A 461,373-nucleotide genomic window follows, 5' to 3' on the forward strand; every position below is an offset into this window, starting at 1 on the left:
CGGCCGGTCGATCTGGCGACGGCCGACATGCCTCTTCCCGACGGCGCGATCTTCATGGCACCGCATCCGGGCCAGGGCGCGCTGCTGCTCCGGCTGATCGACCCGTCGGTAGTCGACGAGTCCGATCCCATGTCGGTCGATCCGGCACTCGACCCGTTCGATCCGGTCAACGGCTTCGCCGACCCCCCGAACAGTTCTTCCTATTCGGAGGAGTTCGTGCAGAGATATCGGAGGGCCCAGCAGGATCGTGTTGCGCGGCTCGACGACATCGCGCGATCTCGCGTCGCGGAGGCGTCGGATGCACGCCGTCGGTTCGAGTCGAATGGCGATCCTGTCGACCGCCGAAATGCACTGGCACCACGGATCCTGACCGTGTATCGAACCGACGCGGATCTGCGGTTCACCGACCTGTCGTTGAGTCCGAACGCGCGGCCGTACGGTTCGTTGTTCGGTCGGCGGCCGGATCTGACGAACTACGGCTTGGTCGGATTCGCTCGGTTCGCCAGCCCGGATGCCTGGCTTTCCACGTGGTCCGGTCTGACCACCAACGCCGACTTCGTGCGCTGCGCGCCCGCGGTCGAGGTGCCGTCGTTGTTCGTCGAACTGACCGGGGATCAGGCGTGCTTTCCGGAAGATGTGTCGAGAATGTCCGATGCACTGGGGTCGTCGGACAAAACGCGGGTCGCAGTGGAGGGTACCCACTTCGGTGGCCCGATCGCCGAGGGTGCTCCGACCGGTGCCGCCCTGGCGGCCGCCGAGATCGGTGCGTGGTTGTCCGAACGGTTCCGCTGAGACAAGAGGTTACGCACGGATTTCAGCCGATTTCGGCGCGTAACCTCGATTTCGGCGGGCGGTCAGATCGCGCCCAAATCCGAGGACACCCAGTGTTCGGGCTGTAGGAAGAACACAGTCTGTTCCCCGTGATCAGCGCTGGCGAACTGAATGTAGCCGTCGACCTTCTCCGGTGGCAGATAGCGCTCGGCCACTTCCCGTAGGTGCTCCGGGGTGCCCGACTCTTCGCGGCTGACCGGGCCGTCGACCGCCACGTACCTGATCGACGGTTCGACCCGCTCGACCATCAGGCTGAAACGACCTGCAGCGCGTATCAACTCGGCCTTCTTGGGGTTCTTCCCCGTCAGTACCCAGGCTTCACCGCCCGGTGTGTACTGGTACCAGACCGGTACCGTCAGTGGGCCTCGATCGGCGCCGGCGAATACCGACAGCGCCGCAATGTGCGGCTCGGACAGAAGCTCTTCACGCTCCGACTTCGACAGTGGCATGGAATGAGCCTAAGTCGTCTGCTACAGCTCGTCGAAGGGTTTGGCGTATCGAAATGTCCCGTTCACCGGGCCGTCGGAGAGTTGGAGGGCTTGGAAGTACGTACCCCACTCGGGGTCGGGAGACCCGACGCCCACCTCGGACCCGGCCCGGAATCCGAACCGGCCGTAATAGTCCGGCTCGCCGAGCAGTACGAGCAATTGCTCGTGCGTGGCCTCCGCCGCGCCCACCAAGGCGAACATCAACGCCGTCCCGACGCCCCACCCCTGGTACTCGGGTAGAACGGCGAGCGGTCCGATACCGACAGCTCCGATGCCCGTGCGTTCGATGCCCGTGCGTTCTATGTCGCCGACGAAGCCCCGGGACCCGATGACGTATCCCACGATCCGATCGACGTCGAGCGCGACGAGTGACAGTTCCGGGATGTAGCCGTCGTCGAAGAGTCTTTCGGTTAGTCCGACCTCGATGGGAACGGTGTCGTCCTTGGCGAACGCGTCGTGGATCACCCGAAGAACCGCGGGTCGGTCGGCGGGCCGTTCACGTCGTAGCAGCACTCGACCATTCTCCCGCTTCTGTCACCGTGGCCACTACCTGGGCTTCAGCACGATCTCCGTCGGGTGCGCATCTGCGGGAGTGTCAACGGCATGGCGGACGGCCAGAGCGACCGTATCGGCGTGCAGGAACTTCGACCCGTCGTAGACGTCGCCCTCGTGCTCGACGATGGCTCGTTGCATGTCGGTATCGATCCGCCCCGGGTGGACGGAGGTGACGCGCAGTGACGGTTCCTCCTGGCGCAACGCGTCGCCGAACGCCCGCAACGCGAACTTCGACGCCGCATACGCACCCCAGCCCGGATTCGCGCGCAGACCGGCACCGGAATTGATCAGCACCACGTGCCCGCCTGCCCGTCGCAGAGCGGGCAGTAATTCCTTCGTCAACGACACGACAGCGAGGACGTTGCCTTCGTACTGTGCTCGCCAGTCGTCGATCGACGACTCCTCGATCGTGCCGAGCGCCGCGACGCCTGCATTGTGAACGAGCACATCCAGAGAATCGATGCCGCGGGCGGCAGCGGCGACTGCGTCGTGATCGGTCAGATCGACCGGCCATGGGGTCGAATTTCCGAGCTCCGCGGATATCGAGGCCAGCGACTGCGACGACCGTCCGCCCAGGTAGAGGTGGTGATCGGGCGCGAGTTGACGCGCTATTGCCGCGCCGAGGCCTCGGCTGGCACCCGTCACCAGAGCCGTTGAAGTCATACGGTCAACTGTAGTCAGAAGGTCATTCCGGCATCGATCGCCATCTGTCTCGTCGTGTTCCCGCCGTCGAGGGCCTCTCTGATGATGTCCGCGTGCCCGGCGTGTTGGGACACCTCGCGGAGGATGTGCAGCAGCGTGAATCGGGCCGACTGCCATCCACGCTCCGGAGCCCACGGCGCCGTCGGAAGCGGGACCTGGACGTCGAGATCCATCTCGGCCACCGCCGCCTCGGTTGCCGCGGCGACGCGCGCATATTCAGCGACGAGTCCCGCGACGGTCTGATCGTCGCTGAGGACGTACTCCTCGGCCATAGCGGATATGTCGAACTCAGCGGTGTCGTCCATGTCCGCGATGACTTTCATCCAACTGCGCTCGTTGCCGACGACGTGGCTCAACAGACCGCCGAGAGTCAGATCGCTGACCGTGGTCCGCGCCCGCGCTTGCTCGTCCGTGATGCCCTGGACGGTGATGAGGAAGTTCTTCCGCTGGTCGGCGAGCATTCGGAGAATGTCGGCCTTCTCACCGGTGAGTGACATGTCGAGGTCCCTTTCGTTGGCGTCGAACCAAATCTAAGGACAATTGCGGACAACTACGGTCCTCGACAAAAGATCAATTCTGGGTCAACAGTGAACCCTCGATAGGCGGAAAGCCAGGAACGGTCGCAAACTAGAGATATGGGCGACCGTGGATTCACCTCGACACAGCTGGCCGCTCGGGCTGCCTACCTACTGCGCGGCAACGACCTCGGCACGATGACGAGCGCCGCGCCGCGGTTGTACCCGCATATGTGGAGCTGGGATGCCGCGTTCGTATCGGTCGGTCTGGCGCCACTGAGCGTCGAGCGTGCAGTCGTCGAACTCGATACGTTGCTGTCCGCGCAGTGGAAGAACGGGATGATTCCGCACATCGTGTTCGCGAACGGTGTCGACGGCTATTTCCCCGGCCCGGGTAGGTGGGAGACGACCGAATTGGCGGTGCACGCGCCGTTGGGCGTGCAGACATCAGGCATCACACAGCCACCTGTCCACGCGATCGCCGTGCAGCGCATTCTCGACCATTCGCGCCGGCACGGCAGGACGACGCGTGCCGTGGCCGAGGAGTTTCTCGATCGGCGTTGGGACAACCTGGTCCGATGGCACCGCTGGCTCGCCGAGGCGCGTGACATCGCCGACAATGGACGGATCACTCTCTTCCACGGCTGGGAGTCCGGTATGGACAACTCCCCGCGATGGGACGCTTCATACCGAGGCGTCGTGGCCGGAGCGATGCCGGCGTACGTGCGCAAGGACGATGCCGTCATCACCGACGCCTCGCAGCGGCCGAGCAATCTCGAATACGACCGCTACATCTGGCTGGTCGAGGAAATGAAACAAGCGGGATACGACGACGCCGCCCTCGCCGAGAAGATGAGCTTCGCGGTCGAGGACGTGTTCGTCAGCGCGATCTTCGCGATGGCGTGCGACGTGTTGGCGACGATCGGTGAGGAGCATTCCAAACCGAACTCCGACGTCCGCGAACTCCGTGGCTGGGCTGACAAGTTCCGCAAGGGCGTCATCGCGACGACGGACGCACGCTCCGGCGCTGCACGAGATTACGACCTCCGAGCCGGCCGATGGATCACGACCGACACCATCGCCATGTTCGCACCACTGTTGTGCGGGGGGTTGGCTCGGGAGCAGGAACGGACGCTGCTTCGGATGTTCGAGGGGACGAGATTCTGCGGGCATCCGGATCTGCGATACGCGGTTCCACCGTCGACTTCGCCTGTGTCGCGGGACTTCAAGCCTCGCGAGTATTGGCGTGGCCCGGTCTGGCCCGTCATCACATGGTTGTTCTCGTGGGCGTTCTCGCGGCGCGGCTGGGCGGAACGATCGCTGAACCTGCGCGAGGAAGGTCTGCGCCAAGCGAGCGACGGGAGTTTCGCCGAGTACTACGAACCGTTCACGGGTGAGCCGCTCGGAAGTATGCAGCAATCCTGGACGGCGGCTGCGGTTCTCGACTGGCTGGGCTGAAGGCCCACCGACCGACCGCGCGTGCGCTCGAGTGCATCCGGTGTACTCAACCACCGATCGCGTTGACGCCGTTCGCCCCGAGGTGACGCGCGACGAGGGGACCGACAGCGCGCAACGCCGATGCCGAGGTCATCTGCCAATGCGACTGCGGAACCGTGTAAGTCGTGATCTGACCGCGAACGTAGGGGTGCCAGGTGGAGAGTCCATGCATCTCCTCGTGCGCCGCGCCGACGAACAGCACGTCCCCGTCGTAGACACCCGGGACGTGGCCGACGGCGAGCTCGTGGTTATGGCGGGCCGCAGCGATGAGTCGCTCGACCTCGTGAGTCTCGATGACGTCCGAGCCGAGGGAAGGCAACGACTCGAGTGTGATGCGTTGTCCGTTGATTCCGGGCAGCGTGATTCCGACGGCGTCGAGCAGGTCTGCTGCGGGAAGGTTTGCTTCCAACGCGTTCGCCCGTTGGACGGCATGGCTGTCCAGCAGTACGAGCGAATCGACATGCTTGCCCTGCTGCCGTAACCGGACGGCCATGGCGTGGGCGATGGTTCCGCCGAGCGACCAGCCGAGCAGATTGTAGGGGCCGTCGGGAAGGATCTTCTCGATCTCGTCGATGTACCGCTGCGCGAGAGCATCGAGCGTGCCGGGCAGATCGGATTGGCCCGGGGTCTGGATTCCGTAGATGGGTCGGTCGGTGTACTTGTCGAATCCGCTGTAGCACCAGGACAGTCCGACGATGGGATGTATGCAGAACAGCGGCGCGCCCTCTCCATTCGTCCTGATGGGGAACACGATGTCGAAGGAGCTGGCCGACCCTGAATTCAGATGGGAAGCACTTGATTCCGGCGTCAGATCCGTCAGAAGCGCCGTACCCGCGCGCAGCGCGCTGAGAACCGTCAGGGCCGACAGCGACGAACCGCTGCGCTCGAGGAATTCGTCCGTAAGTCCGATGTCGCTCACTGCAAGTACCCTCCGCGAATGTTTCGATGACGAGCCGTTCGGTCGCTGACCACCAGGTCTGTCTTGTCTGAGGTTTACACAACCGTTACCACCGGTCAACCAGCTCGAGGGGCTGACCGAGAGCGTGCGGAGAAGTCACATATGCGGTCGATCGATTGAATGAAACCTAACAACGACGAAGGCGCGCATAGCGGTTCACCACCGGCTATGCGCGCCTTCGAGGGCGGAAACTCAGGACTTCCAGACAGCCACCATCGAGGGACGCGGCTGGGAGTCGCCACCGTCGGGCCAGTGTGAGCCCGGGGCGTCGGCCGACGCGTCGTCGAACTCGCCGGGGTGCTGGACCGCGACGACGACGCGCTCGTCCTGGATGATCGGGCCGCAGGTCTCGGCGCCCGCCGGGACCGTCAGGAACTGCCGAGTCTCGCCGCGACGCTCACCGTCGAGGACGACGGCGAACAGGCCGTCGTTGGAATCGAGAGCGTTGCCGTCCGTCGAGATCCACAGGTTGCCCTTGGAGTCGAAGGCAAGGTTGTCCGGGCAGGAGATCGGGCTGACCTGAGTCTTGTCGAAGCCGCCGAAATAGGTGTCGGCCTCGTTCGGGTCGCCGGCGACGATCAGCAGATTCCAGACGAACGTGGTGCCCGCGTGATCGTCCTCGATCTCGAGGACCTGACCGTTCTTGTTCTTGTTGCGGGGATTGGCCTCGTCGGCGCCGGCCTTGCCCTCGGTGCCGCGGTTCGTGTTGTTGGTCAGCGCGACGTAGACCTTGCCGGTAACCGGGTTCGGCTCGAAATCCTCGGGGCGGTCCATCTTGGTGGCGCCGACCGCGTCACCGGCCTGCCGAGTGAACACGGCAACCTCTTCGGCAGACATACCGTCGACGAGTGATTCGCCCCGACCATCCTCGCCCGTCCGCAGCAGCGGAATCCACTCGCCCTTACCGGCGAACTTGCCGGACGGAGGAAGCGTTCCGCTGCCGTCGATCGCGTCCGGTGCATCACCGGTGAGCACTGCGACGTACAGGGTGCCGGCGTCGAGGATGGTCATGTTCTCGCGCATGGCTGCCTGGCCACTACCGGACATGATCTTTCGGCTCGAGACGAACTTGTACATGTAGTCGAAACGCTCGTCGTCACCGCTGTAGGCGACGACTGTGCCGTCGTCGGTGACATAGATGGTGGCGGCTTCGTGCTTGAACCGTCCGAGCGCGGTGTGCTTGATCGGTGTCGAATTCGGATCCCACGGATCGACCTCGACGACGTAGCCGAATCGGTTGACCTCATTCGGTTCCTGTGCGATGTCGAAACGCTTGTCGAAGCGCTCCCACTTCCGATCGCTGGCCGCGCCTTCGATTCCGTACCGTGCCAGACGTGCTGCCTGGACGGGTTCGGTGACCGATTCGGCGTTGCCGAAGTACTGGTTGAAGTTCTCCTCGCCCGAAAGCACGGTGCCCCAAGGCGTCACGCCACCGGAGCAGTTGTTGAACGTACCGATGGCCTTGGCTCCAGTCGGATCGACGCTCGTCTTGAGCAGATCGCTACCGGCAGCCGGGCCGGTGATGACGAACTCCGTCGTCCCGGTGATACGACGGTTGTACTGGCTGAATGCGGGTGTCAACTTGCCCGAGCCCGATTCACCGTCGACCTGCACTACCGAAAGTCCGTGCGCCGCAAGGGCGATATCGAACTGCTCGCGTGTTGGATTCTCCTCGTCGTATCCCTTGAACAGGAACGGCTCGGTGGTGTACTCGTGGTTGACCACGAGCAGATACGCGTTCGGTGTTCCTTCGATCGGCAGCAATCCGGCGAAGTCGTTGTTGAAACCGAACTGCATCGCCTGTGCGGCCGCGGTCTGGTTGTCGAAGTCGAAAGCAGGTGCGCCTTCCAGAACCGGATCGCCCCAGCGGATGATGACGGCCTGCTCGTAGCCCTCCGGGATCACCACTGCATCCTCGGTATTGGGCTCCACCGCCGTGAAGTCGACGCCATCGACCGGAGGCGCACTCGTCGACCCGGCTGAACCCGAAGAAGCGGGCTCATCGGTGCTACAGGCGGCCAAGATGCCGCCTGCACCGACCGCGACCACGGCCATCGCGCCGCCGCGGAGAACCCCACGCCGGGTCATTGCGGTCTTGACGACGTCGCCGAAGTACTGGCCCTTCGACGTATTGGGAACCTCGTGGAAGCAGGCATCGCCGCACTTGTACTTGCACGTCAGGTTCGACCGCGCTGAACTGCCGTCATGGGTTGTCAGGATTGGAAGAAGCTTCATGGATTGGCACAGTGTCAGCAAAAAGCGAAAGTAAAGAAACGCCAAGGTGAAGTCGGGAAGAACGAGCCTGCCCTAAGCGGCGCGCCACCTCCTACACCGGCGCGGACCGACCTACAGCACCTGCGACAGAAACTGCTTCAGGCGATCGGTGTGCGGATCGTCGAAAAGCTGTTCCGGAGTGCCGGTTTCGACAGCGCTTCCGTGATCCATGAACAGCACCTTGTTCGACACCGAGCGGGCGAAGCCCATTTCGTGGGTGACGACCACCATCGTCATACCGCCCGACGCGAGATCCGCCATCAAAGCCAGCACACCCTTGACCAGCTCCGGATCCAGAGCAGACGTGGCTTCGTCGAAGAACATGACCTCGGGCTTCATGGCGAGTGCACGGGCGATCGCAACGCGCTGCTGTTGGCCACCGGACAGGTTGCCGGGACGCGAGTCTGCCTTGTTGGACAGACCGACCAACTCCAGCTGCTCCATCGCAGCGGCCCGCGATTCGTCCTTGGACATACCCTTGAGCTTCTGCGGAGCGAGGGCGACGTTGTCGGCAACGGTTTTGTGTGGGAACAGATTGAAGTGCTGGAAAACCATCCCGATGCGTTGACGCAGGTGGTCCGGATTGTCTTTCAGAACGGATTTTCCGCCGAGCAGGATGTCACCCTGATCGGGTTCGTGCAGCCGATTGAGAGCGCGAAGCAACGTCGACTTGCCGGACCCGGACGGCCCGATCACCGTCGTCGTCCGGCCTGCGTCGACGTGAATGTTCACCCCGCGCAGGACCTTGTTGCTGCCGAACGCGAGGTGAATATCGGTTCCGGTCAACGAAACTGAGCTCATGTCTACCTCTCCACCACGATGGACGCCTCGACCGGATCGAGCGTGCCCGACGTGTCGGCCTTGCCGGAGCGCAGGCGCTTGTCGATGAAGTTCACCAGGTGCGTCAATGGAACGGTCAAGATCAAATAGAAGACGCCTGCCGCGAGCAGCGGCGACAGATTGCCGGTCTGCGCGGCGGTGTCCTGCCCGATTCGGAACAACTCACGTTGCGACGCAAGCAGACCGAGGAAGTAGATCAGCGAACTGTCCTTGATCAGCGAGATGAACTGGTTGACGATCGCAGGCAACACGCGCCGGATCCCTTGCGGGACAACGACGAGGGTCATCGACTTGCGATAGCTGAAACCGAGCGCGCGTGAGGCTTCGAGCTGACCGGAGTCGACGCTCTGAATGCCGGACCGAAAGATCTCACCGAAATAGGCTGCGGCCATCAATGATAGAGCAGCGATGCCGAGCGGGAACGGGCTCCGGCTGCCGGTCAGCTGAGTGAGCGTCGGACCGAAACCGAGTCCGATGAGGAGAATGACCACGGCCGCGGGCAGTCCACGAAAAATGTCGGTGTACACGCGCGCAGGCCATCTCAGCCAGCGGGCGCGGGAAATCCCCGCGACCGCCAGGCCGAGACCGATGATCGTGCCGATCACTCCGGAGGACACAGCCAGAATCAGAGTGTTCGGCAATCCGACAGTGATCAGCTTGGGAACGGTCTCCCAGATGAGTTGCCAATCGAAGAACGTGTCGTACAGGTTCGAGAGGGTATCCATCGATCAGGACGCGGGAGGGGTAGAGGCCTTGCTGCCCGGCTTCCAGTCCGCGGGAACCTCACGGTCCGGGTACCACTCCTTCTCCAGGGTGTTCCATGTGCCGTCGGCCACCACCGCGTCGAGTCCCGAGTTGAGCGCGTCGATCAGCGGCTGGTTGTCCTTGGCCACGGCGAACGCGGTGAAGTTGGTGGTGTTGATTGTCTTTTCGAGGATCGCGACGCCGTCCTCTGCCTTGACTTGCCCTGAAGCCTGCTGAGACGGAGCCACCCACGCGTCGATCTGGCCGGACTTCACGTTCGCGTACGCAGTGTTGTAGTCCGGGAAACGGACCGGCTCGATTCCGAGGGTGTTGGTGACGTAGTCGTCCTGAACCGTTCCCTGCACGACGCCGATGCGCTGCTGGTCGTCGAGTTCGGCGATCGTCTTGATCGAGTAGTCGTTTTTCGCCACGAGCGCCATCTCGCCGAAGTCGTAACCGTTGGTGAACCCGACGGTGTTGCGGCGAGCATCGGTTGTCGAGATCGACGACGAGCCGGCGTCGTAGACCCGGTTGTTCACGGCAGCGAGCAGGCTGGAGAACTCGGTCGCCGAGAACTCGACGGTGAGGTCCAGTTTCGCCGCGACGGCCCGCAGCAATTCGTTGTCGAACCCGGTGAAGTTGCCGGCCTCGTCGATGAAGATGTTCGGCGGGGCGTCGGACAGGGTGCCGACGTACAGTGTGCCGGGCTTGATCAGACCGAGTTCATCGGTGTCGATTTGATCGAGCGGGGTGACGTTTTCCGTCGTGTACTTGTCGAGCGAAACCTGATCGGACCCGGCAAGTGCATTCTCGCCGGTGCCGCCGGAGGAGTTGTCACTCGAACAGGCGACGGCCCCGAGCGTAAGTGCGAGCGTTGCAGCAATGGCTGCAAGGGCACGGCCTCGTACAGGGCGACTGTTCACTGCGGATCTCCTCGATAAACGGATCAAAAGACCCCTGAGGCTATCGCGGTGATACCGGCCTCAGGGAATCGGATTGCGGTTGTGTCAACCCGCTCTCGCTGCCCGGCATTCCCCGCCGTCGGGAATTTCAATCAGTTCGGGGATACCGTGTCGGCGATCGCCGAGGACGATAGTGCACACCTCTGCTTCCGATGCAGGTGAGAATGGGGCCGGCTCTGTCGTCGTGTCCATGAGTCGAGAATCCACTGCCGCACGATAGGCGGCAAGTGAATTTGCCGAAACTGGAAACTACTTGTGGGCCTCACGCCACGCGATCGCGTCTTTCAGTTCGGTGAGGTCGTACTCGGGACCGCCGGTTCCGACGGTGAACAATGCGACTCCGGCGTCGACGTAACCTTGCGCCTTGTCAGCTCCCGGCCACGACACCGATCGAGTGATACCCGAGACGTCGCGCCCGACGCTCTCACCGTGCTCTGCGAGGATGCCGGACTTTCGCTTCAGCTCGTCGAGATCGGCGAAGCTGTGCCAGATGTGTGCATATTCAGCGACCATTCTGAGGGTCTTCTTCTCGCCTCCGCCGCCGATGAGGATCGGAATCTCGCGCGTCGTGGCAGGATTGCCGACCTCGAGGCGGTGCTTGATGCGTGCGAGGTTCTCGTTCAGCAACTTCAAGCGCGAGCCCGCAGTGCCGAACTCGTAACCGAAGTTGTCGTAATCCTTTTCGTACCAGCCGCCACCGATGCCGAGGATCAAGCGACCGCCACTGATGTGATCGACGGTGCGGGCCATATCGGCGAGCAGGTCGGGATTGCGGTAGCCGCCGCCGGTGACGAGTGCGCCGATCTCGACGTTCGACGTCTGTTCCGCCCAGGCCCCGAGCATCGTCCAGCACTCGAAGTGTGCACCGTCGAGGTCGCCGTACAGCGGATAGAAGTGATCCCAGTTGAAGACGATGTCGACGCCCGCATCCTCCGAGCGCAGTACCGCGTCGCGAATGAGCTGGTAGTCGGGGGCGTGCTGCGGCTGGAGCTGTACACCGATTCTTATGTTCATGTCTCCATGATGCGCCTCATGCGAATTGGACGCCGGTCTGGTGCATCGTCGCACGCAGGACGAATCCGGCTTCGTGGCCGATGATCTCGCCGACGAGCGTCACGAACCTGTCGACGAATTGTCCACCATGGGAGGAGAAGTCGGAATCGTCCGGTTCGAGGTGATGGGCGAGTTCGTGTAGTACGACGAGCTCGCGAAGGGCCCACGCCTCGTTACGTCGGTGCAACGGAACCGCGATGGTGCGGGTGTCTCGCTCGTAGTGCGACGCTGTCGGCCCCGACCGCTCACGAACATGTACGACGGTCCCCGCCTCCGGCCAGGTCTGGCGGACCCAGTTCAATGCCAGGACGGAATCGACGTAGCGCTGCACCGAGTCGACGGAGGCGAACTTTCGCTCGATCGGCAACGTCAGTGTCGAGCCGAGAATCTGGACCGTGCGCAGGTCCCGCTCGTCCGCACGGTCGAACATGGTGCGGACCATGGTTTCCGCCTCGTACACCTTGGACCGCTGTGAATCCCTGTTCTTCACCGGTGCGAGCCTAATACGAGGCTACGACCTACTCGATCCGGTGAGCGTCGAATTCGAACCGTTCCGTGTAGTCGCCGCGCGAGACGACAATGGTCGCGAGAACGTTCCGGTCCGGGGGTTGAACACGGACGGTGATCGAGCCCGAGTGTGCCGCATCCAGCTGTTCGACAACTGTGCGGCGGAATTCGACGGCTTGCCCGCTGTTCGCACCGAGGCCGCCGTCGTCGAGGAGCTGTACGGTGACGCCGCGTTCACGTGCAGACCTCGCGGCCGAAACGATGTCGGGTACGTCCAGTGCGCGTGCGCGAATGCTGTCCCGCAGAGTGGCCTCGACCAACAGCGCCTCACGCGTGCCGGCCTCGTCGAGCTGGGTGGATTCGGCGATGTGTACGAGCACCGGACGCACGAGTGAGTCGAGTCGGCGGAGCTGGCGCTCGCGTTCGTCGCGCGCGGCATCGGCTGCGGCCCTCTCGGTCACCTGACGAGTGCGTTCGTCGTGCAGCGCGTAGATGGATGCCGCGGCGGGACGCACGACCCGCGCGAAGAACGTTGCTGTAAGCATCAACCCCGCACACGTCACGAATGTCGACGCTGCGCCGGCGAAATCGGGTGACGCGTTCCAGTACACGACGAACGCGGCGATCTCACCGGCCCAGCCCGGCAGGACACGTCCCCGTACGCAAAGGAATGCGCACAATGCGGCCCCGCTGCCGACGGTGGTCGTCACTTCCTGGGTCTGAGTCGCGCTCGTGTCAGCGACGGTCAAGAGCACTGCTACCTGGGCGGACGGTAGTGCAGCGACCGCGAACGCCCACGTTCTCGGCATCGGGTCCCCGGACACGGCGAGCAGCAGCACTGTGCCGATGGCGAGGAGAGCGACGATGACGAACTCGGCAACACAACCGCCTTCGGGGCCCAGCATGGCCAGGCCTGCAGCGGCCACGAAGAGACCGGCGACGACGTACGCGCCCTTTGCCTGCATTCCGACAATGGTCGACGCGTCATGGCGAGGAGGTTCGGTCACGGAATCCTCGACCACTCGAGTGTGACGACTGTTCCTTCGCCGAGACGACTGTCGATCTCCGATGTGCCCCCATCCAGGGCGGCCATCCGACGAACGATGCTGATCTCTATGCCGAGTCGTCCGGTCCCGGTCGATGCCGTGTCGAACCCACACCCGTTGTCCGTCAGCGTGACACGTGCTGAACGCTGCCGAAGATCGACGGCGATGGCCCGCTCGGCGTGGGCTCCGGCGTGTTGGACGCTGTTGCGGAGCGCTTCGGCCATCGCTCCCCCGAGGGCGGACTCCACCGCCACCGGGTACATCGACGCGTTCTCGTCGATGTACGACGAGACGCTCACAGCATGAACCGAACGGGTCTCGTCGACGATCGTCGAGAGAGTGTCGGCAAGCTGTGCAGCCGTTACTCGGCCGGCCGGATCGGTGTCCTTCGCTGCGAGATCCAGTGCTTCGAGCGCCCTTCGCGCGTCAGCGGGTAGACGCCTATCTGTGTCGGGCCGGGTCGCGGCAAGCAGCGTTGTGAGCACTCGATCGTGAATCAGTGCGTCGAACCATGCCCGTTCGCGTTCCCGTGCATGCGCCACCGCGGTGTCGACTGCAGCACGTTCGACGAGTTCGGTTGTGGCATCCAGTACGTCGCCGGTGCGTAGGGCCATGATGACGGCTCCCGCCAGCAGTGCGGTTATTCCGAACGCCCAGATTGCCGCGTAGCCGATGGCCGACGGCGACGCTTCGGGCCCGAACAATCCCAGTTGATCGATGGCCGCAACCGACGTTGTTGCCACGAATTGAACCGCCAGCGTTACCAGCGGACGCCATACGAGTGCGGCGCAGAGCCCGGCGAGCCCGGCGAAAGCCGACAACCACGAGCCCCGCACGGCGCCGACGAGCACGTCACCGTTCCAGGCGACCAGCCACAACGCAGCCGCCAGGGGAATGCCCACCGCCGCAAACGTGGCCGCGGCAGTAACCCACGACGGCGCAACGATGGTCACGACGAACAAGGCGATACCTGGCACGAACACCGACACCATCGCAATCGGCGTCCACCACCAGGCGAGGATGCGAGCGCCTTCGGCAATCTCGGACACGGAAACCAACAGGAACGCGATGAACCCGGCGCCTACGAATCGTGCAATCACTATTCGAATGCGATTGCCGGGGGTGATCTCGTCGACAGGCGCGCCGCTCGTGGCCCGAGCCGCAGCGTCGCTTCCATGTCGCATCCCGGACACGCTACCTGCAGGTTCAGCGGCCGAGTTGCCCGCGTGCAGCGCCGATTTCGGGTTCACCGCCAAGCCTGGCGGCTCGTCCGGCGCGGTCACCGGCGGATCTGGCACCTTGCGAGTAACCGGCGTTCGCGCTCTGCCGTCGCCACGTTCCGCGGGCTTTCGAGGTGGCCGAATAGTAGTCGCGCAACTCGATCTCCTTGTTGCGCAGCACGAGTGCCGTGCCCGCATCGGGTCTCTCCTCGGCGATGGCCTTCACCTCGGCCTCCTTCTTGACCGCCTGGAGGCGTTTACCGATGCGCTCCGCGAAGGCCGTCTGGAAGTTCAAACGAGCGGTGACACCCGCGACAGGCACTACTTCTTTCGTCGTCCGACGTCTGGGGCCGTAGCCCTTCGTGACCGTGCGGACGGCTGTTTCTCCTCGATAGGCACCCGATTTGATGTACGTGTCCGACGCCCGGACCATTTGGATGAGCAGGCTCGAATACAGCGCCTCACACGTGTCGATGTCGGAGTCGAATCCGTAGGCGAACACCTGGGACGACGAGTGTGCGATGTCGCACTTGACGTCGTTGGCGAAGGCGATCGAGACGAACAGGTGCACGAACGTCTTGAGTCCTCGTTTTCCGGGCTCGCCGATCCTGATCACACGCTGCGCAGGAGTTGCGCGCTTCTCGCGTGACGCACTGTGCGAACGCGCCACCGCAAGATCGATCGATGTGGCCGACGCCAGGCGTTGCGCCGCTTCCATGAACGCCTCGGCTTCATGGGGATTGTCGGTCGACTCGGCCTGGCGTAGTAGCCCACCGATACGGGTCAGCATCTTGTCCGAACTCACGGGACAAACGCTACAACGCGCCACCGACAGCACCCGCAGGCGCACGCTGGTGCAGGTGTACCGATTCAGCTTCGCGGAAATGCGCCCGTTCGGATGCATCGTGTGTCAAAGTGCGTATCGACATGTGCGTCGGGGGGAGCACATTCTCCATTTGCTGTGACCCTCCCCACGCACACCACCGTGCACGAAGTAAGTGGAGAGAAAAACAATGGCGTCTTTCATCTCGAAGGCAGTGCTGTCGAAAGCAGCGGTGCTTGCGACAGCGGCAACACTGCTGACGCTCACCGCATGCTCCAGCGACAGCGAATCCAGTGATGCCGCGTCGGAGAACGCCGACGGCCGCGGGCCCATCACGTACGTCGAAGGAAAGGACACCACCGAAACAGGTGTGGTGCGCCAGATCATCGACGAGTGGAACGCTGCGAACCCTGATGAGCAGGTCACGTTCAAGGAACAGTCCAATGACGCCGATCAGGCTCACGACGACCTGGTCCAGCATCTTCAGGCCGAGCAGAGCGACTACGACGTCATGGCTCTCGACGTCATCTGGACCGCCGAGTTCGCGGCAAAGGGCTGGCTGACCCCGCTCGAAGGGGAGTTCGCCCTGGACAACGCGGGCATCCTGCCGGCCACCGTCGAAAGCGCCACCTACAACGGCACCCAGTACGCAGCCCCGAAGAACACCAACGGTGGTCTGCTGTTCTACCGCAGCGACCTGGTCCCGACGGCTCCCACCACCTGGGACGAGCTGACTGCCAGCTGCACGATCGCTGTCGAGAACAACATCGACTGCTACGCCGGACAGTTCGCGTCGTACGAGGGCCTGACGGTCAACACCTCCGAGATCATCAACGCGCACGGTGGATCGTTCGTCGGTGAGGACGGCAAGACGCCGACGGTCGACAGCCCCGAAGCACGGGCAGGCCTGCAGGCACTCGTGACGGCATTCGAGACAGGCGTCATCCCGGCTCAGGACACCACCTTCAAGGAGCCCGAGAGCCAGCAGGCATTCGAAGACGGTCAGGCTCTGTACCTGCGTAACTGGCCTTACGTCTACGGCACGGCGTCCAAGGAGGGCTCGGCTGTCGCCGGAAAATACTCCGTCGCACCGCTTCCCGGTGTCACCGGCGTCGGTACGTCCACCCTCGGAGGGTACAACGCAGCCATCAGCGCATTCTCCGAGAACAAGGCAACGGCAGCGGACTTCCTCCGCTTCCTGCAGGGTGAGCAGGCCCAGCGCATCATCGCCGAGGGCGCACTGCCTCCCGTTCTCGCCTCGTTGTACGACGACCCGGCTCTCATCGCCGAAATGCCGTACTTGCCCGCATTGAAGGCGTCGATCGAGAACGCGGTTCCGCGTCCGGTCACTCCGTTCTACCCGGCCGTGTCGAAGGCCGTGCAGGACAACACCTTCGCCGCGATCAAGGGTGAGAAGTCCGTGGATCAGGCGATCACGGACATGCAGGCCGGCATCGAGTCGGCAGGCTCCAACTAACGAGGCATTGCCTCGACGCGAGCAGGAGAACTTCATGGCTCTACCTACTGGTGACACCAGTGGGGCTGTAGACACGACCGCGGGCGGGGGGTTTTACCCCGCCCGCGGTCGGCATGCACGCACCGAGAAGAAGAAGCGGTTCGGATTGAGTTCCGGCCGCGCGTGGTTGCTCATCGCACCGACGCTCGTGATTCTGGCGATCGTCATCGTCTACCCCGTGATCCGGGCCCTGGTCATGTCGTTCCAGAAGGACGCGGGACTGGACCCGGCGACGGGGATGTTCGTCAAGGGTGGCAGCGCCGGATTCTCCAACTACACGCATTGGATTCTTCAGCAGTGCACGTCGGCATCAGGGACACTCGTTCCCTGCCCGCCGGGAACTCTCGGCTCTCAGTTCTGGGGAGCCGTCGGCAACACCGCGTTCTTCACCGTCGTCACGGTGTCGATCGAGGTCGTGATCGGTTTCGCGATGGCAGTCATCATGGGAAAGACGTTCGCCGGGCGTGCGTTGCTGCGTGCCGCGATCCTGATTCCGTGGGCCATCCCGACGGCAGTGACGGCCAAGCTCTGGTACTTCATCTTCGCGTACGACGGAATCGCCAACAAGCTTCTCGGAACGAACATCCTCTGGACAGGCGATGCCTGGCCTGCGCGATTCGCTGTCATCATTGCCGACGTGTGGAAGACGACGCCCTTCATGGCATTGCTCATTCTTGCTGGGCTGCAGATGATTCCGTCCGATGTCTACGAGGCTGCGCGAGTCGACGGCGCATCCGCGTGGCAGCGATTCACCAAGATCACCCTTCCGCTGGTCAAGCCGGCGCTCATGGTCGCGATTCTGTTTCGCACGATGGATGCACTGCGCATGTACGACCTTCCCGCGATCCTGACCGAAGGCAACCCGGCGACCAGGACGATCTCGATCCTCGTCGTCGAACAGATACGTCAGGGCTTCAACAGTGCGGCATCGCTGTCGACGATCTCGTTCATCATGATCTTCATCGTGGCGTTCATCCTGGTGAAGTTCCTTGGAGCCAATGCGGTTGCCACGCAGGAGAATCAACGTAAGGGAACCTCGTGAAAGCGGCAAGGATATACGTCGGTGTCGTGATCATCCTGGTCTGGGGCCTCGCTCCGTTCTACTGGATGGCCGTGACCGCATTCCGCGATCCGAGGTACACGTTCGACACCACACCCTGGCCTACGCATGTAACCCTCGAGAACTTCTCCAACGCGCTGTCGACGAGCAACGGCAACAACTTCATTCGCGCGGTGATCAACAGTCTGATCATCGGCGGTGCGACGACATTGATCGCCCTCGTCGTCGGAATATTCTGCGCATACGCTTTGTCGCGGATCGACTTTCGCTTCAAGTACATGGTGGTCGGAGTCGTGCTCGGTGCGTCGATGTTCCCGGTCGTGGCACTCGTGACACCGCTGTTCCAGTTCTTCACCAACATCGGCTGGATCGGCAGCTACCAGGCGATGATCATTCCGAACATCTCATTCGTTCTCCCCCTGACCATCTACACACTCGCAGCATTCTTCGCGGAACTGCCGTGGGAGCTCGAAGAGGCCGCTCGGATCGACGGGGCTGGACGCTTCCAAGCGTTCCGCTTGGTGATGTTGCCGCTCGCTGCGCCTGCGCTGTTCACCACTGCCATACTCGCGTTCATCGCGGCGGTCAACGAGTACTTGCTGGCAAGCCAATTGTCGAGCGACAAGACAGAACCCGTGACGGTGGCCATTGCTCGGTTCTCCGGCAACGATCCTCACGTGGTTCCGTATGCGGCCATCATGGCGGCGGGAACGATCGTCGCGATCCCGCTGGTGATCATGGTGTTGATCTTCCAGCGCCGAATCATTTCCGGTCTCACCGCGGGTGGTGTGAAGTCGTGACGGCTAGCGATCACCTCCAGATGCTCGCGGGGATACTCGGCTTCTTCGCGCTGATGGCCTTCATCGCCGCAGTAGCAGGCATCGTCGGCGGCGAGCCCCAGGTGTGGCCGTCCCTCGTGCTGCTCGGCTTGCTCGTGGCGCTCGGATTCGTGGTGCGGAGAATCCGCGCCTGAATTCGCGGGGCTGGAAAGTGCGCGTTCGCGTCCGAAAGTGACCGAATGAGTCATTCGCTGCGGTTCGGGGCTCGGCGCGCAGGTTTCAGCGAGCGCGCAGGTTGCAACATGTGCGTGGGCTGGAAGGTGCGCGTTCGCGTCCGAAAGTGACCGAATGAGTCATTCGGTCACTACCCGGGGCAGGCACGGCGAGCCGTAACTCAACCCTTGAGCCGCGCGAGCGCCACGAAGATCGGTTCCTCGCCGTCGAGGTCGATCTCCTTGCGTCGCAGGAACGCGTCGAGCAGACCCCAGACGAGGGCGGAGAGCTGGTCGACGAATTCGGCGGGCTCCAGTTCCTGATCGTCCAACCACAGGTCGGTCGCCGCCAACACCGCACCCACGGCAGCCCGGCACGCGTAGTCGATCCCGGTAGTGTCCGCATCGACGGACTTCAGGATCGTCTCAGCGACCGTCGAGAACCGGGTCGCGATGTCCCGGCCGATGTCGAGCGGGGGCGCCGCCGAGGAGTCCTCGGGTGTGGTCCGCGACTGTGCGAGGAACCGGAAGACGTTCGGGTGGCGTCCGACGACATCGGCGTATCCCGTGATGGCATGACGCAGCGCTGACACCGGTGCATCGAGGAGGAAATTGAAGTCCGACACCGCGAGTGTGTACACCTCGTCCGCCATCCGCTGAGCTACCGCGCTGTAGAGATCGGCCTTGTCGGCGAACTGACGGTACAGCCGGGGCTTGGTTGCTCCGGCCTCTCGCGCGATGTCGTTCATGCTCGGGTTCGGCCCGGCACTGTCGATAACTCGGTAGGCCGCATCGACGAATTCGTCTCGGGCTCTGCTTCTGCGCGCTTCCGGGTCGCGTGACGTCGGCATCCGCTCAGTCTAGGCGTTGTCCCAGGTGGTGGTGCGCGACTCTTGACAGCCTGACGCGAATTGGGGAGAGTTCACTTAGGCCGTACCGACGGTAACGTTAATCGTACTAGCGGTACAACATGCAGGAGCATCGATGACGATTTTCACAGAGCGAGCCCAAGCGCGGACAGTGAACGCCGACCGGGCAGCGCTGTCGGTGTACGAGCACGGAAACCCTGACGGGCCGGTGCTCGTGCTCGTACACGGCTGGCCGGACACACATCACCTATGGGACGGGGTAGTGCCGCACTTCGCCGAGAAGTTCCGCGTCGTCACGTACGACACCCGCGGTCACGGAGCCTCGACAGGCGACGGATCCGTTGCCGAGATGAAGCTCGCACAGCTCGCCGAGGACTTCATGGCCGTCGTCGACGCCGTGGCAGGTTCGACGCCGGTCCATGTCCTGGCCCACGACTGGGGTTCGGTCCAGGTCTGGGAGGCGATCTGCGAGCCGGGGTCCGATACCAGGATCGCGTCGTTCACCTCGATCTCCGGTCCGAGTCTCGACCACATGGGATTCTGGCTGCAGAATCCGAAGTTCACACCGAAGGGCTTGTGGCAGCTGCTGACACAGCTCATCTCCGGTGCCTACACGTTGTTCTTCATGGCCGGCCCGCTGCCTCGGGTGTTCTTTCGGGTGTTCGGGCGTAGGTGGATCTGGTCGACTTCGCTGCGCATCGTCGAACGTGTGGACAAACAGAATGTCCACCTCTCGCCCACGTTCCGACGCGACATGGTGAGTGGACTGCGGATCTACCGCGCGAACGTTCTGCACAAGGTGTTCAGGCCCCAGGAGCGCTACACCCATGTTCCGGTGCACCTGCTCGTCACTAGACGTGATCCGGCGATCCGGCCTGCGTCGTTCGACGGTATCGAGCGATGGGTGACCCGGGTGAGCCGGACCGATGTGCGGTCGGGGCATTGGCTTCCGTTGAAAGACCCTGCCTTGGTCGCGCGAGAGACCTGTGCATTCGTGGAGAGGATCGAACATGAACGAGCATGACCCCGGTGAAGTATCCCTGCAGGCCCGCAATGTCTCCTTCGACTGGTCGCAGACACCGCTGCACTGGATGCCCGAGGAGCCTATCGCCTCGCACACCGTCAGTGCGCTGAATCTGCTTCTGCCCGAGGGAGAGCGGTGGTTCTGTGCCACGTACGCCGAGGCTCTACCGCTGATTGCCGATGCGAAACTCCGTGAGGACGTGCTGGGATTCATCGGTCAGGAATCGATGCATGCCGAGACGCACAACGTCGTTCTGTACGACTACCTCGACGCGCATGATATCGACCCACGGCCGTTTGCAGCGCATGCGGAATATCTGATGCGAAAGGTGCTCGGCCCGCGACCTGCCTTGTCCGCCAGGGCCCAGAAGCAGCAGTTGGTCGAGCGAATCGCGTTGATCGGTGCGATCGAACACATGACTGCCTTCCTCGGAGACTATGCGCTCAACTCCCGGTGGGACGAGTTCGGCGGCGACGCCGCCATGATCGATCTCTTTCTCTGGCACGGGGCCGAAGAGGTCGAGCACCGAAACGTCGCGCACGACGTGGCGATGTACTTCGGCGTCGGCTACTTTCGTCGCAACATTTCGATGCTCTTCGCGTTCCTCGCGTTCATCGTGTTGATGCTTCGGGGCACTCGGTTCATCGTTCGGCAGGACCCAGCGTTGAAGGACCGCGGATACATCGCTCTGTGGTTGGCCTGGATGTCTGCGATGCGCCGCGGTTCGCTTCCTTCTCTGGCTCGGATGACGAAAGGCGTTGCACGGTACTTGAAACCGTCGTACTCCCCCGAGAATGAAGGCAGCACAGCTCAAGCCGTGGCCTATCTCGCCACGTCACCGGCGGCGAGGGCGGCTCTGACGTGAATCTCGCGTTGCCGATTCCGGACGCGATTCCGCCGGACCTGTACGGCCGTCGCGAGCGGGATCCGCTTCTGCGCGTGCTGGAGCGCCTGATGAACGCGCACATGCATTCTCTTCGATTCCTGCACCGAAGCGACGTTGTCGGTGAGCGACGTGATCGACGCCGGCAGGTGGTGGTGGCCCATAGAGCTGTCGAGGCTCACGACGACAACGTCGTCAGCTTCACGCTCGCATCGCCCGACGGTAGCGAACTCCCTGCATGGCGGGCGGGTGCCCACATCGACGTGGAGATGCCGTCGGGCAGGGTTCGTCAGTACTCGTTGTGCGGCGACCCGGCCGACGGTAAGCGCTATCGAATTGCGGTGCGTCGCATACCGGGTGGCGACGGCGGATCGATGGAGATGCACGACGACGTCGGTGTCGGGAGCCGACTGATCATTCACGGTCCACGCAACGCGTTTGCGTTCGCAGTTCCAGGTCACGGGTCCACTGCCGAGCATCTGCATTTCGTCGCGGGCGGTATCGGAATCACTCCGATCCTGCCGATGATGCGACTTGCGCACCGACTCGGACTGGATTGGTCGATGGTGTACACCGGCCGGAGCCGGAACTCGTTGCCGTTTCTCGACGAGATCGACGACTACGGCGACAGGGTGACGATCAGGACGGACGACGTCGACGGAATTCCCTCGGCAGACATGCTTTTGACGGGATCACGCACCACATCCGCTGTCTACGCGTGCGGGCCGATGCCGATGATCGCTGTTCTGAACCGGGGTGTGAACCCGGGTTCGGAGTTTCATTTCGAACGGTTCTCGGCGCCGCCGATCGTGAACGGCGCGGAGTTCGAGGTGGAGCTTGCGCGAACCGGGCAGCGAGTCACGGTGCCAGCGGACAAATCTGTCCTGGACGCAGTCACACCGTTCCGTCCGGATATTGCGTATTCCTGCAGGCAGGGATTCTGTGGGACGTGTCGTGTCCCGGCTGTCGGTCGCCCGGAGGGCATGCTGATCTGCACCGATCGCTCGGCCGGTGAGCGGGTCGTTCTCGACCTGTGATTCATCCCGCCCAATGCGGAGGCGCTCCGCACCAGGTGGATGAGGCGCTTCGCGCCAGGTGGCGCGGTTAAGTGCATTCCCGTGCACTCAACCGCGCCACTGGCGGCGGAGCCGCTGGACCTACGCGTCGATGATGAACGCCTCGAGCTGCGTGCGCGCGACGTCGTCCGCGAGCTGCTTCGGCGGGCTCTTCATCAGGTATGCGGAAGCCGGGATGACCGGTCCGCCGATGCCGCGGTCGAGCGCGATCTTGGCCGCACGCACAGCATCGATGATGACGCCTGCGGAGTTGGGCGAGTCCCAGACCTCGAGCTTGTACTCGAGGCTCAGTGGCACGTCACCGAAGGCACGGCCTTCGAGGCGCACGTAGGCCCACTTGCGGTCGTCGAGCCAGCCGACGTGGTCGGACGGTCCGATGTGAACGTCCTTGGCGTTGAACTCCTTCTGGAGGTTCGACGTCACGGCCTGGGTCTTGGAGATCTTCTTCGACTCGAGGCGCGTGCGCTCGAGCATGTTGAGGAAGTCCATGTTGCCACCGACATTGAGCTGCATGGTGCGGTCGAGCTGAACACCGCGATCTTCGAACAGCTTCGCCATGACGCGGTGTGTGATGGTGGCACCGACCTGGCTCTTGATGTCGTCGCCGACGATGGGAACGCCTGCGTCGGTGAACTTCTTGGCCCAGACGGGGTCGCTGGCGATGAAGACCGGCAGCGCGTTGACGAAGGCGACGCCTGCGTCGATCGATGCCTGTGCGTAGAACTTGTCGGCCTCTTCGGACCCGACGGGCAGGTACGACACGAGCACGTCGACCTTGGCGTCACGCAGTGCCTGAGCGACATCGACCGCTTCGCCGTCGGCCTCGGTGATGGTCTCGCGGTAGTACTTTCCGAGTCCGTCGAGGGTCGGTCCGCGCAGCACCTGGACGTCCTTCGGAGCAACGTCGGCGATCTTGATGGTGTTGTTCTCACTCGAGAAGATCGCGTCGGACAGGTCGAATCCGACCTTCTTGGCGTCGACGTCGAATGCGGCGACGAACTCGACGTCGCGGACGTGGTACTTGCCGAACTTGACGTGCATGAGGCCGGGGACAGTGGTGTTCTCGTCCGCGTCCTTGTAGTACTCCACGCCCTGTACCAGGGACGAGGCGCAGTTGCCTACACCCACAATGGCCACGCGGATGGCGTTGCTGTTCTCACCCATGGTCGGGTTCTCCTTCTGGTTTCGTTCTATGTGTCGACTTGGGGGTGGCGGTCGGGCCCGCCTGCTCGGCTGCGATGACTTCGTTGAGCCAGCGCACCTCTCTGTCACTCGACTCGAGTCCGAGCTCGTGAAGCTGACGGGTGTAGCGGTCGAGCGTCCCGCTTGCTCGATCCACGGCTTCGCGGAGCCCTTCGCGGCGCTCCTCGACCTGACGTCGCCGGCCTTCGAGAATGCGCATCCTGGCTTCCGCCGGGGTGCGACTGAAGAAGGCGAGGTGTACGCCGAATCCGTCGTCTGTGTAGTTCTGCGGTCCTGTGTCGGCTACGAGTTCGGCAAATCGCTTCTTGCCTTCCGGAGTGAGCTCGTAGACGCGCCGTGCTCGACGCTTCACAAGAGTGTCCGGACCGGCGTCCTCGGCAATCAGCCCGTCCGCCTGTAGGCGACGTAGAGCTGGGTACAGCGAGCCGTAGGAAAACGCTCTGAATGCTCCGAGCAGGCCGGTCAGGCGCTTCCGAAGCTCGTAACCGTGCATCGGAGCTTCGAGTAGCAGGCCGAGAATTGCTAGTTCGAGCACGACTACCCCCTTCTCCGATCACTGGACCGCGTTCTGCGATGCGCTCTGCGAGCATATACGCAAATTATATCGACTCGATATATGTACATACATAGCGGCAAGTGAGGTTGTAAGGACAAAGCCGCAACCCGGCCACGGCGGGTAATGTTCGACGCACGGTGACCCGACGCCCGCAACGCCTCGTCGTGCGGACTCTTCCTACTGCGTCGGGAATTGAATGAACATTGCCCAGCCCCGCACCCTCCGCGTCTTCGTCGCCGGATGGGTAATTCAAGACGGATCGTTTCCGCGTGCATCGGTAGGTGACATTGCGGATGTCGTCCTCGAGCACCACCCGTCGCCCGTTCCGTCTGCCCGCGATGAAGCCCGAACGGCGATAGCCAGGCCCGCCTATGGCACGGCGCCCAGCAGGTACCGCGACGGACGGCTGCGGTGGTTGCATCTCGTCTACGGCGACGGCTGGAGCAGCCAGTGGTGGACGGACGAACCCACCAACGGTCCGGTCACTCTCACCGGCATCTTCAGTGCAGGCCTCGGCGGCTTCGGGATCGATATGCCCCCTCACGTCCTCGGACGGATCGTCCGAATGTTTCTCGTACACAGGAAAGTCCAACCGACAGGGAACGGTTGGGCCGGCGTCGACGGCACCGACCAGCTCACCGAAATCGATACTGTGCCGATCGAGAACGACTGGTGGCCGTCCGAGACCACCACGGAGGGCGATCTGGTCGCATCGGGCATACTGATCGACCTCGATCTCGACGATGTACCCGAGCGGCCAACACCTTTCGTCGCCGGAGCCGTTGCGGTCGACGGAGACTGCGTGTGGGTGATGCACTCGTCTGACCCGATACTCCTTCGGGTGGAAACAACGAGCTCGACGATCACCCGATACTTGTTGCCGCTGACCATCGAGCCCACGATCGACCGATGGGCACGACGCATACACGCAGTCGACGACGGTGGCTCGTGCGCACCTACCCCCATGCGCAGCGATTGCGCATGTTGAACGAAGTCGACCGACGCCTTGTGCCCGTGGACGGCCCGGCAGATGTCGCTGCCACGCGCGCAGATCGAGCGACGGGAGCGGATGGCACCCTGTGGTGCGTCGACGGCACGCACACACTACGGCGCATCGGCCTCGACGGCGTGACGTCGACGATCGACCTCTCGGGACGAACTGCAACGGGCCCAACTGAAGTGGGCACTGTTCGATGGGCGACGCCAGATGCGTTCACCGACCCCGCCAACGCGGACGTGGTTGCCCGAATCACCTTCGACGTCTCGCGCTTTCAGAGGAAGGCTGAGTGAGTGCGTGACCGCTTCGAACTCGTCACCTCGTCCACCTTGACCGGCGATCAGCGGCGGGCAGGCGACACGTGCGTCGGATTGCCGGCGAAGTCGGTTTCGACCCACCCGCCGGAGAGGTCGGGGACGCTCACCGATACCGAGATCCGTTGTTCGCCTTCGTCGTTGTCGATGCTGACCCAGTCGACTACGCCCTGGGGCGCCCCGACGGTCTCGGGTGCGCCGGCGATGACGCCCGCTACGACGGCCGAATCGAGGAGATTCCAGTCGAAGCCGAGCTGGCCTTCCTCCGGTAGGGATGTTTCCTTCTGTGGTTCGAATCCACCGTTGACCATGATCCGCTCGACCCGACCCTCGGCGTCGAGGCGATAGACGTCGGCGCGCGAGCCCTCGTCTACCTGCAGGCTCAGCGATACCACCTGGGAGCTTCCGAATCGCTCGATGAAACGGTTCCGGAAGTCGTCGAGACCCGTGGCGGTGTCGAACACGAAAGGTCGGGCGACGATCGGCGTGACGTCGTCCGGCACTGGCATCGACACCGTCTCCACCGGAGACGGCACGGGGGCTGCGACCGCTGCCACCTCCACCTTGTCCTCTCTCGTCGCGAAGAACAGCACCAACCCGGCGGCCACGATCACCACCGACCCGAGCGCGAGGAGTACCCGGGGCCTCGAAGCCGATCGTCCGGCCTCCGGCTCGGGAAGATCGACATCGAGTTGGAGGTCGGCGACGAGCCGCCGGAGCTCGTCGAGAGTCACTGCCGTTCGCGCGCGCTCGGTTCTGAGTCGGTGCTCGCCGAAGGTGAGCTGCCCGTCGGCGTATGCAGTGTCCAGTGCAGTCGCCGTGAGTGCGCGATCGATGTCGCGAGCACGCAGGGCAGTAGAGCGGTACTTCGATGTCGATGCCATGGTGTCCTACTCGCCGAACCGGAACGGAGTGACGTACAAGAAATTGCCGGACGGATCGACAGACATGGAGCCTCGTTCCTGATCGGTGTTGTCGGCGCTGATCGACACTTCCGGCCCGTCGGTGTCGCCTCGGATCTGGATGTTGACGGTGTCCACTCGCGAGAGGTTCAAGCTCTCTGCAGCGCCCGCGACGATGCCCGAGATCTTCTGCAGATCGATCGAGGTCAGATCGACCTGCGGCTGATTCGCCGTCCGCGGACTCGACCAATCGTCGTCGAAGTCCTCCAACACCCCGTCGCGGAAGTCGTACGTCACCTGCTTCTGCGGAGTTCCCGGCCCCGGCATCCGGACGATCGCGTACTCGGGATACAAACCAAGACTGTCGACGACGGTGGTTCCGGTCTTGGCCTGCACTGCCGCTGCGATGTCGGCCACGATGGCCGGGTTCTGGTAACCCATGTCACCGTAAGGCTGGACGGGATCGGGTGACGTCGCGCAGGCACGGACGCCGAAGGTGAGTGCGACGAGACCGACGACGACCGGCACCGCGACGGAGAAGAAGCCGATCCGCGACGAGCGAGCCGTTCGCACCGGGTGTGCCAACTGGATCGGATCCGCCATCGGTGCGAGCTCGGACTCGTTCTGCAGGTCCTCGATCAGGGAATGCAGATCTGCGAGCGTCTCGGCCTCCATCGCCAGGTCGAGTCGCGCGGCATGCTCTTCCTCTGACAACTGCCCATCGGCACGGGCCTCGTCGAGCGTCGCGCACGCGTCGGTGCGATCGGTGTCTCTCGCACGGGTGGCGGGTGGAAGTCGCGTCGGCACAGGTGGAGCATAGTTTTGCAGGCCCCCGATTGCACCGGACCGACGGCGGGCGGCCCGTGTGTTCTCGCCCGCACGTACTCTGGTTCTCGTGCGACTTCAGCGACAGGTGGTGGACTACGCCCTTCAGCGACGGTCGCTGCTTGCCGAGGTGTACTCGGGTAGGACGGGAGTGAGCGCCGTATGCGACGCGGATCCCTACCTTCTCCGGGCCGCCAAGTTCCACGGCCGCGGCAGCGACGTGGTGTGCCCTATCTGCAGGAAGGAACAACTCACGCACGTGTCGTGGGTGTTCGGCGAGAAGCTCGGACCGTTGTCCGGTTCCGCGCGGACCGCGGAAGAGTTGGTTCGCCTGGCCGCTACTCAGGAGGAGTTCTCCGTGCACGTGGTCGAGGTGTGCAGGTCCTGCAGTTGGAATCATCTCGTCCAGTCCTATGTACTGGGTGCAGTGCCGGCCCCCAAGCAACCGCGACGGCCACGGTCGAGCACTCGTCAACCGAACCGTCGAACCGCGAGCGAGTGACACAATCGCCTCGCTGACCGATCCGGTCGGCACGCAGGAGTGCCCGCCCAACCACTGGAGACCTGTACGTGAGTTCCCCCTACGACAACACACCGGGTGGTAGTTCCGGAGATCGCGACCCGTCCCGACGTCCGCCGAATGTGCCACCGGGCGCGCCCGGTCGACCTCCCGGCCCTCGCCCTCCTGTCCCACCTCCCGGTCGTCGTCCTGCGGGACCTCAGGGCCCGCAGGGCCCTCAGGGGCCACGGCGTGACGCTCAGGGCCGACCGCTAGGCCCACCACCGGGCTCCCTGCCTCCGAGGCGCGACGCCCAGGGACGGCCACTGCCCCCAGGGCCTGTGCCGCCCGGTCAGGGACGACCGCCGATGCCGCCACGGGACGCTCAGGGCCGACCGCTCGGTCCGCCGCCGGGCCGACCTGCGTTGCCGAATTCCCGTCCGGTGAATTCGCAGCCGCCGAACACGCGGCTACCTGGTGCTGACCGCCCGGGTGCCCGTTCCACCGGCGCTCCGCCACCGATCCTTCCTCCGACAGGTCCGCCGGACGAGGTTCCACCACGCAATTCGGGCAGTGAACCGCCCGAACCGCCCGAGAGAGGTTCCGCCGCGAAAACGAAGAAGAAGTCCAGGTGGCGCACCGTTCGCCGAACGCTGTATGCACTGATAGCGCTCGGTCTGATCGTGCCGATCCTGGCGTTCATGGTGGCCTACACCGTCGAGGATGTTCCGCGTCCCGGTGACATCAAGACCAACCAGGTGGCGAGGATCCTCGCCTCCGACGGTACGAGCGAGATCGGCAGGGTAGTTCCGGAGGAGGGAAACCGGACGGACGTGTCGATCGATCAGATCCCGCTGCACGTGCGCAACGCGGTTCTGTCCGCCGAGGACCGAGACTTCTACTCCAATCCCGGGTTCTCCATTACCGGTTTCGGGCGTGCACTCCGCGACAACGTTCTCGGCCGCGACAGCGCGGGCGGTGGCTCCACCATCACGCAGCAGTACGTGAAGAACGCGCTCGTCGGGTCGGAGCGAACCCTGACCCGCAAGATGCGTGAGCTCGTCATCTCGTCGAAGATGGCACGTCAGTGGTCGAAGGACGACATCCTCGCTGCGTATCTGAACACCATCTACTTCGGCCGCGGCGCGTACGGCATCGCTGCCGCCTCGACCGCCTACTTCGGAAAGCCGGTCGAACAGCTGACCGTCGAGGAGGGCGCAGTTCTTGCTGCGACCATCCAACAGCCCTCCGGCTTGGATCCCGAGTTCAATCCCGAAGGTGCGCAATCTCGCTGGAACTACGTCCTCGACGGCATGGTGAGCCAGGGCAACATCGATCAGGCTCAGCGCAGCGCGATGGTGTACCCGGCATGGATTCCGAGCGCGCAGGCGAATGTCGGAGACAGTGACAGTGGGCCGAACGGCTTGATCAAGGCGCAGGTGCTGCGTGAGCTGTCCGCGTCCGGAGTGAGCGAGCAGGATCTCAATACCGAGGGTCTGCAGATCACCACCACCATCGATCCGGTGGCGCAGGCCGCTGCGATCGACGCGGTCGACTCCAACATGGAAGGCGAACCAGCGGAGCTTCGGACGGCGTCGGTGTCGATCGACCCACGCACAGGTGCCGTCAAGTCGTACTACGGCGGCGCCGACGGGAGCGGATTCGATTTCGCGCAGTCAGGACTGCAGACCGGCTCGTCGTTCAAAGTGTTCGGTCTGGCCGCTGCGCTCGACCAAGGCATCCCGCTGTCGCAGATGTACGACAGCTCGCCGTTGACGGTCAACGGCATCTCCATCGGCAACGTCGAAGGCGAATCCTGTGGCACCTGCACCATCGCGGAGGCCCTCAAGCGCTCGCTCAACACGAGTTTCTATCGGATGCAGCTGGCCATGGACAACGGTCCGCAGGCCATCGCGGACATGGCGCACAAGCTCGGTGTTGCGGAAGAGATTCCCGGCGTCGGGCCCACGCTCACGGAAGGCGACGGGGTCGGCCCGAACAACGGCATCGTCCTCGGCCAGTATCAGTCGCGTGTCATCGATATGGCCTCGGCGTACGCCACGTTGGCAGCCTCGGGTGTCTACCACCAACCGTACTTCGTGCAGCGGGTCGTGACTGCCGACGGCACAGTGCTTCTCGATCGCGGCATGGAACCGGGCGAGCAGGTCGTGTCCTCCGCTGTCGCAGACAACGTCACCTCGGCGATGCGTCCGATCGCGGGCTACTCCAATGGTCACAACCTCGCCGGTGGTCGGCAGTCCGCAGCGAAGACCGGTACCGCGCAGCTCGGTGACACCGGCGAGAACAAGGACGCGTGGATGGTCGGTTACACCCCGTCGTTGTCCACCGCTGTGTGGGTGGGCACCGAGCAGGGTCTGCCGCTGCAGAACAGCTACGGCGGGTCCATCTACGGTTCGGGTCTACCGTCGGACATCTGGAAGGACACCATGGACGCAACGTTGGAAGGATCGACCAACGAGACGTTCCCGACGCCTGAACCGATCGCGGGACAGGCTGGTGTGCCGCAGTATTCGGCGCCTGCAGCGCCAACGACCCAGGTCACGACGTCGGCGCCACCACCGGTGACGCTGCCCATCCCGACCGAGATCTCTCCCCCGGTGGTGATCACTCCGCGCCAGGTCGAGATTCTTCCCGGTGTCACGATTCCACTCCCCGGGCTCGCGCCCGCGGAACCGGAAGAACCTGCGACACCCCAAACGCCGGCCCAGGAACCCGTCCCAGCCCGGTAATCTTCCCCAGGTGAGCGAGAGAAGGCGCAGAATCGCCAGCCCGGCCGAACCTGCCCCTGATCTGTCGTCGGACGGTCGCCGCGATCTGCCTGCGACGAACGATCCGACGACGGCTCAGCTCGCAGCGGTCATCGGTGGCCCGGTGGGCAGGCACGCGCTGATCGGGCGGCAACGTTTCATGACGCCGCTGCGTGTTCTGCTGCTGCTCGCCGTGGTGTTCCTGAGCTTCGGCTGGTTCGCCAAAGCGGGGTGTATTCAACAGGCGCCCAACGGTCCCGGCGGCGCGCTCGGGTTGGATTGGAGCGGCAGCCGTCAGTACGTGGCGATGTGCTACTCCGACACGGTTCCGTTGTTCGGTGCCGAGCGTCTCGACGAGGGTGCATTCCCGTACAAGAAGTCCTGGGAAGAAGTGGCTGCGGACGGTTCGACGCAGATTCGGTACATGGAGTACCCGGTGTTGTCGGGTCTGTACCAATACGGGTCGATGATCGTCGCGGAGGCGTGGAGTTCGGTCCCGTGGCTTCCGCAGGCACTGCAGGTAGCCATCTATTTCAACGTCGTCGCCGTCGGCCTCGCCTTGGCATGGCTGGTCACCGTATGGGCGACGGCCATGTCCGCGGGCAGGCGCATCTGGGACGCGGCTCTCGTCGCGGCGTCTCCGTTGGTCATCGTCCACGGCTTCACCAATTTCGACGCTCTGGCAACGGCATTCGCGGCCACCGGCGTGTTGGCGTGGGGAAGGAAGAGGCCCGTTCTTGCGGGAGTCCTGTTGGGGCTCGGCGGCGCGGCCAAGCTCTATCCGCTGCTGCTTCTCGGTCCGTTGCTGGTACTGTGCTGGCGCGCTGGGAAGCTACGCACGTGGGGTCAGGCGGCGTGTGCCGCACTTGCTGCATGGATCGCGGTCAATCTTCCTATCGCGCTGTTGTATCCGAGCGGCTGGTACGAGTTCTTCCGACTCAACTCGGTGCGTGGCGCCGATCCCGACTCGATCTACAACGTGGTGTCGTCGTTCACCGGCTGGGGAGGGTTCGACGGTGTCCTCTATCCAGGGGACAGACCGATGATCCTCAATTCCGTGACTCTGGTGCTTTTCGTTCTCGTGTGCGGAGTGGTGACGTACATCGCCATGAATGCGCCGACGAGACCACGGCTCGCGCAACTCGCCTTCCTCGTCGTCGCAGGATTTCTGCTGACGAACAAGGTGTGGAGCCCGCAGTACTCGTTGTGGTTGGTTCCGCTCGCGGTTCTGGCATTGCCTCATCGGCGACTTCTGCTCGCGTGGATGGCGATCGACGCACTGGTGTGGTTTCCGCGGATGTACTACTACCTCGGGATCGGCAACAAGGGCGTGCCGGAGCAGTGGTTCACGGGGACGATCGTCGTGCGCGATCTCGCGGTGGTCGGCCTGTGTGCGCTGGTGGTGCGCCAGATTTACCGTCCGCGGGAAGATCTGGTCCGGCAATTCGGCGTGGACGACCCGAATGGTGGCGTACTCGATCGTGCGCAGGATGTGCGAGTAGGCGCGAAAACCGCTACCAAGCAAGCGGTTTCCGCGACAGCCCCCTAGGCCTGGATGTACGGTCCGAGCTGCGGCACTGCTTCGCCCGCATGCTTGGCGTTGATGCCTTCGCCGAGTGCCTGAAGCTTCCAGTTGCCACCGTCGCGGTAGACCTTGGCCATGACGAGACCGGTGAACGGCATGCCACCCTGAAGGGTGAACCGTGCGAGCTCGGTGTTGTTGGTGTCGTCGACGAGCCGGCAGAACGCATTCTGGATCTGCTCGAATGTCTGGCCGCGGTACGACGTGACCGTGAATACGATGGCCGTCACCTGCGGGGGCACCCGCGTCAGATCGACGTTGACTACCTCGTCGTCGCCTTCGCCTTCGCCGGTGAGGTTGTCGCCTTGGTGCAGAATCGAACTGTCCTTGGACTTCAGCTGCCCGTAGTAGACGACGTCGGCGACATTCCGACCGGCGAACATGATCGCGGAGGCATCGAGATCGATGTTGCCGCCCTTCCCGCCCCCGCCGAAGAAGCTGGTCTTCTTCGGTGTCTGAACTGGATCCCAGCCCAACCCCATTCGGATGACGGTCAGTGCAACGCCACCATCCTTCTTCAGTGTGACCTTCTGGCCCTTGGTGAGGCTGACGGGACGTGCCTTCGTCAGGCTGACCTCAGGCGGTCCGGAGGGAGCGGCAGGAGGTGTGGGGGCGGGCGGTGGGGTGGGTGCTGCAGCGGGCGGTGGGGTGCGCGGTGGTGCCGGTGCCGCAGCCGGCTGTGCAGCTGGAGCGTCATCGACGGACACGCCGTGATCGGTCACGAGGGCGGCGAAGCCACCCGCGTAGCCCTGGCCGACCGCGCGGACCTTCCACGCGCCCGAGCGTCGGTAGATCTCGACCGCGATGACGATGGACTCACTGCTCAGACCGTCGATCGTGTAGTGAAAGAGCGCAGTGCCCTGGCCATCCGAGACGGTGGCGGTGGGAGGGGCGGAACGACCGAAGCTGCTCGACGAATCCTCGAGGGTGATGACCGCGCGGATCTGCTCGATGTCGGCAGGAACCTGGGCCAGCGAGATCGCCAGTTGCGCAGGCTGTCCGGCAGGGCCGGGTACCAGACGGACGCCGGGACCCGTCGGCTGATTGAAGAACACGAAGTCCGCGTCGGTCCGTACCTTCCCGTTGGCACCGACCATCAGTGCGGACAGGTCGGCGGGCGCGGTGAGTCGCACCGAGACGACGACGTCGCCTGCAGTGATCGGGCCGTTCTGACCCTTTGCCAAGGGCTGGCCGGCTGGAGCAGACATACAGGAAGTCCTTCGTCTCGGTGTGAAGATGCTGCACACCAATGTACTGGGTCGATTTGTCCGAAACCCGGACCCCGAAACCCGCTGGTCGATGTGTCAGGCGCGCAGCGCTACCTTCTCGACGAGTTCTTGTATCTCGGACGCGAGTTCGGCGGCGGACACGGGTACGACACTGATGTTCGCCGAATGTCGAATCATGTACCGGCCGTCGTCGGCGAAATCGACCCACTGCACGGCGGAAGTACCCTCGGTGAGCCTGCTGTCCGGTGCTGGACCCGCGCACACCAGAATTTCACCGGCACTCGACGGTGCCCGCGAAAACAGCCGCTGATAGCGCGCGTCGTCGGTCGTCCGCGGCGTGCTCGACAGGAGCGGTGAACTCGACTCGTGGTCGGTAGGACGCACAGGTCGGTCGACGTCGATCCTCGTACTGGTCCCGCGGCCGACTTCGGGCAGAACCGACAGAACTGCACCCACGCTTCGGAACGGCTCCATCAGGTGCACCGTGACATCTGCGCCGGATCGGTCGTGGACACCCGGATGCTGCGTCAGCACGGCGGCGGAGTCGAAACCGATGGCCGCGTGTGCTCGAAGCTTCTCGTGCGCCGATTGCCCCACTCGCACGTGACCGACCACTTCGACGCGGACCCGCGGTTCGATGATCGTGTGCACCGCGACGCGTAAGTCCGCGTCCATGATCGGTGCGACGGAATCCGTTGCCTCCTGGCGCTGCCGATGGTAGTCGGCGGCGGAGTCGGCATGCGGTGTGAACTGCAGGGGAAACGGCAGCCGATCTCGCCCCGCCTGTTCCAGAAGCATCCGAAACGGAAGGCCCTCGAAGGTCCAACGACGATCGTTCACTCGCCGAGCACCGGTGGTGCAACGAGCGGTAGCGAGCCGATCAAGTCGTCCCCGTTGACAGCGTCGATCAAATACCCGGGGGTCGTGTGCACGTCGTCGTCGCCACCTGGCCCGCCGCGGCCCCCGGCCGGTGCCATGCCACCCATCCCGCCCATTCCCGGGGCTCCGACGCGTCCCGTCGCGGCAGCCCCCGGCGCGGCACCGCCGGCACTCGATCCGAGGCCACCGCCCTGAGCGCCTCCCAGCGACGAGCCACCTCCTGCGCCGCCGAGCGACCCGGATCCACCGAACCTGCCCCCGGCCCCACCTGACGGCGACCGTCCTGAAGAACCGCCCTGGCCCGTCGCCATGGAACCGCCGTGCGGGGAACCTGACGTCGAACTGCTCGATGTGCCCTGACCCCCGGGTCCCGATGTGCCCTGACCCCCCGGTCCCGATGTGCCGGTACCGGATTGTTGTCCGGCGCCCGGTGACTCGGACGGTGCCCAGCTCGACGCCTGCGTGGCGGTGTCCTGTGGAGTCGCCGCTGCCTGCGGTTGGGCCTGCGAGTCGTTTGCGCCCTGTCCAGATCCCCCCTGCCCGGGTCCCGCCTGACCGCTACCGCCCTGCCCAGAAACCTCCTGTCCAGAACCTCCCGATCCGGATCCGCCGGACCCGAAGCCGGAGTAGGGAATGGGGTTGGAATCCATTCGCGGGTCGCCCAGACCAGGGAAGGTGTTGGGTGCGTCGGATCCGTTCAGCGGGTTCACCGCTGGCGGTAGCACTGGAACCTGCACGGCCGCTTCGCGAATGACCGGCGCGTACTGAGTCTTCATCACCGACCTCGCCGCCTCCTCGGCTTCCTCGTGCAAGTGCTGGAAACTCTTCATGTCACCGGGCAGGAACGTCCTCGTACTCCAGGTCAGTGCGTCGAGGATCTTCTCGCCGCCGGCATAGGGTACGGGCGGCGGCAGCGTCGCTTTCGTGCTCGTGACGCCGCCGTAGCTTTCCATCACCTTCGTCGCCAGAGTGTCCGCAGACAACATCAGTTCGACGGACGAGTTGGCGTACTTCTGCACGCCCTGGCCTGCTGCATCTGCCGCGGCGCCCTGCCAGTTGGTGCCGATCTGACCCGCAATTTGTTGGGCGAACGATGCGGCACTCCGCGCTGCTTCGAATCCGAGCGCGCGCCAGTTGTTCGCGGTCTGGTCGATGGTGCTGGGGTCCAGGCTGCCTGCCTTCGCCCAGATGTCCTCGTGCGACATCACGTCGAACGGATCGTCGGCAACCGGATTCGAATCGAACTGGGCGGAGTACCCAGCCCTGGTGGCGAAGTCGCGCTTGAGGGCATCTGCGAACTGCTGTACGAACTCGGTGTCGTCCGTGCTGGCGGTCAAAGCGATGTGAGCGAGCCTCTCGAGCTCGCTGCTGAGATCGCCGATCCCGATCGGTTCGGGGCTCACGACAGCTCACCCGCCCTGCTGCGTCGCACACGAGAACCACTGCGCATTTTCGACTACCCCCTGTGTTCGAGAAAGACCAGTGCGTACAAAGACCACTTGCCTACTTGGACGCAGCGGCGGCCGCTACGGTTCCACTCGATCGTCGACTTGTTCGCCGAGCCAGGTGAGGATCTCCTCGCCTGCCCTGCCTCCAGACGTCGCTGTCACGGTGAGGCCACGGTGTTGAAAGTTCAGTTCCTCGAGTTCACCGTGCGCGGGGCGAATCGCCCGGTCGGCTGCGATCAGCATGTCGGCATCGAGAGCGCCGTCGCCCGCAGCGAGGGTGAGAGGCCGAGTGCTCAGAACCCCGTCGTCGACGCATCGATTCACGACCTCGGCCACCGCTTTGCTCTTGCTCACCATGTCGGGCATCGTGTAGATCTTGCGGCCCTGCTGCGAGACGTTCCATCCGCGTGCAGCACACCACTGGGACCACTCGGTGAGGAAACCGTCGGGGACCTGTGCCGGTTCGACGACGAGGTAACAGAACAAGTCGTCCGCGGTTCGTCGCTTGAGTACCCACTCGCCGACGGCGCGTGCAGCTAGCTCGGCACGGATCCGGTCGAGACCCACCTCGTGGAAGTTCGCTCGCCACTGCACATCGGGTTCTCCGTCGACGAGGATGTTGCCGCCGTTGCTGGTGATGGCGTACCGCCATGGTGCACCCGGCAGGGCTATCCGCTGGAACTGTTCGATGGTGCGCGTCGTCGTCGGAACCACGACGGCAACCGAGGAGAACTTCTCGAGTCGGCTCGCGGCGTCGATGGTCATGTATGACAGTGGTTCGCCGTCGTACATCTCGACGCAGGTGACCGAATCGTCGACGGCGAAGCCCAGCGCCGCACGCGAGTAGATCATCGTCCGATCCAGATCGACGGAAGCGAGAGTGCTTCTCACGTGACGTCCTTGATGAGTCCCATGCAGGAATACGCCAGGTCGGGCACTTCGACGACGGGGACGCCTCGGGCTTCGGCGAGCATGCGGATGTGCTTGTGCTCCGGAGCAGTCTCGTCACGTACGAGAACGCGCCACGGCACGCGGCGCAACAGCACCCTCGTGGTCTCGCCGACGCCGGGTTTGACGAAGTTCACGTGCGAGATCCCGAACTGCTCGCGCACCTTTTCCACCGACGCCCAGCCGCTCCAGCTGGGGGTTCGGTCCGATTCTGCGACTTCCGCTGCCGCCGTCTCCGCAGCCGTGCGCACTGAGGCGAACTGGCTGGACACCGTGTCGAGCAGGTGGTTCGACACATCGTCTGCGGCGAGATCGGCATAGTACTTCGCGCCGTGGAAGTCGCCGTCCCGGATGAGGGAATCGTTGAGTACCGTGCGCGAAACCAGTCCGGACACAGTCGAATTGAGGCATGCAGAGGCGATGAGGAAGTCGTCCCTCGTGCCGTAGGTGCGGGCGCAGTGCCCGGGATCGGCGAGGACGGCCAGATCGTCGTCGAACTCGGCCCCGTCGAACTCCGCCAACGCCGCCGAGAGTTCGCGGGCGATCGCGCCCTTTCCGGTCCACCCGTCGACGAACACGACCGAACGCGAATCGTGATGATCGGCCAGGTAACGCAGCGCCACTGCGTCGATGCCGCGGTCTCGCACGATCGAGACCGCATAGTGCGGAAGTTCCAGTCCGTGCATCTCGAATGCCCAACGCCGCATGAGGATGCCGACCGGTGTTCCGGCCCGTGCCAGCGATGCGAGCACGATGTCGTGACCGCGTTCGGCGAGGACGAGCTCGGTGACGGTACCCACGGCAAGCGCAAGGCGAGATGCACTGTCGTGCAACACGGTTTCGAACAACTCCCGATACGCCGAGTCCGGCTGGTACTCGACGGGCAAGGATTCGGCGTAGTGCGCGGTACCTTCCTGAATCTTCTTCTCACGTTCGGCGATGTCGGCTTCGAGTGCCACCGCCGAAAGATCCTTCAGCAGCCAGGTGACCTCGTGTGGGGCGTACGAGCCGAACTCGGGGCCTGTCAACGGTACGGCTCGACGTGACACCGTCAGGGCCGCCGGATCCGCACCGCGAACGACGACGACCAGCACGTCTGCGCCCGACGCCGCGATCGTTCCGGCCGGACCTGCGGCATCGAACAGCAGCTCGGTGTCGGCAGGCTCGTCGACGACCAACACGATCAGCGCGTCCTCCGGTCCCGACGCGTTGTAGACGTAGCGAGCTTCGGCTTCACCGAGTTCGGGTGCGAGAAAACGGAACCCGCGACGAAGCGGGTAGCCGGACTCGTCGAGCACGTATGCCGGGGAGCGAGTCGTCGTCTGGAATAGCGCAGGATGTCCCCGGTCAGCCAACGCGGACGCGAGCCGCAGCGGCAGGTACATCAGTTCCTCATGGCCGAGGACGATGACGGCCCGACCCGTTGTCACCGCGGTTGCGACGACGGCGGCCACGTCGGCAACGGCGGTTTCGAAGGGTGCGGCGTCGGTCGCGAGGAAGCCATGCCGACCACCGTCGGGCACGGCGGCCGGCCAGGAGGCATCGACGCGGGTGACGGTTCCGGCGGCCGCGCTGACCGGGTTGTACTCGGGGTCGGGAAGGCCGGCGACCGAGTCGACCAGATTTTCGTCGAGTGCAACGCTTCCCTGCGCGAGGCTGACGCTGTCGATCACAACGCCGAGTTCTGCGGCAACGGAATCTGATTCGCTCCGGTGGCCGGGTGCCCGCATGTCGACGAGGGAGGCGATGACGTAGTGGGTGCGGGGGGTGACGGCGTGCATCGAACGTACCGCTTCGAGCGCCGTCGTCCCGGTGGAGATCTCGTCGTCGACCAATACCAGTGGGAGTAGCGGTGCCAGGACTCCCACCGACGTGGGAAGCAGGCGGTGATCCGTCGCGTGCGAATGGCCTTCCTGGAACTCGGCGTACACGTCGGTGCCGGGGACGCTGCGACGCGTCGAGTGCAGGTAGCAGTGTGCGCCGAGTCGGGCGGCAACGCCGTGCCCCAATCCTGTTGCTGTCTCCGCGAATCCGAGCACGTCGACGTCCGAACCGCCGACAGCGGCGAGTACCAGATCGGCGAGCCGATCGGCCGCGTCCGTGACGACTGCCGGGTCGACCGGGATGTGCTTGCCGAGTACTTCGGAGACCAGGAGGTGCGCACGTCGGGGGTTGCGGCGTAGGCCGGGGCGTACCAGTGTCTCGACCGACCACGGCGAGGAACTTCCGGTCGCGGTGAGACGAATACCCGAGGTGGGGTCGCTCATCGGCCCGCCAGTTCCGTCAGCAGGTCGACGAACGTGATGCCCTCGTTGGTGACGCCGAATGCCTCTGCCCGCAACAGGGTTTGGCGCGCCCAGTTTCGGTGGGGGCCGAGCTCGTTCATCTTGTTCCGGTAGCCGGACGCGCGAACGCCTCCGGCGTCGGACTCCAGAATGTCGACTGCATCGTGGTACTCCTCGTGGGTGACGGCCGACAGTGCGTGCACTGCGGCGACATGCGATGGGTGGATGACGGTCTTGCCCTGAATTCCGTTGGCGCGGTCGAGGGCGACCTCGCGCAGTAGCGCATCGAGATCATGGCTGACGAGTTGCTGACGGAAGCGGACGGCTTCCTGCTCCGCGAACGGCGTCTGGCGGAGCATGGGGCGAAACATACGCTCGTGGTCGGCGAAGTACTCCCAGACGGGACCGGTGATGACGAAACCCGAGTCGTTCGTTCGCGCAAGATGGTTGACGATGGCGCTGATCGCATCGGCGACGACGCGGACGTCGTAGATTGTCAGATCGCGGTCGCGTCGGATTCCGAACATGCCACACATGTCGGTGGCACCGATGCGCACGGCGAGGACCTGATCGCGGTGTCGATGCAGCAGTTCACGAATGGCGACGAGTTCGGCATCTCTGGTTTCGCGAAACACGATCTCGGGGGATTCGAGAACCGGCATGGCCAGCAGTCTCCGCCCGTGCGCGACCGATGCGTCGGCAATGGCGTCGAGGAACGCGCCGCCTCCGGCTGCCGTGAATTTCGGAAGCACGAAGCCCGCCAGCGAGGACGTGCCCGGACCGATCGACTCGCAGATGCGGCTGATCTGCTTCGGATTGCGAGCGCGCACGAACAGGAGTGCCCCGAACACGTCCGTGGATTCGAGAGTGTGAAGGGTGTCGACCGTGTTGGTGATCGCTTCTTCGAGGTTATGATCGGCGACCGCGTCTTCCAGATCGATCACGAGGGAGCACACGCCCTCGGCGGATCGCTTGACGAGCGTCTCGGCGAGGTCCGGCCGAGTCGCAGGCATGTACAAGGTGGCACCGAGAGCCGTTGCGATGACTGCCATGTCGCCCGCAGTGTCGATCTGTTGCGGCGCGCGCAGGAACAGCCGGTCCAGCACTGCTGCGTCGAGATGTCTGAAGTGTTGCACCGATGTCCTTAATGTCCGTGGCGAGTGATCAGCGAGCCGAGCCGCGCATTCGATCGATCACTCCGGTGATGAAGCTGGAAATGCTGTCGAGATCTTGGAGATAGGACCAGTAGTCGGGGTGCGTTCCGGTCAGTGCTGCGTTGGCGCGGTCGATTCGAGCCAGCTGAGCATCCAACACCGACCCCCATTCGGCAACCAGACCGCGATTGACCGCAAGTTGTTGTGCGTCGCGCAACGTGAAACGCACCGCTTGTTCTTTGCGTGTTGGGTCCGATTTCACCTGGCGGAGCATTGCGAGGCGCTCGGTCACCGCGTCGACGAGCTTCTCCGCGTCGCTCAGATGTGCGCGGGCCTGCGCGATGTAATCCAACGACTCTTCGGGATTGCCGCACTCGGCCGATGCACGTGCCGCGGACAGGTCTTCCTGCGCCTGTTCGATGTGGCGCGCGCTGAGGCGTTCGTTGCCGGACAGGTCGGCCGAGCTCGCGGCGTTGAACTCGCGCAGCAGCGAGGAGAACGCAGGCGCGAGGCGGTCGAACCGAGTGTTCACCGCTTCGACCCTGGTGCGGACAGATGCCAGCGCTGATCTGGCCTCGTTGGTGCGGCCGGGTGCAGCAGCGACGGCTTCCTCGAGCGCGGCCGCGGCCTCCCGTACGTTTGCTGCGGCTGTGCGTGCGCCGAGGGCGTCTCGCGAGCTCATCACAGTGTCGAGCGACGCGACTGCGGCATCGACGGCCCGCCATGCCGATCGGATGGATGGATAGTCGGTGAACGCGGGATCGGCGGACGCTACGGCCAACTGGGCTTTCTCCGCAGCGGCCTTCGCGTCCTGTGCGAGCCGAGGTGTCGCTGCGAGTGCCGACCTAGCGTGTTCCAGCGTGTCCCTGTGCGCGCTGTAGAACCGGTCGACGGCCTTGGCGGCTTCACCGAGCTCATGAGCTGCATTCTGGAACGCGGCCTGAGCCTGCGTCGTGACGATGCCGTCGAACTGCTCGACAGCCGCCAGATAGGCGGCGCCGGCGTCGAAGCATGCCTTCTCCGCCGAGGCCCACTGCGCCGACAGATCGCGTTCGGGAGTGATGCTACGGACGGCGTCCACTCCGGAGGATGCGATCGATTGACGCTTGTCCATGTCGAGGAACGCGGCCACCGCGCTGTCTTGTGCCGCGCGTGCACTGGGATCCGGCGCGCCGGAGCGGCGGAAGAGTCCAGGTCGGCGACTTGTCACTCGCCCGATAGTACTGACGGGAACTTCACGGTGTGGGGTGTGCGTTGGCGTTAGGACAACCGACGTACTCGCACGAATCGGACACGAGACCACTACGGTGAACTCTGTAGGGGGAACTCACTGCGAAAGGACTCTCAATGGGCGTCAGCCTCAGCAAGGGCGGCAATGTCTCACTCACCAAGGCGGCTCCGAACCTGACCGCTGTGACGGTCGGTCTCGGATGGGACATTCGTTCCACGACCGGCACGGACTTCGATCTCGACGCCAGCGCAATCGCGCTCGGAGCAGACAAGAAGGCCCTCAGCGATCAGCACTTCGTTTTCTTCAACAACCTCAAGTCCCCCGACGGATCGATCGAGCACACCGGCGACAACACCACGGGTGAGGGCGAGGGCGACGACGAGCAGATCAAGGTAGACCTCGCTGCCGTTCCGCCGAACGTCGACACGGTCACATTCCCTGTCTCGATTTACGACGCCGATGCGCGCTCGCAGTCGTTCGGTCAGGTGCGCAACGCGTTCATTCGCGTTATCAACCAGGCAGACAACTCCGAGCTGGCTCGCTACGACCTCAGTGAAGACGCTTCGACCGAAACCGCCATGGTGTTCGGCGAGCTGTACCGCAACGGCGCCGAGTGGAAGTTCCGCGCTGTGGGCCAGGGCTACGCCTCGGGCCTCGCCGGAATCGCCCGCGATTTCGGAGTAAACGTCTAGTAAAGCGCAGGTCAAGATTGGGACTACCCCGCTTCGTCGTTCATGATGAGGCGGGGATTTCCTATTTTGTCCTTTGCTTGCGCCGGTTACAGAAAGGCCACTAGCCCGTGGTTCTACGCATCTTCGGTTGGTCCATCGGAGTCACGATCGTCTCGGTCATCGTGGCGTTCATCTACGGGGGATGGCAGGCGCTGTTCCTGGTCCTCATCCTCGGCATCCTCGAAGTGTCGCTCTCCTTCGACAACGCCGTCATCAACGCGACGGTTCTGCGCCGGATGAGTGAGTTCTGGCAGAAGATCTTCCTGACGATCGGCATCGTCATCGCCGTGTTCGGTATGAGGCTGCTGTTCCCGCTCGTCATCGTCTGGGCTGCGTCCGGGCTCGGCCCGGTTGCGGCCGTGCGGTTGGCGCTGAATCCACCGCCGGACGACGCTGCGTACTTCTCGGACGGAAGTCCGAGCTACGAGACTCTCCTCACCGATGCTCACCCACAGATCGCGGCGTTCGGTGGCATGTTCCTGCTGATGCTGTTCCTCGGATTCATCTTCGAGGATCGCGAGATCACGTGGCTGAGCTGGTTGGAGAAGCCGCTCGCCAGGATCGGCAGGCTCGACCAACTCTCGGTGGTCGTCGCCAGCATCATCCTCGTACTCACCGCTGAGTTCCTGGCGGAGGACGAGAAGATCTCCACCGTCATGGTCGCCGGTGTGCTCGGCATGGTCACTTACATCGCTGTCAACGGGTTGGGTGAGCTGTTCCACATCGAAGAAGAGGTCGAGGAGGATGGCGAGAGCGCAACTTCCTCGGGCGGTCCGACGCAGCTGGCCAAGGCGACGGGCAAGGCCGGCTTCTTCCTGTTTCTCTACCTCGAAGTGCTCGATGCCTCGTTCTCGTTCGACGGCGTCATCGGCGCATTCGCGATCACCGCGGATCCGATCATCATCGCTCTGGGCCTCGGCTTCATCGGCGCGATGTTCGTCCGTTCGATCACCGTGTTCCTCGTCCGCAAGGGCACGCTGTCGGACTACGTGTACCTCGAACACGGTGCACACTGGGCCATCGGTGCGCTGGCGCTCATCCTGATGGTGTCGATCGGTGTGCACATCAACGAGATCATCACCGGACTCGTCGGAGTGTTCTTCATCGGTGCGGCATTCGTCAGCTCCGTGATGCGCAACCGCAAGTTGGACGCGAAGGGCGCGGACACCCACGTGCACGTCTAGTCCGTTTCAGCACTGGGGGCTCCGCCCCCACTGGCACGGTTGAGTGCACTCCGATGCACTTAACCGTGCCACTTGCGGCTAAAGCTCCGCGATGTCGATGAGACCGTCCTGCAGCGCCCGAGCGACGAGGGATGCCTTGCTCGGGGCGGGTCTGCCGACGGCTGCGTACTTGCTGCGTATTCGGGTCAGATGAGTGTTGACCGTCCCGAGCGACAGGTACAGCAACCGTGCGACCTCGACTTTGGAATCGGATCGAATCCATTCGGTGAGAACCTGGATTTCGCGCTTGGTCAGCATCGGCCGCGGCCGAGTCGGGCGGGACTGAACCTGTGGCGCCGGCACCTGGACGGCCGGGGGAACGAGCGAGATAGTTCGCCGGCGGTGGAGCTCGGTGGCCTGACCGCCTGTCGAGACCATCGCTGAGGTGTCGAAGTTGGCTGTCATGTGGTGTCCCCCCGAGTTGTCGAAGGTTGTGCCGGGGCACAACCAGTACTGACGATTTTCACAGGAAGCTGCCAGGTTGTCTGCCCGGAAAACTAGGGGCATTGAAACTACAACTAGCTATCTATTGTTGCGGCGACACGTCGGATCGTGGCGGCAACTCCGGCATCGGAAGCCAACCGTCTTCGACGGCGCGCTTGTAGAGGTCGGTCTTGGTCGGTGCCGGACGGCCTGCTTCGGCGTACTTGTTCCTGATTCGAACCAGGTAGTCATTGACGGTCTGCTCGGAGAGTCCGGCCAGCCTCGCCACACGTCCCGCTTTCTCTCCCGACGCGTACAGCGCAAGGACTTCGCGTTGACGAGGACTGAGACCGACATCGGGAAGGTGAGGATCGCCGTCGATCGCCGCGGCCCAGTCGGTCGTGACGACCTGATTCCCGTCTGCAGCAAGGCGAATGGCCGAGACGATGGCGGCGGCGGGCTCGGACTTCCGCACGACGCCCAATACTCCGGCGCGGGCTGCCGAACGGACGAGGAAGGGGTTCTCGGCTCCCGTGTAGACGAGCACCTGGACGCCGATGCCGTGTAGCTTCTCGACGTTCGAGCGTGGTGACGATCCGTCGCCGAGACGCAGATCGAGTACGACGAGGTCGAGCTGTGGGCCCCGCAACAGAAGTTCGTCGACGGTGGTTGCCACCGCCACGAGGGCGAGGTCGGCTTCGTCGGAGAGAATTGCCTGCAGACCGACCGCCACGGATTCGTGATCCTCGACGAGACCGATTCGGCGTGGGTGCACCTGCTCGGTCGCTCCAGTTTCGACCCCAGTCGATTCCCCGGTACCCAAAGTCATCTTCCGCCCCCTCGGCGATTTCGGCTTCCTGATCGATTGTCGAACGGAAGGGTCGGTTCGTTACGCGCCGCAGGCACGGACGTTCACGGTGCGGTCGATGCCGGTGACGCACGAGTGTCGCGCTGTTCGGGGAAGTGCTCCCCGGGTGGGTCCTCGTTTCGCAGTCCCGCCCTCGCGAACACGAAGAACGCAACGACGAGGAGCAACGCTCGGCCCCAGACTCCGACCTCGACGAAGAGCTTTTCGGTGCCGGCGTCGGTCCCCTGGGCGAGTGCAGCGAAATATTTGAAGACGCCGATTCCCATCGAGAGGTCAGCTACGAGATACGCGACGACGAGTGCCCACGGCACCCTCAGGAGCACGAAGAACGGAATCAGCCAGAGCGTGTACTGGGGCGAATGGACCTTGTGCAGCAGCAGGAAGCCGCACAGCATCGACCCGCTCACCGCGACCCACGGGTACACGTGCTCGGTTCCTGCTCGGCGGGCTCCGAGCCACAGCGCCACCGCGAAGGCGGTGAACACGAGAAGAGGCGACGCGATGTCGACGGTGTCCTGAAACGCAGCTTCCGCGCGCTCGTAGCTCTCCTGTGTCGTCGCGTCGGTGACGTAGAGCTGCCGGAGTCCCCAGTACCAGATCGAGTTGGTCGTGATGTCGGCTTGGCGCAGCGTTTGGAAAGCGAACGACGCTCGCCAGCCCTCGTACCCGAGGATGGCGAACGGTGCGTTGATCGCGACGACGGTTGCGGTGGCCGCAGCGAGAACCGACAACCCGCCGCGGACGTCGAGCTTCGTTCCGGCGACTCGGCCTGACGCTCCGCCGTACGCGACGAACGCCGCGAGAGGCAGCACGAATGCGCCTGGGTAGAGCTTGAGACAGAACCCGATGCCGAGCAGTACAGCGGCCACCATTGCCTTGACGCGCAGTGGCATTCGTGAGGTCATCACGAAGACTGCGCCGACGGCGGTGGCTACCACCGGCAGTTCCCAGTTATGGAACGCGTAGAGCACCAGCGGTGGACCCACCGACCAGAGCAATGCGGCTCTGCCGGCCAACCGCCCGAGCATCCAGGCGGTCAGCAGCCCGAACGGGGCGAGCAGCAAGGCCGAGTAGAGAAGAAATTCGGCGTCGGTGTGGGCAGGGATTGCGCCGACCCACATCAGAACCCCACTCAGCACCGGGTATTCGACGGTTCCGCCGGTCAGCACACCGGTGGAGGTGATGGCACCGTCGAGATAGGGAAAGACGTGGTTGTCGATGTCTCGACCGAGCCATAGGAACTGGATGTCGGAGTAGCAGACCGAACTGTCCTTGACGGCGTCGAACACGGTGCTTCGGCCGTTCTCCAGGAACGGAGCGACCGCGCACCTAGCTTTGTTCAGATAGCCGAGCAGAAGAGTGAACGCGCACAGGGCGACAACGACGATTGTGGTGGTCGTTGACGTTCTGGGTCCGCGCGGGCGCAGCCCACGGGACCACTGTCCACCCGATTGCATGCGGCCAGCCTATGTTCTCGCGTGGCACGGGTTGGAACCGTCGACTGATTTCCCAGGTCAAGGACTGCTCGTGTACCCTCCAAGGGTTGCTGACGCAACGACCCTCCTGCCACGGATAGTCCGTGGCCGTTTTCACTAGTCCACAGGAGGTGATGAGGTCTTATGCGTCATTACGAATTGATGGTCATTCTCGACCCCAACCTGGACGAGCGCACCGTCGCTCCGTCTCTCGACACGTTCCTCAACGTCGTTCGCAAGGACGGCGGCAACGTCGACAAGGTCGACGTCTGGGGTAAGCGTCGTCTGGCTTACGAGATCGCCAAGCACGCCGAGGGCATTTACGCCGTTGTGAACATCAACGCCGAGCCCGCCACCGTCAGCGAACTCGACCGCCAGCTCGGACTCAACGAGTCCGTACTGCGCACGAAGGTCCTGCGACAGGGCAAGTAATTGTCGTTGCTCGCCTCTAGGCTGGCATCAACAAAGACTTACTACTGAAAGAGGAACCATGGCAGGCGAGACCGTCATCACCGTCGTCGGGAACTTGACGGCAGATCCAGAACTTCGCTTCACCCCGGCCGGCGCGGCCGTGGCCAACTTCACCGTTGCGTCCACTCCGCGAACGTTCGACCGTCAGTCCAACGAATGGAAAGACGGAGATGCACTCTTCATGCGCTGCAACATCTGGCGCGAGGCTGCGGAGAACGTGGCCGAGAGCTTGACCCGCGGCGCGCGAGTGGTCGTAACCGGACGGCTCAGGCAGCGTTCGTACGAAACGCGTGAAGGCGAGAAGCGGACTGTCGTCGAACTCGAGGTCGACGAGATCGGTCCTTCCCTGCGCTACGCCACGGCCAAGGTCAACAAGGCCAACCGCGGTGGCGGAGGCGGAGGCGGCGGATTCAGCGGCGGCTCTGGTTCCTCAGGCGGATCAGGCGGAGGACGCTCCAACTCCGGCTCGGGATCCAATTCCGGTGGAGACGACCCGTGGGGCAGTGCACCCGCGGCTTCCGGCTCCTTCGGCGGATCACGTGGCGGGGACGACGAGCCTCCGTTCTAGATCCATTGCGATCGAGAACAACCAGATGTAACGGAGACACACCATGCCCAAACCGCCATTGCGCGACAAGGTGCTCAAGAAGAAGGCGTGTTCCTTCTGCAAGGAAAAGAACACGCAGATCGACTACAAGGACACGACGCTGCTGCGTAAGTACGTCAGCGACCGCGGGAAGATCCGCGCGCGTCGAGTCACCGGCAACTGCGTCCAGCATCAGCGTGACGTGGCCGTTGCCGTGAAGAACTCGCGTGAGGTAGCTCTGCTCCCTTACGCCGCGACGGCACGATAGAAAGGGGCGATCATCATGAAGCTGATCCTCACCGCTGATGTAGACAACCTCGGTGCGCCTGGCGACACCGTCGAGGTCAAAGACGGATACGGCCGCAACTTCCTGCTGCCTCGCGGATTGGCCATTGCGGCCACCCGCGGTGCACAGAAGCAGGTCGAAGGCATCCGCCGCGCTCAGGAAGCTCGTGCCGTCCGCGGCCTCGAGCATGCCAACGAGCTCAAGCAGGCCATCGAAGGGCTCGAGTCCGTGTCGCTGTCGGTCAAGACCGCAGGCGACAAGGGCAAGCTGTTCGGTTCGGTCACCGCTGCGGACGTCGCTGGTGCCCTCAAGGCATCGGGCGGACCGGTCGTCGACAAGCGCAGCATCGAGCTGCCGAAGGCGCACATCAAAGCAACAGGCAAGCACGGCGTCGTTGTGAACCTGCATCCCGATGTGGCTGCGAAGTTCACGCTGGAGGTCGTCGGTAGCTGATATTCAGCTCCCGGCCCGTTACGGCCGAAAAAAGCCCCACGAACACTAGTTCGGGGGGCTTTTTTCGTGTCTTGTCACAAAAATGCTGTGTCGCAACACATTTTGTTTGTGAGGGATGTCTCTTGGGGGGCGTCTGGTGTTCGGTTTGCGTACCCTTTGAATTGGGGCGACACACGTAGTTCGACACTTCTACAACTGACCAGACGCCGAGACGCCGAGACGCCCGGAGGAACCTGCCGTGACAACGACAGTCGACAATGAGTCACCAGAATCATCAACGGATTCCGAGCGCACGTCTCGGATCGGGGGGATTCTGAAATACGACGTACCGGCATCGCTGGTCGTTTTCCTTGTAGCAGTACCACTTTCGATCGGCATCGCCGTTGCATCGGGGGCGCCTGTGATGGCAGGACTGATTGCCGCGGTCGTCGGTGGCATCCTCGCCGGAGCGCTGGGCGGTTCGCCGCTGCAGGTCAGTGGACCTGCAGCCGGACTCACCGTGGTGGTTGCCGAGCTGGTCAATCAATTCGGTTGGGCACTAACATGTCTCATCACAGTTGGTGCTGGTGCAGTTCAGATTCTGTTGGGGCTGAGCAGGATTGCCAGGCACGCGCTCGCCATCTCGCCGGTGGTAGTCCATGCCATGCTCGCCGGCATCGGCGTCACAATCGCGTTGCAGCAGATTCATGTGCTGCTCGGTGGCGAATCCGAAAGCTCGGCAGTACAGAACCTTCTCGCCATCCCGACCTCGGTTGCCGCCGGTCAGTGGCCGTCGATCCTCGTCGGCGGCGTCGTGATCGCGTTGATGTTGCTCTGGCCCCGACTTCCTGGAATGGCGTCGAAAATTCCTGCTGCGCTCGTCGCCGTGGTGACTGCGACTGCTATCTCGGTACTTTTGAATCTCGAGGTCGAACGAATCGACCTGCCCGGCAATCTGATCGAGGCTCTCAGTCTCCCGGCGCTTCCGGACGGCCAGTGGGCCGGTATCGCCACCGGAGTGTTGACCATTGCTCTGATCGCCAGCGTCGAGAGCTTGTTGTCTGCGGTGGCGGTCGACAAAATGCACACCGGTCCGCGGACCAATTTCGACCGTGAGCTCCTAGGGCAGGGTGCGGCGAACATGGTGTCCGGTGCAGCTGGTGGACTTCCGGTCACCGGCGTGATCGTGCGAAGCTCCAGTAATGTGAAGGCCGGAGCCAAGTCTCGTGCATCGGCCGTTCTGCACGGTGTATGGATCCTCGTCTTCTCGGTGCTGTTCATTTCGATCGTGGAGTTGGTTCCCTTCGCGGCTCTCGCTGGGTTGCTGGTGATGATCGGAGTGCAGCTGATCAAGCTGGCGGACATCAGGATTGCGAACAAGACCGGTGATATCGCTGTTTACTCCGTGACTGTCATCGGTGTGGTGGTGCTGAATCTCCTCGAGGGCGTCCTGATCGGTCTGGCGCTCGCAGTATTTCTGGTGCTGCGTCGAGTGGTGTGGGCGCACGTTCGTGCGAACGAAACAGTGGACGGCACCTGGCGAGTCCACATGGAGGGATCGCTGAGCTTCCTGTCGCTCCCGCGGCTGACCCACGTCTTGTCCTCCGTGCCGAGTGGCGCGAAGGTGAACATGGAACTGGCTGTCGACTTCCTCGATCACGCTGTGCACGAACACCTTCACGAATGGGTTCGCCAGCACGAACTCGGTGGCGGCGAGGTCAGCATCGAGGAGAACGGTTCGGCGTCGCTTGCGGCGGCGGCGGAGGGTCCGCCGAAGCGCGGCATGGCCGGTGTCCGTGGATCGTTGGCGCCGTGGTCCGCATGGCAGCTCAAGAGCGACTCCGATGTCAACGAGAACCCGCCGGCGCTACGACCGGTTCTGTCCGGCGTCGCCGAATATCACCGGACGCATGCGGACGCAATCAAGCCACACCTGCAGGGAATGAAGGAGTTTCAGGACCCGGACACGTTCTTCCTTTGCTGCGTCGACTCGCGCGTCATGCCGAACACGATCACCAGCAGCGGCCCCGGTGACCTATTCACCGTTCGCAACATGGGCAACATGATTCCCGCCCAGGGCCAGGATACGTCGGTCGAAGCGTCGCTCGCTTACGGTGTCGACGTTCTGGGCACCAGTTCCGTTGTGGTGTGCGGACACTCGGGTTGCGGCGCGATGAGAGCGATTCTGGCGGGGCCGGACACAGTGGGCGACGAACGGGTCGTCGAGTGGCTCGAGTACGGGTTGGCTAGCCTCGAAGCGCTGCGCAGCGGACATCCGGTGGGTCGAGCGGCCGCCGAGCTCGGCTTCGCCGAAGGTGATCAGTTGGCGATGGTGAACGTCGCCGTTCAGCTACAGACCCTGACCCGGCACCGAGTCGTCGGACGCGCGGCGGCCGAAGGCAAGCTCCGTGTCACCGGGTTGTTCTTCGACATCCCGTCCGCTCGCGTCCTCCAGATAAGCACCAAGGAGATCACGGTGCTCGACACCGCAGTGGTCGAGCCGGTCTAGCGTCCCTCCGCCTCGGGCGTGCGCGTGCGCGTGGGCTGGAACGTGCGCGTTCGGGGGTGGTGGTGACCGAACGAGTCGTTCGGTGCGGAGTGGGGGTCGGCGCGCAGGTTGTAGCGAGTGCGCGGGTTGCAACGTGCGCGTGGGCTGGAAGGTGCGCGTGGACGTGGGTCTGGGCTGGAAGGTGCGCGTTCGGGGGTGGTGGTGACCGAACCAGTCGTTCGGTGCGATTTGGGGCGTTTGCGACAGCTTTCGTGGCGCATCGGAATGTCCAGCCCCGACAAATATGGGCACGATTCATGGTTTGAAACACAGCGGAACGGGGCGGAGCAAACCCGACGCCCGCTTTTGTGAGTGTTCCCAGACACTGTGACGCAATTCACGCAATTGTTAACTTGCCATTTACTCAACACGCCCGAGTTGTCAACTCGGGCGACACGCCGCGAAATAATTCATACACAGGACAGAAAGTTCATGTACACCCTCTACGCTGGGAAAAGGCACCTCACCGACAAAGTTATACCCAGGTTATCCCCAGATGGTCAACACAGTTGTTCAGCACTATCCACAATTGCTCCACAGATTCATACACAGGCCGTGTTGTGACTGGAGACCAGACCACCTAACGTCCCTCCAGCGTGTCTTCGCGGCCCATCGGGTGTCCACGGCGGCGGTGACACTCTTGGTCTCGAGGGGTGTCGTAGGCGAGGGGTACAACTAGTTTCAGTTCGCAGCCGAGTGGTAGGCGGCCGCGGTTTACGACGGGAAAGGGCGGTCGAGTTCGCGTGGCAGTTGTGGACGATCGAGGGCAGTCGGACTACTCCTCCGCGCCTCCTCCCAGCGAGGCGCCAGGTGAAGACTTCGGTCGTCAACCTCCTCAGGACATGGCAGCAGAGCAATCAGTTCTCGGCGGCATGCTGCTGAGCAAAGACGCCATCGCAGACGTCCTCGAGGTCTTGCGGCCCGGCGATTTCTACCGCCCGGCGCATCAGAGCGTGTACGACGCGATTCTGGATCTCTACAGCCGCGGTGAGCCCGCTGACCCAGTCACGGTGTCCGCCGAACTCGACCGACGTGGTGACCTCAAGAGGGTCGGGGGTCCCCCGTACTTGATCACCCTCACTCAGACAGTGCCGACGGCGGCGAATGCCGGCTACTACGCGGAGATCGTGGCGGAGAAGTCGATCCTGCGCAGGCTCGTCCAGGCGGGCACTCGCATCGTGCAGTTCGGCTACGCAGGCTCTGACGGTCAAGATGTCGCCGAGGTTGTGGACCGCGCGCAGGCCGAGGTCTACGAGGTCACCGAGCGTCGCACCTCGGAGGACTTCCTTCCCCTCGAAGAGCTACTGCAGCCGACGATGGACGAGATCGACTCCATCGCCAGTCGTGGCGGCATATCTCTCGGTGTACCAACAGGATTCGCCGAACTCGACGAGATCACCAACGGCCTCCACCCAGGTCAGATGATCATCGTTGCGGCGAGGCCTGGTGTCGGAAAGTCGACCCTGTCCATGGATTTCATGCGTTCGTGCTCCATCAAGCACGGTATGCCCAGCGTTATTTTCTCCCTGGAAATGAGTCGCACCGAGATCGTGATGCGTCTGCTTTCGGCAGAAGCGAAGATCAAACTCGGTGACATGCGTTCGGGAAAGATGACCGACGACGACTGGACCAGGCTTGCTCGTCGAATGAGCGAGATCAGTGAGGCCCCGCTGTTCGTCGACGACTCCCCCAACCTGACGATGATGGAGATCCGCGCGAAGGCTCGACGACTGAAGCAGCGCAATGGGCTGAAACTTATTGTGGTGGACTACCTTCAGCTGATGTCTTCGGGCAAGAAGGTCGAATCTCGTCAGCAGGAGGTGTCGGACTTCTCTCGTCAGCTCAAGCTCCTGGCCAAGGAACTCGAATGCCCGGTGGTTGCGGTCTGCCAGCTCAACCGTGGCCCTGAACAGCGAACCGACAAGAAGCCGATGGTCTCCGACCTCCGCGAGTCGGGGTCATTGGAGCAGGACGCCGATATGGTGATCCTGCTGCACCGCCCCGACGCCATCGAGCGCGACGACCCCCGCGGCGGCGAGGCCGACCTCATTCTCGGCAAGCACCGTAACGGCCCGACAGCAACGATCACAGTGGCCCACCAGCTGCACCTGTCGAGGTTCGTGGATATGGCCAGGGGCTGACCGTTCGCAGTATGTTCTCGGAACCGCGGCCGAACTTCCCAACCAGGGGCGAAGTGATTGGATACACGGATATCGCCGCCGGGGTGTGCCACGAGAACGTCGGCGCGTGGCACATCCCGGGCGGCGACATCGAGGCCAAGGACCGCCTTCACACTTAAAGTCCTGAGCTTGTCAGCGCACTATCCTGTCGAGATCATCCGGTACAGCAGAATCCGCTGGAACAACCTAAGCATCAACGGTTTCGAGGCTCGACACCCTAGACGCAATATCCTCCGCGAGAGCACGCACCTCCTCGGCGAGCACCTCACGCCCCTTCGTGTCCGACTCGTGGACGAACGTGGTCGAACCCACGGTGGCGCCGCAGTATTCGACGACGCCCTTCTCGATCTGGGTGGCGAAGGCCTCATTGATGCCGTGGCGCTCGAAGCTGGCGGCGTCGTCGCCTGCGACCACCACGAGGTGCACCGTCAGTCGATCCAGCTTCTTCACGAACTCGCTTCCTGGCGTGAATTCGTATGCCCACCCACTGACGAAGACTCGATCGATCCAGCCCTTGAGCAGTGCCGGTACCGACCACCAGTACATCGGAAACACGAGGACCACGTGGTCGGCGCGATCGATGCGTTGCTGTTCCGAAGCAACGTCGTCGGGCACAGTTCCTTTGCCTCGGTAGAGGTTCAGATCGTCGGACGAGAACCTGGGGTCGAATCCTTCTGCAGCGAGGTCGGCGAATTCGACGCGTCCGCCCGCGGCAGTGATCGCGTCCGCGGTGGCCCTCGCGGCATGGTGGGTCAGGGAGTTGTGATCGGAATGGGACACTACGACGAGACTGGTCATGATGATCCTTCGGGATAGCGAAACCGGTATGTACGAACAGTAGGTTACTATTCGTACATAACGCAAGGAGGTGTTCGATGGCGCGCACGAGACTGTCGCGTTCCGACAGGTACGACCAACTCGTCGAGGTGTCGTGGGCGCTGGTACGGGCAGAGGGCGCGGATGCGCTGACACTCGGCCGGTTGGCCGAGCGGGCAGGCGTGGCAAAACCTGTGGTGTACAGCCACTTCCCATCTCGAAACGCACTCTTGGCAGCGCTCTTCAGCGAATTCGACGACCGCCAGAGCGCCATGCTCACGGAGTACCTGGCCGCGGCGGATCAGTCGCTGGACGGCCGTGCGAACGCGATCGCGAACTCCTACGTGGGGTGTGCGCTGGCGCAGGGGCGCGAACTGACGGGTGTGCTCGCTGCGTTGGAAGGCTCACCCGAGTTGGAGCAGGTCAAACGCGAAGCCGATCAGGCGTATGCCCAGCAATGCCGCGACATCCTCGAGCCCTTCGCGGGCCCGGCCGGCGTGTCGGTGCCATCGATCACGGCGGTGTTCGGTGCTGCGGAGGCTCTTTCGCATGCCACCGTGTCCGGGACGCTAACCCCGGATCAAGCGAGGGGTGAACTGGCCGCCGTCATCGTAGCGACGGTTCGCAGGTCGTAGGTCACGGGTCGTATCTTCGACGCCTGTGCTTGTGAGCCGGCGCGGTCAGAACCGGCATCGCACGCCGGAGGAAGTCCTCGAAGTGCGGAGTGGTGAAGGCTGTCGTGCCATCACCGGGAAGATAGATCAACCCCCGTTCGATCAAACTCACGCGCGTGGAGGCGCATTGGGCTGTGGTGCGTTGGAGGAGTCGGGCTGTCTCGGCCTCGATCGGTGAATCGACGATCGCGCGCAGGTATGCGAGCTCCATTTCGCCGGCGCGCGAAAGGTGTTCGCGAAAGAACGTGCTGTCGACGAACTTCGCGTAGTCCTCGCGGACAGCATCGACTGCAGCGGAGGTTACCGTCGCCGACGCATCATCGGACCACAATGCGAACCCGAGCGCTTGGGTGAGGACAGGGTAGCCGCCGGTGATCCGAAAAGCTGTTGCCACAGCATCGTCGTCCCACCTTCCGTTGCCGCGCAACAGTTGTGCAGTGTCGGCGTCGGACAGGGCGCCGAGGGCACGAAACTCGAACAGACGGTCTGCCCGGACCTGGGACTCCGCAGACAGTGCGTCCGACCTCGGCAGCCCTGCCCCGACGAGGGTGATGGGCAGTTCGCGGAGGTAGGTTCGGTGGAATCCGTCGATGAGAGCACCGAGTTGACCGTCCGAGAATCGTTGGAGTTCGTCGACGACGAAGACGATTCCGGTGCCGTGTGCCCTCGCTGCGTCACCGAGCGCGAGAAGCATCGCAGTCACGTCTGCGGAAAGGTGACCGGTATCGGCGCTCCCCTTCGTCGATTCCTGCCATTCCGCGGTGAGTGGATTGTCGGTTCCCAGGACCGAGGCGAACGAGCCGAGCACCCCCGATGCCGCCGTCGCCTCTGGCTTCCACCGCCCTCGCGGGGATACGGCGAGCAGCGCGCTTCGACACTCGAACGACAGCTGGCGTCTGAACCCGTGGTCGTCCCGTCTGGCGCCATCGATGTCGACTATGGCCCAGCCGCGCGATCTCGCGGCTCGCACGTGGTCGCGCAGCAACACGGTCTTCCCGGTGCCGCGTAGACCCGTCACGATGTGAGATTGCTGTGCGAGCCCGCGCTCGAGACCCACGAGAAGCGAGGTGAAAGCTGTTCGGAAGCCCTCGCGCCCGACCAGCTGCCGCGGCGGCGCTCCCGTCTCGGGTGTGTAGGGGTTCTCCATAGGAAGAGTTATATGGCGCGTCGGCGGGCAAGTAAATCGGTGCAGAAAACTCTGTGACATGCGTGAAAAAGCACCCTCGATTTAGCTGCGTCGCGCAGTAGTTGCATAGGACAACGATATGGTCTACCGTCGGCGACTTCGAACGACGAGAGGAGTGCGGTGTTGTCCACAGTCCGAGCGGCGGACGGCGTCGTCGAGTTGCTACCGGAGTGGGGACACGTCGTCGCGCAGTTGAACGGACTCATCGCCGATCGTGTGGGAGTCCCGGTTCGGGACCTGGACACACTGCATGGGCTCGATCGACTCGGTCCTGCGACGGCGAAGGTACTGGGCGAGCGCGTCGGTCTGACGTCGGGGTCGGCGAGCCGCATGATCGACCGGTTGGAACAAGCTGGGCTCGTAGAGAGAGTTCGCGATGGCGAGGACCGTCGACGCGTCATGATCGCCGCCACAGAGCAAGGCCTGCATCGGGTGGGTGAGTACTACGTCGAACTCACCAGCGCGACCCGACGAGACTTGTCGGACTTCACAACGACTGAACTCGACACAATCCGGAAGTTCCTGCGCCGTTCTACGGCCAGCACGTCAGCAGAGCTGACCAGACTGAGATCCAGCGAGGCCCCATGACACCGCCCCTTCCCGGAGTTCTTCACGCATGCTTCTCGATCGAGTTGGGGAAGTTTGCCTGGTGGGCACCGACAGTCCCTCCCGCGACGCGCTGGCACTCGGTCTGCCTGTCGGTGAGACCGCATCACTGCTGATGGCGCTTCCCGACGATGGCCGTAGGTTGATGAATACGACGTCGGTGCCGGTGGTACTCGTCGAACCCCACGAGGCGCTGTCCTCGCTTGCGCGATGGGAATCGGACGAATGTGTCGGCGAGTCGATTCGGGTCTGGTCTCGAATCTCGGTAGCAGCCGGGCGTGGCGAGGACGCGGCGACGCTCAGCGCGGAACTGCCGACGGCCGGACATGCCGCTGTCGGACTCGACGAGACGTCCATTTGGTCGGCAGCCTCGACGGTCGAGGCCGCGCTACGTCGGCGTTCCAGGCCCCGCGCCGCACTGCGCGCCGAACTTCGGCCCTACCAACGAGCGGGTGTTGCGTGGATGGACGCCGCGTCGGTGCGCGGCGGTGGAATCCTCGCCGACGAGATGGGGCTCGGAAAGACCGTGCAAGCGATTGCCCTCTTCACTCTTCGCAGTGGTGCACCACACCTGGTGGTGTGCCCGACGTCGTTGGTGAGCAACTGGATACGGGAAATAGAAAAGTTTGCACCCGACCTCGAGGTGATCGTTCATCACGGAACCGGACGTGCTCGGGATCTGACGGGAACGGCCCCCGGGTCAGTCGTCGTCACCAGCTACCCGACGCTGCGAAACGATGCCGAAATCCTCACCCGAATAGACTGGGACACAGTTGTTCTGGATGAGGCCCAACAGATCAAGAATTCCGATACCGGGCAATCGCGGGTCGCCAGACGGTTGAACGCACAGTTGCGAATAGCGATGACCGGAACCCCGGTGGAGAACAGGCTCGACGAGTTGTGGTCGCTGATGGCCTTTGCCGTCCCGAGCGTCCTCGGTACCCGTAGTCGGTTCCGGGCCAGGTTCGTCACCGCCATCGAGCAGAAGCGCTCCGAGGCTGCGGCTGGGCGACTACGCGAACTCGTCGGGCCTCATATTCTTCGGCGTCGAAAGGTGGACGTCGCTCCGGAACTGCCTCCGAAGGTGGAGAACTCAGTGATCTGCTCGCTCACTCGTGAGCAGGAGCGCCTCTACCGCGGCCAATTGGACAGTTCGCTGCGGGACGGATTCGGAACCGGAATCGGACGCCGTGGACGCGTATTGACGTTGCTCACCCGGCTCAAACAGATTTGCAATCACCCCGAATTGGTAGAAAGGAGCGGGGAAGCTCTCGGCGGCCGATCCGGCAAGCTCGATCGTCTCACCGAAATGCTCGCAGAGATCACCGACGATCAGCAGGCAGCGCTGGTCTTCACGCAGTACCGGCAGACCGGCGCACTGCTGGCCGAACATCTCGACGACGAGATCACTGGCTGCACAGTGCCATTCCTGCACGGAGGGTTGTCCACCGACGCACGGGACTCCATGGTCGACGCATTCCAATCTGGAGACGGCCCGCCGATTCTGATTCTCAGTCTCCGCGCAGCGGGCTTCGGGCTCAACCTCACCCGGGCGTCGCACGTCGTTCATTTCGATCGATGGTGGAACCCCGCCGTGGAGAACCAGGCAAGCGACCGTGCCCACCGAATCGGGCAGTCTCGCATCGTCACCGTGCACACACTGATCACCGAGCACACTCTCGAACAGTCGATCGACGACATGCACTCGCACAAGCGCGATCTTGCCGACATTGCGACGAGTGCCAACACTCTCGACATCGGCGGCGATCTGGCGAAACTATCGGACAGCCAACTCCGCGAACTCCTCGATATCGGAGGTAATCGATGAGCGACGGGTTCGGGGTGACCGCGTGGGGCAGAGACTGGATCCGCCTCGCGCAACCGATCTCGATCACACGGCCTAATCCGGCGCTTCCCCGCGCTCGCACCCTTGCGCGAAACGATCAGGTCGTCGAGGTCGTGATCGCCGCAGGGGCGATCACTGCGGTGGTGTCGGGGAAGCGCACGCACGTGGTGTCGCTGTCGTGCGCGACCTGGCCTGAACCGGACATCAGGCGTGCGGAGGATGTCTTGGCCGCTGTGCCGGCCGGAGATCTACCGGATTCCGTTCATGCCGAGTGTATTCGAGGAGGCTTGGTCATTCTCGAAGAGATAACCGCGATCTGCGACTGCACCCAGCGCGCCACGCCCTGCGTTCACATTTTGGCGGTGTACTTCGAGATTGCGCGACGCGTCGACGAGCAACCGCTGTTGGCATTCGAGCTGCGCGGAGTGCGTGGTCGATCCGACCGAGACGCAACCCGGATACTCATCGAACACATCGACCCCGCGAATTTCTACGGGTAGTCGCGCCACGGCTCGACCGTCAGCTCCGGCCATATCGACGTCCACCGAGCCGCTTTCGATTCGTAGACAGCACGCATGGGCAGCAAGGGATTCGGTCGAATCACACCTGCGAACAGGTCCTCGTAGCCGTGTGGCGCATATACGGTCCTGCTGCCGTCGATCTCGGATCGGACGCCGAAGCAGCAGGTTGTGGATACGAAATGGTCGATGGCGTCCTCGGTACTGCGATACGGGTTCAGAGGTGCACCGAAGTGGTCCTCGTACCAGAGATGGACCCGAGCTTGATTTCGTACCTCTACGTCGACACCCAGATCGGCGAACAGCGCTGCCGCACGTCGAATGATGCGATCCTCGGCTTCGTAGGAGATGTCCGAATCGTCGAAATAGAAGTAGTCGTAGTCTCGGATGCCGTTCTGTGGGTCGTGGCCGGCGAGGTTGTTCCAGACAGTCTGGAACAACCCGCCGGCTGTGAGGTACCAATTGGGCACCTCCAACTGATGCGCCCGTTCGAGAATGGAGACGACCACCGGGTTGGTGTCGAGAGCGGCCAAAAACTCATCCCGTCCCATGGGGCGAATCCTGGCATAGGGCACCGACAGGGTCAGGCGATGGGGCAACCCACGGTGTAGTCCCAGTCGGTCCCTCCGGGGCCGGTGACCTTGACGAGTACGGAGGTGTCGGTGCCGGGAGGGACATTGACGACGACGGATCCCGTGCCCTCGTTGATGTTGTCCCCGACGTAGCCGGTGCTGTAGATCAGTGCGCCCTGGTAGAACACATCGATGATGTCCGGGATGTTGATGGTTTCGTACCGTAGGACGAACGAATTCGGACCGGGTCGTCCCAGGTCGTGATTGGTTTGCGTCACTCCGGGCCCGCCGGCGACCGTGTCCTGGTTGCAGAGCTGGCGGGGTGCGAAGGACCCTGTGCCGGGCAGGCTGTTGAGTATCGAGCTTCCGCTGTCGACGATGCCGGCGGCGCCGTCGGCGATGTTGCCGTCGAGCACGCTGCTGCCACTGTCGAGGATGCCGCTGCCACCGCTGATGATGCCGTCCGCGCTGCCTGTGGTCGGCTGTGCCATGGCTGCACCCGGTGCGAGAAGTGTGATGGTCGCAATCGCTGCCGAGACGGCGAGAGAGTTTCGGATCAGGTTAGTGCTCAACATGTTTTGCTCCACACAGGCGAGGTGTCGTCGGTCGATGCAATGCTTGCATCGGTCCTCGTCTGCGGGTATCCGCTGATCGGATTACATACGACCGAATGAACGCCAGCTCGTCAATGTGGCTGCCATCCAATCCAACCCTTCGGCGACTGCCGCGCGTGCGTGAGGCCCGTCCGTCATCGCATCGAACCCATGACCGACGCCCGCCACTGTCCGAACCTCCAACGGCACTGCGGCATTCGACGCTTGGGCGACGAATGATTGCTGGCCGGCGATGTAGTCCGGGATCTCGTTCTCGACCAGCGTCAACAGCGTCGGTACGGCGTTGATCCCGGCGATGGCATCTTCCGGTGGCGGCCAACCCGGAGTGTCGGCGCCGGGCAGCACGGGATACGTCAGTTCGACGGCGCGTAGCCAGGGTGCAGGATCGATCAGGAATGGATACGACAGTGGACCGCCGCCGGAGAAGAACCACATCCCGACCGTGTCCTCATCGGTCTCCGGAACCGCCCGCAGCCGGTCGACCGCATCCCTGACGGTCGTCAGAGCTTCCTGATAGAAGAACCCCCGGGTCAGATCGTGATCGATGACTGCGGCGACCAGTCCGCGATGCGCGAGATGGCTTGCATAATCTCGGTAGAAATTCGAAAACCGAGGTGTGACTTCCGGCTGCTCCGGATAGAGGCCGTGTACGAACAGAACGCACGGCGCCGGACCTGGCGCACTCGGGAGATACAGATCGAGCTGTCCACGGGTGTCGGGGGCTACGGGGTCGACGGGGAGTATCAGTGATTTGCCGGAAGGCTGAGGCATAGTCGGTCAGCCTTCCTCGAGGATTCTCTCGTGTCCATGCCTTTTCGGTTTGCGTAGACTTCGCGGAGGACTTCTGGCGGAAGGAAATGCAGGCAATGACGAGATTCGGTGTAGTGCTTCGTCCCGAACTACCCCCGGAATCGATCGTCGAGGCGGCCCGCTTGGCCGACAGCGCTGGAGTCGACGAAGTGTGGTTGTGGGAGGACTGTTTCTTCTCCGGCGGTATCGCCACCGCGGCAACCGTTCTCGTGTCCACCGACCGGGTGAACGTCGGAATCGGTGTGTTGCCGACTCCGCTGCGGAACGTTGCCGCGACCGCGATGGAGGTCGCGACGCTGGCGCGGCTGCACCCGGGCCGCCTACGCATCGGACTCGGGCACGGCGTGCAGTCGTGGATGGGGCAGGTCGGCGCCCGTGTGAACTCGCCGCTGACCTTGATGCGTGAGCAGATGGCGGCGTTGACGAGTCTGCTGGCCGGGGAGACGGTGAGCGTCCAAGGCCGCTACGTGTCGCTGGACAACGTGAGACTCGATTGGCCACCGTCGATCCAACCACCGATACTGGTGGGCGCAACCGGTCCCAAGACCTTGGCGCTGAGCGGTGAGATGAGCGCAGGCACCATCCTTACAAGTGAGACCTCTCCCGATCAGACCAGGATTGCGCTCGACCACATCGCGGGTGGACCCGATCACGATGTGGTCGTGTACCTCTCGTGCAGCACCGATTCGGATGCAACCGCGGACAACGTGCGGCGCTGGGTCGATGCCGGTGCTACGACCATCGTGTTGGAACCGGCTGCGGATCGGCGCGATCTCTCCGCAGTCTTTGCGCGTGCGGTGGAGTTGCAGCCATTGTTCGGTATCGCACCCGTCCGCTGAACGGTACGGTGCGTGTATGAATGCGCTCGACAGGCTGGATCGACTGCGGTCGGTCGCCGCAACGGCACAGGTGTTCAGCGACCCGTACACCACATCGGACGGCTCGACGGTCATAGCCGTTTCGACGGTGAAGCCCCATGGTTCGATCAAAGCTGTCGGCATCTTCGTGGTGACGAACGGCGGTTGTGTGTGGACACCGGCCATCGATCAGACGCGGATAGCAGTGATCGGAGTGACCATCGGTCTCGTCGCGGCGACGCTGTCGTCTCTCGCGGTGCTTCGCCGTCCGCCGTGGCCCGATCTCTCGGCGTGAAACTCGAGCTGCATTCGCGCGTGACGAAGGCCCATCTCGACTTCGACATGGGTGTGGAGTTCGAGGACTCTTCGTCGGTCGCGTTCAGCGAATTCGAACTCGGCGGCGTGCTGTACGACGAGGACAACCAATTCGACGGGCTGCGCGCGTTGGCCGGACTTCTGGGCAAAACGTGCGTACGAGCGGAAGTGCGCCAGTCCAACGCGCTCGAGCTCGAATTCGATGACGGATCGCGCATAGTGGCGAAGCCGCGAGACGAAGTCGAGTCGTGGGAGTACACCGCTGTGAACGGTTCGACGATGATCTGTTTGCCCGAAGGCGATATCGAGTCCATGCCTAGGCCGTTCCGGCGTACACCGTCCCCCGCAACGGCGGGACCACCGTCCGAAGGTGCGACCGTGGTGAAGATCTCGGTCGGGCAGGACAGCGGTATCGAATTCTCCGACCGCACAGTCCTTCGAACGGACGTGCCGTTGGATTCCGCCTACTTGATCCTTCGTGAGAGTGTCGTGTCGAGCCACCTGATCGAGAAGCGGCAGCAGATCGAACTGTCCTCCGGATACTTCCTTCCTCTCGGCAACTAGCGAGATTGCAGGAAGTCCACTACCGCTTCGGTTTGACCCAGGACCGCATGGCCGATTCCGGCGAGGACGGTGACCGAGGCGTCGGGAATGCACCGGGCGACTCTGTCGGCCGACTCGGCCGAGTCCATCATCACGTCGCGATCGCCGACGATCAGCTGTACGGGCACCGAAATCTTCTGCAGCGCAGAGTCGGAGAAGATCGGTAGCGTGCCTGTCCTGGGGTTGAAGTTCGAGAAGACCAACGTGACATCGTCGAGGATCCCGTCCGTTCCTGCACTGCCGAGGCCGGTGACCAGTTGTGCGGTCTTTCGTCGACCGCGGCGTCCGAGGGCACCCAGGAGTAGGGCCTTGGGGAGCCATCGCCATGTCTGCCTCCCTATTCCGCCGGGGCACAGCAGCGTCATGCGCGTTACTCGAGATGGTCGACGAATCGCGTAATCGAGTGCGGTCCATCCGCCGAGCGACATCCCTACGAGCGCGACGCGCTCGACCCCGAGAGCGTCGAGTACCTCGTCCAGCCACGAGGCGGTGGCGTCGGACTCGAGCGGTAGGCGGACGGGTGCACTTCGACCAGGTTCGCCGAGAAGATCCACCGCATAGACCCTGAAAAGGGCTGCCCAGCTGCCGATGTCGCCGGCCCACGTACTCGCGTTCGCGCCGGAACCGTGGAGCAACACCACGGGCGGCGCCCCGGCGGGTCCGGAGGCGAGGACAAAGGTCTCACCCGCGCGAGTAGGGACACAGAATTGCTCGGTAGCGACGGGCAACTGATCCAGTTGTTCGGCGTATCGCTGCTGAATCTGCGATTCACCGTCCGCTGATTTGTAGATTTTGGTCATCAAAAACTCCTTCGACAACCTTAAACTACTCTATAAAGCGTCGAATAGGGAAGTAGAAGGAATCAGAAGGGGAACGATAGATTCTCGGTCACATAGGTATGGAACCGTGCGGTCGCCGCAGTCGGCCGTCGCCTACCCGTCACGAGTCCGATGTCGCGCACGCGACAGCCGGACAGTGGGACGGCGACCACGCCGGGATCGACGGACTCCGCGATCGGCAACAGGGCGATGCCGAGGCCGGTACGGACCAGAGCGCGGATCGTATCGATCTCGTTGATTTCGAATGGAACTCGTGGAGTGAAGCCTGCCTCCCGGCACCATGTGTCCAGCAGTGAACGAAGCTGGAATCGAGGAGGGCTGGCCACGAACGGTTCGTCGGCCAACTCGGTGATATCGATCTGGGTGCGGTCTGCGAACGGGTGAGTAGTCGGAACGTGCAGAAGGAGGCGTTGGCTGCCGAGGACGGTCGCGTCGAGGTCGTCGGGCGGCGGGATCACCACGGCAACGTCGAGCCGGCCGTCCCGGATCATCTCGGCCAGGGCCTCGCCGTGCGCTTGTGCGAGGTGGACCCGGATGCGAGGGGCGCAGTCGTGAAAGCCGGCAAGGAGCGACCCGACCGACTGCGGTCCGAGCGTGAGTGGGAATCCGAATCGAACCAGTCCACTCTCTGGGTCGGCATCGGCGCGCACCGCGGCCAGAGCGTTGTCGAGTTCCCTCATCACGTGGTGGGTGCGCTCGTACAGTTCGCGACCCGACGTGGTGAGCGCCACCCCGCGGCCGGCAGGTTGCAGCAGCGCGAACCCGAGTATCTTCTCCAGCGCGCGTACCCGCCTGCTGACGGACGACTGCGGCACGCCGAGCACCTCGGCGGCGTGCGTGAGTAGTCCTTCGGTTGCAACGGCATCGAATGCGGCGAGCAGCGGGGCAGCGGACTCGACGCGGGAGTTCGTGAACTCATCCATTTTCGGATGATATATCCGTCGATATCTCATTGGACGGATGATTCGCGTCGAGCGACGATGAATGCCATGAACTCGCAGGCGGAAATTCTGGACGTGGCGCTCATCGGGGGCGGAATCATGTCGACGACGCTCGGTGCATTGATCGGTACCGTGCTGCCGAACAGGTCGATTGCGCTTTTCGAGCGGCTGGACCATCTGGCCGGCGAGAGTTCCGGGCCGTGGAAGAATGCGGGGACCGGGCACGCGGGACTGTGCGAACTCAACTACATGCCCGATCCCGAGGATCCCAGCAGAGCCGAGCAGATCGCTCGCCAATTCCACGTCTCGCGCCAGTTCTGGTCTGCGCTCCCCGCTCTGAATTCATCGTTCCTGAATGCGACGCCGCACATGAACGTTGTTTTCGGAGAAGCCGATATCGAGTACCTGCGTCGTCGGTGGTCGACGCTGCGTAGCCTTCCTATGTTCCGTGCGATGGAGTTCACCGACGATGCGGACACAGTTCGGCAGTGGGCTCCGCTGCTGATGGAAGGAAGGCCACCGGAGGAGAGGGTGGCTGCTACGCGGCACGCCGGCGGTACAGACATCGACTTCGGCGCCCTCACCGAATCGCTCGGGCAGTCCATGGAGGCCGCCGGATGCATGATGAGAACCGGACACGACATAACACGCGTGCGACGCGGGTCCGACGGGATATGGACGCTGTCGGGTCGAATAGTGAATTCACGCAAGCAGTTTCACGTGCGCGCACGATTCGTGTTCGTCGGTGCCGGGGGTTACGCGCTCCGCCTCCTTCAGAAGGCCGGCATTCCGGAGATCGACGGGTACGGCGTGTTTCCATTCGGCGCGGAATTCCTACGCACCGATGTAGCAGACATCGTCGATCGTCACGACGCCAAGGTCTACGGAAAGCCGTCGCTGGGGGCGCCGCCGATGTCACTGCCGCACTTGGACAAACGAATGGTCGACGGCAGAGGTTCGTTGATGTTCGGGCCCTATGCCACGTTCAGTACCCGGTTGCTCACGCACGGTCGTCTACGGGATCTCTTCACGACCGTTCGACCGCGCAACCTGCCGGTTCTGCTGTCGGTCGGTCTGCAGAACCTGCCACTCGTCCGGTACCTGGTAGGCCAGCTCCTGTCCTCCGACGCGAAGAAGTTCGATCAACTGCGACAGTTCTATTCGGCCGCCGACCCCGCTGACTGGCATCGGATCCAGGCGGGACAACGAGCGCAATTGATCAAGCCCACATCGAGGTTGCGCGGCGAGTTGATGTTCGGTACCGAAATCATCATTGGCGCCGACGGGAGCATCGCCGGCCTGTTGGGCGCGTCTCCGGGCGCATCGATGGCACCGGCGGCCATGATCGAGGTGCTGGAACGGTGTTTCGACAGCGAACGAGCCGAGTGGGAGCCACGGTTGCGCCGACTGATTCCTGCAGCCTCCCAGCCGTCCTCGACGAGGTGATCGGATGTCCCCTGCGCGCTATGGTTTGAGCACTGATTGCCCGAGGAAGTCGCATACTTGGAGGGCCAGGGCCAGGTCGAGTTTGTCTCGGTTTTCGGTGTGGTCGAGTGCTTTGTTGATGCGGTACTTGACGGTGTTTCGGTGCAGGTTGAGTTCTCGGGCTGTGTGCAAATGGCTTTCACCGTGGTTGAAGTACGCGTTCAACGTCCTTCGCAGCGTCGCCGCGCTGTCGGTGTTCTCGGCCAACGGTCCGAGAACCTCCCACACCCAGGCTCTGGTGGATTCGAGGTCTTGCGCGAGTAACGACACGACGGCGACGCCTTTGTCTCCGAACCCGACAACCGACCGCGTGGGAGTTCCTGGGACCGTTGCCACGGTGTATGCCGCACGGGCCTGCTCGTGGGTTCGGCGGAATCCGTTGATCCCGTTGGCCGGTAGGCCGGCCGACATTCGTGTCCACTCGTCGAGTTCGAGTTCTGCAGCCAGCTCGGCGGTGTGGAGAGCCGCGGTGCGTGTACCGAGTGGTATCCAGGCCCAGACAGTTCTGCGATCGATCGCGGTGATGATCGGAGGCCCGTTGGAATGCAGGAACGAGGCGGTGGTACGGGCAACTCGATCGATGGAGTTGAGCGTCGTGACTGCTTCGGGCCCGTTGTTCCATACGACCAGCGCCAGGTGGTTCTGATCGAGCAGGTAGCCGGTCTCGGCTTGGAAAGTCTCGGACGACTCACCATTGTCTGCAAGCAACGTGTGGATAGTGGACGAGTGGACGTTTCCCTGGGCGCCGATCCACCGCCTGCGTTCGTTTTCGTACGCGTCGAAGACGAACAGAGTGATCCAGTCGATGTAACCGTAGATGACATCGGAAATGTGTTTGAGTACTGCGAGATCGAGGGGACTGTGGAGATTCAGAGCCTGGACCTCGTCGAAGCAGATGCGCATCATGTCGTTCTGGCCCATGTGATACGCCCGAACAAGAGAATTCGACGGTACGTCCCGTTGCGCGAGACGCAGGGCGTACTCCACTGCCGCAGTGGTCGGTTGAAGATGATCGATCGGTATGTCGTTCGCCAGGATGTGAATTATCGTCGAGACGTTTCCGTGTACCGACGATTCCAGGAGTTCCATCAGGATCGGGTCGTCGTCGAGCCGGTCGATTTCGTGCGCTAGAAGCGAGGCCATCGACCGTGCGATGTCACTCTCCCGTTGACCGAGTGAGTGCGCGATTTCCGCGACGATGACGAGAAGTTCTCGATCCGCAGATGCCGGTACACGGGCGAGCCGACGCCGTGCGCCCACTCGGCGCTCGTGTGGTGTCGGACTGGTCACTGCACGTCCTTTCCCTTACGCCGTAGGTAGCGAAGAGCGGATTCTGCGGCGTTGGCTCCGCACATTCCGTGTGCGCCCGCACCTGGGGGTGTCGATGCCGAGCACAGGAATGCCCCCGGGACGCCGATGCTATAGGGATCGAGGGCGATTCGCGGGCGGAAGACAACCTGGATCTCGCTGTTCGCGCCTCCGATGATGTCTCCGCCGAGATAATTCGGATTGGATGCTTGCAGATCGGAGGGTGAGGTCACGACGGTGGCGACGATCTTGTCCCGGAACCCTGGTGCGAAACGCTCGATCTGTCGGACCACGGCCTCCGTCGCATCACCGGTGTATCCGTTGGGCACATGTGCATACGCATAGAGGGGGTTGATCGTCCCAGCGGATCGCGTCGGATCGGCCAGATACTGCTGGCCGACCAGTACGAACGGGCGGGACGGCATCACCCCCTGCGTGACGGCCTTCTCGTGTGCGGCGATCTCGTCGAAAGAGCCACCCAGATGGACGGTGCCGGCACGAGCACAACCCGGGTTGGTCCACGGCACATCACCGTCGATGGCAAAGTCGACCTTGAACGCGGCTGGGGCGCAGCGGAACTTGCTATAGGCCTTCACTACCCGTGTGGGTAGTGCATCGCCGTAGATGCTGTGTGCTCCGCGGGGTGACGTGTCGAGAAGCACCACATCCGACCGTGGAATGTCGGAGGCCGTTCGGACTCGGACACCGGTGTCGATCTTGCCGCCCCAATCGAGCAGCATCGAAGCCAGCGATTGGGCGATCGATCCGGAGCCACCTTCTGCCACCGGCCACCCGTACCGATGGCCGGATGCGGTGATCATCAGCCCCACCGCCGAGGTGGCTGGGCGGTCCAGACGGTAGTAAGCATGGGCTGCCACACCGCCGAACAGCGCTCGTGTTTTCTCGGTACGCCACCATCGTGCAGCCACGGTGGCCGGTAACAGTGCCCGTGGACCGAACGCAGCGAGGGCCAACGGGTGCCGCGGCACATTCGCGATGGGACGCATCAGGTCCGCCGCGAGCTTGTCGAAGTTGCGGGCAATGTCTCCGAACATCCGATGCCAGCGGTGCCCGTCCGCTCCGAGACCATCGGCAGTTGCGTCGATCGAGCGGTGGATGAGTCCGGCGTCGCCGTCGTCGAGTGGATGTGCGCAGTCGATGTCCGCCCATTTCCAGTTCAGGCCGTAGCGTTCGAGATCGAGGGTGGCGAGGTAGGGAGAGCCCGCGCCCATTGGGTGGAATGCCGAACACAGATCATGGATCACTCCCGGCACAGTCAGTTCGGCGCTGCGCGTGCCGCCCCCGATGGTGTCAGCAGCTTCGAGCACCTGAACGTCCACTCCGGCGCGGGCGAGGCGAACCGCGGCAGCGAGCCCATTGGGCCCGCTGCCGACGACGACGGCGGTGGTCATACCCGGTTGCCCCGCTGTGAGGTAGGTACAACGATGGAGTCACCGGTCTCTGTTGTAGTGGTGTCGCGCATCTTCGGTTCCTCCACAGTGCCAGGGTCGGTTGCGGCGCGGTTGGCGTCGATGTCCAATGTCCACGTCACGGTCATCGGGATGGGGCCGTTCGGCAACCAAGGCTGCTCGTTGATGGCATCGGCGACCTTGTACGTGCCGCGTTCGATGACTCCCAGTGCTGCGTCGATGACCTGATACTGCTGGTAGTCCTTGTGAATCGGCTGCGATTCGATCCATACGACGAGGAACTCGCCTGGAGCGAAATTGCATCGTCGCTGAATGGCCGCGATGAGTTTGTCGTCGTGCAGATGTCCGTCACCGAAGTTGAACGCGACGATCGAGTTGCAGGAGAACTCCCCCTCGCGCAGCGTGTACGTGTCGATGTCGTCGCCGAGGTGGTTCATCATCAGCGAGAACAGGGCGCGACCCTGGCTGTGAAGCGAACGCCATCCGAGCAGTTGGTGCATCACGACGTCGGCAACTTCTGGCGGATAGGTGGCGAGCAGCTGGGTGCGGGTGTTCTGGCTGGGCCGTTTGATGAACTGGTCGATCTTGTCCTCGCAGCCCGGAGCGAACGCCCAGGTGGCCGAGGCCCAGTTTCCGGCGTATTGCCGCATCGAGGGCAGGAACGAGACGAGGTCGGGTCGGAGGTTGCCCAGGATCGGGAAGAACATCAGCCCCGCCACGATGACGGCCAGCAGAGCGGGAGAGGAGAAGTCCCAGACGGCGTAGCCGTCGGCGTTGGGGAATCCGAGGAACAAGAACACCGATGCGAACGCGAACAGCAGGTTCCATTCCAGCGGAACGGCGAGCGGGAAGGTGGAGATGATGAACAAGTGGAAGGCGACCATCAACGCGACAGCGGCAAGCGCAACGACCGCGTTGGTGGTGAAGAGCAACACGAGAGGTGTTGCGACCTCCACCAGCGTTCCGAGTATGTGCCCGACACCGCCAGCGACTTTGGAGGGGCGGAGGTCGTGCGGGAAATTCCGGTAGTGCGCACGCTTGAGTGCAGTGGACGGGATCCAGGGGGTGTTCGACAGCATCGGTGGGATCACCATGGAGAAGTGGTGCCCGAGCTTGGAGATGCCGGCTCCGACCCACACGGTCACGATGAGCAGTTTGAGGGCGATGATCATGTCGACGAACGGCAGGAAGCCGAAGATCAGTACTGCCGGGAAGTACTGTTCACCACGGGCGGCGATGAAGATGACCTTGTCGCGCAGGCCGATCACTATCAGCAGTGCCGCGAGCGAGATCATCAGTGCAGGACGTACGAGACCGGCGTTGTCGGTGATCGCGGTGTCGATGGAGCTGGTGTGCACTCCTGGAAGGGCCAATGCAACAACGATATTGATCAGAATCGCAGCGTAGACGACGACGTCGAACACGGTGCGCGTATCCCCCGTGGTGAGCGGAACCTTGCCCGGCCACGGTGGCAGGCGAATCGTCCCGGGGCGCAGCCAGAACAGAGCGCCGCCCATCATGGGTTTGAAGTGTCCGGCCAGAGGTCCCCAGGATCCGCCGAGCCCTACCGATTCGAGCAGGAGGGTCCAGAGCAACAACTTCTGGTAGACGACCGGTTCGTTCCACCACGTCGAGATCTCGAACGGATTGTGTCCGGTGGTGAGTGTGGCGACCGCGACTCCAGCGCCGAGGTAGAGAACGAGCAATTTGAGAATGTAAATGGTGTGGACCATCTTCGGTGTTCCGAATCCGTGGTCTGCCCAATGCGTCGACATTGCCCTGAGGCGGTCTCGGAACGGAAGGTCGAGGAAAGTAGCAGGGTCGACCGGTGGGAAATTTCCTTCTTTGAATCCCATGCGAATGCTCCTGTGTAGGAAGTGAATCGTGCAGAGGTGGTGCAGAATGCGAACTGGTCAGCTCACGGTTTCGACCGCGGACGTCCGCAACGCCAGGCGTAGACCGGGCTTGTCGATCTTGCCGACAGGGTTCCGAGGCAGCGCGTCGATGATGTGAATCGCAACGGGGAGTTTGATTTTCGCTATTCGCTCGCGTAGGTGGTCGAGTAGCTCGGCTTCGTGGACCGCCGCGTTCGGGTAGGTCACTACGTACGCAATGGGGACTTCCCCGTAGACGACGTCCGGTGCTCCGACGACCGCAGCTTCGAGGATGTCTGCATGGGTGGCGAGTGCATTCTCGATCTCCTTGGGGTAGATGTTCTCGCCACCGCGGATGATCATGTCTTTGATGCGGTCGATGAGCGTGAGGTATCCGTCCTGGTCCAGTCGGCCGACATCACCGGTGTGTAGCCACCCGTCGACCACTGTGCGTGCTGTCTCGTCGGGGCGGCCGAGGTAGCCGCGCATCACATTCGGCCCGGCGATCAGGACTTCGCCGACGGTGCCCATCGGCAGGAGCGTTCCCTGCTCGTCCGCGATGGCGATTGTCTGACCAGGCAGTGCTGGGCCGACCGTACCCAGTTTGCGAACGCCGTTCGGGGGATTGCACGCAGAAGCGCACGTTCCCTCTGTGAGACCGTATCCCTCGACAATTGCCAGGCCGAACCTCGATTCGGCTCTGTCCAGTAGTTCCTTCGAGATCGGTGCAGCGCCGCAGACCGCGAACCGCAAGGACGACGTGTCACGGACGACGTCGTCGGGCTGAGAGGCCAGAAGTGCGTAGATGGTGGGCACCGCCGAGAAATAGGTGGGCCGGAGCCGCTCGACATCGTCGAAGAACCGTGATGGCGAGAACCGTCCGGTGATACTGACCTGCCCGCCGACGAGCAGGGGTGCCAGGACACTCACGCAGATTGCGTTCACATGGAACAGTGGCAGGATCAGCATGCAGTGGTCGTCGATCGTCAACGAAAAGTGCTGCGCCATAGCCGAAGCCATGTACTCCAGATTTGCATGCGTGAGTTCGACCCCTTTCGGGCGGCCGGTCGAACCCGAGGTGTAGATCAACAACGCGAGATCGTCGAGGTCCGTTTCGCCGAAGCTGGCGTCGCCGTCGAGTGGTGCTCCAGTGTCGATCTCGATCTCGTCGATCGAGATGACCGGGTATCCCGGCACCGGACTGGGATCGTCGGTGACCACCAACAGCGCATTCGCGTCGTGGATCTGGTACAGCGCTTCTGGCTGGGTGAACGTGGGGTTTACCGGAGTCGCGACCGCTCCGATTCGCCATGCCGCCATCATCGCCGTCAGCAGTTCGACGCGGTTCGGCAGCATCACCGCGATGACGTCACCTTTGCCGAGACCACGAGCGGACAACTGCGACGCGAAGGCGTCGACGCGGGTGGAGAACTCGCCGTAGGTCAACGCGGTGTTGTCGTCGCGAACGCAGGGACGGGTAGCGCGCTCGGCCCCAGCGTTCCACGTGAAATAACTGATGACGGACACTTTTTCGATCTCCTCACTGATGCTGTGATCCATGACACTAGTGAGGGTGGCCATGCACCAAAACGGCCTGCGAGGCCAGAGTTTGTGAAGTTGCTTGTCCTCTGCGCACAACGGGCGTCGAGACCGTGCCCTACCCGCTGGTGGAGGATGAACTCGAAGTTGTCATGACCAAATCCCTTGCGGAGCGGTCGCGGCGAGCGCCTCGATGAGGTCGCGCTGAATGTCGGTGGCGGGCGACGACGCATCGACAACCGCCGAGACCGGTAGTTGCAGTCTGTGCTGTGCCTCGGTACGGAAGACGAGCCCCGTCTTGGGCGTGCTCTCGGCAGTGCTCGCGTAGATGATCGACCAGCATTCCGGGTGATTGAGGAGCTCGGCGCTCGCGGTGTGATCGGGCGCGACCGGTGGTCCGAAGGCGAGCCGTAGACCGCTGCGCTTCATTGCTCCTTCGATGACCCGATGCAGCAGAATCTGTTCACTGCGCTTGGGTAGCAACAGTGGATACGCCGCCAGCTGCTCGAGGCTCGGATTGTCTTCACCCGCCAGTGGATGGCCGTCGGCGAGGACTACCACCAGATCCTCGGTCCACAACTCCGTCACGTGCAGACCGGATCGCTCCACGCTCCCCCGGATGAGCGCAACCTGGCAGTCGCCGGAAGTCACCGCTTCGATTTGCTCCGCGAATCGTTTCAACACGAAGTCGATCTCCGCCTCGGGATGGAGCTCACGCACCGCAACGATGGCGGCAATGGCATTGGCCGCGAAGGTCATGTTGCCGGTGAGACGGAGCTGGTTGCGGCTGCGCGCAGTCAAGGCCAGAGCTGTCTGCTCGAGTTCGACCATGTGACGCGCTACGGACACCAATTGTGCTCCTACAACGGTCAATCGAACCATACGGGAAGTCCGCTCGAACAATGCCTCGCCCATTTCTCGCTCGAGCTTGGCTATCTGGAGACTGATTGCAGATTGCGAGACATAACACCGTTCGGCAGCGCGCGAAAAGCTCAGTTCCTCGCCGACCGCAAGGAAGTACTTCAGTTGACGCAGCTCCACCGAGTCTCCATTCATGAGTTCTACTCATCAATGCTATTCCATCTTTCACGTTGATAGACCAGCGAGTGCGGGGTTCTATGGAGGGCATGGAAGCGGATATGTACGAGGTCGTCATCGTTGGATCGGGATTCGGAGCACTGGCAGCGGCCAAGTCCCTCGGCAAGGCCGGCGTGAAGTTCTCGCTCATCTCCAGCACTACCGAGCACCTTTTCCAGCCACTGCTCTATCAGGCTGCGACCGGAATGCTGTCGACGGGTGAAATCGCCCCGCCGATCCGGCGCATCCTTGCTCAGTACGAATCGGCGGACGTCCGTCTGGGCCGAGTCGTCGACGTCGACCCCGACAAGCACCAGGTCACCTACTCCGCAGCAGGTACTTCGCACACCATCGGTTTCGAACGACTGATCGTTGCCACGGGCGCTACTCAGGCGTACTTCGGGCGCGACGAGTTCAAGGACCGAACCTTCGCACTCAAGACCGTCGACGACGCGATCGCCCTGCGCGAGCAAATCCTGAGCTGCTACGAAACCGCGCACCTCACCACCGATCCGGTCGCCAAGAAGGAGCTGTTGAGTTTCGTCGTCGTCGGCGCCGGGGCGACAGGCGTCGAGCTGGCCGGCCAGATCAGGGATCTCGCGCACCGGTACTTCGCCGGATCTTTCCCCGACATCAGTCCCGACGAGGTCAGCGTCACGCTCGTCGACGGTGTGAAGGAAGTTCTGCCTGCATTCGGCGGCAAGCTGAGCACGTATGCCCGCGCGAAGCTCGAGAAGTCGGGAGTCGACGTCGTGACCGGAGCAATGGTCACCGACATCGTCGACGACACGGTCACCGTGCAGGACGTGGACACCAAGACCTCGAGGACCATCGCCGCCAAGACTGTCATCTGGTCGGCAGGAGTCCAGGCAAGTGACCTTGCGGCTACGCTCGCCGAGCGCACAGGGTGCGAAACCGACCGTGCAGGAAGGCTTCTCGTTCACGAGGACTTGACGGTCGGATCGGCGAAGGACATCTACGCGATCGGCGACGTGACGTCGTTGAACGGTCTCCCGGGTCAATCACCCGTAGCGATGCAGCAGGGCCGCCACGTCGCGAAGACCATCGTCGGCAAGGTCGATGCAGGTACGCCGTTCCGTTACGTCGACAAGGGCAGCATGTCGATCGTCGGGCGATTCAGTGCAGTCGCACGGCTTTTCGGCAAGGTCGACATGTCGGGGCCGATCGCCTGGGTCATGTGGCTGGCAGTCCACCTCATGTACATGGTGGGGTTCCGAAACCGATACGTCGCAGTGGTGTCGTGGTTGAGCTCGTACATCGGCGACAAGCGACCGCACTTCCAGTACACGGACAGGTGGGCAGTCCGCACCGAGGCACGAGTCGACGAAGAGCAGGACCAGGAGCGGCAGGCAGCCTGAACGAACCTCTCCAGATACCTGCGCGTAGGAGCGTCGGCCGTACGAGGTGCGAACGACGTACTCGACCTCAGCCCCCCGGCTCGGCTGCCGCTCAGGTCCACGAACCGTCAATGAACGACGTGGCAGCAGCTCGCACCTCGACGACTCCGAATTGTGCGCCGGGGCATCGTTCCGCCCACATCAACGCCGCGTCCTCGTCGGGAACGTCGATGACGAACACTCCGGCGACGCCTTCCTTCGTATCCGCGAACGGGCCGTCCTGAATCTGGAGATCCCCGGTTCGCAGCGTGACCGTCTTCGTCGCCGAGGACGAGGCCAGCACCTCGGCGGCGACGAGAACCCCCGCCGCCTGCAGCGCCCGCCCGTAGACGCCGAAGGCCTCCTGTATCTGGGTGATGACGTCGGCGTCGATCTCGCCTTCTGCGGGCTCTGCGTGGTTGAGAACGAGTGTGTATCTCATGACCGTCTCCCATTCGGTGTCGTTCCACTTCATGTCGTTCCACTGTGTACCGCGTCGTGCGGTCGCACACAGCTATGACGATCGGGACCGACCGAAATCGACACCTTGGTAGATCTACGGAATCAATTGGGACTTGTGACGAGGGTGCACCTGCGTCTTCGGTAGATCTCCTCGAATCCGACTGCACGTGCGGCCGACTGCTTCAAAACAAACTGTGAACCCGTTTGCTGCATTAGCGTGATCTTGCACACGCTGAGGGGCGTTTCACCCTTGGCATCTCACAGAACTGTTTGGGGGATGGATCGTGACGACACTCGAGGGGAAGCTGACCGAGCGCGAGACTCTCGGTGCCAAGCGTTCCGGCAGGCATCGTCGAGGCACGTTGTCTCAGGGCGCAGCTGCATTCTCGGATTGGTTCCATCAGCCGCACGACTACGAGTGGATCGTCGCACATCGCTCGGTCCGACACCTGCACACGGTCATTCGGGGTGTCTTCAGTCTCGCGACCCTTATCTTTGCGTTGACGTCGGCAATCATGCTGTTCAGCCCGCGCGGACCGCAGGTTCTCGAGGCGCGGCTGTGGGTGTGCTTCGTCCTCGTCGTGCAGGTCGCCGTCGCATACGTTCTTATCGTCTGTCCGGTGCCCAAGAAATACGGCTTCATTGCCTTCGGAATCTTCGGCGACGTCGGTCTCGCGTCCGTACTCGCCTGCTACGACGCGACAGCGGCGACCATGGGCAGTGCACTGTTCGTCATCACCGGTGCGTTCTGCACCTTCTTTCTCAGCCCTCGGTGGATGGTCGCCCATCTGCTGTTCTCGTGCGGCTTCGTCGTCTTCTCGGCGTGGCGCGGGTGGTCGAGCAGCGGCGAGCATCCGGCGACGACTCTCGCGGTGCTCACGGTAATCCTCACGGCAATCGCGGGTGTGCCGGTTTTCGCCCATATCGCATGGACCGCAATCGCCGGCGACGCTCGCCGGTCGGCTCGTGATCCGCTGACTGGGCTGCTGAATCGGCGTGGTTTCGATTCCGCAGTACTCGACCTGTGGGATTCGGCGGTCGGTAAGGACGAGTCGATTGCGGTTGCCATGGTCGACGTCGACAAGTTCAAAGCGGTCAACGACGTCTACGGTCACGACGCCGGTGACCGAGTGTTGACCGACATCGCACGCAGACTCGAACGAATCGTCGGCGACAGCGGGATCACGGCGCGAACCGGCGGTGAGGAGTTCGTCGTCGTGATGTCGGGTGAGCGCACTGCTGTCGAGTTCAGATTGCTGGAGGCGGTCGCAGCCGTCCACGACAAGGACGACGACGTTCCGATCACGGCCAGCTTCGGGGTATCCATCCTCGAATCGGACTCGGTGTTGCGGCACGCCGGCCAGTCCATCATCGGCCGAATGCTTCGGTCTTCGGATTCGATGATGTACCGCTCGAAGGCCGCGGGGGGCAACCAGATGTCCGTGCATTCCCTCTGAGGACGACTCAAACAAACTTCAAGTTGGTTTCAACGCTTGAAAATGGCCCGCGTGACTGTTTTGTGCGCTACCTTTCTGGGGCAGGGGCAGTGAACGACTGTGCTGAGAGGATGGGTTTGTCGATGGCAACAACGATGGTGTCCATGGATCCGACCGAGGGTCTGAGTTTGGGTGGGCAGCCGGCGTCGCACCAATTGCGTGTGTCGCGGGATACGACGAATCAGCTGGTAGAGCATATTGTCGGTACCACCGAGTGCCCGGATCTGACCGATGAGCTCGGACGCGGAGTTGTCGCCGACATCACGGCCGAATGCGTCGCACTCGCCGCCGATGTCCTCGACAGTGGAAGGCAGCCGTCGGCACCGCAGTTGGATCGCCTTCGTCGTGCGGCCGGCAAGTGGGCACGCATCGGCGTGCCCTTGGCACCAATCCAGCACGCGTTTCACGAAGGGTTCTCGGTCGGCCTTCGTTTGGTTGCTCTCCACGCCGTCGACGGTGAACATGAAGCCCTCGTCGATGGAGCAGTCTTGATGTTCGGTCTTCTCGACGTCGTCTCGGAAGCGGTCTCCTCGGCGTACCTCGACGAGTACAAGGCCGTCGCAGTCCAGGGCCAGGATCAGGCTCACGCAGTGGTCACGGCTCTGTTGGGCGGTGATCCTGCCGCCTCGGCGGTGGCAGAACGAAACGGTACCGAGTTGGCGGCCTCCTATGAGGTCGTTGCCGTTCATTTTCCGCCCCACGCGGACGAGACAGGTGCGCCCGGTGCCCGCGAAGCGGCGGCGTCCCGCAAGCTTCAGACGATCTCCGCAGCGATGTCCGACTACTTCTCTCCTGCTCCCCCATCGGCGATCCTGAGTCCGTCGGGTGGAACCATCCTGATTCCCGATGCGGCCGAGCACGCAGCAGAAGAACTCGTGTCTCTCCTGACCGACGCGGGCGGGGTGCTGGTCTCGGCGGCCGCCGCGACGGCGATACCCGAGCGTGTTCCCGGTGCTGCCGAGAACGCATACGAACTTCTCCGACTCGTTCAACGACTGAGTTACCGACCGGGTGTCTATCGAATTGCGGACTTGGCCTTGGAATTTCAGATCGCTCGCCCCGGAGTCGGGCGTCGACATCTGAAGAGAATGCTCGACCCGCTTCGTCGGGTGCCGGACTTGCTGCCGACCCTGGAAGCGTTTGTCTCCACCGAGGCAAACCGGAAGAAGGCAGCGACTCAGCTTGTGGTCCATCCCAATACCGTCGACTACCGACTCAAGCGCATCGAGCAGATCACCGGCATCGACCCGATGAAGTCCTCTGGTCTGCGCGCTCTGCACGCTGCGTTGATCGCCGACTCACTCGATCCGAAGAAGCCCACGTGACAATCACCCGTACCGCACCCGTCACCTCGATCGCAGCGCGAGCAGCTCTGATTGCGATCGACGACATGGTGCCGTGCTTTCAGCCGGTGGTGTCCTTGCAGTCGGATGCGGTAGTCGGAATCGAAGCGCTCGCTCGCTGGCCTACCGTCGAGGGTGTCGATCCTGCCGAGGTCTTCGCGCTCGCCCGTATTCGGGGTGTGGTGGCCGACATCGATTTCGCCTGTCGCACAGCCGCGGTGAAGGAAGCTCGTTCGGCAAACCTGACCGACGGCCTGGCGCTGTACCTCAACTACGAGCCGTCGGGTATCACCGATCGTGCACGTACCGAGGCGCATCTCGACGCGCTGGAATGCGAGGGCGACGTGGTTCTCGAAATCACCGAGCGTGGGCTCGACGGGGACCAGGAGCGTGTGCGCTCGATGGTCGATTCTGCGCGACGACGGGGCTTTTCGATCGCACTCGACGACGTCGGATCCAACCCCGGCACGCTGACGGCACTCACGTTCGTCGAGCCGGACATCGTCAAACTCGACGCATCGATTCTGCGTCGACCCTATTCGTTCCGCAGCGCTCGGGTGATGTCCGCAGTTCGTCGATACGTAGCCTCCAGCGGTGCCGTGATCCTGGCCGAAGGAATCGAATCGGAACGTGATCGGGCTCGGGCGATTCGGCTCGGAGCAACTCTCGGGCAGGGCTGGTTGTTCGGGGCCGCGTCGACGGGGGCGGATGTGCGAACGAGGTTCAGCTGAATTCCTTCACATTTTTCGCGAGCCCACTGTGCAAATGTGGTCGATCTCCCGGTTAGGTCGGCGGCCGTGGTGCCGACGAGTTGGGGATTGTCGACCTGTGCTGACTTCGCCAACTCGAGTACCTGGTGCACGGTCTTCTCCAGTGGGGCGAGGTAAACACTGTCGACGCCATCGAACGCAGCGGGAAGCGATTCGACTCGGCCGAGGTAGCCCTTCACCACCTCGACGCCGTCGGCGGGTCCGCGACCTCGGGTTTGTTGGTGAGCGCGCGGATGTCGCTCGCGCCCGCCGCGATCAAGTGATCGACGAGCATTCTTCCTATGTTGCCTGTAGCTCCGGTCACCAAGCCAGTCATACCGTACAACGTACGGTCAAATCGTTCGACGTGGGACGTGTTGCTTTCGGTAGCTAGGGGGAGTCGGTCGTGCGTGTGGATGGCGCGTCGAGGTTTTCGATCAAATTCAGCTGTGTCCCGTCGGGATCCACGAGGAACCCGACGCGCTGCCCCCAGCGCTGAAGCCGCACTGGATGCAGTCGAGGACGCCCGGCGGGCCTTACCACGACACCTGCATCCTCGATCTTTCGATACAGTTCATCGACATCGTCTACGCGGATGCTGCACATGAACGAGCTGTCTTCGGGCACAAGATCAGGAAACCGAAAGAACTCCAACCGGAGTGCTCCACGGTTGAGAATCAGCCAGCCATCATCTCGGTAGGCCAATTCGAACCCGAACCCGCCATAGAAGGTGAGCGTGTCATCGAAATCACGAGATGGCAGGTTCGGTACAGCATGGTCGGCCACAGCATCCAAGCGTACGACCTACCGGTGGACCTTGCAGCCACCTTGTATGTGACCGGATCCAAACAAGACGGTCTCACCATCGACGAGCTCGCGTGATAGCTACTGGGTGTACCCAGCCGTGTCGGGCCCGTGTTCGGCCCGAACCGCATCCACTGTCCGGCACCGGGACCGCGCACCTGAGGGCGACAAACACTGGCAGGACCGCCTCGTTTTCGAAGACGACATCCGACGTCGCTACTCAGCGACCGCATCCGCCGACTTCGACCCCAGCTACGTCGGCGAGCACTGGGACGAAACTACTGACCCGACCGCTGGCCACCGCCCTTGCCAGCCGATCCGAACCAACCAAAGAGGCCACGCATTGGGCTGTGACCCGTTCCCGTTTGGCATGGTGACGGCCTGGATCTGAGCTACGCCACCAACGACCTATTCGGAACTGGGAACGAGCGGCGCGACAGAGAGGGCGGGCCTCGGCTCCGTGCGGACGCGGAGGGGGATGCGTAGGTAGCCGAGCCAGGAGAAGTCGAAGCGACGCAGAACCGTACGACGGGCCAGGGCGAGGAGGACCGCGGCACCGGTCACCGCCATCCAGGCCGGCATCGGGTAGAGGGCCAAGCGTTCACCCAAACCGAAGTGGAGTGTCTGGGCGAGCATCAGGATGGCCCCGACAACTCCGACCAGCGCGCACAGAGCGGACCACAACGCGACCATCCGACGCTCGTGCCAGAGGTGCCAGGCGATGAGTACGAGAACCACGTGTCTGGCGACGAAGCCGGGCATCACTGCAGCCCAGTGCGTGATGGTTCCGTCGTTCGCGGGGAACAGTCCCGTCGCCGCGGTACTGACTGCGATGACGACGGCGAGCGAGAGGATCCACTTCTTCGACCGCCCGTTCCGGATGTGTCGATGTAAGAAGTACGCGCCTACCAGCGTCAGCACTCCCAGCGCGACGAAAGTCGAATTCATGACGTCGTGCATCGGTGAGCACGAGTCCACCTCGCAGCTGGTGACTCCGAGAGAGCTGATCGAGTTTCGCGCGAAGCTGTAGGGTGTGCTCCACGCCGAGGCCGTGAACAGCTCTGCCAGCACGTAAGCGAAGCTCAGCACCCATGCGGTCCCCGCTGCAGCGTGGCGCAGATTGTGCGCAGAACTCGACGAGGTGATGGTGTGATCCTTCTGGCGAAGCGGACGAGGCCGGAGGGTCGACTGTACGTGGCCAACCTGAGAACACGCCCAGTCCTGGGCTACCGAGCTGGTCTGAGATCGATCATAACCTGAACTTCCACGGCGAGGCCCGTGAGGGCAGAGGCACACGTGGTACGCAGGTGCGCCGCAGACGCCACGAGCTCCTCGTGTGCGACTCCGCTGTTGTCGGTGACGCCGGAGATCCTGAGTACGCGCTGCTTCTTGACATCCAGCACCCGGCCGCTCGCCGAGGCAATTCCAGGAGTCGACTCGAACTCGGCTGCCGCATTCTGTGCAGCCGACACGAGGTCGACACTGGCGTGTTCGTCGTTCTCGCTGACCAACCTGGCAGGCTGCCGTCTCGGCCGGTGCGCGTACAGCCACCGAAGACCGATGACCAGCACCAACACGGCGGCAACGGTCAGAGCCCACGGCCACCACGCCATGTCCGCCCAGCTGCCGGGTGACCACGTCTCGAACGTTCTGCGGGCATCGTGAACCTGATCCGGAAGTTGTCCGCGCTGCCACGCGGCAGCAGCTCCACCGATAGCCATGAGCACGGCGCCGACGACGACGGTGGCCAATCGATCGAAGACAGCGGCACCGGTACCGATGGACGAGATCCGTGTGCGTCCCGGGCGCCGCCCGAGCCATACTCCCTCGGAGTCGGACAGACGGTGTGTCTTCTTTCGTGGCAGGAGGGCGAGGACGACGAGTATCAACCCCAGTACTGCGATAGCGATCCCGACCGGTAGCAATGCCGACGACACAGTCGAATCGACGAGTGTGTCGAGGAGCGGGCTGATCCATGCGGTACCCGAGATCGCGCCGAACTCGACGAGAGCGTCTCGCCCGAAAATGATGCCGAGAACGCACAGGGCAACTGCAAGAAGCACCGCGATCGGTGTCGCCCTCGGCGCTGCTTTCGGGGTCACTCGACTCTCCTGGTGGTAGTGGAATTACGTTCGGGTGCAACGTAATGAATGCGGACATCGACCGCGTCGACGTCGAGGCCACTGGCCCGGACGAGGTCCTCGGACACTGCGGTACGAATACGAGATGCGACGTCGGCGATCGGCGTCGGCCATCGCGTTGCGGCCTCGACCGTCGCCGTGACCCGTCCGCTGCGCACGGATGCCTCGACGTGTGGAAGCGTGCGCGCCGTCAACCCACCGGCAACGCGTTCGACACCCGAGACACGTCCGGCTGCGATCTCGGCGATACGCGTGACGACGCGTTCCCGTACTTCGAGGGTGCCCCGCGTAGCGTCGCCGCCTGGTTCGCTATCGGTCATGCCTGCGTCCGCGAGAGAACGCCGATACGTCGAGTTCGCCGTCGATGTACCGGCCGACTGCGAAGCCGGCTACAGCGAGGACGACTGCGAACAGGAATCCGGTGAATCCGCCTGCTGCAGCCGCGATCGCCAACAGAAGTCCTACGAACAGACCGATGGTCGAAGTCGTCATGATGTGATGTTGCTCCTGGCTAGATCTCGAAGTAGCGCTTGGATCGCACCCGGTTGAGGGAGCGTACGACTGCTGTTGTGACTGAACGCTTTCGGTGCTTCCACACGCTGCGTCGAAAAGTGATGGGTTCGAACGTGGAGGGCTCCGTGCCGAATGTGGCGGGCGCCGTGCCGAATGTGGCGGGCGCCGTGACGAACCTGCGTTCCACGGCCGCGAGTTCGGCCGCGTAGACGTCGGGGTCTCCCCCGACGTCCGGGTGATGTGCGCGGGCAACGGCTCGGCGAGCAGCCGTGTGTTCGGCAGATCGGGTCATACTCGAACTACGTCCTCCACGGTCACGTGAACGGGCCCGGCCGACAGCGCACTGACGGCTGTACGGATCGCATCGGCCGTCTCACGAATCGAACTACCGGCGGCGACAGACACATGGACTTCGACGCCGTCGTCGCCGATCCGGATACCCGACACCCGCCTGCCCGGCAGATACGTGGCCGCTTCACCGAACATCCCGCCGTGCAGGCGGGCGACACCTGATATCGCCAGCACTGCATCGGCAATGACTTCGGAGATGTCGGGTTGCTCGGTCACTGAACTCGAGTTCCCGTGACTTCCTGACCCTCGTCGTCACCTTCGTCGAGGAAGACATCGTGCACGACGATGTTGACCTCGGTGACCTCGAGGCCGGTCATCCGTTCGACGGCGGTGATCACGTTGCGACGGATGCCCGACGCGAGATCGGCGATGGACACGCCGTACTCGGCGACGATGTCGATGTCGACGGCTGCCTGGCGCTCGCCGACCTCGACCGACACACCCTGTGACTGGTTGACGCGCGCACCCGGAATCCGCTCGCGCAGAGCGCCGATCGCGCGGGACGTGCCGCCCCCGACGTCGTGGACACCCTCGACCTCACGTGTCGCGATTCCGGCGATCTTCGATACGACCGTGTCGGCGATGGTGGTCCGCCCGGTGGTGCTCACGAGCGCGGAATCGGTCTTGGGAGTCACTGCAGTCTGCGAAGATGCGGCGTCCGACTTGTCCAGTGTCTGGCTGCTCATTGTTTCTCTCTCTTCGAGTGCGATTGTGTCGGAAGTAGGTCGTACCCAGAATCCGAAAGAGCACGCCTGAGTCGGGTGATCTGGGACACAATGCGCCATCCCTGGTAGAACGGTGTCGTGAACGACGAGGCGTTGCGGACGGACCACGTCCTCGTCAGCAACGCAGCTCTCGGCGACACCGATGCGTTCGAGCAGATCGTTGCGCGGTACGGCCCTGAGATGTTCCGCTACGCAAGCAACATGCTGTCCGATCACGGTGCTGCCGAGGAAGTGGTGCAGGACGCGTTTGTCGCAGCGTGGAAGGGTCTGGACACCTTTCGGGGCGATTCGAAGCTGCGGACCTGGTTGTTCTCGTTGGTGTCCCACAAAGTGGTGGACCACCGGCGCAAGCGAGCCGTGGCGCCCGCCGAGGACTGGATCTTCGAGCGAAGCAGCACCGATGCCACCGGAGACCCGGAGAAGAGCGCGACGGCCGAGAACTTCATGGAAGATCTCGGCCGTGCCTTGGCCGAGTTGCCGTATCGCCAGCGTGCGTGCTGGTTGCTGCGTGAGGTCGAAGGGATGACACATCCGGAAATCGGGCAGATCATGACATTGTCGGCTGGTGCAGTTCGCGGGCAGCTGCAACGAGCACGAACAACTCTGAGCGAAAGGTTGGCGGCATGGCAGTGATGCGACGATGACGCCGGACCCCGACTCGATTCTGGACCGGGCCGCCCGCGAGCTGCGGGACGCACCCGAGGAACCGCGCTGGGTGGACATCAGCAGCTCGATCATCTCCAAGGTCCGAGCCACGACGCGACGCACGTGGCCGGTCGACGCGTCGTATCCCACGTCTCCCGTGGGCCGCGAGGCCGATTCGCTGCGCGTCAGCGACCAGGTCGTTCGCAGAGCAGTGCTTGGGGCGCTCACCGGCGTTCACGGATGTCAGCCGACCGACATATCGCTCTATCTCGACGATCACACGTGCACCGGAATGTCGATCGCCGTCGTCGGTGCCTACGGCAGCGATCTGCAAGCGGTCGGAAACGATCTGGCGCGCATTGCCATCGGCGTGGCGGCGGACACCCTCGGGGTCCCGCTGGTCCGTTCGGACGTCGACGTTCGCGTCGACGACATCGACGTGTAAGAACTTCGTCAAGAACCGCTGCTGAGGGCGTAAGCGCTACGTAAGGAACTCGTCCGCGGCCGGGACGAGAGCCGATGCTTGCCCGATGACTGAAATCGTGCTTGTGGGTCTGGCTGCACTAGCCGTGATCTACCTTCTTGTGGCGCTGCTCGATCCAGAGAAGTTCTGATGGGCGGCCTCGAGATCCCCATCGTGATCGCAGTGCTCGCCGCTGCGTATGTGCCACTAGGTGACTACATGGCCCGGGTGTTCGACGCTCCCCGTGACGGCCGCGTCGAGTCGATGCTCTATCGGCTGTGCCGCATCGATCCGAAGGCCGAGCAGACCTGGGTGGGATACGCCACGAGCCTGCTTGGATTCTCCGCCGCGAGCCTGATCGTGCTCTACGTCCTGCAGCGCATCCAAGGGGTGTTGCCGCTGAACGGTGGACTGCCAGGGGTGAGTCCGCTCGTGGCGTTCAACACCGCCGCGTCGTTCGTCACCAACACCAACTGGCAGTCCTACGTTCCAGAGACGACCATGTCGAACCTGACGCAGCCCCTCGGGCTGGCGGTGCAGAATTTCCTGTCCGCCGCTGTCGGATTGGCGGTCGCCGTTGCGCTCGTCAGAGGGTTCGTACGGGTTCGCTCGCGCGGTGAGATCGGCAATTTCTGGGTCGACCTGACGCGGGGGACGTTGCGGATCCTGCTCCCGCTGTCCTTGCTGGTTGCTCTGATCATGTTGACTCAGGGGGTTGTTCAGTCGTTCTCGACCGGATTCGTCTCTACCGGAGTCGACGGAACGACGGTCAAGAATGCACTGGCTCCCGTCGCGTCGCAGGAGTCGATCAAGGTAGTCGGAACCAACGGTGGTGGCATTCTGGGCGCCAACTCGGCGCATCCGTTCGAGAATCCCACTCCGCTGACGAACGTCGTGCAGATCATTGCGCTGCTGTTGGTTCCCGTCGCACTCACCAGGACGTTCGGGACGATGGTCGGCAACCGGAAGCAGGGGCTGACTCTCCTGGCCGTCATGGCAGTGCTGTGGGGTGGACTTCTCGCCGTCACGCTCACCGCCGAATCGGGTGCGCGTGGTGTCGCGGCGCAGGCTGCAGGCGCCATGATGGAGGGCAAGGAAGTTCGGTTCGGGATACCTGGATCTGCGTTGTTCGCGGTATCCACGACCGGAACATCCACTGGTGCAGTCAATTCCGCTCACGACAGTATGTCGTCGCTCGGTGGTGGCGCGGTGCTGCTGAACATGCTGCTCGGCGAGATTGCGCCGGGTGGAGTGGGAAGTGGGCTGTACGGTTTGTTGGTTCTGGCGATCATTGCGGTCTTCGTCGGCGGTTTGCTCGTCGGGCGAACACCGGAATTGTTGGGCAAGAAGCTCGGTCGTCGCGAGATCACGATGGCTGCACTGTCCGTGCTCGTCATGCCGGCGCTGGTGCTACTCGGCACGTCGATCACCGTGATTCTCGACTCCACGCAGGGTTTTCAAGGCAATTCCGGTGATCCTGGCACTGCAGGGGCGATCCACGGTTTCACCGAGGTGCTCTACGCGTACGCCTCCGCGTCCAACAACAACGGCAGCGCGTTCGGTGGTCTGACGGTGACGAGTGAGTGGTTCCAGATATCGCTGGGTCTGGCCATGCTCCTCGGTCGCTTTCTTCCGATCGTGTTCGTGCTCGCGCTCGCCGGTTCGCTGGTCAAGTCCAAGCGCACCTCGGCAGACGTCGGAACGCTCCCCACCACTGGCCCACTGTTCGGTGGATTGTTGCTGGGCACAGTCGTTCTCGTGTCGGCTTTGACCTTCTTCCCGGCGCTTGCGCTCGGCCCTATCGCGGAGGCTCTTCGATGACCGGATTGTTGACCGCTGACGTTGTAGTCGGCGCATTCCGAAAGCTGGACCCTCGCCACCTCGCACGGAACCCTGTCATGTTCATCGTGTTCGTCGGTTCGATCGTCACCACCGTGCTCGCAGCCATGGAACCTACGGTGTTCGCCTGGGCAACGGCGGGCTGGTTGTGGTTCACGGTGCTGTTCGCCAACCTGGCCGAGTCGGTGGCCGAAGGTCGAGGCAAGGCGCAGGCCGCGAGCCTGCGAAAGGTCAAGCAGGACAGTTCTGCTCGACGCCGAGGCGCCGACGGTGTCGTGACCGAGGTGCGTGCGGCGGAGCTCTCGGTCGGTGACGAGGTGATCGTGTCGGCAGGTGAGGTGATCCCAGGGGACGGAGATGTGATCGACGGAATCGCCTCCGTCGACGAGTCGGCGATCACCGGCGAATCGGCACCGGTGGTGCGGGAATCCGGTGGCGACAGATCGGCAGTCACCGGCGGAACCACAGTGCTCTCCGACGAGATCGTCGTTCGGATCACTGCGGCGCAGGGAGAGACGTTCGTGGACAGGATGATCGGACTCGTCGAGGGTGCAAGCAGGCAGAAGACACCCAACGAGATCGCGCTCAACATCCTCCTCGCGTCGTTGACGATCGTGTTCCTTCTGGCCGTCGTCGCAATCGGACCGATGAGCGTCTACGCCGGAGACTCGCAGAATCCGATCCGCCTGATCGCTCTTCTGGTGTGCTTGATCCCGACCACTATCGGCGCGCTGTTGTCCGCCATCGGTATCGCCGGAATGGACCGATTGGTGCAACGCAACGTGCTGGCGATGTCGGGTCGAGCCGTCGAAGCAGCCGGCGATATCGACACGCTGCTGATGGACAAGACCGGAACGATCACCTTCGGAAACCGTCGTGCGACGGGTCTGCACCCCGCGCCGGGAGTCGACGCGGAAGAGCTGGCAGGTGCAGCTCGGTTGTCCTCGCTCGCCGACGGCACTCCCGAGGGCCGCAGCATCGTCGAATTGTGCTGTCGTGATTTCGGAATGATCGATACGGCCGACGAGACCGAACGTGCGGGAGAGTTCGTCGCATTCACCGCCCAGACACGAATGAGCGGCATCGACATCGACGGCAGGAGTATCCGAAAGGGTGCGTCCGACTCTGTCGCTCAATGGGTTCGCTCGGCCGGCGGTTCGGTGGATCACGCGCTCGAGAGTTCGGTCCACGACATCGCTCAGGGCGGCGGTACACCTCTCGTCGTTGCCGAAGCCCGAGGCGGCACCGTAAGGGCGCTCGGCGTCGTCGAGCTGTCGGACGTGGTGAAGCCGGGGATCGCCGAGCGGTTCGGTCAGCTACGGGCCATGGGAATCAGAACCATCATGGTGACCGGTGACAATCCCTTGACGGCCAAAGCAATCGCCGCCGAGGCCGGGGTCGACGACTATCTCGCCGAGGCGACACCGGAGGACAAGCTCGCGCTGATCAGGAAGGAGCAGGACGGCGGTCGACTCGTCGCGATGACCGGAGACGGCACCAACGACGCCCCCGCCCTCGCGCAGGCCGACGTCGGCGTCGCGATGAACACCGGGACGTCTGCCGCCAAGGAAGCGGGGAACATGGTCGATCTGGACTCCGATCCGACCAAACTCATCGAGATCGTCGAGATCGGCAAACAGCTCCTCATCACCCGAGGCGCGCTGACGACCTTCTCGCTGGCCAACGACCTCGCGAAGTACTTCGCAATCCTGCCTGCAATGTTCGCGCCCCTCTACCCGCAGCTCGACGCGTTGAACATCATGCGGCTTGCGACGCCGGAGTCGGCGATCCTGTCCGCGGTCATCTTCAATGCACTCGTCATCGTCGCGCTGATACCGCTGGCGCTGAAGGGCGTCCGGTATCGCGCAGCATCGGCGTCGGCGCTGCTTCGACGCAACCTGCTGATCTACGGGGTCGGCGGCGTCGTGACGCCGTTCCTCGGGATCTGGCTCATCGACCAACTCGTTCGACTCGTCCCAGGGATCGGCTGATATGCGACTGTTCCGTAGTTTTCTTCGTCAGACACTGGCCGGCTTCGCAGTTCTGGCAGTGTTCACTGCACTCCTCGGAGTTGCCTATCCTGCGACCGTCTGGGTCGTCAGCAGGCTCGACACGTCCTCGGCGGAGGGTTCGCCGTTGCGAGACAGCAACGGATGCGTGGTGGGGAGCTCGTTGATCGGCCTCGACCCGCAGGTGCAGCAGGGAGAGCCGGACCCGTACTTCCACACGCGCACCACCGGATCGGTCGCCGACGACGACGCGTTCGCCCCGGGCGACCCGAGTGCCGCGCTCCCCACGAATCAGGGCCCCAACAGTGAACTGCTCGCGAAGTTCGTGGAGCAGCGCCGTGCGGCCATCGCACAGCGGGAGTCGGTGGATCCCGCGCAGGTTCCCGCGGATGCGGTGACCGGATCGGGATCGGGTATCGATCCGGACATCAGCGAGGAATACGCCGCCCTCCAGGTGGCGCGGGTTGCGAGGGTCAACGGACTGAGCGAGCACGACGTGGAGGCGCTCGTCCGCGAACACACGCACGGTCGGCAGTACGGTGTACTCGGAGCAGTGGCAGTCGCCGTGCCGGAGCTGAACGTGGCGCTCGGGTTGACTGCCCCATCGTGCGCGAGCGGAGAGGGATAGCCGACAGTGGAGCCAGGTGAGCTGCGAATCTATCTCGGCGCGGCTCCGGGCGTCGGGAAGACGCTGGCGATGCTGAACGAGGCGCACCGACGCATGGGGCGCGGGTGCGACGTGGTTGCCGCGGTCGTCGAAACGCACGGCCGCGATCGCACGGAGGCGGCGCTCGCTGGAATCGAGATGGTCGCTCCGATCGAAATCACCTACCGGGGCGTCGTTGTTCCGGAGCTGAACGTGGAGGCAGTGCTGGCCCGTAAGCCGGACCTGGTTCTGGTCGACGAGCTTGCCCATACGAACACGCCCGGATCACGGCACCCCAAGCGGTGGCAGGACGTGATGGAGTTGCTCGATGCCGGCATCGACGTCGTGTCCACCGTCAACGTCCAGCATCTCGAATCCTTGAACGACGTGGTTCGGCAGATCACCGGCGCCACCCAACGAGAAACAGTCCCGGACAGTGTGGTTCGCGGTGCTGCGCAGGTGGAGCTGGTCGACGTGACGCCGGAGGCTTTACGTCGCAGAATGAGTCACGGGAACATCTATGCTGCCGACAAAGTCGATGCGGCACTGAGCAACTACTTCCGTCTCGGCAACCTGACTGCACTACGGGAGCTTGCTCTGTTGTGGACCGCGGACCAGGTCGATTCCGCACTCGTGAAGTACCGCAACGACAATCGAATCACCGATACCTGGGAGGCTCGTGAACGCGTCCTCGTCGCGGTCACCGGTGGACCGGAATCGGAAACATTGGTACGGCGAGCCAGTCGGATCGCGTCGCGGTCGAGTGCGGAACTGATGGTGCTGCACGTGGTCCGGGGCGACGGACTCTCCGGGGTATCAGCTCCGCAGATGGGTGCGGTGCGCACGTTGGCCGCTGCGCTCGGCGCCACTATGCACAGTGTGGTCGGCGAGGACGTGCCGACAACCCTGCTGGAGTTCGCCCGCGGTGCCAACGCGACGCAGTTGGTGATCGGGACCTCGCGGCGCTCGCGTGCCGCCCGAATTCTGGACGAGGGCATCGGCGCCGCGGTGGTGCAGAATTCGGGCACGATCGACGTGCACATGGTGACCCACGACGAGCGCGCGCGAGGTTGGCGACTCCAGGTCGGCCGTGGCAGTCGACGCGTGTTGTCGTGGATCGCTGCGATCGTGGTGCCGTGTGTGGCGACGGGCCTGTTGACCGTCCTGGATTCACGGCTCGACTCCACCGGAGAAAGTGCACTGTTCTTCATGGTCGTGCTGTGCGTCGCGCTGCTCGGTGGCGTTGCACCTGCGGCACTCTCGGCACTGATCGCCGGGTTCTTGCTGAACTACTTCTTCACTGCACCGCGCTACAGTCTCACCGTCGCCGAACCTGAGAACTTCGTCGTCACCGTCGTCCTTCTGCTCGTGGCAGTGGCGGTGGCGGGATTGGTCGACGCCGCAGCCAGCCGCACACGCGAAGCCAGGTACGCATCCCGGGAAGCCGAACTGCTGACGTTGTTCGCCGGATCGGTGTTGCGAGGTGCCGATCTCGATGCGCTGCTGGAGAAAGTGCGCGAGACCTATGGGCAGCGTGCGGTGCTGCTCGTCGAAGAATCGACGGGCGTGACCGTCGGTGCAGTCGGTGAGAAGACGGCAACGGAGGCGGATACCCGGATAGAAGCTCCAGGAGGGGACTTCACGATGCTGCTCGTCGGCCCCCGGACCCGCGCACGTGATCGACGGGTGCTTGCAGCCGTTGCGAATCAGGCTGCAGGGCTGGTGCGACAAGGCAGGTTGAGCGAGGAAGCCAGCCGCGCCACCGCGCTCGCCGAGGCGGACGTGCTCCGGCGTGCTCTGTTGTCTGCCGTCAGTCACGATCTGCGCACTCCCCTCGCGGCCGTCAAGGCGGCGTCATCGTCGTTGCGCAGCACCGACGTCGAGTTCTCCGCCGAGGACACCGCCGAACTGCTCGCCACCATCGACGAGTCGGCGGATCAGTTGACCTCGCTGGTGGGCAACCTTCTCGATTCGTCTCGTCTGCAGGCCGGGGTCGTTCGTCCGGCACTCGCCCCGGTGTACGTCGAGGATGCCGTCCAACGCGCGCTGATCGGCACGGCAGCGTCGGCCGACACGGTGCACGTCGACGTCGGAGACACACAAGTTCTTGCCGACGCCGGACTGCTCGAGCGCGTGCTCGCGAACCTGGTGGACAACAGCGTCCGACACGCAGCCGGAAGCGTGATCAGAATCGGAGCAACACAGCTCGGAGACCGAGCGTCGATCACCGTGGCGGACAGTGGGCCTGGAATTGCACGGGGATCCGAGAAGACGATGTTCGACGCCTTTCAGCGTCTCGGCGACCGCAACACCACCACCGGGGTAGGACTGGGACTGTCCGTCGTCCGCGGATTCGTCGAAGCTATGGGAGGCCGCGTCGACGCCTCGGACACACCCGGCGGTGGACTGACGATCACCGTGGACCTGCAGGCTGCACCATGAGCGAGACTGCACGGATCAGAATCCTCGTCGTCGACGACGAACCCCAGATCATTCGGGCCCTGCGTATCAATCTGAAGGTGCGTGGGTACGACGTGGCGACCGCTGCGTCCGGAGCCGAAGCGCTGCGGGTGGCGGCGAACTTTCATCCCGAGATAGTCCTACTGGACCTCGGCCTACCCGATTTCGACGGCATCGACGTCATCGGCGGGTTGCGCGGGTGGACCGACATTCCCATCGTCGTGTTGTCGGCGCGAACCGATTCGGCGGACACCGTCGAGGCGCTCGACGCGGGCGCGGACGACTTCGTCACCAAGCCGTTCGAAATGGATGCACTGCTCGCTCGCTTGCGTGCAGCACTGCGACGTGGGCCACGGGCAGTGGAAGATGCTGTGGTGGTGACGGATTCGTTTATCGTCGACCTCGCGGCGAAGAAGGTCACCCGCGGCGGTGAGACGGTCCATCTCACCCGCACCGAGTGGGGAGTGCTCGAGCTGTTGGCGCGCAACCGCGGAAAACTGGTGTCGCAGAAAGAAATACTGCAGACGGTGTGGGGTCCTCGGCATGAGCGTGAGACTCACTACCTGCGAATCTACCTCGGCCAACTACGGCAGAAGCTCGAGGACGATCCGTCGCATCCTCGGCATCTGCTGACCGAAACCGGCATGGGCTATCGATTGGTGTGACTACCCGCCACCGGCACTGACTCAGGAGGCTGTTGTGGCGCTCTGCTTCAGCCAGTGTTGTAGTGGCGCAGGCCTTCCGTACAGGTAGCCCTGCGCGAAGCGGCAATGAAGGGCCTCGATCGCGTGTGCCTGCTGTTCGGTCTCGACGCCCTCGGCGACGATGGAGACCGGTAGCGCGCGCGCCATCGCAGCGATTGCAGATACCAGTGATCCGCCGGTGTCCGTCGTGCCGATTTCGGCAATGAACGAGCGGTCGATCTTGAGCAGCCCGATCGGGAGCTCACGAAGGCGACTGAGCGAGGAGTACCCGACACCGAAATCGTCGAGGACTATCAGGACGTCCATGGCGGCAAGCCGGTCGAGAATGGCTTTGGCGGCGTATACGTCGTCGATGAGCGCAGTCTCGGTGACTTCGAGCGCCAGATCGGAGCCCTTGAGTCCGAGTTCGTCGAGGAGCTTTCCGACGATCCCCGGCAGCGAGTCGTTGCGCAGTTGCACAGGTGAGATGTTGACCGACATGGTCACGTCCTGGGCCTCCGCGCGCAGTACCGCCAGGTCCGTCAGCGCAGTGCGAAGAACCTCTTCGCCTATCTCACCGATGAGATCGGTCGATTCCGCGATGCCGATGAACTCGCCGGGTCCGCGCAATCTGCCGCTGTGGCGCCATCGGACGAGTGCCTCGTAGACGACGGTCTTTCGAGTGGAGGTCATCACGATCGGTTGGTAATGGACTTCGAGTTCACCACGTCGGACGGCACCGCGCAGTGCGGTGGCTGTTTCGATCGCAGCTGTCGAAGCTGCCCGGAGTGACTCGTCGAAGAACTCGATCCGCGAGGCACCCTGCGATTTGGCGTGGTACATCGCGGTGTCCGCCTCGCGGATGAGATCGTCCAGTTCGTGAGCGCGGTGGGTGGTGGCAGCGATTCCGATGGACGCGGTGATGTAGGCAATGGCTGCACTGAGGACGAACGGTTCCGCTATCCGATCGATCAGCGACCGAGCCAGCGATTCCATCTCGGGTCGCGTGCAGCGGCCGATGACGATGAATTCGTCGCCGGCGTAGCGGACGACAGTGTCCGACGAACGCACGGTCGCGCGGATACGGTGTGCTGTGGCCGCGATCATCTCGTCGCCGACGCGATGGCCGTACGAGTCGTTGACCATCTTGAAGTTGTCGAGGTCCACGAACAGGATGAAGATGCGGCCCGGTTTGTCGAGTGCGCCGAGTCGAGTGAACTGGTCATCGAGCATCGTTCGGTTGGGCAGCCCGGTGAGAGGGTCGTGAGCGGCCCGATAGCGGGCGTCGTCCTCGCTGCGCTCCATGAGGCTCATGGCGCGCTCGCCGCGAAGGAAGCTGCCGATGAGGATGGCCGAGAGCAGCGTCGACCGGACGACCAGGTCGGGCGTGGACACGGCGGTTCCGAGGACCGGTATCGCCGCGGACACGGACAGCATCACGATCAGAAACGTGGTGCGGCGACGTTGGCGTGGTGCCGCGCGCTGACGCTGCGACATCGTGGCCATCTGTGGGTCCAGTGCCGCGAGTGCCAGGGATGCGTATCCGAGCAGGTAGATGCCGTCGAGCAGACCGGGCGACAACGGTGAGTCACGGGAGAGAAAGTGCGCGTAGGCGATGTCTCCGGCGAATACGGCCAACAACGCCAGCAGAAGCAGTCGTAGCGAGGTGTTGCCGCGTCTGGAGGACATGAGAAGGTACGCGACCAGGGTGATCATGCCGGCGTCGATAGCCGGGTAGATGCCGTTCAGGACAGCGGTGGCCGTATCGATCTCGGTGTTCAGCAGCGGCGAGATCAGCAGCACCCAGGAGAGGAACAGCGCTCCGAGTGCGATCAGACCTGCATCGATCAGCGGGGTGATGTCGTCGCGTGAGCGACGCTCGAGTATCCACCGCGCCAGGGCAGTGCCGATGAGAACGTAGCCGGACAGCATGAACGCGTTCGACAGAGTGGTGACGCCGAGGGGATAGATGCTGGGATCGCCACGCAGACCGACACCGACGAGGAACAGGGCAGCGGCCGCGAACAGGCACCACCAGGACGTCGAGTCGGCAGGTTTGTACCGGCGAATCCCCACACTGATCGCGACTATCGATCCGAGGGCGAAGGTGCCGAGGACGACCGAGCGAATGGACGCACTTCCGACATAGAAGACGACGCTCGCCGCGAGAATAACCGAGCCGAGGCCGACCAGCCTGGGTGTCGGAGCGAGCAGGCGCTGCAATGGGTGAGCCTTCGTACTCATCGAAGGCCCCCTCAACTGTGTCGTAATCCTCAACTGATGTTGTAATCCACGAATCTACTGTGCTCTGGAGATTACTGCAGGACCCTTTGAACGCGCGCGTGCCGCTGCGATGAGTTTCCCGGATTCGCCAGGTCGAAACGTCGACCTCGTTTTTCTGTTACCTCACAGACAGGAGTTAGTCATGACAATCTCTGCCACTACGAAAATGGGCGTACCGGCCTCGACCCGCCTGCGTTCTGTGCTGTTCTCCGTCGGTGCGTCGCTTCTCGCCAACCTCGTCCTGTGGCTCGTCGGCCTCGCCGCCGGAGGATCCTTCGAGCTGACCGACGGCGGAACGACGATGGCAGTCGCGCCCGGCGGCGTGGTGATGCTGACAGTCGTCCCGATCGTGGTCGGTATGGGGCTCGCGGCACTGATCTCGCTTCGGTGGATAGGCGTGATCAGGATTGCGCAGGTTGTCGGAGTTCTCGCTCCGTTGGGGACGATCGCGATGACTGTCGACGCCGATTTCGACGCTGCCAGCACCGTGACACTTGCGCTCATGCATGTCGTCATCGCAGTCGTCGTCCCGGTCGGGTTGGAGTCGATGCGACGCGGCGCGGCGTAAATTGAAGGTATGAGTGCAGCGGACGACGTACCAGGGCAGGTTCGCGCAATGGTCGGGCAGAGCTATCGGATCGACGACGTCTATGTGGTAGGCAAAGCCAAGGTAGCCGAGTTCGCGAAGGCGGTTCAGAATTTCCACCCGGCACATCACGACACCGACGCCGCGCGGGATCTGGGACACCCGGCTGTGCTTGCCCCTCCCACGTTCATGTCGCTGATCGCGTTCGTAGCGCAGCGCCGCTTGTTCGAAGAGGCGTTCAGTTGCTATTCGATGCCGCAGATCCTGCAGGTCGATCAGCGGTTCTCATTTCACCGGCCGCTCTGCGCAGGCGATCGACTGAGCTGTGAGGTGACGCTGGTCTCGGCACGTCGGGCCGTCGGTGCAGATCTGATGGTGGTGGAGAACGAGATCTTCGACCAGCGTGATCAGCCGATTCTGACGGCGTCGACGACGATCGCCGCATCCACCGAGGTGCGGGCTCCGGACGAGTTCATGACCATCGTCGAACAGATCATGATGGCCGGTACCGCCCCGGCGTCGTAGTTCTGCGTCAACTCAGGGTTGACGCACGGTGTGCGTCAACCTATGGTTGACGAATGACAGAACCCACGCAGGTCACCGTTCCCATCCGACTCGACGATCTCATCGCCGCCATCAAGAAAGTGCACGACAGCGAGCTGGAACAACTGTCCGACGCGGTGGTCGCGGCCGACCATCTCGGTGAACTCGCCGATCACCTGATCGGACACTTCGTCGATCAAGCTCGCCGATCCGGTGCGTCCTGGACCGACATCGGACGCAGCATGGGCGTCTCCAAGCAGGCAGCGCAGAAGCGGTTCGTGCCGAAAGGGTCGGAGCCCGATCTGGACCCCAATCAGGGATTCAGTCGGTTCACCCCCCGGGCGAAGAACGTGGTCGCAGCGTCGTTGAACGAAGCGCAGGCCGCGAAGAACGCCGAGATCGTGCCCGCGCACATCGTGCTCGGGCTGCTCTCGGAGCAGGAGTCGCTCGGGGCGAGATTTCTACTGTCCTCCTCGCGTACCGAAACTTCGATCCGAGAGGCTGTCTCGCCGCTGTTGCCGGAGCGAGTTGCGGAGCCGCCGGTGCTCGTTCCATACGACGCCGGTTCGAAGAAGGTCATGGAATTGACCTTCCGCGAAGCGCTTCGGCTCGGGCACAACTACGTCGGAACCGAACACATCCTCCTGGCGCTCCTCGAATACGAGGATGGCACAGGTGTACTCGCCGAACTCGGCCTGGAGAAGGAGGCCGTGGAGAAGGAGCTGGTGGCGGCCCTCGCGCAGTTCGAGGCGTGAGGAGTTAGAGTCGCGACTGTGTCGTCGATCGAGGTCTTCGCCCAGTCCTCCGACACGATGCAATGGCTACTGGCCGGCGATGCGGCCGTCCAGTACCAGACGAGGCGAGACATTCTGGACGACGAGCGCCCCGATCTCGAGCAACGGGTCACGCTCGACGGGGACGCCGCGGGGATCCTGTCCGCGCAGGGACCCGACGGACACTGGGGACGCGGCTTCTACCAGCCGAAGTGGACATGCAGCCACTACACGCTGCTCGAACTTCGCGACCTTGGAGTCATGCCGACACACCCCGCCTGCGTGAAAACGGTCGCACTGCTCACTCGAGAGAAGGGCGCGGACGGTGGTGTCAATCCGGCCGGAAGCGTGAAGCAATCGGACGTCTGCATCAACGGGATGTTTTTGAGCTACGCCTCGCACTTCCGCGCCGAGGCCGCCGCGCTGGAGAGTGTGGTGGACTTCGTTCTCGGTCAGCAGATGGCCGATGGCGGATTCAATTGTCGATCCAATCGTTCCGGCGCACGCACCGCATCCGTGCACTCGACGACCAGCGTCATCGACGGCCTCGCCGAATATCTGCGCCGGGACTACGCCTATCGCTCAGATGACGTGCTGAGTGCACTGCTCGCGGCGACCGAGTCGCTACTGTCGCGCCGTCTGTACCAACGACGCTCGGACCACGAACCGATCAGTGCTGAGTTCACCAGGCTGCATCATCCCGCACGGTGGCATTTCGACGTCCTTCACGGCCTCGATGTTCTGCGTGCTGCGCGTATCCCGTGGGATCCGCGATTGGAGGACGCTCTGCGCGTGGTCGAGGGCAGGCGCCGACGCGATGGCCGATGGGTTGCCGCATCCCAGTATCCCGGCCGTACCCACATCGAATACCCACCTGCACGCTCGCCGAGTCGGTGGGTGACCCTTCGCGCGCTACGAGTGCTTCACGCTTATCGACCTCAACGGGAGCTGCTCTGACAGAGCCTACGAAGACGGGACGGCGGCCCGCGCGTCGACGGCGAACCTGACGTCCTCCTCGATGAGACTGCCGTTGACTGCGCCGCCTACCTTCGAGCCGGCCGCGGCCGAGCCGATCAAATTCTCGGTGATTCCAACGACGTTGCCTGCCGCGAAGACGCCGGCGACGGATGTGGCGCCGGTCGGATCCGCAGCCAGTGCGCTTCCCATCGAGTGTTCACCCATCATGACGTCGGTGACCTCGAGTCCGAGTTCGAGAAGGAGAGACGCGTTGGCAGCGAAGTAGGGCTTCACGACGACCGCATCGATCTCGACGGTTGTCCCCGACGCAAGCTTCACACCGACGAGCGTGTCATCGGCGACGATCAATTCGCTCACCGTTCCGGTGACGACGCCGATGTCACGAGCTGCCAGCTTCTCGTATTCCTCGTCGGTCGGTTCGAAGTCCTGGGCGAACAACACGACTCGGTCCGTCCACTGCCGCCACATCAAGGCCTGGTGCACGCCGAACGCGCTGCCGATGATTCCCACCCTGTCTTCGCGAACTTCCCAGCCGTGGCAGAACGGGCAGTGCAGCACTTCTCGGCCCCACCGCTCGGCCACGCCAGGGATATCGGGAAGCTCGTCGGTCAATCCGGTCGTGATGAGCAGTCGTCGGGCGTCGATCGAAGTACCGTCGGCGAGGTGGGCGGTGAACTCGCCGATGCTGCCGGTGACGGACTCGACGGATCCATCGCGGAATTCGGCGCCGTACCCGAGTGCTTCCGTGCGTCCTCGCTTCACTAGTTCGAGAGGCGAGATCCCTTCCGCGCCCAGATAGTTGTGGGCATGTGCGGCAGGCAAATTGCGCGGAGTTCCGGCGTCGACGACGAGTATACGACGCCGGGCACGTGCCAGCGTCACTGCCGCGGAGAGGCCGGCGGCCCCGCCGCCGATGATGAGTACGTCGTAGTGCGGATTCGATGTCATAGGAGCCACTATGGATGCTCGATACGGACGCGGCAAGAAAAGTTGCTGAAACAGCAAAGCGCCTTCGCGCCGGTGCTGTGACTGTTCGGCATCGGGTGATCGGGCTCGGCGTCGGACACCACGAGCTACGCAAGTACGGCACCCCGAAAGAACACCACAACGCCCACGGGCTCGATGATCGGGGAATCAGTTCGTCGTTGGACGCATTCTTCGGCGATGCGTCCGATTTGCCGTATTGATCAATCTGCGCGCCGTGGAAACTCCTGGTCAGCGAACCGCAGGCGACTTGAAGGCCGCGCGCAGCCGGTGTTCACTGGTCACCGGGAAGCACGATACGGGCGGGGGAACATGAATTCAGCATCACGCGGCATCCGAAATGAAAGACCGCTTCGACTCGGTGATGTCGTAGCCGCATCGCGACACCTCGGAAAGCGTGCCCTGTGCAGCGGCGTGCCTATCGGCACCGTGGGCGTGGTCGTCGATATCGACTGGCTCGGTGACCTGCGTGTCGAGTTCATTCTCGACGGTGATTGGTTCGAGCGCCGGTCGACCGCTGTCAAAGTCGTGGCTCCCTGCGACGTGCGGCTTGTCAGCGGTGTCGCACAGCGGATGACCGGCACCACCTGATCGATCAGTCCGTGTCGGTGGCGGGACCGTCGTGCGTCGCTCCGCCTTCTCCTGCCCAGTCTCCGGACTCCTCCCCTTCAGCAGGGTCGGACTGAACGTCCGCCTCGGCGCCTTCCTGGTTCTTGCCGGCGTCTTCGGTGTGTGGGTCTGGCTGTGTATCGGTCATGACGTGGCCATACCCGCCCAGGGGTAACCGAAACGCTGCCCGTCAGCGGGCGACGATATCCCGCAGGCGCTCGGTGTCGGAATCGGTCCAACCCTCGGGTTGGAGGATTTCGGCCCACAGCTCGACGGAGTCCTCGCCGTAATTGTGCCCGTAACCCTGCGGCACGTCGGTGGAAAACACCATGTCGAAGGTCGTCTGCCAGAACGTCACGAACGGAAACCAGCGGACCCCTGGATCGACGTCGACACCGCGTTCCTCGCGCAACCAATCCGGTTGATGCAAAACAAGGTTGGGCGACCACCAGGTGATCGGATCCGAGGCGTGCTGCCAATACACCACGCGGGGTTCTGCCCAGGGTGTACCGATCTCGAGATCGTCGGGCCGACCCGCGAAGCGTACGTAGCGCCCGTCGTCGACCACCGGCAGTATCTCGCGGGACCCGGCGTCACGATCGGCGGTGATCTCGGACCACTGCTTCGTGAAGTTGGGATTGCCCACCCACAGAGCGCCGTCTGTTCGTGCGGCCATGTCCCGTGCCCCGCCGAACGCGTCCTGCCCGCCGTAGGCGCCGAGGCTCTCGCCGAATGTCACGAGCTTCGGACGGGAGTCCTCCGGCAATTCCTGCACCGCGTCGTACACCCGCTCGAACAGTGCTCGTCCGGCCTCGCGAGGTGAATCGCGATCGGCCAGAAAGGCTATCGGGCTCGGAAGGAAGGAGTACTGCATCGACGCGATAGCAGTGTCGCCGCCGTACATGTATTCGAGCGGTCCGGCGACAGATTCGTTGACCCAGCCGCGCCCGGTCGTCGTGGCCACAGCCAGTACGGCCCGATCGAAAGCGCCGGTTCGCTCCAGTTCGGCCACCACACGATCTGCAGCTTCGTCGATCGAATCCACGTCGGCTGCGCCGACATACGCGCGTATCGGCGTCAATGCGGGTGTCCCGGTGAAGCTCTCGATCTCCTCGGCCGTCGGACCCGATGAGACGAAGCGGCGCCCCTCCATGCCCAGCGAATCCCAGTCCTCGTACGACTCTTCAGACCCGGAATTCTCGGGTGCACTCGGCTGTTCGACGCCCGGATGGCTGCCTTTGTCGGCCAGCTCGGAGGAGCTTGCGATCGCTGCGATCAGCACGTTGTTCACTGCGCCGTTGAGCAGGAAGAGGGTGAGAACGGCGACGACCGCGACCCCGATGCCCTTGGCGATCGGAACCGGTACGAATCGCGTGCAGAGTGCGGCAAGGCTTCTGGCGCACCAACGCAATCCACGGGCGATGAACAGAAGTAGAACGGCCACCACTAGTGCAACGAGAAGAACCGCGACATAGAGGATGCGGCCGCCGCCCTCGTAGTCGACTTCCACCAGCTTACGAACGATCTGCTGCCACCACGAGCCGAGAATCAGGAACAGCGGGATGACAACGATGGCGGTGCCGGCAAGTGCCCACCAGCCGTATCGCTTGCTCGCGCCCGACCAGTTGGGACGTATTCCACACGCATGTCCGATCCACACGAGGAGGCAACCGAGGCCATAGCCGGTTGCGACGCTGATGCCGGTGGCCACGCCCTGCAGATACCACGCTCGGGGCAGCAGGGACGGCGTCATCGAGAACGCGAAGAAGACTATTGCGAAGAACAACGCCGCGGGTTCGAGGCGTGCGAAGAACCGTCGCAGCGTGTGCATCGTCATATGTTAGAGGTGACGGGCCCCAGGAGCCTGCTGAATGGCGACCGGGTACCCGTCACCTTTCGATGCCGGTCGGACCGATCAGAGGCCGAAGGGCAGAGTTCCCGGCTGCAGTTCGAAGCCACTGCTTCCTGCGGAGATACTGCCGACGCCGCCGAGGATCTGATTGATGAAGTTGGTAAGCATGAGTCATCCCTTTTTCGTATGCACGGTGAACCCGGTCGAGGCTACCGGCAGTCCGGGGGGACCGACAGGGCGTTGCCCCTGTCGGGTACCTGTGAATCGTGCTCGGCGCGGGTAGCGTCGGATGCATGCGCCGCGCGGTGGTAGGTCTCCTGTGTGTGGCGGCACTTGTTTCGTGCTCCACAGGTTCCGCGCAGAATGTGGAGCCGGTGGAGCCCGCACCCGCTCTCGATTACGTCGCCCTCGGTGATTCGGGCGCCTCGGGGCCGCTGATTCCGCAGTCGACGGGAACGGCTGGGTGCCTGCAGTCGGATTCGAACTATCCGCACGTTCTGGCTGGGCTGATCGGGGCGCGATCTTTCGTCGACGTGTCGTGCTCAGGTGCGCGCTCGGAGAACATCGCCACCGACGTGCAGTCGACCAACAGCGGGCCGATTCCGTTGCAGATCGACGCGTTGTCAGAGGAGACGGATCTGGTGACCATCACGATCGGTGGTAACGACGTCGATCTCGTGTCCTCGGCACGCGGATGTGTCAACTTCTCGCCGGAACCGTCCGGAAGTTCCTGTGCCGACGCGCTGACTGCGGGCGGAACCGATGTCATCGGCGACGCGATAGCGGAGGCGGCGCCGAATTGGGGGCAGGTCCTCGACGCCATCGCTGGTCGAGCGCCCAACGCAGACATCGTGGTGGTCGGGTACGGCACGTACGTACGGCCCGGTGGCTGCTACGGAACTCAGCCGGTGTGGGCCCGCGACGCCGACTACCTTCAGGCGAGCGTCGATCGGTTGAACGACGCCCTGGCCGAACAAGCCGAAGACCACGGCGCACGATTCGTCGACGTGCGGCCGGTCAGTATCGGCCACGACGCGTGTGCTGCACCCGACGAGCGGTACCTCGAAGGTGTGATCCCCGCCAACCCGGCCGCGCCGCTGCATCCCACTGCTGCCGGAATGGCCGCATTCGCCCAGGTTGTCGCCGATTCCCTTACTCTGAGCTGACTGCGCCCAACGGGGGACGCACACTCACTCGGTAGGTGGTCTTGTCATGGCATCGCTCGACGAACTTCTCGCACAGATTCCGATCGACCAGATAGCGTCCAAGCTCGGTGTGGACGAAGAGACGGCACGGTCTGCCGTCACTCGCGCGTTGCCGACTCTCGTCGGCGGGCTCGAGGCCAACGCGCAGGACCCTGCGGGTGCCGCATCCCTGGAAAATGCTCTGCAGCAGCACAGTTCGTCGTCACTGCTGGACGGTGGCATCGACATCGATCAGGTCGACGAAGCTGACGGCGCGAAGATCGTGTCGAATGTGTTCGGAGACAAAAAGACCGACGTAGCCAGCGCGCTCGGCGGCATCAGCGGAGGCGCGGACAGCGGGCTCGTCGCGAAGGTCCTTCCCATTCTCGCGCCGATCGTGTTGGCGTACCTGGCGAAGAGATTCACGGGCGGCCAAGCAGGCGAGTCTTCCGGGGGTGGGCTCGGAGATCTACTGGGCAGCGTGCTCGGCGGTGGCGGATCCGGCGGCTCGGGTGGACTCGGTGGCGTCCTGGGTGGAATCCTCGGCGGTGGGTCCGGCGGTTCGGCAGGCGGTCTCGGTGACCTGCTCGGCGGACTACTCGGTGGCGGCAAGAAGTAGGCGGGTAGCCAGGACCGTCGAACTGGACCGATACAACCATCGGTATCGATGCCAGTGTTGTTCGCATGGTGTCCACGACTGCAATTGCCGGTGTGTTCGCGGTCGCGTTGGCGATGGTGCTGACTCCCGGCCCGAACATGGTGTACCTCGTGTCACGCAGCATCTCTCAGGGACGCGCCGCCGGTCTGGTGTCGCTCGGAGGCGTCGCGCTGGGGTTGGTTGTGTACGTCATCGCAACCAACCTCGGCCTCGCCGCCCTGTTCGCTGCCGTCCCGACGCTGTATCTCGTGATCAAGATCGCCGGCGCGTGCTACCTGATGTGGCTGGCGATCTCGGCCATTCGGGGGTCCGCGACGGTATTCGAAGTCGCTGGCTTGCAGCAGGATTCGAATCGACGGCTGTTCACGATGGGGCTGCTGACGAACCTGCTGAACCCCAAGATGGCCGTCATGTACATCTCGATCATTCCGCAGTTCGTCGATCCCGCAGCGGGATCGGTGCTGCTGCAGGGCCTCGTACTCGGTGGGGTGCAGATTGCCGTTGCGGTGAGCATCAATGCTCTGATCGTGCTGGGTTCAGGCTCGATCGCACAGTTCCTCGCGGTGCGTCCGAGCTGGATCAGAGTGCAGCGCTACCTGATGGGAACGGTGCTGGGACTACTTGCCGTTCGGCTCGCGACCGACGGAAGCCGCCCGGCTCCTGCGTGATCGTCGCTTCTCCTGTGCGCGTGGACGAACCGATCCGCCTCCCCTATCCTGAGCCGATGAATGTCGCGATTGTCGTCTTGATCGTGGTTGTCGGCGTCGTCGCCCTCGTTGCGGCGATCCTGCTCGTGACGCGAACAGTGCTGCGTCGCGTCACTCTGTCGTCCGGGCGGATGATTGCGGAGAACTTCGCCGAGAAGGACATCGTTCGATCCGACCCGGTCGCGAACTTCTTCGGCATCGCATCCAAGGGTGGACGGCAGGTCCGCGGCAACGGCGCCCTCGTCCTCACCTCGCACGTGCTGTGGTTTCGTCGGATCGGTTCGACGCAACCACTCGAAATACCCTTGGTGTCAATCGAGTTCGTGGACATCGTTCGATCGCATGCCGGTAAGTCCGTCGGCCAGGATCTACTCCGAGTGGGATTCGGTGGCGACTCCGCGGCTTGGTACGTCAACGATCCGAGTTCGTGGATGGACCGCATCAAGCCCCACTAGCTATCCGCCTGCCTGCACCGAAGCCCGGTACGAACGCCAGCCGCCGAAGTCGGTGATGTCCAACCCTCCCTCTGCAGCCTCGTGTGAACAGCAGAACCCAGTCACCCAGCTGCCGTCGGAAAGTTCGATCTTGGTCAAGCCCATCGGCACGGGAAGGCCGGCGAGGAACGTCCCGAGGCCGGCCGCCGACATCCGGTATAGCTCCCCTGCGATGGGTGCGCCGAGACCGGGCCCATGACGGACGAGTCCGGGTTTCGGCGGCGTCGTCCCCAAGTCGACGAAGCGGTAGGCGTCGGAGGTCATCACCTCGCCTAGAGCGCGCGCACCACGATCGGTGAGCTGATGGTGCACCGGGAATCCAGACAAGTGTGCACCCACGACCAGCACGTCCAAGCCTTCGTCGACGAGAACGGGGGCATCGGAGGAGCTCAGCTTGGCTGCCACATCGATCGCGACCTGGTCGTGGAACGCGGGAACCACCACCGTCACACCGAACGGGTGGCCGCCGAGGGTCGGAGCGCCGGGTACCGCAACCGCTGCCATGTCCAGAAGATTGCAGAAGTTGGTGAACGTGCCCAGCCGTCGATTGATACCCAGTGGATCCGATTGCACCGCAGCGATACTCGGGTGCTCGGTGGTCGTGGGGAGAAGCAATCCGTCGAATCCGTCGAGCAGAGCAGACGCACGGCGTTTGCCCTTCGCGATCGTGGACAGGTCGTCGACATAGCGGTGCGCCGCCGGGGCTGCGGCGCCTCGAACGATCTGCGCGACCGTCGGATCCGCCGAAGCAGGATCACTGGCAAGGAATTCGCCGACCGCCGAGTATCGCTGCGCAACGATGGCGCCGTCGTACAGCAGGGTCGCTACGTCCAGGAGCGACGAAATATCCACGGGCGCACTGTAGATACCTTTCGACGCCAACCCGGCCACGGTCCGATCGAATGCGTCTCGGTACTCCGTGCTCATTGCCGCCAGGTCCTCGGGCCGAGGTATCGCCACTCGCGGGGTCGATCCGGCCGCGAGTGGAACATCGGTAGGCCACGTACGACTCCGCGGATCGGCGTCGTCGTATCCGGCCATGATTCGGGTGGCAAGAGTGGCCGTGTCCAGATCGCCGGCCACTACCGTCACGCAGTCGTAGTCCGCACAGGCCGGTACGACACCCGTCGACGGCACCACGCCAAGTGTGGTCTTGACTCCGACGAGCCCGTGGAACGCCGCCGGGACCCGACCCGAACCGGCAGTATCGGTCCCTATCCCGATGTCCGCGATGCCCAGTGCCACGGCAACCGCTGATCCGGAACTCGAACCACCCGAGACGAGTTCGGGATCCCAGGCGCACCGGACGGCGCCGTACGGACTACGGGTGCCGACGAGACCCGTCGCGAATTGATCGAGGTTGGTCTTACCGAGTATCAGTGCACCGTGTTCGACCAATCTCTGGACAGCCGTGGCCGACACCTCGGGAACGTAGGCGTACTCCGGGCAGGCCGCGGTGGTGGGAAGTCCCGCAACATCGACGTTGTCCTTGACCGCGACGAGCATGCCCGCCAGTGGCAGTGTGGTGTCCAGCGCGTGGGCATCGGCGAGTACCTCGTCCTCGCTCCGAAGCGTGATCCAGACCTCGGGCCGGTCTACTTCGGCTATTCGCTTGTAAGCCGTACGAACTCGCTCGGCTACCTCATGCTGCATCGGGTCTCTCCTTCTTGGTGAATTCTCCTGCGGCAGACCAAGCTGTACGTTCGGCATCGAAGGCAACCGACTGCATGGCACGGAACTTCTCGATGGAATCGCTGTTCGCGGCGAGAAATTCGTCGTGCTCGGCGAGAGAGAATGCGCCGTCGGTGATCTCCACGCCGCCTCCGCGTCCGGCCGCGGTGTCCGCGCGCAGGTCCATCAGTTCCTCGGGTGATACGGGGTACCAGGAGATGCGATCGAAGAATCTCAGCAACCATGGACTTTCCTGCTCGAAAGAACCACTCTGGTCGGGATACTGGTGATTCCACACCTGCGTGGTGCGGCCCACGAATTGGTATCCGCCGGGGCCCTCCATACCGTAGATGCACAGGTATGCGCCGCCGATCCCGACTGCGTTCTCCGGCGTCCAGGTGCGGGCCGGGTTGTACTTGGTGGTCACGAGCCGATGGCGCGGGTCGAGTGGCGTCGCCACGGGCGCGCCGAGATAGACGTCGCCGAGACCGAGAACCATGTAGTCCGCTGCGAACACGGTATCGAAAACATCTGCGACGCTGTCGAGCCCGTTCATCCGACGAATGAACTCGATGTTCCACGGGCACCACGGCGCATCCGAGCGCACACCGTGCATGTACCGGGCGATTGCTTCGCGGGTGGCGGGATCGTCCCAGGACAGCGGCATGCGGACGGTACGGGAGGGCACCACCAATTCCGATGCTGCGGGAAGGTCGTCTTCGATTTCGTGCAGCAATCCCATCAGCGTGGTGATGGGCAGGACATCCGGGTCGACCTTGACCTGCAGCGACCTGATGCCGGGTGTCAGATCGAGCAGGCCACGTGGGTTCATCGCTTCCACCCGCTGGTGCAGCGCATGTGCGCGGGCGCGCAGTGCCAGGTCGAGCTTCATGTCTCCGTACTCGACCAGAACGTTGTCGTCTCCGGACCGGCGATAGGTCACCGCGGTGTCACCGTCGCGGCGCGCGATGACCCCGTCGTCTCCGTCTCCGCCGGAAGAGAACACGACCGGCAACGACGCGCGGCGATCCAGCCCCAGCGCGCCGAGCGCAGCGGCGTGAGCGGCTTTCACCGGAACGAATCGGATGGTGTCTCCCGGCTTCAGCTGTCCGAGCTTCCAGCGTTCGGCGGCAACGACCGTCACCGGGCAGACGAACCCGCCGAGGCTCGGGCCGTCGGGTCCGAGGAGAATCGGTGTGTCTCCGGTGAAGTCGAGGGCGCCGACGGAATAGGCGTTGTCGTGGATGTTCGACGGGTGCAGGCCCGCTTCGCCGCCGTCCTCTCGCGCCCATTCCGGTTTGGGCCCGATGAGACGTACTCCGGTGCGGTCGGAGTTGAAGTGCACCTCGTAGTCGGTCGAGTAGAGGGTGTCCATGTCGGCGCGAGTGAAGAACTCAGGCGCCCCGTGTGGCCCCTCGGTGACGGCGATGTTCCAGTTCTCCTGCAGGACCGGACGGTGCTCCATGGGGATCGACCGAATGCGTTCGGAGTCGTGGCGGCTCTCGATTCTGAGAATGTCCCCGTCGCCGAGGGTGCCGCCTCGGTGCCCGCCGAATTTGCCGAGGGTGAAGGTCGATGCGCTGCCGAGATAGTCCTCGACCTCGATGCTGCCTTGAATGGTCACGTACACACGTAGTCCGGCGCCATGCGTCGGCCCGACGTCCAACACAGTGCCCGCAGGCACCATGACCGGCCGCCACTGCGGCACATCCCGGCCGTCGACGCGGACCCGAGCGTCGGCTCCGGTGACGCACACGTACGTGTCGGCGTCGAAGGTCAGTGCCGGCCCCGACATCGCCGACTCCAGGCCCGGCGCGCCCTCGGGGTTGCCGAGCGCGACGTTTCCGAGGCGAAACGACAGGTCGTCCATCGGCCCCGACGGCGGCACACCCACCTTCCAGTATCCGATGCGGCCAGGCCAGTCCTGGATAGTGGTGAGCATGCCGGGCCGGACTACGGTCATCTTGGTGACGCTCATGATCGGGTCACGACCATCCGTACCGGCGTGGGGTCGAACCCATTGCAGGGGTTGTTGATCTGAGGGCAGTTCGACACCAGGACGAGGGTGTCGATCTCGGCCCTCAGCGACAAGGACTTACCCGGTGCCGACAACCCGTCCACGATGCCGAGAGTTCCGTCGGCGTCCACCGGGACGTTCATGAAGAAGTTGATGTTGGACACCATGTCCCGTTTGCCGAGTCCCCACTTGGCGCCTTCGATCAGGAAGTTCTCCACGCATGCGTGCTGGTGTTCGGTGTGGTGGCCGTAGCGCAGCGTATTCGATTCCTGCGAGCAGGCGCCGCCGACGGTGTCGTGGTTGCCGACCTCGTCGGCGACGATCGTCATCAACGGCGTCGAGTCATCGCTCAGTAGAACGCTTCCGGTGGTGAGGAACAGGTTGCGCTGCGCGGCGATCGTCGCGCTGGCGGAATAGCGGACTGCGTGATCGTGTGCCGAGTACATCAGCGTGTCGACAGCCTGGTTTCCGTGGAGGTCGATGATCGTCAGAACGTCTCCGGCCGCGACGACGGTGGACCAGGGTGCGCGTGCGTCGGCCGTCTGATCGAGAATGATCGTGTCGAGTGTCGTTGTCATCGAGTGCCTTTCAGGCCGGAATTCCATGCAGACTCGGTGTTCCATACTGCGCGTTGGTATTCGGGATCGGTGTTGGGCAGGTCCGCCAACTCCTCGGTGGCATCCCACGCCAGCACGTCGAGAGTGGTGGTGTCGAAAGTCGGGGACGGATCGAGCGGGTGAGCGGTGTTGGCGAGCAGCACGATCACCGGTAGGTGGATCAGTAGGTCGATCTCTGTCCCTGCACCCGCGGTGCCGGTGCTCACCAATGTGCCGTCGGCCTCGACGCGTACCCCGTGGAAGAACGAGATCGACGGTGGAAGATCCCGTGGTTCGAGTCCGTTCTTCGCTGCGGCGACGGTGAACAGTCCCCGTCCTGCCGGTGATGTCGAATGCAGTGCGCCGCTTCCGTATCTGGCGATGTTCGATTTCTCGGAGGTGGTGCCGCACAGGGCGTCGTGGTGCCCGGAGCTGTCGGCGACGACGGTGGCGAGCACCCGACCCTGATCGGACAGCAGCGGATGTCCGACGCCGAGGTATGCCTGCCACGGCACCTTGACGGTGTCGGCGGCGTTCAGGCGCTCCCAGGGGGCCTCGGCGCGGTAGAGCAGGATGTTCGCGCAGGCGCTGCCGTCGACGTCGCGTAACCGCAGCCTGGTTCCTCGGGACAGGACCATGGTGGTGTAGCGGCCGCCGGGAACGGTGTCGGCGAAAAGGAGACGATCGACGCCGGCGGGAGGGGTGGGTCCGTCGACGGTGATGGCCTGGGACCGGGCGTGTTCCTTGGCTGCGTGTGTGGTTGCGGTGCTCATGCGTTGGTGCTTTCTTGTCGTGACGAAGGGGCATGCGGATGAGCGGATGCCGGCCGAGGGTGGGTCTTTCCGCGGGGGAAGCACGCGATTCCTACGACGGTCACGGCGAGGATCGTCAACGGTGCAGCCCACAGCAGGATCGGGTATTCGCCGGTGGGATCGAAGATCTCGGCACGGGGCCAGGACAGGTTGATCACCATCAGACCGCCGTAGAGGACGGCCGCGACGTTGACGGGGATGCCGAGCCAACCGAGGGTGAAGAGCTTCTTGCCTTCGGCGTCCACCTGGACTCCCCCGTGCGGCCAACCCTTCAATCGTTGGAACAGAAGGGGAACCGTCACCATCATGTAGGCGAGGTAGATCAGCACGATGCACACGCTGGTGAGAGTCGTGAACAGTGCTGCGTTCCCGACGTTGACGACTAACACGGCGATACAGGCGAGCCCGATGAGAACTGAAGGGGCGATGGGTGTTCCGGTCTTCGAGTTGATCTTGGACAGCACCCGCGATGCGGGAAGTCGTCCGTCGCGAGCCATCGAGAACATCAGTCTCGAAGCTGCGGTCTGAATGGCCAACGTGCAGATGAAGACTGCGATCGCGACATCGATCAGAAGCACCGTCCCCCACGGTGAGGTGAGGATCGAATCGATCACGTACGGGAGGCCGAGCGTCGCAAGGTTTCCGTCGGTCAGTGACGGGGCCGCCATGAGTGCGCCGACGATCATCAGACCGCCGCCGAGCGCGGATGCAGACAGTGCCAGGCGGATGGTGCGAGGTGCTACGCGACGTGGATTGTGGGTTTCCTCGGCAAGTTCACCGGCAGAACCGAATCCGACCATCACGTAGGCAGCCATGAGGCCCGAGACGATCCATGCCCAGATGTATCCGGGTTCCGCTCCTGCGGCACCGGTGTCGAGTACCACCTGCGGTCCGCGCTGAGCGTGCGTGAAGAAGACTGCGACCAACGCGATGACACCGACGATCTCGCATGTCACGCCGATGCTGTTGATGCGCGACATCCAGTTGACGCCGATCGAGTTGATGGTCGTCGTGGCGACGAGCAAGACGGACCCGAGAATTACTGCGTTGGTAGCTCCGCTCGGCGAAGTGAGTGCCGGATCGTCGCCGACGATCTGAAATCCGCTCCAGATGCTGGGAAGGACCACCTGAAGGGCGATTGCTGCGGCCGAGGCGGTCACGATCTGCGCGATGATCATGAACCAGCCGGCGAACCAACCGACGATCTCACCGCCCATGCGTCGTGACCATTGGTAGATGGCTCCCGAAATCGGATATCGCGCAGCAAGTTCAGCGAAATTGAGGGCCACCATGAACTGGCCGAGGAACACCAATGGCCAGGTGAAGAAGAAAGCCGGGCCGCCGAAGCTGAATCCGAGAGCGAAGAGCTGGAAGATGGTGGTGAGGATCGATACGAACGAGAAGCCTGCGGCGAACGATGCGAACTTGCCGAGCGAACGGTGTAGCTGCTGTTCGTATCCCAGCTCCGCGAGATCCGACTGGTCAGTGGAGACCGGTGCCGGTGAACCCTCGGGCGCGGGCAGAGTAGTCGAGCTCATGTGCGTCTCCTGGAAGGAAGAAGAGTGACCGCCCGTCTGCGCTGCCGGTGCGGGGTTTCTGTCAGTCGATAGTTTTCCGCGTCGACAGTTCCCGTGGGTGACGCCCATGTATCGAACAGTGGCGTCTGTGAAACAACTGTGTTTCCTCTATTTCTATCAAGTGACAGAAACTTCACCGGCGGCTGTTCGATGCCAGGATGGACACCATGACGACCGCAGGCCGACCGAGGCTCAGTACGAAGAAGCGGCCGGGAGAGACGGCTCGCGAGGAAATCCTCGACGCTGCGGCGGAGCTATTCACCACCCGCGGGTTCACCAATACCTCGACGCGGATGATCGCCGAGGCGGTCGGAATGCGTCAGGCATCGCTGTATCACCACTTCGCCAACAAGGACGAACTGCTCGACGCGCTGCTGAGCGGGACCGTCGATCAGCCGTTGGCCGTCGCGCAGGCTATCCGCGCCTCGGATGCACCGCCTGAGGTGAAGATGTACGCGCTCGCTCTGTTCGACGCCGGTCAGCTGGGACGATCCACGTGGAACCTTGGGGCGCTCTATCTACTGCCGGAGCTGCGCAACGAGCGGTTCGAGACCTTCCGGGAACACCGCCACGCACTGATGGACCTGTATGCCTCGATCGCCGCAGAAGTGCTCGACGTCGGGACGGCTACCGCTATCCCGGGTACGGAGGATCTGCCGTTTCGATTGGTGGAGACAGTCGTCAACGGGCGGGCCGACGCCGAAAGTGGTCGTACCTCGCCCACTGCGGACTATGCCCGCGTGGTCGCCGAGGCGGCCGTGCGGGTCCTCGGGTGGTCCGGGTCGGTGGACGCGTTGCACTCCGCGGCGGTGGAGTTCTCGAAGCGCATACTTGCGTGGTGACCGCGATACTCGCCTTGGACCTGTCGATCGATGGCTAAGAAGACCCAGAAGCAGCCCATCGGCCCCATTGCGGGTGTCTACGAGATCGACACCGGCACCTGTGCGCTCGTTCGCGACACGTTGACCGCCGACGGGTGGATCATCGAGGTCAACGGTGTCCCGAGCTCGCACATCGACGTCGACGATCCGACCCAACTCGACTTCGAGTACATGCGCTGGATGGCGGGACTCGTACGGCATCACGAGTTTCCGGGTCCACGGTTGCGGGCGTTGCACCTCGGCGGTGGCGCCTGCACTCTCGCCCGCTATTTCGCTTCCGTGTACCCCGACGCCAGACAGGTGGTCGTCGAATTGGACGGCGCGCTGGCGCAACTCGTTCGTGAGTGGTTCGACCTGCCCCGAGCGCCGTTGCTTCGGATCCGGGTGGGAGAAGCGCGTGCCGTCACCGAGACGCTGACGGAGGACAGCCGTGATCTCGTCGTTCGCGATGTCTTCGCCGGAGCGCTCACTCCCGGGCCGTTGCTGACACTCGAATTCGCCGAGCACGTCCGACGGGTTCTCGCACCGGGCGGCATTTACGTCGTCAATTGTGGTGACACCCGCGATCTGACGCTGGCGAAGCGTGAGGCAGCCGCGATCGGCAGCGTCTTTCCGCACCTGACGATCATCGCGGATCCGGCGATGCTCAAGGGGCGACGCTACGGCAACGTCGTCATCGCGGGCAGTGATGTGCCCCTGGGCGAGGATCCTGCACTTGCTCGTGAACTGCTCGGCGGCGGTGTGCCGGCGCAGGTGTGGTCGGACGAGCGGGTACGCACTTTTTCGCGAGATGCGAAACCCCTACGAGATACTTGATCCCCACAGCCGTGTCGCGCATAGGGTGGAAGGGTCAACGCCCGCTCGCGAATGTTGCAGAAGGATACGAACAATGGCGCTCATCGCTATGCTCGATTTGAAGTTCAAGCCCGACATGCTCGACGAGGCCACGGTGGTACTCGCCAAAGTCCTCGCCGACACCCGGGCGTTCGGTGGCTGCCAGGGAGTCGACGTGCTCGTCGATGCCGACGACGAGACGCGTTGGATCGCTTACGAGCGTTGGGAATCCGCCGAAGCGGACGCGAAGTACCGTGAGTTCCGCGCGGGAGAAGGAAAGGTCACCGAGCTCGGCCCACTCCTCGCCGGTGCCCCGGTCCTGAGCAAGTTCACCGTGTCCGACGTGTGACAGTGCCTGATGTGTGACAGTGCCTGATGTGTGACAGGGACTGACTTCTGCAGGGTTTCTACGCGGGCCTGCCCGTGTAGAAACCCTGCACCATGTCGAATCCCAGTTCGGCCGCGACGCGCAGTTCGGCCTCGGTCTCGACGCCCTCCATGATGAGCGTCGAGCCGATTTCGCGCGCGAATGCCGCAAGGGCAGCTGCTGCAGCCCGGCGCGCCGGATCCTTGTCGATTCCGTGCACGAGCGTGTAGTCGATCTTCAGCGTGTCCGGTCTGAGTTCGACGACTTGACGCAGACCGGCGAACCCGGCGCCGACGTCGTCGACGGAGATCTTGACACCGGCGCCGCGCATCGATTCGACGGAGCGTGCGACGGATCGATAGTCGTCGACACGTTCGTGTTCGGTGATCTCGAGGTAGAGGATTCGTGTCGCGAGGTGCGGTGAGAGCCGCGTCATCAGATCCGTCGAACGGATGGTTTCGGCGGATGCGTTGATCGACACGAATGCCGAGGCCGGCAACGTGTGCATGGCAGCGAGGGCAACGTCGATCGCAGCGAGTTCGAGTTGGGGCCCGACACCGGCTCGGGTGGCGTCACGAAACCAGATCATCGGCGATCCGTGACCGAACGGGAATCGCGAAAGTGCCTCGTAGCCGACCACTTCGGAGGTGAATGTGTCACAGATCGGTTGGAACGCCACGCTAGGACCGCCGCCGTCGAGCAGCGCTTGGATTCGGTCCCGAACGACGAGCGGATCTGTCCCGTACCTCGGGTTTACATCGTGCTGCGGAGTCTTGTTGCGGTACAGGTCGATATCGGCGACCGCGATGAGCCGGCGCAGGAGCGCACCGGTGCTGTCTCCCCGGATCATCGTGTCCCCGGCCGAACCGGCGCTGGTAGAGACGGGTGGGCCGGTGAACGATTCCTCGAGAGCGCGGCGAATTCTGAGCTCCGCATCGCTCACCTCGGATTGTGTTCCGAGGTGAACACAGACGAACTCGTCACCGCCGAGGCGGGAGACCACTGAGTTTTCGGAACCTGCGTGCATCAGGCGTTCGGCCACTTCGACGAGCACCGCGTCGCCCGTCGGGTGCCCGTACCGGTCGTTGATCATTTTGAATGCATCGATATCGATGACAACGACTCCGATGGCGCGTGCTTCCGGTCGGAGTCCGGCGCCGAGCCGATTGAGCTGTTCGACCATGTCGAACAGCCCTCGACGATTCCACAGTCCTGTCAGCGGATCGCGGAGGGCACCCCGTGCCCGTTCGCGGAGGTAGCGGAGATACGGGCGCAGCGCGAACGGCGTGACGAACAACGAACCGATAGTGACCGCGCGGGAAGCGACCGACCACGGGTCGACACCCGATTGCATGGCTATCGCAGCCAGAGTCAGTAGCGTGATCACGGACAGGAGCAGATGGGCGGTCAGCACTTTCGGCGATGTGGACACGATCGCGAAGACAGCCACTATCGAGAGCATGGCGCAGCCAGGCATAGCTTCGAAGCTGGAGTCGAACAATGCCAGCACGAAGACGATTCCGATATCCGCCCACAGCACGTACAGAGTCGCGAGCAGTCGATTCGGCCACGGCCTGAAGAACCACAGCAACCCAACCGGAATCGTCGACGCCGCCGCGAGCCCGACCAGAACGGATTCGATCGTGCCCAACTGTCCGGACGGAATCATCAGGAGTCCTGAGACGCCGAAGGCCAGTGTCAGCAGGCCGATGATCACGCGGCCCCGCAGTTCGCTCTCGGGAGCGAGCGCGCCCGCCCTTCCGATGTCGAAGGTGTTGACGCCGTACGGATTGGATTCGATGGGAGCGGGGCGGCGACCATCGATCGGCGTGGTACTGGTCGACGCTAGGTCCTCCCCCACACCGGAACCTCTCTACGTGCAACGCGCGTGTCTACCCGTTGACATCACTGCAGCACGTGTGGATCACTCGTTCCGTGGGCACCGGCCCGGTCCCACGGAACCTTGCGGTGACCCTACCAGCGGAAAGATCGACCGAACTGTGCTTTCGGTGCAGTGGGACCGAACCCGACGCCTAGTCCGTGCCCGACTCGATGGCTGCGTGATCCAACGCGTCGGAGTTGATCTGCGCGCCTTCTGCACTGCTTGCCGCGATCGCTGCCGCGCCTCCAGGAGGAAGATCGCCGATGAGATCGCCCCACGCGGTGAGCTGTTGTTGGGCCGCGTACTGCTCGAGCTTGCTGCGGGAATCGGCGATGTCGAGGTTGCGCATGGTCAGCTGTCCGATGCGGTCTCCGGGGAAGAACGCTTGATCCTGGCTGCGTTCCATCGACAACTTCTCGGGGTGGTAGCTCAAGTACGGGCCCGTGGTGTCGACGATGGTGAAGTCCTGACCGCGCCGCAGCCGTACCGTCACGCTGCCGGTCACGACGTTGCCTACCCAGCGTTGCAGGCTTTCGCGCAGCATCAGTGCCTGCGGGTCGAACCAGCGGCCCTCGTACAGCAGACGCCCGAGTCGACGACCCTCGTTGTGGTACATCGCGACGGTGTCCTCGTTGTGAATGGCGTTGAGGAGTCGCTCGTAGGTGATGTGTAGTAACGCCATCGCAGGAGCTTCGTAGATGCCGCGGCTCTTGGCCTCGATAATGCGATTCTCGATCTGATCCGACATCCCGAGCCCGTGACGTCCGCCGATCGCGTTGGCCTCCATGACCAGGTCGACGGCACTGTCGAACGTCGTGCCATTGATGGCGACCGGCCGTCCGCGCTCGAACTCGACGGTGACGTCCTCGGTCTCGATCTCGACTGCGGGATCCCAGAACCGGACTCCCATGATCGGATTGACGATCTCGAGTGACGTGTCGAGGTATTCGAGGCTTTTTGCCTCGTGGGTTGCACCCCAGATGTTGGCATCGGTGGAGTACGCCTTTTCGGCGGAGTCGCGGTATGGCAGGTCGTGCTCGGCCAGCCACACGGACATCTCGTGACGCCCGCCGAGCTCGGTGACGAATGCCTTGTCCAACCACGGCTTGTAGATCCGCAGTTCGGGGTTGGCGAGGAGGCCGTAGCGGTAGAACCGCTCGATGTCGTTGCCCTTGTAGGTGGAGCCGTCGCCCCAGATGGAGACGCCGTCTTCCTGCATCGCGCGGACCAGCAGCGTGCCGGTGACCGCGCGGCCGAGCGGAGTGGTGTTGAAGTAGGTCTGGCCCGAAGACCGGATATGGAAGGCGCCGCACGTCAGTGCGGCCAGGCCTTCCTCCACCAGGGGACCGCGGCAGTCGACGAGGCGTGCCTGCTCAGCGCCGTAGGCGCGTCCACGCTCGGGCACGTCGGAGAGGTCCGGTTCGTCGTACTGTCCGATGTCTGCGGTGTAGGCGTACGGGACAGCGCCGCGTTCGCGCATCCACGCCACCGCGACGGAGGTGTCGAGACCGCCGGAGAATGCGATGCCGATGCGTTCACCGACGGGAAGTTCATGCAGTACCTTCGTCACGCGAGCATGGTATCCGCTCGGTTACTCCAGGAAGAAAACGGTGTCCGCGAGCCTTGCGCCGTTCACCTGTATCTCCAGGGCGTGCTCACCCGGGTAGTAGCGTCGAGTTGTGATGGGCCGGAACGAATGTGTACGCGTAAGGGTCTCCCGTGCGCCCGGCTCGAGTGTCCTCGTCGTCAGCTTGAACACCTTCGGGCTTCGGCTGCCGTTGGCGCGGACGTGGTGGATCACGTAGTCGACCGCGACGGCCAGCGGCGATGCGGTGGTGTTGGCGAGTTCGAACGTGAACGTCGTGCTCCCGCCCATCGTCACCCGCTGCGGAGTCAGCGTCGGCGTCGAGGCGACGACGCCGACAGGTGCGGCGAAACCGAGCAACGACAGGGCGCCCTGGTCACCGTTCTTGATCAACGTCCGCAAGGCATGCCTGACGAGCTTCGGCGTGTTCGAGTCCGGCGCCGCCGACCATTTCCGGGCCTGTTCGACGACGTGCCCCGGGTCGGTTCGGCTCAGATCGTTGAGGTGATTGGCGACGGATCGGCGTACGTACTCGGACTCGTCACGGTAGAGGGCATCGAGGATGTCGGTGGTGGCATCGGGGCGAGCGGTGAGAGCCGAGACCCGTCTGGCCCACGGCAGGAACGGGCGGGTGCCCTCGGACGCGAGCCTGCGGACGTGCTCGTCCTCGTGCGTCGTCCATGTGAGTGCAGTGCGGAGGGTGCGATCCAAGTCTGCGTCCAGGAAGGTACGGATTGCGAACTCGCCGGTCAAGCGCGGGGTCAACTCGGCGAGAAGCGAGAGCCCCGAATCGAATTCGGCGGTCCCGTGGGATGTGGCCCGCACTGCAAGGGCTTCGCTGACGGGCCAGATCATCCAGCCGGTGAAACTCTTCTTACGCAGTGCCGTCCGAATCTTCTTCTCGAACGGCGCGTACGTCGGCGGAAGCTCGCGCAGGAGTGCATCGCGGACCAGTCGGGTTCGATCGCTCAGGCTCAGACCCGTGAACTCTGCAGTGGTAGCAGCAGTCTCGGGCAGGTGGCCGCCGAAGCACGCAACCAGGTCGTCGACGACGGAGGGGCCGAGGAGTTCATCCGCAGTGGGCACCGTCAGACCATGTCCTTCTCGGTGAGCCAGCGCAGAATGGGCCATCCACAGAACACCGGCAGCCAGCAGGTGAGTACGCGGTAGAGCAGGACCGACGGCACCGCGATGCTCGCGGGCAGACCGAACGCGGCGAGTCCGCCGATCAAAGCGGCTTCGACGGCTCCGACGCCGCCCGGGGTCGGAGCTGCGGCTGCGAGCGTTCCGCCGATCATCGTGACGACGGTGACCGTGACGAACGTGGTGCCGCCGCCGAATGCTTCTATGCTTGCCCACAGCGCGAGTGCAGCGCCGAGAGTGGTTGCCGCGCAGCCGAGAACGATGATCGCGGATCGTCTGGGGTCTTTTGCGAGATCACCGAGCTCAGCGAAGACTTCTTTGAGTTGAGGTCGCACGGCGTTGCGCAACCAGTGCCGAAGCGTCGGCACGAACATGAATGCTCCGACGATGCCGAGGGCGACACCCGCGATCAGATACAGCACCGTCGGGTCGGGTACGAAATGGCCGAGATCTGCCGATGTGCCCGCCACGATGGAGAAGAAGATCAACAGGCCCAGATGGGTGATCACCTGGACCGACTGTTGCAGCGCTACCGCGGCTGTCGCACGTACGGCACCGAGGCCGCCCTTCTGCAGGAAGCGGACACTGAGCGCAAGGCCGCCGACCCCGGCGGGCGTCGTCGTCGCGGCAAACGTGTTGGCCACCTGCATGATCGTCAGATTGCGGAAACTCACCAGACCTGATGCGCATGCCCACAACGCAGCAGCAGCGCCGATGTAGGTCAAAGCCGATACCGCGAGACCGAGGAGCGCCCACCACCAGTTGGCGGTCTGCAGTTCCGTCACGAATGTCGGCACCGCACTGATGAACGGGTAGGCCACGTAGACGAGAGCGATCAGCAGCACCAGCTGAATGATCTGGTTGCGGGTGAATCGGGTGACCTGTTCGATCTCGATCTTCTCGGTGCCGGTCTGTGTCACGACCTCCTCGCGTACCGCCCTCATGACGACCTTGCCGTCGGGCACCGACGCCAGCACACGCGTCGGAATCGCCGTCGGGGTCAGTCGTCCGGCAGCGGTGATCACGGTGTCCTCGCCGAGGGTGTCGATCGCGATGCGGACCGCGCGTTCCTTGCCGAACAGCGCCGAAGTGGAGAGCAACAGCTGTGCTACGTCCGATTGCATCTGGGCGTCCGAAGCACCGAGTTCGGCGTTGGAGAAACCGCCGAACAGGGCCTTACCGCCGTCGTTCCGCAATTCGGCGCTGCGGAGATCACCGTGGGAGATCTGGTAGCCGTGCAGCGTCTGAAGCCCAGTCCAGATGCTGGTGGCCAGCGTGTCCGGTGACGATTCGTCGACCGGTATTCCACGTGGCGCGGTGTGGGCGAACAGGGCCCATCCTCGGTCCAGCGCGGACACCGCGAGTGGTTTGCTGCTCGCGACGCCGAGGTCACCTATCGCGATACCCATCAACGCCCGATGCTCGACGGCTCGGCGCATCGACGCATGCAGCGGGGCACTTTCGCTGTTGCGGAACGAGAGCCACCGCCACACCTGGCGTAGAGCGCCGCCGCTGCGTTGGTTCTGTCCGTACATCTCGACGATGACCTCGGGCTCGGGCCCCTCGGCCTTCGCGGACAGCACCAGCGGACCTGGGCCCGCGGGTTTCAGTACGTGGAACGAGGTGACGGTGTGGCCGCGCTTGGCCAGCAGCCGCACGGCAGCGTCGAGCGGGACCTCCAGTGCCGGGGTGCCGACGACGAGCACGATCAGCGCGCCGACACACCAGCCCACCGACAGTCCGAGCAGCGATCGAGCAGGGACGACGGTACTGACGAACAGGTGGATCGGAACGAACGCCAGCAGGAGGAACCACCACACGCGGCGCCAGCGGGCAGGTAGCCAGGGCCCGGAGACCGTGAGCACGGCGGCGAGCATCGCGATCCAACGGGAATCGTCGAGGAACTGAGATAGGAATGTGTCGAGTCGGTCCGGCACATCGAGGTGCCATGCGGGCGTCGAGATGCCGGTTCCGGTGATCGACAGGGCGAGACCTGCAATGAGGCCGGCGGCAGCGTAGCCCGCCAGCAGCTTCCATTGACGCCCCGCGATCAGCCCGATGAGGATTCCGAACGGCAGAGCAAGTATGGCTATGCCGTACAGGAGGTAGACGAGATTGGACTGGTCCGGGCTGAGTACCCCGACGATGTTCGAGACCGAGGTCTCGAGCGCATCCCACTGGTTGCGCGTGACGAGCGAACCAGCGATGACGGCTGTGAGGAGGAGCGCGGACGACACGACACGCAGAATGTCGCTCGTGCGTCGAACGAGCGGCTGCAGCAGACGGCCCGTGACCGGAATGTCTCGCCCGTCGACTCGCATGATGTGTCGTTCTTTCGGTTGTTCCTACTTGCGCCGATCGACGCGCAAGGGTCAACCTACCGGTTCAGGCGCCTGTTCAACTCGTTCCGTACCGCGGGCCACTCGGATTCGATGATGGAGAACACGACGGTGTCACGCAGGGAACCGTCGGGCATGCGTTGGTGATTGCGCAGGATCCCATCCTGTTTCGCACCGAGATGCGCAATAGCCGTCCGGGACTGCATGTTCATCCAGTGCGTCCGGAATTCGACTGCAATGCACTGTAACTGCTCGAACGCGTGGGTCAGCAACAGTAGCTTGCTGGCCGTATTGGTGCCGCTGCGATGCGCCGATGTCGCGTTCCAGGTCGATCCGATCTCGACGCGACGGTGTCCCGCATCTGCGTTCATGTAGGTCGTCATCCCGATGATCTGCCCGGTGTCGTTTCGTCGAACGGTGAACGGCAACATCGATTGCGCGTGCAGAAGGCCGAGTCGACGGTCGATCTCGGCGGCCATGTCCTCGGGGCGAGGTACGAAGGTGTACCAAAGGTTCCACAGCTCGCCGTCGCGGGCGGCGTCGCACAATCCCTCGAGGTGGTCGTGGCTCAGCGGTTCCAGCGTCACGACGTCATTGGACAGGGTCACCGGCTGCAGAAAGGTCACGTTGCCGACGATACGTCGTGTTGGCCCGCTACAGCAGGGCCGTGCGCTCTGTCGTCCGCTCGCATGAGCAATACGACGGCGATCGCAGTCACGGCTTTGAGCGAACGATTCCCTGGTCTGCTCGACTTGATCGCGAACGAGGCCTGAGTAATTCTGTTGGCGCTGGGTGTGGGTCCGAGCTAGCGTCGGGCCATGCACATCGCGATGATCGGCACGATGGCTCCGAGTCACATCTACCCGTCACTCGGTCTGATCGCCGAGCTGGTGCGGCGCGGGCACCGGGTGAGCTACGCCGTCGGTGACGTGCTGGCGCACCTGGTCGATCCCGCAGGTGTCGAGGTAGTGCGGTTCGATTCGATTCTCCCTCAGGGAGAGGACAATTGGCCCGACGATCCCGCTGAGGCCATGCGTGTCTTTCTCGACGAGGCCATCTCGTCGTTCGATGTCCTCACCGATTTCTACGACGGTGACCGACCTGATCTGCTGCTGTACGACATCGGCGGGTTGGCCGCACCCGTGCTAGGGCGACGCTACGGTGTGAAGGCGGTGCAGCTCTCGCCCGCGATGGTCGCGTGGGACGGGTACGAGGAGGATCTCGCCGAGGTTCTGGGTCCTCTCCACGAGTCCGATTCTGGACAGGCCTACCACGCGGCCTATTCGAACTGGCTCTCCGACAACGGCATCGATGGCGATCCTTGGAATTGGATCTCGCATCCCGAGCATGTGCTGTCGCTGATTCCGCGAGCGATGCAGCCGAACGCGGACAGAGTGCCGGATCGAGTGCGTTTCGTCGGGCCGTGCCTCGACCCGGCGCGGCTCAGCGAGCGTGGTTGGACTGCGCCTGCATCAGGTGCGCGTGTTCTCTACGTGTCGTTCGGAACCGGATTCAACGAGCGCCCCGACTTCTATCGCACCTGCATCGAGGCATACATCGGCTCCGACTGGCACGTCGTGATCTCCATCGGTGACCGGATAGACCCGGCTGTTCTCGGTGATGTGCCGTCGAACATCGAGATTCACCCGCGGGTTCCGCAACTGGCGGTGCTCGATACCGCGGCCGCATTCGTGACGCATGCGGGGATGGGCGGGTGCACGGAGGCGCTGTGGTTCGAGGTTCCGACCGTCGCGATCCCACAGGCCGTCGACCAACTCGGCAATGCAGCGTTACTCGAGGAACTCGGCGTCGGTGTTCAGTTGAAGTTCGAGGATGTCACGGTCGACGTGCTGCGTGCCGCGGTCGAGAAGGTCGCGGACTCCCCCGACATCAGGGCGCGCCTCGCCGAGGTGGGCGCTGCGGTTCGCGGTAACGGCGGCATCGCAACAGCCGCGGATGCAGTGGAGGCCAGTCGCTGACGACTACCCGGGACCGGTAGGCCGCCTCGGTGCACCATCATTCTGATGGCAGGCATGATGGTCTGCGTGCCTGCTGTCATCCGACGTCGATTCACGTCGATGCACCTGTTCGGGGCAGTGTTGGTGGCGGCGATGTTGTTTCAGCAGTCGTTGGTCGACCTGGTCAACTCCAGTCCGACGCTGCAGACCGCCGCAACCGTCTTCACCGGGGTGTTCGTGCAGGCGACACCGTTTCTGGTGCTCGGTGTTCTGATCAGCGGGGCGATCGCGGCATTCGTGTCCCCGCGGGTGCTGCGCGCAGTGCTGCCCCAGCGCGAATCGGTAGCGGTCGGTGTGGCTGGGCTGGCGGGGGCCGCTCTGCCTGGGTGTGAATGTGGGGCAGTGCCGGTTGCGCGGCGACTGATGGATCAGGGTGCACCGAGCGCGGTGGCGGTCACGTTCCTTCTGTCCGCTCCGGCGATCAACCCGGTTGTTCTGGTCTCCACCGCCGTCGCCTTTCCGGGTGAGCCGAGGATGGTCGTGGCTCGGTTGGTGGGCTCGCTCGCGACTGCATGGATCATGGGGTTGCTCTGGTCCCGGTTCGGGCGGACCGAGTGGATCACCGCCCGGCTGAGCAACCACGATTCCGACCCGGGCGGCTCCCGATGGACGGTCTTCACTGAATCCGCTCGTCACGATCTGTTACAGGCCGGGTCGTATCTGGTCCTCGGGGCTGCCGCCGCGGCGATGCTGCACGTATTGGTGCCGACGTGGGTCTATGAACACCTCGCCGGGCAGATGCTCCTCGCGATCCTCGTCATGGCGCTTCTGGCAGTGGTTCTGGCGTTGTGCTCGGAGGCCGACGCTTTCGTGGCAGCAAGCATCTCGATGCTGCCGTTGCTGCCGCGACTGGTGTTTCTGGTGGTCGGGCCAGCAGTGGACGTCAAGCTCATCGCCATGCAAGCGGGCAGTTTCGGCCGGGGCTTCGCGGCCCGGTTTGCCCCGCTCACCTTCGTCGTAGCAATCGTGTGCGCCTGTGCTGCAGGCTATCTCGTGCTCGGTGGTTTCCGGTGAACCGCGAAACCGCCAACGTTCTGCTGCTACTGGTCGGCGGGACGCTGATCAAGATCGCCGCCGACGGCAGCTACGTTCGCTACGTCAAACCTGGACTTCTGCCGTATCTGTTGGCCTCGGCCCTGGTCATCGTCGTCTTGGCGGTGGCCGCGATCGCCGCTGACGTGCGTCGCGGACAGGCCGACGACGGCCACGCAGACGGGCATCGGCACAGCACGAGGCCCTACTGGATGCTCTTGGTGCCGGCAGCGGTGATCCTGTTCGTGGCGCCGCCCGCTCTCGGGGTTTCATCGGTTGGATCATCGACGGTGCCGCACACAATGTCCGCGCCGGAAAAGTCTGCGTTTCCACCGCTCCCGGACGTCGCCGCACCGGAACTATCGCTGCTCGACGTCATCGGACGGGCAGCCCGCGATTCGACCGGCAGTCTCGATGGCCGCGAGATCACCACCACCGGCTTCGTGGTCGCGACTACTGACAATGGTGACGTCGACTTGGCCCAGGTGCTGATCACATGTTGCGCCGCCGACGCCCGCACCATCCGGGTCCACCTCGACGGGAATGTCGGCGGCGCTCTCGACGCCATCCCGGAAGGGAGCTGGCTCTCGGTCACCGGGGTGGTTCTGCCCGGGTCAGCCGACGCCGAAACCAACTACACACCAACCCTCACGGTCACGAACGCAGTGCGCATCTCGGCGCCGGCCAACACGTACGCGTATTGAGACAGACTGCTCGTCAGCGCGGGCGGTGCACTGCCACCGGCGCCACGGCGGCGATTTGTGTTCACAAACCATCCCCTTTACAGTTCTTTCGACAACGATTGTCGAAATCACTGCCATTAAGCGTCGCACCACCAAGTCAGGGAGACACCCTTGCTCGTCGTCGATCAGTTATGCGTCGACGCGGGCCGTACCCGCATTGTCGACGAAGTCTCGTTCGAGATCGCCGCCGGTCAGCGCGTCGGTCTTCTCGGTGCGTCGGGCTCGGGCAAGTCGCTGACCGCGTCCGCGATCATCGGGTATTTGCCTCCGGGCATCACCTCTACCGGCGTCATCAGCCTCGACGGACACGATGTCGCGGGAATTGCAACGCCGCGCCGACACCGCGCCGCCCGACCTGCCATGGTGTTTCAGGACTCCGCGACAGCGATGAATCCGATGGTTACTGTCGGCGCGCAGCTCAGCGCGCCCGCTCGGGCGTCGAAGTCCGACGTAGCGGATCTACTCGAGCAAGTCGGGTTCCGCGAGCCCGACCGCATACTCGGCTCGCACCCACTCGAGCTGTCGGGTGGGCAACGTCAACGCGTCTGTATCGCGCTGGCCATTGCGTGCCGCAGTCCGCTTCTGGTCGCCGACGAGCCGACCACAGCCCTCGACGTCGTCACGCAGGCACGGGTGCTCGACGCCCTGAAGGCAGTCGACGTCGCCATGCTCTTCATCACCCATGATGTAGCGGTCGCATCGCAGCTGTGTGATCGGCTGATCGTCATGGAACGCGGACGCATCGTAGAACAGGGCGCGACCGCCGATATCGTAAAGCGTCCAACGGCCGAACTGACGAAAGGACTTGTAGCCCGCGCTCACGCCGCAGACCCGCTGCGCGCGTTATCCGAAGGACTCAGTCGATGAGCCTGGTGGCGTCCGGTCTGACCCGGCACTACTATCGGCACGGCAAGATCCACACTGCCCTGGGCGGCGTCGATCTCGACATCACTCCCGGCGCGCGCATGGCTCTTGTGGGGGAATCGGGTTCGGGAAAGACCACGCTACTGAAATCGCTTCTGGCGCTGCACCGGCCGGATTCGGGCACTGTCACGCTCGACGGCACCCCCGTTGTCCCAGGATCGGCGCGCTCACTTCGGTGGTTTCGCCAACGCGTGCAGTACATCCCGCAGGACCCGGCCACCTCGCTCGACCCCAGGAAGAGCGTCGTCGACCTCGTCGCGACACCACTGCGGCTCCTCGGCTCCAAGGGCGACCATCTCGCGCTCGCTCGAAATGCCCTCGCCGCAGTGGGTTTGAACGAACGATTTCTCCAGCGCCGACCCTCGGAGCTGTCGGGTGGTCAGAACCAGCGCGTGGCCATCGCTCGTGCAGTGGCGTGCAAGCCCGAATACCTGCTGGCCGACGAGCCTGTGAGCGGGCTCGACCTGGACCTACGCGAGCAAGTCCTCCACGTTCTGAGCGAGCTGTCCACACGAACATCGACGGCGCTGCTCGTGGTGTCCCACGACCTGTCGGTCGCTGCGCGGTTGTGTAGCGACATCTTGGTGATGTGCGACGGCTCGATTGTCGAATCCGGCACCATCGCAGTAATTCTCACCAATCCCTCCCATCGGCATACCCGCGCATTGCTCGACGCAGTGCCCCGCTTGCGATCAATCTAGTCACAGGAGAACACATGTCCCTCAGAACGATCCGCGCTGCACGACTCGGCGCAGTCGGCGCCGTGGGTGTACTCGCACTCACGAGTTGCTTTTCCTCGCCTGCCAGCAATGACGATGCCAGCGGGGAGCGCGCCCGATTGGCGATGCTGCAGCCGCCTCGCTCCGGCCTCTCGCAGTTCAGCGACGATGCGTTCAAACTCTCCCGCTGGTCGACCGCCGAGACGCTGATCACCCTCGACGACTTGGGTGAGGCACAACCGGGTCTCGCCACCGATTGGGAGCGCACCGACGATTTCACGTGGAGCTTCGACATTCGCCCGGACGTGACGTTCCACAACGGTGCATCCCTCGACGCGGACGCGGTGGTCACCGCTCTGACGGCGGCGAGTCAGGCCGCCCCCAAGCCTCGCATCCTCGACGGTGTCGAGATGACGGTTGATGCCAAGGACAGTGACACCGTCACTGTCACCACCGAATTGGTCGACCCACTCTTGCCGCAGCGACTGTCGAGCCCGCAGCTGGCCATCCTCGCGCCGGTAGCGTACGAGGGAGGCGGACCCGTGAGTCCGATCGGCAACGGCACCGGACCGTTCGTGCTCACCAGCGTCGACGGTACCTCCAGTGCCGCTCTGGATCGCAACGATAACTACTGGGGCGAGAAGGCGAAGCTCGCGGGCTTCGACGTCGACTTCGTGCCCGACGGCACCGCACGCGCCGCGTCGCTGCGCAACGGCACCGCCGATGTCGTGGAGGCAATCCCGGTGGGCCAGGCAGCGCTCGTCGACCAAGAACTCGTGCACGAGGTGCCGATGCCGCGCACCAACACGCTCTATCTGAATACTGCGAACGGCGTCTTCGCCGATCCCGCCATGCGCGCCGCAGCCCGTGAATCCATCGACAAGAACCGCCTGGTCGAGCAGGTCTACGAGGGCCGCGCCGATGCCGCCAACGGCTTGCTCGGACCTGCACTTCCGTGGGCAGCCGATCGTCCGGAGCGTACCGAGGCTCCGGCGGGCGACGCCAACGGGAAGCGGATCACCCTCGCCACGTTCACCGACCGCGCCGAGCTTCCCGAGGTCGCAGTGCTACTGCAACAGGCGCTCGAAGCCAAGGGCTTCGTCGTCGAGCAGGTAGTACGCGAGTACCAGTTCATCGAAACAGACGCTCTCGAAGGTCGTTTCGACGCCTTCATCCTCTCCCGCGCGACAGTCCTCGACTCCGGTGACCCGGTGTCGTACATGTACTCCGACTTCGCGTGTGAGGGTTCGTTCAACATCTCGCAGTTCTGCGACCCGCAGGTCGACGCAGCCTTGGCTGCCGCGTCGGCAACCGACCCAGGCGCCGACCGCCGCGCTGCGATTCTCGAAGCGGAACGGCTCATCCTCGAAAAGGACGCAGCGATCCCGATGCTGCACGAACGCGTCATCCAGGGTGAGTCCGCGCGGACCGTCGATGCTGCGCGCGACCCACGCGAGCGCACTCTGATCACCAGCCAGACCACGTTCGAATAAACGACGTGAGAACAGGCGCGTGGATCGTCACGGCATCGCGAGTCGTCACCGTCCTCGGTGTCGTCCTCCTCCTCGGGATGTTGCCGTGGCTGTCCGATCGCGATCCCGCACTGAGCATTCTGCGGGCGCGGTCGGCCGAGCAGGAGGCGACCGAGGAAGCACTGGACGCGATCCGCCGGGATCTCGGCCTCGACGTCGGTCCTCTGCGTATGTTCTGGGACTGGTTCACGGGCATCGTGCAGGGAGACCCCGGCACATCATGGAATACCGGCAGACCTGTTCTCCCCGGTGCGGTCGACGCGCTCGGCGTCTCGCTGACGTTGATGGCGTGCGCCATGATTGTCGCGCTGGTCGTGGCCTCGCTCATCGTCCTGCCGACGCTGCGCGCCGGACTCCGCGGCACCCCCCGTCGAACCAGTGGCGCCGGTGCTGCGGCGATGACCTCGATGCCCGAATTCCTGTTGGCCTCGGTACTTGTCATCGTCGGCGCCGTGTGGCTGTCGTTCCCGGCATACGGCTGGAACGGGCCCGAATACGTGGTGCTGCCCGCGCTCGCGCTCGGTCTGCCGGCCGGCGGTCTGATCGGACGGCTTCTCGCCGATGCCGTCGCCGTCACCTTCACCGAGGGGTGGGTGACGACGTGGACGGTGGCCGGCTTCTCCAGGCGGAGGATCGCCGGGGCAGTATTGCGGCGTGCATTACCTGGCCTCGCGTCGCAGATCGGTCTCGTGATGGTCGCCATGACCGGTGGCGCGGTCGCTGTCGAAAAGGTCTTCGCTATACCAGGATTGGGTAGAACGACGCTCGGCGATGCACAGTCGCAGGACCTGCCTGCTTTGCAGATCGACGTGCTGTTGCTGCTGGCGGTCAGCGCGGTTCTGGGTATCACCGCCGAACTGATCAGAAGGGCGATGCTCGGCAGCGCCCTCCGCGGCGGATCCATGCCGATCCCGTCCGGGGTGTTCGCGCCATCACCTCGCCGCTGGATCACCCCGATCGTGGCAGCCGCGGTGCTGCTGGTCGTGGTCGTCGTCGGATTCCCCCGCGACGCGTACTACTCGACACGCGAGAAGTTCGCGTCGCCGTCGGCTGAATTTCCCTTCGGGACGGACGCTTCGGGCCGCGACCTGCTCGCACGCGTGTCCGAGGGCGCGATCTCGACGGTCGGACTCTCGCTGGCCGTCACCCTCGGCAGCTTCGTCATCGGGGTGCTGTTCGGGTTGATCCCCAGGGTCTCCCGTGGACTCGTCGAGGTCACCAACGCCGCTCCGCCAGTAGTGACGGGCATCCTGATCGCGGCGATCTGGGGTCCCAGTGCCGGGGGCGCCGCTGTGGCCGTGTTGATCGTGACGTGGGCTCCGCTTGCCGCTCATACTGCCGCGCTGGTGGAGGAGGCTCGGTCGCGTCCATATATCGCGATCCTTCCGACACTGGGAGCCAGTGAGGCAAGGATCCTTTTCGGATCCATCGTGCCGAGCGTTCTGCCCACCATTGTGCGGCACGCGATGCTGCGTCTACCTGGCGTGGCACTGGCTCTGGCGGCGCTCGGGTTTCTCGGGCTCGGACCGCAGCCGCCCACCCCCGACTGGGGTCTGATCCTCTCCGACGGTGTCGCAGGCGTCGAGCGAGCGCCGTGGGTCGTGCTCGCACCGCTTGCGTCGCTCATCGCTCTGGCCGTGCTGGCTGTATCCCTCGCCAGCGCCACGTCCGGGCGCACCCGCCGGACCGTGGACGACGCAGCGGTTCCTGTAGCGTCGGCGTCGATTTGACGCTCGAACTGTTGGACTGGATGTGGAGAACAGCGTGACCGCGGGTACCGACTCGGACAGAAGACGGTGGCGGTGGTCGTTTCTCGACAACCTGCAGCGCGCGACGCCCACGATCAGGCTGCTGGTCCTGACACAGCTGACGTTCAACGTCGGCTTCTTCATGGTTCTGCCGTACCTGTCGGTGCACCTGACGAGCGATCTCGGACTCGGGGCCGCGCTGGTCGGCGTCGTACTAGGTATCCGAACGTTTTCCCAGCAGGGATTGTTCTTCGTCGGTGGGACACTCGCCGACCGCTGGGGCATCAAGCCGGTCGTGCTCGTCGGATGCGTGTTGCGTGTGATCGGCTTCGTGGGCCTTGCCGCGTTCGACTCCCTGGCAGGCGTGCTGGCCGCGACAGTCCTCGTCGGATTGGCTGCTGCCCTGTTCTCCCCAGCGGTCGAATCGGCGGTGGCCATCGAGGCAGGCAAGAGCGAACGTGACGGCGGACCTCGACGGGTCGAGACGTTCGCGTTGCTTTCGGTATGCAGTCAGATCGGATCCTTCACGGGCCCACTCGTCGGATCTCTGTTGCTGCTGGCCGACTTTCGAATTGCCTGCCTGGTGGCGGCCGGGATCTTCGTCGTGATCATTGCCGCCCACGTTCGGTGGCTACCGAACGAACCGGGCGAGCACCGTGACGAACCCTGGCTGTCGGGGTGGTCCGATGTCATACGCAACCGAGTGTTCGTGCTGTTCGCGATCGCGATGAGCGCACAGCTGGTCGCCTACAACCAGCTGTACCTTCTGCTTCCGCTCGAGGTCGAACGTGCGTGGGGGTCGCAGACGGTACTTGGCTGGTTCTTCGCCGTCTCCGCGGTGTTCGTCGTGACGACGCAGCTGCCGATCACCAGACTGGTCGGGAACCTCTCGCCTCGGGTGGTTCTCCCCGTGGGATTCGCATTCATGGCGCTTTCGTTCGTGGTGGTTGCTGTGGCGTCGCCGCTGCAACTGAACGGTGTGGTCGGCCTCCTACCTGCGGCCGTGTTCGTCCTACTCCTCGCCCTCGGCCAGATGATTGCGATGCCGCAAGCGCGCGACCTCGTGCCGCAGTTGGCCGCCGAGCAACGACTGGGCTCGTACTACGGATTCATGGCCTCTCTCGGCGGAATCGGCGTCCTCGTCGGATCGGTCGCCCTGGGTGCGGTCATCGATGCTGCACCCGACACGGGCTGGGGCGCCGCGATCCCTTGGCTGGTGGCATCGGCCTTTCCCGTCGCCAGTGTGGTCGGACTGCGCGTCGTGCTGGCCAAAACACCGTCGTACGGGACGAATTGAAGGCGTCGGGCAACTACTGAGGTTCTCCGTCGGTGCGGATCTGTGGCGTGGACGCCGTCAGAGCCGCGATCACGGCGCTGCGGCCGTGTTGCCACACAGGTCCTGCTGCAACGAATCCAGCGGATCTCATCGAGACCACATGGTCCTCCATCGAGAGTTCGTTGTCGCGCTCGTGTGCCGGCACTTCGTGGGCGCGTCGAGCCAGCAGTGGTGCGAACGCCGGCTCGGATTCGGCCGACCGCCACCATCGATCCCAGTCCTCGGGCGCAGCCCGCCTCGTTCGTCGGGCCCGGATGTCATCTGACGCCGAAAGAACCTGTCTCCATCGATCATTGGTGGGATAGAACTGATCGGCGTCGACCAGGATGGACTGCGTTCCGAGTAGGCGGTAGCAGTCGCGGTAGATCCCGTCCAGAACCTTTCGCGTGGGATAGTGCAGCGCCGTGCTGGAGATGATCGCGTCGATGCTGCCTGCATATTTCGCGAGCTGCATTGTCCACCCGTCGGCCCCTATGTCGGCCTGAACGAAGACGAGCTGAGGGTGAGCGGCAGTCCCTAGCGCGAGCAGAAGAGGATCTTGATCGACGGCGACTACTGTCGCATCCGGGAACCGCCGAGCAGCCCGAAGCGCCAAAGATCCTGGACCACTGCCTAGATCGACGATCACGCGTGGCCGAGCCCGCACGGCCTGCACGACATCGAGTACGGACTCGAAGCGCTCTTCTCTGTCACCGGCGTACAGCTGCTGTTGATCTTCCCACCGGTCGCACCAGTGCCGCGCCAGCGGCGCGTCGACCACGGACGGGACCCACGCCTTCACACGGAGGCCTTCGTACCATTACGCGACGTTACAGTCGCCGCCACGACTGCTGCCACCACCGCGATGCCGCCCGCAGCCACGCAGAGCCAGAATCCGAGGGCCGGCCCGCCGGGCGAATCCACGATCGGACCGGCTATCGCAGCCCCGCCCGCAGCGCACGACATGTTGATACACGTGAACCACGTATAGCTTTCGGTGATCATGGATGCCGGGACGGTGACGGCGACGAGCTCGGCCAATACGGTGACCGCCGGCGCGATGACCGCCCCGGTGAGCATCAACACCACAGCGAGCTGCACCGAGTTGTCTGCAGCAATCCATGCCGCGTACCCGACGGTGAGTCCGAGGAGCAACACGATCAGCCTCTTGGTCAGCGCCTGCGACGTGTCAGCCGGACGAAGAGGCATGGCCCCGTAAAGAATTCCGCCGGCTGCGCTTCCGACGCTCCACACTGCGATCAACACGCCCGCGGTCACACCGCCCGCGACACCACCGGATGATTGTGCGAACGCCGCAATGGCCACCGGTGATGCGCCGAACGAAAACGCCACCCCGGCCGTGACCGTCAGGAGCAGGACGAACGCGGGCATACGCAACGGGCCTACACCCATCGTGCGGGTTGATGCAGCTTCGCTTCGAAGTGACTGTATTGCACGACCCCGGCACACGACGACGGTCCCCACGAGCGTCGTGATCGTCGCGAAGGCGATCGCGGCGCCGGCCCCGTACATCGTCGGCTGCGTTGTGCTGTGGTCGGCCAGAATGATGAACGACGACGTGATGAGTGGACCGAGAACGAACACCAATTCGAACACCGCAGATTCTGCCGCCATCGCAGTGGTTCTCAGGGTGGGGTTGGGGCCGTCGGGTCGTGTGGCGTGCGTCCACGCCGAGCGCAGAGCCGGGGACATCGGAGGGAACGTTGCTCCGGTGAACACTGCCAGCACCAACAGAATCCAGAGTGTCGATTCGCTGAGCACTGCTCCCAGCAGTGCAGCGTGGCCGAGCGCGTACCCGATCGCATACACGGGCAGCACGCGGGCAGCGGAGAAGCGATCGACCAGGCGGCCCGCAACCGGCGCAGCGAACGCGGTGGCGAGCGAGACGGCTCCGGTCACGAGACCTGCTGTCGCATAGTCGCCATTGACCTCTCTGATCAGAAGCAGCCACGCGACGATCGTCACCCCGTGACCGATACGGGCCGCAGTCCCGCCGACGATCAGCATCGGTGCGCCAGGCAATCGCCACAGCGCCGCGTACTTCCTCATGCGTGTTCCCTCTCGACGTCGGTGGTCACGAACGACTCGTGATGTCGTAGAACCCGTCGCCGTCGAGGAACAGTACCGTCGACAGATCTCGTTCCAGAATGTCACGCACCGGGTGGGTGAGGCCGATCATCATGGGCTCGGTGACATCGGAAACTGTGCGTTGCAATCGTTCTCCCGGGGCGACGACGATCTGATGATCGAGATAGCTCGGCAGCGCCAGTACCTGGTCGAGCTTCGGATAGCCGCGAAGCGAGCCCTCGTAGGGAGATGTCATGAAGACCATCGCGGCATGAGATCGTTCCTGTGACGGTCGAGTGTGGATGCGGGCGAATTCGTCCGGTTCGGTGAAGGCCATCACCGTCCACTCGATCTGTGATTCACCCCGGGCGATCTGGGCGTACCGCGCGGTGTCCGCGCCGCACAGCCGCGCCCCGATCTCCACGAGATGCGCACCCTGTGGCGTCATCATGATCTCCAGATGTGCTGGGCCGTAGTCGATACCCAGTGCATCGAGCACGCCCAACGCGTACTCTGCCAGAGCGTTCGTACGCGGGTCGTCGTCGGGGACGGAGACCGCGGCTGCCACCCGATCCGATATTCCGTTGGCAGAGATCTTCACGTACCTCCACATGTCGGTGACGCGGTGGTCGCCGGCACAGCTGACGGTATTGACGACGTATTCACCTCCGACGAGGAACTGTTGCGCCACCACGCCCTCGTTGGTCACTCCGAAGATGTTCTGCTGATCGACTATTCGGCCGTACGCCTCGACTGAATCGGACGGGCTCATGCAGAACTGGACACCGTCGTTGCCCGCACTGCGGGTCGGCTTGACGACGACCTGCCCGCCGAGGGCGGTGTGCCACGCGAACAGTGTGTCGGCATCGGCTACGAGAAGCTGCTCGGTTGCCCGCAGACCGCGAGCACGTAGCCGTTCGATCATGGCGAACTTGTCTCTGCGGACGCTGCTCAACGCGGTGCCGTTCGACGCAAGGCCGAGCCGGTGGGAAAGGAGGTCCGCCAGTTCGACGCCTGTCTCACCGCCGGTCGTCACCGCAACTGGGTTCAGTGCGGCCACTGCCTCGAGTGTGGCGTCGAGTTGTTCACTGTCTGTCAGACCTCCGCGGTGGACGATCTGTCCGGCCAGACCGTTGCCGATGAACCTGCGATAGAAGGGCGGAACGTCCGGGGTGCTCTGCAGTTGGACGACGTCGAACCCACGGTCCATGTAACCCTGTGCAAGCCGCATCGTCGGGCCGTACAGGTCGACCATCACGATTGTTCCGGTCATACGGCACCGTCCAATTCGGTAAGTACTTCGAGGAGTCGGTCGACTTCGTCTCTGGTGTTGTAGACGTGGACACTGGCACGTACCGATGCCGAGTCCTCACCGGCGTGCGCCTGACAGTGTCCGTCCGCTCGAACCATGAATCCTCGGCTCTCCAAGACGAAACCGAGGTCGTTCGACGAGATATCTCGATGTCGGAAGGTGACGATTCCCTGGCGTCGTTGGATATCCGAGTCGAGGCTCAGGCTGGACTGACACCCCAGCACCTCGTAGGAGTTCAGCCGAGACAATCCGTCCGTCAGCACCGCGCCGAGCGCCGTCGTCCAAGAATGGATGTTGTCGAGCCCTGCCGCACGTAGCCATTCGAATGCCGCACTGAGACTGACGATTCCGGTGGTGTTCGGGCTTCCCTTCCATCCTGCAGGTTCGAACGGAACTCCTCGCTCGTTTCGGGCCCACACCGCGCCGATCCCCGGAAGAGCCATCGCCTTGTGGCCGGAGAAGACCACGAAGTCGACGTCGAGTGTCGACACGTCGACGGGTTGATGGCCTATGCTCTGCGCTGCATCGAGGCAGATGACCGTGTCGGGCCCGCACGCGTTGCGAATCCGGTGCACGTTCATGTCGTTTCCGTAGACGTGGTGCACGTGTGTGACGGCGACGAACCTGGTCCGCGGGCCAAGGAGCTCGGTGAATGCGTCGATGTCGTAGTCGCCGGAGCCGCTCTCCTCGTACGGGAGAGCATGCACCGTCACATGGCGACCGCGGTCGGCCAGCATCTGCTGTGCTTCGTGCCACGGCAGCGCATTGGCCTGGTGGTCGGCGAACGGCACGATGATTTCGTCACCGTCGGCGAGATGTCCGATCAACCAGTCCTGGGCCACCTTACGCAAACCACTCGACGCTCCGTCCAGGAAGACGACGGACGATGAACCGGTGCTCCTGTCGCCCAGGAACTCGTGCACTGCCGCACGGCCTGCCTCGACGAGTTCGGTGGTGCTGTTGGCCCAGCCATAGGTACCGCGGCCCGCATTCGCATTCGTGGTGACGAGATAACTGAGCACTGCGTCGAGGACTGGACGCGGCTTCTGCGCGGTGGCAGAGCTGTCGAGATAGGTGAGCGATGGGTGCGCGGTGATGATGGGGAAGTCTGCACGCAGGTCTCGTTGCCAGTCCGCGAGTCGGTCGAGGACCGCATAGGGAGGCTCTGAACGCAGATCCGTGAACTGTGTTGTGGTGAGGGACATGTGATCGGTTCCGTTCTGTTAGTCGCGGACCAGTGGCGCGCCGGCGTCGCGCCACGCGATGACGCCGCCCCCGAGGCTGCGCGTGTCGTTGTGGCCCATCCGTGAGAGTGCGGCTGCGTATCGGGTCGATTTTTCCCCGACGGGGCAGACGAGCAGGACCTTGCGGCTCGTGCCGAACGGCACCCCACCACGAATCAGCTCGCCGAACAGTTCGTCGGCGATGTTGATCGATCCCTCGATGTGCAGGGCGCGGTAGGCGAACGCACCACGAAGGTCGATTACCAGGGGAGATTCCGTCTGGATCCACCTACGTGCATCGTCTACCGACAGTGTCTGTACGGCAGCGACTTCGGCGTCGGACAGCGTCGCAACGCTACCCGGGCGCGCCGGTTGTTTGAGCAAGTCCGGACGTCGATTGCGGACGTACGACATGTAGCTCTCGATGCGGTCGCAGACGATGAATACCGCGCTCTCGCGGCGGCCGGTACCGTCTAGTTGCGCATCGGCTTTCGCGAGATGACGAACGGCGCCGAAGTAGGCGGCTCCACCGGTGGGACCGGCCAGCATGCCGCAGCGTCGAACGAGGGTCAGCATCCCGTCGATCGCGTCGTCCGCGCTGACCGATTCGATGGTGTCGTAGGTGTCGGGATCGAAGAGTCCCACTTCGTGGACTTCGTCGATGTTTCGGATGCCCGGTATGAAGTCGGATTTGTGCGCGACGAGTCCGAGCACCTGCACGTCGGGATCGGCAGCACGCAGAACCTGTGCGACGCCGGTAGATGATCCTGCGGTGCCCACGCAGGCGATGAAGTGCGCGGGAGCGCCGCCCAGGTCGTCGATGATCTCCGGGCCGGTCCCATGGACGTGGGCGTCGACGTTGCGTTTGTTGAAGTACTGGTCGGTGTGGAAGTAGCCGCTACCGGGGCCGGAGATCTCCCGGTGGATGCGAGCCAGCGGGTCATCGGCATCGGTGGGATCGAGACACTCTGCCTGGCCGGGCAATTCTTCGATGTCGGCGCCGATCAGTAGCAGCAGGTCTTTGATCTCTGGCACCTTCATGCGATTGGTGACCGATCGGAAGCGGACCCCGTGCATGCCCGCAATGACCGCGAGCGCTTTGGCGGTGTTGCCACTCGACAGCTCGATCATTGTCTGATCGCCGTCACGCGCAGTGTCGATGCCGGCGCTCGCCATCGACCACGCCGCCCTGTCCTTGACCGATCCGAACGGATTGAGCATTTCGAGCTTGGCGTACAGGTCGATGTTGCGCAGGCCCGTCACTTCTTCGTCGATGTGCACCAGCGGGGTGTCGCCGATGACGTCGATGACGCTGTCGTACAGCATTGCTTCTCCTCAGTTGGATTCGGTTCGTCGTGTGCTCGGCCCGTGAAACGGATCCGGCCAGTACTGCTCGTCGAGTTGCCACGACCAGCCAGCGGCGTTGCGCGACAGTGCGACCACGCGTGCGATCGGTTGGTCGAGCGCGTGGTCGGCGCTGAAGTCCATGAAGTACCCGGCGGTGTTCACGAACACGAGAAGATCTCCGGCGATGGGTAGCTGTTCGAACCAGATCTTCCGTCTGCTGATGAAATCTGCTTCCAGGCAGAGATTTCCGATCATGTAGCCCGAGCCGGCGCCACGCTCACATCCGCGCGAGGGGATCAGAACCGGATCGAGGTGGACTCCGTGTTCCTCCAGGCTGACGTCTCCGGCATTGAGATCCAGTCGAATGAAATGCGTGTCGTCGGTCGCGGGGCGTACCTCGAGTACACGGGCGATCACCACGCCGCATTGATCGAGAAGGGAACGTCCGGGTTCGATCCACAGCTCGTGCATGTTGTCCAGTACGGCAGCGGCGAGAGTCGAGCCGAGAATCGGTGCAGCGGTGTTCAACAGATCGTCGAGGTACCGCGGTCCGCTGACCGGTCGATGCGCGGGATACAGGCCGAGGTTGCCGCGCAGCCGTCCACCTTCGTTGCGCAGGCCGTATCCCGCGCCCTGCCACGTTACCGGTGCGCGACGCCCGAGAACTGCTTCGGCGAGTGCAGTTGTGAATGCCTCCCATTCCGCGCCGTCGGCCAGGTAGTCCACGCCGAACCCGCCCCCGATGTCGACCACCCGTGGATCATGGCCGCGGACACGAGCTTCTTCCAGTGCCAGCAGGCAACCGTCGAAAGCGCGAGCCTTCTCGGGAATGCCGATGGTGTCGAGGTGGTAGGCGAACCCGAGCAACGTCAGGTGCTCTGGGTATTTGTCGAGAACAGCGAATACCGAGTCGAGTTCGTCGGTCGCAACCCCGAATCGAGAGGGGCGGCTCAGCATGGTGGCTCCGGAGTTGCTGAACGACGACAATCGCACCAGGATCTCCAGCTTGGGGAGCGCGTGCGCCTGTGCGATGTCACCGACCATTGCGAGCTCGTCCATCGTGTCGACGTTGACAGTGACCCCTGATCGCACTGCCAGCCACAGAAATTCCGGTGTCTTGGGTCCTGTGGTCATGATCCTTGCGGGTGCGAAGCCGCTACCGAGTGCGCGTTGCAATTCGGCCAGGGAAGCTACGTCGATCCTTGCCCCAGTCGCAGCCAATTCACGAACGAGCGCCGCCGATCGATTGGCCTTGTGGGCGTAGTACACGGCACCCCGCATGCCGTGTCCGGCAATGGTGCGTTGGAACTCGTCGACGTTGTCTCGGATCTGTTGCGGTAAAACGACATTGAGTGGCGACCCGAGTGCGTGAGCTAGGTCGAGAATCAGCGGAGTGTTCGTCAGGAGATCTTCGACAAGGTCGGACTTCTTGGGGGTCAGCGGGAGTGGTGCGGAGTTGATCACGATGAGACTGCTTCCTTCAGTGGTCGCGGTGACTGTTCGAGGACGATCACACGGTCGACGTGACGCCCGACGAGTTCGAGGTCATGCGAGACGATGAGATATGCGAGGCCGAGCCGGGCGCGTAGGTCGTCGAGTAGCTCCATGATCACCGTGCGTAGCGGCGCATCGAGCGAGGAGACGGGTTCGTCCAGCACGAGTAGTTCAGGTTCGAGGGCGAGAGCGCGCGCGATCGCCACGCGCTGTTGCTGGCCTCCCGACAATTGACGCGGATGGCGTCGTAGAGATTCCGGCGGCATTCCGACGAGGTCGAGCAACTCGCTGATTCGTTCGACCGGCGCGGGTCTGCGGTGAATCAGAAGGGGCTCTGCAATGATGGCCTCGACGTTCATTCGAGGGTCGAGGGAGTCGCTCGGGTCTTGGAAAACCGCCTGTATCCGCGTTCGAATTTGCCGTCTGTCTGCAGCCGACATGTCGGCAGGATCCTGTCCGAACACTTCGATCCGCCCCTGGGACGGTGCATGCAGCGCGAGGACTTGTCGAAGCACGGTTGTCTTTCCGCTTCCGGAGGGACCGACGAGGGCGACGGCTTCTCCGGCGGACACGGTGAGCGAAACGTCGCGGCAGGCTACGACGGCGGGTCCGCGGCGGCGAAGGCCTGATCGAGCGTAGGTGACCGTCAGAGCGTCGATATCGAGGACCGTCGGGTTGCTGTGCGGTCCAGACTTTTTCACGATCGTGGCGCTGCGGGTAGAGGCAGTGACGGCGCCGTTCGGTGTAGTGGGGACGACCATCCCGTGCGAGATGGTGATGATGCGATCACTCATGCGTTCCACGACGGCCGGGTCGTGAGAGATCAGCAGCATCGCCATGTGCCGCTCACGAAGCAGATCGTGGAAGAGGTCGAGTATCCGTGCGCCGATGTCGGCGTCGAGTGCGCTCGTCGGTTCGTCGGCGATCAGCAGTTCAGGTTCGTTGGCCACTGCGAGGGCGATCGCGACCCGTTGCCGCATGCCACCGGACAGTTCGTGTGGGTACGAGTCGACTCGGGTGGACGGGTCGGGGATGCCGACGCGTCCCAATAGCTCGATGGCCAGCGTGCGTGCTTGTCGACGGGTGAGGGGTTGCTGCAACGTGATCGCCTCGACCATGTGCCCTGCGATCGTGCGGGTGGGAGTGAGCGAACCCATGGGGTCCTGGGGGATGAAGGACATCCGGTTGCCTCGGTACCGACACAGTTGCTTGTCGTCCAATGTGGTGAGTTCCGTGCCCGCGAACCGGATCGAACCGGTGATGCGTGCGGAGTCCGGGGCGAGGCCCATGACCGCCGACGCGGTCATCGACTTGCCGGAACCGGACGCGCCAACCACCCCGAGGACCTCGCCTCGTCGAATCTCCAGTGCAACATCCTGGAGTACCTTTCGGGCTCCGATGGTGACGCCGAGACCGTCGACAAGCAGTAGTGGCTCAGTGCTCTGGGGTGTCATAGGGTTGCCGCCTCCCTCGAACGTCGGACGCCTTCGCCGACGAATCCGACGCCGAGCACCGTCAGGACGAGAGTGACTGCGGGAGCGACGAAAACCCAGGGATAGGTGACGGCCGAGGCGCTTCCCGTCGCGATCAGCGTGCCGAGTGAAATGTCGGGTGGCTGCACACCGAACCCGAAGTAGCTCAATCCTGCCTCGGCGAGCACCGCTGTCGCGACCGTCAGCGCACAGTCGACGGCCAGCAGTGGGATCATGTTCGGCAGCAGATGCTTTCGCATCACATGCCACTTCGATGCACCCATGGTGTTGGCTGCCCTGACGAAGCCGCTGACGCGCAGGGTGAGGGTGCGGGCGCGGATCATTCGAGCCGGAAGCATCCATTGGAACGCGGCGATAGCCAGGATGAGAAATAGCCACGATCGATCGACGAAGAGCGGTGAGAGCACCGCAATCACCAGGATCGGCGGCAGAACGAGCAAGGTGTCGACCGCCCACATCGACGTCTTGTCCACTGCGCCTCGCGCGAGGCCGGCGAGCATGCCGACCACCGCTGCCGCGCCGGTTGCAAGGATGGCTGCTGCGACGCCGATGAGCAGCGACTTCTGCAAACCGTGCAGCGTCTGGGCAAGAATGTCTTCACCCAGGCGAGCGGTGCCGAACCAATGTCGAACCGTTGGTGCCTCGAGTATCGATCCGTGATTCTGCTCGGAGTAGTGGAAGGTCAATGCATGCGGGCCGATGAATGCGACCGCAGTCAGCGTCACGAGAATGCCTGCGCCCAGGTATGTCAGGACCCGGCCGTCGTGCCCCGGTGGTGTCGCGGTTCGGGCGGGTAGTCCGTCGGCGTCGATGAGCGTCCGCTGTTGTGCGTCCAGTGTCTGTCGTGCGTCCTGCGTCGTGCTCATGAGTTGGCTCGCAATCGAGGGTCGAGGGCGACCGACGCCAGGTCGGAGATCCAGCCCGCGAGCACGACGAGGATGCCGAACAGCAGCGTGACCGACGCGCACACCCGGGCGTCGTGGTCGTGGATGGCTGTGATGATCCAGTCACCGAGTCCGTACCAACCGAAGATGCGCTCGGTGAAGACGCCACCAGCAAGATGAATTCCGAAACTGAAAGCGAACAACGAAACAACCGGTATGACGGCTGATCTCAGGCCGTGACGCCAGAAGGCGGTGCGTCGGGGAAGGCCACGGGCGCGCGCTGCTCGCACGTAGCCACTGTTCGCGACATCGAGGGCGGCCGCGCGTTGATACCGGCTGAAGAACGCGATTTGAGGTAGTGCAATGCAGATGGTCGGGAGGACGAGGTGCTGCAGTCGATCGACCAGGGCAGCAGTGCCGGTGAAGTCGGCCCCGGCCGTGCGTTCACCGGAGAAGTAGAGGATCTGCGTTCCGGCCACATCATTGATCGGCAGCCACAGCATCTTCAACACAGTGCCGAGGACGAAAACCGGGACGGCGAGTACGGTCAGCGTCCACAGCATCGACCACTGGGCGCGCAGTGCACCCGTCGAGAGCGCGCCGCGGACGCCGACCACGATCCCGAGCGCGACAGCGATCGTCGCACCGATCAGATACAGCCGCAACGAAGTCCCGGTTCGCGTCCACAGCTCGTCACCGATTTCCCGGCCACCGACAGTGGTACCGAAGTTGCCGGTGAGTACGCCGCCGAGCCAGGAGAAGAACCGCAGCGGCACAGGCTGATCCAGGCCAAGTCGAACGGCTTGCGCGTCGATCACCTGTTGTGGTGGTCGGGGCTGCCGCGATTCGTACACCGCTAGGGGATCGAAACTGTACGACGCCAGGCAGTAAGCAAGGAAGGTTGCCGTCAGGCACAGTGCCACCCGCGCGCACAGTCGGCCGGTCAGCCGGGCAACCCAGGTTCCCCCCTGCGACCCACCACGAGGGCGGACCGCAGGGGCGTCGGAGCTAGTCGGCTCCGCAGTGAAAGACGTGGTCACTCCTGCCAACCGGCGCTTTCGAAACCGTAGGCCCCAAGTCCACGTGCGCCATAGTTGGCAAGTTCGGCCCGAACTGCATAGGCACCCGAGTCGGCATACAGAGGAAGGTGATGTGCGTATTTCCATGTCAGCACGTCGATTTCGTTAGCGATCTCGTTGCGCTTGTCGGCGTCCAGTTCGGTCAAGCCGCGGTCGTAGAGTGCGTCGATCTCGGGGATGTAGATGCGGCCATAGTTGCTGCCTGCGTCGTCACCTTCCGGCTTCTGAAATACTGGCCGGTCGTGTGCGAACGGTGATGCGGACTTGGTCCATTCGAACGCAGCCAGGTCGAAATTGCCAGGGATGAGGTACTCGTCGTAGAACTGGTCCGGCGACACCGAGTTGACCTGTACCCCGATTCCCGCGGCAGTGAGCTGATCGCGGAGAACGCCGGACACCGTGTTGCCCACTGGGGTGTTCTGAGCCAACAGTCGCAGTTCGAGGGGCGCGCCGTCTTTCGTCCGAACACCACCGTTCTGTGCGGTCCACCCCAGTTCGTCGAGCGATCGCCCTGCCGCGTCGGCATCGTGTGGCAGGGTGGCGGAGTTGTCGACGTATCCGGCGTCGGTCGGCGGCAGGATGTGGTTGCCGACCGGTTCGGCTCCAGGAACGATGCGGTCCATCAGGACGGTGGTCACAGCGGCCGGGTCCAGGGCTTGGGCAACCGCGATGCGCAGTTGCTCGTCGGCCAGGGCGGCGCCTTCGGCACCGTTGAAGGTGATCTGCCCAGCCTTGCGCTCGGGAGCCTGCCTGATCTCGACGCCGTCGATCGACTGTGCGCGGGTGAACAGGTCGATATCGCCGCCGATCGGATACAGGTCTATCTCGTTGTTGGCCAGCGCATCTGCGCGAGCCGAGGGATCGAGTGCGCGGAAGATGATCTGGTCCAATGGAGGCTTCTCACCCCACCAGTCGCTGTTGCGCTCCACCACAATTGTTTTCGCGGTCTCGTCGATGTTGTTCACGATGAACGGGCCCGCGGTGATCGTCGGTGCGTCGACCCAGGCTGTGTTGAACGCATCCGCGTTGCCAGTCACCTCTTTGGGCGCAATGAGATTGAACAGCCCCTGCCATTCGGCGAACGGTGTCTCGAAAGTGACGACTGCCTGCTTGTCCGAGGCGCCGCGCTCGACCTTCTCGATATCGGAGTAGCCGACGTTGCTGTAGCCCTCGAACGCGGTGTCGGCGCCACTGAGGGCCCGGGCCTGGGACTCCAGATCCTCCCAGTCCATCGCGCGCCCGTTCGACCAGGTTGCGTCCTCGTTGATCTCGTACGTGACCACCTGTGGAGACTCGGATGTGAGCTCGGCCGAGGAGAAGAAGTCCTCCGCGAGGCGGTGGCGGCCGTCGGGCCCATCGCGGAACGCGCTCGGCAAGAGGGCCTCGGAGAGCTGCCACGTGACCACGCGGGCACCGTTGATCTGCAGAGGGTTGTAGTTGGTGGGCAATGCATCGACCGGGATGCGGAGTTCGCCGCCTTCGCGCAGCGAGGATGCCTCCTGCGCGTTGATCTGCTGTCCCCCGTTTGCTGCAGGTGAGCGTTCGGCGTCGCCGCCCGAACCGCACCCGCCCAACACCACTGTGCTCGCCATCGCGGCGGCCAGCACACGCCAGCGCCGAACTGTCATCGTCATCGGTTGTCTCTCCAGTTGGTTGTCCGACCTTTAATGTAAACGATAATCATTGTCATTAAAAGTCCGGACGTTGAGGCTTGGGTCCTGGGGAGTACCGATTCGTTCGTGCCGTCGTTTGTTCGTGGCAGGCGAAGAGGGGACGCAAGCGCGCCGGACGAGAGAACGTGAAGCGAACTGGCTTCGTTCTTCGCCGACGGTCTTACTCGTATGCTGGAGGGGCAGGACTGTGGCGGTTATCAGTCCGTGTTCAGGGCTGAGTCTTTGGCTAGTCGAGCGCGCTGACGCTCATTCCGTACGGCAGGAAGCGCACTCGACGGGTCGGGTCGGTGTTGTCCTTGTGAGCACGAAGGGCATCGAGTTCGGTGGCGAACACCTGGTCGATGGCTGCGCCGTCGTCGGTGACCGTATAGATGGTCCAGACGCCGTCGCCCTTCTCGCCTGTGGTCTCGGGGGCCGGCTTTGCGCGAGGTGTCGCTGCCTCGCCGAAGAATGCACCCCAGGGCCCGACGGCGCCGGATTGGCCGATGATCTTACCTACTTGGCCGACCACGTCGCGGAGTCCATCGCTCGCTTCTTTCGCGAATCGATCGAAGTCCTCGGGGTCGATGTTGAACGGTCCGTTGTTTGTCATCTCTCCAGTGTGCGCCTGCGAGCCGCGCACCCGCATCACTGCTGCTGGAGCCGCGACCCGATGGTGCTGTGTAGAGCCCGCAGCGAGTTCTGGCCCAAGGACACGGTCTGCGACTCGATGTGCTTGAGCAGGTGACCGTCGTCGAGGACCTTCTCGCTGGACTGGATGAGGACGGTGCCTGCGCCGGTGAAGTCGAACTGACGCTCCTCGCCGCTGTTGGCGCCGAGGAATCCGCGTGCCGCACCGAGGAAGTTCTGCATCCACCCTGCGTCGAAGTGGTGCGACGGCGACGGGCAGTCCGCCCACCCGACGAGCGCTTCCGGGTCGATACGCAGGGGCGGCTCGGCGAACATCACCGTTCCGTTCGACGACGCCAGGAACTTGCCGGTACCGAGCAACGTCAGGAATCCGGGAACGATGGACTGCTTGAGATCGAGCGTCGGCTCGAACGCGAGCAGGTTCGACGCCCGGATCGTCAGGTTGCCTTCGTCGAGGTCGTAGCTGTTGATGTTGAATCCGCGGTCGCCGAGGATCAGCTTGCCCTGGCCTTGCGCGAGTACCCAGTCGTTCGAGTACAGCGGCGAGGAGAATTTCGCGGCCACGATCGCGGGCATCGATGTCTGACCCAGCGGTTCGAATCGGACGTTGCCGTAGTAGGCGATCATCGCGCCCTTGGAAGTGAACCACGGCTGGCCTGCGAGTTCGACGCAGAAAGCGTAGTCGTTTCCGGGAACGTTGTCGTTGACGGGAAGCGTGTACGGGGTGTGGATTTCGAGGCCCATGTGTGTGCTCCTCAGAATTTCTGCTCGGAGGCCTGGACCCACACGGTGCCCATACCCGTCATTTTCAGCTGGATCGCCTCACCGCTGCCCTTGCCGACGGCGTCGCGCCAGCCGACGTTCGCCGAGATGTCCACGGTGATGTTGCCGATGTGGCAGACGTACGCTTGCGGGTCGACCACGACCTGTGGGTGTTCGGGTCCGACCTGCAACGGAGTTGCGCCGCCGTGCGACAGCACCGCGACACTGCCTTGTCCGGTGAGTTGCGTCGTGAACAAGCCCTGCCCGGTCATGGCGCCGCGGACGGCTCCCCGAACTCCACCCTGCGACGTGAGCGCGACGATCGAGCTTTGTAGGTACCCGTCGTGCACGAGTAGGCGATCGGCTTCGACGGTCAGCATCGACGAACCGTCGAGATGGATCACCTCGACGTACAGTCCCGCGTGTCCGTAGAAGACCTCACCCTGACCTTCGGCGGCCATCATCGCGACGTGTTCGCCGGACATCATCCGACCGGCCATTCCGGCGACCCCGCCCATGCTCGGCATGCCACTGGCAGCTCCACCCATCGAGTGTGGGATGAAGTGCACATCGCCGGTGTAATAGAGCATCGCGCCCTTGCGCGCGAGAACGTTCTGTCCTGGTGCGAGAGTCGATTTGACGACTTTGCTGTTGACGAGTTCGAGCGGCACGTCAGCGCTCCTCGGGTTGGATGTAGACGACGCCTTGGCCGTCGAAACGGAGCGAGAATGCCTCACCGCTGCCACCGCCGATGGCGGATCGCCACGTGACGTCGGTGACGAAGCTCTGGTTCAGTTGACCGCGGTGCGCGACGAACGAATCGGGGTCGACGACGAGTGGGTACTGCGGATCGACGGCGAGCGCGATCAACGGACCCCCTGCCGAGAGCAGCGCGACGGTGCCGGACCCGCTGACGACCGTCGTGAAGAGTCCCTGTCCGGAGCTCGCGCCTCGGAGCCCAGAGAACTTGACCTCGGTCTTGAGCTGACCTGTCAGAGCGAGAAGTTGCGATGCTTCCACGTGCATGGAGTCGTTCGCGATCTCGACGATGGTGATGTCCTGGGCGTCGACGGCGAAGTAGACGGTCCCTTTCCCGGATACCTCCATGAGAGAGAGGGATTCGCCTGCGACCTTCTGCTTGAGAGCAGCGCGGAATCCGCCGCCGCCGCCCATCCCTGCGTTCTTGAAGGCGACATCGCCCTCGTACGCGACCATCGATCCGGAAATCGCACGCAGCGAATCGCCGGTGAGATTCGCGACGAGCACACGGTGCCCGTTCATTGTCAGCTGAGCCACGCCGGGAACTATGCCACGCGCGGTTCCGCCGTGCCAGGGATACGCGTGCAGCCGTCGGTCGAGTACGCGATCGGCCTGGACGTCCGAAGCGGGCGCGTACTCGACCTCGTGATTACACGAGCGGACGCAGCGTCTTGCCCGCGAGTTCGACGATGCCGGGCTCGTGGCCGTTGGTGACCAGGTTGATGATGATCCCGTCGATGCCCTGATCGAGCACCCGCTTCTGCACCTGCTCGGCGACGTCGTCCGGGGTGCCGCAGAAATGCCGGTCCGTCGCTGCTGCCCTGTCGGCGTCGTCGAGGTTGGACAGGTCGACACCCGTCGACAACAGGTAGTCGCTCTGAAGCTTCTTCGCTTTGTCGCCGTCTTCGTCGATGATGACGAACGCGAGGAAGCTTGTTTCGAGGTCCTTGGGATCGCGATCGACTTCTTCGCACCGTGCTTCGACGGCCTTGACTTTGCGCGGCAATTCGCTTGCGTTGCAAATGATGTTGAGGTGATCAGCGAACTGCGCAGCAAGGCCGAACGTCTTCTTCTCGCCACCGCCGCCGAGCATGATCGGTAGATCGTCCCGAATGCGAGGTTCGTTGATGGCATCCTCTACCTGGTACCAGAGGCCGTCGAACGTCGGACGCTGCCCGCGCAACATCGGCTCGATGATCTGCAGTGCCTCGTCGAGCCGCTCGAACCGATCGGTGAACGTTCCGAACTCCAACCCGAAGCTGGTGTGTTCGAGCTCGAACCAGCCCGCCCCGATCCCAAGGATCGCGCGGCCGCCGCTGACGACGTCCAGCGTGGTGACGGTCTTGGCGAGAATCGCCGGGTTTCGGTAGGTGTTGCCCGTGACGAGGGCGGACAGCTGAATGGTGTCGGTTGCGGTGGCCAGAGCGGACAGGGCCGAATACGCCTCGAGCATCGGGTCGTCGGGCTTGCCGATCCCGGGTAGTTGGTAGAAGTGATCCATGACGAACGCGGTGTCGAATCCCGCGGCCTCTGCCTCGCGCGCCTGCGCGATGACCTTGGGGAACAGTTCTTTCACGGAACCGTCGTAGCTGAAGTTGGGCATCTGGTAACCGAGACGGATAGTCACCTGATCAAAGCTACTCCCGTCGGAGGCGTATGCCGCGGGTCTGACAAGGGCGACACCGGTTTCGCTGCAGAACGCAACGGTCGGGGGAACAATCGGCGGCATGCCGACACTCGAACTCACTCGACCACCGTTCTCCGGATTCGCCGTCGACGACATCGACGCAGCCCGAGCGTTCTACGCCGATACGCTCGGGCTGACCGTCCTCGACGGCGACATGGGGCTACTTCGTCTGCAGCTGAGCGACGCCGTGGAAGTTCTGATCTATCCACGCGAACATCACCGGGCCGCGCCGTACACGATCCTCAACTTCCCGGTCGCCGACATCGAGGCAGCGGTCGACGCATTGGCCGCCAAAGGCGTCGTATTCCAGCAGTACCCGGACATGGGTACCGACGACCGCGGAATCTTTCGGCACGGCGGGCCACTCATCGCTTGGTTCACCGACCCGGCGGGCAACGTCCTGTCGGTGCTGGAAGCGAAGATCACGCGGTCGGTGTTCCGACCTCCAAGATGACCGACTGTTGCTGGCGGACACCTTCTTCGGTGATCCACTCGAGTCGAACGGTGTCGCCGGGTCTGCGCCCGATCATTTCCGTGGAGAGTTCATCGGATGTCCGGACGGGTCGGCCGTCGAAGGACACGATGACATCGCCCTGGACAAGACCGGTGCGTTCCGCCGGTGAGTCGTACTGGACGGATGCCACCGCGGCTCCCTGAGTCGGTCCAGCCGTGCGGAAGGCAGATACATCGCGCACCCCGATTCCCAGATACGGCGTCGGGCCGACGTGCACTGTTCCTTCCGAACGACCGTCACGAACTTGGTCGACGACCGCAATCGCGTCATCGATGGGGATCGCATAGGCCTCGGAAGCCTGCGTTTCGCGCGCCTCGTCGGAGAGGCCCGCGGCATCGACTCCGATGACGTTGCCCCATGCGTCCACGAGTGGCCCGCCGGAATCCCCGGCACGCACATCGGCGTCGATCTGAATCATGCCGACCAGCTCGTTGCGAGACCCGTCGACCGAACTCTGTGCGATCACCGAACGATCGAGAGCGACGATCTTGCCGGGCGCAGGCACAAGAACTCCGCCACCGGAGGCATTTCCGATCGCGGTCACATCGGCACCGACTTCCAGATTCGCCGATGACCCGATGGCCGCAACCTGCAGGTCGGATGCGGTGGCCAGCTGCAGTACGGCCAGATCCCGCGTCTTGTCGTAACCGAGCACGGAGGCGTCGTAGATCAGTCCGTTGCCCATGTGGACGGCCGTCACCGCTGTCGCCTCTTCGACCACGTGGAAGTTGGTGAGAACAAGTCCGCCGGGATCGACGACGAATCCAGTCCCCGCGACACCGTAGAGACCGAACTCGGCGGCGATCGTGACGACAGTCGGATTCACCTGCGCAGACAATTGCTCCAATGTCAGGGGCGGTGGGTTTTCGACCGGAGGCGGGAGCGCAACGGCAGGGGGTGCCTGGTCCGCGAGGAGGGTGCTGTCGAGTACGCCGGGGGCGAGAGGCGTCGCAAGTGCGGAGGCAGCGAGAGTCAACGCTACGAGGAACGCCGCCCGGCCCGTTGCCTGCATGACTACACATTATGGCCGCGGTGAGGTGGCATCTGCGGGTTTTCCGGCGGCTCTCGATGCGCAACCCGTGTCGTCCTTCGCTCTTTTGCGGGGTGAATGTCACATGAGATATGTTGACGAAGGCCGACGTATCATGGTTTCAGTGCACAATCGACGTGAGGAATACCGTGGACGCTGGTGATCAGCAGAGCAGGGAATTGGTGTTCGCTGCGCTTGCCGACCAGGTCCGCCGCGAAATCTTGGACACGTTGGCATCTCATGGCGAATGCAGCGCGGGCTTCATCAGTGAACAGATTTTGTCCGTAGGTCGGACCACCGTCTCCACGCACCTGAAGGCGTTGAAGATGTCAGGTGTGATCACCGAACGTCGGTCGGGTCGTCACCGCTACTTCTCGATCGATCCGTCAGGCCCAGCCAATGACGCTCTACAATTTCTTCGTGACGTGCTCGAACGTTCGTTGGTTGCGGGACAGGCGGCCAGCGATGCGACGCGCGTGGACGAGACCGATCACGACGACACTCGCGCCCGGCGCGCCTAGCATCGATTCTGCGCGTCCTCTCGAGACGGTCGGCGCCTGAGATGCCGAGCCTGTCAGTGACAGCGCAGATTTTCTCGGTGGATCCGCCTCCGATTGCATTTCGCAACTTCGTCGACGGGAAACTGCTCGATCTCGAGTGCAGCCGGCTTGCTGTCGGAGCGGCCGTGTCGGTCTCGCTGCCGGTCGGTGGGGAAGGCGTCGGCGTCTCGGGCATGCCGATCACCCTGTTGGGCCATCTGGCGGCTATACGCCCCGGGAAGTCGGTGGTCATCAAGCACCATCAGCCGTGGCGCGGCCAACTCAAGCTGCGGTTCCACGACGACGGCGCCGGAACTCGGATCGTCCTGGAATCGAGTCTGGACCAGGATGGGGTGACGTGGTTGGCGCACAAACGTGGCTACGGGCCCCCGGAGTCCTTGCGCCCAGACCGTCACCGCATCGGATTGCTCGTGAGCAAGTCCGGGTCGGCTGCGGTGTTCGCGCAGGCCACAGAGGTGTTGGCGCAGCTGGCTGTCGACGAGATCAACGGCGAAGGCGGTCTGGACGGCGTTCTTGTGGAGTTGTTGGTCGGCGACGATGCCTCGGATTCGTTGACCGGTGCAGCCGCTGCTCGTCGATTGCTACAGAGCGGGTGCCGCATCATCTTCGGGTGTGTCACTTCGGCCACCTTCAGTGCTGCGGCTTCCGTCCTCCAGAACACGGATGTGCTGTTGGTGCATTCTGTTCTGAACGAGGGCGGACGTCCGAGTCCGGGAATCGTACGGTTGGGAGAACGCCCGCTTACCCAAGTGCGCGCAGGTATGCCCGCCCTGATGGCCGAAACCGGTAGCCGTAGATGGTATTTCGTCGGTCATCGGTACTCGTGGTCGTTCGGTGCGCACTGGGCGGCGCGCCGGGTTGTGTCGGAGAACAACGGCTCCGTACTCGGCGATTCGTATCTACCTCTCGGCACGATCGACTTTTCGGGCACGATAGCTGCCATCGCCGACTCCGGCGCGGAGTTGATCCTGTCGTCGTTGGTCGGTCGCGATGAAGTGTTGTTCGAGCAACAGTGTTTTCGCGCAGGACTGCGGACTCGGACGCGGACGTTTGCGCTGGTCCTCGACGAGGCGACACAACAGTTGATCGGTGACGTTGCCGCAGAAGGAGTGTGGGCAGCATTCGACTACTTTCAGGGTGCCGACGAATCCTATCGAGGCCTCGAGGATCGTTATGCCGAACTGCAGACCGGACCGGTGCCTCCGATGAGTTCGATGTCCGAAACCACCTACGAGGCGATCAAGGCATACGGGCGTGTCATGTCGGCGACTCCAGATATGGACAGGGAGTCGCTTCGGCGTCGACTGAGCACACAGTCGAGCTTGCCGCGCGCAGATACTCGAACCGACGGCCGCATGATCTTGTTGGCGGAGTCGCGGCAAGGCGCGTTCCGGCCTCGCTGAACTGCTCGTGGGCGCTCCATGCCCCGTTCTCACGCAGGTGTTCTCTCCGATGAACAGCCAGGAAATATGTTGTTAACGGGTAGATATGTCGAAACTCATTGACGCATTAAGACGTGTGATCTACGGTCGAAGACGCGACATTCGACCTGCCTCTACTAGGAGATGACATGACGGTTCAACGTCCCGATGCCGACGCGATCGGTGTGGCTGCGGAGCATTTCGGTATCGGTTTGGATGCGGCAGCCCGGGAAGAGTTCGCCGGACTGGTCGACGGTGCTCTCGGGTCCTATGACGCGGTGGACGAGCTGTACGAATCCGTCGCTCCTTCGGTTCCCGACCGCGTGCACCAGGTTCCGGATGGCGCTGAGAATCGGTTGGGTGCCTGGTATGTCACGACGTCGATTACCTCGACCGATGCCGTCGGTGATCGTTTGGTGGGCAAGCGGATAGCCATCAAGGACAACATTGCTGTTGCAGGAGTGCCGATGATGAACGGCTCCCGCACGTTGGAAGGCTTCATCCCTTCTCGCGACGCGACGGTCGTCACACGCCTGCTCGATGCCGGGGCCGAGATCGCAGGAAAATCGGTATGTGAAGACCTGTGCTTTTCGGGTTCGAGCTTCACGTCGGCCTCGGGTCCAGTGCGCAACCCGTGGGATCCGAGCCGTGAAGCGGGCGGTTCCTCCAGTGGCAGTGCGGCATTGGTCGCCAGCGGCGAAGTCGATCTGGCCATGGGCGGCGATCAGGGTGGATCAGTTCGTATTCCGGCAGCCTTCTGCGGTGTGGTCGGGCACAAGCCGACCTTCGGCCTCGTCCCCTATACGGGCGCATTTCCGATCGAGCGCACCATCGACCACGTCGGCCCGATCGCCCGTACGGTTGCCGACGCTGCAAAGATGCTGTCGGTCATCGCCGGTGCCGACGGCAACGACCCACGTCAACCGGAGCAATTGGCAGTCGGTGACTATCTGAGTGGTCTCGACGGTGGTGTCGAGGGGATGCGAATCGGTGTCGTCACAGAGGGATTCGGGCATGATTCCTCGCAACCGGAAGCCGATTCCGCGGTACGTGCCGCAGTGCAGCGATTCGCCGAACTCGGCGCCGTGGTCGAGGACGTGAGCATTCCCTGGCACCGGCACGCATTTCATGTCTGGAATGTCATCGCCACCGACGGAGCCGCATACCAGATGCTCGACGGCAACGGGTACGGCCTCAACGCCGATGGCCTGTACGACCCGGAGCAGATGGCGTACTTCGGCTCGCGCCGAATCGAATACGCCGACCACTTGTCGGAGACTGTCAAACTCGTTGCCCTCTGCGGCTATCACGGAGTCAATGCGCTCGGCGCCTCCAGTTACGGCAAGGCCCGCAACCTGGTGCCGACTGCGCGCGCCGCATATGACGTTGCCCTCGAGAGGTACGACGTACTTGTCATGCCCACGTTGCCTTATGCTGCAACCGAACTCCCCGCACCCGGAATAGACCGGGGCACGTATCTGACGAAGGCGCTCGGAATGGTGGTCAACACCGCGCCGCAAGATGTCACCGGCCATCCGGCATTGTCTGTTCCGGCGGGTCTCGTCGATGGACTACCGGTCGGGATGATGGTCATCGGCAAACATTTCGACGACGCCACTGTCCTACGAGTCGGGTACGCGTTCGAACAACTGGTCGGCGAATTCCCTGCGCCACCTGCGTATGCGCCGCACGCGGCCGTACCTGCCTAGAGAAAACCCGATCTACTTTCTTTCTGCAGGTAGATCTTTCATCAGCTCGCTTACCAATCCAATCACCAGTGCCTGCGACAGCAGGACAGAATCAGGGAGGACACGATGAACGGAGTTTTCGATCTCGGTGGTACCGACGGGATCGGTACCGTCGTTGTTCCCGAACACGAACTGATATTCCGTGCGGAGTGGGAGAAGGCCGCGTTCGGCATGTTTTCCATGTGTTTCCGTGGTGGGTTCTTCGGTGTGGACCAATTTCGCTTCGGGATGGAGCAGATCGCCCCCGCGGTCTATCTCGAGTCGCCGTACTACGAGCATTGGATTCATACGGTCGAGTATCACGGTCAACGAACGGGCAAGCTCGATCTCGACGAGCTCGATCGCAGGACCGAGTACTACCTGCAGAACCCTGATGCACCGCTGCCAGAGCACGACGATGATCCGGAGCTGCTGGCGTTCATCAACGCTGTAGTGCCCGCGGGCGCACCGGCCAAGAGGGAAAGCGACAAGGTCGCGCGCTTCCAGGTCGGCGACACAGTGAAAGTGCTGCGCGGCTCACCCCGCGGCCACACCCGCAAAGCGCGCTACATCCGCGGCGCGACGGGGACGGTCGTCCTGGCTCACGGCACGTTCATCTACCCCGACACCGCAGGAAACAACCTGGGTGAGTGCCCTGAGCACGTGTACACGGTTCGCTTCGAGGCCGAAGAGTTGTGGGGTGCGGAGACCGCTGAGCCGAATCAGGCTGTGTACTTCGATGTTTGGGACCCGTATATCGAGCACGTGAAGACAGAAGGAACAGCAGCATGAGCGAAAAGATTCGTAGTCAGGAAGAAATCGCCGCGCGGGTCAAGGCGTTGGAGTCGATGCTGATCGAGAAGGGCATCATGACCACCCAGGCGATCGATCGTCTCGTCGAGATCTACGAGCACGAGGTCGGCCCCCAGCTCGGCGCTAAGGTCGTCGCCAAAGCCTGGTCCGATCCCGAGTTCAAAGCCAGACTTCTCGCCGACGCGACCCACGCGTGCGCCGAGCTCGGTATCGGAGGATTGCAGGGCGAGGACATGGTCGTCGTGGAAGACACCGCCGATGTCCACAACGTGATCGTGTGCACCCTGTGCTCCTGCTACCCGTGGCCCGTACTGGGGCTGCCGCCGAACTGGTACAAAGAACCCCAGTACCGAGCGGCGATCGTGCGTGAACCGCGCAAAGTCTTGTCGGAAAGTTTCGGGTACACCATCTCCGACGATGTCGAGATCCGTGTCTGGGATTCGAGCAGTGAGATGCGGTACTGGGTCCTGCCTGCCCGCCCCGAGGGCACCGAGGGATGGACCGAAGACCAACTCGCGGAACTGGTCAGTCGCGACAGCATGATCGGTGTCGGCCCCACTGCCGAGGCAGCGTCATGACCACGTCGACCATCCGCCCGGACGCAACCGAGTTGGGAGATGCACGCCGTAGGGTGGAAAAGCTCGTCTGCAGTCTTCCCGAGTTGCCCGATGGTGACACCGCCTTCACCAAGCCGTGGGAAATACGCGCGTTCGCGATGGCAGTCGCGGCCTACGATGCACGCCAGTTCGAATGGTCGGAATTTCAACTCTCCCTCATAGAGTCGATCAAGGAATGGGAAGAGCACGGGACCGCGTCCGAAGAATCACCCTGGTCCTATTACGAGCACTGGTTGAACGCCCTCGAGACACGGCTCGCCGGCAGTGGGCTACTCAGTGACGCGGTTCTGGACGAACGAACGAAGAGGGTGCTGGCGACCCCGCCCGACCGCGACCATCACACAGCACATCTCGAGCCTGTCAGCATCGATCCCGCTCGTATCTCGTAGTGCGAACCGCCACCGGCACGCCGAGTGGCGTTCGCACTGTCACCACACCCTCAACGATCCCACCGATATCTAAGGCGGCGCATTTCATGACCACCATCAGTACATCCCCTGACACCGGACTGCAGAAAATCGCGGCATCGACCCTGATCGTGGCAACCGTGCTGCTGGCCATCCTCACTCTTTATTTGGTCGGTTTCGATCAGGGTGCGATCTCGCGAAGCGGAATGCTGCTCCACGAACTGATGCACGACGGCCGGCACCTCATGGGCGTCCCATGCCACTGATGACGCAGGCCCCTCGCTCGTTGCTTGCAGGGTCGCTGGGTCAACTACTCATCCGCGGGCTGATTGCGGGCTTCGTTGCCGGCCTGCTCGCCGGGACCGTTGCCTACGTCACCGGCGAGCAACATATCGATGCAGCCATCGCTATCGAAGAAGCTCACCCGGCCAGCTCCCACGACCATTCGGCCGCCACCGGTGAAGCCCATAGCGACGAAGAGCCGCTGATCAGCCGAGACGGGCAACGGGCAGGGTTGTTCCTGGCCACGGCCCTCTCGGGTGCGGCTTTCGGCGCGATCTATGCATGCGTACTCGCTGTTGCGCGGAACCGAGCCCGACTGCCGGCGCTGCAGTTCATCGTGGCAGTCGGCGCTGCCGGGTGGTTCGCAGTCGCCGCGGTCCCGTTCTTGAAGTACCCGGCCAACCCGCCCGCTGTCGGAGATCCTGACACCATCACAGAACGTACTGTGCTCTGGTTCGCGATGGTTGCACTCGGGCTGCTCGCCGCAAGTGCGTTCGCATATACGCACGCTGTGGTTCGCGCCCGTAGCAGCTCGTCTGTGCTTCCGGTTCTGTTGCCGACTGTCGCAGCGATATCCGTAGTCCTAGTGGGATATGCAGTGACCCCAGCCATCGACGAGGTTCCGGCTGATTTTCCGGCATCGTTGCTGTGGCAGTTCCGGCTATCTTCGGTACTGACCCAGCTCACGCTCTGGGCGTCGATCATCGGCGTATTCGCGGTGTTGAGCGAACGCGCTGCGCGCCCGGGTATACCAGAGAAGGACTAGCTCCGACCCTCGGTATCACGATCGGACGCGAACACCGTGATCGATTCGGCAGCAAGCGATGTGGGCGCGAACTCGATGAACACCACTCCACCGCCGAGGGATCCGTCCATCGTCGCGCTAACCGTCCGGCCCGCAGCGAGGAACTTCCGGTAGGTTGCACCGTGGAGCACCTCGGGGGAAACCGGCTGGCCCAGAGCATCCTTCATGAGTGACCTCTCGAGCAGTTCGGCAGCCGCTGCTTTGCCCTGTTCTCCGACGCTTCGCAGTCCACCCATGAAGCCGAGGGCTCCACCTATCCCCTGGTTTCCGATCAACTGCGGAGTCAGTTTCGCCGACGCGATCAGTCCGCGGGACCCCGAGCGGAGAAGCTGGCCGATCATCGACCGAAGCTCCCAATGGGCGGCGAGCCGCGAAATCTTCAGCCCGCCGTCCTCCTCGACGAGGTCGTATCGAATGTGCATCGGCACGTTCAGCACCGCGCCGGTCGACATGATCGTTTCCAATGACAGATCTCGGACGACGGACATCCCGCAGACGAAGTCGTTCTCGATGTGAAAGTTGATGGTGTTCGGTGCGATGAAGGTGTCGTAGAAGCGCTCGATGGCCTCCCTCCCGCGGTGCGGCTTCGAGCCGACGGGGTCGTTGACGACGCCTTCACGCGCATACAAGTCGACCCAGGCCGCCCGATCGTGTATTGCGACGGCGTCCGGTGAACACTGGACTGCGGCGAGGAGGTCCTCAGCGGTGCGCATCTCTCGACGCTATCGTCCAGCGGCTCGGTGCGCGTCGGAATCGTAGGATCACGCGCTCAGCGTGCGTTGACTGCGCGCGGAACATCTGCACGCAGAGTGAAATCGGTGACGAACTCGCCGTCCTCGGGGAGGAACCGTCGTCGAGGGTCGTAACTCTCGACGTCGAACCGGCCGAGTGTGGGTGAATGTGTTGTCACGGCCAGGGTCTCACCGTCGATGTCGAACTGGAGCATCCGTTGGAAGCCCGTTGCCCGCTCGCCGCCGACCTCGAAGTACTGGTAGTCGGCCAGCAGCTGTACGACGGTGCGGCCGGTGTCGTCGACGTCGCGGTCCACGACGGTTGCCTGCCCGTCGACGTGCCCGGACAGTACCAGGAACACCGATTCGAAGGGCTTCACGAGGCGGTTCCAGATCTGCTGGCCGGAGCTGGCACCGATGTCGCCGAATGCCATCAGCTTCTTCTCCCCGCCCTCGTCGAGGTAGTAGTGGGAGCCGATCACCACATTTCGATCCGGATGATCCGCGAGCACCTGCTCGGCCCACTTCATCACCTTCTCGGGCGGGTTGTATCCGATGTAGAGCATCAGGAACTTCGCACCGGCGATGTCGATCAGGTCGTAGTGCGCCGAATTGTCCTCTGCCGTGAACGAATCACCCCACCACGGCTGGTCCCGATACCGATCCGGCCCGAAGTACTCGTTGTACAGGGCATGATTCTCCTCGTGCATTCCCGGCACGAGCTTGCCTGCTACGTTCCACAGATTGTCGTGGTTACCCGGCAGGACGCCGTGTGGAAGGTTCGCGTTCTCGAGAAGCTCCATCGACTTGCTTGCGGCTTCGAATTCGATGCGAGACTGCGTATCCGGTCGACCCGGGCGGATCCAGCTCTGAATGATGTCGCCGGTGTGCATGCTGTAGTCCACGTCGTACTCGGCGGCATTGTCGACGGTCCATTGCGTCATGTCGTCGTAGACGGACGGGTTGTCCTGCGAAATGTACTGGGTATCGGTGATGTGTTGCAGCGCAAAGTCATAGGTACCGGGCTCGGCGAACGAACCGTCTGCCTCGGCGTTGTTCTCGGCGAACGAGCGGTCCTCGCGGGGACTGTCGACGATCATGACCTCGACGGGGCCGTCGATTCCCGTCACCTGCGCGGTGAGGCTCACGAGTCCTCCGGGCGAGTCGGGTTGCGCGACGGCGACGGCAGGCCCCCAGCGTCTTTCGACAGGATCGAGGACGTGCATTGCCAGGTCGTTGGTGTTGACCGAGGTGCCCTGCCACGAAATCTCGGCACTGTCGACGTCGGGATCGAACGTGGCGGTGTACCGGAGATACGGGAATTCGTTCCACGCGGACGTACGAGATTCGAAGCCGGACGACTCGGTGCCGGCCTCCATGCTGCCGCTGACCTCCTTGCCGCTGACACCTGTGCCGCTGACACCCGCGACCATCTCGGCGGAGACGGCGTGTGGAACTGCGACAAGGCCGAGCGCGGGCACCGCAGCAGCGGGCGCCTGGACGCGTGCCGCGGCGGGGTCGGCCACCGCGTCGGCACCTACGAGCGCGCAGGCGAAGAGAAGCGATCCGATGGTCGGTGCGGCCTTCACTCTGTTCAGGTTACATACTGTCGCAATGGCATCGCGGAAACGTCTGTCGGACGTCAGAATCGGTATCTCCGGCTGGACGTACGCGCCGTGGCGTGGCGACTTCTATCCCACGGGACTCGCGCATCGACGCGAGTTGGCGTACGCATCGGAGCGATTGTCGTCGATCGAAATCAACGGGACCTTCTACGCGATGCAGAAGCCGTCGAGCTTCGCGAAGTGGCATGACGAGACCCCCGACGACTTCGTGTTCTCGATCAAGGGCGGTCGATACGTCACACATGTCAAGCGACTGGTCGGTGTGGAATCAGCGCTGGCCAACTTTTTTGCGACGGGTGTGCTCGGGCTGGGGAAGAAGCTCGGCCCCATTCTGTGGCAGCTTCCACCGAACCTGCAGTTCGACGCAGACAAGCTGGCCGCGTTCTGCGCTCTCCTCCCTCGAACCACGTCCGAGGCTGTCGCGCTGGCCGGGCGACGGGACGACAAGCTGCCGGAGGATCGGGTGAGCCTCGTCGTCGCAGGCGAGCGACGGATACGGCATGCGCTCGAGGTTCGCCACCCCAGCTTCGACACCCCCGAGGCAATCGAGGTGCTGCGGGCGCACGACATCGCGTTCGTCGTTGCGGATTCGGCAGGCCGGTACCCATTCGTGGACACGCCGACTTCCGACTTCATGTATGTACGGCTCCACGGTGCCGAGGCGTTGTATGCGAGCGGATACGACGACACGTCACTGGACGCGTGGGCCGCCCGTGTCGCCGCGTGGACGTCGTCGAAGCTCGACGTGTTCGTGTACTTCGACAACGACGTCAAAGGCTACGCGCCGCACGACGCGATGAGATTGATCAGCCGAATATGACCGTATTCGATGCTGTCACAGCGGCTTTCCACCGTCGAGCATTGCGATCAGCAGCTCGCGCGGGAGCAGCAGGGGTGGCATCGAATCGAGATGAATAGCGTCGCTCGGCTCGCCACCTTTGATCTCGGCGACCTCGTCGTGCAGCCGCTCCATCGTCACATCGAGTCGATTCGCGCTGTCCGCTGCCTCGGTGAGCTCGGCGAGAAGTGGGGCAGGAATGGTGCCGTCGTACTTGTAGAAGATCTTGTGCTCGAGGCTGGCCCAGAAGTCCATCGCGATCGTGCGGATCTGCAGCTCCACCGGGACCGGTTGTATGCGGTCGCTCATGAACACCGGTATCTCCACGATGAGGTGAAGGCTCTTGTAGCCGTTGGGTTTCGGCGTGGCGATGTAGTCCTTCACTTCCAGCACACGAACGTCGGTCTGATTGCCGATCATATCCGCGATGCGATAGGTGTCGGAGATGAAGCTGCACGTGATGCGAATGCCTGCGACGTCGAGAACGTTGGCGCGGATGTCGTCGAGTGTGAGGGGGCAGTCCTTACGCCGTGCCTTGATGATGATGCTCTCCGGAGTCTTCAGCCTCGACCCGACGTGTTCGATGGGGCTGTACCGGTGGATGTGCGTGAACTCTTCCTTCAAGATGTTGATCTTGGTCATGAGCTCGTCGATCCCGAACTTGTAGCTCATCATGAAGCGGGTGAAGTCGCTGCGAAGCTGATCGAAGTCGGGTAGATCGACGGCCTTGCCCCCGCTGTCCGTGTCGTTGCTGTCCATGGGTCGATTCTGTACTACCCCTGGTTCGACCCGTCATCTGTGCTGGTCAGCGCCGCGTGAATCGAAGCTGGCGTCGGCGCACTGCGGTCCGAGTCGAGGGCTGAACGTCACATCACCGCACGTTCGGCAGGCATGGGTGCGGTGATGTCCTCGGCCGCAGGAGCACGCCCTCGACCCGACCAGCACGGTTCGCGGGCCGAGGGCGTGACCGTGAGCGCACCACTGCGGTGCGCTCTCGACCCATCGATCGCCCAATCGATGGAGTGTGTGGCCGGCGTCGCCGGCACCGACAGGGGTGTTCATCTGGTGACCGCCGATCGGAGTTGGACCGTCCGCGAGTGGGGGATCCCGGACGGCCCGATCAGGTTAGCATGTATTCGAACGTATGTTCCCATTGCTTCGGTGAACGATCCCGAATACGGTATTCCGTAATTACGGAAAAACAGAGAGAGGTACCGATGCGTTGCACCGTCGTTGCTTCCGCCGGATGTGTCGCCGTACTGTTCGCGGCCGGATGCTCCGCTGCCGGGTCGAACATGCAAGAACCAGACAGCTGCGCCCCGGTGATGTCGACTGACTTGAACACCCAGGAGGGCTGGCTGGGGTTGATCGAGCAGTCCCCGGAGACGGTCTCGCTCGTCATGGACGATGGCCGTGGCCACGTCGTCGAGCATCGGCAGGACGAACAGCAGGCATTGGCTTCCGCGGTCAAGGTCGTTCACCTGGCCGCATATGCGCGTGCGGTCGCCGCTGGACAATTGGACGCCGACGAGCAAGTGCCACTGCTGGATTGGGAGCGCTGGTACGTCCCAGGGACCGACGGAGGTGCGCACCCGGCGGCGCTGGACAGGTTGGGCATTGCCAACGACGGTGTCGGTGCCACGGACCTCGGCGCAACAGCCCGACTGGACGACATGGTCACCGCGATGATTCAGGAGAGCGACAACGCGGTGCCCGACTACCTCCGCTACCGACTCGGTGACGATGCACTCGTAGAGGCCGCTGCGGCAGGCGGCTGGGAAGGATTCGAGGCGTCGACGCTCGTCACAACTGTTCTGACGGTGTTCGATCCCGCTCTGGGCGAGGGTGATCAGTGGGCTACTGCCCAACGATGGGCATTCGACGAGCAATTCCGTGCCGTCACCGGCGCAGACGTCGTGCTACCCGCCTACGAAGACCAGGCCGCGGCGGTAGAGCTTGTGGGCGCGAAAGGTTCTGCTGCGCAGCTGGATTCGTTGTATCGATCTCTTGCCGACGGCAGTTTCGGTGAGGGAGCCGACATCGCTCTTCGGCAGCTCGAGTACCAGCCGGCACCGGACGGCGCGCAAGGATTGGGCTTCAAGGGCGGCAATCTGCCCGGTGTCCTGACTCAGGCATTCGAGCTACGGCGCGACGACGGCACCGTCGCCACTGCGGTGTGGTTGACCGACGGCCTGCCCGCCGACCGATACGACGCGGCCAACGCAGGCTTTGGAAACCAACAGATGTTGATCATCGACGCCTTGCAGTCCCCGGAGGTCCTGGACCGGATAGCCTGCGTCGTGTGAACGAGCAGTTCGAGGCGAGGTTGGCCGAGCTGGAGGCACGCGTCGCCGAGCTCGAGCATCGAGGGAGCGGCGACGCGGCAGGCACAAGCATGCCCACCGGCGGTGCCGTCGCCTATCAGGGCGATGTGCACCTGCACGGCGACGTCACGTGGAACATCGGCTACTCCCCCGATGCCGTGCTCGAACTCTCGGTGGCGCGAACCTCCGAGGTGCTTGCCGCGTTAGGCCATCCGGTGCGGCTGCAGATCGTTCGGAGGCTGTTGCGGGGTCCGGCCAACGCGGCAGACCTCCAGGAGGTGGTCGGGCTGGGATCCACCGGCCAGGTCTATCACCACCTCAAAGCCCTCGGATCGGCGAACGTGGTCGAACAACACGGCAGAGGCGATTACCGAATCAACGCGAAGAAGGTTGTGCCGCTGCTGGTGTCCATGCTCGCGGCAGCGGATATTTCGGGCGAACTCGGGACATAGCGCAGTCTCACCGATGAGTTTCGGGTTCGGGCGGTGTCGATACAGGCACGAATCCCACACCGACATCGGAGACGACAATGAGCACAGCCACAACCACAACCCCGGCGACCGCCTCGCGCACCGCAGCCCGCATCGGCTGGGCGCTGACGGCCCTCCTCGCGATCTTTCTGATCTTCGACGGAGTCACCAAGTTGATCAACGTGCAGCAAGTGCGAGATGCGACAGTCGATCTCGGACTCCGAGAGGAGATGACGCCGGTCATCGGCGTCGTACTGCTCGTGTGCGTTGCGCTGTATCTCGTGCCGCGGACAGCGTTCCTCGGCGCGGTCTTGTTGACCGGCTACCTCGGCGGCGCGGTCCTGACCAACTGGCGTGTCGACAAGCCGCTGTTCAGTACTGTGCTGTTCGCCGTGTACATGGGCGTCGCCGTCTGGGCTGCGTTGTACCTGCGCGATCCTCGGGTTCGACAGGTCATGCCGATCGTGCGCTGATACCGCCGGTGCGCGCGTGGTTGCGGTCGGAATGTGACTACGGTCGGAATGTGACTACGGTGGGAATGTGACTACGGTCGGAATGTGACTACGGTCGGAACGGGACTAGGCGCGCTCGGCCCGCGCCGCCAAGAACGCCTCGGGGTCGATCAGATCCGACTGCCCGACGATGGAGCCGAGATCGGCGATCCGCTCGATGCCGGTCAGCACCATTTCCTCCTCGACGGTTCCCTCGGCGTAGCCGTAGTAGCAGGTCGACGTCGTGTGCTGATGGTCCTTGTCGATGCGATTTGCGCGGCCTTCGATCTGGCGGATGTCGATCGGGGTCCATCGAGGGTCGTGGATGAGCGTCACGCGCGGTGCCGACGTCGAGACGGACGGGGTCGAAGTCTGCGGGGAAACCTGATGATGCGCGTCCGGCAGCAGCAATTCGTTGGTGTGGAGGTTGATCGCGCTCGTCGTGGTGGACACGATGACGCGGGATGCGCCGGTCTGAAACCGTCGAATCTGCACTTCCTGCTCCGGACTGCTCATACTGCCGTCGACGACTGCGACGTCGAGGCCCTCCTCGCGCAGGGTCTCGGCAAGGGCCGCCACGGACTCGCGGTAGAACATCGACACGAACACCTGATTACCGTCCCGCACCCACGATCGAACTTGGTCGGCCGTCGCGGGAATCCGCAGGTAAGAGCACTTCTGGCGAAACCTCAACGTTGCAGCACGGGTGCTCGGATTCTTCTGCAGCACCCGCTTCCCACCAGACAACTTCCACAGCGGGAGGCCCAGTTCCTTGCGGTAGTCGACCCACGCCGAGTTGTACAGCCGCTTCTGAGCTGCGGTGAGCTCCTGCCCGAGAGGCTCACGAGGGGTCGGTGGCGAGGGACGGGAGATGGACCATGGCACGGCGCCTCCGGACAACCACCGATGGATGGTCCCGATGTCGCGTTCGCGTCGGGCAGCGTCCTCGGGTTCCCAGCGCCAGGTCTTCAGACCGGTCGTCGCTTTGCCTTCCTTCAATGCGAAGCCCTCGTCCTGTAGGAATGCCGCCCACTTGGTCGTCACCGCGTAGCCGAGAGCGTCCTCGTCGCCGATGATCTGCCCGTCCCCGCGACTGAGTTCGATGGCTCGGGCCATGTAGGCGAAGTGCATCGGCTGGTATCCAGGAGTTGCAGACATCCATACGACGGCGCGTGCGGCCTCCTGGTAGCGCCACAGAATCTGCGACTGCTGGGACTCGATGTTCATCAAGGCGTGTGACTCGTCCGCGATGACGATGTCGATGTCGAACCGCAGCTCGCCGAGTGTGATGGTTCGCTTGTTCTGAGTCTTCTTGCGTTTGCCGAGATCGGTGTCCTCGGGAACGGTGAGGAGCTTCTTCGTGGACTGGTAGGTGACCAGCAGCCAGCGCTTGCGGTCCGCCGGATCCACGTCGGCTTCGGTGTCGGCGATCGTGCGCCGCCAGCCGGGGAGAGCGCCTTTGGGGGCGACGACGAGGACCGTACCGATGCTCGGATCCTTCATCTGACGCACGGCCTCGCACACGGCCAACGTCTTGCCGAGTCCCGTCGAGTCCATCTGGGCGAAGTAGGGGAAGCCGTTCGCCATGGCGTCGAGCTGCCTCCGAACCGATTCCAGTTGGGTTTCGCGAGGCGTCATCGAGCGCTCGTGGACTACCTCGTCACGCCACTCTTCGTTCGCGTCGTCCTCGACCCACCGCTGCAGGCTGTACGGCATCGACTCGAACGAGGCCAACCCGTCGGGAAGCTCGGTTCCGTAGTACGCGAACACTCGTGGGCCCGGATGCCAACGCGCGCCGGACGCCGACGCGAGTGCTCTGTCCTCGAACGGGACGTCCAGCACCCACACGCGCTCGCCCGGGTCGGGCATTCTCAGGTCAGGTGACGCGGTCTTGCGAACCGCCTTCTTGCGCGTGACCGGCCGCCTCTTGGAGGCAGTTGTCTTGGAGGCAGTTGAACTGGACGCCGCACCCGTCGACTGCTTGAACTTGCGCGCCGCAGCGCTCTTGCCCGCGGCGACCGTGCGGGCAGTGGTGGTGGGCTTTCGTCGACGTGGTGGCACGACAGACACCGTAAAGCACTTCACCGACAGATCCTCGGACTGCACCGGCGTGGGGTCCGGCGTAGCCTTCGGCGGCGATATGGATGTCGGTGCGAGTAGAGGTGAACGAGCTGTGGGTAGTAGTCGTGCGGTCGTGCTCGTCCACGACCGAGACCGGGCGCTCGGTTACCGCAACATCGGAACCCTCGGGCCGGAGCTGCGCAGCCGGGGCTACGAGCTGGACGTGCATTCCTTCGACTACGGACTCGGTGAGGTACCCCCTGCCCTCGACGATGCGGCGATGCTCGTGGTCATGGGATCTCCCGATGCCGCGTACGCCGAGACTCCGTGGATTGCAGCCGAGAGTGCATATCTGCAGACGGCGATCGAGATGGACGTGCCGATTCTGGGCGTGTGTTTCGGCGGACAACTGCTGGCACGGGTACTCGGCGGAACAGTGACGGAGTCGCAGTTTCCGGAGCACGGTCTGTTCGAGATCGCGACGTCCCGGCCCGAATTGATCGGTCCCGGCCCCTGGATGGAGTACCACGGCGACACATTCGTAGCTCCCGAGAGCGCGACGCTGATCGCCCGCAACAGCGCTGGTCAGCAGGCGTTCGTGCAGGGACGGCATCTCGGTGTGCAGTTCCATCCGGAGATCGACGTCGACGTCTTCGAGTCGTGGGCCGTTGCCTGGGTGCGCGACGGTGTCGAGCAGGACCAGAACATGGTCGATGTCATTCGCAAGGATCTGGCTGCGAACGAGGTCGAGCTGCGCGTCCGGTGCAGCGCGCTGCTCGACGCCTGGATTTCCGGCCACTGACCCCCTCTTCCACGACACCGACGGTGGGGCTCCCGCTACGGTGGAGGGCATGAACTTCAGCGACCATCAGATCGGCATCTATGCGCAGGGCATGTTCACCGATCAGAGGCCGCAGATCACAACGAACCTCTCTGAGCTCGAAGCGGAGGCCGCGGAGTCGTTGACTGCCGAGGCGCTGGGGTACATCGTCGCCAGCGCCGGCAGCGGTTCGACGGCGCGTGCCAACCGGGATGCGTTCGACGCTTGGCGGATTGCGCCGCGCATGATGAGAAGTTCCGCCGAACGTGACCATTCGTGCACGATCCTCGGCACCGAATCGGCTGCGCCGTTGCTGATCGCGCCCGTCGGAATCCAGACGCTGGCGCACCCGGACGGCGAACTCGCCACCGTCAGGGCCGCGGCCGCGCTCGGCGTCCCGTACGTGCATTCGACGCAGGCCTCGCACTCGTTCGAGCAGATCGCCGAAGCCGGTGGCGATGCGCCCCGGTGGTATCAGTTGTATTGGCCTACAGACGAATCCGTGCTTTTGAGCTTTCTGGGCCGCGCGAAGGACTCGGGGTTCACCACGCTCGTCCTCACGCTGGACACGACGTTGCTCGGATGGCGTCCGGCGGATCTCGACCGCGGCTACCTCCCGTTCCTGGCCAATCTGGGAATCGAGAACTACCTGACCGATCCCGCATTCCAAGCCGGCCTCGAGCAGTCAGTCGAAGCCAATCCCGTTGCCGCTGCGATGCACTGGGCTCAGATGTTCCCGAATCCCGGGCTGAGTTGGTCACAGCTGGCCTTCCTTCGCGAGCATTGGGATGGGCCGATCGTACTGAAGGGCATCTGCACCGTCGGAGATGCACGTCTGGCCCTCGATCACGGTGTCGACGGTATCGTCGTATCGAACCATGGTGGTCGTCAGATCGACGGTGCCCGAGCATCGTTGGATGCCCTACCCGAGATCGTGGACGCCGTCGGCGAACACCTGACGGTTCTGTTCGACTCCGGTGTGAGGACCGGTGCCGACATGGCGAAGGCCCTCGCGCTCGGCGCCGATGCGGTGCTGCTCGGTAGGCCGTTCCTCTACGGACTCGCCCTCGGCGGTCAGGAAGGCGTCGAGCACGTCCTGCGCTGCATTCTGGCCGAATTCGATCTTGTCACCAGCCTTTCCGGACACACCGGTGCCGCCGAGCTCGACCGCGATTCGGTGGTTCACGTATGAGTCCTTCATGGGTCGAACACGCGATCTGGTGGCACGTCTACCCGCTCGGTTTTGCTGGCGCACCGGTCCGTGATTGGGACGGCGAGTCCATGGCCGACGAGCACCGTCTTCTCAAGGTCGTCGAATGGCTCGACTACGCAATCGAACTCGGAGCATCTGGAATCGCGCTCGGCCCGATCTTCGCCTCGGAGGGGCACGGGTACGAGACCATCGACCATCTCCGCATCGATTCCAGGCTCGGTACCGAGGCCGACTTCGATGCTCTGATCGATGCGGCACACGGTCGTGGTCTGAAGGTGATGCTCGACGGTGTCTTCAACCATGTGGGACAGGGATTTCCGAAATTTCAGCAGGAGCTACGCGAGGGCGCCGGGTCGTGGTTCCAGATCGACAGGTCGTCGGGCCGGCCGAAGCATCGCACCTTCGAAGGCCACGATGAGCTCGTCACGCTCGATCATGACAGCGCCGAAGTGCAGGACTACGTCGCCGACGTGATGGATCACTGGCTGAGCCGCGGCGCCGACGGTTGGAGGTTGGACGCGGCATACGCTGTGCCGCCGAAGTTCTGGAGTGCGGTGATCCCCCGCGTCCGGGAGAAGCATCCGAACGCATACTTCCTCGGCGAGGTCATACACGGCGACTACGCCGCGATAGTGACGTCGAGTTCACTGGATTCGGTGACACAGTACGAACTGTGGAAGGCGACGTGGAGCGGCATCGTCGAGGAGAACTTCTTCGAGCTTTCCCATGCTCTGGGCCGCCACAACGACTGGATGGACACGTTCGTACCGGCGACGTTCATCGGCAACCACGACGTGAACCGGATTGCCAGCACGATCACCGACGAACGGCACCTCGCGCACGCCCAGGTCGTGCTGTTCACGACCGGTGGAACGCCGATGATCTATTACGGCGACGAGCAGGGTTTCCGTGGTGTCAAGGAGGAGCGCGTCGGTGGCGACGACGATGTTCGTCCCGAATTCCCCATGGTGAAAGAACAACTCGATCCGGGTGGGTGGCCGATCTTCCACTTGCATCAGGAGTTGATCGGTCTACGCAGACGCAATCCCTGGTTGCACCACGCACGCACCGAGACTCTCGAGCTGACCAACACAGCAATGCTCTACCGGGCGTTCGATGCCGAGAACGCGCTGTATGTCGCTCTCAACCTCGGGAACGAGGCGGTCGACTATCGCGTGTCCGGTGAGATCGTGGCAGGGGAAGCAGCCGAACACGCGGGGTGGAACTCGGTGCCGGCCCACGGGTGGGCTGTCTTCGGTTAGGGAACCGGTGCCCGGCAACCGGATCGCAGTCAGCCTCTGGCGTGTTTCGCGCGGTCGAAGAATGCCAGCACATGCGGGACCTTGTCCTCCGGGACGTCGAACACCGCTTGCCCGCCGAGGTACGACATCGAGTCGTCGGGCAAGCGTGCGCCGATCTTGACGCGTAGGCCGCCGCCACGGGGCTTCGCGTCGACTCCGATGTGCGCGACGTGCCAGCGTGGTCGACCCGAGACGGTCTTCTGTGAGGCATCGAAGATTTCGACGACGCGGTTGTCGAGGACGAGCACGACGTTCTCGTCCAACCAGTATTCGACGTACTCTCGTTCGGGCATCGTAGGAGCCTATATTCATCTCTACTGCCAGCGCTAGATACAGGTACAGAGCCCGAGATGTACACTCGTCGGCGACACGGGGTGCCGCACCGAAGCGGCTGAGATCACACCCGTCGAACCTGATCTGGTCAACACCAGCGTAGGGATGTCTGCATCCGCACGGGTGCATTGTCTTCTCCGCCGCCGCATGTCGACCAGCGAGCGAGAGGGAGCGCATGAATTTCGACAAGCAGACCGTTGTGGTCACCGGCGCAGGACGAGGACTCGGGACCTCGATCGCGCGAGCATTTGCACACCAGGGGGCACGCGTCGTCGTGAACTATCGCGCCAGCGCGTTGTCGGCCGAGCAGCTCGCTGCGGAGATCGGTGGGTTGGCCGTACAGGCCGACATCACTGTCGCCCACGAGGTCGACGCGCTCTTCACGGCCGCCGAGCAGCACTTCGGAACCACGGTTACTACCGTCGTCAACAACGCCCTCGCCGACTTCTCGTTCGACGGCGACGCCCGAAGCAAGGCCGACACCATTTCGTGGGAGCAGTTCGATGCGCAATTCCAGGGAACTGTTCGAGGAGCGTTGACGACGACCCAGCGTGCGGTGCCCGGAATGCGAGCCGCGGGTTTCGGCCGCATCATCAACGTCGGAACCAATCTCTTTCAGAACCCGGTGGTTCCGTACCACGACTACACGGCGGCGAAAGCGGCCCTGCTGTCCCTGACTCGCACGCTCGCAGCCGATCTCGGCATGGACGGCATCACCGTCAACATGGTATCCGGTGGATTGCTCCGTACCACCGACGCCAGCGCGGCGACGCCGGAGGAGGTGTTCGACATGATTGCTGCGTCGACTCCCCTGCAGCGAGTGGTGACGCCCGCGGAATTCGCCGATGCACTGCTGTTCTTCGCATCACCGTGGTCGAGGTCGGTGACCGGACAGAATCTCGTGGTGGACGGCGGACTGGTCAAGGACTGAACGATGCTGCATCTCAACGCATTTCTGTTCGGTTGCGGCCACCACAGCGCTGCGTGGCGCCATCCGAGCTCTCGCGTCGAGGATCTCGGCGACATCGGCTACTACGAGGAGCTCGCGCAGACTGCTGAGCGAGGGAAGCTCGACGCGGTATTCTTCGCCGACGGTCATTCGGTGCGTGATCCGGCGGGAGCGGGAACCTGGTTCTTCGAACCCATCACCGCGCTGACGGCGATGGCGAAGGTGACGTCACACATAGGATTGGTGACGACGGTGTCCACCACCTTCTATACACCGTTCCATGCTGCCCGGCTGCTCGCCTCACTCGATCACATCAGCGGCGGGCGTGCGGGGTGGAACGTCGTCACCTCGATGTTCGACGCCGAAGCCCGCAATCACGGATTCACCGAGATACCCTCGCGTGCAGAGCGGTACGCGCGCGCCGAGGAGTTCGTCGAGGTCGCTCTTGCGCTGTGGGACAGCTGGGACGGCGACGCCCTGAAGCTCGATCGCGATGGTCAGTATGCGGACCCTGGCGGGGTGCATTCGATCGATCACGTGGGCAAGTACTTTCGAGTCGACGGTCCATTGACGGTCCCTCGCTCGCCGCAGGGACGACCGGTGCTGTTCCAGGCCGGTGCGTCGGGAGAAGGGCGGGATCTCGCGGCGCGATACGCCGAGGCGATCTACGCGGTGGCCTACGATATCGATTCGGGGGCCGGCTATTACGCCGATGTGAAGACTCGAATCGACAAGGCCGGCCGCGACGCCGATTCGGTCGGCATCATGCCCGGCCTCGTCACGTACATCGGTTCGACCATGGCCGAAGCGCACGCGAAGAAGGCCGATCTCGATGCGTTACTCCCCGTGGAGCAGTCACTGCGTCAGCTGGGCATGTACATCGAACAGGATTGCCGGGAGTGGGAACTGGACGCGCCGGTTCCCACGCTCCCACCTGTCGAGGAGTTCACGGGTCCGCATGGACGCTACGAGACCATTCTGCGGATCGTCGCCAAGGACAAGCCAACCGTGCGTGAGCTTCTCGGCACGCTTGCTGCTGGTGGCGGGCACGCGACGATGATCGGCACTCCTGAATCGATCGCGGACGAGATGGAGGCCTGGGTCAGCGGCGGTGCCGCCGACGGCTTCAATCTGATGCCTCCACTGTATCCCGCGGGTTTGGAGGACTTTGTGGACCAGGTTGTCCCGATCCTGCAGTCGCGAGGGCTGTTTCGGCGCGACTATGCGCCCGGGACGTTGCGGGACCGCCTCACCGAGAGAGGGACTCGATGAACTCGTCCGTCAGTGCAGCGATCTCGGCCGCATGCGAGATGGGTGACCAGTGCCCTGCTGGGATGTCGTTGCGGGTCAGATTCTTCACCCACCGGTGCGTGTCTTCGTAGTGGTAGGGGCGCACCGCCACGTCCTCGGTGTTGATGATCAACTGCACCGGGACATCGACGTAGCGTTCCCTGGGGTTCAACATTCGTGGAATCAGGTTGGCGCGATAGAGATTCGTCCCGTTGCTTGCGTCGGAGAACAGCGTCGGGTTCTGTGTCACGAGGGCAGGGTCGACGTTCGAGAACTCCTGCAGGAATGCGGGCCACCCCTTGGCGAACTGGCGCTTGATCCGCAGCGTCGACAGGCCGGGAATGTGGAACGTCACCGTGTACCAGGATGCGCGCAGCTGCGCGAACACCTGCTTCAGTCCGGTCCACGACGGTGTGGTGAGCCGTGCACGCGACCACATGGCGAGGTGATCGAGATTCGGCCCCGAAATGGATGTGTACGAAGCGATTCGATCGATTGCGCGCGGCTCGGCTGCGGCCTCCCATACCTCGACGGCACCCCAGTCGTGCGCAAGGACGTGCACCGGCCGGCCAGGACTGACGGCGTCGAGAACCGCGTAGAAGTCGGAGGCCAGGCTGCTCAGGCGATACGCCGCGCGCTCCTGCGGCACCGTGCTCTCCCCCGCACCGCGGGAGTCGTAGGTGATGACGCGAAACTTGTCGGCAAGCAACGGCACGATGTGGCTCCACAGTTCGTGGGTATCGGGCCAGCCGTGCACCAGCACGATCGTGTCACCGTCGGGGTTGCCCGTCTCGAACACCGCCAGCCGCATGCCCTCGTTGACGACGGTCGTTCGCTCGTAGACTGTTTCCATGAACCCACATTAGTAGGAATCACAGTTACATGTAACCACCTGTCGGAACCGCCTGCGAGAATCGATGGGTGATTCCAACGCCCGAGTGGCCACCGACAGTGCGTGCGATCGCCCGCGCAACCGAAGACGCGATCGGCTCTGCTCGGGTCAAGGCGAAGGTCGCGTTCGCCGACGCCGTCGAGAAGCTGTCGTCCGAGGATCACGCGCAGGTTGGAGCCATTCACGCCGAAATGGTCAGGTCTCTCCTGGAGGAACTGCATCCCGATGGACTGACAGGTGAGGACGTACAGGATGCGCTGTCCAGTGCTGTCCGGTCAGCCGTCGAGTGGTATCCCGATCTCGACGTACAAGGGTTCGTCGAGGTGCTGACGGGTGCGCTCGGGGTGGCTGATACCGAGGGGAATCGCCCGAGTCCGCGCGCAGAGCATGCGGTGCTGATCATCGCGGATCTGCTGGTCAGGCGTAATGCCGCCGCCGATGTATACACTCGGCGCGCGGTTGTCGAGATTCAGCGCGCGCAGACGATGGAGATGCCGTAGGGGCTTCTACGTCAATCTAGCTCGTGACAAAGAGAGCCGTAGATCGAGCTAGCAAGCGTCTATGTGACCCTCTATCCACATCTAGCAGATGAGGTAGATATGGATAGAGGGACCGATTGTCAGCCGTGCAGCATGTTTGCAGCGCCGATGATCGCGCGGATCGAGGATTCGGTGGCTCCGGATTCGATTGCCATCGACCAGCGCTGACGGCCGTCGAACTCGGCGAGGACGAAGGTGGCGGTGCGATCTCTGTGCTCGGGGGAGGGAAGGGTTTGCTGGTGGAACGAGATGATCTCGAGATGGATGCCGGCGTCGTAGAGCATCGAGGTCAGCGCGTCGATCGGGCCGTATGCGGTTGTGCTCGCGGAGTGGATCGAGTCGCCGATTCCGAAGCTGGCGGCGAAGGAGGTCCGTCCACCCCGCGCGGTGCTGGAATCCCAGCTCCCGAGGCGGATGGGTCCTGATGCTGCGGCGAACTGCTGCGTGAAGTTGGTCCAGCTCATACCCTCGGCGTGCTTCCGCAGGTCGCGTGGGAGTGGGGCGCCGAATCGAGCGGCAAAGGAATCGTTCGAGATGGGAGACGTGAGAGCGTTCATGATGATGGTCTTTCCGGATGTGAAGGAAGGACCGAGGCAGCACGACGACCCGCAGCGAGGGGTCGGTCCGAATTAGACCCCGCTACGGCGGCGTACTACGAGAATGCGCTTCACGGACGCCAATGTAGCCGCAGGCGCCGCCGACATGCAAGCATTGGACTGTCTATCAATATCTAGTCATTGCCGTAGAGTGCCCAAGATTGTGCAACAGAGCTGATAGTCGTCCATAAGGCTCTCTAGGACACGAGCTAGATGTCCGCATAATTCGCTATCACTGTTGTTACTTTGGCCCCATGGACCCCGTGCGTAACCCCTACGCTCCCGGCGCAGGTCAGCGCCCACCCGAGCTCGCAGGTCGTAAGAAGCAGCTGGACGCATTCGATGTCGTCCTCGAACGCATCACCCGAGGTCGACCTGAACGCAGTGTCGTTCTGACGGGGCTGCGAGGCGTCGGGAAGACGGTTCTGCTCAACCACCTGCGATCCGCCGCCGTCGCGCGCGGGTGGGGAACCGGAAAGATCGAGGCGAGACCCGATCAGGAATTGCGACGCCCGCTGTCGTCGGCGCTGCATATGGCGGTTCGAGGTATCGCGGCGTCGCACCGGGACCCGGAGCGTGTCGACGAGTTCCTCGGTGTGCTCAAGGCATTCGCGCTGCGCGCGTCAGCGGACAAGGGCATGAGGGAACGCTGGCAACCCGGGATCGACGTTCCGGCGAAGACCGGTCGTGCCGACTCCGGTGACATCGAGATCGACTTGGTGGAACTTCTTCTCGACGCTTCGTCCCTGGCCGGCGATGTCGGCGTGGGCATTGCGATCTTCATCGACGAGATGCAGGATCTGGGACCGGCGGACATCTCCGCTCTGTGCGCTGCGTGTCATGAGCTGAGCCAGGACACCGCTCCGCTGATCATCGTCGGCGCGGGTCTTCCGCACCTGCCCGCTGTGTTGTCCGCGTCGAAGAGCTACTCGGAGCGGCTGTTCAGCTATCACCGGATCGGCAGACTGGAACGGGCAGCTGCGGACCTTGCGCTGATCGCGCCCGCCGATCGGGAAGATGTCGAATACACGACCGAGGCGCTCGACGCTCTGTACGCATCTGCCGACGGATACCCGTATTTCGTGCAGGCGTACGGCAAGGCGACGTGGGATCTGGCGGCGGAGTCGCCGATCACAGCCGAGGACGTTCGAGTCGCGGCGCCCACGGCCGAGGAGGAACTGGCCGTCGGGTTCTTCGGGTCCCGCTACGAGCGTGCGACGCCTGCCGAGCGCGAATACATGCGTGCCATGGCAGATCTGTCGGGCGACGAGGCGTCCGTGCCGACGTCCGCGGTGGCAACGGAGCTGGGGCGCAAGCCGGCCTCACTGTCACCTGCGCGCGACGGCTTGATCAAGAAGGGTCTCATCTACTCCGCAGAGCGGGGAACGATTGCCTTCACGGTGCCCCACTTCGGGCGGTATCTGCGGGCGCAGACGGACGATTAGGCGTTCCGCGCCAGTGCCCGAGCCGCTATGCCACTGCGGCGGAGCCGCTATGCCACTGCGGCGGAGCCGCTGAAGGCCGAAGCTACTGATTGACCCGCGACATGTCGCCGTCGTAGTAGTCGATCAGCCGCTTGTCCATCACCTTTCGCCAGAGAGGCGGGACGAGTGCGCAGAAGATCATCACCGCATACCCCGCCGGCAACTGGGGGGATTCCTCCAGGGTGCGCAGCGATTGGTACCGCCGAACCGGGTTCGCATGGTGATCGCTGTGCCGTTGCAGGTGGTACAGAAATAGATTGCTCCACAGGTGGTCGCTGTTCCAACTGTGCGTGTGGTCGGTCCGTTCGTATCGCCCGTTCGACCTCTTCTGGCGAAGCAAGCCGTAGTGCTCGAGATAGTTCGCGGCCTCGAAGAGGATAACGGCGATGACGGCTTGCATCACGAGGTAGGGCGCGACAATCCACCCGAAAGCCGCAATGAGGACACCGAACACGGCGAACGAGATTGCCGCAGCGTTGAACAGGTGATTGTGCGCGGACCACTTGGCTGCCCCGATGCGTTGCAGTCGCCGCTGCTCCAGTTCCCACGCCGATCGGATTCCACCGATGATGCTGCGCGGGAGAAATTTCCAGTAGCTCTCGCCGTACCGCGCGGATGCCGGGTCTTCGGGGGTCGCCACTCGCACGTGGTGACCATGATTGTGTTCTACGTAGAAGTGGCCGTAGAACGACTGGGCCAGCGTGATTTTGGACAACCAACGCTCCACATTCTCACGCTTGTGCCCGAGTTCGTGGGCTGCGTTGATGCCGACGCCCCCGACGATACCGACCGTCACTGCCAGCCCGAGTCGCTCGGGGACGCCGAGGGGACCGTACGCCCAGAGGTAGCACGCGGTCGCAAGGCCGGCGTACTGCAGCGGAATCAGTAGGTACAGACACCAGCGGTAGTACCGGTCGTTCTCGAGTGCCTCGGCAGCCTCGAGTGGCGGATTGGTCCGATCCACTCCGGTGACGGCGTCGACGAGCGGGATTGCGATGCCCATTATGAACAGGCCGAGCAACCAGAATGCGCCGGGGCCGAGCCACGAGACCAATCCCCACGCCATGAACGGACTCAGCGGAATGACGAGGCCGAGCGGCCAGAGGTAGCGCTTCGGGTCCCGCCACGCTGGGAGGACTGACGGCTGTTCGCTCATAAGGGGGTGAGTACCCCCTCTCCGCAGAACAATCATCAACAATTTACCCTTACTAACGATAACAGCTATTTCTGTGTGACTCTTCTACTCTGGGCTTCGGCCCAAGGTCATGAGCGGATGGCCACTTGTCCATGTGAGGAGTAACACCAGTGCGCAGAACCGAGTCGGAGTTCACCGGGCGGCGTGGTACCCGCATCGTGTACGACGTATGGACGCCTGACGTGCCGGTCACCGGGCTCCTCGTCCTGTCTCACGGTCTCGGCGAACATGCCCGACGCTACGACCACGTCATTGCCGAGTTGGGCAAGCTCGGGCTTGTGGTCTACGCCCCGGACCACCGGGGGCACGGTCGATCGGGTGGCAAGAGGCTGGAGCTGAAGAGTTGGTCCGACTACATCGTCGACCTGCACGAACTGTTCCGCATCGCGCGCGCGGCGCATCCGGACACCAAGAATTTCTTGCTCGGGCACAGTATGGGTGGCGCGATCGCCTTGTCGTACGCGCTCGAGTACCAGTCCGAGTTGGACGGGTTGATGCTGTCCGGTCCTGCGGTGGTCCTCGGCGACGGTACGCCGAAGATTCTCATCCCCATCGGCAAGATTCTGGGTCGCATCGCGCCAGGTGTTCCAGTTCAGTCGCTCGCGTCGGCCGATGTATCCCGTGATCCGGCGGTCGTGGCAGCGTACGACTCCGATCCGCTGGTTCACCACGGCAAGGTTCCTGCCGGACTGGCCAGCCAGCTCGTCGGCGCGATGGAAAGCTATCCGGCGCTACTCCCGTCGCTCACGCTCCCTGTCCTGCTTCAGCACGGTAGCGAAGACCGGCTCGCTGACGTGTCGGGTAGTCGGATGATTGCCGAAAAGGCAGGTTCGACGGATCTCACGATCCAGGTCTACGACGGCCTGTTCCACGAGGTCTTCAACGAGCCGGAACAGGAGAAGGTTCTCGGTGACCTGATCGCCTGGCTGTCGCCGCGTCTGCGGTGAACTAGTAGGTTCTCACCCGGGGCAAGCCGAAGAGGGGGTTGGACGATGGCGCGAACAGCACTTGTTCTGGGTGGCGGCGGGGTCGCAGGGATCGCGTGGCAGACCGGTGTACTGCACGGTCTGGCCGAGTCCGGCATCGACGTGACTGCACCTTCTTGGTCCGACATGTTGCTGGGGACGTCGGCAGGTTCGACCGTGGCCGCGCAGGTGACCAGCGGCGCCCCGTTGAGCGAGCTGTATTCACGGCAGGTGAATCCGGAGTTGCAGATCGACGAGCCGCGCCCTGACGTGTCGATCGACGAGCTGAACGAACTGCTCGACCGGGCGACGGAGAGCTCGGCCGGTGACCGGCAGAAGTTCGCGCGCGAAGTCGGGAAGGTGGCGCTTGCAGCTGCGACGCCTCCCGAGGCCGAACGACGAGCAGCCATCAAGGCCAGGTTGCCGGCTCACGAATGGCCCGACCGCGACTTGCGTGTCGTCGCCGTCGACGCCGAATCCGGGCGTCACCGAGTTCTGAATCGAGACTCGGGAGTGCGTCTTGTCGACGCTGTTGCCGCGAGCTGCGCCGTTCCGGGTATGTGGCCACCGGTGACCGTCGGGGTTCACCGCTACGTCGACGGCGGTGTCCGATCGAGCGAGAATGCCGATCTTGCAGTCGGTTTCGCGAGGGTACTCATCCTCCAGGTCGGCGTCTTCGAGCCCGGATTCGATCCGCTCGAGGCCGAGCGGGCGCATCTGTCCGCACGAGGCTCAGCCGTCGAGGTCATCCGTCCGGACGCCGAAGCGCTGGCCGCGATCGGACCGGATCTCACCGACTTGGCCGTCAGGGCCGCCGCCGCGGAGGCCGGCTACCGGCAGGGGCAACGCACAGCCGACATGATCAAGCAATTCACGGTCGCTTGATCGGCCCGAACAGCGCAGCACCGTTGCGGTAGCAGATATCTCGAGTCCAGTCGTCGCCGAGGTCGAGCCGCGCGACGGCGTGCAGTGCGTCGAAGTACGTGTACGGAATGTTGGGAAAGTCGCTGCCGAACAGTATGCGGTCCTGCAGGTCTCGAAGGCGTGGCCTCGCGGAGACGGGGAACGGCCAGGACGCTTCCGAAAAGTCGGTGAAGGCCATCGTGGTGTCGAGCCGCACGTGCTCGTATCGTTCGGCCAACTCGAGGAACTCGACATACTCGGGCATGCCCATGTGCGCGATGATCAGCGGAAGTCGGGGGAACCTGTGCAGCAACGCGGCAATTGGTTCCGGGCCGGTATACGTTCCGGGTGACGGGCCGGATCCGCAGTGGATGACCACCGGTATCGCGGCGTCCTGGAGCGCACTCCAGACCGGATCGAGCAGGGGGTCATTCGGGGAATAGTCGCCGACCTGTATGTGTGACTTGAAGATTCGCGCTCCGGCCGTGATGGCGTCGGCGACGTAGCCGCCGGCCGAGCTTTCTGGATAGAACGTCGCGGTCTGCACGCAGTCGGGTGTCCGTCGCCCGAAGTCGGCTCCCCAAGAATTGAGCCACGCAGCCATGTCAGGCTTGTGCGGATAGATCATCGACGTGAAGCCGCGTACGCCGAACTCGCGCAACGTGGCCAGTCGTACGTCCTCGTCTTCGCGGTACGTGATCGGCCATGCCATGCCAGTCGGCAGGAGCGGAGCCTGCGCAGTGACCGGGTGGGTGTGCTTGCCGACCGAGTCGAAGTAGGACCAGACTTTGTCCATGACGTTTTTGGGCATGAAGTGGGTGTGCACGTCGAAGATCCCGGGAAGGCCGAGGTCCTCCCAGAACCCCCGGACCTGATCCGCCTCACTCGGCGACATAGGTCTCGACTTGCTCGCGCGTCGCAGCCGGTGCCTCGACGGTCAGTGGCGTGTTCATGCTTCGATTGGAGCACAGCCGGACCGAGCAGGTGGTGGCGGTGTCGGCGCAGTACCCGATGCGACCGCTTGTACCGTGGGTCACAGAATTGTCGGCCGAGGAGAGGGCAGTACATGCGCGCGGTACACATCACGAGTCTCGACGGACCGGATTCGGTACAGATCGTCGACGTCGACGAACCCGCCGCCCGTGAGAACGCGGTGGTCATCGATGTTCACGCGGCCGGCGTGGCTTTCCCCGACGCCCTGCTGACGAGGGGGCTGTACCAGTACAAGCCCGATTTGCCGTTCGTCCCGGGCAGTGAGGTTGCAGGAATCGTCCGGTCTGCGCCCGAAGGCTCGGGCTTTGCGGCGGGCGACCGTGTCGCGGCTCTGACAGGGTTGTCCGACGGTATGGCCGAGGTCGTGGTCGTCTCGCCGGACACTGTGTTCGCATTGCCCGATTCGGTGTCGCTCACTGCAGGCGCTGGATTGCTGTTCAACGACTTGACGGTCCACTTCGCTCTTCGGCAGCGCGGACGACTTGCCGAGGGCGAGACGGTTCTGGTGCACGGCGCCGCAGGTGGTATCGGAACGTCCGCGTTGCGTATCGCTCCGGTTCTGGGTGCATCGCGCGTCATCGCGGTCGTCAGCACCGCCGCGAAGGCCGAGACGGCGAAGGCCGCAGGCGCCACGGATGTTGTGCTCGTCGAGGACAAGAACGGCCGAGGGTGGAAGGACGCGGTCAAGGAACTGACTGGCGGGAAGGGCGTCGACATCGTCGTCGATCCGGTCGGAGGTGACAGATTCACCGACAGCATCAGGAGTTTGGCGCCGTCGGGACGCATTCTCGTCCTTGGCTTCACGGGTGGTGAGATTCCCACGGTGAAGGTCAACCGGCTTCTGCTCAACAACGTCGACGTCGTGGGCGTCGGATGGGGAGCGTGGTGGATGACGCGCCCCGGTTACCTCGCCACTCAGTGGGCCGAGTTGAAACCGTTGCTGGCGTCCGGAAAGCTCAGCGCCCCCGAACCGTCCGTGTCCCCACTGGACAAGGCGGGCGAGGCGATTGCTTCGCTCGAAAATCGTACTGCTGCAGGCAAAGTCGTCTTGGAACTCGCCTGAGCCGCCCATTGACTCAGGCGGCTCCGCCGCCAGCAACTCAGCGGCTCCGCCGCCAGTGGCACGGTTGAGTGCACCAGAGGACACTCAGTCGTGCCACTAGTCGGGCAGCTCCACCCCGCGGGCCTGCGACAACGCCGCCACCTCGGCGGGAAAGACGTTCCTGAACACGAACGGATCGGTCCCCAGCGCCCAGTTCGGGGCCAGCTCGATCGCATACCGTTCGAAGTAGCCCAGCTGCTTGCCGACGAGAATGAGCTCCTCGGGGCTCGACGTGCGGTACTGCTTGCCCATGCCGACGAGCGCCTTGATGAAATCGGTCAGACTGAAGTGCGCCAACGTGTCCGATAACATCGGCGCGAAGACGGCCTGCAGAATCATGCCGACCTCGGCATCGGTGCCGACGTCCTCGGACACGATGCCGAGGCGTTTGACGCTGCCTGCCAGGCGGGTGAAGTCTCCGTCGATCACCGTGGCGTGGAACAGATCCTGCAGTAGTGAGCGCCACTGTTCGTCGAGCTCACCCATCACGCCGAAATCGAGGAACGCCACTCGTCCGTCGTCGAGCACCCATACATTGCCGGCGTGCACATCGCCGTGAAAAAGGCCGTGCAGGACAAGCGCTTCCATCCAGACCTTCGCTGCTCGGCGTACCACCAGCTCGGAAGTGTCGCCCGGCGTGCACTGATCGAGCGGGGATCCGTGCATGCGTTCCATGCAGATGACCCGGTTGCCGCAGTACTCGTCGACTATCTCGGGGGCCGTCACGTACTCGTTGTCGCCGAACGCGGATATCGCGGCACGGAACGACGCTTGGCGACGTGCCTCGACGACGCTGTCCAGTTCGGCAAACGTCGCGGCGTGCAGATCGACGATGATGGCGGATGCGTTGGCGGTCGCGAAGAATCCGATGTACTTCTCGAGTGCACGCGCGAAGATGTAGGCGATGCGGAGATCGATCTTCATGCGGTGGTAGATGCCGCGTCGCTGGACTTTCATGACGGCTTCGCGGCCGTCCTGCAGAACGCACAGGTGAACTTGTGCAACCGATGCCGAGGACAGCGGAGTGTCATCGAAACGCTGGAACAACTCGTCGGTGCTGCGGCCCAGATCGGCTTCGATGATGGCTCGGGCTTGCGCCCCGGGGAACGACGGAACCTCGTCGAGACATCGAAGACAGGTGTCGGCAAGAACTTTCGGGAACAATCCGGGCGAGGAGCCCATCAACTGCCCGACCTTGACGAACGTCGGGCCGAGTACGAAGAACGCGTCGACCACACCCTCCGATGCATGAATCGGCCAGCCGCGGCGGGGACGAACCATCCACCGTCCGAGAGCGCGAAACTGGTACAGCACCAGAACGGCACCGATGACGATGAGGCGGAGAAATTCGCGAACGCCGAACGTGCGCAGCGGCGGAATGCGCTTCCCGCTCATCGGACAACCCCGGGAGTGCCTGCGCCGAGGGCCGCGGTTTCCAGCCGAGTCAACACGCGTTCGAAACTCCGGCCGTCGTCGGATGCTCGTGCGAGCACGAGTGCGCCTTGGATGCCTGCGACGATCTCTTCCGCGAGTCCGCGGGAGTCCTCACCGTGACCGAGCTGCCGCAGGACCGGCGTCAGTGCGTCGATCCAATCAGTGAAGTATTTGGCGACCCGGGTGCCGAACAGAGCTCGTTCCATACCGAGGGAGAACGCGCCGAACAGGCAGACGCGGCGACCGGACTGGAAGTACTTCAGTGTCTGCGCGAACATGTCGGAAGAGCGGGCGCGGGCGTCCGTTGCCGCCTGCAGTGGCGTGAAGACGTTGACCTGGAACCACGCCTCGACGTCGTCGAGAACCGCCTCTGCCATCTCTGTCTTTCCACGAGGGAAGAAGTGGTAGAGACTGCCTTTGCCGAGCCCGGTCCTGCTGCTGATGACCGATAGTGACGATCCGTTCCAGCCGTGATCGCCGAATACGCCCGCTAGAACCGGCACCACATCTCGCCGGTCGGTAGTTGCTCGTGACACTGTTACTCCTCGGGGTCGCCCCTCGCGCCATTGCGTGGAACGGCTTCGACTGTACCTATCGGTACAACCGGCCGACACCGACCCCATCAGGAGCACACGATCGACACCACACGTACCCGCCTGGCAGGGTGGCTCTTCGGGCTCGCCGCAATGCAATATCTGCTGGCCGAGGCAGTTACCGCGGCCATGTTCGGCGGGTACCGCCCGGCGTACGACACCGTCAGCGAACTCGGCGTACCTTCCGTCTCGGACTGGCACGTCCTGATGAACATCGCGTTCTGCGTATCCGCAGTATCGGTGTTGGTCGCGGGTTTCTGTTCGGCGCACCTCCTTGCGACGCGACGGCGGGTCTATCTCGGAGCCGTGATCGGGTACTCGGTGGGCAGCGTCCTGGTCGCTACCGTGCATTCCGGCGACGGAAGCGCGCACGTCGTGGGGGCGGTGCTGGCGATCGGAGCGGGAAACGTCATTGCTGTCGTCGCCGGAACCGGTGTGCGGGCCTGTCCACGGTGGTACTCCGGTGGAAGTCTGGCCTTGGGCGTTGTCGGATTTCTGGCGTCGGTTCTGCTGGTAGCCGGAATCGGGCCGGTGGGAGCCGTCGAACGAGCCTCGATCTATACGTTCGTGGCCTGGGAGCTGTTGACGGCGTTGGCTATCGGAAGGCGCAGCCGTTCTGCTCACAGCAGAAATGCAGCGGTTCGGCCGACGCCCTGTCGTCGCGCCTTCTAGCCTGGACGGCATGGCCGAGGACCGAGCAGAAGCGACAGTCATTACCCTACGTCCCACCCCGCCCCGTGAGCCTCTCGTCCGCGACGGGATGGGGCGGGTGCTGCGTCGGATCCGTCAGGAGCAGGGCAGGACGCTCGACGATGTCTCATCGCAGGCCCGGGTGTCGATGCCGTATCTGTCCGAGATCGAACGCGGCCGCAAGGAAGCGTCGTCCGAGGTTCTCTCGGCACTGTGCGGAGCACTCGAGATCGCGCCGTCGAAGCTGTTGATGCTGACAGGGCGTGAACTCGCCGGTGCGGATTCTCGCCGGCGAGTTTCACGTGGGCCGTCCCCGGTAGTCATGCTGGCTGCCTGACTTACTGGTTCCGGTTGGTGGCGATCAGGTCGGCGAGGCCGTAGTCGACGGCCTCGGTGGCCGAATAGATCTTGTCGCGGTCGGTGTCTCGCCGCAGTACCTCCGGCTTCTGTCCGGTGTGATGCGCGAGAATCGTCTCCATTTCGCTACGGACTCGGACGATCTCGTCCCGCTGCAGCGTGAGATCGGAGATCGTTCCCTCTCCTCCTCCCGACGGTTGATGAAGCAGAATTCGGGCGTGGTTCAGCATGATTCGCTTCCCGGGTGCCCCCGACGCCATCAGTACGCCTGCCGCCGACGCCGCCTGCCCCACGCAGAAGGTAGAGACGTCCGGTTTTATGTATTCCATGGTGTCGTAGATGGCGGTCATCGCGGTGAACGAACCACCGGGAGAGTTGATATAGAGGCTGATGTCCGCATCGGGATTGTCGGATTCGAGGTGGAAGAGTTGTGCGATCACGACATTGGCGACGCCGTCGTCGATCTCGGTCCCGAGGAAGATCACTCGTTCCGACAGTAGCCGACTGTAGATGTCGAAGGCCCGCTCACCGCTGTGTGTGCGTTCGACGACGGTAGGGATCGTGTACTGGCTCATGGTCACAGGCCTACTGTGCGACTGGGCGCCGACGGTCGGATGTCGTCGAGAGCGGTGACGGTCTGATCGATGAGTCCGTAGTCGCGTGCCTGCTCGGCAGTGAACCAACGATCCCGTTCGCTGTCGGCCGTGACGGTATCCACGTCATGCCCGGAATGTTCGGCATTGAGCCTGTGCATCAACGCTTTCGTGTACTCGAGGTTCTGTGCTTGAATCTCGATGTCCACGGCTGTTCCACGGATTCCCGCTGACGGCTGGTGCATCATGATTCGGGCATGCGGGAGGCTGAACCTCTTGCCCTTGGTTCCGGCGGTCAGTAGGAACTGACCCATGCTGGCCGCGAATCCCATTGCGAGAGTGCTGACATCGTTGGGGATGAGTCGCATCGTGTCGAGTATCGCCAGCCCGGCACTGATCGATCCACCGGGAGAATTGATGTAGAGGCTGATGTCGCGACGAGGATCGGAGGCGGACAGCAGTAGAAGTTGCGCGCAGACCCTGTTCGCGATCGCATCGTCGACAGTGGCGCCGAGCACCACGATGCGCTGATCCAGCAATCTCGAGGCCAGTTGGTCGTCGAACGGCGTCACGGTGGCGGATTCCCGCTCGGTCGCTGCCCTCATGGACATGGTGGTCATAGTGGTTCCCTTCGTCGGTGGTTCGCTCACCAGCTTTCGGGAGCGCCCGCTCGGGAGGAAGGATTCTCTGCTGCCGGCAGAGATCGCCCTCGGCATAACGGGGATGACCAGGCGATTGGGTGGATCGGCGCCGGTGCATGTACTGTTGTGGAACACCCGACGCGGGGTGGAGCAGCTCGGTAGCTCGCTGGGCTCATAACCCAGAGGTCGCAGGTTCAAATCCTGTCCCCGCTACCAACGAAGAAAGAAAGACCCCGGAAACCATGTTTCCGGGGTCTTTTCGTTCCGGGTTACTGCAGTCGTTCCGGGCTACTGCAGCCGAAACCTGACGATGTCGCTGACGCTCTCGATCGCGTCGGTCAGCACCTGCAGGCGGTCCGAGGCTCCGAGAGCCTCCAGCACGTCTTGACGGTCGGACTGGCCCATCGGAACCTGCGCCGCGAGAGTGAAGAGTCGTTCACCCGATCCGGCCGGCAGATCCGAAAACTCGGGCTGGTCGGGAGGGATGGATCCTTCGGCTTCCGCAAGCTTCCCGATGAGCTGGTAGAGGGCCGTGATCTGGTCCCGGAGCTCACTGAATTCGGGTTCGGTGACCGAATCTTCGGGATGATCGGGCCACGGGCGCACATCGGCGCGGGGGTACGGATCGTCTTCGAGCCACGCGTCGACCCTGATGCGTTCTCCACCTACACATTCCACGAGGAAGCGGCCGTCGCCGATGTCCCGGTGCGCGACGATGTGGGCGCGCGTGGCGACATCGTGGCGGATGTCCCCACCACCTGCCTCGTGACCGCGTGCGATCAGTACCACGCCGAAGCTGGGGTCGGTCGTTGCCAGGCAGTCGCGCAGAAGTTCCTGATAGCGGGGCTCGAAGATGTGGAGCGGAAGAGATTCGCCCGGCAGCAACACGCTGCCGAGCGGAAACATGGGTAGCACGGTCATGTCTGGTCCGACACTGCTGCCTGCGTCGGTTTGTCGGAAGTAGAGCTCGACTGCAAGAACTCGTCGAGAACCCGGAAGAACAGGTCGGGCTCGTCCAACTGCGGGAAGTGCCCTGCGCTGGGGAAGATCTCCACGCGGGAGTTCGGCACTTCCCGTCGGATGTTGTCGGCGTGCGACGCCGGAATCATGTGGTCCTTGCCGCCCCAGATCAGCAGTGACGGGATCGAGTCGAACTTCTCGAAATGTTGCTTGGCGCTGACGGTTTGGCCTCGGGGGCCGACAACTGCGCGGGTGGACGCTAGGAAGGCGTCGCGTGAACCCTTGTCGGCGACTGTCTTGAAGGAACGCCAGGTTTCTTCCATGCTCTTGCCGGGGCGCACCGGTAGACCCCACTTGCCGAGCTGCCCGATGATGCTCTCGGTGTTCTTGCGTACCCAATCGGATGCGAGAACAGGAAGCACCAGCTCACTGCCGGGCAGTGTCGCAGCTTTCAGCAGCAGCGAAACCTCGCGGCCGAGACCGCCGCTGCTGACGAGAGCCAACCGCTCGACACGCTCAGGGAACAGGTACACCGCCTGCATGACGATGCCGCCGCCGAGCGAATGGCCGACCATCGGCGTGGATGCGATGTTCAGGTGGTCGAGCAGGTCCCGGATGGTTGCCGAGTGCGAGCTGAGTGAGTAGTCGCCGGACGGTTTGTCAGAAAGTCCGTGACCGAACAGGTCAGGTGCGATAACCCGATATTTCGTGGACAGCCGCTCGATCTGCCCTGCCCATGACTCGTGCGACCCGAGCAACCCGTGGACGAGTACGACGGGTGGACCGTCGCCGACGTCTACGTATCTCAGGACGTCCTTGTGGAGCTCGACGGAATCGAGCTCGTACGGTGACGTGTGGTTGTTCATCGTGCCTCCTCGCTGCTCGTCGACGCTCTCGGGGCAAACCTACGCGGGTCGGGGTGCCGAAGGACAGTAGATGTGGTGCGCACTGCACCTCACGTCATCGGATCGGCGAGCCCACAGCGTTCTCCACAGCCTCCGCCACCGCAACGACCGCGGGTTCGCGAACGAACTCGTTGTGGGAACTTTTCACGTGCACCAGCGTCAGTCGACCGGTCACCACCGCCGCCCAGGACGCCGGGTCCGCTACGTTGTCATCGGATACGACCACCGTGGCGGCGCCCGCCCAGGGCTTCGGGCGGTGCCGACTCATCGCCTTCGATGCCACCAGCGCGAACGTCAACCAGCGCTCGGTCGTCGATTCCCGTTTCAAACCTGCCCTTGCCAGCCGGATGCGGTAGCGGATTCGGTCGCGAATCGGGATGTTCGCGGGTCGGACGAACAGGGGCGCCGCATGAGGCAGGCCCGGGCCTCCGGGGAGACGATCGAGGATGTCACGAAGCAGCAAAGGGTCCAATAAAACAACCTGTTCGACGACATCACCGGCTTCTGTCAGTAGCCGCGCTACCTCCAGAGCCGTCCATCCGCCGATCGAATGACCGGCAACGATGTACGGGCCTTCGGGCTGCACCGACTTGATCTCTCGAATGTATCGGCGTGCGGCGCCCCGCACAGTGCGGTCGGGTAGCGCCGTGCCGTCCAGCCCCCGTGGTTGCAGTGCGTAGACCGCCCGGTCGCCGCTCATCCGTCGGGCAAGCGGCACCATGCCGAGAGCGGGTACACCGGCGCCGGTCACGACGAACAGAGCTGGGTGTCCTCCGGACTTGTTCAAACGGACGAGCACCGTGCTGCCGTCGGTCTTGGTGACAGTTTCCGATTCGCTCAGCTTCCGGTCGATCAACTCCGCGAGTGTCCGCACTGTCATGGCCGATCCGAGATCGGACGGGGTCAACTGGACGTGCATCATGTCGTTGACGGCGATCAGGATGTTGACCATGGACAACGACGTGGCACCGAGTGCGGAGAAGTCGTCGTCGCGCCCGATGCGATCGGTGTCGATCTGTGTCGACACGACCGAGGCCACCCAGCGTTCGGTCGCGCCGACGGCGGATTGGTGCGGCGTCGGACGTGAGAGCGGCGAGGGAAGCGCGTTCCGATCGACCTTTCCTCGCTCGTTTCGGGGAATGGAGTCCAGTTCGACGACGAACATGGGAACCATCCACTCCGGAAAGTTCTCCCGGAGTGCGCTGCGCACCTCGGCCTCGGTGTGGCTGCTTCCGACGAAGTATGCGGCGAGTTCGGAACTGCCGTCGTGAACGCATGAGGTGACGAACACGTCGGTGATTCCCGGGAGCGAGCGCACGAAGCCCTCGACTTCGGCAGGTTCGACGAGATAGCCCCGCACCTTGATCGCCTCGTCGACGCGGCCGGCCAAGTGAAGGACTCCGTCCGAATCGACTCGACCGAGGTCACCCGTCCGGTAGTGGTGCTGAAATCGGTCCGAGAAGAAACGTGACCGGGTCAGATCATCGAGCCCGAGGTAGCCGTCGGCGAGCACGGGGGCCGATACCCGCACCTCACCGATGGCGCCCGTCGTCACCGGGGTTCCGTCCGGCCCGACGATCTCGACGGTCTTACCTCTCGGTTGTTTCCCTGCAGGCAGATATCCCGGTGGAAGTGGCCGACCGGCGCTGTACACGTCGAAGGCGACAGCGCCGGCTTCGGTCGTCGCATACCAATTGACGAAGGATGCGCCGGAACCGAGCGCGCTGCGGAACGCGCTGACGTCCTTCGAGTGCAGCGCCTCGCCGTACGTGGTCACCACCCGGAGCGAGGGGACCGCGTCGTCGGGCACCGAGGATATCGGTTCGACCCCGGTCGCGAAGCTGCGCACGAGCGACGGAGAGCAGTGCAGTGTCGTCAGCGCGGATTGCTCGATCCACTCGGTCAACGCCGTCGACTGCGTGCTTCGCGGGTCCGTGCAATACACCGACGCGCCGCTCAGTAGGCCGGCGAACAGCGTGTTGAGACCGGCACCGAAGCTGACAGGGAGTGCGTTCCCGACGCGGTCTCGGGTGGTGAGCCCGAGTGCCGAACTCACTTCGTAGGCTTTGGTCAGACACATGCGATGGCTGAGAAGTACACCTTTGGCCGCGCCGGTGGATCCCGAGGTGAACGCGATCAACGCGGTTCGACCGCCGGGGAATGCGGGCAGTGGCACCGAGGAAATCTGGGCGTCGGCGAGGTCCGATGTGGTGAGTCGTAGCGCAGACGCTGCCTTGGCGATGCTCGCCGAACGATTCTCGGGCAGGTTCGTGTCGAGCGGAACGAGGGAATGACCGGACGCCATCACCGCCAGCATCAGGGTGATGGAATCGATGGTGCAGGCGGCGTCGACGGCGATCGGTCGGAGATCGTTCGACGTCAGATCCGCAATTTTTCGTGCCGATGCGTACGTCCGGTGCAGTAGTTCGTCGAACGTGACGGTGCCTTCGCCGCTGTCGATGGCGATCGCGTCAGGTACGGAGTGCGCGACTTCGCACAGCCGGTCGAGCAGGGTATCTCGGGGATCGGGCCTGCACAGGGGAGCGAGCGGCGCGTGTACCGGGGCATCGATCCGGTGCAGCGACATGGCCACTCCTCGCATAAGGCTGTCGTTCTGCTCAGGGCGGTCGTCTGCTCAGGCAACCGTGGCGGCGGTGAGGCCTGCGTTCGCGACCGAAAACAATCGTAAAGTCTGTTTTACCCGTAACAAAGTAACCTCATGGTCCTTTTGGGCGCAACTTCTCGTGAACAATCGAGAAGTTGCGCCGGACAGTCAGGCTTCGCTGATTGCTTCCAAGGGTGCGGTTCGGGCCGCGCGAATTGCCGGCCACAGTGCCGCGAGCACGCCGACGACGGCGGATCCGACGAGCATTGCGCTCATCTGCCCCCATGGAATCGTGAGTAGGCCGAGTCCCTCGTCGCGCAAAGTCCTGACGAATCCCCAACCGAAGGCAATCCCGAGGGCGAGACCGACGATCGCACCGAAGAGTGCGATGAGCAGAGATTCCAGGTAGATGATGCGCCGGACTTGAGGCCTCTGCATACCGACCGCGCGGAGCATCCCGATCTCGCGTCGTCGTTCGACGACGGATAGGGCGAGCGTGTTGATGATGCCGAGGATGGCGATCACAACCGCGAGAGCGAGGAGACCGTAGAGAACGGCGAGCAGGGTATCGATCTGCTGGCTCTGCGCGCCCTTGAACTCCTCGCGGTCCTGAACCTGCACGACGACGAAAGGCTTGGTTGCTGTTTCGAGGTCGCTACGCAATGTATCGAGATCGGTTCCCGGTGCGGCACCGACGAGAACGACGATGTCGGACCGCACGATGCTCGGCGTCACTTCCTGATAGACCTCGTTGGAGATCATCCAATCCCCGACGAGTGGACTGTCCTCGTAGATCGCGGTCACCGTCACGGGTTCTTGCTGACCGTCGACCGAGGTCATGTCGACGACGCTGCCGAGGTTCCACCCCTCGCTCGCCGATGCTGACTGCGAGACGGCCATGCTGTCCCCGGTCAGTTCGGGAGAACCCGAGACGACGACGCTGTCGAACAGTCCGTCCGGGCTTCCTTCGAGCGCAACGCCGAACGCTGGTTCGTCGTCGATGTCCACCGACACCGGATGAAGGATTGCGACGCGATCGACGCCGGCTACCGAGCGGGCGGCCTCACCTGCGCCGGTGGGAACGCCGATGGCGGGTGGACCGCTGAAGATGTAGTCGGCTTCGATGCCGTTGTCCACCAGTGCATCGACGCTCGCTTTGGCCGTCGAACCGAGCACCCCGATGACCGAGACCAGCATCAGTCCGAGCATCAGAGCGAAGGCCGTCGCGGCGGTGCGCCTGGGATTGCGGACCGCGTTGGTGCGGGCGAGGCGCCCGATCGCCCCGAACGGGCGCGTCAGTACCGAACCGAGAGCGCCGACGATCGGCCGGGACAGGGACGGTGCGGCAAGTGCGACGGCGACGATGACGGCGACGGCGCCTGCTCCGACGATGGCGGCAGCAGTGCCGCCCGTCGACTGTGCGCCGACCACCACGGCTGCGGCCCCGAGTGCACCGATGCCGACGCCGGCCAGCGTGCGGGCCCGCAGGCTGTCACCGGCGGAAGCGAACTCCTCACGCATGGCCGCGATCGGCGGAATCTTTGCTGCTCGGCGTGCGGGAGCGTATGCGCTCAGAACCGTCACGACGATACCGACCGTGAACGACACGATCACCGTTCGTGGTTCGAGAGCGAGGGTGCCACCGGGCAGACCGAGGTCGAACGCATTGAGCAGCGCGCGCAATCCGTATGCGAGACCGACGCCACCGGCGAAGCCGATCGCACTTCCGATCACACCGACGACGAGCGCCTCCAAGACCACAGACCGGCTGACCTGACCTCGGCTCGCTCCGATCGCGCGCAGTAGCGCGAGCTCACGAACACGTTGGGCGACGATCATCGAGAAGGTGTTGGAGATGATGAACGTTCCTACCAACAGGGCGATTGCGCCGAACGCAAGCAGGAAGTAGTTCACGAACGACAGCGCCTGCTCGATCTGGGCCTGTGCCTCCTCGCGTACGTCATCGGCAGTCTGTACCTTCGCATCGGGCAGTGCCGCGGCGATCTCGTCGCGCAGATCGCTCTGACTCTTCCCGCTTCCGGCAAGGTCCTTGCCGGCGACGTCGTAGTACTGGACATGGCTGCCGTCGGAGAACAGCTCGTTCGCCTGGCTCTCGAAGAACTGGATACCGATGTAGCCGCCCGATTCGACTGCTGTGTCGTAGATTCCCGTGACGGTGACGTCGATCGTGCCCTTCGACGGCACGAGTACCTGGGTCTTGTCGCCGACGCCGAGTCCGGACCGAGCCGCTCCGCCCTCGTTGATGACGACCTCGCCGGGCGCCGACGGTGCAGTACCGGCCACGAACACTGCGTCGTCGCCGAGTCTGCGGTCGGCAGGGATGTACGACTCGCCGATAGTCGGCGCGCCACCGGTTTGGACCGCAGCGCCGGACTCGTCGAGGACGACGATCTGTCCGCCCACGTACGGGACGACCGCGGCTACGTCGGGCAGTGCGGAGATGACCGCGGCGTCCGAGGTCGGAACCCCGATAGAGCGGGCATCCTCGGCGCTGACTCGGACGTCGGCGCCCTGGGCGGTGTCGGAGAAGATCGAGGAGAACGTTCGCTGCAGCGTGTCGGTGAACACGAAAGAGCCTGCGACGAAGGCAGTTCCGAGGACGACGGACAGGACGGTGAGTGCAAGTCTCACCTTGTGGGCGGCAAGGTTCCGCAGGGAGACCTTGCGCATGGGATTCGGTGTGGACATGGTCAGACCGTCTCCAGCTGTTTCATGCGATCGAGCACGGTCTCCGCGGTGGGGTTCGCGAGGTGGTCGATGACCGCGCCGTCGGCGAGGAACACCACGCGGTCGGCGTAACTGGCAGCACGTGGATCGTGGGTGACGATCACGACCGTCTGATCGAACTCGTCGGCTGCCGCGCGCAGGATGCCCAGCACCTCGCCCGACGAGCGCGAATCCAGGTTGCCCGTCGGCTCGTCCCCGAACACGATGTCAGGACGCCCGGCGAGTGCCCGCGCGCAGGCCACGCGTTGTTGCTGGCCTCCGGACAACTCGGAAGGGCGATGACCGAGTCGATCACGCAGGCCGAGTCGATCGACGACGGTGTCGAGCCACTGCTGGTCGGGTTCGCGGCCGGCGATGTCGAGCGGAAGGGTGATGTTCTCCAGTGCCGTCAGCGTCGGCACCAGGTTGAACGACTGAAACACGAAACCGATCCGGTCCCTTCGGAGTCCGGTCATCTGCTTGTCGCTGAGGTTCGTCAGCTCGGTGTCGCCGATCGTGACGGTCCCCGAGGTCGCACTGTCGAGACCGGCGAGGCAATGCATCAGCGTCGACTTGCCCGATCCGGACGGGCCCATGATGGCGGTGAACTCGCCGCGTGCGAACTCGACGCTGACGTCCCGCAGAGCGTGAACTTGCGTGTCCCCCGTGCCGTACGTCTTGGTGAGTGCTTTCGCGCTGGCGGCAGGAGCAGAGCCCGCGGAATGACCCGCGAGTGCGATATCAGTCATGCTGCCAGTGTTTCAGTGTTTTGCACCTACCACTATCCGGGGACACCCTGACTTGGTGCGCGGCTCCTAGTATGGAGCGATGCGCATCGGAGCCCACGTTCGTGACAGTGCCGACCCGCTCGGCTCGGCGTCGGCCCTCGGGGTCGACTTCGTCCAGATGTTCCTCACCGACCCGCAGAAGTGGAACAAGCTGAAGCCGCATCCCCAGGGCGAGGAACTCAAGGCCAGTGACGTCGACGTCGTCGTGCACAGTTCGTACGTTCTCAACGTCGCGAGCCTCAACAATCGCATTCGCATACCCTCACGCAAGGCCGTGATCGAGCAGGCGTCCGCGGCGGCTGACATCGGTGCGATCGGACTGGTCGTACACGGCGGGCATGTGCGTGACGGTGAGGACACCGCGAAGGGATTCGACAACTGGCGCAAGCTGTTCGAACGTCAGGCCGACGAGGGTGGATTCGGTGTTCCGATCTTCATCGAGAACACCGCGGGCGGCGACTTCGCGATGGCGCGTCACTTCGACGACATCGCCCGGCTATGGGATGCGGTAGGTGAGTTCGGCGCGGGCTTCTGCCTCGACACGTGCCACGCCTGGGCAGGAGGCGAGGAACTGGTCGGCGTCGTGGATCGGATCAAGGCCATCACCGGGCGGATCGATCTGGTCCATCTGAACAATTCGCGTGACGAGTTCGACTCGGCGCGAGACCGGCACGCGAACCTGGCCGATGGAACGATCGATGCTGAAGTATTGACGGCGGTGGCCGAAGCCTCCGGTGCACCGGTGATCCTCGAGACCCCCGAAGAAGGACTCGCGGCAGACGTGCAGTTCTTGAAGGATCGTTAGACGAACATCGAGATCGTCTTCTCCCAGAAGCGCTCGAAGTCGTCGACGTCGGCGCGGGTGAAGATCCGACTGTTCCACCGAAAGTCGGTGTCCACCATGGTGACCCCGTCGACGACCGTCACGTCGCACGTGACTGTCAGGCTGTGGGTCAGCGGCTCGTTCTCGTCGGACATCGAGCTTTCGGTACCGTAGCGAAATGCGATCTGAGCGCCTGGCTTTCGTTCCAGCGCAGGAGAATTCAGCGTGTTCTTGACGGTCTCGTAGTCGGATCCACCGTTGGGAGCTCCGGCGATTCGACGCCGTGCTTCTTCGGTGAGGGTCGCAACATGTCCCCTGGTGGGCAACCGCACCGGAAAGTAGGAATTCGGACTGCCCTCGATGTCGATCAGGACGCCGGACGCGCAGCTGCGGCACCGGTCGCTCTGCCAGGATCCGACGGTGTCGGCGAGCACAGCGAGGAGGGTCGTCGAGTTGGGTAGGTCCGCACCCGTCCATTGAGTGCGAACGGTGGTCACGACGGACGAATCGACGGTGTCGATCCGGGGATCGGTGCGGCGGGATCCGAAAGAGCGTTCCTCTGGCGTCAGTACCGCGACCCAGTACGGAACCTGTGCTGCTGTCACTGCCCGTCACCACCTTGTGTCGCACGCCGTGTGTCGCAAGCCTTACCTAACCTTCGCCACTGTAGCGGCAGCCAGCCTGTGGGGCCAGCAGGGGTGGTCAGACGCCGGTGATCGGGCGAGCCAGACGAGGAACGGTCGGTGATTGTGGGACGTGGCCGGAGTCGAGCTGACCGAGCAGAGCTTCGGACCAGTCGACGAGTCCTGCGACGTCGAGACCGTGCGGCGGATCGGTGCTGTAACTCTCTATGCGGTCATGCCCGCGTCGGAGCAACGACCGCGCGCCGACGTCGTTGCCGCGGAGGAGGTGCGTGAGACCGACGGCGAGCTGGGCAAGTCCCTGCCACAGTGCCCGCTCCGACTCCGGAGAGTCCTTCCACGTCCCTTCGAGAATCTCGTGGGCATGGAAGGGCATTTCGTCGTCGAGGAGCTGCTGCGCACGGATGATCGACTCGTCGGGCGGCAATCTCAGATCGTCGGGAATGCGTTCGACGCCGTCGGCGCCCCGAGGCAACGGCCGCCCCAGACCGTCGCGGGGGCGTCCGTTCAGCGGTTTACCGAGGGAATCGCGTTCGCGTTCCGACAAAGTGCTCACACCTCGGAGGTAGTCGATGCTCGAGTGTCGTTCTTGGCCGAGGTCACGGTCACCGCGATCAGGGCGGCGAGGGCGAGTGCAGAGACACCGACCATCGTCACCGATACTGCCACGTTGTCGTTGCCCAGTGCGCCGACTACCGGAGCGATGATGGCTCCGAGGCCGAACTGCGCTGCACCGAGGAGTGCAGCTGCGGTGCCCGCGGCTTCACCGTGGCGGGAAAGCGCAAGAGCAGGCGCGTTCGGCATGACGAATCCGACGGCGCCGAGCACGAACCACAGCGGGACGAGGAATCCGATCATGCCCCCGATACCGGCGACCGCGAGCACGGTCATCACCAAGGATGCGACCACGGCGCCCGACAGAGCGGAAATGACGATGCGGACGGGTGCGAAGTAACCGAGCAGCAGGACGTTGAGTTGAGATGCACCGATCAATGCGATGGCTCCCAGTGCAAACACGATGGCGAACTGCTGTTCGTTGAGCCCGAACTCTTCCTGCAGAACGAACGACGACCCGGCTATGTAGGCGAACAGGGCCGACATCGCGAGGGCCGCAACGAGGACGAGCACCACGAACTGTCGGTCCCGCAGCAGGCCGCCGTACGTGCGGACGACCGGCATGATTCCGCGGCCGCGGCGACGCTCGGGAGGCAACGTTTCCCGGAGTGAGAACACGGCGAGGACGAGCAGCGCAACACCGAGGATGGTCAGCGCGCCGAATACCCAGCGCCACGATCCGACGAGCAGGATGCCACCGCCGAGGGATGGAGCAAGAACCGGTGCGACGCCCATGACGAGCATCAACCGGGACAGGACGGTGGCGGCGGCGCGCCCGGTGAACAGGTCGCGAACCACGGCCATCGCGACCACTGCCGCAGCTGCAGCACCGAGCCCCTGCAGGCCACGGAAGAGCCCGAGCACGGCCACGTTGGGCGCGATCGCGCACAGCAGCGACGCAACGATGTGGATGGCGGTGCCCACGATCAGTGGCAGGCGCCGTCCGACGATGTCCGACAGCGGGCCGATGATCAGCTGGCCGAGAGCCAGGCCGATCAAGGTGCCCGTCAGGGTGAGCTGGACAGCCGCGGACGACGACTCGAGATCGTCGACGATCGAGGGCAACGCGGGCAAGTACATGTCGATGGTCAGCGGACCGAGGGCGATGAGCGCGCCGAGCACGAGGATGACCCTCATGCGCTCACCGGCGGTCGGTGTGGAGTCTCGCTCGACGGTGCTGTGCGCGTCGGTCAGGACGTGGGGTGCGGTCTGTTCCGGGGCATGTGACACCCCGTAGACAGCAACGAGATCGCCTGATCTGTTCCCGGTGTGATGTATTCGAACTAGGGTCTCTGCGGTGAGCAACTTCGGGGACAGTCCACGGCAGGCCGTCGTCCGTGAGTACATCGATGCGCTCGCGTCGCACGACTCCAGTGCCGTGAAGTTCGCTCCGGGCGCGCGCCGGATCGAGAACGGCATCACGACCGGATTCTCCGGTCCAGGGCTGGCCAAGGGTCTCGACAACGCCTTCTACTACCGCGCGATCCTCGACATTCGCGACATCGAATTCACGGAGTCCGGGGACACCGTTCGGGCAACGTTCCTCATCGACGCCGGAGTCCGACGGAAGCGGATCGTGACCGTCGCGGTCGAGGAAACGTTCCTCGTTCCCGACGGCACCATCCATCTGATCAGGGCGAAACTCCGCCTCAGATTTCGTCGAACACCTCGGTAAGTCCCGCTCAGACTCCTGCGGGGCTGGAGACTCCGATGCCGCTGGGGGTGTCGATGCCGTAGCGGTCGATCTCCTTCTGCAGATCGAGAGGCCGGATCGACGAGCTGGCATCGATGGTTGCCTCGTCGAGGAGGTTCAGTGGGACGAGCCAGACGATCTCGAACTCGATGCCGTCGGGATCCTTCCCGTACAGACTCTTGGTGGAACCGTGATCGGATGCGCCGACGAGAGCGCTGGCGGCGGAGAGCTTCTGCGCCAGGTCGGCGAGGTCGCCGAGGGTCTGCACCTCCCATGCCAGATGGTAGAGCCCGACGGTTTCGCGCCCGGCGCCGCTCGGGCGCGCGCTGTCACCGAGCTGGAACAGGCCGAGATCGTGATCGTTGGTGCTGGCGTTCGCCTGAAGGAAGGCCGCTCCCGCGCCCATTCGCAGCTTGACTCGGAAGCCGAGCACGTCGGTGTAGAACGTGACGGACGCCTCGACGTTGCGTACGTACAGTACTGCGTGGTTGAGCCGCTGAATGGCCATGACATCTCCTAAGTTGAACCTTCAACCTAAGAGTACACCGGATGGCGCTCGGCCGTTCAGTGCCAGGTGTGATCGACGAGCGGAGTTCGGGGACCGAACTTCGGCTTGATCGCCTTCCCGCTCACCTGAAGTAGACGGACGGCTCGAAACCGATGTGGGGCCAGGGGTTTCATGTACTCGATCATTTCCTCGTCGTCGAGGGGCCGGCCGAGTAGAGACCAACCGACGACGGCAGCGAGGTGGTAGTCGCCCACCGACAAGGCGTCGGGATCGCCGAGGGCGCGCTGTGCCACCTCCGCGGCCGTCCAGATACCGACGCCCGGGACGGCTCTGAGTCGTCTCGACGCGTCCAGATAGGACATGGAGGTGGTCTGTTCGAGGCGGCCGGCGACCTGCGCGCACCGCACGATGGTCTTCGACCTCGCCGGATCGACGTTGGCCAGGTGGTATTCCCAGGACGGGATGCGTCGCCACACATCAGGGGCCGGCGGTACGAACATGGGTCTGGGCGTCGGACCCGGCGCGCGGTCGCCGAACTTGGTGACGAGCGTGCGCCACGACGAGAACGCGGACAAGCCGTGCACACGTTGTTCGAGAATCGCCGGAACGAGCGCCTCCATGACGAGTCCCGTCCGACCCAGCCGTAGGTGTGGGAACTGGCGGTGAGCTTCTTGCAGCGTCGGGTGCTCGGGTTCGAAGCCCGAAGCGTCGTCGTCGCGACCGAGCAAGGCCGGCAACATGTCGGTGAACTCGACAGCACCGTCGCCCCACGCCGTGCATCGGACGGAGTGCCGAGTCGTCTGTGCGAGTCGATAGGTGACTAGACCGGACGGCAGCCGCGACGCTCGCCACACACTTCCGGCGTCGTCGCGTTCGTAGGTGGGGTCACTGCGGCCTCGACGCAGGCCCGACAGACTCATTCCGACGTCGAGCGGATGCTCGGATTCGAGCACCACCGAGACCGAGTCGAGAGCGCCGGGAGTAGCAGGACTGGACGACCACATCGTGGGGACGAGCCTAATGCCTGCCCCCGACAGGTCCCGTTCTAGTCGAAGCCACCCGCCACCGCGACCACCGTCCGGCCGATGACCCGCCCCTGGGCGATGTCGTCGAGCGTGCCACGAACATCGGCGACGGAGACCTCGGTGGTGAGTGCATCGAGGCGCTGAGGACGCAGATCGGTCTCCAACTGGTGCCAGATTGCCCGACGCTTGTCGATCGGGAGCTGAACCGAATCGATCCCCAGCAGCGAGACGCCACGCAGGATGAACGGCAACACGGTCGTCGACAGCTGGGCTCCTCCGGTCAGTCCGCTCGCCGCTACGGCGCCGCCGTAGCGAACCGTGCTGAGCACGTGCGCAAGCGTCTTGCCGCCTACACAGTCGACGGCTCCCGCCCAGTCGGCGCGACCGAGCGGCCGAGGCTTTGCTTCGGGATCCTCCGGCAACCTACCGATCACGACGTGAGCCCCCAGGCTGGTCAAGAGATCGGCTGCGTGTTCCTTCCCGGTCGATGCGTGAACCTCGAACCCGGCGGCCGACAGCAAGTCGACGCTGACGGTCCCGACGCCGCCGCTGGCGCCGGTGACGAGGATCGGGCCGTCGGATGGGGTGACTCCAGCCGCGCGTAGTGCCAGAACGCTCATCGCAGCGGTGAAGCCGGCAGTTCCGATCGCAGCTGCCTCGCGCGTCGACAGTGTCGCCAACGGAACGACCCACTCTGCAGGTACCCGTGCATATTCGGCGTAGCCACCATGTTGCGCAGTCCCGATGTCGTACCCGTGCGCGATGACTCGCTGTCCCACTGCCACGTCCGCACTCGTCGATTCGACGACGGTTCCGGCGATGTCGATGCCAGGAACGATGGGATAGTCCCGAACCACGCCACCCTTGGGTGTGATCGCAAGCGCGTCTTTGAAATTGACCGACGAGTACTCGACAGCGATGGTGACGGACGGACCCGAGATTGCCGGGAGAAACGATGCGTCGACGGTCTCGCGAGCGAGCGTTATTCCGTCGGAATCGCGCGCTACGAGCGCAGCGAACGACGGTTGCACGGTATTTGCTTCTGCCGCGTCACTGGTCACTGGTGGGTGTCCTTCCGATCTCGGATGCTTTCCCACACTACCTATTCGAGCGCGGCGGCTGTTGTTTGTCGGTGTGGGGACGTATGGTCCTGTTCCGTGATCATCGTGAGTACTGACGGCTCGTGTCTGCGCAATCCGGGTGGAGCCATCGGCTGGGCCTGGGTCAACCACACAGGCCCGAGTAACTCCGGCGGCGAACCATCTGGGACCAATCAGGTCGCCGAATTGCGTGCGCTACTCGAAGCGGTGCTCGCACATCCCGGTGATGAACCGCTGCTGATCGAATCCGACTCGCAGTACGCCATCAAGTGCGCCTCGGAATGGCTGCCCGGGTGGAAGCGCAAAGGCTGGAAGACCGCTGGCGGTACGCCGGTACGCAACCTCGATCTGGTCAAAAGCATCGATACCGCGATCACCGAGCGCACTGGACCGGTTCGATTCCGCTGGGTCCGCGGGCATGTGGGCAATCACTTCAACGAGGCAGCGGATGCCCTCGCCGGAGAAGCCGCACGAGCGATCGCAGCGGGCGCGCCGTCGGCCCAGCCTGCGCCGGCCCAGCCTGTACCAACCCAGCCTGTGTCAACCCAGCCTGCGTCGACCCAGCCCGCCCCCGCAGATGAGGTCGCAACGCTCTTCTGAAGTTCGGCTGTGTGCAATCGCCACTGTCTACAACGCCACCGCTCGATTACAACAGCAGTGTGCGTTGTAGACGAGCGGTTGGTGTGTAAACCGGGCCGCAGGGCTTCAGGCTCGGGGTGTGAGCCTCGTGTTCGGAAGTTCGGGCGCGGGCAACCGGAAGTCTCGTGTGCCGTCCTTGCTCACGTACCCCTCGACCCTCCCGAATTGACCGCCGTCCTCGTGACTGCTGCCCGCCTGCCAGGCTGAGCGGTACGCCTCGATGTCTTCGTGCTCGCGGCCCATGAAGTTCCACCACATGATCACCTGTTCTCCGAAGGGTGGGCCACCGAGCAACAGCATTCGGGCCTCGTCCTGACCGGCGTTTCGGAGTACGAGTGAAGTTGAGCCGGCCGCGATGTATCCCAGCTCTGCGCGCCCGAGTGTGCTGTCCTGGACGTCGACGGTTCCCGTGTCGACGATGATTCCGTGCTCGAAGGACTCGTCGACTGCGAGCTCCAGGCTCGCCCCGGCATCGATGACGATCTCGGCGCCCAGCAGTGGCGTGAACGTGCTGATCGGCGAACTGTCACCGGCGAGGGAGCCGAGAAATACCCGTACGGTTGCGTCGTCGATCGACAGCGGCTCGGGTACGTAATGCTGAAAGTCTGGTGCGGTGAATCGTGCCGAACCCGGAAGCGCGACCCAGAGCTGCATGCCGTGCAGGATGCGGGTGTGCGGCATCGAGACCTCGGAGTGAGATATCCCGCGTCCGGCTGTCATGAGGTTGAGCTCCCCAGGCAGCACGGATGCATGTGAGCCGATGCTGTCGCGGTGCTCGATCTCGCCGGAGAACAACCAGCTCACTGTCTGGAGCCCGGTGTGCGGGTGTGGCGGGACGTCCATGCCGCCCGACTGCGATACGTCGTCGGGACCGTAGTGATCGGCGAAGCACCACGCGCCGATCAATGTCCGCTGCTTGGTCGGCAGCGTGCGTCGGACGTTCATCGCGCGAGGTCCGCCGAGGGGAACCTCGCGAGGGGTGATGACTTCCACCGTCATGAGAACTCCTTTCAAGGAATTGCCGGCTGAGCGAGTCGGAGCTTCGTGCACAGAGCTTCGAGCGTCGTCAGTTCGTCGTCGGAAAGAGCGTCTCCGACATAGCGCCGGATCCGAGCAGCGTGTTTGCGTCCGATCTCGCGCTGCACGGCGAGTCCGGCGTCGGTGAGGGCTACAACGGTGCCGCGCTTGTCGCTCGGGTCGAGCTCGCGGGTGAGGTAGCCGAGCTTGTCGAGTCGTTCGCACATCCTGCTCAGCGACGGTTGGCTGAGCAAGATCTCGTCGTTGAGGTCGTGTAGTCGAAGCTTGCGCGTGGGGCACTTGCTGAGCGTGAACAGGACGTCGTATTCACGCACGCTCATCGGGCCCCAGATGTCGTCGGAGGTGAACCGACGCATCAGCGCCACCTGGGATCGGAACAGCGACTCCCAGGCGTCGACGGCGAGCTCGGTACTAGACGGCAACGGTTGTCCCTTGCTCGGCCAGCATGCTCGCGTGGGTCGGCGGGTTCTCCGGAACGCCCTGAGGGCGTCGAGCTGCGAATTCCTTGCGCAGTACCGGGACGACTTCTTCGCCGAGTAGATCCAGCTGCTCGAGCACCGACTTCAGCGGCAACCCCGCATGGTCGATCAGGAACAGTTGACGCTGGTAGTCGCCGAAGAAGTCGGCGAAAGTCAGGGTCTTCTCGATGACCTGCTGCGGTGAACCGACGGTCAACGGAGTCTGCTCGGTGAAGTCCTCCATCGTCGGACCGTGACCGTAGACGGGTGCGTTGTCGAAGTACGGTCGGAATTCGTTCACGGCATCCTGGCTGTTCTTTCGCATGAACACCTGGCCACCGAGACCGACGATGGCCTGATCTGCGCGGCCGTGTCCGTAGTGCTCGTACCGCTCACGGTAGAGGTCGATGAGCGCGATGTAGTGCTCTTTCGGCCAGAAGATGTTGTTCGCGAAGAATCCATCACCGTGATACGCGGCGATCTCCGCGATCTCGGGGCTGCGAATCGAGCCATGCCAGACGAACGGTGGGATGTCGTCGAGCGGCCGCGGTGTGGAGGTGAAGCTATCGAGAGGAGTCCGGAAGTTGCCCTTCCAGGTCACGACGTCCTCGGTCCACAGGCGTCGGAGAAGTTGGTAATTCTCGAGGGCCAGCGGTATGCCCTGACGGATGTCCTGGCCGAACCACGGGTACACCGGCGCGGTGTTGCCACGGCCCATGATCAGGTCGACGCGGCCCTCGGACAGGTGCTGCAGCATCGCGTAGTCCTCGGCGATCTTCACCGGGTCGTTGGTGGTGATCAGCGTCGTGGACGTGGACAGGATCAGCTTCTCGGTCTGCGCGGCTATGTAACCGAGCATCGTGGTCGGCGACGAGGGAACGAACGGTGGGTTGTGGTGTTCGCCGGTGGCAAAGACGTCCAGGCCGACCTCTTCGGCGTGCTTGGCGATGGTGACCATCGACTTGATGCGCTCGTGCTCGGTGGGCGCTCGACCTGTCGTGGGGTCGACGGTGACGTCGCCGACGCTGAAGATTCCGAATTGCATGGTCTGCTCCCTACCTGAAGTTCATGCATATGCATTGACTTCTCGCTCAACCTCGAGCGTAGGCAAACTATTTCCTTCAACCTTGCCCGTTTACAACGCCACCGTTCGTTTACAACTGAAGTTTGCGTTGTGAACGAATGGTGGGTGTGTAAACCGGCCGCAGCCGGTCAGCTACTCATCAGTGATGCCATGCCCGACAGTGTCCGCACGTCGTAGGACTCGAGGGCGCCGTGGACGTAGCGATCACCCGCGACGTTCCCGCGGGTGGTGAACAGGACCGCGTAGCTGCCGAACGGGACCGGCTCGTTCTCGATGTTCACACGGGGGACGACCACGAGGAGGTGCGTCGAACTGTCGTCGTGGCTCTGTTCGGTGATCGCCCGTATCTCGTACCCGAGATCCGACCGCGTGACTGCGGTCGACTCGAACGTGGCACCACTCAGAACGATCTGCGCGACGAGCACGCCCGCGACCGATGCCGAATCGAGTGAACCTGAGATGTCGTCGCCGTCGAAAATCCAGTGGTTCGCTGCTGTGTAAGACATGAGGGTAAGGCTAGACAAGAAGGTCGAAAAAGAATTCCCTTTCTGGACCCATCCGCTCCGCCACCTGCGGCGAATGACAGATGAGACGCCCGCCGCTGCTGTCGCCCCCGACCGCCGTCAGCTGTGGGCGTCTCCCTATTTCTGCGTCTCTCTCTGACGACGCCCACCGCGTGTTCACGCAATCGAAGTACGTTTCTTCGGTGGCGAAATCGAAGGTGGACAATCCCCGCCTGCTCGAGGCTCTGTTGTCGCGCGATCGAGTCGAGCTGGCGGCCGAATTGCTGGTCAGGGTGTTCGAGCCGCACGTCGACAAGCCGTATCCCCATGTGTACGCGACCACTCTGGGCGTGGAGCTCGGACGGATCGGCGGCCTCGACCTTCGGTCGTGGACGTGGGTGGCCGACCACCGACCCGAAGGTGAACTGAGTCGACTCGTGTTGGAGTTCGTGCTCATGTGGGAGCGCGCGGGGTTGGCTTGTAGGGGGTTTTCGTACGAGTCGACGGAGATAGCACTGCTCTTCCGCGGCACCGAATTGATCTTGTCAGGCGGACTCGGCGCTGTCCGGGCCGCACTTGCGTCTGCGTAGCTGATCGAGGCGGCTCACGATCCTGTCGATATCCAGCCCGACGCAACCGTCGGCGAACGCGTCGAGCGGCGTCGACGAATGGAAGTCGGTCCGTACGTCGCCGTCGTAGAGAACATCGACGAGGTTCGAAAATCTCTGCACGGCGTCGCGAGAGGCGTCCTTCAACTGGGGGATATCGGTGATCGTCAGGACGAGTCGGTTCTCGATCATCGCGAGATAGTCGCCCGTCGACTTCGGGGTGTCGCAGAGCTCCGCGAAGGTGATTCCATCTTCCTCTTCGGCGACCGACCACGTGCCCGCTGCGAAGTGCGTTCGGGCACCCTCGCGAGTCCGGTAGTCCACCGGTCCGTCGACCAGGACCACGTGCATCCGTTCTTTCAGCAATTCGATCGTCGGGATGAACGCATCGTGGAACAGAGGATTGGGGAGCAGGCCGTCGGGTGGGTAGTTGGACGTGGTCACCAGCACGATCTTTCGGGCGAAAAGCGACTCCAGCATTCGCGCGATCAGCCTGGCGTCGCCGATGTCGTGGACGTGAAACTCGTCGAAGCACAGCAACTCGATCGTCCCTAACAGATCGTCGAGCGCCTTTTCCAGTGAGAAACCGTGCTTGAAGTACGACGCGTGCAGGTCGCGGAAGAAGCTGTGGAAGTGGACTCGCTTCTTGGCGTCGGTGTCGACGCCCGACATGTAGCGGTCCAGGAGCCAGGTCTTCCCGCGCCCGACAGGACCCCAGAGGTACACGCCGCGGCAATCCGAGGTCGTCAGGACGTCGACTGCGGCTCGTTGTCGATCGTCGAGCGCGAACTCTGCGGCAAAAGCGTCCGGGGCTAAATCAGGTCTCATTCGTCGGACTCTACATATGTAGAGTGCTGTGCATGGAGCGAAGAACTGTGATTGCCGACGCAGCGATAGATGTGATCGCCGAGTCCGGTCTTCGGGCTCTCACCCATCGAGGCATCGACGCCGCGTTGGACTTGCCCGCAGGGTCGACGTCCTACTACTTCCGCACGAAGAGTGACCTGCTGTCGGCTGTCATCTATCGCATCACCGACTACTCGCGTGTGTCGTTCGCTGGTGTGTCCGCCCAGCTCGGCCGCGATCCGGTCGACGTGACGATTCGCTACCTCGAACACCTTGTCGCAGAACGTCGCAACCAACTCCGCGCCCGGCATTCCCTTCTGATCGACCCCAGTATCGACACCGAAGCGCGGACGCGTCTCGACGGATGTCTCTTCTCGGTCGACAGCGCTGTCCAACTGTTCGGGGATCGAGCCGTCGGCGAGGGGTATGTCGCCTTGTGCGAAGGGCTCGTCCTCGCGTCGTTGGGTCGCCGGAGCGGGCACGTCGATGTGAGGGCTCCGATCGTCACGTACCTGACGGGTGCGGGGAAGCTGTAGTTCACGAGGTAGTCGGTTGCCGGTCTTAGCATCGGCCGATATGCGTCGATCAACTGTGCGCCGAATGATCCTGGTGGCTGTTTCCGGGATCGTCCTGGCCTCCTGCTCCAGCGCCTCCGAGAATCCAGTCGCGCAGGAATTCGATCTGCAAGCACACCGGGGCGGACTGGGTCTCGTCACCGAGAGCACCATCGAATCCTTCACCAATGCACTCGAACTGGGCGTCACAACGCTCGAGCTGGACACTCAGATCACCGAAGACGGCATTGCCGTCGTGACGCACGATCGTCAGGTGTCCGCGAAGAAGTGCGTCGATACGCAGAGTTTCTCGATCGGGTGACGATCCAGAGTTTCGACTGGGGTTCGCTTCAGCTCGTCCGTGACGTCGAGCCGGCGGTGCCCGTCGTCGCGATCAGCTCGTTCGGAGCATCGGCATTCTCGCCGGTGCAAGGTACCCCGCAGTGCGGCAGAGTGAGTGATCCCGATTTCGAGCTGTATGTCACTCAGAAGATGATCGACGACGCGCATGCATCGGGGATTCGCGTAATTCCTTGGACTGTCGACGATCCCAAGACCATGCACGTTCTCATCGACTGGGTGTGGATGGGCTCATCACCGACTACCCCGACCGTGCGCGTGCAGTGCTGAGCGAACGCGGGATGGCACTGCCGCAGCCCGTCACGTCAGGTTCGTGAACTCTGACTCGGTCGCACGACGTCAGGTGGCGAAAATGGTTACGAGTGAGAGTACTTGACTGCCATCATGCCCTTCGCTGATTGCGTCGAGGTCGCTCCGGTTGCTATCCGAAGTCGTAGACCACGCCCGTGAGCTTCTCGCTGGCAACCCACAGCTGATCACCCAGCGCAGCGTCCTGCGCCTTTGCTGAGATCTTCGCGGGACCGGGTGCGCCACGCGATTCGAACAGCGACTTCGGACCACTGTACGAACCCGGGCCACCACTTTCGAGTGCATACAGAGTGGGAAGTGCACCGGCTTTGGCGGATTGGGAAATGAACTTCAGTCCGATGGATGCGCCGATCGAGGCGATCTTCGAACTCCCAAGACCGTCGGGGCTGGTATACAGCGCGGTTTCGGAGATGCCCGGGTGGGCGGCGTTGCTGGTGATCGGTATACCGGCTTTGTCGAGCCGACGCTGCAGCTCCAGAGCGAACAACAGGTTTGCGAGCTTGGAGTTGGCGTACATCCGCTGCGGTTGGTAGCCCCTGGTCGCCTGCAGATCGTCGAAGTTCAATTTCGGGGCCTGCTTGTGGGCAACGGACGAGACCGTGACGACCTTCGCGTTGCCCGCAGCCCGCAGCTTCGGAAGAAGGTGACCTGTCAGAGCGAAGTGGCCGAGGTGATTGGTGCCGAACTGAAGCTCGAAGCCGTCCTTGGTCTCGGTCCGCTTCGACGGCATCATGACGCCGGCGTTGTTGATCAATACGTCTACCGCGTCGGGGGCGGACTCGGCGAACTCACGCACCGAACCGAGGTCGGCCAAGTCGAGGTGAGCGGTGTCGACGGTACCTTCGGGTACTTCGGCGGCGATCTTCTGTGCCGCGGCATTGGCTTTGTCCATGTTGCGGCACGCCAGGGTCACATGGTCGCCCTGCTTGACCAACTCGAGTGCTGTGAAGTAACCGATTCCGGTATTTCCGCCGGTGAGGAGAACACGTCGCTGCTTGTTGTCAGGCACAGCTCCGAGGGTACCGGGCCAGCTAGAGTCTGCACATGACGCGCGGCGACCGTGAGCGTGATGTGCCGGGGGAGCCGGTCGACCATTTCCCTGTAGGAACGGGCCGGCCGGCCTCGGGTGCGTTCTTCCAGGCCGGATACCGATCATTGGAAGAGTTGGCGGGCGCGTCCGAATCGGAGCTCGCGTCACTGCACGGTGTCGGACCCAAAGCACTGCGCGTCGTCAAAGCTGCATTGGAAGAGCAAGGCCTTGCCCTGACTGACTGACTGACTGGCTGGACTGTGGCTGACTTGAGTCAGAACGGCGGTGGTCGGTGCTTTTCGCGTTCGGTGACGATGGTGCGGTGTTCGATGAACTTGGCGCGGAGGTAGGTGGCGTCGGCGCGGGCTTGTGGGTCGGTGAGCCGTGCGATGTCACCGAGGCTCGGTGCTCCGCCATCGGTGCGGATGTTGAGTAGGTTGCTCCAGTTGTTGTCTTGATCGCTGATGTGCGTTTCCCACCACGTCGGTTCGTAGAGTTCTTCAGATGGCTCGGCGGACGGCGATGTCGCGGTCTCCGGGGTGAGGGTGTCGTCGGGTTGCTCTTCGTAGCCGGTGCTTGCGTCCGCTCCGCCCGCGGGGTTGGATACCGGGTTCGGGTACGGCGGTGTGGGTCGCCGGAATCGTGTTCGGTGCACGAAATCGTCGGGCACGGTGACTGTTCCGTATGACGGTGGGGTGATGCGGTGAGTTCCGGCGCCGGAGCGCCAATAGATGCCGTTGCCGTCGAGTTTCGCGCACGCCCATAGCAGTAGCGTTTTCGCATGGTGGTGATAGGGGCACAGTGGGTGCAGGTTCGCCAGGATGGTCCACCCCCCGGCCGATGGGTCGTGGTGGTCGAACGGGACGATGTGGTCTTTTGTCGCAGCGAGCAGCGGGCACACTGCAGCCCGGGAAGGTGCACGTCGAGTGCGTTGCCCGCACCAACGCCACGAGTGTTGCTGTGGGGCGGTAAGTCAATGCGCCGGGCGGTGGGCTGTTGAGACCTCCGTGTCCGTCCGGGTGTATTCCCTCGGTCAGTGTCGGGTCGGTTGCGGCAGCGGCGAGGAAATCTGCGATCGCTGCCGAGAGTGCCACTTCCTGCCCGAGTGGTGCGGACGATCTCGGTGTATCGGGGCGTGCGGATCGTCGCGCAGTCGGTGGAAGTGGTGCCGGTGGGCGGCTGCGTCCGCGCGCGATCAGCCTCTTCGCGCGGGGGTTGGTGCCGGCGCGGTCCGCTTTGGGCCTACCTCGACGCGGTACACCGCAGCCGTCCGATGCATGGCTGTCCGGTTTGCCTGCGTCACTGTCTGGTTCGTCACGGTCCGGGCCTGTTGCCGTATCGGCATCCGCTGTGCCCTCGGAACCTGCTGTGCTCTGGTTGTTTTCGTCGCTGTCCGAATCCGAGCAATCCGAGGTATCAGCTGTGTCGGTATCGGGTTTCTCGTCGTGGTCTTCTTTCTGGTAGGCCTGCGCTGCGTCCCACATGTCCGACAGAAGAGCCCGCCAGCGCGCATCGGTGGCGAGGAGACGTACCAGTTCGGGGTCCAGGACGGTGCCATCGGCGAGGGTAGCCGGGTTCTCGTTCAGCCCCAACAGCGTGTCGAGGTCGATGTGAATGTTGATCAGCGGTGCGCGGCGCGGGGCGACGAACTGCGCCGCTGTGGCCACCGGGCAGAACTCGGTCCCGCACTGGCACACCAACGATTCTTCGCGATGACACAACGCGAGCAGGGCATATCCGCGCAGTTGCTTCTTCGTCCGGGGATCGTTCGAGCAGACCGTCCCGGCGAGTTCGTCGAGAATCGCATCGCACTCGGCACCTTCGAGCATCGTCATCTTCGACACCAGCGTCGCGATCCCGTCGTTGCCTCGGCGTATATCTGCGCAGCGTTCCTCGGACACCGCCCTGTTCTGCGCCGCCGCAGATTCCTCCGGGTCATGGCTGATCCACAGTCGCCAGATGTTCTCCCTGATCGCTCTGGCGTTGCACCGCAACGCTGCCGCGAGGACATCGGCTTCGAGCGCAGACACTGTGCAGTCGCTGGCACGAACCAACGTCAACGCGATGGTGCGCACCCGTGAATAGTCGAGATCACCGGCAGTGAACGCCGCATCGACGGCGGGCAGTCGCCACGCCAACTGGTTGGCTACCGTGATCATCTCTCGCGTCACCGTCCGTGACAACGACAACGCCACGGCAGCGTCACATTCGATGCTGTGTTGTGCCCGGCCGACATTGGGTTCCATATCCCCGTGATCGGCCCCGAGTAGGTGCACATCCATCTCGGCAGCCAACCGGATCTCCGAGAGCTCGTGCACCTCGTGGACCACCACCGACGCGGCACGATTTTCCGCCCGGCGTGCAGCAGCTAGACGCGTCACCGACTCCGATGCAGCCTTGTCTGCATCGGATCGAATACGAGAAGAGCCCCCCGGCTGTGTCATAGCTCGACTGTAATCGAACTGATGTTCGAATACAACTCCAAATTGACTGTGCGGAAAGGGATTTCCGCTTGAATGAGAAACTACCTACGGTCCTGCTCACCCACATGGCTCGAGTCCTACGTGGTCACCCAGTCCCGGACTGCGGCGGCGAATTCCTCAGGCGCGTCGGACTCCACATAGGTGCGAGCGCCCGCCGGTAGTGGGTCATCTCGGCTTCGGTCGGCCTTCGTCGTCGATGGCCCGTAGGAATGAAAGCGTTGACGAGGAGGTTGAATCGCCTGCCCAAGAGGCAAATCGGGAGCCCGCCGATAATCCGCGAGAACGCCTCGAAGTGGAGAATCCCGTTGACCGGCCACGCCCATGTATTGACGAGTATCAGCCGATCGACGACGCCAGGACGTCTCTGCGCGGCGGCCATGCCGATCGGACCGCCCCAATCCTGCCCGACCAGGATGACCTCTTCGAGGCCGAGTGCGTCGAGGAACCCGGTGACCACGTCTGCGTGCTCCTCGGGCAGGTAGCGGTATCCGGGCCCCGGCGTGGACAGTCCGAAGCCCGGGTAGTCGATTGCGACACAACGGAAGTCGTCGGTGAGTGCGCTGATCACGTCCGATGCCACCCTCCGGTCAGACCCCGCGTACGTCCTCGGCCTCGCCGCCGGGGCTCTTACGTTGACCGATGCGCGTGCCCTCGGCGTGATCGAGATCGACGGCGACGAGTCGGTCGTCCGCACTGTCTTCGCGGCTTGACCAGACCATCACAAATCTCGCTTGTGGCCACACAAGAACGAACCATCTACCGCCCGAGGCCGTCGGGGACGATCGTTCAACTCCATGGTCCAGACACTGCACGCATCCAGGCAGCCGCGTTCGTCCATGCCGGGAACGGGCACGCGCGGGCCTCGGCTACTGTTCCGCAATTTCGATCGCCCCGGCCAAGTGTTCGAACACATCACCCCCAACTGGTTCGCGTCGGTGATGGGAACCGGCATCGTTGCTACCGCCGGAGCGACGCTGCCTGTGCACTTGCCTGGTCTTCATGCGTTCGCGACGGTGGTGTGGGTGATCGCGTCCACCGCGCTCGTCGCGCTGTCGGTCGCATTTCTCGTGCACTGGTTTCGTCACCGCCGGAATGCGTGCGCTGCCCTCCACGACGCGGTGATGGTGCAGTTCTACGGCGCCCCGCCGATGGCCTTGCTGACGGTCGGCGCAGGCACGATGCTGTTGGGTAAAGATCTGATCGGCACCGGAGCAGCGACAACTGTCTTCGCCGTCCTGTGGTCGGCCGGCACCGTCCTGGGGCTGATCACCAGTGTGGCGGTTCCGTACTCGATGATCACCAGGCCAGCGGACGGGCAGACGAGACCGCTTCCTGCCTGGCTGATGCCCGTCGTACCGCCTATGGTCTCCGCATCGACCGGTGCATTGTTGCTCCCGCACATCGCCGAGGGGCAGTGGCGCCTGACGATGCTCGGAGCCTGCTACGCGATGTTCGGCCTGTCTCTGCTCATCGGCATCATGACCATGACACTGATATACGGACAGCTCCTCGGCGGCGGCGCCCCGCCGGTTCAGGCGGCCCCGACGGTCTGGATCACGCTCGGTCTCATCGGCCAGTCCATCACTGCCGCAAACCTGCTCGGCACCGACGCGGCCCTGGTCTTCGTCGGCCCTGACAACGCAGTCGCCACCGGGCTCGAGGTCTTCGGCATCGTCTACGGGTTCATCATGGGCGGATTGGGCTTCCTGATGTTCTGCCTCGCGCTGGCGCTGACCGTGCATTCCGCCCGACGAGGGTTGTCCTTCTCGTTGACGTGGTGGTCGTTCACCTTCCCGGTCGGTACCTGCGTCACCGGTGCGACGGCGTTGGCGGCGGCCACTGGATCCACGGCGTTGGTCGGACTCGCCGCGCTGCTCTATGTACTCCTTCTCGCGGCCTGGGTGACGGTGGCGACCCGCACGGCGCACGGGTCGCTACGCGGCGAACTACTGGGTTAGAGTGCATTCGACCGAACCGAAGAGGAGGTGCTACCCGTGGACCGTTGTTCAAGTTGGGCGCTCCTTTTCCTTCCGGCCCGGTAGGAGAGCGCCCCAGGCGCTCGAAAGGCTGCTCGATGCCTCATCCTCGTTTTCTCCCGGCCGTCACTCGCACTCTTCGATCGGCAGGGTGCGTCTTCGCCGAATCAGAAGCCGAGCTACTCGTCGACACGTTTGTCGGTGACGAGCTCGAACACGCAGTTGCACAACGTATCCTCGGTACTCCGCTGGAGCACATTCTCGGCTGGGCCGAATTCTGCGGTCTACGAATCGTCGTCGAACCTGGAGTGTTCGTGCCGCGGAGACGAACCGAACTCCTCGTACGACTGGCTGCGACGTCGACGCCGCACACCGTCGTCGATATCTGTTGTGGTTCAGGGGCAGTCGGCGCTGCTCTCGCGCATGTGCTCGACGGCCTCGAGCTGCATGCTTCTGACATCGACACTGCGGCGGTGCGGTGTGCCCGCCGCAATGTCGAGCCTGTGGGAGGGCACGTGTACGCGGGAGATCTGTATGCGTCTCTCCCGGAGGAACTCCGAGGCCGCGTCGACGTGATCGCCGCAAACGCCCCCTATGTGCCCACCGACGCCATCGGCTCGATGCCGCCCGAAGCGCGGGACCACGAGCCGAGGGTTGCACTCGACGGTGGCGTCGACGGACTCGATGTGCAGCGCAGAGTCGCCTCCGATGCCACCCGGTGGCTGGCCCCGAACGGACGACTCCTCATCGAGACCAGCGTCCGGCAGGCCGAGCGCACCGCGCAGATCGTCGTCGCAGCAGGCTTCGACGCCGACATCGTGCACGACGACGAGCTCGACGGCACGGTAGTCATCGGGAGAGCGTGTCGCTGAGCCTCCTGCAACGGTGTAATTCTGCTGACGGAGAACACGGCCACCTCGGGGAACACCGCTGACGGCAAACAAGTTGAGTCGTCATAGCTCAACTTCATGGAGGTGTCGTCATGTCCGAACCAATCCGTCTACCCGTCCTGTTTCTGACCGACCCCGTCGTACTTCCCGGCATGGTCGTGCCGGTACAGCTGGACGAAGCTGCCCGCGCCGCCATCGATGCCGCCGGAATTTCCGCCGACTCACCGTCGGGCGGAGGCAAGTTGCTCGTCGCGCCGCGTCTCGACGATCGTTATGCCTCCTACGGTGTCATCGCGTCCGTCGTCCAGATGGGTCGTCTCGCGACGGGTGAACCGGCCGCCGTCATCAAGGCCGAACAACGGGCCCACATAGGCCACGGGGTCAGCGGGCCCGGTGCCGCACTGTGGGTCGAAGCCGACATCGTGACCGAATCGGAGACCGACGCTCGGACCACCGACCTCGCCCGCGACTACAAGCAGCTCGTCGTCGCCATGCTCCAGCGGCGCGACGCCTGGCAGGTCATCGACTCGGTCAACAAACTCGTCGAGCCCGGCGCAATCGCTGACACGGCCGGCTATGCCTCGTACCTCACGGACGTGCAGAAGCGCGAATTGCTCGAGACGCCCGAGGTCGGTGAGCGTTTGACGATGTTGATCGACTGGACCAAGTCGCACCTCGCCGAGGTGGAGGTGAACGACAAGATCTCCAGCGATGTTCGTGACGGTATGGAGAAGACGCAGAAGGAGTTCTTGCTCAGGCAGCAACTCGCGGCGATCCGGAAGGAACTCGGCGAGGACGAACCCGACGGTGCGGACGACTACCGTGGTCGCGTCGAGGCAGCAGACCTGCCGGAAAAGGTGCGGGAGGCCGCGATGCGCGAGGTCGGCAAGCTCGAACGCTCCAGCGATCAGAGCCCGGAATCCGGTTACATCCGAACGTGGTTGGACACCGTGCTCGATCTCCCATGGAACGAGGCCACCACCGACGAGACCGACATCGTCGCCGCCCGGGCAATTCTCGACGCCGATCATCATGGTCTCGACGACGTGAAAGACCGCATCGTCGAATTCCTCGCGGTGCGTGCACGACGCGCGGAGCGTGGTCTCGAACTCGTCGGCGGTCGAGGGTCGGGCGCCGTCATGGTTCTGGCCGGTCCGCCCGGTGTCGGCAAGACCTCGCTCGGTGAATCGGTCGCGCGAGCATTGGGCCGCAAGTTCGTTCGCGTCGCGCTCGGCGGTGTCCGTGACGAGGCGGAGATTCGTGGACACCGTCGCACCTACGTCGGAGCGTTGCCGGGGCGTATCGTTCGCGCGATCGGAGAGGCGGGATCGATGAACCCCGTCGTGCTCCTCGACGAGATCGACAAGGTCGGGTCCGACTACCGAGGCGATCCGAGTGCTGCTCTGCTCGAAGTCCTCGATCCTGCACAGAATCACACGTTCCGTGATCACTACCTGGACCTGGATCTCGATCTGTCCGATGTGGTGTTCCTGGCGACGGCCAACGTGATCGAACAGATCCCGCCCGCGCTGTTGGACCGCATGGAACTCGTGACCATCGACGGATACACCGAGGACGACAAGGTCGTCATCGCACGGAATTACCTGCTGCCGCGTCAGTTGAACAGGGCTGCAGTGAATTCCGACGAGGTCGATGTCACGGACGGCGCCCTCCGCAAGATTGCGGCCGACTACACACGCGAGCCAGGTGTGCGGCAGTTCGAACGTCTTCTTGCCAAGGCACTGCGCAAGGCGGCAACGAAGCTTGCGACGGAATCCGGCCCGCTGCATGTCGACGAAGCCGGCCTCGTCGACTATCTGGGACGGCCGCGGTTCACGCCGGACGTTCACGAACGTACGGAAGTGCCAGGTGTGGCAACAGGTCTCGCCGTAACCGGACTCGGTGGTGACGTCCTGTTCATCGAGGCCGCATCCACCGAAGGCAAGCCGGAGTTGGTGCTCACCGGGCAGCTCGGCGACGTCATGAAGGAGTCGGCGCAGATCGCGCTGTCCTACGTTCGTTCGCACGCAGCGAATTTCGGCATCGACCCAGCCGCGCTGGAGCGCAGCATTCACGTTCACGTTCCTGCTGGTGCTGTGCCCAAGGACGGGCCGTCGGCAGGCGTCACGATGGTGACCGCTCTCGTGTCGATGGCGACCGGACGCCCGGTCCGCTCCGATGTCGGGATGACGGGTGAGGTGACGTTGAACGGTCGGGTGCTACCGATCGGGGGCGTCAAGCAGAAACTGCTCGCGGCGCAGCGTGCTGGATTGACGACCGTGTTCATTCCGGCCCGGAACGAAACCGATCTCGACGACGTGCCGGCCGAGGTGCTGAGTGCTCTCGACGTGCGCCCGATGACGGACGTCGCGGACATTCTTGCCCTCGCTCTGGAAGAGCCGGCCGATCTTCTGGAGAAGGTCTCTTGACCTCGAGTTGCGTCGAGGTTCTAGCGTTGTCGACATGAGCATGGAAGTCACTGCCCGGAACCAGTTGTATCGGACGATGAACGCGTCCACGCAACAGACGCAGTTTTCGGCTGTCACAGCACGTCGGATACTGCGTTTCGCTCGCCCACACCGCGACAAGCTCGTCGGATTCATGATTCTCAGCGTCGTGCTTGCGGTGTTGGCGGTGGCGACGCCGGTGTTGGCGGGCCGTGTCGTCAATGCGATCGTCGACGGCGATTCGTTCGACGTCGTGCTGCGGCTGTCGCTGCTGATCGCGTTGATCGCCGTCGTCGACGCCGGGTTCGGGCTCCTGAACCGGTGGTTGTCTTCGAATATCGGTGAAGCGCTGATTCTCGACCTCCGGACTGCGGTATTCGATCATGTGCAGCGAATGCCCATCGCGTTCTTCACGAGAACTCGAACTGGGGCGCTCGTGAGCCGCCTGAACAACGACGTCATAGGTGCGCAGCGCGCGTTCAGTGACACCCTGTCCGGCGTCGTCAGCAATTTCGTGACGCTGATTCTGACGTTGATCGTCATGATCGGAATATCCTGGCAGATCACCCTTCTGGCGCTGATCATCCTGCCGGTCTTCGTGATTCCGGCGAGGCGGATGGGCAGACGGCTCGCGCGTCTTCAACGCGAAGCAGCAGAACATAATTCGGCAATGAGCACCCAGATGACGGAACGGTTCTCGGCTCCGGGAGCAACGCTCGTCAAATTGTTCGGGCAACCGGAAGTCGAGTCCGAGGAATTCGCGGTCAGGGCTTCTCGCGTGCGCGATATCGGGGTGCGAAGCGCAATGGTGCAGACCGTGTTCGTGACGGCTTTGACGCTCGTGTCGGCGCTGGCACTCGCCGTTGTCTACGGCCTCGGAGGGTTCTATGCATTGCGTGGGCAGCTCGATCCGGGGTCCGTTGTGGCGCTGTCGCTTCTGCTGACCAGGCTCTATTCTCCGCTGACGGCGCTTGCGAGTGCGCGTGTCGAAGTGATGAGTGCGCTCGTCAGCTTCGAGCGAGTATTCGAGGTGCTCGATCTTGTACCGCTCATCGAGGACAAGCCCGACGCTGTCGAGGTACCGGACGGACCGGCATCTGTCGAACTCCGCGATGTGCGCTTCGCATATCCGTCGGCGGACAAGGTCTCGCTCGCGTCGTTGGAGGAGGTCGCGTTGCTCGATTCGCGCGGCGGTGACGAAGTTCTGCACGGAGTGTCCTTCGTTGCAGAACCCGGCCAGATGGTTGCGCTCGTCGGGACCTCGGGCGCGGGCAAGTCGACGATTGCGCAGCTGATAGCCCGCCTGTACGACGTCGACAGCGGATCGGTCCGTCTGGGCGGTACCGATGTGCGAGATCTCACCGCGAGTTCGATTCGCAGCACCGTGGGGATGGTGACGCAGGACGGTCATCTCTTCCACGACTCGATTCGCTCCAACATCGTCCTGCCGCGACCGGAAGCGACCGACGCCGAAGTGTGGGACGCGTTGCGCCGAGCGCGGTTGGAGGAGCTGGTGAAGTCATTGCCCGACGGGCTGGCCACCGTCGTCGGAGAGCGCGGCTACCGACTGTCCGGCGGCGAGAGGCAACGTCTGACGATCGCCAGACTGCTCATCTCGCGGCCTCGTGTCGTCATTCTCGACGAGGCAACCGCGTCGTTGGATTCGACGTCGGAAGCTGCGGTGCAAGCGGCCCTCGGTGAGGCTCTCGCCGGCAAGACCTCGGTGGTCATCGCCCACCGTTTGTCGACCATCAGAGCGGCCGACGTCATCCTCGTCGTCGAGGGAGGCACGATCGTCGAGCGCGGGACACACGACGAACTCCTCGCAGCGGGTGGCCGCTACGAGGAGCTTCATCGAACTCAGTTCGCCGCTGTGTGAATCTGCGTCAGCAGTTGCTCGGCGCGGGCACACCCTTGAATCGGGCGTCGATCCATTCCAGGGCCTGAGGTAGGCCGAGTACTGCCGCGGTGAGGTGATCGTTGCTCGGTACCAATACCTGTGTGACCGCAACTCCCGCCGCGCAGTACCGGCCGATGGTGTTGGTGATCGACGAGACGGGGATGAGCACATCCGTCGGGCTGTGCCACTCGAAGAACGGGGCCTTCGGAACACCGGGGTACAGCTCGACGCTGTTCTCGTTGACCGCTGCGACCATCTCCGGACTTTCCATGAGGTTCAGCGAGCCGGCCACCATCATCGCGCTCTTGCCGGCACCGACCGCAAGGATGTCGTTGGTGCAGGCGTTCTGCAGCTGCGCTGCCATCTGCTGGCCGAGTGGGTTGAGCTGCTGGCTGATCGGAATCCTCGTCGGGTACTCACGCTCGAGTCCCAGGGCAGCGGCGAACGCAAGACCGAACGCCGGGTGCGGGCTGAAGCCGAGATCGCGGGCCATGCGCTCGAGGTTCATCGGTGCACCGCCCGCCGCGCTACCCACGATGTTCAGTTCGGGGGCGTACTCGTTCTGCAGCGCTGCGGCCCATGCCGTCGCCATGCCACCGCCGGAATAGCCGGCCAATGCCACCGGACTCTGTTGAACCTGAAGTGGGTCGAAACGTTGGGTCGCGCGAATGCTGTCGAGGACGATCTGTCCGCCCAACTTCGCGGCACCGTATGCACTGTTGGGGCCGAGATGATCGGCGATCACGACCGTCCACCCACGCTGCAGCGCCCCGTTGAGAGCGGGCGCCTCGCGGATCACCACATTCGGATCCTGCGTCCACAGAGCCTGCGACGGTGCACACTCGAGGCCGAGTGCATTGATGATGTGCTGGTACGACAGCACTGGCCCGTTCGGGGCCTTGTTCTTGGGGGCGATCACCGTGTTGATCGCCGCGATGGGTTCGCCGGCGGAGTTGGTCGAGCGGAACCGGAGCTGCCAGACATCGACGTCGACGAATCCCGCAGGAGGGGGCATCGGACGGCTCGAGATGATGTCACCGGGGTTCTTGGCTTCGAGGTCCGGTACCGGTGCATAGAAGACGTCGGCAATCGGCGTCGGCTCCAACGGATTCGCTGCTGCTGGCCCCGCTGCGATCACCGCAGAACAGGCGATCGCGCCTGCCATGACGGCAGCCCCGACCAGTTTGAATGCGCGCATAGCGTTGGATTCCCTCCCGAAAAGACTGTGATTGCCGAGCGCAAGCTCGCCTCTCCATACCCCACCGAAAACGATATAGAAAAAACGGACCTGCTCGTTACGCTTTCCCCGGAAATGATGCCCGAAGGGTGCTCAGGGCTGGATTTTATGGCATCCGAACTACTTGTGGCCAGTGGGCTAGGTATTGCTCTCGAGAACGACGTCGCGAGGTTGTTTGTCATCACGGAGGCCACGCCAGCTCGGGTGCCGCAGGTGCATCGAGTCGGTCCACTCGCTGAAACGGACCTCGCCGACCAGCGATGGTGTGACCCACACTGCATCTTTGCGATCGGCCGTCGGGAGTCTGTCGGTGAACGGCGATTCCTCGCATTCGAGCGGAGCCAGCAGCTCCGCCAACGCGTCGAGGGCACGGTCGGTGAAACCTGTGCCCACTCGGCCGAGGTACCGAAGTGAGCCTTGTTCCGGGACACCACTCTGTTCCGGGACACCACTCCGTTCCGGGACACCACTCTGTTCCGGGACACCGACCAGCAACGAGCCCATACCCCCTCCTCGGCGTCCACGGCCGCGTCGCCAGCCGCCGATGACGACTTCCTGCGTGCGCCAGTTCTTCGTCTTGATCCACGTTCTTGCCCGTTTGCCGGGTTGATAGATGGAGTCGACGCGCTTGGCGACCACTCCCTCCCACCCGCGTTCGACGCTGCTCGCGAGCGCGTCCTGTGCGGAGCCGGTCAACGCTTCCGGGACGAGGACCGAGTCCAGGCCGGTGGTGAGTAGTTCCAGAAGTCGGCGTCGGTCGGAGTACTTCTTCTTCAGCAGTGACGTGCCGTTCAGGTAGAGCAGATCGAACGCGACGAAGCGGACGTCCCTGCCCGTGCTGCTCTGCAACATCTCGAAACTGGTGATTCCATCGGCGTCGAAGACCACCGCTTCACCGTCGAGAACGGCCTCGTGTTCGCGCAGGTCCTCGGCGAGGTTCGAGAATCCAGCACCGAATCGCTCGGTGAGGTCATTTCCCGATCGCGACTCCAGCTTCATGGCGCCGTGCGCAAATCGGGCGATGACGCGGAAGCCGTCCCACTTCCCCTCGAAGGCCCAGTCGCCGTCGGGCAGATCGGTGATGTCACCCGCCGTGGCCAGCATCGGCAGAATGCTCTTCGGGAGTTCGCTCGCGGGCCTGTCCTTCATCAGGTGCATCAGCCACTGATTGCCCTTGGTCTTGATCAACGCAAACCGGCCACGTGCTTTTACGCCGTGCAGGACCACGATGACTTCGTCCTCGCGCCATTTCTCGAGTTCGTAGGTACCCGAGTCCCAGATGGACACCTCGCCGCCGCCGTACTCACCCTTGGGAATGCTGCCCTCGAACGTCGCGTACTCGAGCGGGTGGTCCTCGGTGTGGACGGCGAGACGATTCTGGCCTGGGTCGTCGGGAATGTTCTTCGGGACCGCCCAGGACACGAGGACGCCGTCGTGTTCGAGTCGAAAGTCGTAGTGCAGCCGTCGGGCGTGGTGTTCCTGGATGACGAAGGTGTCGTCGTTGCCGCGCGGTTCGGCGCCAACGGGAATCGGCTCGGACGTCTTCTTCGGGCTTCGCTTGCTGCGGTAGGTGGCGAGCTTGTCGGGCACGGGCGGTGCATCGGGGGCGTGCTCGTCGAGGGGCGGATCCAACTCGGCGAGAAGGTCACCGTCGTCGTGGAAGCGTTGCAGCACCTCCTCGAACCTCAGCTGTTCGAGGCCGGACGATTCCAGTTCGTCCCAGGAACGAGGGGCAGCGACGGTCGGCGTGGATCGCCCGCGCATCGAGTACGGCGCGACCGTCGTCTTCTTACCGTTGTTCTGCGACCAGTCGACGAACACCCTTCCGGTGCGCTTCGCTTTGGCCATCGTCGCGGTGACGCGGTCGGGTGACCGTTCTTCGAGTAGCGTCGCCACCTGCTTGGCGACGGTCGACGCCCCGGAAGGGGTCAGCGGTTTCTCCAACGGAACGTAGAGGTGGATGCCCTTGCTTCCACTCGTGACCGGAAACGCGGTGAACCCGATCTCGGCGATCATGTCCCTGATCTCGCACGCTACCTCGGCGCACCGACCGAGGTCGACGTCGTCGCCTGGGTCGAGGTCGAACACCATCCGCGTCGCCGGGCCCGGTGTGTTTCCGTCGAAGCGCCACTGCGGAACGTGCGCCTCGATGGCTGCCTGCTGACCGAGCCACGCCAGATCCGCAGCCGTCGAGAACAGCGGGTACGTCACCACTCGATCGGAATGCTGCATGTCCCGACGGTCGAGCCACTCCGGCGCCGAGGTCGCCAAGTTCTTCTCGAAGAACGACGATCGGTCGACGCCGTTCGGCCAGCGTTTACGGGTCACTGCCCGGCCCGCCATGTGGGGGAGCATCGCCGGCGCGATAGCCGTGTAGTACTCGATGATCTGACTCTTGGTGGTCCCGGTCTCAGGAAACAGCACCTTGTCCAGGTTGGTCACCGAGACTTTTCGCCCCGCGATGTCGAGCGACGCCATTGCCCAAGGCTAACGGTCCGCGTCGGCTGCCGCGCTGAACCTGTGCCAAGCTCGAAGAATGGCAAAGATCAGTGTGTCGGTGGAAATGCCCGAAAATCCGCAGGGTGCGTGGGACAAGGCGTCGGCGCTCGATCGGTTCGACGAATGGATGACGATCCACGGTGGCTGGTGCAGTCCGCCGCCGAAGGAACTGAACAAGGGCACCAAGGTCGAGTCCCTCGTCAAGGTCAAGGGCTTCAGGAACACGATCAAGTGGACCTTCACGGAGTTCCAGGAACCCAAGCTCATCGAGATGTCGGGCAAGGGCAAGGGGGGCGTCAAGATCTCGCTGACCATCCACGTGAAAGAGCACCCCGAGGGATCCGAACTGACACTCGACGCCTACTTCGGTGGCGGTGTCCTCTTCGGCCCCGTCGGCACAGTCGTCGCGCGTGCCCTCGACACCGACGTCAAGCAGTCGGTGGCGAACCTGGCGGCGCTGGAGTAGTTCTTGGGAACCGATCGGGCCTCCAGCCCTTCCCGCCGCTGGGTCCCCACCAAGGGCCCTGTCTACGCCGCCTGTCGTGTTCGGCGCAACCACCACAGCCCGGCGATCGGGAGCACCACCGGGATGAACACGTAGCCCTGGCCGAAGTGGGACCACACCGTCGCGTCCGGGAAGTCCTCGGGCTGGATGTAGCTCAGAGCGCCGATAGCGAGCACACCGACGAGTTCGATCACGCAGGAGATGGTCACGACCCGGCGCGAGGCTTCGGTGGCGCGCGCGAGACCGACCGTCGCGACTATGTAGACCACGGCGGCGACCGCCGACAGGATGTAGGCAAACGGTGCGACGTCGAATCGCGTCGTCAACTGCACGATCGACCGCGACGTGGCCGCTACTGCGAACACCGCGTAGACCGCGATCAGGAACCTCCCGAATCCGGTGCGGGTTGCATTCTTCAGAGCATCGGAACGATCAGGCATATCCCGCCCATATCTGGCTGAGGCGCAGCACCATGGCTGCGAGGGTGACGACGGCGACGAGCAGAACGGCCGTGCCTCCGCGGGATCGATCACCCAGCGACCACCAGGTGCCGATCGGCAACAGGAGCAGCAGCCCGATCAGGTATGCGCCGAACGTGAGCCGATGGATGTCGCGGTCACTGGTGAACATCATGACGAATCCGACGATCGCTTGCACCAGCACGACGGCCTCGGTGGCCGAGATGGTCCAGAACAACGCGCGGTCCGACTTGTTCTTCAGCAACACCGGGTTGTTCCGGGCGAGCTTGACGAGAACCCACACGCCGACGACGAGTGACATCACGTACAGCAGGCCGGTAACGGCGCCGATCATCGAATCCTCTTGGTTGTGCGGGCGTGCGAACGACCCCCAGCGTATCGGTGCTGCATCGCATCAACTCTGTGAGGCCTTCGAAACAGTGCGTTATTCCGTAGGTGACCAATCGGAAATGGATGCCGCCTGTACTAGTCACATGGCCGAAGTCCATCTCCGGCTTGAATTCTTCTCTCACCGGTGGCCAACGATTGCCCACCCATCGATTGCCACCAACCGAACGGCAACTTTCTCATCCAGTGCCATTCCGACCACAGGAGCATCAGTGTCCGATATCGACAACGCCATCGCCGAGAACATCGCCAAGTCCCTCGGAGAGATCCCGCACCCCTCACTACCCAAGGGCAGCAACATCTACGGATCCACGAAGATCTTTCCGGACTACAAGGCGGAGAACGGCGAAAGCTACTTCACCCTCGTCCACGGCATCGCGCACGAGTCCTCGGTGAGCTTCGTGGCCGTACTGCAAGCCACCCGTGCGCTGCGCAAAGGCTTCGAGTCGGCGATGTACTTCTACGGGCCAGGAGCAATCAATTGCCTTGCCACCCGAGGATTTCCGACGACCGGCGACTCCGGATTCCCGGGTGAGCAGAACATCAACGACTCGCTCGCGACGTTCATCGGCGAGGGTGGCACCGTGTTCTGCTGCCGCTTCGGGCTCGCGCTGCACGGAGGTCGCGAAGAGGACTTGATCGAGGGTGTCATCCCGGCGCATCCGCTGGACGTTCAGGACGCTCTCATTCACTACGCCCGCAAGGGCGCGATCATCAACTCGACCTACATGGTCTAGGAGAGAAGCCATGTCGGTCAGTACGCGTGTAGACCTGGCGTTGCTCGGAGTCCGAGGAACGCCACCGGTCAACAGAACGGCCGGCGCCGGGCCCAGCGACGACGGGCATGTTCGCATCGATGGCATCGGCGCAGCCATCCCTCGTAATCCCCTTAGCCCCTTCGTTCTCGAAGAAGGTCGGATCCTGTTCGACGGCACCGACACCGGACTCGACGTGCAGGCCATCGAGCGGCCGAAATTCTACGATCTCACCACTTCCGACGGTATCGCCTACGAGAAGATCGCGAAGCTTCACGGATCCAGCGTCCTCGCCACGACCGTGGTCCAGACCTGCATCCGCTACGACGAGGACAAGCGATGCCGCTTCTGTTCCATCGAAGCCTCGCTGGAGGCGGGGGACACCATCGCCGTCAAGACGCCCGCACAGTTGGCCGAGGTCGCCGAGGCTGCGGTGCGGCTCGACGGCGTCACCCAGATGGTCATGACAACGGGTACGTCGGCGGCGAAGGATCGCGGCGCGAGACACCTCGCGCGCTGTGTGAAAGCGATCAAGGCAGTGGTCCCGGATCTACCGATTCAGGTCCAGTGCGAGCCGCCCGGAGACTTGCAGACCATCACCGACCTGCACGAGGCTGGTGCAGAATCCATCGGAATCCACGTCGAATCGCTCGACGACGATGTGCGCCGGAGATGGATGCCGGGTAAGGCTTCGGTATCCATGGACGAATATCGGGCGGCGTGGACCGAAGCGGTCAGAGTGTTCGGACGCAACCAGGTCTCGACCTACATTCTGGTCGGCCTCGGTGAGGATCCCGACGAATTGGTCTCGGGTGCAGTGGAACTGATCGACATGGGGGTGTACCCGTTCGTCGTCCCGTTCCGTCCGTTGGGTGGAACACTTGCGGTCGACGTCGACCACGCAGTAGCCCCGAATCGTGATGTGCTCGAGAGCGTCACCCGACGAGTCGCCAAGGAACTCCAGGCGGCCTCGATGCTCGGTGCCGATCAGAAAGCCGGCTGCGCCGCATGCGGAGCATGCAGCGTCCTCCAGAATGCGGGTGGCTGATGTACGCAACGGATGTAGCCGATCTCGCCGGGTTGTCCGGCACCGTCAGTTCCACCGAACCGGCGAAACTTCTGATCCAACCCTCCACGGATTCAGGGCAACTCGACGCATACCGGCGGCTGCGACGCGACATCTTCGTCGCCGAGCAAGGACTCTTCGCCGGATCCGACCACGACGACGTCGACGACGATCCCCGCGCCGTGGTGCTCATCGCAACCGCACCCGACGGGACGGTGCTCGGCGGTGTTCGCCTGGCGCCCTGTACCGCACCGGATATCGGGTGGTGGGCGGGGAGCAGATTGGTCGTGTCCGCGTCGGCTCGTGCGGCCGGGGTCGGCCCGGCATTGGTGCGGGCTGCGTGCGCGCACGCCGAGAGCAACGGAGTTCTCCGCTTCGATGCGGCCGTGCAGAAGGCCAACGAAGAGTTGTTCACCGCACTCGGATGGATCAGGCGCGCAGACATCGACGTGCACGGCGCACCGCACGCGGCGATGCACTGGCCCATCGACCGGATCGAGCGGCTGGTGTCCTCGACCAAAGCGCTGCTGGCGGGCGTACTTGCACCACTGAAAGCTCAGCCACTCGGGCTCGGCGCCAGAGGATTCCGCGGTGACGACGGAGTTCCGGTGCCGGGAAGTGACATCATCGCAGCGTGCGACGCCATCATCCCGTCGATGGTCGACCGCGACCCCGAGTGGGCAGGGTGGTGCGCGGCGTTGGTCAATCTCAACGATCTCTCGGCCATGGGTGCACACGCCGTCGGAATGCTCGACTCGGTCGGTGCGCCTACGCAGTCGCGGCTCACCCGCATCATCAGAGGACTCGCCAACGCGTCGGCGGCATGGCAGGTGCCGGTGCTCGGTGGCCACACGCAGGTCGGTGTGCCGTCGTCGCTGTCGGTCACCGCCCTCGGTAGTACGACGCATCCGGTGCGGGCGGGCGGCGCTTCGGCGGGCGACATCCTGACCCTGACCGCCGATGTGGAGGGCGGATGGCGACGGGGTTATCGGGGGCAGCAATGGGATTCGTCGTCGCGTCGGAACTCGGAGGAGTTGTCCGTCCTGGCATCCTTCGTCGCTCGTACCGCACCGAGAGCTGCCAAGGACGTGTCGATGGCAGGTCTTGCTGGAACCGTCGGGATGCTCGCCGAGGCGTGCGGTACCGGAGCCGTCCTCGACGTGGCTGCCGTACCGAAACCCGACGCCTCGTCCATGGGTGAATGGATCACGTGTTTTCCAGGGTTCGCGATGATCACCGCGGACCGTCCCGATGCGCAACTCGCTCGATCGGGGCCTGCAGTATCCGCACGATGCGGAGAACTTACCGACATTCCGGGCGTCGCACTACGGTGGCCCGACGGAATAACCACGAGCGCGGTAACCACTACCGTGACCGGATTGGGAGAAGCATGAACGCCGTCACCATTTCCGTTGCTGCAGCCGAATTCGGCCGCGACATGGAACAGGGATACAACACGATAGCTGCGTTGCTCGAGGAGGCACGAAACCGCGGCAGCCAACTGCTGGTGCTGCCGGAGGCATGCCTCGGTGGCTACCTGCCGAGCCTCGGCGGCGGGGACGAGTCCGCGGAAGCTCGGCAGCGCAGGCTCGACAGCCTGCCGCCCGCACTGGAGCTCGACGGTCCGGAGCTGAAGCGAGTCATCGACATGGCAGGCGACACCGTCATCACACTCGGATTCTGCGAGAAGGACGGTGACACCCGTTACAACGCGGCCGTCACGCTACACGGCGGCGGAATTCTGGGCTCGTATCGCAAAGTGCATCAGCCGCTCGGGGAGAACCTCTGCTACGACGCGGGTGACACGTACGAAGCGTTCGACACACCGGTCGGCAGAATGGGAATGCAGATCTGCTACGACAAGGGCTTCCCCGAAGCTGCACGCGAACTCGCACTCGACGGGGCCGAGATCATCACGTCGATCTCGGCCTGGCCCACCGCGCGGACCGCGACCGTCGAGAACATGGAAGACGATCGCTGGAAGCAGCGATTCGACATCTACGATCGTGCGCGTGCACTGGAGAATCAAGTCGTCTGGGTGGCGGCCAATCAGGCCGGAACCTTCGGGTCGCTTCGGTTCGTGTGCAGCGCGAAGATCGTCGGACCGGGCGGGGAGATTCTCGCGGGCACCGGCGTCGAACCCGGGTTGGCAACGGCAACAGTGGATGTCGAAGATCTGATCGGTGCGGCACGCGGAGGCGGAATGTACAACCTGCGTGACCGCCGGCCGTCGGTGTACAAGACGATTACCCGTGCGACGAGCTGGGAGCCGATCCATGCCTGAGATGCGATTCGAAGTACGGTGGCCCGATGGACGCGAACAGTCCTGCTATTCACCATCTCTGGTCATGCACGACTACCTGGAGACGGGCGTCGACTACTCGGTCGACGAGTTCGTGAAGTTGACGTCGGAAGCGTTGACGGTCGCCAGCGATCGGGTGCTGGCGAAGTTCGGGATGCGGTGCACCTCCGCCGCGCAACAGATGGAAGAAATTCACGACGCCAGCGCGGCATACCGCAGCGCCTCGCAGAAGTCCGGTGTCGTTCGTGTGCTGAGTATGTCGGGAGCCGAGCTGCTATGACCGAGAATCATGTGGTTGTCGTGATCGGCGGTGGCCAGGCGGGGCTGTCGATCAGTTGGCACCTGACGCAGCGAGGTATCGAACACGTCGTACTCGAGGCCGACACGATCGCGCACGAGTGGAAGGACTCCCGCTGGGACAACTTCACACTCGTGACGCCGAACTGGCAGTGCGCGTTGCCCGGTTTCTCCTACGACGGCGACGATCCCGACGGATTCATGAAACGCGACGAGGTCTACGACTTCGTGCGGCGGTACGCGGGGAGCTTCGATGCGCCGGTCCGCGAGCATGTTTCGGTCACCAATGCCCTCCAAGGCACCGAGGGCGGCTTCGACCTCGAGACCACGGCAGGTCCGATGCATGCAGATCAGATCGTCGTGGCGGTCGGCGGCTATCACATTCCGACGATTCCGCGGTTCGCCGAGAAGCTTCCCAAGGACGTTCTGCAGATCCACTCGTCGCAGTACCGCGGGTCGCATCAATTCCCCAGCGGTGAGGTCCTCGTCGTCGGCACCGGGCAGTCGGGCGCTCAGATCGCCGAGGATCTGCATGTCGAAGGAAGGAGCGTTCATTTGGTCGCAGGTACCGCTCCCCGCGTCGCGCGGTTCTATCGAGGCCGTGACTGTGTCGCGTGGCTGCACGACATGGGTGTCTACGATGTCTCCATCGAGGATCAACCCGGTGGCGTCGGAAAACGCGAGAACACGAACCACTACGTGACAGGTCGCGACGGTGGGCGTGACATCGACCTGCGCGTATTTGCTACCGAAGGTATGCGGCTGTACGGACGCCTGCTGGGCGTCGAGGACGGTGTTCTGCAGTTCGCGCCCACGCTGGAGGCATCCCTCGATGCAGCCGATGCGGTCGCCGAGTCCATCAAGGACAACATCGACGCCTACATCGCGCGTGAGGGGATCACCGCGCCGACCGAGGAACGATACGTACCGGTGTGGAGGCCCGAGGTCGAGACCACCGAACTCGATCTCGCAGCCGCCGACATTGCAGCCGTGGTCTGGTCGGTCGGATTCCGCACCGACTATTCGTGGCTGAAGGTCGGTGCCTTCGACGGTGAGGGTCATCCGACGCACAATCGCGGCGTCACCTCGGTGTCCGGGCTCTACTTCCTCGGGCTCCCGTGGCAGCACACGTGGGGTTCGGGTCGTTTCGCCTCCGTTGCTCGCGACGCTGAATTCCTCGCCGAGCAGATCGGTTTGGAGATCAGCGCGGCGCAGCCGCAACGGGTAGTGGTCTAGGCGTGGCACCCATTCGGATAGGCGCTCTGGCAGCACATTTCGGTCGTGATATCGATCGTGCGATACTCAAGATCACCACGATCATCGGGAGCGCTCGACGCGATGGTCTCGACCTCCTCGTGCTGCCGGACGCCTCCCTGGGTGGGTACATCGACAGTCTTCGCAATCCCGACGTGTCCGAGCTGCCGCCGCCCCTCGACATAGACGGCCCCGAACTGGCCGCGATCATCGCTGCTGCAGGCGAGCTGACCGTCTGTATCGGCTACACAGAGCTGAAGGACGGACTGCGCTACAACGCAGCTGCCTGCGTGAGCGGCGACGGGGTTCTGGGAAGCCACCGCAAGGTCCATCAACCTCTCGGGGAGTCGCTGGCATACGCGGCGGGAAATCGGTTCGACGCCTTCGATACTCCGGTGGGCCGCATGGGGATGCTGATCGACTACGACAAGACCTTTCCCGAATCGGCACGGACGCTTGCCCTGGACGGTGCTCGCATCATCGCGGCGCTGTCGGCGTGGCCGGCCAGCGTCACGGACCGGGCATCGAATCTGTCGAACGATCGTCAGTCCAGGTTGTTCGATCTCTACGATGCCGCCCGAGCCGCGGAGAACCAGGTGGTGCTGGTCTCGTCCAACCAGACCGGGGTCATGGGCTCGCTGCGGTTCCTCGGCCAGGCGAAGATAGTCGGACCCGGCGGTGACGTCCTGGCGAAAACCTGGGCCAAGGGCGGACTCGCGGTGTGCGACATCGACGTCGATGCCGAGGTGGACCGCGCCAGGCGCGTGCTGTATCACCTCGAAGAGCGCCGCGTGGACACCTATCCGAACCTTCTGGACGAGAAGGGGTCGTAGTGAAAATTGCACCAGGAGTGCAGCGAAGCGGAATGACCCGAATAGCACTGCTGACATATTCGTCCAAGCCGAGGGGCGGGGTGGTGCATACGTTGCATTTGGCGGAGGCGCTGGCTCGGGCCGGCGCGGATGTCACCGTCGTCTCCCTCGGTCGAGGTGGGGACAGTGCGTTCTTCCGCCCGGTAGATCCATCGGTCACCGTCTCGATGGTGCCGTTCGAGGCGCGGGACGACGAGAGTGTCGGGGCGCGGATTCTGAGGTCGATCGAGGTTCTCGGACAGTCCTTCTCGCATGCGGACTTCGACATCGTGCACGCTCAGGACTGCATCTCGGCCAACGCGGTCGGGAGGTGCGTCCGGACGATCCACCATCTGGACACATTCACCACGCCTGCTCTCGCGGCGTGTCACGAACGGGCCATCACCGAACCGTACGCGCGTATCTGTGTGTCGGATGCGGTGGCGGAGGAGGTGCGCCAGGGTTGGGGGTTCTTCCCGACGGTGATCCCGAACGGGGTCGAGTCGGCGAGGTTCGAACAGGCTGCTGCATCAGGGGATTCGCAGTGGCGGGACCAGCTCGGGCGCTATGTGTTGGCGGTCGGGGGTATCGAGCCGCGCAAGGGTTCGTTGGATCTCCTCGAAGCGTTCGCGCTACTGAAGCGTCCCGAATTGTCTCTCGTGTTCGCGGGTGGTGAGACGTTGTTCGACTACCGCACCTATCGCGCGGAATTCGATTCACGTGCAGCAGAACTCGGCATCGAGCCGATCGTCCTCGGCACCGTCGACAACGATCAGTTGCCATTTCTCGTAGCGCAAGCGTCCGTACTGCCGTTCTTCTCGACGAAGGAAGGATTCGGGCTGGCCGCGATGGAGGCACTCGCGGCGGGGACGCCCGTCGTCGCGCGGGATCTACCGGTGTTGCGTGAAGTATTCTCCAGTGCAGTTGTATACGCCGCCGAGCCGAAGTCGATGGCCGAAAAGCTGGCCGAGGCGATCGACTCGGGGCACGACGCGGAGGTAGGTAGAGCGCTCGCCCGCAGTCTCACGTGGGACGAATCTGCGCGCCGCCACGTGGAGTTCTACTCGTCCTTGGACCGGGACTGCTGATCCCGCTTGTTGCGGCGCAGGGCATACGGTTTCAGCTTGTGGAATCCGCGGACCCGGAGTGACCTGAGCGACTTGAGATAGAACTCGGAATCGTCGCGCAGTGCCTCGGACATCGTGGCGTCCAACAGTACGGTTCCAGGGTGGGCCGAACTGGTCAGTCGTGCAGCCATATTGACCACCGAGCCGTACAGATCGCCGTATCGTGCGAGGACCGGCCCCCACGCGATCCCGACACGCAACTCCGGCATGTCCTCCTTGGCCGCGAACGCGTCCTGCAGATCCAAACCGATGTGTGCGGCGTCCTCGGGTGTCTGTGCGCTGAACATGACTTCGTCACCGACGTTCTTGATGACCGAACCACGCCCGCGCGCGATGATGTCGGATGCCACGGACTCGAACTCCTCGAGTAGCTCGGTGAGTTCCTCGATCGCAAGCCTGCGGGTGAGGCTGGTGTAGCCGACCATGTCGGCGAATCCCACTGCCAGCGTCCGGCTGGTGGTCTCGTCCCCCGGATCGGCGATGGATCGTCCGGCCGTGGCTGCGAGGTGCCGTCTCCAGGTGTAGGACTGCAGTGCTTCGAGGGTCGGCACTGTCTGCGCCGCAACCTCTCTGGCGTCCCGACGGATGGCGTCGAGATCGGCCGGATCGGCACCCTCGGTCACTCGATCGTGGATATGACTGTTCACCACCCCGACCTGCCACTCGGTGAGGCGTGACATCGTCTGGCCCAGCGTTCGGGCGATGGCCACCTCCATGTCCGAGCGAATCACGTTCTGCTCGGTCAGGCCGGTGATCATGCGTAGCGCGTCGAGGTCGGCGTCGGTGTACACGACCGCATCGGGATCGGTGTGCACCGGAAAGCCCATCGCGATCCACAGCCGCACTACCCGCTCCGGAGCGATCCCCGACTTCTCGACGATGTCTTCACGGGTGTACTTGGGTGTCCCTCCCAGGAGATTCTTCTCGATCTCCGCTTGCACAACCGAATGGATCTGATCTTCAGGCATATCCCAGCGTTCTGTCGTAAAAGGATCGGACGTCGTCGATGTAGCTGTCGATCTTTTCGGAAACCCAGCCCTCGGTGGAGATCGGCTCTCCGACGGTGACCTTGACGGTACCGGAGTGCGCGGTGAAGTCTTTCTTCCACATCACGTCTCCGGCATTGTGGATGACGATGGGGACTATCGGAACCCCTGCTTGCATCGCCAGGTGGAAGGCGCCTTTCTTGAACCGGCCCAGCCGCGGCGTCGGCATCCGAGTGCCTTCGGGGGCGATGGCGACCGATATCCCCGAGTGCAATTTCTCGATCGCCGGCTTCATCGCTTCGCGTGCCTGTGCCGGATCTCCGCGATCGATGTAGGCGACGTCGAAGATCTTGCCGAGAAGGGCGAACCGAGGATCCCGTTCGAGTTCGCGTTTGGCCACAGCAGTGATGTCACGTCGGAGAATCGAGGTGACGATGATGGAATCCGCGGTGCTCTGGTGGTTGAACAGAAACACGGCGGGACGTGCGGACCATGCGTTCTCGGTTCCCGTCACATCGAGCTTGATACCGGCGATCGTCAACGCGATATCCGGCGCGATCGTCGAGGTGATGTTCGCGCCTGTTCGACGGCTTCTCGTCAACAAGCCGAGGCCGAGTCCGAAGCCTGCGCTGGCCAGGACCGATCCCAATGCTGCCGTACTACGGACCGCAGATGTCAGATCGGTTCCACGCTTTGGATTTTCGAGTCTGAGTAGCGGCCAACCGACCTTTGCAGCGTAGCGAGTCAATTCATCGTCTGCGTTCATCGCGACGGGGTGTCCGACCTCGGCCAGGAACGGAGCGTCCTCGCCGCCGTTGGAGTACCCGAAGCATCCGGCGAGATCGACACCCACCCGCTCGGCATGATCGGCGACGGCCGCAGCCTTGCGCGGCCCCCACAACGAATTCCCGACGAGTTCCCCGGTCAACACCCCGTCGACGACGACCGGTGTGGTGCAGAGAAGTTCGTCGAACATGAGGTCTTCCTTGACCGGAACCGCCTGATACGGCGTCGCCGACGTCGCGATCACCAGCCGATGACCGGCATGCCGGTGCGCCTCGACGAGAATGCGGGCCTGCGGATAGATCATCGGCGCAATCTCGTTACGGAACAGCGTGTATGCCTGCTCCATCAGATCGTCTTCACGCCGTCCTTCGAGGCCCTTGACGGCCTTGCCCATGAGATTGTCGACGGGCGAGTTGCGCATCCGCATTTCCACGACGGCACTCGAAATCTCCCACAACTCGTTGACAGTGACGTCGAGGGACTTGAGGCGTTCGAGAAACACAGCTTTCGCTGAGAAGCCGTTGATCAGCGTGCCGTCGAGATCGAAGTAGGCGACGGTGTCGGGTCCGGTCGGCGCGTCGGCGATCGCCTGCAGCTGGTGGGCCAGATCGATCATCAGGCGTCGTCCTCCCGTTTGTCGGTGCCCGTGATGCTGCTGGGTACGGTCAGTGGATCGACCTCGTCGAGAGTGCGGTGTGCCATGTCGCGAATCGCACGGGCCTTCCGTGCCCATTCGTTGATCTCGTGCGCGAAGTCGCGTCGGCGCTGGGCAAGGTTCTCGCTTCCCGGATCGACCAAGTTCCGATTCTCGGCCAATTGCAGTGCAGTGTCGAACAATTCACCCGATATCGCTTCGCTGTGATCCAGCTGTTGACGAAGGCGCCGTGCCTGTCCTGCGCCGAGGCACTGGGTGATGAAGGTCGGCTTGTCGAACTCCGAGTCCATGGGTTGCAGCATGAGCTGATCGGCCACGACCTGGTACGCCTCCAGAATTGGCTGAAGGACGCGGTGTGCCAGGTGCAGTTCCTGTGCCTCCAGTGTGCTGATTGCGTACTCCGGATCGACGAGATTGGTTCGCCACTCGGGATCGATGAGGGTGACCTCGGCTTCGAGGCGTGCACCGAAGTCCTTCTTGTCACCGAAGAAGAACTCGAATTTGAGCAGGTCGCGAAGCTTCAGCGCAGAGCGCCACATCGATACCGTCGTCGAGGGGCTCGTCTGGCCCTCGTCCGGCAGCACGACGAGCTCACCGATCGCTCGGAGCACGAAGTAGTGGATTGCGTTGTTGCGGAAGAATGCAGCAACCAGGTGTTTGTCCTGCGCGAGGTAGAAGACCGGTTCGGGCCCGCCGTCGAAACGTTTGACGACCCCGGCGTTGACCTGCGCGACGACCGCCGATCGAACGACGTCTACCTCGCTGATGTCGACGCCGCCCGCAGTCGGCAGGCCTCGTTTGATGATGTATTCCGCGAGCGGCGAGATGATCGCCCACATCTCGTGGACGTTCAGCGCGCGGTCCTCGATTCCGAGCAGAGCCATCGTGACGAGAGCGGCAGGGGTCACCGGAGTCGTGTTGTTGATGGCATGCGAGACGGTGAGGGCGATCTTCTGAACGGCGACTCGTTTGTCCTCGTTCTCCGCCAGGATCGACTTGACCGAGATCGGTTCACCGAATGTCAGGTACACGTTGCCGCGCAGTTTGCCCTGCGCGCGGATGTACCCCAAGGCCATGCGAATTCCCTCGGCCTGCTTCTGGGCGCCGTGCGATTCGGCGGCCATGGCACCGACTTCGTACAGGCGGTCATAGGTGATGGAGGTCGGCACCAGGTACACGTCGTCGGCGTCGCTGTTCTCCAACGCGTCGACGAGGTAGGTCAGCAGACCGAAGCGCGGTGGGCGAAGCTTCCCGGTGCGGCTGCGCCCGCCTTCGATATACCACTCGAGGTTGAACCGCTTGCTCAGCAGGAAGCTCATGTACTGCCGCAACGTCCACTTGTAGATCTCGTCGGAGAACTTGCGTTGGATCAGCACGACGCCGCTGCGCTTCGCGATCGGGCCGAGGGGCCAGAAGCCGACGTTGATTCCGCCCATCACGTGGTTGAGCGGGAGCCCCTCGGTCAGCAGCGCCGGTCGCAGCACGAGCGGGTCCAGGTAGGAGCGGTGGTTAGGAAGGAAGACCAGCGGATGCTTCTTGTTGAGCTCGCGGACCCGCTGCAGCTTGGTCCGGTCGACATCGACCTTGTAGGCGCGGGAGAAGTAGGCACCGAGGGTCCCCCACATCTCGACCGCACGCCGGGTTTCCGTCGCGACCATCTCGTTCAGAATGCCGTGGACGCGCCGCTCGACCTCGGCGACATCCTCGCCCACGTCAGCTGCGAGGTCGGCCATGCCGTCGTGGAACTTCTTCTGCTCCGTCATGTCCTCGACGACGAAACGGGGAATCTTGTATTCGGAGCCGATGACGTCGCGCTCCGCCCGATCGAGAGCCAGGGTGGCCTGGCGCCGGATGAACGAGGACAGGGACGTGCCCCCGGCCTTGTCGAACCGGCTCGCAAGATCGTGCAGGGTCGCGGGCTCGCCGACGAGCACCGCCGAGTGATCGGGATCGTCGCCCTGTACCCAGCGCTGCCACGCCTTGGTCGGAAGCGAGTTCCCGCGGGGCGCAAATGCGCGACGAAGAATTCCGCCCCGCCTCTTCTCCGAGAGCGTCACGCGAAGCGGGATCAGTAGTGGATCCTCGGCAATTCCCCGAACCGTTTCGGCGACCTCGTGTGCCGCTTCACCGGACAGGACCACCGACGGCGGCCGCTGCTCGCCGTCGGGGGTAATGGAGTCGATCCATTGATTCAGTGCCTGGATTTCGAGTGTCGACGTAGCGTCGAGCAAGTACACCTGTTGCCCGTCGGCTGTCTTCTGTTCACCCGTATCGACGTGGTACATCGAGACCCCTCCATTCGAGTACCGCAAGCGGGTACTCGGCCAGGTTACGGGGGTGCAGCCGTCGACATGTCAGTTTCACGGTTGCCGTCTCGGCAGCAGTAGTCGGCGCCAGCCCGCGTACGTCTGGCGGGCAGGTTCGGCGGGACCCCGACAGGTTCGTGAAGTGGCGAGCACACGTGGTTCGAAATCCCTAGGGGACAGCAGGGCCGCGTCCACGATCGAATGTCGGTGACAGGTGTGGGACAGTATTCGCAAACACTTTCGAGAGAGGGCAGCTACCGATGCCACCGCGTAGAAGATCGACTGCGAACGAATCACTGACGAGCGAGAATCTCGCGACGCTGGCCACCGCCCTCGCCGAAGGCCGCCGGGCCACCGTGTACCTGATCGAGCCGACGCCCAGTCTCGGGCTCCCGGCGGGCACATCGGCGAAGGTCGTCTCGATCGACGGAACCACGGTGACCATCAGCCCGAAGGGCGTCAACGACGAGCTGCCCTTCGAAGCGGAGGAACTCCGTATCACCCGAAATTCGCCCAGTGGGACAGCGGCGAAGCCGGCGGCGACATCGGTAGCGAAGCCCGCTGCGAAGTCGGACATCGCGGAGTGGACGGAACCGGCTCCCAAGCCGGCGTCTCCCAAGTCCGCCCCGAAAACATCGGTGGCGTCCAAAGCAGTGGCGTCCAAGGCGGTGGTGTCGAGTTCGGGGGTCTCGGGCACGGCGCCGTCGAAGGCGACAGCGTCGGGAACTCGGAAGGGCAAGAAGGGGCCCGAGAGCGTCAGCGTCACCATCCACGCCGGAGCCGACAACGACTGGTCCGTGACGGTCACTCACGGCGCGCGTCGGCCGGGCAAGGCGCAACCTGTCTCGCCGGAATCGGTTTCTCGGGCGGTTCGGGAACTGGGCGACGATTCAGCCCGCGACGCCGTGGAAGCAGTCATTTCCCATGCCAGGGAAGAAGCTGCATCGCGAGTGGCCGAGTTGAGTCGTCAACTCGAGGAGGCGCGGTCGACTTTGGCGGCGTTGGAGTCCGAACGCTGACTGCGTCTCATCGTACGAAACGGACACGAATCGGCACGCACTCGTCCATTGGTGGTACTTGTTGCTAGGGTTCTGCGGACACCGCTGGAGAGGGAATACATGTTGAAGAAGTTCATGCTCGTCGCCGTGGCGGCAGCCGCTCTTGCTGCAAGCTTCGGCGTCGGGACCGCATCTGCTGCGGCTCCGGCGGTACTGGGGGGTGGTTCCGGAATCATCGTGAACAACGCTGCCGAGTGCACTCTGACGACCATCGGCAACGACCGTGAAGGCCGCCTCGTCGGTCTCACCGCTGGTCATTGTGGTGGCGCAGGGGCAACTGTCGTGCCGGAGTACGACCCGTCGGCTGGAGTCGTCGGACGCATCGCGTTCTCCAACCCGGAGTACGACTACGCAGTCATCGAGTTCGATCGGGCAAAGGTCATTCCGGTCAACCGCATCGGGAACGTGACCATCTCGCAGATCGGTCCGCCCGCGACGTTCCCGAACATCGTGTGCAAGGAAGGCCGCACCACCGGCAACACCTGTGGTGTCGCGTACGGCGACATCCTGCAGTCGCAGGAGACGTGGTCGCAGTTGTGCGTCGTCGAAGGTGATTCGGGTAGCCCGGTCGTCGTCGGCTCCACTCTGGTCGGCATGGTCAATGCATACCTCGGCGTCGCGTGCTTCGGCCCTCAGGTCGGAACCAACATCGACGCAATCCTGCGACACATCGATGCTGGTAACGCTGTAGGAGCTGGGTTCGTACCGATCCCGTAGCTTTTCTGCCCGCCTTCGGCGGATCAATGTGCCACCGCGTCAGTTCGATTGACACGGTGGCACATTCGTATCCGGAGGTAGCACTGGCTGTCATCCCGGTGTTCTCGTGTGTAACGGGCGCCACAAACAATTGCGCACTCCAGCGCAACCTTCCTAGGCTGCACAGCACTGCGCGCGGTGTGTCGCGTGTGGTGCATAGGGGGGAACACACATGACACTGCTTGCGATGACTCCTGTCCAGGAGATGGAAAGACCGTACGCGAAACGTTGGGCCGCGCTGGGGGTGCTGTGCCTGAGTTTGCTGGTCGTCGTCATGGCGAACACATCGTTGCTGGTCGCCGCGCCTGCAATGACGTTGGATCTGAATCTGTCCAGCAGTGACCTGCAGTGGATCATCGACGGCTACACCGTGCCGTATGCGGCATTGATGTTGCTGTTCGGGGTGATCGGGGACAAGTACTCTCGTCGCGGCGCGCTGTTACTCGGCCTGCTGATATTCACTGCAGGCTCGGTTGCGGGTGCGTTGACCGACGCCACGGTCGGGGTGATCCTTGCTCGAGTAGTGATGGGCGTCGCCGCCGCGATCGTCATGCCCGCTACGTTGTCGCTTCTCGTCGCGACGTTCCCCAAGCGCGAACGCGCAACCGCCGTCACCATCTGGGCGGCTACCTCGGGCTTGGCTATCGCGATGGGTCCGCTACTCGCCGGTTGGCTACTCGAAAGCTATTGGTGGGGTTCGAGTTTTCTCATCAACGTTCCGATCACGGTGTTCGCTATCGTTGCCGCGATCGCGTTGGTGCCCCCGTCTCGGGCGGTGGATCCCGGTAGAGTCGACTGGCTCGGTGGCTTGCTGTCGGTGCTTGCGGTATCGACGGTCGTCTACGCGATCATCGAGGGAATGCACTTCGGATGGAGTGTCGGGCCAACGTACTTCGCTGTCGTCGGCCTGTTGAGCATCGGCGCGTTCATCGCGTGGGAGTTGCGGCATCCCAACCCACTTCTCGACGTTCGCGTCTTCCGTTCGCGGATGCTCAGCGGTGCAGTGTTGGCTGTGTTGCTGTTCTTCCTCGTCACTTTCGGTGTCATTTACTATGTGGCGCAGTATCTTCAGTTCGTGCTGGACTTCGGTCCGGTGTCGACGGGAGTGCACCTGCTACCCCTCGCCGGCGCCGTGTTCGTGGGATCCGGCATCACCCAGTGGCTGACGCCCAAAGTCGGCATGAAGTACACCGTTACCGCGGGCATGGTCGTCGGGACGCTCTCGGTGGTGTCCATGCTCGGAATCGACACCACTGCAACATATATGGACTTCGTACCCGTACTCGCGCTTCTCGGAATCGGCATCGGGCTCAGCGTGTCACCGTGTACCGATGCCATCATGGCCGAATTTCCGGACAACAAGCTGGGCGTAGCCGGTGGACTGAACGACACCGCTCTCGAACTTGGCGGCTCACTCGGAATCGCAATCCTCGGATCCGTCCTCGCGACGACCTACCGCGGCGGCATCGTCGATTTCTTGGCTGGTTTCCCCGGCAAGGGACCGGACGGTCAGCCGACAGCGCAGGCGGCGCAGGCAATCGAGGCGTCAGGTGACTCGGTTGCGGGAGCCGTCATCGTCGCAGACATCATGCGGGAGAACCCATTTCTCTCCGGCTACGCAGACAACTTGCAGGCCAATGCGATCAGCTCGTTCGTCGGTGCTGTCACGCACACCTCGCTGATCGCTACCGTCGTCTTCGCGCTGGGTGCGGTGATCGTCGGAATTCTGCTCCCCGCTCCGACCAGGCGAGCGACGCCGGCGCTCTCCGTCGTGCCGGCGGCCTTCGCGGAGAACGAACCAGCGCCGGCTGGGCCAGCGACCGTCGGGTTCGACCGGAAGGCCGCTCGGGAAGTGGCCGAGCTCGAGCATCTCCTCGAGCAGCCGTCGGCCCCGAAGCATGCGCTCATCGTGCCCGACAAGCCGGTCGTCGCCAAGCATTTGAATATCGAAACTGGGCCTGCTGCAATATTTTTGGCTGAAGACGAAATCGCCCGACCCAGCATCTACCAGCTGGCGGCAAAGGTGTTCGAGGTTCAGGCTGCCGCCGTAGAAGAGGCGGCGCTGGAAGAGTCCGGCCACCTGAATATCCACCAGCTTGCTCTCGCCGACATCGCCCGAAAGCGTCGAGAATCGGCAGAGGAGGAACTCGACGCTGCACTCGATCTCGCCGAACTACCCGTCATGCGGCGTGCACCCAAACCCGTCAGCCGGTCGAGCCAGGTGAACTTCTACGAGTACGGCGACTCGGTCTACCGTAGGCGCGCCGAGCTCGAGGAGCGGTCGAGCTCGGTCTGGGCGATGCCGCTGTAGTTTCGGGCGCGCGCCCGGACCGCTTGAATGGACCTTTGCAGCCATCTGATCGTATGGATGGACCATTCAAGCGATCCCGGGGGTCGGCAGCACCCGCCTAGATCAGCACCGCACCCTCCGACGCCGACCCGACGAGCTTGGCGTACTTGGCCAACACTCCGCGGGTGTAGCGGGGCGGGAGTGGAGCCCAACCCTGCTTGCGTGCTTCGAGTTCCGCGTCGTCGACGAGCAGGTCGAGTGTTCCCTGGCCGACGTCGAGGCGGATCTGGTCGCCGTCGCGCACGAAGGCGACGGGGCCGGCGTCGACGGCTTCGGGTGCCACGTGCCCGACGCACAGGCCGGTGGTGCCTCCCGAGAAGCGTCCGTCGGTGAGGAGCAGAACGTCCTTGCCCAGGCCTGCGCCCTTGATCGCACCGGTGATGGCCAGCATCTCACGCATGCCCGGTCCACCTTTGGGGCCCTCGTAGCGAATGACGACCACGTCGCCTGCGGCGATGGTGCCATCCTCCAGTGCGTCCATCGCTGCACGTTCGCGTTCGAAGACCCGTGCAGTGCCTACGAATACGTCGGAATCGAAGCCGGCGGACTTCACGACGGCTCCACCTGGTGCAAGTGAGCCCTTGAGGATCGTGATGCCTCCCGTCGGGTGAATCGGTTCGCTCATCGCGCGTAGAACCTTGCCATCCGGATCGGGCGGGGCGATGTGAGCGAGGTTCTCGGCGACGGTCTTTCCGGTGACGGTCAGGCAATCGCCGTGCATGAGCCCGGCGTCGAGCAGCGCCTTCATGACGACCGGTACTCCGCCGATGGCGTCGACGTCGGTCATGACGTGCTTGCCGAACGGTTTGACGTCAGCGAGGTGGGGAACTTTGGAGCCGATGCGGGTGAAGTCGTCGAGCGTCAGTTCCACCTCTGCTTCATGTGCGATGGCAAGCAGGTGTAGAACCGCGTTGGTCGAGCCGCCGAAGGCCATGACGACCGCGATGGCGTTCTCGAATGCTTCCTTCGTCATGATGTCGCGAGCGGTGATGCCGCGACGCAGCAGCTCCACCACTGCTTCGCCGCTCGCGTGTGCGAACTGATCTCGTCGACGGTCGGGTGCCGGCGGAGACGCGCTGCCGGGCAAAGACATACCGAGTGCCTCGGCTGCGCTGGCCATCGTGTTCGCGGTGTACATCCCGCCACAGGCGCCTTCGCCGGGGCAGATTGCACGTTCGATGGTGTCGACGTCTTCGCGTGACATCAAGCCACGTGAACATGCGCCCACCGCCTCGAACGCGTCGATGATGGTGACCTGGTGCTCGCTGCCGTCGGACAGGGTTGCGAAACCGGGCAGCGTCGAACCGGCGTACAGGAAGACACTCGCCAAGTTGAGCCGAGCCGCGGCCATCAGCATTCCGGGAAGGGACTTGTCGCAGCCCGCGAGAAGCACTGATCCGTCGAGGCGTTCGGCGCTGACGACGGTTTCGACGCTGTCGGCGATGACCTCACGTGAGACCAACGAGAAGTGCATTCCTTCGTGGCCCATCGAGATGCCGTCGGACACCGAAATGGTGCCGAACTCGAGCGGGAAGCCGCCGGCTGCATGGACCCCTACCTTCACGGCCTTGGCGAGGCGTTCGAGAGACAGGTTGCACGGGGTGATCTCGTTCCACGACGATGCAACGCCGATCTGCGACTTCGACCAATCTTCGTCGCCCATTCCGACGGCTCGCAGCATGCCTCGGGCCGCGGTCTTTTCCAACCCGTCGGTGACATCGCGGCTCCGTGGCTTGATGTCCGGTGAATCGTTCTCGGTCGACATGACACTCCTGACCTGTACTTCGATAGCGGGGCTAGGTGACAAGCCTAAACCTGCTCGTGAGTACAGATCGCCGGGGAGGACGCGAGGCAGTGCTCTACATATCCTCCACACAGACGATGAAGTTTCGTTCGTCGTAGGAGAACCCGCTGGTCGCATCGGATGCGCAGTCGTTCACTTCAGTCGTGCCTTCCAATATCTCGACAACTCTGACGGTGTCGAAGCCCGGTGAGCTGCACTCGACGCGTTCTGGGTCATCGGCGACTGGGAAGTCCATGCATCCACCGACTACCCAGTCGACGTCGAGACACAATGCACCCTGTTCGACGTCGTCGAAGGTCTCGTAGTAGTACTGGTCCACGTCCGACACGCACTCGGCGTTGGTCGGTGCTTTGCCGACGACCTTGTAATTGGAGTCGGGACTACCGCACGTCGCGTTGTCGATCGTTGCTGCCGTCATCGTGCCACCGAGTTCGACGCATTCGCCGATCTCCACATCGATGTCGATGTCTACGTCGTCGCCTCCCCGGCCGGACGGTGCGGCGCTCGTAGTGGTCTGGGCGGTGCTCGACGAGGAGGTCACGACGTCGTCGGAAGCTGGAATTGCGCGCGGAGTGACGTCGGAACTGCAGCCCGCGAGCAGAAGGGCGCTGCAGGCCATCACGGTGAGCGCTGCGCCGCGGAGCGTGCGATAGAGGGGGGTCACGATCGGTCCTTTGATCTTCGGGAGTCTTCAACAAAATGGGAGCCCAGTAAAAATATCCCTTCTGCGCCGATTTCGGGGGGTGAAAGATATTCCATCCAACCCGTGGTCGGTCAGGCAGTATTGACGTCGTGGACCTACCGATTTCGTGGCCGCTCGCGCCGATGCTCGCCAAAGCAGCCAAGATCGTGCCCGCTCAACCGTCCGACGGACCGCCGCAGTGGTCGTACGAACCCAAATGGGACGGATTTCGAGCAATTGTCTTTCGCGACGGCGACGAGGTGATTCTCGGCTCCCGCGGCGGCAAGGACCTGGCCCGCTACTTCCCGGAGCTGGTCGAATCCATACGCCGAGAGCTGCCGGAGCGGGTCGTCGTCGATGGTGAGATCGTCGTTCCGCGTGAGATCGACGGTCGGACTCGGCTCGATTGGGATGCTCTGTCGGAGCGAATTCACCCCGCCGACTCTCGTGTACAGATGCTGGCCGAGAAGACACCGTCGATGTTCGTCGGCTTCGACTTGTTGGCCCTCGGGACGAAGGATCTGATGGGTGAGCCGTTCAGCACGCGTCGGGCACAGTTGTTGGAGGTGCTCAGTGGCGGCGACCGCTGCCAGGTGACCAGTACCACCGACGATGCAGCAACCGCGCAGGATTGGTTCGAAAGGTTCGAGGGCGCCGGGCTCGATGGTGTAGTCGCAAAGAAGCTCGACGGTGTGTACCTGCCGAACAAGCGTGAGATGATCAAGATCAAGCACGCACGAACGGCGGATTGCGCCTTGATCGGTTATCGAATTCACAAGTCCGGCAATGGAATAGGGTCACTTCTTCTCGGTCTGTACGACGGTGACGAACTCAGGATGATCGGAGGGGCCTCGGCCTTCACCGACAAGCGTCGAGTGGAAATCCTCGAGGAGCTGCAACCGCTTCGCACCGGTGAAGAGCCGAAGTCGGCGGAGGCCAATCGGTGGACATCGAACGAGGATCGCAGCTGGGTTCCGCTGCGCGTCGAACGCGTCGTCGAAGTCGCCTACGACCAGATGGAAGGTGAACGGCTCCGTCACGCAGCACGATTCCTGCGGTGGCGTCCGGACCGTGATCCGAAGTCCTGCACATACGAGCAACTCGAAGTCCCCGTCAGCTACGACGTCGCTGATGTCATTGCCGGAGGCATCTAGATGGCCGGGAAGACGCCGCCGGCGTTCGTGGATGCCGGCGGGCGCGAGGTGCGGGTCTCGAGTCCGGACCGCATCATCTACGAAGCCACCGACCGGACACCGCAGATCACCAAGTTGCAGGTCTGCGAGTTCTACGCAGCCATCGGTGAACCGCTGATGCGGGCGATCGGCGAACGTCCGACCGCCATGGAACGGTGGCCGGACGGCTACCGGGACGGAATGCGACTTGCGGTGGGGCCGCAGGACAAGGAGGGCGACGGCTTCTATCAGAAGCGCCTGCCCAAGGGGGCTCCCGACTGGATCGAGACGGTCAAGATCGCCTTTCCGAGCAAGCGAACCGCAGACGAGCTGTGCCCGAGTGAATCCGCTGCCGCGGTGTGGGCTGCGCAGATGGGCACCCTGACGTTCCATCCGTGGCCTGTGCGCCGGCCGGACGTCGACCATCCCGACGAACTCCGACTCGACCTCGACCCCCAGCCTGGAACTTCGTTTGCAGACGCTCAGCGGGTGGCGGAGGTGACTCGCGAGCTGTTGGAGGAGTTGGGTCTTCGTGGGTACCCCAAGACGAGTGGGAACCGGGGGATTCACATCTACGTCCGGATCGAACCCGACTACACGTTCGAGCAAGTGCGGCACGCAGCCATCGGGCTCGGCCGTGAACTGGAGCGTCGAGACGACGGCGTCACGACCGCATGGTGGAAAGAAGAACGCGGAGAACGCATCTTCCTGGACTACAACCAGAACAACCGTGACCGCACCATCGCGAGTGCCTGGAGCTTGCGGGCCAGGCCGGGTGCGCCGGTGAGTACGCCGATGACGTGGTCGCAACTGGCGTCCGTCACCGATCCCCGAGACTTCAATCTGGTGACCGTGGCGGATCATCTCGCGGACGGGGACCCGTGGGAGGACATGGATGCCTCGGCTTATTCGCTCGACCCGCTGCTGACCCTGTGGGAAACCCTGCCTGGCGGGGAACTCAATTTTCCACCCGACTACCCCAAGATGCCCGGTGAGCCGCCTCGTGTTCAGCCGTCGAAGAAGGTTGCCGAGCATTGGGACGAGCAGGGAAATCGGGTGGAGTAGCCGCACCGGGCCGCACCGGGGGCCGCCGCATCACACCCGGTACGCCTCCAACTCTCGGATGAGCGACGCGGCGTCGTACGGTCCGGTGTGCCGGATCAGATTTCGGTCACCGAGGCCGAGGTAGAACGTCGGGGTTCCGTCTACGTCACTGGACGCGGCATCGAGTTCGTCGTCTTCGACCCGCACCACGTAGTCGCCGGTGCGGAGATCCTCCTCGAACCGTTCCACGTCGAGTCCGAGTTCTTGCGCGTAGCCGTCGATGTCGTCGGGTTCGAGTGCGTCGCTGTGTGCGAACAGCACATCGGCCATCTCCCAGAACTTGCCCTGAGCGGCTGCTGCTTCGCTGGCGTGCGCCGCGTATCGCGCATGCGGATGGTAGTCGTCGAGAGGCAGGTGCCGGAACACGTAGCGAACGTCGTCACCGAAGTGCATCCGAACCTCTCGGATGCTGCCGGTTGCTTTGCTGCAGAACGGGCATTCGAAGTCGCCGTACTCGACGATCGTCAGGGGCGCGTCCACCGGCCCGCGGATGTGATCGCGTTTCGGGTCGACCGGACGCAGGATGCGGTGCGACGTCTCCTGCCGCGGCGGATGAATGTGTGCGTCGATCCGGAACAGCAGCCATCCGAGTGCCGCCGCGATCACCGATGCGGCGAGCACGCCGACACGTGCCTCGTCGGCGAGCAGTTCGTCGTCGAGGGCGAGGTCGACGATGAACAGTGAGATCGTGAAGCCGATCCCCGACAGTGCGGCACCACCGGCGATGTGTGAGAGGGTCAACCCAGGGGCCAGTGCCGACGGCTTCATCCTGGCGAACAGTGCTGCAGCGCCGGTGATTCCGACGAGCTTTCCCAGCACGAGGCCGACGATGATGCCCCACGTCAGGGGTGAGGTGGCCGACGCCCGGAGCGTCTCACCGCTCAATACGACGCCCGCGTTGGCGAGCGCGAAGATCGGCACGATGATGAATGCCGTGTACGGCTGGTAAAGCCGCATCAGGCGCTCGTTGACCGACACTGCTTGGTCGAGTCCGAGTCTGGCGGCTCGCGCGTATTCGGGATTGGGCGATTGTCGGAACGCGCGAGTGAGGTCCGAGGCGCGTTCGACTTCGCTTCGCCGTGGTGGGTACACCGGGAGGATCAGTGCGATCATGACACCTGCCAGCGTCGGGTGGACGCCGGATTCGTAGAAGGCCACCCACGTCGCGATCGCGACGACGAAGTATCCGATGCCGCGCCAGACTTCGAGTCGTCGGAGCAGGGCGATGACTGCCAGTCCGACGAATGCCAGTGCAAGAGGTAAGATTTCGAGCTTGTCGGTGTAGAAGAACGCGATGATCGCCAATGCCCCCACATCGTCGGCGACCGCAAGCGTCAGCAGGAAGATGCGCAATCGTGCTGCCTTCTTCGGCCCGACCACTGCCAGGGCGCCGAGAACGAATGCGGTATCGGTCGAGATGACGACGCCCCATGCGCCGGACGCCTCGCCGGAGGGGTTGAGTGCCAGGAACAGCAGCGCAGGAATCGCGAGCCCGGCGAGGGCGGCGACGATGGGGATGCTGGCTCTGGAGCGATCGGTGAGTTCGCCCATCGCGAACTCACGCTTGACCTCCAGGCCGACGACGAAGAAGAACAGGGCCATGAGTCCGTCGTTGACCCAGTGTGCAAGGTCGAGTGAGATTCCGTGGTTGCCGACGGAGATCGACAGTTCCGTGTGCCAGAAGGTCTGATAGGTCTCGCCGAACGGTGAGTTGGCCCAGAGGAGTGCGGCGACAGTGGCCGCGAGTAGGAATCCAGCCGCGAGTGTCTCGCTGTTCCTGGCTCCCCGGGCATCGGTGAGTCGCTGGGCGAACCGCCGAGCCGGCGAGAGAGCGGGCGTCATGTCTGTCATCGTCGAACCGCTCCAGGGATCGTGGTCGTGCTCATGGTGTGAAAATCCCCTCCGGTGGCCCAGTCGCGTGAACTACTCTTGCAGCAGTCCGGGAGCCGCGCACAGGAAGCCAACGCGGTATTGCAGAGATTGCTTCCATCGAAGCTCGTTTGCGTTATGTAATCGTGATGTTTCTGTGACCCACCGAGTAGGGAATGTATGGCGTTGCCGACGTATTCACAGGCAACCATTGATCGTTCTGCTCACTAAGCATCAAATTTCAGGAAGTCGGGATCATGCGTGCCTTGATCTGCCGCAAATGCGGTCAGAAATTGTCCTTCGAGAACTCGCTGTGTCTCAACTGCCACAGTGCTCTCGGCTTCCACCTCCCCTCGCGATCCCTCCTCGTGCTCCCGGGCAAGGCCGACGACGGTACTGCCGAGGTCGAGGTCGACGGCACCGCGTGGAAAGTGTGCGGCAACCTGAGCACGGCGAAGTGCAACTGGCTCGTCGATACCGACGAGGGCGAAGAGCTCTGCGTCTCGTGCAGGCTGACCCACACCCGACCCGCTGACGACGACCTCGATGCGATGACGGCATACGCGGACGCCGAAACCAACAAGCGTCGGGTGGTGCTCGAGCTGACCGAGCTGGGGCTGCCGATCGTCGGACGCGACGAGGATCCCGCGACAGGACTGGCATTCGATCTACTGTCGAGTGCGAACACCCAGGTGATGACCGGCCATGCGGACGGTCTCATCACGTTGGATCTTGCGGAGGGCGACGACGTCCACCGCGAGCAGTTGCGAGTGTCGATGTCCGAGCCGTACCGGACGCTCGTCGGCCATTTCCGGCATGAAATCGGCCACTACTACCAAATGGTTCTCGTCGGGACCGGTGAGAACCGGCCACGCTTCGAGGAGTTGTTCGGCAACCCCGACGACGACTACCAAGCTGCACTCGACCGGCATTACAACGAAGGAGCTCCCGACAACTGGGAGGACGACTACGTCTCGTCGTACGCGACGATGCACCCGGCCGAGGACTGGGCCGAGACGTTCGCGCACTACCTGCACATCAGGGACACGCTCGACACCGCCGCGGCGTTCGGTATGGCGCCTGCAGGCTCGACTCTGGACAGCCCGCTGCCGGGCGACGTCGGCTTCGATCAGATCATCGAATGGTGGCTGCCGCTTTCCTGGGCGCTCAACCAGATCAACCGATCGATGGGGCATCAGGACCTGTATCCGTTCGTGTTGCCGCCGACCGTGCTGGACAAGATGCGGTTCGCTCACCAGCTCATTGCGCCAAGTGCTCTCTGAACGAGGGTATTGTTTGCCTCCCGGCCACCGGCCGGGACGAGCTTCGGCGGAGGTGGTTCCCATCAGCGAGCAGAGTCTCGATGAAGGCATGCAGTCGGCGACGGTCGTCGACCCCGACCCACCCCTTGTCCCGACGCCTGCGCCTGCCCCCGACTTCGGGCAGCGGATGGCTTCGGTGGCCAGGGCGCTGCGCCGTGAGCACAGCGACCCGGATCGCACTCTCCTCGCGATCACCGAGTCCGCGGTCATGAACGTTCCGGCGGCGGAATCGGCAAGCATTACCACGGTGCTGCGCGGCCAGTTCGTGCACAGCGCGGCCCTGGCAGGCGAGCTGGCGGCGGAGTGCGACGCATTGCAGGAGACGCTGCGCGAGGGTCCGTGCCTGGAGTCGGCCATCGAGCAGAGGACGATCCGCATCGACGACATGGACCGCGACGATCGCTGGCCGCGCTTCGCGGCGGAAGCGTCCCGGTTGGGCGTCAAGAGCATGATCTGTTTCCAGCTGTACGTGGAGGGCTACAACTTCGGTGCGCTCAACCTGCACTCGACGCGGGTGAGCGCATTCGGTGATGACGCCGAATCGATCGGCGCCCTCTTCGCCGCGCATGCCGCGATTGCGTTCTCGAGTGCGCGGGAGGAGCAGCAGATACGTGCGGCTCTGACCACCCGCGATGTCATCGGTCAGGCAAAAGGCATGTTGATGGAACGTTACGGACTCGGCGCGCAGGCCGCGTTCGCGCTGCTGTCCAGGCTGTCGCAGGACACCAATACCCGTCTCGCCGATCTCGCGCACCAGGTCGTCGCGGACGCCGAGAACAGTGCGGAAGCAGGAAAAGGAATCGGCTCGGGGAAAGTCGTCGGTGAAGGTAAGGGCGTTGATGCAGGTGAGGGCGCCGATGCAGGTAAGGGCGTCACCGCGGGCGCGGAGCGTTAGAGACCGGTTCGTTCCACGGGCAATCTGAGCAGCAGGCTGCGCGCGCAGTCCACCGTCAGTGCCGGGTCGTGACTGAGCACGTACGAGAAGCGCCTGTCCATATCGGGACCGGTGTCGCCCAAGTCCTTCGCCGCGAGTACGGCCGAGAAATGCGGCGAGAGTACGACGACCACCCATTCCTCGCGCACCGGGTCGTCCGCCGCCAGGTCGGCGCCACGAACCTTGGGCGCCGGCTCGGCATCGATGCCGACGGCCAAGGCGCCGACTAGTGCGGCCCTCGACGCCATGACTTCCCAGCGTCGGGCAGTGAGCGCGGTGAAGTGCTCCCGCTTCTCGAACGAGCCCAGGATCACTGCTGTCTGAAGGCTTTGGCTGGCGATCGATTCGAGCCCCTTGCTTACTTCGACCAACAAACCCTTGGTGGACGGCTTCGACACCCTCCCGACCGCAGCCAGCTGATACGGGGACGATCTCGGCAGTGATCCGCGCCCCGGGGATGTTCGAAAGTTCAACGGCGACAGGCGTTTCGACTGCTCGACCGGAACCGGATTCTGGTCGGTGAAGAACTTCCCCTGTCCGACGCGGGCGCCCAATGCGATAGCTGTGCCGATGCTGTCCTCGGTGTCGATTCCTTCGGCCATGACAATGGCACCGGTGCGTTCGGTATACGCGGCCACGGCGTTGACCACTCGCGCTGTGAATCTGCTCGGCTTGCGCGTGATGAGGGTTCGGTCGAGCTTGACGACATCGGGTTCCAGCAGCGGAAGCAAAGCCAGCGACTCCGGGCGCACGCCGACATGGTCGACGGCAATCGCCCAGCCGAGTCGTCGTACATCCGCCACGGCCCGCAGCAACTGCGAGGGCCTGCGGATCAACGATGTCTCGTCGAGTTGAAGAACGGCGGTACCCGCAGCTACCTCTCCCCGGTCCGGAAGATGCGGAAGCGTGTCCGGATCGATTGCGATGAACAGGGGCAAGTCCTGCAACGATTCGATTCGGGCTGCGCCGGCGACCGCTCCCGACCATCGAACCAGATCGAGATCGACGGTCATATCCATGGCTCGTGCCGCCGAGGACAGCGCAGCGGGGTTCGCGAACGCGGACTCTGCAGGCCCGCTGACGATGGCCTCGTAACCGATGACCTCCCGGGTCAGCAGGTCGACGATGGGCGCGAAGTCGGTGTTCAGGCTGTCGGGACCGAGGAGGGATTCGAGGGCGCCACCGTCGTGGGTGTTCGTCGATGTCTTGCCAGTCGATGTCTCGTCGGTCATGGTCCCCCCAGTCATACCAGGCCCTCGATTCTCGCGACCGAGTCTGGTCTGTCGGTCGAAGCCGCGAACACTTCGAGTATCACATCCTCGTCGACATATCCGCCTATTCGGACCAATCCGTCGGTTGCAGCGATGATCCCGTGGACCTCGTCACCCGACTGTGGATAGTCTGCGACGGGATGCCGCCAGTGCACGGCCAGCAGTGTTCCGCATGGTTCGAGATGGGTGATCGCGGTGTCGAGTGCAGCGCGGAGATCGAGCTCGTCCAGGTAGTAGCCGACTTCGCTGAGAACGATCAGATCGAACGTTTCGCCCTGGGCGACAACATCCCACGACTCCGTCAGCGACCACTCGACGAATCGCACGTGCTCGGAGTCGACTCGGGCCCCGGCAGATGCGAGAGCCGAGGTGACGATGTCGGTGGAGACGAGCGCGTCGCAGCGTGCAGCGAGCTTCTCGGTCAGGATTCCGATCGAGCATCCTGGTTCGAGGGCGCGGCGGTACCGTGCACGGGGCAAAGCAGCCACGGTGAGGGCGTACTTGCGGTCCTCGTACCAGTTGTCGCCCAGCCGGAACGGGTCGGCGTTGTCGGTGTAAACCTCGTCGAAGTAGTTCTGGTCCAGAGTCATACTGTCTCTACAGTCACAAGAGGTAGCGCTTCATGCGAAGACCACCTCGCGGTTGCGAAGCAGCCGTTCCAAAATGTGTGGTGGCAGGATCGCGCGGTCGGCCGGGTGCTCGGACAATGGCTCGATCTGTGTCGTGAAGTGTTCGACCGCACGTCGTTTGGATTCCACTGTGCCTTTGGAGAGATCGACGCCGAGCGCCCGGCCCCACGGCACCTCGGCATCGTCGGGGTGTGCCCAGTGCCACATCCATACCGGGTACTCGAGGACCGCGATCCCGACGCGTTTGGCTGCGGCGAGGCACGCGCGTGCCGTCGCCTCGTGGTCAGGGTGACGATCCCCCCGCCACGGAGTCAGACACCACGTGCCCTGGCTGCCGGCCAGAAGTTCGGTCAACGACCGAGTCAACTCTTCCTCGTGCTCGGGGAGCTCTCCATCCGGAAAACCGAGTCGAATCGGATCGACGTCCAGTCCGAGTTCCCGCAGCGCGCGTTGCGCTTCCCTCGGCCGGGCCTCGGTCAGCTGATCGGGCGTCATGGTCGGCGAACCGGGATGCGACGCGCCGCCGTCGGTGACTGCGACGACCGATACCCGTATCTCCGCAGCTGCAGCCATCGACATCAGGCCCCCGACGCCGAGCACCTCGTCGTCAGGGTGCGGTGCGACGACGATCAGCTCGCGGCACCGAGTGAGGTCGAGCTGCGGGAACGTCTGTTTCCAGACGCTCCATTCCGCCTCGGGAGTGCCGAGATCGACAGTGTCGAATGTCCTGCCCATTTCTGCTGTTCCGTTCTCTACCAAGGGTTGTCCTCCTTCGCGATGTCCTCTCCGAGTGCCGCGAGGTCGCGTTCGGCGTGGCTCTGTCGGAGAAACACCGTCAGATCAGCCACCCGTCGCGCGTGTTCTCCGTTGGCGCACAGGGGAGCTGCGCCGAGAGCGCGGCCGACTCGATCGATCGTCGTCGTCGATGCAGACTCGACGATTGCGCGCACGATACGCGCCCGAGTGCGCCCTCGACCGTCGGAATCGTGTGGATCCAAATCGATTTCGGCGGCTGCCGTCGTCAACGAGCTGGACGCCGCCCCCAACGCTGCGGCAACCGAGCCGAGATGGGCCCGTGCATGAGCGTCGGCGCCGGATCGCACGGCGGCATGTAACGTGTCCGCGACTGCGCAGGCGCTACCGAACCACACCGCCGCGACGCCGATCGCGCCGTGCCAGAAGCCTGGACGTTCGACATAGGCGCCTACCTCGCCCACCGGAACTGCGCGGGCACCGTCGAATCGAACCGTTCCCGAATCGCTTCTCGACATCCCGACCGCATGCCATGTGTTGGCGATGGGTCGACACCAATCCTGGGTGAGATCGACTGCAAACAGTCGCGAGCGATCGCCGACGCGGGCTGTCACCAGTGCATTCGTGCATAGGTTGGCCCCGGAGCACCACGGTTTGACACCGGTCAGCTTCCACCCGTTCGTCCCCCGTGCCGCCTCGAGCACTGGCGACGGCGGTTCCGCGGCCCATACGCCCCAGATCTGTCCACGTTTCGGTGTCGGACCACCCAGCTCGGCCAGGATTGCCAGCGCGTCCGCATGGGCCTCGGCGAAACGGCCCAGAACGGTGTCCTCACGGCCGAGCGCAGCCAGTGACAGCCATCGTGTGTCGGTGAATCCGCCGCCCGGCAATGGAAGATCGCCGGCCTCGGCGACGACCCATTGCTTCATCCGGTCGGTGAGTGCAGCGCTCACAGCGCGATCGCCAACTCGAGGTCCCGCAGATGGCCCGCAAAGCCGTCGGGAGCCCGGCCGACACGCCTCGACGAGGTTCGAACCGGTCCGTCGGATGCATAGAGAACGTCGATGCCCGCGTGCTCGAGTCTGCTGACCAGATCGACATCCTCGGCGGTGGCGAGGGCTCCGAACCCGCCGACGCTCCAGTACGCGTCCGCGCGAAATCCGAGGTTCGCTCCGTGCACGTGCCGATGACCGGGCCGGTGCCGATAGCCGGAGTTGTAGGCCAAGGCCAACGCAGGCGAGACGGTGTCGGAGTCGGGCGTCACGGTGCCCGCCACGACGCGGGCGCCTCGGCGGGCGTGCGCGAGCTGCGTCGACAGCCAGTTGCCGCCTACTTCGCTGTCGGCATCGGTCGTGGCGAACCAGACGTCCGAATATGAGGGCGTGCCCGCGTCGCGGAAGGCCGCCAGGAATCCGGCGGCGCGCGCAGCTCCGACGTTACGGCGATCGACCGTCACCACGGTGGCATCGATCTTGTCGGACCACGTCCGGGCGATATCGAGCGATGAATCGGTGCAGGAATCCAGTACTACGACCACGTGCGTTTCGACGGCGACTCCCTCACACGCGTGTCCGAGTGCGGACAGGCACGCGTCCAACAACAGCTCCTCGTTGTGAACAGGCACAACGACGACTACTCGTCGAACTTTCGGTTGCACATCGATCACTTGACGTCCACCCTCCGCAGATCCGAGTCGAATCCGATCGTGCAGCGGAGAGCACACGGCCATGGCCAGGGCTTTCCGCTCACTCGGGCGTCCGATTCGGTGCAGTCTTGCCGCCGGTGACTCGACGGAATGCAATTGAGTCCATAAGACCCTGAATGAGATCCCCCGCAGTGGCACAATCCAAACATCGTGATGCCTCCACACGAGGCGGCGTCATCGACAGCGAAAGGTGCTCTCGTGGCGATCTTCGACACGCGCGGTCTCGGCAGGACGGCTGTTCTGGCCGCTGGAGTGGGCGGTGCCGTCATGGCGTTCGCTGTTGCGTCCCCGAGTGCCGCCGGTGCGGCCGACCTCACCTGCACAGGCCCTGCCGGGTCGACGGCAGAGGTAGCCGAGGACGGCACTGCATGCGGAGTGCGTACCGACAATATGTCCACCGCCCTCGCTCGGGCATACGACGCGGTGGCCTTCGCCAGAGCTGAGGTGAGAGGCTCTGCTTTCGGCCTTGCCCACTCGGGTGGCGTCGCGGCGGCGGAGACGTCGGCTGGGCATGTCGGCGCTGTGTCGGTCGGGCCGGATTCGGTTTCGATCGTGTCGACGGACCCCGGCGCGATCGCGTTCGCGCTGTCACTGACCAGGGGGCAGACCTTCGTCGGTACGACCGCCGAGGGCGTCAGATGCGACGCGGGAGCGGGCGTCGCCGTCAACTTCAGCACCGGTCAGATGTGTATTTCCGACGGATCCAGCGTCCCTAGTCAGCCCTCGTAGAAGGCAGGTACCGACTCATGTCCACTCAACCGTCCAACTCTTTCTCGACCAACGAAGAAGCCCTGCTGCAGATCGGTAAGGATCTGTGGTGGGCAGTGCTCATCCGCGGCATCTTCGCGGTGATATTCGGCATCGTGGCGCTGGCCTGGCCCGAAGTCACCGTCTGGGCGTTGGTCGTCGTGTTCGGTGCCTACGCGATCGTCGACGGACTGTCGGCGATCTTCCGGGCGATTTCCGCACGCAAGGTCGAATCCGGGTGGGTGTGGTGGCTCCTGGGCGGGTTGGTCTCCCTCGGGGCCGGAATCGTCGCGTTCGTGTGGCCCGAGATTACTGCGCTTGCGGCAGTGTTCGTGATCGGGATCTGGGCAATCATGGGCGGACTCCTGGAGATCGCCGGTTCCATTCGCTTGCGAAAACTGGACGGCGCAGCGCACTGGGGCATGCTTCTTTTCGCGGGCGTTCTGGAGCTTCTGTTCGGACTGGTTCTGGTGTTCTTCCCAATCAGCGGCATCCTGAGCATCGTGTGGCTCGTCGGCGTCTTTGCGCTGGTGTTCGGCGTGCTGTTCGTGGTCAGCGCTTTCCAGGTACGTTCGGCAGCGAAGAAAGCGGGCGTGCTCCAGTAGGAGCTCTGTGTGAACGATTCGGAGTTCTCCGCGATTCGCCAAAGGCACGACAAGTGTGTGTTAATGACGGTTGGTTTCGGCTGCGGTCGGCAAGAGTAGGACGGATCGGAAACAGTTATGGCACTGCGTTTGAATATGGCCTCGCGTGAGAGTTCAGCACTGCGGTCACCTCGGAAGCTCATCGCTCGGTTGTCCCTCGCGGCGGCCATCGCTGCCTTCGGAGCCGCCTCGCTCGTGACCCCGGCGCATGCAGCTCCGCTGTGGCCTGGAGGGCCTGACATCCCAGGCTCCGGATCCTCCAATCCTGCGCAGCCGTTGCCTGCCCCCGAGCCGCAGCAGCAGCGTGTGGCCCCGGCGAACTTTTCCGACCCGTCGATCAGCCCGAGCGGCGGCGAGGTCGTCGGCGTCGCCCAGCCCATTGCCATCCGGTTCAACGAGGCAATCGGTGACCGCGGAGCTGCCGAAGCTGCGATTCGCGTCACAACTACCCCTGCGGTGGACGGGCATTTCTACTGGATCAACGACACCCAGGTTCGTTGGCTCCCGAACGAGTTCTACCCGGCGCACACGCAGGTGACTGTCGAAGCCGGCGGCGCTCGTGCGGACTTCTCCACTGGAGATTCCGTCATCACCACCGCCGACGACGCGACCAAGACGATCACCGTCACGCGCAACGGCGAAGTTGTTCGCACCATGCCGACATCCTTCGGCAAGCCAGGGCACGAAACGCCGAACGGCACCTACATCGTCGGTGAGCGCGTCCGTGAGATGTACATGGATTCTTCGACGTACGGCGTCCCCGTCGACGCTCCCGAGGGCTACCGCACGTACGTCGAGTACGCGACGCGAATCTCGTACAGCGGCATCTTCATCCACGCTGCCCCGTGGTCCGTCGATTCGCAGGGTTACGAGAACGTCAGCCACGGCTGCCTCAATGTCAGCACCGAGGACGGCAAGTGGTTCTTCGAGAATTCCCAGAAAGGCGATCCCGTCGTCGTCAACAACACTGCGGGCGGAACGCTCAGCGGGTCCGACGGTTTGGGCGACTGGAACCGGTAGTTCTTGCTCGCCTCGAGGCGGCTCCGCCGCCAGTGGCGCGGTTAAGTGCATTGGGGTGTACTCAACCACGCCACTGGAGCGGAGCGACCTCGGTCACTGGAGCGGAGCGACCTCGGTCACTGGAGCGGAGCGACCTCGGTTACTGGAGCGGAGCAAGCGCTAGAGCTTTAGCTCCGCGGCCATGCCTGATTGGGTGACAGTTCACCTCTCGTTCGCGGCGGGTGCGCACAGTCTGCGCAGTGAGTACAACAACGGAACGAGTGCTGCCCACAGCAGGCCGGAGGAGCTTCTTCGGTAGGCCGTGGAGTGACTATGCGCTCTTCCTGATTCTGCTGGGTCCCAACCTCGCCCTGCTGGCCGTGTTCACCTACCGACCGCTGGTCGAGAACTTCCAGTTCAGCTTCTACGACTGGAACCTGTCCTCGCCCACGTCGACGTTCGTCGGATTGGCGAACTATCGCGAATGGTTCACCCGCGACGACACCTGGACGATCGTCGCCAACACCGTCGTCTTCACGATTGCCGCCGTGGTCGGCAGTCTCGTGCTCGGACTGATTCTGGCCATGCTGCTGGACCGAAAACTGCGGGGCCGCAACTTCGTCCGTTCTGCGGTGTTTGCGCCGTTCGTCATCTCGAGTGCCGCGATCGGAATCGCGTTCCAGTTCGTATTCGATCCCAACTTCGGTCTGGTGCAGGACCTCCTGCATCGCGTCGGGCTCACTTCGCCGGACTTCTACCAGGATCCGAGCTGGGCGCTGTTCATGGTGACGGTGACCTACCTCTGGAAGAACCTCGGCTACACCTTCGTCATCTACCTCGCCGCGTTGCAGGGTGTGCGCAAGGAACTGATGGAAGCGGCCGAGATCGATCGCGCGGGCAAGTGGACGACGTTCCGGAAAGTGCTTCTGCCGCAGCTCCGTCCGACGACGTTCTTTCTCTCGATCACCGTTCTGCTCAACTCGCTTCAGGTCTTCGACATCATCAACGTCATGACCAGGGGTGGTCCGCTCGGCAACGGCACCACCACGATGGTGTTCCAGGTGTACGAGGAGACATTCCGAAACTTCCGTGCCGGCTACGGTGCGACGGTCGCGACGATCATGTTCGTCATCCTGTTGATCGTCACCCTCGTGCAGGTACGCATCATGGATCGAGACGATCAGCGATGACTCTGACAGCAAAGCCGACCGTGAGCGTTGCAGCTCCGGTGAAGCCGAAGGACCCACAGCGTCAGCGCAGCTTGTCGACGGTATTCGGCTACGTTGCAATGGCTCTCGTCATCATCATGATCGGACTTCCGCTGTTCTGGATCTTGATCACCTCTTTCAAGGAGCGCGGTGAGATCTACGTTCAGCCGGTGACCTGGTGGCCCAACTCGCTCACCCTGAACAACTACGGCGAGGCAACCACCGAGGTCCCGTTCTTCACCTATCTGCGGAACTCGGTGATCATCACCGCCGTGACGTCGTCGATCAAGTTCGTCCTGGGCGTAGCCAGTGCGTACGGCCTGGTGTTCCTGCGCTTCCCAGGCAAGAACGTCGTCTTCCTCGCCATCATCGCCGCACTCATGGTGCCCAACCAGATCACGGTGATCTCGAACTACTCGCTGATTGCCGATCTGGGATGGCGAAACTCGTTCCAGGGCATCATCCTTCCGCTGGCAGGAGTCGCTTTCGGTACATTCCTGATGCGAAACCACTTTCTGTCGTTGCCCGCGGAGATCATCGAGGCCGCTCGCATGGACGGAGCAGGGACGTTCCGGTTGCTGTTCCGGGTGGTTCTCCCGCTGTCCGGCCCGACGATGGTGGCGTTCGCGATCATCACCATCGTCACCGAGTGGAACGAATACCTCTGGCCGTTCTTGATGTCCGACGATTCCTCGGTCGCTCCGCTTCCCGTCGGACTCACTCTGCTGCAGAACACGGAGGGCTACACCAACTGGGGCGCCGTCATGGCGGTCACCATTCTGACCATCCTGCCGATTCTTGCCATCTTCCTCGTTCTCCAGCGACACATGATCAAGGGCCTCACCTCCGGTGCGGTCAAAGGCTGATTCACCGGTACCGACAAGAAAAGAAGAGACACTCATGGCACACATCGATCGTCGTAAATTCCTCGCGCTGACCGGAACGCTGGCCGCCGGCGCGGCACTCGCCGCGTGCAGCAGTCCCGGGTCGAGCTCCTCGGGTGAGGCAGCCTCGGGCGACGCGAGCACCATCAACTTCTGGTCCAACCACCCCGGTAAGTCGCAGGCGTTCGAGCAGGAACTGATCGCGCGCTTCCAGGCCGAAAATCCGGATCTGACTGTCAATCTGATCGACGGTGGCAAGAACTACGAGGAAGTCTCGCAGAAGTTCAATGCGGCGCTGTCCGGCAACGATGTGCCCGACGTCGTGGTTCTCTCCGACGTGTGGTGGTTCAACTACGCGCTGACCGGTGCAATCGAACCGCTCGACGGACACTTCGATGCAGCCGGAGTCGATTCCAGTGATTACGTCGATTCGCTTCTCGCCGACTACAACTGGAACGGCAACCACTGGGCACTGCCCTATGCGCGCTCGACGCCGCTGTTCTACTACAACAAGGCCGTCTGGGCGCAGGCGGGGCTTCCCGACCGCGGCCCGGCGACGTGGCAGGAATTCGACGAGTGGGGCCCGCGCATCCAGGCCGTCGTCGGAGGCGGCAAGCTCGCCCACGGCTGGGGCAACGCCGTGGACTACCTCGGTTGGACGTTCGAAGGGCCGATCTGGACCTTCGGCGGCGCCTACTCGGACGGCTTCGAGCTGAAGTTCGACGATGAGAAGACCATTGCTGCAGGGCAATTCCTCAAGGACATGATCCACACGAAGAAGTACGCGGCGGTCTCCAGCGACATCGCCAACGATTTCGGTGCGGGCATCATCGCCTCGACGATCGCGTCCACGGGCGACCTGTCCACCATCACCCAGAATGCATCGTTCGAATTCGGTACGGCATTCCTGCCTTCGACAGACGGACAACCAGGATGCCCGACGGGTGGAGCCGGTCTCGCCATCCCGTCGAAGATCTCGGAGGAGCGTAAAGTCAACGCGCTCAGGTTCATCGACTTCGTCACCAACGGTGCCAATACCGCGTACTTCTCGCAGAACACCGGGTACATGCCGGTTCGTAAGTCGGCGCAGGAGGATCCGAGCGAGATCGCCTTCCTCGAAGCGAACCCGAACGCCAGAACGGCAGTCGATCAGCTCGCCAAGACCCGGTCGCAGGACTACGCCCGCGTATTCGTGCCCGGCGGCGACAAGATCATCGGTACCGGCCTGGAGCAGATCGCGCTGCAGAACGCCGACGTCGCAACGGCGTTCGCCAGCGTTCAGGACCAGCTGCAGCAGATCATCGATCGCCAGATAACCCCGAACCTTCCTTCGTAATGGCTGCCGTCCACTACGCGGAGGTCTCGCACCGCTACCCGGGTTCCGACTCGTTAGCGGTCGACTCGCTGGAACTCGATATCGCCGACGGTGAATTCATCGTTCTCGTCGGCCCCTCGGGCTGCGGGAAGTCGACGAGCCTCCGAATGCTTGCCGGGCTCGAATCGGTCGAGAGCGGAAGAATCGACATCGGCGGCGTCGATGTCACCACACTCGCTCCGCGTGAACGAGATGTCGCGATGGTGTTCCAGAACTACGCCCTGTACCCGAACATGACCGTCGGGGACAATATGGGATTCGCATTGCGGAACGCTGGAATGAGCAAGGCGGACACTGCTGCCCGTGTTCTCGAGGCGGCGAAGATGCTCGAGCTCGAACCGCTGCTGAACCGAAAGCCCGGCAAGTTGTCAGGTGGTCAGCGGCAGCGAGTCGCGATGGGACGCGCGATCGTCCGGCAGCCCAAGGTGTTCTGTATGGACGAGCCGCTGTCGAATCTCGACGCCAAGCTGCGGGTGTCGACGCGAGCGCAGATCGCAGGCCTGCAGAAGCGACTCGGCACGACGACGGTCTACGTCACGCACGATCAGGTCGAGGCGATGACCATGGGCGATCGGGTTGCAGTGTTGGAGGCGGGCAAGCTCCAGCAGATCGCGTCGCCGCGGGAGCTGTACGACAACCCCGTCAACACGTTCGTCGCCGGGTTCATCGGTTCTCCGGGTATGAATCTTATCGACGCGCCGGTGGTCGACGGGGCCGCGGTGGTCGGTGGTGTGCGTATTCCGGTCCCGGCGAACGCCGAGGCCAGGGTCGTACTCGGAATCCGGCCGGAGAGCTGGAGCCTCGTCGGCGAGGGCGTCGGGTCTGTCTCTGTCGCAGTCGAACTCATCGAGGAGCTCGGTGCGGAGTCGTTCCTGTACGGTGTGCCGCCGCTCGGCACGGACTGGAGCACCCAGTCCGGCCGGCTCGCGGTTCGCGTCGACCGCAAGCTCGAGATCGGGTTGGCAGAGACGGTTCGGCTCGTCCCCACGCTCGACGAGGTGTTCTTTTTCTCCGCTGCTACCGGGCAGCGCCTGTAGCAGCGGGCTGCCCGAGATCCACTGGCAGCGACGCCCAGCCGTGCAGGACTCGGGTGTCGCGGCGGATTCCCTCGCCTGCAGACCGCAGGTGAGGGAATCGGTCGAACAGCGTCTTCAGACCGACCTCCGTCTCCGCTTTGGCAAGTGCCGCGCCGAGACAGAAGTGGCGCCCGCCGGAGAACGAGAGGTGCTTGTTCGCGTTCGTCCGAGTGACGTCGAATCGGTACGGGTCGTCGAATACGTCTGGATCGCGGTTCGCGCCCGCGAGGACGAGGACGACCAGTCCACCTTCCTGGATGGGAACGCCCTCGATGGTGACGTCATGCTTCGCACGACGCGCCGTCAGCTGAACCGGTGATTCCAGTCTGAGCATCTCGTCGACGGCTGTGGGCCAGTGCGACGGGTCCTGCTGAAGTAGGTCGAGCTGGTCCGGGTGGTCCAGCAACAGTCGGATTCCGCTGCCGAGAAGGTTCACCGTCGTCTCGAACCCCGCCGCGAGGACGAGCCCCGCCGTCGCGCGCAGTTCCTGGTCGTTCAGGCCGATTCCGTCCTCGGTCGCCTTGATCAACTCGCTCATCAGGTCCTCGCCCGGATTGCGGCGGAGTTCGGCGAGATGATCTGCGAGCCAAGCGTCGAACTGCTCCAATCCGTCCTCGACGCGGTTGAACTGCTTCCAGGAGAGTCCGATGTCGAGGCTCGGTGCCGCCATCTCGCCGAACTCGAGCACTTTCTGGCGGTCTCGGTCCGGAACGCCGAGGATGGTCCCGATGACGGCGACGGGGAGTTGCGCGCAGTACTTGTCGACGATGTCCACTTCACGGCCGCCCGCCGTGAGCTCGTCGAGCAGACTGTCTGCCTTCTCCTGGACCATCTCACGCATCTTCGCCACCGCGCGCGGCGTGAACACCGACGACACCAGCTTGCGGTAGCGGGTGTGCTCGGGCGGTTCGACGGACAGCAGCGACGGCGGCTTGAGCGGGTGAAGAGCCTTCGACCGCGTTCTGTTCTCGATCCACCGCAGCGGCGTCGGCAGGTTGGCGCCCAACTCCGTGACCTGGAAGTCGTCGGATCTGAGTAGTTCGTGGACTACTCGGTGGGTGACGGTGATGTTCGAGATTCTGGTCTTCACCAGCGGCCCCGACGCGCGGATCTTCTCGAACACCTGGCGCGGTTCGGCACGGGTTGCCGGGTCCGCGACCAGCATGGCTTGCGGGTCACCGGCCTGCGCCGCCTTCTTTGCCCCGTACCGTACGACGCCGTGTGCGGCGATCCATCTGATCCGCTTCTTCATGTCCCCACCCCTTCGAAATGTCCAAGCGGCTTCGCCGCCAGTGTCCAAGCGGCTTCGCCGCCAGTGGCATGGTTAAGTGCGTTGGAGTGCACTCAACCGCTGCCACTGGCGCGGAGCGCCTAGCCGTGCCGGCGCGGAGCGCCTACCAAATCCTGACGCGCTCCGCTGGATCCAAGTACAGCGCATCTCCCGGCTTCACATCGAACGCTTCGTGAAAACTGTCCAGATTGCGCACCACACCGTTGCAGCGAAACTCCGGCGGCGAGTGCGGATCGACTGCAAGTCGACGGATCGCCTCTTCGTCGCGTGCCTTGGTTCGCCATACTTGTGACCAGCCGAAGAACACCCGCTGCAGACCGGTGAGGCCGTCGAGAACGGGAGCGTCCTTGCCGTCGAGCGCGATCTTGTACGCGGCGACGGCGATGGACAGACCGCCGAGGTCGCCGATGTTCTCACCGATTGTGAACTGTCCGTTGACCTTGTGACCGGGCAGGGCCTTGGGTTCGAACTCGTTGTACTGGTCGATCAGCGCGGTGGTGCGCTTGCCGAACTCGGAGCGGTCCGAATCGGTCCACCAGTCGATCATGTTGCCGTCGCCGTCGTACTTGGCGCCCTGGTCGTCGAATCCGTGTCCGATCTCGTGTCCGATGACCGCGCCGATTCCGCCGTAGTTCGCGGCATCGTCGGCTTCGGGGTCGAAGAACGGCGGCTGCAGGATCGCTGCAGGGAAGACGATTTCGTTCATTCCCGGGTTGTAGTACGCGTTGACGGTCTGTGGCGTCATGAACCACTCGTCGCGATCGACGGGGCCGCCCAGCTTGTCCAGATCACGCTGGTATTCGGCAACGTAGCCGCGTCGGTAGTTCCCGAGCAGGTCGCTCGCGTCGATCTGCACGGCCGAGTAGTCACGCCAACGATCCGGGTAGCCGATCTTCGGGGTGAACTTGTCGAGCTTGTCGAGCGCCTTCTGTCGAGTCTCCGGGCTCATCCACTCGAGGTCGGTGATGTTGCGACGGTATGCCTCTTGGAGGTTCTCGACGAGTACTTGCATGCGGGCCTTGGCGTCGGCCGGGAAGTGGCGTTCGACGTACAGCTTCCCGACGGCCTCTCCCAGCAGGTCCTGTACGAGGGACACGCCGCGCTTCCACCGTTCGCGGTTTTCTTCGGTGCCGCTCAACGTGGTCCCGTAGAACGCGAAGTTCTCCTCGACGAGGGCTGCGGTCAGGTACGGGGCGCGACTGTGCACGATGCGCCACGCGAGCCACGCCTTCCAATCCTCGATGTCGGCGGACACCCACAGGCCGGTGAATGTGGACAGGAACGACGGCTGACCGACGACGATCTCCGCGAACTGCTCGCTGCTACCACCGAGGCCGGACATCCATGCAGTCCAGTTGAATCCGGGTTCGTTCCCCACGAGAGTGTCGAAGTCGACGAGGTTGTAGCTCTTCTCGGCGTCACGGCGCGCGACGACATCCCAGTGGCCTGCGGCGAGCTTGGTCTCGAGGTCGAAGACACGCTGGGCGTCGTAGGACAGCCCGGCGATGGAGAACATCTTCGCGATGTGGGCGATGTACGCCTCGCGGATGTTCGCGTAATTGTCCTCGCGGTAGTAGGACTCGTCGGGCAGGCCGATGCCGGACTGCGTGACGTGCACCAGGTAGCGCGAGGAATTCTTGGCGTCGGTGTCGACGTAGTGGCCGATGGCCCCGCCGACGCCGGTGCGCTGCAGTGAGCCGAGAACCTCGGCGAGCGTGACGAGATCACCCGCGTCGGCGACGGATGCCAACTCGTCGGCGATGGGCGAAAGGCCCGCTTCCTCGACGGCATCGGCGTCGAGGAAGCTCGAATAGAGATCGCCGATCTTCTGCGCGTCGGTCCCGACGGGAGGGTTCGACTCGGCTGATTCCTGGATGATCGTGCGGACGTCTTCTTCGGCCCTGTCGTACAGGGTGCGGAATGCCCCGTCGACCGCGCGGTCTGCCGGAATGGAGTAGTCGTCGAGCCACTTGCCGTTGACATGCACGAACAGGTCGTCCTGGGCGCGTGTGCTCTCGTCCGTGAAACTGAGGTCGATGCCCGAGTTCACCTGTCCCGAATCCGATCTTGAATCCAACGTAGTCATGCATTCCATCTTTACACTCTTGCCGCTGTCGTCACCGCTTGTAGGCATCATCACCCAGCTCGCCGAGATCGATCACCACGCGCCCGTCGTCGCCGATATCGCGCGAAGTTTCGCGTCAGGCGGATAATTCGGGACCGACAGGTACGAGCACATTGTCGACGATGCAGTCGCCTACCTCGCCGAAGCCGACACCCTCGCCACCTATCTTCGACACCAGGAGAACCGATGATGCGGGCAACTGGGACCTGTGCGCGTTACGGCGTGCGCTCGATCGTCACCCCGTAGCGATCCTCCACGTTCTGCTGGAACTCGCGGTTGCAGTCGTCCCTCGCGGATTGGCTGCTACCGGCATCGTTGATGCAATCGAGGTAGTCCTTGCCGCCGATGCTGTTGAACAATCCGACGCCGAAGACGATGAGGGCGATCGACAGCAGGATCGCGAGCACACCCAAGATGATCGACATCAACGACACCGTGCCGTTCGTGGCGGTGCCCTTCTTGTAGTTGGATCGGCCCATGATCCCGAGAACGATTGCGAGCAGTCCCAGCACGACGCCGCCGACAATCGTCCACGACGTCAGAATTCCCAGGATTGCCAGGACGAGCGCAATGATGCCCAGCGTGTTCTTGGGTGCAGCGGGCGGGTACTGGCCGGGCTGCTGGTATCCGCCAGGCGGGTAGTTGCCGGGTGGCGGGTAGTTGCCACCGGGCGGCGGATAACCGCCGGGTGGCGGGTAGTTCCCCGGTGGTGGGTTGTTCCCCGGTGGTGGGTTGTTGCCGGGTGGTGGCTGTTCCGACATGGCCTTCGATCCCCCTCCAGTGCGTGACGAGTGCGGGAAGTGTAGCGCCGCACGGCCGTCGATCAGGGTTTCTCCACCAGTTCGTGACCAAAGAGGAAAGTCACTGCCCTAGGCGTGCATGCATCTCCCACACCAGGATCTCAGCGTGTTCGAACGACTGAACACGCTGTCCACCAGACGAACTCATCCGCACGGCATCGCCCTCGTACAGTTCCCCGACGCCTTCGACCTGGACGGTTCCCTGTGCGACGAAAACGTGAAGAAAAGGCGCTTCTGGCAGCGAGATCGGGCGCTCGGGGTGCAACCGAGCCACATGCAAGGCCGCTGCCTTCTGGTTGATTCGGATCGCGGACTCGCCGTCGTGCTTCTTCATGCCCGATGCGATCGGAACCAGTCCGCCGCGCAGCAATTCGTCGGCGACCTCGAGTTGCTCGTAACCCGGTTCGAGACCGGGCGTGTCCGGAACTACCCACATCTGTACGAATCTGACCGGCTCCTGGTGAGTGTCGCCGGTGAGCCGCCACGAGTCGTTCTTCTCCGAGTGCATGATTCCTTTTCCTGCACTCATCCGCTGCGCAAGTCCCGGATAGATGACTCCGGAGTGGCCGATCGAATCCTGGTGGACGAGCGAGCCTGTCGTCACCCACGTGACGATTTCCATGTCCCGATGCGGGTGCGTGTCGAAACCCTGACCGGGAGAGACGATGTCGTCGTTGTTGACGAGAAGGAGTCCGTGGTGGGTGTTGTCCGGGTCGTAATGCTGACCGAACGAGAACGAGTGTTTCGAGTCCAACCATGCCACACGGGTTTTCAGGCGATCGCCGGCGCGATGGATATCGATGTGCGGGATGGAGAGTGGAGCGGACATATGTCTACTCTACGAGGCGTCGGAGGTGTCCGGTGACCGGTCGCATAACTTTCGCGCGTCGAGTCGAGTGTGAGGAAACCTCGAACTGGGTAGCCCCCGGGTTGATCACGCAGCGGGAGGGCGCCGGTGCTCGAGAGGGACCGATGCTCGATAGGGTAGGTACACCAAGCGAATGCGGAGAGAACTCTTAATGACCGATTCGACGCGCGTCACCACGGTGGATATCGAGACAGCACTGCTGGCGTGGATCCCGCAGCAGAGATGGTTTGCGGCCAAGGGGTCGGTGATGGTGTCGTTGGAGGTGGTCGAACGGGTGCCTCTCGGATCCCGTCCCGGGGTGAGCGCCGAACACATCCTCGTCGACATCGGACTGGGTGCGCATGTCGACGACGGCGGGCAGGTACAGCGCTATCAGGTTCCGCTCGGATTTCGCCGTACGGCACCGGAGGAGCTGGCAGCCTGGCAGCTTCCGGTGCCCTCGTCCGACATCGTGGTCTACGACGGTCTGAGAGATCCGGCCGTCATCGCGATGTACGGCGATGCGCTCGCTGCCGCCGAGTCGATCGGGCCTATCGACTTCCGGAGCGTCGCCGAAGACTCGGTGAAATCCGGGATGCTCGGGCGGGTGCTGGGCGCAGAACAATCCAACACTTCGGTCGTGCTCGGTGAAGTGCTGCTGCTCAAATTCTTTCGTCGCGTGGCTCCCGGCGTCAATCCCGATATCGAACTGCACAGGGCGCTCGCGGACACAGGGTGCCGCAACGTGGCTCCACTGCGCGCCTGGATCGACATGCAGTCCGATGGCGAGTTGTCGATGCTGGGTATGGCGCAGGACTTCGTCGCGGATTCGGCCGAGGGCTGGACGACCGCGCTCACATCGGTACGGGATCTGCTCGCGAGCGGCCTCGCGCAACCGGACACCGACTTCGCGACGGAGGCATATTTGCTCGGCGAGGCGGTGGCCCATGTCCATGCTGATCTCGCGCGGCAACTCGGAACATCGGAGCGGCCCGCGAAGTCCTCGGTGGACGAGATACTGGAACGGGTCGAGGCGGCTGCCGAGGCGGTGCCCGGACTCGCCGCGCACCTTCCCGCTGCACGCGAGCTGATAGCCCGAGCCGAGGCCGCGGGCTCCACCACGGTGCAGCGGATTCACGGCGATCTTCACCTCGGACAGGTGCTCCGTACTCCGTCGACGTGGTTGCTCATCGACTTCGAGGGCGAGCCGGCCAAGTCACTCGAGGAACGCCGACGTCCGGACAGCGCGCTACGGGACGTCGCCGGGATGCTCCGATCGTTCGACTACGCCGCGCACAACCTGTTGCTCGCCGAATCCGGCGTCACCGACGAGGCCGCTGATCTGGCCACCCAGTGGGTGGAGCGGAACTCGTCGGCGTTCTGCGACGGCTACGCCTCGGTGACAGGTGCGGATCCGCGATCCGAAGCCGCCCTCCTCGGCGCATACGAGCTGGACAAAGCCGTGTACGAGGCCGTCTACGAGGCCCGTAATCGACCGACGTGGTTGGACATCCCGATGCGGGCGATCAGGCGTCTGGCCCCCGCGCACGAGTAGTCACTTCCAGCGATTGATCACCCCCGGCGGTGATCAATCGCGCGCATATTCGGCAGGGATGGACCCGAGGCGCCCGGCTTGGAAGTCCTCGAACGCCTGGATGACCTCGGACCTGGTGTTCATGACGAACGGTCCAGCCATCGCGACGGGCTCCCGAATCGGCTTGCCACCGAGCACGAACACCTCGAGGGATTCGCTCCTGGAGTCCGGACGATCGGATGCCGCAATGTCGATGGTGTCGCCGCGCCCGAGCACCGCGGTCTGACCCATTCGCAGAGGTCGACGATCTGGGCCGACGGACCCGGACCCGGCGAGGACGTACACCAGTGCGTTGAAGTCTCGGTTCCACGGCAGTGCCAATGCAGCGCCGGGCGCCACCGTGACGTGGGTCAGCGCGATGGGCGTGTACGTCGATCCCGGCCCCTGATGACCCGAGACCTCACCGGCGATGACCCGAACGAGAGCACCGCCGTCATCGCTGGAGAGCAACGCGACCTTGTTGCCGGTGATGTCCTGGTAGCGGGGCGCCGCCATCTTGTTGTCACGAGGCAGGTTGACCCAGAGCTGCACGCCGTGGAACAGACCACCGGATTGGACGAGGTGCTCGGGCGGGGCCTCGATATGCAGGATCCCTGCGCCCGCAGTCATCCACTGAGTGTCGCCGCCACCGATACTGCCGCCACCGCCGCCGGAATCCTTGTGCTCCATGATCCCGTCGATCATGTAGGTCACGGTCTCGAATCCGCGATGCGGGTGCCACGGAGTTCCCTTCGGCTCGCCGGGTGCGTAATTCACCTCGCCCATCTGATCCATATGGATGAACGGGTCGAGCGAAGAGAGGTCGATACCCGCGAACGCCCGACGAACCGGAAAGCCTTCACCCTCGAATCCTGCGGGGGCCGTGGTGACGGACTTGACCGGCCGGGCCACGGCGGTCGCGTCGGGAAGGGGTATGCGGGGGAGGGCAAGAATGTTGTCGACAGTTACAGCGGGCATCGTCGTCTCCGGGTTCAGTTGATGTCTCAGGTTAGTTGATCAGTCAACTACTGCTGAGTGTAACGCCGACCCCGAAAAACCTATTCCCATCGATCTTCAGCTCACTTGTTCGCCTTGCGTGCGTCGGCGCGGTCCGCTCGCGCCTGTTCCTGCTGGTCGCGCCGCTCGTCCATGCTGGCGGAGACGCGGGCTTGCAGGCACTCGGCAGCGCTGTGCAGCTGGGTCACGTCCCCGTCGGGGGAAACCACGGTGCAGTACGCGCGGGCGTCGGTCCCCGGTTCGATCACGGTATCCGCGGATGCTGCTGTAGCCGCGGTCAATCCGGCGATACCGATCATTCCTACGACGCTCAATGTTCGAATCACTTTGTAAGGCATGACTTCCTGCTTTCCTCGGGCTGAGAGTGGACAACCGATTTCCGGTGTGAATCGATCGTGTCGCGAGTCTCGCCCGGACACCATCGGGGCAGTCCCCTATCTTTCGAGGTGCTGACCTCGGGGTGGGGGTAGGGAAACCGGACATCTGTCGGTACGGTCAGCACAGGCGTCAACGCCTGACGAGGTCCTGTGAGAGAAGAGCGGTGTCGTACATGCAGGTGAGTAGGCGGGCGTTCCTGACGACCCTGCTCCTGGCGCCCACCCTGACAGTCGCCGTGTCGCCGACGGTTGCGGCTGCGCCTGCAGTCGGGGGGATGGACCTCGGCGACGTGCTGATTTCCGCCGGCAGGCCGACGGAACACCTGTTGGTCGTACTCGACGTTCGTACCGACGGCACAGTCGGGCTCGTGCTCCCGCGGGCCGAGGTAGGGCAGGGATTGACGACGTCGCTGGCCATGCTCGTCGCCGAGGAGCTCGACATCGCAGTCGACACCGTCGAGATCTCGCTGGCCGATGCACGGCCCGAGTTGCTGTTCAATCAGATGACCGGCAGCTCGAATTCGATCCGGTCGATGTACTGGCCCATCCGCCATGCCGCGGCAGGTGCTCGCACGCGATTGATCGCTGCTGCGGCGCTACGCTTCGCCGTTCTTCCACAAGGAGTTTCCCTCATGGACGGGGTCCTGACGGCCTCGGACGGGCGAACGACGGGGATCGGTGATGTCGCCGTCGCTGCTGCCGACCCGTTGCTGAAAATGATTCCGTCCGAACCGAAACCGTCGGATCAGTTCCGTGTGATCGGCACATCGGCCCGCCGCGTCGACGCGCGGGCGATGGTGACAGGCTCGTTCGAGTACGCACTCGACCTCGACGTTCCGGGTGCCATGCCGGTAGTCGTCAGGCGAGCGCCGTCGATCGGTGGCAAGGTGGCCGACGTCGACAAGGGTGCGCTCGCAGCAATGCCCGGTGTGATCGACGTGGCTGTCATCCCGACCGGTGTTGCGGTGATGGCCGAAACCTTCGGGCAGGCAATCGATGCCGCAGCTGCGGCCCGCGTCACGTGGACGTCGGGTCCGGTCGATGCGGAGAACGACGAAACCATTCGCGACCGGCTGCGTTCCGCTGTCGAACCTTTCACGACGACCGGCGAGCTGACCGCCGAGTTCGACTTCGCATTCGTCTCACATGCTGCCATGGAAACCAATTCCGCTGTGGCAGATGTACGGTCGGACTCGGCCGAAATCTGGGGATCGATGCAGGCGCCGATCGTCGCCAAGCAAGTCATCGCTCGGGTGTTGGGAATGCCGGTCGGTGCCGTCACCGTCCACGTCGTCAGCGGTGGTGGCTCTTTCGGTCGACGCCTGTTCTTCGACGCGCCTCTCGAAGCCGCGCAAATCTCTCAGGCAATGGGACGAAAGGTGCGGCTGATGTGGACGCGGGTCGACGACCTGCGTCATGGCCGCGCGCGACCTGCCTCGCATCACCGATTCGCGGTGCGGACCGACGGCACCGATGTAGCGTCCTTCGAGCATCGGACCGCCGCGGTGGCAACGGACTTCTCGCACGGATTCGGCGAGATCCTGACGGCATCGGGATCGGCGGCATCAGGACGGTCGGTGTTCTCGCGGACGGTGGCAACGCCGTATGCCTTCGGTGACGTGATCGAAACTCTGCGCGAGGTCCCACTCCCGATGAACACGGGCAGCTGGCGGTCGGTGTTCTCCGCCACCAGTCGTGGGGCAGCGGAGATCGTCGTCGATCGAACAGCGGCCGCCCTCGGGTTCGACCCCGTCGAGTTTCGGCGATCCCGTCTCACCGACTCCCGTCACCACGCAGTTCTCGATGCCGTTGCTGCCGACAGTGATTGGGGACGGCAACTGCCCGACGGTTGGGCGCAAGGTGTCGGCTTTCATGCCGAGTACCGGTCTTGTGTCGCGTATGTCGTCGACCTCGACGCCACCGATCCCGACCGGCCGCGGGTGCGACGCGCCGTCGTCGCCGTGGATGTCGGGAAGACCATCGATCCCTCGGGGCTGGAGGCGCAGATGCTCGGTGGTCTCACCGATGCCATTTCGACGACGCTGTCGGCCGGCCTTCACATCGATGCGGGACTTCCACTCGAAGGAAGTTTCTCGCAGTTTCACTTCGCCCGACAGGTGGATTCGCCGTCGGACTTCCGGATGATCGTCATCGACGGCGCGGACGAGCCGGGAGGAGCCGGGGAACTCGGTGTACCTGCCGCCGTCGGAGCAGTCGCGAACGCTTACGAGCGTGCCACCGGCAAGACTGTCCGGTCGTTCCCCATTCGTTTCGACACGAACTTCGAACCATTCCCACGATGAAAGGCGCTCGCACATGCACGAATTCACGGTGAACGGTCGCGAGGTCGCCGTCGATGCTCCGGACGATCTGGCGTTGCTGTGGGTGCTGCGCGACAAGCTCGGCGTACGAGGGCCCAAGTACGGATGCGGAATCGGTGTGTGTCGTGCCTGCACGAGCCATCTCGACGGTGAGGAGATTGCGCCGTGCATCACTCCGGTGTCCGAGGTGGACGGCCGCGAGGTCACGACCATCGAAGGACTCGCCGACGGTGATGCCCTCCACCCCATGCAGCAGGCGTGGCTCGAAGAGGACGTCGCGCAGTGCGGCTATTGCCAGCCAGGCCAGATCATGGCTGCCGTCGCACTGCTCGCGCGCACCTCCGAGCCGACCGACGTCGACATCGACCGAATCGAGAACGTGTGCCGCTGCGGCACGTACTTTCGCATTCGGCGAGCAATCCGGCGGGCTGCAGATATCGCCCGTTCAGCGGGTGAGCGTCCCGAGGTCGACGGGTAGCTGAATTCCCGTGACGTGACGGGCTTCGTCGGACGCCAGCCACGCCACCGCGGCCGCTATGTCCTCGGGTTGGCTCACCGGGTCCGGCAGCGAGCCCATGAAGATCGGTCCGAGGGTCGCGCCGTGTTCGCCGATGAGCGCCATCATTTCGGTCGGTTGCATCCCCGTCTCGACGCCGTGTGGGTGAATGGAGTTGACGCGAATTCCGTACTGGCCGAGTTCGTTGGCCATCGACCGGCACAGTCCGACGATGCCGTGCTTGCTGGCCGCGTAGTGCGCCAGAAACGGTAGACCACGCAGCCCGGCCACCGAACTGGTCATGACGATCGAACCTCCCGTTCCCTGTTCGAGCAGGATCGGAACCGCCGCCTTCACGGTGAAGAACGTCCCGGTGAGGTTGACGTCGATCGTCTCCTGCCACTGCTCCGGGGTGATCTGCCACGACATGGCGGCGGAGCAGATACCGGCATTGGCGACGACGACATCGAGGCGTCCCAGTTCGGCGACGCCGTCGCGGAGGGCTTTGTCGAGTGCGGCGAAATCCCGAGTGTCGGTTTCCGTCGCCACGATGCGTCGATCGAGAGCTTCGACGGCGGCCACGGTCTCGGCGAGGTCCGCCGCGCTCGCACCGTCGTAGTGGGTCGAGGGGAACTCGCGGCAGATGTCCACGGCGATGATGTCGGCGCCCTCGGAGGCGAGCCTGATCGCCTCGGCTCGTCCCTGTCCCCGCGCAGCTCCCGTGATGAACGCAACCTTGCCGTCGAACCGTGTCGTCATCGCCTCGACGCTACAACCGACACATCCCCGCCATGTCCGATTCGGGGTTGATTCGACCGACACTTCGGCTGCCCAGTACGGTAAGGGGCGACACGGGAGGTTTGCACTTATGGAAAGTATCGGCGCGTTCATCGGAATCGTCGTGGTCGTTCTGACGATCGTCTTGGTTGTGTTCGGGTGCGGAATGCTGTTCCTGGCGTCGGTCAAGCCTGATCTGTTCAACTTCGATCTCACTCGCCGCTCTCGCCAGAAGGCCGAGAAGGCCGAGAAGAACATCTCTTCTTAGAGACATAGGTCATTGTCGGGACTGAAACTCCCGATGATGCGGTTGTATGAGTGTCACGGGATACTCCGTCTTCCCGGACAGGCAACTGGAGACATCGTGAGCAGTTCGATGGTTACGCACCCGCGGGCCGATACGCGTGGTCCGCGCATCTGCAGCCCGCGTACCTGCGGTCCCAAGATCAAGGCCCGATTTCTCGGTGAGTCTGTCACCGCGCAGTTCGCTCGCTTCGTTTTCGTCGGTGGGGTCAGCAATATTCTGTACGCGTCCCTTTTCCTAGGTCTTGCGGCGCTCGGCTCGTTCACCGCCAACCTCATCGGCATCGCCGCCAGCACTGTCCTGGCAAACGAACTGCACAGGCGCCACACTTTCCACGCAGCAGAGCGCGTCGGTTGGTTCCAGACTCAATGGGAAGCGGGCGGTCTGGCACTGGTCGGACTGGCACTCGGTACGGCAGCGCTCGCCGCGGTTCACATTCTCTTCCCCGAGGCGTCCTCCCTCGTCCAGATCGTCGCGGTAGTCGCGGTCAGTGGTGTCATCGGCGCACTGCGGTTCCTTGCCCTACGTGGATGGGTCTTCTACACCCGCGCCGTCTGACTCGCGTCTGTTCCACCACCCCCCAGTACCGCCCGGCGCTAGGCTGACCTCGCTCCAGACTCGCGGAGCGGAGCCTGGGCAGGAGGCCTGCGATGGGTAGGTGGTTCACCGAGACGGTCGTCGACAACGGTCGTCTGCCGTTGTTCTTTCTGCTCGTGTCGTTCCTGCTCGCGTTCCTGTTCATCAGGTTCAGCGTGCGGATGATTCGAGCGGAGGTGTCCTGGTGGCCGGGCAACGTGACGCCTGGCGGCATGCATATTCACCACGTCATGTTCGGTCTGGTGATGGTGCTGATCTCCGGATTCGCCCTCGTCGCGATAGCCAACTACGAGACCCCCATCGCCAACTGCGTCCTGGCGAGTGTGTTCGGTATCGGCAGCGCACTGATGCTCGACGAGTTCGCCCTGATCCTGCATCTGCGCGATGTGTACTGGGCCGAAGAGGGTCGAGCCTCCATCGATGCGGTGTTCGTCGCCGTCGCGATCACCGGGCTGTATCTGCTCGGTGTCCACCCGATCGGGTTCGCTGGCGACTTCGACGCCTACCAAGAGGATCGATCGCTGGGGACCCTTGCGCTGGTCCTCAGCGGTCTCGCGTTTCAGTTGTTGCTGGCGGCGATCACCTTGCTCAAGGGCAAGTTGTGGACCGGTCTCGTCGGACTGTTCTTCGTTCCGTTGCTGATCGTGGGAGCGTGGCGGATCGGGCGACCCAATTCGCCGTGGGCACGGTGGCGGTACACGGACAAGCCGTCGAAACAGGCGAAGGCATGGCTCCGCGAGAAGCGGTTCCGAGAACCGGTGGTGCGCGCGAAGATCGTTGTCCAGGAGGCACTATCGGGCAGATTCGGAGTACCCGTCGCGGTACCGGAGCTGCCGGAGATTCCCGAATCGGCTCCGGCGTCGGCGAAGTTGCCGAATCGTCTGCTGTCCTCGATTCAGTGGCGTAGAACTCGCCGACGTCTGCGTCGTACGCCGGTGTGGCGTCTGCCGGTCGTGCTGGTGTCGGTGTCGATGGTGCTGGCCTACACCTTCGTCGCGATCGACACCGAGTTCGCCGAACCCACAGGCGCGCTGGCCATCGATTCGGACCTCGACATCGGCGCCACCGCGACGCTTCTGGCGGTCATAGCAGGCGGCATGATCACGCTCACCGGTCTGGTGTTCACTGCAATCACTCTTGCCATGCAGTTCGGGGCGTCGCAGATTTCGGTGCGGGTTGTGCCGATGCTGCAGGAGGAAGCGATCATGCGGTGGTCGATCGGGATGTTTCTGTCCACGTTCGTCTTTGCCGTCGTGATCGCCTCGGATCTTGCGCTGTCGGGACAGCGGGCGTCACCGGTGCTGTCGACGTCCATTGCAATTCTGTTGGCCTTCGTCAGCGCGTTCCTGTTCATCGGTTTGGTCGCGCGCGTCGGGATGATTCTCAATTCTTCACGGCTACTTCGCTGGATCGCCGCGCAGGGCCGGACGTCGATCTTCCGGATGTATCCGGCTGTCTCCGCGGAGACAGCGAGTCCGCCGACCAAGCCACTGCCAGAGTCTCCACCGCCGGCGATGCGACGGCTGCCGTCGGAATCCTCCGGTTCACTCGGAACTACGACGGTTCGCCTCGAGCAACTCTCCTCCGATGGCCGCATTCTGTTGGCTGTCGATGTGGCGGGCATCGAGCGACTGGCGACCAAGTGGGGCGTGACGGTGCAGCTCATGCCGACAATCGGCGAATTCGTCGCCCAGGATTCGGTTCTGTTCGAGGTCGAGGGGCCGCAGTTGCGCGTTCGGCCACACCGACTGGTCGGTGCCCTGGTGTTCGGAGACACGCACAGCCCCATGGTGAGTCCGGCGGCCGCTCTGCAGGCGATCGTCGACATCGCGTTGAAGGCACTCTCGCCGGCGATCAACGACCCGGGCCGCGCGGTGCAGGCCATGGACCACCTCGAGGACCTGTTGATGACGCTCGCTCCCCGGGTCCACCATGAATCCGACAATTCGGCCCCGACACGCATTCGCGGAACTCGGCGCACGTGGGCCGACTACGTCGCTGTCTCTACCGACGAGATTCGACACTTCAGCACGGGTTCCACGCAGGTCCAGCGTCGGCTCCGGTCGCTGCTGGTGACGTTGCTCGATGCGTGCCCGCCGGAACAACATCCGCCGCTCGTCGCGCGGTTGGAAGCTCTCGACGCACAGGTGGCGAGGGAGTGGACCGGAAGTCTCGACGTGAGCCTCGCCAGTGCGCCGGATCCTCAGGGATTGGGCTCGGAATTGGGCTCGACTGGTCGCGGCCAACCGGTGGTGTTGGGAGCGGAGCAGAACAACTGAACCGGCGCATGCCTGCCAGCGGGTAGTCGACAGTCGTGGAACGGGTCATGACTAACGGAACCAGCTGTGCGAAAATCGTTCCCGTGACCCAGCAACCCGTGCTTTCGCCGTTGACGACGGCGGCGATCTTTCTCGTCGTAACCGTCGATGCCGGTGGGGAGGACGCGGTTCGCGACGTTCTCGCCGATATCGCCGGTCTTCAGCGGTCCGTCGGATTCCGAGTTCCCGACGGAAAGTTGACGTGTGTCGTCGGAATCGGGTCCGACGCGTGGGATCGACTGTACGACGGTCCGCGTCCCGCCGAGTTGCACCCGTTCGTACCGCTGGAGGGCGCTGTCCACAGCGCACCCGCGACACCCGGGGATGTGCTGTTCCACTTGCGTGCTCAGCAACAGGACCTGGTGTTCGAGATGGCGACCCAGATCATGAACAAGCTCGACGGAGCGGTGACCGTCGACGATGAGGTGCACGGCTTCAAGTTCTTCGAGATGCGCGATCTCATGGGTTTCGTGGACGGCACCGAAAACCCGACGGGCGAGGACGCCGCAGTCGCGGTGACGGTGGGGGAATCGGATCCGGAGTTCACCGGTAGCAGCTATGTCATCGTGCAGAAGTATGTGCACGACATGGGTTCTTGGAATTCTCTGAGTACGGAGGACCAGGAGAACGTCATCGGCCGAACCAAGCTGACCGACATCGAGATGGACGACGACGTCAAACCGCCCAACTCGCACACCGCGCTCAACGTCATCGAAGACGAAAATGGTGTGCAGCTGCAAATTCTGCGCAACAACATGCCGTTCGGGGAGGTCGGCACCAAAGAGTTCGGCACGTACTTCATCGGATACTCGGCGACACCGGCTGTCACCGAAGAGATGTTGCGCAACATGTTTCTCGGTAAACCCGAGGGGAACTACGACAGGATCCTCGACTTCTCCACTGCCGTCACCGGCACGCTGTTCTTCGTTCCCACACTGGATTTCCTCGAGGATCCGCCGGAGAAGCCCGCGACGGGGATCGTCGACGCCGCCGAGGTGGAAGCATCCGACGGCTCGCTCGGCATCGGAAGTTTGAAAAGCACCTTCGACAACGAGTCCACCACAAAGGAAGTGTCGGTCCAATGAGTAATCTGCATCGCGAACTCGCCCCGATCTCAGCGGCGGCCTGGGCCGAGATCGAAGAAGAGGCAACGCGTACGTTCAAACGCAACGTCGCTGGGCGCCGGGTCGTGGACGTGAAGGGGCCCTCCGGTCTCACTCTCGCTGCGGTCGGAACGGGGCACCAGAGTTCGATCGCCCCGATCGCCGACGGCGTCATCGCGCATGCGCGGCAATCGCAACCTGTGGTGGAGCTACGAGTTCCGTTCACCGTCAGCAGGTCTGCGATCGACGACGTGGAACGCGGAGCGAGCGATTCGGATTGGCAGCCGGTCAAGGACGCGGCTACACAGATCGCGTTCGCGGAGGACCGTGCGGTGTTCGAAGGCTATGCCGCAGCAGGGATCACAGGTCTGCGTGAGAGTGCGTCGAACCCGGAGCTGAAGCTTCCCACTGATCCGCGGGACTACCCGGAGATCATCAGCCAGGCCATCACCTCCCTGCGGCTGGCGGGCGTCAACGGCCCGTACTCGTTGCTGCTCAGCGCGGAAGCATTCACTGCGATCAACGAAACGTCCGATCACGGTTACCCGATCCGCGAGCACCTTCGTCGTCTGCTCGACGGCGAGATCATCTGGGCACCCGCCATCGACGGTGCGTTCCTGCTCACCACACGCGGCGGAGACTACGAACTTCACCTCGGCCAGGACCTGTCCATCGGATACCTGTCGCACGACGCCACGACCGTCGATCTGTACTTCCAGGAGTCGTTGACGTTCCTGGCCTACACGAGCGAGGCCGTCGTACCCCTGTTGTCGGCACCGAAGGTGTAGTGCATGTGAGCCTCCCCAAGGTCCGGTGCACTCAGGTTGCTACATCTAACAGAATGTTCGCGACTTGTGTTTCGGCCCGGTCGAGCGGACCTACGCTCTCGTAGTATTCGACTCGAGGAGGCATGTCCATGGTCAGGGAACTGTCGCAGCTGGAGCTGCTGCAGGAGCTCGTTCCGGTTGCGGAAGACAACGTCAACCGGCACATGTCGATGGCGAAGGAATGGCACCCCCACGACTACGTGCCGTGGGACGAGGGCCGTAACTTCGCCGAGCTGGGCGGCGTCGACTACAACCCCGAGCAGAGCAAGCTCTCCGACGTCGCGAAAGCTGCGATGATCACCAACCTGCTCACCGAAGACAACCTCCCCTCGTACCACCGTGAGATCGCCGAGAACTTCTCGCAGGACGGCGCCTGGGGAACGTGGGTCGGACGGTGGACCGCCGAAGAGAACCGCCACGGCATCGTCATGCGTGACTACCTCGTCGTGACCCGCGGAGTCGATCCCGTCGCGCTCGAAGAAGCGCGCATGATCCACATGACCAACGGCTACGTCTCGCCCGCAGGGTCGAAGGTCGGGCTGCTGCACTCGGTGTCGTACGTGACGTTCCAGGAACTCGCGACGCGCGTGTCGCACCGCAACACCGGCAAGGTGTGCGACGACCCGATCGCCGACCGCATGCTTCAGCGCATCGCGGCCGACGAGAACCTGCATATGATCTTCTACCGCAACATCACGGGCGCAGCAATGGACATCTCGCCCGATCAGACGCTGCAGGCGGTCTCCGACATCGTCATGAACTTCGTCATGCCCGGTGCCGGCATGCCGAACTTCCGCCGCAACGGCGTGCTGATGGCCAAGCACGGCATCTACGACCTTCGTCAACACCTCGAGGACGTTGTGTGGCCGGTTCTGCGTAAGTGGCGGGTCTTCGAGCGCGACGACTTCACCGGTCGCGGCGAGAACAGGCGTGAAGAGCTCGCCGCCTTCCTCGAAGACCTGGAGAAGCAGGCGACCAAGTTCGAGGAGATGCGCGACCGTTCGCTCGCCCGTGAGGCCGCCAAAGCGCAGCGTCTGCCCGCGTGAGTTGTAGGGCTGCGGCGGCAAACGCCCGTCCATAATGAAGAGTGACCGAATTCTGGGACCGCATCTCCGCGGTAAGTCCTGATCCGCCTGTGTGGATCGTCCAAGCTGCAGCACTGGTGGCGCTCGCGATCGTGCTGATTCCGCAGACGTGGCGGATCGCCCGCAACGTCGTGACCATCGCCCACGAAGGCGCTCACCTCTTCGTCGCGCTGATCACCGGTCGGCAGCTCATGGGCCTGCGGCTGCATTCCGACACATCTGGGGTGGCGATCTCCAAGGGCAAGCCGACAGGCCTCGGTGTCATCGCGATGACGTTTGCGGGCTATATCGGGCCATCGCTGCTCGGGCTCGGTGCAGCGTTCGTACTCGGCACCCAACGTGCGTCAGCGGTGCTCTGGATCGGGATCATCTCGATCGCTCTGATGCTGTTGATGATTCGGAACATCTACGGGTTCGCGTCGTTGATCACCGTCGGTGCCGCACTGTTCGTCGTGTCCTGGTGGGGAACTGGAGAGCAACAAGTTGCCGTTGCCTATTTCCTGACGTTCTTCCTTCTGATCGCTGGACCCCGTCCTGTCCTCGAACTGCAACGATCTCGCAGTTCAGGGCGGGCACGGGACTCCGATGCCGATCAGTTGGCACGCCTGACGTTCCTCCCCGGAATCGTGTGGGTCGGCCTGTTCCTGCTGGTTACGGTCGGCTCGCTTGCAGTGGGTGCGTGGCGGATTCTGGTTCCGGTGCAGTGACCGGTTCACCTGCGGTGAAGTAGAACATCGCCCGACGTGCGTCGACCTGCTGCTCGGTGATCGCGAGTTGCCCGCGGTTCCTGGAGAAGAACGCCGTCAGCCAGGAGATGACGGTGGTGAGGCGGCTGCGGAAGCCGACGATGTAGAGCAGGTGGACGAGCAACCACGTGACCCACGCGATGAAGCCGGTGATCTTGATGGGCCCGACCTGCGCGACTGCGCTGAAGCGGGACACCGTGGCCATCGACCCCTTGTCGAAGTACCTGAAGTCCTTGCGCGCGGGAACGGCTTTGCCTGCGCGGACAGCTTCGACGCCGTCGCCGATGATGCGTGCGGCGTAGCGACCGCCCTGGATGGCGACCTGGGCGACGCCGGGAAGCCCATCGAGGGCCATCATGTCGCCGACGACGAAGACCTCGGGGTGTCCGGGGAGCGAGAGATCCTTCTCGACGAGGACACGCCCTGCGCGGTCGATCTCGGCGCCGGATTGCTCGGCGAGAGTCCTACCGAGCGGGCTCGCTGCGACGCCCGCCGACCAGACCTTGGTGCGGGCGGCAATGCGGCGCTGCGTGCCGTCGGCATCTTCGACGGTGATTCCGCTCGCGTCCAGATCGGTGACCTTCGCGCCCAACTGAATGTCGACGCCCATCGCGGTCAGGCGCTTCGCTGCGGCCTGTCCGAGGGAGTCGGCGAACGGCGGCAGCACCTTGGGTGCAGCGTCGAGCAGGATGACGTGGGCGCTTCGGCTGTCGATGTGTCGGTATGTGCCGTTCAGGGTCTTGTTTGCGAGTTCGGCGATCTGTCCCGCCATTTCGACCCCGGTCGGGCCCGCGCCGACGACGACGAACGTGAGCAGGCGTTCGATTTCGGCTGGGTCGGTCGCGAGTTCGGCCTGGTCGAAGGCGCCGATGATGCGGCCTCGCAGCTCGAGGGCGTCGTCGATGGTCTTCATTCCGGGGGCGTATTCGGCGAAGTGGTCGTTGCCGAAGTACGACTGGCCGGTTCCCGCGGCGACGATGAGGCTGTCGTAGCTGGTTTCGGTGACGCGTTCGAGAAACTGTGAGGTGACCGTTCTGTTCTCGAGGTCGATGCCGTTGACCTCGCCGAGAATGACGGATGCGTTGTGCTGATCCTTGAGGATCATCCGGGTCGACGGTGCGATTTCACCTTCGGAGAGGATGCCGGTGGCCACCTGGTACAGCAGGGGTTGAAAGAGGTGGTGGGTGGTCTTGGCGATGAGTGTGACGTCGACGTTGGCTTTACGTAGCTGTTTGGCTGCGAACAGTCCCCCGAACCCGGAACCGATGATGACGACGTGATGTCGATGGACCCGCCTGGCGAGCGCCGGGGTGAGTTCGGGCGTGTTGGACGCGGACATGGGTGTGTCCTTCTACGTTCGGGACGGGTCCGGTGTGCGGCCGTCATGTGTGCTGTGTCACTCTGGTGATTGAAGAGTACACGACACCATGTACGAATGTTAAGACAAGCGATCTCAGTGATCGATGTTCTATGCCAGTGGATCTGTCACGTCGTCACTCCCTCTGAGGCAGGCGTTCTCCGGTGTCCGGATCGATCTCCACCGAGACATCGGTGGAATCGGGGTGATAGACGATGGGCTCGTGTTCCACCGCTCGGCGTGTGCCTGCACGGAGTGAGAAGAAGCCGCCCAGGAACAAGATGACCACTGCAACTGCGGCGATCGCAACCCAACCTTCGAACCCGCCGGCGAGAGCGGCGATGAACAGCCCTGCCGCGGCGACCGCAGACATCAGCATGATGACGGCGCCTCGCGTTTGCACATTCTTGATCCACCGTGGTCCTGGCGTTGGCTTCTGATCCCCAGATTTATTCTGATCTGCCATGATTCGCGTCCCTTCGTGACTCTCTCTCCTCGAGGTACCCGTCTGAGAGAGATTCACACGCATCCGTCAGCGGTGGAATCGCGGACCGGAACCGACCTCGATAGCTCCTAGCGTCAGCGTTCGTACCGAATCGACGAACAAAGGGTGGCGCAGCGATGATCGAGACCACAGGTTTGACCAAGAGCTTCACACGAGGAAAGACGACGGTCGACGCGGTGCGCGGTATCGATCTGTCGGTGGCGGAGGGGGAGCTGGTCGCGCTGCTCGGCCCGAACGGCGCCGGCAAGTCGACGACGCTACGCATGCTCACGACCCTGCTGGCGCCGACGTCGGGATCGGCTCGCATCGCCGGACACAGCATCACCGAGGACCGAGACGCCGTTCGACGCAGCCTCGGGTATGTCGGACAGGGCAACGGAGGTGGACACAACCAACGAGTTCGCGACGAGCTGCTCACACAAGGCCTGTGCTACGGACTGTCCGCGCATCGAGCGGGTGTCCGCGCGGACGAACTACTGTCCGCCCTCGACCTCGGGGATCTGGCGAAGCGGACGGTCTCGACACTGTCCGGAGGGCAGCGTCGTCGTCTCGACATCGCGATCGGACTCGTTCACCGTCCGCCCTTGCTGTTTCTCGACGAACCGACGACGGGAATGGATCCGCAGAGTCGAGCCAACCTGTGGGAGCACATACTTCGGCTGCGGCAGGAGATGGGCACCACGATCGTGCTGACGACCCACTATCTCGACGAGGCCGATTCGATGGCGGAACGCGTCATCGTGATCGACACGGGAACCATCATCGCCGACGACACCGCAGACGCACTGAAAGCGAATCTTGCCGGCGATCTGGTGACACTGTCGGTGGCGACGGCCGATGCCGCGATCGGATTGGCGGCGATCCTCGGCAGTGCAGATGGAGTGCGCGACATCACGACGTCGGGAGGCCGACTGAACATCCGGGTCGTGCGCGGCGACCGTGCACTCCCGGACCTGCTCAGGCGCAGCGAATCTCACGGTTTCATCGTCGAATCAGCCGATCTGTCCCGTCCGACCCTGGACGACGTGTTCCTCGGCCTCACCGGCCGCAGTCTTCGTGAAACCAGCCTTCGTGAAACCGCAACCGTTTAAGGAGCAGACATGAATACCCTGACCGGAAGTTCTATCGTCATGACGCGCGAACTGCGGCCCATGGTCCGCGATCCGTTCACCGTCGTCTTCAGCCTCACTCAACCCCTGATCCTGCTCGCATTGTTCGGGCCGTTGCTCGGCACTGTGCCGGGACTCGGCGACGGGAACGTGTGGGACTGGTTCGTCCCCGGCGTGCTCGCCATGATCGCGATCTTCGGCACGTCCATGACCGGGTCCAACCTGTTGACCGAGCTGCACGACGGTTCCCACGAGCGAATGCTGGTCACTCCGCTTCCGCGGTCCTCGCTGCTGATCGGGCGCGCGGTGAAAGAGATGGTGCCGCTCGCCGCGCAGGCCGTGCTCATCATTCTCGTCGCACTACCGCTCGGGCTGTCGGTCAATCCGTTCGGCGCCGTCGTCGGGATCGTCTTGCTCGGGATCTTCGGGATCGGGCTGGGTGCGCTGTCGTATTCGCTCGCGCTTGCAGTTCGAGCGCAGGATTGGGTGTTCTGGGCTGTGCAGCAGACGCTCATGTTCCCGCTGCTGATCCTGTCCGGCACCATGCTTCCACTCGACGGTGCGCCCGGATGGATGCAGTTTCTCGTCGACATCAACCCGCTCGGCTACGTGGTGACCGCCGAACGTGCGCTGTTTGCAGGTGATTTCGCGAGCGCGACCGTGCTGCACGGGATCGTGGCTGCGGTCAGCGTCGCAGTGGTGGGTCTCGCCGTGGGAATCAGAGCGATGCGCCGGTGACGAGGTCTGCTCTACGCTGAGTCGATGCGAGCGCACGAGGTGGTTCTGGGGCGGATCGAACAGGATCTCGCCGCAGGCAAGATCGGCGTCGGCGACCGGCTCCCGTCGGAGCGGGCACTGGCGGAGGAGCTGGGCGTAGGACGCTCCTCCATCCGAGAAGCCATCAGGGTGCTCGAAGCAATGGGAGTCGTACGCACCGCAGTGGGGTCGGGCCCCGACGCGGGCGCGTACGTGATGGCCGATCCGGCGACGTCGATCGGATCGGCCCTCCGCTTGCACATGGCGACTCGGTTCCTGCCGATTCCCGACGTGGTCCAAACCAGGGTGCTCCTCGAATCCTGGGCACTTCGGGAGGCGGCAGGCCGGGATCCCGATCTCTCCACGGTCGAGTCACTGCTGGATCGGATGGACGACCTGGACTTACCTCCCGAACAATTCCATCGCCTCGACGCCGAATTGCATGTTCGGCTCGCGAGCCTCGCGGGCAATGTGCTGGTCGAGGCGATGATGACCTCGCTTCGTGATGCCATTCACGGGTACGTAATGGAAGCTGTTCCAGCACTCGATGATTGGGATGTCGTCGCCGTCAACCTACGATGCGAGCACCGCGGGATAGTCGAGGCAGTTCGCAGAGGCGACGGCGGACGAGCTGCAACCCTGGTACGTGAGCACATCGAAGGGTTCTACGCCCTGGCGCCTCTCCAGCCGTGATCGGTGGACCCCCGCACGACGAGGGACGGGGTGAACGTAAGCTGACGAAAAGTGTTGTGGCCCTGACTGTTCACCTGCTCCATCAGTAGTTCCGCAGCGGCGTGGCCCAGTTCGGCTCGGGGCTGCGACACCGAGGTCAGGGGAACGGCCGCGCCTGCTGCATAGTCGATGTCGTCGTACCCGACGATGGCCAGATCGTCGGGAACCCGCAGTCCGCGTTGAATGTATTCCTGCAGAACGCCGAGCGCGAGTAGGTCGTTCGCGCACACTGCGCCGGTCGGGGGCGTGTCGGTCATGTCCAGGATTCGTCCGGCGGCCTTTGCACCGGCCTCGATGCTCAACGATTCCGACCAGATGGTCGACAATCGGGTGCTGGCCGAGTCGGCGACGGCATCGAGTGCGCCCGCCCGCCGATCTCGCACCTGCCGGATGCTCGACGGTCCACCGACGAAGACAAGATTCCGATGGCCGAGGTCCATCAGATGCCGCGCCGCGAGATGCCCACCGTGCACATCGTCGACGGCGACCGACGAACGGCCCGGAGTGCGCGATCCCCTGTCCAGCAGAACCACCGGCGTGCCCTGACGGTCGAGTTTGTCGAGCATCGGAATGTTCTCACCGACGGGACTGAGCAGGATGCCCTGCACACGCTGTTCCATCAGTAGGCGTAGCTGGCGATTCTCTCGATCCTCGGACTCGCCGCTGCCGACGAGTACCATCAGCAGGTCGTTCGCGTCGGCGACCGACTCCGCACCGGCCGCGACGTCGAGGAAGAACGGGTTCCGTGCGTCGAGCACGACGACGGCAAGCATCCGGGACTGTCCTGCCCGGAGCTGGCGCGCGGCATCGTTCCGGACGAATCCGAGCTGGGCGATCGCTGCCTCGACGCGCTCACGGGTGGCCTCGGACACCATGTCGGGACGGTTGAGGACATTGCTGATCGTGCCCATGGACACACCGGCGAGGGCCGCGACCTCTCGCATACTCGCTGCCATATGGACCAGCCTCCCCCGAATCGGACACGAACCATGCACTTCTACTCATTGAATCGGTTCATGACTCGGTGCGCAACACCTGCGTCCGATCGTCGCGCCCGCATCGGCGGATCTGACGTCGCCCGGAGATGAGCGCCAAGCAACGCGGCCAGAGACGTCCTATAACGATTCGATAACGCACGGAGGTGATCCGGATCACGGGGTTGACTTGTGTCCACGGTCACTTCTAGCTTTTAGGGACAAAATGAACCGTTTCAATCGACACGGTTCGATCCGACCGGGAGGTCCCTTCATGAGCGTCTCGACGACGCCCGGCGGTGGTGGCACGATGCCAACCCCCTTGCTCGAGGTTCGGAACGTGAGAAAGACCTTCGGTGCCGTGTCCGCGGTCGCAGGTGTGTCGTTCCCTCTGTTCGCTGGAGAGGCCCATGCGCTGGTCGGTGAGAACGGTGCGGGCAAGTCCACCATCGTCAAGATGCTCGCGGGCGTCCATACCCCGGACACCGGCACTCTTGTCGTGGGCGGCGCGGACGTAACCCTCGGTTCTCCTGCCGAGGCGAAGTCGAAGGGCATCGCGGTGATCTATCAGGAGCCCACTCTGTTCCCCGATCTCTCGATAGCCGAGAACATCTACATCGGAGCGCAACCGAAGGGTCGCGGCGGGATGATCGACCGGTCCGCCATGAATGCCGCGGCAGAAGCGCTGTTCGCACGGCTCGGGGTACCGATGGATCCCGATCGACTCGCAAGTGGACTCTCGATCGCAGATCAGCAACTGGTCGAAATCGCCAAGGCACTGTCGACGCAAGCGTCGGTCATCGTCATGGACGAGCCGACGGCAGCACTGTCCGGCAACGAAGTCGAGAGATTGTTCAAGGTCGCGCGTTCACTGTGTGCCGACGGGGCGGCTGTCCTGTTCATCTCGCACCGCTTCGAAGAGATATTCGCACTGTGCCAGCGAGTGACCGTGATGCGCGACGGCAAACACATCTCGACCTCCGAGCTCGCCGGTCTGACCGTCGACGATCTCGTCAAAGCCATGGTGGGCCGCGAACTAGGCGCGCTGTTCCCGAAATTGGATGCCGAGCCGGGCGCGGTCGTGCTGGAGGTCGACGGATTGAGCCGGGCGGGCGTGTTCACCGACGTCAGCTTCTCCGTCCGCGCTGGAGAGATCGTGGCACTCGCGGGGCTCGTCGGTGCGGGCCGCTCCGAGGTCATGCAAGCCGTCTTCGGCGTCGACCCCCGCGATTCGGGTGAAGTGCGCGTCAGAGGAAGAACGCTGAAGCCCGGGAATCCGAAAGCTGCGATGCGCGCCGGGATCGCACTGGTACCCGAGGACCGACGTCAGCAGGGCCTCATTCCCGAGATGTCCATCGAGCGCAACGCGACCCTGACCCGATCGGCGGCGTTGGCTCGCTTCGGATTCCTCGTGGGTGGTCGTGAACGACGTTCCGCGTACGAGTGGACCAAGAAGCTACAGACGAAGTTCGCTCGCATCACCGATCCCGTGGGGACTCTGTCCGGTGGAAATCAGCAGAAGGTGGTCCTCGCCAAGTGGCTGGCCACCGATCCGACTGTCCTCGTCGTGGACGAGCCGACACGAGGTATCGACGTAGGGACGAAAGCCGAAGTGCACAGAATCATTTCCCAACTCGCGCGCGACGGCGTGGCAATCGTGATGATCTCCTCCGAGCTGCCCGAGGTGCTCGGGATGGCCGACCGTGTGCTGGTCATGCGAGAGGGTCGCATCGCAGCGGAGATCGATCGAGCCGACGCCACCGAGGAGTCCGTCATGTACGCCGCGATGGGATCCACCGCCACAGGGCCGGGGGCAGCAGCATGAGCATCACGACGGACGTGAGCGCGCCGGCGGATCCGCTGAAGCCGGTGCAGAAGGACAGCACCTCTCTCGTCGAAAAGGTCCTGCGGATGCGCTCGCTCGGCATACTCGCCGCCTTGGTCGTGCTCGTAGGAGTCACGACAGCGAAGAACTCCGGATTCCTGTCCTCGCAGAGCATCAGGGACCTGCTGCTTGCTGCGTCGATCGTCGCGGTACTCGTGGTCGGCCAGACCGTCGTGATGATCACCAAGAACATCGACCTGTCGGTAGGTTCGATTCTCGGGCTGTCTGCGTTCGCTGCGGGTTCGGTCATGCACAGCTCGCCCGACCTCCCGATCGTCGTCGGGATCGTCGCGGGTATCGCCGTCGGTGCGGTATGCGGAGTGGTCAATGCAGTACTGGTCCGATTCGGCGGCGTCCCTGCGCTTGTCGTGACCCTCGGAACGATGTACATCTTCCGCGGTGTCGCCTACTTCTGGGCAGGTGGAGAACAGATCACCGCCGACGAGATGCCCGGATCGTTCCTCGACCTCGGCACCGCAAGCATTCTGGGAATACCTGTCCTGGTGCTGATCGCACTCGTCGCCATCGCGGCGACCGGGACCTACCTCGGCCGCTATCGCAGTGGACGCGACCTCTACGCCATCGGATCCAACGGACACGCCGCCGAGCTCGCCGGAATCGCGGTGGGCAGACGGACGCTCGCGGCATTCGCGTTCTCGGGAGCGATGGCAGGTATCGCCGGGGTCATGTTCGCCGCACGATTCGGAACCGTCGACGCAGCCGCGGGAACCGGCTACGAACTCAACGTCATCGCCGCGTGCGTCGTCGGCGGAGTGGCGGTGGTCGGCGGCATCGGAACCATCTGGGGCGCCGCCCTCGGCGCGCTGCTCCTGACGACGATCAACAGCGCACTCCCGGTCCTGCAGATCGACCAGTTCTGGCAGCAGGCCATTGTCGGTGCACTCATACTCATCGCCATCGCGGCGGACCGAATCGCGGCCGTCCGTGCTGCGCAGCAACTTCGAAAGAGGAGCGCTCATGTCGAGTGATCTCGCCACGGCGTCGGCCGGCCCCACAGCCTCGGCGACGCAGCCCGGGAGCCGGTGGCGCGAGCTCCTCGCGAACTGGGACACCGCGATCATCACGCTCACGGTTCTTGTCCTGATCGGAGCCTCCATCACCAACCCCGACTTCGGCAGCAGTACCAACTTCACCTTCCTGGTCCTCGACCTGGCGCCGATCTTCCTGATCGCACTGCCGATGACGCTGATCATCGTGACCGGTGAGATCGACTTGTCGGTGGCGAGCACGCTCGGTCTCAGTGGCGCGGCCATGGGGTGGATGTGGAACAACGGGTTCACGATCGAGATGATCGTCCCGATGTGCATCCTGCTCGGAGCGATGCTCGGTGCGCTCAACGGATTTCTTGTCGCCGGCCTCGGATTGCCCTCTCTCGCAGTGACGATCGGTACGCTTGCACTGTTCCGTGGCTTGGCCTTCGTACTTCTGGGTGATCAGGCGGTGTCGAACTTCCCCCGTGCCTACACCTCGTGGGTCACTGGAACGATCGGCGATACCCCGATCCCGAATCTCGCTGTTCCGTTGGTGATCCTTGCGGTCGTCTTCGGGGTGATCTTGCAATCGACAGCATTGGGGCGCAACATCTATGCGACCGGAGCGAGTGCGACGGCAGCGAAGTTCGCCGGCATCGACGGCAACCGAATCAAGTTCTGGCTCTACGTGGTCGCCGGCGCCGTCGCAGCGCTCGCCGGAGTCCTATGGAGTTTGCGGTACTCGAGTGCCCGGGCCGACAACGGATCCGGCCTCGAACTCTCCGTCGTCGCCGCGGTACTGCTCGGCGGCGTCTCCATCTTCGGCGGCAAAGGTCGACTGCTCGGAGTTCTCGCCGCCGTGGTCCTTCTTGCCACCCTGCAGAACGCCCTCCGACTCGAGGACATCTCGAACGAGGCGCTCACCGTCGTCACCGGCGTACTGCTCATCGTCGCCGTTCTCCTACCCAACGTACTGAAGACCGTCCGAACCTCCTCCCAACGCCGCAAAGCCGTTCGCGCTCTCTAGGATTTCCCCTCCCTCGAAAGGACCCTCATGTCCCGCTTCTCCCGGCGCCTCGCGCCACTGGCAGGCGTCGCAGCCTTGTCCCTCGTGTTGACCGCATGCGGCGGCACCACTCAGGATTCGGCCTCGGATTCCTCCGACAGTGGCAGCCGCGCCACCGGCACTGCCAACCCCGACGCCCCGATCACCGAGGGACTGAAGGTCGCATTCTTGCCCAAGCAGCTCAACAATCCCTATTCCGATATCGAGGTCGCGGGCGGTGAGACCGCCGTAGGTGAGTTCGGTGGTGAGTACAAGCTCGTCGGACCGAACGATGCGAGCGCATCCTCACAGGTGTCCTACATCAACACCCTGATCCAGCAGAACCAGGACGTCATCGGTATCGCCGCGAATGACCCGAATGCCGTGTGCCCGTCGTTGAATCAGGCACGCGATGCGGGCATCAAGGTCGTGACGTTCGATTCCGACGCATCCAAGGACTGCCGGGACCTGTTCATCAATCAGGCCACCACCGAAGGCGTCGGCGAGGCGCTCGCGAAGATGACCAGCGATCAGATCGGTGGCAGCGGCAAGATCGCGATTCTGTCGGCAACCCCCAACGCCACCAATCAGAACGCCTGGATCGAGGTGCTGAAGGAACAGCTCGCTTCGAACCCCGAATACGCGAACATCGAACTCGTCGCCACGGTCTACGGAAACGACGACGACCAGAAGTCGTTCCAGGAAACACAGGGGCTCCTGCAGACCTACCCGGACCTGAAGGCCATCGTGTCCCCGACGACGGTCGGTATCACAGCCGCAGCGCGGTACATCTCGTCGTCGAGCTACAAGGACAACATCGTTCTCACCGGTCTCGGCACCCCTAACCAGATGCGCGAGTACGTCAAGGACGGCACCGTGAAGCAGTTCGCACTGTGGGATCCCACCGACATCGGTTACCTTGCTGCTTACGCGGGTGCGGCACTGGCGTCGGGACAGATCACCGGAGCCGAAGGCGAAACGTTCACGGCAGGTGAGCTCGGCGAGTACACGATCGGCGCCGACGGGGAGCTGGTGCTCGGACCGCCCACCGTGTTCGACGCTGCCAACATCGACCAGTACGACTTCTGATCGAGCCGGCCTCCGAAGACCATGAACAGGTACTGCTTCACACTCCAACTGAGGCCCGAATCCGTCCCCGAGTACACCGAGCGTCACGCCGAGGTGTGGCCCGAGATGCTCGAGGCATTGAAAGTCAATGGCTGGAACAACTATTCACTGCACGTCCGCGCCGACGGGCTGATCGTCGGATACGTCGAAAGCCCTGATCTCGGTGCGTCGCAGAAGGCGATGAGCAGTACCGAAGTCAACGCGCGGTGGCAGGCCGAGATGGCGCCGTTCTTCACGGATCTCGGCTCTGCCACGCCGGACGAAGGATTCGTCCTGCTGTCCGAACTATTTCACCTCGAGAGTCAGATGGGTATCGAATCATGACCACCGCTGCACTACAGGACATCTCGGCGCTCGCCGACTTCGGCATCGAGGTGCCGAGCTGGGCGTACGGCAACTCCGGCACCCGATTCAAGGTCTTCAGCACCCCAGGTGTACCGCGGACCCCCTTCGAGAAGGTCGCCGATGCGGCTGAGGTCAACCGAGTGACGGGCGCGGCCCCGCGGGTGTCGCTGCACATTCCGTGGGATTATGTCGATGACTTCGGCACGCTGGCTGCATTCGCCGCCGACAACGGAGTGACGCTCGGTGCGGTGAACTCCAACGTCTTCCAGGACGACGACTACAAACTCGGCTCGCTGACCAACGCGGACCCGAAGATCCGCGCGAAAGCGGTTGCACACCATCTCGAATGTATCGATGTCATGCGTGCGACCGGATCGAAGATGCTCAAGCTCTGGCTGCCCGACGGCACCAACTACGCAGGCCAGGACTCCATCCGTGCGCGGCAAGATCGTTTGTCGGAGTCGCTGCAGGAGATCTACGCAGGACTCGACGACGATCACCGGTTGCTCATCGAGTACAAGTTCTTCGAGCCGTATTTCTACACCACCGATATCCCCGACTGGGGAACCTCGCTGCTGCACTGCCTCGCCCTGGGCGACAAAGCTCAGGTCGTCCTCGACACCGGCCATCATGCGCCCGGCACCAACATCGAGTTCATCGTCACCCAGCTCATTCGTCAGAACAAGCTCGGCGCGTTCGACTTCAACTCGCGCAACTACGCCGACGACGATCTCATCGTCGGTGCGGCGGATCCGTTCCAGCTGTTCCGAATCATGCACGAGATCGTGGCCGCAGGAGCACATCTGCCGAATTCTGGGATCAACTTCATGCTCGATCAGTGTCACAACATCGAGCCCAAGATTCCCGGTCAGATTCGTTCGATCATGAACGTTCAGGAAGCGACGGCCAAGGCCTTGCTGGTCGACGCCGTAGCGCTCGACGACGCCCAACGCGGCGGGGACGTCCTGGGCGCACACGCGGTGCTGATGGACGCCTACAACACCGACGTCCGCGGCCTCCTCGGTGATCTACGCGAGTCCAAGGGCATCGATCGTGATCCCGTTGGTGCCTATGCGCGATCAGGCTACGCCGAGCGCATCGAATCCGAGCGTGTCGGCGGAAACCAAGCGAGCTGGGGAGCCTGATGCTGGAGACGCCAAAGCTGCAGCAGAGTTGCTCGGCATCTCGTACGCCCATGTCCAGCCTCGACTCAGGAGAACACCTTCAGTGAGCACCTCGGAAAACACGACGATCTCGGACTTGATTGCCCGCTCCAATCGGCTCGGCGCAGACGCACGCAACACCAACTACGCGGGTGGCAACACGTCCGCCAAGGGAACCGACACCGATCCCGTCACCGGTGAGAGTGTGGACCTGTTGTGGGTCAAAGGATCCGGCGGCGATCTCGGCACGCTGCAGCCGTCCGGTCTCGCTGCGTTGCGGCTCGATCGGGTACTGGCGCTGAAAGATGTCTACCCTGGCGTCGAACGCGAGGACGAGATGGTCGCGGCGTTCGACTACTGCCTGCACGGGAAAGGTGGCGCGGCACCGTCGATCGACACCGCCATGCACGGTCTCGTGGAAGCCAACCATGTCGACCACCTACACCCCGATTCCGGAATCGCCTTCGCGACTGCAGCGGACGGTGAAGAACTGACACGTAAGTGCTTCGGTGACCGGGTCGTGTGGGTGCCGTGGCGCCGTCCAGGATTTCAGCTCGGTCTCGACATAGCGTCCATCGCGGCACAGAACCCGCAGGCAATCGGCTGCATCCTGGGCGGTCACGGCATCACGGCCTGGGGAGAGACGAGCGAGGAATCCGAGCAGCGGTCGCTCGAGATCATTCGTGCCGCGGAGAAGTTCATCTCCGACAACGGGCGGACCGACCCGTTCGGTGGAGTCATCGCCGGATTCGAAGCGTTGCCTGCAGAGGAGCGGCGCGCGAAGGCCGCGTCGCTGTTCCCACTGATCCGAGGTCTCGCGTCGACCGATCGGTCACAGGTGGGCCACTTCGACGACAGCCCAGCCGTTCTCGAATTTCTGGCCGCCGAGGAGCATCCCCGTCTCGCGGCACTCGGGACGTCCTGCCCGGACCACTTCTTGCGTACCAAGGTTCGCCCCATGGTGCTCGACCTGCCTCCTGCAGCGTCGGACGAGGAAGTCTCGGTGCGGCTGAAGGAACTGCACCAGTCCTACCGCGACGACTATGCCCGCTACTACGACGAACACGCCGAGGCCGACAGCCCGGCCATGCGGGGCGCCGACCCGGCGATCGTCCTCGTCCCGGGTGTGGGGATGTTCTCGTTCGGTGCCAACAAGCAGACCGCTCGTGTCGCAGCGGAGTTCTACCTCAACGCCATCAACGTCATGCGCGGCGCGGAGGCTATGTCCACCTACGCGCCGATCGACGAACGCGAGAAGTTTCGGATCGAGTACTGGGCGCTCGAGGAAGCCAAGCTTGCCCGGATGCCGAAGCCGAAACCGCTGGCCACGAGAGTCGCGCTGGTCACCGGAGCGGCGTCGGGAATCGGAAAGGCGATTGCGACGCGGCTGGCCGCCGAGGGCGCGTGCGTCGTCATCGCCGACCTCGACGCGGACAAGGCGATGGCCGCGGCAGCCGAGATCGGCAATTCCGATGTGGCGGTGGGTATCGCAGCGGACGTCACCGACGAAGGGCAGATCGCCGACGGTATCGCAGCGGCCGTCCTTGCGTTCGGTGGTATCGACCTGGTGGTCAACAATGCGGGCCTATCTATTTCGAAGCCACTGCTCGAGACGACGGCGAAGGACTGGGATCTGCAGCACGACGTCATGGCCCGCGGGTCGTTCCTCGTCTCGCGGGAGGCTGCGCGGATCATGATGGCGCAGGGCCTCGGCGGAGACATCGTCTACATCTCGTCGAAGAACTCGGTGTTCGCCGGTCCCAACAACATCGCGTACTCGGCGACGAAAGCAGATCAGGCACATCAGGTTCGACTGTTGGCGGCCGAGCTCGGCGAACACGGTATCCGCGTCAATGGCATCAATCCCGACGGGGTGGTCCGCGGATCGGGGATCTTCGCCGGCGGCTGGGGTGCGAAGCGTGCCGCGGTGTACGGCGTCGAAGAGGAGAAGTTGGGCGAATACTACGCGCAACGAACACTTCTCAAGCGTGAGGTGCTCCCGGAGCACGTAGCCAACGCGGTGTTCGCGTTGACCGGCGGGGAGCTGACCCACACCACCGGCCTGCACATTCCGGTGGATGCAGGCGTCGCAGCCGCATTCCTGCGCTGATGGGAGTGTTCGCGGCCGTCGATCTCGGCGCGTCGAGTGGACGGGTCATGCTCGGTCGGATCGAGCACGGGCGGGTCAGGTTGGACGAAGTGGCACGGTTCGAGAACCGACCCGTGCGCTTGAACGGTTCGCTGCACTGGAACATCGTCGATCTGTATCAAGGGGTTCTGGGTGGGCTGCGCAAGCTCGTCGACGGCCTCGAAGGTGAGACGCTGACGTCGATCGGAATCGACACCTGGGCAGTGGACTACGCGCTCTTGGCTCCGGACGGCTCGATGCTCGGCATCCCCTTCCACTACCGAGATGCACGCAACGACGGCGAGCATGCGGACCTGTTCCTTCGGAACGGCATCGCACAGCTTCCGTTCAACACCGTGTATCAGTTGCTGACCGAATCGACCGATCGACTGGCTTCGGCACACCGGATGCTCATGATTCCCGACCTGCTGGCGTACTGGCTCACCGGTGTCGCGGCAGGTGAAGTCACCAATGCGTCCACAACTGGGATGCTGAATCCGACTACGCGCGAATGGGATCGCGACCTCCTGGCCGAAGTAGGTCTCAAGCCGGATCTGCTGCCGCCGCTGCTCGTGCCGGGTCAGCGAATCGGTGCGCTGAGACCGGACGTCGTCTCGCTCGTCGGAACTCGAGCGGACGTCGTTGCCGTCGGGACTCACGACACGGCGTCTGCGATCGTGGCGGTTCCCGCGGAATCGGCGAACTTCGCCTATATAGCCTCCGGCACGTGGTCTCTCGTCGGAGTCGAGGCACCGGGACCGGTCATCTCGGCCGCAGCCAGGGACGGCGGCTTCACCAACGAAGCCGGTGTCGACGGAACCGTTCGCCTGCTGCGCAACGTCATGGGAATGTGGCTCGTTCAGGAGTCACTACGTCAGTGGGAACGTGACGGCGTCACGTATGCGCTTGCGGACCTGCTGGCGGAAGCCGAGAGCCTCGGTGACGTGGGGGCCGTCGTCGACCCGGATCTTCCGGTGTTTCTGCCACCAGGTGACATGCCGTCGAGGATCGCCGAAGAGTGCAGGGCTGCAGGTGTTCCTGTTCCGTCCACCGCCGCCGAGACTGTCCGCTGCATCATGGACAGCCTCGCGGCGGCATACGCCCGGTCGGTCCGCACCGCCGGTGAGTTGGCCGGAATCGACATCGAGACGGTGCACATCGTCGGAGGAGGCTCGCAGAACGAACTGCTGTGCCAGCTGACTGCCGACGCGACCGGCCTTCCCGTCGTCGCCGGACCGGTAGAGGGCTCGGCACTCGGAAACGTTCTGGTGCAAGCCCGTGCGGCCGGCGTGATCGCGGGTGGAGTGGCAGAGCTACGCAGCGTCGTTCGTCAGTCGTTTCCACTGACTCGCTACCTGCCGCGGCGTAGCTGACGCCGGTCCCTGGAAGATCACCCGTCGTTGGAAAATCACGTGCTGTTAGAAAATCACCCAGAGTATCGACGCCACTGCGAATACCGACAAGCCGAGTGTCGTCTCCATGACGGTCCATGTCTTGAGTGTCGTTTTCTCGTCCATGCCGAAGAAGCGACTGACCAGCCAGAAGCCGGAATCGTTGACGTGCGAGAGCACGGTGGCTCCTGCTGCAAGGGCGAAGACGAGAAGCGCGATCTTGAAGTTGCTGAGGTCCTGTTCGCCCACCTGCACTGCGATGAGTCCGGCAGTGGTGGTCAATGCGACCGTCGCCGATCCCTGTGCGACTCGTAGCGCCGTGGCAATGAGGAACGCCTGCAGGATGATGGGCAGACCCAATCCCGACAACGACGAGGTAAGGGACTGGCCGATGCCGCTCGCTCGCAGGACGCCGCCGAACATTCCACCTGCGCCGGTGATGAGGATGATGGAGCAGATGGGTCCGAGCGCCTGATCCATGAACTTGGAGGCGTCGCCGATGGGGAAGCGGCCCGGTGCCAGCAGGAACAGCGCGAGCAGCAGTGTGATCAGCAAAGCGATCGGTGTCTGACCGAGGAGTACGAGCGCTGACGCCCAGGTTGTGTCGCCGTCGATCACACCTGCGGACGCCAAGGTGTTGACGATGGTGTTCAACGAGATCAACACCAACGGTGTCAGCAGAATCAAGAGGACGACGGGGAAGCTCGGCGCGGCTCCGAACTGTCCGGACGAGTCGTCTCGGCTGTCGCTGTCACCGCTGTCACTGCTGTCACTGCTGTCACCGGTGCTTGCGGTCTTGGTCCCCGTCTTCGTGGTGGCAGTCTGCTCGGGTCCGGCCTTCTTGGGCCCGTTGTTCTGGGGTCCCGCAAGCAGGTCGACCGTTGCGACGTCGAATCGGCGACCCAACGCAGTACCCACGAGGTAGGAGCCGACGAACCACGACACGACGGCCACCGGGACACCGACGAGCAGAACCGTACCGATGTCACCGCCCAGCAGTTCTGTTGCGGCAACCGGGCCGGGGTGTGGCGGGACGATCGCGTGCATAGCGGCGAACGCGCCCGCGGTGGGGAGTGCATAGAGCAGGATCGACCCGCCGAAGCGACGCGCGACGGTGTAGATGATCGGAAGGAAGACCACGAGGCCGGCGTCGAAGAAGATGGGGAAACCGAAGATGAGAGCGGCGACGCCGAGAGCCAATGGTGCTCGTTTGGCGCCGAACCGGTTGATCAGGGTGTCGGCCAATACTTGTGCGCCACCGGTGATTTCGAGCAGTCGCCCGACCATCACCCCCAGGGCCACCAACAGTGCCACCGATCCGAGGGTGGAGCTGAAGCTCGACAGTAGCGCGTCCGGCACCTCCGCCAGCGGAATGCCGGCTGCGACGGCAGTGACAGCACTGACGAGGACGAGTGAGACGAACGCGTGCAGTTTGACCTTCATGATGAGAAACAGCAGTACGGCAACCGCTGCTGCAGCGATCAAGAGTAGTGCCGTCGTTCCGTATGCCGGTTCGATCGGATCCATGAGTACCTCGTTCATTGCAGGAGATTTCGACCCTATCGGACATATGCATGGTCGCGTGGGGTTCCACCGGGTCGATCTCATGGCCTTGACCGCGCGAGTACCGTGCCTCGTATGAGTGATGCAGATCACCGAAACGCCGAACTGCAGGAGCAAGCTCAGCGACAGGCCGCAGCGGCCAGAGTGAAGATGAAGCATCGTCGCGAGCAGCACGAAGGGGGATTGGGGGGATACGTTGCCGAGCGGGCGGGGGACTGGAGTCTGGACGACCAGAACACTGCTGCAATGGACAAACAGGCTCGCTTCTGGAGTGTTGTCACGGACCGGTGGTTCCGTATGGAGATCGACGGGTGGGAGAACATTCCCGATCCGCCGGTACTCGTAGTCGGGGTCCATTCCGGTGCGCCGTTCGTGTGGGACGCATGGACCGTCGGTGCACAGTGGTGGCGTCGTTTCGGAGCGTCACGCACGCTGCACGGAACAGCACACGATGCGTTGATGGCTTTTCCCGTCATCGGGAAGGTGTTCAGGTCGATGGGGGTGTTGCCCGCGGCGCCGGATTCGATGTCGACGGCGTTGGCAGAGGGTCGGGACGTCATCGTCTGGCCGGGAGGTGAGGTCGACTCTTTACGGCCGTGGAGTGATCGCGACGTCGCTACGCTCGCCGGGAGGACGGGATTCGTCAAACTAGCTATCCGGATGGGTGTTCCGATCGTGCCGGTCGCGACCGTCGGTGGTGCCGATGCGATGCCGGTGCTGGTCCGCGGCGACACGCTGGCGCGGGTGTTGCGGCTCGACCGAATCGCACGACTCAAAGTGTTCCCGATCGCATTGTCGCTGCCCTGGATCATCTCGCCCGCCGCACTGCCGCAGATACCGCTGCCGGCCAAGATCCGCACGCGATTCATGCCGCATGTCAGCGTCGATCACGATCCTTCGCTGTGCGAGGACGAGGACTACATCGAAGCGAAATACGACGAGGTTCGGCGACAGATTCAAAGCGGGATGGACGACCTGGCCAGGAAGCGACGGTTTCCTATCTTCGGGTAGCTAAGCTCGACTCATGGATCGACCCGCGGTAATTCTGGAGAACGACGAGACCGTTTACGACTTCTACCTGCGTCATCAGCAGAACCGACAGGTCGCGAGGCTGGCCTATGCGGCCCTTGCCCGGCGGTTCAAGCCGCGGGTGAGCTATTCCGAAGGTGCGCGCGAGGAAATCCGCAGGCTGGTCTACGACGACACCCGACTGATCATCGCCGTCAATCACGTCTCCGAGACAGACCCGTACACCGTCGCTGCGGCAGCGTGGGCCAGCCCCTTGCGCCCGGCGATCGGTAGGACGCGAGTGTTGGCCAAGGACGAGTTGTTCCAGGAACCCAAGCAGCGCAAGCGAATCGACATGATGGGCGGCATCCCGGTCTTCCGCGGCAAGAACCACGGCATGCGCGCGGTCAGCGCAGCGGGCAACAGGATGATGGATGTCAGCGCGGAACGTGTCCGACGCGGGGACGATCTTGCAGTGTTCCCGGAAGGTACGTGCAACCTGGTCGATCCGACGCAGATTCAACATGTCGGTAGCGGCATCGGCCACATCGCTGCACGGATTCGCAAGCTCGGCGTCGAGCCGGTTCTGATCTGTATGGGCTTGAGTTACGGTCCTTCGCAGAACCTGAAGTCCGCAAGCGTCTACATCGATCAACCGATCACCGAATTGCCGGACAAGCCGCTCCACATTGTCCGCACCGTGGCGGACGGAATGCAGAAAGCGCTCGACGGTGCAGTGGCCGCCTACTGAGCGGTAGCTCGGTGTTGGTAGAACAGATCAAGAGGTTCCCGTATTTCGCAACTTCAGGAGACACACGTGAGTGATGCAGTGAAGACCGCCGTAGTGACCGGAAGCGCACGAGGAATCGGCGCCGCCGTAGCCAAACGATTGGCCAAGGACGGATTCGGTGTCGCCGTCGTCGACCTCGACGAAGCCGCATGTGCCGATACCGTCGACGCCATCAAGTCGGCCGGCGGTCAGGCCGTCGCAATCGGCGCGAACGTGGCCGACGAGGAATCGGTGCAGACGGCGGTCGACCGTATCGCGTCCGAATTCGGTGCGCCGACCGTGCTGATCAACAACGCGGGAATCACGCGCGACAACCTGCTGTTCAAGATGACCGTCCAGGATTGGGATTCCGTGCTCGGCGTGCACCTGCGCGGATCGTTCCTGATGACCCGCGCGGTGCAGAAGCACATGATCGACGCCAAGTGGGGTCGGATCGTCAACTTGTCGAGCACGTCGGCTCTAGGAAACCGCGGGCAGGCGAACTACTCGGCAGCCAAGGCGGGCATGCAGGGATTCACGAAGACTCTCGCCATCGAGCTCGGTAAGTTCGGCGTGACCGCCAATGCGATCGCCCCGGGGTTCATCGAGACCGAGATGACTGCCGCCACCGCGGAGCGTGTCGGGGTGCCGTTCGAGGACTTCAAAGCTGCTGCAGCGTCGCAGATTCCGGTCAATCGCGTCGGAAATCCGGATGACATCGCGCATCTCGCGTCGTTCTTCGTCAGCGAGGGTGCGGGCTTCATCTCAGGCCAGGTCGTCTACGCCGCGGGTGGCCCGAAGGATTGATACTGCTCCGCCTCGGGGCATGGGTAGTCACGTTTCGACGGTGACTACCCATGTTCCGTTGTGGCAGGCGCGGGGAGTTCAGGGCAGGATCGAGTCCACGTATCCGCCGTCGACCCGCAGGGCGCCACCCGTCGTCGCGGACGCCTGATCCGAGCTCAGGTACACGATCATGTTGCCTACCTCTTCAGGTTCGATGAGTCTGCCGATGAGCGACTGGGGGCGGTTCTCCTTCATGAACTTCGCCTGCGCCTCGTCCCACGGAAGATCGTCGCCGACGAGTTCTGCGACGAAGTCCTCGACGCCCCCGGTGTGCGTCGGGCCGACGATGACCGAGTTGACCGTGACACCGGTTCGCGCTGCAGCTTTCGCGAACCCGCGCGTGACCGCGAGCAGTGCGGTCTTGGTCATCCCGTAGTGAATCATCTCCTCGGGGATCACCACCGCGGAGTCGCTGCAGATGTTCTGGATTCGACCCCAACCATTTTCGGTCATTCCGGGCAAATAGGTGCGGATCAGTCTGATGGCCGACAGGACGTTCACCTCGAAGTACCGACGCCACTCGTCGTCGTCGATTTCCAGAGCCGGGGCAGAGCCGAAAATGCCGAGATTGTTCACCAGAATGTCGACGACGGGTACCCGCTCGGTCAGTCGCTCGACGCCCTCGGCGGTGGCAAGATCGGCCGCGACCCCGATGATCCGAGCGCCAGGAATGGTATCGACCAGGTGCTCTTCGGCTTTGTCGACGGTGGACTGCGAGCGACCGTTGACCACAACCCGCGCACCGGACCGCGCGAGCTGCGTCGCGATGGCGAGCCCGATGCCTTGCGTCGAGCCGGATACGAGTGCTGTGCGGCCGTTCAGATCGATGTTCATGAGCCTCTCCCTGCTCTGTCGGATGTGACTCCAGTGTGCCTGAAAATTACAGGTCAGTACGTATAGAAACCTTTGCCGCTCTTGCGGCCGAGCATGCCCGCGTCGACCATCCGCTGCAACAGCGGCGGTGGCGCGTAATGCGGCTCGCGGAATTCGGCGTACAGGGATTCTGCGACGGCCAGGGTGACGTCGAGTCCGACGGTGTCGGTGAGACGCAGCGGCCCCATCGGGTGGGCGCACCCGTTGACCATGCCCTCGTCGATGTCCTCGGCGCTCGCGAAGCCGGACTCGAGCATGCGGATGGCCGAGACCATGTACGGAATCAGCAACGCGTTGACGATGAATCCGGCGCGATCACCGGCGCGGATCGTCTTCTTGCCCAGAGTGTTTCCCGCGTAGTCCGTCACTGCAGCCACGGTTTCTTCGCTGGTGAGCAGGCTCACGACGATCTCGACCAACGGAAGCACCGGTACGGGGTTGAAGAAGTGGACCCCGACTACCTTGTCGGGACGCTTCGTCGCATTGGCCATCTTGATGACCGGGATCGACGAGGTGTTGGTGGCCAGGATCCCCTCGGGCTTGACGATGGAATCGAGCTTGCCGAACAAGTCCAGCTTGAGCGATTCGATCTCCGGAGCTGCTTCGACGACGAGGTCGCGGTCGGAGAAGTCGGCAATGTCGAGAGTCAACGTGATTGCAGCGCGTGCCTTCTCGGCTGCACCCGCCTCGATGCGTCCGGACTTGACCGCGCGAGCGAACGACTTGTCGAGGCGTGCTTCGGCGGCGTCGGCCGTGGCCTGGCTGGTTTCGAGAATCAGGACCGAACTACCGGAGCGAGCACACATCTCGGCGATTCCGGCTCCCATGGTACCGCCGCCGATGACGCCTACGAGGTTGATATCGCTCATTTGAGCAGCGCCCGCGACATGACGACACGCTGAATCTGGTTGGTGCCTTCGTAGATCTGGGTGATCTTCGCGTCACGCATCATGCGCTCGACCGGGAAGTCGGTGGTGTAGCCCGCGCCGCCGAATAGCTGTACGGCGTCGGTGGTGACCTCCATGGCCACATCGGAGGCGAAGCACTTCGCTGCCGCGGAGATGAACCCGAGGTTCTTCTCACCGCGCTCGGCACGAGCGGCCGAGGTGTACACCATCAGACGTGCGGCTTCGACCTTCATCGCCATGTCGGCGAGCATGAACTGGACGGCCTGGAAGCTGCTGATCGACTGCCCGAACTGCTTGCGGTCCTTGGTGTACTCGATTGCCGCGTCGAGCGCGCCCTGCGCGAGGCCGACGGCCTGAGCGCCGATGGTGGGGCGGGTGTGATCGAGGGTTTCGAGCGCAGTCTTGAATCCGGTGCCGGGCTCTCCGATCATGCGGTCGCCGGGGATCTTGCAGTTCTCGAAGTACAGCTCGGCGGTGGGCGAACCCTTGATGCCGAGCTTCTTCTCCTTCGGCCCGACGACGAATCCTTCGTCGTCCTTGTGAACGATGAACGAAGAGATGCCGTTTGCGCCCTTGTCCGGGTCGGTCACGGCCATGACGGTGTACCAGTCGGACTTGCCGCCGTTGGTGATCCAACACTTGGAGCCGTTGAGGATCCAGTCGTCACCCTCGGCCTTGGCGCGGGTACGCATGCCGGCCGCGTCGGAGCCGGCTTCCCGCTCGGACAGTGCGTACGACGCCATTGCGCCGCCCGCGAGCGACGGCAGAACCTGCTGCTTGAGCTCCTCGGAACCCTTGAGGATCAGGCCCATCGTGCCGAGCTTGTTGACGGCAGGAATCAGCGAGGACGAGCCGCAGACGCGGGCAACTTCCTCGATGACGATGCAGGTAGCGACCGAGTCGGCGCCTTGGCCGTCGTATGCCTCGGGAACGTGGATGGCGTTGAAACCGGAGTTGTTGAGTGCAGAAAGCGCCTCGTCGGGGAAGCGGGCATCCTCGTCGACCGCCTTGGCGTACGGTGCGATCTCCTTCTCGGCGAGCGCGCGAATGGCCGCGCGCAGTTCGTCGTGCTCTTCCGGCAGGCGAAAGAGATCGAAATCCGGGTTTCCGGCCATGCTGCCACTCTCCTAGGGCTATGGGCTGCGCGGCACTGAGTGCCACAGATTTCTTGATGGTACCGAGCCGAGGCGGTGAAGACAAGGATCGATGGCACCGAGTGCCAGCAGTTCTAGTCCCAGTGCTCGGCGAGGGCGTCGGCGATCGCCGACCGCGAGGTGCCACGTGGAAAGACAGCGACGACTACCTGCTCGGATCCGGTGTCGAATCCGGCGCGGACCTTGCCGAGTGCCTCCTCGAGGTCGCTCGCGCTGGTCGGAAAGCCGTCCCGAATCATCCGTCGCAGTATGTAGTTGTGCGTCGCCGTGACCGAGGCCGAGAACTGCAGAATCTCCAGGTGGGAGTGGTTGGGAAGTGCCTGACGAAGATAGTCGACGAACAATCGGTCGTACCGAAAGACCGTGACTATCTCGCGGTCGCGTAGCGCCGGGTTCTCGTGCACGACCTGATACCGCAGTCGAGATTGTTCCTTCCAGCCGGAGAAGCGTTCGAATACCAGCTGGGCTGCTTCGCAGACGGCGATCCAGGGATCCTTGTGCGGTCGTTCCAGGAACGACGCGGTCTGCTCGAGCAGGATTTCGTGGTCGGCGAAGATGACGTCGTCCTTGCCGCGAAACTGCCGGAAGAAGGTCCTGCGCGAAATTCCCGACGCTTCGGCGATGTCGTCGACCGAGGTGGCGTCGTACCCGTTCACTGCGAACAGGTCGAGGGCTGCTTTTGCCACGGACAGGCGAAAGGCGTCGGAGTCCTCGGAGTCACGCATAGTGCATGAACGTAGTCCATGGTGTGGCCGGACCCGAGTCGTAGCGAGATTCGAGTCCGAGCGCGATCCGATTCGACCGAGCCGAAGTTCCGAACGAGTGGCGCGGACGACTGTAGGGTCGTGAAAGAAATACCCTCACCGTGAAGGATGGAAGTCTTGGCTCTCGTTGCAGGAATCGACTCGTCCACTCAGTCGTGCAAAGTCTTTGTCCGAGATGCTGATTCGGGTGAGGTCGTGCGGCGCGGACGGGCGCGTCATCCCGACGGTACCGAGATCGGTCCAGCAGTGTGGAAGGCCGCGCTCGACACCGCCATCGACGAAGCAGGTGGTCTCGACGACGTCGACGCGGTGGCCGTCGGCGCGCAGCAGCACGGGATGATCTGTCTCGACGAGTCCGGCGAGGTCGTTCGGCCGGCGTTGCTGTGGAACGACACGCGATCGGCGTCGTCCGGAGCCGATCTCGTCGAGGAGTTCGGGGGAGGTCGAGCGTGGGCGGACGCAGTGGGCGTCGTCCCGGTCGCGGCGATCACCGTCGCCAAGCTCCGGTGGCTCGCGGACCACGAACCCGAGAACGCTGACCGCACCGCGGCGGTCTGTCTCCCGCACGACTGGCTCAGTTGGCAACTCGGCGGCGCGGTCGGTCTCGACTCGTTGGCCACCGACCGTGGTGACGCCAGCGGGACCGGCTACTACTCCGCCGGGACCGACGCTTACCGTGAGGATCTGCTGGAACTGGGTATGCGTGGCCGACAGCCACGCTTGCCGCGGGTCGCGGGGCCGTACGACCGGATCGGCGAGACGGCGTCCGGAGCTGTGATCGGACCAGGAACCGGTGACAACGCCGCAGCGGCACTCGGTTTGGCCGCGAAGGTCGGCGATGTCGTGGTCTCGATCGGCACGTCCGGAGTCGTCTCGGCCGTCACCGATGTCGCTGCGGCCGACCCGTCGGGAATCATTGCAGGGTTCGCCGACGCAACAGGTCGACAACTTCCATTGGTGTGCACGTTGAATGCTGCGCGTGTTCTCGACGCGACGGCATCCTTGTTGGGCGTCGATCACGACGGACTATCCCGGCTAGCGTTGTCGACCCCGAGCGAGGGTCTCGTACTGATTCCGTACTTCGAAGGCGAACGGACCCCGAATCGACCCAACGCCTCCGGCGCAATTCACGGTCTACGCCTTGGTAATTCGACTCCGGGTCATCTGGCGCGCGCCGCGCTGGAGGGCCTGCTGTGCGGCTTGGCCGACGGCATCGACGCGCTCCGGGCCGCAGGGGTCGACACGCGCAGGGTCCTGCTCATCGGCGGCGGCGCCAAGTCGGCAGCGCTGTGCGAACTCGCCCCGGCGATCCTCGGTGTACCCGTCGTCGTCCCCGAGCCGGGCGAGTACGTCGCCGACGGCGCAGCGCGCCAAGCGGCTTGGGTGCTGGCGGGAACCCCTGAGCCGCCGCAGTGGGCGTCGGCGCGTGCCCGCATCTTCGAAGCCGACCCGAATCCGGAAATCCGTGAGCGGTACGCGGAGGTCCGAGATCTGACCGAAGGCGTCTGACCGACGTACTGAGTGTTCCTAGCCGAAGGGCATCGCCCATAAATTCGTCATCGTCGATTCGAACGACATTCGAACACGTGTTCGACAAGGGTTAGTTTTCGGGGTATTCTTGGAGCATGCTTTCGGGGGAGGGTGTCGCCGGTTCGGCCGACGATCCAGGGGTCGTCAGTGCACGTGGTGTGCTCGCGATTTCCGACCGGACCTTGTGCGAGGCCGTCGAAGCGATGGAAGCTGCGTGGAAGTGTGTTGCAGCTGTTGATTCGAGTCTTGTGGTCGACGCCGATCGGCGGGCGGTGATGGTGCGGATGGAGACGCTGTCGCGGGCGATGTACGGCACTTCGCATACGTGGTTGACCGAGTTGGTCGAGAACGACGGGTTGGCGGTGTTGCCGGAGAAGACGAATCCGTCGCGGTTGGGGTGTTTGTTGCGCGTCGATCCGTTGGTGGCGGGTAAGCGGATCAAGATCGCTGCCAAGCTTTCTCGGCGTCGGGCGATGACCGGGGAGCAGCTCGATCCGGAGTATCCGACGACTGCGGAGGGGCATCGTGGCGGCGAGATCGATGCGGCGCATGTGAAAGTCATCGACAAGTTCTTCAAGAACTTACCTTCGGCGGTCGATCACGAGTCGAAAGTGCAGTCCGAGATGCTGCTCGGCAATCTTGCGAAAGAGGTGACACCGGAGCAGCTGCGCGTTGCTGCCGCACGTTTGCAGGCGTTGTTGGATCCGGACGGCACGCTCGATGAGAAGGATCCGTCGAGTAAGTGCTACTTCCGGCTCGGGGCTCAGGACGCGGATGGGCTCAGCAAGGGCAGCTTCGTCATCGATGCGGAGTGTCGGGCGTATCTCGAGCCGCTTCTGGCGAAACTCGCCAAGCCCGGCAACTGCAATCCCGACGAGCCGACGCCGGTGGTCGACGAGCCAGAAGGCAGTGGCGAGGATCGGGGCGGCGAGGATCGGGGCGGCGAGGTTCAGGATGGCGACGAGCCTGGGCCGGGGGATGAAACAGACAGCGACCCCACTCTGTTCGGCGGTCCGGGCGGCTCTGGTTCCGGTGGTCCAGGTTCCGGGGGTAGCGGTTCTGGCGGTGCTGGGTCCGGTGGCAGTCCTGGTGGCCGCGATCCTCGTGATACCCCGACTGCCGAGGACGACGAGCGTCGGGCGGGTCGGGATGGGCGTAGTCAGGGGCAGCGGAACCATGATGCGTTCAAGGTGATTCTGCGGCAGATGCTTGCTTCCGGCGCGGTCGGGCAGCAGCGTGGGTTGCCGGTGACTGCGATCATCACGATGACGGCGAAGGAGCTGGAAGCCGCATCGGGGCATGCGGTGACCGGTACCGGGTCTCTGGTGACGATTCGGGATGCGATTCGCATGGCCTCGCATGCTCATCATTACCTGGCGATCTTCGACGACGATGGACGGGCTCTGTATTTGGGTCGATCCAAACGCATCGCTTCTGCTGATCAGCGGATCGTGCTGATCGCTCGCGATCGAGGGTGTAGCTTTCCGGGCTGTACTCGGCCTGCGGTGTGGTGTCAGGCCCATCATGTGACCGATTGGGCGCGTGGCGGTGATACTGATGTCGATTCGTTGACGTTCGGGTGCGATCTGCATCATCCGCTCGTCGGCGACGGACCGAACGATTGGGCGACGACCACTACCGGTCCTGATCATCCGCAACCGGGCCGTACGCAGTGGCATCCACCCGAGGCGGTCGACCCGGGCCGTCGAGGGCTTGTCAATCATTATCACCATCCGCAGGAGTATCTGTATCAGGATCCCGAGGACCCCGAACCGTAGCGAACCGAGCCGTAGTGAACCGAACTGCGGGACCCGACACTGCAAGCGGCACAGCGCAACACATGTGCCGCTTGCAGTCGTGCTGTTGTCACTTGCTCATCCTGGCTGGGACGCTCGCGAGAGGTGCGGCTATTGCGGAATCGCGCGTCATCACTTTAAATGTGATGACGCGCGTCATCGGTTGCCGCGCGGTGGTGGGAGGGACGCAGGATGCATGTACATTCCGTAGTGATCATCGGCAGCGGCTTCGGTGGTCAATGCGCGGCGAAAGCGCTGCTCGACCGGGGTATCGACGATCTTGTCATCCTCGAGAGACGATCGTTTCTCGGCGGGACGTGGCGACAGAATCGGTATCCGGGTGCTGCGGTGGACGTGCAGAGCCCGCTGTACTCGATAGCGTCAGAGCCGTTCGAGTGGACGCGGATGTTCGCCGAGCGCGAGGAGCTCGAGCGCTACACCGACCACGTACTGGAGTCGAACGGGTTGCCCGCTCGAACGCATTCCGACACGGACGTTCAGAGAATCGAGTGGTCCGGAGACCATTGGAAGATCACCACATCGCGCGGTGACTACGCGGCGAAATTCGTGGTGAACGCATCCGGCCCCCTCAGTACCCCCGTCATTCCGCCGTTTCCTGGCCGTGAGCGATTCCAGGGCACCCAGTTCCACACCAACGACTGGGACACGGACTTCGAGCATGCCGGACAGCGCGTCGCGGTCGTCGGCAGTGGGGCCAGCGCCGCGCAGGTGATTCCTGCGATCGCCCCCGACGTGGAACACCTGCATGTCTTTCAACGCACACCCCACTGGGTGATGCCGCGCAACGACCGCGAATTCACTCCGCTGCAGCGAAGATTGCTTCGCGTGGAACCCATCCGCAAGCTCGTGCGCTCTGCGATCTACTGGAGTCTCGAGACTCGAATCATCGGTTTCAAATACTCGCGCCGTGCCTTGAAAGCGGTCGCCCAGCGTGCTGCAGTGAAACACTTGACAACTCAGGTGCCCGACGCGGATCTGAGAGCGAAGCTCACCCCGGACTACCTCATCGGATGCAAACGAGTGATTCTGTCGGACACGCTGTACCCATCGCTGGGCGCATCGAACGTCACGCTGCACGACAAGAACGACGGCATTGCCGAGATCACCGAAACAGGTCTTGTCACTACCTCCGGCGAACACGTCGACATCGACCTCCTCGTGTGGTCCACCGGATACGACGCCACCGACGGCGTCATCTCGTACCCGGTGATCGGCCGCGATGGCCGCGCATTGTCGGACGTCTGGAACCCCTACCCGCGGGCCTATCTGGGAACGACTGTTCCGGGATTCCCCAACCTGTTCATCGTGACCGGCCCGAACACCGGAATCGGGCACACATCTGCGATCTTTCTCATCGAGGCGCAGATGGAGTACATCGTGCGAGCCGTCGACGCGGTGCGGACGGCCGGTGCTGTCGCCGTCGAAGTCACATCCGCTGCGGAGCAGGACTACACCGACAGAATTCACCGCGACATGGAGGGCACGGTGTGGAAGGACGGCGGCTGCCACAGCTGGTACCAGTCGCGGTCCGGGCACGTCGTGGCGATGTTCCCTGGATTCAGCTTCACGTTTCGGCGTTGGGCCAAGAGTTTTCGACCGGAGGCGCACCACATTCACATGGCACCCACAGGGGCCGCCGCGAAAAACGAGGTATCGGCATGAAAGATCATTCCGGACAGGTCGTTCTGATCACCGGTGCCGCCGGAGGGATAGGCGCAGCAGTGGCCGCAGCGCTGCATCGCCGCGGGGCCTCACTCGTACTGGTCGATGTTGTCTCATCCGACCTCGACGGGGTCGCAGCAGCACTGGGGAAAGACCGCGTTGTCATCGCCTACGCGGACGTAACGCAGCGCGAGCAGTTGGACGCAGCAGTTGCTACTGCACTGGCGACCTTCGGTCGTCTCGATGTGGTGTTGGCGAATGCCGGGATCTCCAGTGGCACACAGGCGTCGACCATTCGTTCGGCGGAGGACGGGATATTCGAGAAAGTCCTCGGCGTCAACCTCCTCGGGGTGTGGAATACGGTGCGAGCCGTACTGCCGCATGTTGTCGAATCCGGTGGGTACATCCTGCTGACGTCGTCGACGTACGCGTATCTCAACGGTCTCGCCAACGCGCCGTACGCAGCCTCGAAGGCTGGTGTCGAGCAGCTCGGTCGAGCGCTGCGGACCGAATTGGCGGGCACCGATGCCACAGCCGGGGTGCTCTATCCGGGATGGGTGTCGACGCCGATCGCCGACGTCGCGTTCGGCGGAGACGACATCGCGACAGCGCTTGTCGCCAAGGCGTTCCCGACGCCTCTGCGGCGTCCGATCTCGACGAACAAGCTCGCGCGTGGAGTAGTGCGGGGGATCGAGCGTCGAGCACCGCGGATTCAGGTACCCGGACGGTGGATACCCATTTCCCTTCTCCGGGGCATCGTCAACCCCATCTCCGATGCAATGCTCGGCCGGAACGCCGACATCATCCGTCTCACAACAGAGCTCGACGGTCGAAGGAAGTGACCACGGACTCCGAGACGCCCGGACGGGCGTATCGCGGCGAGAGCGCCGAGGATCGCGACGAGCGGCGCCGCAGGCAACTGCTCGATGCCGGGTTGCGTGTGTTCGGCAGTGTCGGCTATCGAGCGGCAACGGTCCGCGGTCTGTGTCGCGAAGCCAAGGTCGCCGATCGACACTTCTATCAGCATTTCGACGGAACCGAGGATCTGCTGCTCGCCGTCTACGGCGAGTGCATCGCGCACCTGACGGAGTCGATTGCCCACGCGCTCGCGGACGTCGACTCCGGCAGCGATATCGAGACAGTGGTCAGACGAGGTCTCGACGCATTGTTCGAGCGCGTCGAGGACCCGCACCTCGCGAGAGTGGTCTGGATCGAGGTGCTCGGGGTCAGTCCCCGCGTCGAGCGGACGTACCTCACTGCGATGCAGCAATTCGGTGCACTGATGCTCGACTATCTGCGCGCCTTCGACCCCGATGTTGCATCCGGCCTCGACGTCGACCTCGATCTCCTTGCCGCCGCGGCAGTCGGCGGAATCAGCCACACCGCGATGACGTGGTTGGCGAGCGAGTATGCGGCCGAACGCCGCATCGTCGTTGCGACCACTGCGGCTTTCCTGAATAGCATCGTCGTACCGCTGACCGGCAACTCGCAACCCGGCTGACGTCTTACGGCGTCAGCGGCACTGCCCATTTCAAGAATGCCAACTGCTCTTCGACGACGATCGGGAAGAGTGGCTGGATATAGGGGTCGAAGTGGCCGCCCTTGTGGATGTGCACGGTGATGTCGGGAATCTTCTGTGCTGTCTTCAAGGACACCGATGCCGGGGTGACCGCGTCGTCGGACATGATCTGAATCAGTGTCGGGCACTGGATCTTCGACGCCGTTCGGCCGGGGTTGTAGAGCCCGACCCGCAGAAGTATGCGGGCAGCGACAGTTTCGGGGTAGTCACCGTTCTGAAGGCTGGATTCGGCGAGAAGTCGGTCGCGTCCGGGCATGGCATCAGGAGAGGTCATGACTGCGACATCTCCTGGACGGCCGACGGATTCGACGTAGCGCGGCGACTTCTTCAGGAGCGCCCGCGCTTGGTCGATCACTGCCGAGGGCAGGAGGCGCAGCGTGCGTCGCAGTCCTGTCACTCGGACGGCAGCGAGTCCGTTCACATGCGGAATCTGAGCGATGACAGCGGCGAATTGCTCGCCCGCACCGGCTCTGGTGAGGACGTGTCCGCCGGCGAACGAGGTGCCCCAACCGACGATGCGTTCGGAGTCGACGCCGTCGACTGTTCTCGCGTAGGCAACTGCGTTGCGCCAGTCCTCGAGTTGCTTCTTGATGTCGAGCAGCTGTCGTGGTTGCCCGTCGCTGTCCCCGAAGTGGCGGTAGTCGAATACGAGTACCGTGTAGCCGGCCCGGACGAAGACCTCCGCGTATGCAGAGAGACGAATCGCACGAGGGGTGGCAAATCCGTGGGCCATGACGACCGCCGGTGTGTCGGTGGTGGCACCGACCGGGCGGTACACCGCGATCGCGCAGCGAACACCGTCCGATTGGAACCATTCGTCACTGCGGGTGTACTGGCTACGGTCGTCGGAGTTCACGAACTTGCCCTTCGGTCGTATTCTTGATCGAAATTCAAGAAGAGACTAACAGCATCTTGAACGACGATCTAGATAGAGTGTGGGGATGCCGCGTAACCGCCGACCCGTCGACAGAGCCGAGAAGCGGTCCGAGATCGTCGGGGCAGCGACAACGTTGTTCACCGGCGACGGCTACGAGCACACGTCGATGGGGCGGATCGCAAAGGCGGCGGGAGTAACCACCAACACCATCTACTGGTACTTCCGCGACAAGGACGAGTTACTGGTGGGGGTACTCGACGACATCCACGACGAGGCGCTGAGCCGGTTCGTGGCGCTCGAGTCGCCGCGCCTGCGGGAGCGAGTCCTCTGGGTGGTGGACGAGCTGGAGAAGTACCACCGGCTGGTCGAGACAGTGCACGCGCGAACGTCGATATCCGCATGTATCGACAAGTGGCACACTAGCTTCCACGATAGGTGGGAGGGATGGATCGGCGCGGAACTGCGTGGTGCCGGAACGTCCGAGGCCGACACCGAACCGATGACGCGAATGATCGTCTTCGTGATCGAGAGCATGCTGACTCATCCCCAGGACGACGTCGCCAAACGCGCCATCGTCGACCTCATGTTCCGGACGGTCGACACACCGAGTCAGAACCGGCCTTCTCCGACTTGATTCATGTCGTCAGGCATTCCATGTCGCGGCCTGGATACCTAGAGTGCCGTCAGTTGCTGCCCGATCAGGACGACCGCTCCGATGGTGGAGACGATGATGGCGGTCAGTCTCAGCCGTCTCTTGTCCATGACGCGATTGACGTATCGGGAAAGTACGTACCCGAGAATCGTCGCGGGGGCCAGGATAACGAACAGCAGCGCGGTGTGTCGGTCGATTGCTCCGGCGACTGCGAGCGCCCCCAGCGACATGATCGAGCCGACCAGAAAGAACGCACTCATGGTGCTTCTCAGCTTCGCGCCCGTGTTGCGTTGCCAGACAAGCGCCATCGGCGGTCCACCGATGGATGTCGCGGTCCCGAGCAAACCTGACGCCGCACCCGCCATCACCAGATTCCGCCTGCGAGGCAATGGAATCCATCCGAACGATGTCAGCGCAATGCCCGCGAGGACGACCGCCGCGAGCATCAACGCCAGACCCCGCTCCGGGAGCGCTACCAGCAGCAGCGCGCCCAGTATGGTTCCCGGAATTCGTCCTGCCAGAGCCCAACTCGCTCCGGACAGATCCAGCGAGGTTCCTTCGCGCACCAGCACCATCGTGGTGACGAGAACCGCCAGCATGATCAAGGTGCCGGGAACCAGGGCTGGATCGACGATGGCGACGATCGGCGCGGCCAGCATGCCCATGCCGAACCCGATCGATGCCTGCATACATGACGCGAAGAAGATGGCCAGCGCGACGACGACGAAACCAGTCGTGCTGAGGTGGGTAACACTCATTTGCCTGCGGCGACCAAATCGAGATTGCCGGAGACCAAGGGGTAGTGGCACTCTGCCATGTGGTCCGCCTCGTCTCGATCGAGGGCAACGGGCGGAGCGTCCGAAGCGCAGAGGTCGGTCGCCTTCCAGCAACGTGTTCGGAACCGGCATCCCGACGGGGGATTCAACGGCGACGGTACTTCTCCCTTCAGCAGGATACGCTCGCCACGCGAGGCGGCGTCGAGCTTCGGAGCTGCCGACATCAGAGCCGCGGAGTACGGATGGCTCGGACGGTCGAACACCGCCTCCGTCGCACCGGACTCGACGATTCGGCCGAGGTACATCACGGCGACTCGGTCGGCGACGTGTCGAACCACCGAAAGATCGTGCGAGATGAACACGTAGGAGATGCCGAGCTGCTTCTGTAGGTCGTTGAGCAGATTGAGCACCTGCGCTTGCACCGACAGGTCGAGCGCGGACACAGGCTCGTCGCAGATGATCACGTCGGGGTTCAGTGCGAGCGCGCGTGCGATACCGAGGCGCTGACGCTGACCGCCGGAGAACTCCTGCGGGAAGCGGTGCTCGTCGCTCGGACGAAGTCCCACAAGGTGCAGCAGCTCGCGGACGCGTGCCGAGCGGTCTCGCCGAGTCTTGTACAGGCTCTTGTGGGTTCGCCACGGCTCGCTGATGATGTCTCCGGCATTCATTCGCGAGTTGAGAGACCCGTAGGGGTCCTGGAAGACCATCTGAACGCGACGGCGGAATCCCAGCAGCTCCTTACCCCTGAGCGAGAATGGATCGACGCCGTCGAAGTCGACGGTTCCGGAGTCCGGACGCTCCAGCATCATCAAGGTGCGTGCGAGAGTGGACTTGCCGCAACCAGATTCGCCTACGAGGCCGAGTGTCTCGCCTTTGCGTAGGTCGAGGTCGATTGCGTCGAGCGCGCGGAGGTCTCCCCCGCCTACCTTGAACGTCTTGTTCAGACCGCGGACGGTGAGGAGTTGGTCATGCATGTGGCACCTCGTTCGGGAAGTGGCAAGCAGAGAGACGACCGTCTCCTACTGGCTCCAGGGTGGGTCGCTGTGCGACGCAGACGTCGCGAGCCAGGGGGCACCTGGCCTGGTAGACACATCCCTCGGGAATGGAATGGAGGTCCGGAGGGGTGCCACCGATCGAGGCGAGGTCCTCGCCCCGAACCGCGTGGACGGGAACCGAGTCGAGCAGCCCTTTGGTGTAGGGGTGCCGTGGAGAACCGAAAACCTCGGACACCAAACCGGTTTCGACGATACTTCCCGCGTACATGATCGCTACACGGTCGGCTTCCTCGGCGACGAGGGCCAGGTCGTGGGTGATCAGGACGACAGCCATGTCGTGCTCGGTGCGCAGATCCCGCAGCAGTGCCATGATCTGAGCCTGGACGGTCACATCGAGCGCTGTCGTCGGCTCGTCGGCGAGAAGTACGGACGGGCTGAGTGCGACGGCCATCGCTATGAGAAGGCGTTGGCGCATGCCGCCGGAGAACTGATGGGGGTACGAGTCGACGCGTTCTTCCGGTTGCGGAATTCCCACGCGCGCCATCAGCGAGATGGCTTCCTTGCGAGCCGCTTTGGCGGACAAGCTACGGTGAATCCGAAACGGCTCGGCCAGCTGGGTCCCGACGGTGTAGACCGGGTTGAGTGCCGTCAACGCATCCTGAAAAACGATTGCGAGTTCCGTTGCGGCGATGCGGCGTCTGACCTTGTTCTTGGCATTGACCAGATCGACCCGACCACTCTTGTCGCTGCCGATTTCGACGGATCCGTCGGTGATGTCCGCGATGGGTTCGAGCAGTCCGACCACCGCCTGAGCCGTCATCGACTTGCCGCACCCGGATTCGCCGAGCAATGCGAGAGTCTCACCGCGGCGCGCGCTGAAGCTGACGTGATCGACCGCCCGGATCACTCCCGAGGGTGTTCGCAGGTCGACCGTCAGATCCCGGACGTCCATTGCGATGCGGTCGGTGTCAGGACTCTTCTCCCTGGCCACTGCTGGTGCACTCATGAGACGACCTTCCGAGTGGGAACGAGGCGGGACCTCTTCGAACGGGGGACATTGAGACGCCAGCGCTGCGCAGGATCGGTGGCGATGCGTGCCCAGGCTGCGAGCACGGTAGCGGAGACAGTGGTGAGGACGATTGCAAGGCCGGGGAAGAACGACAGCCACCATGCGGTCTGGAGGTACGTCCGTCCCTGTGCGACCATCAGCCCCCAGCTGACGTCAGGCGGCTGAATGCCGATGCCCAGGAAGCTGAGCGAGGATTCGGCGAGCATGACGAAACAGAAGTCGAGAGTGGCGACGGTCAGCAACGTGGGTAGCAGAATCGGAGCGACGTGACGCCTGATCACAGCCCCACTCGACGCTCCGAAGGTGCGAGCGGCGTCGACGAACAACCGGCTTTGCAGTTCGGCCGACTCGGCGCGGGCCGTACGGAGGTAGATCGGGATGCGGGTGATGGCCAGCACGAGAACGATGTTGGCGGCACTCGGCGAGAAGACGTACAGCACGACGACGGCCATGAGCAGTGACGGGAAGCTCATGATGACGTCGGCGACGCGCATCGCCGAGGTTTCGCGCCATCCGCGGTGGTACCCGGCCCACATGCCGATCATCGAACCGATGATTGCCGAGAGAATCACTGCGGGAATTGCGACGGACAGTGTTGTTCGGCACGCAACGATCAGGCGTGCCAGCATGCTTCGGCCGAGGGGATCGGTGCCGAGTACGTTCATCCAACCGGTGTCGAGTGTGAACGGAGGCAGATTGGATCGGTCGAGATCCTGATCGGTAGCGGCATCACCGATGAGCATCGGGCCGAAGATGGCCGTCAGGAATACCAGGACCAGGATTCCGGCAGCAACGGTGGCGACGCGGTCGTGCAACAGCAGTTTCCACAGCGGCGCCGAGCTTTTGCGGGATACCGCCGCAACCTGCGGGACATCCTCCGGCTCGGATGTTTTCGGTGCTTCGAAGTCGAGTGACATAACGGTGGCCTCCTAGACCTTCGCCTTGTCGCGAACGCGGGCGTCGAGCAGTGCGTAGCAGGCGTCGATGGCGATGTTGAGAATGAAGATGCTCACCGCGGTCAGCAGTACTGCTGCCTGCAGCACAGCGAAGTCACGTTGCAGGATGGCGTCGATCATCAGCTTGCCGATTCCGGGCCATCCGAAGATCGCCTCGACGACGACTGCCCCGTTGACGAGGCCGACCATGAGGTCACCCGCGACGGTCAATGCCGGTGCGGCTGCGTTGCGCAGCGCGTGATGCGTTACCACTCGAAGATCCCCGGCGCCTTTGCTTCTCGCGAGGCGGACGTAGGGGGCCGACAATGCCGACACCATTGCGCCTCGTACGACCTGCGTCAGAACGCCTAGCGGACGGATAAGCAAGGTTGCGATGGGCAGAATCCACGAGAGCATGCCGCTGTCGACACCCGAGGTGGGTAGCCAGCCGAACAAGATCGCGAAGACGTAGACGCCCATGATGGCGAACCAGAAGTCGGGGATGGATGCGGCCGTCATGGACAGCAGGCTCGAGATCCGGTCGGCGAGCGAGTTCGGGCGGTACGCGGCCCAGCAACCGATTATCACCGCGCCGAGGATGGCGAGGAACATAGTGGCGAACGCGAGCTGCAGTGTTGCGGGGAAGGCGCGTAGAGCCATTGTCGACGCGGCTTCGCCGGTGCGGAGCGAGTCGCCGAAGTCGAGATGGATGACGCCCTTGAAGTAGTCGAGGAGCTGCGTCAGAATCGGCTGGTCGAAGCCGTTGGTGGCCCGGAAGGCCTCACGTTGCGCCTGGGTCGCCGATTCCGGCAGGTAGAGGCTGGTGGGGTCACCGGTCAGTCGAGCCAGGAAGAACACCCCGATGAGCACGACGAGAAGCGGGACGAGACTGGTGTAGATCCGACGGCGAAGGAAACGGAACATTTCTTCATCGCCTCCCTGTGAGTGAAGTGATCATGGTGGCCTCAGTCGCTTTCGGTGGTGTCGGCGCGAGTCATTGCCTTGAGGTGCATTTCGTCGACGGTCGCGGAGTTGGGCGTGTAGTCGACCGACTCCGCCTTGGCGAGAACGCCGTTCATGTGAGCGATGAAGGCCATCTGCATGATCTCCTTGGGCTCGTCGGCGAACAACTGTGCGTACGCTTCCTGGCGTTCTTCGCCGATCTTGGCGCCGGCCTCGTTGACACGCTCGTCGAATTCCGGTGTCCCGCCCGCGCTCTGGAAGCCAGTGCTTCGCATGTACTGGTCGGCCGTGAATGCGGCGTCGCCGGCTTGGTTGCCGTGCTGGATCACGAGCAGGTACGGACCGACCTTCGGAAACGGCCGTTCCTGGTATTCGGCTGTGCCAGCGGAGTCGGTCATCTCGATCGACACGTTCATACCGATCTCCGACAGGGCATTCTGGATGACCTCGAGGGTCTCGTTGACCTTGGGGAACTGCCCAGTACGTCCGATCATTCTGATCTCGGTGTCGACGGGTACACCGTCGGCGCGCGCTTCTTCGATCAGTTCCGCGGCCTTTTCGGGATCGTAGGGCCACGGCTGGAGATCCTCGTTGAACCCGATGACGCCCTCCGAGATCAACTGCTCGGCGGGTGACCCTAGGCCGCGGAAGAGGGCCTTGACGATGCCGTCGCGGTTGACCGAGTAGTTGATGGCCTGGCGCACGCGAATGTCGTCGAGCGGTGGTTCTTCGAGCTGGATTCGCACCGCGGTGGTCTCGTTGTTCGGGTAGGCGACTCCGAGGTCGCCTGCGCCGTCCTCGGGACCGAGGCCGACGGCGATCTCCGCCTCGCCGTTCGCGACCATCGAGGCACGGACGCTGCCCTCGCTTCGCCACTGGTAATCGGCGCGAGCGTAGTCGGGCTTCGGTCCCCAGTAGGTGTCGTTGCGGACGAGCGACAGCCGTTGGCCGGCGTTCCAGTAGTCGATGGCGTACGGGCCCGTACCGATGGGCTCACGAACGCGTTCGGTGAGGCTGACCGTTCGCGGCAGCATCTCGACGAAAGACACGCGGAGCGGAAGAATGGGGTCGGGCTCCGGTGAGGTGACGGTGAGGGTGAGGGGATCGATCACCTCGACCTCGAGGTTCGTGTCGCCGAAAACGTAGCCTTCGACGTTGCAACCGAGGTCCGAGTTCACGGTGCGCTCGATCGAGTGTGCTGCGTCCGCAGCCTCGAACGGCGTGCCGTCACTGAACGTGACACCTGGATGGAGCCTGAAGGTCCACTCGGTGTCGGATGTCAGTTCCCACGAGTCTGCCAGTAGCGGTTCCAGATCACCGGTACTCGGGTTCCTCTCCATCAGCGGTTCGGTGATGTTGGACCGAGCGACGACTCCGACCGATGTGAGCGAGACGTCGCACGCTTCGAGAGTGGGCGGTTCCTCCTGCAGCACGATGCGCAGGGTGTCCGCGCTCGCCGCGGATCCCTGATTGGAGTTGGCCACCGTGCATCCGCTGGCAACCATCGAAAAGGTAAGTGCGCCAGCGATGATGACCGCAGGAGTGAAGCCTGCGGAATGACCCAGGGCGGTGCGCTGGGTCCGTCCCTGCTGCACTGCTCGTGCAGGGCTCATGGTGACCTCCATTGGGGGAATGTGAATCGCGTCGGCGGGCTGCGTAGCGAATCTGTGACGGTAGACACACGGTAGGAGCGGTGGTAACCGCCGTCAACATGGCCCGAGGGCCCCGACCGGGAGTTTTGTGGGTCACATTGGGTCAGTCAAGGCGGTCGAAGTCACCTACAAGGCCGTCTGACCAGGTGGGACAGCGATTTCGGACTGAAGATAGGGTGTAGTAAGTACGAATTCCATGCTGTTTGGGTATCAATTCATGCTATTTCCGTGTTGGACAGGTATCCAAAAAGCGGAATAGCGTACTGGGAAACACGCGTGTACGCGTGCGGCCTGTGTACCGACTCAGGTGTTACGACGACGGCGAGGAGTTGGACCACGATGACAACGGTTGGTTCGGAAATATCGACTGAGGCACAACAGTATTCGGTCCGTGCCGGCCGCGTGCTCCGAGTCGGACCGTTGAAGCCGTCGCTTATGGAGACCCTTGCAGACAATTACGACGCCCTGGTCCTCCCCGACGGTGACGAGCGGGCCGACTTCCTCGCCCTTCATGGCGAGTCCATCATCGCTGCCGTCACGTCCGGCCGAACCGGAGTCGACGCGAAGCTGATCGATCAGCTGCCCAGGCTCGGCGCAATCGTCCACTTCGGCGTCGGGTACGACACAACCGACGTCGGTGCCGCCGCTGCTCGCGATATCGGCATCAGCAACACGCCGGATGTTCTGACCGATTGTGTCGCGGATCTTGCCGTCGGACTTGTGATCGACGCTCTTCGTCAGGTGTCTTTCTCGGACCGCTTCGTGCGCGCCGGTCGGTGGGTTACGGAAGGCAACTCCCCGCTCACTCGTCAGGTGACGGGCAAGCGCGTCGGAATTCTCGGCCTCGGCCGCATCGGAAGCGCAATCGCAGACAGACTCGATGGATTTCGCTGCCCCATCAGCTATCACAACCGCAACGAGATCACGGATTCCCCGTACGCGTACGCGTCATCGCCCAAGGCCCTTGCGGGAAGTGTCGACATCTTGATCGTCGCAGCATCGGGAGGTTCGGGCACCAAGCACCTCGTCGACAGCGAGGTCCTGGACGCACTCGGACCTCAGGGCTACCTCGTGAACGTTGCCCGCGGCAGCGTCGTCGACGAGAACGCGTTGGTGGAACGGCTCGCGGACGGCCGGCTGGCAGGTGCAGGGCTCGACGTCTTCGCGAACGAGCCTTCGGTTCCCGATGCGCTGCTGTCGTTGGACAACGTCGTTCTACTGCCACACGTGGGTAGTGGCACGGTCGAGACACGAGCGGCTATGGAAGCGTTGACGCTCGAGAATCTCGATCAGTTCCTCACCGACGGCACTCTTACCACGCCGGTGACCCGATGACCGTCGTAGTCGGCTACTCGCCGACCGTCGAAGGCCAAGGTGCACTTCCATTCGCGTTCGGCGAGGCGGTCCAGCGCGGAGTCGACCTGATCGTCGTCGCGGAAGAGGACAGCGCTTCCGAGGATGGATTCGATGCAACCGTCCAATCTGCCCGTGACGAGGCAGGTGCCGTTGGCGTCGTGGTCAGGTACCACCAGAACGAGAAGGGCCGTTCGCACGCCGACAACCTGATCGATCTGTCGTACGTCGAAGGGACCGAGTTGGTGGTTATCGGTATTCGTAGGCGATCGCCCGTCGGAAAACTGTTCCTGGGCAGTATCTCTCAGCGAGTGCTGCTCGAAGCTCAGTGTCCCGTGGTTGCCGTGAAGCCACCGGTAGGTTTGCCCAAGTAGCTGGAATGGACCGATGGGCTCGGTCAGGTCGTGGGGAGAATGCTCAGGGCCACTCACGGGTGGGGAGGACATCCGACATGAAGCGATGTAGGGCGGGGTTGTCGTTGTCGATGCGCCAGGCGGCGTTGAGTTCGACCGGTCGTTCAGGTGAGGTGTCCACCGGACGGAAGACGACACCGCTCGGCTGCATGGTGGTGGACGACTCGGGCACCAGCGCCATACCGATTCCCGATCGCACCAGCACGAGCATGGTGTGCACCTGAGTCACGTACTGGACGTACCGCGGGGTGACACCGACGATGGTGAAGGTGCTGATGAGCAGTTCGTGAAAGTAGCGGGCGTCGACAGGCGAATACATGATGATCGGCTGATCATCGAAATGATCGACGGTGAGCGTCTCGTGTTCGGCCAGAGGGTGATCGGCGGGGAGGGCAGCAACGAGCGATTCGTGGAGCACCGGACGCGAGGCAATGCCCGGCCTCTTCAGCGGTGGACGTGCGAGTCCTAGATCGAGATCGCCGATGGCGAGCGACTCCATCTGAACCGCCGAGACCATCTCGCGGAGAACGATCTTGACGTCGGGAAGTTCCACGCGCGCCTTCTCCAGCAGCTGAGGCAGTACGGCATGCGCTGAGGCGCCGGTGAATCCGACGACCACGGTTCCCAGGTCTCCGGTGGGTACACGTCGAACCGTGAGAACTGCGCCCTCGGCGAGATCGAGGATGCGTCGGGCGTCGGGTAGGAATGCGACACCGGCTGCGGTCAATGTGACTGATCGGCTGGTGCGATCGATGAGCTGAACGCCGACTTCGTTCTCCAGCTGCTGGATCTGACGGCTCAGCGGAGGCTGTGTCATATGCAGTCGCTCGGCCGCCCGTCCGAAGTGAAGTTCCTCGGCGACGGCGATGAAGCAGGTCAGCCGGTTGAGCGAGAACAATCCATTCACTCCTTGTATCGCGGCGACGCCTGCCGGTACGGCGGAGTATCAATCTAACGCACGCTCACATTCGACGGGAGCACGCTGAACGAACCAGCCGCTACCAGCGCGGGCTGGAGTTCTCGAAGCTCGGGTCGATGCTCTTCATGTAACCGGTGTCGTCGCGGTCGCGGATGCCGCAGTCGAGGTACTGCTGATGCAGTGCAGCGAGAGCGTCCTCGTTGATCTCGATGCCGAGCCCAGGGCCGGTGGGCACGGCAACAGCACCGTCGACGATCTCGAGCACACCTGGTTCGACAACGTCCTCGTTCTTCCACGGCCAGTGTGTGTCGCACGCGTAGGTGAGGTTCGGCGTCGCGGCGGCCAGGTGGACCATGGCCGCAAGACTGATGCCCAGGTGGCTGTTGGAGTGCATCGACAAGCCTAGGTCGAAGCTATCGCACACCCCTGCCAGCAGACGTGAACGCTGCAGACCACCCCAGTAGTGGTGATCCGATAACACGACCTGAACCGAATCCCCGCGTACAGCGGGCGCGAGCTGGTCGAACGCGACGACGCACATGTTGGTTGCGAGGGGCATCTTCGCCTCACGAGCGACCTCTGCCATACCGTCGAGACCCGGTGTCGGATCTTCCAGATACTCGATGATTCCGTCGAGTTCCGATGCCACTCGGATCGACGTGTCGACGGTCCACGCCGCGTTCGGATCGAGGCGAAGGGGGAGCTCCGGAAAGGCTGTGCGCAACGCCTTGATCCCGGCGATTTCCTCGTCGGGTGAGAATACGCCGCCCTTGACCTTGATTGCGCCGAAGCCGTACTCGGCGAGCATCTTTCGTGCTTGACGGACGAGGCCATCGGGATCGATGGCCTCACCCCACTCGTCGGCCTCGGCGCCCGGGTGAGCCGCCCACTTGTAGAACAGGTAGGCGCTGAACGGAACGGCGTCGCGTACTTTCCCGCCCAGCAGGTCCGACACCGGACGTCCCAGCACCTTCCCCTGCACGTCGAGGCAGGCCACCTCGAATGGCGAGAAGACGCGGTCGGTGGTGCTCGCCGTCGTGATCATGCCCGCGACACCGTCGCCGCCCGTGATGGTGGACGTTGCCAGTTGGGCGTCAATCGCCGCGCGAATTTCGTTGAGTGCGAACACGTCGAGGCCAGTGATGGCCTCGGCCGCCGCTTCCATGCGTGCCATGTGGGCGGTATCGGCGTATGTCTCACCGAGGCCGACGAGGCCGGCGTCGGTGTCCAGCTCGATGATTGCGCGCAGAGCGTATGGCTGGTGCACGCCGACCGTGTTGAGCAGGGGCGGATCGACGAACGCAACGGGTGTTATCCGAGCGCCGGTGATCCTGATGGGGCCCCGCACGGTATCGGTACCGGACATCAGTGAACTGCGAGTTCGTTCGCGAGGACTGCGCGACCGGCTGCGACGATCTCTGTCAGCTCGTCCAGATGCGTTGCGCTGATGTCGATCAGCGGCGGTCGGACGGGTCCGGCCTCGATGCCTTCCATCGTGACCCCTGCCTTGATGAGGGAGACAGCGTACCCGGGCACTTGATCACGCAGGCGCACCAGCGGGTGGAAGAAGTCGCGAAGCAGCGCGGCAGTGAGCTTGTCGTTGCCGGTCTGGATGGACTGGTAGAAGGCGAGTGCCAGTTCGGGTGCAAACGCGAACGTTGCCGACGAGTACAGTGTCACGCCGATTGCGTGATACGCCTGCTGCGACACCTCGGCAGTGGGAAGGCCGTTGAAGAACTGGAAAGGCTTGCCCGACGGCTCCAGTGCGTCGAGAACTGCACGGACGATGCGGCCAACCTGATCGAGATCACCTGTGCCGTCCTTGAATCCGACCACGGTGGGCAGTTGTGCAACCTCGACTGCGGAGGCTTCGGTGAACCGAGCATTGCCGCGGTTGTAGACGATGAGTGGCAGGTCGGTGGCGTCGGTGACCGCCTTGGTGTAGCTGACGAGGCCCGCCTGCGGCATTGTCACGAGGTACGGCGGCAGGAGTAGGAGACCGTCGGCGCCGTTGATCTTGGCGCTGCGAGCGAAAGCCTTCGCCTGGGCAACCGATCCGCCTGCACCGGCGTACACCGGCACGCGTCCCGCGACGACGTCGACCGCGGTTCGAACTATCTTGCCGAACTCCTCCCCTTCGAGGGCGTGGAATTCGCCGGTGCCGCAGGCGATGAAGACTCCGCCCGGGCCTGCATCGACGCCCTTGGCGACGTGTGCCGCCAGCAGGTCGTAGTCGACCTCGCCGGACTCGGTGAACGGGGTGACGGGGAAGAAGAGGACTCCGTCGAGCATTGCGGTCTCCTGATGGTCTGAAGGGGGGAAGGGTGAGGTGAGTCAGTCTTGGCTGAGCTGGCCGTCGATGCGGCGCCAGATCTTGTCCGGGTTGCCTTCGGCGATTGCGCTGGGCAGCAGTGCAGTCGGAACGTCTTGGTACGCAACGGGCCGAAGGAAGCGCTCGATGGCCAGTGAACCGACCGACGTGGTGCGCGAATCGGAGGTAGCTGGGAACGGCCCGCCGTGCACCATTGCGTGACCGACCTCGACGCCGGTGGGCCAGCCGTCGAACAGGATTCGTCCTGCCTTGAGTTCGAGGACCGACAGGAGCTTGCCGGCCTCGGCGTGGTCCTCGTCGTCGACGTGAATCGTTGCGGTGAGCTGGCCTTCGAGAAGTACCGCCACGTCGCGAACCTGCTGAGCGTCGCTGCACTTGACGATCAAACTCGACGCCCCGAAGACCTCTTCCTGCTCGACCTCGGAGGTGAGGAACGAGTCGGCGTCGGTGACGAAAAGAGCTGCGCGGCAGGTATTGGGTGCATCGGTGTCGACGCCGCGTGCTAGTTCGGTTGCCGACTCGGACAATGCCTCGACGCCACTGGCGTAGCTGGCTGCGATGTTGGGAGTGAGCATCGTGGTGGGCGTCGTCTCCGAGACCGCAGTCCGAGCCGACTCGACGAACGAGTTCAAACCGGGACCGTCGACCGCGATCACCAGGCCCGGGTTGGTGCAGAACTGACCCGATCCGAGCGTGAGTGATGCGACGAATGCGCGTCCGAGTTCGGCTCCGCGGGTCTCGAGTGCCTTCTCCAGAACGAATACCGGGTTGATCGAGCTCATCTCGGCGTACACCGGGATAGGTTCGCGGCGGCCGGCGGCCGCTGCGACGAGAGCGGTTCCACCGGAACGTGATCCGGTGAAGCCGACAGCTTTGATACGCGGGTCGGTCACGAGCGCGGTGCCGAGTGTGCGGCCCGAACCGTAGAGCAGCGAGAAGGTTCCGGACGGCATGCCGGTGGAGGCAACGGCGTCGGCGATGGCGCGGCCGACGAGCTCGGACGTTCCGGGATGGGCATCGTGCGCCTTGACGATGACGGGGCAACCGGCGGCCAGGGCGGAGGCGGTGTCACCGCCCGCGACCGAGAAAGCGAGGGGGAAGTTGCTGGCGCCGAACACGACGACGGGCCCGAGGGCGATCTTGCGCTGACGAATGTCGGCGCGAGGCAGAGGTGCTCGGTCTGGAAGTGCCGGATCGATACGTGCACCGTTCCAGCTTCCCTCGCGCAGCACCGACGCGAAGAGGCGAAGCTGACCGGTGGTGCGTCCGACCTCGCCCGTGATGCGCCCGACCGGGAGGCCGGATTCGGCAACGGCGCGCTCGATCAGTGTTTCGCCGAGGGCTGCGATGTTGTCGGCGATGGTGTCGAGGAACTGCGCGCGGATCTCCGACGTGGTTGCGCGGTAGTCGCCGAAGGCGGCCCAAGCGGCAGCGGCAGCAGCGTCGACGTCGGAGGTGTCACCGTGGTGGTATGCGGGCTCCAGTGTCTTGCCTGTGCTGGGATCGATCCCGTGTATTGCGGTTCCCGAGCCCGGCACCGACTCGCCTGCAATCATCGACTTTCCGGTGAGCTTGGCGGACTGCGTCAACGATGCTGTCATGGGTGGCTCCTTCGTCTCTTCTCGATCGCCTCGTCTGATCGACGTGGCCTGACTCATAGCAATGACGTTAGAAGCAGTATTGATACGTGTCCAAGTCAAAAAGTCCGCCTTTCGATGCTGGTTGGGTATCGACGCCGGTTCATGCTGAGCGGTGGTCCCAGACCGATCGATACCGATAATGCATCGGGTGATGCCCATTTTGTGTTGGACGAGCATCGGTTCGGAGCTTAGGCTCGTGTGAGCCTGGTCACCGGCCATCTCCAGCACGCCGATAGAAAGACGAGCCATGAACGCGCAGAACACCACCCCGGTCGTCACCGAGATGCGAGTTGTCCCCATTGCGGGTCACGACGGCATGCTGCTCAACCTCAGTGGCGCCCATGCGCCCTACTTCACGCGTAATTTGGTCGTTCTCACCGACTCTTCGGGCAACACCGGAGTCGGGGAAGTGCCGGGAGGCGAGCCGATCCGTGGTTGCCTCGAAGACGCTCGCCCACTCGTCGAGGGGGCGAGTATCGGCACGTACAACGCTGTTCTGGCGGGCATGAAGTCGGCGTTCGCCGATCGCGATTCCGGTGGGCGCGGCGCCCAGACCTTCGACTTGCGCATCGCCGTACACGCCGTTACCGCTGTGGAATCGGCGCTGCTGGACCTGCTGGGCCAACACCTGGGAGTCACGGTGGCGGCGCTGCTCGGCGACGGTCAGCAGCGTGACAAGGTGCAGGCGCTCGGGTACCTGTTCTACGTCGGAGATGCAGGCAAGACCGATCTCGCCTACCGAACCCCCGGCGACGAGGCTGCAGGCGGCGATGAGTGGCTGCGCGTGCGTCACGAGGAAGCACTCACGCCCGACGCCGTGGTGCGTCTCGCCGAAGCCGCGCAGGCCCGGTACGGGTTCCAGGACTTCAAGCTCAAGGGTGGGGTGCTGCCTGCCGCCGAGGAAGCGCTCGCCGTCACCGCGTTGGCCGAGCGATTCCCCGACGCGCGCATCACCCTCGACCCGAACGGCGGCTGGTTGCTGAAGGACGCTATCGAGACGTGCACAGGTCTTCGCGACGTTCTCGCCTACGCCGAAGATCCCGTGGGACCCGAGGGTGGCTTCTCCGGCCGCGAGGTCATGTCGGAATTCAAGCGCGCGACCGGATTGCCGACGGCAACCAACATGATCGCGACCGACTGGCGCGAATTGGGCCATACAATCCGCTCCGGCGCAGTCGACATTCCCCTCGCCGATCCGCACTTCTGGACGATGAACGGCTCCGTTCGCGTCGCGCAACTGTGTGACTCATGGGGCCTGACGTGGGGGTCGCACTCCAACAACCACTTCGACGTGTCACTGGCGATGTTCACCCACGTCGCGGCGGCCGCGCCAGGCATCATCACCGCTATCGACACACATTGGATTTGGCAGGACGGTCAGCGAGTGACCAAGGCGCCCTTCGAGATCGAGGGCGGATACCTGACGGTTCCCGACAAGCCGGGCCTCGGCGTCGAATTGGACTGGGACCGCGTCGATGCAGCACATGAGCTGTACCAGCGCGAAGGACTCGGAGCACGTGACGACTCCATCGGCATGCAGTATCTGATCGACGGATGGGCCTTCGATAGCAAGCGCCCGGCACTACTGCGGTGAATTCACACGTTCGTCGGGTGAGTCGACGATATCGCAACCAATGGTTCGATGCAGCTATTGAATCAAAGCATCCATAAAGAGTGTTGGACTTGAATGAATAGGCTCAATATCGTGTGAGGTAGCCCACCGCAGCCGTTCAAGGGAGACAAACCGCAGTGTCCATCGACGTGGAAACCCGAAAAGCCCCCAAGCCGACCAGTGGTCTCGCCGCGCCCGACGCAGCCGTCAGGGCACTCGCTGCCGGGGACGCGACGATCGATCGAATCGCCCACGTGAAGCTGTCCTCGATCACGCTGCCCCTGAAGAACCCGATCAGTGACGCCAAAGTCCTGACCGGCAGACAGAAGGCGATGACGGAGGTGGCCTTCCTCTTCGCGGAGGTCCGGACCGAGCAGGGGCACGAGGGAATCGGTTTCAGTTACTCCAAGCGGGCAGGCGGCCCTGCACAGTTCGCTCACGCCCAGGAGATCGCTCCGATACTCATCGGCGAGGATCCGAGCGACATCGCAAAGATCTGGACGAAGCTGCAGTGGGCAGGTGCGTCTGTCGGTCGCAGTGGTGTTGCGACGCAGGCGATTGCCGCAATCGACATTGCTCTGTGGGATCTGAAGGCCAAGCGCGCCCAGTTGCCGCTTGCCAAGCTCATCGGTGCGACGCGTGACTCGGTGCAGACCTACAACACCTCCGGTGGATTCCTGCACACCCCGATCGAAGAGGTACTGGAGAACGCCACAGCATCACTGGCGGCGGGAATCGGCGGCATCAAACTGAAGGTCGGTCAGCCCGATTGGCGTACCGACATCGCGCGCGTCACTGCGGTCCGCGAGCACCTCGGCGACGACGTGCCTCTCATGGTCGATGCCAATCAGCAGTGGGATCGACCCACGGCGAATCGCATGTGCCGCATCCTCGAACAGTTCGACCTCGTCTGGATCGAAGAGCCGCTCGACGCGTACGACGCCGAAGGCCACGCCATGCTTGCTCGTACGTTCGACACCTCCATCGCGACCGGTGAGATGCTCGCCAGCGTCGGAGAGCATGTCCGCTTGATCGAAGCAGGGTCGGTCGACATCATTCAGCCTGATGCGCCGCGCATCGGCGGTATCACGCAATTTCTGAAGCTCGCCGCGCTCGCCGAGCACCACAACCTGCAGATGGCACCGCACTTCGCGATGGAGATCCACCTGCACCTTGCGGCTGTCTACCCGCTACAGACCTGGGTCGAGCACTTCGACTGGCTCGACCCGCTCTTCGACGAGCACCTCGAAACCCGCGACGGCAGAATGCATCTCTCCAACCGCCCCGGTCTCGGCTTCACCCTCAGCGACCAGGCCAAGGCCTGGACCGTCGGGACGGCGGAATTCGGCAAGTAGAACCCCAGTGGCACGGTTGAGTGCACAGCAATGCACTCAACCGCGCCACTGGGTGCGGAGCGCCCCGAGCCGCGACCAGCTAACGGACGCCTTCGGCGCGAAGTTCGCGGGCCCAGGCGTCGGCGTGCTTGGTCAGGACGCCCGCGATACGTTCGAGCTCCCCGGGGTACGACGCCACCTCCGCGGGCATCGACACGCTGAGCGCATCGGTCGCGGGAATGCGGTACGGCACGACTGTGGCGATACAGACGACACCGAGGGTGCCCTGTTCCTGTTCGAGGGACCACCCGCGCTTGCGCACCTCGGCGAGCTCCGCGATCAGCGCGTCGCGGTCGACGATGGTGTTCTCGGTGAACCGCTCGAGCTTCTTCGGGAGCAACTGTTCGACTTCGTCGGTGGTGAGCTCGGCCAGCAATGCCTGGCCCAATGCCGTGACGTGGCATGGCAGCTTGCGGCCGACGCGGTGCATGCGGCGGACTTCGAGCTTGGACCCACGGCTCGCGAGGTAAATGACATGGTCTTCGTCGCGGCGAGCGAAGTGGACCGTGTGCCGAACGTCGGAGCGCAGCGCTTCGAGCACCGCAGCGGAACGGCCGACCACGGAATCCTTGTCGAGGTAGGACGTACCTGTCAGCAGGGCATGGGTGCCGATGCCGTAACGCGATCCCGACTCGTCGGCTTCGATCCACCGCAGTTCTTTCAGAGTGCGCAAGAGCGCGTGCAAGCTCGATCTCGGATACTTGCACGCCTCCTGCAGCTCGCCGAGACTCATCCTCGTCGGCGATGCAGCCAACGTCTCGAGGATGTGGATGGTGCGTTCGGCCGACTTCACCGGAGAATAACCAACCAGGGCATCCGTGACATCGTTCACCATGAGGACATTGTCTCTCATGTCGAACTTTGTTTCACCCAGGGGCATCAGTACTCCTGAACGAGATTCGCCGCGACGTACTCATGATCGATGTCCTCGCCCAGGCCGGGACGATCGGGCATCTGCACCATGCCGTTCGAGTCGATCGGGTCGACGATGGAGTGGAGGTGCGGCGGCACCCAGTCGTAGTCGGAGTGGGGGTGCAGTAGCCCGCGCTCGTACCAGTGCACATTGGGGGCACCACCGACGAGCGCGAGGTTGGGCGCCCCGTTGCCGTGGATTTCGCATTCCAGTCCGAAACCGTCGGCCATGTGAACGGTTTTCAATGCCGGGGTGATGCCGCCGCCGTTCATCGCACCGACCCGCAGGATGTCGCAGGCCTCGTTGACGATCCACTCGGACCTCGACTTGTGCCGGCCCGGTGTCGTCTCCGGTCCGATGACGGGAGTGTCGATCTGATCGGCCAACCACTTGTAGGAGCGCAGGGAGAACTCGTCCATCGGCTCCTCGAACCAGTCGAACTTCAGTCTGTCGAGCTCCCGCCCGAGTGAAAGAGCCTCGGTGCGCGAGTACCAGTGGTAACCGTCGAGCATGAGCGAAAAACCTGGCCCGACGGCATCGCGCACCGCGGCGCACGCGTCGATGTCCTGATGTAGATCCGGCGCCCCCGGATGGGGCGGCATCCAGGTGTGGAGCTTGATTCCCCGGTAGCCACGTTCCTTCAACGTGACGGCGAAGTTCGCATAATCCTCGGGGGAGGACAAGCCGCCTTCGACGTCGTCGCCGCACATGGTGCTTGCGTACGCCTTCACCTCGGACCGGGCTCCTCCGAGCAACTTCCACACCGGAGTGCCGAACTTGTTGCCCACCAGATCCCACAAAGCCTGGTCGAGGTAGCTGAGCGTGTGCTCCGGCAACTCGACCGCCCTGGTGCGCTGGCGGATGGCGAACTTCTTCTCGATGGCTTCTCGCGCGAAAGGATCCGCACCGAGCAGCACTGCTTCGAAATGCTGTTCCAGCTGGTCCTGCCGCAGGTAGTTCGGCTTGCCGAGCACGTACCCGCTGTCACCGTCCGAGTCGGTGATGCGAAGTAGAGCCTGCGTCGTCTGAATGGAAGGGCCGGAATGGCGGTGTCCGTACGAGTCGACCGCAGTGCGCGCCTCTGTCTTGAACACTTGCACGGCGACTTCTGTGATCACACTGGACATGGTGGGATTCCCCTATTTGCCCTGACGGGCATCGTATTTGGCCTTGGAGCGATTGAGCTTCTCGGCGAAGTCGTCGGCGAAATCCTGGGCACTGAGCTGGCCGATGAGAACCTTCTGCCACTGGCCGAGCATCTGGACCTGCACTATCTTGCCGAAGTCCGGCAGATAGTCGGGCGGGGTGACGAGCACAGTCTTCGGGTCGTCGAGTGCGGCCTGCGCAGCCTGTACCGACGGCATCGCCTGGAACGCGGGCGCGGATCGTGCGTCGGCGTTGACCGGAATCTGCCCGACGTTCTCGTTCCAGTACGCCTGCGAATCCGCAGACGTCATGAATTCGAGAAACTTCCACGCCGCCGCCTGGTGTTGGCTGCTCTTGAACACCGTGTAGGACGGGAACGGATCGGTCATGACCGTGCGGACACCGTTGTCCGCGACCGGTAGCGCGATGGCTCCCACCTTGTCGCCCAGCGACTTCTTGTGGTTGCTCAACGAACCGAGGTTGTGCTGCATCATCGCCACCGAACCGCCGCCGAAGCTGGCAACCATCTGCGGGAAGCCGTTGTTGACGTCGGCGGTGGGGGTGTCGACGTCGTACAGAGCTGCGAATCGCTCGATGGCGTCGACCATTTCGGGTCGGTTGACCGTGGATTCGCTGCCGTCGAAAAAATTCTCGATGCCGGTCGTTGCGAACATGTGTTGCAGCAGTGGGTAGATCGAGCCCGCGCCGCCGCGGATGGTGAACCCGTACCGTCCGTCGGACCTGTCGGTCAGTTCGTCTGCGGCCTCGTAGAACTCGTCCCAGGTCTCGGGCGGCTCGAGTCCGGCTTCGTCGAACCAGTCGGCCCGGTACCAGAGGGTGGCGTTGTTGCTGGTGTACGGAAGTCCGTACAGGTTCTCGCCGCCGCCGGACTCGATGGCGGACTGGATGATCTTGGGATCGTATTCGTCCTTCTGCGGTGACGCCGCCATGAAATCGTCGAGCGGTATCACTGCGTTCTGCGCGACGAGCGGAGCCAGATACGCGGTGGACACGATACCCAGATCAGGTGCCGACCCGCCGGCGATAGCAGTCTGATACTTCTGCTGCGCGCTGTCCGACGGCAGGCCGACGTACTGGATGTCGATGCCCGGATTGGCGGCCTCGAAGCGTCGAATCAGCTCCTCGTACAACGGTGTTCGATCCGGCCCGGCACTATTGTCCCAGAACGTGAGAGTGCCGCTGTTCGGATCGCCCAATGCACCGTCGGGCAGGGAGGTTTCCGAGCTGCATCCGGCAAGGACGAGTGCAGCAACCGTACCGACCAGCATTGCCCTGCGGGTCACAAGGTTCTTTGTCATGGTCAGCCCTTCACCGCTCCGGCACTGAGGCCCTGGACGAGGTACTTCTGGATGACGGCGAAGACGGCGACCACGGGAACAGCGGCGATGAGACCGCCGGCCGCGAGCACGCCGAAGTCGACGTTGTACGAACCGATCGTGTAGCTCAATCCGACTGGAAGCGTGAACTTCTCCTGGCTACTGATGAACATCAGACCGAACAGGAAATTGTTCCAGCTGCCGATGAAGGCGAACGATCCGACGGCGATGAGACCGGGCCGGAGAAGCGGCAGCATGATGATGCGGAATGCCTTCAGGCGAGAGCAACCGTCGACCATCGCGGCCTCTTCCAGTTCCACCGGGATCTGAGAGATGAAGCCTGCCATCAGCATTGCTGCCAAGGGCAATTGGAACACCGTATCGGCGACGATGAGCCCGAACAAGTTGTTCACCAGCCCGATCTCGAGGAACACCTGGAACAGCGGGATCAGCAGCATGGCGCCTGGCACGAACTGACTGCACAGCAGCGCCATCACCAGCGGAATCTTGGCACGGAACTTGAAGCGCGCCAATGCGTATCCGGTAGCCAGTGCGACGAATGTGGTCAGGACCAGGGACAGTCCGGCGACGATCACTGAGTTCTTGAAGAAGAAGCTGAAGCCCAGTGTGTTCCACACGGTATCGAAGTGTTCGAACGTGATCGGCCAGGGAAGCATGCTGTTCGAGTCTGCGGGCCGGAACGCGAACACGACCATCCAGTAGAACGGGACGAGCGTGAACAGTAGATAGAGCGCGAGAGGGAAGCCGACGCTGAAGTATCTCGGCTTCGTCTTGTGCACGCGTATCTTCTCGGAGTAACCCGGCGACGGTGCCGTGACGACGGGACGATCTGCGGTAGTGGTCATGTTCTCAGGCCTTGTCGCTGTTGAACTTGCTCAGGCGCAAGTAGAGGATCGAGCAGAAGAGCAGGATCACGAATGCCACGGTGGTCAATGCCGCGCCGTATCCGAAGTCCTGGGCGGTGGTGGCCAGCTGCGAGACGTACAGAGGCAGAGTTGTCGTCACGTCCGCGGGGCCGCCTGCGGTAAGCGTGTAGAGCAGGTCGACGTTGTTGAATTCCCAGACTCCGCGCAGCAGCGTCGAGAGAATGATGACGGCCTTGAGGTGCGGCAGTGTGACGAAACGGAAACGCTGCCAACGGTTTGCGCCGTCGACGTTCGCGGCCTCGTACAGGTCTTTGGGCGCGCTCTGCAGCTCCGCGAGGATCAGGATGGCGAAGAAGGGAACGCCGCGCCACAGTTCGGCGACGCTGGTCGCCCAGAATGCAGTGTCGGGATCGGCGATGGGAGCGGCCGTGCCGTCGCCGATGCCTATGCTGCCGAGCAGCTTGAACAATCCCGTCGACGGGTTGTAGATCAACAGCCAGATGCCGGTGGTGAGCACGCCGGACACTGCCCACGGCGAGAACACGAGTGCGCGGGCAAGTCCACGTCCGCGGAAGACTTCGTTGACGAGAAGCGCCAGTCCGAGGCCGAGGATCAGCTGGAAGACGACCTGCACCCCGACCCACTTGGCCGTGACGACGAGGCTGTTCCAGAATGCATCGTCGGCGAACATGAGTTCGAAGTTCTCGAGCCCGGCAAAGCCGTTGTCCCATGGCGTTGTCGGGTTGTAGAACTGCAGGCTGTAGTAGAAGACACTGGCGACCGGGTAGAAGATGAACACGGCGAGCAGCACCACGACAGGTGCGATGAGGATGTACGGCGCCGAGATGCGACGTCGTCGGCGACGCGGCCGAGCGGGAGGCGTGTGCTTACCGCTCGATCTTTCGGCTGTGGTGATGACCATGGGTGACGCTCCGAAGTTTTCGGGCCGGTGAGTGGCCGGCGGGTCTGGGTCTATCGGCAGTGTGCCGGGGAGGCTGTGTGTGGGAGCGGGAGGCGCCCGGCGAGCCGCGAGATCCGCACTGTCGGTGCGTCCTTCGGGCGCTTCCGGTTCATCGCTATCCGTTCACGTATATGAACCCACGTCTTCTATGTGAATTGCTGAGACTCACTATGACGGCAGTCACACGTCATGTCAAGCATGACGAGTCATACGTTCGCCCGCATCCAGCGCATCGCATCGTCCTGCATGTCGGAGGAGAACCGATGGCCGTGTGGGAACCACTGTGTGGCAAGAGCGTCGGTACCGCGGTATGCCCGCTGGAGGGCGGCTTCGGCGTCGAGCATCCCGGTGACGCTGAAATGGCGGTCCTCCCTGGCGAATTGGACCAGGATGGGTAGCGGCGCAGCCGATGTGATGACATCAGGCCAATCGCAGACGGCGGGAAGGCCGGGGGTGATCATCAACCAGGTCGTGTCGTCGGCATGGCCGTTGGCGATGTCGGCGAACGTGCTCGTCATGGCGGTGACGACGGCAGCTTTCAGCGGTGCGGTCGCGTGGTCGCGGGCGGCCAACAGGTGCGCGACGCGTGCGCCGCCTCCGGAAAATCCGGCCGTCGCGATTCGAGACGAGTCGATGCCCGGTGTGCTGCCGAGGATGTTCAGGGCTGCAATGTCCTCCACCAGTACCCGACCCCCGATCGACGATCCGGTGAGGGCCGCCAGCTTGGCGAGGCCGTGTTCGTGTTCGCGTGCCGCGGCCTCGTACCGGTCGCTCTCGGGGTGTGTCTGTGCGGCAGCGCGGGCGCGCTCAGGAAAGTTGTCCCACTCGACTCGGCGGCTACCCCAGGGGAAGACGTCGTGGATCAGGACGGCAAAACCCGCGGCGACGAGACCTGCCGCGACAGATCGACCGTCGTAGCCTCGCCGTCGCAGTTCCGGGATGCCGGGAGCTGGGCCGTCGGGACCATCGGCGACCTTTTCCTTGCCGTAGAACTTCAGCCCGTCGTGGCCGTGGAGTAGGAGGACAGCAGGCAGGTCGTGGCCGGTGTGGTCGGCGGGCGTCAAGAGCCATCCCTGGGTGCGTGACGTCTCGGCCGGGACGGCCCAGGACAGCTCGACGCCGTCGATTCCGTCCCGTGTCCAGGCGCGGCCTCGGTTGACTTCGGGGGTGTCGACGTGCAGGTCGGAAGGGAGGCCGAGGGCCTGGCAGATGGTCTGGCGCGGGTCGGATCGTGGACAGCCGCCATGTGTTTGTGTTCCCATGTGTGAACGCTGTCCTGTCTGTTGAATTCATCCTGAGGGGCTATTCATGTCCGGAACTACTGTCGATCGCGTCGTCGCGCATGCCTACCCGTGGGACGTGCTCGGGGATCCGCATTTCGTCGATCGTGCGCTCGAGTTGGGGATCGGTGAGATCGCACTCGCAGCCAGTTATCACTCGACGAGGGCCGCAACGCCATTGCACCCGTCGCACAAAGTGGTCGATGCGCACCACGCCGCGCTGTACCGGCCGCTGCGTTCCGAAGCCTGGAATGGAATGGCCGTCGTCGCGCGCACCGCACCCTGGAGTGGGTCCGACGACGCCTTCGGTGACGCTGCAGCTGTTCTCTTGGCGGCCGGGATCAAGGTCGACGCGTGGATCGTACTGTCGCACAGCACCATTCTCGGACATGCTCATCCCGACGCCACCGTCGTCAACGCGTTCGGGGATCGCTATCCGTATGCGTTGCACCCAGGTCATCCCGACATCGTCGCCTATGCGCGAACTCTCGCGGCGGAGGCCGTGCGGGGCGTCGAACTCCACGGAGTGTCCATCGAGGCTTGTGGGCAACTCGGATTCGCGCACGTCGGACCGCACGAGAAGACGGACGGTGCATACCCGGGCGTCGGAGACGCGATGATGTCGATCAGCTGCACCTCCCGTGAGCTGACCGCGTGGGGTGAGCTCGGTGTCGACGCGGACAAGATCGTCGCCAAGCTGCGCGACGGTATCGACGCGCTGTCGTCCGGCACATTGTCGCCGACCGCTGGAATCGAAGACGTGTTGAGCGCCGAGGAGGTCGGCGCTGTGTTGGCCGTGCGGCACAGCGATGCAGACACCCTGCGTCGGGAGGTTCTCTCCGGTGTCCGAGCGGAGACCTCGGACGTGCGTGTCACACTGCACGGACACCCCGATCCATGGAAGACCGGACCGTCTCCTGCCCTGACCAGCACCGCTGCGTCCGACGTCGACGCAGTTCTGGTGTCCGCGTGGCCCGCTACCGCCGAAACGGTGTCGGTGGTCGAGCGCACGCGGACGTTGGTCGGCGCAGACGTCGCAGTAGGCGCATACGTGTCCGTCCTGCCGCCGAAGAAACTCGACGAAGTGGACGCCCACGTCGCCGCGGCCGTCGCAGCAGGGGCCGACGAGTTGCATCTCTACCACCTCGGACTCGTCAACCGGCCGCAGCTCGACGCCCTTGGCACCATCATTGGCGCGTACGCCTCCTAGAGGTCCGGTTGGGTCGGTGCGGTTGGGTTGGGTTGGGTTGGGTGGGGTGCGGTTGGGTTGGTGCGGTTGGGTGACCGAATGAGTCGTTCGCTCACGCGAGGGGTGACCGAAAGAGACATTCGCTCACGCGAGGTGACCGAATGAGTCGTTCGTCTACTCAGAGTGACTGAAGTAGTCGTTCGCTCATGCGAAGTGACCGAATGAGTCGTTCGCTCACGCGAGGGTGACCGAACCAGACATTCGGTCACCCCCCGAACGCAACGCGGCCCCACCCGAACACCTTGCTCAGCGCATGCGCTTGCCGAGCGGGTGGTCGCAGAACGCCCCACCTACGCGCTGGAGGATCGGGTCGTCGAAGGTCCACTCGTGATCGGCAAGGAACTCGTCCGCGAACTGCTCCGCATCGTCCTGTGGTTCGTAGCCGATCGCGGCGCCTTCCGCACCTGACCACCAGGCCCGCGAGTTCTTCGAGATACCCCAGACGGTGTGGAATCCCTTCGCGCTGTCGGACAGTGATGCTTCGATGAGCCGTGCGGTGTCCGCCGGCGACATCCAACTGGCCAGTCCGCGGTAGTTCGGCGGCTTCTCGAAGCTCGACCCGATGCGTAGGTTGACGACGTCGATGCCGAACCGGTCGTGGTACATCCGACCGAGCGCCTCCATGGCAGCCTTCGACCAGCCGTAGAAACCGTCGGGCCGTGGGGCGACGTCGCCTGCAAGGGCTTTGCCCTCCGATTCGGCGTGTGTCCAGAATCCGACGGCGTGGTTGCTGGACGCCGCGACGATACGGGTGACTCCGTGGGCGACGGCGGCGTCGAACACGGCTTGGGTGCCGTCGACATTGATGGACAGAATGTTCGCCCAGGAGTCTTCGGTGCTCAGTCCGCCGAGGTGCACGATGGCGTCGACGCCTTTCACTGCGTTGCCGACCGCATCGCGGTCCGTGATGGACCCTTGAACGAACTCTTCTGTGACGGAATCGATGTCGGCGACCTCCGCGATGTCGAACAGTCTCAGGGTTCGGTCCGGCCGACGAAGTAGGGGTCGGAGCATCGTGCCCATGTTTCCGGCGGCGCCGGTGATCAACAGCCGTGTCATGTTCTCTCGTTTCCTTGTCGAAGCAGAGTTCTCGGAAGTACTTGTGCTGTGCATCACGGTAGTACATACTTCGAAACGAAGTCACCTACTTGGCTTACATTCACATATATGAACTTCTCGCTACTCCACTCGGATCGTCCGGCACGTTCCTGCCGGTGAAGGAGCTTCCATCATGGCAACAGTTGCATTCGAGAACGTCACCAAGTTCTTTCCGGGTGGTGACAAGCCTGCAGTCGACCAGCTCGACCTCTCGATCGAAGACGGCGAGTTCCTTGTACTCGTCGGACCGTCCGGTTGCGGCAAGTCCACATCCCTTCGCATGCTCGCCGGCCTCGAGGACGTCGACCGCGGCGCGATCACCATCGGTGGCAACGACGTCACCGAGTTTCAGCCCAAGGACCGCGACATCGCGATGGTCTTCCAGAACTACGCGCTCTACCCGCACATGACGGTCGGGGAGAACATGGGCTTCGGACTGCGCATCGCCGGCGAGGACAAGGCCGAGATCAAGCGTCGTGTCGACGATGCCGCGAAGATCCTCGACCTCACCAAGTTCCTCGATCGCAAGCCCAAAGCGCTCTCCGGCGGCCAGCGTCAACGCGTTGCAATGGGACGGGCGATCGTCCGTAAGCCGCAGGTCTTCCTCATGGACGAGCCGCTGTCCAACCTGGACGCGAAGCTTCGCGTCCAGACTCGCGCCCAGATCTCGGCTCTGCAGCGCAGGCTCGCGACCACCACCGTCTATGTCACACACGATCAGGTCGAGGCCATGACCATGGGTGACCGCGTCGCAGTCCTGAAGGATGGAGTGCTGCAGCAGTGCGACACCCCGCGTCGAATGTACGAACACCCGAACAACGTCTTCGTCGCAGGATTCATCGGATCGCCCGCGATGAACCTGCTCGAACTGCCGTTGGTCGACGGCGGTGTGAGTTTCGGCGGTGAAGTCGTGCCGGTACCACGGGCAGCGATCGCCGGAATCGGGGAAAGCTCGGTCACGCTCGGTGTGCGCCCAGAGGACCTCGAACTGACGACCGGGGTAGGGCTGGAGGTCACCATCGACGTCGTCGAAGAGCTTGGCGCTGACGCGTACGTCTACGGTCAAGCGGACGTCAACGGCACCAAACAGCCCATCGTCGTGCGGGCCGACGGGCGCATCCCTCCTTGTCGCGGCGAGAAGATCACGCTGTCCTATGCGGCCGAGCGGACTCACCTGTTCTCAACCGTCACCGGTGAACGACTCGTCGACTAGGAGCACGACATGACCACGGCAATCAACACATCCATCACCGGTGATCTACTGATCGCCTGCGCCGCCCGAACAGGTCGCGGCGACGCCATCGAAGCCGTCGACCCGTCGACGGGTCGAACGATCGGGCCGACGTTCCATTACGCGACGTCGGACGATGTTCGCGCGGCAACCCAGCTCGCGGACGACGCCTTCGACATCTACCGCCGAACCACATCGGAGGCGCGCGCACGGTTCCTCGAATCGGTCGCCGACAACATCGACAACCTCGGCGACGAATTGATCGACCGAGCGTCCGCCGAAAGCGGCCTGCCACGAGCACGGCTGCAGGGTGAGCGCGGACGCACCACCGGTCAACTCAGGCTCTTCGCCGCTGTACTTCGTGAGGGCAGCTGGAACGGTGCGCGCATCGATCCGTCACAACCCCACCGTAAACCCGCTCCACGCAGTGATATTCGACTGCGCAACATTCCGCTCGGCCCGGTGGTCGTATTCGCTGCCAGCAATTTCCCGCTCGCATTCTCGGTCGCGGGCGGTGACACTGCATCGGCGCTCGCGGCCGGATGTCCCGTCATCGTCAAGGCGCACGACGCCCACCTCGGAACTTCCGAGTTGGTCGGCCGCGCGATCGCAGCGGCCGTCGTCGAGCACGGACTTCCCGACGGAACCTTCTCGCTGATCTACGGTCTCGGTCAGACGATCGGCGTCGAATTGGTCACCGATCCCGCTATTGCAGCCGTCGGATTCACTGGATCACGAAGTGGTGGAATGGCATTGGCACGGGCCGCAGCTGGCCGTGAGGTCCCTGTGCCCGTCTACGCGGAAATGAGCAGCATCAACCCGGTCTTTCTGCTCCCCGGTGCGCTGGCTGAATCCGCGGCGGAATTGGGAACCGGCTTTGCCGCGTCGCTGACGCTGGGCGCGGGTCAATTCTGCACGAATCCGGGCCTCGTGTTCGCCGTCGTCGGCGCCGACCTGAGCGAGTTCCTCCGCTCGGCCGCGACGGCTATCGGACAATCCACCGGAGCCGCAATGTTGACGCCGGGAATCGCCGCGGCATACGCGTCGGGACAGCAGTCGATGCGGGACCACCCCGACGTCGACACTGTCGCAACCGGCTGGCCCGGAACGTGTGTATCTCGAGGACTGCCAGCACTTCTCGTCACCGACGCAGAACATTTCCTGGCTGACCCGTCGCTGCACGCCGAGGTTTTCGGTGCGACGTCCTTGGTCGTGCGGTGCAACGATCTCGACCAGTTGCTGGCAGCGGTGGCCGGGCTGGAGGGCCAGCTCACTGGCACGATTCACGCAGTCGATCACGACCTTGCCGATGCAGAAGTCCTCGTCGAAAAACTGGAACGCAAGGTAGGCCGAATACTGTTCAACGGCTGGCCGACGGGTGTCGAGGTCGGTCACGCGATGGTTCACGGCGGGCCGTTCCCCGCGACGAGTGATTCGCGCACAACCTCGGTCGGCAGCCTTGCCATCGAGCGCTTCCTTCGGCCCGTCAGCTATCAGGACGTGCCCTCCGCGCTGCTTCCGTCGTCGATCGCCGACGGCAACCCCGACCACATCTGGCGCCGCATCGACGGCACCCTCACACAGGAGTAATCATCATGCTCGACGGAGTTCTCTTCTTCCCCGTAACGCCGTTCGATGCCGACGACAACGTCGACGTAGACGCCCTCACCGCCCACATCGAAGCCGGGGTCGCAGCCGGACCCGGTGGGGTCTTCGCCGCTTGCGGCACAGGCGAATTCCATGCACTGTCACCGGCCGAGTTTCGCGTCGTGATCGATGTAGCGGTGAAGGCGACGGCCGGCCGAGTTCCGGTCTACGCCGGCGCGGGTGGCGCAGTGCCGATTGCCAAAGAACTGGTGAGGATCGCCGCCGACGCCGGTGCCGAGGGCATTCTGCTGTTGCCGCCCTATCTTGTCGGATCGCCCGCCGACGGGCTTGTCGAGTATGTCCGTCAGGTGTCCGAAGCCAGTGACCTGCCTGTGATCGTCTACCACCGGGCCAACGGTCAGTTCACCGAGCAGAGTGCCCTCGCTGTGGCGCGGCTGCCGAAGGTGACCGGGTTCAAGGACGGCGTCGGAAACCTGGACTTGACGTCGAGGATCGTGCGCACGCTACGCGATTCTCTCGGAGACAAGGAGTTCCAGTTCTTCAACGGGCTGCCGACGGCTGAAGTATCGCAGCGTGCGTACCGCAGTATCGGCGTGACGCTGTACTCGTCGGCGACGTTTGCGTTCGCCCCCGATGTGTCACTTGCGTACTACACGGCTCTGGAGGACGACAACACCGAACTGGTCGAGGCCCTGGACCGTGAGTTCTTCCACCCACTGGTTCGACTGCGTGATACGACGCCCGGTTACGCGGTGGCGCTCGTCAAGGCCGGCGTCACGTTCGGCGGTATCGACGCGGGGTCTGTCCGTGCGCCGCTGACCGATGCGACCGATGCAGACAAGTTCGCGCTTGAGCAGATCCTCGCGGCGGGCAGGAAAATGTTGGCCTGACTGGGGTGGAGCCCCACTTCAAATAACGGTAAATCTGAATGGATCTCGCGAACAATGTCAATCGTGAACGGTCGTGCAGTTCCGCCCGCGTTCTTTGGACAGGTAGAGGGCGCGGTCCGCGCGCTCCAAGGTCTTGCGGGCGGGTTCGTCGCGCAGTCTTCCCGCCACGCCCACCGAGATCGTGAGGTCGGACGGGAGCTCGGCCCGGACGAGATCGAGTGCGTCACTCAATGCGGCCGCGGAACCCGACGGGCACAGAACGGTGAACTCGTCGCCACCCGAGCGGCACAGCAGAAACTGAGACGGAAGACAGAGCCGCAACGCGGACGAGACGATCTCGAGGGCCCTATCGCCCGCTGCATGACCGAATTCGTCGTTGATCACCTTGAAACGATCGATGTCGACGACAGCGATGGAATCGATTCTCTCGGTTGCTCGCGTTCCCGGCCTGGAGTCGAGCTCCCGGGTGAGCCGTCGCCGGTTCGCGAGCTGGGTGAGGTCGTCTACCTCGGACGTCGATGCGACGCTCTGCACCCAGGCAGCGGAGACGGCCAGCGCGAACAGAACGAGAAGCGCGTTGGCGATCACAACTGGATGAAGATCCCCTGTTTCGAACCCCAGGAAGAGGACGTACGTCGCATTGAGAAGAGTCGTCTTCCACGCAATTCGATTGGGGAGGACGATGAAGGCCGGCGTCACCAGAAGGACTTGGAGCAGAATCCCCGACAGCGCGGTAACCGATCCTCCGGCGGCCGCGCAGAAGAGTACGACGCTCGTCAGGCCAGACAGGTGCATCGCCAAGTACAGACGGCGGGACAGTACCGGTGCTGTCACAATCATGAACACGCCGATTCCGCACCACAACACCGCAAGGACGAGCAAGGGTACGGCAATCTGCGGCCGCGTACCCAGAACGGTGAGGACACCAACCAGGCCGCTGACCAGGCAGTTCAGCCCGGACGTGCGCGCCACCGGCGCTGGTGGGTACGGCCAGCCACTGTTCACGAAGACGCACTCCTGCCGGCAGATCCCCACGACCTGGAGAAAGTTTAGCCTCTCTTTCGTTACTGCTCAGGGTCGAATGAAGCAGGAAGACTTGCCGCTCATTGGTGTCGCAGCGACTGAAGGGTGGCCCGCGCACCATTCAAGTGCAGCGATTCGAGCTGTTTCGTGTATTCCGCGACGAAGCGCTCGTTGTCGATCAGATCGCCGAAGACAGCGCGGTTGGCAATGAAGGCCGTCGGATTGTCGTGCTGTGTGCGGGCCAGCGGGACGAGCGAATCCTTCAACTGATCCACGATCTCGATGAGCTGCCCCTGTTCGTCGACGGCCTCGGCGTAGCGAGCCCAACTGGCCACGACGGCGGTGGACAGGGCGATCTCTCCACCGGACTCGAGGTTCTGTCGAATGACAGGCAGAAGCCATTTCGGAATTCGATCCGACGACTCCGCGCACAGCCGCGCCACGGTGTCACGAATCTCCGGATTGGAGAACCGTTCGATGAGGGTCTTCTTGTATTCATCGAGGTCGATGCCGGGTACGGGCGCGAGCGTCGGCGTCGCTTCGGTGTTCATGTATGCGAGCAGGAACTCGGCGAACAGTGAATCCTGCGCGACCTCGTGCACCAACCGGTAGCCGCTGAGGTAGCCGAAGTAGCAGAGTGCCTGGTGGCTGGCGTTGAGCAACCGAAGCTTCATCAGCTCGTACGGAGTGACGTCGTCGACGACCTGGACTCCGACGTCCTCGAACGGCGGACGACCGAGAGTGAAGTTGTCTTCGAGCACCCACTGCGTGAACGGTTCACCAGCTACCGGCCACTGATCGTCGATCGCGTAGCGGTCCGAAAGACCCTGTATCACTTCGGGAGTGGTGACGGGAGTGATGCGATCGACCATCGAGTTGGGGAACGCGCCCTCTGCGGTGATCCAGTCCGCCAGAGCTGGATCCTTGAGGCGTGCGAACGCGGTGAACGTCGACTGCGCCATGTGCCCGTTGCCTTCGATGTTGTCGCAGGACATGATCGTGAACGGTTGCAGACCACGATTATTGCGTCGCGCCAGTGCCTCGACGACCAATCCGAACGTGGTCGACGGTGTTGTACCATCCGCGAGATCGGCAACTATCGCCGGGTTTTCGGTGTCGAATTCACCCGTCGTAGCCGAGAAGTTGTATCCGCCTTCGGTTATCGTGAGTGAGACGATCTTGACCGACTCGGACGCCATCTTCTCGATCACTGCCTCGGCGTCGTCCGGCGCAAACAGGTATTCGACGATCGAGCCGATGACGCGAGTGTCCCACGTCCCGTCGGAGTGTTTGAGAGCCAACGTGTACAGGCAATTCTGTGCATCCATGACCTCCTTCATCTTCCGATCCCCGGGAAGGACGCCGACTCCGCAGATTCCCCACTCGGACGCCTCACCCTGCTGCAGCAGGCGGTCGACGTACATGGCCTGATGGGCGCGGTGAAAGCCGCCGACCCCGAAATGAACGATCCCGACTGTCACCTCGGATCGATCGTAGGTGGGCACTGCGACATCTTCGATGAAGTCGTCGAGGTTGTGCGAGTTCAACTTCATGCGTCGTGCTCCTTCGTGAATCCTGGAATGACAACAGCTTTGATGCTTCCCGACACTGTGTCGGCGTTCAATGCTTCCTCGACACCCGCGAGATCGAAGCGCGCGGTGACCATCGCATCGAGATCGACGAGTCCGGCGAGCACCAGTTCCCGAGCGATCGGCCACGTATTGGCGTAGCGAAAGACACCGGTCAGAACGAGCTCGCGGTTCTGGATGAGCGAGATCGGCAGCGGGTAGTCCGATGCGCCCATGCCTACGAGCACGACGGTACCGGCAGGGCGGACCGCGTGAATGCCGTCGACGACGGCTCGCGGTGCGCCCGAGGCGTCGATGAATGCATCGACCTGGAGGTCCCGTACATCGACCACGGCGGGATCTACGACGCGAGTCGCGCCGAATCGAGCCGCGTTGGAGCGTCGGCTCTCGTCGATGTCGGACACGATCACCTCTGTTGCGCCGAAGGCGCGGGCGACCTGAGCGGTGACGAGCCCGACCGGACCGGCACCGGTGATGAGGACGCTAGACCCGGCGGTGATGCGCGCTTTCTGCGCCGAGGCGATACCGACGGACAACGGTTCGAAGAGGGCGGCGGCCTCGTCGGAAATCTCGTCGGGAATCGAATGGGCGAACACCGACTGGATCAGGACGTACTCGGCCAGGGCGCCGTCGATCGGCGGCGTTGCGAAGAACTCCATCGCGGGACACAGGTTGTACCGACCGGCGCGTGACTGCGAACTCGTCGGGTCCGGGCGCTGCGGCTCGATGGACACGCGCTGACCGATTCGAGTGTCTGCCACGGCCGAGCCGGCGGCAACGATGATTCCCGCGGCCTCGTGTCCCAGTACCAACGGGCCGTTGACGACGTGGTCTCCGATGCGGCCCTCGCGGTAGTAGTGGGCGTCCGAACCGCAGACACCGACAGCTGTGACCTGTACGAGGACCTCGTCGGCGGCGGGTGTCGGGACCGGCCGAGATTCCAGTCGTATCTCTTTCGGCCCGGTCAGAACACTGACCTGCATCGACTGTGACACGGGAGCCCTTCCATCGGCGGGTGTTGTGTAGATCACACCTGAATGTTAGCTTAATGAGCAGAAGAACACACCATGAGCATCTGCTCAGCGTGATCGAGGTCAAAGGAGTGGGTCGTGACCACAACGGTTCCAGAGGTGCCGGGCCCGCAGCGGTCGTCGAAAAGCAGCGACGACTTGCGGCTCGCTCTTCGCGCCGCATCGATGTACCACCTGGAAGGAGCGACGCAGGCCGAGATCGCGGTCAAGCTCGGTGTCTCGCGTCCTACCGCGGGCAGGCTCGTCGCCAAGGCGCGGGCCCTCGGGCTGGTGACCATCGAGATCAATGTGCCCGACGAACTCCAGGGCACCGTGCACGCCGATATCGAGCGAGATCTCGAACGGGCATTCGGTCTCACCGAGGCGCTGGTCGTCCCTGACGTCATCGACGGCACCGACAACGGCTACGGATCTCTCGGACGTGCCACGGCTGCAATGCTGTCGCGTCGTCTGGGTGCAACCGACACGCTGGGATTCACGTGGGGGCCGGAGACGGTCGCCGTCGCTCATTCGCTCAGGTCCCGGGGTGCGAAATGTGCCCAGGTGGTCCAGCTCGACGGTTCGATGAGTTCCGCCGACTACCAGACCGGCGTCGAGTACACGCTGGGGCGGTGCGCCGAATACTTGCAGGCAAGGCCGGTCCGCCTCAACGCCCCGCTGTACGCTGACCCGGCCACGGTCACTGCTCTGCAACAGGATTCGGTGATCTCGCGTGCCCTGCAAGCCGGGACCGAGGCCGACGTGATGATCTACGGCCTCGGTCCCGTTTCCACGTCCACGACGCTCTTCGAGGGCAGCTTCCTCGACGTTCAGATTCTCGACGAACTGCACCACCTCGGCGCGGTCGGCGAGATAGGTGGCAGGTTCTTCGGCCTCGACGGCACTCCGACCGACGGATCCTTGCCTGGGCGCACCGTATCGGTTGGTCTGGACGCCATCCGTGACTGTGACCGAGCGATTCTGATCTCGGGTGGGAAGAAGAAGCATCAGGCGATTCTCGGCGCACTCCGCGGAGGATTCGCCACCGTATTGGTGACCGATATCGAAAGCGCGCGTTGGTTGATGGCGCACACGAAAGAAGGTTCTTGACATGAGGGTACTACCGAAAGTGGCTGTCGCGGCTTCGCTCGCGACGACCTTGGTGCTGTCCGGCTGTGCCGGCGCGGGGTCGTTCGGCGGTGACGGCGACGGTACGACGATCACCGTGGCCATCGTCTCGAACTCGCAGATGTCCGACGCCATTTCCTTGGCACCGCAGTTCGAGGCCGAGAACCCGGGGATCAATCTGAAGTTCGTGTCGTTGTCGGAAAACGAGGCGCGTGCGAAGATCACGGCGTCGGTCGCCACCGGTGGCGGTGAGTTCGACGTGGTGATGATCAGCAACTTCGAGACCCCTCAGTGGGCCGAGAATGGTTGGCTCACCAATCTTTCCGAGTATGCTGATGCCACACCTGGGTACGACGAGGACGACTTCATTCCGACGCTGAAGGAATCGCTGTCCTATGAGGGCAGCATGTACTCGGTACCGTTCTACGGTGAATCCTCGTTCCTGATGTATCGCAAGGACCTGATGGAAGCGGCGGGCATCACGATGCCCGAGGAACCCACGTGGCAGGAAGTCGCCGACGCCGCAGCCGTACTGGACAGCGACGATGTATCCGGAATATGCCTGCGCGGAAAGCCCGGCTGGGGCGAGGTGCTCGCACCGTTGAACACCGTCATCAACGCGTTCGGTGGACGTTGGTACGACGAGAACTGGAACGCACAGCTCACCAGCCCCGAAACCGAGGCTGCAGTGCAGTTCTATGTCGACACTGTTCGCGAACACGGTCAAGCAGGTGCGGCGACAAGCGGCTTCAGTGAGTGCGGTACGCAACTGTCGCAGGGCAACACCGCAATGTGGTACGACGCCACCTCCGCCGTCTCGGTCCTGGAGGATCCGACGTCGAGCAATGTCGTCGGCAAGATCGGCTACGCCAAGGCGCCGAGCGAAGCCAAGGGCGACAACGGCTGGCTCTACTCCTGGGCCCTCGGAATCCCGAAGACCTCGGAAAATCCGGACGACGCATGGAAGTTCGTATCGTGGATGACCAGCAAGGAATACCTGAACAAGGTAGGCAACGAACTCGGGTGGGAACGTGTGCCTCCCGGAAGTCGACTGTCCACCTATGAAATTCCCGAATACAAGGAAGCATCGGAAGCGTACGGCCAGGTGACATTGGATTCGATCAACGGCGCGGACCCGAACAATCCGACCGTCGATCCAGTTCCCTACACCGGAGTGCAGTTCCTGACCATTCCTGAGTTCCAGGATCTCGGAACTCGCGTCAGTCAGCAGATCAGTGCAGCAGTGGCAGGACGAATCAGCGTCCAGGAAGCGCTTGCTCAAGCGCAGCAGTACGCCGAAGTGGTCGGCAAGACGTACCAGGAGGGCCAGGGATGACCACCACCGAAACGAGGTCGGCGGACGCCGATTCCGAAGAATTCGTACCGAGGCCGAGGACCGTATCCAAGGCGGAGGGGTGGCGTCGACGCGGCCCGCTGCTGCCGGCGATGGTGTTCGCGATAGTCGTCACGCAGATTCCGTTCCTGTTCACGCTGTACTACTCGACGCAGTCCTGGAATCTCGTCCGGCCAGGGTCGCGAGAGTTCAATTGGCTCAACAACTACGTCGATGTGTTCCGAGACAGTCAGTTCCGTGAGGTCGCGCTCAACACCGTGATCATGATCGTCGGAACAGTCATCATCTCGGTGATCCTCGGACTGTTCCTGGCCTTGCTGCTGGATCGTAAGTTCATCGGCCGCAGCCTGATTCGCACGTTGCTGATCACCCCATTCCTGATCACTCCTGTTGCAGGTGCGCTGATCTGGAAGACCACGATGTTCGACCCGGTCTTCGGGCTGATCAACTTCGTGCTGAGTCCGTTCGGAGTGGACCAGATCGACTGGGTCTCGAGGTTCCCGTTACCTGCGGTGATGGCCAACCTGATCTGGCAGTGGACCCCGTTCATGATGCTGTTGATCTTGGCCGGCCTCCAGTCGATGCCGAAGGACATCTCCGAGGCGGCCCGAGTCGATGGCGCAGGGCCGGTCGCACTCTTCCGTGAACTGACGTTCCCGCACTTGCGACGCTTCATCGAACTCGGTGCTGTCCTCGGCGCGATTTACCTGGTGAACACGTTCGACGCCGTGTACATGATGACCTCGGGTGGGCCAGGTGTCGCGTCGGCGAACTTGCCGTTCTACATCTATCAGCGTGCGTTCCTCGGCTTCGACATCGGCCAGGCCGCAGCCATGGGTGTCGTCACCGTGGTGGCCACCATCATCGTCAGCACCTTGGCTTTGAGACTGATCTTCAAGAGCTTCAGTGGAAACGAGGAGGCGGCGTGATGAGTACCGCGACCACCAGCAAGACCAAGAAATCAGCACCGCAGACATCCGACGGTGTGACGATCAAACGCCGCAGCAACTGGGGACCGGGAACCATCTGGTCCGTCGTGGCATGGGTCGCGGGCATCGTGTTCTTCTTCCCGGTGCTGTGGATGGTTCTGACCGGGTTCAAGCAGGAGGCCGATGCCTACTCCGACCCACCGAAACTGTTCTTCACCCCGACGCTCGATCAGTACCGAGGGGTACTGGAGAGCGGCATCGGCACCGCGTTGCTCAACTCGGCGTTCGCGACGATCGTGTCGACGCTTCTCGTTCTGCTTCTCGGTGTTCCCGCTGCCTTCGCCCTCTCGCTTCGGCCGGTGAAGAAGACGAAGGACGTGCTGTTCTTCTTCATCTCCACCAAGATGCTCCCGGTCGTCGCGGCGATCGTGCCCCTGTATGTCATCGTCGGCGATATCGGGATGCTGGACAACATCTGGACGCTGGTGATTCTCTATACCGCAATGAATCTCCCGATCGCGGTGTGGATGATGCGTTCGTTCTTCCTCGAGGTGCCGAGCGAACTGCTCGAAGCGGCGAGCATGGACGGTGCGTCACTGTGGACCTCGGTCCGCGAGGTGATCCTTCCTCTCGTGTCACCCGGCATCGCGGCGACGTCGCTGATCTGCGTGATCTTCTCGTGGAACGAATTCTTCTTCGCCGTCAACCTCACTGCCGTTCAGGCCCAGACGATTCCGGTCTACCTCGTCGGCTTCATCACCGGACAGGGCCTGTACTGGGCCCAGTTGTCCGCGGCTGCGACGTTCGCAGCACTCCCCGTCGTCCTTGCCGGATGGTTTGCGCAGAACAAGCTCGTGCGCGGGCTGTCGTTCGGCGCCATCAAGTAACTCGGCCTTTCGAAACTCAGGAGAAACAAGTCATGGCTGCAATCACGTACAAGAAGGCATCCTGCGTCTACGAAGGTGCCGACAAGCTCGCTGTCGATTCGCTCGACCTCGACATCCAGGACGGTGAATTCGTCGTCCTCGTCGGACCGTCCGGCTCCGGCAAGTCCACCGCACTGCGCATGCTCGCCGGGCTGGAGGAAATCGACGGTGGTGCAATCGAAATCGGCGGGAAGAACATGGTCGGCGTCCCGTCGAAGGACCGCGACATCGCCATGGTGTTCCAGAACTATGCGCTCTACCCGAACAAGACCGTCGGGGAGAATATGGGATTCGCGCTGAAGATGCGCGGCGTGCCCCTCGAGGAGCGCAAGCAGAAAGTTGCCGAGGCCGCGAAGATTCTCGACCTCACCGAGTACCTCGACCGCAAGCCCGGCAAGCTCTCCGGCGGCCAGCGGCAGCGAGTTGCCATGGGCCGCGCCATCGTTCGTGAACCACAGGTGTTCTGCATGGACGAACCGCTGAGCAACCTCGACGCGAAGCTGCGCGTGCAGACGCGTACTCAGATCGCGGCGCTGCAGCGCAGGCTCGGCACCACCACCGTCTACGTGACCCACGACCAGGTCGAGGCCATGACGATGGGGGACCGGGTCGCAGTGCTGCGCGGCGGCAAGCTGCAGCAGTTCGCAAGTCCGACGGATCTGTACGACAATCCGGTCAATGCGTTCGTCGCCGGCTTCATCGGCTCACCGGCCATGAACCTGATGACGGTGCCCATCGGCTCCGGTGGAGTCCAGATCGGAAAGTTCCTGCTTCCGCTCGAGCGCGATGAACTCACCAAGCTTGCGAGCCTGGGGCTCGACGAGGTGACGGTCGGGCTACGCCCCGAGCAGCTCGGCATCGTCCAGGGCGGCGGTGAGGGCTTCGAGGGGAAGGTCGATCTCATCGAGGAGCTCGGCAGCGAGTCGTACCTGTATGCGCATCTGGACGATCCCAAGGTGAAGGGTCTCGACGGTGGTCCGGTCTCGCTCGTTGCTCGGTCCGCGGTACGTGCTCCGGCGAAGATCGGCGAGAGTATCGGCCTGACGCGACTCGACGGCGCGATTCACCTGTTCCACCCGGAGTCCGGCGAACGGATCTGAGCGGGGAGTTTTCGGTGGGGGCTCCGCCCCCAGTGGCGCGGTTGAGTGAACTCTGGTGCGCTCAACCGCGCCACTAGGCCGAAGGCCTGCAGCTGGTGCCCGGGCCGACTGGCGTTCATGCCCCCGTCCGGGGGTAGCGCGGCCGCAACCGGGGTCAATACCGTGGTCGGTCAGTGAGATGTGCGCCACAGCGAGGAGTGACCATGACGGACGGAACAGCATTCGCGAGGTTCAAGCAGGCCCGGGACACGCTGCAGAGCGCCCACGGCGACTACGACACCGCGTTGGCGAAGTTCGAATGGCCCACGTTCGAGGGCAAGTTCAACTGGGCGATCGACTGGTTCGACGCGTTCGCGCGCGGCAACGACGGAACTGCCCTGTGGATCGTCGAGGAAGACGGCTCGGAGGCGAAGTACAGCTTCGACGACATGTCCCGACGCTCGGACCAGGTGGCCCGCTGGCTCGAAGGCCTCGGGATCGGTCGTGGCGACTCCGTCGTGCTGATGCTCGGCAACCAGGTCGAGCTGTGGGAATCGATGCTGGCAGTCATGAAGCTCGGGGCCGTGCTGATGCCGACGACAACCGCCATCGGCTCCGCGGACCTCACTGATCGCATCGAGCGGGGGCGAGCGAAAGCCGTCATCGCCAATCCCGTGGATGCGCCGAAATTCGACGACGTTCCCGGTGACTATCTGAGGATTTCCGTCGGCGACGTCCCCGGATGGACCGATTTCCATGCCGCATACGACGTGCAGGATGCGCAGCCGTTCGAGGCCGTCACGTCGCCCGAGGATCGTCTGCTTCTCTACTTCACTTCGGGAACGACGAGCAAGCCGAAGCTCGTCGAACACACTCAGGTCTCCTACCCCGTCGGCCACCTGAGCACCATGTACTTCCTCGGACTCCAGCCGGGAGACGTGCACCTCAACATCAGCTCACCCGGCTGGGCGAAGCACGCGTGGAGCTGCTTTTTCGCGCCGTGGATCGCCGAGGCGACGATCTTCATCTACAACTACACGCGTTTCGACGCCAAAGCCCTTCTCGATCAGATCCGCCGTGCCGAGGTGACGACGTTCTGCGCACCACCGACTGTGTGGCGCATGCTGATTCAGGCGGACATCTCCGGCGGTGGAGGCGCTCTGCGGGAAGCAATCGGCGCCGGTGAACCCCTGAACCCCGAGGTGATCTCGCACGTGCAGAGGGAGTGGGGACTGAACATCCGCGACGGGTTCGGCCAAACGGAAACCACTGCGCTCGTGGCCAATACGCCCGGTGCGGAGCTGAAGTTCGGATCGATGGGTCGTCCCCTCCCTGGTGTCCCGGTCGTCATCATCGATCCGGTGACCGGCTTGGAAGCCGACGAGGGCGAAATTTGCCTTGATCTGGCGAAGAATCCGTACAACCTGATGACGGGATATCTTGGCGATCCAACACGCAACTCGGAAGTGATGTCAGGCGGGTACTACCACACCGGCGACGTCGCTTCCCGCGACGAGCGTGGCTACATCACCTACGTGGGCCGCACCGACGACGTCTTCAAGGCGTCGGACTACAAGGTCTCGCCGTTCGAGCTGGAAAGCGTGTTGATCGAGCACCCGGCGGTGGCGGAGGCTGCCGTCGTACCCGCTCCCGACGAGACTCGACTGGCAGTTCCGAAAGCCTACGTCGCACTTGCCGCGGGCTGGGAACCGAACGAGGACACCGCGTTCGAAATATTGAAGTACGCGCGCGAGCATCTGGCGCCGTACCTGCGGGTGCGCCGAATCGAGTTCTTCGAGTTGCCGAAGACCATCTCGGGCAAGATTCGACGGGTGGAACTGCGGGCGCGCGAGGATTCCGGTGAGGTGCTGTCCGGGGAGTGGCGGGACGATCAGTTCGCGGGGTTGAAGTAGGACGGGACAGTGCGCTCGAGAAACGGCTGCACGACGCCCAACACTTCCGCGCTCGCGGCGGGCGTCGTGGAATGGTCGAATCCCTCGATGAGATGGAACTCGGAGTGGGGGACCAGCCGAGCCGCTGATCGTGAATCACCGAGCCTGGTGTGGTCCTCCGAGCCGACGTAGAACAGGCTGGGCATGTCGAACTGTTCGAGAGCGCTGTCCGACAGCCCGGGCTCGAGGTCGGATGCGCGGAAGTACGCCGCCATCGCATCGGAATCGTTGGCGGAGAACACTGCTCGGGTTGCGGCGTCGACCGGGAACAGTCGGTGGTTGTTCCACTCGTCGAGGAACCCTCCCATTCCGCGCTCCGCGAGCACGTCCGCGCATCCCGGGAAGAAGAGCCGATCGAACGCACCGCGCTGCGGGCCGTGGGAACCACCGCCGACGACGAGGCTGTTGATCCTCTCCGGTGCCCGGGCAGCCAGTGTCAATCCGGCCCGTCCCCCGTACGAGTAGCCCCAGTAGTCGGCGCTGGACACACCGCTTGCATCGAGCACCGCAACGAGATCCCCAACGATCGACTCCATTCGGTATGCCGCGACATGGTGCGGCTTGTCGCTGCGGCCGTGGCCACGCATGTCGAGGAGAATCAGCGTGCGCGACGGACGCAGAGCTCTGACATACCCGTACGTCCGCCAGATCGTGTGCGTCAACACGCTGCCATGCACCAGAAGGAGGGGCGGACCCGAACCCACGACCTGAAATGCGATCCGAGTGCCGTCGTCGGGGTTCACTGCGTAGTCCACGACAGCGATTATCGCAGCTCGAACGCGGCCACTGCGGCTTCGGCGGTGTAGTAGAAGCGCGTCGAGTCGAACCGGCCACCGACACCGAAGCGAATGAGCCGATCCTTGATCGGGCCCTTCATCTCGGCGAAGACCAACCGTATCCCACGATCTCGTAGGAACCTGTCGAGGTCGACCAGCTCGTCGACGGCGGTCGTGTCGAGTCCGGTGATGGGCTCGGCCGCGATGACGACCCACTCGACAGGCGTCGGGGCGTTGTCGACGATCGAGCGTACGTATTGATCGAAGATCTCACCGTTGGCGAAGAACAGCGGGGCGTCGAATCGGAGCATGACGAGTCCGGGGATGCGGTGGCCGTCGGGATGGCGTTGAATGTCATGGAATCCCGGGCGGTGCTGCGTACGAACGAGTTCCGTGCGGTACGGCTGCCATGCGCGAGCCACGACGGCGATGAAGGACAGCCCGATTGCGACGAGAATGCCCTCCAGTACCCCGACGAGCGCGACCCCGAGGAACGCTGCTGCACCGGTGGCGAATTCGACGCGACTCATGTGCCACATTCGCGCTGTCCCGCTCACGTCGACGAGCGAAGTGGCCGCCACGATCACCACCGCCCCGAGAGCCGCATCAGGCAAATAGGCGGTGACACCAGGGGCGACGAGCACGAAGGCGAGGACCGCGAGTGCGCCCACCACACCGGTCAGTTGTGTTCGCGCGCCGTTCTGTTCGGCTACCGGCGTGCGTGATCCGCTGGCGGAGATGGGGAAACCGCCGAACAATCCGCCGGCGACGTTTGCGACGCCGATCGCCTTCATCTCGGTGCTGCCGTCCACATCGTCACCACGCCTGGCTGCGAACGTGCGGGAGAGAACTCCTGTGTCGGCGAATGCGATGAGGGCGATGGCCGCAGCCGGTCCGATCAACTTGCCTACGTCTACCCAGTCGACACCGCCGAACGAGGGCAGCGGCAACCCTGTCGGCAATGCGCCGACCATGTCGATTCGGTCGGTGAGATCCAGCGCAGCGGACGCAACGATCGCACCGACCACCGCGACCAGTACCCCAGGGACACGGGGAATCCAACGACGAAATGCGACGATGACGGCAATCGAGCCGATACCCACCGCCGCTGCGACAGGGTCGACGCCGCCCAGCAGAACCAATTGCGCGGTCTGCTCGATCTGTCCAAGAAGGCCGCTCGCATCGACCGAGAATCCGAGCAGCTTGGGACATTGCCCGACGATGACCACGAGTGCGATCGCATTGAGGTAGCCGAGTCGAATGGGCTTCGACAACAGCGCGGTGACGAAGCCCAGCCGTAGGAAACCGCCGACCAGCAGGATGATGCCGACAAGGACGCCGAGGACTCCCGCCAAGGCCAGCGCGCTCGCCGGATCGTCGGTGACGGCCAGCGGCACGATCGCTGCGGCGATGAGAGGGGCCAGCGACGAATCCGGACCGAGGACGAGGATCTTCGACGGCCCGACGAGTGCATATGCGAGGAGCGGCACGATCGTCGCGTACAGGCCTGCGTACGCGGGCAACCCGGCTGCCTGCGCGTACCCCATTCCTGCCGGGATCAGCAGAGCCGTGAGAACGAGCCCCGCTGTGATGTCGTTGCGCAACCACTCCCGGCGGTAGGCGCGCGCTGTCGCGATACCCGGCAGTCGACCGAGACCGCTCGTCCAGGACATACGTTGCAGTATCGACCTCACAGCAGGTCGACGTCCAGACCGGGTTGCGCGAAGTGCGTCAGAGCTCGAGCCACCGCGTCGGATGCAGTTCGCGTAGGAACGGTAGGTCGTGACTTGCAACGACGACGGCACCCTCGTAGCTCGATAGCGCCTCGGTCAGATGTGCCTTGCTGACGAGATCGAGATTGTTGGTGGGCTCGTCGAGCAGCAGCAGGCGAGGGGCCGGCTCGGCCAACAGAATGCGCGCCAACGCCGCACGCAATCGTTCACCTCCCGACAACGTCGAAACGACGGCGTCCGCATCGGCGCCACGAAAGAGAAATCGGGCGAGCTGAGCCCGAATCTGCTCGTTCGACGCGGTTTCCGCAACGTCGGCGACATTTTCGGCGACGGTGCGTGATTCATCGAAGACATCGAGTCGTTGTGGAAGGTAGCGCCACGGCACGGCCGGGCCCGACGCGTCTATCTTGCCGAGCAGTGTCGTCTTTCCGCTTCCGTTCGGTCCGATCAGTGCAATCCGTTCGGGTCCGACGATCTCGAGATCCTCGACGCGAGCAACCGTCTGTCCCTCATGGACTTTCGTGGCCGGCAGCGCGACGCGTATCTCTCGATCGTCGCGCAACCGCTCCTCGGCCGCGGCAAGCACATCATGAGCGTCGTCGACCTTCTCGAGGTGGGTGTTTCGCAGCTTGCCCGCCGAGACCTGCGCGGCTCTCTTGCGCTTGCCCATGATGATCTTGGGCTCACGCTTCTGCTCGTTCATCTTGTTTCCGTACCGGGCTCGACGGTCGATCTTGGTCCTCGCCTCGATCAGCTCCCGCTCTTGCTTGCGCACATCGTTTTTCGCGTCGTTCACTGCAGCCCGGGCAGCCTCCTGCTCTGCGTCGATGATTGCTCGATAGTGGGTGTAGTTCCCGCCGAACATCCGTAAGCGCGTCGGACCGTCGCGGTGCGCTCTGAGTTCGCCGATGTTGTCCATGGCGTCGAGAAGTTCCCGGTCGTGACTGGTGACGATCAGTACACCTCGAAACGCGTCGATCGCCTGGTAGAGGCGTGCGCGCGCGTGTAGATCGAGGTTGTTGGTCGGCTCGTCGAGCAGCAGGACATCGGGTTCGGCCAACAGCTCCGTAGTCAGAGCGAGCAGCATCGTTTCGCCGCCGGACAGCGTTCCGAGAACTCGATCGAGATCGGAAGGCTCGGCGACGAGATTCCCGAGCCCGAGCTTGTCGAGCAATGCAACGGCGCGTTCCTCGACATCCCAGTGTGTCCCGACTGTAGCGAAGTCACTCTCGGTCGATCGACCGGATTCGATGCGGTGCAGCGACTCTCGAAGCTCGCGAAGGCGAAGGATCTCGTCGACTCGCCTACCCGGTCGAAGCGCGACATCCTGCGGAAGGTAGCCGAGGGTGCCGGGAATCGTGATCGACCCGCGCGTCGGCGTCAACTCTCCGACGACGAGTTTCAACAGCGTCGACTTGCCGGTGCCGTTCGATCCGACCAGACCTGTTGCACCGGTAGGAAATACGGCATCGAGGTTGTCGAATACCGGACTGCCGTCCGGCCAGGTGAAGTGCAGACCGGAAATGGAAAGGGATGGTGAAGTAGACATGGTTGCTCCAGAGGGGTGCGTGCGTGGGCGCGGGAACCTCTAGAGGAGCAACGGCCTCTCCGAATCTGTCGACGACAAGGTAGATCTCAGACTAAGCCGGATCACCGGCAGCACGCAACCGATTTACGACGTCGGCCCCTTCTTGCGAAGGTCGTCGACCTTCGTCATTGCCTCGCGAAGCTCGCCCAGCCAGTCCTGAGTGTGCTCGCCGACGAGTTTGACCGCCCACGACAGTGCGTCTGCACGCGATCGCGCAACGCCCGCGTCGACGAGAGTGTCGAGCACCTTCCGTTCCGGTTGGCGCAGTCTCGTCATGACCGGGACAGCGAGGTGCGTGAACAAAACGGACTCACCGTCGACAGACACTCCCCACGCGACCTTGCGGCCGTAGCGGGCCTCGGCCTCGTCGGCGATCTGCATTCTGTCCTGACGCGTGGTCTCACGGAATCGAGCGATCCGACCCTCTGTTGCCGCGGAGCCCTCGTCGTCGCCGGTGGGCAATTCGCCGATCACGACAATCTCCTCGCGGTCCACCTCGATAGTGGCTGCGCCGGTGAACCAATTCTCGGGAAGCCTGCCGCCGAACCACTCGGGCGCATCCGACGCGTCGGGTACGTCGGCCTGCTGCCATCCGCCTGGTCTTCCGAATTTTCTCATGACTACTCCTTCAGGTTGTCTGATTACATGATTACACCGTTGTTCAGGACTTCGCCACGAGTCAGGCATGATCGGACGGGTGCGCACATCGAAGAAGACGGTTTCCGCCCTCGTCGCCGTAGGGACGCTGGTCCTGGCAGGCTGCGGAGACGACGGCCCGCCCGAACCGCAGACCATCGCCGAGCAGTTCGTCGACGCGATCAACAGCGGCTCTGCAGACGCTGCGGCCGCGCTGACCACCGACCCGGCCGCTGCGTCCGCAGCCTTGGCTGGGTTGTACGACGGGTTGAGTGCAAGTGGAACCGTCACGGCGACTCCCGACTTCGCCGTCGAATCGGCCTCGGACGAGGGCGGATCGGTGACGCTGGATGCCACCTGGCGTTTCTCGACGACGACGGACGGGACGGAGGAGCCCGACGGTGAGCCGAAGCAGTGGCAGTACGACACCACGGCCACCGCGACCGAAACCGATCAGGGTTGGCGGATCAACTGGGACCCGGCGGTGCTCGCGCCCGGTCTCGCCGCCGACTCGACTGTCCGCTACGTCTCGACCGATGCGCTCGTGACACCCAAAGTGTTCGACCGGGCCGGCGCAGAGCTCATGTCGCAGCAGGTCGTCACACTTGTCAACGTCGATTCGACAGCCGATCCCGCCGTAGTGGCGTCGTACCTCACACCGATCGTCCCGACGATCACAGCCCAATCAATTGCCGCCGATCAGGCGCAGTCGCAAGGCAACACGGTCACACTCGTCTCGCTTCGGCAGTCGGACCTCGACCCGATCGCCGCCGAACTCACGGCGGTGCCCGGTGTCACGCTCGCCCCGCAGACTCGCTTGCTGACGACCGACCGTGCCCTCGCCTCGCCCGCGCTCACCGGCATCACCGAGCTCTGGCAATCCCAGCTCGACGAAAACAAGGGCTGGGCGATTCAGTCGCTGAAAGCGGACGGATCCGTCGATCAGTTGGCAGGGATCGACGCGAGCCCGGCACCCGACATCGCCACCACACTCGACAGTGGGCTGCAGATCAAAGCCGAGAACGCGCTGGCATCGCTTCCGCAGCAGTCGGCGATCGTCGCACTGCAGCCGTCCACCGGCAACGTGTTGGCCGTCGCACAGAACTCGGCGGCAGACGCCGAGGGCCCCATCGCCCTCACCGGTCTGTACCCTCCGGGTTCGACATTCAAGACCGTCACGACGTCCGCTGCGCTCGAAGCGGGCATCGCCACACCGGACACGATCCTGCCCTGCCCGGGCACCGAGAACATCGAAGGTCGTCAGATCCCGAACGACGACAACTTCGATCTCGGTGACGTTCCGCTGCACACCGCCTTTGCGCGCTCGTGCAACACGACCATGGGTCGCCTCGGCGTCGGCCTCCCGGCGGACGCGCTACAGCTGACCGCGCAGCAGTACGGCCTCGGCGTCGACTACGTGACACCGGGTCTGACGACGGTCACCGGCAGCGTGCCCGTCGCCGACACTCCCGCGGCGCGTGTCGAAGCAGCGATCGGTCAGGGGCAGGTGACGGCTTCGCCGTTCGGGATGGCGCTGGTGGCGTCCTCGATCGCCGGCGGTTCGCTGAAAGCTCCGACCCTCGTCAGCGGACAGCCCGGTGTCGCCGACGTGACGCCTGCGCCCGTCGATGCAACAGTCGCCGAGCAGGTCAAGACCATGATGCGCGAGACCGTCACGGGTGGAACCGCTACCCAGCTTCAGGACATCCCGGGATTGCTCGGCAAAACCGGAACCGCCGAATTCGGTCCGAACAACGAGGGGGCGCACGGCTGGTTCGTCGGCATTCAAGGGGATCTGGCGTTCGCAGTCTTCGTCGCGGGTGGGCAGAGTTCAGCGCCCGCCCTCGAAGCGGCGGGCCGGTTCTTGCGGTAGCTCCACCTGGCTGCTGGGTCTGGGGGCTCGGGGTCGGGCGCGCTGGCCGCGCAGGTTGCAGCCAGCGCGCACGTTGCAACCTGTGCGTGTGCTGAAACGTGCGCGTTCGTGCGTGGTGGTGACCGAATGAGTCGTTCGCTGCGGGTCTGACCTGGTTGCGCAGGTTGCAGCCAGCGCGCACGTTGCAACTTGCGCGTGTGCTGAAACGTGCGCGTTCGTGCCCCACGCAGACGCCGCGTAGCGAAATCGTGACCGTAGCGTGTGAATACCGTGCTTGTTACTCGTGTGACTACAGTGAATATTGTGACTCATGAGTTCTATGGGGAGGCCGGTTGTGCGCCGGATTCGTGGTCGCTACGTGGTCGCTGTGGGGGCGAGCCTCGTGCTGACGTCGACGGTCGCGTTCTGGACGATCGACGATTCGAAGAGTGAGGCGGAGGGAGTCGTCGACGAGTTCGTCGCGGCTCTCAATGACCACGACATCCAAGCAGCCGCCGCGCTGACGACGTACCCCAACGCCGCTGCAGCAAGTCTGACTCAGATGTTCGACGGACTGTCGGCGAACGGTGCGTCGACGGGAGACTTCGAACTCGGGCAGTTCATCGATCTCTCGGGCGAATCCGGATTCTTCACCGTCGACAGTGGGTGGAATTTCGGGGAAGGTAAGGACTGGAACTACTCGACCCGCGGGACGGCGAAGAAGCTGAGTGTCGGGTGGCGAATCGCTTGGGAACCAGACGTTCTCGCACCAGATCTACCTCCGGGCGGAAGCGTGCGGTACGTACGTACCGATGCTGCGCCACCGTTGGTGTTCGACTCGACGCAGAACGTGCTGATGAACGAGCGAACGATCAACGCGATCCTTCTCGATCCAGCACAGATGCCGGACCCAGCTGCGTCTGCGGGACAGCTCGCCGATGTCATCGATGTCGTCGCACCGCTGATCACCGCGGACACGCTGCTGTCCGACCTTGCCGCGTCTCCGGGCAGCTCGATCCTCGCTGTCAACCTGCGCGACGACGACTTCGCCGTCCTCGAGGACGACCTGCGGGCCATTCCGGGCGTGGTCGTCGCGCAGACCCCGAAGTTGATTGCAGGCGACCGGCGAATCACGTCTCCGCTGCTCGACTCACTTCGAAATGCGTGGCAGCAGAACCGCGATGCCACTGCGGGCTGGGCCGTGGACGTGATCGGACCAGACGGATCGCTGACGCGCCAGGCAGGTTTCCAGGGCCCGGGCGGTCCCGACCTGCACGCAACACTTGATCCTCGAATCCAACTGGCCGCGGAAGAAGCTGTCGTCAGCGTAGGCACGCCGGCCTCGATCGTTGCAATCGTCCCATCGACCGGAGCGATCGTCGCTGCAGCACAGAACAGCTACGCCAACGAACAAGGTCAGATCGCATTCTCGGCCATGTATCCGGCAGGGTCGGCAACCGATCTGCTCGCCGTCGAGGGCATCGACGCGACTGCGCTCGGCCTCGGCGTGAACTACTCGATGCCGGGGCTCGACGCCTTCACCGGACAACTCCCATCAGGAGGTGCCGAGATAGACCGGTTCCGGACGGTCGGACATGAAACGTCCGAGGCAGCCGTGACACCGTTCGGACTTGCGCAGATGGGCGCGGCGGTGTCCCGCGGCAACGCTCCACTCCCATCGATCGTCGCAGGACAGACAGCGGTGGCCGACAAAGAGGCGTCGTCGATCCCCCCGGATGCGTTGGCGCGATTACGCGAAATGTTCCAGCGCTCGGCACACGACGAGGGTCTCGACACCTACGACGGCCTCACTGGATTCGCCGGAAACAGCGGCGACGACCGCTGGTTCATCGCCAACCGAGGCGACCTCGCCTTCGCCGTCTACATCGAGGACGCCGACGGAACAGACCAGGCCGTGAAGATGAGCACCCGGTTGCTCAGCGAAATGGACTCGAGCAGCAACGAATAGCCACCGGCGACAAGCGCGCGGCCAACGCGGGTCACTCCGCAGGCTGCGCTCCTGCCCCCGCGGGTCACTCCGCAGGCTGCGCTCCTGCCCCCGCGGGTCACTCCGAAGGCTGCGCTCCCGGTAGCTTTGTTCTCTGTGACTGCGCTCGAATTCGGACTCCTCGTCGTCGCCGGCTATTTCGCCGGCCTCGTCGGGTTCGTCACCGGTCTCGCATCGCTGGTGTCCTATCCGGCTTTGTTGGCCGCGGGTGTACCGCCAGTGGCGGCGAATGTCACGAACACGGTTGCCTTGGTGGCGGCCGGCGTCGGGGCGACGACCAAAGCGTCGAGCGAAATCGCCAAGGGCGGAAGACAGCTGATCCGATTCGCGATTGTGTCGGCCTTGGGTGGTCTTGCCGGCGCGGTTCTGCTGTTGGTCGCGCCGGAAGGTTCGTTCGAGGCGGTCGTCCCGTACCTTGTCGCTTTCGCGGCCGTCGCTTTGCTGCTGCAGCCGCGCATCCGAAATCTGGCGGGTGACAAAGAATTCCCGACGCTCTATCCCATCTCGCTGTTCTTCGTCGCGATCTACGGTGGCTACTTCGGTGCAGGAGCCGGCGTGATCTTCCTTGCGCTGGGGCTGATCTGCACCTCGGACTCCATCTGGCGCGTGAGCGTCCTCAAGAGCTTCTTCCTCGGTATCGCCAATACCGTTGCCGCGATTATCTTTGCGTTCTCAGGCGACGTGAATTGGCTTGCGGCACTCGCTCTCGCGATCGGCGCCTTCGCGGGCGGCTACAGCGGGCCTCCCGTGGTGAAGGTCATTCCCCCGAAAGTCCTGCGTACCGCAGTCGGGATCATGGGCCTTGGATTGGCCGCCTGGTTGATGTGGAAATAGGGCCCTTATCGGACTCCGCTCATCATCTTCTTGATCCACGGTGTCACGGCCAACAGCACGACACCGACGGCAATCGATGCTCCTCCGACACTGTAGAAGAACGGATCGGGGTTGTCTTCGTCGTAGAAGCCGGCCAGAGTGCCCGCCATCGCCGAACCCAACGCGATGGACAGGAAGAACAACGCCACCATCTGGGTGTGGAAGTTCTCCGGAGCGAGCTTGGTCGAGAGTGAAAGGCCGACCGGCGAGAGGAACAGTTCGGCGAACGTGAACAGCAGCAGGATGCCGACGAGGGCGAGCAACGGCATACTGCTTCCGGCGAGGGAAGGCACGAAGGCCAAGAACGCCAGACCCATGATGAACACGCCCGCTGCGAATTTCACCGGCGTCGACGGTTGCCGGTCCCCGAGCTTGGTCCACACTGCCGCGAACACACCAGCAAAGATGATGATGAAGACCGGATTGATGGATTGCACCCAGTTTGGCGGAAACTCCCAACCGAACAGGTTGCGGTCCAGGCTGCTGTTCGCGATGAGTGGCACCGTAGTGAATTGCTGTTGAAAGAGGGACCAGAAGGCTGCGCTGGCGATGAACATCGGAATGAACGAGATGACCCGTCGACGTTCGATCTGCGTGATGCGCTTGCTGGACAGGATGAGCGCAAAGTAGCCGATGGCGGCGACGACCGTGACGCCGACGACGATATCGGACATGTTCGCCGCCGTGATGGCACCGAACAAGGACAACAATGCGATGACGACGATTGCAACGACGGCGATACCGCCCCACTTGAGGCGCTCGCTCGTAGGCAACGGATTCGGTGGGACCGCTCCGACGCCGTGTAGGTGCTTTCGGCCGATCGTGTACTGGATGAGTCCGAGCGCCATGCCCACCGCGGCAAGTCCGAAACCTGCGTGGAAACCGGCTGTGTCCCAGGCCAACCCGGTAAGTAGTGGTCCGATGAAAGCGCCGAGGTTGATGCCCATGTAGAAGATGGAGAACCCCGCGTCGCGACGATTGTCCTTCTCGTCGTACAGATCGCCGACCAGTGACGTCGCGTTTGCCTTGAGCCCGCCACTGCCGAAAGCGACGAGAACCAATCCCACTCCGACACCGAGGAATCCGGGCAAAACAGCCAGGGCGATATGGCCGAACATGATCATCACAGCGCTGTAGAACAGCGTGCGCTCGGACCCGAGAAGCCGGTCGGCGATCCATGCGCCGAGGATGGTGGAGAGGTAGACCGTGCCGCCGTAGGCGCCGACGATGGACGTCGCCGAGCTCTCGGAGATACCGAGTCCGCCGTCTGCGGTCGAGTAGTACAGGTAGTAGATGAGGATGCCTTGCATCCCGTAGAACGAGAATCTTTCCCACATCTCTACGCCGAAGAGGTTCGCCAGCGCGAACGGCTGCCCGAAGAACGCGGTGTCCTGCTTGCTCTGCACGTCGGTCATGAATGAACTGTCCCAGACTTGTGCCGCGAAATGGCGCAGATCAGGTCAGTTTTTCGTGGCAGGTAACAATTTTGCCAACCCTCGCCAGCCCAACAAGAACACCGCCAGAACAGTCGACGCGACGAGGATGAAGCTGACGGCCGTTCCTTGCCCGCTGATCATGCGCAAGACCATCCCGGCGACGACCGTGCATACCCACACGAGCACGCCCGTCGGGAAGATCAGGTAGGCGTCGAACTTGTCCCGGTAAAGCGCCCACGTCGCGGCCCAGCCGATGACTGCGCCGGTGACGAACGGCCATGCAGTGGTGGCGAGTCCGGCGACGGCGTTAGCCTCGTCATGGCTTCGGCGGCCGATGGCGCAGAAGATCACGACCAACAGCAGATCGATGACGGCGGCGATGACGGTTCTGCGACTCACCGGTCCCACTCTAGTTCCTGACCGATATGAATGTGCCGCCGCGTCAATCGAACTGACGCGACGGCACATTCACGGGGGACGGGGGATCAGGAAGCGAGTCCGGCTTCGATCTCGAGCGTCAAGGCGATCTTGTCGCCGACGACGGCGCCGCCGCCTTCGAGGGGCATGTCGATGCTGATGCCGAAGTCACGACGGTTGATCGTGGTGCTGGCTTCGAAGCCTGCGACCGGGCCTGCGCCCATGCCCGGGTTCACGCCGTTGAATTCGAGCTTCAGGTCGACGGACTTGGTGACGCCGTGGAGGGTGAAATCACCGGTCACGACGAAGTCGCTTCCGTCGGCCTTGACCGAGGTGGAGGTGAAGGTTGCGGTCGGGAACTTCTCGACCTCGAAGAAGTCTGCAGTCTTGAGGTGGCCGTCGCGCTGCTCGTTGTCGGTGGTGATGGAGGCGACGTCGATCTCGGCGTTGACCGAGGGGGTGCCGTCCTCGGCGACCGTGATGGTGCCGCTGAAGGACTGGAAACGTCCGCGGACCTTGCTGACCACGAGGTGGCGCACGGAGAATCCGACGGTCGAGTGGGACGGGTCGATGTTCCAGGTTCCTGCGGAGAGTTCGGGCAATGCAATGGCGGTGGTCATGACAACTCCTGATTGGTTGAAGGTTCAAGTTGTATTCTACACAAACGGACCGGGGTCCGCATCTATTCCACGTTGTCGGTATAGTTCGGCCGGTATAGTTATTCGACCGTTCTGGAGGCGCTGCATGATCGAGATTCTGAATTCCGCCCAGCTTGCCCAGGCGAAGGAAACGGGAGCTCTCGTCGGCGGCATCCTCCAGTCGATGAAAGAGCGAACGGAAGTCGGCACCAATCTGCTGGACATCGACCGGTGGACCAAGGAAATGATCGTCGCCGCTGGAGCGACCTCCTGCTACGTCGACTACGCGCCGTCGTTCGGGCGAGGTCCCTTCGGGCACTACATCTGCACCGGCGTCAACGATGCCGTGCTCCACGGGCTACCACGCGACTACGAGCTCGCCGACGGTGACCTTCTGTCACTCGACCTCGCGGTAGTCCTGGGAGGTGTCGCCGCGGACTCCGCGATCTCCTTCATCGTCGGCGAGAGCAAGCCTGAGGAGAGCGTCGCACTGATCGACGCAACCGAACGTGCCTTGGCAGCAGGAATCGCCGCTGCCGGACCAGGCGCTCGCATGGGCGACGTCTCGTATGCCATCGGCTCCGTCCTGAGCGCGGCGGGCTATCCGATCAATACCGAGTTCGGCGGCCACGGCATCGGGTCGACGATGCACCAGGACCCGCATGTCTCGAATACCGGGCGGGCGGGCCGCGGGTACACACTTCGTCCCGGTCTGATGCTGGCCCTGGAGCCGTGGGTGATGGCCGACACCGCCGAACTCGTCACCGATGACGACGGCTGGACCCTCCGAAGTGCTACCGGATGCCGGACCGCGCACAGTGAGCACACCGTTGCTATCACCGATCACGGAGCCGAGATCATGACTCTGGCTAACTAGCTCGCGCGTCCCCGGTGACCGAACGGCTGATTCGGTCTCCCGGCGTGAGCGAACGACTCATTCGGTCACTCTGAGTGACCCAAGTAGTCGTTCGGTCACTCTGAGTGACCCAAGTAGTCATTCGGTCACTCCAAGGGGTGCGCAGACCGACCACATCACACCGGCTCGGGATCCGTCTTGTCGATTCCCGGCTGCGGCGGGTCCCGCTGAACTCCACCATCCCGCTGAACTCCGCTGCCTCCGCCGAGCTCGGTATCCATGCGCGCTTCCTTGGCCTCGCGGTGCAGCTCCTTCGTTTCGCGCTGCTCGAACGCCAAGTCGTACTCGAGATCCTCGTGCCGGTGGTTTCTGAACAGGACGAGGAAGACGATCCAGCCGACGATTGCGACGAGGATGAAGCTGACGGCCCGGTAGACGAACGCGGCTGCGACGGCCTGGGATGCACTGATCGATGCGGCACTGGTGAGGAGCGCGATGAGGGTGGCGTCGACGACGACAAGCCCTCCCGGCGCCAACGGGACCGAACCGACGGCTTTGGCTGCGGCGAAGGCGAACAACAGGCCGGACAACCGAGGCTCGGCACCGACGGCGAGACACGCGACACCGAGGCAGGCCACGTCCGCGAGTCGGTGGATCACGGACCAGGAGAGTGTGAGCCCTGCGTCGCGTTTGCCGAGCTGCACCGACTGAACCTGTTCGATGACCTCGTCGATTCGGTCCTGGCCGGCGTCGGGCGGCTGATTCCGGACGTCGTTGACTTTGTGCAGCACCCACCGTGCGATGCTGCGGATCGACTGCGGGTGTTCGGAGACGTACCGCACGGCGAACACGATTGCGAGCACACCCGCGATCGGCAGAACAAGGGTGAACGTATTGACCGAACCGCCGACCAGCAATGCGCCGCCGACACCGAGTACGGCCAATCCGGCCGCAGCGATGACGCCGGAGATGGCGAGCTGCCACGACGCCACGACTGGGCTTGCGCCCCATCGTCTGGTCTCGCGGTATGTGAACGCCGTCGAGAACACCTGGCCAGCGGGAAGGGTGAGGGACATCGCGGTACTGCCGTAGATGACCGACAGTGATTTCGACTGCCGAACCCGCACGCCGCCGGCCTGGAGTAGTTGCTTCTGAACCCGGCCGAACGCACTGAGGGACACCGCCTGGGTGACGATGCACACTGCGAGCCATCCCCAGTGAATTTCGGTGAGCGCCTGCCACGACTCGTGCAAGCGCGGCCACAGATAGACGGTCTCGCCGACGAGTAGTGCAATCAGGGCAATCCCGGCAACCCACTTGAGCCAGCGGAGGCGGTTTCTGGTGCGAGGGCCGCCGGCCGCGTGCTCGGATCTGGGTTCGGCCACCATCACAGGGTAACCACTAAGCCCTTGCTCACTCCGCAGGCTCCACTCGAACCTCGGGTCATTCGGTAGGCTTCGCTACCGGCTCAGGGGTGCTCGACCGGCCAGGCGAGATGGGTGAGCCTGCGTCGGCCACGGAGTTGCACCCGATCGCCCAGCTCCCAGTGCTCCTGCTCTTCGTCGCTGGCGAAGTACAGCGCGGACGTCGAAGCCAACACGCGGCCCGGCCGTAGTTTGGACAACTCCGTCAATCGTGAGGCTTCGTTGACCGGATCGCCGATGACCGTGTACTCGAACCGCTCCTTCGCGCCGATGTTTCCGGCGACCGCGAGGCCTGCGGAAACGCCGATGCCGATGTCGAGTCCGGTGATGTCGTCGAGAGCGAACCGCAGGTCACGGGCTGCAGCGAGCGCTGCGGTCGGCGCATCGGGACGATCGAGCGGCGCACCGAAGATGGCGAGGGCAGCGTCGCCCATGAACTTGTTGACGAAACCGTGGTGCTTGTCGATGACGTCGACGACCACTCGAAAGAACTCGTTGAGGAGGACGACGACCTCTCCCGGCGGTCGCTCGGATGCCGTCGCGGTCGAACCGACCATGTCGACGAACAGCACCGCGACGAAGCGGGTTTCGCCACCCAATTCGGTACCGAATTGCAGTGCGCGGCGCGCCACGTCCTCGCCCACATGCTGGCCGAAAAGTTCGCGCAGAACCCGTCGCTCGGCGGATTCCTCCATCATTCGGTTGAAGCCGACCTGTAGTCGGCCGATCTCGCTGCCATCGAAAACGTCGACCTCGACGTCGTTGTCGCCGCGCTGGACGCGCTCGATGGCGCGACGCAGTTGGCGAATCGGATCGGAGATTTGGCTCGCGGTGAGCATGGACAGAATGAAGGCCTGCCCAATCGCCAGAACGCTGAGCAGGATGATCGCGATGGCGAGCGAGTCGGTGGAGAAGACGAGATCGGTTGTCAGCTGGGTCGCACACAGCAAGATGATCCCGATGACGGGCATCAGTGTGCCCAAGCCCCAGGTCATTGCCATTCTGGTGCCTACGCCCGGCGTCATGGTCCGGTCGAAGCGACCCTCGCTGAGAGCCATGGCCGCGACGGGACGCAAGATCCGTTCACCGAGCATGTAGGTGAAGCCGAACGTCACGGTCGCGGCCATGACGACGGTGACGATGACAGCTATCGCCAGCGACGGCATGTCGGTCACGGTGAGTACTACGAACAGGACGCCGCCGATTATCCACAGGACGAGGTGCACGATGGCCTGACGCAGCGGCGCATGCAGCGTCGCCATCTGCTCCCGACGAGTCGGGGGACCACCGCGCAGTTGCCAACGGATGACCGATCGCAGCATCCGTGCCGCGTAGTAGAGGCTGACGGCGCCTGCGAAGACCAAGTACGCGCCGAAGATGTAGACGTTGCGAACCCGATCCGCGACGATCGACTGCGATTCTTCGATGGGAAGTCCGTAGCGCACGAACGCGAACACGAGCACCGCACCGAAGAGATTCGACAGCAGCATGGAAAGCATATAGAGCGGCCAGCGACTCTTCAGAGTGAGCGAGACCGCTCTCAAAGATGCCAGCACAGGTTAAATTTACCGGGTGACCGAACGCGAGCCGCAGGCAGAAGCGTCAAACGCACTTTCGGGGGCATTCGAGGGGCGTTCGTCGGCCGCTGATTCGGTGCATCCGCTCGTCCGGGTGGGTGCCGAGTGGACATGGCGCCTGCTCGTCATCTTCGCCGGGATCATCACGTTCTGCTACGTGGTCGCGCGCCTGGACATCGTCATCATTCCGCTCGGTCTTGCGTTGTTGGCGTCGGCGATGTTGGTGCCGATCGTCGACTGGATGCAGCGTCGCGGAGTGCCACGGGCGGCTGGGGTCGTCATCGCCATCGTCGCGAGCATCGGCGTCGTCGCCGGCATCATGACCTTCGTCGTCGAACAATTCATCGAGGGCCTGCCTCAGCTGGGAGATCAATTCACGACGTCGATCAAGAGCATTCAGCAATGGATGGCCGACGGTCCGCTGCACATCAGCCAAGATCAGATCGATCAGGCGAGCGAGAACCTCGTCAAGGTCATCCAGGACAACCAAGCCGCAGTCACGTCCGGGGCGTTGACGACTGCGACCGTCATCGGCGAGATTTTCACCGGAGCCGCCCTGACCCTGTTCATACTGATCTTCTTTCTGTACGGCGGGGATCAGATCTGGGAGTTCGTCACCAGGCTTGCGCCGACGGCTGCACGACGCAGAATTCGGTTGGCGGGCAGCCAAGGTTTCGGTTCGCTCGTCGGGTACGTCCGCGCGACGGTTGCGGTCGCGGCGGCCGATGCCATCGGAATCGGAGCCGGTCTGGCCATTCTCGGTGTACCGCTGGCGCTGCCGTTGGCATCGCTGGTGTTCATCGGCGCGTTCATCCCCATCATCGGTGCATTCCTCACCGGATTCGTTGCGGTCTTCATCGCACTGGTGACCAAGGGCCTACTCACCGCGCTCATCGCGCTTGGCATCGTGGTAGCCGTCATGCAGCTGGAAGGTCATGTGCTGCAACCACTTCTGTTAGGTCGTGCGGTTCGTCTGCACCCGCTGGCGGTGGTTCTGGCGATCACCGTAGGAATTCTGTTGGCAGGCATCGTCGGTGGACTGCTCGCCGTTCCTATCGTTGCGGTGCTCAACACCGCGATCCGCTCGCTGCTCGCCGAGGATCCGGACGAGGTGTACGAGCAACTGGAAGAGCACGACCCCTCCGAACCCCTGTTCCCGGCGACCGCTGACAGCCCGCATGCGCGCAACCGCGAACTCGACCCAGGGTCGCTGAAGAAGCCGGACGATGACTGACGCTGTCACCCCGTTGTGGCGGGCGTCGCAGGCTTTCCGGCTCGTCACGCTGCTGTATGCCGTCAGCTACCAGGTCGCGTCCATGGGGTATTACAGCAACGTCCGGCTGAGTTGGTTCTTCGTCGCATTGATGGCCGTCTGGACGGGATTGTCGGCAGTACTGCTCTCGCGCGCGAGCCTGCCACGGTGGAAAGTCGTGCTGGCCGACCAGTTCGTCGTGATCGGACTGATGTCGTCGACCCGCCTGGTCTCGGACTACGACTGGTACAGCAACCATCAGACACTCCCCACGACGCTGTGGGCCACCAACGCGGTGATCTCGGCGGCAATCCTGTTCGGACCCAAGGGCGGAATCGCGTCGGGCATCCTTCTGTCCGTCGTGAGCGCAGTAGTGCGGGACCAGATCGATCTCGACCTGTGGACGGACGCGACCGCACCTGTCTTGGTCTCGGTCGGTCTTGCTCTCGGCCTGGCCAGTAACACCGCGCGGCGTGCACACGCCGAACTCGAACGCGCCGCGCGGCTGGCGGCGATCACCGAGGAGCGAGAGCGACTCGCCCGTCAGGTTCACGACGGTGTTCTGCAGGTGCTCGCGTTGGTTCGCCGACGCGGTTCCGAAATCGGCGGTGCAGCAGCGGAATTGGCCGAACTCGCCGGCGAACAGGAAGTAGCTCTGCGAATGCTCGTCTCCGAACAGGGTGAGGCAAGCCGAGTCGATTCGACCCAGGCGGAAGTGGACTTGCGTTCACTGCTGCGGCCCCGGGGTAGCACCACCGTCTCGGTCTCGGCCCCGCCGAACCCTGTACTCGTCGACAGAGCTGTCGCAGAGGAGCTTTCGGCGGTCGTCGCGACGGCTCTGTCCAACGTTGCGCTACATGCGGGCGATGGTGCCCGCGCCTACGTTCTGCTCGAGGATGTGGACGGCGAGATCATCGTCAGCATTCGCGACGACGGCCTCGGTATCGCGCCGGGACGCCTTGCTGCAGCCGAAGCGGAAGGCCGTATGGGAGTGTCGAAGTCGATCCTGGGTCGGGTCGAGGCCATCGGCGGTACGGCAGTTCTCGACACGGACGTCGGCGCTGGAACAGAGTGGGAAATTCGGGTACCGAAGGGGTCGTGCAGTGACTGACAAACAGATTTCGATCATGGTCGTCGACGACCATCCGATGTGGCGTGACGGAGTCGCCCGCGACCTCGAAGCGGCAGGATTTCTCGTCGTGGCAACGGCGGACAGCGTCGGCGCGGCGGGGCGGCGGGCCGCCGCGACCCAGCCCGACGTCGTACTCATGGACATGCATCTGCCCGACGGCAACGGCGCGGATGCGACGACCGAGGTGCTCGCAGGCTCGAAGAACAGTCGAATCCTGGTGTTGTCCGCCTCCGCCGAACGCGAGGACGTACTCGATGCGATCAAGGCAGGTGCCACTGGGTATCTGGTCAAGAGTGCATCTGCGGAAGAGTTGTACGAGGCCGTCCGCGCCACTGCGGCAGGGCAGGCCGTGTTCACACCAGGTCTTGCAGGGCTCGTGCTCGGCGAGTATCGGCGGATCTCCACCACACCTGCAGTCGACGAGTCGGTTGCTCGTCCCACTCTGACCGACCGGGAGACCGAGGTCCTGCGGCTGGTCGCGAAGGGGCTGAGCTCGAAGCAGATCGCGACGAAGCTGACCCTGAGCCACCGAACCGTCGAGAACCACGTGCAGGCAACGCTACGGAAGCTCCAGCTGGCGAATCGTGTCGAATTGACGCGCTACGCCATCGAACAGGGGTTGTGAACTTCGGTTTGCCGGCCCCGCGGTCTGGGCACTCCCCAACGCATGACCGACACCGACAAGCCCGTCGACACGACCGTCGATCCCACCGAGAAGACTCGCGGCACCGACGCCGATACAGCCCAGAGTTCGGACGAACGCAGCGAAGCGATCGCCGAGTTCGACGGCCATCTCGACGGCGCAGGCGACTCGCAGTCGTTGCCGACGCCCGACCCCGAGGACGTCGGCAACGAGCCCTCCGATCCGAAAACGATCACGCGCTCGGAGTAGATCAGCGCCTGACCAATCGCATCAACGCGAATTTGGCGACAGGCAGGTAGGGGATGATGAGGGCGGGCGAACCGCTGACCTTCAGCCAGGTCCGTGACCCGTCCGTCCTCGACGCGACTCCGTGCGTCAGGGTCAGCCCGACGCTTCGGCGCTTCCACCAGGCGCTCCACGTCCACATCCATTCGGATTCGTCGACGTCGAGAATTTCGAAGTCGATACGGATCCACAGGGGTCCCTCGACGCGGCCGAACGTTCCGGCGGTGATGCGCTCCTCGGAGTATTCGACGCCGACGATCTGTGTTGCCCACGACGACCACTGTTGTGGGTTCATGTAACGCTCCCAGACGGCACCCGCAGGTGCGGATCCCACCGCGTCGATTGTGATCTCCATGAGATTGTTTACCCGACGAGTGGCCGAAAAAAACGCGGAATGCAGTCAACTAACCGGCGGGTGGATCGGGAACAGTCACCGAACACAACCCGATCGACACCGATCACATCGGTAGAGTTCGTTTCCCCGTCGCTGGCTGGTCATGCTGCGGCGTCACACTCGTTGCAATGCGCATCGTGCAACTCGCGAACTTCTACGGTCCCCGCTCGGGTGGGCTGCGGACCGCGATCGATCAATTGGGTGCGGGATACACCGCGCGAGGCCACGAGGTGATCCTCGTCGTACCGGGCGCTGTCGAGACCGAAGAAATATTGCCTTCCGGCGTTCTGCGGATCACTCGGCCGGCAAGGAAGATTCCGCTCACAGGCGGGTACCGCGCGGTGGATCCACGGACCACCGCCGACGTGACCGCGGCGCTTCGTCCCGATGTCATCGAGGTATCGGATCGACTGACGCTTCGCGGGATGGGTACGTGGGCATCACGCCGAGGCGTGCACAGCGTCATGATCTCGCACGAACGGCTCGATCGATTGCTCGGCCAGGTTCTCCCACACTCGATCGCTCGGTCGCTCGCCGACGTCGCCAACCGACGTACCGCAAACGCCTACGACACGGTCGTCTGCACCACCGCGTTTGCTCGGCGCGAGTTCGAGCGGATCGGCGCCCGCAACGTCTCCGAAGTGCCCCTCGGCGTCGATCTCGACGTATTCCATCCGACGCGTCGTATCGGCGGTTCGAGTGTCGATGGTTCTCGTTCGCCCTGGCACGGCGGCGCCGAACGACTGCTCGTGCATTGTGGTCGACTGTCGGTGGAGAAACGTGTGGATCGCAGCATCGATTCGGTTGCAGCATTGGTTGATTCAGGGGTCGATGTGAGGCTCGTGATCGCGGGGGACGGACCGAGACGATCCGGACTCGAACGTCGAGCACGTGGACTGCCGGTCGAATTTCTCGGATTCGTCGACGGACGTGTCGAACTCGCGGCTCTCTTGGCTTCTGCGGACGCAGCAGTGGCTCCGGGTCCGCACGAGACCTTCGGACTTGCCGCATTGGAGTCGCTGGCTACCGGCACGCCGGTGGTGGTGTCGAAATCGTCCGCACTCGCCGATATCGTGACGTCCGAATGTGGCGGGCGTTTCGACGACACCGCAGACGGATTGGCGTCGGAGCTGTCTCGGGTGTTCGAGCTCTCGCGTGCCGATGGACGAACTGCCGCCCGCGCCCGTGCCGAGCAGTTCGGCTGGCCCGCGTCCGTCGACGGCATGCTCGAGGTCCTCGAACATGGCCACCACGTCCATGGCCCCCTATCCTGGGGGCATGGAGGCGAGGGATTTGCGGGTGTCCGACGCGGAAAAGGAACACGTGGGGCAGCTGCTGCAGCGTGCGGTGGGACAGGGGATGCTTTCGCTCGGTGAATTCACCGAGCGGATGGACACTGCTCTCGCGGCCAAGACTCGAGGTGAGCTCAACTCCGTCCTTGCGGATCTTCCCGGAATGCAGATCGCCGAGCAGCATCGACCGCCGACTCGGCAACCGTCCCCACCTGCAGCGCAGTCCTATGGACCGCAGTCGTATGGACCGCAGTCGTATGGACCGCAGTCGTATGGACCGCAGTCCTACGCACCACACGGTTACACGGCGCACTCGCACAGCCCGGTCGTGAACACGAGCGACATCGTCCGCGGCACGATGTCCACTGTGACGCGCAAAGGCCCGTGGCACGTTCCACCGCAGCTCGGAATTCAGAGCAAGATGTCGACCGTGACCCTCGACTTCACTCAGGCCATCATGTCGAGTCAGGTCGTCGAGGTGTCAGTCGACGACTACTGCAGCACCCTCACCCTCATCGTGCCGCCGGAGGCGACAGTCGACCTCAATGCCGTCGAGACACTCGGTGGTAGCGCGAACAACAAGGTTCGTACCGGCCCTCCCATCGGTCCGCTGCACATCGTGGTGCGCGGCAAGATTCGGTTCGGGTCCATCACCGCCAAGCACCCGTTCGGAACCTCCATTCGCAGAATGCTCGGGCACTGAGGCGCCACGGCGAGTCGACGCCTGAACACATGCGGGCGAAAGTACCCGGGTCGAGCAGGTAGAACTACTCACGACTGCGTCGGCTCGGACGACAAGTATCGACGTATGACAACACCAGCGATCGATCCGCGATTGATTTCAGGCCTTGCGAGCCAGTTCGCGACGCTGAGCGAACAGATGCGTCGGGTATCGGGTGATCTGGGCGTTCTCCAGGCGCAGATCGTTGCGCCGGCGCCACGCCAGCCTGTGCATCAGTATCCGGCGCCGCCATCCCCCCCGGCTTACCCGCAGCCGACATACCCGCAGCCGACATACCCGCAAGCCCAGACCCCACAAGCCCCTCCTGCGCAAGTCCCGACACCGACTCGTGCGCCGGCAGTACGGCAGAGGCCACACACTCCGTCGGTGCCGGCGACGCCAACGAAGAAGTCCGAGCCGTGGTGGCAGCGTGACGGGGTCATCAGCCGGGTACTGGCCGTCGCAGGCGCGGGCGTCACCTTGATCGGTGTGGTCATGTTGCTCGTCCTCGCGGCGCAAGCCGGATGGTTCGGCCCGGAACTTCGAGTCGGCGCGGGCGCGGTGTTCTCGATCGCGCTGGTGTACATCGGGTCTCGGATCTACAGCAAGTCCGGCGGGAGAATCGGCGGAATAGCGACTGCAGCGACCGGTGTTGCGGGTCTCTACCTCGATGTAGTGGCTGTGACGGTTGTCTACGAGTGGCTCGAACCGATCATCGGTCTGATTGCTGCCTTCGGAATCGCGGCGGCAGGCGTCGCACTTGCGGTCTCGTGGCGGTCGCAGCCGATGGCGGTGCTGATTCTGGTCGGGGTCGCGATCTGCGCGCCCGTGGTCACCGGTGGAATCACCCTGTCGCTCATTGCATTCTTCACCGCAACCTTCATCGCGAGCTTCGCGGCGCAACTGGGTCGGGACTGGCCGATCCTGTCGGGCGCACGAACGTTGCCGGTTGTCGTCGTCACGCTGTTCGGCATTGCCCAAGCGGAGAACTGGGGTGCGTCCGTATCCGAAGCGATTCCGCTTCTGATCGTGTCTGCCATCGTCGCGATGTTCGGAATCGGCAGTTCGGTGGAGTTGTTGCGGCGCAACGTCGCCGATGTCATGGCGTCCGCGATGATGGCGGCGTCGGCGATTCCGGTCCTGGTGGTGGGCACTCTGTTCGACCCGTGGACCGCGACGCTCGTGCACGGTGTCGTGGCACTCGGATGTGTGCTGGTGATCGCTGTGGGCACGTGGCTCCCCGCGAGCTCCAAGATCGTCCTCGCGGTGGTCGGCTCGCTGGCACTTCTGCAGGCGGTGGTGGTCCCGACGTCGGTCGAACTCCGTCCACTCGCGCTGCTCGTGGTTGCCGCGGTGTTGGTGGTCGCCGCGCTCCGTACGTCGTCCAAGTTGGCCTACTTCGTCGGCGCGGCGTTCGGTGCCTTGGGGTCGCTCGGGTACTTGATCGTTGCGCCGCCGGCCTCGATCATGGACTCGAACTATGCAGTAGACGAATTCGGCGTCGTCCTCGCCGGCCTGCTCTTGGTCGCGGTCGCGGCGGGCCTGGTGTACGTCGGTGCACAGCTGAAGATTGCCGGAAAGAACCTGCAGGCGTTCTGGGTCGGGGCCGGTGTGGTGTCGCTGTATGCGCTGACGTCGGCGACGGTTGCTCTCGGAATGGTGGCGATCGGCGGCACGACGGGATTCGTCGCAGGACATTGCGCGGCCACGATCGAATGGATGGCGGGTGCCATGGCACTGCTGGTCCTCGGGCTGCGCAGTGAGAAGTACGCGCACACAGCGCTGTTGGCGGGACTGTCGCTGACGGCGGCGTCCGTTGCGAAGCTGTTCCTCTTCGACCTGGTGGCGCTCGACGGACTGTTCCGCGTCGGAGCGTTCATCGTCGTCGGGTTGCTTCTGCTCTTCGCTGGGACGCGCTACGCGAAAGTGTTCGCGGATCGAGCGGCGAGCTGACCGGTGTGAGCGGAAACCCATGCTGTGCTGTGGGTTTCCGCTCACGGATCAGAGGTATGTTTCGCCCAATCCCAATTTCTGTTGAATTCGCTTCATCCACTTCGGAGCCCACCACGAGCTATCGCCGAGAAGCTTCATCACCGAGGGCACCAAGAACATTCGAATGACGGTCGCATCGATGATGAGGGCAGCGATCATCCCGTACGCGATGTACTTCATCATGACCAGGTCGGAGAACGCGAAGGAGCCGGTCACCACGATGAGGATAAGTGCAGCGGCGGTGATGATCCGGCCCGAATGAGCGGTACCGATCTTCACGGCCTCAGTTGTGCTGGCTCCCTTCTCTCTCGCTTCGATCATTCGGGAGAGCAGGAAAACCTCGTAGTCCGTGGACAATCCGAACACGATGGCACCGATCAGCAAGAGAATCATCGCCATGATCGGCCCAGGCGTGAAGTTCATCAGGCTCGCCCCGTGGCCGTCGATGAAAATCCAGGTAAGAATGCCCATCGTTGCGCCCAGACCGAGAGCGGTCATCAACACAGCCTTGATCGGCAGCACAAGGGAGCCGAATGTCAGGAACATCAACAGCGTCACGATCAGCACGACAAGTAGCGCCGTCAGAGGAAGACGGTCTTCGAGCGCAGCGATCGAGTCGTACTCGACGGCAGGCGTTCCCGCGACTGCAACCGTTGCACCGTCCGGGATCTCGATGCTTCTCAGGTACTCGATGGCCTCCGCGGAGTCGTTTCGATCTTCGAGTCCGGCCTTGAAGACGATGATCCCGTCTTTGCTCGATCCCTCAGGTGTGAACTTCTCGATGAGGCCGGGGGCCTCGTTCGCCTGGTTCGTAATCTGCCCGAGGGTCGCGCCCTGGGCTCCCTGGATGACGAGCTTGATCGGTTCGGTGCGCTGACCGGGGAAGAATTCGTCGAACTGTTCCTGGGCTACCCGCGTCGGATTGTCCGGCGGGAGATAGGTCTCGTTGATCCCACCGAATTCGATCTTGCTCACCGGGAGCGTAAGGACGAGCAACCCGAGCACGATGACGACGGCAACCTTGACCGGCCTGCGCATCACCCACTCGGTGAGTTTGCCCCACATCCCGTTCTCGATTTCCGCAGACGACTTGGTCTTTCGAATGAACTTGAATCCGAGTGCGTCGACTCGTGGGCCGAGGATCGCAAGCAGTGCAGGGAGAACGGTGACCGCGGTCAGTGCAGCGAGCGCGACCGTGGCGATCGATCCGTATGCGACGGACTTCAAGAATCCGTGTGGGAAAACCAGTAGCCCACCGAGGCTCGCGACGATCATCGTTGCCGAGAAGACCACCGTCCGGCCGGCCGTCATGACCGAACGCCGCACTGCGTCTCGGGTCGACCGCCCGTCACCGAGTTCCTCGCGGAACCTGGAGACGATGAACAATCCGTAGTCGATGGCGAGACCGAGCCCCACCATCGACACGACAGGTGCGACGAATGTGTTCACTTCGGTGAAGTTGGTGAACACACGCACGATTCCGTTGGCGCCGACGACCGTCAGACCGCCCACGATCAAGGGAAGTGCCGCTGCGACTACCCCTCCGAACACGAAGAACAGCAGGATCGCCACCGCGGGGATCGCGAGGATTTCCATCCGATGGATGTCCTCGGACATCGTCGACTGCAGGGCGCCTGCCACTGCTTGCAGACCGGCGACCTGCACGTCGACGCCGTCGATGTAGAAGACGTCCTTGACGGCCTGGAAGTTGTTGGTCAGCTCGGTGTCGTTGTCTCCAACGACCGCGATGCTGGCAATTGCGTGTTGTCGATCCTCGGTCGCCAGCGCTGGAACGCTGACTGTGCCGTCGACGGGAAAGTACGTGCCGTTGATTTTCAGGATCTGGTCGGGATGTTCGGCGACAAGGGTTTCCAGGTTGTCGGTGACTACTGCGCTGAATTCAGGATCGTCGACGGTCTTGCCCTCGGGTGCCGTGTACAGCACGATGACGTCGCCCTGAGTGTCTCGGCCGAATGTGTTGTCGGCGAGAATGCCGGCTTCGACCGACTCGGAACCTGGATCGTCGAAACCGCTTTGACTCAGGTGGTCTTCGAAGCCCACCCCGTATCCTGCCATCGCCAACAGACCGGCAATCATCACCCCCAGCACGGTGTAGCGCCAACGGTGGACGAGATCTCCCCAGGTGGCGAACACTCAGGCTGCTCCTCGCAAATTGTCGGACGGGCCAATTGGCCGCGGGGAACCGCTGCATGACATGCGACAGCCCCCGCGAACCTGTCGCACCGGAACCCTACCGGAGAGAGTTGTACTGGCCGACCGACCAGCGCGTCGATCTACTGTCGACGCTCCCGCGCAAGCAATTCACTGACGCTCAGTGCCTGTCGACCGTCACCGCCGCGGTGCTTCCCGCTGTCGTTCTCAGCCGTGGTGTCGGAAACCTCGGGTTCGGCGGCTCGCCTGGATCGGTGCGGAGCATTCGGTTCCGGTGTGACACCGCCCGATCGCGATCGGGTCGGCTCGTCCTCGGGTGCCGGGTTGCGAGGCGCATTCCGGGTCGAAATGTCGTAGCGGGCACGAGGAGTGCTTGGAGTTCGGTCTTGTTCGTGCCCATTCGTGCCACTTGCACTCTGGGAGTATCCGCGAATGCCCCCGGCCCGCGGGCTGCTGTCCGTCGTGGGACCGCTGATGACGTCTCCAGGCCGGTCGGGGTCATTGCCGGCACTGCGGTCGGGGCCGCCGGGAGCCGAGCCAGTGCCGTAGGGCTGTCGTCCGTTGGTGGCCGAACTATTCACGCTCGAGCCGTTGGTGCCCGAGCCGTTCGTGGCGGAGGAACGCCCGTTCCGTGCCGACGTGCCACTCGCGACCGGATTGTCGGTGTCGCCGGTCGGCTCTGAACGCTGGGGCTCTGAACGCTGGGGCTCTGAACGCTGGGGCTCGGCACTGGGCTTGTCCGACGGCGCTCGGAGATCTGCGAGCCAGCTTTCGATGGACCTCGGATCCGGCACGGGAGTGCGATTGCCGATCGACCGTACGGGCTCGCGAGCTGGGGACTGCGCCGGAACCGGGGGAGCCGGTCGTGCCGGTGGAGTCGATACTGCGGGCGTCGGAACCTGGGACTCAGGTGCGGCCGCCGTCTGTGGTCGCCATGTCGGCTGTGGCTGCTGCTCGACGATCGGTGCGTGGGCGGGCTTGCCCGTTGCCGATCGACGCTCGTCTTCCCTGGCCTGCCGGGTGGCCCGGATCGGTCCGGAACCTGTCGGTGCGACGACCGGAATAGGTTCGGTGAGGGGCTCACTCGGGCGCGGCGCCGGCCGTATCGGCGGTGCGACGGTCGTACGGGCAACCCCACCTGCCATCGCGAGCTCCGGGACGTCGGCGGGCATGAGCTCGTCTTCGAGGATCGTCTCGCCGAGGCCGAGCTTCTGCTGGATGCGCTTCATCCATGCTGGTGCCCACCAACAGTCGTCGCCGAGCAGTTTCATGGTCGCAGGCACGAGGAACATGCGGATGAGGGTGGCGTCGATGATGAGTGCGGCGATCATGCCGTAGGCGATGTACTTCATCATCACCAGATCCGAGAACGCGAACGCTCCGGTGACAACGATGAGAATGAGTGCCGCTGCGGTGATGATGCGCCCAGTATGCGAGGTACCGACGCGGATCGCTTCGCTGGTACTCGCGCCTTTTTCTCGGGCTTCCACCATGCGCGAGAGCAGGAACACTTCGTAGTCGGTGGACAACCCGAACACAATCGAGATGATCAGCACCAGCACCGGGGCCATGATCGGCCCGGGCGTGAAGTTCATGAAGCTCGCGCCGTTGCCGTCGATGAATATCCACGTCAGGATGCCCATAGTCGCGCCGAGGCCGAGCGTCGTCATGAGGACGGCCTTGATCGGCAACACCAACGATCCGAAGGTCAAGAACATCAGCAGCGTCACAACGAAGACGACGAGTATTGCCATCAGCGGAAGGTTGTCGATCAACGCTGCGATCGAATCCTGCTCGATGACGGGCGTACCGGTGATCATGACCGTCGCGCCCTCGGGGACGTCGATACTGCGTAGATAGTCGATGGCCGGTTTGGAGTCGTTCCGGTCTACCAAGCCGGCCTTGAAGACGATGATGCCGTCTTTGCTGGCGCCGTTCGGAGAGAACTTTTCGATGAGCCCGGGCGCTTGATTCAGTTGGCTGGTGATCGCAGCCAGGTTCGCACCCTGAGCGTTCTCGATGACCGCCTTGATCGGCTCGGTGCGCTGACCCGGGAACAGGGCGTCGAACTCGCTCTGTGCCTGCCGGGTGACGTTGTCCGGCGGCAGGTAGGTCTCGTTGATGCCACCGAATTTGATGTTGCCCACGGGCAACGTCAGCAGGACCAGCCCCATGACGATGGGGATGGTGACCTTGAGTGGGTTGCGCATGACCCATCTGGTCAACTTGCCCCACATGCCGTTCTCGATTTCCTCGGACGACTTGGTTTTGCGCATGAACTTGAGGCCGAGGGCATCGACGCGAGGTCCGAGGATCGCCAGCATCGCGGGCAGGATCGTGATCGCTGTCAGTGCGGCCAGCGCCACCGTTGCGATGGATCCGTACGCGACGGACTTCAGGAAACCCTGGGGGAAGAGCAGCAGCCCGCCCAAGCTGGCGACGATCATCGTCGCCGAGAACACGACGGTTCGACCGGCCGTCATCACCGACCTGCGCACCGCCTGCTGCGTCGAGTACCCGTCGCCGAGTTCCTCGCGGAATCTCGAGACGATGAAAAGCCCGTAGTCGATTGCCAAGCCGAGCCCGACCAGAGAAACGACGGGTGCCACGAAGCTGTTGACTTCGGTGAAGTTGGTGAAGACCTTGACGATTCCGTTGGCGCCGACGACGGTGAGGCCACCGACGATCAACGGGAGTGCAGCCGCGACGACACCGCCGAAGATGAAGAACAGCAGGATTGCGACGGCCGGGATGGCCAGCAATTCCATGCGCTGGATGTCGCCGGCCATCGTCGACTGCAAGGCCCCCGCGACAGCCTGCAGACCCGTCACCTGCACATCGACGCCGTCGATGTAGAAGACGTCCTTGACGGCCTGGAAGTTGTTGGTCAGCTCGGTGTCGTTGGCGCCGACGATGGCGATGCTGGCGATGGCGTGCGTACGGTCCACTGTCGCCAGTGCTGGGGCACTGACCACACCGTCGACCTTGAAGTACGTGCCGTTGATCTTCTCGATCTGATCGGGGTTGTCGGAGACGAGTGAATTGAGACTGTCGGTGACCTTGGCGTTGAACTCCGGATCGTCGACCGTCCCGCCTTCGGGTGCGGTGTACAGGACGATCACGTCGCCTTGTTTGTCACGCCCGAACGTCTGGTCGGCCAGGCGCGCAGCCTCGACCGACTCCGAGCCGGGGTCGTCCCAGCCGCTCTGACTCAGATGGTCGTTGAGGTCGAGTCCGTACGCTGCGAAGCCCAGAAGGCCGGCCACCATGACTCCGATGACCGTGAACCGCATGCGGTAGACGAGATCTCCCCATCTGGCGAACACTACGAAACTCCTTGGCGCCCGACGAGCAGGGCGGACAGTGGGCGGAACGGCTGCAACCATGCGCCCTCGTCCGGCAGCGAATCCAGACTCACCCGTGGCAGTGGTTCACGGAAGACGCCGGGGATGTCCTCGAGATCGAGGAACGTCAGCGTCTCCGACGTGACCGCCCAGCTCGCATGCTCTCGAAATCCGAGCACGTGAACAGGCACGCCAGTTGCAGCAATGCTTTCCAGCGGCTCGCGGAACGCTTGACCGTCCGCGGACGCGACCATGACGCCTGCAAGTCCACCACCGCGATTGCGCAGTTCGATGTGATCGAGCATGTCGGCGTCGACGTCACTGTCCTCGTCGACCTTCGGCTTCGCGAATACCGCGAAGCCCACGTTACGCAAGGCTTCTACCCACGGTCGAACCACATCGGCGCTACCTGGGGCGATGTTGGTGAAGACCGTCGCCTCCGGTTCGAGTGTCGACGATTCCGTAACCGAGAGTTCAGCAGTGCGTTGAAGTAGCCATCGGCCCAGCGCATCGAATCGGGGACGGTACGCAGCCGTCGGGCGACCACCCAGGATCGCGCCGAGGCCCATGTCGAGATTCGGTGCGTCCCAGACCAGCAACACCCGCTTGCTGTGAGGAGAATCACTCGTGTCGAGGTTCGGAATGGGCGCAAGGGTGGTGTCGGGAAGCTCTTCGTTGAAGCTCATCGTAGACTCTTTCCCCATACGAGCTCCGTCACCGAGCTGCCTACAAGTTGGGCTTTGCCCTCGAACTTGGTGACGGGCCGCTCGTGTGTCATCGGAGACTTCCAGTCGAGAACGGTCAATCCGGGCTCTGCGTTCCCTGCCTCGGCAATCCACTCTGCGTATTCGGCGTGGTCGGTGGCCACGTGGAGCACCCCGCCGGGCGCGAGTCGATCAGCGATCATCGAGAACGTCGGTCCCTGCAGCAGTCTGCGCTTGTGGTGACGCACCTTCGGCCACGGGTCCGGAAAGAACACGCGGACACCCGTCAGGGACTCGGAGGTCAGCATGTTCTCCAGTACATCCATCGCGTCGCCGCGCAGCAAGCGGATGTTGCCGATGTCTTCTCGTTCGATCTGCTGCAACGTCTGCGCTAGGCCAGGGCGGTATACCTCGACCGCCATCAGATTGACGTGCGGCTCGGCCTTGGCCATCGACGTCGTGGCGGTGCCGGTCCCGGATCCGATCTCCAGAACGGTCGGCGCCGTCCGGCCGAACCAGGCGTCGACATCGATACGGTCGTCGGCGACGTCGCGCCCGATGCGGGGCCACAGGGCGTCCCAGGTCTGTTGCTGAGCATCGGTCAGGGCGCCTCGCCTCGACCGGAAGCTGGTCACGCGCGGGTAGAGCCGGGAACCCCGATCGGCGGCCTGTTCGGGCCCCACGCCCTGGGCGTCGTCGGGGGCCGAATCGAGGTGCTGGGTGCTGCTCCGTGCGTCGTTCACTCACCCATTGTCGCGCATCGGGCGAGTGTGTGACAGGTGGGTCTCGAGTTGAAGTTGAGACTTGTGGTGTTGATGCAGGCCAGCCGCCTTGTCTCCGGCGTTCTGTCGGTCATCTGTGCCAGAATTGCGCAGCGCGACGGGTGGGGACCGGTCGAAAAGGACCTACAAACGATCTAGGGGTGGGGGATCGCGTGAACGACGGGGCGAACAACGGGGTGTCCTCGGGGACCGTTCGTGGGCTCGCGGCGCACGGCACCGCTCTCGGCCGCGCGATCGGCGAAGCCGCGGATCGGTGTTTCGCGGCGGTTCGAGTGCAGGTGTCCGGGAGGACGGGCGTCGGGAAGTCCTCGGTGCGGGCGGTGCTCACCGCGCACCACGACCTACGGGTCGACGGCGTCGACATCACGGAAGCCGCATCGATCGATGTTCCGCGATCTCCGGACCCCGTCCTCGACGGCGATGTGCTGGTTCACGTGTTGGCCGGTGGAGCTCACCCAGCAGACATCGATGCCGTGGCGTCGGCAACAGAAGTCGTGTTCGTCCTCGCCAAGGCAGACACGATCGATCACCTCGACACAGTGATCGGGAGACTGTCGGCCTCGGTCGGCGCGACGGTGTATCCGCTCATGGGGACCGTCGCGGCCAGCGTCATGCGTGGGCTTCCGGCCTCGTTCGGACTACTGCGACCGGCCGCGAAGGCGGTGACCACGGACATGCTGCTGACGCCCGAACGCTTCGTCAGAGCCACACTCCCGATCCCGAGGCAGGCACGAGTGGAACTTCTCGAGCAGGTCGAGACGTGCGGAGTGCGAATCGCGGTCGAGACGCTCACAGCCAATCCGAATACCGATGATGCGACGCTCCGGTTGCTGCTGGCCGAGAGGAGCGGGGTCGACGCGCTCGCGCGGGCAGTGCGCCAGGCCGTCGACGATGTTCGGATCGATCGGCAGGGAAAACTGCTGCACCGGCTCACCGAACTCGCCGCCGAGCATCCCGACGCGACCGAACTCGAGCGCTACCTGGGCTCCGACGAGGCTGTTGTCGCGATCATGCGCTCGGCGCTGCGCGCGCTCGGTGAGCCGGAAGAGCCCCACCCCACTCTTCGTACAGCTCAGCAGTGGCAGAGTCGATGGCAGAGCGCCGACGAGCCGTCCCGGGCACGGGCTGCACTCGCCGTCGCCCGGGGATACCTGCGAATGCGCGAGCGATGATCGACCTTCCCAGTGACATGGACAGCGTCGTCAAAAGGTGGTTTCCGCCCGGCGTGGATTCCATCGCGTCCGGCCGGGAGGCCGACCCGGTGGGCGTGTTCGTCACCGGGACGAGCGGATCGGGAGTGTCGTCGATCGAGGCCGAGCTCGACCTGCTGCCCGGGTCACTGCTGGAGCGGGCCCCGGACGTGGCGTCGGCAGCGGTGGTGCTGTTCGTGTTCGACGCATCCGCGCCTCTCGGGCGACGGGCGCTGGCCGATCTCGCATCGGCGCTCGAGTCCACGACGACGGGACTTCTCGTCAACAAGATCGACGTACACCGGGATTGGCGTGATGTGCAGCGGCTCGTGGCCGCGTCCATCGCAGAGTTGGTCCCGCGTGCGGTCGATGCCTCGTTCTGGCCCACGTCGGCCACACTCGCGGAGCGGGCTCGCATCGCGGTCGACCCGAGGATGCGCTCGACGTTGTACGAGGAGTCCGGAATCGTCGATGTCCACGGGTTCGTGGAGAGCGCCCTCGCGCAACACCGAGATGTGTTGCGCGAGCGCAAGTACAACGCGGCAGTTCGGGGCGCTGCCGCCGGTGCCAGACGGGAAATTCTCGCCAAGGCACGGGCGGTGACGAGCGTCTCGAACACCGCGGGGCTGCGTGCCGAACGCGCACGCCTCGTCGATGTCCGAGACCGTACGCGCGCAGAACGATCTGCCGCGCTACGCAGCAGAATGCAGCTCGCGCGCTCCGAGACCATTCACGACATCAACGACGCGACGCGTGGATACGCAGTGTCGGCCAGGGAAGCAATCGAGTCAGCGGGGCGGGCAAGACTGCGGCATCTGGACGTCGAGCTGGCCGAGCAACTCGGAATGGCAGTCTCGCGTGTCGATTCCCGACTCACCGAACGACTGCGCGCCGTCGACATCGAACTCGGTTTGTCGGGGGAACCTCTGCAGTCGAAGGACCTGACCGTCGACCGTGCGGAGCCGTCGGTCCGACGCCGAGGTGCCGAGGACACGATGATGATCCTCGTCGGCGCTTCGGCCGGTGTGGGTCTCGGGCGCGTCGTCATGTCACCGCTGTCGGTGGTTCCGGCACTCGACATCGCTGTGATACCTGCCTCCTTGCTACTCGGCGCTGTGAGTGCATGGTGGCTGGTCCGATCGCGCTCACTCGTCGCCGACCGAGCGCATCTGCGAACCTGGGTCACCGACGTGTCCGCCGCTGCACGATCGTCACTCGAACAAGCGGCTCTGGCTCGGATCCTCGCTACCGAGACGGCGTTCTCGGCAGCCGCCCACGAGACCTCGCGCTCGGTCGCGCTCTCCGCAGACGCAGAACTGGAGCGCATCGAGTCCGAACTGCGAGCGGCCGCCGAGCATCGAGCTGCCGTACTGGCTGCATGCGACCGCGACCTGGCGACTCTCGATCGAGGCATCGAGAGATTCGGCGGCCCCATCCGCGTCGACTATCAGGCATCGGAGAGGTAGTTCCGTGTGCCGGAGCCCATGTAATCGAGGGCATGGAACCGAGGGCGCTGTCCGTGCGTCTGATCAAGAAGGTGGCAGTTCTGTCGATGGACGATCGGAGTCAGGTGATGGATCTCGGCGACGCATTCTTGGGCGACGCCCTTTCTGGTGACGTGTCTTCCGGCGAGAACCATGCAGACGGCATGCAGGACTCGGTCGAGATGTTCGACGTCGACGGAGACGGCTACGAGGAAACGCGAACCAGCCACACAGACGCGGGAATGACGGTCTCCAGGGACCGCGACGCCGATGGTGTGATCGATACGTTCACCACTGTCGGACGTGGTGGGCATTACGAGACCTGGGAGATTTTCCGGGCTGCCGATGGTACGTCGAGGTGGGAGGAAACTTCGGCCGGGGATGTATTCGAGTGAGTTGGAGCGTCCAGTATGTAATGTCTTGACAAGTAATTCGCGCTGCTCGGGGCCTGTGGGCGCTTACTTGCCGGTAGCTGAATCGGTCTTGTGACCAATCGGACAACACCCGGATTCCGGATTGACAACTTCCAGCGTTAACCTAGGCCCAGGACACCCGGCGCCCTGTCCTTGAATTGACGTGACCGTCTATGATGCGGTATACGCAGATCGAGTGATCGGGCAGCTCCCCACCGAGAGGGGATGATCGGATCTGCTCCAACCGCTGTTCTGCCCTCCAGTGGTTGGAAGTCGTTTCTGGTTCCGGCCCACCCCAGGAGAGTTAGATGACCTCAGCGACCATTCCCGGTTTGAACGGCACTGACGCCGCGCCTCCCACCCAGCACAAGGAACTCCTTGCGTGGGTGCAGCAGGTAGCAGAACTCACCGAGCCGGAACGTGTGGTTTTCGCTGACGGCTCCGACGAGGAGTGGGAGCGTCTGACCACCCAGCTGGTGGATGCAGGCACCTTCACTCGCCTCAACGACGAGAAGAAGCCCAACTCCTTCCTCGGCAACTCGGACCCGTCGGACGTCGCTCGTGTCGAGTCGCGGACATACATCTGTTCCAAGCGCGAGATCGATGCCGGACCGACCAACAACTGGATGGACCCGTCGGAGATGCGCAGTCTCATGACGGAGCTCTACCGCGGATCGATGCGCGGACGCACCATGTACGTCGTTCCGTTCTGCATGGGCCCCCTCGGCGCCGAGGACCCGAAGCTGGGCGTCGAGATCACCGACTCCGAGTACGTCGTCGTCTCGATGCGTGTGATGACTCGCATGGGTGCCGCTGTGCTCGAGAAGCTCGGCGACGACGGCTTCTTCGTGAAGGCGCTGCATTCGCTGGGCGCTCCCCTTGCCGAAGGCCAGGACGACGTGCCGTGGCCGTGCAACGACACCAAATACATCACGCACTACCCCGAGGATCGCGAGATCTGGAGCTACGGCTCGGGTTACGGCGGCAATGCCTTGCTCGGCAAGAAGTGCTACTCGCTGCGTATCGCGTCGGCGATGGCGCGCGACGAGGGCTGGCTCGCCGAGCACATGCTGATCCTCAAGCTGATCTCGCCGGAGGACAAGGCGTACTACATCGCCGCGGCGTTCCCGTCGGCCTGTGGCAAGACCAACCTGGCGATGATCCAGCCGACCATCCCCGGATGGCGTGCCGAGACGATCGGCGACGACATTGCCTGGATGCGTTTCGGTGAGGACGGGCGCCTGTATGCCGTCAACCCCGAATTCGGGTTCTTCGGAGTTGCTCCCGGTACCAACTGGGACTCGAATCCCAACGCGATGAAGACGATCGATCAGGGCAACTCGGTGTTCACCAACGTCGGTCTGACCGATGACGGTGACGTGTGGTGGGAGGGCCTGGAAGGTACTCCCGACCACCTGATCGACTGGAAGGGCAACGACTGGACGCCCGAGTCGGGAACCGATGCAGCGCACCCGAACTCGCGCTACTGCGTCCCCATGGCTCAGTGCCCGTCGATGGCGGCCGAGTGGGACGACCCGCAGGGCGTGCCGATTTCGGCGATCCTGTTCGGCGGACGCCGCAAGACGACCGTCCCACTGGTCACCGAGGCTCGCGACTGGCAGCACGGCGTGTTCATGGGCGCCACCGTCGGTTCCGAGCAGACTGCAGCAGCAGAAGGCACCGTCGGTACCATCCGCCGCGACCCGATGGCGATGCTGCCGTTCCTCGGCTACAACGTCGGTGACTACTTCCAGCACTGGATCGACCTCGGCAAGAATGCCGACGATTCGAAGCTGCCGAAGGTGTTCTACGTCAACTGGTTCCGTCGTGGCGACGACAAGCGCTTCCTGTGGCCTGGATTCGGCGAGAACTCCCGCGTCCTGAAGTGGATCGTGGAGCGCATCGAGCACAAGGCTGCGGGCGTCGAGACTCCCATCGGTGTCGTTCCGACGGCGGATGCACTCGATATCTCCGGGCTGGACACCACGGTCGAGGATGTCGCCGAGGCTCTGAACGTCGACATCGACGAGTGGAAGGCCGAGATCCCGCTGATCGAGGAGTGGTTCGAGTTCGTCGGTGAGAAGCTGCCCACCGGCATCAAGGACGAGTTCGACGCGCTGAAGCAGCGTTTGGGCGCGTAAGCGCTACATTGCCTGACGCCGCCGTCCGATCAACATCGGACGGCGGCGTCAGTGCTTTTCCAGAGCTTCTTGGTCGAGCAGGCTGGCTCGGTCAGCCCACATACCCCGGCGGCATGAGGACCGACTTGAGCTCGCAGTAGGCGTCGAGACCTTCGGGGCCACTTTCGCGTCCGATGCCGGAGTTCTTGTACCCGCCGAACGGTGAACTCGGATCGAAGGCGTACCAGTTGATCGCATAGGTGCCCGTGCGGATCTGTGCGGCCACTTCGAGGCCGTGGTCGATATCGGTGGTCCAGACGGAGCCGGCGAGGCCGTAGTCGGAATCGTTGGCTATCTTGATGGCCTCGTCTTCCGAGTCGTACGGGATGACGGCCAGTACCGGTCCGAAGATCTCCTCGCGAGCGATGGTCATCGAGTTGTCGACGTCGGCGAAGATCGTCGGCTCCACGTACCACCCTGTGTCCAGACCTTCTGGCCGTCCACCGCCGAGGATGACGCGTGCACCTTCGGCCTTGCCCTTCGCGATGTAGCCCTCGACGCGCGTGCGTTGCTTCTCCGAGATCAGCGGGCCCAGTTGCGTGGCAGGATCTTTCGGGTCGCCGACCTTCATCCAACCGGCACCCGCGACCATCGTGTCGAGAATCTCGTCGTACCGTGACCGTGGCGCGAGGATTCTGGTCTGCGCGACGCATGCCTGACCGCTGTTCATCAAGCCCGAGATCAGCAGCATCGGCATGGTCGAGGGGATGTCCATGTCCTCGAGCAGGATTGCTGCAGACTTTCCGCCCAGTTCGAGCGAGCAACGCTTGAGCTGCTGGGCCGCGATGGTTCCGATCGATCGTCCGACTGCGGTGCTTCCGGTGAACGTCACCTTGTCGACGAGGGGGTGCGAGACCAGGTATTCGCCGGTCTCGGCGCCGCCGGGGAGTACCGACAGAACTCCTTCGGGGACCCCTGCTTCGGTGAAGATGTCGGCGAGCAGGTTCGCGCCGAGTGGTGTCTCCGGTGCGGGCTTGAGTAGTACCGAGCAGCCGGCGAGCAGCGCAGGTGCGAGTTTGTTGACGGCGAGGAACAGTGGAACGTTCCAGGCGATGACGGCGGCGACGACGCCGACGGGTTCGCGCGTGACCGTGGTCTGGCCGAATGCGCCGACGCGGGTCTCCTTCCACGGAAACGTTCCGGCGAGCTCGGTGTAGTAGTTGAGTACCGCAAGCGCGGGAGTCTGCTGGAGCATCCCCACCATCGAATAGGGGGCGCCCATCTCGTCGGAGATCACCGCGGTCAACTCGGCGCTACGCGCTTCGATCAATTTGGCGGCACGGGCAAGAACCTGTGCTCGTTCGGTGGGTGAGGTGCGGGCCCATGGACCCGAGTCGAAGGCCGTACGCGCTGCGGTCGCAGCGGCGTCGATGTCGGCCGGAGCGGCGACCGGAGTACGGCCGACCCGCTCTTCCGTGGCGGGGGAGAAGACCTCGAGGGTCTCCTCGGTCGACGGCGTTGACCAGTGGCCGCCGATGAACAACTTGTCGAAGTCCGTCATGGAACGAGACTAGAACAGGTTACAGAAATTGGGAAGGTGTTTCGTGCGCCGCGACCTACTTCGGTGTAGCCGCACCCGCTGCGAGGATGGCCGCACCGGTGAGCGTTCCCACGGCCCCGAGTTTTGCCGGAACGATCTCGAGGCCGTCCAGGAACTTCAGGCGCGCATGGAGTGCCGCGGACTCCTGGATCGGATCCCACAGCGGCGGGCCGGCCTGCGCGAATCCTCCCCCGATGACAACGAGGTTCACGTCGACGAGTGCCGCGGCCGACGCGATTGCCTGCCCGAGCGCCACACCTGCCCGCTGCAGCGTGGTGATCGCGACGACGTCGCCTTCGCTGGCGGAGAACGCCAGCTCGGCGCCGGTGCTGCCGGTCCAGCCCTGTTCCTGTGCCCAGCGGACGGCAGAGGGACCGCTGGACACTGTCTCGACGCAGCCGAGTCCGCCGCACGTGCATGGCGTCGTCGAACCGGGTACGACGATGTGGCCGATGTGGCCGGCGTTGCCGCTTCGACCGGCCACGATCTTGCCGCCCAATACGAGTCCGCCGCCGATTCCCGTCGAGACGACCAAGCTCAGGACGTCGTCGACGCCGACTGCAGCACCGAACTTGTGCTCTCCCAGCGCAGCGCATCCACCGTCCATGGCGACGCTGATCGAAGCGTCGGGGAAGAGCTTTCCGACGGCGTCGGCCAGATCGAAGCCGTCCTTCCATTCCGGGATGTTGATCGGCGCGACGACCCCTGCGGTGGTGTCGACCGGGCCTGCGCATGCAACGCCGATGCCCTGTATGTCGGTGCCGACGGCTACTGCGTCGAGAAGCTCGGAGCAGGCTTTCCACACTCCGGTCTTCGGCGTCGAGACGGTCAGTGGTTCCCCGGGCCTCCCGTCGTCGCCGACGACGGCCGCGGTCATCTTGGTTCCCCCGATATCCAGTGCCAGCGCTGTCATCGTTCCAACGTACCCGGGAGTGGAGCCTGCGGAATGACCTGTGGAGGCCGGGAGTGGAGCCTGCGGAATGACCCGATGTAGGCGGGAGTGGAGCCTGCGGAATGAGCTGGTGTTTGCGCGTGTGTGAGGGTGTCAGTGGGCGCGGAAGACCAGCACGAGGTTGCTCGCGAGGAGTTCGCGGAGGACTGGGATTCGGATGATCCACCATGCCCAGCGCGGGTGGTATCGCGGGAATGCGGCGAGCAGATCGCCGTTGGGAGTGCTTCGTGCCCAACGCAATCCGTCACCTGCGCCGACATCGAAGAGGGATTCGCCGAATCGGTTCTTGGGTTCGTGGCCGTGGGTGCGGGTGTACCGTTTTGCCGCGTACTCGCCGCCCAGGTAGTGCCAGGGCCGCGTTTCGTGGCCACCGAACGGACCCCACCACAGCGTGTAGGACAACACCATCAATCCGCCGGGGCGGGTGACTCGTAGCATCTCCTCGGCCATGACCCACGGTTCGCGGACGTGCTCGGCGACGTTGGAGGAGAAGCAGACGTCGACGCTGTCGTCCCGGAACGGGAGCGCCATCCCCGACCCGCGGACACTTCCATGGACTGTCAGGCCTGCGGCATGCATTTCCGAGGCATCGGGTTCGACGGGGACGTATCGTGCGCCGCTGTCGTGGAACACCTCGGCGAAGTAGCCCGGCCCACCGCCGACGTCGAGCACGGTGCGGCCCTGCAGCTCCTCACCCGTCAGGCCGAGGAAGAGGTCACCGATGAGTTCGACGGAATCGTGGGCGAGAGCGCCGTAGAAGATGTCCGGCGCGGTCTGTTCGTGGCCGAAGTCGCGTAGCAGGCTCACGGATCTGCGCAGCGTGGCGCGCCTGCCGAACTGCCTGGTGACGGCGGAGCCGTCGCCAGTAGAGCCTTTCCACGCTAGTCGCACGAGGAAGAAGACTAGGCGAGCGGTACATGTCGGAGCGCCGTGGGGCCGGATGAACCGCTAGGGTGTCTCGGAGTTCATGTTCATGGCTGTGATGGGGGACGAAAGCGTGCGCGAGGTGCTGTTGCTCTGCTGGCGCGATACCGGCCACCCCCAAGGCGGTGGCAGTGAACGCTATCTGGAGCAGGTCGGTGCAGGCCTTGCCGCCCGCGGCGTGAAAGTGACTCTGCGCACGGCGTCGTATCCGGGAGCTCCTGCCGAAGAAGTCGTCGACGGAATTCACATCAGCCGGGCAGGCGGGCGGTTGAGTGTCTACCCGCGGGCATTGGCTGCGATCGTCGCGGGGCGCCTCGGCTTCGGGTCTCTCCGCGGAATTCGCCCGGATGCGGTCGTCGACACCCAGAACGGCATCCCGTTCTTCTCGCGCCTCGTTGCGGGCGCGCCGGTGACCCTTCTCGTACACCATTGTCATCGTGAGCAGTGGCCCGTCGCGGGCCCGCTGATGGCCAAGCTCGGGTGGTGGCTCGAGAGCACCGTCTCTCCACGAGTGCATCGTCGTAGCCAGTATTTGACGGTGTCGTTGCCGTCGGCGGACGAGTTGGTCGCGTTGGGCGTCGACCGGGAACGCGTAGCGGTGGTACGGAACGGTGCCGACGCGATACCGACGGCGTCCGCGGTGGACCGTAGGACCGCATATCCCTCGCTGTCGGTCCTGTCGAGGCTGGTTCCGCACAAGCAGATCGAGGATGCGCTGGCGGCTGTCGCAGCACTTCGCTTCCTGGTGCCCGGTCTACACCTGGACATCATCGGTGGTGGTTGGTGGGAGGACAATCTTCGAGAGCGCGTGGACATGCTCGGTATCGCGAGCGCCGTGACTTTTCACGGTCACGTCGACGAGGCACGGAAGCACGAATTGCTCGGCCGCTCCTGGGTCCACGTGATGCCGTCCCGCAAGGAAGGGTGGGGACTCGCTGTCGTCGAGGCCGCGCAGCACGGGGTGCCCACGGTCGGCTATCGCAGTTCCAAAGGCTTGACCGACTCGATCATCGACGGCGTGACGGGTGTGCTGGTTGGCTCGGAGGCCGCGGATCGTGATGTCGAAGCGTTGACGGATGCAGTGGCGGAGCTGCTGCTCGACGACGACATGCGTGCCGATCTCGGCGAGAAGGCGCGGGTCCGAGCGCGGGAGTTCTCGTGGGAGCAAACCGCTCACGGCGTCCAGAGCGTCCTGGCGGCATCGGTCGCGGGAACGCACGTGTCAGGCCTTGTGTCTCCGGGGGAATATCGCCCAGCCGAGCCCGCCCACCAGTAGCGCGATCCAGAGAAGGTGCGCGGCGCCGACGGCCAGATTGTTCGTCGGCTCGCTGCCCTGGATGTCGCCGGGTACCCGGTAGAGCGCGAGTTCGTCGTCGATGTACACGGCCGACAGTTGCTGCAACGATGTTTCCGCAGCGCCCAGCTCGCCCGGTGTCGTGCGTTCCAGAAGCACCCAACCGACGCCGAGATCGGCCAGTTCCGTAGCACTTCCGCCCGCCAGCAGGACCTGCTCGACGGCCTCCGCCCGTGTCCCCTCACCGCGCACGGAACCGCCTGCGACGACGAGCTCTCCCGTCTGAAGAACGTCGAGCGGCAGCATGCGCGGCGCCGGATCGAGTACGGGCGATTCGCCGCTGTAGGGGAAGATTCGGAACATCCCGGCAGGGAGAACTGCGACGTCCCCGTCGACACCGTCCAGTTCGGCTGCGACGGCCGACCATGAATCGGGATAGTCGACGGGCTTCAACTGACCGCCAACCCCCCAGATCAGGTCCGGGAGGGCAATGACCACGGCGAGGGTCGCTGCCACTGCCGGAAGCCAGTGGTTGCGCAGCCGCGCACCCGCCCACGCAACGCCCGCAGCCGCGGCAAGGGCGTAGAACGGCATCGCCAGCGCAACCCACTTCTGGGCGTCGCGCAGAAGTCCTGCACCGGGAACGTCGACCGCGGCCCATTCGCCGAGAGCGAGTCCTGGGCCGGTGGCGGCGAGCGCAGTGGCTGCGATCGCGACGGCGGCGAGAAGTGCCGTGGCAGTAATGATCGGGTTGCGTCTTCGTCGCCACAGCGGCGCGAGCCCGAGCGCGACGACAGCGAGGAACAGTGCGGTTCCGAAGACCGCGAACACGGTTGTCCGCGTGGCGGGGACCGCGTCTGCATTCCAGATTCCGCCGAGCCCAGCAAGGCTGCCGAGCGTCCCGAGACCTGGTTCGGCGCGTGCAGCGAAAGCGGTGACACCGGCGGGGTCGGTGCCGGTCGCGCCGCTTCCCGACACTGCCGTCGCGACGAGCCACGGCGACGAGGCGACCAGGACGATCAACCCGGTGAGTGCGCAGGCACGTCGGGCGGAAGCTCTGCGCGCATCGGGGATGCCGCAGACGAGGGCGGTGATCGCCGCCAGAATCGCGCCCGTCGGCGTGATGCCTGCTGCCGCGAGACAGACTGCGAGCCAGCCCCATCGGCCGGTGCGTCGTAGCGTGACCGAGGCGACCACAGTCCACGGAAGAGCGGCGTAACCGACGAGCAGACTCCAATGCCCCTGCAGCAGGCGCTCGGCCACGTACGGATTCCAGATGGCGACCGTCGACGCAACCAGCGCAGCAGGTGTGCCTGCTGCCGGGAGCAGCGTGCACGACATCCGTGCAGCTCCCCAGCCCGCAAACCACAATGCAAGCAGCAGAATCGCTTTGACGACAACACCACCGTCGAACACCGTCGACAGCGCAGCGATCAGCGCATCCTGTGGTACCGCCCGCGCTGCAGCGTCGGTGGTCCCCAGCGCCGAATCCGTGAAGTAGGACCGCGGGGTACTGACGGCGTCGCGCAGCAGAAGATACCCAGGACCGAGTAGCGGGCCGAGGACGAGAATCGACAGCACAAGGCTGTACAGCGACGCCGCCCACCCGGACCTCGACGACGCCATGATCGGCACCCTATACCGTGGGCGCATGCCCACTCGCGCCGTCTCTGCCTCTGCCGTGCGCGGGATGACGATGGTGACGATCGGATCGATGACAGCGAACATCGCGTCCTATCTGCTGCATCTGCCCGCGAGCCGCGTGCTGGGCGTCGACGGGTATGGAGTGTTCGCGAGTCTGCTGGCCGCGCAACTGGTGCTGGCGGTGCCTGCGCTCGCGTTGCAGTCCGTCGTGGCGCGGGAAATGGTTCGCGGTCGAAGCCGTCGTGCGCTGCGCACTCTCGGGTATCGCTGTGCGGCTGTGGTTGCCGTGCTCGCGGTGCTGCTGTCACCGGTCGTGGCGTTCGCACTCGACACGAGTGTGCTGGCGACGATGTCGGCCCTCGTTGTAGCACCACTGCTGGTGCTGCTCGCTACGGAACAGGGGCTGCTGCAGGGAGCGGGACAGTTCGGTCGAATGAGCGTCGTACTCGCGTCGGCGGGCTTCGGCAAAGTGGTTCCGGCCGTGGTCGTGCTGTTTCTGGGCGGGGGACCCGGTGTCGTCTTGGCCGCCAGCGCCGCAGGCACCGGAGTGGTGGCACTGGCGGCGCGGCTGCTCGACCGCGGTGACGGAACGGCCGGATCTGCCGTTCGCATCGGCGTCGGGACGGTACTGCGGGCCTCGCAGGTGCAATTGGCGTTGATCGCACTGTCCTCGGTGGACCTGATGCTGGCTCGAATCTTGCTCAGCAGTGAGGATGCGGGGCTGTACGCACTCGGCGCCGTCGCAACGAAAGCGGCGTTCTGGCTACCCCAGGCTGTCGGTGTCGTGCTGTACCCCCGAATGGCAAACCCGGTGCAGTCGGCGGCCGCTTTGCGCTCGGCGTTGGCGGTCGTGGCCAGTATCGGGTCGGTACTTGTTCTCGGCTCTGCGCTCGCTGCAGGGTTGATCCCGATCGTGGTCGGCGAGGATTACGCCGCTGTCCAGGGATATTTGTTCATCTTCGCGCTGCAGGGCGCGTGCCTGGCGATGTTGCAGAGCGCGTTGTTGTGGGCTATCGCCGGCGAACGCACTGTGCTCGCTCTCGTCGCGTGGTTCGGCCTGCTCGTCGAGGTGTTGCTGCTGACGTTGCTGGCGTCGACGCTGGTGCAGTTCGTCGCCATTGCGGTATCGGTGGCTGCGGCGACCACCGCAGTTGTGTGTGCCGTGGCGCTGACGGATCGTCGGTAGCCAAGCAGCCCGTGAATTTTGCTCCATTCTTCGCCCACATTTCCGGGATCCCGTAAATATCGGCGAAGAATGGAGCTCCATGCACCCCCTGACACACGAATGGCGCGACCCCGTAGGGCCGCGCCATTCGTCGATCGTTGGGGCTATTCCTTGGAGAGGTTCGTCCTAGGGATGACCTCGGTCTGATCCGTCGTCCAGTCGCGGTCGCGGGGCTGGGCCGGTGCAGCGCCGCCACCATCGTTCGTCGGCCGTGTTCCGCTGGTGCGTGCGGGGTGGCGGGGTCCGCCGGTACCGCCGCGCAGTCCGAGAAGGACACCGGCGATCAACGCGATGACACCGAGGATGCCGGCGATGATCGGGATCGTGCGTCCGAACAGTGAGATCTTGTCCTGGCCGTCCTTGGCCTGCTGGATCTGATACTCGACGGTGTTCTCGTCGAACGTGATCGGTGCTTTCAGCACATCGACCTCGGCCTCGCCCGCGGTGCGCGAGTAGTACTGGTGGATCTGCTCCTCGCCCTTGACGACCACACCGGTTTCGGGCTCGACCCACACCGTGCGGTTGTTCTCGTACCAGCGGGTCATCGTGACGGGAGTGTCGCCGCCCTCGACTCCCCAGGTAGCGGCCGGGAGAGTCACCTTGTTGGTCGGGAGGTTGACCACGCCGGACAGGTCGACCGGGCCGACAGTCTGCTCGTACTTGTAGACCTTCGTACCGTTGATCTCGGTCTCTTCGACGAAGTCGATGTCTTTCGAAGCGCGGGCATTGACGTCGAAGTACGGGTACGACTTCTGCTCGGAGTTGAACGGGAACTTGTACTGGAGTCCGGTGTGCGGAACTTCCTCGGCAGGCTTGTCGCCCTGAATCTGGATGGTGCCGACGGGATTCTCGACGGGCATCGACGTGACACGGTCGATGGTCACGCGGTCGACGCTTGCCGTGAGAAGTCCGCTGTCACCCTGCTTGTCGCTGCGGCGAAGTGTCTGTCCGGCCTGAAGAGTGATCTCGTCGGCGTTCGACGGGTCCTCGACGGTGACGAATCGCTGCGACACCATGGGGACGTTCTGGTCGACCTGGGCCTGGCCTGCTGCGAGGGAAGCTGCGTTGAGCACGCTGCCGGTTCCGGTGGACACCGTAGTCACTTCGAGATCCAGCGGTGTCTTCTCGAGGCGGGGTACCGTGTACGTCGGGATGAGAATCGCTGCCACCAGCAGGAATGCGCCCAAGCCTACAAGTACGAGGGCAAGAATCCGGCTCGGCCCTGAGCGCTCCGCCATGTGTGAATCTCCTTAGTCGTGTTACTGGCGCCCCGCTGCTTCCACCCCCGACAGGTCCGGGCAGTACAGAGCCCATTCCTGGAGTGTCCGATTGGTATCGCCACGTCGCAGGTGACAGTAACAGTGATCACGCTGTGTGGTCGCGGGCACGCCCGATGATGGTCAAGTTTCACAGCGGGATGCTTCACTGGATACGCAATGACTACGCCGACCGCATCGCTGCCTCGCTCCGTCGTACCCCTCCGTGGGTTCGTTCCATCTCTCGAGGGAATGCGTGCGTTCGCTGCGATCGGCATCGTCGTCACCCACGTCGCGTTTCAGACCGGTGCAGCGAGTTCGCCCATCATGGGCCGAGTCTGGGGGCGTTTCGATCTCACCGTTGCCATCTTCTTCGCGCTGTCCGGCTTTCTGCTGTGGCGGCCTCACGCTGCGCATGCACGAGGACAGGGGCACGCCCAACCGGTGAGGAGGTATCTGTGGTCCCGCGCCGTCCGCATTCTTCCGGCGTACTGGGTCGTGGTGACGCTCGTCCTTCTGTTCTTGCCGAACACCGGCAGCAGCTGGCGGGTCTGGGCGTCGAACTTGACGCTGACACAGGTGTTCGTGCCGCTGACGTTGACCGAGGGCATGACTCAGATGTGGAGTCTGTCGGTCGAGGTGGCGTTCTACTTGATGCTGCCGGTCGTGGGACTGCTGATGGCAGGCTTGCGCGGAGAGGCCGCACGGTACCGCATTCCAGTCTTGCTGACGGCGTCCATCGTGAGTCTTGTGTGGGCATTCATTCCGATTTCGACGCCTGACGCCATCCACCACGACAACTGGCTGCCGGCCTACGTTCCGTGGTTCGCGGCGGGAATGATCCTCGCGGAGTATTCGACGCGACAGGAGACGTGGCTACATCGGTTGGCTGCCCGTCGACTGGTGATCGGTGCGATCGCGGTTGTCGCGTTCGTTGCGTCGGCGACGCCGTTGGCAGGGCCACAGGGTCTCGTCCGGCCGGAGCCATGGCAGTTCGAGGTCAAGATCGCGCTCGGAGCGGTCCTGGCGATGGCCCTACTGGCTCCGCTGGTGCTCGCCGGCGAACATCGCAGACACGCGGTCCTCGAGCATCCGGTGACGCTCGCGTTGGGCCGATGGTCCTACGGCATCTTCATCTGGCACCTGGTCATTCTGGCGATGGTGTTCCCGGTCTTCGGAGTCATCCCGTTCACCGGGCATTTTCTTCTGATCTTGACGGTGACTGTTGCACTGTCGATCCCGGTCGCGGCCGCTAGCTACGCGCTCGTGGAGGAACCTGCGGGACGTGCGTTGCGCAATCGGTTTCGCACGGCAGATCATTCACGCGCGGCCTGACCTACGGGTGTTCGCAACGCGTTCACCGCCACGGCGACGAGGGCAATCAAGGCAGCCAGTTGGATCAGCGACGAGTGCCCGATGTAGCCGTCCGTGTCGCGCCACGGGCCCTTCGACAGCATCGCCGTCGCGAGCAGCGTTCCGAGGCCGGCCATGCAGACCATGGTCTTGGCGCCGATGTCGTCGCCGAAGCGCCGTCGTAGAACCAGGAATGCTGCGGCAACCGCTGCTGCCGTGAGAATTCCGCCGATTCCCGCGATCACGGTGACGGCGAGGAACAGTAGACCCCAGCCGAGTACTCTGCTGCGCCAAGGCGCAGGGGCATCGCCGGTGGGGCTTCGACTTCGCCGAAATGCGTAGAACATCAACGGAATCAAGAGGAAGAGGCCGCCGAATATGCCGAGTCGATACCACTTGTCCGACGGATAGTCGAGGCTCACGGTGCCCGATGTACCCGCTGGGACGATCCACCCCTGCTGCCAGCCGTTCACGACAACGGGCTTCAGCTCGGCACCGTCGGAAGATGTTGCGTGCCAACCGCTGTTGGTGCTCTCGGGCACGACCAGGACTTGATCGCCGTCGTGCTCGGTCACGGTGATTTCCCGATGACCTGCGCCCCATGCGGTGGTGCCTGCAGCTCGTGGTGCCGAGCTGGTCGCGCTGACCGCCGGAACGGGCATGGTGCGTAGGCGAACTCCGTCGACGACGAATGCTGCACCCGGGTCGACGACGATGTCCTGCCTGCCCTCCGGAAGCGGAATCGGGTTCAGTGTCTCATTGGGTACCGGGAACGGACCCTCGCAGATCGTGGCCTGCACCGGTGCGCCCGAACGTAGCTGCGCCGGTGTCGCGGTCACCGAGGCGCGGACGGTCAGGCCGGCGATCGACATGATGGGCCCCACGTCGCAGGCGACCGTGATCGGACGGTCTTCGTCGAGTGGCGCGCCTACCTCGCGCCCACCGGACAGTACGGTCACCTCGGCAAGACCGGGAGGCTGCGGCACCACGAAGCCGAGCGAATTCTTGTCGAGTACGTCGTCCCAGTCGGTGATCGACAGCACGATGCGGTCGGTCACCTGTGGATACAGATCGATCGTCGTAGGCTCGTTCGGGTCGACCTCGTGAACCTGCGGCCCAGAACCGAGATCGACGGCCACCGACGTCGGATGCGCAGGTAGAGGACCCAGGCTGGGGGACAACGTGAGAGCGTCGACGAGCGTCGGCTCCGGGAGGGTGATCGTCAGGGTCGGCTGGGTGCCTGCTCGCTTCTCGATGCTCTTCTCCGGTGCGGTCCACGCAGTGCGATCGTCGCCGTCGGTGGCGGCGAACGGTGACCCCGCGACGTCGCCGACATCGGATGCGCCCGACGCCACCGGGCGTCCGGGCTGAGACAGTAGCGTCTCGAGCTCGGGACTCTGGCGGGTACGAAGCGTCAGTTCGGGCAGTACAGCGGTGCCCTCGGGCACGGACAGGGTGCGCGAGAAGCGTCCCAGTTCCTCGGGGGCGACGGAAAGTCCACTACTGCAGCGGATTCGGTCCCCGGTGTCCAGGCATCCGGATCGTCCGGGAAATTCCTGTCCGAGGTCCCACGCCGTCACGTCCGCGCCGTCGGGGACGTCGGGGAGAACTGCTCGGTGGACGATCGACACTTTCTGCGGTGCATCACGATTCGAGTAGTCCTGGACGGACAGCTCGCTGATGCCGAACTGGCTGCCGCTGGTGCCGTCGACGGTGTTCTTTGCGGTGATGCGCACCCACGGCGTCGAGCCGCCGGGTAGCGAAACCGTCATCAGGTCGCCGGGCTCGTCGATGCGGGCCGCGGTACTGCCGTTCGGTGTGGTGATCTCCAACCATTTGACGGGGTCGCCGATGGTGCCGGGGCTGGTGCGCAGCTCGAGGAGACCGCCGGAGACGGGCTTGTCGAAGTCGAGCTGAAGCCATTGTCCTACTGCGCTTTCGATTCCGTTGCTCACCCAGCTGGTGGCAAGGTCGCCGTCGACCACGGCAGCGACTCCACTTCCCGGCTTGGTGCCGCCGATCTGTGTCGAGTCCGAGGCCGAGCTCGACGCGGTGATGCGCGCGCCCTCCCACTCTCCGTCGACGGTGTCGGCGCCGTACACCGGATAGTCGGCGACTTCGTTCAGTGATCGGCGTGGTTCGTCGGCGGACCGAAGCGCAGAATTGTGGTTGTCGACCTGCCCGAAATCGGTCTCCCTGTTCATCGGAGTGTCGGTGACTGTCACGGAGGGTACCGGAATGCCCGCGGCTTCGGCATCGGAAGCGAGAATCACCGGCCCTTCGGGAACGGGATCGGGTACCCCGTTGCGGCGCTGCTCGTTCGATCGCTGAATCGACTCGGGACCGCCCTGGACGAACGGTACGCGGTCGAGATCGACGGTGTAGGGCCCGGACACGGCAGCCGAGGAGTCCACCGCGTAGATCTCGACGGCAGGATACGGCGGGCGGAGATCCCCGTCGACGGTGAAGCCTTCCACGGTGCCCGGCGCTATTTCCTCACCGAATTCTGCGACCTTGTTCAGCCCGGGTGAGCCGTCGAGGGCTGCGTGTACCTGTGCCGGACGCGTCGATCGTGACGTCTCCGGATCGAGGTCGTTGCGCACGACGACGTAGTGGATGCCCTGTCCGAGAAGGGTATCGGCCAAACCGGCGGACGGCCTACCGTCGGCTATGAGGCGCTGTACGGAGTCGAGTGCTCGGATCGCGCCCGGTGGCGTCAGAGGTACCGAGTCACGGACGGCCCACGGCGTAGTCGCGAGAGCCTGAAGCGGTTCGTCACGCGTGAGGCCCCACGTCTGCAGCGCGAACGGTGCACCGGGCACGACGAGCGCTCGTTCGGCATCGGACCCGTCTGGCGAGGTTCCCGACGCGTGGTCGGTGAGCCAGTCGGCGGCCTCGTGCCAGTACTCGGGAATGCTCTCGTATGCACCGCGTGGGGCGAGTTTCCCGGTCCAGGCAAGGGAAGTGGAGAACGTGAGTGCGACGAGCACGAGTCCGGCGAGGGCGACCATCCGATCTTTTTCGGGGTGCGCGATCGCTTGTTTCCACCTGGCACGAGGCACCGAGCCTGGCAGGGGAACCTTCGCCAGCAAGTGAGCGAGCCCGAGCACGAGGGGGATTCGCACGACCGGTTCGAGTTTGTGGACATTGCGCAGAGGCGCGCCGCCGGAATCGAGGAACAGTCGGACCGAGTCGGCGACGGGCGAACCGAGCCCGCCGACATATCCAGCGGTGAGTCCCACGATGCCGACGAACAGCATGACCGTCAGTCGTCCGCGCGCGGGCATCGAGCGCATGGCGAGCCCAGCCACGCCGGCTGCGGCGATCACACCCGTCGCGACGACTGCAGCTGGCTGAGTAACCAGGACAGCGCCCGCTACACGTTCAGGGGAGACGAACGGTGTCCAACTGCTGGTGCCCCGGAGGATCTCGGTGAGTGAGGCCCACTGCGTCGTCGTGCCGGAGGATTCGATGTAGTCGAGGAACGGTGGGCTGACGGAACCCAGCAGCAACAGAGGGACGATCCACCACAGCGTCGCGAGCAGGAGGAAGCCGACCCACCAGCCGCTGAATACGAACCAACGTCGATTCGGTCGGTGGCACAGGACCCAGATCACGCCGACGAGGGCGGCGGCTGCTGTCGCGACGGCGTTGACAGCACCCATGAGTGCAACCGCGGCGGCGGATTGGGCAGCGAGTATGCGGATGCCCGGTGAGGCTCCGGGGGCGGGAGTGGCGGAGCCGCCGGGGGCGGGAGTGGCGGAGCGGCCGGGGGTGAAGGCCCACACGATGGGGATCAGCACCCACGGCGCGAGCATCATCGGCATCGTCTCCGACGAGATCGACGCGAGGGTCGTGACGACGCGCGGTGACAGCGCGAACGCGACCGCAGCGATGATGCGTGAGGTTCTGCTGCCGATCCCGAGTGCCTCGGCGAGCCGAATGATCCCCCAGAAGCCCGCGATCAGCAGCAGCGCCCACCAGAGACGTTGAGTGACCCACGGGGGTACGGACAGCACATCACCGAGCGAGAAGAACGCTCCGTGTGGAAAGAAGTAGCCGTACGCCTGATTCTGTACCTGCCCGAGCGGCGCCTGCGACGTCCACTGGTGCGAGGCACGCGCAAGGAATCCCAGGGGGTTCTGCGTCAGATCGTATTTGGTATCCGCGACGGTATAGCCGGGAACCTGCAGAAACGAAAGGAAGACAGCAAAGACAGAGACGCCGAGAAGCCACCTACGACCGAGTGGTTCGGAAGAGATCGAGTCAGAAGCGTCAGCGGCTGCCGTACTCAACCTGGTTCAGCAGCGAAGAATCAGCATTGCCGGAGCGATCGATCTCGGGACGAGTATTGTCCGACGCCGCCGCAGTCACTCCGAACACAACCCCGGCGCCGAGCACCGCACCGACTACCGCAGCAACAACTCCCGGGACAGCGAACTTCATCTCTCGATCTCCACTTTCGTCGACGGGCGCGAGGCGTCGATATCCCCCGTGCGCGGATCACGCTATCACCCGTGACGCTCGTCGCCGGGCGCACGCGCTGCTATTTGCCTGGCGGAACAATCAGCACAGGCCGATGGCTGTGCCTGAGCACATGGTCGGCGACCGAACTCTGCAGCAGTGAACGTAGTCCTGTGGTGCCTCGAGTGCCGGTGACGATGATGTCGACATCGAGATCATCGGCCTTTTCGACGATGGCACTCCAGATGGCCGTCGTGCATTCGGCGCAGTGCCCTTCGACCCGCAGACCGGCCTCCTCGGCGAGCCGGACGCCTTCGTCGTTGGTCACCTTGGCGTCGGTGAACGCGACGTCTTCCGCTTCGTCCTCGGGAATCCACTCCGGCGCCATCACGCCGGACAGTCCAGACATTCGGGCTGCTTGACGCACCATGGGCTCCCAGGCGGTCACGACGATGGCCCGTGTGGTGGTGAGGAATCGGCCTGCGTACTCGATGGCGCGTTTGGCGTTGTCGGAGCCGTCGTAGGCGATGAGAATCAAGTCTGCCGGCATCGTGTGTCCCTCCTGATGTCGCTTTTGTCCAATGCTAACGCGGGAGGGCGGCGAATCGCGTGGCTACCGGGTACTCGGCTACCGTCGGATTCCATGAGCAACTTCCGATCGCCCGTAGGAATCGCAGCGCTGGTGATCGGTGTCGGGTTCACCGCCTCGTGCGGAGGCGGCAGCACGGAAACCGCCGCTGTGGCCACGTCCTCCGATGTCACGACGACCGTTGCCGCGGCGACCACCGAAGCCACGCCTGTTCCTCCGGTCGATGCATGTGTGACGTTCGTCGACGCGCTGACCGAACGCCAGCGGCTCGCTCAGCTCCTTACCGTCGGAGTCACCGGTACCGCCGATGCGATCGACGTCATGGCGCGCGAGCAGGTCGGCGGAATCTTCATCGGCAGCTGGACAGATTCGACGACGCTGGCCAATGGCGAGGTGCCGCAGATCAACGACGCCGCCGCGGTTCCGCCGATGGTCACGATCGACGAGGAGGGCGGCAGGGTCTCCCGCGTCGAAGATCTCCTCGGAACAGACCCGTCGGCGCGAGAGACGGCGCAGACGATGTCGGTGGACGAGACGTATCGGATGGCGCTGGAGCGAGGTCGCGGATTGCGGGGGCTGGGCGTGACCGTCGACTATGCGCCAGTCGTCGACGTCAGTAGTCAGCCCGACGACTCGGTGATCGGCGACCGGTCGTATTCGGACGATCCGGCCGTCGTCGTCCAGTACGCGGGTGCCTACGCGCAAGGCCTGCGCGACGCCGGGGTCCAACCCGTGATCAAGCACTTCCCAGGCCACGGCTCGGGTTCGGGTGATTCGCACACGGGCGCAGTCACGACGCCTCCAGTCGAACAGCTGATTCAGACGGACCTCGTTCCGTTCGCACAATTGTCGACGACGGGCGTCGGCGTCATGGTCGGGCACCTCGACGTGCCTGGACTGACGGCACCGGGCGAGCCGGCAAGTATCAGTCCCGCTGTCATGTCTTTGTTGCGCGACGGAGTTGGCTACGGAGCTGCGCCGTTCACCGGACCGATCTTCACCGACGATCTCAGCGGCATGGCGGCTATCACGAATCGGCTGGGAATTGTCGCTGCCGTCGAGGCGGCTCTTGTTGCAGGTGCCGACGTCGCCCTGTGGCTGACGACCGACGACGTTCCGCAGGTCCTGGACAACCTGGAAGATGCTGTGGCGACGGGACGGCTCGATGCGGCGCAGGTCGACAGGTCGGCAGCCACCGTCGCACGCTTCAAAGGTGCCTGCTAGATTTTCGACGCGTCAAGTAGTAGTGACGCAGGCCTCCTTACCGTGGAGTAAGATTATGAGTCCTACGTTGTTTTGGAGGACACATGGCCGGCGGCACCAAACGATTGCCCCGCGCCGTCCGAGAGCAACAGATGCTCGACGCCGCGGTCGATGTCTTCTCCGACAACGGGTTTCATGAGACTTCGATGGATGCGATCGCCAAGAAGGCGGCGATCTCCAAGCCCATGCTGTACCTCTATTACGGTTCCAAGGACGAGCTGTTCGCGGCGTGCATCCATCGTGAGGGCGCCAAGTTCGTCGAAGCGCTCACTCCCGCCGCCGACCCCACCTTGGCCCCGCGCGAGCAGCTGAGACGCGCGCTGCTGGGTTTCCTTGGTTTCGTCGGCGAGAATCGGAAGTCGTGGATGGTGTTGTACCGCCAGGCGATCGGTCAGACAGCATTCGCGTCGCAGGTACAGAGCAGCCGGGACAGGCTCATCGAACTGACCGCCCGGTTGCTCGAAATGAGCACCAAGGATCCGGAACCCGATCAGAATTATGCACTGATGGCCGTTGCCCTCGTCGGCGCCGGAGAGGCCGTCGCGGACCGTGTTGCGGGTGGCGAAATCGAAGTCGACGCTGCAGCGGACCTGTTGGAAAACCTCGCGTGGCGCGGTCTGGCCGGAAAGAAATCCGCGCCGATCGTCTGACCGACGCTCGGTCCGTCGCAGATACGGATGTTCGGCTGGGGTGGTGACCGAATGAGACGTTCGCTAGTGCGCCCGGTGACCGAATGAGACATTCGCTAGTGCGGCGGTGACCGAATGAGGCATTCGCACACTCAGAGTGACTGAACTTGCCATTCGCTCACCTGAAGTGACCGAAACAGACATTCGGTCACCCGGCAAGTGACCGAAACAGACATTCGGTCACCCGAAAGGTCCCACGAAACACCCCTGGGGTGACCGAAACAGACATTCGGTCACCCCAGGAGCACACAACCCACCTACCGCAGAGTCCCAGTGAGGTGCGGGTACCCCTTCTTCGGATTCTTGAGCGAAATATCCCAGCCTGCACCGACCGACTCGGCGTACAGGTTGACGGTCGCGGGCAGGATGATCGGCTTGCCGAACCTGACGTTGTATGTGACCTTCTCCGGAATACGGCCCTCGATCACCTGGAGTACGGATGCTGCACTCCACATTCCGTGCGCGATGGTTCGCGGGAACCCGAAAGCCTTGGCGCCCAACGACGACACATGGATCGGGTTGCGATCGCCGGAGACCGACGCGTACCTGCTGATCATCTTCTGGTCGACCCGCAGCGTGCGCGTCGGGGGCGGCGGAACCTCGTCGGCGGGAGGTGCTTCACGAGGTCCACCGGAGAGCGAGGTCTTCTGCAAGCTCATGAAGCTGGAAGTCTGCTTCCACACGAGTTCGCGTCCGACGCTGACCTCGCTGATGACGTCCACCAGCAGGCCCTTACGGTGTTCACGCAGGTTCTCCGCGTGCACTCGGATATCGAGCGGTTCGGAAGCGGAAATGCTCCTGAACTGTTCGATGACGTTCTCGGCGTGCACGGAACCGATAGCGGCGAACGGAAAGCCTTTGGACACCATCAGTTTCATGACCGTCGGAAACACCAGAGTGAACGGGTACGTCACCGGGACGGTGTCCCCGAAACGCAATCCCGTTGCGCGGCAGTACCCGGCGAGATTGTCGGCGTCCACGCGCAGTCCGCGAAGCTCGAACACGGTGCTCGGCACCGACGAGGACTTCGGTCGGAGGAACGGCAACGCTCCGAGTGCAGCGGAGGTGTAGATCTCCGACGTCTTCGGCTGCTCCGTGAGCTGTACGACGCTCATGCGCCGAGCAGGCTCTGGCCGCAGACGCGGACGACCTGTCCGGTGACGGCGTTCGAGGCTGGGCTCGCGAAGTAGGAGACCAACTCGGCGACGTCGACGGTCTCGCCGCCCTGCAGCAGCGAGCTCATGCGACGTCCGGCCTCGCGGGTCGCGAACGGAATGGCCGCAGTCATCGCGGTTTCGATGAAGCCCGGTGCGACAGCGTTGATCGTGATGTTCTTCTTCGCAAGGACCGGCGCCGACGCGTGGACGAGACCGATGACTCCGGCCTTGGACGTGCCGTAGTTGGTCTGGCCGCGGTTGCCGGCGATACCTGCGATGGAGGAGACGTCGACGACGCGTCCGCCTTCCTTCAGTGCACCCGTCTCGACCAGGTGATCGGTGATGCGCTGCGGGGCGAGGAGGTTGACGCCGATAACCGAATTCCAGCGGCTCTCGTCCATGTTGGCGAGCGTCTTGTCACGGGTGATGCCTGCGTTGTGGACGATGATGTCCGCGCCGCCGTGGCGTTCGAGGAGGTGCTTGGACAGAACTTCGCCGGCGTCGGGTGCGGTGACGTCGAGCGCGAGAGAAGTTCCGCCGACCTTGTTGGCGGTCTCCGACAGCGCCTCGCCTGCGGCGGGGATGTCTGCCGCGATGACAGTTGCGCCGTCGCGCGCGAGGACCTCGGCGATGGTCGCGCCGATTCCGCGAGCTGCACCGGTGACGACGGCTACCTTTCCGGCGAGGGGCTTGTCCCAGGAGGCCGGAGCCTCGGAGTCGGCATCTCCGACGGCGATGACCTGGCCGTCGACGAATGCGGACTTGGCCGACAGCAGGAAGCGAAGCGTGGATTCGAGGCCGGAGAGTCCGGTCGACGCCTTCGGAGAGACATAGACCAGCTGAGCCGTCGCGCCGCGCTTGACCTCTTTGCCGACGCTGCGTGTGAAGCCTTCGAGCGCCCGCTGAGCGATGTGCTCGTCGACGCTTGCGGTTTCTTCCGGCGTCGTGCCGATCACGACGACGCGTGCCGACGGCGCGAGGTTGCGGATGACCGGCTGGAAGAACTGGAACAGCTGCTCGAGCTCGCTGACGCTGCCGATGCCGGTAGCGTCGAACACGAGGGCGCCGTACTTGTCGTCGTGTGCCTGGGCCTGGGGGTAGTCGGCGAGCAACGCACGCAGCGGCTCGACGAGACGGCCGTTGCCGCCGATCAGTACTGGGCCCGCAAGTGGCGGTTCGCCTGCCTTGTACCGGCGCAGCTTTTCGGGCTGCGGCAGGCCCGCCTGCTTGGCGATGAAGGCTCCGGGCGCGGACGCGAGGAACGTTGAGTAGAGGTCTGGGGCTCCCTTGGTGGCTGCCACTGTCCTGCCTTTCGAATTTGGCGCCTGCGGCCCCCCATACGCGCATAGTTACTGCCTGACGTAACTACACACTCACGGGTGCGAAGCGCACGACCGGGTGTCGACAACCAACTTACTCGTCAGTAAGATGAATCTCCACCAGGGTCTTTTTCCACGATGTTTGGAGACGAAAAGTGACAAGCAAGCAGCTACGACCGGTCGCAATCGTCGGTGGCAACCGCATCCCGTTCGCGCGCTCGGACAAGAAGTACGCCCTGGCCTCGAACCAGGATATGCTCACCGCCACCATCGACGGGCTGGTCAGCCGGTTCGGTCTGCAGGGCGAGCGCCTCGGCCTCGTCGTTGCGGGTGCCGTGCTCAAGCACAGTCGCGACTTCAACCTCACCCGCGAGACCGTTCTCGGTAGCGCGCTCAGCCCGTACACCCCTGCATACGACATTCAGCAGGCGTGTGGCACCGGACTGCAGTCCATCGTTGCAGTCGGCGACGCAATTGCGTCGGGTCGTATCGAGGCGGGAATCGGCGGCGGCGTCGACACCACGTCGGACGCACCGATCGGTGTCAACGACGACCTGCGCGAGTTCCTTCTTTCGCTCAACCGCGCGAAGTCGACGACCGATCGACTCAAGCTGCTCGGCAACGTGCGTCCGTCGATGCTCGGGATCGAGATTCCGCGCAACGGAGAGCCGCGCACCGGTCTGTCGATGGGCGATCACGCGGCCATTACGGCCAAGGAGTTCGGCGTACGCCGCGAAGATCAGGACGAGCTGGCCGCAGCGAGCCACAAGAACATGGCGGCCGCATACGACCGTGGATTCTTCGACGACCTGGTGACGCCGTTCCTCGGCCTCACCCGCGATGACAATCTGCGTCCGGGATCGACCGTCGAGAAGTTGTCGACGCTCAAGCCGGTATTCGGCACCAAGCTCGGCGACGCCACCATGACAGCCGGCAACTCGACGCCGCTCACCGATGGCGCCTCCGCGGCGCTGCTCTCGTCGGACGAGTGGGCCTCCGAGCGCAACCTGCCGGTGCTCGCGCACCTGGTGGATTCCGAAACGGCCGCCGTCGACTACGTCCACGGCAATGCGTCGTTCAAGGACGGTTTGCTGATGGCGCCGACGTATGCCATTCCGCGCCTTCTGGCTCGAAATGGGCTTACGCTGCAGGACTTCGACTACTACGAGATTCACGAGGCGTTCGCATCCGTCGTGCTCGCGACGCTGCAGGCATTCGAGAGCGACGAGTACTGCAAGGAGCGTCTCGGCCTCGATTCGGCTCTGGGTTCGATCGACCGCAACAAGCTCAACGTCAACGGATCTTCGCTTGCGGCGGGGCACCCGTTCGCTGCGACCGGCGGCCGCATCGTCGCGTCGTTGGCCAAGATGCTGGCAGAGAAGGGCTCGGGCCGCGGCCTGATCTCCATCTGTGCAGCAGGTGGACAGGGCGTCACCGCAATCATCGAGCGCTGAAACAGGCGCTCGACACCGGGGGCAAATGGTCGGCGGATCCGTCAGCGAGGGGTTGACGGATCTGCCGACCGTGCGGCGCGGTAGCTCGCCGAACGTAACTACGCGCGCCCGGGCTGGTTTGCCCGTGCGCGCGCAATCACCGCCCGACGTCACTCATCCGTACGAGATTTACTCGGGAATTCCGCTTTCCGGCGGCGTCGACTCCTCGCCCGTGTATTCGACGACTGGAGAGTCGCCGATATCCGTCTGCAGGACCGGCGTCAGGTATTCGGGAACTCCACCCTGGATCTGGAAGACACTGGCACCCGAAATGCCGAGATGGCTGGTGTCGGAGTACCGGAACGGCGCCAATTGTGGTCCCTCGAAGTCCATTCCGCCGTCCGCAATCGCCGCGACTATGCCCTCACGAGTGGGGTTCTCACCCGCGGCTTGGAGGGCTTGGACGAATGCATACGCCTGGCTGAGCCCGTAGATGCGGTAGTTGGTGAGCGGATCTCCGGTTCCGTTCTCCGCCCACACTTTCTGCCAGAGTTGGGTCCACGCATTGTCCGGTGAGTCGACGCCGGGGATGTACTCGAGCGAGATCATGCCCTCGAGCGACTCTGCGCCGTTCGTGACCGCGCCCTGCGAGAAGCGTCCGAGCAGCGAACCGACGAGGTCGACGTCGGAGCCGATGGAACTGTAGAACCATTCGGGGTCGTAGTTGAGCCTCATGGACGTCAGCTGGCTCAACGCGGTGTACGACGGAACGTTGAAACCGAGAACCAGATCGGCTCCGGCGCCCTGCAGCGCAGCGATCTGCGGCGCGACGTCGGTGTTGCCCGAGGTGTAGCGCACCACTTCGACGATCTGGTCGTCGAGATACTGACGGACTGCCACTTCGCTGTCTCGACCGAGGTCGTCGTCCTGCAAGAACAGGCCCACCTTGGCATCCGGACGGTTCTTCTCGACCCAGTCTCCGATGATCTTGCCCTCGACCTGATAGTCGGGCTGCCATCCGAATGTGTTCGGGTACTTCTCCGGATCGTTGCCCCACATGATGGCGCCGGACGAGACGAACAGATCCGGTACACCCTCCTCGTTGAGGAAGTCGATCACCGCGCTGTGGGTAGCCGTGCCGAGCCCGCCGACCACGGCGAAGACCTCGTCCTGGAGGACTAGTTCGTTGACGACCTGGGTGGTAGTCGTCGGATCGTACGAGTCGTCGCGAACGACGTACTCGATCTGTCGACCGTTCACCCCACCCGCTGCGTTGACGTAATCGAAGTACGCCTGTGCGCCCGTCGGGATTTCGCTGTATCCGGGGGCGGCGACGCCGGTCAACGGGAAGTGCGCGCCTATTTTCACCGATGTATCCGTGATGCCGACCGTCGAGCCTTCGGACGCCTCGGCGCTCTCGTCTCGACCGCCTGCGCCGCATGCCGCGATCAGTGATACCGCGGCTGCGAGAGCGGTGACTTTGACCGCCCTCGACCTACCTCGTCGAAGTCGTCGGTCGTCAAGAGTGAACCTTGTCATTTTCCCCTTTTCTGGTGATGCGCCATTTCCTGAACGTTCCAACCAATCCCAGTGGTGCAAACAGGATTACGAGAACCGTGAAGACTCCGGTGACGAGTGGTGCAAGTTCGGCCGATTGCAGGCTGCTCAGTCCGGCGTCCAGCCCGAGGTTCGTGACGACCGGAGGTATGTAGGTCAACAGGGCTGCTCCGATGAGAGCGCCGGACAATGTTCCGAGTCCGCCGATGACCACTGCGGAGAGCAATGTCAACGACAACGTCAGCGTGAAGCCGCTCGGTGCCGCGATTCTCGCCGACATTGCGAGCACTGCACCGCCCGCGCCGGCGCATGCGGAGCTCACGACGAAAGCGAGGATTCGTGCTCGGCCGAGGTCGATGCCGGCGAGCTCGGCGGCAACTTCGTCGTCGCGAACCGCTCGCCACCGTCTACCCACCCTGCTCGACGACGCGTTCGCCAGCAAGAAGAACACCAGCACCAGCAGAATCCAGCTGACGTACGACACGAATTTCGTACTGTCCATGTCGCTTCCGGTCACGAAATACATGACGTTGTCGACGACGTCCGGAACCTTGGGAGCTGGAACGACAAGCCCTTGCTCACCGCCGAGGTAGTCCGAGAAGTACAGTGCGAGTCCTGGCACCGCGACGGCGAGGGCGAGGGTTGCGCCTGCGAGATACGGTCCGTGCAGGCGTGCTGCCGCCACCCCGACCACCAGCCCCACGACAGCTGCCACAGCGGTTGCCGCCAGGAGGACCAGCGGCACGGACCATCCGGAATCCTGGGCCCGCAGCATCAGGGCGGCGGTGTATGCGCCGACGGCCATGAACGCTCCATGGCCGAGAGAGAGCTGCCCGCTGAGACCGGTGAGCACCGTCAGCCCGCCGGCCGCGATGGCGAGGTAAGCAACGGAGGTGAGCTGACTCTGACGGAAGGTGCTCAGGCTTTCCAGCGCCAGCACGATGACTGCGAGACCGATTACAGCACAGAGTAAATGGCGCCGAACCGGTGTGGCAGTGATGCGTCCCCACACGGGCGTGGACGTGATTCGAGAACTCATGTCAGACCCTCCTCGCCGCTGCGCTTGCGAACAATCCGCTCGGGCGGACGAGTAGCACGACTATGAGGATGATCAATGCCGCGCTCGAAACCAGATCCTGTCCGAGGTATCCGCTGACGAAGCTGAGTCCGATCCCCATCAGCAGTCCACCTACGACGGCGCCTGCCGGACTGTCCAGTCCGCCGAGAACTGCAGCGACGAAACCGAATACGACGATCGAGTCCATGTACCCCGGATGCACCAGCGAGCCACCGGCAATGAGCAGACCCGCAAGCGAGCCGACGACGGCGGCGAGGGCCCAACCGAGCGTGAGCATACGACCGACGCGCACCCCGAGAAGCTTGGCCACCTCTTGCTCGAATGCACTCGCGCGCATCTTCAGGCCGAGATCGGTGAATCGGAAGAGCAGCACCAGTAGCCCGAGAACGACCAGCACAGCGATGATCTTGAAAATGTCGTATCCGGTGAGCGCGACGTTCAGATCCCCGATCCGCTGGCCGGTGAGTCCGAACGGTGCTGGAAAGGAACGGAATTGATTTCCGAACACGATCGCCGCCACCGCGTGAATGATGATGAACAACCCGAGCGTCAGAATGACCGGGTTGATATGCGACGAGCTGTCGACGAACCGGATGACCAGTCGTTCGATCGCAGCGCCGAGTACGAGACCGCAGATGAGTGCGACACCGAATCCGATCCAGTACGAGTAGCCGGCGTCGATGACAACCAGTGCCACGTAGGTGGTGAGCATGGCCATCGGTGCTTGCGCGAAGTTGACGATGCGCGTAGATCGCCAGATGAGAACCAAGGCGAGAGCGAATGCGGCGTAGATCATTCCGGTCGTCACGCCGTTGATGAGGATGGTGAGCAGTTGCTGCACTGTGGCTGGCGTCCTTTCGGCTCGTTGGTTCAGAACCCGAGGTAGGCGTGTCGGAGGGCGTCGTCCTCGGCCAGGGCGTCGGCGGGACCCTCCACAGCGACCTTGCCCAGATCGAGGACGACTGCGTGTTCGGCGATGGACAGTGCGCTTCGCGCATTCTGTTCGACGAGAACGACTGTCATCGATTCGGCGTCGACGAGTGTGCGCAGAATGTCGAAGATCTGCGCGACGACTTTCGGGGCCAGACCGAGCGACGGTTCGTCCAGAAGGAGCACTGACGGCGTGGCCATCAGGGCTCGACCGATCACGAGCATCTGCCTCTCGCCGCCGGACAGTGTGTGTGCCGATGAAGTACGACGACCGTCCAGGGGTGGAAACATCTCGTATATGCGGTCGAGCGTGACAGCGTCGTGATTTCTGTTGCGTCCCAGCGCGCCGAGTCGAAGATTCTCTTCGACGGTCAATTCGGCTATGACGCCTCGTCCTTCGGGGACGTGTGCCAGGCCCTTTCGGGACATGCGATCCGGTGGCACGCCGACCACATCGACACCGGCGAGTTCGATGCGCCCGGACTCGGGCCTGAGCAGTCCCGAGATGGTGCGTAGCAGAGTCGTCTTCCCTGCACCGTTTGCCCCGAGTACGGCGGTGACCGCGCCAGGGGCGACTGTCAGGGATACCGAGTCGAGCGCGGTCACCGGTCCGTACCGAACGGTGAGATCGGTGATGACCAGTTGAGTCGCGTTACTTGTCATGTGTCACTTCGTTTCCGAGGTAAGCCGCCAATACGGCGGGGTCCTCGCGTATCTCCGCCGGTGTTCCGTGGGCGATGACCTTGCCGAAGTCGAGGACGAAGATGCGGTCACATACGCTCATGACGAGGTCCATGTGGTGTTCGACGAGCATCACGGATGTCTTCTCGGCGAGAGCGCGGATCTCGCGGGCGAGTTCGTCCATCTCGTCACCCGACAGTCCCGAGGCGGGTTCGTCGAGAAGGAGTAGAGACGGTTCGCTCACCAACGCGCGGGCGAGAGCGACCCGCTTGCGTACCGCATACGGCAGGCTGGGTGGCAGCCGATGGGCATAGGCATCGATACGCAGTTGTTCGAGGGTGGCCATTGCGGTCGAACGGACGGTGTCGTCGTCGGCTGCGCTGGACGGGAGGCCGAGGAGCCCGGCGAGTATGCCGGTGCGGGCCGTACGGTCGGCTCCGATCATGACGTTGTCCAGGACGGTCATGCGATCGAACAGGCCGAGACCCTGCAGGGTCCTGCTCATCCCGAGTCGAGGGAGATCGTGCGGCCGAAGCTTTGTCAACGGTGTGCCGTGACGGCCGAGTGTTCCCGACTGAGGGTGGACGAGCCCGCAGGCGACGTTGAAGAGCGTCGTCTTCCCTGCTCCGTTGGGGCCGATCACACCCAGTACCTCGCCGGGGCGGACGTCGAGGCTGACGTTCGACAGCGCGACGATGCCGCCGAAGGAGACGTCGACGTCGGTCATCGTGAAGACCGGCGCGACCTCGCTGAGAGAATTCAAGTGATGCACCTCACAATCTGTGTGACTTCACTATGGGTGCCGCGCACAACCCGCGATATGGGCGCAGCGCACAGAATGTTTGAGTCCCGCGGTACCAGTACCGGTCAATTCGCCCATCCATGTGGGCTGAATGCGCAAAACTGTTCTTGTGGTTACCCCCGGTGCTCGCGACGTTTCCTCGCGCTCCGCTGCCCGGGGAGCTGTGACAACGGTCGATCAGGAGAGGATTCAGCGGGCGTGGTCGGGGTTGTCGTCCCGCGCGGATGCGATCGCCGACTCGATCACGCTGGCGCTGATCGAACAGGAGCCGGCATACATGGTCAGTGCGACCCCGGACATCGCAGGCGAGCTTCGACGCAGCACTCGCGAGCACATCAGGCAAGGTCTGAGAACGCTCTCCGGGGCGTCCGCAGCTGACGACAACACACGTGAAGTGTGGCGTCGAACCGGTCGGGAGCGTGCACGTCAGGGCATACCGATGGAATTGGTGCTCAAGGCCTACACGCTCGGCAGCCGAACGTTGTGGGAAGAGTTGGTGCTCGAACGTGAGCAGCATCGATCGGAGATCGACGAGCATCTGCTTCTCGTGGCCGGGCAGCAACTGTGGCGTGCACTCGACAGTCAGTACGAGACTCTCGTCGACGCGTATCGGCGGGAGAGCGCGCGTATGCAGCAGCGCGATCTGGCCAACGTTCTGGTGATTCTCGACGGCCTGCGATCGGGGCGAGGAGGAGATCCCGCGTTCGTCATCGAAGCGCGTGCCACCCTCGGGCTTTCCGCATCGCAGGAAATTGCCTGTGTCGTAGGCCCGCTCGACGAGCACGGGTCACCGCCGCTGTCCGCACCCGAGGACGCTCTGGACCAGATCGGCGCCGTCTCGCACTGGAACATTCGTGATGGTCATCAGTTTGCGCTCGTCGCGCTGCCGCGCGGATCATGGAATTCGATCGTTTCGGCCCTGGCTGCCCGGGCGGTAGGGCCCGTCGGCGTCGCGCATTCCCCCGATGGTGTGTCGTCGTTCGCCGCTGCGTACCGTCTCGCGGCGTTGACTGCCGAGACGATCACCGAGGACAGCGGTGTGGCGTTGGCAACGGACCGGTTGCCGCGGGTGATCATGGCGGCCGACGAGCAGTCGTCCGAATTGCTCGTCCACCACGCTCTCGGAAGTCTGTGGACGCATCCGGAACCACAGCGCGAAACTCTGCTCGGCACCCTCGCGCACGTTCTGGCAAGCGACGGATCGCCGACCAACGCTGCCAAGATCCTCTACTGCCATCGAAACACGGTGATCTACAGAATCCGCCGGATCGAGGAGCTTACCGGCCTTGACCTGGGAGACCCGCGAGATCGACTCCTGCTCACGTTGGCTCTGGTCAAGACCGGACACTGGGTGCGGGCGGTCGGTCAGGGGGACAGTTCGACACCGCGCGGTTCGTTCAAATGAATGAATTGGGAGACATTCGAAGTTCGGTTGTAACGCATCACAAGCTGGGGCGATACTCGTAGTGGCTCCACACTGCTGCCCGACCCCCGACCCGGCAGCGGTGTGGGGCCTCTGTGTTTCTTCTTGCCTCGGGTGCTGAGCACGGACGTCCGGTGTGCCGATGCGTAAGCTCGGGCTGGAAAGTCGCAACAGATGTCCGGGGGTTCGGGAGGGCCAAGAACGTGAGCGTCGGTGGAGACGGCAAAGGTAAGCACGAAAAGGTGCCGGATCCGCTGCATAACGCGGCGATGTCCGATGACGACGATGCCGTCGTAGAGGACGTTCCTCCGTACGAGGCGATTACCGAGGTGATGCGCGCGATCGATCCGAACGAACCGCCACCGGGACAGATCGCCGTCGACGAGGTTGTGCAATCCGAAGAGGCAGTGCAGCCCGAGGAGACCGTGCTCGACGAAGGTGTTCAACTTGAAGAGGCTGTGCAGCCCGAGGAGGCCGTGCAGCCCGAGGAGGCCGTGCAGCCCGACGGCTCAGAGGTGTCCGAGACGTCGGATCTCGACGTGGCGGGGGGCACACCTGCCGATGACGCAAGCACCCGCTCTGACATGGAAGATGCACCGGTCCTGGACGAGGAGCAGCCCACCCAAGCGCACGCTCTCCCGCCGGAATCGAAAGTCACCGGCGGCGATGCCGTTGATCTCTCGACCACCGAGGTGGACGCGGTTCACGCCGAGGATCCGACGGCACCAGCGACCACGGCACCAGCGACCACGGCGCAGGCAACCGCGGCACCGGAAGCAGACATCGGTGACACTGCCACCGTGGTATTTCCCGCCGTCGGGTCTCCAGCGGCACCCGAACCTCCCGCGGCTGAACCTCCCGCGCACGAAGGTCAATCGGTCGATGCTTCCGAGGCCGCCGTTGTCTCCGATGATAAGTCTTCACGTATCAAGATTGCGGTGATAGTCGGTGCGGCCGTCGCGATTCTCGGTGTGTTCTACGCCGCAGATATGTTGTCCTCCAACGGTTCCGTGCCGCGGGGAGTATCGGTTGCCGGTGTTGCGGTCGGCGGTCTGAGTCACGACGATGCCGAGGCACGGCTGCAGGCCGAGCTCGGGTCCCGCGTCGACCAGGCTGTCGACATCGATGCAGGCGATCGACAGCTCGAACTGGTTCCACGGGACGCCGGTCTCGATATCGACTGGGTCGCAACGCTCGATCGCGCGGGTTCACAACCGATCAATCCGTTCACTCGTCTGGCGTCGTTCTTCACCGATCGCGAAATCGGTGTGCAGTCGACAGTGGACCCTGCAGCGCTCGATGGCGCCGTGGAATCGATTCGCGCACAGACAGATCGGGCACCGTCCGAGGGAGATGTCGTCTTCGAGGGCGCCACCCCCGTCGGCGTGACCCCAGCCCCAGGGCAGGCCTTGGACGTGGCGGGCGCGCGTGAGGCCATAGAAGCGAACTGGGCCTTCGGTGCCCTCGAGGTGCCGGTCGAGACCGTCGACGTGACGGTCCACCAGGACGAAGTGAACCGCGTACTCGCCGAGGTGGCGACGCCCGCAGTATCGGCGCCCGTTGTGTTCACCGGCCAGGACAATGCCGAGGCAGTGTTGGATCCGGATGGAATCGCTCGGATTCTGTCGTTCGAACCCGACGGAGAAGGCGCTCTCGCGACGCGCCTCGACACTGCTGCCGCCACAGGTATCCTCGCCCCTGCGCTGGCATCGACGGAAACCCAGCCCAAGGACGCGTCGTTCGCTCTCGGTGGCGGTGCGCCCACCGTAGTGCCGGGAGTGGTGGGCGAGCTGGTGCAATGGCCGAAGACGCTGGAGCAACTGCCGGCTCTGCTCGCTTCGACGGACACTCGGACCGCTGCGGCCATCTACGAGCCGGCCCAACCCGAGCTGACGACAGAAGGTGCGCAAGCACTGGGAATCAACGAAGTCGTTGCCGAGTACACGACCGGCGGCTTCGAGTACGCGTCGGGAGTCAACATCGGACTTACCGCCGACATCGTCAACGGCGCACTCGTGAAGCCGGGAGAAACGTTCTCGCTCAACGAGTACACGGGCCCACGAGGGACGGCCCAAGGTTTCGTGGAGTCAGGGATCATCGACAACGGTCGGCCGGATCGCGCGGTCGGTGGAGGTATCAGTCAATTCGCGACGACGCTGTACAACGCGTCGTACTTCGGTGGCATGGAAGACGCGGGACATACCGAACACAGCTACTACATCAGTAGGTACCCCGAGGCGCGTGAGGCAACGGTGTTCGAAGGTGCAATCGACCTGAAGTTCACGAACCCGACGAAAACCGGAATTGTGATCGAGTCGTTCGCCACGAATTCCAGTGTCACAGTGCGTCTCTGGGGAACCAAGACGGTCGACGTCGAGTCGATCACCGGACCTCGGACGAATCCGACGAGCCCGAACACCATCACCCTTCCTGCCGGTCCTGGGTGCGTTGCATCCGGTGGTGGCTCAGGATTCACTGCCAGCGACACTCGCGTCGTCACCGATATCGCGACGGGCAACGAGATCTCGCGCAACACCCGCACGGTCAAGTACGACCCCATTCCGATCGTTCGATGCGAGTCGCCGGAGCCTCCTCCTCGGGACGAACCGGCTGAGGACGCGCCCGCGCCACCCAACGAGGATGGGGAGTAGACCTCGAGCGTAAAGAATCCGAGTGATTCGGACCCTTTACTCCGGACTCATCGCGGTGTTGGGTGAACGTCGTAGGTGCTTTCGAAGATCGAAAAGACCGTTTCAGTATTTGCTCGACACCGCATCGGGCACCGACACTCGTATCGTGGACCGTGTGCGGCGATGGGGACCCGTCATCACAGCTGCACAGACGCACGAAAGGGAACTCTGGTATGACCCTCACACACACCGATCTCGACCAGGCCACTCTCCGTCAGGCCTATGCGCAGTTCCCCAGCGGAGTCGTTGCCATCGCAGCCGAGATCGATGGTGTTCCCGTCGGGCTTGCGGCGAGCAGTTTCGTCGCGGTGTCCATCGAACCGCCGCTCGTCGCCGTATGCATCCAGAACACCTCGACTACGTGGCCCAAGCTGGAGGGCCTGCACAGTATCGGCGTCAGTGTTCTGGGTGAGGCGCACAACGACGCCGCCCGCACCCTGGCTGCAAAGACGGGTGACCGGTTCGCAGGTCTCGATCTGCAGACCACGGACAAAGGTGCGGTATTCATCGACGGCGCGACCGCGTGGCTCGACACCACGATCGAACAGCAGGTACCGGCCGGCGATCACGCAATCGTCCTGCTGCGCATCCATTCCCTGAAAGTGCAGAGCGAAATAGACCCGATCATTTTTCACGGTAGTAAGTTCCGCAAACTGCAGGCGTGACCTCAGGCGCGCGCGGAATTGCTAGATGCGCAGCTGGTAGCTAGCAATTCGGGCAGTACCTGGCGATTCTGCGCGCACCTACTCCACACGCGAGAAACGACAATGGCCGCAACCTTGGATAAGGTTGCGGCCATTGTCAGTGCAGAATCAGAATGCAGCTTCGTCGAGCTCCATGACGTCGAGATCGATGTTGGTGAGGATGCCGCGGGTTGCGGTCAGCTCCGGCAGAACGTTCTTCGCGAAGAACGATGCGACGGCGACCTTGCCCTCGTAGAACGACTTGTCCTTGCCCTCTGCGCCGTTGTCGAGTGCCGCGATGGCAATCTCGGCCTGACGCAGAAGAAGCCAACCGATGAGCAGATCTCCGAAAGCCATGAGGAAACGCACCGACGCGAGTCCGACCTTGTAGAGCTCGGTCGGCTGCTCCTGTGCACCCATGAGCTGCTGGGTCATCGTGGTGACGATGGCCTGCACGTCCTCGAGTGCGGTAGCGAGCAGAGCGCGCTCGGCCTTGAGGCGGCCGTTGCCGGCTTCGCTGTCGATGAACGACTTGATCTGTCCGGCGACATGAGCGAGTGCGACGCCACGGTCGCGGGCGATCTTGCGGAAGAAGAAGTCCTGTGCCTGGATGGCCGTGGTGCCCTCGTACAGCGAGTCGATCTTCGAGTCGCGGATGTACTGCTCGATCGGGTAGTCCTGAAGGAATCCGGACCCACCGAGCGTCTGCAGCGACTCGGCCAGCTGGCGGTAGGCGATCTCCGAGCCGACGCCCTTGACGATCGGAAGCAGCAGGTCGTTGACGCGGTAGGCGATGTCCTCGTCTGCGTCGGAAACCTGCTTCGCCGTGATCGGATCCTGGTGTGCGGCAGTGTAGAGGTAGACCGCACGCAGGCCCTCGGCGTATGCCTTCTGTGTCATGAGGCTGCGTCGCACGTCGGGGTGATGGGTGATGGTGACGCGCGGCGCGGTCTTGTCCGTCATCTGCGTCAGGTCGGCGCCCTGGACGCGCTCCTTGGCGTACTCGAGCGCGTTGAGGTAGCCGGTGGAGAGGGTGGCGATTGCCTTGGTGCCGACCATCATTCGTGCGTGCTCGATGACGTCGAACATCTGAGCAATGCCCTTGTGGACCTCGCCGACGAGCCAACCCTGTGCGGGGATTCCATGGCCACCGAATGTGAGCTCGCAGGTGGTCGAGGCCTTGAGGCCCATCTTGTGCTCGACACCGGTGACGAAGACGCCGTTGCGCTCGCCGAGTTCGCCCTTGTCGAAGTCGAAGTGGGTGTTGGGGACGTAGAACAGGCTCAGGCCTTTGGTGCCCGGTCCGGCGCCTTCGGGGCGAGCCAGGACGAGGTGCATCGTGTTCTCGAACAGGTCGTCGGACACGGCCGAGGTGATGAAGCGCTTGACGCCCTCGATGTGCCAGGAACCGTCTTCCTGCTTGATCGCCTTGGTGCGGCCCGCGCCGACGTCGGATCCGGCGTCGGGCTCGGTGAGCACCATGGTGGCAGCCCAGCGGCGCTCGACGATGACCTTGGCCCATTCCTTCTGCTCATCCGTGCCGTTGTGGAACAGCACGTTGGCGAAGCCGGGACCTGCGGAGTACATGAACGCAGCCGGGTTGGCGCCGAGCAGCAGCTCGTTGATGGCCCAGCCCAGCGTGCGGGGTGCGGGGATGCCGCCGACTTCCTCGTCCAGACCGACGCGCCACCACTCGCCGTCGTACAGCGCTTTGAACGACTTCTTGAAGGCGTCCGGCAGCGTGACGGTGTGTGTTTCGGGGTCGAACACGGGGGGAGTGCGGTCCGACTCGGCGAACGACTCGGCCAAGGGGCCCTCCGCCAGCCGCACGACCTCGCGCAGCATGTCGCGGGCCGCCTCGCCGTCGAGGTCGCCGAAGTTCTCGCCCGAGAGGGACTGGTCGAGTCCGAACAGTTCGAACAGATTGAACTCGAGATCCCGAAGGTTGCTCTTGTAATGGCCCATTGCGTGTTCGCTCTCCAGTCGGTGGTGCGGTCTCGTAAGTACCGCCCAAGTTAGCTACTCGTCGGTAACATAGAGCGATATTACTCCCGATCGGCTCCGCTGCCAAGGCCGGACCTACCGGCCAGTAGTAACGAATCGATTGCGGTGCCGTCGGGTGTGGCTCGTAGCCGCTTTTCGCGCCGGAGAATGGTGGCGCGTTCGCCGACATCAGCCGCCAATTGCTCTGGCGTGTAGAGTATTTCGGGATCCTGAGGCCCGCCCACTCCGTCGGCGATATTCGACGCGTGGTGACCGAGAATCATGAGGATTCCATCAGGTTTCAGGCCACCGATTGCGTTGTGGATCACTGTGCGGCGTTGCTCCTGGGGCAGATGTAGATAGAGCATGAGCACCAAGTCATATTCGGGCTCGGGTAGGACGGTGGTCACATCTGCGTGAACCCAAGTGAGTCGGGTCTGGACGGACTTCGGGGACTTCGATGCGATCCGGTGGCCCTTGGTGAGTCCGACGGCGGAGAAGTCGACGGCTGTCACGTCCCAACCACGGGTGGCCAGCCACAGCGCATTTCGGCCTTCACCCGAGGCTAGATCCAATGCCCTTCCCCGTGGGAGCGTCGTTGCGAACTCGACGAGGGTCTGATTGGGCGGAGCGCCGTACACGAGATCTGCGGCGGAGTATTTGGCGTCCCAGGCCGAGGCATCCATGGAGTCGAGTATGCGGCCGAGGTCTCGGTCGTTCGGATCGACCCGCGTAACTACAGCGTGGTTCGGAGTAACACGACGTTGTAGTTGCGGTGCACGGTGGCAAGAAAGTAGAGGTCGGAACCCGTGGACCACGGGTGGATGAACGGCGCGTAGGCACTCGGCAGTTCACGTGTGTCGACAAGAACCTCCGGCGCACTCCACGGACCGACCGGTGTGGGTGATCGCCGCATGACGATGGAGTCGAACGGGTCCGTGGTGAGCATCAGGTACTGCCCGAGATGCTGGTTGTAGGCAACGGACAGCTCACCGACGCCACCGACGACGGGAGCGGCAGCCGCGGGGTCGTTCTTCCTCCATTCGTGCCCGTTCCAGTACTCGTACTCGCCGAGGTTGAGGATGTCCTTCTCGGGAACCCGGGCGACGTGGCCGAGGTTGCCCCGTCCGGGCGGCGTCCCGTACTGGTAGACGAACCCGCCGTCCTTCAGGAAAGCGGTTTGCTGGAAATTTCGATTCCCGCCTTCGCTCGGTCGCTGAGTCTCCTGCACGGGCGCCCAGCTTTCGCCGTTGTCACCCGACACGGCGAGCCCGGAATAGTTCGTCTCCCACCGGCCGGGTGTGCCCCAGTTGTTGACCGACATAAGACTCATGAACTGATTCGGTCCCACTGCGACGCCCGCGGTGGGGATTCGGCTGACCTCGACGAACGGTATCTTGGGGCTCGGAACCACTTCTTTCGATTGGCCGATCGGATCTTTGACGATGCTGTCGAACGTCATTCCGTCCGCGAGGTTGCCGTCGTGGCTGCGGACGATGGCGTTGCTGCGCCAGGACCAGAGACTGCCCTGAAGAAGGTTCGGCACGCCGAGCCCGGCGGTGTCACCGAAGGCTGTCAGGACTTCACCGTTTCCGTTGTCCCACATGATGCCGAGATCGGTTCCGAGCATGTTGAAGTTCTGTGTCTCGTTCGTGCTCGACATGCCGGTGGTCTGGGCGACGGCGACCGTACGTCCGCTCAGCTGGGGAACCCCGAAGGTCCCGTTGAGTACGGGGATTGGATTGATTGCATTGGGGTTGGCTGCGGCCTGGCCGGCAACGACCAGAGACGACACCAGCACGGTGATGAGCATCGTCGTCGAACGCTTCACAAAGCCCCCCAGGCACAATCCGGTCGCAAGGTCTTGAACCGCGGGAATAGTAGCCCAATAGATTGTTTGGTGCGGTACTAACGGGGAAAAAGTTCGATGGAGCGAGTTGTCACGGCCGGGAACGGGGGTCGATGGTAAGGCGCGCTAACCTGAGCGAATGAGCTCCGAATCGGACATGTACCTGGCCAGGGACCTTTCCGTCTCGGCGTTGCGACTGAATCGGAGGCTTCGGCTGCGGCACACCAGCGACAGAATCCCCGTCGGGCAGCTGTCCATTTTGACGACCATCTTTCGCGAAGGGCCGATGACGACGCGCGAGCTGGCGTCTCGTGAGCGGATCAAGCCACCGTCGGTGTCACGTTCATCGCATGCGCTGGTGGAAATGGGCTTGCTCGAGCGGGTTCCGCATCCCACCGATCGGCGGCAGGTGATGCTGACACTCACCGAGGAAGGCCGTCGAATTGCCAGTGACGATGTCGCGGAGCGAGAGCGAGTGCTCGCCGAGCAGCTGGAGTCGCTCACCGACAGTCAACGGGTTGCGTTGGCCAAGGCGTCGGACATCTTGATTCGAATGGTGGAGCGGATCGAATAGGGGCTAGCGATCGTGCGGGATGGACTCTTCGATGTCCTCCGTGTCCCAATTCAACGTAGAGCCCAGTTCTTCGCTGTCGGCACGCCGCGAGACACGGCCGAGCACGATGGCAACGAGCAATGCCACCGCCAGCCATATCGCTACGCCAATCAGTACCCCGGTCACACGTCGTTTGTAGCACTCAGTCCTGTGAAAAAGCTGCGAAAGCTGCTATTGGATTGTTGCAATCCGGTCCTGGAGAGATAACCGATCGGGAACGAACCAAATGTGTGGCCCCCGATTGGACTCGGCCACGAATGCACGGAGGGACTCGCTGGTGTTTGTCAACAGGCTGATGTCGCCCTCGATCACGAGTCGAATCCGGTAGTTCACCAGCTTCTGCACAAATTCTCCTGCGATCCGGGTGCTGAGATCGAAAAAGTCCGGATGTAGGCGCGCGAGGGGAACAACCACAACGGAGGCGTCCATCCCGTATGCGTCGCCGACGAGATCGAGCGCGTCGGACTCGGACGCCAGCAGCGTTCCCGACCGGTCGAGGTAGAGGATGTTCATCGACTGCCCTCGACGAAGGTGTCGATCAGACGAAGAACTTCCGAGGTATCGCTTCCGCCGCCGATGACGATCACCTTCAACGTGGCGGCATTCGCGTCGTATCCGGTGTCGATTTTCAGACGTCTGTCGCTGGGGCCGCGGCCGGTCGCCGATGTGGACAGAAAGAGTGCGAGCCGTGATGCGGTTTGTTCGTCGATGTTCTCCACATCGACGACGGCAGTGACGGAGACGCGGATGGCTGCGGTCGGGGCTTCGCCGCCGGTCAGTGCGGCCAGTCCGTCAGGGGTGATCCGGTATTGCTTTCCGATCCGCACCGCCGGCAACCGGCCGTCCTGGATGTAGTTGCGTACCGTCCGCACGTGCAGTCCGAGGAGCTCGGCGACCTGCTCGGCGGTGTAGTAATCATTCCCCATAGTTCCTCAAACTACCGTATTGCGGCTCCGCCGCAGTGGCACGGTTGAGTGCACGGGAGTGCGCTTAACCGTGCCACTGGGGCGGAGCCCCAGCCAACGCGCACAGCTCCGCAACGCTCCCATTTCTTCCCTGACCCTGTCTCACGTCGAGTACCGCTGCACCGCGTCCAGGAAACGACTGCCCGGCGTGCACTCGGCCGCGACGGGGTGCAGGTCGCTCTCGTGGTCGACGTCGCGCAGGACCGGCAGCGCTTCGATCTCTGCACCGAGAGCACGCAACGCGTCCCGCGTGCGCGCCCCGGTGTCCGGTGTCGACATGGGGACGCCGAGCAACGCCCGGGCCAGCGTCGGATCGGGTAGTCCGAGTGCCCACCATCCGCCGTCCTCGGCCATACCGAGAACCGAGCGCCCGGTCCCAGTGAGGAGCACGGCCGACGATGCCAGTAGCGCTGGATGCACCTGCGGGGTGTCCATGCCGATCTGGAACACCGGGTCGCCCGCCGCGTCTTCGTGCGCGTACCGCAGCCGTTCGGCGAAGCTCTCTCCGCGCTGCTCCACCACGGTGAACGACGCCAACGCCGCCTCCAGTTCTTCTCGACGACTCGCGTTGGCGAGATTGCCTGTCATCGCGACGATTCGGGTGTCGAAGCCGGTTGCGGAGACGGCGTCGAGGGTGTCCAGCAAGGCGGCCGCTGCGATGTCGGCGGCTGCCTCGTCGCCGAGGGTTGCCGCGAGCCGTGTCTTGGCGAGACCGGCGACGGGCGCCTTCGCGACGACAAGTGCAGTGACCTTCACTTCAGTACCTTCCAGAAGTCCCGTACCGCAACGACAGTCCCTCTGACCGAACCGGACACCTTGGATACCCCCGCGGTGCGGGGGTTGTACGACACGTCCAGTTCGGTGACGGTCCAACCCGCCCTCGATGCGAGAACGAGCAGTTGCAAGGGGTAGCCGGAGCGTCGATCGCTGATATTCAAGTCGAGAAGGGCTTGTCTGCGCACCGCACGAACGGCACCCAGATCATGGACCGGGAGCGAGTACTTGGTCCGAAGCCTCATGGACAGAACAGCATTCCCCAGCCGAGCGTGGAGAGGTGAGTTGCCGCCCCTGCGTCGTCCGACTGCGAGGTCGGCGTGATCGAGGGCAGCGACGAGAGGCGGCAGGTCCTGCGGATCCATCGATCCGTCGCCGTCGAGAACGCACACGACCTCGGAGTCGGCAGCGGTGACGCCCGCGTGGACCGCAGATCCATAGCCTGGGACGGGTTCATGGATCACGGTGGCGCCGAGGCTCGCCGCTACATTCGCCGTCTCGTCTGTCGAGTTGTTGTCCACGACGAGGACGCGATAGCCGTCGGGAATCCGCGCGAGAACCCCCGGCAGCGAACCCGCCTCGTTCATGCATGGGATGATCACGGTCACGTCAGACATGTGGGGCGCCCGTGCCCTCGGCGTCGCGCAGCGGTGCCGTCGCGAACTCGCGAAGTCCGTCGTTGGGCGAGATCGACGCACTGAAGCCGATTGTGTCGCGAGCCAGTTCGGGACTCGCCACGATATGCCGAACGTCGCCGGATCGGTACTTTCCGGTGATCTCAGGGGCGGGTCCGTCACATGCGTCGGATAGTGCCTGTGCGACCTCGCCGATCGTGATCGGCTGTCCCGAGGACACATTCAGTGCTGTGAATCCGGGGAGATCGGCCGAGATCGACAACACGTTCGCGGCAGCGATATCGGATACGTGGACGAAATCTCGGACCTGTTTGCCATCCTCGTAGACCTGGGGGGGTTGCCCGGCCTCGAGTGAGGACCGGAACATCGCTGCGACGCCCGAGTACGGTGTGTTGCGTGGCATGTGGGCGCCGTACACGTTGTGGTAGCGCAGTGCGGTCACGGACCCGCCTGTCGCCAGCGACCACGCCAGGGCGTAGTTCTCCTGCGCAACTTTGCTCGCGGCGTACGTGCTACGTGGACGCAACGCCGAATCCTCGGTCACCGGAGCCCAATCCAACACCTCGCCGGTGTCGGGATCGGTGTTGTCGAACTGTCCGACCTCGAGCTCGGTGCGGAGCCCTGGCGTCACGACGCGTCCGGATGGGGTGCAATACTTACCTTCCCCGTAGACCACCATCGACGATGCCAGAACCAGTCGTCTGCAGCCAGCTTCGGCCATGGCGGACAACAGAACCGCGGTACCGAAGTCGTTGTGGCTCGCGTAGGCCGGGGCGTCTGCGGCGTCGACGCCTGCGCCGACCACTGCTGCTTGGTGGCACACAGCATCGGTGTTCTCGAGCAACGTGACGAGAGCGTCGTGGTCGCGAACGTCCACGCGGTCGATTCCGTCGGGTCGGTTCTCGGTCCCGTGGGCGGAGGCCAGCATCGCGTCGATGGCGACGACGTCGAATGTCGGAGAGAGGGCAGTCAGGATATGGCCTCCGATGAAACCGGCTGCACCGGTCAGAAGTACACGCGTCATGGTAGGTCGATCGGTAGAGCGACGCCGTCGTGGACGCGGCACGACTCGCACGGTCCCATGAGCGCGGCCCCGATCGCTCCTCGAACCAGAGCTTTCAAGGGTTCGATGTTCTTCTGGAACTCTGCGAAGACATCTACTGCTCGAACACCCTGTCCTGCTTCGATTCCCGCGTCGAGATCGGTGACGAGTGCGATCGGGGTGTAACAGAGTTCGAGTTCGCGCGCCAGCACCGCTTCGGGATGTCCGGTCATGTTCACCAACGTCCACCCCTGCCTGGCGAACCAGTGGCTCTCCGCGCGGGTGGAGAAGCGTGGACCTTCGACGACCACCATCGTCCCGCCGTCGACGACTCCATCCTGCAGCGCGGCGTCGCGAAGGTCTCTGCAGTACGGATCTGCGAACTCGACGTGGATGCCGCCGTTGTCGAAGTACGTCTGGATGCGTCCGTTCGTTCGGTCCACGAGTTGATCCGGCACGACGACGGTTCCCGGACCGAGCTCAGGGACAAGGCTTCCGACGGCGCACGGGGCGAACACGCGTTGAACGCCGATCGTCCGCAGGGCCCACATGTTCGCCCGGTACGGCAGCGTATGCGGGGCGTACTCGTGGGCGACGCCGTGGCGTGGCAGGAAAGCAACCGGCCGGCCGGCGACGTCACCGATGGTGATCGGGCCACTGGTCGATCCGTAAGGAGTATCGATCTGAATGCTCTCGGCGTCCTCGCCGAAGAACGAGTAGAAGCCGCTTCCGCCGATCACGGCGATGTCCGCGCGATGATGCCCCGGCGTGAGTGCTGTTGTCATGATGTCATTCTCTTCTATGCTGGGCGCGAGAGTAAGTCGCACTAGGGAAAAGGTGAACGCTATCCGCTACTGGAGAGAGTCTCTCGCCGCAACAGTGGCTCTCGTGCTCGTGGCGGTCGCGTTCGTCGTGCCGTACCTGGGCAACGAACTGGTCACTCCGATCATCAACAGAACACCACAGCAAGTACGCGATTTCGCGGATGCTGCACCTCTTTTCGGCTTTCGTGAGTTCCACTACGGCTGGGGGACGCCGTTCGCGATCCTGATCGCCGTGACCGGCGTTCTGTGGGGTCCGGATCTTGCGCGCAGATTGCCGTGGCGCCGACTCCTTGCTCTGGTGTGGGCCGCCTCTGCTGCCTGGACGATGTCGCTGGCGATGATCGACGGCTGGCGACGTGGCTTCACCACCCGGCTTGCGTCCACGGACGAGTACCTGCACGAGGTGCCCGGTGTCACCGACATCCCGGCGACGTTGCGTGGATTTTCGGAGAGGATTCTCGACTACCAGGCAGACTCGTGGACCACGCACGTCTCCGGACATCCGCCAGGCGCGTTGTTGACGTTCGTGTGGCTCGACCGGCTCGGGCTCAGTGGAGGCGCTTGGGCTGCGACTCTGTGTGTTGTCGTCGGGACAAGCGCGGCCGTCGCCGTCATCGTCGCGGTGCGTGCACTCGGGGACGAGACGATGGCTCGTCGAGCGGCGCCCTTCGCAGTGTTGGCGCCGGCGGCCATCTGGGTGGCCGTGTCCGCCGACGCCTTCTACATGGGTGTCGTGGCGTGGGGCATCGCGCTGCTCGCCATCTCCACCCGAGCGCACCGGTGGCCGGCATCGTTCGCGGCGGGTCTGCTCTTCGGGTTCGGGATCTATCTGAACTACGGGCTCGTGTTGATGGGACTGCCCGCCATCGCAGTGCTGATCGCAGCACGCACGGCATGGCCGCTCATCGGTGCCGTGGCGGGAGCGCTGGTGGTCACTGCCATCTTCACTGTGTACGGGTTCTGGTGGTTCGACGGCTACGAGCTGGTCCAGGAACGCTACTATCAGGGCATCGCGTTGGACAGGCCGTTCGAGTACTGGGGATGGGCGAACATTGCCGCGTTGTTCTGTGCAGTAGGGGTGGCGGTACCGGCGGCGTTCCCACGGATCTTCACCAGGGCCGAGCCGATCAACTTGCTGGTCATCGGAGCGCTTGCAGCCGTCGTGATGGCGGATTTGAGTCAACTGAGCAAGGCCGAGACCGAACGTATCTGGCTGCCCTTCGCGATGTGGATGCTGCTCGCTCCGGCCGTTCTGCCGCAGCGCACGCACAAGTTCTGGCTGACGCTGCAGGTGTCCGCTGCGCTCGCGATCAATCATCTCTTGTTCACGAACTGGTGACCGAAGTGCGCGCACCACTTACCCGCTCACCGGGGAAGAGCGTAGCCGCGCAAAGTACCGACCGTGAATCGGCGCGATGTCGACGACGGAAAGCCCTGCGGCCTGCGCCAACCCGGATGTCGCATCCACGCTGACACGCGCCCAGGCGAACCAGTCGCCGACCGTCGTGTCGGTCTCCCAACGCACAGTCTGTGTGAGGACCCGGTCGTCGCCCGGTGCGTCGACCTCGGCGATCACTGACCCGCCCGGCCGAATCAGCTCAGCAGCCCTGCAAAGCAATCGAACCGGATCGCCCCCGATACCGATGTTGCCGTCGGCCAGCAACACACTGTCCCAGTCGCCTACATTCGGTAAGGGCTCGAACAGATCCCGTAGTACCGCACGCCCCCCGCGGTTGACGGTGAGATCGACAGCCTTGCGAGAGGTGTCGACGCCCAGGGCCGAGATGCCGCGTCGTGCAAGCCCTTCGGTGAGCCGACCTGGACCGCAGCCCAAGTCGAGGGTAGGCCCCGTGCATTGATCGATCATCGAGAAGTCGGCGATTCGGTCCTCGAGGGTCGACGCGTCGCCGCCCATCCATCGTGCGATCGGAAGCGATTCCCGTGAGCCGTCGGAATGGCCCATCCAGCACGGGAGGCCGGAGGAGGCCCGACGAAACAGCTCGTCAGCCGTAACGGTCATGTGTCTCTCCTGAAGGATGCAAGGCGGATGGCGTAGGCGACTGCACTGACTCCGAACAGAGCCGCGGACAGCAACAGCCAGCGACCGAGGTACGGCTCCTGAGTCAAACCGGTTGCGGCCTCGTAGGTCTGCGATCCCTGCTGCAGTATTCCGGGGAAGAACAACGCGAAGGTCAGCGCAGTCCCCACTGTCGGAATGCGAACATAGTTCAGTGGCGAGACGCGCATGCGGTGTGTTCGACCGAGCCCGAATCGGAGTGAGCGATCGGCAATCGCGTACAGCGGAAACAGCACGAGATCATGTGCGACTACTGCTCCGGCGAACCACACAGCAATCGACTGCCACCAGACGTCTTTGTTCCAGAACGTCTGAATGCCAGCCACGTACACGACATATCCCACGAGAGCGAAGGCGAAACCGAGTGTGAGTAGGTGGAGCGGACTCGCCCCGTACAGTCGCCTGATCACGATGACCTGAACTCGATGGCCGCGACCCATTTGGTGTTGTGCACACCCGGCATTGCCGGGACGATGATGCGGGCTGGATAGCCATGGTCGAGAGACAGGTCAGCACCGTTGACACGGAGCGCCAGAAGGGAATCCGAATGGAGAACCTGATTGGACTGCAGTGCGGCCTGACGGAACGGCCCGTTCTCCTCGATCGAGGAGACCAGCGCCGAATCGAGGTTCCCGACGCCCGCCGACGCGGCCAGGTCCCGAAGGCGCACACCCGTCCACGTCTGCACCGTCGACCATCCCTCCACGCAGGCGATCGGGAGCTCGGCGGTGTGCTGCTCCATCCCAAGCAATGCGTCGCGGTCGAAAGTCACCTTCGTATCGCCGCTGATGAGTTCGAGTGCCCAGTCCGCACCGGTGTTCGCGTCGTCGATACCTGCGGCGACGGCTGTTCGGTTGATTTGGAAGTCGTTCGGCCCGTCGCCGTACGTACGTCCGCGGGGCAGCAGAATCGCGGCGTGTCGAAGTAACCCGCCGGTGGTCTGTCCTGCCGTGAGTACGGCGACGAACACCGCGCCACCACCGACGAGAGCCAGCGCGCCGCGGCGACTGATCGTGGGCTTGTCAGGATCTGCGGCGATGAGATCGGAATCACCGACTTCTTGCTCGGTCTGCTTGTCTCGCAGTACCTGTATCAACGAACGTCGACGTAGGGTGCGAATCGCCAACGGAGCCTTCAAGATTGCATGGCTGACGAATCCGGCGATGAAGACCCATGCGCCCCAGTAGTGGGCGGTGTAGAAGCTGAATCCGAAGAGGTAGTCGTACTGGATGTTCAGTACTCCGGTGACGATCTCGAACAGGACCCCGCCGACGAGCGCGATCAGTGAAAGACGTTCCAGTGCACCGGCTATCGATGGAATCGGCGGTGTGACGAACAGCTTCGGAATGACCGACCACAGCTTTGCCAAGACGATCGGAACGAGAACAAGCCCGAGACCAACATGCAGTCCCTGGGTGAGTCGATAGAGCCAGGCAGGGTCGGTGGGCCAGTCGAACTGAGGAAGCCGAAGCCACCCGACATCTGCAGGCATCGCCTGACCGAACTGCGGCCCGTATGCGATGTAGGACAACAGCCCCGTGACGATCACTATCGGCAACCCGGCGAGCAGGACAGCGCCGAACACCGACGTGAGCCACGGGCCTCTCAGTGGGCTGCGGAAGCGGAGCTTCCGGGGGCTATGCAAGCGGAGCCGACCACGCGCCCGAGCGCGCGAGGCCACCATATGCGGTGACCGCGCGCGCTCGGGTTCTGCGGACATTTAGGCAGTAGCGACAGTGATGGTCGCAACGCCGACGAGCAGGCCGGGGGTGACAGCGTCGGTCTGGAACGTGTCGTTCAGCAGGCCGGCTGCGGTCTCGGAGATCTTGACCTGGGTTCCCTGAAGGATGGCCGTGTTGTCGGGGCCGGTTGCCAACGGGTTCAGGGTGCGTCCGTCGAGGTCGAAGATGACGGCGTCTTCGGCTGCGACCTCGCCGTTGACCGAGACGGTGCCGGTAAGCAGTGACGTGCCCGGATCGATGTCGAAATCGGTGAGCTCGACGACGGTCTCGCCTGCGGTGAGCGACAAGCCGCTCCCGTCGTGCATGATTTCACCCTGAACGTAGGGATCGACCGTGCCGGGCTCCCAGTACTTCACGTTGCCGCCGGTGATCGGGAAGATGATGGAACCGTCTGCGAGAGTGGCGGTTCCGATGACACCTGGCGTGAGGCCGAGCGTCGTCAGTGCGCCGGTGAAGCCGGGGTCCAGAGCGACCGCGGTGCTGACTCCGTTGCTGAGGTCGTCGACCTCGGCGGCAGGCTCGGGCATCGCTTCGGTGGTTTCCATCGCTGCCGAGCTGGTGCTGCTCTCGGTGGTGGAGGAGTCGTCGCTGGAGCATGCAGCGAGTGGCACGAGCGTCATTGCGCCAACTGCAGTGGCGGCCATGACTTTACGGATCGAGATCATGTCGGATCTACCTTTCGTTGCTCATCTCTTGAGCGTTGTGGGTGATTCGCCGCCGGTGCCGATCTGGATTGGTTCCGGTACGAAGCCGGTTCGTGGCAGCGAATCGATTCGGCGTGGAGAAGGAGCGGTCGGCCGCAGGAGGCGTCTCGTTCCAAAAAACCGTGCGTCAAATCGCGTTGGTAGACACAGGCTCTCACCTTTTTGCCCAGTTCGGTGACCAGAATGTCCGTTTTCAACACTCGTAGTAGGCCCGTGACCGATCCGTGATCCGGCCGAGTCTGGTCCGTTACCTAGCGCGCCGCCCTCGGCACTAACCGGGGGTTCGGTTTGGTTGTCGCGGCCCCCTCGGAGTGACCGAATGGCTCATTCGGTCACTCTGAGTGACTCAAACAGACATTCGGTCACTCTGAGTGACTCAAACAGACATTCGGTCACTACGCTGGGCCCCCAACCCCAACCCCAACCCCGCCAGACGCCGATGCTTTCGAAGGAGAATGCCGATGAGTGTCACCCGCGACGTCGCCGACGTTAAGTCCGCGCTGGGCAGCCTGGTTCCACCCGTGGTGCTCGACGTCCGCTGGGCCCTCGGTGACTCCGCCGGGCATCAGCACTACCTCGAGGCGCACATCCCCGGTGCCGTGTTCGTCGACCTCGATACCGAGCTGGCCGCGCATGGTGCACCTGAGCTCGGCCGCCACCCGCTACCGTCGATCGAGAACTTGCAATTGTCGGCGCGACGGTGGGGAATCAGCGTCGGTGTGCCTGTCGTGGTCTATGACAACACGGGCAATCTGGCGGCCTCGCGGGCATGGTGGTTGTTGAAGTGGGCAGGCGTCGAACAGGTGTCACTTCTCGACGGTGGCCTGAAGGCGTGGATTGCGGCCGGGCACGACACCGCCGAGGGTGAGGAATTGGCCGCTGGGGCCGGTGACATCGAGCTCAGTGCAGGTCACCTTCCGGTCCTGACTGCCGACGAGGCTGCAGCGCTGGCGGAGTCGGGAACATTGCTCGACGCCCGGGCGGCCGAACGCTACCGCGGCGAGACCGAGCCGGTTGACCCGAAAGCAGGCCACATCCCGGGCGCAATCAGTGCGCCGACGACAACCAATCTGGAGGACGACGGCAGATTCCTCCCGGCCGACGTTCTGCGCCGCAAGTTCGGCGACATCGAAGCGGTCGGCGTCTACTGCGGATCCGGTGTGACGGCTGCCCATCAAGTTGCGGCGCTTGCCATTGCGGGCATCGACGCCGCACTGTTCCCCGGCTCGTGGTCGCAATGGTCCAACGACCCGTCCCGTCCCGTCGCGACGGGACCGAATCCCTGATGCGTCGCTAGCCGAGAATCAGATCCGCCGCCTTCTCGCCGATCAGGACGCTCGGAGCGTGGGTGTGCCCACGGATGATCGTGGGCATGATCGACGCATCCGCGACCCTCAGCTTGTCGACCCCGCGAACCCGCAGGTCAGGGCTGACGACGCTCGATGGGTCGTTGCCCATTCGGCAGGTGCTCACTGGGTGGTAGAGCGTGTGGGCGTTCTGCTCGAGTGCTTCGGACAGCAGGTCCCCGGCACCCTTGGGGCGAACAATGGTGCCTAGCAAGTTTTTCAGCGCAGGCTGCGACGCTATCTCGGTGCACACTCGCAGGCCCTCCAGCATCGCCTGCCGATCCGCACCGTCAGGATCGCTGAGGTAACGGGGGTCGATGATCGGCTTCGCGAGCGGATCGGATGATCGAAGTGTGATCTCGCCGCGGCTTTCGGGTCGCAGCAGAACCGACCCGATGACAGCAGCATGGGCGTCGGGTGCAATGAGGCCTTCGTCGAAGAACGGTGCTGGCGCATAGATGAGTTCGACGTCGGGAAGCGACAGATCCTCGCGGCTCTTGATGAACCCGTATGCCTCGGCGACGTTCGAGGTCAGCATTCCGCGCCGTCGAGCCAGGTAGTTCACCAGCTCTGGAATCTTCTCGGCGAAGAAGAGTGAATCGTTCTCGACGCTCCATCCGATCAATGCGGCCAGGTGATCCGTCAGGTTCTGTCCGACCTGGGGTGCGTGATGCCGCACCGCGATCCCGTGTGATTCGAGCTGCGCTCTGTCGCCGATGCCCGACAACATCAGCAGCTGCGGGGTGTTCACGGCACCACCGGCGAGGACCACTTCACGGGCGGCCCGGACGGAGTGCGTCCGACCGTCGGACATGTATTCCACACCAACGGCTGCGGACCCCTCGAACACGATCTTCGACGCGTGAGCCTCGGTGAGTACGGTGAGATTGGCTCGCTTCCGAATCGGCGCGAGATATGCGTCTGCAGTACTCCAGCGCGCGCCACGCTTCTGGTTGACCATGGTCTGCGAAAAGCCCTTGGGCTCAGGCAAGTTCGCTGGTTCGACGGGGTAGCCGGCCTGTCGTACGGCGTCGAGAAACGATGTGGTGAGCGCCCGGGGGCTGCGCTGATTCGACACGATCATGGGTCCGCTTCGGCCGGCATCGAGGGCTGTCGTGCCCTCGATGCTCTCGATCTTGCGGAAGTACGGCACGATGTTCTCGAACGACCACGACGAGTCGCTGAGCGTCGCCCACTCGTCGTAGTCGGCGGCGAACCCGCGTACCCACATCATCGCGTTCATCGACGAGGATCCGCCGAGCATCTTGCCGCGTGGCCAGAAGATGCTTCGTCCCTTCAGTTCCGGCTGCGGCTCCGAGTCGTAGTTCCAATCGACATCGCTTCGGTACAGCTTGGAGAAGGCAGCAGGAATGTGCGCGAACTTGTTCTTGTCCTGGGGACCTGCTTCGAGCAGAACGACGGAATTGCGTGGGTCGGCGCTGAGGCGGTTGGCCAACACCGCTCCCGACGACCCTGCTCCGACTACGACGTAATCGACGATCGATGGCAACGAAAGGCCCCTATCCGCGCAGCGCAGAAGCGAAAATGGCGGGCAACTTCGCCCAGGACGGCTTGCCGGCAAATGCAGTCAGCAGACGCCCGGTCGTCGCCGCTGTGCGGTTGTTGACGAACCACGGCGGTTTCGGCGAGATCGCCCACTCTCTGTTGACCAGTGATCGAGGCGACGGTCGGAACGGGCCGCGCACCACCGTGCGCTCGGAGCCGTCGATGAGCAGCGCGTTGTGCACGATGCCGATCCCGCTCTGAACGTCGGCCAGGGTATGACCGGGAAAAGCGCCCCACGTCGCGGCAGCGGACAGGAATGCCAAGGCGGTCCAGGCGTTGACGGCGATCGCGCCGTACCGGAGCTCGGCCAACAACTCGTCGAACCGCCGGCCGTAGCTCTCGATCGTCTTCGGGTGCGCGAGGACGTTGACGCCGAGGGTGCCGACGAACTTCTCGTTGACGGTCTCGACCGCCTTGGCGAAGAATTGCTCGCCCTCGTAAGGAAGTTCGACGACGCCGAGAACCGGAGCGAAGTACTCGGTGTTCAGCAGGGTGGCTTCGTCTCCCGGGTTCAGATCGTCGATCAGCACCCGTCCACCCGGAAGGCGTCGGGCATGGGGGTAACTCTCGACGGCCGATTCGACGCGCCCGTCGCTTCCTGGGTAGTAGGGGCGTCTCTGCGGCGCGGCGGCCAGTGCGTCGCGTACTGCCGCGAGGAACTCGTCGCGCTGTGCCCATCCCGACGACAGCAAGATCACCTGTGAGGCGACGCAGTTGTACCCGCCGTTGTGAAGGCGCTGCGTCGCAACGTGTTCCGCCTGAAAACGAATGTCGGCGCTACTCCACTCGCCGGGAAGGACGATGGTCGGAGACACTCCGCCCAGTTCGCTGGTGATGGGCTTCGTCAGAAGCGGGTCCCCGGCAGCCTTGCGGGCGGCACCCGACTCGCCAGGACCGAACACGATGGCGTCGTGGGTGATCGAGCTTCCGGTCATGTGAACGTGGTCGACGAGGTCGTGTCCGACGAGATAGCCACCGACTTCGGCGCCGCCGGTCAGAATGCGCACGGCACCGACCTCGATCAGCGGTGCAAGGATCTTCGTGAACACCGGCAGCATCGGATCGGTGATCGGGTTCAGCTTGAGCGCCACGACGCGATTGTTGGCGATCAACTCGTACAAGGTGTCGAGCGGCGCGATCGACATGATGTTTCCCGCGCCGAGAACGACGCCGACGCCGTTGGTGTGGTCGGGTGTCAATTGCGCGAGACCGGCGGTGCGCTGTGCGGTTGCCGCGTCGATTCCCGGCTTCAGCCACACCTGTGCGCTGAATCCGCTGAGCAGTAGTTGGTCGAATACACCGTGGGGAAGTACCTGAACCGTGGTGCGGCCACCGGGTGCGGTTCCGAATGTCGCGTCCTCGAGCGGTCGTTTTCCTTGCTCGAGATCGCCCAGTGTTCGGGCGATCGTGGCGGTTCCTCCAGTGAACGCGTACGGGCCGGACATCCATTCTTCGCCGATGAGCGGTGAGGTGGACTCCAGGCCTTTGATCGACGCTGCCGCCGCGACCCACTCTTGCGCGTGCTGGACGGTGAGGTCACGGACACGCTCGATCAGCCGGCGACGCTGCGAGAGCGAGAGCGCTGCCCACGTCTGCTCACCTGCTCGAAGCTCGGCGAGTGCGGTATCGACGCGAGCGCGGACCTCGGTGTCGGAGTTGTCCGCAACGGGTGGGTGGGGCGCGTTGAGTTCGGTCACTCGGCTCGCTCTTCTCTCGGTCGGGTCAGCGGTCGTGCCTGTGATTGTCGTCTTTTCGTGTGGTCTGCGCCATAGGCCGACGCTGTGCAACGCAACCGTGAGATTGTGCCGCCGCACAAAGCGAATGTGGCGTCGGTTACATCGGTACCGCTATTGTCGTCGGATGCCGGAAACCGTCACTCTCAGCGCTCCCGACTCCACCGAGCTTGCCGCACCCTTGATGGCGGTCGCCCCGGAACTTGCCGATGAGTTGGTTCGCCGCATCATGGCGGCCGAGAACGCGTACGCCGAATCGACCCTTCTCAGTCCAACGCAGCTGCGCGAGGCATGTCTGGCCAACATCACCGACATGGTCGAGGACCTGGCCGGTGTCCGTCCTCTGAACTTGGAGTCGGCGAAGGCCGCGGGTCGGTTGAAAGCAGAGCAGGGTGTACCTCTCGCGGCGCTCCTGCACGCGTTCCGTTTGGGCGGCCGCCTCATCTGGGAAGAACTCATGGCGCGATCCGATACCGATGCGCCGAGAACGCTGCTCGGCATGGCAGCGCAGGTGTGGGCGCTGGTCGACGTGTGTTCGGACGCAGCGGCCGAGGCCTATCGTGTCACCGTCGACGCCAGGGCTGAGCAGGACGCCGACGAGCGCACGCGGTTGGTCCGCGCACTGTTCGCCGACCACGTCGCGAACCCGGCATCAGTGGCCGACGCGCTGCGGACCTTCCGAATCCCCGATCGCGGCTGTTTCGTTGTCGTCTCCGCCGATGCTCGATGTTCCGATGTCACGACACCCGCAGTCGAAGCAGTGTGGGACAGCGCCGTCGACGGGGTGGTCGGGCTGCTGTTCACCCAGTCCGACGTGCTGCTGGAGACTGTGCTCGACGGCGTTGCCGTCGGCGGCGGAAACGTCGGGATCAGCGCTGTGTTCTTCTCGTCGGCAGGAATTCCGAAGGCCGTCGACCAGGCACGTCTCGCCAGGAAGTGTGCTCCCGTCGACGACGCCTCGCCGACGCGGTACGACGCGGTCCCGGTGCCGCTCCTACTCGCCGGTCGTCCCGAGGCAGGTCGAACCGCGGCGCAGCAGATACTGGGCGCGCTGCTCGATCTGCCCGAGGATGAACGTGCGAGCCTGCTGAGCACGCTGGACGCGTGGTTCCGGGCCAAAGGGTCCACCACCGAGGCTGCCCACGGTTTGCACTATCACCGCAACACCGTGCTGTATCGGTTGCGCCGGATCGGCGAGCTGACCGGTCGGGATTTTCTGAACCCGGTTCATGCGGCCGAACTGTATGTAGGCCTGTGCGCGTATCAATTGTGCTCCGGCGGGGTAGTCCCGACGACATGACACACAGAAAAGGCACGACGGTCCAGTGGAACTGGGGCCAGGGCACCGGCGAAGGAAAAATCGTCGAGGTGCACACCGACAAGGTGACCCGGAAGATCTCGGGTAGCGAGATCACGCGCAACGGAAGCAAGGAGACGCCCGCGTACCTCATCGAACAAGCGGATGGGCAGCGAGTGCTCAAACTGGACAGTGAGGTCAGCACGTCCTAGAACGGGCGAAGCCGCATCAGTTGCTGGCGATGACCACGTCGAGGATCCCAGAGCCCAGGGGAACGGCATCGCACGGCGGGTCGATCGCCGCGGAGGGGTCGAGGGCTGCCAGCACCAGTGCGATCGTGGTCGGATCGTAGGTGAACGCGAAGTGCGCGACCTTGGTCTCCGGGCACAGGTCCTGCACCACGATGTTGCGTGCTCCTGAATCTCGCAGCAGGGCATTGGTGTACGGCTGAATCACCTCGTCGACCTCGGTGGCGATACTGGTGTATTCGACGCCGGGGACGGTGTCACCGCCCGAGTTCAATTCGGTGAGGAAATCCGATCCCTGCATCAACTGGACCAGGGCGGGCCCGAACTCGGCGGAGACCAGCCGGGTTGCACTCGGAACTGCCTGCAGCGCAGGAGATACGCCGTACGCAGTTCCGCCGTACGTCGGCGACGCGATACCGATCCACTTGTTCACCGCGTCTGCCCCACCCAGCCGGTTGGTGTAGTAGCGGGTGACTGCGGCGCCCTGCGAGTAACCGATCAGATCGACTGCAGCAGCACCGGTCGACGCCAACACGCCCTCGGTGAACTGCTCGAGCTCGGCTGCGCTGTCGCGTATGTCGCTGTACCCATACGTGGAACCATCGGGTGATTCGCCGTAGTTCAGTGCGTAGGTGCAGTAGCCGGCGGCAGCCAGTACGGGTGCCAGTCCCGCCCAGTCCGAATAGGCCGTCGAATCGGTGCCGTGGACGAGGATCACCGGGTCGGGGTGATCGGGCGACGGAGTGCACCCGGCTTGGTTCATGCCGGGTGGTACAGCAGCGGGGTTGTCCGCCGCGTATCGGATGGCATCGGCGTGGTTGTTCTGCGCGGGGCCTGGAACGTCCGGGATCACGGGCGTCGCCGTCGCCACTGCGCCCCCGAACACCAGGAGTGCGCACACTCCACACAGTGTCACCGGGATTCGGAAGCTCACGCCACGAACTCTATGCCGGAATGCTGTGGCATGTAACAGTGAACGACCGGTTCATCTGTTATTTCACACAACAGTCCCGTGACGCCGAGCTACGGCGACCGCAGCGGCCGCACTAGCTCGGCGCGGGAAAGGACCGGAGGCGCCCGAGTCGGTCCTAGGAGATGCGGCTCGCTTTGACCCAGTCGACACTCATGGTCTGGGGGAAAGTCGTCGCGGCGGGTGCTTTGCCTACCCAGTCGTTACCCACCGCCACGTTGAAGAGCACGTAATGCGGCCAGGCTCCCGAGAATGGCGTCCAGTTGCCGCCCATCGCTTCGTATTGTGCTTTGGTCACCGCGAATCCCTGTACTCCGTCGACGAACCAAGCGATGCGGTCCGGATACCAATCGACACGGTAAGTGTGGAATCCGTCCGAGAGTGGATTCATACTTCCGCCGGTCTTGATGTCCGTGCTCGAGTTGTTCTTGGCCGGGCCGTGCATATTGAAGGACGGACCGTTCGTGCCCGGTATTTCGATAACATCTATTTCGCCTTGCCGTGGCCAGTTGTACTCGTTTCCTGGTTCCAAGCCCAACAACCAGAATGCCGGTAGCAGGCCTGCCGCACGGGGCATCTTTATGGAGGCTTCGAGTCGTACCGGCGGGGTGATCGATTGCTTTCCGAAGCTGACCACCCGAGCGCTGGTGAAGTTGTTGGGCGATGCCTTACCGTCCGGCGGGTTCTCCCTGCGGGCGGTGATATTGAGTGATCCACCGGCGACATTCGCGTTGTTCGTCGAGTTGGTGTAGTACTGCTGTTCGCCCGAACTTGCTCCCCACCTTCCGGTTTGGAACCCCCACTTGCTGGGATCGACTGCGCCGTTCGAGTTGAACTGGTCCTCCCACAGGAGCGTCACCTGCCCGGGGTTCGACGGTTGGGTCGTCGTGCTGGGTGGCGTCGTCGTCGTGGGAGGTGCCGTCGTCGTTGTAGGTGCAGGCGTCGTCGTGGCAGGCGGCGTCGTCGGCGCTTGGGGCGGAAAAGCGGGTGGGCCCCACGGAGTCCAGATTAGGGGAACCATCAGAAGTGGCATCAATTTCATCGCTTTTTCCTGTCATGTCAATTTGTCGGGGGAAACAAATTCATAACGAGGTTTCTAGCACGAAAATAGAGGCGCTTTTGATCTCGACTGGAAATTCGAATAATTCTTCATCTCGTCCTGGGAAACGCCCAGATATTTACGGTCACTATCTCCAGTTTTCGGAGCCTGGACCATGTTTCGGTCTGTTTTGGCCGAAGGTAGGGAAGGAGCCGAGGGAGAGCCGGTGACGGGAATCGAACCCGCCTCTCAACCTTGGGAAGGTCGCATTCTACCAATGAACTACACCGGCGCGGCGGGCCCAGGAGGCCCGCGCCGGACCACTCTAGCAGGTGCTCAGATCTCGATGGTTCCGACGCGAAGCAGCGCGAGAGTATCGACGGCCGAGACCGGCCGGGACATGAGATAACCCTGGGCGCGGGTGCATCCGCGGTCGATCAGGGTGTTTGCGACGTCCAGGGTCTCCACACCTTCTGCGATCACGTCGAGTCCGAAGGATGCAGCCAGTCCGATAACGGAGTCGACGATGGCAAGATCGCCGCCGCCGGCGGACCCCAGATCGGTCACGAACGCTCGATCGATCTTCAATGCATCGACCGGGAGTGCTTTCAGATGTGAGAGTGAGCTGAACCCGGTCCCGAAGTCGTCGATCGCGATGCGCACGCCGAGTCTCCGGAGTCCGGCGAGGGTCCGCCGGGTGTAATCGATATCGCGTACCACGGCGACCTCGGTGATCTCGAGCCACAGTGAAGAACCCTCGATCGAGTGACGGCGCAACAGCGTCTCGACCTCGTCGACGAAACCGGCTCCGACCAATTGAGCGGGGGAGACGTTGACTCGCATGGAAATGTCCAGATCAGGTAGTGAGGTGGCCCATTCACCGAGCGTCCGAAGCGACCGCTCCAACACCCAGCTGCCCAGCTCGCTCGCCAGATTGGTCGCCTCGGCAACCGGGATGAAGGCAGCCGGTGGAAGCAGTCCGCGGTGGGGGTGCTGCCACCGCACCAGGGCTTCGACGGCTGTGATGCGCTTGGTGATCAAGTCGATCTCAGGCTGGAAGTACAAGACGAGGGAGTCGTTTCCGATGGCGGTTCGGAGATGAACTTCGATATCGCTGCGAAGTACGCTCTGCCGTTGTACCGAATCGGTGAACTGCACGACATCGTTGTCGCCGTTGACCTTTGCCATCAGTGCAGCTTGGTCGGCCCGTTGGAGCGCGTCGTCCGCAGAGACACGCCCGGGGTGGGCGATCGAGATCCCGACGGTGGCTCGCCGTGACCTGTCGAGTCCGGGCGCGTCGAGCAGGGCGATCGAGTCGAGTGCTGTCCGTGCGGTGAGATGCGCATGGTGTGCGTTGCTCGGGCCGTGAAGAACCAGCACGAACTCGTCGCCGCCGAGCCGCGCGATCAATGTGGTCGACCCCACGTCTCGGGTCAGCGCGCGTGCGGCAGCGGCGATGAATTCGTCGCCTGCCAGGTGGCCGAGGAAGTCGTTCATCGCCTCGAGTCGTCCGAGGTCGAGAAACAGGATCGCGACCGGTCCGGATGTGTGATCGACGAGCCTGTCACGCAGATAGTCGAGCAACGCTCGACGGTTGAGCAGTCCGGTCTGCTCGTCGTGTGTGGCGGAGTACCGAAATCGATCCTCGGCCGCGACCCGCGTGTGTACCTGGGTCGTCAATGCGCCGATTGCGCGCAAGGCGTTGAATTCGTCTTCGGACCAGTCGCGGCCGGCGAGTTTGCCGAAGCCCAGTACTCCGACGGTGATGGTGTCCGCGATCAACGGGACAGCGATCAGCGACTGCGGCACGAAACCTGACGCCGACTCCACTCTGGCGCGATAGTCGGCGACACCGCCGTCGACGCGCACCGTCAGGATGCTGTCGAGTGATTCGGCCGCGGCGAATATCGGGTCGGCACCGTCGAACGGGACGGCGTGCAGCGGGTCGGGGTCTGCCACGTTCGAGCGCGGCGGCCACTCCGCGATCAGTACCGTCGTTCGATTCTCGAAGTCGTTGTGGCGCAGAAACGCGATGTCGAGTTCGAAGCTGTTGACGAGATCGCGGAGAACAGCGACGTACACCGTAGCGGCGTTCGAAGCATCGGCACTCATGAGCAGAGTGGCGGCGTTCGTGACGACAGTGTCCAACCTTCGGCGTTGGTTCAGCGTGGTCTCCTGCCTGAAGGTCGCGCGAGTCGAATCGAGACTCTACTCGGCCGACGCCGACGGCAGTGTTCGTCCGGCAAGCATTGTCTGCATCGAATCCGCTGGGACGGGCTTGGAGAACAGATAGCCTTGAGCCCGTGTGCAGCCGACGGCCAACAATGAGGTCTGAGCTGCTTCGGTCTCGAGTCCCTCGGCGATCAGGTCGAGTCCGAACGCGTCCGCAAGGCTTGCGATCGCGCGAACGATGGCTTGGTCGCCGGGATTCGAGTCGAGGTGTTGGACGAATTCGCGATCGATCTTCAGCGCATCGACCGGAAGCATCTTCAGGTGCGCCAATGAGCTGAATCCAGTACCGAAGTCGTCGATCGCGATGCGTACCCCCAATTCTCGGAGCATGCTCAGAACCTTTGCTGCCTGGCCGGTGTCTTGAACGACGGCGTTCTCGGTTATCTCCAAGCACAGGTTGCCGTGTGGAACCAGCCCGCTGGCGAGTTCCTGGCTGACGATGTCGACGAACTCGGTTGCCAGGAGCTGCGCCGGGGAAACGTTGACACGCAACATGATATCCAGCTCGGGAAGGTGGTGGGCCCACTCGCGGTAGCAGCGGATGGCGTCGTGCAGAACCCAGGCTCCGAGCGCGGTTGCCAGGTCGGAGGTCTCGGCGATGTCGATGAAGTCGGCCGGTGGCAGCAGGCCCCGTGTCGGGTGCTGCCATCGCACCAACGCCTCGACGGCCGTGATCGCGCCGTCCTCGAGGTTCACTTCCGGTTGAAAGTGCAGCACCAGGTCGCCGCCCTGTATGGCGGCAAGAAGATGCAGTTCGACGTCGTTGCGCAACGCGTTGTGGGCTCGAATCGCCGAATCGAACAGCGCCACATGGTTTCCGCCGGTTCGTTTCGCGACGAGAGCAGCTTGGTCGGCATTGGCAATCACCTCGTCGACGCTGTCCACTCCCGGATAGGCAGTCGTCACGCCGATGCTCGCGGTGCGAGTGATGGCATCACCGGCGATGCTGACGCGGGTGGTGGCGACGGCGTCGAGTATCCGCAGCGCGACGTCGTACGGCGACGTCGACTTCCCCTCGATTGCAGAAGGCTGCATGACGATCACGAATTCGTCTCCACCCCAGCGTGCGATCGTGGCGTCGTCGTCGAGCACTTCACGCAACGTGTCGGCGAGCGCAAGGAGATATGCGTCGCCGGCGGTGTGGCCGTAGAAATCGTTGAGGGCTTTCAATCTGTCGAGATCGAGAAACAACACTGCGACCGGACTGCCCTCCGACCCCGCTCCGAGCCGACGTTCCAGGTCCTCCGTCACCCCTCGACGATTGGAAAGACCGGTCAGTGCATCGTGTTGCGCCGCTTCGAAAAGCAGTTCCTCGGCGACAATCCGGGCATGAACCTGGGTGAACATCGATGCGATCGCCACCAGTGCATTGGTCTCCTCCTCGGACCAGGCACGGTCACCGCCCTTGATCAATCCGACCCAACCGATGGATCGCTCGTGGACGAGCGGAACCACCGCCATGGAGGTGACGGAGTACCCGGATGCAGCCTCCACGCGTCGGCGATACGACTCCTCCGCCATCGACGGGTTGAACACTCTCGGCTGCACGAGGTGCTCGCATGCCGCGAAGACAGGATCGGCATCCGCGAAGTAGATGACGCCGAGCGGATCGGGGTCCGGTGCATCCGGTCGGGCCGGCCATTCGGCAACCATCGTCGTCGACCGATTCTCGTGGTCGGTATGTCGAAGATAGCCGGCATCGACCCCGAAATACTCCACCAGAGAGCGGAGTACACGGGTGTATGCGAGCAACACCGACGCTGCATCGACCCCCATGAGGTCCGATGCAACGTCGGTGACCAGACGATCGAGACTACGAGTTCGACGCATGTTTTCCCCCATCGACTCGACCCCCTACCTGACCCGAAAATCGACTGTACCTGCTCGGAGGCCGTCTATCCCTCTGCGCGACGCCTGCTTCGCAGTGCGGCACCGTCTGTGTGCGACAGCCGTAGTACCAAAGCGATGGATTCGTCGACGTCGATTCCGACTATCCGGGCAAACCGGTGGCGAAGCTCGGCGAGCGCAGCGGCGTAGTGCGGAGACAGCTGCTCGAACTCGGACGGGCTCTGCGCGTACAGAAACACCGGCGACGACGGATGCACTGCCAGCCCGTGCGACTCGGCGGCGAGCCAGAGGCGTTGCGTTCCGGCGCCGCCTCGCACGAAGTCGGTTGCGCCGTTGCCGTCGACGATCGTAACGGCGACAGCCGAACTGGACACCACGCGGTCGTAGCTGTCTTCCCCCAACGCGATACCTGCGTCCCAGTCCCCGAGCAGTTCCATCACATCGGACCTGCGGGAGACGTCGAGCTTCACCAGGTCCGTCGAATCCAGGGCGAGGGCATGGACGTCGATCCCGGTGTCGGGATCGGGTTGCCCCGGCCACCTGAGCTCCGAGATCATCTCTGTATGAAGCGATTTCGTCAGGTAGCGGATGCGATCCGATTCGGCGATTAGTTCGGCGATCTGTTGGATCGAGGGCCGATCGGTGACGAGAGCTACCCGAACACCCTCGGGCAGCGGTGCAGCGGTGAGATCCGACAGCACCTCCGGGCGCATCTCGCGTGGGGATCCCACGGTGCGATTCGTCGATCTCGACAGTAGTGCGTCGTATGTCTTCGCCAGGTCCGGATCGGTGCCTGCTCCCAGTTCGACGACGATGTCCACGGACTCGCCGAGAGGTGCGACGGTCACGTCCCCGAGAACCCCGTGATGGGCGGCTGCACTACGCGCGTTGTACAGGGCTGCGCCGAGTGCGACATGACTGCCGCGATAAGCGACGTCCAGGCCCGAGGTTCGGTCGCGATCGATCGTAAGACGGACCGATCCGGGGGTTGTGGTGATGGTCCACGGTTGTACGTTCCCGCCGGACGGTGCCCGGGTTGCGGCGTGCACGATCGCGGATCGGGGGCTGTCGCATTCTGGGTGTCCGTCGGAACTCCGGTTCGGTTCCGTCGATTCGACCGGGGAAGGCGGTGGGACCAGCATGTCGAGGTGCTCGTCGATGTGAATCCGTACCCGGCCGGAATCGAGACGTTGGCCGAGGCCGAATCTACGTACTGCGCCTGCGACAGACGCCCCACCGAGTCCGACTTCGCTGCCCAACTGAGGCCATGTCGTGGTCGTGCGATCGACCTCGATCATCGATGCCGCCATCCGCGCGGAGATGTCCTCGGCCCCCAGCAGGGCGAGCACGTAGGGAACCTTGTCGTGCGTCGACAGATTCGCGAGAGTGCTGGACTCGACATCTCCGAGTAGGCCGTGAAACAGAGGACGGTCGGGTTCGAGATCGAATCTCTCGACATCGAGCAGACCACGATCGCTCGTCTCCATGATGACCGGTACGCCCAGTGCTCTGGCGCGTTCGCGCACCAGGATCTTCACGTCGAGCGAATCACATTCCTCGATGAGTAGGTCGACTCCGTCGATGAAACTATCGGCGGATTCCGCAGTCACGCCTCGGTCGTCGATCGTGACGGGAAGGTAGGGGTCGAGTTCGGCGATCCGGCGGGCCGCGACGACGGGTTTGCTCAGACCCAGGTCGAGCAGCGTGGCCGGTATCCGATTGAGGTTCGAGAGTTCGATCTCGTCGAAGTCGGCGAGACGCAGTGCGCCGCAGACACCGTCGAGCGCCAATGCGTAGGCGATCGCGTGGCCCACGCTCAGTCCGACGATTCCGATCGTCGTCTCGGCCAACTTGTCCTGTTCTTCGGCGGTGATCTTGTTTCGGTTGCGGTCGAGCCGGAGGCGCCGGAAGCTGCGTGGCCCCAGCGTCGCGACAACGGTTCGGCGCCAGGGATAGTGGATCCACCGCATCGGCTCGTCGACGAGTTCCGCCGGGGGCGGCGGCGTCAGGCGAGACAGCCCGTCCCGCTGCTCGTCGAGTCGGTCGAGGAACTCGATGACCGGGTCTTCTCGAAGCCGATCCAGTTCTGCACGGTCTGCGGGGTCGTTCTCGTCGAGCACTCTTGCCTGCCAGTCCAGCTTGTTGCGATGTGTCACGATGCTTCTGCCTCCGTCGATGCGAGTTCTCGGCCCCGAAGCGACTCGACCGCAAAGGTGATCTGGGCGAGCTTCTCGGTTGTAGCGAACAGGGGAACCGTGTTCTGGTCCCACCAGAGAATGCGGGTTCTGTAGCGATCGTCCGGATAAGCGACGGCATCGATGTGGGTCGCCATCACGGCACCCGAGTCGAGATAGGGACCCACAGCGTGCTCTGCGCTTGTCGCGAGTGTGTGCCGGCAGCCCGATGCTGCGGCCACGAGAGACGCACCGATTGCGCCCAAATAACCGGGTGCGCCGTGTCGAGTGCGGTCGACGGCGGACCAGACCGTCTTCATCTCGACAACACCGTTCGCCAGTCGGGCCGACACCATCCGTCGGAGCGCAGCCCTCCCGCTCCACGAAGTCGACCATTCGATGTCGGCGTGCGTCTGATGCGGGCTCGAGTAGGTGCCCTGTGCGCGTAGACCGCCGACCGGTTCGCCGGAATCGTCGAGCGCAACCAGAAACATCGACGTCGTCGAGCCGTCGACTATCCGGTCGTACTCCAAGGCCTTCTCCACACCGAAGTGCGAGTAGCTGCGTAGCGCCCCGTCGACGAACGCCCGCCACAGTGACGGTCGTTGCGCAGGCGTCGTCGCAAGCACCGTGCACCGAAGTTCCGGGTCGAAGTAGCTCGAATCCGAGGTGATGCGAAGGGGGCGCCGAGGAGGTTTGCCGGCTCCCCGATCGAACTCGAAGGTCGAATTCATTGTTTATCTTTCTACTAACGCCCTTTTTTGTGGGCATTGGACATCGATCAAGATCATTATCACGGCTCATTACTGGAAATCGGTGCGCAAAAATCGGCTGTTTCCCCGATGTATTCGCTGTTTTGGCAGAACGCGCGGTGCCATGGGAACGGCGGCGGCTCCGGCGCGCTAACCTTCCGCAGTGCTGCTTTCCGACCGCGATATCCGTGCAGAAGTGTCCGCCGGCAACCTGGGCATCGAGCCCTTCGACGCGTCGATGGTGCAACCGTCGAGCGTCGATGTCCGGCTCGACAAGCTCTTTCGGGTGTTCAACAACACCCGCTACACGCACATCGACCCGTCCAAGCAGCAAGACGAGCTGACGTCGCTCGTCGAGCCGGCGGCGGGCGAACCTTTCGTTCTGCACCCGGGGGAGTTCGTGCTCGGATCCACGCTCGAGCTGACCACGCTGCCCGACTACCTGGCAGGACGGTTGGAAGGCAAGAGTTCGCTCGGTCGTCTCGGGTTGTTGACGCACTCGACGGCAGGCTTCATCGACCCGGGATTCAGCGGTCACATCACGTTGGAACTGTCCAACGTGGCCAATCTGCCGATCACGCTGTGGCCTGGCATGAAAATCGGACAGCTGTGCTTGTTCAAACTGTCGAGCCCGTCCGAACATCCCTACGGCAGTGCACAGGTGGGCTCGAAGTACCAGGGCCAGCGTGGGCCTACGCCGTCGAAGGCATACCTGAACTTCATCCAGTCACCGGTGAACTGAATGGTCTATCGGTCGGTTTGAGGCCCGTTACCGCGACAAGAATCTGGTTTCAGCGCTAAAGTAGTCCCTTGCCGAATGTGGGTTGGGGCCTACCGGAGCGAGGTTTCTCTTGTCAGCCGTTCTCGGCGCATCGCTTGGTGTGAGTGGAATCCACACAGTGTCCACGGACCTGTCCACGCGTCCGCCGCACAGCAGCGAGTCGAACCTTCAGATTCCCGAGTCCTCCACCGACCCGTGGGGGGCGGTGACATGGGCCGTTCATCACTTCGCCCGTGAGACCGTCGGTACGGACGCCACGCCCGTGCTGGCGCTGCGCGACAAGAACCCGACGGAGGCGTACGGCGTCGAACACTACGATGGGCTGGCGCTCATCTCGGATCTGGGCGCGCAGATCGGAGCCCTGCAGGAGGCCGGCGAACTGGCCGGTGAGCAGACCATTGCCCTGTTCGATGTCGGCGCGGGCGGGGTGACGGTGTCGATCGTGGACCGCGAATCGGGTCACGTGTACAGCTCGCGGCGCAGCGCCGTGCTCTCCGGCGACGGATGCGACGCCGCGTTGTCCACCTTTCTGCTGGACCACTATGGCCTCGGGCGGGTGCTGGACGAGAGCGTCCGCGATCTGCTCGTCGAGGCGGTCTGCGCGGCCAAGGAACGGTTGTCGACTCTCACCGCCGTCGAGGTACACGGACCGTTCACCTCGGGCGGTGTCGTGCTCTACCGATCTCAACTGGACGAGCTCGTCCGCGAGAGCGTCTACGACGCCGTCACGCTCGCCGCCGCGATGATCGGCGACGTCCCGCGCGTCGACGCAGTGTTCGCGGTGGGCGGCGGCGCGAACATGCAGATCGTCCGGCAGTCCCTGATCGACGGCTTGTCGGTGCCGGTGTTCGTCCCTCGCGATCCCGAACTTCTCGCCGCACGCGGGGCCGCTGGGATGGCGCGCGACTTCGCCCGATCCGCTGCTGCCACCACCGTTGCGGCCACCACCACTGCAGGGACGGCCGGCCACGCTGTGCGCCCGCGGCACAGTGATACCTCCTCGCGTCGACTCACCAGGATTCGAGGGTCGCGGTACCTCGGCGGAGCTGTGGTCGCCCTGGTGGCGGCAGGGGTAGCGGTGTCGATTGCGGCAGCGTCGAGCAACGACGTCGACCCGACACCAGGGATCGTCTACTCACCCGTCATCACGTCTTCACCGGCCGAAGTGAGCCCGTCCGCACCAGCGGTCGCCCCGTCGCCCTCATCTCTTCCCGGGACCACGACGTCCGAGGAACCCGAGTCGACGGAGTCCGTACCAAGCAGCACACCGCAGAGCACGTCGGAGGACGGCCTGACGACCGACAGTGCCAGGGCTGATCGACGACGAACCGAGTCGACCACCACCGCGTCGCCGGACCTGACGACCAGTACGAAGCCGACGCGGACCAAGGACGCCGATTCCCAGCCGTCGACGAGCAACCCGCCGTCGACAGCCATCCCTACGACAAGCAAGCCGACAACGACGAGCAAGCCCGCCACGGCGACGAATTCGCCGACACGCACCAGGAGCCCGTCGCGCCCAGGGTGACCGAAATTTCTGGGCTAGATCGGTGTCTTCAGCCGCGCGTTCATATTCTTCCGGCAGACTTGGCGGATGGTTTCGATACAGACCGAACGCGAGGACAAGTTCGATGTGGACTCAGATTTCATCCTGCCTTCGGATGAACAGCTGATCCCGAAGGGCGGCTCGGCCGAGACTTCGGAGGTGGAGCTGGTGAGCACCTACTTCGACACCGAGGATCTCGACCTTCTGCAGCGAGGGATCACTCTGCGGCGCCGGCGAGGTGACGCCGACACCGGCTGGCATGCGAAGGTACCCGCGGACAAGGCGCGCACCGAAATTCGGCTTCCGCTCGGATCGGGCGAGGATGCGTCCGTTCCGGACGAGCTCGCCGGCCTCCTCGTCGGTGTGTCGCTGGGAAAGCCACTGGGTCCGGTTGCGACGTTGACCTCGGTGCGACGGGTGCACGTGTTGGCGGATCAGGGCGGTGACGTGGTGGCCGAACTCGCCGACGACAGCGTCTCCGTCGATCTGGCGGGTGCCGAGGGGCACACCTGGCGTGAGGTGGAAGTCGAACTGGGCCCTGCGGGGTCGGAGTCGGTGCTCGAGAGGGTCGGCAAGACGCTGAAGGCCGCAGGGGCACGCCCAGGTTCGCATCCGTCGAAGTTCCACCGCGCTGTGCGGTCCTCGACGGAGCCCGTCCATACGGGCACGGTCGGGGTGGTTGCGGACTATCTGAACGAGCAGACGCAGGCAATCTTCGCCGGCGACGTCTATCTCCGGCGTGGAATGGATCCGATCCACCCGACCAGGGTGGCGATTCGGCGTTACCGAAGCACGCTCAGGGTGTTCGGGGACATGTTCGACGAAGGCCGTGCATCCGTGTTGGACGCTGAACTCTCCTGGTATGCAGGGCTACTCGGCGAGGTCCGAGATCGTCAGGTGCAGCGCGCAAGGTTCGCCGACTCGTTGAGTGAACTACCCGACTACCTGGTTCTGGGGCCGGTCGCCGCGCGTATCGAGAACGATCTCCTCGCCGAGCAGCTCAGGTTCCGGGCAGCCGTGGCCACCGAAATCGACGGGGAGCGATACCGCGCGTTGCTGCACGAACTCGCCGAATGGGCACGCGGCCTTCCACTCGCTCCTGGCGCGTCGAAGCTCGACGACGACGATCTCGACGCATTGGCTCGTAAGGCGGGCAAGAAGGCGAGCAAGCGAGTGGCCGCAGCGACGTCGAGCGCGGAGGAAGGGGCACTCCACCGAGCGCGCAAGGCGGGCAAGCGGGCGCGGTACGCCGCGGAACTGGTCAAGCCCGTCATCGGTAAGAAGGAAGCGAAAGCACGGATAGGGCGCTACACCAACGTCCAGGAGATCCTGGGCGAGCATCAGGATGCCGTCGTGGCAGCTGCGACGCTGCTGCAGTTGGGCAGGAAGGCGGGCGTCACCCCCGGCGAGAACGGCTTCACATTCGGGTTGCTGTACGCCCAGGAGGTTCACGCGGCGGCGGCCGCACGGGCCGCGATGACGGCGGCCGACTCGTAAAAGTACGAATTTTCCAGCGGACGAGTACTCTGATCGCCGGAGAAACCGACTTACTGCCCGAATGTCGGGCGGGGGTCACGTGCAACCGGGGGGAGTGCGAGCGGCATGCGTGTTGCACTTGGCGTGCACGTGAGTACGTACGAGGCCACTGCGTCACTCGTGGAGATCTCCCTCCCCGAGCTTGGTCCCATCTGCTCGCGCACGGTCGATATTGCCGCCGCACCGGGAGGAATCGGCGGAGCGGTGTCTGCGGCCCTCGGCTTCATGAGGGTGCAGGCGCTCCAGCACCAGCTCACGGTGCAGTTGTCTGCGAGAGCGCGGCGCAACGTGAGATCGTCGCCCGCGCGCTCGCCGAGGCGGAACGCGACCCGCCACCGGTGATCGACATGTTCGACGACCGTCTGTCCGAGGAGTTCGAACCCGACGTAGCTGCGGCGCTCCTGGTCGGGCACCTCGAACCCGTCGTTGCGATTGTGCACGTGCGCCAGGACGAGCATCGCGGGATATGGCCGGTCGCTGCGGTCGGTGCGTGCGTGTTGGCGGCGCTAGGAGGCGTCACCGCGTGGGCGATGACGTCGCAGCCTGCGCCTGCGGGCGAACTCGTCACGACGTCGGAGATGGTGTATCCGACGGCCGACGCGCCGAAGACGGCCGACAGTGCGGCCCCGGTCGGCGTCGTGTCTGCGACCACCAGCGAGGATCGAGCACGTCCGGATGCGGTTCCCGACGTCGCTCCGGTGGACGTCGTCTTAGCGCCCCCGGTTGCTCCCGAGCCGATGTTCGAGAGCTACCCGGAATCCGACGTGCAGATCACCTCCACGCCGAGTGCGACGCCAGCGCCGTCGACCACCGAAGCCGGCGACGCCACGGAGCCCGACAAGCCGACGAGGCCGGACCGGCCGGAGCCGACGACGGAGCCGGAGCCAACGACGGAGCCGGAGCCAACGACGGAGCCGGAGCCGACGACCGAGCCCGAGCCCGAGCCGGCGGAATCCACGGGATAGAGCCGGTGAGGTCCTGCCGACACGACCTCACCGCCCCGTCTCGGGTGGCGTGATTACGTAGCAATTCGGTTGTGTGAACCGCGTGTGAATTATTCCTGGAGTAGTGAATTGTCACCGAATTCCGGTGGCCCGGTGCCGGAATGCCGGGCTACCATCGGTCGCATGATCCTCGGTGGTGAACGACCTCGGCTACCCGCCGGGCTCGAGCCGCGCGTGTGTTGTATGCGTTGTTCGTAACTCGGCATCGTTCTTTACGGCGCATTCTCGAAGTTGTTGTTACCGACGCACATTCACATCTCTCAAGGATTGCAGGTAGGTTCGATGAACGATTCTCGAACAAGTATCGATTGGGCGGTCGGGGTTCTCATCGCCTTACGGGGATATTCCCCGGAACAGGCTTTCGGAGAATTGGTTTCGCATAGCTATACGTTCGATGTCAGCTTGCTGCATTCAGCGCGCTCGCTTGTTGCGGCCGCACGAGAAATTGCAGTCGATTCGCTACCCGTCGATGCCACCGAACGTGAGTGGGGCGGACTGCTTGCCGAACGGCGTCCGGTGGCGCGCGTCGACAACGTCGCCTGAGCAGCGAGGAACAGTTGGTCGCGGGCGACACAAACAAACCAAAGGACTGTAAAATGTGGCTTTGACCTACCCTCGGATCGATTTCGGCGCTATCATTCACAGAAGTCGGATCGGTACGGGTAAAGGTCGAGGAAGCCATGAGAACGGTGCTTGGAGTGTCCGTCGGCTCTGCCACGGCTCGCGCGACTGCCCTCGATTCGGCCGACGATTCTGTCCGTTCGGCCAGCGTCGCGCGCTCGTTCCTCCCGTCCGAGCATGTGTCAGCGGCACTCGAGCTGCTGGGGTCCATGGCGGCCGCGCAGCACGTCGAGCCTGCGGACGCCGTTCTGGCAGTGCCGGACGACCCGGCGTCACGAGTGCGAAACTCTGCGTATTCGGTTCATCGTTCCGATCGATTCGGCGTGGTGTCGGAGTTGGGTGCGCAGTTGCGGTTCCTTCGAGGAACCGGGCAGTTGGACGGACTCCGCACCGTCGCGGTGTGCGACGTGGGTGCCTCCGGGACGACGGTATCCATCGCCGACCCCGCCACCGGGCACGTCTTCTGCTCCAGGCGGACCACTGCGTTCGGTTCAGCCGTGTGCGACGAGGCGATCAAGAACTACCTGCTGTCCACTTATGGCGCCGACGAATTGATCACGAGTACCGCGCTCGACAGTCTCATGGTCGCAATCGGCGATGCCCGCGAACAGCTGTCGAGCCTGCGTGTCGCAGAAGTCCCCGGCCCTTTCGTCGGGGGCCCGGTTCGGTTGTGGCGCAGTTCTTTCGACGATATCGTCGAGCGCTCGGTTCGCTACGTCGAAGACTGGACGGCCGGCGTGATCGTCGACGCTCCCCACGCGGTGAACGCCCTCGTCATGGTCGGTGGATGTGCCCACCTGCCGTTGCTGCGGCGGGTGTTCCGTCGCGATCTGAGGTTACCCGTTCTCGTTCCAGCGATGCCCGAGTCGCTCACCGCGCACGGTGCAGCGTTGCTCGCTTCCGACGAGGTACGAGGCCGATCGAGGCGACCACTGGTCGCCATCAAGACGATGGCGGCCCAGTCCGTTTTCGTCGGAACTTCCTACGACTCGGTGCCTCGTCACAGGTCCGCCTGACCCTGGGTAGAGGAACAGGTGGCAGGTTGGGGCTGCTATGACGTGACACAAGCCCGGTCCCACTCATGTACTGTCGGCGCCCGGCCCGGTAGGTTGCCACGAATGAGTGAGAATGTGACCGCCACCGAGACCTTCGACCCAGCAGAGCACGTGCGAGAGATGGTCGGGCGTCACTATCGGGCCGCGGACTACTACGAGGTCGGTAGAGAGAAGGTGCGTGAGTACGCCCGCGCCGTGCAGGACTTCAATCCAGTGCACTGGGAGGGCGACGCCGCGAAAGCCCTCGGCTACCCGAACGTCGTCGCGCCCCTGACGTTCATGTCGTTGGTGGGCACACTCGCGCAGAAGCGTCTGCTGCAGAAGATCGCCGTCGGATTCGACCTCAGCCAGATGCTGCAGACCGATCAGATCCTGCAGTACCACCAGCCCATCGTCGCCGGTGACCATCTGTACTGCGACGTCTCGCTCGACTCCTACAAGGAGGTCATGGGCAAGGACATGATGGTCACCAAGAATATCGTGTCCAACCAGCGCAACGAACTGGTCCAGACGACGTATACGACGCTACTCATCGGCCGCGAGGGCGACGTCGACAAGGGCATCGTCGAAGCAGCCGAGAATCTGGTCATGCAGGGCGCAACGTCGCTGGCCGCCCGCGCGGACGCAGCGGCGCACGAGGACGACGAGCAGGTCGAGCATCCACCACTCGTCGTCGTGGACACCTCGTCCTCGCCCACGGTGGCGTTCGACAGCGTGTCGGTCGGCGATACTCTGCCGAGCAAGACCTTCCGGCTCACCCGTGGCGATCTCGTAAACTACGCCGGTGTCGCCGGCGACGCGAACCCGATTCACTGGAGCGAGCAGTTCGCCAAGCTCATCGACCTGGACAACGTGTTGGCGCACGGGATGCTGACCATGGGCCTCGGTGGCGGCTACATCACCGAGTGGCTCGGCGATCCCGGTGCCGTGAAGGACTACACCGTCCGGTTCACCGCGCCGATCCCCGTCGACGGCCACCGCGCCGCCGAAATCAAGTTCGAAGGCAAGATCAAGTCGCTCGACCCCGAGTCGCGGACGGCCGTCGTCGCTCTCAACGCCACGTTCGAGGGTAAGCGGATCTTCGGTCACCGGGCGACCGCGACAGTCACGTTGGCGTAGGGCGCTCGGGTCCCAGCGCTCGGGTCCCAGGGCACGGGTTCCCATCGCTCGGCCCCATCGCTTGAATGGTTCACCCATACGATCAGATAGCGCGGGTGGTCCATTCAAGCAGTGGTCCGGTGTATGCGACCGCGACGACCACGATCACAAGCCGTCGGATCGTCGGCACAGCGTATCGGTTTGCGGACGATCGACTCGGGGCATTCCCCGCTGCATGAAGGTCGGGATAGCAGTCTGTGCCGTCGTCGCGGTGGCGGGTTCGTTCGTCGGGTCGGGCGCTTGGGTGGGAACGCCCATCGCTGAGGCTGCTGGCGGTGCCCTCGGTGCGACGTCGACGCTCGTTGCCCCGTCCGGCCCTGCGTTCTCGATCTGGTCCCTCATCTACGCGGGTTTCCTCGCCTACGCGCTCTGGCAGTTCTTCGCCGGTCCCCGGCACACTGCCCTTCGCGGACCGATCGCCCTGTCGATGCTCCTGAACGCGGCGTGGATTCTGTCGATCCAGGCGGATCTTCTGTGGTTCAGCGTCGTGATCATCGCGTCGCTGCTGGCAGTCCTGGTTCGTGTTTTCGTGCTGACCCAGGCGACGCCTCCCGAGAACACGCTCGACGCGATCGTCACAGACGGGACGATGGGCCTGTACCTGGGTTGGGTGTGCGTCGCGACGATCGCCAACGTCACCGCGTGGCTCGTCGCCGTAGGTGTCACCGGTGGCGCGACGTTCTGGGCCGTCGCGATGGTGGTGATTGCCGCGGGTGTCGGTGTCGGTCTCGCGACGTACTCTGGCGGCGCGCTCGCCCCGACATTGGGCATCGGCTGGGGGCTGATGTGGATCGCACAGGGCCGCCTGGCAGGTGATCTCGACAGTGCCACAGTCGGGTGGACGGCCACTGCCGCCGCACTGGTTGTCGGTGTTCACACCGCGGTGATCCGAAGTCCGCAGCGCGACCGTGAACTGGTATCCGTCTAGCTTCACGAACCCTGTACGACGGCGAACGACGGCTTTCGGCTGAAGTCGGCGCGTAAGAGTCCGTAGTTCTGTTCGGAGTCGGACGCGTCGGTGCCCGAGTCGCGCAACGAGTGCACGAAGACCGGCCCGACATACGGCAGTTTCGACGCCTGAGCCACGCTGCTTCCGATGATGGCGGCCTGCGCGTCCTCGGAAACCGCCATCGGTCCGTTGCCGGTCGGTGCACCGAGTTCGGTGATCCAGATCTTCTTGCTGCCGTCGCCGTTGGCGGCCATGGTGCCGTACGCCTGATCGACCTGTGCCCACTGACCGTTCGGGTCGTTCTCCACGGTGAAGGGGAATGTGTACGGGTGCAACGCGACTGCGTCCATCAACCCAGCGGCACCTGCCGCGTACATCTGCTGCAGAAACGTGACGGGGGCGCGTTCGTCCCACCGTTCGGCGTTCAGGTCGTGCAACCGTTCACCTGCTTTGACAGCAGTGTTGCGGTCGAGGAGATACCGACGGCATTCCGCGACGAACTGCTCCGGGTCGTCGAATGTGGGTAGCTCGAAGATCGAGCCGAGAGATCCCACTGCAGCGGAGCTTCCGACGACCGGTAGACCCTTGCTTGCAGCGTCGAGAATCTTGACGCGTACTCCACCTCCGGTGGCGACCGGCGCGATGAGGGCGCGACAGGTGCCGAGTAACTCCTGCAGGTCGTCGACGAATCCGAGATCGCGCACACCCTCGGGGTAGTCGGGATCCGTTGCGCCGTCGGCTTTCGCGCCGATGATGCAGAGCTCGGCGCTCTCGATTCCAGCCGAGATTGCCGGCCAGTACTGCAGCGCAATCTTGAACGCTTCCTGGTTCGGCGGCCACCCGCGAGTGCCCATGAACACCAGACGTTTCTCGGTCTCGCTCGAGTCGAGTCGCGGAGCTGGTTCCAGAGTGAGGTCGATCCAGCGGGCGTCGCGTACCCCGTTGGCGTGGTACATCTCTGCTTCTTCGGCATCGTAGGTTCCGACGGCATCTGCTGCGCGCGCGACGCGGATCTCGTCACGCAGGATACGCGGCGCCTCGATGCGTCCGGCGAATCCACGTGTCACCTTCCACACCTGGGATTCGGTGTTCACGGTGTTGATGACGAACGGCGAACCGTATTTCGCCGAGCGTATGAACGGCTCGGCCATGTAACTGTGCTCTGCCACATAGACATCCGAGATCGACTCGTCGATGGCGGAGACGAAGGCATCGGCGTCGTATCGACCGTGCACGATACTTCGGGTCGGTCGCAGCGACCTCGCGAGTAACCGAGCGTTCACCCCGGGCTTCGGGATACGCGTGACGTCGGGGTCCAGTGAGGGCTCCGTATTCCGATCGCTGGTACGAGCGGGAGCTCTGCACTCGCTAGCTGACGTCGGACGCGCGGTGATGATCACAGGTCTCGTTGCCGTCGCCGTCGGATTTCTGTTGTCACTGTGCTTGGATGCAACGTCGGGGTTTGCAGACCTTCTGCCCTCGCTCTTGCTACTCGGTGTGGCCTTCGCGTTCATCTACGGTCCGTTGACGTCCGCGTCCGTCGAAGGTGTCGAGGAGTCGGTGCACGGCGTTGCGGGCGGGATCGTCTACACCGGCTTCCAATTCGTTGCGGCATTGGGCATTTCACTGGCCACCATGGTGCTTGTGGCCGGTGGCCACAGCACTCCAGGAATCGACGACTACCGTCGGGCGCTGATCGTTTCCAGCAGTGGCAGCTGTGTTGGCACTCTTGGTTGGGGTGTTCACGATGTTGCGCCACCGGGGGAGAAAATCGGTGGCAGGCGCGGGGGAGTGCGCACTAGCGTGTCCCGTGTGACGCTTCCACTGCGCATTCTTGTGACGGGCAGTTCCGGCCATCTAGGCGAGGCGCTTGTTCGCGTGCTCGGGTCGCGCGGCCACCACGTGGTCGGGTTGGACATCGTGGCGTCGCCGTGGACCACGCACGTCGCGTCGATTGCCGATCGCGCGGCGGTCCGTGAGGCGGTGGGCGGCGTCGACGCGGTCGTGCACTCCGCGACGTTGCACAAACCGCACGTGGACAGTCATTCGAAGCAAGACTTCATCGATGTCAACGTATCCGGAACGCTGGTTGTCCTGGAGGAATCGGTGAGGGCAGGCGTCGGACGGTTCGTGTTCACGAGCTCTACGACGACCTTCGGCCGGGCGATGACGCCACCCGCCGGTGCGCCCGCGTCGTGGATCACCGAGGACGTCGTCCCTGTTCCGCGAAACATATACGGGGCGACCAAGACGGCAGCGGAGGACCTGTGTCGGCTGTTCGCGCAGGATCACGGGCTCCCGGTTGTCGTGCTGCGGACCTCGCGGTTCTTTCCGGAATCGGACGACAGACCGGATGTTCGACAGGCCTACCCGGACACGAATCTGAAGACGAACGAGTTGCTATATCGGAGGGTCGATATCGCCGACGCCGTCGATGCTCACGAACGTGCGCTGGAGTCTGCCCAGCGAATCGGATTCGGCCGGTACATCATCAGTGCCACAACGCCGTTCCGGGAATCGGATCGCGCCGAACTGAGGGTCGACGCACCCGCTGTGGTGCGGCGACTCTTCCCTCGGTACGCACAGATCTACGACGATCTGGGGTGGCGGATGTTCCCGAGTCTGGACCGGATCTATCTCAACACCGCTGCCCGTCGGGAGCTCGGTTGGCAGCCGGTTCATGACTTCGCCTCGGCCATTGCGCGGCTCGAACGAGGGGAGTCGCCGTTCAGCCCGCTCACGTCGCTCATCGGGGCAAAGGGGTATCACGACAGGCCGACGGGTCCGTACACCCGGTGACGCAGACCCCTGTAGTTGGTGATCACGACCAGCTTCAGTTTCTTCCTACAACCCAGATGTTCGTTTACAACGTCGATCAGCGTTGTAAACGAACATCTCGGTTGTGAAGAGTGGGCTCGATCCACGGGTCCTTACACCCTTTGCCGGTCCCGATCGCCAGGTTGTCTCGATGTCGAGAACACCACGGACGTTGAAGTCGTTGCGCTGTGTCTACTGTTGAGCAGTGATCATCTGGTTGAACGGGACTCACGGTGTCGGTAAGTCGACCACAAGTTTGCTGGTTCAGCAGTTGATTCCCGACTCGCGAGTGTTCGACGCAGAAAAGGTCGGGGAGACACTGATGGACATCAAGCCCGGCTTGCCGACGACCGACAATTTCCAGCATTGGCCACCGTGGCGGCCGCTGGTGGTCGATACAGCTCGTCGGGTTCTCGAGTACACGGGCGGTGTGTTGGTGATGCCGATGACTGTTCTGGTCGAGGCGTATTGGGAGGAGATCAGCGGGGGCCTTGCCGAACATGGGATTCCCGTGAAGCACTTCGTGTTGCACGCTGATGAGGCCAGTTTGCGTCGGCGGATCATGGAGGACGAGGTCATGGGGCCTTCGTCTTTTCGACTGAGTCATCTGCAGAAGTATGTCGATGCCGCCGATACGTGGCTGCATACCACCGGTGAGGTAGTCGACACGTCCGGCATCGGTTCGTCCGAGGCAGCTCGTCGTATCGTCGATGCACTCGGTGGTACGTAAATTCAGCGACAGTGGACGTCATCGCAGCCATAATTGCCGACGTGACAACGGTCGAGGTAGTCGTCGCCCACGAAGAGCGCGCGACTCTACGTGTCGGCGAGGTGTTCTTGAAGGTCGACGCCGACCAGTCGAACACCGACATCGAGGTCGACGCTATGCGCCGGGCACCCGTCCCGACTGCGAAGATCCTGTGGCGCACGCCGCCGGTGCTTGCGCTTCTTGCACTTCCGGGTACTGCGCTTGCCCGTCTCGGTGAACCGTCCACAGCCTCGTCGGCGGCGTGGGCTGCTGCCGGACATGCGATACGGAAGCTGCACGATGCGCCGTTGCCGCCATGGCCTGGCCGCAGCCTCGATGAGCTTCTCTGCGAACTGGACCGCGAATGTGCGTGGCTGAACAGGCGCAGGATAGTCCCAACCGGCGTTGTCGACTACAACCGCCGCATTGCCGAAGGTGCACTGAGACAGTGGACGCCGGTGTTCACTCACGGTGACCTTCAAGCTTCGCATGTGTTCGTCTCCGGTGACGAGATCACCGGCATCCTTGACTGGTCCGAGGCGGTACCGGGCGATTCTCTCTATGACCTCGCAACTGTGACACTTGGGCACCCAGAACGCCTTGGAGACGTCGTCGCCGGTTATGGCACAGACGTCGACCGCGAGGTCATCCGCGCATGGTGGTCCTTGCGCAGCTTGAGGGGTGTCCGATGGTTGGTCGGACACGGTTTCGATCCGACCGCGCCAGGCTGCGAAGTGGATGTACTGATGAGACAGGCGAATCGGGGCTAGCGGAGAGACGACACGTCCGGGCCCGCACCGGTACCGAGCCGGTAGTTATGGGCCAGGGACACGATCAGGCTGGGTGCACCGTTGACGACCAGCATGTGCACATCCTTTCGTCAGCCACACCAGAACCAGTGACCCGACGCCTCGATCGTCACAGGGCGGCGTCGATGTCATGTACGCAGCTACCCTCGGGTATGGCCGTTTTGCAGAACCACCCCCTGTCCGGATTGGAAAGCACGTACGCCGACGAGCTCGCCGACCTCACCGTGCCCTGGCAGGGCGCCGAGACGCCCGATCCGACACTGCTGGTGGTGAACGAACAACTCGCGCAATTGCTCGGGCTGGACGTGGACGCATTGCGCCAGGAAGTGGGGATCTTGTCCGGCGGGACTGCACCGGAAGGCTCCACGCCGGTTGCGATGGCGTACGCCGGACACCAGTTCGGTGGGTATGCACCGCTCCTCGGTGACGGTCGGGCTCTGCTACTCGGGGAACTGCACGACAGCGAGGGCCGTCGCGTGGACCTGCATCTGAAAGGTTCAGGGCGGACACCGTTCTCGCGTGGCGGCGACGGTTTCGCGGTGGTCGGTCCGATGCTCCGGGAGTACCTGATCAGTGAGGCAATGTTCGCTCTCGGTATCCCCACGACGCGCTCGCTGTCGGTGGTCGCGACTGGACGCGGCGTGCTGCGCGACGGTGTCGAGCCCGGGGCTGTGCTTGCCCGAGTCGCCTCCAGCCACATTCGCGTCGGCACATTCGAGTTCGCGGTTCGCCGAGAGGGCGCACTGGGTCCACTCGCGGATTACGCGATCGCGCGTCACTACCCCGAGCTCGCCGATCGGCCCGACCGCTACCTCGCGTTCTTCGAAGCGGTAGTCGAAGTGCAGGCGTCGCTGGTGGCGCAGTGGATGCTGGTGGGCTTCGTGCACGGCGTCATGAACACCGACAACACCACCATTTCCGGTGAGACCATCGATTACGGGCCGTGCGCGTTCCTCGACGCGTACGACCCCGCCGCGGTGTTCAGTTCGATCGACCAGCGCGGCCGTTATGCTTTCGGCAATCAGCCTGCGGTGCTGACGTGGAACCTGGCTCGGTTCGGCGAAACTCTTCTCGGACTGGTGGCCACCACCCCGGACGACGCCATCTCGTCGGTGACGGCGGTTCTGGAGTCCTTTTCCACGCGTTACGACGCCCACTTCGCGGCCGGGATGGCCGCCAAGCTCGGTGTCGGAGTCGATACCGGCACACTGGTCGACGATCTGCTGACGATCATGGAGGACAACCGAGCCGACTGGACCGCCACCTTCCGCGCACTTGCCGACGAACTTCGAGGCAATCCGATCCCGCTGGATGCGGTGGTTGCCCGCGAGCACATCGGGCCATGGCTCGAGCGCTGGCGCGTAGAGCTCGCCGGCCAGGACATCTCGACCGTCGCCGACGCCATGGACCGGGTCAATCCGGTGTACATACCGCGCAACCACCGTGTCGACGCTGCGCTTCGTGCTGCGACCGACGGCGATCTGGGCCCGTTCGAGGCGCTCTTGGACGTCGTGACCCACCCCTTCGAACGCCGTGACGCGTGGTCGGATTACGCCGGTGCCGCACCGGACGAATTCAGTGCTGGGTTCCAGACATTCTGTGGGACGTGACGGCCCAGCTCAGAGGGCGGGATGCGCACTCAACACATCGGCGATGGTGCGGGCGAACCGCGGGAGCAACTCGGGTACTCCGGCGGATCGGGTCGGATTGATCTCGCCGATCGTCAGGACTCGCCATCGAGGGTCGGCGATCAGCACAGCCAGCGAATCGGCGAGTTGATCGAGCGTGGGACCGACGTTTCGTCCACTGGTGTTCTCCGACAGTGGAGCGTCGGTGAAGTCGAGGACATCGACGTCCAGGTGAACGGCGAACACCTCGTCGGGTAGTGCACGGAGCGCGGCGTCGGCGGCGGTGAAAGGGTCGTCGACGAGTTCGAGCTGCGTCGTGACGGAGATGCCGAGACGCGCGAGATGCTCCCGCTCGAATTCCGTGGACTGCGTGGGATCGACGCCGAGGAAGCTCAGGTGCCGTGCGTCGAGCAGCGGCGCGTGTCCGAGCGCATCGACGTACGCGGGAAGCGCGCCCGGCAGGTTCAGTGCGTGCGCCAATCCCATCCAGTCGAGTGCTCCCTCGTCCGTCGACTCGGGGGTGTTCATGTCGAAGTGTCGGTCCACGTAGACCAGGCCGGACGGACCAGAGGTGTGTCGCCTCAGCGCCGACACTGCGCCGGTTGCGATCGTGCAGTTGCCTCCCAGCACGAGAAGACGACGTCCGTCCCCCAGCGTGGTCGTGGCTGTGTCGGCCAGATGCACGACGGACTCGATCACCTGAGCTGCATTCTGCGCCCGCGGCTGTGCGGGGTCGGGGGTCCAGATCTGTTGCGGCAGATCACCGAGATCGTGCACGTCGATGCCCACCTCGGTGAGCGCCGTCAACATACCGGCGTCACGGAGAGCCCGGGGTGCCTGATCCTGTCCTGCGGCGTAGCTTCCCGCGCTGCTCGGAACGCCGATCACACTCAGGGGTGTCATCGCTCGGGTGCTTGCGATTCACGCAGCCGACGCCCCTGCTCGACGACGTCCGCATCCTTCTTGTCGTTCTTGTCCGACACCCGGGTGTCGCGGGGCGGAAGTTGCAACCGCTCCTCGGCGACGATCCCGGCTTGTAGCTGGCGTCCCCGTTCGAGTTCGGAGTCCAACTCCGCACCGAACAGCAGCGCCAGGTTGGTGATCCACAGCCACAGCAGGAAAATGATTGCGCCCGCGAGCGATCCGTAGGTCTTGTTGTAGCTGGAGAAGTTTGCAACGTAGAACCCGAATCCGGCGGTCGCCAGAATCCATACGACGATGCCGACTGCAGCGCCGTAGCTGATCCACCTGAACTTCGGCTGTTGAATGTTCGGTGTGGCGTAGTACAGAATCGCCACGGCGAGGACCACTACTGCGAGCACGAGCGGCCACCGTGCAAAGTTCCACACCGTCAGCGCCGTGTCACCGAGCCCGACGATGTCACCGACGGCAGCTGCGACGGGTCCGCTGATCGCGAGCATCACGGCAGCGCAGGCGATGAGTATCAACGCGATCAATGTCACCAGAAGCATCACCGGCCGCAGCTTCCACACAGGCCGGCCCTCGTCGACCTCGTACATTCGGTTCATCGCCCGGCCGAACGCCCCGACATACCCAGAGGCGGACCACAGTGCACCCGCGACACCGATGATCAATGCAAGTCCTGCGGTGGGTGCCTGGACCAACTGTTCGATCGGCCCACGCAACGTGTCCACGGCCGACGACGGACCGAGGTCTCCGACTATCTGCAACACCCCATCGACCGTCGCCTGCCCCTGCCCGAAGACTCCGAGCAGCGAGACGATGGCCAGTATCGCCGGAAACAGCGACAGCACTGCGTAATAGGTCAGTGCGGCAGCCAAGTCGGTGCACTGATCACGCGAAAACTCGCGCACGGTCTTCTTCAACACGAACAACCACGATGGTGTGGTCAGGTCGGTCGGCGAGTCGGGCTTGCGCGGGTCGTCGGGATCGGCGTCGACTGGTGCGGATGACGTCGAATCTTCTTTCACTTGGGCTTCATACCCGGACAGTAAGACCGGAAACACGGAAGTATGGACAACACGGGTTTGGACAATCGGGCAGCGGGGATCCGAACAGGATGAACCACGAAGGCGTCGAAGTGCGTGAGAACCAGGTGAGACCGTGCGGATAGCGGTGACGGGTGCGACCGGAAATGTGGGCACCGCACTGTTGCGCAAGGTCGGCGCCGAGACGGATGTGGTCGGTCTCGTGCGCCGCCCACCTGCGCTCGTCGGACCGTACGACCGGGCGAGCTGGGTGTCGGTGGACTTGGCTTCAGATGACTCGGAAACCACGTTGGCAGAGGTATTTTCGACGGTCGACGCCGTCGTACATCTGGCCGTCGCGTTTCAGCCGATGCGCGACCGCGACTATCTCGAACGGGTGAACGTCGGCGGCACGGCCAGGGTGACGCGTGCATGTGCAACAGCGGGCGTGACGCAGCTGATCCACCTGTCCTCGGGCGGCATCTACGCCGCAGGCGCCTACGGCGTCGAGGTCGACGAGTACTGGCCACGATCGGGAGTACCGACGTCGACGTACAGCATGGACAAAGCGGCGGCCGAGCTCGTGCTGGACGAATTCGGGAGCGCACACCCGGAAGTAACGGTGGCCCGACTACGTCCCGGGCTGATCGGTCAGTACGAGTTCGGCAGTGCCATATTGAGATACGCGCTTCCCGACATCGTTCCTTCCTCGGTTGTGGACCACCTTCCCGTCGTGCCGATCGACCGCACGTTCACGGTCCCGGCCGTGCACTCCGGCGACGTCGCCGACGCGGTGGTCCGAATACTGGACAGACGCGCGAGTGGGCCGTTCAATCTGGCCGCGCCGACTCCGGTACGTGCCGAGGATGTCGCAGATGCTTTGGGCGCGCGAATCGTTCCCACGTCACATCGAATTCTGTCCGCTGCTGTACGAGCAGGATTCGCGGCGCACATGCTACCTGTCCACCACGGTTGGGTCGATCTTGCGTTCGCGACGCCGTTGCTCGACACCGCCCGAGCGCAACGCGAACTCGGGTGGACGCCGACCGTCGACGGACCCGAAGTGCTGCGAGAAACGGTGCGCGGCATGCGGGAACGCGCGCACGCCGCAAGCCCGCCGATGCGCAAGAGAACGACCGCGGACCGAGTGCGTTCGTTCGGCCGGCGGGGCTTCGTCTCGCGTGGGAGGCCCTCGTGATGGACGACGAACTTCTGGCTGTGTTTCACCGCGCGTTCGACAGTGCACGAAGCGGAGATGCCCTGTGGCTGCGGGCGTTCGTCGATGCGGGTGGGTCGGTCGAGCTGACCAACGACAAGGGCGACACTCTGTTGATACTGGCGGCCTATCACGTCCAGCTCGACACGGTGTCGGTGCTGCTCGAACTGGATGCCGAGGTCGACCGGGTCAACGACAACGGCCAGACAGCATTGGCAGCGGCTGTGTTTCGACGATCCGAGTCGATCGTCGGTGCCCTGCTCGACGCTGGGGCGGACCCGGCAGCGGGAGCCCGGTCGGCGAACGCGATTGCGCAGTTCTTCGATCTGCCCGAGATGGCCGCGCTGCTCAGCCCGGCGAGTGAGTAGTTGCGTTCGACGGCAACTGCCCACTCACCGGGTGCGCCATGTCCTACTTTCGGGTCCGCTTCGCCCTGACCGCAGGCTTCGTCTTGACTGCAGCCTTGACGGAAGCCTTGGCCCCGACAGCCGGCTTCGACTTCGCAGGCGCGACCTCCGATGCCATCACCGCTGCAGCGCGATCCCACGCCCGGTGCAGGCCGACTGCGGAGAGCACCGCGTCGTTGAATGCCTTCACAGCTGTATCGCCGACGACGACGCCGGGATCCGTCGTCCCGATGCCCGCTCGTTCGAGGATCGCTGTTCCGTCACCCCATGCTGCGATCGCTTTGCAGTGACGAAATGCTTCCTGCAGCAACAGCATCAACTTGATGTCGGTCGACGGCGTTGTTCCGCCTGCGACGACGAATGCGTCGAATTCGATCGATCGGACCGTCAAGAACGTGCGCTCGACGACCTGGGTCCTGACGCCCTTGCCGAGCACGCCACCGGCCGCGGCGATGACGTGTACCGTCGCCCCGCGCCGCGCGGCGGCCGTGCGGAGCTTGCCGATGCCCGACAGGTCGGATCCCGAGTCGGCGATGACACCGATCTTTCGGCCGGCGATGGGCCCGGGTGTGTCGATGACCTGTGACAGCGCGGGCGAGATGAACACGTCGTCCAGCGGCGTTCCGGTCGGTGCGGGGAGCCCGAGTCCGGCGGCGACGCGCGCGCACAGGTCGGTATCGACGTTGGCGAGGACGGCGAGTTCGCGTTCCTTGATGGACTGCTCGTATACCTTGCCCAGTTCGAAGGTGAAGGCTTCGACCACGTGGTCCTGCTCGATCGCGGTGAGGCTGCGGTAGAACATCGTCGACTGGGTGAAGTGGTCGTCGAAGGACGCTGGGTTCGCCCGCACTGCCCTACCCTCGATGATGCGTTCGGTCTGCACGTAGCCGTGATCGCTGGCCCCTGCTACTTCTGGTTCACCGCCGTCGACTGTGTTGCTCAGGTACGGGGCAAGTCCGGTGTGCACTGCGGTCTGGTGCATACCGTCTCGCAGCATGTCGTTGACCGGTGCGTGGGGCCGATTGATGGGAAGCTGCGAGAAGTTCGGTCCCCCCAAGCGGGTGATCTGTGTGTCCAGGTACGAGAACAGCCGTGCCTGCATCAGTGGATCGTTGGTGACCTCGATGCCGGGGACGAGATGTCCGGTGTGGAACGCGACCTGCTCGGTTTCGGCGAAGTAGTTCGTGGGATTTCGGTCGAGGGTGAGCTTGCCGATCGGCTGCACCGGAACCAGTTCTTCCGGAACGAGTTTCGTCGGATCCAGCAGATCGATCCCTTCGAAGGTGTCGGTGCCGTCGTCGGGCATGACCTGGATGCCGAACTCGTACTCGAGCGGGGCGCCGGCCTTGATGCCGTCGGCCATGTCACGACGGTGGAAGTCCGGGTCGACGCCGGCAGCGATCTGGGCTTCTTCCCATACCAGCGAGTGCACGCCGGCGACAGGCTTCCAATGGAACTTGACGAGCGAGGTCTTGCCGTCGGCGTCGACGAGCCGGAAGGTGTGGACGCCGAAGCCTTCCATCGTTCGATACGACCGCGGAATCCCACGATCGCTCATGTTCCACATGACGTGGTGGGTTGCCTCGGTGTGGAGAGAGACGAAGTCCCAGAACGAGTCGTGTGCCGATTGTGCCTGCGGGAGTTCGATGTCCGGCTGTGGCTTTCCCGCGTGAATGACGTCCGGGAACTTGATTCCGTCTTGGATGAAGAAGACGGGGATGTTGTTCCCGACGAGGTCGAACGTGCCTTCATCGGTGTAGAACTTGACGGCGAAGCCGCGGGTGTCGCGCACCGTGTCCGCAGATCCACGAGAGCCGAGAACCGTCGAGAAACGCACGAAAACAGGCGTTTTGCGGCCTCGGTCGGCAAGGAAACCAGCCTTGGTGACCGTCTTTGCCGAGCCGTAGGACTCGAAAGTTCCGTGCGCTGCGGCGCCGCGGGCGTGTACGACGCGCTCCGGAATCCGCTCGTGGTCGAAGTGGGTGATCTTCTCGCGAAGATGGAAATCCTCGAGCAATGTGGGCCCGCGATCACCGGCTTTGAGCGAATGATCGGTGTCGGGAAGGCGCAGACCCTGGGCCGTGGTGAGGAAGTCTCCGGACTGCGCGCGGCTGTCGTGCGACCCGGTGGGGCCGACGGGTGCGGGCGCAGATTGGTCTGGTCGAGGTAGCGGAGGCATGGACGCCAACTTTCGTTTGGGAGGGTTCGCGGGCGCTCGGGGACGGAATCGATCGATCGACCGTAAGAACATCTGGTCGTGACTTCCGACTGCGGCTACTGCTCAACCACGCCTCGACGTTGTACCCGATCCGAGGTGTTCCAATCGTGTCGATCAGCCCGGGCTGACACTTCTCTCGGCGAGCAATGCGAGCCGACGCAGGGCTTCGGTGTTTCGTGGATGGACGAGTACGTGCTGGACCGAGTCGGGGATCAGGTTGAACGGCGGCGTCAACGCATCCTCGATCATTTCGATTCGGCATCCCGTGGCGAGCGGAGTCAGCCGCAGGGTGATATGTGCTTTGCCGAAGGGCATCGCCCTGGCTTCCAGCTCGAGCTCGCGACCGTCGTGACCGCCCAACGACCTCGTGTAGTCGCTCAACACTGCAGGCCATACGCCGACGGAGTGGTGAATCTTGGATCCTTCGGACGGCCAGGCCGGATCGACCGCCCGGATGCGGGACGCGCCGACCACCCACGTCGCATAGTTCCAGCCGTCGGACAGCACGCTCCATACCTCTTCGCAACTTGCCGTGGTCTCTCGAACTGTTGCCATGTTCTCGCCCCTTCTGCCGGGATCAATGTCGCAGAGTGCGACGCCCGCCGCTTGCCGGGTGCCCGTCCTGCAGGAATCCAAACTGCTGGTTCCAGGGTTGGATTCGGACCTACTGTCGGGCAGCACTATTCGCTCGAAAATTCTCGAGGAAACCACTTGGCAGTCGACCGGTGAGAGTGCTAATTTCTTCATCGCACAGTGAAGTAGCAGCCCGCTACAGGGGCGGGTGCAACGTCAGTACAGGAGGTGGTTGCTGTGCTTCGCTTCGATCCGTTTCGTGACCTCGATTCCCTTACTGCAGGGATGCTCGGTGCGTCGTCAGGTTCGGACCGTGCCCCGCGTTTCATGCCGATGGACCTGTACAAGGTCGATGACCACTATGTTCTGAGCGCCGACCTGCCCGGCGTGGACCCTGGATCGATCGATGTCGACGTCGACCGTGGCACCCTGACGCTGACAGCGCACCGAACTGCACCGGGTAGTGAAGGCGTGCAGTGGATTTCCTCCGAGCGGTTCGCCGGGACGTACCGTCGTCAGCTCTCACTCGGGGAGGGGATCGACACCGAAAGAATTTCCGCCTCGTACGACAACGGTGTGCTCTCCGTGACCATTCCGCTCGCCGAGCGGGCGAAGCCGCGCAGGATCGAAATCGCGCGGTCCGAGAACTCCGAGTCCAGACGGACCATCGAAGCGTCGTAGGCGTTAAAGGCCGGGGACCGCCGCATCGTCCCCGGCCTCGTCTCGGCGTACGTACAGGCGTTACACACTCAACCGATGTAGCAGGACGGTAGCTGCGTCGAGCACGACGTTTCGGTCGTATGTCAGCCGGTAGCTGTACGAGTGCCGCCCGTCATCGCTCGTGCCCCGCTCCAAGCCGACCAACGCCGCCGTCTGGAATGGGGCGACGACGATGATCGATCGTTCCAGGGCCAGTGGATCGGATGCGTCGACGGTGACGGCGCGATAGCGCGCAGCTTCTCTGGCCGGGCAGGGCTCGAACACCGCGGTCAACGCCGTCCGACCGGCCAACTCGTCGAGGATGGCATCGAACGAGTGTCGGGCGCCGTGATCAGGCCCCCGGGTAGCAATGACGATCGCTGACGGCCCCATCGCGGCGGCAGTGCGCAGCAGCCCCATTTCCATCTCGTCGTACAGCGACCGACCGCTACGTCGTGGCGCTCCGAGCGCGCTGATTACTCCGTACGGTGTCACTGCCGTCGGTACGCGGACCGTCACGGCCGGTTCCGGGTGCGCAGGGCGATGAGGAGTCAATATCTGCGTGAAATTGGGCAACGGACCAGGGGCGCCGTACAGCCAGCCCTGTCCCGCGGTCGCACCCATGTCCAGCGCTGTGCGCTCGTGCTCTTCGGTCTCGATTCCTTCGGCGAGAACGCGCGCGCCCGTCCGATCGGATTCCGCGGCGATTGCAGAGACGATCACCGCAGTCTCGGACGTCGATCTGCCCTGGACCATTCTCATATCGAGCTTGATGACGTCCGGCCGGATGAGAGGCAGCAACGCCAGGCTGGACGAGTCGGCACCGACATCGTCGATCGCGACGCGCCACCCCAGGTGACGAGCGTGCT

431 protein-coding genes, 2 tRNA genes, 3 pseudogenes and 1 riboswitch (2 of these 437 running past the window's edge) are annotated in these 461,373 nt (G+C 63.6%); of the genes and pseudogenes, 215 read left to right on the forward strand and 221 right to left on the reverse strand.

The features are described from left to right. A protein-coding gene (locus ACODSO_RS00240) for an alpha/beta hydrolase (protein ID WP_489034139.1) crosses the window boundary here: on the forward strand, positions 1-792 show its 3' portion. 432 nt of this gene lie to the left of the window's left edge; 792 of the gene's 1,224 nt are visible here — the last part of the coding sequence; its start codon lies beyond the left edge, outside the window; the stop codon is at positions 790-792. 62 nt (positions 793-854) lie between these two features. Here the strand turns inward: ACODSO_RS00240 and ACODSO_RS00245 are convergent, their stop codons facing one another. Genes ACODSO_RS00245 through ACODSO_RS00260 form a run of 4 tightly spaced genes read right to left on the reverse strand, consistent with a single transcriptional unit; the run spans position 855 to position 3,073 of the window. Continuing rightward, complete coding sequence (locus tag ACODSO_RS00245) at positions 855-1,280, reverse strand: pyridoxamine 5'-phosphate oxidase family protein (protein ID WP_489034141.1); 426 nt, start codon at positions 1,278-1,280, stop codon at positions 855-857. 21 nt (positions 1,281-1,301) lie between these two features. Beyond that, complete coding sequence (locus ACODSO_RS00250) at positions 1,302-1,832, reverse strand: GNAT family N-acetyltransferase (protein WP_489034143.1); 531 nt, start codon at positions 1,830-1,832, stop codon at positions 1,302-1,304. 33 nt (positions 1,833-1,865) lie between these two features. Continuing rightward, positions 1,866-2,537 carry an SDR family oxidoreductase gene (locus ACODSO_RS00255; RefSeq protein WP_489034144.1) on the reverse strand — a complete coding sequence of 224 codons (672 nt, stop codon included), beginning with the start codon at positions 2,535-2,537 and terminating at the stop codon, positions 1,866-1,868. Positions 2,538-2,551: 14 nt separating this feature from the next. Next, on the reverse strand, positions 2,552-3,073 hold the full coding sequence (locus tag ACODSO_RS00260) for a DinB family protein (RefSeq protein ID WP_489034145.1): 522 nt from the start codon (positions 3,071-3,073) through the stop codon (positions 2,552-2,554). A gap of 138 nt (positions 3,074-3,211) precedes the next feature. Between ACODSO_RS00260 and ggh the strand changes: the two genes are divergently transcribed. Continuing rightward, positions 3,212-4,549 (forward strand): glucosylglycerate hydrolase, encoded by a 1,338-nt coding sequence (ggh, locus tag ACODSO_RS00265; RefSeq protein WP_489034146.1) that lies wholly within the window; start codon positions 3,212-3,214, stop codon positions 4,547-4,549. A gap of 46 nt (positions 4,550-4,595) precedes the next feature. Here ggh and ACODSO_RS00270 read toward each other — a convergent pair whose 3' ends face one another. From ACODSO_RS00270 to ACODSO_RS00310, 9 genes and pseudogenes are all read right to left on the reverse strand, one after another. After that, complete coding sequence (locus ACODSO_RS00270) at positions 4,596-5,507, reverse strand: alpha/beta fold hydrolase (protein WP_489034148.1); 912 nt, start codon at positions 5,505-5,507, stop codon at positions 4,596-4,598. 231 nt (positions 5,508-5,738) lie between these two features. Next, on the reverse strand, positions 5,739-7,781 hold the full coding sequence (locus ACODSO_RS00275) for a PhoX family protein (RefSeq protein WP_489034149.1): 2,043 nt from the start codon (positions 7,779-7,781) through the stop codon (positions 5,739-5,741). Positions 7,782-7,892: 111 nt separating this feature from the next. Further along, entirely contained in the window at positions 7,893-8,621 is a 729-nt protein-coding gene (locus ACODSO_RS00280) for an amino acid ABC transporter ATP-binding protein (protein WP_489034151.1), read from the reverse strand. 2 nt (positions 8,622-8,623) lie between these two features. After that, positions 8,624-10,327 (reverse strand): annotated as a pseudogene (locus tag ACODSO_RS00285) (ABC transporter substrate-binding protein/permease). A gap of 288 nt (positions 10,328-10,615) precedes the next feature. Further along, positions 10,616-11,380 carry an LLM class F420-dependent oxidoreductase gene (locus ACODSO_RS00290; RefSeq protein WP_489034153.1) on the reverse strand — a complete coding sequence of 255 codons (765 nt, stop codon included), beginning with the start codon at positions 11,378-11,380 and terminating at the stop codon, positions 10,616-10,618. A 16-nt stretch (positions 11,381-11,396) separates the two neighbouring features. Next, positions 11,397-11,909: a TIGR04338 family metallohydrolase gene (locus tag ACODSO_RS00295; RefSeq protein WP_489034154.1), complete on the reverse strand. Its 513-nt coding sequence runs from the start codon at positions 11,907-11,909 to the stop codon at positions 11,397-11,399. A 28-nt stretch (positions 11,910-11,937) separates the two neighbouring features. Further along, positions 11,938-12,933, reverse strand: coding sequence for a hypothetical protein (locus ACODSO_RS00300; RefSeq protein WP_489034156.1), 996 nt, complete (start codon positions 12,931-12,933; stop codon positions 11,938-11,940). Next, on the reverse strand, positions 12,930-14,255 hold the full coding sequence (locus ACODSO_RS00305) for a sensor histidine kinase (RefSeq protein ID WP_489034158.1): 1,326 nt from the start codon (positions 14,253-14,255) through the stop codon (positions 12,930-12,932). Before ACODSO_RS00305 ends, ACODSO_RS00300 begins: the two co-directional genes overlap by 4 nt. Next, entirely contained in the window at positions 14,179-14,997 is an 819-nt protein-coding gene (locus ACODSO_RS00310; protein ID WP_489034160.1) for a DUF2786 domain-containing protein, read from the reverse strand. The genes ACODSO_RS00305 and ACODSO_RS00310 overlap by 77 nt, the downstream gene beginning before the upstream one ends. Before the next feature lie 208 nt (positions 14,998-15,205). On the opposite strand from ACODSO_RS00310, the gene ACODSO_RS00315 reads away from it, so the two are divergent. Genes ACODSO_RS00315 through ACODSO_RS00330 form a run of 4 tightly spaced genes read left to right on the forward strand, consistent with a single transcriptional unit; the run spans position 15,206 to position 18,564 of the window. After that, positions 15,206-16,492 (forward strand): ABC transporter substrate-binding protein, encoded by a 1,287-nt coding sequence (locus ACODSO_RS00315; RefSeq protein WP_489034162.1) that lies wholly within the window; start codon positions 15,206-15,208, stop codon positions 16,490-16,492. A gap of 34 nt (positions 16,493-16,526) precedes the next feature. Continuing rightward, positions 16,527-17,573, forward strand: a complete 1,047-nt coding sequence (locus ACODSO_RS00320) for a carbohydrate ABC transporter permease (RefSeq protein WP_489034163.1) — start codon at positions 16,527-16,529, stop codon at positions 17,571-17,573. Further along, positions 17,570-18,391, forward strand: coding sequence for a carbohydrate ABC transporter permease (locus ACODSO_RS00325; protein WP_489034164.1), 822 nt, complete (start codon positions 17,570-17,572; stop codon positions 18,389-18,391). Before ACODSO_RS00320 ends, ACODSO_RS00325 begins: the two co-directional genes overlap by 4 nt. Then, positions 18,388-18,564, forward strand: a complete 177-nt coding sequence (locus tag ACODSO_RS00330; RefSeq protein ID WP_489034166.1) for a hypothetical protein — start codon at positions 18,388-18,390, stop codon at positions 18,562-18,564. The genes ACODSO_RS00325 and ACODSO_RS00330 overlap by 4 nt, the downstream gene beginning before the upstream one ends. Before the next feature lie 200 nt (positions 18,565-18,764). On the opposite strand, the gene ACODSO_RS00335 is transcribed toward ACODSO_RS00330, so the two are convergent. After that, positions 18,765-19,433, reverse strand: coding sequence for a TetR/AcrR family transcriptional regulator (locus ACODSO_RS00335; protein ID WP_489034167.1), 669 nt, complete (start codon positions 19,431-19,433; stop codon positions 18,765-18,767). Between the two features lie 133 nt (positions 19,434-19,566). Between ACODSO_RS00335 and ACODSO_RS00340 the strand changes: the two genes are divergently transcribed. From ACODSO_RS00340 to ACODSO_RS00350, 3 genes are read left to right on the forward strand one after another with little or no spacing between them, the layout of a single operon-like run. Then, on the forward strand, positions 19,567-20,475 hold the full coding sequence (locus tag ACODSO_RS00340; protein ID WP_489034169.1) for an alpha/beta fold hydrolase: 909 nt from the start codon (positions 19,567-19,569) through the stop codon (positions 20,473-20,475). Then, the gene (locus tag ACODSO_RS00345; protein WP_489034171.1) at positions 20,462-21,340 is read left to right on the forward strand and encodes a metal-dependent hydrolase; all 879 of its coding nucleotides are present in this window, start codon (positions 20,462-20,464) and stop codon (positions 21,338-21,340) included. The genes ACODSO_RS00340 and ACODSO_RS00345 overlap by 14 nt, the downstream gene beginning before the upstream one ends. Further along, positions 21,337-22,395, forward strand: coding sequence for a PDR/VanB family oxidoreductase (locus tag ACODSO_RS00350; RefSeq protein WP_489034173.1), 1,059 nt, complete (start codon positions 21,337-21,339; stop codon positions 22,393-22,395). The genes ACODSO_RS00345 and ACODSO_RS00350 overlap by 4 nt, the downstream gene beginning before the upstream one ends. A gap of 120 nt (positions 22,396-22,515) precedes the next feature. Here ACODSO_RS00350 and ACODSO_RS00355 read toward each other — a convergent pair whose 3' ends face one another. Together ACODSO_RS00355 and ACODSO_RS00360 are read right to left on the reverse strand one after the other, a co-directional pair. Continuing rightward, positions 22,516-23,598: an inositol-3-phosphate synthase gene (locus ACODSO_RS00355; protein WP_068371810.1), complete on the reverse strand. Its 1,083-nt coding sequence runs from the start codon at positions 23,596-23,598 to the stop codon at positions 22,516-22,518. Continuing rightward, positions 23,591-24,172, reverse strand: coding sequence for a PadR family transcriptional regulator (locus tag ACODSO_RS00360; protein WP_068371813.1), 582 nt, complete (start codon positions 24,170-24,172; stop codon positions 23,591-23,593). Before ACODSO_RS00360 ends, ACODSO_RS00355 begins: the two co-directional genes overlap by 8 nt. Before the next feature lie 217 nt (positions 24,173-24,389). Between ACODSO_RS00360 and ACODSO_RS00365 the strand changes: the two genes are divergently transcribed. Beyond that, positions 24,390-25,181, forward strand: coding sequence for a hypothetical protein (locus ACODSO_RS00365; protein WP_489034176.1), 792 nt, complete (start codon positions 24,390-24,392; stop codon positions 25,179-25,181). Then, positions 25,175-25,483 carry a hypothetical protein gene (locus ACODSO_RS00370; RefSeq protein ID WP_489034177.1) on the forward strand — a complete coding sequence of 103 codons (309 nt, stop codon included), beginning with the start codon at positions 25,175-25,177 and terminating at the stop codon, positions 25,481-25,483. The genes ACODSO_RS00365 and ACODSO_RS00370 overlap by 7 nt, the downstream gene beginning before the upstream one ends. 47 nt (positions 25,484-25,530) lie before the next feature. Here the strand turns inward: ACODSO_RS00370 and ACODSO_RS00375 are convergent, their stop codons facing one another. Beyond that, positions 25,531-26,388 carry a DUF1707 SHOCT-like domain-containing protein gene (locus ACODSO_RS00375; protein WP_489034179.1) on the reverse strand — a complete coding sequence of 286 codons (858 nt, stop codon included), beginning with the start codon at positions 26,386-26,388 and terminating at the stop codon, positions 25,531-25,533. Positions 26,389-26,394: 6 nt separating this feature from the next. Further along, positions 26,395-27,213: a DUF1707 SHOCT-like domain-containing protein gene (locus ACODSO_RS00380; protein WP_489034181.1), complete on the reverse strand. Its 819-nt coding sequence runs from the start codon at positions 27,211-27,213 to the stop codon at positions 26,395-26,397. A gap of 88 nt (positions 27,214-27,301) precedes the next feature. On the opposite strand from ACODSO_RS00380, the gene ACODSO_RS00385 reads away from it, so the two are divergent. The 3 genes from ACODSO_RS00385 to ACODSO_RS00395 all read left to right on the forward strand — a co-directional run bounded on the left by ACODSO_RS00385 (position 27,302) and on the right by ACODSO_RS00395 (position 32,047). Further along, positions 27,302-27,733 (forward strand): DUF5318 domain-containing protein, encoded by a 432-nt coding sequence (locus tag ACODSO_RS00385; protein WP_489034183.1) that lies wholly within the window; start codon positions 27,302-27,304, stop codon positions 27,731-27,733. A gap of 365 nt (positions 27,734-28,098) precedes the next feature. Beyond that, positions 28,099-30,480, forward strand: coding sequence for a transglycosylase domain-containing protein (locus ACODSO_RS00390; RefSeq protein ID WP_489034185.1), 2,382 nt, complete (start codon positions 28,099-28,101; stop codon positions 30,478-30,480). A 10-nt stretch (positions 30,481-30,490) separates the two neighbouring features. After that, on the forward strand, positions 30,491-32,047 hold the full coding sequence (locus tag ACODSO_RS00395; RefSeq protein ID WP_489034187.1) for a glycosyltransferase family 87 protein: 1,557 nt from the start codon (positions 30,491-30,493) through the stop codon (positions 32,045-32,047). Here ACODSO_RS00395 and ACODSO_RS00400 read toward each other — a convergent pair. The 7 genes from ACODSO_RS00400 to ACODSO_RS00430 form a co-directional block, all read right to left on the reverse strand. Then, complete coding sequence (locus ACODSO_RS00400) at positions 32,044-33,288, reverse strand: TerD family protein (RefSeq protein WP_489034189.1); 1,245 nt, start codon at positions 33,286-33,288, stop codon at positions 32,044-32,046. The two genes, ACODSO_RS00395 and ACODSO_RS00400, sit on opposite strands and share 4 nt — an antisense overlap. Before the next feature lie 96 nt (positions 33,289-33,384). Next, the gene (locus ACODSO_RS00405) at positions 33,385-34,149 is read right to left on the reverse strand and encodes an ESX secretion-associated protein EspG (protein ID WP_489034191.1); all 765 of its coding nucleotides are present in this window, start codon (positions 34,147-34,149) and stop codon (positions 33,385-33,387) included. Next, positions 34,146-35,591: a hypothetical protein gene (locus ACODSO_RS00410; RefSeq protein ID WP_489034193.1), complete on the reverse strand. Its 1,446-nt coding sequence runs from the start codon at positions 35,589-35,591 to the stop codon at positions 34,146-34,148. The genes ACODSO_RS00405 and ACODSO_RS00410 overlap by 4 nt, the downstream gene beginning before the upstream one ends. Before the next feature lie 123 nt (positions 35,592-35,714). Then, the gene (locus ACODSO_RS00415) at positions 35,715-36,527 is read right to left on the reverse strand and encodes an HAD family hydrolase (RefSeq protein ID WP_489034195.1); all 813 of its coding nucleotides are present in this window, start codon (positions 36,525-36,527) and stop codon (positions 35,715-35,717) included. After that, the gene (locus ACODSO_RS00420) at positions 36,524-38,851 is read right to left on the reverse strand and encodes a phosphoribosyltransferase (RefSeq protein ID WP_489034197.1); all 2,328 of its coding nucleotides are present in this window, start codon (positions 38,849-38,851) and stop codon (positions 36,524-36,526) included. The genes ACODSO_RS00415 and ACODSO_RS00420 overlap by 4 nt, the downstream gene beginning before the upstream one ends. After that, positions 38,848-40,005, reverse strand: coding sequence for an HpcH/HpaI aldolase/citrate lyase family protein (locus ACODSO_RS00425; RefSeq protein WP_489034199.1), 1,158 nt, complete (start codon positions 40,003-40,005; stop codon positions 38,848-38,850). The genes ACODSO_RS00420 and ACODSO_RS00425 overlap by 4 nt, the downstream gene beginning before the upstream one ends. 28 nt (positions 40,006-40,033) lie before the next feature. Beyond that, positions 40,034-41,137, reverse strand: coding sequence for a hypothetical protein (locus ACODSO_RS00430; RefSeq protein WP_489034736.1), 1,104 nt, complete (start codon positions 41,135-41,137; stop codon positions 40,034-40,036). A gap of 233 nt (positions 41,138-41,370) precedes the next feature. Between ACODSO_RS00430 and ACODSO_RS00435 the strand changes: the two genes are divergently transcribed. Then, a complete protein-coding gene (locus tag ACODSO_RS00435) occupies positions 41,371-41,946 on the forward strand; it encodes a TerD family protein (protein WP_068372740.1) in 576 nt (191 codons plus the stop codon). Between the two features lie 107 nt (positions 41,947-42,053). Further along, positions 42,054-43,169 carry a DUF475 domain-containing protein gene (locus ACODSO_RS00440; RefSeq protein WP_489034201.1) on the forward strand — a complete coding sequence of 372 codons (1,116 nt, stop codon included), beginning with the start codon at positions 42,054-42,056 and terminating at the stop codon, positions 43,167-43,169. A 78-nt stretch (positions 43,170-43,247) separates the two neighbouring features. On the opposite strand, the gene ACODSO_RS00445 is transcribed toward ACODSO_RS00440, so the two are convergent. The 3 genes from ACODSO_RS00445 to ACODSO_RS00455 form a co-directional block, all read right to left on the reverse strand. Continuing rightward, the gene (locus ACODSO_RS00445) at positions 43,248-43,613 is read right to left on the reverse strand and encodes a response regulator transcription factor (RefSeq protein ID WP_082897734.1); all 366 of its coding nucleotides are present in this window, start codon (positions 43,611-43,613) and stop codon (positions 43,248-43,250) included. A 121-nt stretch (positions 43,614-43,734) separates the two neighbouring features. Beyond that, positions 43,735-44,460, reverse strand: coding sequence for a response regulator transcription factor (locus ACODSO_RS00450; protein WP_489034204.1), 726 nt, complete (start codon positions 44,458-44,460; stop codon positions 43,735-43,737). A gap of 83 nt (positions 44,461-44,543) precedes the next feature. Beyond that, positions 44,544-45,956, reverse strand: coding sequence for a glycosyltransferase family 87 protein (locus tag ACODSO_RS00455; RefSeq protein ID WP_489034205.1), 1,413 nt, complete (start codon positions 45,954-45,956; stop codon positions 44,544-44,546). A gap of 162 nt (positions 45,957-46,118) precedes the next feature. Here ACODSO_RS00455 and rpsF point away from each other — a divergent pair, with 162 nt between their 5' ends. The 7 genes from rpsF to ACODSO_RS00490 all read left to right on the forward strand — a co-directional run bounded on the left by rpsF (position 46,119) and on the right by ACODSO_RS00490 (position 52,596). Further along, on the forward strand, positions 46,119-46,406 hold the full coding sequence (gene rpsF, locus ACODSO_RS00460; RefSeq protein WP_068372750.1) for a 30S ribosomal protein S6: 288 nt from the start codon (positions 46,119-46,121) through the stop codon (positions 46,404-46,406). A gap of 58 nt (positions 46,407-46,464) precedes the next feature. Then, a complete protein-coding gene (locus ACODSO_RS00465; protein WP_068372751.1) occupies positions 46,465-47,013 on the forward strand; it encodes a single-stranded DNA-binding protein in 549 nt (182 codons plus the stop codon). 43 nt (positions 47,014-47,056) lie between these two features. Beyond that, positions 47,057-47,299, forward strand: a complete 243-nt coding sequence (rpsR, locus tag ACODSO_RS00470) for a 30S ribosomal protein S18 (RefSeq protein WP_019665161.1) — start codon at positions 47,057-47,059, stop codon at positions 47,297-47,299. 15 nt (positions 47,300-47,314) lie between these two features. Then, a complete protein-coding gene (gene rplI / locus ACODSO_RS00475; protein ID WP_338887910.1) occupies positions 47,315-47,770 on the forward strand; it encodes a 50S ribosomal protein L9 in 456 nt (151 codons plus the stop codon). Between the two features lie 238 nt (positions 47,771-48,008). Further along, on the forward strand, positions 48,009-50,258 hold the full coding sequence (locus tag ACODSO_RS00480; protein WP_489034209.1) for a SulP family inorganic anion transporter: 2,250 nt from the start codon (positions 48,009-48,011) through the stop codon (positions 50,256-50,258). 782 nt (positions 50,259-51,040) lie between these two features. Further along, positions 51,041-52,438, forward strand: coding sequence for a replicative DNA helicase (gene dnaB, locus ACODSO_RS00485; protein ID WP_489034211.1), 1,398 nt, complete (start codon positions 51,041-51,043; stop codon positions 52,436-52,438). An 11-nt stretch (positions 52,439-52,449) separates the two neighbouring features. Continuing rightward, the gene (locus tag ACODSO_RS00490) at positions 52,450-52,596 is read left to right on the forward strand and encodes a hypothetical protein (RefSeq protein ID WP_489034212.1); all 147 of its coding nucleotides are present in this window, start codon (positions 52,450-52,452) and stop codon (positions 52,594-52,596) included. 67 nt (positions 52,597-52,663) lie between these two features. Here ACODSO_RS00490 and ACODSO_RS00495 read toward each other — a convergent pair whose 3' ends face one another. Then, entirely contained in the window at positions 52,664-53,275 is a 612-nt protein-coding gene (locus ACODSO_RS00495) for an NAD(P)H-dependent oxidoreductase (protein WP_489034213.1), read from the reverse strand. A 77-nt stretch (positions 53,276-53,352) separates the two neighbouring features. On the opposite strand from ACODSO_RS00495, the gene ACODSO_RS00500 reads away from it, so the two are divergent. After that, the gene (locus tag ACODSO_RS00500; RefSeq protein WP_489034214.1) at positions 53,353-53,928 is read left to right on the forward strand and encodes a TetR/AcrR family transcriptional regulator; all 576 of its coding nucleotides are present in this window, start codon (positions 53,353-53,355) and stop codon (positions 53,926-53,928) included. Between the two features lies 1 nt (position 53,929). Here ACODSO_RS00500 and ACODSO_RS00505 read toward each other — a convergent pair whose 3' ends face one another. Further along, on the reverse strand, positions 53,930-55,114 hold the full coding sequence (locus tag ACODSO_RS00505; RefSeq protein WP_489034216.1) for an ATP-binding protein: 1,185 nt from the start codon (positions 55,112-55,114) through the stop codon (positions 53,930-53,932). A gap of 162 nt (positions 55,115-55,276) precedes the next feature. Between ACODSO_RS00505 and ACODSO_RS00510 the strand changes: the two genes are divergently transcribed. From ACODSO_RS00510 to ACODSO_RS00520, 3 genes are all read left to right on the forward strand, one after another. Then, complete coding sequence (locus ACODSO_RS00510; RefSeq protein ID WP_489034218.1) at positions 55,277-55,741, forward strand: MarR family winged helix-turn-helix transcriptional regulator; 465 nt, start codon at positions 55,277-55,279, stop codon at positions 55,739-55,741. A 61-nt stretch (positions 55,742-55,802) separates the two neighbouring features. After that, complete coding sequence (locus ACODSO_RS00515) at positions 55,803-57,587, forward strand: DEAD/DEAH box helicase (protein ID WP_489034219.1); 1,785 nt, start codon at positions 55,803-55,805, stop codon at positions 57,585-57,587. Continuing rightward, on the forward strand, positions 57,584-58,105 hold the full coding sequence (locus tag ACODSO_RS00520; protein WP_489034221.1) for an SWIM zinc finger family protein: 522 nt from the start codon (positions 57,584-57,586) through the stop codon (positions 58,103-58,105). Before ACODSO_RS00515 ends, ACODSO_RS00520 begins: the two co-directional genes overlap by 4 nt. Here ACODSO_RS00520 and ACODSO_RS00525 read toward each other — a convergent pair. The 3 genes from ACODSO_RS00525 to ACODSO_RS00535 form a co-directional block, all read right to left on the reverse strand. Beyond that, on the reverse strand, positions 58,096-58,674 hold the full coding sequence (locus ACODSO_RS00525) for a nucleotidyltransferase family protein (RefSeq protein ID WP_489034222.1): 579 nt from the start codon (positions 58,672-58,674) through the stop codon (positions 58,096-58,098). The two genes, ACODSO_RS00520 and ACODSO_RS00525, sit on opposite strands and share 10 nt — an antisense overlap. A gap of 32 nt (positions 58,675-58,706) precedes the next feature. Next, positions 58,707-59,270 carry a hypothetical protein gene (locus ACODSO_RS00530; RefSeq protein WP_489034224.1) on the reverse strand — a complete coding sequence of 188 codons (564 nt, stop codon included), beginning with the start codon at positions 59,268-59,270 and terminating at the stop codon, positions 58,707-58,709. Between the two features lie 81 nt (positions 59,271-59,351). Next, a complete protein-coding gene (locus ACODSO_RS00535; protein ID WP_489034225.1) occupies positions 59,352-60,080 on the reverse strand; it encodes a dienelactone hydrolase family protein in 729 nt (242 codons plus the stop codon). A 95-nt stretch (positions 60,081-60,175) separates the two neighbouring features. Between ACODSO_RS00535 and ACODSO_RS00540 the strand changes: the two genes are divergently transcribed. Genes ACODSO_RS00540 through ACODSO_RS00550 form a run of 3 tightly spaced genes read left to right on the forward strand, consistent with a single transcriptional unit; the run spans position 60,176 to position 61,855 of the window. Further along, entirely contained in the window at positions 60,176-60,958 is a 783-nt protein-coding gene (locus ACODSO_RS00540) for an LLM class flavin-dependent oxidoreductase (RefSeq protein WP_489034226.1), read from the forward strand. Between the two features lie 16 nt (positions 60,959-60,974). Beyond that, on the forward strand, positions 60,975-61,271 hold the full coding sequence (locus tag ACODSO_RS00545; RefSeq protein WP_489034228.1) for a hypothetical protein: 297 nt from the start codon (positions 60,975-60,977) through the stop codon (positions 61,269-61,271). A 20-nt stretch (positions 61,272-61,291) separates the two neighbouring features. Then, on the forward strand, positions 61,292-61,855 hold the full coding sequence (locus tag ACODSO_RS00550; protein WP_489034230.1) for a DUF6188 family protein: 564 nt from the start codon (positions 61,292-61,294) through the stop codon (positions 61,853-61,855). On the opposite strand, the gene ACODSO_RS00555 is transcribed toward ACODSO_RS00550, so the two are convergent. Beyond that, complete coding sequence (locus tag ACODSO_RS00555) at positions 61,852-62,694, reverse strand: alpha/beta fold hydrolase (RefSeq protein ID WP_489034232.1); 843 nt, start codon at positions 62,692-62,694, stop codon at positions 61,852-61,854. The genes ACODSO_RS00550 and ACODSO_RS00555 overlap by 4 nt on opposite strands. Before the next feature lie 62 nt (positions 62,695-62,756). After that, on the reverse strand, positions 62,757-63,656 hold the full coding sequence (locus tag ACODSO_RS00560; RefSeq protein WP_489034234.1) for a LysR substrate-binding domain-containing protein: 900 nt from the start codon (positions 63,654-63,656) through the stop codon (positions 62,757-62,759). Positions 63,657-63,722: 66 nt separating this feature from the next. Between ACODSO_RS00560 and mqo the strand changes: the two genes are divergently transcribed. After that, complete coding sequence (gene mqo / locus ACODSO_RS00565) at positions 63,723-65,120, forward strand: malate dehydrogenase (quinone) (protein WP_489034235.1); 1,398 nt, start codon at positions 63,723-63,725, stop codon at positions 65,118-65,120. Between the two features lie 18 nt (positions 65,121-65,138). Here the strand turns inward: mqo and ACODSO_RS00570 are convergent, their stop codons facing one another. From ACODSO_RS00570 to ACODSO_RS00590, 5 genes are all read right to left on the reverse strand, one after another. Next, positions 65,139-66,449 carry a PucR family transcriptional regulator gene (locus ACODSO_RS00570; protein WP_489034236.1) on the reverse strand — a complete coding sequence of 437 codons (1,311 nt, stop codon included), beginning with the start codon at positions 66,447-66,449 and terminating at the stop codon, positions 65,139-65,141. Then, positions 66,446-67,879 (reverse strand): phytoene desaturase family protein, encoded by a 1,434-nt coding sequence (locus ACODSO_RS00575; RefSeq protein WP_489034238.1) that lies wholly within the window; start codon positions 67,877-67,879, stop codon positions 66,446-66,448. The genes ACODSO_RS00570 and ACODSO_RS00575 overlap by 4 nt, the downstream gene beginning before the upstream one ends. Beyond that, on the reverse strand, positions 67,876-69,753 hold the full coding sequence (locus tag ACODSO_RS00580) for a DUF3556 domain-containing protein (RefSeq protein ID WP_489034240.1): 1,878 nt from the start codon (positions 69,751-69,753) through the stop codon (positions 67,876-67,878). Before ACODSO_RS00580 ends, ACODSO_RS00575 begins: the two co-directional genes overlap by 4 nt. 57 nt (positions 69,754-69,810) lie before the next feature. Next, positions 69,811-71,298 carry a class I adenylate-forming enzyme family protein gene (locus ACODSO_RS00585; RefSeq protein WP_489034737.1) on the reverse strand — a complete coding sequence of 496 codons (1,488 nt, stop codon included), beginning with the start codon at positions 71,296-71,298 and terminating at the stop codon, positions 69,811-69,813. A gap of 162 nt (positions 71,299-71,460) precedes the next feature. Then, positions 71,461-72,366 carry a LysR family transcriptional regulator gene (locus tag ACODSO_RS00590; RefSeq protein ID WP_489034241.1) on the reverse strand — a complete coding sequence of 302 codons (906 nt, stop codon included), beginning with the start codon at positions 72,364-72,366 and terminating at the stop codon, positions 71,461-71,463. Between the two features lie 71 nt (positions 72,367-72,437). On the opposite strand from ACODSO_RS00590, the gene ACODSO_RS00595 reads away from it, so the two are divergent. Beyond that, positions 72,438-73,766, forward strand: coding sequence for an NAD(P)/FAD-dependent oxidoreductase (locus tag ACODSO_RS00595; protein ID WP_489034243.1), 1,329 nt, complete (start codon positions 72,438-72,440; stop codon positions 73,764-73,766). Between the two features lie 91 nt (positions 73,767-73,857). Here the strand turns inward: ACODSO_RS00595 and ACODSO_RS00600 are convergent, their stop codons facing one another. Further along, the gene (locus ACODSO_RS00600; protein ID WP_068371086.1) at positions 73,858-74,226 is read right to left on the reverse strand and encodes a YciI family protein; all 369 of its coding nucleotides are present in this window, start codon (positions 74,224-74,226) and stop codon (positions 73,858-73,860) included. Between the two features lie 304 nt (positions 74,227-74,530). Between ACODSO_RS00600 and ACODSO_RS00605 the strand changes: the two genes are divergently transcribed. The 3 genes from ACODSO_RS00605 (at position 74,531) to ACODSO_RS00615 (ending at position 77,816) form a co-directional block, all read left to right on the forward strand. Then, complete coding sequence (locus ACODSO_RS00605; RefSeq protein WP_489034245.1) at positions 74,531-75,703, forward strand: GGDEF domain-containing protein; 1,173 nt, start codon at positions 74,531-74,533, stop codon at positions 75,701-75,703. A 122-nt stretch (positions 75,704-75,825) separates the two neighbouring features. Then, positions 75,826-77,067 carry a PucR family transcriptional regulator gene (locus tag ACODSO_RS00610; RefSeq protein WP_489034247.1) on the forward strand — a complete coding sequence of 414 codons (1,242 nt, stop codon included), beginning with the start codon at positions 75,826-75,828 and terminating at the stop codon, positions 77,065-77,067. Then, complete coding sequence (locus ACODSO_RS00615; protein WP_489034249.1) at positions 77,064-77,816, forward strand: EAL domain-containing protein; 753 nt, start codon at positions 77,064-77,066, stop codon at positions 77,814-77,816. The genes ACODSO_RS00610 and ACODSO_RS00615 overlap by 4 nt, the downstream gene beginning before the upstream one ends. A 92-nt stretch (positions 77,817-77,908) precedes the next feature. Here ACODSO_RS00615 and ACODSO_RS00620 read toward each other — a convergent pair. The 9 genes and pseudogenes from ACODSO_RS00620 to ACODSO_RS00660 all read right to left on the reverse strand — a co-directional run. Beyond that, positions 77,909-78,171, reverse strand: a pseudogene (locus ACODSO_RS00620) (SDR family oxidoreductase); the annotation flags it as partial. A 53-nt stretch (positions 78,172-78,224) separates the two neighbouring features. Further along, entirely contained in the window at positions 78,225-78,620 is a 396-nt protein-coding gene (locus tag ACODSO_RS00625) for a bleomycin resistance protein (protein ID WP_489034251.1), read from the reverse strand. A 426-nt stretch (positions 78,621-79,046) separates the two neighbouring features. Then, positions 79,047-79,727 (reverse strand): DUF998 domain-containing protein, encoded by a 681-nt coding sequence (locus ACODSO_RS00630; RefSeq protein WP_489034252.1) that lies wholly within the window; start codon positions 79,725-79,727, stop codon positions 79,047-79,049. 137 nt (positions 79,728-79,864) lie between these two features. Further along, entirely contained in the window at positions 79,865-80,740 is an 876-nt protein-coding gene (locus ACODSO_RS00635) for a hypothetical protein (protein ID WP_489034253.1), read from the reverse strand. Further along, the gene (locus ACODSO_RS00640) at positions 80,737-81,099 is read right to left on the reverse strand and encodes an Asp23/Gls24 family envelope stress response protein (protein ID WP_489034255.1); all 363 of its coding nucleotides are present in this window, start codon (positions 81,097-81,099) and stop codon (positions 80,737-80,739) included. The genes ACODSO_RS00635 and ACODSO_RS00640 overlap by 4 nt, the downstream gene beginning before the upstream one ends. Continuing rightward, a complete protein-coding gene (locus ACODSO_RS00645; protein ID WP_068371009.1) occupies positions 81,089-81,271 on the reverse strand; it encodes a DUF2273 domain-containing protein in 183 nt (60 codons plus the stop codon). Before ACODSO_RS00645 ends, ACODSO_RS00640 begins: the two co-directional genes overlap by 11 nt. Positions 81,272-81,290: 19 nt before the next feature. Continuing rightward, positions 81,291-81,584, reverse strand: coding sequence for a hypothetical protein (locus ACODSO_RS00650; RefSeq protein WP_489034257.1), 294 nt, complete (start codon positions 81,582-81,584; stop codon positions 81,291-81,293). After that, positions 81,581-81,859 (reverse strand): Asp23/Gls24 family envelope stress response protein, encoded by a 279-nt coding sequence (locus ACODSO_RS00655; RefSeq protein ID WP_068371015.1) that lies wholly within the window; start codon positions 81,857-81,859, stop codon positions 81,581-81,583. Before ACODSO_RS00655 ends, ACODSO_RS00650 begins: the two co-directional genes overlap by 4 nt. Continuing rightward, positions 81,856-82,329: an Asp23/Gls24 family envelope stress response protein gene (locus tag ACODSO_RS00660; RefSeq protein WP_489034260.1), complete on the reverse strand. Its 474-nt coding sequence runs from the start codon at positions 82,327-82,329 to the stop codon at positions 81,856-81,858. Before ACODSO_RS00660 ends, ACODSO_RS00655 begins: the two co-directional genes overlap by 4 nt. A gap of 117 nt (positions 82,330-82,446) precedes the next feature. Here ACODSO_RS00660 and ACODSO_RS00665 point away from each other — a divergent pair, with 117 nt between their 5' ends. From ACODSO_RS00665 to ACODSO_RS00700, 8 genes are all read left to right on the forward strand, one after another. Then, the gene (locus ACODSO_RS00665; RefSeq protein WP_068371021.1) at positions 82,447-83,001 is read left to right on the forward strand and encodes an RNA polymerase sigma factor; all 555 of its coding nucleotides are present in this window, start codon (positions 82,447-82,449) and stop codon (positions 82,999-83,001) included. A 7-nt stretch (positions 83,002-83,008) separates the two neighbouring features. After that, positions 83,009-83,458 carry a hypothetical protein gene (locus tag ACODSO_RS00670; RefSeq protein ID WP_068371024.1) on the forward strand — a complete coding sequence of 150 codons (450 nt, stop codon included), beginning with the start codon at positions 83,009-83,011 and terminating at the stop codon, positions 83,456-83,458. 85 nt (positions 83,459-83,543) lie between these two features. Then, complete coding sequence (locus tag ACODSO_RS00675; RefSeq protein ID WP_082897646.1) at positions 83,544-83,627, forward strand: potassium-transporting ATPase subunit F; 84 nt, start codon at positions 83,544-83,546, stop codon at positions 83,625-83,627. Beyond that, positions 83,627-85,297 (forward strand): potassium-transporting ATPase subunit KdpA, encoded by a 1,671-nt coding sequence (kdpA, locus tag ACODSO_RS00680; protein WP_489034263.1) that lies wholly within the window; start codon positions 83,627-83,629, stop codon positions 85,295-85,297. Before ACODSO_RS00675 ends, kdpA begins: the two co-directional genes overlap by 1 nt. Continuing rightward, entirely contained in the window at positions 85,294-87,306 is a 2,013-nt protein-coding gene (gene kdpB, locus ACODSO_RS00685; RefSeq protein ID WP_489034265.1) for a potassium-transporting ATPase subunit KdpB, read from the forward strand. Before kdpA ends, kdpB begins: the two co-directional genes overlap by 4 nt. Before the next feature lies 1 nt (position 87,307). Beyond that, positions 87,308-87,952 carry a potassium-transporting ATPase subunit C gene (locus ACODSO_RS00690; RefSeq protein ID WP_489034266.1) on the forward strand — a complete coding sequence of 215 codons (645 nt, stop codon included), beginning with the start codon at positions 87,308-87,310 and terminating at the stop codon, positions 87,950-87,952. A gap of 6 nt (positions 87,953-87,958) precedes the next feature. Next, positions 87,959-90,412: a DUF4118 domain-containing protein gene (locus ACODSO_RS00695; RefSeq protein ID WP_489034268.1), complete on the forward strand. Its 2,454-nt coding sequence runs from the start codon at positions 87,959-87,961 to the stop codon at positions 90,410-90,412. After that, a complete protein-coding gene (locus ACODSO_RS00700) occupies positions 90,409-91,095 on the forward strand; it encodes a response regulator (protein ID WP_489034270.1) in 687 nt (228 codons plus the stop codon). Before ACODSO_RS00695 ends, ACODSO_RS00700 begins: the two co-directional genes overlap by 4 nt. Before the next feature lie 21 nt (positions 91,096-91,116). On the opposite strand, the gene ACODSO_RS00705 is transcribed toward ACODSO_RS00700, so the two are convergent. Further along, the gene (locus ACODSO_RS00705; protein WP_489034271.1) at positions 91,117-93,357 is read right to left on the reverse strand and encodes a putative bifunctional diguanylate cyclase/phosphodiesterase; all 2,241 of its coding nucleotides are present in this window, start codon (positions 93,355-93,357) and stop codon (positions 91,117-91,119) included. A 181-nt stretch (positions 93,358-93,538) separates the two neighbouring features. Between ACODSO_RS00705 and ACODSO_RS00710 the strand changes: the two genes are divergently transcribed. From ACODSO_RS00710 to ACODSO_RS00725, 4 genes are read left to right on the forward strand one after another with little or no spacing between them, the layout of a single operon-like run. Next, positions 93,539-93,964: a DUF6069 family protein gene (locus ACODSO_RS00710; protein WP_489034273.1), complete on the forward strand. Its 426-nt coding sequence runs from the start codon at positions 93,539-93,541 to the stop codon at positions 93,962-93,964. Positions 93,965-93,973: 9 nt separating this feature from the next. Next, complete coding sequence (locus tag ACODSO_RS00715; RefSeq protein WP_068371045.1) at positions 93,974-94,507, forward strand: FAS1-like dehydratase domain-containing protein; 534 nt, start codon at positions 93,974-93,976, stop codon at positions 94,505-94,507. 53 nt (positions 94,508-94,560) lie between these two features. After that, on the forward strand, positions 94,561-95,280 hold the full coding sequence (locus ACODSO_RS00720) for a Clp protease N-terminal domain-containing protein (RefSeq protein ID WP_489034274.1): 720 nt from the start codon (positions 94,561-94,563) through the stop codon (positions 95,278-95,280). 18 nt (positions 95,281-95,298) lie between these two features. Beyond that, positions 95,299-96,255, forward strand: a complete 957-nt coding sequence (locus ACODSO_RS00725) for a hypothetical protein (RefSeq protein WP_489034276.1) — start codon at positions 95,299-95,301, stop codon at positions 96,253-96,255. 6 nt (positions 96,256-96,261) lie between these two features. Here ACODSO_RS00725 and ACODSO_RS00730 read toward each other — a convergent pair whose 3' ends face one another. Then, on the reverse strand, positions 96,262-97,224 hold the full coding sequence (locus tag ACODSO_RS00730) for an NAD(P)/FAD-dependent oxidoreductase (RefSeq protein ID WP_489034278.1): 963 nt from the start codon (positions 97,222-97,224) through the stop codon (positions 96,262-96,264). A gap of 14 nt (positions 97,225-97,238) precedes the next feature. Here ACODSO_RS00730 and ACODSO_RS00735 point away from each other — a divergent pair, with 14 nt between their 5' ends. Further along, on the forward strand, positions 97,239-97,463 hold the full coding sequence (locus ACODSO_RS00735; RefSeq protein ID WP_489034280.1) for a hypothetical protein: 225 nt from the start codon (positions 97,239-97,241) through the stop codon (positions 97,461-97,463). Positions 97,464-97,572: 109 nt separating this feature from the next. Further along, the gene (locus tag ACODSO_RS00740) at positions 97,573-97,851 is read left to right on the forward strand and encodes a hypothetical protein (RefSeq protein ID WP_489034282.1); all 279 of its coding nucleotides are present in this window, start codon (positions 97,573-97,575) and stop codon (positions 97,849-97,851) included. Between the two features lie 4 nt (positions 97,852-97,855). Here the strand turns inward: ACODSO_RS00740 and ACODSO_RS00745 are convergent, their stop codons facing one another. Both ACODSO_RS00745 and ACODSO_RS00750 read right to left on the reverse strand, forming a co-directional pair. Further along, a complete protein-coding gene (locus ACODSO_RS00745) occupies positions 97,856-98,017 on the reverse strand; it encodes a hypothetical protein (protein ID WP_489034284.1) in 162 nt (53 codons plus the stop codon). A 42-nt stretch (positions 98,018-98,059) separates the two neighbouring features. Beyond that, positions 98,060-99,700 carry an alpha/beta hydrolase gene (locus tag ACODSO_RS00750; protein ID WP_489034285.1) on the reverse strand — a complete coding sequence of 547 codons (1,641 nt, stop codon included), beginning with the start codon at positions 99,698-99,700 and terminating at the stop codon, positions 98,060-98,062. A 395-nt stretch (positions 99,701-100,095) separates the two neighbouring features. Here ACODSO_RS00750 and ACODSO_RS00755 point away from each other — a divergent pair, with 395 nt between their 5' ends. The 4 genes from ACODSO_RS00755 (at position 100,096) to ACODSO_RS00770 (ending at position 102,725) form a co-directional block, all read left to right on the forward strand. Then, the gene (locus tag ACODSO_RS00755) at positions 100,096-100,887 is read left to right on the forward strand and encodes an SGNH/GDSL hydrolase family protein (RefSeq protein WP_489034286.1); all 792 of its coding nucleotides are present in this window, start codon (positions 100,096-100,098) and stop codon (positions 100,885-100,887) included. Positions 100,888-100,933: 46 nt separating this feature from the next. After that, on the forward strand, positions 100,934-101,524 hold the full coding sequence (locus ACODSO_RS00760; protein WP_489034287.1) for a DUF937 domain-containing protein: 591 nt from the start codon (positions 100,934-100,936) through the stop codon (positions 101,522-101,524). Positions 101,525-101,589: 65 nt separating this feature from the next. Next, positions 101,590-102,231: a LysE family translocator gene (locus ACODSO_RS00765; protein ID WP_489034289.1), complete on the forward strand. Its 642-nt coding sequence runs from the start codon at positions 101,590-101,592 to the stop codon at positions 102,229-102,231. A gap of 56 nt (positions 102,232-102,287) precedes the next feature. Then, positions 102,288-102,725 carry a hypothetical protein gene (locus ACODSO_RS00770; RefSeq protein ID WP_489034291.1) on the forward strand — a complete coding sequence of 146 codons (438 nt, stop codon included), beginning with the start codon at positions 102,288-102,290 and terminating at the stop codon, positions 102,723-102,725. On the opposite strand, the gene atzF is transcribed toward ACODSO_RS00770, so the two are convergent. Genes atzF through ACODSO_RS00795 form a run of 5 tightly spaced genes read right to left on the reverse strand, consistent with a single transcriptional unit; the run spans position 102,726 to position 109,398 of the window. Further along, on the reverse strand, positions 102,726-104,417 hold the full coding sequence (gene atzF / locus ACODSO_RS00775) for an allophanate hydrolase (protein ID WP_489034292.1): 1,692 nt from the start codon (positions 104,415-104,417) through the stop codon (positions 102,726-102,728). Continuing rightward, entirely contained in the window at positions 104,407-106,413 is a 2,007-nt protein-coding gene (locus ACODSO_RS00780; protein WP_489034294.1) for a 5-oxoprolinase/urea amidolyase family protein, read from the reverse strand. The genes atzF and ACODSO_RS00780 overlap by 11 nt, the downstream gene beginning before the upstream one ends. Next, positions 106,410-107,030, reverse strand: coding sequence for an urea amidolyase associated protein UAAP2 (locus tag ACODSO_RS00785; protein ID WP_489034295.1), 621 nt, complete (start codon positions 107,028-107,030; stop codon positions 106,410-106,412). Before ACODSO_RS00785 ends, ACODSO_RS00780 begins: the two co-directional genes overlap by 4 nt. Beyond that, on the reverse strand, positions 107,027-107,821 hold the full coding sequence (locus ACODSO_RS00790; RefSeq protein WP_489034296.1) for an urea amidolyase associated protein UAAP1: 795 nt from the start codon (positions 107,819-107,821) through the stop codon (positions 107,027-107,029). The genes ACODSO_RS00785 and ACODSO_RS00790 overlap by 4 nt, the downstream gene beginning before the upstream one ends. Further along, positions 107,818-109,398 carry an amino acid permease gene (locus tag ACODSO_RS00795; RefSeq protein ID WP_489034298.1) on the reverse strand — a complete coding sequence of 527 codons (1,581 nt, stop codon included), beginning with the start codon at positions 109,396-109,398 and terminating at the stop codon, positions 107,818-107,820. Before ACODSO_RS00795 ends, ACODSO_RS00790 begins: the two co-directional genes overlap by 4 nt. Before the next feature lie 206 nt (positions 109,399-109,604). Here ACODSO_RS00795 and ACODSO_RS00800 point away from each other — a divergent pair, with 206 nt between their 5' ends. The 3 genes from ACODSO_RS00800 (at position 109,605) to ACODSO_RS00810 (ending at position 111,501) form a co-directional block, all read left to right on the forward strand. Beyond that, entirely contained in the window at positions 109,605-110,279 is a 675-nt protein-coding gene (locus ACODSO_RS00800) for a TetR/AcrR family transcriptional regulator (protein ID WP_489034300.1), read from the forward strand. Between the two features lie 30 nt (positions 110,280-110,309). Then, entirely contained in the window at positions 110,310-111,134 is an 825-nt protein-coding gene (locus ACODSO_RS00805) for a spermidine synthase (protein ID WP_489034302.1), read from the forward strand. A gap of 73 nt (positions 111,135-111,207) precedes the next feature. Next, positions 111,208-111,501: a putative quinol monooxygenase gene (locus ACODSO_RS00810; RefSeq protein WP_489034304.1), complete on the forward strand. Its 294-nt coding sequence runs from the start codon at positions 111,208-111,210 to the stop codon at positions 111,499-111,501. Between the two features lie 58 nt (positions 111,502-111,559). Here ACODSO_RS00810 and ACODSO_RS00815 read toward each other — a convergent pair whose 3' ends face one another. The 5 genes from ACODSO_RS00815 to ACODSO_RS00835 form a co-directional block, all read right to left on the reverse strand. After that, positions 111,560-113,380 carry an EAL domain-containing protein gene (locus ACODSO_RS00815; protein WP_489034306.1) on the reverse strand — a complete coding sequence of 607 codons (1,821 nt, stop codon included), beginning with the start codon at positions 113,378-113,380 and terminating at the stop codon, positions 111,560-111,562. A 172-nt stretch (positions 113,381-113,552) separates the two neighbouring features. Next, positions 113,553-114,971 carry an argininosuccinate synthase gene (gene argG / locus ACODSO_RS00820; RefSeq protein WP_489034307.1) on the reverse strand — a complete coding sequence of 473 codons (1,419 nt, stop codon included), beginning with the start codon at positions 114,969-114,971 and terminating at the stop codon, positions 113,553-113,555. Between the two features lie 21 nt (positions 114,972-114,992). Continuing rightward, complete coding sequence (locus ACODSO_RS00825; protein WP_489034309.1) at positions 114,993-116,072, reverse strand: DNA alkylation repair protein; 1,080 nt, start codon at positions 116,070-116,072, stop codon at positions 114,993-114,995. A gap of 2 nt (positions 116,073-116,074) precedes the next feature. Then, complete coding sequence (locus tag ACODSO_RS00830; RefSeq protein ID WP_489034311.1) at positions 116,075-118,450, reverse strand: lysylphosphatidylglycerol synthase transmembrane domain-containing protein; 2,376 nt, start codon at positions 118,448-118,450, stop codon at positions 116,075-116,077. A gap of 56 nt (positions 118,451-118,506) precedes the next feature. Beyond that, positions 118,507-119,094, reverse strand: a complete 588-nt coding sequence (locus tag ACODSO_RS00835; protein WP_489034313.1) for a GNAT family N-acetyltransferase — start codon at positions 119,092-119,094, stop codon at positions 118,507-118,509. A gap of 192 nt (positions 119,095-119,286) precedes the next feature. Here ACODSO_RS00835 and ACODSO_RS00840 point away from each other — a divergent pair, with 192 nt between their 5' ends. The 8 genes from ACODSO_RS00840 (at position 119,287) to ACODSO_RS00875 (ending at position 128,481) form a co-directional block, all read left to right on the forward strand. Beyond that, the gene (locus ACODSO_RS00840; RefSeq protein WP_489034314.1) at positions 119,287-120,447 is read left to right on the forward strand and encodes a macrolide family glycosyltransferase; all 1,161 of its coding nucleotides are present in this window, start codon (positions 119,287-119,289) and stop codon (positions 120,445-120,447) included. Positions 120,448-120,504: 57 nt separating this feature from the next. After that, positions 120,505-121,500, forward strand: a complete 996-nt coding sequence (locus ACODSO_RS00845; protein WP_489034738.1) for a permease — start codon at positions 120,505-120,507, stop codon at positions 121,498-121,500. Beyond that, positions 121,497-122,222 (forward strand): TIGR03943 family putative permease subunit, encoded by a 726-nt coding sequence (locus ACODSO_RS00850; RefSeq protein ID WP_489034316.1) that lies wholly within the window; start codon positions 121,497-121,499, stop codon positions 122,220-122,222. The genes ACODSO_RS00845 and ACODSO_RS00850 overlap by 4 nt, the downstream gene beginning before the upstream one ends. Before the next feature lie 150 nt (positions 122,223-122,372). Next, the gene (locus tag ACODSO_RS00855) at positions 122,373-123,128 is read left to right on the forward strand and encodes an ATP-binding cassette domain-containing protein (protein ID WP_489034318.1); all 756 of its coding nucleotides are present in this window, start codon (positions 122,373-122,375) and stop codon (positions 123,126-123,128) included. Then, on the forward strand, positions 123,125-123,886 hold the full coding sequence (locus ACODSO_RS00860; RefSeq protein WP_489034319.1) for an ABC transporter ATP-binding protein: 762 nt from the start codon (positions 123,125-123,127) through the stop codon (positions 123,884-123,886). The genes ACODSO_RS00855 and ACODSO_RS00860 overlap by 4 nt, the downstream gene beginning before the upstream one ends. Positions 123,887-123,900: 14 nt before the next feature. Then, on the forward strand, positions 123,901-125,397 hold the full coding sequence (locus ACODSO_RS00865; protein ID WP_489034320.1) for an ABC transporter substrate-binding protein: 1,497 nt from the start codon (positions 123,901-123,903) through the stop codon (positions 125,395-125,397). 5 nt (positions 125,398-125,402) lie between these two features. Beyond that, a complete protein-coding gene (locus ACODSO_RS00870) occupies positions 125,403-127,166 on the forward strand; it encodes an ABC transporter permease subunit (protein WP_489034321.1) in 1,764 nt (587 codons plus the stop codon). Between the two features lie 34 nt (positions 127,167-127,200). Beyond that, a complete protein-coding gene (locus ACODSO_RS00875; protein ID WP_489034322.1) occupies positions 127,201-128,481 on the forward strand; it encodes an MDR family MFS transporter in 1,281 nt (426 codons plus the stop codon). A 13-nt stretch (positions 128,482-128,494) separates the two neighbouring features. Here the strand turns inward: ACODSO_RS00875 and ACODSO_RS00880 are convergent, their stop codons facing one another. The 15 genes from ACODSO_RS00880 to ACODSO_RS00950 form a co-directional block, all read right to left on the reverse strand. Then, positions 128,495-129,301: a class I SAM-dependent methyltransferase gene (locus tag ACODSO_RS00880; RefSeq protein WP_489034324.1), complete on the reverse strand. Its 807-nt coding sequence runs from the start codon at positions 129,299-129,301 to the stop codon at positions 128,495-128,497. Then, on the reverse strand, positions 129,298-130,569 hold the full coding sequence (locus tag ACODSO_RS00885) for an MFS transporter (RefSeq protein WP_489034326.1): 1,272 nt from the start codon (positions 130,567-130,569) through the stop codon (positions 129,298-129,300). Before ACODSO_RS00885 ends, ACODSO_RS00880 begins: the two co-directional genes overlap by 4 nt. A 25-nt stretch (positions 130,570-130,594) precedes the next feature. Further along, positions 130,595-131,860 (reverse strand): ATP-grasp domain-containing protein, encoded by a 1,266-nt coding sequence (locus ACODSO_RS00890; RefSeq protein ID WP_489034327.1) that lies wholly within the window; start codon positions 131,858-131,860, stop codon positions 130,595-130,597. After that, positions 131,857-133,104, reverse strand: a complete 1,248-nt coding sequence (locus tag ACODSO_RS00895; protein ID WP_489034329.1) for an aminotransferase class V-fold PLP-dependent enzyme — start codon at positions 133,102-133,104, stop codon at positions 131,857-131,859. Before ACODSO_RS00895 ends, ACODSO_RS00890 begins: the two co-directional genes overlap by 4 nt. Positions 133,105-133,122: 18 nt before the next feature. Beyond that, positions 133,123-134,448 (reverse strand): pyridoxal-phosphate dependent enzyme, encoded by a 1,326-nt coding sequence (locus ACODSO_RS00900; RefSeq protein WP_489034331.1) that lies wholly within the window; start codon positions 134,446-134,448, stop codon positions 133,123-133,125. A 9-nt stretch (positions 134,449-134,457) separates the two neighbouring features. After that, the gene (locus ACODSO_RS00905; RefSeq protein WP_489034333.1) at positions 134,458-135,933 is read right to left on the reverse strand and encodes an alanine racemase; all 1,476 of its coding nucleotides are present in this window, start codon (positions 135,931-135,933) and stop codon (positions 134,458-134,460) included. Beyond that, complete coding sequence (locus ACODSO_RS00910; protein ID WP_489034335.1) at positions 135,930-137,417, reverse strand: ATP-binding cassette domain-containing protein; 1,488 nt, start codon at positions 137,415-137,417, stop codon at positions 135,930-135,932. Before ACODSO_RS00910 ends, ACODSO_RS00905 begins: the two co-directional genes overlap by 4 nt. Beyond that, complete coding sequence (locus ACODSO_RS00915; protein WP_489034337.1) at positions 137,414-138,322, reverse strand: ABC transporter permease; 909 nt, start codon at positions 138,320-138,322, stop codon at positions 137,414-137,416. The genes ACODSO_RS00910 and ACODSO_RS00915 overlap by 4 nt, the downstream gene beginning before the upstream one ends. Next, positions 138,319-139,380, reverse strand: a complete 1,062-nt coding sequence (locus ACODSO_RS00920; protein WP_489034339.1) for an ABC transporter permease — start codon at positions 139,378-139,380, stop codon at positions 138,319-138,321. The genes ACODSO_RS00915 and ACODSO_RS00920 overlap by 4 nt, the downstream gene beginning before the upstream one ends. Continuing rightward, a complete protein-coding gene (locus tag ACODSO_RS00925) occupies positions 139,377-141,053 on the reverse strand; it encodes an ABC transporter family substrate-binding protein (RefSeq protein ID WP_489034341.1) in 1,677 nt (558 codons plus the stop codon). Before ACODSO_RS00925 ends, ACODSO_RS00920 begins: the two co-directional genes overlap by 4 nt. 265 nt (positions 141,054-141,318) lie before the next feature. After that, positions 141,319-141,684, reverse strand: a complete 366-nt coding sequence (locus ACODSO_RS00930; protein ID WP_068371340.1) for a hypothetical protein — start codon at positions 141,682-141,684, stop codon at positions 141,319-141,321. Positions 141,685-141,719: 35 nt separating this feature from the next. Then, a complete protein-coding gene (locus ACODSO_RS00935) occupies positions 141,720-142,466 on the reverse strand; it encodes an AIM24 family protein (protein WP_489034343.1) in 747 nt (248 codons plus the stop codon). A gap of 11 nt (positions 142,467-142,477) precedes the next feature. After that, the gene (locus tag ACODSO_RS00940) at positions 142,478-143,155 is read right to left on the reverse strand and encodes an AIM24 family protein (protein ID WP_338888073.1); all 678 of its coding nucleotides are present in this window, start codon (positions 143,153-143,155) and stop codon (positions 142,478-142,480) included. Between the two features lies 1 nt (position 143,156). Next, positions 143,157-143,765, reverse strand: a complete 609-nt coding sequence (locus ACODSO_RS00945; protein WP_068371342.1) for an AIM24 family protein — start codon at positions 143,763-143,765, stop codon at positions 143,157-143,159. 127 nt (positions 143,766-143,892) lie between these two features. After that, positions 143,893-144,870, reverse strand: a complete 978-nt coding sequence (locus tag ACODSO_RS00950) for an LLM class F420-dependent oxidoreductase (RefSeq protein WP_197480646.1) — start codon at positions 144,868-144,870, stop codon at positions 143,893-143,895. A 100-nt stretch (positions 144,871-144,970) separates the two neighbouring features. Between ACODSO_RS00950 and ACODSO_RS00955 the strand changes: the two genes are divergently transcribed. Next, positions 144,971-145,384 carry a VOC family protein gene (locus ACODSO_RS00955; RefSeq protein ID WP_489034344.1) on the forward strand — a complete coding sequence of 138 codons (414 nt, stop codon included), beginning with the start codon at positions 144,971-144,973 and terminating at the stop codon, positions 145,382-145,384. On the opposite strand, the gene ACODSO_RS00960 is transcribed toward ACODSO_RS00955, so the two are convergent. Then, on the reverse strand, positions 145,353-146,456 hold the full coding sequence (locus ACODSO_RS00960; RefSeq protein WP_489034346.1) for a S1C family serine protease: 1,104 nt from the start codon (positions 146,454-146,456) through the stop codon (positions 145,353-145,355). The two genes, ACODSO_RS00955 and ACODSO_RS00960, sit on opposite strands and share 32 nt — an antisense overlap. Before the next feature lie 167 nt (positions 146,457-146,623). Between ACODSO_RS00960 and ACODSO_RS00965 the strand changes: the two genes are divergently transcribed. From ACODSO_RS00965 to ACODSO_RS01000, 8 genes are all read left to right on the forward strand, one after another. Next, entirely contained in the window at positions 146,624-146,995 is a 372-nt protein-coding gene (locus ACODSO_RS00965; protein WP_489034347.1) for an ArsR/SmtB family transcription factor, read from the forward strand. A gap of 77 nt (positions 146,996-147,072) precedes the next feature. Next, the gene (locus ACODSO_RS00970) at positions 147,073-148,437 is read left to right on the forward strand and encodes an ABC transporter substrate-binding protein (RefSeq protein ID WP_489034348.1); all 1,365 of its coding nucleotides are present in this window, start codon (positions 147,073-147,075) and stop codon (positions 148,435-148,437) included. A 167-nt stretch (positions 148,438-148,604) separates the two neighbouring features. Further along, positions 148,605-150,164: an amidase gene (locus ACODSO_RS00975; protein WP_489034349.1), complete on the forward strand. Its 1,560-nt coding sequence runs from the start codon at positions 148,605-148,607 to the stop codon at positions 150,162-150,164. 105 nt (positions 150,165-150,269) lie between these two features. Then, positions 150,270-150,974, forward strand: coding sequence for a nitrile hydratase subunit beta (nthB, locus tag ACODSO_RS00980; protein ID WP_489034350.1), 705 nt, complete (start codon positions 150,270-150,272; stop codon positions 150,972-150,974). Next, positions 150,971-151,573, forward strand: coding sequence for a nitrile hydratase subunit alpha (nthA, locus tag ACODSO_RS00985; protein WP_489034351.1), 603 nt, complete (start codon positions 150,971-150,973; stop codon positions 151,571-151,573). The genes nthB and nthA overlap by 4 nt, the downstream gene beginning before the upstream one ends. Continuing rightward, positions 151,570-152,001: a nitrile hydratase accessory protein gene (locus ACODSO_RS00990; RefSeq protein WP_489034352.1), complete on the forward strand. Its 432-nt coding sequence runs from the start codon at positions 151,570-151,572 to the stop codon at positions 151,999-152,001. Before nthA ends, ACODSO_RS00990 begins: the two co-directional genes overlap by 4 nt. Before the next feature lie 86 nt (positions 152,002-152,087). After that, positions 152,088-152,285, forward strand: coding sequence for a CbtB domain-containing protein (locus ACODSO_RS00995; protein WP_489034354.1), 198 nt, complete (start codon positions 152,088-152,090; stop codon positions 152,283-152,285). Continuing rightward, a complete protein-coding gene (locus ACODSO_RS01000; RefSeq protein ID WP_489034355.1) occupies positions 152,276-153,067 on the forward strand; it encodes a CbtA family protein in 792 nt (263 codons plus the stop codon). Before ACODSO_RS00995 ends, ACODSO_RS01000 begins: the two co-directional genes overlap by 10 nt. Here ACODSO_RS01000 and ACODSO_RS01005 read toward each other — a convergent pair. After that, a complete protein-coding gene (locus ACODSO_RS01005) occupies positions 153,064-153,819 on the reverse strand; it encodes a nuclear transport factor 2 family protein (protein ID WP_489034357.1) in 756 nt (251 codons plus the stop codon). The genes ACODSO_RS01000 and ACODSO_RS01005 overlap by 4 nt on opposite strands. Before the next feature lie 56 nt (positions 153,820-153,875). Continuing rightward, positions 153,876-155,426 carry a metallophosphoesterase gene (locus ACODSO_RS01010; RefSeq protein WP_489034359.1) on the reverse strand — a complete coding sequence of 517 codons (1,551 nt, stop codon included), beginning with the start codon at positions 155,424-155,426 and terminating at the stop codon, positions 153,876-153,878. A gap of 25 nt (positions 155,427-155,451) precedes the next feature. Here ACODSO_RS01010 and ACODSO_RS01015 point away from each other — a divergent pair, with 25 nt between their 5' ends. Beyond that, the gene (locus ACODSO_RS01015) at positions 155,452-156,282 is read left to right on the forward strand and encodes a DUF72 domain-containing protein (RefSeq protein WP_489034361.1); all 831 of its coding nucleotides are present in this window, start codon (positions 155,452-155,454) and stop codon (positions 156,280-156,282) included. A gap of 15 nt (positions 156,283-156,297) precedes the next feature. Here ACODSO_RS01015 and ACODSO_RS01020 read toward each other — a convergent pair whose 3' ends face one another. After that, the gene (locus ACODSO_RS01020) at positions 156,298-157,059 is read right to left on the reverse strand and encodes a GTP pyrophosphokinase (protein WP_489034363.1); all 762 of its coding nucleotides are present in this window, start codon (positions 157,057-157,059) and stop codon (positions 156,298-156,300) included. Between the two features lie 566 nt (positions 157,060-157,625). Between ACODSO_RS01020 and ACODSO_RS01025 the strand changes: the two genes are divergently transcribed. From ACODSO_RS01025 to ACODSO_RS01035, 3 genes are all read left to right on the forward strand, one after another. After that, positions 157,626-158,606, forward strand: coding sequence for a serine hydrolase (locus tag ACODSO_RS01025; RefSeq protein ID WP_489034364.1), 981 nt, complete (start codon positions 157,626-157,628; stop codon positions 158,604-158,606). Beyond that, the gene (locus ACODSO_RS01030) at positions 158,603-159,076 is read left to right on the forward strand and encodes an ArsR/SmtB family transcription factor (RefSeq protein ID WP_489034365.1); all 474 of its coding nucleotides are present in this window, start codon (positions 158,603-158,605) and stop codon (positions 159,074-159,076) included. Before ACODSO_RS01025 ends, ACODSO_RS01030 begins: the two co-directional genes overlap by 4 nt. 77 nt (positions 159,077-159,153) lie before the next feature. Next, on the forward strand, positions 159,154-159,567 hold the full coding sequence (locus ACODSO_RS01035) for a DoxX family protein (RefSeq protein ID WP_489034367.1): 414 nt from the start codon (positions 159,154-159,156) through the stop codon (positions 159,565-159,567). 105 nt (positions 159,568-159,672) lie between these two features. Here ACODSO_RS01035 and ACODSO_RS01040 read toward each other — a convergent pair whose 3' ends face one another. Then, positions 159,673-161,646, reverse strand: coding sequence for a helicase-related protein (locus ACODSO_RS01040; RefSeq protein WP_489034368.1), 1,974 nt, complete (start codon positions 161,644-161,646; stop codon positions 159,673-159,675). A 112-nt stretch (positions 161,647-161,758) separates the two neighbouring features. Between ACODSO_RS01040 and ACODSO_RS01045 the strand changes: the two genes are divergently transcribed. From ACODSO_RS01045 to ACODSO_RS01055, 3 genes are read left to right on the forward strand one after another with little or no spacing between them, the layout of a single operon-like run. Beyond that, positions 161,759-162,448, forward strand: coding sequence for a type 1 glutamine amidotransferase (locus ACODSO_RS01045; RefSeq protein WP_489034369.1), 690 nt, complete (start codon positions 161,759-161,761; stop codon positions 162,446-162,448). Between the two features lie 49 nt (positions 162,449-162,497). After that, entirely contained in the window at positions 162,498-163,658 is a 1,161-nt protein-coding gene (locus ACODSO_RS01050) for an alpha-hydroxy-acid oxidizing protein (protein WP_489034371.1), read from the forward strand. Then, the gene (locus ACODSO_RS01055) at positions 163,655-164,941 is read left to right on the forward strand and encodes an alpha-amylase family glycosyl hydrolase (protein WP_489034372.1); all 1,287 of its coding nucleotides are present in this window, start codon (positions 163,655-163,657) and stop codon (positions 164,939-164,941) included. The genes ACODSO_RS01050 and ACODSO_RS01055 overlap by 4 nt, the downstream gene beginning before the upstream one ends. Positions 164,942-164,970: 29 nt before the next feature. Here the strand turns inward: ACODSO_RS01055 and ACODSO_RS01060 are convergent, their stop codons facing one another. Then, positions 164,971-165,273 (reverse strand): hypothetical protein, encoded by a 303-nt coding sequence (locus ACODSO_RS01060; protein ID WP_489034373.1) that lies wholly within the window; start codon positions 165,271-165,273, stop codon positions 164,971-164,973. Between the two features lie 67 nt (positions 165,274-165,340). Then, positions 165,341-165,436, forward strand: a riboswitch (TPP riboswitch). 52 nt (positions 165,437-165,488) lie between these two features. On the opposite strand from ACODSO_RS01060, the gene ACODSO_RS01065 reads away from it, so the two are divergent. Continuing rightward, a complete protein-coding gene (locus ACODSO_RS01065) occupies positions 165,489-166,244 on the forward strand; it encodes a 3-oxoacyl-ACP reductase (RefSeq protein WP_489034374.1) in 756 nt (251 codons plus the stop codon). A gap of 3 nt (positions 166,245-166,247) precedes the next feature. Continuing rightward, complete coding sequence (locus ACODSO_RS01070; protein ID WP_489034376.1) at positions 166,248-167,534, forward strand: LLM class flavin-dependent oxidoreductase; 1,287 nt, start codon at positions 166,248-166,250, stop codon at positions 167,532-167,534. On the opposite strand, the gene ACODSO_RS01075 is transcribed toward ACODSO_RS01070, so the two are convergent. After that, positions 167,512-168,405 carry an alpha/beta fold hydrolase gene (locus ACODSO_RS01075; protein ID WP_489034377.1) on the reverse strand — a complete coding sequence of 298 codons (894 nt, stop codon included), beginning with the start codon at positions 168,403-168,405 and terminating at the stop codon, positions 167,512-167,514. The two genes, ACODSO_RS01070 and ACODSO_RS01075, sit on opposite strands and share 23 nt — an antisense overlap. Before the next feature lie 68 nt (positions 168,406-168,473). Between ACODSO_RS01075 and ACODSO_RS01080 the strand changes: the two genes are divergently transcribed. Continuing rightward, entirely contained in the window at positions 168,474-168,944 is a 471-nt protein-coding gene (locus tag ACODSO_RS01080) for a hypothetical protein (protein ID WP_489034378.1), read from the forward strand. A 119-nt stretch (positions 168,945-169,063) separates the two neighbouring features. Here the strand turns inward: ACODSO_RS01080 and ACODSO_RS01085 are convergent, their stop codons facing one another. Further along, positions 169,064-169,540 carry an alpha-isopropylmalate synthase regulatory domain-containing protein gene (locus ACODSO_RS01085; protein WP_489034379.1) on the reverse strand — a complete coding sequence of 159 codons (477 nt, stop codon included), beginning with the start codon at positions 169,538-169,540 and terminating at the stop codon, positions 169,064-169,066. A gap of 293 nt (positions 169,541-169,833) precedes the next feature. On the opposite strand from ACODSO_RS01085, the gene ACODSO_RS01090 reads away from it, so the two are divergent. Further along, on the forward strand, positions 169,834-171,024 hold the full coding sequence (locus ACODSO_RS01090; protein WP_489034381.1) for an ATP-binding protein: 1,191 nt from the start codon (positions 169,834-169,836) through the stop codon (positions 171,022-171,024). Between the two features lie 82 nt (positions 171,025-171,106). Here the strand turns inward: ACODSO_RS01090 and ACODSO_RS01095 are convergent, their stop codons facing one another. Next, positions 171,107-172,219 (reverse strand): alkane 1-monooxygenase, encoded by a 1,113-nt coding sequence (locus tag ACODSO_RS01095; RefSeq protein ID WP_489034382.1) that lies wholly within the window; start codon positions 172,217-172,219, stop codon positions 171,107-171,109. A 149-nt stretch (positions 172,220-172,368) separates the two neighbouring features. On the opposite strand from ACODSO_RS01095, the gene ACODSO_RS01100 reads away from it, so the two are divergent. After that, complete coding sequence (locus ACODSO_RS01100) at positions 172,369-173,205, forward strand: alpha/beta hydrolase (RefSeq protein WP_489034384.1); 837 nt, start codon at positions 172,369-172,371, stop codon at positions 173,203-173,205. Between the two features lie 45 nt (positions 173,206-173,250). Continuing rightward, complete coding sequence (locus ACODSO_RS01105; protein ID WP_489034385.1) at positions 173,251-174,108, forward strand: patatin-like phospholipase family protein; 858 nt, start codon at positions 173,251-173,253, stop codon at positions 174,106-174,108. Here the strand turns inward: ACODSO_RS01105 and ACODSO_RS01110 are convergent. Next, positions 174,095-175,021 carry an amidohydrolase family protein gene (locus ACODSO_RS01110; protein WP_489034386.1) on the reverse strand — a complete coding sequence of 309 codons (927 nt, stop codon included), beginning with the start codon at positions 175,019-175,021 and terminating at the stop codon, positions 174,095-174,097. The two genes, ACODSO_RS01105 and ACODSO_RS01110, sit on opposite strands and share 14 nt — an antisense overlap. A gap of 171 nt (positions 175,022-175,192) precedes the next feature. Between ACODSO_RS01110 and ACODSO_RS01115 the strand changes: the two genes are divergently transcribed. Beyond that, entirely contained in the window at positions 175,193-176,182 is a 990-nt protein-coding gene (locus ACODSO_RS01115) for an NADPH:quinone oxidoreductase family protein (protein ID WP_489034387.1), read from the forward strand. A gap of 96 nt (positions 176,183-176,278) precedes the next feature. Here the strand turns inward: ACODSO_RS01115 and ACODSO_RS01120 are convergent, their stop codons facing one another. Further along, a complete protein-coding gene (locus ACODSO_RS01120; RefSeq protein ID WP_489034389.1) occupies positions 176,279-177,616 on the reverse strand; it encodes an ABC1 kinase family protein in 1,338 nt (445 codons plus the stop codon). Then, positions 177,613-178,191: a TetR/AcrR family transcriptional regulator gene (locus tag ACODSO_RS01125; protein WP_489034390.1), complete on the reverse strand. Its 579-nt coding sequence runs from the start codon at positions 178,189-178,191 to the stop codon at positions 177,613-177,615. The genes ACODSO_RS01120 and ACODSO_RS01125 overlap by 4 nt, the downstream gene beginning before the upstream one ends. 150 nt (positions 178,192-178,341) lie before the next feature. Here ACODSO_RS01125 and ACODSO_RS01130 point away from each other — a divergent pair, with 150 nt between their 5' ends. Then, positions 178,342-178,920: a DUF998 domain-containing protein gene (locus ACODSO_RS01130; RefSeq protein WP_489034391.1), complete on the forward strand. Its 579-nt coding sequence runs from the start codon at positions 178,342-178,344 to the stop codon at positions 178,918-178,920. A gap of 10 nt (positions 178,921-178,930) precedes the next feature. Next, positions 178,931-179,275, forward strand: a complete 345-nt coding sequence (locus tag ACODSO_RS01135) for a helix-turn-helix domain-containing protein (RefSeq protein ID WP_489034392.1) — start codon at positions 178,931-178,933, stop codon at positions 179,273-179,275. 1 nt (position 179,276) lies between these two features. On the opposite strand, the gene ACODSO_RS01140 is transcribed toward ACODSO_RS01135, so the two are convergent. Then, a complete protein-coding gene (locus tag ACODSO_RS01140; protein ID WP_068371271.1) occupies positions 179,277-179,870 on the reverse strand; it encodes a ClpP family protease in 594 nt (197 codons plus the stop codon). 2 nt (positions 179,871-179,872) lie between these two features. Next, a complete protein-coding gene (locus ACODSO_RS01145) occupies positions 179,873-180,499 on the reverse strand; it encodes a ClpP family protease (RefSeq protein ID WP_489034739.1) in 627 nt (208 codons plus the stop codon). A gap of 169 nt (positions 180,500-180,668) precedes the next feature. On the opposite strand from ACODSO_RS01145, the gene ACODSO_RS01150 reads away from it, so the two are divergent. After that, positions 180,669-180,745: transfer RNA gene (locus tag ACODSO_RS01150), tRNA-Met, on the forward strand. 72 nt (positions 180,746-180,817) lie between these two features. Here ACODSO_RS01150 and ACODSO_RS01155 read toward each other — a convergent pair. The 5 genes from ACODSO_RS01155 to ACODSO_RS01175 form a co-directional block, all read right to left on the reverse strand. Continuing rightward, positions 180,818-181,450 (reverse strand): LON peptidase substrate-binding domain-containing protein, encoded by a 633-nt coding sequence (locus ACODSO_RS01155; protein WP_489034394.1) that lies wholly within the window; start codon positions 181,448-181,450, stop codon positions 180,818-180,820. Further along, positions 181,447-182,355 (reverse strand): alpha/beta fold hydrolase, encoded by a 909-nt coding sequence (locus tag ACODSO_RS01160; protein WP_489034396.1) that lies wholly within the window; start codon positions 182,353-182,355, stop codon positions 181,447-181,449. The genes ACODSO_RS01155 and ACODSO_RS01160 overlap by 4 nt, the downstream gene beginning before the upstream one ends. Before the next feature lie 94 nt (positions 182,356-182,449). Beyond that, positions 182,450-184,981 (reverse strand): alpha/beta fold hydrolase, encoded by a 2,532-nt coding sequence (locus ACODSO_RS01165; protein ID WP_489034397.1) that lies wholly within the window; start codon positions 184,979-184,981, stop codon positions 182,450-182,452. Positions 184,982-185,167: 186 nt separating this feature from the next. Further along, the gene (locus ACODSO_RS01170; RefSeq protein ID WP_489034740.1) at positions 185,168-187,690 is read right to left on the reverse strand and encodes an ABC transporter permease; all 2,523 of its coding nucleotides are present in this window, start codon (positions 187,688-187,690) and stop codon (positions 185,168-185,170) included. Between the two features lie 20 nt (positions 187,691-187,710). After that, the gene (locus tag ACODSO_RS01175) at positions 187,711-188,475 is read right to left on the reverse strand and encodes an ABC transporter ATP-binding protein (RefSeq protein WP_489034398.1); all 765 of its coding nucleotides are present in this window, start codon (positions 188,473-188,475) and stop codon (positions 187,711-187,713) included. Positions 188,476-188,554: 79 nt separating this feature from the next. On the opposite strand from ACODSO_RS01175, the gene ACODSO_RS01180 reads away from it, so the two are divergent. Beyond that, positions 188,555-189,319: a deoxyribonuclease IV gene (locus tag ACODSO_RS01180; protein WP_489034399.1), complete on the forward strand. Its 765-nt coding sequence runs from the start codon at positions 188,555-188,557 to the stop codon at positions 189,317-189,319. Here the strand turns inward: ACODSO_RS01180 and ACODSO_RS01185 are convergent. From ACODSO_RS01185 to ACODSO_RS01195, 3 genes are all read right to left on the reverse strand, one after another. After that, positions 189,316-189,942, reverse strand: coding sequence for a hypothetical protein (locus ACODSO_RS01185; RefSeq protein WP_489034401.1), 627 nt, complete (start codon positions 189,940-189,942; stop codon positions 189,316-189,318). The two genes, ACODSO_RS01180 and ACODSO_RS01185, sit on opposite strands and share 4 nt — an antisense overlap. Positions 189,943-190,039: 97 nt before the next feature. Next, entirely contained in the window at positions 190,040-190,525 is a 486-nt protein-coding gene (locus ACODSO_RS01190; protein ID WP_489034742.1) for a DUF309 domain-containing protein, read from the reverse strand. A gap of 5 nt (positions 190,526-190,530) precedes the next feature. Then, complete coding sequence (locus ACODSO_RS01195) at positions 190,531-191,730, reverse strand: multidrug effflux MFS transporter (protein ID WP_068371359.1); 1,200 nt, start codon at positions 191,728-191,730, stop codon at positions 190,531-190,533. A gap of 160 nt (positions 191,731-191,890) precedes the next feature. Between ACODSO_RS01195 and ACODSO_RS01200 the strand changes: the two genes are divergently transcribed. After that, positions 191,891-192,268: a DUF8021 domain-containing protein gene (locus ACODSO_RS01200; RefSeq protein ID WP_489034402.1), complete on the forward strand. Its 378-nt coding sequence runs from the start codon at positions 191,891-191,893 to the stop codon at positions 192,266-192,268. 7 nt (positions 192,269-192,275) lie between these two features. Here the strand turns inward: ACODSO_RS01200 and ACODSO_RS01205 are convergent, their stop codons facing one another. Genes ACODSO_RS01205 through ACODSO_RS01215 form a run of 3 tightly spaced genes read right to left on the reverse strand, consistent with a single transcriptional unit; the run spans position 192,276 to position 194,880 of the window. Further along, a complete protein-coding gene (locus ACODSO_RS01205) occupies positions 192,276-192,794 on the reverse strand; it encodes a VOC family protein (protein WP_489034404.1) in 519 nt (172 codons plus the stop codon). A gap of 56 nt (positions 192,795-192,850) precedes the next feature. Further along, positions 192,851-193,798 (reverse strand): DNA-3-methyladenine glycosylase family protein, encoded by a 948-nt coding sequence (locus tag ACODSO_RS01210; RefSeq protein ID WP_489034406.1) that lies wholly within the window; start codon positions 193,796-193,798, stop codon positions 192,851-192,853. Positions 193,799-193,839: 41 nt separating this feature from the next. After that, positions 193,840-194,880, reverse strand: coding sequence for an acrylyl-CoA reductase family protein (locus ACODSO_RS01215; protein WP_489034408.1), 1,041 nt, complete (start codon positions 194,878-194,880; stop codon positions 193,840-193,842). Between the two features lie 96 nt (positions 194,881-194,976). On the opposite strand from ACODSO_RS01215, the gene ACODSO_RS01220 reads away from it, so the two are divergent. Further along, positions 194,977-195,519: a ribonuclease H family protein gene (locus ACODSO_RS01220; protein WP_489034410.1), complete on the forward strand. Its 543-nt coding sequence runs from the start codon at positions 194,977-194,979 to the stop codon at positions 195,517-195,519. A 105-nt stretch (positions 195,520-195,624) separates the two neighbouring features. Here the strand turns inward: ACODSO_RS01220 and ACODSO_RS01225 are convergent, their stop codons facing one another. The 4 genes from ACODSO_RS01225 to ACODSO_RS01240 form a co-directional block, all read right to left on the reverse strand. Continuing rightward, on the reverse strand, positions 195,625-196,557 hold the full coding sequence (locus ACODSO_RS01225; protein ID WP_489034411.1) for a pirin family protein: 933 nt from the start codon (positions 196,555-196,557) through the stop codon (positions 195,625-195,627). A gap of 11 nt (positions 196,558-196,568) precedes the next feature. Further along, a complete protein-coding gene (locus ACODSO_RS01230) occupies positions 196,569-196,961 on the reverse strand; it encodes a MarR family winged helix-turn-helix transcriptional regulator (RefSeq protein ID WP_489034744.1) in 393 nt (130 codons plus the stop codon). A 46-nt stretch (positions 196,962-197,007) separates the two neighbouring features. After that, complete coding sequence (locus tag ACODSO_RS01235) at positions 197,008-198,099, reverse strand: LLM class flavin-dependent oxidoreductase (RefSeq protein WP_489034413.1); 1,092 nt, start codon at positions 198,097-198,099, stop codon at positions 197,008-197,010. Positions 198,100-198,266: 167 nt separating this feature from the next. Then, positions 198,267-198,644: a hypothetical protein gene (locus tag ACODSO_RS01240; protein WP_489034414.1), complete on the reverse strand. Its 378-nt coding sequence runs from the start codon at positions 198,642-198,644 to the stop codon at positions 198,267-198,269. A gap of 200 nt (positions 198,645-198,844) precedes the next feature. On the opposite strand from ACODSO_RS01240, the gene ACODSO_RS01245 reads away from it, so the two are divergent. Further along, on the forward strand, positions 198,845-199,231 hold the full coding sequence (locus tag ACODSO_RS01245; RefSeq protein ID WP_489034415.1) for a hypothetical protein: 387 nt from the start codon (positions 198,845-198,847) through the stop codon (positions 199,229-199,231). Here the strand turns inward: ACODSO_RS01245 and zapE are convergent. Beyond that, complete coding sequence (gene zapE, locus ACODSO_RS01250; protein ID WP_489034417.1) at positions 199,187-200,077, reverse strand: cell division protein ZapE; 891 nt, start codon at positions 200,075-200,077, stop codon at positions 199,187-199,189. The genes ACODSO_RS01245 and zapE overlap by 45 nt on opposite strands. Before the next feature lie 32 nt (positions 200,078-200,109). On the opposite strand from zapE, the gene ACODSO_RS01255 reads away from it, so the two are divergent. Next, the gene (locus tag ACODSO_RS01255; RefSeq protein WP_489034419.1) at positions 200,110-200,631 is read left to right on the forward strand and encodes a TetR/AcrR family transcriptional regulator; all 522 of its coding nucleotides are present in this window, start codon (positions 200,110-200,112) and stop codon (positions 200,629-200,631) included. Positions 200,632-200,671: 40 nt separating this feature from the next. Further along, positions 200,672-201,326, forward strand: a pseudogene (locus ACODSO_RS01260) (glycerophosphodiester phosphodiesterase family protein). 104 nt (positions 201,327-201,430) lie between these two features. Here the strand turns inward: ACODSO_RS01260 and ACODSO_RS01265 are convergent. Further along, positions 201,431-202,327: an oxidoreductase gene (locus ACODSO_RS01265; RefSeq protein ID WP_489034420.1), complete on the reverse strand. Its 897-nt coding sequence runs from the start codon at positions 202,325-202,327 to the stop codon at positions 201,431-201,433. Between the two features lie 35 nt (positions 202,328-202,362). Between ACODSO_RS01265 and ACODSO_RS01270 the strand changes: the two genes are divergently transcribed. Further along, on the forward strand, positions 202,363-202,593 hold the full coding sequence (locus ACODSO_RS01270) for a helix-hairpin-helix domain-containing protein (RefSeq protein WP_489034422.1): 231 nt from the start codon (positions 202,363-202,365) through the stop codon (positions 202,591-202,593). A gap of 255 nt (positions 202,594-202,848) precedes the next feature. On the opposite strand, the gene ACODSO_RS01275 is transcribed toward ACODSO_RS01270, so the two are convergent. Together ACODSO_RS01275 and ACODSO_RS01280 are read right to left on the reverse strand one after the other, a co-directional pair. After that, positions 202,849-204,792, reverse strand: a complete 1,944-nt coding sequence (locus tag ACODSO_RS01275) for a DUF222 domain-containing protein (RefSeq protein WP_489034424.1) — start codon at positions 204,790-204,792, stop codon at positions 202,849-202,851. A 124-nt stretch (positions 204,793-204,916) separates the two neighbouring features. Continuing rightward, positions 204,917-205,399 (reverse strand): alpha/beta fold hydrolase, encoded by a 483-nt coding sequence (locus ACODSO_RS01280; RefSeq protein WP_489034425.1) that lies wholly within the window; start codon positions 205,397-205,399, stop codon positions 204,917-204,919. Here ACODSO_RS01280 and ACODSO_RS01285 point away from each other — a divergent pair. The 5 genes from ACODSO_RS01285 (at position 205,383) to ACODSO_RS01305 (ending at position 212,023) form a co-directional block, all read left to right on the forward strand. Beyond that, positions 205,383-205,541 carry a hypothetical protein gene (locus tag ACODSO_RS01285; RefSeq protein ID WP_489034427.1) on the forward strand — a complete coding sequence of 53 codons (159 nt, stop codon included), beginning with the start codon at positions 205,383-205,385 and terminating at the stop codon, positions 205,539-205,541. The two genes, ACODSO_RS01280 and ACODSO_RS01285, sit on opposite strands and share 17 nt — an antisense overlap. 84 nt (positions 205,542-205,625) lie before the next feature. Beyond that, positions 205,626-206,789: a TDT family transporter gene (locus ACODSO_RS01290; RefSeq protein ID WP_489034429.1), complete on the forward strand. Its 1,164-nt coding sequence runs from the start codon at positions 205,626-205,628 to the stop codon at positions 206,787-206,789. Between the two features lie 116 nt (positions 206,790-206,905). After that, positions 206,906-207,679, forward strand: coding sequence for a putative protein N(5)-glutamine methyltransferase (locus tag ACODSO_RS01295; protein WP_489034430.1), 774 nt, complete (start codon positions 206,906-206,908; stop codon positions 207,677-207,679). A gap of 110 nt (positions 207,680-207,789) precedes the next feature. After that, positions 207,790-210,126: an endopeptidase La gene (lon, locus tag ACODSO_RS01300; RefSeq protein ID WP_489034432.1), complete on the forward strand. Its 2,337-nt coding sequence runs from the start codon at positions 207,790-207,792 to the stop codon at positions 210,124-210,126. Positions 210,127-210,160: 34 nt separating this feature from the next. Next, positions 210,161-212,023, forward strand: a complete 1,863-nt coding sequence (locus ACODSO_RS01305) for an ABC transporter ATP-binding protein (protein ID WP_489034434.1) — start codon at positions 210,161-210,163, stop codon at positions 212,021-212,023. 7 nt (positions 212,024-212,030) lie between these two features. Here ACODSO_RS01305 and ACODSO_RS01310 read toward each other — a convergent pair whose 3' ends face one another. Then, positions 212,031-213,242, reverse strand: a complete 1,212-nt coding sequence (locus tag ACODSO_RS01310; RefSeq protein ID WP_489034436.1) for a lipase family protein — start codon at positions 213,240-213,242, stop codon at positions 212,031-212,033. Between the two features lie 177 nt (positions 213,243-213,419). Then, a complete protein-coding gene (locus ACODSO_RS01315) occupies positions 213,420-215,759 on the reverse strand; it encodes an ATP-dependent DNA ligase (RefSeq protein WP_489034438.1) in 2,340 nt (779 codons plus the stop codon). A gap of 58 nt (positions 215,760-215,817) precedes the next feature. On the opposite strand from ACODSO_RS01315, the gene ACODSO_RS01320 reads away from it, so the two are divergent. Then, positions 215,818-216,246: a type II toxin-antitoxin system Rv0910 family toxin gene (locus ACODSO_RS01320; RefSeq protein WP_489034440.1), complete on the forward strand. Its 429-nt coding sequence runs from the start codon at positions 215,818-215,820 to the stop codon at positions 216,244-216,246. A 62-nt stretch (positions 216,247-216,308) separates the two neighbouring features. Here the strand turns inward: ACODSO_RS01320 and ACODSO_RS01325 are convergent, their stop codons facing one another. Together ACODSO_RS01325 and ACODSO_RS01330 are read right to left on the reverse strand one after the other, a co-directional pair. Next, entirely contained in the window at positions 216,309-216,725 is a 417-nt protein-coding gene (locus tag ACODSO_RS01325; protein WP_489034442.1) for a hypothetical protein, read from the reverse strand. Next, a complete protein-coding gene (locus tag ACODSO_RS01330) occupies positions 216,718-217,098 on the reverse strand; it encodes a hypothetical protein (RefSeq protein WP_489034444.1) in 381 nt (126 codons plus the stop codon). Before ACODSO_RS01330 ends, ACODSO_RS01325 begins: the two co-directional genes overlap by 8 nt. 265 nt (positions 217,099-217,363) lie before the next feature. Between ACODSO_RS01330 and ACODSO_RS01335 the strand changes: the two genes are divergently transcribed. Genes ACODSO_RS01335 through ACODSO_RS01370 form a run of 8 tightly spaced genes read left to right on the forward strand, consistent with a single transcriptional unit; the run spans position 217,364 to position 224,764 of the window. After that, positions 217,364-217,888, forward strand: a complete 525-nt coding sequence (locus ACODSO_RS01335) for an MSMEG_0572/Sll0783 family nitrogen starvation response protein (RefSeq protein WP_068371427.1) — start codon at positions 217,364-217,366, stop codon at positions 217,886-217,888. Between the two features lie 10 nt (positions 217,889-217,898). Then, entirely contained in the window at positions 217,899-218,954 is a 1,056-nt protein-coding gene (locus ACODSO_RS01340; RefSeq protein ID WP_489034446.1) for an MSMEG_0568 family radical SAM protein, read from the forward strand. Then, positions 218,915-220,366, forward strand: a complete 1,452-nt coding sequence (locus ACODSO_RS01345; RefSeq protein ID WP_489034448.1) for an MSMEG_0567/sll0787 family protein — start codon at positions 218,915-218,917, stop codon at positions 220,364-220,366. Before ACODSO_RS01340 ends, ACODSO_RS01345 begins: the two co-directional genes overlap by 40 nt. Next, complete coding sequence (locus tag ACODSO_RS01350; RefSeq protein ID WP_489034450.1) at positions 220,363-221,256, forward strand: carbon-nitrogen hydrolase family protein; 894 nt, start codon at positions 220,363-220,365, stop codon at positions 221,254-221,256. The genes ACODSO_RS01345 and ACODSO_RS01350 overlap by 4 nt, the downstream gene beginning before the upstream one ends. Further along, on the forward strand, positions 221,249-221,554 hold the full coding sequence (locus tag ACODSO_RS01355; RefSeq protein WP_489034452.1) for an MSMEG_0570 family nitrogen starvation response protein: 306 nt from the start codon (positions 221,249-221,251) through the stop codon (positions 221,552-221,554). Before ACODSO_RS01350 ends, ACODSO_RS01355 begins: the two co-directional genes overlap by 8 nt. Then, positions 221,551-222,807, forward strand: coding sequence for an MSMEG_0569 family flavin-dependent oxidoreductase (locus ACODSO_RS01360; protein WP_489034454.1), 1,257 nt, complete (start codon positions 221,551-221,553; stop codon positions 222,805-222,807). The genes ACODSO_RS01355 and ACODSO_RS01360 overlap by 4 nt, the downstream gene beginning before the upstream one ends. 2 nt (positions 222,808-222,809) lie before the next feature. Further along, positions 222,810-223,658: a carbon-nitrogen hydrolase family protein gene (locus ACODSO_RS01365; protein ID WP_489034456.1), complete on the forward strand. Its 849-nt coding sequence runs from the start codon at positions 222,810-222,812 to the stop codon at positions 223,656-223,658. Positions 223,659-223,690: 32 nt separating this feature from the next. Then, positions 223,691-224,764 (forward strand): MSMEG_0565 family glycosyltransferase, encoded by a 1,074-nt coding sequence (locus ACODSO_RS01370; protein WP_489034746.1) that lies wholly within the window; start codon positions 223,691-223,693, stop codon positions 224,762-224,764. On the opposite strand, the gene ACODSO_RS01375 is transcribed toward ACODSO_RS01370, so the two are convergent. The 3 genes from ACODSO_RS01375 to ACODSO_RS01385 are packed head-to-tail and all read right to left on the reverse strand — an operon-like array spanning position 224,737 to position 229,515. After that, positions 224,737-225,771, reverse strand: a complete 1,035-nt coding sequence (locus ACODSO_RS01375) for an adenylate/guanylate cyclase domain-containing protein (protein ID WP_489034458.1) — start codon at positions 225,769-225,771, stop codon at positions 224,737-224,739. The genes ACODSO_RS01370 and ACODSO_RS01375 overlap by 28 nt on opposite strands. After that, positions 225,764-227,191 carry an HAD-IB family hydrolase gene (locus ACODSO_RS01380; RefSeq protein ID WP_489034459.1) on the reverse strand — a complete coding sequence of 476 codons (1,428 nt, stop codon included), beginning with the start codon at positions 227,189-227,191 and terminating at the stop codon, positions 225,764-225,766. The genes ACODSO_RS01375 and ACODSO_RS01380 overlap by 8 nt, the downstream gene beginning before the upstream one ends. After that, on the reverse strand, positions 227,191-229,515 hold the full coding sequence (locus ACODSO_RS01385; RefSeq protein WP_489034460.1) for a glycerol-3-phosphate 1-O-acyltransferase: 2,325 nt from the start codon (positions 229,513-229,515) through the stop codon (positions 227,191-227,193). Before ACODSO_RS01385 ends, ACODSO_RS01380 begins: the two co-directional genes overlap by 1 nt. A gap of 281 nt (positions 229,516-229,796) precedes the next feature. On the opposite strand from ACODSO_RS01385, the gene ACODSO_RS01390 reads away from it, so the two are divergent. The 3 genes from ACODSO_RS01390 (at position 229,797) to ACODSO_RS01400 (ending at position 233,661) form a co-directional block, all read left to right on the forward strand. Continuing rightward, positions 229,797-230,555 carry a DUF6319 family protein gene (locus tag ACODSO_RS01390; protein ID WP_489034462.1) on the forward strand — a complete coding sequence of 253 codons (759 nt, stop codon included), beginning with the start codon at positions 229,797-229,799 and terminating at the stop codon, positions 230,553-230,555. 99 nt (positions 230,556-230,654) lie between these two features. Then, on the forward strand, positions 230,655-231,311 hold the full coding sequence (locus tag ACODSO_RS01395; protein ID WP_489034463.1) for a chymotrypsin family serine protease: 657 nt from the start codon (positions 230,655-230,657) through the stop codon (positions 231,309-231,311). Positions 231,312-231,537: 226 nt separating this feature from the next. Then, positions 231,538-233,661: an MFS transporter gene (locus ACODSO_RS01400; RefSeq protein ID WP_489034465.1), complete on the forward strand. Its 2,124-nt coding sequence runs from the start codon at positions 231,538-231,540 to the stop codon at positions 233,659-233,661. 97 nt (positions 233,662-233,758) lie between these two features. Here ACODSO_RS01400 and ilvD read toward each other — a convergent pair whose 3' ends face one another. Both ilvD and lppU read right to left on the reverse strand, forming a co-directional pair. Continuing rightward, positions 233,759-235,465, reverse strand: a complete 1,707-nt coding sequence (gene ilvD, locus ACODSO_RS01405) for a dihydroxy-acid dehydratase (RefSeq protein ID WP_489034467.1) — start codon at positions 235,463-235,465, stop codon at positions 233,759-233,761. Positions 235,466-235,559: 94 nt separating this feature from the next. Then, positions 235,560-236,168, reverse strand: coding sequence for an LppU family putative lipoprotein (gene lppU / locus ACODSO_RS01410; protein WP_489034469.1), 609 nt, complete (start codon positions 236,166-236,168; stop codon positions 235,560-235,562). Between the two features lie 128 nt (positions 236,169-236,296). Between lppU and ACODSO_RS01415 the strand changes: the two genes are divergently transcribed. Further along, on the forward strand, positions 236,297-237,340 hold the full coding sequence (locus tag ACODSO_RS01415; RefSeq protein WP_489034470.1) for an ATP-dependent DNA ligase: 1,044 nt from the start codon (positions 236,297-236,299) through the stop codon (positions 237,338-237,340). Then, positions 237,341-238,423: a DNA polymerase domain-containing protein gene (locus ACODSO_RS01420; RefSeq protein WP_489034472.1), complete on the forward strand. Its 1,083-nt coding sequence runs from the start codon at positions 237,341-237,343 to the stop codon at positions 238,421-238,423. It begins immediately after the preceding gene. Between the two features lie 30 nt (positions 238,424-238,453). On the opposite strand, the gene nhaA is transcribed toward ACODSO_RS01420, so the two are convergent. Next, positions 238,454-240,313 (reverse strand): Na+/H+ antiporter NhaA, encoded by a 1,860-nt coding sequence (nhaA, locus tag ACODSO_RS01425; RefSeq protein WP_489034474.1) that lies wholly within the window; start codon positions 240,311-240,313, stop codon positions 238,454-238,456. A gap of 275 nt (positions 240,314-240,588) precedes the next feature. On the opposite strand from nhaA, the gene ACODSO_RS01430 reads away from it, so the two are divergent. After that, entirely contained in the window at positions 240,589-241,614 is a 1,026-nt protein-coding gene (locus tag ACODSO_RS01430; RefSeq protein WP_489034476.1) for a zinc-binding metallopeptidase family protein, read from the forward strand. 52 nt (positions 241,615-241,666) lie between these two features. Then, on the forward strand, positions 241,667-242,548 hold the full coding sequence (locus ACODSO_RS01435; RefSeq protein WP_489034478.1) for an ANTAR domain-containing protein: 882 nt from the start codon (positions 241,667-241,669) through the stop codon (positions 242,546-242,548). On the opposite strand, the gene ACODSO_RS01440 is transcribed toward ACODSO_RS01435, so the two are convergent. The 5 genes from ACODSO_RS01440 to ACODSO_RS01460 are packed head-to-tail and all read right to left on the reverse strand — an operon-like array spanning position 242,545 to position 246,906. Next, complete coding sequence (locus tag ACODSO_RS01440) at positions 242,545-243,819, reverse strand: EAL domain-containing protein (RefSeq protein ID WP_489034479.1); 1,275 nt, start codon at positions 243,817-243,819, stop codon at positions 242,545-242,547. The genes ACODSO_RS01435 and ACODSO_RS01440 overlap by 4 nt on opposite strands. Before the next feature lie 11 nt (positions 243,820-243,830). Further along, entirely contained in the window at positions 243,831-244,448 is a 618-nt protein-coding gene (locus ACODSO_RS01445) for an SAM-dependent methyltransferase (protein WP_489034480.1), read from the reverse strand. 30 nt (positions 244,449-244,478) lie between these two features. Next, complete coding sequence (locus ACODSO_RS01450) at positions 244,479-245,222, reverse strand: PIG-L deacetylase family protein (protein WP_489034481.1); 744 nt, start codon at positions 245,220-245,222, stop codon at positions 244,479-244,481. A 17-nt stretch (positions 245,223-245,239) separates the two neighbouring features. Beyond that, positions 245,240-246,169: an acyl-CoA dehydrogenase gene (locus ACODSO_RS01455; protein ID WP_489034748.1), complete on the reverse strand. Its 930-nt coding sequence runs from the start codon at positions 246,167-246,169 to the stop codon at positions 245,240-245,242. Between the two features lie 20 nt (positions 246,170-246,189). Then, positions 246,190-246,906 carry a glycosyltransferase family 2 protein gene (locus ACODSO_RS01460; protein WP_489034482.1) on the reverse strand — a complete coding sequence of 239 codons (717 nt, stop codon included), beginning with the start codon at positions 246,904-246,906 and terminating at the stop codon, positions 246,190-246,192. 237 nt (positions 246,907-247,143) lie between these two features. Here ACODSO_RS01460 and ACODSO_RS01465 point away from each other — a divergent pair, with 237 nt between their 5' ends. From ACODSO_RS01465 to ACODSO_RS01495, 7 genes are all read left to right on the forward strand, one after another. Then, positions 247,144-247,674 carry a DUF6764 family protein gene (locus ACODSO_RS01465; RefSeq protein WP_489034483.1) on the forward strand — a complete coding sequence of 177 codons (531 nt, stop codon included), beginning with the start codon at positions 247,144-247,146 and terminating at the stop codon, positions 247,672-247,674. A gap of 17 nt (positions 247,675-247,691) precedes the next feature. Beyond that, positions 247,692-248,297 carry an HdeD family acid-resistance protein gene (locus ACODSO_RS01470; protein WP_489034484.1) on the forward strand — a complete coding sequence of 202 codons (606 nt, stop codon included), beginning with the start codon at positions 247,692-247,694 and terminating at the stop codon, positions 248,295-248,297. Between the two features lie 135 nt (positions 248,298-248,432). Continuing rightward, positions 248,433-249,356, forward strand: coding sequence for a L,D-transpeptidase (locus ACODSO_RS01475; RefSeq protein ID WP_489034749.1), 924 nt, complete (start codon positions 248,433-248,435; stop codon positions 249,354-249,356). A 239-nt stretch (positions 249,357-249,595) separates the two neighbouring features. Further along, positions 249,596-250,525, forward strand: coding sequence for a carbohydrate ABC transporter permease (locus tag ACODSO_RS01480; RefSeq protein WP_489034486.1), 930 nt, complete (start codon positions 249,596-249,598; stop codon positions 250,523-250,525). Continuing rightward, a complete protein-coding gene (locus ACODSO_RS01485) occupies positions 250,522-251,409 on the forward strand; it encodes a carbohydrate ABC transporter permease (RefSeq protein ID WP_489034488.1) in 888 nt (295 codons plus the stop codon). Before ACODSO_RS01480 ends, ACODSO_RS01485 begins: the two co-directional genes overlap by 4 nt. A gap of 34 nt (positions 251,410-251,443) precedes the next feature. Continuing rightward, positions 251,444-252,763, forward strand: a complete 1,320-nt coding sequence (locus tag ACODSO_RS01490; RefSeq protein WP_489034490.1) for an ABC transporter substrate-binding protein — start codon at positions 251,444-251,446, stop codon at positions 252,761-252,763. After that, the gene (locus tag ACODSO_RS01495) at positions 252,763-253,839 is read left to right on the forward strand and encodes an ABC transporter ATP-binding protein (RefSeq protein ID WP_489034492.1); all 1,077 of its coding nucleotides are present in this window, start codon (positions 252,763-252,765) and stop codon (positions 253,837-253,839) included. Before ACODSO_RS01490 ends, ACODSO_RS01495 begins: the two co-directional genes overlap by 1 nt. On the opposite strand, the gene ACODSO_RS01500 is transcribed toward ACODSO_RS01495, so the two are convergent. Then, positions 253,820-255,130, reverse strand: a complete 1,311-nt coding sequence (locus ACODSO_RS01500) for a cytochrome P450 (RefSeq protein WP_489034494.1) — start codon at positions 255,128-255,130, stop codon at positions 253,820-253,822. The genes ACODSO_RS01495 and ACODSO_RS01500 overlap by 20 nt on opposite strands. Before the next feature lie 142 nt (positions 255,131-255,272). Next, positions 255,273-257,264 carry a M13 family metallopeptidase gene (locus ACODSO_RS01505; RefSeq protein WP_489034496.1) on the reverse strand — a complete coding sequence of 664 codons (1,992 nt, stop codon included), beginning with the start codon at positions 257,262-257,264 and terminating at the stop codon, positions 255,273-255,275. On the opposite strand from ACODSO_RS01505, the gene ACODSO_RS01510 reads away from it, so the two are divergent. Further along, positions 257,254-257,382 carry a hypothetical protein gene (locus ACODSO_RS01510; RefSeq protein ID WP_489034771.1) on the forward strand — a complete coding sequence of 43 codons (129 nt, stop codon included), beginning with the start codon at positions 257,254-257,256 and terminating at the stop codon, positions 257,380-257,382. The two genes, ACODSO_RS01505 and ACODSO_RS01510, sit on opposite strands and share 11 nt — an antisense overlap. Before the next feature lie 127 nt (positions 257,383-257,509). On the opposite strand, the gene ACODSO_RS01515 is transcribed toward ACODSO_RS01510, so the two are convergent. Together ACODSO_RS01515 and ACODSO_RS01520 are read right to left on the reverse strand one after the other, a co-directional pair. Beyond that, a complete protein-coding gene (locus ACODSO_RS01515; protein WP_489034498.1) occupies positions 257,510-258,055 on the reverse strand; it encodes a DUF4190 domain-containing protein in 546 nt (181 codons plus the stop codon). Positions 258,056-258,155: 100 nt separating this feature from the next. Continuing rightward, entirely contained in the window at positions 258,156-258,923 is a 768-nt protein-coding gene (locus ACODSO_RS01520) for a pirin family protein (protein ID WP_068371531.1), read from the reverse strand. Between the two features lie 190 nt (positions 258,924-259,113). Here ACODSO_RS01520 and ACODSO_RS01525 point away from each other — a divergent pair, with 190 nt between their 5' ends. Further along, positions 259,114-260,496: a maltokinase N-terminal cap-like domain-containing protein gene (locus tag ACODSO_RS01525; protein WP_489034499.1), complete on the forward strand. Its 1,383-nt coding sequence runs from the start codon at positions 259,114-259,116 to the stop codon at positions 260,494-260,496. Positions 260,497-260,529: 33 nt separating this feature from the next. On the opposite strand, the gene ACODSO_RS01530 is transcribed toward ACODSO_RS01525, so the two are convergent. Beyond that, entirely contained in the window at positions 260,530-261,492 is a 963-nt protein-coding gene (locus ACODSO_RS01530; RefSeq protein WP_489034501.1) for a pirin family protein, read from the reverse strand. Between the two features lie 101 nt (positions 261,493-261,593). Then, entirely contained in the window at positions 261,594-261,869 is a 276-nt protein-coding gene (locus ACODSO_RS01535; protein WP_489034502.1) for a hypothetical protein, read from the reverse strand. 212 nt (positions 261,870-262,081) lie between these two features. On the opposite strand from ACODSO_RS01535, the gene ACODSO_RS01540 reads away from it, so the two are divergent. Then, positions 262,082-264,211 carry a xanthine dehydrogenase family protein molybdopterin-binding subunit gene (locus ACODSO_RS01540; protein WP_489034503.1) on the forward strand — a complete coding sequence of 710 codons (2,130 nt, stop codon included), beginning with the start codon at positions 262,082-262,084 and terminating at the stop codon, positions 264,209-264,211. Between the two features lie 13 nt (positions 264,212-264,224). Then, positions 264,225-264,707, forward strand: coding sequence for a (2Fe-2S)-binding protein (locus ACODSO_RS01545; RefSeq protein WP_489034505.1), 483 nt, complete (start codon positions 264,225-264,227; stop codon positions 264,705-264,707). On the opposite strand, the gene ACODSO_RS01550 is transcribed toward ACODSO_RS01545, so the two are convergent. Beyond that, positions 264,675-265,484 (reverse strand): mycofactocin-coupled SDR family oxidoreductase, encoded by an 810-nt coding sequence (locus ACODSO_RS01550; protein WP_489034507.1) that lies wholly within the window; start codon positions 265,482-265,484, stop codon positions 264,675-264,677. The two genes, ACODSO_RS01545 and ACODSO_RS01550, sit on opposite strands and share 33 nt — an antisense overlap. 109 nt (positions 265,485-265,593) lie before the next feature. Between ACODSO_RS01550 and ACODSO_RS01555 the strand changes: the two genes are divergently transcribed. The 7 genes from ACODSO_RS01555 to ACODSO_RS01585 all read left to right on the forward strand — a co-directional run bounded on the left by ACODSO_RS01555 (position 265,594) and on the right by ACODSO_RS01585 (position 272,443). Next, on the forward strand, positions 265,594-265,770 hold the full coding sequence (locus ACODSO_RS01555; protein ID WP_489034509.1) for a hypothetical protein: 177 nt from the start codon (positions 265,594-265,596) through the stop codon (positions 265,768-265,770). A gap of 108 nt (positions 265,771-265,878) precedes the next feature. Further along, positions 265,879-266,364: a GtrA family protein gene (locus tag ACODSO_RS01560; RefSeq protein WP_489034751.1), complete on the forward strand. Its 486-nt coding sequence runs from the start codon at positions 265,879-265,881 to the stop codon at positions 266,362-266,364. A gap of 92 nt (positions 266,365-266,456) precedes the next feature. After that, positions 266,457-268,682 (forward strand): DUF2254 domain-containing protein, encoded by a 2,226-nt coding sequence (locus ACODSO_RS01565; protein ID WP_489034510.1) that lies wholly within the window; start codon positions 266,457-266,459, stop codon positions 268,680-268,682. A gap of 74 nt (positions 268,683-268,756) precedes the next feature. Then, on the forward strand, positions 268,757-269,806 hold the full coding sequence (locus ACODSO_RS01570) for a Dyp-type peroxidase (protein ID WP_489034752.1): 1,050 nt from the start codon (positions 268,757-268,759) through the stop codon (positions 269,804-269,806). Beyond that, complete coding sequence (locus ACODSO_RS01575) at positions 269,803-270,612, forward strand: family 1 encapsulin nanocompartment shell protein (RefSeq protein ID WP_489034512.1); 810 nt, start codon at positions 269,803-269,805, stop codon at positions 270,610-270,612. The genes ACODSO_RS01570 and ACODSO_RS01575 overlap by 4 nt, the downstream gene beginning before the upstream one ends. A gap of 128 nt (positions 270,613-270,740) precedes the next feature. Continuing rightward, complete coding sequence (locus ACODSO_RS01580) at positions 270,741-271,697, forward strand: acyl-ACP desaturase (RefSeq protein ID WP_489034513.1); 957 nt, start codon at positions 270,741-270,743, stop codon at positions 271,695-271,697. 41 nt (positions 271,698-271,738) lie between these two features. Next, positions 271,739-272,443, forward strand: a complete 705-nt coding sequence (locus ACODSO_RS01585) for a M50 family metallopeptidase (RefSeq protein WP_068371566.1) — start codon at positions 271,739-271,741, stop codon at positions 272,441-272,443. Here the strand turns inward: ACODSO_RS01585 and ACODSO_RS01590 are convergent. Both ACODSO_RS01590 and ACODSO_RS01595 read right to left on the reverse strand, forming a co-directional pair. Further along, positions 272,388-273,821 carry an NAD(P)/FAD-dependent oxidoreductase gene (locus ACODSO_RS01590; protein WP_489034514.1) on the reverse strand — a complete coding sequence of 478 codons (1,434 nt, stop codon included), beginning with the start codon at positions 273,819-273,821 and terminating at the stop codon, positions 272,388-272,390. The two genes, ACODSO_RS01585 and ACODSO_RS01590, sit on opposite strands and share 56 nt — an antisense overlap. A 154-nt stretch (positions 273,822-273,975) precedes the next feature. Then, positions 273,976-274,305 (reverse strand): hypothetical protein, encoded by a 330-nt coding sequence (locus ACODSO_RS01595; RefSeq protein WP_489034516.1) that lies wholly within the window; start codon positions 274,303-274,305, stop codon positions 273,976-273,978. Between the two features lie 155 nt (positions 274,306-274,460). Between ACODSO_RS01595 and ACODSO_RS01600 the strand changes: the two genes are divergently transcribed. Genes ACODSO_RS01600 through ACODSO_RS01610 form a run of 3 tightly spaced genes read left to right on the forward strand, consistent with a single transcriptional unit; the run spans position 274,461 to position 276,902 of the window. Next, entirely contained in the window at positions 274,461-275,435 is a 975-nt protein-coding gene (locus ACODSO_RS01600) for an ATP-binding cassette domain-containing protein (RefSeq protein ID WP_489034518.1), read from the forward strand. A 9-nt stretch (positions 275,436-275,444) separates the two neighbouring features. Further along, positions 275,445-276,191 carry an ABC transporter permease gene (locus ACODSO_RS01605; RefSeq protein WP_156520258.1) on the forward strand — a complete coding sequence of 249 codons (747 nt, stop codon included), beginning with the start codon at positions 275,445-275,447 and terminating at the stop codon, positions 276,189-276,191. A gap of 24 nt (positions 276,192-276,215) precedes the next feature. Then, positions 276,216-276,902, forward strand: coding sequence for a FadR/GntR family transcriptional regulator (locus tag ACODSO_RS01610; protein ID WP_489034520.1), 687 nt, complete (start codon positions 276,216-276,218; stop codon positions 276,900-276,902). On the opposite strand, the gene ACODSO_RS01615 is transcribed toward ACODSO_RS01610, so the two are convergent. Next, positions 276,875-277,897 (reverse strand): LacI family DNA-binding transcriptional regulator, encoded by a 1,023-nt coding sequence (locus ACODSO_RS01615; protein ID WP_489034522.1) that lies wholly within the window; start codon positions 277,895-277,897, stop codon positions 276,875-276,877. The two genes, ACODSO_RS01610 and ACODSO_RS01615, sit on opposite strands and share 28 nt — an antisense overlap. 292 nt (positions 277,898-278,189) lie before the next feature. Here ACODSO_RS01615 and ACODSO_RS01620 point away from each other — a divergent pair, with 292 nt between their 5' ends. The 8 genes from ACODSO_RS01620 (at position 278,190) to ACODSO_RS01655 (ending at position 287,974) form a co-directional block, all read left to right on the forward strand. Further along, positions 278,190-279,740 carry a sugar ABC transporter ATP-binding protein gene (locus tag ACODSO_RS01620; protein ID WP_489034524.1) on the forward strand — a complete coding sequence of 517 codons (1,551 nt, stop codon included), beginning with the start codon at positions 278,190-278,192 and terminating at the stop codon, positions 279,738-279,740. Beyond that, positions 279,737-280,789, forward strand: a complete 1,053-nt coding sequence (locus ACODSO_RS01625) for an ABC transporter permease (protein ID WP_068371583.1) — start codon at positions 279,737-279,739, stop codon at positions 280,787-280,789. The genes ACODSO_RS01620 and ACODSO_RS01625 overlap by 4 nt, the downstream gene beginning before the upstream one ends. Then, positions 280,779-281,819 (forward strand): ABC transporter permease, encoded by a 1,041-nt coding sequence (locus ACODSO_RS01630; protein WP_489034526.1) that lies wholly within the window; start codon positions 280,779-280,781, stop codon positions 281,817-281,819. The genes ACODSO_RS01625 and ACODSO_RS01630 overlap by 11 nt, the downstream gene beginning before the upstream one ends. A gap of 27 nt (positions 281,820-281,846) precedes the next feature. Continuing rightward, positions 281,847-282,926: a rhamnose ABC transporter substrate-binding protein gene (gene rhaS, locus ACODSO_RS01635; protein WP_489034528.1), complete on the forward strand. Its 1,080-nt coding sequence runs from the start codon at positions 281,847-281,849 to the stop codon at positions 282,924-282,926. A gap of 21 nt (positions 282,927-282,947) precedes the next feature. Then, the gene (locus ACODSO_RS01640) at positions 282,948-283,289 is read left to right on the forward strand and encodes an L-rhamnose mutarotase (RefSeq protein WP_489034529.1); all 342 of its coding nucleotides are present in this window, start codon (positions 282,948-282,950) and stop codon (positions 283,287-283,289) included. After that, the gene (rhaI, locus tag ACODSO_RS01645; protein ID WP_489034531.1) at positions 283,286-284,455 is read left to right on the forward strand and encodes an L-rhamnose isomerase; all 1,170 of its coding nucleotides are present in this window, start codon (positions 283,286-283,288) and stop codon (positions 284,453-284,455) included. Before ACODSO_RS01640 ends, rhaI begins: the two co-directional genes overlap by 4 nt. A gap of 82 nt (positions 284,456-284,537) precedes the next feature. Continuing rightward, positions 284,538-286,583, forward strand: coding sequence for a bifunctional aldolase/short-chain dehydrogenase (locus tag ACODSO_RS01650; protein WP_489034532.1), 2,046 nt, complete (start codon positions 284,538-284,540; stop codon positions 286,581-286,583). Beyond that, entirely contained in the window at positions 286,583-287,974 is a 1,392-nt protein-coding gene (locus ACODSO_RS01655; protein WP_489034534.1) for a rhamnulokinase, read from the forward strand. The genes ACODSO_RS01650 and ACODSO_RS01655 overlap by 1 nt, the downstream gene beginning before the upstream one ends. A gap of 45 nt (positions 287,975-288,019) precedes the next feature. Here the strand turns inward: ACODSO_RS01655 and ACODSO_RS01660 are convergent, their stop codons facing one another. Continuing rightward, positions 288,020-289,519, reverse strand: a complete 1,500-nt coding sequence (locus tag ACODSO_RS01660; protein ID WP_489034753.1) for a GntP family permease — start codon at positions 289,517-289,519, stop codon at positions 288,020-288,022. Between the two features lie 111 nt (positions 289,520-289,630). Here ACODSO_RS01660 and ACODSO_RS01665 point away from each other — a divergent pair, with 111 nt between their 5' ends. From ACODSO_RS01665 to fabG, 3 genes are all read left to right on the forward strand, one after another. After that, positions 289,631-290,566: a lysophospholipid acyltransferase family protein gene (locus ACODSO_RS01665; protein WP_489034536.1), complete on the forward strand. Its 936-nt coding sequence runs from the start codon at positions 289,631-289,633 to the stop codon at positions 290,564-290,566. Positions 290,567-290,579: 13 nt separating this feature from the next. Continuing rightward, positions 290,580-291,314 (forward strand): lysophospholipid acyltransferase family protein, encoded by a 735-nt coding sequence (locus ACODSO_RS01670; protein ID WP_068371613.1) that lies wholly within the window; start codon positions 290,580-290,582, stop codon positions 291,312-291,314. A 66-nt stretch (positions 291,315-291,380) separates the two neighbouring features. Continuing rightward, positions 291,381-292,139: a 3-oxoacyl-ACP reductase FabG gene (fabG, locus tag ACODSO_RS01675; RefSeq protein WP_068371616.1), complete on the forward strand. Its 759-nt coding sequence runs from the start codon at positions 291,381-291,383 to the stop codon at positions 292,137-292,139. A gap of 78 nt (positions 292,140-292,217) precedes the next feature. On the opposite strand, the gene ACODSO_RS01680 is transcribed toward fabG, so the two are convergent. The 4 genes from ACODSO_RS01680 to ACODSO_RS01695 all read right to left on the reverse strand — a co-directional run bounded on the left by ACODSO_RS01680 (position 292,218) and on the right by ACODSO_RS01695 (position 295,838). After that, entirely contained in the window at positions 292,218-293,012 is a 795-nt protein-coding gene (locus ACODSO_RS01680; protein ID WP_489034538.1) for an SDR family NAD(P)-dependent oxidoreductase, read from the reverse strand. A gap of 53 nt (positions 293,013-293,065) precedes the next feature. Then, positions 293,066-293,911: a 3-hydroxybutyryl-CoA dehydrogenase gene (locus tag ACODSO_RS01685; RefSeq protein ID WP_489034755.1), complete on the reverse strand. Its 846-nt coding sequence runs from the start codon at positions 293,909-293,911 to the stop codon at positions 293,066-293,068. Between the two features lie 5 nt (positions 293,912-293,916). Further along, complete coding sequence (locus ACODSO_RS01690) at positions 293,917-295,074, reverse strand: acyl-CoA dehydrogenase (RefSeq protein WP_489034540.1); 1,158 nt, start codon at positions 295,072-295,074, stop codon at positions 293,917-293,919. Between the two features lie 113 nt (positions 295,075-295,187). Continuing rightward, on the reverse strand, positions 295,188-295,838 hold the full coding sequence (locus ACODSO_RS01695; RefSeq protein ID WP_489034542.1) for a TetR family transcriptional regulator: 651 nt from the start codon (positions 295,836-295,838) through the stop codon (positions 295,188-295,190). 156 nt (positions 295,839-295,994) lie between these two features. Here ACODSO_RS01695 and ACODSO_RS01700 point away from each other — a divergent pair, with 156 nt between their 5' ends. The 5 genes from ACODSO_RS01700 to ACODSO_RS01720 all read left to right on the forward strand — a co-directional run bounded on the left by ACODSO_RS01700 (position 295,995) and on the right by ACODSO_RS01720 (position 302,387). Beyond that, positions 295,995-297,386 carry a xylulokinase gene (locus tag ACODSO_RS01700; protein ID WP_489034544.1) on the forward strand — a complete coding sequence of 464 codons (1,392 nt, stop codon included), beginning with the start codon at positions 295,995-295,997 and terminating at the stop codon, positions 297,384-297,386. 116 nt (positions 297,387-297,502) lie between these two features. Continuing rightward, positions 297,503-299,185 carry an HNH endonuclease signature motif containing protein gene (locus ACODSO_RS01705; RefSeq protein WP_489034545.1) on the forward strand — a complete coding sequence of 561 codons (1,683 nt, stop codon included), beginning with the start codon at positions 297,503-297,505 and terminating at the stop codon, positions 299,183-299,185. 210 nt (positions 299,186-299,395) lie between these two features. Then, entirely contained in the window at positions 299,396-300,886 is a 1,491-nt protein-coding gene (locus ACODSO_RS01710) for a flavin-containing monooxygenase (protein ID WP_489034546.1), read from the forward strand. Next, complete coding sequence (locus ACODSO_RS01715) at positions 300,883-301,728, forward strand: SDR family NAD(P)-dependent oxidoreductase (protein WP_489034548.1); 846 nt, start codon at positions 300,883-300,885, stop codon at positions 301,726-301,728. Before ACODSO_RS01710 ends, ACODSO_RS01715 begins: the two co-directional genes overlap by 4 nt. After that, on the forward strand, positions 301,725-302,387 hold the full coding sequence (locus ACODSO_RS01720; protein WP_489034549.1) for a TetR/AcrR family transcriptional regulator: 663 nt from the start codon (positions 301,725-301,727) through the stop codon (positions 302,385-302,387). Before ACODSO_RS01715 ends, ACODSO_RS01720 begins: the two co-directional genes overlap by 4 nt. A 4-nt stretch (positions 302,388-302,391) precedes the next feature. Here the strand turns inward: ACODSO_RS01720 and ACODSO_RS01725 are convergent, their stop codons facing one another. After that, positions 302,392-303,321, reverse strand: a complete 930-nt coding sequence (locus ACODSO_RS01725) for an alpha/beta hydrolase (RefSeq protein WP_489034551.1) — start codon at positions 303,319-303,321, stop codon at positions 302,392-302,394. A gap of 85 nt (positions 303,322-303,406) precedes the next feature. Between ACODSO_RS01725 and ACODSO_RS01730 the strand changes: the two genes are divergently transcribed. Beyond that, positions 303,407-303,976, forward strand: a complete 570-nt coding sequence (locus tag ACODSO_RS01730) for a TetR/AcrR family transcriptional regulator (protein WP_489034553.1) — start codon at positions 303,407-303,409, stop codon at positions 303,974-303,976. Positions 303,977-304,014: 38 nt separating this feature from the next. Here the strand turns inward: ACODSO_RS01730 and ACODSO_RS01735 are convergent, their stop codons facing one another. The 6 genes from ACODSO_RS01735 to ACODSO_RS01760 are packed head-to-tail and all read right to left on the reverse strand — an operon-like array spanning position 304,015 to position 310,345. Then, positions 304,015-304,752 (reverse strand): sulfite exporter TauE/SafE family protein, encoded by a 738-nt coding sequence (locus ACODSO_RS01735; RefSeq protein ID WP_489034555.1) that lies wholly within the window; start codon positions 304,750-304,752, stop codon positions 304,015-304,017. Beyond that, positions 304,749-305,744: an ABC transporter ATP-binding protein gene (locus ACODSO_RS01740; RefSeq protein ID WP_489034557.1), complete on the reverse strand. Its 996-nt coding sequence runs from the start codon at positions 305,742-305,744 to the stop codon at positions 304,749-304,751. Before ACODSO_RS01740 ends, ACODSO_RS01735 begins: the two co-directional genes overlap by 4 nt. Further along, positions 305,737-306,771, reverse strand: coding sequence for an ABC transporter ATP-binding protein (locus ACODSO_RS01745; RefSeq protein WP_489034559.1), 1,035 nt, complete (start codon positions 306,769-306,771; stop codon positions 305,737-305,739). Before ACODSO_RS01745 ends, ACODSO_RS01740 begins: the two co-directional genes overlap by 8 nt. Next, the gene (locus ACODSO_RS01750) at positions 306,768-307,751 is read right to left on the reverse strand and encodes an ABC transporter permease (RefSeq protein ID WP_489034560.1); all 984 of its coding nucleotides are present in this window, start codon (positions 307,749-307,751) and stop codon (positions 306,768-306,770) included. Before ACODSO_RS01750 ends, ACODSO_RS01745 begins: the two co-directional genes overlap by 4 nt. Positions 307,752-307,763: 12 nt before the next feature. After that, positions 307,764-308,693: an ABC transporter permease gene (locus ACODSO_RS01755; protein ID WP_489034561.1), complete on the reverse strand. Its 930-nt coding sequence runs from the start codon at positions 308,691-308,693 to the stop codon at positions 307,764-307,766. Between the two features lie 41 nt (positions 308,694-308,734). Continuing rightward, positions 308,735-310,345 (reverse strand): ABC transporter substrate-binding protein, encoded by a 1,611-nt coding sequence (locus tag ACODSO_RS01760; protein ID WP_489034563.1) that lies wholly within the window; start codon positions 310,343-310,345, stop codon positions 308,735-308,737. Between the two features lie 378 nt (positions 310,346-310,723). Between ACODSO_RS01760 and ACODSO_RS01765 the strand changes: the two genes are divergently transcribed. Both ACODSO_RS01765 and ACODSO_RS01770 read left to right on the forward strand, forming a co-directional pair. After that, positions 310,724-311,719 carry a 2-hydroxyacid dehydrogenase gene (locus tag ACODSO_RS01765; protein ID WP_489034565.1) on the forward strand — a complete coding sequence of 332 codons (996 nt, stop codon included), beginning with the start codon at positions 310,724-310,726 and terminating at the stop codon, positions 311,717-311,719. Beyond that, on the forward strand, positions 311,716-312,111 hold the full coding sequence (locus tag ACODSO_RS01770) for a universal stress protein (RefSeq protein WP_489034567.1): 396 nt from the start codon (positions 311,716-311,718) through the stop codon (positions 312,109-312,111). Before ACODSO_RS01765 ends, ACODSO_RS01770 begins: the two co-directional genes overlap by 4 nt. 43 nt (positions 312,112-312,154) lie before the next feature. Here ACODSO_RS01770 and ACODSO_RS01775 read toward each other — a convergent pair whose 3' ends face one another. The 4 genes from ACODSO_RS01775 to ACODSO_RS01790 all read right to left on the reverse strand — a co-directional run bounded on the left by ACODSO_RS01775 (position 312,155) and on the right by ACODSO_RS01790 (position 317,002). Further along, on the reverse strand, positions 312,155-313,048 hold the full coding sequence (locus tag ACODSO_RS01775; RefSeq protein ID WP_489034568.1) for a LysR family transcriptional regulator: 894 nt from the start codon (positions 313,046-313,048) through the stop codon (positions 312,155-312,157). 100 nt (positions 313,049-313,148) lie between these two features. Next, positions 313,149-314,435 (reverse strand): glucarate dehydratase family protein, encoded by a 1,287-nt coding sequence (locus tag ACODSO_RS01780; RefSeq protein ID WP_489034569.1) that lies wholly within the window; start codon positions 314,433-314,435, stop codon positions 313,149-313,151. Then, positions 314,435-315,361 carry a 5-dehydro-4-deoxyglucarate dehydratase gene (locus ACODSO_RS01785; RefSeq protein ID WP_489034570.1) on the reverse strand — a complete coding sequence of 309 codons (927 nt, stop codon included), beginning with the start codon at positions 315,359-315,361 and terminating at the stop codon, positions 314,435-314,437. The genes ACODSO_RS01780 and ACODSO_RS01785 overlap by 1 nt, the downstream gene beginning before the upstream one ends. A 42-nt stretch (positions 315,362-315,403) precedes the next feature. Next, the gene (locus ACODSO_RS01790; RefSeq protein ID WP_489034572.1) at positions 315,404-317,002 is read right to left on the reverse strand and encodes an aldehyde dehydrogenase (NADP(+)); all 1,599 of its coding nucleotides are present in this window, start codon (positions 317,000-317,002) and stop codon (positions 315,404-315,406) included. A gap of 286 nt (positions 317,003-317,288) precedes the next feature. On the opposite strand from ACODSO_RS01790, the gene ACODSO_RS01795 reads away from it, so the two are divergent. Further along, complete coding sequence (locus ACODSO_RS01795) at positions 317,289-318,635, forward strand: enolase C-terminal domain-like protein (protein ID WP_489034573.1); 1,347 nt, start codon at positions 317,289-317,291, stop codon at positions 318,633-318,635. 155 nt (positions 318,636-318,790) lie between these two features. Continuing rightward, positions 318,791-320,008 (forward strand): L-talarate/galactarate dehydratase, encoded by a 1,218-nt coding sequence (locus ACODSO_RS01800; RefSeq protein ID WP_489034575.1) that lies wholly within the window; start codon positions 318,791-318,793, stop codon positions 320,006-320,008. A gap of 79 nt (positions 320,009-320,087) precedes the next feature. Here ACODSO_RS01800 and ACODSO_RS01805 read toward each other — a convergent pair whose 3' ends face one another. The 6 genes from ACODSO_RS01805 to ACODSO_RS01830 form a co-directional block, all read right to left on the reverse strand. Next, on the reverse strand, positions 320,088-320,900 hold the full coding sequence (locus ACODSO_RS01805; protein ID WP_489034577.1) for an IclR family transcriptional regulator: 813 nt from the start codon (positions 320,898-320,900) through the stop codon (positions 320,088-320,090). A gap of 26 nt (positions 320,901-320,926) precedes the next feature. After that, the gene (locus tag ACODSO_RS01810; RefSeq protein ID WP_489034578.1) at positions 320,927-322,087 is read right to left on the reverse strand and encodes an enolase C-terminal domain-like protein; all 1,161 of its coding nucleotides are present in this window, start codon (positions 322,085-322,087) and stop codon (positions 320,927-320,929) included. A gap of 12 nt (positions 322,088-322,099) precedes the next feature. Then, positions 322,100-323,425, reverse strand: a complete 1,326-nt coding sequence (locus ACODSO_RS01815) for an ABC transporter substrate-binding protein (RefSeq protein ID WP_489034580.1) — start codon at positions 323,423-323,425, stop codon at positions 322,100-322,102. 2 nt (positions 323,426-323,427) lie between these two features. Beyond that, positions 323,428-324,309, reverse strand: coding sequence for a carbohydrate ABC transporter permease (locus tag ACODSO_RS01820; RefSeq protein ID WP_489034581.1), 882 nt, complete (start codon positions 324,307-324,309; stop codon positions 323,428-323,430). Positions 324,310-324,313: 4 nt separating this feature from the next. Beyond that, positions 324,314-325,252 carry a carbohydrate ABC transporter permease gene (locus ACODSO_RS01825; protein ID WP_489034582.1) on the reverse strand — a complete coding sequence of 313 codons (939 nt, stop codon included), beginning with the start codon at positions 325,250-325,252 and terminating at the stop codon, positions 324,314-324,316. Positions 325,253-325,497: 245 nt separating this feature from the next. Continuing rightward, positions 325,498-326,553 (reverse strand): alpha/beta hydrolase family protein, encoded by a 1,056-nt coding sequence (locus ACODSO_RS01830; protein ID WP_489034584.1) that lies wholly within the window; start codon positions 326,551-326,553, stop codon positions 325,498-325,500. A gap of 46 nt (positions 326,554-326,599) precedes the next feature. Between ACODSO_RS01830 and ACODSO_RS01835 the strand changes: the two genes are divergently transcribed. Beyond that, positions 326,600-327,781 (forward strand): hypothetical protein, encoded by a 1,182-nt coding sequence (locus ACODSO_RS01835; RefSeq protein WP_489034586.1) that lies wholly within the window; start codon positions 326,600-326,602, stop codon positions 327,779-327,781. Between the two features lie 285 nt (positions 327,782-328,066). Here ACODSO_RS01835 and ACODSO_RS01840 read toward each other — a convergent pair whose 3' ends face one another. Beyond that, a complete protein-coding gene (locus tag ACODSO_RS01840) occupies positions 328,067-328,879 on the reverse strand; it encodes an NAD-dependent epimerase/dehydratase family protein (protein ID WP_489034587.1) in 813 nt (270 codons plus the stop codon). Between the two features lie 172 nt (positions 328,880-329,051). Here ACODSO_RS01840 and ACODSO_RS01845 point away from each other — a divergent pair, with 172 nt between their 5' ends. Genes ACODSO_RS01845 through ACODSO_RS01855 form a run of 3 tightly spaced genes read left to right on the forward strand, consistent with a single transcriptional unit; the run spans position 329,052 to position 332,647 of the window. Beyond that, entirely contained in the window at positions 329,052-330,131 is a 1,080-nt protein-coding gene (locus ACODSO_RS01845; protein WP_489034588.1) for an ABC transporter ATP-binding protein, read from the forward strand. A 9-nt stretch (positions 330,132-330,140) separates the two neighbouring features. Beyond that, positions 330,141-331,739 carry an aldehyde dehydrogenase (NADP(+)) gene (locus tag ACODSO_RS01850; protein ID WP_489034589.1) on the forward strand — a complete coding sequence of 533 codons (1,599 nt, stop codon included), beginning with the start codon at positions 330,141-330,143 and terminating at the stop codon, positions 331,737-331,739. Positions 331,740-331,744: 5 nt separating this feature from the next. After that, positions 331,745-332,647 (forward strand): 5-dehydro-4-deoxyglucarate dehydratase, encoded by a 903-nt coding sequence (locus ACODSO_RS01855; RefSeq protein WP_489034590.1) that lies wholly within the window; start codon positions 331,745-331,747, stop codon positions 332,645-332,647. 57 nt (positions 332,648-332,704) lie between these two features. Here ACODSO_RS01855 and ACODSO_RS01860 read toward each other — a convergent pair whose 3' ends face one another. From ACODSO_RS01860 to ACODSO_RS01870, 3 genes are all read right to left on the reverse strand, one after another. Continuing rightward, positions 332,705-333,652 carry a GGDEF domain-containing protein gene (locus ACODSO_RS01860; protein ID WP_489034591.1) on the reverse strand — a complete coding sequence of 316 codons (948 nt, stop codon included), beginning with the start codon at positions 333,650-333,652 and terminating at the stop codon, positions 332,705-332,707. Between the two features lie 98 nt (positions 333,653-333,750). Beyond that, positions 333,751-335,223, reverse strand: coding sequence for a mannitol dehydrogenase family protein (locus ACODSO_RS01865; protein WP_489034592.1), 1,473 nt, complete (start codon positions 335,221-335,223; stop codon positions 333,751-333,753). Next, positions 335,220-336,242 (reverse strand): NAD(P)-dependent alcohol dehydrogenase, encoded by a 1,023-nt coding sequence (locus ACODSO_RS01870; RefSeq protein WP_489034756.1) that lies wholly within the window; start codon positions 336,240-336,242, stop codon positions 335,220-335,222. Before ACODSO_RS01870 ends, ACODSO_RS01865 begins: the two co-directional genes overlap by 4 nt. 126 nt (positions 336,243-336,368) lie before the next feature. Here ACODSO_RS01870 and ACODSO_RS01875 point away from each other — a divergent pair, with 126 nt between their 5' ends. From ACODSO_RS01875 to ACODSO_RS01900, 6 genes are all read left to right on the forward strand, one after another. After that, complete coding sequence (locus ACODSO_RS01875) at positions 336,369-337,379, forward strand: sugar-binding transcriptional regulator (RefSeq protein ID WP_489034593.1); 1,011 nt, start codon at positions 336,369-336,371, stop codon at positions 337,377-337,379. A 1-nt stretch (position 337,380) separates the two neighbouring features. Next, a complete protein-coding gene (locus ACODSO_RS01880) occupies positions 337,381-338,733 on the forward strand; it encodes an ABC transporter substrate-binding protein (RefSeq protein ID WP_489034594.1) in 1,353 nt (450 codons plus the stop codon). Then, the gene (locus ACODSO_RS01885; protein WP_489034595.1) at positions 338,730-339,680 is read left to right on the forward strand and encodes a carbohydrate ABC transporter permease; all 951 of its coding nucleotides are present in this window, start codon (positions 338,730-338,732) and stop codon (positions 339,678-339,680) included. Before ACODSO_RS01880 ends, ACODSO_RS01885 begins: the two co-directional genes overlap by 4 nt. Then, the gene (locus tag ACODSO_RS01890; protein WP_489034596.1) at positions 339,680-340,567 is read left to right on the forward strand and encodes a carbohydrate ABC transporter permease; all 888 of its coding nucleotides are present in this window, start codon (positions 339,680-339,682) and stop codon (positions 340,565-340,567) included. Before ACODSO_RS01885 ends, ACODSO_RS01890 begins: the two co-directional genes overlap by 1 nt. Positions 340,568-340,599: 32 nt before the next feature. Then, entirely contained in the window at positions 340,600-341,706 is a 1,107-nt protein-coding gene (locus ACODSO_RS01895) for an ABC transporter ATP-binding protein (protein ID WP_068371663.1), read from the forward strand. Between the two features lie 203 nt (positions 341,707-341,909). Beyond that, entirely contained in the window at positions 341,910-343,598 is a 1,689-nt protein-coding gene (locus tag ACODSO_RS01900; RefSeq protein WP_489034597.1) for an AMP-binding protein, read from the forward strand. Here ACODSO_RS01900 and ACODSO_RS01905 read toward each other — a convergent pair. From ACODSO_RS01905 to ACODSO_RS01920, 4 genes are all read right to left on the reverse strand, one after another. After that, a complete protein-coding gene (locus ACODSO_RS01905; RefSeq protein ID WP_489034598.1) occupies positions 343,577-344,392 on the reverse strand; it encodes an alpha/beta fold hydrolase in 816 nt (271 codons plus the stop codon). The genes ACODSO_RS01900 and ACODSO_RS01905 overlap by 22 nt on opposite strands. 8 nt (positions 344,393-344,400) lie before the next feature. Beyond that, on the reverse strand, positions 344,401-346,086 hold the full coding sequence (locus ACODSO_RS01910; protein WP_489034599.1) for a SulP family inorganic anion transporter: 1,686 nt from the start codon (positions 346,084-346,086) through the stop codon (positions 344,401-344,403). A gap of 58 nt (positions 346,087-346,144) precedes the next feature. Further along, on the reverse strand, positions 346,145-347,695 hold the full coding sequence (locus tag ACODSO_RS01915; protein WP_489034600.1) for an ABC-F family ATP-binding cassette domain-containing protein: 1,551 nt from the start codon (positions 347,693-347,695) through the stop codon (positions 346,145-346,147). A 123-nt stretch (positions 347,696-347,818) separates the two neighbouring features. Further along, positions 347,819-348,352, reverse strand: a complete 534-nt coding sequence (locus ACODSO_RS01920) for a hypothetical protein (RefSeq protein ID WP_489034601.1) — start codon at positions 348,350-348,352, stop codon at positions 347,819-347,821. A 67-nt stretch (positions 348,353-348,419) separates the two neighbouring features. On the opposite strand from ACODSO_RS01920, the gene ACODSO_RS01925 reads away from it, so the two are divergent. The 3 genes from ACODSO_RS01925 to ACODSO_RS01935 all read left to right on the forward strand — a co-directional run bounded on the left by ACODSO_RS01925 (position 348,420) and on the right by ACODSO_RS01935 (position 353,064). After that, positions 348,420-350,243 (forward strand): penicillin-binding transpeptidase domain-containing protein, encoded by a 1,824-nt coding sequence (locus ACODSO_RS01925; protein ID WP_489034602.1) that lies wholly within the window; start codon positions 348,420-348,422, stop codon positions 350,241-350,243. Between the two features lie 310 nt (positions 350,244-350,553). After that, positions 350,554-352,191, forward strand: a complete 1,638-nt coding sequence (locus ACODSO_RS01930; RefSeq protein ID WP_489034603.1) for an NTF2-like N-terminal transpeptidase domain-containing protein — start codon at positions 350,554-350,556, stop codon at positions 352,189-352,191. Positions 352,192-352,326: 135 nt separating this feature from the next. Further along, on the forward strand, positions 352,327-353,064 hold the full coding sequence (locus ACODSO_RS01935) for a sulfite exporter TauE/SafE family protein (RefSeq protein ID WP_489034604.1): 738 nt from the start codon (positions 352,327-352,329) through the stop codon (positions 353,062-353,064). Positions 353,065-353,069: 5 nt separating this feature from the next. Here the strand turns inward: ACODSO_RS01935 and ACODSO_RS01940 are convergent, their stop codons facing one another. The 3 genes from ACODSO_RS01940 to ACODSO_RS01950 all read right to left on the reverse strand — a co-directional run bounded on the left by ACODSO_RS01940 (position 353,070) and on the right by ACODSO_RS01950 (position 355,576). Beyond that, positions 353,070-354,518: a peptide MFS transporter gene (locus ACODSO_RS01940; protein WP_489034605.1), complete on the reverse strand. Its 1,449-nt coding sequence runs from the start codon at positions 354,516-354,518 to the stop codon at positions 353,070-353,072. A gap of 45 nt (positions 354,519-354,563) precedes the next feature. Further along, the gene (locus tag ACODSO_RS01945; protein ID WP_489034606.1) at positions 354,564-354,947 is read right to left on the reverse strand and encodes a DUF3054 domain-containing protein; all 384 of its coding nucleotides are present in this window, start codon (positions 354,945-354,947) and stop codon (positions 354,564-354,566) included. Between the two features lie 77 nt (positions 354,948-355,024). Continuing rightward, on the reverse strand, positions 355,025-355,576 hold the full coding sequence (locus tag ACODSO_RS01950) for a YceI family protein (RefSeq protein ID WP_068371689.1): 552 nt from the start codon (positions 355,574-355,576) through the stop codon (positions 355,025-355,027). A 124-nt stretch (positions 355,577-355,700) separates the two neighbouring features. Here ACODSO_RS01950 and map point away from each other — a divergent pair, with 124 nt between their 5' ends. Continuing rightward, a complete protein-coding gene (gene map, locus ACODSO_RS01955) occupies positions 355,701-356,471 on the forward strand; it encodes a type I methionyl aminopeptidase (protein WP_489034607.1) in 771 nt (256 codons plus the stop codon). A gap of 155 nt (positions 356,472-356,626) precedes the next feature. Here the strand turns inward: map and ACODSO_RS01960 are convergent, their stop codons facing one another. Continuing rightward, positions 356,627-357,838 carry a lysylphosphatidylglycerol synthase transmembrane domain-containing protein gene (locus ACODSO_RS01960; RefSeq protein ID WP_489034608.1) on the reverse strand — a complete coding sequence of 404 codons (1,212 nt, stop codon included), beginning with the start codon at positions 357,836-357,838 and terminating at the stop codon, positions 356,627-356,629. An 80-nt stretch (positions 357,839-357,918) separates the two neighbouring features. Continuing rightward, positions 357,919-359,373, reverse strand: a complete 1,455-nt coding sequence (locus ACODSO_RS01965; RefSeq protein ID WP_068371695.1) for an adenylate/guanylate cyclase domain-containing protein — start codon at positions 359,371-359,373, stop codon at positions 357,919-357,921. Between the two features lie 154 nt (positions 359,374-359,527). On the opposite strand from ACODSO_RS01965, the gene ACODSO_RS01970 reads away from it, so the two are divergent. From ACODSO_RS01970 to ACODSO_RS01985, 4 genes are read left to right on the forward strand one after another with little or no spacing between them, the layout of a single operon-like run. Beyond that, on the forward strand, positions 359,528-360,685 hold the full coding sequence (locus ACODSO_RS01970; RefSeq protein WP_489034758.1) for an AI-2E family transporter: 1,158 nt from the start codon (positions 359,528-359,530) through the stop codon (positions 360,683-360,685). After that, positions 360,678-361,814: a MacS family sensor histidine kinase gene (gene macS, locus ACODSO_RS01975; protein WP_489034609.1), complete on the forward strand. Its 1,137-nt coding sequence runs from the start codon at positions 360,678-360,680 to the stop codon at positions 361,812-361,814. Before ACODSO_RS01970 ends, macS begins: the two co-directional genes overlap by 8 nt. Positions 361,815-361,830: 16 nt before the next feature. After that, the gene (locus ACODSO_RS01980; RefSeq protein WP_197480666.1) at positions 361,831-362,460 is read left to right on the forward strand and encodes a response regulator; all 630 of its coding nucleotides are present in this window, start codon (positions 361,831-361,833) and stop codon (positions 362,458-362,460) included. A 42-nt stretch (positions 362,461-362,502) separates the two neighbouring features. After that, positions 362,503-362,727 carry an autophagy-related protein 2 gene (locus ACODSO_RS01985; protein ID WP_068371855.1) on the forward strand — a complete coding sequence of 75 codons (225 nt, stop codon included), beginning with the start codon at positions 362,503-362,505 and terminating at the stop codon, positions 362,725-362,727. Between the two features lies 1 nt (position 362,728). Here ACODSO_RS01985 and ACODSO_RS01990 read toward each other — a convergent pair whose 3' ends face one another. Then, a complete protein-coding gene (locus tag ACODSO_RS01990; protein ID WP_489034610.1) occupies positions 362,729-363,118 on the reverse strand; it encodes a MarR family transcriptional regulator in 390 nt (129 codons plus the stop codon). A 167-nt stretch (positions 363,119-363,285) separates the two neighbouring features. Here ACODSO_RS01990 and ACODSO_RS01995 point away from each other — a divergent pair, with 167 nt between their 5' ends. The 3 genes from ACODSO_RS01995 (at position 363,286) to ACODSO_RS02005 (ending at position 367,123) form a co-directional block, all read left to right on the forward strand. Beyond that, entirely contained in the window at positions 363,286-364,533 is a 1,248-nt protein-coding gene (locus tag ACODSO_RS01995) for a glycosyltransferase (protein ID WP_489034611.1), read from the forward strand. Continuing rightward, positions 364,436-365,152 carry a DUF1707 SHOCT-like domain-containing protein gene (locus tag ACODSO_RS02000; protein ID WP_489034612.1) on the forward strand — a complete coding sequence of 239 codons (717 nt, stop codon included), beginning with the start codon at positions 364,436-364,438 and terminating at the stop codon, positions 365,150-365,152. The genes ACODSO_RS01995 and ACODSO_RS02000 overlap by 98 nt, the downstream gene beginning before the upstream one ends. A gap of 513 nt (positions 365,153-365,665) precedes the next feature. Beyond that, the gene (locus ACODSO_RS02005; RefSeq protein WP_489034759.1) at positions 365,666-367,123 is read left to right on the forward strand and encodes a DUF2339 domain-containing protein; all 1,458 of its coding nucleotides are present in this window, start codon (positions 365,666-365,668) and stop codon (positions 367,121-367,123) included. A 48-nt stretch (positions 367,124-367,171) separates the two neighbouring features. Here ACODSO_RS02005 and ACODSO_RS02010 read toward each other — a convergent pair whose 3' ends face one another. From ACODSO_RS02010 to trmB, 4 genes are all read right to left on the reverse strand, one after another. Further along, positions 367,172-369,316: an MMPL family transporter gene (locus ACODSO_RS02010; protein ID WP_489034613.1), complete on the reverse strand. Its 2,145-nt coding sequence runs from the start codon at positions 369,314-369,316 to the stop codon at positions 367,172-367,174. A 140-nt stretch (positions 369,317-369,456) separates the two neighbouring features. Continuing rightward, positions 369,457-372,660 (reverse strand): MMPL family transporter, encoded by a 3,204-nt coding sequence (locus ACODSO_RS02015; RefSeq protein ID WP_489034616.1) that lies wholly within the window; start codon positions 372,658-372,660, stop codon positions 369,457-369,459. Continuing rightward, positions 372,660-373,364, reverse strand: coding sequence for an NYN domain-containing protein (locus ACODSO_RS02020; protein WP_068371870.1), 705 nt, complete (start codon positions 373,362-373,364; stop codon positions 372,660-372,662). Before ACODSO_RS02020 ends, ACODSO_RS02015 begins: the two co-directional genes overlap by 1 nt. Continuing rightward, on the reverse strand, positions 373,361-374,125 hold the full coding sequence (gene trmB / locus ACODSO_RS02025) for a tRNA (guanosine(46)-N7)-methyltransferase TrmB (protein WP_489034619.1): 765 nt from the start codon (positions 374,123-374,125) through the stop codon (positions 373,361-373,363). The genes ACODSO_RS02020 and trmB overlap by 4 nt, the downstream gene beginning before the upstream one ends. Before the next feature lie 191 nt (positions 374,126-374,316). Here trmB and ACODSO_RS02030 point away from each other — a divergent pair, with 191 nt between their 5' ends. The 4 genes from ACODSO_RS02030 to ACODSO_RS02045 all read left to right on the forward strand — a co-directional run bounded on the left by ACODSO_RS02030 (position 374,317) and on the right by ACODSO_RS02045 (position 379,392). Continuing rightward, positions 374,317-375,336, forward strand: coding sequence for a hypothetical protein (locus ACODSO_RS02030; protein ID WP_489034621.1), 1,020 nt, complete (start codon positions 374,317-374,319; stop codon positions 375,334-375,336). Continuing rightward, positions 375,333-376,820 (forward strand): hypothetical protein, encoded by a 1,488-nt coding sequence (locus ACODSO_RS02035; protein WP_489034623.1) that lies wholly within the window; start codon positions 375,333-375,335, stop codon positions 376,818-376,820. Before ACODSO_RS02030 ends, ACODSO_RS02035 begins: the two co-directional genes overlap by 4 nt. 32 nt (positions 376,821-376,852) lie before the next feature. Beyond that, on the forward strand, positions 376,853-377,233 hold the full coding sequence (locus tag ACODSO_RS02040; protein WP_489034625.1) for a DUF6802 family protein: 381 nt from the start codon (positions 376,853-376,855) through the stop codon (positions 377,231-377,233). Positions 377,234-377,559: 326 nt separating this feature from the next. Next, entirely contained in the window at positions 377,560-379,392 is a 1,833-nt protein-coding gene (locus tag ACODSO_RS02045) for a phosphoenolpyruvate carboxykinase (GTP) (protein WP_489034627.1), read from the forward strand. 91 nt (positions 379,393-379,483) lie between these two features. On the opposite strand, the gene ACODSO_RS02050 is transcribed toward ACODSO_RS02045, so the two are convergent. From ACODSO_RS02050 to ACODSO_RS02060, 3 genes are all read right to left on the reverse strand, one after another. Next, positions 379,484-380,932 (reverse strand): aldehyde dehydrogenase, encoded by a 1,449-nt coding sequence (locus tag ACODSO_RS02050; protein WP_489034629.1) that lies wholly within the window; start codon positions 380,930-380,932, stop codon positions 379,484-379,486. 55 nt (positions 380,933-380,987) lie between these two features. After that, positions 380,988-381,884 carry an ROK family protein gene (locus ACODSO_RS02055; RefSeq protein ID WP_489034631.1) on the reverse strand — a complete coding sequence of 299 codons (897 nt, stop codon included), beginning with the start codon at positions 381,882-381,884 and terminating at the stop codon, positions 380,988-380,990. A 132-nt stretch (positions 381,885-382,016) separates the two neighbouring features. Then, positions 382,017-382,814: a class I SAM-dependent methyltransferase gene (locus ACODSO_RS02060; protein WP_489034633.1), complete on the reverse strand. Its 798-nt coding sequence runs from the start codon at positions 382,812-382,814 to the stop codon at positions 382,017-382,019. Between the two features lie 106 nt (positions 382,815-382,920). Here ACODSO_RS02060 and ACODSO_RS02065 point away from each other — a divergent pair, with 106 nt between their 5' ends. Then, positions 382,921-384,123 (forward strand): glycosyltransferase family 4 protein, encoded by a 1,203-nt coding sequence (locus tag ACODSO_RS02065; RefSeq protein WP_489034761.1) that lies wholly within the window; start codon positions 382,921-382,923, stop codon positions 384,121-384,123. Here the strand turns inward: ACODSO_RS02065 and ACODSO_RS02070 are convergent. Further along, on the reverse strand, positions 384,070-385,767 hold the full coding sequence (locus ACODSO_RS02070) for an MmpA family trehalose lipid delivery protein (RefSeq protein ID WP_489034635.1): 1,698 nt from the start codon (positions 385,765-385,767) through the stop codon (positions 384,070-384,072). The genes ACODSO_RS02065 and ACODSO_RS02070 overlap by 54 nt on opposite strands. A gap of 25 nt (positions 385,768-385,792) precedes the next feature. Here ACODSO_RS02070 and ACODSO_RS02075 point away from each other — a divergent pair, with 25 nt between their 5' ends. Beyond that, on the forward strand, positions 385,793-386,971 hold the full coding sequence (locus tag ACODSO_RS02075) for a polysaccharide biosynthesis protein (protein ID WP_489034637.1): 1,179 nt from the start codon (positions 385,793-385,795) through the stop codon (positions 386,969-386,971). A gap of 143 nt (positions 386,972-387,114) precedes the next feature. On the opposite strand, the gene pgfA is transcribed toward ACODSO_RS02075, so the two are convergent. Further along, positions 387,115-388,248, reverse strand: a complete 1,134-nt coding sequence (gene pgfA, locus ACODSO_RS02080; RefSeq protein WP_489034638.1) for a cell envelope lipid trafficking protein PgfA — start codon at positions 388,246-388,248, stop codon at positions 387,115-387,117. Positions 388,249-388,446: 198 nt separating this feature from the next. On the opposite strand from pgfA, the gene ACODSO_RS02085 reads away from it, so the two are divergent. After that, a complete protein-coding gene (locus ACODSO_RS02085; protein ID WP_489034640.1) occupies positions 388,447-389,601 on the forward strand; it encodes an acyltransferase family protein in 1,155 nt (384 codons plus the stop codon). On the opposite strand, the gene ACODSO_RS02090 is transcribed toward ACODSO_RS02085, so the two are convergent. The 3 genes from ACODSO_RS02090 to ACODSO_RS02100 all read right to left on the reverse strand — a co-directional run bounded on the left by ACODSO_RS02090 (position 389,583) and on the right by ACODSO_RS02100 (position 394,633). After that, positions 389,583-393,914, reverse strand: coding sequence for an alpha-(1->3)-arabinofuranosyltransferase (locus tag ACODSO_RS02090; protein WP_489034642.1), 4,332 nt, complete (start codon positions 393,912-393,914; stop codon positions 389,583-389,585). The genes ACODSO_RS02085 and ACODSO_RS02090 overlap by 19 nt on opposite strands. Then, positions 393,895-394,065, reverse strand: coding sequence for a DUF2613 domain-containing protein (locus ACODSO_RS02095; protein WP_082897675.1), 171 nt, complete (start codon positions 394,063-394,065; stop codon positions 393,895-393,897). The genes ACODSO_RS02090 and ACODSO_RS02095 overlap by 20 nt, the downstream gene beginning before the upstream one ends. A gap of 100 nt (positions 394,066-394,165) precedes the next feature. Beyond that, the gene (locus tag ACODSO_RS02100) at positions 394,166-394,633 is read right to left on the reverse strand and encodes a universal stress protein (protein WP_489034645.1); all 468 of its coding nucleotides are present in this window, start codon (positions 394,631-394,633) and stop codon (positions 394,166-394,168) included. A 93-nt stretch (positions 394,634-394,726) separates the two neighbouring features. Between ACODSO_RS02100 and ACODSO_RS02105 the strand changes: the two genes are divergently transcribed. Together ACODSO_RS02105 and ACODSO_RS02110 are read left to right on the forward strand one after the other, a co-directional pair. Then, the gene (locus ACODSO_RS02105) at positions 394,727-395,896 is read left to right on the forward strand and encodes a glycoside hydrolase family 3 N-terminal domain-containing protein (protein ID WP_489034647.1); all 1,170 of its coding nucleotides are present in this window, start codon (positions 394,727-394,729) and stop codon (positions 395,894-395,896) included. An 83-nt stretch (positions 395,897-395,979) separates the two neighbouring features. Then, on the forward strand, positions 395,980-396,585 hold the full coding sequence (locus tag ACODSO_RS02110; protein WP_068371922.1) for a TetR/AcrR family transcriptional regulator: 606 nt from the start codon (positions 395,980-395,982) through the stop codon (positions 396,583-396,585). 296 nt (positions 396,586-396,881) lie between these two features. Here ACODSO_RS02110 and ACODSO_RS02115 read toward each other — a convergent pair whose 3' ends face one another. Further along, complete coding sequence (locus tag ACODSO_RS02115; RefSeq protein WP_489034649.1) at positions 396,882-397,739, reverse strand: MaoC family dehydratase; 858 nt, start codon at positions 397,737-397,739, stop codon at positions 396,882-396,884. Continuing rightward, the gene (locus ACODSO_RS02120) at positions 397,736-399,082 is read right to left on the reverse strand and encodes a 3-oxoacyl-ACP reductase (RefSeq protein WP_068371928.1); all 1,347 of its coding nucleotides are present in this window, start codon (positions 399,080-399,082) and stop codon (positions 397,736-397,738) included. The genes ACODSO_RS02115 and ACODSO_RS02120 overlap by 4 nt, the downstream gene beginning before the upstream one ends. A 173-nt stretch (positions 399,083-399,255) precedes the next feature. Between ACODSO_RS02120 and ACODSO_RS02125 the strand changes: the two genes are divergently transcribed. Beyond that, complete coding sequence (locus tag ACODSO_RS02125; protein ID WP_489034651.1) at positions 399,256-400,554, forward strand: acetyl-CoA C-acetyltransferase; 1,299 nt, start codon at positions 399,256-399,258, stop codon at positions 400,552-400,554. 168 nt (positions 400,555-400,722) lie between these two features. On the opposite strand, the gene ACODSO_RS02130 is transcribed toward ACODSO_RS02125, so the two are convergent. From ACODSO_RS02130 to ACODSO_RS02150, 5 genes are read right to left on the reverse strand one after another with little or no spacing between them, the layout of a single operon-like run. Next, entirely contained in the window at positions 400,723-402,072 is a 1,350-nt protein-coding gene (locus ACODSO_RS02130) for an ABC transporter substrate-binding protein (protein WP_489034653.1), read from the reverse strand. Beyond that, positions 402,053-403,129 (reverse strand): branched-chain amino acid ABC transporter permease, encoded by a 1,077-nt coding sequence (locus tag ACODSO_RS02135; protein ID WP_489034654.1) that lies wholly within the window; start codon positions 403,127-403,129, stop codon positions 402,053-402,055. The genes ACODSO_RS02130 and ACODSO_RS02135 overlap by 20 nt, the downstream gene beginning before the upstream one ends. Before the next feature lies 1 nt (position 403,130). Next, positions 403,131-404,009: a branched-chain amino acid ABC transporter permease gene (locus ACODSO_RS02140; RefSeq protein ID WP_489034655.1), complete on the reverse strand. Its 879-nt coding sequence runs from the start codon at positions 404,007-404,009 to the stop codon at positions 403,131-403,133. Positions 404,010-404,038: 29 nt separating this feature from the next. After that, positions 404,039-404,761 carry an ABC transporter ATP-binding protein gene (locus tag ACODSO_RS02145; RefSeq protein WP_489034657.1) on the reverse strand — a complete coding sequence of 241 codons (723 nt, stop codon included), beginning with the start codon at positions 404,759-404,761 and terminating at the stop codon, positions 404,039-404,041. Then, a complete protein-coding gene (locus ACODSO_RS02150; protein WP_489034763.1) occupies positions 404,751-405,506 on the reverse strand; it encodes an ABC transporter ATP-binding protein in 756 nt (251 codons plus the stop codon). Before ACODSO_RS02150 ends, ACODSO_RS02145 begins: the two co-directional genes overlap by 11 nt. 238 nt (positions 405,507-405,744) lie before the next feature. Between ACODSO_RS02150 and ACODSO_RS02155 the strand changes: the two genes are divergently transcribed. From ACODSO_RS02155 to ACODSO_RS02165, 3 genes are all read left to right on the forward strand, one after another. Next, positions 405,745-406,986: a PucR family transcriptional regulator gene (locus ACODSO_RS02155; protein WP_489034659.1), complete on the forward strand. Its 1,242-nt coding sequence runs from the start codon at positions 405,745-405,747 to the stop codon at positions 406,984-406,986. 221 nt (positions 406,987-407,207) lie between these two features. After that, entirely contained in the window at positions 407,208-409,655 is a 2,448-nt protein-coding gene (locus ACODSO_RS02160) for a VanW family protein (RefSeq protein WP_489034660.1), read from the forward strand. Positions 409,656-409,867: 212 nt separating this feature from the next. Further along, positions 409,868-410,359, forward strand: a complete 492-nt coding sequence (locus tag ACODSO_RS02165; protein ID WP_489034662.1) for a flavin reductase family protein — start codon at positions 409,868-409,870, stop codon at positions 410,357-410,359. Positions 410,360-410,506: 147 nt separating this feature from the next. On the opposite strand, the gene ACODSO_RS02170 is transcribed toward ACODSO_RS02165, so the two are convergent. The 3 genes from ACODSO_RS02170 to ACODSO_RS02180 form a co-directional block, all read right to left on the reverse strand. Continuing rightward, positions 410,507-412,342 (reverse strand): acyl-CoA dehydrogenase, encoded by a 1,836-nt coding sequence (locus ACODSO_RS02170; protein WP_489034663.1) that lies wholly within the window; start codon positions 412,340-412,342, stop codon positions 410,507-410,509. 80 nt (positions 412,343-412,422) lie between these two features. Further along, positions 412,423-413,046: a class I SAM-dependent methyltransferase gene (locus ACODSO_RS02175; protein WP_489034664.1), complete on the reverse strand. Its 624-nt coding sequence runs from the start codon at positions 413,044-413,046 to the stop codon at positions 412,423-412,425. Between the two features lie 50 nt (positions 413,047-413,096). Then, positions 413,097-414,191 (reverse strand): glycoside hydrolase family 183 protein, encoded by a 1,095-nt coding sequence (locus ACODSO_RS02180; RefSeq protein WP_489034666.1) that lies wholly within the window; start codon positions 414,189-414,191, stop codon positions 413,097-413,099. A 157-nt stretch (positions 414,192-414,348) separates the two neighbouring features. On the opposite strand from ACODSO_RS02180, the gene ACODSO_RS02185 reads away from it, so the two are divergent. Next, on the forward strand, positions 414,349-414,783 hold the full coding sequence (locus ACODSO_RS02185) for a MarR family transcriptional regulator (RefSeq protein ID WP_489034668.1): 435 nt from the start codon (positions 414,349-414,351) through the stop codon (positions 414,781-414,783). Positions 414,784-414,786: 3 nt separating this feature from the next. On the opposite strand, the gene ACODSO_RS02190 is transcribed toward ACODSO_RS02185, so the two are convergent. From ACODSO_RS02190 to ACODSO_RS02220, 7 genes are all read right to left on the reverse strand, one after another. Then, positions 414,787-414,948, reverse strand: coding sequence for a hypothetical protein (locus ACODSO_RS02190; RefSeq protein WP_489034669.1), 162 nt, complete (start codon positions 414,946-414,948; stop codon positions 414,787-414,789). 45 nt (positions 414,949-414,993) lie between these two features. Then, on the reverse strand, positions 414,994-415,335 hold the full coding sequence (locus tag ACODSO_RS02195; RefSeq protein ID WP_489034671.1) for a DUF4180 domain-containing protein: 342 nt from the start codon (positions 415,333-415,335) through the stop codon (positions 414,994-414,996). Next, positions 415,332-415,748, reverse strand: coding sequence for a helix-turn-helix domain-containing protein (locus tag ACODSO_RS02200; RefSeq protein ID WP_489034673.1), 417 nt, complete (start codon positions 415,746-415,748; stop codon positions 415,332-415,334). The genes ACODSO_RS02195 and ACODSO_RS02200 overlap by 4 nt, the downstream gene beginning before the upstream one ends. Positions 415,749-415,889: 141 nt before the next feature. Further along, a complete protein-coding gene (locus ACODSO_RS02205) occupies positions 415,890-416,543 on the reverse strand; it encodes a TIGR04282 family arsenosugar biosynthesis glycosyltransferase (RefSeq protein ID WP_489034675.1) in 654 nt (217 codons plus the stop codon). Next, positions 416,540-417,178, reverse strand: coding sequence for a glycosyltransferase family 2 protein (locus ACODSO_RS02210; RefSeq protein WP_489034677.1), 639 nt, complete (start codon positions 417,176-417,178; stop codon positions 416,540-416,542). Before ACODSO_RS02210 ends, ACODSO_RS02205 begins: the two co-directional genes overlap by 4 nt. After that, positions 417,171-418,220 (reverse strand): NAD-dependent epimerase/dehydratase family protein, encoded by a 1,050-nt coding sequence (locus ACODSO_RS02215; protein ID WP_489034679.1) that lies wholly within the window; start codon positions 418,218-418,220, stop codon positions 417,171-417,173. The genes ACODSO_RS02210 and ACODSO_RS02215 overlap by 8 nt, the downstream gene beginning before the upstream one ends. Further along, the gene (locus ACODSO_RS02220; RefSeq protein ID WP_489034681.1) at positions 418,217-419,023 is read right to left on the reverse strand and encodes an S-methyl-5'-thioadenosine phosphorylase; all 807 of its coding nucleotides are present in this window, start codon (positions 419,021-419,023) and stop codon (positions 418,217-418,219) included. Before ACODSO_RS02220 ends, ACODSO_RS02215 begins: the two co-directional genes overlap by 4 nt. Positions 419,024-419,039: 16 nt before the next feature. On the opposite strand from ACODSO_RS02220, the gene ACODSO_RS02225 reads away from it, so the two are divergent. Beyond that, positions 419,040-420,401, forward strand: coding sequence for a hypothetical protein (locus ACODSO_RS02225; protein WP_489034764.1), 1,362 nt, complete (start codon positions 419,040-419,042; stop codon positions 420,399-420,401). Positions 420,402-420,419: 18 nt separating this feature from the next. Here the strand turns inward: ACODSO_RS02225 and ACODSO_RS02230 are convergent, their stop codons facing one another. The 4 genes from ACODSO_RS02230 to ACODSO_RS02245 are packed head-to-tail and all read right to left on the reverse strand — an operon-like array spanning position 420,420 to position 423,546. After that, entirely contained in the window at positions 420,420-421,082 is a 663-nt protein-coding gene (locus ACODSO_RS02230) for a methyltransferase domain-containing protein (RefSeq protein WP_489034682.1), read from the reverse strand. Then, positions 421,079-421,546: a hypothetical protein gene (locus ACODSO_RS02235; RefSeq protein ID WP_489034765.1), complete on the reverse strand. Its 468-nt coding sequence runs from the start codon at positions 421,544-421,546 to the stop codon at positions 421,079-421,081. The genes ACODSO_RS02230 and ACODSO_RS02235 overlap by 4 nt, the downstream gene beginning before the upstream one ends. Beyond that, positions 421,546-422,823: a molybdopterin-dependent oxidoreductase gene (locus tag ACODSO_RS02240; protein WP_489034767.1), complete on the reverse strand. Its 1,278-nt coding sequence runs from the start codon at positions 422,821-422,823 to the stop codon at positions 421,546-421,548. Before ACODSO_RS02240 ends, ACODSO_RS02235 begins: the two co-directional genes overlap by 1 nt. Before the next feature lie 36 nt (positions 422,824-422,859). Further along, complete coding sequence (locus tag ACODSO_RS02245) at positions 422,860-423,546, reverse strand: hypothetical protein (RefSeq protein WP_489034684.1); 687 nt, start codon at positions 423,544-423,546, stop codon at positions 422,860-422,862. Between the two features lie 500 nt (positions 423,547-424,046). Between ACODSO_RS02245 and ACODSO_RS02250 the strand changes: the two genes are divergently transcribed. Beyond that, positions 424,047-424,871 carry a sulfurtransferase gene (locus ACODSO_RS02250; RefSeq protein WP_489034686.1) on the forward strand — a complete coding sequence of 275 codons (825 nt, stop codon included), beginning with the start codon at positions 424,047-424,049 and terminating at the stop codon, positions 424,869-424,871. 7 nt (positions 424,872-424,878) lie between these two features. Here ACODSO_RS02250 and ACODSO_RS02255 read toward each other — a convergent pair whose 3' ends face one another. After that, positions 424,879-426,441 (reverse strand): GMC family oxidoreductase, encoded by a 1,563-nt coding sequence (locus tag ACODSO_RS02255; RefSeq protein WP_489034688.1) that lies wholly within the window; start codon positions 426,439-426,441, stop codon positions 424,879-424,881. A 10-nt stretch (positions 426,442-426,451) separates the two neighbouring features. Further along, positions 426,452-428,194, reverse strand: coding sequence for an aldehyde dehydrogenase family protein (locus tag ACODSO_RS02260; protein WP_489034689.1), 1,743 nt, complete (start codon positions 428,192-428,194; stop codon positions 426,452-426,454). Between the two features lie 163 nt (positions 428,195-428,357). Between ACODSO_RS02260 and ACODSO_RS02265 the strand changes: the two genes are divergently transcribed. Together ACODSO_RS02265 and ACODSO_RS02270 are read left to right on the forward strand one after the other, a co-directional pair. Beyond that, on the forward strand, positions 428,358-429,530 hold the full coding sequence (locus tag ACODSO_RS02265; RefSeq protein ID WP_489034691.1) for a PucR family transcriptional regulator: 1,173 nt from the start codon (positions 428,358-428,360) through the stop codon (positions 429,528-429,530). Next, positions 429,527-429,739, forward strand: a complete 213-nt coding sequence (locus tag ACODSO_RS02270; protein ID WP_489034693.1) for a hypervirulence associated TUDOR domain-containing protein — start codon at positions 429,527-429,529, stop codon at positions 429,737-429,739. The genes ACODSO_RS02265 and ACODSO_RS02270 overlap by 4 nt, the downstream gene beginning before the upstream one ends. A gap of 16 nt (positions 429,740-429,755) precedes the next feature. Here ACODSO_RS02270 and ACODSO_RS02275 read toward each other — a convergent pair whose 3' ends face one another. From ACODSO_RS02275 to ACODSO_RS02305, 7 genes are all read right to left on the reverse strand, one after another. Continuing rightward, positions 429,756-430,709, reverse strand: a complete 954-nt coding sequence (locus ACODSO_RS02275; RefSeq protein WP_489034695.1) for an esterase/lipase family protein — start codon at positions 430,707-430,709, stop codon at positions 429,756-429,758. A 154-nt stretch (positions 430,710-430,863) separates the two neighbouring features. Then, entirely contained in the window at positions 430,864-431,766 is a 903-nt protein-coding gene (locus ACODSO_RS02280) for a glycoside hydrolase family 16 protein (protein WP_489034697.1), read from the reverse strand. 239 nt (positions 431,767-432,005) lie between these two features. Next, a tRNA-Gly gene (locus ACODSO_RS02285) sits at positions 432,006-432,076 on the reverse strand. 44 nt (positions 432,077-432,120) lie between these two features. After that, positions 432,121-433,896, reverse strand: coding sequence for a putative bifunctional diguanylate cyclase/phosphodiesterase (locus ACODSO_RS02290; RefSeq protein ID WP_489034698.1), 1,776 nt, complete (start codon positions 433,894-433,896; stop codon positions 432,121-432,123). A 96-nt stretch (positions 433,897-433,992) separates the two neighbouring features. After that, entirely contained in the window at positions 433,993-435,846 is a 1,854-nt protein-coding gene (locus ACODSO_RS02295) for a putative bifunctional diguanylate cyclase/phosphodiesterase (protein WP_489034699.1), read from the reverse strand. A 65-nt stretch (positions 435,847-435,911) separates the two neighbouring features. Then, a complete protein-coding gene (locus ACODSO_RS02300) occupies positions 435,912-438,020 on the reverse strand; it encodes an Rv1355c family protein (protein ID WP_489034701.1) in 2,109 nt (702 codons plus the stop codon). Further along, positions 438,017-438,772, reverse strand: a complete 756-nt coding sequence (locus ACODSO_RS02305) for a hypothetical protein (RefSeq protein ID WP_489034703.1) — start codon at positions 438,770-438,772, stop codon at positions 438,017-438,019. The genes ACODSO_RS02300 and ACODSO_RS02305 overlap by 4 nt, the downstream gene beginning before the upstream one ends. Before the next feature lie 181 nt (positions 438,773-438,953). Between ACODSO_RS02305 and dcd the strand changes: the two genes are divergently transcribed. The 9 genes from dcd to ACODSO_RS02350 all read left to right on the forward strand — a co-directional run bounded on the left by dcd (position 438,954) and on the right by ACODSO_RS02350 (position 447,419). Continuing rightward, entirely contained in the window at positions 438,954-439,532 is a 579-nt protein-coding gene (gene dcd, locus ACODSO_RS02310; RefSeq protein ID WP_489034704.1) for a dCTP deaminase, read from the forward strand. A 157-nt stretch (positions 439,533-439,689) separates the two neighbouring features. After that, the gene (locus tag ACODSO_RS02315) at positions 439,690-441,099 is read left to right on the forward strand and encodes a DUF7159 family protein (RefSeq protein WP_489034706.1); all 1,410 of its coding nucleotides are present in this window, start codon (positions 439,690-439,692) and stop codon (positions 441,097-441,099) included. Between the two features lie 66 nt (positions 441,100-441,165). Then, complete coding sequence (locus tag ACODSO_RS02320) at positions 441,166-442,614, forward strand: CYTH and CHAD domain-containing protein (RefSeq protein ID WP_489034707.1); 1,449 nt, start codon at positions 441,166-441,168, stop codon at positions 442,612-442,614. A gap of 105 nt (positions 442,615-442,719) precedes the next feature. Next, entirely contained in the window at positions 442,720-442,995 is a 276-nt protein-coding gene (locus ACODSO_RS02325; RefSeq protein WP_489034709.1) for a hypothetical protein, read from the forward strand. Between the two features lie 5 nt (positions 442,996-443,000). Then, positions 443,001-443,618 carry a hypothetical protein gene (locus tag ACODSO_RS02330; RefSeq protein ID WP_489034711.1) on the forward strand — a complete coding sequence of 206 codons (618 nt, stop codon included), beginning with the start codon at positions 443,001-443,003 and terminating at the stop codon, positions 443,616-443,618. Between the two features lie 321 nt (positions 443,619-443,939). Next, entirely contained in the window at positions 443,940-444,200 is a 261-nt protein-coding gene (locus ACODSO_RS02335) for an ANTAR domain-containing protein (RefSeq protein ID WP_068372046.1), read from the forward strand. Positions 444,201-444,337: 137 nt separating this feature from the next. Beyond that, entirely contained in the window at positions 444,338-445,294 is a 957-nt protein-coding gene (locus tag ACODSO_RS02340) for an Hsp70 family protein (RefSeq protein ID WP_489034712.1), read from the forward strand. 102 nt (positions 445,295-445,396) lie between these two features. After that, positions 445,397-446,452 carry a fused (3R)-hydroxyacyl-ACP dehydratase subunits HadA/HadB gene (locus ACODSO_RS02345; RefSeq protein ID WP_489034713.1) on the forward strand — a complete coding sequence of 352 codons (1,056 nt, stop codon included), beginning with the start codon at positions 445,397-445,399 and terminating at the stop codon, positions 446,450-446,452. Positions 446,453-446,666: 214 nt separating this feature from the next. Continuing rightward, positions 446,667-447,419: a tryptophan-rich sensory protein gene (locus ACODSO_RS02350; RefSeq protein WP_489034715.1), complete on the forward strand. Its 753-nt coding sequence runs from the start codon at positions 446,667-446,669 to the stop codon at positions 447,417-447,419. Between the two features lie 2 nt (positions 447,420-447,421). On the opposite strand, the gene ACODSO_RS02355 is transcribed toward ACODSO_RS02350, so the two are convergent. Continuing rightward, positions 447,422-448,675 (reverse strand): glycosyltransferase family 4 protein, encoded by a 1,254-nt coding sequence (locus ACODSO_RS02355; RefSeq protein ID WP_489034716.1) that lies wholly within the window; start codon positions 448,673-448,675, stop codon positions 447,422-447,424. Between the two features lie 589 nt (positions 448,676-449,264). Between ACODSO_RS02355 and ACODSO_RS02360 the strand changes: the two genes are divergently transcribed. The 4 genes from ACODSO_RS02360 (at position 449,265) to ACODSO_RS02375 (ending at position 453,424) form a co-directional block, all read left to right on the forward strand. Then, positions 449,265-450,239, forward strand: coding sequence for an NAD-dependent epimerase/dehydratase family protein (locus ACODSO_RS02360; protein WP_489034769.1), 975 nt, complete (start codon positions 449,265-449,267; stop codon positions 450,237-450,239). Positions 450,240-450,462: 223 nt separating this feature from the next. Continuing rightward, entirely contained in the window at positions 450,463-450,987 is a 525-nt protein-coding gene (locus tag ACODSO_RS02365; protein WP_489034718.1) for a P-loop nucleotide/nucleoside kinase family protein, read from the forward strand. An 11-nt stretch (positions 450,988-450,998) separates the two neighbouring features. Continuing rightward, the gene (locus ACODSO_RS02370) at positions 450,999-451,775 is read left to right on the forward strand and encodes a phosphotransferase family protein (RefSeq protein ID WP_489034720.1); all 777 of its coding nucleotides are present in this window, start codon (positions 450,999-451,001) and stop codon (positions 451,773-451,775) included. Between the two features lie 164 nt (positions 451,776-451,939). Continuing rightward, the gene (locus tag ACODSO_RS02375; protein ID WP_489034722.1) at positions 451,940-453,424 is read left to right on the forward strand and encodes a protein adenylyltransferase SelO; all 1,485 of its coding nucleotides are present in this window, start codon (positions 451,940-451,942) and stop codon (positions 453,422-453,424) included. A 9-nt stretch (positions 453,425-453,433) separates the two neighbouring features. On the opposite strand, the gene ACODSO_RS02380 is transcribed toward ACODSO_RS02375, so the two are convergent. Together ACODSO_RS02380 and ACODSO_RS02385 are read right to left on the reverse strand one after the other, a co-directional pair. Continuing rightward, positions 453,434-454,345 carry an arginase family protein gene (locus ACODSO_RS02380; RefSeq protein WP_489034724.1) on the reverse strand — a complete coding sequence of 304 codons (912 nt, stop codon included), beginning with the start codon at positions 454,343-454,345 and terminating at the stop codon, positions 453,434-453,436. Then, positions 454,342-455,394, reverse strand: coding sequence for a YihY/virulence factor BrkB family protein (locus tag ACODSO_RS02385; protein ID WP_489034725.1), 1,053 nt, complete (start codon positions 455,392-455,394; stop codon positions 454,342-454,344). The genes ACODSO_RS02380 and ACODSO_RS02385 overlap by 4 nt, the downstream gene beginning before the upstream one ends. 145 nt (positions 455,395-455,539) lie before the next feature. Between ACODSO_RS02385 and ACODSO_RS02390 the strand changes: the two genes are divergently transcribed. Both ACODSO_RS02390 and ACODSO_RS02395 read left to right on the forward strand, forming a co-directional pair. Then, positions 455,540-456,589: an NAD-dependent epimerase/dehydratase family protein gene (locus tag ACODSO_RS02390; protein WP_489034727.1), complete on the forward strand. Its 1,050-nt coding sequence runs from the start codon at positions 455,540-455,542 to the stop codon at positions 456,587-456,589. After that, entirely contained in the window at positions 456,589-456,975 is a 387-nt protein-coding gene (locus tag ACODSO_RS02395) for an ankyrin repeat domain-containing protein (protein WP_489034728.1), read from the forward strand. Before ACODSO_RS02390 ends, ACODSO_RS02395 begins: the two co-directional genes overlap by 1 nt. A 43-nt stretch (positions 456,976-457,018) precedes the next feature. On the opposite strand, the gene ACODSO_RS02400 is transcribed toward ACODSO_RS02395, so the two are convergent. Beyond that, on the reverse strand, positions 457,019-459,193 hold the full coding sequence (locus ACODSO_RS02400; protein ID WP_489034730.1) for a catalase: 2,175 nt from the start codon (positions 459,191-459,193) through the stop codon (positions 457,019-457,021). Positions 459,194-459,346: 153 nt separating this feature from the next. After that, entirely contained in the window at positions 459,347-459,787 is a 441-nt protein-coding gene (locus ACODSO_RS02405; protein WP_489034731.1) for an SRPBCC family protein, read from the reverse strand. 255 nt (positions 459,788-460,042) lie between these two features. Here ACODSO_RS02405 and ACODSO_RS02410 point away from each other — a divergent pair, with 255 nt between their 5' ends. Continuing rightward, the gene (locus tag ACODSO_RS02410) at positions 460,043-460,486 is read left to right on the forward strand and encodes an Hsp20/alpha crystallin family protein (protein ID WP_068372285.1); all 444 of its coding nucleotides are present in this window, start codon (positions 460,043-460,045) and stop codon (positions 460,484-460,486) included. Between the two features lie 60 nt (positions 460,487-460,546). Here the strand turns inward: ACODSO_RS02410 and ACODSO_RS02415 are convergent, their stop codons facing one another. Next, positions 460,547-461,373, reverse strand: partial view of an EAL domain-containing protein gene (locus ACODSO_RS02415; protein WP_489034733.1) — the 3' portion only. 415 nt of this gene lie beyond the right edge of the window; only the last 827 of its 1,242 coding nucleotides appear in the window; its start codon lies off the right edge, out of view; its stop codon occupies positions 460,547-460,549.

The sequence above is a fragment of the Rhodococcus sp. FG69 genome (assembly GCF_057808915.1).

Bases quoted from the DNA above. Each gene is read 5' to 3' on its own strand.
- ACODSO_RS02335 (WP_068372046.1), top strand. From the start codon at position 443,940: ATGAACGATTCTCGAACAAGTATCGATTGGGCGGTCGGGGTTCTCATC.
- ACODSO_RS01605 (WP_156520258.1), top strand. From the start codon at position 275,445: ATGAATACCCTGACCGGAAGTTCTATCGTCATGACGCGCGAACTGCGG.
- ACODSO_RS01710 (WP_489034546.1), top strand. From the start codon at position 299,396: ATGCATGTACATTCCGTAGTGATCATCGGCAGCGGCTTCGGTGGTCAA.
- kdpA (WP_489034263.1), top strand. From the start codon at position 83,627: ATGGGCGGCCTCGAGATCCCCATCGTGATCGCAGTGCTCGCCGCTGCG.
- ACODSO_RS01490 (WP_489034490.1), top strand. From the start codon at position 251,444: ATGGCACACATCGATCGTCGTAAATTCCTCGCGCTGACCGGAACGCTG.
- ACODSO_RS01500 (WP_489034494.1), bottom strand. From the start codon at position 255,130: ATGAAGAAGCGGATCAGATGGATCGCCGCACACGGCGTCGTACGGTAC.
- ACODSO_RS01445 (WP_489034480.1), bottom strand. From the start codon at position 244,448: ATGACTCTGGACCAGAACTACTTCGACGAGGTTTACACCGACAACGCC.
- ACODSO_RS00525 (WP_489034222.1), bottom strand. From the start codon at position 58,674: ATGGGACGGGATGAGTTTTTGGCCGCTCTCGACACCAACCCGGTGGTC.
- ACODSO_RS01900 (WP_489034597.1), top strand. From the start codon at position 341,910: ATGACGGACGGAACAGCATTCGCGAGGTTCAAGCAGGCCCGGGACACG.
- ACODSO_RS00715 (WP_068371045.1), top strand. From the start codon at position 93,974: ATGAGTGCAGCGGACGACGTACCAGGGCAGGTTCGCGCAATGGTCGGG.
- nthA (WP_489034351.1), top strand. From the start codon at position 150,971: ATGAGCGAAAAGATTCGTAGTCAGGAAGAAATCGCCGCGCGGGTCAAG.
- ACODSO_RS00935 (WP_489034343.1), bottom strand. From the start codon at position 142,466: ATGGGCCTCGAAATCCACACCCCGTACACGCTTCCCGTCAACGACAAC.
- ACODSO_RS00720 (WP_489034274.1), top strand. From the start codon at position 94,561: ATGACAGAACCCACGCAGGTCACCGTTCCCATCCGACTCGACGATCTC.
- ACODSO_RS02105 (WP_489034647.1), top strand. From the start codon at position 394,727: ATGAGCAACTTCCGATCGCCCGTAGGAATCGCAGCGCTGGTGATCGGT.
- ACODSO_RS01430 (WP_489034476.1), top strand. From the start codon at position 240,589: ATGCGTGCCTTGATCTGCCGCAAATGCGGTCAGAAATTGTCCTTCGAG.
- ACODSO_RS01575 (WP_489034512.1), top strand. From the start codon at position 269,803: ATGAGTAATCTGCATCGCGAACTCGCCCCGATCTCAGCGGCGGCCTGG.
- ACODSO_RS01020 (WP_489034363.1), bottom strand. From the start codon at position 157,059: ATGGACAGCAACGACACGGACAGCGGGGGCAAGGCCGTCGATCTACCC.
- ACODSO_RS01065 (WP_489034374.1), top strand. From the start codon at position 165,489: ATGAATTTCGACAAGCAGACCGTTGTGGTCACCGGCGCAGGACGAGGA.
- ACODSO_RS00640 (WP_489034255.1), bottom strand. From the start codon at position 81,099: ATGACCGATAGCGAACCAGGCGGCGACGCTACGCGGGGCACCCTCGAA.
- ACODSO_RS01610 (WP_489034520.1), top strand. From the start codon at position 276,216: ATGCGAGCGCACGAGGTGGTTCTGGGGCGGATCGAACAGGATCTCGCC.
- ACODSO_RS01355 (WP_489034452.1), top strand. From the start codon at position 221,249: ATGCCTGAGATGCGATTCGAAGTACGGTGGCCCGATGGACGCGAACAG.
- ACODSO_RS02175 (WP_489034664.1), bottom strand. From the start codon at position 413,046: ATGGATGCCTCGGCCTGGGACGCCAAATACTCCGCCGCAGATCTCGTG.
- ACODSO_RS02325 (WP_489034709.1), top strand. From the start codon at position 442,720: ATGCGTGTTGCACTTGGCGTGCACGTGAGTACGTACGAGGCCACTGCG.
- ACODSO_RS01375 (WP_489034458.1), bottom strand. From the start codon at position 225,771: ATGCCTGAAGATCAGATCCATTCGGTTGTGCAAGCGGAGATCGAGAAG.
- rpsR (WP_019665161.1), top strand. From the start codon at position 47,057: ATGCCCAAACCGCCATTGCGCGACAAGGTGCTCAAGAAGAAGGCGTGT.
- ACODSO_RS01670 (WP_068371613.1), top strand. From the start codon at position 290,580: ATGGATCGACCCGCGGTAATTCTGGAGAACGACGAGACCGTTTACGAC.
- ACODSO_RS02215 (WP_489034679.1), bottom strand. From the start codon at position 418,220: ATGACGCGTGTACTTCTGACCGGTGCAGCCGGTTTCATCGGAGGCCAT.
- ACODSO_RS00275 (WP_489034149.1), bottom strand. From the start codon at position 7,781: ATGAAGCTTCTTCCAATCCTGACAACCCATGACGGCAGTTCAGCGCGG.
- ACODSO_RS00810 (WP_489034304.1), top strand. From the start codon at position 111,208: ATGGCGCTCATCGCTATGCTCGATTTGAAGTTCAAGCCCGACATGCTC.
- ACODSO_RS01320 (WP_489034440.1), top strand. From the start codon at position 215,818: ATGGCAAAGATCAGTGTGTCGGTGGAAATGCCCGAAAATCCGCAGGGT.
- ACODSO_RS00445 (WP_082897734.1), bottom strand. From the start codon at position 43,613: ATGACAGCCAACTTCGACACCTCAGCGATGGTCTCGACAGGCGGTCAG.
- ACODSO_RS00735 (WP_489034280.1), top strand. From the start codon at position 97,239: ATGCTCGATACGGACGCGGCAAGAAAAGTTGCTGAAACAGCAAAGCGC.
- ACODSO_RS00530 (WP_489034224.1), bottom strand. From the start codon at position 59,270: ATGTTGAGCACTAACCTGATCCGAAACTCTCTCGCCGTCTCGGCAGCG.
- ACODSO_RS02075 (WP_489034637.1), top strand. From the start codon at position 385,793: ATGCCCACTCGCGCCGTCTCTGCCTCTGCCGTGCGCGGGATGACGATG.
- ACODSO_RS00255 (WP_489034144.1), bottom strand. From the start codon at position 2,537: ATGACTTCAACGGCTCTGGTGACGGGTGCCAGCCGAGGCCTCGGCGCG.
- ACODSO_RS01855 (WP_489034590.1), top strand. From the start codon at position 331,745: ATGCTCGACGGAGTTCTCTTCTTCCCCGTAACGCCGTTCGATGCCGAC.
- ACODSO_RS02395 (WP_489034728.1), top strand. From the start codon at position 456,589: ATGGACGACGAACTTCTGGCTGTGTTTCACCGCGCGTTCGACAGTGCA.
- ACODSO_RS01450 (WP_489034481.1), bottom strand. From the start codon at position 245,222: ATGGGCAGGACATTCGACACTGTCGATCTCGGCACTCCCGAGGCGGAA.
- ACODSO_RS02200 (WP_489034673.1), bottom strand. From the start codon at position 415,748: ATGGGGAATGATTACTACACCGCCGAGCAGGTCGCCGAGCTCCTCGGA.
- map (WP_489034607.1), top strand. From the start codon at position 355,701: ATGATCGAGATTCTGAATTCCGCCCAGCTTGCCCAGGCGAAGGAAACG.
- ACODSO_RS01735 (WP_489034555.1), bottom strand. From the start codon at position 304,752: ATGAGTGTTACCCACCTCAGCACGACTGGTTTCGTCGTCGTCGCGCTG.
- ACODSO_RS01770 (WP_489034567.1), top strand. From the start codon at position 311,716: ATGACCGTCGTAGTCGGCTACTCGCCGACCGTCGAAGGCCAAGGTGCA.
- ACODSO_RS00610 (WP_489034247.1), top strand. From the start codon at position 75,826: ATGGCAACAACGATGGTGTCCATGGATCCGACCGAGGGTCTGAGTTTG.
- ACODSO_RS02020 (WP_068371870.1), bottom strand. From the start codon at position 373,364: ATGAGCTTCAACGAAGAGCTTCCCGACACCACCCTTGCGCCCATTCCG.
- ACODSO_RS01990 (WP_489034610.1), bottom strand. From the start codon at position 363,118: ATGGAGATCACAATCGACGCGGTGGGATCCGCACCTGCGGGTGCCGTC.
- ACODSO_RS01515 (WP_489034498.1), bottom strand. From the start codon at position 258,055: ATGTCGGAACAGCCACCACCCGGCAACAACCCACCACCGGGGAACAAC.
- nthB (WP_489034350.1), top strand. From the start codon at position 150,270: ATGAACGGAGTTTTCGATCTCGGTGGTACCGACGGGATCGGTACCGTC.
- ACODSO_RS01680 (WP_489034538.1), bottom strand. From the start codon at position 293,012: ATGAACATCGATCTGAACGGCCGCACAGCACTCGTATCCGGCTCGACG.
- ACODSO_RS02170 (WP_489034663.1), bottom strand. From the start codon at position 412,342: ATGGGCCATTACAAGAGCAACCTTCGGGATCTCGAGTTCAATCTGTTC.
- ACODSO_RS01000 (WP_489034355.1), top strand. From the start codon at position 152,276: ATGCCACTGATGACGCAGGCCCCTCGCTCGTTGCTTGCAGGGTCGCTG.
- ACODSO_RS00450 (WP_489034204.1), bottom strand. From the start codon at position 44,460: ATGACTTTGGGTACCGGGGAATCGACTGGGGTCGAAACTGGAGCGACC.
- ACODSO_RS01915 (WP_489034600.1), bottom strand. From the start codon at position 347,695: ATGTCTACTTCACCATCCCTTTCCATTTCCGGTCTGCACTTCACCTGG.
- ACODSO_RS02035 (WP_489034623.1), top strand. From the start codon at position 375,333: ATGATCGACCTTCCCAGTGACATGGACAGCGTCGTCAAAAGGTGGTTT.
- ACODSO_RS01620 (WP_489034524.1), top strand. From the start codon at position 278,190: ATGAGCGTCTCGACGACGCCCGGCGGTGGTGGCACGATGCCAACCCCC.
- ACODSO_RS01525 (WP_489034499.1), top strand. From the start codon at position 259,114: ATGACCGATTCGACGCGCGTCACCACGGTGGATATCGAGACAGCACTG.
- ACODSO_RS00280 (WP_489034151.1), bottom strand. From the start codon at position 8,621: ATGAGCTCAGTTTCGTTGACCGGAACCGATATTCACCTCGCGTTCGGC.
- ACODSO_RS02340 (WP_489034712.1), top strand. From the start codon at position 444,338: ATGAGAACGGTGCTTGGAGTGTCCGTCGGCTCTGCCACGGCTCGCGCG.
- ACODSO_RS02000 (WP_489034612.1), top strand. From the start codon at position 364,436: ATGGAGGCGAGGGATTTGCGGGTGTCCGACGCGGAAAAGGAACACGTG.
- ACODSO_RS02265 (WP_489034691.1), top strand. From the start codon at position 428,358: ATGCCGGAAACCGTCACTCTCAGCGCTCCCGACTCCACCGAGCTTGCC.
- ACODSO_RS01965 (WP_068371695.1), bottom strand. From the start codon at position 359,373: ATGCTTTCCATGCTGCTGTCGAATCTCTTCGGTGCGGTGCTCGTGTTC.
- ACODSO_RS01825 (WP_489034582.1), bottom strand. From the start codon at position 325,252: ATGGTCATCACCACAGCCGAAAGATCGAGCGGTAAGCACACGCCTCCC.
- ACODSO_RS01565 (WP_489034510.1), top strand. From the start codon at position 266,457: ATGGGTAGGTGGTTCACCGAGACGGTCGTCGACAACGGTCGTCTGCCG.
- ACODSO_RS02295 (WP_489034699.1), bottom strand. From the start codon at position 435,846: ATGCGTCGAACTCGTAGTCTCGATCGTCTGGTCACCGACGTTGCATCG.
- ACODSO_RS01745 (WP_489034559.1), bottom strand. From the start codon at position 306,771: ATGAGTGCACCAGCAGTGGCCAGGGAGAAGAGTCCTGACACCGACCGC.
- ACODSO_RS01805 (WP_489034577.1), bottom strand. From the start codon at position 320,900: ATGAGAGACAATGTCCTCATGGTGAACGATGTCACGGATGCCCTGGTT.
- ACODSO_RS01360 (WP_489034454.1), top strand. From the start codon at position 221,551: ATGACCGAGAATCATGTGGTTGTCGTGATCGGCGGTGGCCAGGCGGGG.
- ACODSO_RS01885 (WP_489034595.1), top strand. From the start codon at position 338,730: ATGACCACCACCGAAACGAGGTCGGCGGACGCCGATTCCGAAGAATTC.
- ACODSO_RS00745 (WP_489034284.1), bottom strand. From the start codon at position 98,017: ATGACCGATACACAGCCAGACCCACACACCGAAGACGCCGGCAAGAAC.
- ACODSO_RS01255 (WP_489034419.1), top strand. From the start codon at position 200,110: ATGGAGCGAAGAACTGTGATTGCCGACGCAGCGATAGATGTGATCGCC.
- ACODSO_RS01470 (WP_489034484.1), top strand. From the start codon at position 247,692: ATGTCCACTCAACCGTCCAACTCTTTCTCGACCAACGAAGAAGCCCTG.
- ACODSO_RS01180 (WP_489034399.1), top strand. From the start codon at position 188,555: ATGCGCATCGGAGCCCACGTTCGTGACAGTGCCGACCCGCTCGGCTCG.
- ACODSO_RS01560 (WP_489034751.1), top strand. From the start codon at position 265,879: ATGGTTACGCACCCGCGGGCCGATACGCGTGGTCCGCGCATCTGCAGC.
- ACODSO_RS00915 (WP_489034337.1), bottom strand. From the start codon at position 138,322: ATGAGCACGACGCAGGACGCACGACAGACACTGGACGCACAACAGCGG.
- ACODSO_RS00795 (WP_489034298.1), bottom strand. From the start codon at position 109,398: ATGAGCTCGACTACTCTGCCCGCGCCCGAGGGTTCACCGGCACCGGTC.
- ACODSO_RS01060 (WP_489034373.1), bottom strand. From the start codon at position 165,273: ATGCCCGAACGAGAGTACGTCGAATACTGGTTGGACGAGAACGTCGTG.
- ACODSO_RS01950 (WP_068371689.1), bottom strand. From the start codon at position 355,576: ATGACCACCGCCATTGCATTGCCCGAACTCTCCGCAGGAACCTGGAAC.
- ACODSO_RS01690 (WP_489034540.1), bottom strand. From the start codon at position 295,074: ATGGCCGGAAACCCGGATTTCGATCTCTTTCGCCTGCCGGAAGAGCAC.
- pgfA (WP_489034638.1), bottom strand. From the start codon at position 388,248: ATGGCGGAGCGCTCAGGGCCGAGCCGGATTCTTGCCCTCGTACTTGTA.
- ACODSO_RS01145 (WP_489034739.1), bottom strand. From the start codon at position 180,499: ATGTCCATGAGGGCAGCGACCGAGCGGGAATCCGCCACCGTGACGCCG.
- rhaS (WP_489034528.1), top strand. From the start codon at position 281,847: ATGTCCCGCTTCTCCCGGCGCCTCGCGCCACTGGCAGGCGTCGCAGCC.
- ACODSO_RS00790 (WP_489034296.1), bottom strand. From the start codon at position 107,821: ATGAGCACCGCAACCACACACGCAGCCAAGGAACACGCCCGGTCCCAG.
- ACODSO_RS02185 (WP_489034668.1), top strand. From the start codon at position 414,349: ATGAGCTCCGAATCGGACATGTACCTGGCCAGGGACCTTTCCGTCTCG.
- ACODSO_RS01740 (WP_489034557.1), bottom strand. From the start codon at position 305,744: ATGCATGACCAACTCCTCACCGTCCGCGGTCTGAACAAGACGTTCAAG.
- ACODSO_RS00730 (WP_489034278.1), bottom strand. From the start codon at position 97,224: ATGACATCGAATCCGCACTACGACGTACTCATCATCGGCGGCGGGGCC.
- ACODSO_RS00560 (WP_489034234.1), bottom strand. From the start codon at position 63,656: ATGGATGAGTTCACGAACTCCCGCGTCGAGTCCGCTGCCCCGCTGCTC.
- ACODSO_RS02320 (WP_489034707.1), top strand. From the start codon at position 441,166: ATGGTTTCGATACAGACCGAACGCGAGGACAAGTTCGATGTGGACTCA.
- ACODSO_RS01655 (WP_489034534.1), top strand. From the start codon at position 286,583: ATGGGAGTGTTCGCGGCCGTCGATCTCGGCGCGTCGAGTGGACGGGTC.
- ACODSO_RS00245 (WP_489034141.1), bottom strand. From the start codon at position 1,280: ATGCCACTGTCGAAGTCGGAGCGTGAAGAGCTTCTGTCCGAGCCGCAC.
- ACODSO_RS02345 (WP_489034713.1), top strand. From the start codon at position 445,397: ATGAGTGAGAATGTGACCGCCACCGAGACCTTCGACCCAGCAGAGCAC.
- ACODSO_RS01340 (WP_489034446.1), top strand. From the start codon at position 217,899: ATGTCGGTCAGTACGCGTGTAGACCTGGCGTTGCTCGGAGTCCGAGGA.
- ACODSO_RS02115 (WP_489034649.1), bottom strand. From the start codon at position 397,739: ATGAGCGTCGTACAGCTCACGGAGCAGCCGAAGACGTCGGAGATCTAC.
- ACODSO_RS00955 (WP_489034344.1), top strand. From the start codon at position 144,971: ATGCCGACACTCGAACTCACTCGACCACCGTTCTCCGGATTCGCCGTC.
- ACODSO_RS01005 (WP_489034357.1), bottom strand. From the start codon at position 153,819: ATGCGCACCGCTGAGGACCTCCTCGCCGCAGTCCAGTGTTCACCGGAC.
- ACODSO_RS01075 (WP_489034377.1), bottom strand. From the start codon at position 168,405: ATGGAAACAGTCTACGAGCGAACGACCGTCGTCAACGAGGGCATGCGG.
- ACODSO_RS00340 (WP_489034169.1), top strand. From the start codon at position 19,567: ATGACGATTTTCACAGAGCGAGCCCAAGCGCGGACAGTGAACGCCGAC.
- ACODSO_RS02375 (WP_489034722.1), top strand. From the start codon at position 451,940: ATGTCATGTACGCAGCTACCCTCGGGTATGGCCGTTTTGCAGAACCAC.
- ACODSO_RS01660 (WP_489034753.1), bottom strand. From the start codon at position 289,519: ATGGATCCGATCGAACCGGCATACGGAACGACGGCACTACTCTTGATC.
- zapE (WP_489034417.1), bottom strand. From the start codon at position 200,077: ATGAGACCTGATTTAGCCCCGGACGCTTTTGCCGCAGAGTTCGCGCTC.
- rpsF (WP_068372750.1), top strand. From the start codon at position 46,119: ATGCGTCATTACGAATTGATGGTCATTCTCGACCCCAACCTGGACGAG.
- ACODSO_RS01225 (WP_489034411.1), bottom strand. From the start codon at position 196,557: ATGACGGTGGAAGTCATCACCCCTCGCGAGGTTCCCCTCGGCGGACCT.
- ACODSO_RS02220 (WP_489034681.1), bottom strand. From the start codon at position 419,023: ATGACAACAGCACTCACGCCGGGGCATCATCGCGCGGACATCGCCGTG.
- ACODSO_RS02240 (WP_489034767.1), bottom strand. From the start codon at position 422,823: ATGGTGGCCTCGCGCGCTCGGGCGCGTGGTCGGCTCCGCTTGCATAGC.
- ACODSO_RS00740 (WP_489034282.1), top strand. From the start codon at position 97,573: ATGAATTCAGCATCACGCGGCATCCGAAATGAAAGACCGCTTCGACTC.
- ACODSO_RS00830 (WP_489034311.1), bottom strand. From the start codon at position 118,450: ATGCGAGTCGACGGGCGAGACATTCCGGTCACGGGCCGTCTGCTGCAG.
- ACODSO_RS01530 (WP_489034501.1), bottom strand. From the start codon at position 261,492: ATGCCCGCTGTAACTGTCGACAACATTCTTGCCCTCCCCCGCATACCC.
- ACODSO_RS01640 (WP_489034529.1), top strand. From the start codon at position 282,948: ATGAACAGGTACTGCTTCACACTCCAACTGAGGCCCGAATCCGTCCCC.
- ACODSO_RS01520 (WP_068371531.1), bottom strand. From the start codon at position 258,923: ATGTCCGCTCCACTCTCCATCCCGCACATCGATATCCATCGCGCCGGC.
- ACODSO_RS01820 (WP_489034581.1), bottom strand. From the start codon at position 324,309: ATGACCACTACCGCAGATCGTCCCGTCGTCACGGCACCGTCGCCGGGT.
- ACODSO_RS02130 (WP_489034653.1), bottom strand. From the start codon at position 402,072: ATGACAAGGTTCACTCTTGACGACCGACGACTTCGACGAGGTAGGTCG.
- ACODSO_RS00785 (WP_489034295.1), bottom strand. From the start codon at position 107,030: ATGACAACGACACTCGACACGATCATTCTCGATCAGACGGCCGACGCA.
- ACODSO_RS00750 (WP_489034285.1), bottom strand. From the start codon at position 99,700: ATGCACACGCTGCGACGGTTCTTCGCACGCCTCGAACCCGCGGCGTTG.
- ACODSO_RS01095 (WP_489034382.1), bottom strand. From the start codon at position 172,219: ATGAGCGAACAGCCGTCAGTCCTCCCAGCGTGGCGGGACCCGAAGCGC.
- ACODSO_RS00960 (WP_489034346.1), bottom strand. From the start codon at position 146,456: ATGCAGGCAACGGGCCGGGCGGCGTTCCTCGTAGCGTTGACTCTCGCT.
- ACODSO_RS01110 (WP_489034386.1), bottom strand. From the start codon at position 175,021: ATGTCGCCGAGTGAGGCGGATCAGGTCCGGGGGTTCTGGGAGGACCTC.
- ACODSO_RS01910 (WP_489034599.1), bottom strand. From the start codon at position 346,086: ATGTCCTGGACGAGCGGTCTCGGTCGACTGCCGGGTATCGCGACAGCG.
- ACODSO_RS00700 (WP_489034270.1), top strand. From the start codon at position 90,409: ATGAGCGAGACTGCACGGATCAGAATCCTCGTCGTCGACGACGAACCC.
- ACODSO_RS00990 (WP_489034352.1), top strand. From the start codon at position 151,570: ATGACCACGTCGACCATCCGCCCGGACGCAACCGAGTTGGGAGATGCA.
- ACODSO_RS01160 (WP_489034396.1), bottom strand. From the start codon at position 182,355: ATGAACAACCACACGTCACCGTACGAGCTCGATTCCGTCGAGCTCCAC.
- ACODSO_RS01090 (WP_489034381.1), top strand. From the start codon at position 169,834: ATGGACCCCGTGCGTAACCCCTACGCTCCCGGCGCAGGTCAGCGCCCA.
- ACODSO_RS00925 (WP_489034341.1), bottom strand. From the start codon at position 141,053: ATGACGATGACAGTTCGGCGCTGGCGTGTGCTGGCCGCCGCGATGGCG.
- ACODSO_RS02270 (WP_489034693.1), top strand. From the start codon at position 429,527: ATGACACACAGAAAAGGCACGACGGTCCAGTGGAACTGGGGCCAGGGC.
- ACODSO_RS00890 (WP_489034327.1), bottom strand. From the start codon at position 131,860: ATGACCGGAACAATCGTGATGGTCGACCTGTACGGCCCGACGATGCGG.
- ACODSO_RS01625 (WP_068371583.1), top strand. From the start codon at position 279,737: ATGAGCATCACGACGGACGTGAGCGCGCCGGCGGATCCGCTGAAGCCG.
- ACODSO_RS01175 (WP_489034398.1), bottom strand. From the start codon at position 188,475: ATGACTGATATCGCACTCGCGGGTCATTCCGCGGGCTCTGCTCCTGCC.
- ACODSO_RS00945 (WP_068371342.1), bottom strand. From the start codon at position 143,765: ATGAACGGGCACCGTGTGCTCGTCGCGAATCTCACCGGCGATTCGCTG.
- ACODSO_RS01390 (WP_489034462.1), top strand. From the start codon at position 229,797: ATGCCACCGCGTAGAAGATCGACTGCGAACGAATCACTGACGAGCGAG.
- ACODSO_RS00490 (WP_489034212.1), top strand. From the start codon at position 52,450: ATGTTCTCGGAACCGCGGCCGAACTTCCCAACCAGGGGCGAAGTGATT.
- ACODSO_RS02070 (WP_489034635.1), bottom strand. From the start codon at position 385,767: ATGGCGTCGTCGAGGTCCGGGTGGGCGGCGTCGCTGTACAGCCTTGTG.
- ACODSO_RS02210 (WP_489034677.1), bottom strand. From the start codon at position 417,178: ATGTCTGACGTGACCGTGATCATCCCATGCATGAACGAGGCGGGTTCG.
- ACODSO_RS01925 (WP_489034602.1), top strand. From the start codon at position 348,420: ATGATCGGACGGGTGCGCACATCGAAGAAGACGGTTTCCGCCCTCGTC.
- ACODSO_RS01195 (WP_068371359.1), bottom strand. From the start codon at position 191,730: ATGAGGGTCATCCTCGTGCTCGGCGCGCTCATCGCCCTCGGTCCGCTG.
- ACODSO_RS01595 (WP_489034516.1), bottom strand. From the start codon at position 274,305: ATGGCAGATCAGAATAAATCTGGGGATCAGAAGCCAACGCCAGGACCA.
- ACODSO_RS02005 (WP_489034759.1), top strand. From the start codon at position 365,666: ATGTTGCTCGTCCTCGCGGCGCAAGCCGGATGGTTCGGCCCGGAACTT.
- ACODSO_RS01395 (WP_489034463.1), top strand. From the start codon at position 230,655: ATGTTGAAGAAGTTCATGCTCGTCGCCGTGGCGGCAGCCGCTCTTGCT.
- ACODSO_RS01830 (WP_489034584.1), bottom strand. From the start codon at position 326,553: ATGGGAACACAAACACATGGCGGCTGTCCACGATCCGACCCGCGCCAG.
- ACODSO_RS00800 (WP_489034300.1), top strand. From the start codon at position 109,605: ATGACGACCGCAGGCCGACCGAGGCTCAGTACGAAGAAGCGGCCGGGA.
- ACODSO_RS00500 (WP_489034214.1), top strand. From the start codon at position 53,353: ATGGCGCGCACGAGACTGTCGCGTTCCGACAGGTACGACCAACTCGTC.
- ACODSO_RS01705 (WP_489034545.1), top strand. From the start codon at position 297,503: ATGCTTTCGGGGGAGGGTGTCGCCGGTTCGGCCGACGATCCAGGGGTC.
- ACODSO_RS01155 (WP_489034394.1), bottom strand. From the start codon at position 181,450: ATGACCGTGCTACCCATGTTTCCGCTCGGCAGCGTGTTGCTGCCGGGC.
- ACODSO_RS00400 (WP_489034189.1), bottom strand. From the start codon at position 33,288: ATGTCTGCTCCAGCCGGCCAGCCCTTGGCAAAGGGTCAGAACGGCCCG.
- ACODSO_RS00355 (WP_068371810.1), bottom strand. From the start codon at position 23,598: ATGGGTGAGAACAGCAACGCCATCCGCGTGGCCATTGTGGGTGTAGGC.
- ACODSO_RS01630 (WP_489034526.1), top strand. From the start codon at position 280,779: ATGTCGAGTGATCTCGCCACGGCGTCGGCCGGCCCCACAGCCTCGGCG.
- ACODSO_RS01330 (WP_489034444.1), bottom strand. From the start codon at position 217,098: ATGATCGGCGCCGTTACCGGCCTGCTGTACGTGATGTCACTCGTCGTC.
- ACODSO_RS00885 (WP_489034326.1), bottom strand. From the start codon at position 130,569: ATGAGGAAGTACGCGGCGCTGTGGCGATTGCCTGGCGCACCGATGCTG.
- ACODSO_RS01315 (WP_489034438.1), bottom strand. From the start codon at position 215,759: ATGGCGTCGCTCGACATCGCGGGGCGAAAAGTCTCGGTGACCAACCTG.
- ACODSO_RS01865 (WP_489034592.1), bottom strand. From the start codon at position 335,223: ATGAAGTTGAACTCGCACAACCTCGACGACTTCATCGAAGATGTCGCA.
- ACODSO_RS02110 (WP_068371922.1), top strand. From the start codon at position 395,980: ATGGCCGGCGGCACCAAACGATTGCCCCGCGCCGTCCGAGAGCAACAG.
- ACODSO_RS02245 (WP_489034684.1), bottom strand. From the start codon at position 423,546: ATGATCTCGATCCGTAAAGTCATGGCCGCCACTGCAGTTGGCGCAATG.
- ACODSO_RS01785 (WP_489034570.1), bottom strand. From the start codon at position 315,361: ATGCTCGACGGAGTCCTCTTCTTCCCCGTCACCCCGTTCACCGAGTCC.
- ACODSO_RS01210 (WP_489034406.1), bottom strand. From the start codon at position 193,798: ATGTGGTCGTCCAGTCCTGCTACTCCCGGCGCTCTCGACTCGGTCTCG.
- ACODSO_RS02150 (WP_489034763.1), bottom strand. From the start codon at position 405,506: ATGACCGACGTCGACGTCTCCTTCGGCGGCATCGTCGCGCTGTCGAAC.
- ACODSO_RS00595 (WP_489034243.1), top strand. From the start codon at position 72,438: ATGGAAGCGGATATGTACGAGGTCGTCATCGTTGGATCGGGATTCGGA.
- ACODSO_RS00455 (WP_489034205.1), bottom strand. From the start codon at position 45,956: ATGCAATCGGGTGGACAGTGGTCCCGTGGGCTGCGCCCGCGCGGACCC.
- ACODSO_RS01240 (WP_489034414.1), bottom strand. From the start codon at position 198,644: ATGTCTTACACAGCAGCGAACCACTGGATTTTCGACGGCGACGACATC.
- ACODSO_RS01780 (WP_489034569.1), bottom strand. From the start codon at position 314,435: ATGTCCGGTACCGATACCGTGCGGGGCCCCATCAGGATCACCGGCGCT.
- ACODSO_RS00535 (WP_489034225.1), bottom strand. From the start codon at position 60,080: ATGCCTCAGCCTTCCGGCAAATCACTGATACTCCCCGTCGACCCCGTA.
- ACODSO_RS01380 (WP_489034459.1), bottom strand. From the start codon at position 227,191: ATGATCGATCTGGCCCACCAGCTGCAGGCGATCGCCGACGCGCCGACC.
- ACODSO_RS00520 (WP_489034221.1), top strand. From the start codon at position 57,584: ATGAGCGACGGGTTCGGGGTGACCGCGTGGGGCAGAGACTGGATCCGC.
- ACODSO_RS02045 (WP_489034627.1), top strand. From the start codon at position 377,560: ATGACCTCAGCGACCATTCCCGGTTTGAACGGCACTGACGCCGCGCCT.
- ACODSO_RS01890 (WP_489034596.1), top strand. From the start codon at position 339,680: ATGAGTACCGCGACCACCAGCAAGACCAAGAAATCAGCACCGCAGACA.
- kdpB (WP_489034265.1), top strand. From the start codon at position 85,294: ATGACCGGATTGTTGACCGCTGACGTTGTAGTCGGCGCATTCCGAAAG.
- ACODSO_RS02100 (WP_489034645.1), bottom strand. From the start codon at position 394,633: ATGCCGGCAGACTTGATTCTCATCGCCTACGACGGCTCCGACAACGCC.
- ACODSO_RS01665 (WP_489034536.1), top strand. From the start codon at position 289,631: ATGAGTGATGCAGATCACCGAAACGCCGAACTGCAGGAGCAAGCTCAG.
- ACODSO_RS00710 (WP_489034273.1), top strand. From the start codon at position 93,539: ATGACAATCTCTGCCACTACGAAAATGGGCGTACCGGCCTCGACCCGC.
- ACODSO_RS01510 (WP_489034771.1), top strand. From the start codon at position 257,254: ATGCATTCCATCTTTACACTCTTGCCGCTGTCGTCACCGCTTGTAGGC.
- rhaI (WP_489034531.1), top strand. From the start codon at position 283,286: ATGACCACCGCTGCACTACAGGACATCTCGGCGCTCGCCGACTTCGGC.
- ACODSO_RS01765 (WP_489034565.1), top strand. From the start codon at position 310,724: ATGACAACGGTTGGTTCGGAAATATCGACTGAGGCACAACAGTATTCG.
- ACODSO_RS00865 (WP_489034320.1), top strand. From the start codon at position 123,901: ATGTCCCTCAGAACGATCCGCGCTGCACGACTCGGCGCAGTCGGCGCC.
- ACODSO_RS00555 (WP_489034232.1), bottom strand. From the start codon at position 62,694: ATGACCAAAATCTACAAATCAGCGGACGGTGAATCGCAGATTCAGCAG.
- ACODSO_RS00600 (WP_068371086.1), bottom strand. From the start codon at position 74,226: ATGAGATACACACTCGTTCTCAACCACGCAGAGCCCGCAGAAGGCGAG.
- ACODSO_RS02095 (WP_082897675.1), bottom strand. From the start codon at position 394,065: ATGAAGTTCGCTGTCCCGGGAGTTGTTGCTGCGGTAGTCGGTGCGGTG.
- ACODSO_RS01475 (WP_489034749.1), top strand. From the start codon at position 248,433: ATGGCCTCGCGTGAGAGTTCAGCACTGCGGTCACCTCGGAAGCTCATC.
- ACODSO_RS00975 (WP_489034349.1), top strand. From the start codon at position 148,605: ATGACGGTTCAACGTCCCGATGCCGACGCGATCGGTGTGGCTGCGGAG.
- ACODSO_RS01495 (WP_489034492.1), top strand. From the start codon at position 252,763: ATGGCTGCCGTCCACTACGCGGAGGTCTCGCACCGCTACCCGGGTTCC.
- ACODSO_RS00670 (WP_068371024.1), top strand. From the start codon at position 83,009: ATGACGCCGGACCCCGACTCGATTCTGGACCGGGCCGCCCGCGAGCTG.
- ACODSO_RS00345 (WP_489034171.1), top strand. From the start codon at position 20,462: ATGAACGAGCATGACCCCGGTGAAGTATCCCTGCAGGCCCGCAATGTC.
- ACODSO_RS02225 (WP_489034764.1), top strand. From the start codon at position 419,040: ATGCTGGGCGCGAGAGTAAGTCGCACTAGGGAAAAGGTGAACGCTATC.
- ACODSO_RS01205 (WP_489034404.1), bottom strand. From the start codon at position 192,794: ATGGCCATTCAGCGGCTCAACCACGCAGTACTGTACGTACGCAACGTC.
- ACODSO_RS02050 (WP_489034629.1), bottom strand. From the start codon at position 380,932: ATGACGGACTTCGACAAGTTGTTCATCGGCGGCCACTGGTCAACGCCG.
- ACODSO_RS01295 (WP_489034430.1), top strand. From the start codon at position 206,906: ATGCCTCATCCTCGTTTTCTCCCGGCCGTCACTCGCACTCTTCGATCG.
- ACODSO_RS01485 (WP_489034488.1), top strand. From the start codon at position 250,522: ATGACTCTGACAGCAAAGCCGACCGTGAGCGTTGCAGCTCCGGTGAAG.
- ACODSO_RS01170 (WP_489034740.1), bottom strand. From the start codon at position 187,690: ATGCGCAAGGTCTCCCTGCGGAACCTTGCCGCCCACAAGGTGAGACTT.
- rplI (WP_338887910.1), top strand. From the start codon at position 47,315: ATGAAGCTGATCCTCACCGCTGATGTAGACAACCTCGGTGCGCCTGGC.
- ACODSO_RS02040 (WP_489034625.1), top strand. From the start codon at position 376,853: ATGGAACCGAGGGCGCTGTCCGTGCGTCTGATCAAGAAGGTGGCAGTT.
- ACODSO_RS02135 (WP_489034654.1), bottom strand. From the start codon at position 403,129: ATGAGTTCTCGAATCACGTCCACGCCCGTGTGGGGACGCATCACTGCC.
- ACODSO_RS00375 (WP_489034179.1), bottom strand. From the start codon at position 26,388: ATGGCATCGACATCGAAGTACCGCTCTACTGCCCTGCGTGCTCGCGAC.
- ACODSO_RS01235 (WP_489034413.1), bottom strand. From the start codon at position 198,099: ATGCAATTCGGAATCTTCAGCGTCGGCGACGTCACCGTCGACCCCACG.
- ACODSO_RS00780 (WP_489034294.1), bottom strand. From the start codon at position 106,413: ATGAGCGTCACCAAGATGACCGTAGTCCGGCCCGGCATGCTCACCACT.
- ACODSO_RS00365 (WP_489034176.1), top strand. From the start codon at position 24,390: ATGAACATTGCCCAGCCCCGCACCCTCCGCGTCTTCGTCGCCGGATGG.
- ACODSO_RS00315 (WP_489034162.1), top strand. From the start codon at position 15,206: ATGGCGTCTTTCATCTCGAAGGCAGTGCTGTCGAAAGCAGCGGTGCTT.
- ACODSO_RS00390 (WP_489034185.1), top strand. From the start codon at position 28,099: ATGCCGCCACGGGACGCTCAGGGCCGACCGCTCGGTCCGCCGCCGGGC.
- ACODSO_RS01035 (WP_489034367.1), top strand. From the start codon at position 159,154: ATGAGCACAGCCACAACCACAACCCCGGCGACCGCCTCGCGCACCGCA.
- ACODSO_RS00805 (WP_489034302.1), top strand. From the start codon at position 110,310: ATGGCTAAGAAGACCCAGAAGCAGCCCATCGGCCCCATTGCGGGTGTC.
- ACODSO_RS02230 (WP_489034682.1), bottom strand. From the start codon at position 421,082: ATGACCGTTACGGCTGACGAGCTGTTTCGTCGGGCCTCCTCCGGCCTC.
- nhaA (WP_489034474.1), bottom strand. From the start codon at position 240,313: ATGACAGACATGACGCCCGCTCTCTCGCCGGCTCGGCGGTTCGCCCAG.
- ACODSO_RS01980 (WP_197480666.1), top strand. From the start codon at position 361,831: ATGGTCGTCGACGACCATCCGATGTGGCGTGACGGAGTCGCCCGCGAC.
- ACODSO_RS00540 (WP_489034226.1), top strand. From the start codon at position 60,176: ATGACGAGATTCGGTGTAGTGCTTCGTCCCGAACTACCCCCGGAATCG.
- ACODSO_RS02195 (WP_489034671.1), bottom strand. From the start codon at position 415,335: ATGAACATCCTCTACCTCGACCGGTCGGGAACGCTGCTGGCGTCCGAG.
- ACODSO_RS02405 (WP_489034731.1), bottom strand. From the start codon at position 459,787: ATGGCAACAGTTCGAGAGACCACGGCAAGTTGCGAAGAGGTATGGAGC.
- ACODSO_RS01755 (WP_489034561.1), bottom strand. From the start codon at position 308,693: ATGTTCCGTTTCCTTCGCCGTCGGATCTACACCAGTCTCGTCCCGCTT.
- ACODSO_RS01140 (WP_068371271.1), bottom strand. From the start codon at position 179,870: ATGAGCCAGTACACGATCCCTACCGTCGTCGAACGCACACACAGCGGT.
- ACODSO_RS00690 (WP_489034266.1), top strand. From the start codon at position 87,308: ATGCGACTGTTCCGTAGTTTTCTTCGTCAGACACTGGCCGGCTTCGCA.
- ACODSO_RS01275 (WP_489034424.1), bottom strand. From the start codon at position 204,792: ATGACACAGCCGGGGGGCTCTTCTCGTATTCGATCCGATGCAGACAAG.
- ACODSO_RS01345 (WP_489034448.1), top strand. From the start codon at position 218,915: ATGCGGAGCATGCAGCGTCCTCCAGAATGCGGGTGGCTGATGTACGCA.
- ACODSO_RS01025 (WP_489034364.1), top strand. From the start codon at position 157,626: ATGTCGACTGACTTGAACACCCAGGAGGGCTGGCTGGGGTTGATCGAG.
- ACODSO_RS01135 (WP_489034392.1), top strand. From the start codon at position 178,931: ATGGCCGAGGACCGAGCAGAAGCGACAGTCATTACCCTACGTCCCACC.
- ACODSO_RS01385 (WP_489034460.1), bottom strand. From the start codon at position 229,515: ATGTACCACGTCGATACGGGTGAACAGAAGACAGCCGACGGGCAACAG.
- ACODSO_RS00765 (WP_489034289.1), top strand. From the start codon at position 101,590: ATGGTGTCCACGACTGCAATTGCCGGTGTGTTCGCGGTCGCGTTGGCG.
- ACODSO_RS01555 (WP_489034509.1), top strand. From the start codon at position 265,594: ATGGAAAGTATCGGCGCGTTCATCGGAATCGTCGTGGTCGTTCTGACG.
- ACODSO_RS01305 (WP_489034434.1), top strand. From the start codon at position 210,161: ATGAGCATGGAAGTCACTGCCCGGAACCAGTTGTATCGGACGATGAAC.
- ACODSO_RS00590 (WP_489034241.1), bottom strand. From the start codon at position 72,366: ATGAATGGAGACTCGGTGGAGCTGCGTCAACTGAAGTACTTCCTTGCG.
- ACODSO_RS00430 (WP_489034736.1), bottom strand. From the start codon at position 41,137: ATGGACAAGCGTCAATCGATCGCATCCTCCGGAGTGGACGCCGTCCGT.
- ACODSO_RS01870 (WP_489034756.1), bottom strand. From the start codon at position 336,242: ATGCAGGTCAGTGTTCTGACCGGGCCGAAAGAGATACGACTGGAATCT.
- ACODSO_RS01455 (WP_489034748.1), bottom strand. From the start codon at position 246,169: ATGAAGCAATGGGTCGTCGCCGAGGCCGGCGATCTTCCATTGCCGGGC.
- mqo (WP_489034235.1), top strand. From the start codon at position 63,723: ATGAACTCGCAGGCGGAAATTCTGGACGTGGCGCTCATCGGGGGCGGA.
- ACODSO_RS01715 (WP_489034548.1), top strand. From the start codon at position 300,883: ATGAAAGATCATTCCGGACAGGTCGTTCTGATCACCGGTGCCGCCGGA.
- ACODSO_RS01895 (WP_068371663.1), top strand. From the start codon at position 340,600: ATGGCTGCAATCACGTACAAGAAGGCATCCTGCGTCTACGAAGGTGCC.
- ACODSO_RS01055 (WP_489034372.1), top strand. From the start codon at position 163,655: ATGAGTCCTTCATGGGTCGAACACGCGATCTGGTGGCACGTCTACCCG.
- ACODSO_RS02305 (WP_489034703.1), bottom strand. From the start codon at position 438,772: ATGAATTCGACCTTCGAGTTCGATCGGGGAGCCGGCAAACCTCCTCGG.
- ACODSO_RS01085 (WP_489034379.1), bottom strand. From the start codon at position 169,540: ATGAACGCTCTCACGTCTCCCATCTCGAACGATTCCTTTGCCGCTCGA.
- ACODSO_RS01695 (WP_489034542.1), bottom strand. From the start codon at position 295,838: ATGCGTGACTCCGAGGACTCCGACGCCTTTCGCCTGTCCGTGGCAAAA.
- ACODSO_RS01760 (WP_489034563.1), bottom strand. From the start codon at position 310,345: ATGAGCCCTGCACGAGCAGTGCAGCAGGGACGGACCCAGCGCACCGCC.
- ACODSO_RS00495 (WP_489034213.1), bottom strand. From the start codon at position 53,275: ATGACCAGTCTCGTCGTAGTGTCCCATTCCGATCACAACTCCCTGACC.
- ACODSO_RS00290 (WP_489034153.1), bottom strand. From the start codon at position 11,380: ATGAACATAAGAATCGGTGTACAGCTCCAGCCGCAGCACGCCCCCGAC.
- ACODSO_RS01015 (WP_489034361.1), top strand. From the start codon at position 155,452: ATGGCATCGCGGAAACGTCTGTCGGACGTCAGAATCGGTATCTCCGGC.
- ACODSO_RS01120 (WP_489034389.1), bottom strand. From the start codon at position 177,616: ATGAGCGGGAAGCGCATTCCGCCGCTGCGCACGTTCGGCGTTCGCGAA.
- ACODSO_RS01985 (WP_068371855.1), top strand. From the start codon at position 362,503: ATGACCGACACCGACAAGCCCGTCGACACGACCGTCGATCCCACCGAG.
- ACODSO_RS00575 (WP_489034238.1), bottom strand. From the start codon at position 67,879: ATGACCACCGCCGTCGTCGTCGGCAGCGGGCCCAATGGGCTCGCTGCC.
- ACODSO_RS01540 (WP_489034503.1), top strand. From the start codon at position 262,082: ATGCAGGTGAGTAGGCGGGCGTTCCTGACGACCCTGCTCCTGGCGCCC.
- ACODSO_RS01270 (WP_489034422.1), top strand. From the start codon at position 202,363: ATGACGCGCGGCGACCGTGAGCGTGATGTGCCGGGGGAGCCGGTCGAC.
- ACODSO_RS00580 (WP_489034240.1), bottom strand. From the start codon at position 69,753: ATGGGATTCAAAGAAGGAAATTTCCCACCGGTCGACCCTGCTACTTTC.
- ACODSO_RS00895 (WP_489034329.1), bottom strand. From the start codon at position 133,104: ATGTCCCTCACCACAACACAGTTCACGGATCTGCGTTCAGAGCCTCCC.
- ACODSO_RS00370 (WP_489034177.1), top strand. From the start codon at position 25,175: ATGTTGAACGAAGTCGACCGACGCCTTGTGCCCGTGGACGGCCCGGCA.
- ACODSO_RS01400 (WP_489034465.1), top strand. From the start codon at position 231,538: ATGACTCCTGTCCAGGAGATGGAAAGACCGTACGCGAAACGTTGGGCC.
- ACODSO_RS02055 (WP_489034631.1), bottom strand. From the start codon at position 381,884: ATGACAGCGCTGGCACTGGATATCGGGGGAACCAAGATGACCGCGGCC.
- ggh (WP_489034146.1), top strand. From the start codon at position 3,212: ATGGGCGACCGTGGATTCACCTCGACACAGCTGGCCGCTCGGGCTGCC.
- ACODSO_RS01835 (WP_489034586.1), top strand. From the start codon at position 326,600: ATGTCCGGAACTACTGTCGATCGCGTCGTCGCGCATGCCTACCCGTGG.
- ACODSO_RS01165 (WP_489034397.1), bottom strand. From the start codon at position 184,981: ATGTCGCTGCACCGGATCGATGCCCCGGTACACGCGCCGCTCGCTCCC.
- ACODSO_RS01940 (WP_489034605.1), bottom strand. From the start codon at position 354,518: ATGACCGACGTGCAGAGCAAGCAGGACACCGCGTTCTTCGGGCAGCCG.
- ACODSO_RS01535 (WP_489034502.1), bottom strand. From the start codon at position 261,869: ATGCCTTACAAAGTGATTCGAACATTGAGCGTCGTAGGAATGATCGGT.
- ACODSO_RS01310 (WP_489034436.1), bottom strand. From the start codon at position 213,242: ATGCGCGCATTCAAACTGGTCGGGGCTGCCGTCATGGCAGGCGCGATC.
- ACODSO_RS00645 (WP_068371009.1), bottom strand. From the start codon at position 81,271: ATGACGACTTCGACCATCGGTCTGTTCGTAGGACTTCTGTTGGCGATC.
- ACODSO_RS01795 (WP_489034573.1), top strand. From the start codon at position 317,289: ATGAACGCGCAGAACACCACCCCGGTCGTCACCGAGATGCGAGTTGTC.
- ACODSO_RS02280 (WP_489034697.1), bottom strand. From the start codon at position 431,766: ATGGTTCCCCTAATCTGGACTCCGTGGGGCCCACCCGCTTTTCCGCCC.
- ACODSO_RS01105 (WP_489034385.1), top strand. From the start codon at position 173,251: ATGGCGCGAACAGCACTTGTTCTGGGTGGCGGCGGGGTCGCAGGGATC.
- ACODSO_RS02350 (WP_489034715.1), top strand. From the start codon at position 446,667: ATGAAGGTCGGGATAGCAGTCTGTGCCGTCGTCGCGGTGGCGGGTTCG.
- ACODSO_RS01545 (WP_489034505.1), top strand. From the start codon at position 264,225: ATGCACGAATTCACGGTGAACGGTCGCGAGGTCGCCGTCGATGCTCCG.
- ACODSO_RS00845 (WP_489034738.1), top strand. From the start codon at position 120,505: ATGGTCTGCGTGCCTGCTGTCATCCGACGTCGATTCACGTCGATGCAC.
- ACODSO_RS01600 (WP_489034518.1), top strand. From the start codon at position 274,461: ATGATCGAGACCACAGGTTTGACCAAGAGCTTCACACGAGGAAAGACG.
- ACODSO_RS02085 (WP_489034640.1), top strand. From the start codon at position 388,447: ATGACTACGCCGACCGCATCGCTGCCTCGCTCCGTCGTACCCCTCCGT.
- ACODSO_RS00675 (WP_082897646.1), top strand. From the start codon at position 83,544: ATGACTGAAATCGTGCTTGTGGGTCTGGCTGCACTAGCCGTGATCTAC.
- ACODSO_RS01290 (WP_489034429.1), top strand. From the start codon at position 205,626: ATGGTCCAGACACTGCACGCATCCAGGCAGCCGCGTTCGTCCATGCCG.
- lon (WP_489034432.1), top strand. From the start codon at position 207,790: ATGTCCGAACCAATCCGTCTACCCGTCCTGTTTCTGACCGACCCCGTC.
- ACODSO_RS00505 (WP_489034216.1), bottom strand. From the start codon at position 55,114: ATGGAGAACCCCTACACACCCGAGACGGGAGCGCCGCCGCGGCAGCTG.
- ACODSO_RS01960 (WP_489034608.1), bottom strand. From the start codon at position 357,838: ATGGTGGCCGAACCCAGATCCGAGCACGCGGCCGGCGGCCCTCGCACC.
- ACODSO_RS01730 (WP_489034553.1), top strand. From the start codon at position 303,407: ATGCCGCGTAACCGCCGACCCGTCGACAGAGCCGAGAAGCGGTCCGAG.
- ACODSO_RS00335 (WP_489034167.1), bottom strand. From the start codon at position 19,433: ATGCCGACGTCACGCGACCCGGAAGCGCGCAGAAGCAGAGCCCGAGAC.
- ACODSO_RS00705 (WP_489034271.1), bottom strand. From the start codon at position 93,357: ATGAGTACGAAGGCTCACCCATTGCAGCGCCTGCTCGCTCCGACACCC.
- ACODSO_RS00320 (WP_489034163.1), top strand. From the start codon at position 16,527: ATGGCTCTACCTACTGGTGACACCAGTGGGGCTGTAGACACGACCGCG.
- ACODSO_RS01790 (WP_489034572.1), bottom strand. From the start codon at position 317,002: ATGACAGCATCGTTGACGCAGTCCGCCAAGCTCACCGGAAAGTCGATG.
- ACODSO_RS02400 (WP_489034730.1), bottom strand. From the start codon at position 459,193: ATGCCTCCGCTACCTCGACCAGACCAATCTGCGCCCGCACCCGTCGGC.
- ACODSO_RS01580 (WP_489034513.1), top strand. From the start codon at position 270,741: ATGGTCAGGGAACTGTCGCAGCTGGAGCTGCTGCAGGAGCTCGTTCCG.
- ACODSO_RS00435 (WP_068372740.1), top strand. From the start codon at position 41,371: ATGGGCGTCAGCCTCAGCAAGGGCGGCAATGTCTCACTCACCAAGGCG.
- ACODSO_RS00650 (WP_489034257.1), bottom strand. From the start codon at position 81,584: ATGACCCGATCTGCCGAACACACGGCTGCTCGCCGAGCCGTTGCCCGC.
- ACODSO_RS00420 (WP_489034197.1), bottom strand. From the start codon at position 38,851: ATGAGCGACCCCACCTCGGGTATTCGTCTCACCGCGACCGGAAGTTCC.
- ACODSO_RS00840 (WP_489034314.1), top strand. From the start codon at position 119,287: ATGCACATCGCGATGATCGGCACGATGGCTCCGAGTCACATCTACCCG.
- ACODSO_RS00760 (WP_489034287.1), top strand. From the start codon at position 100,934: ATGGCATCGCTCGACGAACTTCTCGCACAGATTCCGATCGACCAGATA.
- ACODSO_RS00660 (WP_489034260.1), bottom strand. From the start codon at position 82,329: ATGAGCAGCCAGACACTGGACAAGTCGGACGCCGCATCTTCGCAGACT.
- ACODSO_RS01880 (WP_489034594.1), top strand. From the start codon at position 337,381: ATGAGGGTACTACCGAAAGTGGCTGTCGCGGCTTCGCTCGCGACGACC.
- ACODSO_RS00770 (WP_489034291.1), top strand. From the start codon at position 102,288: ATGAATGTCGCGATTGTCGTCTTGATCGTGGTTGTCGGCGTCGTCGCC.
- ACODSO_RS02250 (WP_489034686.1), top strand. From the start codon at position 424,047: ATGAGTGTCACCCGCGACGTCGCCGACGTTAAGTCCGCGCTGGGCAGC.
- ACODSO_RS01750 (WP_489034560.1), bottom strand. From the start codon at position 307,751: ATGTCACTCGACTTCGAAGCACCGAAAACATCCGAGCCGGAGGATGTC.
- ACODSO_RS00900 (WP_489034331.1), bottom strand. From the start codon at position 134,448: ATGCTGTACGACAGCGTCATCGACGTCATCGGCGACACCCCGCTGGTG.
- ACODSO_RS00545 (WP_489034228.1), top strand. From the start codon at position 60,975: ATGAATGCGCTCGACAGGCTGGATCGACTGCGGTCGGTCGCCGCAACG.
- atzF (WP_489034292.1), bottom strand. From the start codon at position 104,417: ATGCAGCATGAGGTAGCCGAGCGAGTTCGTACGGCTTACAAGCGAATA.
- macS (WP_489034609.1), top strand. From the start codon at position 360,678: ATGACTGACGCTGTCACCCCGTTGTGGCGGGCGTCGCAGGCTTTCCGG.
- ilvD (WP_489034467.1), bottom strand. From the start codon at position 235,465: ATGTCGACCGAGAACGATTCACCGGACATCAAGCCACGGAGCCGCGAT.
- ACODSO_RS02290 (WP_489034698.1), bottom strand. From the start codon at position 433,896: ATGAGTGCCGATGCTTCGAACGCCGCTACGGTGTACGTCGCTGTTCTC.
- ACODSO_RS01995 (WP_489034611.1), top strand. From the start codon at position 363,286: ATGCGCATCGTGCAACTCGCGAACTTCTACGGTCCCCGCTCGGGTGGG.
- ACODSO_RS01840 (WP_489034587.1), bottom strand. From the start codon at position 328,879: ATGACACGGCTGTTGATCACCGGCGCCGCCGGAAACATGGGCACGATG.
- ACODSO_RS02145 (WP_489034657.1), bottom strand. From the start codon at position 404,761: ATGACAAGTAACGCGACTCAACTGGTCATCACCGATCTCACCGTTCGG.
- ACODSO_RS01920 (WP_489034601.1), bottom strand. From the start codon at position 348,352: ATGAGAAAATTCGGAAGACCAGGCGGATGGCAGCAGGCCGACGTACCC.
- ACODSO_RS01440 (WP_489034479.1), bottom strand. From the start codon at position 243,819: ATGACCGACGAGACATCGACTGGCAAGACATCGACGAACACCCACGAC.
- ACODSO_RS01550 (WP_489034507.1), bottom strand. From the start codon at position 265,484: ATGACGACACGGTTCGACGGCAAGGTTGCGTTCATCACGGGAGCTGCG.
- ACODSO_RS00260 (WP_489034145.1), bottom strand. From the start codon at position 3,073: ATGTCACTCACCGGTGAGAAGGCCGACATTCTCCGAATGCTCGCCGAC.
- ACODSO_RS01130 (WP_489034391.1), top strand. From the start codon at position 178,342: ATGCAATATCTGCTGGCCGAGGCAGTTACCGCGGCCATGTTCGGCGGG.
- ACODSO_RS01115 (WP_489034387.1), top strand. From the start codon at position 175,193: ATGCGCGCGGTACACATCACGAGTCTCGACGGACCGGATTCGGTACAG.
- ACODSO_RS02330 (WP_489034711.1), top strand. From the start codon at position 443,001: ATGTTCGACGACCGTCTGTCCGAGGAGTTCGAACCCGACGTAGCTGCG.
- ACODSO_RS00910 (WP_489034335.1), bottom strand. From the start codon at position 137,417: ATGACACCCCAGAGCACTGAGCCACTACTGCTTGTCGACGGTCTCGGC.
- ACODSO_RS00930 (WP_068371340.1), bottom strand. From the start codon at position 141,684: ATGACAAACAACGGACCGTTCAACATCGACCCCGAGGACTTCGATCGA.
- ACODSO_RS01815 (WP_489034580.1), bottom strand. From the start codon at position 323,425: ATGACAAAGAACCTTGTGACCCGCAGGGCAATGCTGGTCGGTACGGTT.
- ACODSO_RS02380 (WP_489034724.1), bottom strand. From the start codon at position 454,345: ATGACACCCCTGAGTGTGATCGGCGTTCCGAGCAGCGCGGGAAGCTAC.
- ACODSO_RS01930 (WP_489034603.1), top strand. From the start codon at position 350,554: ATGAGTTCTATGGGGAGGCCGGTTGTGCGCCGGATTCGTGGTCGCTAC.
- ACODSO_RS00995 (WP_489034354.1), top strand. From the start codon at position 152,088: ATGACCACCATCAGTACATCCCCTGACACCGGACTGCAGAAAATCGCG.
- ACODSO_RS01590 (WP_489034514.1), bottom strand. From the start codon at position 273,821: ATGTCCGCGTCCAACACGCCCGAACTCACCCCGGCGCTCGCCAGGCGG.
- ACODSO_RS00860 (WP_489034319.1), top strand. From the start codon at position 123,125: ATGAGCCTGGTGGCGTCCGGTCTGACCCGGCACTACTATCGGCACGGC.
- ACODSO_RS01370 (WP_489034746.1), top strand. From the start codon at position 223,691: ATGACCCGAATAGCACTGCTGACATATTCGTCCAAGCCGAGGGGCGGG.
- ACODSO_RS01350 (WP_489034450.1), top strand. From the start codon at position 220,363: ATGAACGCCGTCACCATTTCCGTTGCTGCAGCCGAATTCGGCCGCGAC.
- ACODSO_RS01420 (WP_489034472.1), top strand. From the start codon at position 237,341: ATGGCCGGGAAGACGCCGCCGGCGTTCGTGGATGCCGGCGGGCGCGAG.
- ACODSO_RS02165 (WP_489034662.1), top strand. From the start codon at position 409,868: ATGACCCTCACACACACCGATCTCGACCAGGCCACTCTCCGTCAGGCC.
- ACODSO_RS01070 (WP_489034376.1), top strand. From the start codon at position 166,248: ATGCTGCATCTCAACGCATTTCTGTTCGGTTGCGGCCACCACAGCGCT.
- ACODSO_RS01615 (WP_489034522.1), bottom strand. From the start codon at position 277,897: ATGGCAGCGAGTATGCGAGAGGTCGCGGCCCTCGCCGGTGTGTCCATG.
- ACODSO_RS01050 (WP_489034371.1), top strand. From the start codon at position 162,498: ATGAACTTCAGCGACCATCAGATCGGCATCTATGCGCAGGGCATGTTC.
- ACODSO_RS00465 (WP_068372751.1), top strand. From the start codon at position 46,465: ATGGCAGGCGAGACCGTCATCACCGTCGTCGGGAACTTGACGGCAGAT.
- ACODSO_RS01850 (WP_489034589.1), top strand. From the start codon at position 330,141: ATGACCACGGCAATCAACACATCCATCACCGGTGATCTACTGATCGCC.
- ACODSO_RS01505 (WP_489034496.1), bottom strand. From the start codon at position 257,264: ATGGAATGCATGACTACGTTGGATTCAAGATCGGATTCGGGACAGGTG.
- ACODSO_RS01810 (WP_489034578.1), bottom strand. From the start codon at position 322,087: ATGTCCAGTGTGATCACAGAAGTCGCCGTGCAAGTGTTCAAGACAGAG.
- ACODSO_RS01845 (WP_489034588.1), top strand. From the start codon at position 329,052: ATGGCAACAGTTGCATTCGAGAACGTCACCAAGTTCTTTCCGGGTGGT.
- ACODSO_RS01325 (WP_489034442.1), bottom strand. From the start codon at position 216,725: ATGCCTGATCGTTCCGATGCTCTGAAGAATGCAACCCGCACCGGATTC.